We start from the raw sequence: 345,987 nt of genomic DNA, 5'->3' as shown, positions 1-345,987 counted from the left end.
GCCGGATCAACGAAGAGCCACCCAAGTGATCACCAACGCCGAACCCTAACGGCAATCAGCCGAACCGATCACCACAGACATAGAAGCGTCTTGCACTTCGGTGCCCGGCAAACCTCCCGAACCGGACACTCAAGGGGCCCGAACTGCAAGATCGCGCGGGAAAAGTGGGGTCAGGCTGCGGCGAGGGCGTGCTGGGGTGGGCGCAGGGACGACTCGCCCGTCGACCAGGCGGTGAGCAGGTGTGCGGCGAAGAGGGCGTCCAGCGCCAGCGCGGCGGCGGCCCCGAACAGCACGTCGGACGCGAGCGCCGGCTCGGCCCGGACCAGCCCGCCGCACATGTCGTACGCGGCGATCTGCTCGTGTACGGCGTCGGCCTCGACGTGCTCGTCGTAGAAGCGCGTGGCGACCTCGTCGAAGCCGAGCCGGCGCAGTCCGTTGCCGTAGCGGCGATTCGGCAGCGACGAGGTCATCTCGTACGCGGCCAGGTGCCCGAGCAGCGCCCCGCGCAGCCGCCGGTGCAGACCGAACAGCGACATCAGGTTGTTCGTCGCCAGCGTCACCGCCGGCACCCGGTCCAGATGGGCGGCGTAGCCGGTGTCCAGGCCGAGCCGGTCCATCGTGGTGCGGAACAGCTCGGCGTGCATCCGGTCCAGCCGGCCGTTGCCGTACTCGTCGGTCTGGATCTCCACGAGCGCGGCCTTCGCCGGCCCACCGAGCCGGGGCAGCGCCCAGCTGTGCGGGTCGGCCTCGCGCAGGTGGTAGATCGAGCGGTGGGCGACGAACTCGCGGAACCGGTCGAGGTCGGCGCGGCGTTGCAGCGTGGCGGCCAGCGGCGGGCCGTCGTCGGCGGCCACCAGGTCGGCCAGCGCACCCGGCACGCCGGCCGGCAGCACCGCCGGCTGCGGACCGGCCAGCTCGCGCAGCGCCGCCTCGAACGGCCGCTCGGCGCGGGCGCGCAGCGCCAGCAGCGACGGCTCCCACTCCCACGCCTCGTCGACGCCCGACCAGCCCCGGTAGTGCAGCTCGTAGCAGAGGAACAGGGTGAGCTGGAGGTCCTCGTCGGTCAGCGGCGCGGCGGCCGCGTCCAGGTGCGTGCCCAGCCCGGCCGGCAGCTCGCCCGGCGCCGCGCGCAGCGCGGTCAGCAGCGCGGCGGAGACGGGCCCGCGCGCCGCGGGCAGCGGAGCGGGGCCGTAACGACTGTCGGCGGCGACGGACATGTGACCTCCCGGGACGGTTGCGCCCGGTCGCAGTGCCCCGCCCGGATGCCGCTAAACGACTTCGTCCGCCGCGATGGCCTCGGTCTGGATCACCCGCTCCCGCACCCGGCGGGCGGCGTCCCCGTCGGCCACCAGGCCGCGCAGGTCGGCCAGCGCCGGTTCGGGCGCGTCCAGCGGCACGGCCGGGTCCACCACCGCCTCCAGGACGGCAGGCCGGTCGGCCGCCAGCACCTCGTCCCAGGCGGGTCCGACCAGGTCCGGCCGGTCCACCCGGACGCCGTGCAGCCCGAGCAGGCGGGCCCACCCGGCGTACGGCACCTCGGGCCCCCGCTCCCCGGGTGACCGGCCGCCGCCGACGCCGGACCGGTCCCTGTTGTTCAGCACCAGCACGATCAGCCGGGGATCGCGCCAGGCCGTCCAGTGGTGCGCCACAGTGATCAGCTCGGCCAGGCCGTTGAGCTGCATCGCGCCGTCGCCGAGCAGCGCGAACACCGGCTCGTCCGGGCGGGCCAGCTTGGCGGCGACCGCGTACGGCAGGGCGCAGCCCATCGAGCCGAGCGTGCCGCACAGCCGCGCCTGCACACCCGGCGGCAGCTCCAGGTGCCGGGCGTACCAGTAGACGACCGAGCCGACGTCGACGGCGACGCCGGCGTGCCGGGGCAGCCGGGTGGACAGCTCACGGAGCACGAGCCGCGGGTCGACCGGATCGGCGGGTGTGGCGGCGCGCTCGGCGGCGGCCACGCGCCACCGGTCCACCATCTTCTCCACCATGCCGCGCCACTCGCGGTGGGGATTCTCCGGCACCCGGGTCAGCAGCGCCCGCAGCGTCTCGGCGGCGTCGCCGACCAGCGGCACGTCCACCGGGTAGCGGGTGCCGATGCGCCGGCCGTCGATGTCGATCTGGATGGTGCGTACCTGGCCCGGCATCGGGAACCAGTCGGTCCACGGATCGTTGGTGCCGATCATCAACAGCGTGTCGCAGGAGCCCATGAGCTGCGCGGCGGCGGTGGTGGTGCCGACCTCGCCGAGCACGCCGGTGTGGAACGGCAGCCGCTCGTCGAGCACCGGCTTGCCCAGCAGCGACGTGGCCACGCCCGCGCCGAGCCGGTCGGCGAGTGCGACGATCTCCTCGGCCGCGCCGTGCGCGCCCTGGCCGACGAGCACCGCCACCCGCCGCCCGTTGCCGAGCAGCGAGGCGGCGGCGTCCAGGTCGGCGTCGTGCGGCAGCACCCGGGCCAGCGGCTCGCCGGGCGTCGCGGTGACCACCCCGGCGGTCTGCGGCAGCAGGTCCGGTACGGCGGTGACCTGCAACGCGCGCGGCAGCACCACGCAGGTCGGGCTGCGGGTCGCCGCGGCGGTACGGAACGCCTGGTCCAGCAGTGCCGGCACCTGCTCGGGCCGGCGGCCGTAGCGGACGAACTGGTTGCACACGTCGCCGAACAGCCGGCTCAGCCCGATCTCCTCGTGCGCGCCACCGAGTGGGCCGGTGACGTCCTCGCCGATGATCGCGACCACCGGCTTGCTGTCGAGCTTGGCGTCGTAGAGCCCGTTGAGCAGGTGCACCGCGCTCGGGCCCTGGGTCGCCAGGCACACCCCGACGCCGCCGGTGAACTTCGCGTGCCCGGTGGCCATGTACGAGGCGGTCTCCTCGTGCCGGGCGGGGACGAACGCCGGGTCCCCGCCCGCGTCGTCGAGCGCGCCCACGAGCGGGGCGATCGCCGCGCCCGGACAGCCGAACACCCGCGGCACCCGCCAGGCCCGCAGGCGTTCGACCACCAGGTCGGCGACGATGCGCTCAGCCATTACCCCGCCCCGGCGTGCTCGCGTCGACGTAGCGCAGCACCGCGCCGACCCCGTCGGTCAGCTCCGGCGCCTCCTCGGGCGCGAGCACCGTCAGGTCCGCGTCGGTGCCGATCAGCGCGCGCAGCAGCGCCGCGTCGGCGCGTACCCGCTGGGGGTCGGCCACCGACATGCCGGCCAGCTGCCCCGGGTCGGTGGCGATCTCGGTCGGCTCGGGGCCCACCCACAACTCGCCGTCGGCCGACGGGTCGTCCACGATGAGCATCGTGTCGACCTGGTTGCGTTGCAGCGCGGAGACCACGGCGTCGAGTCCGGCGCCGACGTCCTCCTGGACGCCGAAGCGGTCCAGCGCGGCGGCGATCCGCCGGTCGGCGACCTCGGCGACGGTCTGCACCATGATGTCGTCCATCAGCGTGTCGTCGGCGCCCACGTCGCGGGCGCCCGCGTCGGTGCGGACCAGCACGTCCTGCCAGCGCTCGGGGAGCTGGGCGGCGATCATGCCGGTGGCCCGCACGTCCCCGGCCACCAGGACGACGTCCGCGCCGACGCGCTCGGCCAGGTCGGCGGTGGCCGCGGCGGCGTCACCGGCGTTCTGGTGCCACGCCTCCATGGCGGCGCGCTGGTAGCGGGACTGCGACCACCCGCCCGGCTGCACCCGGCGCAGCTGGCGGCTCTGCCCGCCCTTCACCTGGGCGCGCCGGGGCACGCCACCGGCGCTGACCGCCATGGCGTCCGCGCCGGTACGGTCGGCCAGCACCCGTACCCAGGCCACCTGCTCGCCGCGCTGGGCGACCAGCGGCATGGTGTGCGGCAGCGCCGACCAGCTCGCCAGGTCACGCAGCGGCGGCGCGGACAGGTACTCGGTGAGCACCACGCGGCCCCGGGTGGCGAAGACGGCGATGCCGTAGTCGCCGGGCATCGGCTGGTGCCGGCGGACGACCTCCTCCACCGCCTCGACGGTGACCGGGTCGGCGCCCTGCCCCAGCAGGTCGCCCTTGAGGGCCCGCCAGCGCAGGTCGACCTGCGGTCGCGCGTCCTGGGTGTCGCGGGAGGCGTCCATGTACACCGAGCACCAGGGCCCGGGACGGTTGTAGAGCGGGCGCAGGAAGGACAGCTGCATGCTCGACCCCTTTCCGGCTCGGCCGCACGCATACCCGCACCCCGGCGGATGTCACCTGCCGGCGGCCGGGGCGTGACCACCGTTCATTCACGTCGTTCAACCCGAAGGGCCGATACCATCTGTGCACGGAACGGGACTCTCGGTGGTGAACATGGACACGGAGCTGTACAGCCGACGCGTCGTCCACCCGACGGAACGCGTCGTCACCGGGCGTCTCGTCCGGTTGATGGAGGGCTACGCCCGGGAGGTCCGGGTCGGGCAGCCCGCGCTGGTCGCGGTGCTGACCGCCGCGGGCGTGGTGGGGCTGCTGCTGAAGGTGGTGCGCGCGTTGCTCAGCAGCGGCGGCGGCGGGGCCCGGCGCAGCTTCAAGGAGCTGAAGAAGGGGCCGGAGTTCCTGGTCACCCCGGTCCGGGTACGCGACGCCGCCGGCCGGCTGGTCGAGGTCGAGCTGCACGGCCACCTGCCGCAGAGCGCGCTGCACCCCGGCGACCACGTCCAGCTCACGCTGCGGGCGCAACGTGACGAGGACCTGCCGCCGCGGATCGAGCGGATCGTCAACCTGACCACCGGGCAACTGCTGACCCCGCGTACCGCGACGCTCTGGTCCCACCTGGGTCCGGCGCTGCTGCTCCAGGCCATGCTGGGCGCCGTGCTGCTGTTCGGCGTGGCCGCCTGCTCGGCCCTGACCTAGGTTTCCCCGTCACCGGAGGCGGGCACCGCTGCGGCCATGTTCGCCGGATTCACGCTCACCGAGATCGACGTCGGCGAGGTCCGCCTGCGCGTACGCCACGGCGGCTCCGGGCCACCCGTGGTGCTGCTGCACGGGCACCCGCGTACCCATGCGACCTGGCACCGGGTGGCGCCGCGGCTGGCCGCGCGGCACACGGTGATCTGCCCGGACCTGCGCGGCTACGGCGGCTCGTCGAAGCCGCCGAGCGACCCGGAGCACACCGTCTACTCGAAGCGGGCGATGGCAGCCGACGTGGTCGGGCTGCTCGACGCGCTCGGCCACCGCCGGGCCGCAGTGATCGGTCACGACCGCGGCGCGTACGTGGCCATGCGGACCGCCCTGGACCATCCGGACCGGGTGAGCCGCCTCGGCGTGCTGGATGGGGTGCCGATCGGTGAGGCGCTGGCCCGCTGCGACGCCCGGTTCGCCGCCCGCTGGTGGCACTGGTTCTTCCTCGGTCAGCTCGCCAAGCCGGCCGAGCGGGTGATCAACGCCGATCCGGACGCCTGGTACGGCGGATCACCGGAGGAGATGGGCGAGCAGGCGTACGCCGACTACCGGCGCGCCATCCACGACCCGGCGACGGTGCACGCCATGTGCGAGGACTACCGGGCCGGGCTCGGGCCGGACCGGGCGGCGGACGACGCCGACCGGGCCGCCGGGCGGCGGATCGGCTGCCCGGTGCTGTTCGCCTGGTCCGAGCGCGACGACATGGTCGACCTCTACGGCGACCCGGCCGCGATCTGGCGGGACTGGGCCGACGACGTGCGGACCGCGTCGATCCCGTCCGGGCACCACATGGCCGAGGAGGCGCCGCGGGAGCTGACCGACGTGCTGGCCGGGTTCCTCGCCGAGGATGTCGCCGCGGTCAGCGACCCGCGGGGGTGAGCGGCCGCTGCGCGACAGCCGGCGCGTCGAGCAGGCCCCTGCGGCTCGCCCAGCGCTCGAACAGCACGGTGGCGAACGGGGGCACCGCGCTGGCCAGGGCCAGCCCGGTCTGCACGAGCGTCCAGCGGCGCCGCCGGGCCACCACAAGCGCCAGCAGGCCGTAGACCACGAACAGCGCGCCGTGGATCGGGCCGAAGATCTTCACGCCGATCTCGTCGCCGGGCGGGCCGTACTTGACCGCCATGCCGGCCAGCAGCGCCGCCCACGAGCAGGCCTCGGCGAACGCCGCCACCACGAACGCCCGGATCCACCCGTCGCGCATTCCGCCACTCCCCTTCGCCGTCGGCGGCCATGCTAGCCGCCCGGGCCGGGCCGCCCGGACGGAACCCGCTGCCCCGCGACGGGGATCACCGGGGCCGCCACGGGGTACAGAAAAGGGCCTCCGGGCCTTTCCTGACCCGCCACTCCGTGCGAGGTTGGGGAGAACCAACGGTGACAGGGTGGTGACCATGGGCGAGGACGTCGGCGTGCGTACCTTCAGCCGGGAGGACCGGGCCCGCTATCGCGAGAAGGTCCGGCGGTGCCTGGACGTGTTCGCCGAGATGCTGCGCGAGTCCCGGTTCGACGTGGAGCGGCCGATGACCGGCCTGGAGATCGAGCTGAACCTGGTCGACGACGGCTTCGACCCGGCCATGCGCAACGCCGACGTGCTGGAGGCGATCGCCGACCCGGCGTTCCAGACCGAACTGGGCCAGTTCAACGTGGAGATCAACGTCGAGCCGCGGCGGCTCGCCGGCACCGGCACCGCGGCGTTCGAGGAGCACGTCCGGGCCAGCCTGAACGCCGCCGAGGAGAAGGCCCGTACCGTCGGCGCGCACATGGTGATGATCGGGATCCTGCCGACGCTGCGCCCGGAGCACCTGACCGCCGAGACGCTGTCGGCCAATCCCCGGTACGCGCTGCTCAACGAGCAGATCTTCGCCGCCCGGGGCGAGGACCTGCCCATCGCGATCAGCGGGGTGGAGCGGCTGGCCACCACCGCCGACACCATCACGCCGGAGGCGGCGTGCACCAGCACCCAGTTCCACCTCCAGGTCAGCCCGGCGCAGTTCGCCGACTACTGGAACGCGGCCCAGGCGGTCGCCGGCATCCAGGTGGCGCTCGGCGCGAACTCCCCGCTGTTCTTCGGCCGGGAGCTGTGGCGCGAGACCCGGGTGCCGCTGTTCCAGCAGGCCACCGACACCCGGGCGGAGGAGATCAAGGCCCAGGGCGTACGCCCGCGGGTGTGGTTCGGCGAACGCTGGATCACGTCGGTGTTCGACCTGTTCGAGGAGAACGTCCGCTACTTCCCGGCGCTGCTGCCGGTCTGCGACCCGGAGGACCCGGCGGCCACGCTGCACAGCGGCGGCGTGCCGAAGCTGGCCGAGCTGCGGTTGCACAACGGCACCATCTACCGGTGGAACCGGCCGGTCTACGACGTGCTCAAGGGCCGGCCGCACCTGCGGGTGGAGAACCGGGTGCTGCCGGCCGGGCCGACGGTGGTGGACACCGTCGCCAACGGCGCGTTCTACTTCGGCCTGGTACGGGCGCTCGCCGAGTCCGACCGCCCGTTGTGGTCGCAGATGTCGTTCAGCGCGGCCGAGGAGAACTTCAACGCCTGCGCCCGGCACGGCATCGACGCCCAGGTGTACTGGCCCGGGCTGGGCTACCTGCCGGTGACCGAGCTGGTGCTGCGCCGGTTGCTGCCGATGGCCCACCACGGGCTGGACCGGTGGGGCCTGGACCCGGCGGAGCGGGATCGGCTGCTCGGCATCGTCGAGCAGCGCTGCCTGACCGGCCGCAACGGCGCGACGTGGCAGGTGGAGACGCTGCACCGGCTGGAGTCGGCCGACCACATGGACCGGCCGGCGGCGCTGCGCGAGGTGGTCCGCCACTACGTCGACCTGATGCACAGCAACCGGCCCGTGCACGAGTGGCCGATCCCCTGAGCCGGGTCGGCGCGGTGCCCCGCGTCAGCGCAGCGCCGTCACGGTCGCCCGCGCGGCCTGGGCCACCAGCGCGTCGTCGGGCTCCGCGTCGCGGCTGTCCCGGCTGGACATGACTGCGAGCACGATCGGCGCCCGGTCCGGCGGCCACACCACGGCGATGTCGTTGCGGGTGCCGTACCCGCCGGTGCCGGACTTGTCCGCCACCTGCCAGCCGGCCGGCACGCCGGCCCGGACCAGTCCGCTCCCGGTGGTGCTGGCCCGCATCCAGCCCAGCAGCAGGTCGCGGTCCGCGGGCGGCAGGGTCTCACCCAGCGTGTACGCCCGCAGCGAGCCGGCCAGCGCGCGCGGCGTACTGGTGTCGCGCTCGTCGCCGGGCGTGGCCGCGTTGAGTTCCGGCTCGGTACGGGCGGGCCGGGTCACCTGGTCGCCGACGTCCCGCAGCGCCCGCTCGAAACCGGCCGGGCCGCCGAGCGCGTCGAACAGCAGGTTGCCGGCGGTGTTGTCGCTGTACCGCACCGCCGCCTCGGCGGCGTCCCGCAGCGTCATCCCGGTCTCCACGTGCCGCTCGGTCACCGGGGAGTGCGCCACCAGGTCCGCGCGCCGGTAGCGGACCACCCGGTCCCGGTCGGCGTCCGACGTGGCGGCCAGCATCGCGCCCGCCGCGAGCGCCTTGCACGTGGAGGCGTACGCGAACCGCTCGTCGGCCCGGTGCGCGAGGGTGCGGCCGGTGCCGGTGTCGAGGGCGAAGACGCCGATCCGGGCGCCGGAGCGCCGCTCCAGGGCCGCCAGTTCCGGCGGCGCGGGCACCGGCGAGGCGTTCGGTGTGGCGCTCGGCGTGGCCGAGGCGGTGGATGCGGCCGGGGCGCTGGTCGCCGGTGCGGGTTCGGGCCGGTCCGTGGTGCAGCCGGCCACCAGAGCCGTCGCCGTGAGCATCGCCGCCGCGAGCACCTGCCGTCGGATCATCCGTTTCCTCCCCCGTCGTCCGGACCACGCCGTTCTCGGGCCATTGTCGCCGATCCCGGTCGCCGGTGGTCCGCAGCCTCTCGGCCGGCGCGGTGGTCCGGCCGCCCGCCGCGCCGGCCAGGACCGGTGGTTCGCCGGCCGACGCGGCGGGTCAGCCCGCGACGGCGGCGAACGTGACAGCGCCGAGCGCGGCCACCGGCAGCGCCACCGCGGCGGCCAGCAGCCGCACCCGGGCGGACCGGCCGATCAGCACCACGAGCAGCGCGGCGAGCGCGAGGTCGATCGCGACGTTCCACCACGCTCCGGGGTACGACCCGGACTTCAGCGCGAACCGCAGCGCCTCCTCGACGAACACGGCCACCGGCAGGGCGGTCCCCACGATTCGCCGCCATCCGTCGGTCCGCGCCCAGATGCCGCCGACGCCGAACACCACGCCCGCCACCACGCCGAACGCCATCCAGACGATCGAGGTGGGCGACCAGATCACGGCGAGGTCGTCGCCCTGGAGCAGCGTCGCCGCCAGGTAGTAGCTGGGCACCGCGACGATCAGCAGGACGCTGGCCGCCACGGCGGCGCGCACCGCGCCCGACCGGATCCACCATCCCAGCGCGAACGCGGCGACCGCCCAGGTGGCTGTGGAGTTGCCGAGTTCGGCGAACGGGAACGGCACCCACTTGATCCAGACGAAGTCCAGGAAGCCGAGCAGGAAACCGGCGACGGGGACGACAAGCGCGACGGCGCGACGCGAGGGTGGCATGCGGGGGAGCATACTCAGTATGCTCACCGGGTCGGCAGGGTGGCCCTACGAAGCCAGGCGCCGCTCGGACGGCGCGAGACGCACCGCGGCGTCGGAGCGGTTGATCTCGGCCCACACCTCGTCGAGGGAGAGGCCGAGGACGTCGGCGATGGCGGCGATGGTGGGGAACGCCGGCGTGGCGACCCGGCCGGACTCGATCTTCCGGAGCGTCTCCGGGGAGACACCGGCGTCGAGCGCGGTGAGCAGCATCGAACGCTCGCCCCGGGCGCGGCGCAGAAGCGCACCGAGGCGCTGCCCGCGCTCGACCTCGGCGGGGGTGAGGGGCAACCTGACCATGCCAGGATTCTAATACCGGGATAACATGACCGGGATACTTATTGGTCGCGTGAGGAAGGCGCCTGCATGATCGAGATCCTGAGCCCCACCGACGTACGGCGGGCGCGGGACACCGGCGCCCTGGTCGCCCACATCCTGCGGACGCTGCGCAGCCGCACCACCGTGGGCACGAACCTGCTCGACATCGACCGGCAGGCGCAGCGCATGATCACCGAGGCCGGGGCGCAGTCCTGCTACGTCGACTACGAGCCGTCGTTCGGGCGCGGGCCGTTCGGCCACTACATCTGCACCTCGGTCAACGACGCGGTGCTGCACGGGCTGCCGCACGACTACACGCTGGCCGACGGCGACCTGCTGAGCCTCGACCTGGCCGTCTCGCTGGGCGGGGTGGTGGCCGACTCCGCGATCAGCTTCGTCGTCGGTGACGCCCGGCCCGCGGAGAGCGTCGCGCTCATCGACGCCACCGAACGGGCGTTGCAGGCCGGGATCGCCGCGGCCCGCCCCGGCGCCCGCGTCGGCGACCTCTCGTACGCCATCGGCTCGGTCCTCACCGAAGCCGGATACACGGTCAACACCGAGTTCGGCGGCCACGGCGTCGGGTCGACGATGCACCAGGACCCGCACGTGTCGAACACCGGGCGCCCCGGGCGCGGCTACACGCTGCGTCCCGGACTGCTCCTGGCGCTGGAGCCGTGGGTGATGGCGGACACCGCCACGCTGGTCACCGACGCCGACGGGTGGACGCTGCGCAGCGCGACCGGCTGCCGCACCGCGCACAGCGAGCACACCATCGCCATCACCGACGACGGCGCGGAGATCCTGACGCTGCCGAAGCAGTGACCTTCGCTGCGGCAGGCGTCGCCGTTCTCCCGCGTTCCCGCCGCCGGGCGTCGTCAGGCGGGTGCGCAGCGCTCCCGCAGCTCCGGCACGCCGGGGCCGGTGAGGTCGTCGCAGTAGGCGGCCCGCCCGGCCATCGCCATCATCAGCGCGAGCGTGGTGCCGCTGACCAGCGGGCCGGTGCCGGCGGTGAACGGTCCGTCGGTCGCCTCCACCCGCAGGCCGTCGATCGCGCTGCGCCCGGCCACCGTGAAGTCCCGCCCGGCGTAGAACCGGGCGACCGGCGTGACGGCCTCGACCGACGGCGTCCGTGTCAGGCCGAGCGGACGCCGGATGTCCTGGGCGTGCACGACCACCTCACCGAGCCACGCCTCGGTCGGCCCGAACGTCGAGGTGGTGCTGCCGATGATCCGGCGGAACCGGTCCAGCGTCTCCCCCGGGTCGGCGCCCCGGTGCCCGGCCAGCCGGCGGTCGTTGTGCAGATCGAAGTCGAAGCGAGCGCCGAGCACGCTCGCGAGCCAGCGGACGCGGCCGATGCTCGCCGCCGCGGTCATGTGCGCCAGCGTCTCCTCCACCGTCCACCGGCTGCACAGCGAGGGCCGCGCCCACTGCGCCGCGTCGAGCCCGGCGAGATCGTCGGCCAGGGCGGCGCGCTCGGCGTGCGCGAGCGCCCACAGCTCGCTGCGGGTCAGCGTGTCGGACATGGAACCTCCAGAGTCGGGCCGTCGGAGGTTGGACCGCGCCGCCGCGGCGAACTCACCGCTCCCCCCTTCGCCGATCTTGGAGTTGTGGTGGTTCACCAACCCGGCATCGGCGACATTCGAGGCGCCACAACTCCAAGATCGACGGGGGCGAGTCGGGTTCAACGTTTGCTGCACGTCCGCTGAACGCTCGCCGGTGACGCTTCTCGCATCCATCAAACCGCAAGGGAGAAGCGTCATGTCACACCGTTTCCTCTCCACCTCGCGTGCCGCCGCCTCGGTGGTCGGTGCGCTCGTCCTGGCCGCCGCGGGCCTTGCCGGTGGCGCCGCCCCGGCGTCCGCGGCCTACATCGTCCCCGCCGACTGCGGCCCCTACTCCGGGGCGCCGGTGCCGGCCGGATACACCCTGAGATTCGCCGGCGCGCTCTACGTCAGCAACAACGCCAACGGCCCGGAGTTCATCATCGGCACGACAACTCGCAACGTCATCGTCGGAAGCGTCTACGACGACATCATCTGCGGGCTCGACGGCAACGACGACATCCAGGCCAACAGCGGCGACGACATCGTCTACGGCGGGCTGACCGGCGACGACATCTGGGGCGACCTGGGCAACGACAACCTCCACGGCGACGGCGGCGCCGACACCATCCACGGTGACCGCTTCATCGGGCCCAGCGCCCTGGACGGCAACGACCGCGTGGACGGCGGCAGCAACGACGACCACCTCTACGGCGACCAGGGCGTGGACACCCTGGTCGGCGGCCCCGGCTGGGACGACGGTGACTGCGGACCGGACGCGGTGATCGACGATCCCCGGCCCACCCTGGATCTCCCGATCAACTGCCCGTGATCCCGCCGGCACGGCGGTCCGCGCACCGGGAGACCGGGAACGCGGACCGTCGCGCTGCCGCCTGTCGGATCGTCGTCAGGCCCGGTCCGACCATCGCCGTCCGCGGCTACCGTGACAGTCCGTGGCGGTGGAGTTCCGGGTACTCGGCGACCTGGACGTCCGGGTCGACGGCCGGACGGTCCGGATCGGTCACGCCCGTCAACAGTGCGTCCTCGCCGCCCTGCTGGTCGAGCCCAACCGTGTCGTCGCGACCGAACAGCTCATCAGCCGGGTCTGGGGCGACGAGGTGCCGGACGGGGCCACCGCCACCCTGCGTGGCTACCTGTCCCGGCTCCGCCGGGCCCTGGCCGGCACGGACGAGGTCCGCATCGTCCGGCGCCATCCCGGCTATCTGCTCGCCGTCGACCCGGACCGCGTCGACCTACACCGCTTCCGCGAGCTGACCGAGCAGGCTCGGCGCGCCGGGGACGACGCGACAGCGATCAGCTGCCTGGAACGGGCGCTGGGTCTCTGGCGCGGCGAGGCGTTCGACGGGCTGACCACACAGTGGCTGGTGGCCTACCGGCAGACCCTCGACCGGCAGCGGCTCGCCGCCGCGCTGGACCGCAACGACATCGCCCTGCGCCGGGGCCGGCACGTCCGCCTTCTCCCCGACGTCCTGGCGCTGAGCGGCCGGTACCCGTGGGACGAGCGCCTGGCGGCGCAGGCGATGCTCGCGTTGTACCGGTGCGGGCGGCAGGCCGACGCCCTCGAGCACTTCCACCGGATGCGCCGCCGGCTGGCCGCCGAGGTCGGTACGGACCCCAGCCCGCCGCTGGCACAGCTCTACCAGCAGATCCTCACCGCCGACGCGGCGATCGCGCCGCCGGACCTGCCGGGCGGCGGCGAGCCGAGCGCGACGGCCACCGGCACGGCACGGGATGCGGGTGCCGTGCCCCGGCAGCTACCAGCGTCGCCAGGGGTCTTCGCCGGCCGGACCGCCCAGCTCGCGCGCCTCGACGAACAACTCGGCGACGCGGGACGCCCGGACGGCGGCGGGTCGCCGGTGGTGATCTCGTCCATCGGTGGTGGCGGTGGCGTCGGAAAGACCTGGCTGGCCCTGCGCTGGGCGCACGCCAACGCCGGCCGCTTCCCCGACGGGCAGCTCTACGTCAACCTGCGCGGCTTCGATCCGACCGCGGACCCGGTGGCGTGGCCCGCGGCGGTGCGCGGATTCCTCGAAGCACTCGGCGTCGAACCGGCACGCGTCCCGGCCGACCCGGACGCCCGGGCGTCGCTGTACCGCACGCTCGTCGCCGGCCGCCGGCTGCTGGTGGTTCTCGACGACGCCCGCGACACCGCCACGGTGATCCCGCTGCTGCCCGGCACGCCCACGAGTGCGGTCCTGGTGACCAGCCGCCGGCAGCTGGCCGGCCTCGTCACCACCCACGGCGCGCGTCCGCTGCCACTGGACGTGCTGCCCGACGACGAGGCCCACGAGCTGATCGTCCGGCAGGTGGGTGCCGCACGGGTGGCGGGACACCCGGACGCCGTCGCGGACATCCTGCGCTTCTGCGGAGGTCTGCCGCTGGCGCTCGGGATCGTGGCGGCCCGTGCCGCGCTTCACCCCGAACTCCCCCTGTCGTCGGTCGCGGCGGAGCTGACCACGGCTGTCCACCCGCTGGACGCGCTGGCCGGCGACGAGGCGACGACGAACCTGCGCGTGGTGCTGTCCCGCTCGCTCGCGGCGCTCACACCGGCCTCGGCGGAGGTGTTCACGCTGCTCGGACTCGCCCCGGGCCCGGACATCAGCCGGGCCGCGGCGGCCGGCCTGACCGCCCGTACGCCGGACGAGCTGCGCCCGCTGCTGCGCGAGCTGGTCGACGCGCATCTCGTGCAGGAGCACGTCGCGGGCCGGTACCGCATGCACGACCTGGTCCGCAGTTTCGCGGTCGAGCGGGCGACCGGCGACCCGGCCGGTACCCGGCCCGCGCTGTGCCGGCTGGTCGACCACCACCTGCACACGGCGCACGCGGCCGCGCTGCTGCTGTCCCCGCAGCGCGACCCGCTGACCCTGGCCCCCGCCGCGCCGGGGGTGACCGCCGAACGGCTCGACGACCTGGCGGCCGCGCTGGCCTGGTTCACCAGCGAACACCAGGTGCTCCTCGCGATCATCGACTACGCCGCCGGCAACGGCCTCGACACCGCTGCCGGGCAGCTGTCGTGGACCCTGGCCACCTACTTCGACAGGCAGGGCCACTGGCACGACTGGGCCACAGTGGCCCGCCGGGCGGTCGAGGCGACCCGGCGGTCGGGTGACCGTCCCGCGCAGGCCCAGGCGCGCCGGCTCCTGGCCGGGGCCTGCTCCAACCTCGGCCGGTACGACGAGGCGCAGCGCAACCTGCTCGCCGCGCTCGACCTGTTCGCCGCCCTGGGCGACGACGAGGGGCGGGCGCACACCCACTTCGACCTCAGCATGCTGCACGACCGGCAGCGGCAGCCCCGGGAGGCCCTGCCGCACGCGCGGCGGAGCCTCGCCCTCTACGAACGGGTCGGCGGCCCGCTCAAGCAGGCGGTCGCGCTCAACGCGATCGGCTGGTACCACTCGCAGCTCGGCGAGCACCACGACGCGATCACCTTCTGCCGCCGGGCGCTCGCCCTGTCCGAGGAGGCCGGGAGCGCGTACGGGCAGGCGAACACGTGGGACAGCATCGGCTTCGCCCACCACCACCTCGGCGAGTACGAGCACGCAGTCGACTGCTTCCGGCAGGCCCTCGCCCTGTTCACCGACATCGGTGACCGGCATGCCGAGGGCATCGTGCTGGACCACCTCGGCGACACGTGGGCCGCGGCCGGGCGAGCGGACGCGGCCCGGGACGCCTGGCAACGGTCACTCGCGCTGCTCGACGAACTCGGTCACGCCGACGCCGAGGCGGTACGGCGGAAACTTCACCAGTGAGCGCTCAGAGCGCCACGATCGCCGCGCTCTCCGGCGGCAACTCGATCCCGTCGCGCATCACAGTGACGCCCTCCGAGGTGGCGAGCAGCACCCGGCGTACCACACCGGGCAGGTTGATCCGCTGTGCCCGGCCGGCCAGGTTCGCCACCACGAGCGTCTCGCCGCGCCGCATCACCAGGAACCGGTCGCCGTGGCGTACGTCGACCCGGTCGAGCCGGGGGTCGGACAGGTCGGCCCGGGATCGGCGCAGCGCGATCAGCCGCCGGTAGAGGTCGTACGTCTCGCGGTGCTCCGGCTTGTCCAGCTCGGCCCAGTCCAGCCGGGACCGCAGGAACGTCTGCGGGTCCTGCGGGTCGGGTACGTCGTCGGTGGCCCAGCCGTGGTCGGCGAACTCGCGTCGGCGGCCGGTCGCGACCGCCGCCGCGAGTTCCGGCTCCGGGTGGCTGGTGAAGAACTGCCACGGCGTGGAGGCCGCCCACTCCTCCCCCATGAACAGCATCGGCGTGAACGGCGCCGTCATCAGCAGCGTCGCGCCGACGCGCAGCAGGCCGGGCGACAGCGTGGCGGAGATCCGGTCGCCGGTGGCCCGGTTGCCGATCTGGTCGTGGTTCTGCAGGTACGCCACGAAGCGGTGGCCGGGCGTGCGCTGCCTGTCGACCGGGCGGCCGTGACTGCGGCCCCGGAAGCTGGACCAGGTGCCGGCGTGGAAGAAGCCGCCGGTCAGCACGTCGGTGAGGCACTCCAGGGAGCCGAAGTCGCCGTAGTAGCCCTGCCGCTCGCCGGTGAGCAGCGTGTGCAGCGCGTGGTGGGCGTCGTCGTTCCACTGGGCGTGCAGGCCGTACCCGCCCGCCTCGCGGGGCGTGATCAGGCGCGGGTCGTTGAGGTCGCTCTCGGCGATCAGCGACAGCGGCCGTCCGAGGTGCGTCGACAGCGCCTCGACCTCGGCGGCGACCTCCTCCAGCCAGTGCACGGCCCGGCCGTCCGGCATGGCGTGCACGGCGTCCAGCCGCAGCCCGTCGACGTGGTAGTCGCGCAGCCAGGTCAGCACGCTGTCGGCGATGTAGCGGCGCACCCCGTCGGAGTGCGGGCCGTCCAGGTTGACGGTGCGGCCCCAGGTGTTGCTCTGCTCGGTGAGGTACGGCGCGAACCGCGGCGCGTAGGCCCCGGAGGGCCCGAAATGGTTGTAGACGACGTCGAGGATCACCCCCAGGCCCTTGGCGTGGGCGGCGTCGACGAACCGTTTCAGGCCGTCCGGGCCGCCGTACGGCTCGTGCGGGGCATACCAGCAGACGCCGTCGTAGCCCCAGTTGTACTCGCCGTTGAACGCGTTGACGGGCAGCAGTTCGACCATGTCGACGCCGAGGTCGACCAGGTGGTCGAGCTTCGCGATCGCAGCGTCGAACGTGCCCTCCGGGGTGAACGTGCCGATGTGCAGCTCGTACAGCACGCTGCCGGGTAGTTGCCGGCCGGTCCAGGCGGCGTCGGTCCAGCCGAACGCGGCGTGGTCGTAGAGCCGGCTGGGCCCGTGCACCCCGGCCGGCTGCCAGGCCGAGCGCGGGTCCGGCAGGGCCTGCTCGTCGTCGTCGAGCAGGAACGCGTAGTCGGTGCCCGGCCCGGCGTCGGGCACCTCGACCCGCCACCAGCCGTCCGGCCCCTGACGCATCGCGTGGTCGGCGGCGCCGGGCAGGCGCAGCCGCACCCGGGCGGCCTCGGGCGCCCACACCGTGAACTCGGTCATGCGGCGGCCTCCACAGAGTCGGTGGGTGCGAGGAGGGCGACGGGATAGGTGCTCAGCAGATCATCCAGGAGCAGCTCAGAACCACTGTAGACCCGCCCGGTGAACAAGTCGGTGCACTGATGAACGGGAAGTGACACCGTCGTGTCCCGCCAGCCGCCGGAGCGGGCCAGCCGCAGCGGCAGCCGGGTCGCCACCGCCACCGCGCCGCCCCTGTCGAAGGCCACCGCGTGCGCGGCGGCCGGGCCGCGCGCCGGCACCGGCCGGTAGCCGCCGAACAGGTCCGGGCGGTCGCGGCGCAGCCGCAGCGTCCGGGACACCACGAGCAGCTTGGCCGCGCCGTCGTCGGCCACCGCGGGCCGCCATCCGGCGTCGAGCCGGGCCAGCATGTCCCGGCGTACGGCGAAGTCGACAGGCCGCCTGTTGTCCGGGTCGACGAGCGAGTTCTCCCACAGCTCGGTGCCCTGGTAGACGTCGGGCACACCGGGCATGGCGAGCTGCACCAGCTTCTGCCCGAGCGCGTTGGACCAGCCGGGCGGGGTGATCTCGGCGGCGAACGCGGTGATCTGGGCGTGCAGTTCCGGGTCGTCGTACATCCGGTCGACCAGGGCGTGCATCTCGTGCTCGAAGGACGGGTCCGGGTCGGCCCAGCTGGTGGTGACCGACGCCTCCCGGGCGGCCTTCTCGGCGTACCCGTGCAGTCGCTCCCGCTCGATCGGCCACGCCCCGACGGCGGTCTGCCAGAGCAGGTGGGCCAGCGCGGGGTCGGCCAGCGGCGCGCGGGACATCCAGTCGGCGACCCGCTCGGCCCAGCGGCCGGGCATCTCGGACAGCACCGCGAGCCGGGCGCGGACGTCCTCGCCGCGCTTGGTGTCGTGGGTGGAGAGCGCGGTCATGCTCGCCGGCCAGCGGACCTGCCGGGTGGCGGCGAACCGGTGCAGCTCGGCCGCTGGTACGCCGAAGTGGGCCGGGCTGCCGCCGACCTCGTTGAGGGCGACGAACCGGCTCCACCTGTAGTACGCGGTGTCCTCCACGCCCTTGGCCATGACTGCGCCGGTGAACTGCGGGAACCGGGCGGCCAGCTCGTGGCCGGGGTCGCGCAGCCGGGCGGTGACCGCGTCCAGCACGCCGATCAGGTCGGGACGGCGGCGGCCTGCTTCGCTGCGGGCGGTGGCCAGGTGCCGGGCGCCCTCGGGCGGGTAGCCGCGGTAGACCGGGAAGCAGGCGGCCAGCTCGGCCAGGGCCGCGCGGGCCTGCTCGCCGGGCAGCTCCGGCACGAGCGCGGCCAGCCGGGTCAGCTCGGCGGCGAGCAGCCGGGTGGCGGCCTCCAGCTTGGTGGCGTGCGTCAGGTCGGCCCAGGACGTGTGCCGCCCGGTCAGCCGGCCGTCCAGCGTGGTGAACTCCGGTTCGGCGTCCGGGTCGACGAAAAGCCCGGACACGGCGGCCAGCGCGTCGTAGCCGGTGGTGCCGTCGACCGGCCAGTCCGGCAGGTCCTCGCCGTACTCCAGGATCTTCTCCACCACCAGCCAGCTCGCCGGTGCTGCGGCGCGCAACCGGGCGAGATAGCCGGCCGGGTCACGCAGCCCGTCCGGGTGGTCGACCCGGATGCCATCGGCCTCGCCGGCGGCGACCCAGCGCAGGATCTCCGCGTGGGTGGCGTCGAAGACCTCCGGGTCCTCCACCCGCAGGCCGGCCAGGTCGGACACGGCGAAGAACCGGCGGTACGTCAGCTCGGCGTCGCCGCGCCGCCAGTTCACCAGCTCGTAGTGCTGCCGGTCGTGCACCTGCCGGGGAGTGCCGTCGCCGGTGCCGTCGGCGACCGGGAAGCGGTGCTCGTGGTAGCGCAGCTCCCCGTCGACGAGCTTCAGGTCGTCGAGCGCGTCGGCGGTGTCGGCGAGCACCGGCAGCAGCAGCCGTCCGCGGTCCCAGTCGATGTCGAACCAGCGCGCGTACGCCGATTCGCGTCCCCGCCGCAGCACGTCCCACCAGGCCGGGTTGGCCTCGGGCCGGGCCACCCCGGCGTGGTTGGGCACGATGTCCACGACCAGGCCCAGTCCGGCCGCGCGCAGCGCCCGGACCAGCCGCGCCCGGGCGGCCTCGCCGCCGAGCTGCGGGTTGACCGCGCGGTGGTCCACCACGTCGTAGCCGTGCGTGGAGCCGGGGGTGGCGGTGAGCAGGGGCGCGGTGTAGAGGTGGGTGACGCCGAGCGCGGCGAGGTAGCCCGCCAGCTCGGCCGTGGCGTCCAGGTCGAAGCCGGGACGCACCTGGACCCGGTACGTCGAGCGAGGGGTGTCGGGCATCGGTCAGGCCGTCCTCTCCAGGACCAGCAGCGAACGGTCCGGCACGCAGACCGTGCCGCCCGCCTCGACGAGCATCGTCTTCTCCGGATCGGGTTCCGCGGTGCTGATCACCAGCTCCCACCGGGTGCCGAACTCCTCGCCGGGCAGCGTGAAGTCCAGCGACGCGTCGTGCGCGTTGAACAGCAGCAGGAACGAGTCGTCCCGGTGACGCTGGCCGTACTGGCCGCGCTCGCCGATGCCGTCGCCGTTGACGAACAGGGCCACCGAGCGGCCGAAGTCGTTGCCCCAGTCCTCGCCGGTCATCTCCCGGCCGTCCGGGGTGTACCAGGCCAGGTCCGGCAGTCCGGACCCGGCGGCCCGGCCGCCCACCGGCAGGCCGGTGAAGAACCGGCGGCGGCGGAACACCTGGTGCCGGTTGCGGAACTCGGTGAGCCGGCGGACGAAGTCCAGCAGCTCGTCGTCGGCCCGGTCCCAGTCGACCCAGGCGATCTCGCTGTCCTGGCAGTAGGCGTTGTTGTTGCCGCGCTGGGTGCGGCCCAGCTCGTCGCCGTGGCCGAGCATCGGCACGCCCTGGGACAGGATCAGCGTGGCCAGGAAGTTGCGCCGCTGCCGGGCACGCAGCGCGCGTACGCCCGGGTCGTCGGTCTCGCCCTCGACGCCGCAGTTCCAGGACCGGTTGTGGCTCTCCCCGTCCCGGTTGTCCTCGCCGTTCGCCTCGTTGTGCTTGTCGTTGTAGGAGACCAGGTCGGTGAGCGTGAACCCGTCGTGGCAGGTGACGAAGTTGATGCTGTGGAACGGGCGGCGGCCGTCGTCCTGGTAGAGGTCGGCCGAGCCGGAGATGCGGGAGGCGAACTCGGCGAGCGTGGCCGGCTCGCCGCGCCAGAAGTCGCGGACGGTGTCGCGGTACTTGCCGTTCCACTCGGTCCACTGCGGCGGGAAGTTGCCGACCTGGTAGCCGCCGGGGCCCACGTCCCACGGCTCGGCGATGAGCTTCACCCGGCCGACCACCGGGTCCTGCTGCACCACCTCGAAGAACGTGGACAGGCGGTCCACCTCGTAGAACTCGCGGGCGAGCGTGGCCGCCAGGTCGAACCGGAAGCCGTCGACGTGCATCTCGGTGACCCAGTAGCGCAGCGAATCCATGATCAGTTGCAGTGAGTGCGGGCTGCGGACGTTGAGGCTGTTGCCGGTGCCGGTGTAGTCGACGAAGTAGCGCCGGTCGTCCTCGGAGAGCCGGTAGTAGCTGGGGGTGTCGATGCCCTTGAAGCTGAGCGACGGCCCGAGGTGGTTGCCCTCGGCGGTGTGGTTGTAGACCACGTCGAGGATGACCTCGATGCCGGCGGCGTGCAGCGCCTTGACCATGCCCCGGAACTCCTGCACCTGCTGGCCGAGGCGGCCCAGCGCGGAGTAGCCGTGGTGCGGGGCGAAGAAGCCGATGGTGTTGTAGCCCCAGTAGTTGCGCAGCCCCAGGTCGGCCAGGCGGTGGTCGTGCACGAACTCGTGCACCGGCATCAGCTCCACCGCCGTCACGCCGAGCCGCTTGAAGTGCTCGATCATCACCGGTGAGGCGATCGCCGCGTACGTGCCGCGCAGCTCCTCCGGGATGCCCGGATGGCGCATGGTCAGGCCGCGCACGTGCGCCTCGTAGATCACCGAGTGGTGGTACGGGGTGCGCGGCGGCCGGTCGTTGCCCCAGTCGAAGTACGGGTTCACCACCACCGACTTCGGCATGTACGGCGCCGAGTCGGCGGTGTTCATCAGGTCCGGGTCGCCGCCGACCTCGTAGTCGTAGACCGACGGATCCCAGGTGATCTCCCCGTCGACCGCCTTCGCGTACGGGTCGAGCAGCAGCTTGTGCGGATTGCAGCGCAGCCCCTCGGCCGGGTTCCACGGCCCGTGCACCCGGTAGCCGTAGCGCTGGCCGGGCTCGACCCCGGGGATGTAGGCGTGCCAGACGTACGCGTCGACCTCGCGCAGCTCCACCCGCCGCTCGGTGCCGATGTCCCACTCGTCGAACAGGCACAGCTCGATCTTCTCCGCCACCTCGGAGAAGATCGCGAAGTTGGTGCCCATCCCGTCGTACGTGGCGCCGAGGGGGTAGCTCTCGCCCGGCCAGACCTGCATGTCGCTCCTTCGGCCCATGATCGTGAGCGCACCGGACAGGGGGAACCGCCGATGCGCACGCCGGTGATGCCCAGTCGTACCCGCCGTCAATCCACCCGTTCGGACCGTAACCGAATCCGCCCTCGTGCGAACGGATAGACGTTCGGGTGTCATCCGTCACGATCGCCCTTTTCGAGATGCGGACCGGCGGCGGATGGACTTTCCTGGATCCGGGCCCACGCGCGCGCGGGCCCGCCCGGCCGTTCGGGCCACACCTCACCACCGCTCGACGCCGCCACCGAAGCCGGCGTGCCTCACCATGCATGGACGGAGATCCACGTGACCACTCTGCGGGTCGGCGCTCAGCCCGCCACCGCGACGGACCGGCTCCACCGGCCCACCCTCACCTCCCGCCCGGCGCCCCCGTCGCCGGCCGGGTCCGCGCCCCGGACCCGGCGCATCCTGATGCTGTCGTGGGAGTACCCGCCGGTGCTCGTCGGCGGGCTCGGCCGCCACGTCCACGCGCTGTCAGTGGCGCTTGCCGCCGCCGGGCACGAGGTCACGGTCGTCACCCGCCACGCCGAGGGCGCTCCCCTGGAGGAGTACGCCGACGGCGTCCGCATCGTCCGCGCCGCCGAGGACCCGGTCACCTTCCCCCTCGCCACCGGCTCGCTGCTGGCCTGGACCATGGCGTTCAACCACACCCTCACCCGGGCCGCGCTGCGCGCCGCCTCCTCCGGCACCTACGACGTCATCCACGCCCACGACTGGCTCGTCGCGCACACCGCGATGACGCTGCGCGAGCACCTGGACGTGCCGCTGGTCAGCACCATCCACGCCACCGAGGCGGGCCGCCACCAGGGCTGGCTGCCGGAGGAGATGAACCGCACCATCCACGGCGTCGAGCACTGGCTCGCCGGCGAGTCCGGGCGCGTGATCGTCTGCTCCGGTTACATGCGCGACGAGGTGGGCGCGCTGTTCGGCGTGGACGCCGCCCGCGTCGACGTGGTCCCCAACGGCGTCGAGCCGCACCGCTGGCGGGTGCCCGCGTCGGCGGTCGCCGCCGCCCGGGCCCGGTTCGCCGCCGACGGCCCGCTGGTCACGTTCGCCGGGCGCCTCGTGTACGAGAAGGGCGTGCAGCACCTGCTGGCCGGGCTGCCCCGGCTGCGCGACCGGCACCCGGGCCTGCGCGCGGTGATCGTCGGCGACGGGCCGTACAAGGCGGAACTGGAGGCCGAGGTGCACCGCCTCGGGCTGGGCGCCACTGTGAGCATGCCCGGGTTCCTCGGCGGCACCGACCTGCCCGCCGTCATGGCCGCCTCGGACTGCTTCGCGGTGCCGAGCATCTACGAGCCGTTCGGCATGGTGGCGCTGGAGGGGGCCGCCGCGGGCGCGCCGCTGGCAGTCGCCCGTACCGGTGGGCTGGCCGAGATCGTGGAGCCGGGCGTCACCGGGATGACGTTCGCCCCGCACGACCCGGACGGCCTCGCCGAGGCGGTGCACACGCTGCTGTCCGACCGGGACCGGGCGCGTGCGCTCGCCCGGCGGGCCCGCGCGATGGTGCACGAGCAGTACGGCTGGGCGGCCATCGCGTCCCGCACGGCCGCCGCGTACGCCGCCGCCATCGCCGGCGACCCGGCGTTCACCGCGGCCCGCGCCCAGCACCGCATGGCACACGGCCACACGAGTCCGCGAGTCCCCGAGGGCAACCTCCTCACCGCCGCCGGCTTGAGGTAAGGAAGGGCCCCCTATTAACGCCTCGGGTAGAGGAAGGGCCCCTTATTAACGCCCCCGCACCCCGGTGCGCACGACGAAGGCCGCCGACCCGACCAGGGTCGCGGCCTTCGTCGTCCGCGTGTTAAAAGGGGGCCCCTCCTCTACCTGTGGCGTTAAGAAGGGGCCCTTCCTTGCACGCTCAGCGCTGGGCGGCGGGGACGTAGTCCCGCTCGGTGGCGCCGGTGTAGATCTGCCGCGGGCGACCGATCTTGGTCTCCGGGTCGTTGATCATCTCGCGCCACTGCGCGATCCAGCCGGGCAGCCGGCCGAGCGCGAACAGCACCGTGAACATCTTCGTCGGGAAGCCCATGGCCTTGTAGATGAGGCCGGTGTAGAAGTCCACGTTCGGGTAGAGCCGCCGGGACACGAAGAAGTCGTCGGCGAGCGCGATCTCCTCGAGCTGCACGGCGAGGTCCAGCAGCGGGTCCGGCTTGGCCATCCGGCCGAGCACGTCCTGGGCGGCCTTCTTGACGATGGCGGCGCGCGGGTCGTAGTTCTTGTAGACCCGGTGCCCGAAGCCCATCAGCTTCACGCCGTCCTGCTTGTCCTTCACCTTCTGCACGAAGGAGCGGACGTCGCCGCCGTCGGCCTGGATCTTCTGGAGCATCTCCAGGACCGCCTGGTTGGCGCCGCCGTGCAGCGGGCCGAACAGCGCGTTCACGCCGGCCGAGACCGAGGCGAACAGGTTGGCGTTGCTGGAGCCGACCAGCCGCACGGTCGAGGTGGAGCAGTTCTGCTCGTGGTCGGCGTGCAGGATGAACAGCATGTCCAGCACCCGGGCGACGACCGGGTCGACCTCGTACGGCTCGGCCGGTACGCCGAACGTCATCCGCAGGAAGTTCTCGACGTAGCCCAGCGAGTTGTCCGGGTACAGCAGCGGCTGCCCGATCGACTTCTTGTACGCGTACGACGCGATGGTGGGGACCTTCGCCATCAGCCGCACCGTGGACATCTCCACGTGCTCGGAGTCGAACGGGTCCAGGCTGTCCTGGTAGAAGGTCGAGATGGCGCTGACGGCCGAGGAGAGCACGGCCATCGGGTGCGCGTCGCGGGGGAAGCCGTCGAAGAAGCGGCGCATCTCCTCGTGCAGCAGCGAGTGCCGCCGGATCCGCTCGCTGAACTCGGTGAGCTGCGTCTGGGACGGCAGCTCGCCGTAGATCAGCAGGTAGGAGACCTCCAGGAAAGAGGACTTCTCGGCCAGCTGGTCGATCGGGTAACCCCGGTACCGCAGGATGCCGGCATCACCGTCGATGTAGGTGATGGCGGACGAGCAGGACGCGGTGTTCACGAAACCGGGGTCGTACGTGGTCATCCCGGTTTCCTTGAGCAGCTTGCTCACCCCGATCCCGGCGGGGCCCTCAACCGCGGACTGCACCGGCATCGACAGCTGCCCACCGGGGTGGTCGAGCTTGACTTCCGTCATCTGTTCCTCGCTTCGCCGGCAAGATCTTCGTTGAATTGCCTTCGCTTCTACCGTAATCACGGCGCGGAGAACACCGCTCGTCATGGTTTGAGGGTGAGGTGTGCGTCACCTGTTTCCCGGCCAGCCGGTCCGGAAACCGGATGGGAGCGCGGCCATGGGACGCTCGGGAGGTCCGTCACGACAGCGTGAGCCGCCGCAGCGTCCCGTCGTCGCCGACCCGGTAGAGGTCGAGCCGGTTGGCTCCGGCGGCGAACAGACGGTCGTCGGCGAGCAGCGCGGCGAACCGCCGCCCGGCGGCGTCCGGGGGCACCACGGGCACCACCGCGCCGACGGTGCCGTTGACCGCCACGGCGAGCCGGGTGCCGTCGGGTACGCCGTCCGGCACGGTGCCCCAGACCATCGCGGGCAGCCCGCCGCCGGCCGGGTCGACCGCGTCGAACGCGTCCCGGTTGGCCACCGTGGCGGTCCCGGCGACCGGCACGTCACCGACCCGGGTGCCGACGAGCGGGTCGACGGGAGGCGGCGGGAGCGGGGCGGGCACGCCGCCGGTGACGGTGACCGGCTGGCCGGGGCGGTCGTAGAAGCGTTTGTCGGCCCGTTCGCGCGGGGCCGCCTTCGCCGACCGGCCGTCCATCCGCCAGGGCACCCGCATGTGCGTCTCGTCGGCGATCGTGGGCAGCAGGTCGACGTGTTCCCAGTTGCGGTCGTCCACCCGTCCGGCGCGCTGGCCGGGTTCCTTGACGAACATCGGCACCCAGGCCACCTCGTTCGCGGCGTGGTCGATGGCGTCCATCCCCCGGCCCTGCCAGTCCCGGCGGAAGCTGACGCCGTGGTCGGCGGTGACCACGACCAGCGCCTGGTCGTAGAGGCCGGTGGCGCGCAGCGTCCGCAGCGTCTCGCCGATCAGCCGGTCGGTGTAGCCGAGCTGGGCGAGGTGCCGGGCGCGGGCCAGGTCGACCCAGCCGGCGCCGTCGTTGGGCAGGTCGTCCGGCGCCGCGTAGGGCGCCCCGGACGGCAGGTACGCCCACGGCGAGTGCGGCATCAGCAGGTGCAGGAAGTGCAGCGTGGGCCGGGTGTCGGGGCGCAGCCCGGCCAGGAACGAGGTGAACCGGGCCGGCTGGTTGTCATCCAGGGTGTCCCAGCGGAACTTCGGGTCGTCAGGCACCGGCTCGGCGGCGTCCAGTCCGGCCTCGGCTGCGGTCCGCTCGCGGTAGGAGTCCTCCGGGTCGATCCGGCTGTCCACCGGCGCGGCGATCCGCCCGAGCAGCCGGCCGCTCTCCCGGACCAGCACGCCGAGCCCCTGTTCCGGGGTGGTGGCCTGCTCGCAGCGGCTCGGCGGGCAGAGCCGGGTGATGCTCTCCTCGGCCTTGATCCGGTAGAGGCCGCCGAGCGCGGTGAACAGGTTGTCCGGGTACTGCGAGTAGTGCGGCGCCGCCCCCCGCTCCGGGTAGCGCCCGGTGAGCATCGCGGGCAGCGCGTAGGGCGTCCAGCCGCTGACGCCGGTGGCGTTGCGGTACCACGTCGACCCGCCGGCCAGTGCCGCGAAGTTCGGGTAGCGCTCGGCGTCGATCCGGCCGTCCGGGCCGAGCAGGGAGACGAGCGGCAACTCGTCCAGCACGATCATGACCACCGGCGGGTGCGCGCCCGCGCCGGCCACACCGGCCGCGCCGCCCTCGCCGCGCGGCAGCACCACCGCCGAGGCGGGCGAGGCGAACAGGAACAGCCCGACGAACACCAGCGGCCCGGCGGCGGCGACCCGCAGCACCCGCCGGGGCGCCCGCCACCGCCGGTGCGCGGCCGCGCCGGCGGCTCCGGCCACACCGGCGGCAACGAGCAGGGGTACGCCCCGAAGCAGCGTGACGTGCCGGCCGACCTGGACCGCCAGCGCGGCGAGCAGCAGGCCCACGAACGCGGTGTGCACGGCGGCCCGGGTGAGGCGTCCGGCGAGCAGCGCAAACACGCCCAGCAGCGCGAACAGCGCTGTCGGCGCGAGCGCGATCAGGGCGACAAGCACCAGCACGTCGGCGCGGGAGGCGCGGTGGAACAGGAAGAAGTCGGGGCTGCGGCCGAGCACGTCGAGCAGCGGCTGGGTGACCACCAGCCCGACCAGCGCCACCACCTCGGCCAGCCGGGCCGCCTCGGCCCACCACTGCCGGCGTTCCCGCCGGACCGGGACGGCCGTGTGGTCGCGGGGTGGCGCGAGGGTGTCCTCAGCCACCCACCACCACCTGGTAGAGCGTGCGGGTGCCGGACGGCAGCTCGGTGCGGGCGACGACCCGGCCCCGGCGGGCGAGCAGCGCCTCGAAGACGTCACGCCGGTAGTCCGGGAACAGGCCGTCGGGCTTGTTCGCCAGCAGGCGGCGGGCCATCGGATCGTCCGGGTGGACGAACTCCACCACCAGGCTGCCGCCGGTGACGGTGAGCGCGGTGAGCTGGTCGAGCACCTCGGGCAACGGCACGTTGCGCCCGATCGCCAGGTGGTGCACCACGGCCAAGGCCAGGACGGTGTCCGCGCGCGCCCGGTCGGCGAACGCGGCCCGCTCGACGCCGCGCCAGCCGCCGCCCGGGGACGGGTCGGCCAGGTCCATCACCAGCGGCAGGATCCGTGTCTCGCCCTCCTCGCGCAGCGCGCGGTAGAGCGTGTCGACGACCGCCGGGTCCTGCTCGACGGCGACGACGTGCGCGGCGTGCCGGGCGGCGATGCGGGCGTACCGGCCGTCGTTGGCGCCCAGGTCCAGCGCCGAGCCGCCACCGACGGCGGCCACCGCCCGGTCGACGAACTCCTCCTTGGCCTGCCGGTCCGGCACCGAGTACGCGCAGGTGCGCTGGTAGTCCGACCAATGGCTGTCGCCGGGCCGGTGGTCGAGGCGGCGGACCAGCTTCGCCAGCCCGCGTACCGTGGCCAGCGCCAGCTCGCGGGAGAACCCGGCGGCGCGCAACTGGGCGCGGACGTCTGTGGTGCTCGCGGCGGAGTTGCGGGCCTGCATCGCGCCGTGCAGGTGCACGTGGGTGGGCACGCCGGCCCGCCAGCGCCGGGTGCCGCCGAACAGCCGGCGCATCTGGTCCGGTTCGACGCCGTCGACGCGGGCGCGCAGGAACAGCTGGAAGTCCAGCCCGAGGTGGGCCTGGATCAGCAGCGGGTAGAGCAGCGTCTGGCAGAACTGCCGGTAGCCGGCCCAGGGTTCGCCGTCGCGCAGTGCCTCGAACGAGCCGACGTCGATGAAGACCGGCCGGGCGCCGCGCCACTGCACGTTGTACGCCGAGCCGTCCTTCGTGGTGAAGCCTGCTTCCAGGGCGGCGCGCAGCACGTCCAGGTGCAGCAGCGCCGCGTCGCGCAGCATCGCGGACGACCACTCGTAGGGGTGCGAGACGAACGGGATCCGCTCGTGCCGCAGCACCGCGGTCCAGGGCGCGTCGACAGGGGTCGGGGCCAGTTCCTCGGTGCCGACGATCTGCCCGGTGCTGATGGCCTGCCGGAAGAAGTCGGTGACGGACAGTGCCCGCCAGTCCCGGGCGGAGCGCTCGTCGAGCCCGCGCAGCACCTCCTCGCCCCGGTGGAACACCCGGTTGCCGGGGTCGCGGAAGGAGCCCGGCTCGACGCGGACGCCGGTGTCGGGGATCGTCACGCCGCCGGGCCCTGGTCGGAGGGCTGACGCCGGAACCGGGACACCAGGCGGCGCCAGTAGAGCTTGGCGGCCACCGCCACCCCGGCCACCCCGCCGACCACCGCCTGCACGATGAGACTGCCGGATCCCGCGTCCAGGTAGGCCAGATGCGTCACGGCTGCTTTTCCTTCCCTCGCCGGTCATCGGAGCACGCCCGGAATGCGAGCTTTGTTGCTCGGAGCCGGACTTGTCCCTCACCGTAACGTCTCGGCGTCCGGGTGCGCGGCCACACCGGCCACTCGTCCCCCGTCCGATCCGTTCAAGACGGGCCGGGCCGGTCGCGCCTACCGTGGCCGGCATGACACCGCAGTTCGATCTGGTCGGGACCGTGGTCACCGACATGGCCCGCACGCTCGACTTCTACCGGCGGCTGGGGCTGCCGATCCCGGCCGGCGCCGAGGCGGAAGGGCACGTCGAGGTCACCCTGCCGAACGGCGTACGGCTGGCCTGGGACACGGTCGAGGTGATCCGCAGCTTCCACCCCGACTTCGACCCGTCCGGCGGCAACAACCGGATGAGCCTGGCCTTCCGGTGCGCCGACCCGTCCGAGGTGGACCGCTGGTACGCCGAGCTGACCGGTGCCGGGCACCACGGCGAGATGCCGCCGTGGGACGCGTTCTGGGGCCAGCGGTACGCGGTCCTGCACGACCCGGACGGCAACGGCGTGGACCTGTTCGCCCCGCTGCCTGCGGCCGAGTAGACGGGAGCCGGCTCGCGGGCCGCTTCCGGGCCGGTCAGGTCACCTGCGGGCGGCTCCGGGCCGGGGCGAGCAGCCGGGTCGGCGGCACCCCGGCCAGTTCCCGCACCTCGCGGGTCAGGTGGGCCTGGTCGGCGTACCCGCTGCGCACCGCCACCTCGGCGAGCGGCGCACCGGCGCGGGCCAGGTCCAGCGCGCGGCGCATCCGCAGGATGCGGGCCAGCGTCTTCGGGCCGTACCCGAAGAGGGCCCGGCTGCGCCGGTGCAGGGCGCGCGGGCCGAGGCCGACCTCGGCGGCGGTCGCGGCGACGGTGGCCCCGGCGGCCAGGCGGGCGGCGACATGCGCGCCGATCGGGTCGGGGCCGCCGGCCGCGCGCAGCCGGTCGCGGGCGACCCGGGTGAGCACCCCGGCGGCCTCGTCGCCCGGCGCGGCCAGCGCCGTCTCGACCCGCTCGGTCACCTCGGCGGCGGCGCGGCCCCACAGGTCGGCGAGCGATACGCGGCGGTCCCGCAACTCCTCGGCCGGCACCCCGAACACGGCCGGGCCGGTCCCCGGCGGCAGGCGCAGCCCGATCCACCGATCCCCCGGCGCCGACCGCGACAGGTGCGCGGTGCGGTCCGGACCCGCGACCAGCAGCCCGGACCGGCTGGACCAGAGCAGATCCAGGCACCCGTCCGGCAGCACCCGCGTCTCACTCCCGCCCGAGACGCTGCTCCACAGCACCCCGCCCGGAACCCCCGCCACCTTCCACTCCCGGTACACGCCTCCCACCCTCCCACCCTCCCGCCTCCCACCCTCCCCGTCGATCATGAAGTTGACGGTGTCGGGGCCCGGCGTGTCGCACCGCCAACCTCATGATCGACGGGGTGGGGTCAGGGGTGGTGAGGGTCAGGGGCGGTGGGGGTCAGGGGCGGTGGTGCATGGCCAGGCGGAGCAGGAGGAAGCGCAGGGCCGTCGCGGCCAGGTTGGCCGTTACCAGGACGGTCAGCTCCAACGCGCGGTTCGGGGTTGTGGTGGCGTGCAGCACGGCCAGGGAACCGCTGGTCAGGGCCAGGCCGAGGGCGAACGCGAGCAGGCCCTGGACGTGGTGCCGGCCGGCGTGGCGGCGCCCGGTGACCCCGAACGTGAGCCGCCGGTTGGCGGCCGTGTTGGCCACCGCCGTGAGCAGCAGCGCCAGCAGGTTCGCCGGCTGCGCCCCGAGCGGGCCGCGGGCCAGCAGGAACAACAGCAGGTACGCGAGCGTGCTCGCCACGCCCACAGCGGCGAACCGGGCGAGCTGGCGCGGCAACCCGATCGGCACCTGCGCCGGCAGGGCCGGCAACGGCCCTCGGCCGAGCTGGGCGCGTAACTGCGCCAGCGGCAGCGCCCCGGTCACCAGCGCCCGGCCCAGCCGCCCGATGCCGCGCAGGTCGGCCAGCGCGGTGGCGACGATGTCGACCCGGCTGTCCGGGTCGTCCACCCAGTCCACCGGCACCTCGTGGATGCGCAGCCCGGCCCGCTGCGCCAGGACCAGCAGCTCGGTGTCGAAGAACCAGCCGGTGTCACGCACCAGCGGCAGCAGCTCGGCGGCCACGTCGGCGCGGATCGCCTTGAACCCGCACTGGGCGTCGGAGAAACGCGCCGCGAGCGCTCCACGCAGCAGCAGGTTGTAGCCGCGCGAGATGACCTCCCGCTTGGCACCCCGGACCACCCGGCTGGTACGGGCCAGCCGGGTGCCGATGGCCAGGTCCGAGTGCCCGGAGATGAGCGGGGCCACCAGCGGCAGCAGCGCGGCCAGGTCGGTGGACAGGTCCACGTCCATGTACGCGAGCACCGGCGCCGGCGAGGCCGACCAGGCGGCGCGCAGTGCCCGCCCGCGGCCCTTCTCGTCCAGGCGCAGCACCCCCACCTCGGGCAACTCGTCGGCGAGCGCCCGCGCCACCGCCGGGGTGCCGTCCACGCTGGCGTTGTCGGCCACAGTGATCCGGAACGGGTACGGGAAGTGCGCGGTCAGGTGCGCGTGCAGCCGCCGGACGCAGGGGCCCAGATCGGTCTCCTCGTTGTAGACCGGGACCACCACGTCGAGCACCGCGCTGCCGGCGGCGGGCCGGGCCTGCACGGCGGCCCGGGGCGCGTACGTGTCAGTCATCGCTCAGCCCTGCTTTCCGCTGCTCAGGTCGTACACGGTCACGCCGTCGACGGTGGTGGCGGTGAAGGTCTCGGTGACCCACGCGGCGATCTCGGCCGAGGCGTTGCTGCCGCCGTCGGCCCGGAACCCACCGCCGCCGAGGAAGTAGTGGATCCGCCCGTCGGCGACGTACCGCTGGAACTGGGCGAGCGTCGGCGACGGGTCACTGCCGTTGAAGCCGCCGATCGGCATGACCGGCCGGCCGGTCGCCAGCTGGTAGCCGGAGGCGTTGTTCGAGCCGACAGTCGCGGCGACCCAGGTGTAGTCGTCGGCGTCGGTGGTGAGCAGCGCGGTCATCTCGGCGCTCGGCTCACGGGCGTCGAGCAGCCCGCCCATGCCGCCGCCGCGCTGCCCCCGCCCCTCCTGCCCGGTCCCGCCGTCCTGCCCGGGGAGGCCGCCCTGCCCCGGGATGCCGCCCGGCGCGGCGCCGCCGTCCTGACCTGTGCCGCCGTCCTGACCTGTGCCGCCGGACGCGCCCGGGGCCGAACCACCACCAGGGAATCCGGGGAACCCACCGGCACTCGCCCCGCCGTCCTGGCCGGTACCGCCCGGGCCGGAGCCGTCGGAACCCGTGCCGTCCGAGCCGGTGCCGTTCGGGCCACCTGCGAAGCCCGGGAACTGCCCGTTCCCCCCGCCCGGCATCCGGCCGCCCGGTCCGCCGGGGCCGCCGAAGCCACCAGCTCCGGCCGGCCCGGCACTCGGGATCGAGCCGCTGTGCGGGGTGGCAGCGGTCTGCATCGCGTACGCGGCCGGCCCGGCCAGCGCCACCGCGATCCCGGCGACGGACACCACCGGCACCACCCACCGCAGAACCCGCCCGGCAAACCCAGCCCCGGGCCCCGCCGCCACCCCCGTCTCCGAGTTGACCAAGGAGTTCGCGTCACTTTGAACGCCGTTCCCGGACGCGAACTCCTTGATCAGCGCCGAGGTGGCCAGGAGGGCTGCGGTGGTCAGGCCCACGGCCAGGATTGTGGAGCGCAGCCATGGGTGCCAGTCGGCGGTGCGGCCGAGCAGGTGCCAGGACCACCAGGCGGTGACCGCCAGCGTGCCGGCCAGGACCAGCGTGGCGACGAGCGCCCGCCGCCGGCCCGGAGCCGCGACGACCGAGGCACCCGCGACGACCGGCGCATCCGCCACAGCGGGAACCGGAGCCGCCGCGACTGCCTCGACCGGCGCCGAGCGGGCGCGCCGCAGCAGCGTGACGCCGATGCCGGCCAGCGCGCCGACCGCCGGGGCCAGGGCGACCGTGTAGTACGCGTGGAAGATCCCGGACATGAAGCTGAAGATCAGTCCGGTGACCAGCAGCCAGCCGCCCCAGAGCAGCAGACCGGCCCGGGTGCGGTCGGTACGCGGTGCCCGCCCGGCCAGCCACAGCCCCGCGACCAGCAGGATCAGCGCGGCCGGCAGCAGCCAGGAGATCTGCCCGCCGACCTCGGTGTCGAACATCCGCAGGAGACCGGTCTGACCGGAGAACGGCCCGCCGCCTCCCCCGCCGGGCCGGCCGCCACCGCCGCCCACGCTGCCGACCTCGTCGCCGGTGATGCGGCCCAGCCCGTTGTAGCCGAGCGTCAGCTCCAGGATGCTGTTGTTCTGCGAGCCGCCGATGTACGGGCGGGCGCTCGCCGGCGCCAGCTCGACGATCGCCACCCACCAGCCGGCGGAGACGACCACTGCGAGCCCGGCCAGCAGGAGCTGCCGGATCCGCCGTCCGAGTCCGGTCGGCGCGGCCAGCAGGTAGACCCCGGCGAAGACCGGGATCACCAGGAACGCCTGGAGCATCTTGGTGAGGAAGCCGAAGCCGACGAGCACGCCGGTCAGCACGATCCACCGCGTGCTCGCCGTCTCGACCGCGCGCACCGTGGCGTACGCGGCGGCGACGAGCAGGAACACCAGCAGCGCGTCCGGGTTGTTGAACCGGAACATCAGCGTCGCCACCGGGGTGAGCGCGAGCACCGCGCCGGCGAGCAGGCCGGCGGCCGGGCCGTACCAGCGGCGGACGGTCGCGTACAGCACGCCGACGGAGGCGACGCCGAGCAGCGCCTGCGGCACGAGGATCGACCAGCCGCTCAGGCCGAAGATGCGCACCGAGAGCGCCATCAGCCACAGCGAGGCGGGGGTCTTGTCCACTGTGATCGAGTTGGCCGCGTCCGAGGAGCCGTAGAAGAACGCCGTCCAGCTCTGCGACCCGGCCTGCACGGCGGCGGAGTAGAACGCGTTGGCCCAGCCGGAGGCGCCCAGGCCCCACAGGTAGAGCAGCGCGGTCGCGACCAGCAGGCCGGCCAGGGCCGGCCGGGCCCAGCGCGGATCGCGGCCGGTGCGGGTCTCCTCAGGTACGGGCGCGGGGGCCGGCTCGGTGCCGGGTGGACCGGCCGTGGGCACGGTCGGCGGGCTGTCGGTTCGGTTCATGCCGGCAAGACTCGGCGGGCCCGCTGGCCCGCTCCCGTGAGCGGCCTATGCGTCGGCTGTGGATCCGGGCAGCCAGACCGTGAACGCGGTGTGGCCGGGCCGGCTGACCACGTCGACCCGCCCGTGGTGCGCCTCCACCACGGCGGCGACGATGGCCAAGCCCAGGCCGGTGCTGCCCTGCGCGCGGGAGCGGGAGGTGTCGCCGCGCGCGAACCGCTCGAAGACCTCCGGCTGCAACTGCTCCGGGATGCCCGGCCCGTCGTCGGTGACGCGTAGTTCGACGCCGCCGGGCGCGGGCGCGAGCCGGACCGTGACTGTGGTGCCGGCCGGGGTGTGCACCCGCGCGTTCGCCAGCAGGTTCGCCAGCACCTGGTGCAGCCGGTGGGCGTCGCCGGTGACGGTGAGCGGCTCGTCGGGCAGGTCGAGTTGCCAGCGGTGGTCGGGCCCGGCGACGTGCGCGTCACTGACCGCGTTCACGGCCATGGCGGTCAGGTCGACCGGCTCGGCGGCGAGCGGGCGGCCGGAGTCCAGCCGGGCCAGCAGCAGCAGGTCGTCGACGAGGCTCGTCATCCGGGTGCTCTCCGACTCGACGCGGCGCAGCGCGTGCGCCACGTCGGGCGGCACCTCCTGGCGGCCCCGGCGGGCCACCTCGGCGTACCCGCGGATGGCAGCGAGGGGGGTGCGCAGCTCGTGGCTGGCGTCGGCGACGAACTGGCGTACCCGGGTCTCGCTGGCCTGCCGGGCGGCGAGCGCGGCGGCGACGTGGCCGAGCATCCGGTTGAGCGCGCCGCCGACCTGCCCGACCTCGGTGCGGGGGTCGGTGTCGGCGGCCGGCACCCGCACGGACAGGGCGACCTCGCCGCGGTCGAGCGGCAGTTCGGTGACCCGGGCGGCGGTGGCGGCGACGCGGTTGAGCGGCCGCAGCGTCACCCGGACGATGAGCAGACCGAGGGCGCCGGCGATGACCAGGCCGGCGCCGATCACCCCGGCCTGCGCGACGAGCATCCACATGACGGTGTCGTCGACCTGGGCCAGCGGGATCGCGAGGACCAGCACGTCGCCGTCGCCGCGCGGCGACGGGAGCGCGATCGCGCGGTAGTCGCCCCGGTCGCCGACGACGACTGTGTGCGGGCGGTCGCCGACGGGTACGCGGGCCAGCGCGGTCAGGTCGGCGGCGGGCACCTCCTCGCTGTCGCCGTTTCCGGACCGGACCCGGCCGACGGGTTCGGCGGCGGCGGGCACCCGGACGGCGATCGAGCCCGGCGGGAAGCCGCCAGGGGGGTCCGGCGCCACCTCGTCGGAGTCCGGCGGGGTGGGCCGCTGGTCCGGTCGCGGCGGGTCGACGCCGCGGCGGGCCCAGCGTTCGAAGTCGGCGGGCCGCCGGTCGCCGAAGGTGAGCTGGTTGTCGATCTGGTCGATCAGGAAGTGTCGCAGCGCGACTGTGGTCAGGCCGCCGATGCCGATGCTCACCAGCGCGAGCAGCGCCACCACGGAGAGCACCAGGCGGCGGCGCAGCGACCAGCCGGCCAGGCGGCGGCGCAGCCGGCCGCCCCTGTCACTCGGCGGGTTTGAGGACATAGCCCGCCCCGCGCAGCGTATGGATCATGGGCGCGCGGCCCGCGTCGATCTTCTTGCGCAGGTACGAGATGTACAGCTCGACCACGTTGGCCTGGCCGCCGAAGTCGTAGTTCCACACCCGGTCGAGGATCTGCGCCTTGCTGAGCACCCGGCGCGGGTTGCGCATGAGGTAGCGCAGCAGCTCGAACTCGGTGGCGGTGAGCGTGATCAGGTCGTCGCCGCGGCGTACCTCGTGGCTGTCCTCGTCGAGGGTGAGGTCGCCGACGGTGAGCACCGCCTCCTGGCGGGCGGCGACCGCGAAGCCGGAACGGCGCAGCAGCGCGCGCAGCCGGGCGATCACCTCCTCCAGGCTGAACGGCTTGGTGACGTAGTCGTCGCCGCCGACGGTGAGCCCGGCGACGCGTTCCTCCACCGCGTCGCGGGCGGTCAGGAACAGCACCGGCACGCTCGGGAACTGCTCGCGCAGGCGGCGCAGCACCTGGAAGCCGTCCAGGTCGGGCAGCATCACGTCGAGCACCACGGCGTCCGGGCGGAACTGGCGGGCGGTGGTGACAGCCGCCATGCCGCTGCCGGCGGTGGCGACCTGCCAGCCCTCGTACCGCAGCGCCATCGAGAGCAGGTCGGTGAGTGTCGGCTCGTCGTCGACGACGAGCACCCGCACCGGTTCGCCGTCCGGTCGGCGCAGCTCGATGCGACCCTGCGCGGACTGCGCGTTCATGACCATGCCCCCATCGTGGGCGGACCCGCTGTCGGCGGGCTGTCCCGATCCTGTGTACCAGCTGTGCGCGCCGCGCGGCGGCGATCCGGCCAGGTCGACGGGTCTTCCGCACCGGGGCTACCCGGTGGTAACTTCCCGGCATGTCCATCGATGGTCGTTTTTCCGGCCGGTTGGCCGGCAAGGTGGTGCTGGTGACCGGCGCGGCCCGGGGCATCGGCGAGCACACCGCCCGCCTCGCCGCGGCGCGCGGCGCGCGGTTGTCCCTCGTCGGGCTGGAACCCGACCGGCTCGCCGCGCTCGCCGCCGAGCTGGGCCCGGGGCACGCCTGGTTCGCCGCCGACGTCACCGACCAGGACGCCCTCGCCGCGGCGGTGGACGGGACACTCGCGACGCTGGGCGGGATCGACGCGGTGGTGGCGAACGCCGGGGTGGCCAACCGAGGCACGATCGCCGTCGGCGACGTCGAGGCGCTGGTGCGTACCGTCGAGGTCAACCTGATCGGGGTGATGCGCACCGCGGCGGCGACCGTGCCCGCGCTCGTCGACCGGGGTGGCTATCTGCTGATCGTCTCCTCGGCCGCGGCGTTCGCCGCGCTGCCCGGCATGGCCGCCTACTGCGCCTCCAAGGCCGGCGTCGAGCAGTTCGGCAACGCGGTCCGGCTGGAGCTGGCACACCGGGGCGTGACGGTCGGCACCGCCCATCCGTCGTGGGTGGACACCGACCTGGTCCGCGAGGCGCGCGCCGATCTGCCGGCCTTCTCCACGGCGCTGGCGAAGCTGCCCTGGCCGCTGCGGCGTACCACAACGGTGACCGAGTGCGCCGAGGCGTTCGTCCGGGCGATCGAGCGCCGCAGCCGACGGGTGTACGTGCCGCGCGCCGTGGCCGGCGTGCAGGCGATGCGATCGGTGCTGGTCAGCCCGCTGGCCGACCGGTTGGTGGGCCGCACCGCCCGGGCCACCGTCCCGCTGATCGAGGAGCAGTCCCGCGCGCTGGGCCGGGGCTTCGGCGCCAGCACGCCGCAGGGGCGGCCGTGACCGCGCCGGTGGACGTCGTCTACGAGCGGCGGGGCACCGGGCCGACGCTGGTGCTCCTGCACGGCATCGGTCACCACTGGGCCGCCTGGCGTCCGGTGCTGGATCGCCTCGCCGAGGCGCACGACGTGATCGCCGTCGACCTGCCGGGCTTCGGCCGCTCCCCGGTGCCCGCGGCCGGGCTGCCCGCCGACATGCCCGGGCTGGCCGCCGCCATGGTCGAGCTGTTCGGCGCGTTCGGGCTGGAACGCCCGCACGTCGCGGGCAACAGCCTGGGCGGCGCGATCGCCCTCGAACTGGCCGCGATCGGCGCGGTCTCCTCGGCCACCGCGCTGTCGCCGGCCGGGTTCTGCACCGCGCGCGAGCTGCGCTGGGCGCTGACGGTGCTCGCCCTGCACCGCAACGCGGCCCGGCTGCCCGAACCAGTGCTGCGCCGCCTGTTCGCCGCGCCCGCGCTGCGGATGCTGGCGATGGGCATGATCCTGGCCCGGCCCAACCGGATGGCCCTCGACGACGCGCTCGCCGACGCCCGCGCGCTGCGCCAGGCACGGGCGTTCCGCGCCGTCGCCCGCGCCGGCCGGGGGTACGCCTACGCGGGCGCGCCGACCGTGCCGGTCACAGTCGCGTGGGGTACTCGGGACCGGATCCTGCCGTACCGGCAGGCGGCGCTGGCGCGTACCCGGCTGCCCGCCGCGCGGCACCTGGACCTGCCCGGCTGCGGGCACGTGCCCATGCACGACGACCCGGAGCTGGTCGCCTCGGTCATCCTCGGCACCACCGGCGTCCGGCCGGCCTGACGCGCCGCGTCCGGCCGCTGCGAGACGACCTCACTCGGTCGCGCCGAACGGGAACGTGTGCACGTACCGCATCGTCCAGCCGCCGGGCGACGCGTGGTCGTCGCGCTCGTAGAGGTGGTCGGCCACCCCCTCGGCCGGTTCCTCCGGATGACGCAGCACCCACCGGGGCGGCGGCGCGCCGTCCGGCCCGGCGGGCAGGTCCCGGGTCAGCTCGTCGGCCGGTCCGCCGACGAACCGTACGCGCACCACGGCCACCGCTGCCCTCCGTCCGTCGACGCCCTCGCCGCGAAGCTACCCCGCCGCGGTGCGGACCCTCGGCGGTTTGCACAGCTCCGGGGCCGGGTAGCGGGACCGGAGGGCACCGGACGAGGCGAGGAGTGGCGATGAGGACGCTGGGCGGGCGGTACGAGCTCGAACAGCGAGCCGGCCTGGGTGGCATGTCAGAGGTGTGGCGCGCGCACGACCGCGTGCTGGACCGGACCGTCGCGGTGAAGCTCATCTCGCCCGCACTGGACGGCGACGCCGGCTCGGTGGAACGGATCCGGGCCGAGGCACGCTCGGCGGCACGGCTGGTGCACCCGAACGTCGCCAGCGTGCACGACTTCGGCACCGCGACACTGCCGGACGGACGCCCGGTGCCGTACATCGTGATGGAGCTGGCCGAGGGCGAGACGCTCGCCGCGCACCTGCGCACCGGGCCGCTGGACTGGCGGATCGCGGTACGGGTCTGCGCCGAGGTGTGCGCCGCGCTCGCCGCCGCGCACGCGCACGACATCGTGCACCGGGACGTCAAGCCCGCGAACGTGATCCTCACCCCGTGCGGGGTGAAGGTGCTCGACTTCGGCATCGCCACTCCGGCCGGCGCACCGGACCACACTCCGGACGGCGTCGTCGTGGGCACCCCGGCGTACCTGGCGCCGGAGCAGCTCGACCGCCGGCCGGCCACCCCGGCCGCCGACATGTACGCCCTGGGCGTGCTGCTGTACTACTGCCTCACCGGTGAACTGCCGTACGAGGCCGGCACCACCACCCAGCTGCTCGGGTCGCGCCGCCGCCGGCCGCCCCGCCCGCTGCCCGAGGTTCCCGGCCTGCCGGGCGAGGTGGCCGAGCTCGTCCGCCGCTGCCTCGACGCCGACCCGTGCGCCCGGCCGACCAGCCCGATGGCCGCGTTGCTGCTGGCCGAGGCCGTGGACGCCCGGGTCTACGTGCCGATGACCGCGATGCTGCCCCGGCAGCGCCTGCCGCAGGTGTCGCCGTGGACCAGCCGGGCCGCCGCCGAGGCCACCGAGGCGATGGCCGTCGACGCCGCGACCAGCGGCCGGGTCCGCTGAGCACTCCTACTGGCTGCTCGGGCGCGGTTTCGCCGCTCGGGGTCCGGGAACGCGGTCCGGTGAGTGACGGGAGGAACGCGATGCCGGATCCGAGTTCCTGGCTGGCCGAGACGGCCACGGCGACCGCGGCGGGCGGTCACGTACGCACCGACGACGGCGGGCTCTCCTCCGCCCTGGCGTCCCCGCTGGCGCCGCACTGCACCGGTCTGACGCCGGAGCAGCTCCTGGCCGCGGCGTTCGCCTCCTGCCTGCACCACGCGGCGGTGGAGGCGGCCGGGGAGATCACCGACGAGGCGCACACCGTGCAGGTGACCGCCGAGGCGAAACTGGGCCGCGACGACGACGGCCGCTACCGGGCCGACGTGCACGCCGAGATCTCCTCGGCGGGACTGACCCGGGACCAGCTGGCCGATCTGGTCGCGTACGCCGACCGGCTCTGGCCGTTCTCCAGTGGCGACCCGAGCCGGCACCGGCTCACCGTGACCCCGGCGGAGAACGGCCGGCACTGAGATCTCACCAGCGGAAGCCGGCGGTGACCGCGCGGTGGTCGCTGTCCGGGGTGTGCAGCACCCCGGCGGCGGTCGGCGTCAGTCCCCGGTAGAGGACGTGGTCCGGGCGGGTGACCGGCAGCCCGGCCGGCCAGGTGAACCCGAATCCCTGCCCGGCCTCGGCCTGCGCGTCGCCGAGCAGCCGGGTCAGCGGGTCGAAGACCCGGTCGGTGGTGGCGGTGTTCAGGTCGCCGAGCACCACCAGCCGGTCGGCCGGGTCGGCACGCACGGCGTCGGCGAGCGCGGCGACGGTCTGGTCCCGGGTGGCGGTGTGCCCGGCCCGCGCGGAGCCGAGGTGGACCACGTACACGGCCAGGTCGCCCTGAGGCGCGGCGACCACGGCCCGCAGCGCGCGGTCCCAGCCCAGCCCGGTGTCGACACCGTGCGCCTCGCGGATCGGCCACCGGCTCCACAGCGCGACAGTCGACACCACCGCCCGGTGCGGGTAGCGCTCGGCCAGCACGGACGCCACCCGGTCGCCGTCGGCGACCTCCTGGAGCCCGATCAGGTCCGGGGCGTCGCCGGTGAGCGCGCCGACGGTGGCGGCCGGGTCGGGGTTGCCCACGCGCAGGTTCTGGCTGACCACGCGGACCGCGGCGCCGTCCGCGCCGGCGGCCGGGGGCAGCCACGCGCGGCCGTAGAGCCCGGCCCAGACCAGGGCCGGCAGCAGCACCGCCAGCAGCGCCGGCCGGGAGCGGCGCAGCAGCGCCGCGAGCGCGAGCAGCGGTACGGCGATTCCGAGCAGCGGGGTGACGCTGTCCACCAGGCTGCCCAGGCCGTGGACGTTCGGCACCAGCCGGTGCCCGGCCAGCAGCAGCGTGAGCAGCACGGCGCAGACGATGACGACGGCGCCGCGCCGGCTGCGGGGGCCGGGCGGGCGCTCGTCGACCATCCGCTGCGTCACCGTCGGAATCGTATCGAGCGCCCGGGTCGCCGCGCGGCGGCGTCGCCATGATCCACGGTCCTCGCACCGCGAGCCGCCGGATCGCGAGGAGTCGATCGCGGCGAGTCGGCGGACCGCCGGCGGGCGAGAGACGGCCGACCAGGGCACCCTCGGCCGAACGGTGGAGCCGGGCGTCGGCCGCCGCCGGGTCGGCTCGGCGTCCGTTTCGCACCACCGAAACCGACATAGGCATTCTTCCGGGTACGCACGGTTAGCGGTTTTCCTGATCCGCCACCCCTGATGTCGCCCGCGAATCCGGCAGATTGTGGCGCATGCCACCAATCACCCCGATGGCAAAGGGCCGGAAGCTTTCTAGCCTCGGCGGGTGCACCCCGACGACCCCGATCATCAGCCGTTGCCCGCCAACCGCCCGGTTCGCCGAACGATTGACCCGGCATCAGCCGAACGGAGGGTGGGGCGTCACCGCGCCCCGGAACCGCCACGACGCGGCCCGGCCCGGTCCGTGCCCGGCCGGATCGCGGTGGCCACCGGCGTCACCTGCTGCCTCGGCCTGATCGGCGTGGCGGGCGTCGGCGAGACCGGCCCGGCGCACCTGGAGGTACGCGAGGCGGTCGCCGACCGGGCCGCCGCCGACCAGCGCGCCTCCCGCGACTTCACCCGGGTCGCGCCACCGGCCGCCGCGGCCCTGCCGCCGCCGGCTCCCACGCCCGGCGCCACGGCGACGAGGAAGCCGCCGCGCAAGCCCGTGCTGCCCGAGCGCCCCCGGCCGGTCGCCGGCCTGGACCAACGGCAGATGGACAACGCCAAGGCCATCGTCGACGTGGGGCGGGAGATGAAGATGCCCCGCCGGGCCCTGGTCGTCGCAGTCGCCACCGCCATGCAGGAGAGCAACCTCTACAACCTGGCCAGCGACGTGGTGCCGCAGTCCTTCGACCACCCGCACCAGGGCAGCGGCTCCGACCACGACTCGGTCGGGCTGTTCCAGCAGCGGCCCAGCAGCGGCTGGGGCACCGTCGCCCAGCTTATGCGGCCGGCGTACGCGGCCCGGGCCTTCTACACCGCGCTGCGCGAGGTGCCGGGCTGGGAGGACATGAGCGTCACCGCCGCGGCCCAGGCGGTGCAGGTGTCCGCCTACCCCGACGCGTACGCCCGGCACGAGAAGCGCGCCACGACTGTGGTGTCGGCGCTGGTCTGACCCGGCGCCGGTCAGGCGGAGCTGCGCCCGGCGCCACCGGGCCGTACGCTCGCCGCGGCGGTGGGGGTGTCCACCGCCACCCGCTCGCCCCGCGCCCCGGCCAGGATCTCGTCGACCCGGGACTCCCGGCGGCGGCGCGCCAGCAGGGCCGCCTCGAACTCGCGGCGCGCCCGCACGGCCTCGGCGTACGCCTCCTCCCGCAACCGGCGGGCCTCCTCACGTGCGGCCTCCAGCTCGGCGCGAGCCTGCGCCAGCAGCTCGGCGGCCTCCCGTTCGGCGACGGACGGGTGGGACGCGGCCGTCTCGACCGGCGCGGTACGGCGATGCAGGAAGTCGCACAGGTGCACGGCGTCCGACCGGATCTGGTCCCACTCCCGGCCGGCCCCGGCGGCGCCCTCCGCTCGCGCCGCCAGCCGACCCAGCCGCAGGCTCAGCTCGTCCAGACAGGCGTCGACCTGCCGCCTGTCGTAGCCGGTCTCCACCACCGAGAACCTCATGCGTCGCCCCCCAGGCAGCCGGTGCGCGTCCCCACCTGCCGATCCTGCGGTCCCCGCGCTCCCGGGCGCGGCCGTTCCCGCAAAATGTTCAGGATGCGGAGGCCCGGACTTCCCGCCCCTACGGGTGCTTCGGGAGCACGACCACCCGTCCGAAGAACTCGTCGATCCGGCGTACCACGTCGTTGAAGTCGTCCAGGTCGATCGGCTTCGTCACATACGCGTTGGCCTGGAGCGTGTAGCTGCTGACCACGTCGGTGTCGGCGTTGGAGGTGGTGAGCACAACGATCGGGATGGTCCGCAGGCTCTCGTCACCCTTGACCTCGCCGAGCACCTGCCGCCCGTCCATCCGAGGCATGTTCAGGTCGAGCAGGATCACGTCGGGGCGCTGCGCCTCGGTGTGCCGGCCCTCGCGGCGGAGGAACTCCATCGCCTCCTGGCCGTCGGCGACCACGTCGATCACCTTGTCGACGTCGGAGTCGGCCAGCGCCTCCTCGATCATCAGGACGTCACCCGGGTCGTCGTCCACCACCAGGATGCGAACGGGGCTGGGGCTGGTCTGACCCATCGGTTTACCTGCTTCGTGGTGAGGAGGGCGTCCGGCCGCACGGCCGGCTGCTGGCGGGGAAATGTACCGGATCAGGAGGCGGCCGGCGCGGTCGGGTCGGCGGTGTCGAGGCCGCGGTGGAGCACCTCGGCCAGCCCGGTCACCTGGAGCACCCGGGCCACCCGGCCGGTCGCCCCGGTGAGCCGCAGCCAGCCGCCGTCGGCGGCGACGATGTTGTCCCCCCGGACGAAGGCCGCGATGCCGGTGGAGTCGCAGAACGTCAGTTCGGTGAGGTCGAGCAGCAGCTCGCGGTGCCCCTCCGCCACCACCCGGTCGATCGCCGAGCTCAACTCTCCGGCCGTGCCGAGGTCGAGCTCGCCGGCCAGCCGGAGGCAGACGCCGCCCCCGTCCCGCTGGGCGTACGTGACGGTGAACGTCACAGTGGCCCCTCTCGCTCCCACCGCAGGCGAACCCTTGCAGTGGTGCAAGTATATGCGACGGCCGGCCCGGCGCCCGTCAGCGGCCCGCCGCCGACAACCCGCCCACCAGGGCCCTCCCCCGGTCGAGGAAGGCGGCCGCGCGCGGGAAGTCGCGCAGCTGCTGTCCATAGTGCTCCAGCGTCAGCCCGACCGCGCCCGCCGGCACCCCGCGGCTGACCAGGATCTCCACCAGCCACTCGACGAACCCGGTGAACAGCGTCGCGTCGTCCACGTAGAGCGCGGCGGCCAGGAAGTCCACGATGTAGCCGAGGTCGCTGATCGTGGAGTCGACCTGCGCCGGGGTGTAGCCGGCCGTCGACGGCACCCGCTCGCGCAGGTCGGCCAGGGCGCTGTCGATCAGCTCGCCGCGCCGTTTGACCAGGCTGACGTACTCGTCGTCGGCCAGGTGATCCAGCCGCGCGGGCGGCGTCTCGCGCAGCGCCCGCTCGTCGGCCACCAGGTCCGCCGCGGCCGGCGCGTCGGGCGCCCACGGCACGCCGAGCACGCGGGCCCAGCGGCCGTCGTCGCCGAAGCCCCGGCCACCGACCACCACCGGCACGTCGGAGCGGCGGCACGCCTCCACCATCCGGTGGGCGTGCGGCAGCCGCATCGGCAGCGCGCAGGCCAGCGCCACCGCCTCCGCGTCGTAACGGTGCAGGTAGGACACCAGGTGCGCGGCCGGGACGCTGGCGCCGAGGAAGACGACCTGCCAGCCGCGCAGCCGCAGCACCTCGGCCACCAGCCGGGCCGGCAGCGCGTGCCACTCACCGTCCATGCAGGCCATCACGATCCGCCCGCGGGTCGGGCGGGGATCGGCGTACGCGGCCACAGCGGCCACCACCCGCTCGCTGATGTGGGTTGCGGCGTGCTCCTGGGCGACGCTCCACTCGTTGCGGGCCCAGCGTTCGCCCACCTCGGCCTGGGCCGGGGCGACCAGATCCAGCAGCACCCGCTCGGCCGGCACGCCCGCCTCCAGCAGCCCGCGGGCCACCGACACGGCGGCGGACTCGTCGGCGTCGGCCAGGCACTCCAGATAGCGGGGGAAGGCATGGCCCGGGTCGGCCTCGACGGTCGGCACGGTCACGCGAACAGCTCCCTCGTTCGTTCGGTCACGGCCGGATCCGGCACCGCGTGCAGGTGCCGCGGCGCCCGCCCGGCCGGGCCGGTGGCCCGCAGCGCCAGCACGGCGATGTCGTCGTGATCGCCGTGCGCGAGCCAGTCGCAGGTCACCTGCTCGACCCGCTCGGCGAGCGCCGGCGCGGGCATCCGGTGGCAGCCGGTCACCGCGTTGAGCAGCCGCTCGGCGCCGAACTGCTCGTCACCGCGCCGGCCGCCGCGCGCCTCCGTCACCCCGTCGCTGTAGAACAGGCAGGTCTCCCCCGGCGCCAGGTGCACCGTCACCTCGCCGATGCGGGGATCGGGCACCACACCGATCAGCATGCCGCGCAACGGCACCACCTCGACCTCGCCGGACTCCCGCAGCACCAGCGGCGGCAGGTGCCCGCCGCCGGCCAGGGTCAGCGTCAGGCCGCCGTCGCGGTGCGGCCGGGCCACGCCGAGCACCATGGTGGCGAACCGGCCCTGCCCGTGCGCCTGCGTGGTCTCCAGCAGCGCGTCGTTCAGCAGCTTCAGGAGCCGTCCCGGCTGGGTCTCGACCCGGTGCAACGCCTGGAGGCACTGGCGCAGCTGACCGGTGAACACGGCCGCCTCCACGCCCTTGCCCGACACGTCGCCGAGGAAGAAGACCGAGCCGCCGTCGGCGAGCCGGTGCGAGCCGTAGAAGTCACCGCCGATGCGCAGACCGGCCTGCGCCGGCCGGTACGCGGTGCCCCACTGCACCCCCGTCGCCGAGGCCGGCTCGACCGGCAGCAGGCTGGCCTGCAACGTGTCGGCGACCTCGGCCTGGTCGCGGTAGAGCATGGCGGTGGTCAGCGCCGCGCCGGCGCGGGCCGCGAACGCGCGGACCAGGTCCACGTCGGCCTCGTCGTACCAGCGGTCGGCGCGCCGGGCCACCAGCAGGGCCCCGGCCGGCGCCTCCCGGCCGGGCAGCGGCACCACCCGGGCGGTGGCGCCGGAGGTGTCCAGGCCGGGCAGCCAGCCCGCCTCGGCGGCCTGCTCGACCAGCCAGTCCAGCTCGTGCGGCTCGGCGCCGGCCAGGCCGGCCTCGATGGCCACGGGGAGCGCCGTGGCGGGCAGCACCCCGCTGTCCACCACCGGCGGCCGGTCGTCCGCGCGTACCGCCCGCCACCAGCGGGCGCGGCCGGAGCGGGGGGCGAGGATGAGGACCGCCACGTCGGCCGCCGTGGGTACGGCCAGGCGCACCACGGCGGCGGCGGCCCGGTCCGGGTGCAGCGGGTTGCCGAGCTTCTCGCCGACCACGGCGAGGAACGCCGAGCGGGCCCGCTCGGCGAGCAGCGCGTCGGCCCGGCTGACGCTCTCGGTGACGTCGTCGACGTACCAGCAGCGCCGTCGGTGGGACAACGCGACCGGGCGTACGCGCAGCCGCCGCCCGTGGTGGGTGAACTCGGCCGGGCCGTCGCCGCGCAGCGGGACCGGGCCGGCCGCGGCCAGCAGCTCGCCGGGCGTCACCTCGGGGATCAGCCGCTCCGCGACCGGGCTCACGTGCTGGACGACACCGTCGGCGTCGCAGACGACCAGGCCCTCACGGAAGTGCTCGACCACCTCGGACCAGTTGGGAACGGTAAGGTCGTGGTCGGCTGCCAGCGGCGGCAGGGCGGACGGCACCGGCGCGGCGGCGGACCACGCCGGAGCCCGTGCGGCGCTCGGCGTGGAGATCCGTCCGTCGCCCGGGTCGGCACCCCTGACGTCGGCAGCAGTCACCAGCTGAGCCCCACTCTCCTCGTCGACACCCGGGGGCGCCGGACCCGGCGCCTGTGGTCACGTCTCACCGCCCACCCTACGCCGGTATGCCGGGACCGCCACCCCACGGCGCTGCGGCCCGCTCGCGCATCCAGCGAGGTGACGGCGCTGTTGTTACGATCCTGTCAATACCGGCCCGACCGGCAACCCCGCGGAAAGGCGTGACGTGGTTCCTCAACGGAGAAGGCCCGAGGCGAGCCCGCTGAGCATCTCCGTGGATCGATCGAACCCGGCCGTCCCGGTGGTCGTCGTCGGCGGCGACCTGGCGTACGCCACGGCGGGCCCGCTGCGCGCCGAGATCGACCGGCTGCTCACCGCGCGTCCGACGACGCTGGTGTTCGACTTCGGCGGTCTTCAGTTCATGGACAGCACCGGCCTGTCCGTGATCGTGCACGCCTGGCGGGAGGGCCAGCACGCAGGCACCGCCATCGAGCTGCGGTCGGTCCCCCGGTTCCTGGAGACCATCCTCGACCTGACCGGCGTCACCGGTCTGCTCGACCGCTCGCCGGTCGACGACGCGCCGGGCCTCGCCGCGCCGGGTTCGACAGCGTCCGCGTGACCCCGGGGGTTTCCCGGCCGTGCCCGGCTGGGAACATGGGAACGTGCCCTCCCAGATGTTGACCATCGAGGTGGACCGGCTCGACGCCGGTTCCGCCCGGGTGCGGCTGGCCGGGGAGCTGGACTTCGACACCGCGCCGGAACTCGTCGACGCCGTGGCCGGACTGCGCCGCGACGGTCACCAGGAGCTGGAACTCGACTTCGCCGGGGTGGACCTCTGCGACTCCTCGGGCCTGAGCGCGCTCGTGGTGATCCACCGGGCCGGCACCGGGGCGATCCGCCTGCTGAACCTGAACCCGCAGATCAGGCACCTGCTGGACCGCACCGGCCTGGCCGAGTTGCTGGCCGCCCCGCCGCAGGAGCTGACCGGCGGCGCCCGCGAGGCGGGCTGACCCGGCCGGCGCCGCCCGCGAGACGGGCGGACGCCCCGCGGACAGGGGTGGCCCCCGACCCTGGGACCAGGGGCCGGGGGCCGGGAGGATGGCTCAGACGGCGGGCGCGGCCTGCCGGTGCGGTGCTTCGTCGCGCGACTGCCCCGCGACTGGAGGCTCGACGTCCTCCGGCGCGCCGGAATCGGGCGTCTGGAACAGATAACGGACGAAGTCCCCGCTCATGTCGTCGTCGTCCGCTCCGGGCCACTGCCCGACGCAGTCGACGCCGACCACCTCGCGTCCACTGCCGTCGTGGTGCTCCAGCAGCGCCCAGAGGGTCACCGGGTAGGAGCGGGTGTCGTCCGGGCCGATCCGCCAACGGGCGTACCAGCCGGGACGGGCGGGGACGATCTCCACGATCCGTTTCATGTCGACCTGCCCTTCCGCGTGCGTCGGAAGTTGTCCGGTCCGTCCGAGCCTGCCGCCCGCCGGGGTGAGCGCTCCTCACCCGCAGCGAATGAAGCGTCCGCCGGGCGGTCCGCCGTTACCTTCCCGGCAGCGCCGGGAACGCGGTCGGCGCAAGCGCAACCGACCCAGGAACGAGGTGCGACGATGCGCAAGCAGATGGAGGGCGACAACCAGCGCCGCCGGGCCCTGGCCCGCGAGGCCCGCGAGCGAGGGCTGCGGCCGAGCCAGACCGGCGCCAGCCTCAGCGCGTCCAAGCAGGTCACCTCGCTGGACCAGCACGACCGGTCCGGCCCGCCGCCGGCCGGACGGCACAAGCCGGACACGACCCGGGGTGGCCCCGCGCCGCCGCCGGCCGCGGTCGCGGAGCGGCCGCGCCCGCTGCCGGACCCGACACCGTCACCCGGGGTCTCGATGGGCTACCGGGATCTCGTCGACGACGTGAGCCGGCGTGCGGGGGTGGACTTCTCCGCGGCCAGGGTCGCGGCGGAGGCCACCGTGCTGGCCCTGGCCCGGGCGCTGGACGAGACGGAACGGGAGCGGCTGCTGGAGGCGGTGCCGCTGACCCTGCACGACGTGGTGCCGGTGCACGGCATGGAACGCCGCCGCGACCTGCCCGGCTTCCTGGCCGAGGTCGGCCGGTACAGCCGCCTCACCCCGGAGCAGGCGCGGTACCAGGCCGAGGCGACGCTCGCCGCGCTCGCCGAGGCCGACGCGGATCTGGTCGAGTCGCTGCGCGTACCCGACGAGTTGCGTGACCTGCTCGGGCCGGCCGACTTCGGCGGCGGCCTGGTGGGCGCGTCCTCGGCCACCGCGCCGCTGACCGAGGCGGAGCTGCGCGACGCGCTCGCGACGCTGCCCTACTGGTCCAGTGACAGGCGTTCGCTCGTGCGCACGATCGAGCTCCCCGGCGGCAACCTGGACCGGGTGCTCGACCGGCTGGACCGGCTCAAGTCCGACGTCGGACGCTCGCCGCAGATCGGGCGTCCCGACCCGGACAACGCCGTGCTGACGGTCCGGACCCAGCAGGTCGACGGCGTGACGGCGGCGGACGTGGACCTCGCGCACCGGGTGGACGCGGCAGTCGACGAGGCCGGCGCCGGGATGGCGGCCGGCTGACCCGGCGGCGGAACGGCCCCGGTCCCATGCGGGCCGGGGCCGCCCGTGGCCGCGCGGTACCGTGTCCCGCCGTGGATCACGACGACACCGAGACCCTGGAGATCGTGGTGGACCCGGCCCGCCCGTCCGGGCGCACGCTGCTGGCCGACGGGGTCGAGCAGTCGTACGTGGACGTGGCCGACGCCCGGTACCTGCACTTCGAGTACGTGCGGCGGATCGCCGCCGCGATCGACCTGGCCGCCCCGCGCGGCGCGGCGCTGACCGCGCTGCACCTCGGCGGCGGCGCGCTCACGCTGCCGCGCTGGCTCGCGAGCACCCGGCCCGGTTCGGCGCAGCGGGTGATCGAGCGCGATCCGGGCGTGGTCGAGCTGGTCCGGCGGAAACTGCCACGGCTGCCGCCGGAGGTGGTGGTGGCGCTCGGCGACGCCCGGAAGGCGGTCGCCGAGGAGCCGTCCGGGACGTACGACGTGGTGGTGGCCGACGTGTACCGGGCGGCCCGGATGCCGCCGCAGGTGGCGGCGGTCGAGTTCGCGGCGCAGGTGGCCCGGGTGCTGCGCCCGGACGGCCTCTACCTGATCAACCTCACCGACCTGCCGCCGCTGGCGCACACCCGGTCACAGGTGGCGACGCTGCGGGCGGTGTTCGCCGACGTCTGCCTGGTCGCCGACCGGCGGATGCTGCGCGGACGCCGGTACGGCAACGTGGTGCTCGCCGCCACGCCCACGGCGGGCCGGATCCCGGTGATCCGGCTCGCCACCCGCGTCGCCGCCGACCCGGTGCCCGGAACGGTGCTGCACGGCGCGACGCTCGACGCGTTCGCCGCGGGTGCCCACCCGGTCACCGACGCCGACCTGGGCTGAGCCGGGTTTCCGTACCCCCAGCACGGGTAGCCGCGCCGGATGAGCGCCGCCGACGATCGGTCCATCGCGCGCCGGACGCTGATCGTGATCGGTCTGGTCCTCGCCACCGGGGTCGGGCTCGCGCTGGTCTGGGCCACCCGGCGGGTGCTGGTGTGGGGACTGGTGGCGGTGTTCTTCGCGGTCGCCCTCAAACCGCTCGTGGACCGTCTCGAACGTCGGGTACGCCGCCGCGCGCTCGCCACGCTGCTGGTGTTCCTGGCCGCGTTCGCGCTGTTCGCCGCCGTCGGCGCGCTGATCGTGGTGCCGCTGGTGGACGAGGTGGGCCGCTTCGCCGACCGGGCGCCGGACATCGTGCGCGAGGCGCAGGCCGGGCAGGGGCCGCTCGGGCGGCTGCTGGACCGCTTCCACCTGCTCCGCTACGCCGAACCCGGCCAGCTGCGCCGGTACGGCGCCCGGCTCGGCGACCCGACGGTAGGGGTGGTCCGCAGCGTGGCCCAGGCGGTCGCCGCGCTGGTCACCGTGGTGGTGCTGGCGTACCTGATGGTCCTGGAGGCGCCGAAGATCGTGGCCGCCACGCTGCGGCTCACCGGCGACGGCGCGGCGGCGCGGCTGCGGCGCATCGGGCGTGACTCGTCCCGGATCGTCACCGGCTACCTGAGCGGCAACCTGCTGATCAGCCTGATCTGCGGCGGTCTGACGTTCGTCGTACTGTTCCTGCTCGGTGTGCCGTTCGCCGCGGTGATCGCGCTGGCGGTCGCCGTGTTCGACCTGATCCCGCTCGTCGGCGCCACTCTCGGCGCGCTCGCCGCGGCCGGCGCGGCGTTCCTGCACTCCCCCACCGCCGGCCTCGTCGTGCTGGTCTTCTTCGTGGTCTACCAGCAGGTGGAGAACCATCTGCTGCAACCGGTCATCATGGGCCGCGCGGTCCGGTTGAACCCGTTGACGGTGCTGGTCAGCGTCCTGCTGTCGGTCGAGCTGGCCGGGCTGGTGGGGGCGCTGCTGGCGATCCCGGCCGCCGGCATCGTCCAGGTGCTGCTGCGCGAGTTCGCGCCCGCCGGGCGGGAGGCGCTGCCGCAGCCCGCCGACGGCGAACCGGCCGACCCAGGTGCGGCCGGTAGCGCCGGAGCACCGGAACGGCCGCCGGCCGGCGGGTGAGAGCCGGCCGGCGGGTGCGTGCGGCGATCAGTGGCGGCGGGCCAGCTCCGGTGACTCGCTCTCCAGCGGCACCGCGTTCGCGGGGACCAGGCCGAGCTGCACGGCGGGCCGGGGCAGCGTCGCGTCCAGCGCCCAGTCCGCCGCGACCCGGGGCCGGTTACCGGGCATGGCCAGCAGGTGGTAGCCGCGGGTGACGGCCTTGGCCGGCAGCCCTGCGAGCGGCACCTTCAGCGGGTTCGCCGCCGCGTCCTTGCCGCCCAGGTCCACCACCCAGCCCAGGTCGTGGTGCTTGTACGACTTGCGCACGCCCTGACCGTACGAGGCGGCGATGTTGTGCGCCGCCAGCTTGCCCTGCCGCTGGGCGTGCTGCGCGGTCATGGCGCACACCTGCCCAGGGCGGGTCGGGTCGGGCACGGCGGCGGCGTCGCCGCAGGCGAACACCTCGGGGTAGCCGGGAACGTTGAGGAACTCGTCGACCACCAGCCGGCCCTTCTCGGTGCGCAGGCCCAGTTCGGCCACGAACGGGTCGGGGCGTACACCCACGCACCAGACGAGGCTGCACGTCGGGACGTACTCGCCGTCGGTGAGCATCACCCCGTCCGGGGTGGCTTCGGCGACCGAGGTGCCCATCCGCACGTCCACGCCGCGTTTGCGCAGCACCCGGTCGGCGGTGACCGACATCCGCCGGTCCAGTTCGGGCAGCACCCGGGGCGCCACGTCCAGCAGCATCCAGCGCGGCCGGACCTTCAGGTGCGGACGCTGGGCCATCAGCCGGTCGGTGAACAGCTGCCCGTGCGCGGCCACCTCGGTGCCGGTGTAGCCGGCGCCGACCACCACGAACGTGGTGCGGGCCCGCTGCTCGGCCGGGTCCTGGGTCAGCTCGGCCAGCTCGACCTGCCGGACCACGTGGTCGTGCAGGAACAGCGCCTCGGGCAGGCCGCGGAAGCCGTGGGCGTACTCGGTCACGCCGGGGATCGGCAGCAGCTTGTTGACGCTGCCCACGCTGAGCACGAGCCGGTCGTACGCGAGCTGCCCGTGGTCGCCCTCGACGGAGCGGTAGCCGACCCACCGGTTCTGCAGGTCGACCCGGTCGGCCTCGCCGATCACCACGCGGACGCCGTCGAGCGTGCCGGCGAGCGGCACCGCGATCCGGGTCGGCTCCACCACACCTGCCGCCACCTCGGGCAGCAGCGGCAGGTAGAGGAAGTAGTCGGTCGTGTTCAGCAGGACGATCTCGGCCCGGTCGCGGGCCAGTCGGCGCAACGTCTTGGCCGCGTGGTACCCGGCGAACCCGGCCCCCACGATCACCACCCGTGGTTTCGTCATGCCTGCTGCCGTTCCCGGGCAGACCTGCGACAAACGTGCCCGTGATCCATCCATCAGCGGCTATATGGACATTCCTCGTGATCGGCGCGAGGATGCCGGGATGGGAAACCACGAGACCGCCGAGGGTCGGCCCACGAGGTCCAGCCGGCGTACCTTCCTCACCGCCTCCGCCGCGGCCACCGCCGCCGCCGTCGCCACCCCGCTCACCGCCGCCCCGGCCGCCGCCGCGACCGGCGCTCCCCCGGGCCCGGGCCGTCCGGCCCGGCCGCAGCGGCCCGGCCGCGAGCTGGCCGCGCTGCTGCGCGAGATCGACGGCCGCCGGATCGAGGCCGTCGTGCGCCGGCTCGCCGCGTTCGGCACCCGCCACACCCTGTCCAGCCAGACCGATCCGGTACGCGGCATCGGCGCCGCCCGCGACTGGATCCACGCCCAGCTCTCCGGGTACGCGGCCGCGTCCGGCGGCCGGATGACTGTCGAACTCCAGTCGTACGTCCAGCAGCCCGCCTCCCGCATCCCCGTCCCGACCACCATCACCAACGTGGTGGCGACCCTGCGCGGCGACGTCACGCCCGAGCGGGTGTACGTCATCACCGGCCACTACGACTCCCGGGCGACCGACGTGATGGACGCGGTCAGCGACGCACCAGGCGCGGACGACGACGCCTCCGGCGTGGCGGTGGTGATGGAGCTGGCCCGGGTGCTGTCCACCCGCCGCACCGAGGCCACCATCGTGCTCGCCGCCGTCGCAGCCGAGGAGCAGGGACTGTACGGCTCGGCGTACCTCGCCTCGCAGTTGAAGGCGGCCGGCGCCGATGTCCAGGCCATGTTCAGCAACGACATCGTCGGGTCCAGCACCGCCGACGACGGCACGCGCGACCCGCGTACCGTGCGGTTGTTCGCCGAGGGCGTGCCGACCGCCGAGACCCCGGCCGAGGCGAGCGTGCGGCAGTCCGTCGGCGGCGAGAACGACTCGCCGTCGCGGCAGCTCGCCCGGTTCGTCACCGACGTGGCCGGGAACTCCGCCACCGGCATGGACGTGCGCGTCATCTACCGGCGGGACCGCTACCTGCGCGGCAGCGACCACATCTCGTTCCTGCGCGAGGGCTGGCCGGCCGGCCGGTTCACCGAGCCGAACGAGGACTTCGCCCACCAGCACCAGGACGTGCGGGTCGTCGACGGGGTGCAGTACGGCGACCTGCCGGAGTTCTGCGACTTCGGCTACATCACCCGGGTGGCCCGGGTGAACGCCGCGACGCTGTGGTCACTGGCCCAGGCGCCCGGCACACCCAAGAGCGTCACCGTGGTGACCACGAACCTGACCAACGACACCACGTTGCGGTGGCAGCGCGGGCCCGAGCCGGACCTGGCCGGGTACGAGGTGGTGTGGCGGGAGACCACCGCCGACCAGTGGCAGAAGGTGCTGCCGGTCGGCGACGTCACCGAGGTGACCATCGACCTGTCCAAGGACAACGTGTTCTTCGGCGTACGGGCGGTCGACCGGGACGGGCACCGCAGCCCGGTCGCCTTCCCGAAGCCCGGCAGCTGAGGCCGGCCGGTCACCGTCCTCCGGCGCCGCACTCAGTCCGGCGCCGGGGCGGTGATCGCCCAGCGTTCGTGGTCGCGCCACGCGCCGTCGATGAACAGGTAGTCCGGGGAGAACCCCTCCAGCCGGAAGCCGAGCCGCCGCGCCAGCCGCTTCGACGGCTCGTTGCCGGGCTGGATGTTCGCCTCCAGCCGGTGCAGACCGAGCGGCCCGAACGCGTACTCGATCACCAGCCGCACCCCGGCCGAGGCGTGCCCGGTGCCCGCGTACGGGCGGAACGCCGCGTATCCGAGGTAGCCGCCGCGCAGCGCGCCCAGCACGATGCCGCTGATGTTCGCGTATCCGGCGATCTGCCCGGTGGCCCGGTCGCAGAACAGGAACCCGGCGCTGTCCCGCCCCCGGATCTTGCGCAGGTACGCCGCGTAGCGCTGCGCGTCATCGGGCGCGGAGAGCCACGGATGGTGCAGGTCGCGGCTGCGCCGGGCGGCGGCGACGAACTCCGCCTCGTCAGCCGGACGGGGACGGCGGATGGCGACGCGCCCGTCACTGCGCAGATATCGCACAGCGCCACTCTCCGCCACCGCATCCACCCCACCGCATCCGGGGTGCTGCGCTCCCGCTGCGACACGGGCCGCCGAGCCAGACTTTCGTCCCCGACGTGCCGCCCGTCCCGGCCGATCCACCACCCCAGGAAAGGCGGGTCGCAACGCCGCGACCGCCTCGCCCCGAGGCGGCCCGTAGATCTTGGTAGGAAACGGCCCCCATAAGGGCCCTTTCGTACCAAGATCTCCTCGGCTGCCATCAGGTGGCTTGCCGATCCCATTCTGCGGAAGGACGCCTGTAGCCCGCGGTCGGCATCCGTTGGCTCTGTGCCGCCGCGGGTAACGAACCGACGCTTTGCGCGATCTTGCACTTGGTGCCCCGGGGATGCCTGCTTTGCGAGGTTCGCCGGGCACCAAACTGCAAGATCGCGTGGGCGGGCGGGGTGGATTGTGACGGCGGGCACTCGAGGGCCGAATCTGTGACGGCCGGCGTTCGAGGGCTGACATTCGGCGGATCCATCCGCGCCTCGGGCAAAACCGTCCGTGTCCGGCTGGGCTGTTCGGTACTTGATGTCCGGTTCGATGGCCTGGTGGGGCTGTGGTGCCACCGTGAGGGTGGAATCGGTGGCGGGCGCGGGGCGTTGTACATGGCTGACGGCCCCGGCACCAGGTCGAGCGCCAGACACCGGCCCGCCCGGGCACCCGGATAGTCAGGGGAATCGGCCCGGCCCCGACGTCGTTACATCCCCGGAGCGTCGGGCACCGTGACCCCGGCCTGGACGCCGTCACATCTCCCAGGTCGTCGCCCCGGCCGAGAGTCACGGAATGACCCCGGCCCGCCAGTCGTTACATCCCCCGGGCCGAGCAGCGAGGCCACGCCGCCGACAGTCCTCGGGCCGTAACCGGTGAGCCGCCGGCGGGAATGACGCCGGGCCGGTCGTCGTTACATCCCCGAGCCGCGGAGCAGGCCCCCAGGGTCGCCCGCGCGCCAGCCCTATCGAGGGCACCCCCAAGACTTTCCCCCTTTCGCGGCATCCCCCGCCGCGTCATCCCCCACTTCAGGGAGGCAACCATCATGGCTACCACTCTGCTGCGTAAGACCGTTCTGACCGCTGCCGGTATCGCCGCCACCGCCGGCGGCATCGCCGGCCCCGCGATCGCCGCCCACGACGCCCCCACCACCAGCACCAGCGTGGTGGCGGACCGCAAGGGCCACGGCGAGCGGGAACTCGACGTCCGCTACGAAGCCCAGCCCAACTTCTACTTCTGCGGCCCCGCCGCCGCCCGCAACGCCCTGAGCGTGCAGGGCAAGAACATCGACGTACACACCATGGCCAAGGAGATGGGCACCACCGAGGCCGGCACCAACAGCATCAACGACATCACCCCCGTACTGAACAAGGAGACCGGCACCAAGGACGCCTACAAGTCGGTCGAGATCAGCACCCCCAAGGCCGACGACAAGCAGACCGACACCCTGCGCGCCGACATCGTCAAGACCGTCGACGCCGGCCGGGCCGTGGTCGCCAACATCGCCGGCACCGCCACCGACACCGACGGCACCACCCACTCATTCGAAGGCGGCCACTACATCAGCGTCATCGGCTACCGCGACAACGGCAACACCGTCACCATCGCCGACAGCGCCGACCCCACCACCGCCACCTACCGCATGAACATCGACAACCTCGCCGACTGGATCGCCACCCGCGGCTACAGCACCAGCTAAGCAACACCGCCGCCCCGATGGCTGCAGAGCAAGGGCGATAGCACGCACGCCGGAAGGGCCCGACCCCCCACCACGAGGGGTCGGGCCCTTTCGCGCGTATCCAACGGCTGCCTTCCGGTCACCTCGCCGTCACGCCGGTGTCGTCACCCGGACGGCTCGCTCCACCACGCTGGGTCGCGCCGGATCGTCCGGGCGACCGTGAAGGAGCAGCTGTGGCAGCCGAGGAGGCGACGCACCGCCCACCGACCACGCCCCGCCCAGCCGCGCCGAGCCGCCCCGACGTGAGCGTGGTCGTGCCTGTCTACAACACGCTGCGCTACCTGCGGTCCTGCCTCGACTCGGTGCTGCGGCAGACGATCGGGCCGGGCCGGATGGAGATCGTGGCGGTGGACGACGGGTCCACCGACGGCAGCGGCCGCCTGCTGGACCGGTACGCCGCGAAGCACCCCGGCACGGTGCGGGTGGTCCACCAGCCCAACTCCGGTGGCCCGGCGTCGCCCTGCAACCGGGGACTGGACCTGGCCACCGGCCGGTACGTCTTCTTCCTCGGCTCGGACGACCGGCTCGGTCCGGAGGCCCTCGAGCGTCTGGTCGCCGCCGCCGACCGGTACGGCTCGGACGTGGTGCTCGGCAAGGTGGTCGGGGTCAACGGCCGGCACGTGTTCTCGGACGTGTTCGCCGACGGCAACGCGGTCGACGTGAGCCTGTTCGACTCGGCGCTGCCCTGGTCGCTGGCGAACACGAAGCTGTTCCGGCGCGACCTCGTGGACCGGCTCGGGCTGCGGTTCCCGGAGGACATGCCGGTGCTCAGCGACCAGCCGTTCACGCTCGCCGCCTGCTACCACGCCCGCCGGATCTCGGTGCTCGCCGACTACGACTACTACCACGCGGTGCGCCGGCTGGACGCCCGCAACATCACCTACCACAGCCGGGTCGAGCAGCGCCTGGTCAGCGTGGAGCGGCTGTTCGCGTACGTGGCCGACCTGATCCCCGCCGGGGAGCGCCGGGACGCGGTGCTGCGCCGTCACGCCGGGCTGGAACTGGCGAACCTCGTCGGCGACGACTTCCGGCACCTGGACCGGGCCGCGCAGGAGCGGGTGCACGCGACGGTCGCGCGGCTGGTGCGGCGGCACGTCACCGACGGTCTGCGGGACCGGCTCGACATCGAGGCCCGGCTGCGCCTGGGCGCGGTGACCGCGGGCGGAGTCGACGACCTGCTGGCGGTGATCGAGCAGGACAGCGGCCGGGGCGTGCCGGCGACGGTGTTCGCCGGTGACCGCTGGCACGCGGGCTATCCGGGCGCCCCGGCGCGGTGGACCGACGTCACCGACGTGCGCGCCGACTGGCTGGCGCGGCTGGACACCGTCGACGTGAGCTGGGTCGACGGGCACACGTTGACGGTGACGACGCGCAGCCCGTACCCCCGGTTCGCCACGGAGGCCGGGCCGGTGCGGATGCTGGCCGGTCCGGTCGTGGGCGCCACCCGGATGGACGCCGGCGATCCGACCGGCCGCACGCTCCGCACGGACTTCGCACTCGACCGGCTCCTGGCGGCAAGCTCCGCCAGCGGGCAGCGCCATCCGGTCCGCGCCGAGGTGGACGGCGGTCACGGGCGCGGCGGGGCCGCGGTGCGCGCGCCCCGGCTCGCCGCCGGGCGGCCCCGGCTGCTGCGGCACGGCGCCCGGCTGTACGGGGTGGCGGCGACAGTCGACCCGCGCAACGGTCAGCTCGTGCTCTCCGTGGTGCCGGTGACGGTGGGTCAGCTCGTCGGGCGGCTGCGCCGGCGCGGCAGGCGCGGTCCAGTAACGGCGCAGACGTCAGGGCGCGGCCCGGAAGCCCTGCTCGGCCGGCATGGGCACCTGGAGGTACGTGGTGCCGCGCAGGTCCAGCCAGGCCCGCTGCGGCGCGCGGACCAGCCGCACCATCACCCCGGTGCAGGCGGGGCAGCGCCCGACCAGGCCCGGGGCGTGCGAGTAGACGTGTAGCCCAGCCATCGGGCCGGTCGTCCCGCAGGTGTCGCAGCGGCCGGTGGTGGCGCTCAGGTCGACGGCGAACAACTCACGCAACGGCCCGTCGAGCATGTTGCCGTCCACGTAGGACAGGTCGGTCATACGCCCTCCTCGGGTCTCAGCCGGTCGGGCCGAACCGTTCGGTCCGCACGCGCCGGGTCGGGTGACCCAGCCCCACCAGCAGGTCGGCCACGGTCTCCACGAATCCGGTGGGGCCGCACACGTAGCACAGCGGCTCCAGGTCGGGTGGCCAGCCGTGGCTGTTCACGTCGGCCAGGCCGATCCGATGCGGCTCGCCGCGCCAGCCCTCGGGCGCGGACCTGGTGTAGACGTACGCGACGTCGAGGCCCTGGTCGTCGCGCGCGCGGCGGCGCAGCTCGTCGGCGTAGATGACGTCGTCGGGGGTGCGCACCGAGTAGACGAGCCGGAACGGCGTGCGGCTGCCCGCGGCGCGGCGCGCGCGGATCATCGCCATCAGCGGCACCACGCCGGATCCGCCGCCCACGAGCAGCACCGGCGCGGTGTCGTCGGTACGCCAGACGAACCAGCCGCCGACCGGGCCGCGTACCTCCAGCGGGTCGCCCTCGGCGTAGGTGTCGGTCAGGTACGGCGACACCTCGCCGTCGGGCACCCGCTGCACCGTCACCTCGATCCGCTCGCCGTCGGCGGGGCCGGCCAGCGAGTACGACCGGGCGGCCTGGTAGCCGTCCTCGGCGGTGAGGCGCAGGTCGACGTGCTGCCCGGGCAGGTGCCCGGGCCAGCCGGGCACGTCCAGCACCAGCGTCTGCGCGGTGGGCGTCTCGATCCGCCGCTCGACCAGCCGGGCGACCCGCCACATCAGCGGCGCGACGCGGCGGCCCTCGGCCTGGGCCGTCACCTCAGTCGCCCTGGTAGCGCTGCTCGCGCCACGGGTCGCCGTAGTCGTGGTAGCCGGCGGTCTCCCAGAAGCCGGGCCGGTCGTCGGCGAGCAGCCGGATGCCGTGCACCCACTTGGCCGACTTCCACAGGTACAGGTGCGGCACGAGCAGCCGCGCCGGTCCGCCGTGCTCGGCCGGCAACGGCCCCCCGTCGTACGTGTGCACCACCCAGGCCCGCCCGCCGCGCAGGTCGTCGAGCGGCAGGTTGGTGGTGTAGCCGCCGTAGGAGTGCGCCAGCGCGTACCGGGCCTCGGTGTCGACGCCGTCGAGCAGCGTGTCCAGGGAGACGCCCTGCCAGGTGGTGCCGAGCTTGGACCAGCGGGTGACGCAGTGCAGGTCCACAGTCGGGGTGTCCTGCGGCAGGCCCATCATCTCGTCCCAGGACCAGCGGTACTCCGCGCCGGTCTCGCTGGTCAGCACGAACTCCCAGGTGTCCAGCGGCACGCGCGGCGTCGGGCCCGCGGAGAGCACCGGGAAGTCCTCGGTGAGGTACTGCCCCGGCGGCAGGTCGGGCGCGGACGTACGGGGCCGGCCCTGGAAGCCGGGCGAGACGATTCCCACCCGTCAGTCGTACCACCGCCGGTCCCGCCGGGGCAGGGGTTCCCACCGAGTCAGGCGGAACCTCCACCCTGCACCTCGTGCACGACGGTGCGCTTGCCGTCGCCGCTGTTGCGGGTGGCCCGCAGGCTGGTGATGGTGACGATCACCAGGACACCGATGATCACGCCGAGCGAGGCGAGCGTCGGGATCTCCGGCACGCCCTCCCAGATGCCGTGCGCCCAGTGCAGGCCGAGCTTGACGCCGATGAACGCCAGGATGGCGGCCAGGCCGTAGCTGAGGTGCACGAGGCGGCTCAGCGCGGCGTGCAGCACGAAGTAGAGCGCCCGCAGGCCCAGTAGCGCGAAGGCGTTGGTGGCGAAGACGAGGTACGGGTCCTCGGTGATGCCGTAGACGGCCGGCACCGAGTCGACGGCGAACACGATGTCCGTGGCCAGCACGGCGACCACGACGAGCGCGAACGGGGTGAGCGCCCGCCGGCCGCCCTGCCGGATCGTCATCCGGGTGCCGTGGTAGTCGTCGACCACCGGCATGATCTTGCGGAGCAGGCGTACCGACCGCATCTTGTTGATGTCGACCTCCTGCTCGTGCCCGGAAAGGGCGTCGCGCAGCAGCTTGACCGCGGTGGCGATCAGGATGAGCGCGAACAGCAGGAAGGCGAAGTCGAGCGTCTGGAGCGCGGCGGCGCCGAGCGCGATGAACACACCGCGCAGCACCAGGGCGCCCGCGATGCCGTAGAGCAGCACCCGCTGGGCGAGCACGGCGGGCACCGCGAACGCGGCCAGCAGCAGCATGAAGACGAACAGGTTGTCGACCGAGAGGGACTTCTCGACCAGGTAACCGGTGAGGTACTCGATGCCCTGCTGGCTGCCGTAGCGGGACCAGATCCAGGCGCCGAAGGCCAGCGGCAGGGCGATGTAGAAGGCCGACCAGCCCAGGGCCTCACGGATCGAGACCTCGTGCGGCTTTCTGGTGACCAGGAAGTCGAGCACCAGCAGGACGAGCACGCCGACGATCGTCACGACCCACAGCGTGGGCGTGCCGACAGACGACAACCCGGCCGCGGCCAGGGGCGACAATTCGGGCATGGAGCCTCCTCGAACACCGTGTCATGTTCGAGGTCTCCTTCACCCACGTTTTCGTGGGCAACCACCCGGGGCTCGCCTCGGCGGCTTGCCGTACTGACCGGAATGATTCGTGGGAAGTACTCCCCTCGCCTGCACAAGGCTAGGTCACCGCCGGACCGGACGCCAAGTCGGGACACGGTTGATTGCCCTGGTCAACCGCTGTGCGGTGGTGGAGGGCATGGCGCCAGGTCACCGGGCACCCTATGGTGACGCGGGTGACCAACCAGGGACCACTGACCGGCGTACGGGTGATCGAGCTGGCCGGGATCGGCCCCGGTCCGTTCGCGTCGATGATGCTGGCCGACCTCGGCGCCGACGTGGTGCGCGTCGACCGGCCCGGCGGCGGCAGGTTCGGCGCCTTCCCCGGCGACCTGCTGAACCGCAACCGCCGCTCGATCGCCGTCGACCTCAAGCAGCCCGAGGGGCGTGACCTGGTGCTCGACCTGGTCGCCGGCGCGGACGCGCTGGTGGAGGGCTTCCGGCCGGGGGTGACCGAACGACTCGGCCTCGGCCCGGACGACTGCCTCGCCGCCAACCCCAAGCTGGTGTACGGGCGGATGACCGGCTGGGGGCAGGACGGGCCGCTGGCGCAGCGCGCCGGGCACGACATCGACTACCTGGCCCTGACCGGCGCGCTGCACGGCGTGGGCCGGGCCGGGGAACGCCCGGTGCCGCCGATGAACCTGCTCGGCGACTACGGCGGCGGGGGCATGATGCTGGCGCTCGGCGTGGTCGCCGCGCTGTACGCGGTACGCGGCGGCGCACCCGGCCAGGTGGTCGACGCGGCCATCGTGGACGGCGTGTCGGTGCTGGCCACCCAGATCCACGCGCTGCGCGGCATCGGCCTGTGGCAGGACCCGCGCGGGGTGAACCTCCTCGACGGCGGCGCGCCCTTCTACGACACGTACGAGTGCGCCGACGGGCGGTACGTGGCGGTGGGCGCGCTGGAGCCGCAGTTCTACGCCGAACTGGTCCGGCTCACCGGCTTCCCGCCCGACGGCGGCGACGGCCCGCAGGACGCCGGTGCGGCGGTCGGCGGTGAGGCGCTGGACCGGGACGATCCGGCGAACTGGCCGGCGCTGCGGGCGGCCTGGGCGCGGCTGTTCCGCACCCGTACCCGGGACGAGTGGACGGAACTGCTGGGCGGAACCGACGCCTGCGTGGCGCCGGTACTCGACTGGGCCGAGGCGCCGGAGCATCCGCACCTGCGGGCACGCGAGGTCTTCGTGGCGCCGGACGGCGTCACCCAGCCCGCTCCCGCACCGCGCTTCTCGGCCACCCCGACCTCTGTCCGGCGCCCGCCACCGTCGCCGGGCGAGCACACCGACGAGGTGCTGGCCGGTGCCGGGATCGACGCCGGCCGGATCGCCGCTCTGCGCGCCGCAGGTGTGATCGGCTGACCGGCCGCCGGTTCAGCGGCGCGCGGCGGCCGGGGCGAGGGCCGGTTCCACCATGTCCCGGTAGTCGCGCGGAAACTGGACCACGACCTCCTGGAACTCCCCGCCGCGGATCGCCTCGCGCATCGTGACGAACACCGCGCGTACCGCGTCCCGGGCGGTGTTCTCGTCGCAGTCGGCCCGGCGGGCGACCCGGGCGACGAACTCCGCCGCGCCGAACCGTTCCGCGGCCTCGTCGCGCGGATACGGGCTGAGCAGCCCCTGGAGTGGCTTCGGCAGCTGCGCGGCCAGGTCCAGCACCTCGCCGCCGGTCAGCCGCTCGGCGAACGTCTCCAGTGTGGCCCCGGTGAGCGTGGCGGCCCGGTCCTCGCTGGTGCCGGTGAGCCGGGCGACCCGGCTCACGAAGGTCAGGTAGTGCATGCGTGGTACCCCCTTCGGTGCGCCCACCGCGGCTACCCGCGACGGCGCGCCGGAAACGGCGCCGGTCACCGGCGCGAGACGGGGGCGGGATTTCCGCGCTCGCGGGCGTGAGCGGCGGCGCGACGGGTAACCGCCGCCCGGTCATGACCCCGACTACTGCCACGAGGAGCCCGACCCATGGCGAGTTACACGGATGTCCTTGATTACCTGTCCGCGCTGGACTACCCGGCCGGCAAGGACGACGTCATCCGCGAGGCGGAACGGGAGGGCGCGCCGCCGGACGTGTTGCGGGCGCTGCGCGCTCTGCCCCCGGTGGACTACGCCAACGGCACCGAGGTGGCCCGGTCGGCCGGCATCGACGCGGCTCCCGAGGTGAGCCGGTCGCAGCGCGCGGCGCAGGCCCGGGACAACCACCCGCGCGTCTCGCAACACCTGCGCGGCATCTGAGTACGGCGTCGGGCCGGCGGGCGACACGGCCGCCGGCCTCTGCGCGTGCGGAAACAGGCCCGGCGTACGACTGTCGCGCGTGGGCGCTGCCCTGTGGCGGGTCGGCGTGCCCGGACAGGCGAGCGCCCCGGGTCACGAACCGCGACCTGGGGCGCCACGCAGCACCTGTCCTCCGCGGTTCACGCCCGAACCGGGTCGCGACCGCGCAGCGGTGAGATGTTCGCCCGAACCGGGCGGGCATCGCTGCCACGATCATCATACGACGCAACATCAGCCGAACGGGTGAGAATCGCGGAAGTGTGTCCGGGCGCACGTGTGCGCTCAGGCGGTCACCTCGGCGTACCGCCGCTCCAGGTCCACTCGCGCCAGCGCTCCGACCAGCCACGACAGTTGCTCCGACTCGCCGCTGCCGGTCAGTCCGGCGAGGTCGCGCGCGGTACGGCCCAGCCCGAGCCGGCGGGCCGCCGCGAGCGCACGCCGGTCGGCCACCGGCGCCGCCTCACGCCACAGCGCCTGCGCCTCGCGCAGGAACAGGTCGCACACCTCGTCGTCCACTCCGGGCAGCGCGGTCAGCAGCCGCCGTTCCTCGCCCGCATCCTGGTGCGCGGCGGTCCGCAGCCGGCGCAGGTCACCCCGGTACGTCTCGACGATCGTGCGGGCCAGGTCGCCGAGGGTGTCGGCGATCGCGGGCAGGTCACCGCGCAGCCCGGCGGCGCGCAGCACGCGTACCCGGTCCTCGTGGCGGGAGCGGGCCATCCGGGCCGCGGTGTCCCACCCGGCGTCGCGCAGCGCGGTGGCCGCGTCGACGGACCGGTGGAAGTCGCCCCGGCGGGCCAGCAGAACGGCCAGGTACAGCACCTGGAACAACTGGGCCGGGTTGTTGGTCACCCGGAACCCGAAGCACTCGGCGAACCCGCGGCCGTCTCCGGCGAGCCGGCGGGCGAGCCGCTTCTTGTCCGCGACGTCGCGCGGGGCGGTGGTTGTCGGCATGCCGCCGACTACCCCGGCGACGGCGCGGCATTCGGGGTACGACGGTCAGCCGCGGACGTCACCGCCGCGATCACGGGCCTTGAGCCGGGTGGTGGGCAGCGCGGGCGCGGGCAGCGGCGGCGCCGCGTCGTCGGCGACCACGCCGAAGCGGCGGCCGGCCATCCAGTCCTCCCGGGCGGCCACCACCTCCTCATGCGAGCGGCCGACGAAGTTCCACCACATCACCAGCGGCTCCTCGAACGGGGTGCCGCCGAGCAGCAGCAGCCGGGTGCCCGGCTCGGCGCGCAGCGTCAGCGCGTTCCGGCCGAGGCCCAGGTAGAGCAGCGCGCCGGGGGCCAGCGCCGTGCCGTCGCACTCGGCGGCACCGGACATGGCCAGCAGCCCGTACTCGAAGTCCGGGCGCAGCGGCAGCGTGGCCGGCGCCGGCCCGCGGACCTCGATCTGCGCGCCGACCAGCGGGGTGTGCACGACGGCGGGCGAGCGTTCCCCGCCGAGGTCGCCGACGAGCAGCGTGACGTCCAGGTCGCCGTCGCGGAAGCGGGGCAGGTCGGCGTGGTGGGCGAAGTCCGGGTCACCGGCACGGGCCGGGTCGGGCAGCGCCACCCACAGCTGCACGCCGTGCATCAGCGGCGGGTGCACCAGCGGGGAACGCTCGGAGTGGGCGATGCCGCGCCCGGAGGTCATCACGTTGAGCTGGCCCGGTCGGATGGGCTGCACGTTGCCGAGGCTGTCGCGGTGCAGGATCTCCCCGTCGAGCAGCCAGGTGACGGTCTGCAGCCCGGTGTGCGGGTGCGGCGGCACCTCCATGCCGGGCCGGTCGGCCACGTCGTCGGGCCCGAAGTGGTCGACGAAGCACCAGGCGCCGACCATCCGGCGCTGCCGCTGCGGCAGCAGCCGGCGCACAGTGGTGTAGCGGCCGAGCGGGACGTCGTGGCCGGGCAGCAGCACGCTGCCCGGGTCGGTCGGGCCGACGCCCGGCGGGAGCGTCTGCGCGGGCAGGGATTCGGTGCGGTCCACCGCCCGACTGTACGCTCACTCCGCGGTGACGCTCACCGCGTTCGCGCCCCCGACCAGGTCGAGGTAGAGCCGGTCGGCAGCCCGGTCCCAGCCCGGTGAGCTGACCAGGTCACCGGCGGCGATCCCGCCGCGACGCTGGTCGTACAGGGTCAGGGAGCCGGCGCCGGAGGCCACCCGCACCCGGGCCGGCGGCCCGCCGGGCACGGTGACCGTGAGTTCGCTGACCCCGCCGGTCATCCGGACGGTGAGCGAGCCGTCGAGCCGTGGCAGCAGCAGCCGGGTACGCGACGCGCCGCCGACCAGGTCGATCCCGGCGAGCCGGGCCTCGCCCAGGTCGAGCCGCTGCTCGCTGACGCCGCCGAGCAGCCGCAGCCGCCAGGTGACCCGGGAGTTGAGCACCACCTCGACGGCGGCCGGGCCGGGGCGGCCGTTCTCCTCGATCCGCAGCCGGACCCGGTCGCCCACGAGCTGCGGGCGGGGCGTCACACCCGAGCCGTCCGGCGCGCCGATCCGGTAGAGGTCGTCGCCGAGGTCGGCGGCCCGCAGCGTGAACCGGGTCAGCCCGTCGACCAGCTCGAACTGGGCGCGCTGCCGGTTGCCGCGGGGCGCGGCGAGCGTCTCGGCGCCGGCCACCTCGGCGGCGCCCGCCCCGCCGGAGCCGCCGCCGGGAGCGGGCGACGGCGGGGCGCCGCCGGAGAAGACCACGCCGAGACGGGCCGGGTTGGACAGCGTCACCGCCACGGCCACCGCGCCGAGCACCACCACCAGCACCGCCGCCGCCGCGAGCAGCCGGGCTCCGCCGGACCAGCGGGGCCTGGCCAGGCCGGGGTCGTCCTCGGATGCGGTCATGGTCGTCCCCTCTCGCCGGTCCCCATCGGGTCATACGTCTGCGTCGGCGTCTCGGTTCATTCCCACTCCGGTACGCGAGCGCACCTTGCCGGCGCACGCGGCCAGCACGGCGTGCGCGTCCAGACCGAGACTCTCGATCGCGACCAGCGCGGTGAACGCCACGTCGGCCAGCTCGGCGGCGACCTCCTCGCGGGTGTGCGTCACCCCCTTGCGCGGGTTCTGCCCGAGCAGGCCGATCCACGCCGCGGCGACCTCACCGGCCTCCTCGCCGATCTTGAGGATGCGACAGGTCAGTTCGGTGTCGCCGCGGCCGTTCGCGGCGTCGAGCCAGGCGCGCGCGTCCCGCGCCGTCGTCCAGATGGTGGCGTCCACGCGGACCAGTGAACCGCACCCCGCACACCGTTCGTATCCTGGGGCGACGCAGGCCGGAGGGCCTGCGTCCCAGGCGAGAGGAGGTGCCCGTGATGCCGGAGATCGTCGAGTCGGTGTTCGCCGGCGTGGTCGCCCGGAACCCGGGAGAGCCCGAGTTCCATCAGGCGGTCCGCGAGGTGCTGGAGAGCATCGGTCCGGCCCTGGCCCGGCATCCGGAGTACGCCGAGGTGGTCGAGCGCGTCTGCGAACCGGAGCGGCAGGTCATCTTCCGCGTTCCGTGGGAGGACGACCGGGGCCGGGTGCGGGTCAACCGCGGGTTCCGGGTGGAGTTCAACAGCGCGCTCGGCCCGTTCAAGGGCGGCCTGCGCTTCCACCCGTCGGTCCACCTGGGCATCGTGAAGTTCCTCGGGTTCGAGCAGATCTTCAAGAACGCGCTGACCGGGCTGTCCATCGGCGGCGGCAAGGGCGGCGCGGACTTCGACCCGAAGGGCCGCTCCGACCGCGAGGTGATGCGGTTCTGCCAGAGCTTCATGACCGAGCTGTACCGGCACATCGGCCCGCAGACCGACGTGCCCGCAGGTGACATCGGGGTGGGCGGCCGGGAGATCGGCTACCTGTTCGGGCAGTACAAGCGCATCACCAACCGGTACGACGCGGGCGTGCTCACCGGCAAGGGCCTGGCGTACGGGGGCGCGCAGGTGCGCCGGGAGGCGACCGGGTACGGGGCGGTGTTCTTCGCCGACGACATGCTCCGCCAGGCCGGGGACAGCCTGGAGGGCAAGCGGGTCGTGGTGTCCGGCTCCGGCAACGTGGCCATCTACGCGATCGAGAAGGTGCACCAGCTCGGCGGCACCGTGGTGGCGTGTTCGGACTCCGGCGGCTACGTGGTCGACGAGAAGGGCATCGACCTGGCGTTGCTGCGCGAGCTGAAGGAGCAGCGCCGGGGACGGCTGGCCGAGTACGCGGAGCACGCGCGCAACGCGGTGGCGGTCGCGGACCGCAACGTGTGGGAGGTGCCCTGCGACCTGGCGCTGCCCTGCGCCACGCAGAACGAGATCGGCGGCGCGGAGGCGGCCGCGCTGGTAGCGGGCGGCTGCGTCGCGGTGGTGGAGGGGGCGAACATGCCCACCACGCCGGAGGCGGTGCGGATCCTCGGCCGGGCCGGGGTGCGGTTCGCCCCGGGCAAGGCCGCCAACGCCGGCGGGGTGGCGGTGAGCGGGCTGGAGATGCAGCAGAACGCCAGCCGCGACACGTGGACGTTCGGCGAGTCGGAGCAGCGGTTGCGCGAGATCATGCGGGACGTGCACGACAGGTGCTGGGCGACCGCCGAGGAGTTCGGCCTGCCCGGCGACTACGTGGCCGGGGCGAACATCCAGGGGTTCCGGCGGGTGGCCGAGGCGATGCTGGCGCACGGCCTGGTCTGAGCGGTCCGCGGGACGGACGCCGGCGCAGCGGTCGGTCAGCGATTGACAGCTCTCGACGCCCGGCCTAGGTTCAGGGCGCTACCGGCCGGTAGGCATCCGTCCCGCGTCGTCACCCCCGTCCCGGGGTGGCACCCGTCCCCCGGGGAGCAGCGATGCAGCCCTCACCCGTCCGTCGCCGGCTGCTCGCCGTCGGCGCGGCCCTCGCGCTGACGCTCGGCCTCACCGGCGCGGCCCCCGCCGCCGCCACCGGCCGCGACGACGGCAGCGGCCCGCTGCCCGGCTACACCATCGTCAACCCGCCGCTGCCGCCGCTCGTGGTCGGCGGGGCCGCCACCACCGTGCGGCAGGGCGTGCACGCCAACGCCGGGTACGTCATCGAGATCCCGGCGCGCTGGAACGGCGAGCTGGTGATGTGGGCGCACGGCTACCGCGGCCAGGGCACCGAGCTGTCGCCGGAGCCGCCCGGCTTCGACCTGCGGCAGCGCCTGGTGGCGCAGGGGTACGCGTGGGCGTCGTCGTCGTACGACCGCAACGGCTACGACGTGCGCTCCGGCGTTCGCGGCACCCGCGCCCTGGCCGACCTGTTCAGCCGTACCGTCCGGCGCCCGCACCGGGTACTGATCGCCGGCGTCTCGATGGGCGGTCACGTCATCGGCCGGTCGCTGGAGCAGTACCCGGGCTACTACGCCGGGGCGCTGCCGATGTGCGGGGTGCTCGGCGACCAGGAGCTGTTCGACTTCTTCCTGGACTACAACCTGGTCGCGCAGGTGCTGGCCGGGGTGCGCGCGTACCCGACGCCGCCCGACTACCTGACCTCGGCGGTGCCCCGGATCCAGGTCACGCTCGGCCTCGCCGGGCTGACCCCGGGCGGCGCGGACACCACCAATGCGCTGGGCAAGCAGCTGCGCGCGGTCACCGTGGACCGTTCCGGCGGGCCGCGGCCGGGCGCCGACGCCGCGTTCGCGGTGTGGAAGGACTTCCTGTTCGGCATCGCCGTCGGCGAGGCGGACGGCTCCCCCGCCCGGCGGCCCGGCCAGCTCGCCACGAACCTGTTCACCAGGTACACGCCGAACCAGCCGGTGAACCTCAACGCCACGGTGCAGCGGGTCGCGCCGGAGAACCTGCGCCAGCGGCTCGCGCCCGGCCTGACCGAGGTGCCCCGGATCGCCGGGCGGCCCACCGCGCCGGTGCTGAGCCTGCACGGGCTCGGCGACCTGTTCGTGCCGTTCAGTATGGAGCAGGCGTACGCCCGGGACGTGGCCCGGCACGGCCGGTCCCGGCTGCTCGTGCAGCGGGCGGTGCGCACCGCGCAGCACTGCGAGTTCAGCCCGGCCGAGGCCGGCGCCGCCTGGGACGACCTGGTCCGCTGGGTCCGCACCGACAAGCGGCCGGCCGGTGACGCGGTCACCGACCGGCGTGCGGTGGCGGCACCGGACTTCGGCTGCCGGTTCAGCGACCACGCCGCCCGGGCCGCCGGCGCCGGCACCCGCCCGCTCTACCCGCCGTGCTGACCCTGCCTCAGTCCTCCGCCCGGCCGTACCAGCCGCCCCGGTAGACGGTGCCCTGCGGGGTCGGCTGCGGCTCCGGCGGCGCCTCCGCCTCCTGCGGCACGTCCCCGGCGGTGCGGCGGGAGCGGCGGACGCGGCTGACCACGAACCAGCAGACACCGGCCACCACGGCCACGATGACGACCTTCTGGAACGTGCCCGCGTACGCCTCGACCACGTGCCACTGCTCGCCGAGCAGGTAACCGGCGAGCACGAACGTGGTGTTCCAGATCAGGCTGCCCAGCGCGGTGTAGAGCAGGAATACCGGAACCGGCATCCGTTCCACTCCGGCCGGGATGGAGATGAGACTGCGGAAGATCGGAATCATCCGGCCGAAGAACACCGCCTTGACGCCGTGGCGCAGGAACCACGCCTCGGTGCGGTCCACGTCCTCCAGCTTGATCAGCGGCAGCCGCGCGGCCAGGGCGCGCATCCGGTCCCGCCCGAGGGCCGCGCCGATGTAGTACAGCGCCAGCGCGCCCACGATCGACCCGAGCGTGGTCCAGAAGATGGCGCCGGCCAGGCTCATCCGGCCCTGGCTCGCGGTGAAGCCGGCCAGCGGCAGGATCACCTCGCTGGGGATGGGCGGGAACAGGTTCTCCAGGGCCACCGCGAGGCCGGCGCCCGGCCCACCGAGCCGTTCCATCAGGCCGGTGACCCAGCCGGCTACTCCGTCGCCGGACGGTTCCGCGGCCCGCGCGGTGCTCGCCCGGGGGACGGCGAGCAGCTGTGCGTTTCCGATCATCGGACCAACGTTACGGGGCGAAGCCGCGGACGACCACGCGTCATGGAAACCATTATCGTGTACGTCATGCGTACGCCGTTGCGGATCGCCGTCGCCCAGCCGCTGACCCGCTCCCACGACGTCGAGGGCAACGCCGCCCGGCACGCCGACGCGGTACGCGCCGCCGGGGCGCGCGTGGTGGTCTTCCCGGAGATGTCGCTGACCGGGTACGAGCTGACCGCCGCGCCGCTGGACCCGGCCGACCCGAGGCTCGCGCCTCTGCGGGCGGCCTGCGCCGAGACCGGCACGCTGGCGCTGGCCGGGGCGCCGGTGCCCGGCCCGCACATCGGGGTGCTCGTGATCGACGCGGAGGGCGTGCGGGTCGCGTACCGGAAGATGTTCCTGGGTGGCGCGGAGCCGCGGCACATGCGACCGGGCCGGGAGCCGGCGGTGCTCGATGTGGACGGCTGGCGGCTGGGGCTGGCGGTGTGCAAGGACACCGGCACGCCGGAGCACGCGGCGGCCACTGTGGCGCTCGGCGCGGACGCCTACCTGGCCGGGGTGCTCGAGTCGGCCGACGACGCGGCCGTGCCGGACGAACGCGCCCGCCGCGTCGCCGCCGAGCACGCCGTGTGGGTGGCGACGGCCAGTTTCGCCGGCTCGACCGGAGGCGGGTACGCGCGCGCCGCGGGTGGTTCCGGGATCTGGTCACCGGCGGGTGAGCCGGTGGTCCGCGCCGGCACGGGCGTCGGCGAGGTGGTCACCGCCACGCTGCGCTGACGGTCAGCCTTCGTCGGCGGCGCCGCCGCGCAGCCGTTCGTAGCCGTCGATCAGCTTGCGCAGCGCGGCGGCGGTGACCGGATCGATCTTGTCGTCCTCGGCCGCGTCCTCGATCTTCTCCCGCAGGTCCTCGACCCGCTTGTCGCGGTCCTTCGGCTTGCCCCGGTCCAGCTCGGCGGCCTTCTTCCGCAGGTCGTCGGCCGTCTTGCGGTCGATCAGCCCGATCGCCTCGGCCCGGTCGAGCAGCTCACCGAACCGGTCGCCGAGCTGACGCAGCGTCACCGGCTCGGCTGCCGCCGACGTCGGCGCGGCACTGCTGGGCTCCGGGGCGGGCGGTTCGGCGGCACGCGTCGACGGGCCGGCGGTGGGCGCGGCGGCCGGCGGCGTGCCGGAGCCGTCGCCCCACACCAGCGAGCCGACCACCGCGAGCAGCAGCACCACGGCACCGGCGACGAGCAGCCCGAGCAGCCGGTTCGACGAGACCGCCGGGCGCGGCGGCGCGACGGGACGTGCCGGCGGGACCGGGCGGGACGCGGCGGCCGGGGACCGCTCGACGAGGGTGGGCGGGTGCGCCACCGGCGCCACTGTGGGCAGGATCGCGGTCGGCGGGTCCACCGGGCGGCCCGCGCCGAGCCGGTCGGCGAGCCGGGCCGCGGTGGGCCGCCGCTCCGGGTCCGCCGCCAGGCAGGCCAGGACCAGGTCGGCGATCTCCGGCGGCAGGCCGGGCACCCGCAGCGGCGGGACCGGCGGCCGGTTGCGCCGCACGTCCAGCACGTCGTCCCAGCTGCGCACCGGCAGCGGCGCCCGGCCGGTGAGGCTGCGGTACAGCAGCACGCCGAGCGCGTACACGTCGCCGGCCGGGTTCGCCGGGCCGGGGTCGAGCCGTTCCGGGGCGAAGTAGGCGGGAGTGCCCATCAGCAGCGCGCCGGTCTGCCCGGTGACCGGGTGCGGGCCGGCGGGCGCGGCGATGCCGAAGTCGAGCACCTTCGCGCCGGTCTCGGTGAGCATCACGTTGGCCGGCTTGATGTCGCGGTGCACCACGCCGATCCGGTGCGCCGCGGCCAGCGCCCCGGCGACCTGCCCGGCCGTGCGGACCGCGTCCGGCCAGGCCAGCGGCCCGCCGGCCAGCCGGTCGGCGAGCGTCTGGCCCTCCACCAGCTCCATCACCAGGTACGGGACCACGACGCCGCCGTCCAGCGTCGCCTCGCCGTAGTCGTACACCTGGGTCACGTGCGGGTGGGTGAGCCGCGCCGCCGCGCGGGCCTCGCGCTGGATGACCGCCCGCAGTTGCGGATCGGCGGCGAGCTGCCCGGCGAGGGCCTTGACCGCGACGGGCCGGTGCAGCACCTCGTCGTCGGCGCGCCACACCTCGGACATCCCGCCGAGGCCGATGCGTTCGCGCAGGACATATCGGTCGTGCAGGCGCAGGGCGGGCGTGAAAGGCGACATGATGCCTCCAGTCTGCCCGTCCGGTCCCCGTGCCCGTCAACCGCCCGGCGCGAGGGCCCGGGTCAGGGCTTGCGGGCGACCCCGCCGTACATGCTGACGTCGACCACCGACGGGCGCGGCTCGGGCTCGCCGTCGGCGCGCCACTCGGCGACCGAGCAGACGCCCGGCTCGACCAGCTCCAGGCCGTCGAAGAAGCGCACGACCTCCTCCCGGCTGCGCAGGTTGATCACGCCGTGCGGACCGCCGCCGCGGGCTGCCGCCTTCGCCTCGGCGGCCAGCTCCTCCGGCAGGTAGTCGTGGGTGGCGTGCGAGGCGGCCAGGTAACTGCCGGCGGGCAACGCGTCCAGCAGGCGGCCGACGATCGCGTACGGATCTTCACCGTCGGGCACGAAGTGCAGCACCGCCAGCAGCATCAACGCCACCGGCTGGGAGAGATCCAGCGTGCGGCGCAGGTCGGGGTGGGCGAGGATGCGCTCCGGGTCACGCAGGTCCGCGTCGAGGTAGGCGGTGGCGCCCTCGGGCGAGCTGGTGAGCAGCGCGCGGGCGTGGGCCAGCACGATCGGGTCGTTGTCGACGTAGACCACCCGGGCGCGCGGGTCGGTCGACTGCGCCACCTCGTGCGTGTTGTCGGCGGTGGGGATGCCGGTGCCGATGTCCAGGAACTGCCGGATGCCCGCCTCGCCGGCCAGGTGCCGCACCGCACGACGCAGGAACCGCCGGTTCTCCAGCGCGCTGATCCGGATGGTCGGGAACCGGGCGGCCATCGCGTCGCCGGAGTCGCGGTCGGCCTGGAAGTTGTCCTTGCCGCCGAGCCAGTAGTTGTACCGGCGGGCGGGATGCGCCACCGTGGTGTCGATCCGGCCCGACTCGGGTGCCGTACCTGGTGCGTCGCTGGTCAAGGCCGCCTCCACGACTCGCGTGCCACCGTCCACTGTCTCCGGTCGCCGTCATGCTACTGCCCGGCGCCGCGCCGCTCAGGCCGGGTACAGCTCGTCGCGCATGCGGGCCAGCAACTCGGGGGTCCGCTCCGGCGGCGCGGCCTCCACGCACAACCTCTCCATCGCCTCGGCGTAGAAGTCGAGGTCGTCGCGCTTGTCCAGGTAGATCGCGCTGGTAAGCTGCTCGATGTAGACGATGTCGGGCAGGTCGGCGTCACCGAAGCGCAGGATGCTGAACGCGCCGCTGGCCGCGGCGTGCCCGCCGGCGGCGAACGGGACTATCTGCAACCGCACGTGCGGGCCCGAGGTCGCCTCGATCAGCGCGTCCATCTGCTCGCGCATCACCGCGGCACCGCCGATCGGGCGGCGCAGCACCGCCTCGTCGAGCACCGCCCACAACTGCGGCGGGTTGGGGCGCCGCAGCAGTTCCTTGCGCTGCATCCGCAGCTCCACCCGCCGGTCCAGCTCCGCCGCCGACGCGCTGCGGTGGCCGAGCAGGATCACCTCCCGGGCGTACGCGGCGGTCTGCAACAGGCCGGGCACGAACTGCACCTCGTACGTGCGGATCAGCGCGGCGGCCGCCTCCAGGCCCAGGTACGACTGGAACCAGGCGGGGAGCACATCGCCGTAGCGGTGCCACCAGCCCGGGCTGTTCGCGTCCCGGGCCAGCTTGAGCAGCGCGTCACGGTCCTCCGGAGCGGTGACGCCGTAGAGCGTGAGCAGGTCGGCCACGTCGCGCTCCTTGAAGCCGACCCGGCCCAGCTCCATCCGGCTGATCTTCGACTCCGACGAGCGGATCTCCCAGCCGGCCGTCTCGCGGCTGACCCCGGCGCTCTCCCGCAGCCGGCGCAGCTGCCCGCCGAGCAGCATGCGCAGCACTGTCGGACCGCTTGTCGGACCACCCTCGACGGGCACCGTCGCCACCTGACCGCCCTCGCATCCCGACCGCCCCGGCCGGGCACCCTCCCGGACCGACGAGTAAGCATGCCATGAACCGACAGTGAGGTGAACTCCTCCGGACGGACGGAGTCAGTCCCGTGTACGGGACGGCGGGATCAGGTGGTCGAAGTCGCCGTCCCGGGCGCCGAGCACGAACGCGGCGATCTCGTCCACTGTGTAGATCAGTGCCGGACCCTCGGGGTGCCGGGAGTTGCGGACCGCGATGCCGCCACCGCCGGGCAACTCGGCCAGTTCGACGCAGTTGCCGCTGGGGTTGCTGCGGCGGCTCTTCAACCAGCGCATCGGTGGCAACTCGGTCACGGGCACGCCGTTCGGGGGTTGCTGCATGGGCGTCCTTCGGGATGAGCCAGCCGAGGCCGCGGGAGGAGCGGTGGGTGGCGACGTCTGTCGACTGAGGAGTGAGATGCACGTGCATCTGCTATTGCATCTGCAATGGACAGAGAGCATGATAACCGAAATACGGTGTGCCGGTTCGTTCACGCACGGTGACCCGAGCCCGGCCCCGGGACGCCGCTCCGCGCGGCTTCGGGACTGCGGTGAGGAGGACGCGTTGGCGGATCCGATGACCATCGCCTCCGGCATCTCCGCGGCGGGCGCGCTCGTCTCCGCCTGGCAGTTACGCCGCCGCGCGCTGCGCGCCGAAGCCGAGATCGAGCTGCTCCAGGCTGAGCTGGCCGCCGAGCGGCACGCCGCCAGCCACGATCCGCTCACCGGGCTGCCGAACCGCCGCGCGTTCTTCCGGCTGGCCGCCGCCCTGCTCACCGACCCTGCCGGGCAGCCACTCGTCGCGGTGGTGCTCGACCTGGACAACTTCAAGCAGGTCAACGACCGCTACGGGCACGCCGCCGGAGACCAGGTGCTGGTCAGCGTGGCGCAGCGGCTCGCCGCGTTCGCCGGCCCCAACCTGGTGGCCCGGCTCGGCGGCGACGAGTTCGCCGGTCTGCTGGCCAGCCCGACGGCGGACCGCCGGTGGATCGAGCACGCCACCCGGCGGCTCTGCGAGGCGCTCGCCGCGCCGATCCCGCTGGGCGCGCGCAGCATCCAGGTCACCGCCTCGGTCGGGCTCGCGCCGGTGCACTGCCCCACCCAGCTCACCGACGCGCTCTGCCGCGCCGACGCGGCCATGTACGAGGCGAAGACGCTCGGCGCCGCCCGTCCGGCCCGCCAGCTCGTCGCGGAGTGCTGAGTCCGGCTCGTCCGTTAGCTCGTCGCGGGGTGCCGGGCACGGTCCGCCTTGCCTGCCCCAGCTCGTCGCGGGGTGCTGGGCGGCACGTCCGTCGCGGGCCGCTGGGTCCGGTCCGCCTTGCCTGCCCCAGCTCGTCGCGGGGTGCCGGGGCGGGCTCCGTCCGGTGGGTCAGCGCCAGCCGTAGCCGGCGCGCAGCGCCTGCCCGACCCGGTCGAACCGCGGCCGGTCCAGCACCGCGCCCTCGCGGCGGATGCTGTCCTCACGCATGGTGAGCACCCGGTCCAGGCGTACCCAGCTCGGCCGACTGTCCCGGTCCCACTCCCCCGGGCCGAGCGCCAGCCAGTGCCGCTGGCCGTCCCGGTCGCTCTGGCTGGACAGCATCAGCCCGAACAGCGTGCGGCTGTGCCGCCCCACCACCAGCACCGGACGGTCCTTGCCCTGGCGGGGATCGTCCTCGTAGGGCACCCAGGTCCACACGATCTCGCCCGGGTCGGCCTGCCCGTCCGGCTCCGGGGCGTACGACAACTCGCGGCGCTGCAACGCGCTGACCTGGCGGCGGCGCGCGACCTGCGCCGGGATCGGCCCGACCGTGCGGGCCGGGGCGGGCACGACCCGGGTGATCCGGCCGAGCCGCGACGCCACGTTCTTCAACAGACCTGCCACGGCGGGCAGCCTAGCGGCCGGGGTGCGACCGCCCGGGAATCGGGTCGCCGGGCCGGGTACGCGATGCCATCATGCGCCGGTGACGGTGCCCCGCCGCCAGATCCGCGCCGCGTTCACCGCCGGCGCCGCCGGGCGGGGAGCCTCGCGAGGCGCGCTGTTAATAAGGGGCCCTTCTACTACCGGAGGCGTTAAGAAGGGGCCCTTCCTTACGCTAAGGGCGTGGAGTTACCCGACGATCTGCCGCTGTTCGAGCGCAGCGCGGTGCGGCTGGTGGTGCTCGACGCCGCCGACCGCCTGCTGCTGTTCCACACCCGTGACCCGGACCACCCGGACCTCGGCGTGTGGTGGGAGCTACCCGGCGGTGGGCTGGACCCGGGTGAGACGTACCGGGAGGCGGCGGTACGCGAGCTGCGCGAGGAGACAGGTATCGCGATCGGCCCGGACGAGGTGGGCGCGCCGACGTGGCGGCGGCGGGCCAGCTTCCGGCACCGGCAGCGCCGCCACCTCCAGGACGAGGTGGTGGTGACGGTACGGCTGCCCGGCCCCGGGCCGGACGTGGACGAGGCGCTGCGGCTGGACTACGAGGTGGAGGACTACTTCGGGTTCCGCTGGTGGCCGCTGGCCGAGGTGCTCGCCGAGCGGCCACGCTGCTACCCCGGGCGGCTGCCCGAGCTGCTGCCGGCGTTCCTGGCCGGAAAGGAGATCGACGAGCCGTTCGAACTGTGGTCGTGACCGGGGCGTGCCACCGGGCGCGGCGGCGGGCAGAGTGGAGCCGTGACTCCTCTGCACGCACCCCTGGCCCGTTACGCCGATCGGCTGCACCGCGCCGCCGGTGACACCCACCACGTCGCCTCCCCGCTGGGCGCCTGGCTGCTGCTGGCGCTGGCCGGCCCGGCCGCCACCGGCGACGCCCGCGCGGCGCTGACCGAGGCGCTCGACGTCGACCCGGACGACGCCGCCGCCGAGGCCCGGGCGCTGCTCGCCGCGCCGCACCCGATGGTCGCCGCCGCCACCGCGCTGTGGGAGCGCACCCCGGCCGACGAGCTGGCCGCGTGGCGGGCCGCCCTGCCGGAGAACACCGAACGCGGTCCGCTGCCGGACCAGGCGGCGCTGGACGCCTGGGCCCGGGAGCGTACCGGCGGGCTGATCGACCGCTTCCCGGTCGATGTCGCCCCGGGCACCCTGCTGGTCCTGGCCAGCGCGCTCGCGACCCGGGTGTCGTGGGCCGACCCGTTCGACACGGCCCCGGGCGCGGATCTGGGCGCGGGCAGCGCCTGGGCCGGGCGGCTGAGCCGGGTGCTGCGGACACCGCCGTTCGGGCACCGCTGCTGGGTGGCGGCCACCGACCGGGCCGGTGACGTGGCGGTGCACGCGGTGCCGGCCCGCACCGGCGACGACGGCGCGGGGATGCTCGTGGTGTCGGTGGCCGCCGCGCCCGAGGTGCCCGCGGCCGACGTGCTGGCCGCCGCGCAGGAGCTGGCGAGCGCCGCCGCGCTCATCCCGGACTCCGTGCCGGGCCGCCTGTCACTGTTCGACCTGCCGCTGGGCGAGACGCCGCTGTGGACGCTGCGGGAGAAGCCGGTCAACACGTTCGCCCCGGACGGCCGGGAGGAACGCGCCACGGCGGTGCTGCCCTGCTGGTCGGCGCGCAGCCGGCACGACCTGACCGCACCCGGGTTCGGCTTCGACGCGGCGGCCCGGGCGCTCGGCGAACTGCTGGGCCTGGCCGGGCCGGGGTTCGACGCCGCGCAGTCCGCGGTGGCCCGGTTCGGGCGCTACGGTTTCGAGGCCGCCGCGGTGACGGCGTTCGGCATGGTGGCCGGCCTGCCGCCGGAGGGTGTCGCCCGCGTCGCCGAGCTGCGGTTCGGTCACCCGTACGCGGTCGTCGCGGTGACCACCGACCCGGCCGGTGGGCCGTGGCACGCGCTGCCTGTCTACTCCGCCTGGGTGGCCGACCCGGAGGAGCTGCCCGCCGACGAGGCCGGATAGGCGGCGAGCGCGCTCGTGAGCTGGTCCAGTCCCAGCGAGCCGAGTTCCAGCGCCCGGTTGTGGAACGCGCGCCGGTCGCCGGGGAACGCCGCGCGGCCGTCCCGCCACACCCGCTCCCCCACCTTGTAGGTCAGCGCCTGCCCGGGCCGGCCCAGGTAGCGGGCCAGTTCCAGTGGCGCGTACGGGCCCTGGTGGCAGCGCTCGCGCAGCAGGTCCAGCGCGGCGTCCGGCGTCCACCGCGCGCCGCCGCCGGAGGGCATCGGCAGCTTCAGGTGCAGGCCGATGTCGAGCACCACCCGGGCCGCCCGCAGCAACTGCATGAACAGGTGGCCCAGCCGGGCGCCCGGCTGCTCGTAGAGTCCCAGCTCGTCCATGAACCGCTCGGCGTACAGGGCCCAGCCCTCCTGGGCGCCGGAGAGCCCGCCGAGCAGGTTCAGCCGCTGCCCGGGGCCGCCCCGGCACGCCTCCGAGCCGAGGTGCAGGTGGTGGCCGGGGACGCCCTCGTGGTACGCGGTGCTGTACGCCCACCAGGTGGAGAAGTGCTCCCGGCCCTCGGGCAGCAGCCACGAGACCCGGCCCGGCCGGGTCAGGTCCCGCGACGGCCCGATGTAGGCGGTCCCGCCCGACGTGGTGACCCGTGACTCGATGCGCCGCAGCGGCGCCGGGATGTCGAAGTGCGTGCCGTGCATCCGCTCGGTGGTGGCCTCCAGCAGCTCCTGGAGCCAGGCGGCGAACGCGTCCCGGCTGCGCAGGACGCCCGGCGCGTCGGGACGGTCGAGCCGGTCCCGCACCTCGGGCACGGTGCCGCCCAGGGTTCTCGCCTCGGCGACCAGTTCCGCCTCGATCGCGGTGAACTCGTCCCAGCCCCACGCGTACAGCTCGCGCAGGTCCGGTTCCGCGCCGAGGAAGGCCCGCACCCAGAGGGCGTACCGCGCCGGGCCGAAGGCCTCGTCGTCGTGCGCCCGGGGCGCGAGGTCCGCGGTGAGCGTCGCGGCGAATCTCCGGTACGCCTCCCGCGCGTCCTCGGCCGCCGCCTGCAACGAGGCGCGCTGCGGGCCGTCGCCGTACCGCTGCACCAGGGCGATGTCGTCGTCGATCCAGGCGCGGCAGCGCCGCGTCACCAGCTCCACCTGACGCCGGGCCGGCAGGTGACCGCGCGCTGCGGCGAGCACGAGGCTCCGGGCGTACCCGTCGAGTGCGGCCGGGATCGCGGCCTGGCGCGCGCCGACGCGGGCCCAGCCGTCCTCGGAGGCCGCGTGCCCGGCGTCGCGGCCCGGTACGGCGGACTCGACGCACTGCCGGATGAGCTGGAGCGGGCCGGTGGCCGCGGCGTGCAGTTCCCGCAGGTCCTCCCCCGCGTCGTGGAAGGCGATCCGGGCGCGCAGCCGTTCGGCGAGGTGGGCGTGCAGCGGGGTCGCGGGCAGCGCCTCGATCCGGCGCAGGGCGCGGGCGGCGAGGTCGGCGCGGGCCTGGTGACCGTCCGGGCTGTAGTCGGTGAGGCCGTCGGCGTCCTGCTCACCGGCCTCGACCACTGCGGCGCACGGATCGAGGCGCCCCATCTCCCGCAACAGCGCGTCGGTCACGTCCTCGCTCATCGCACCGATGCTAGCCCCGGTGATCAAGGAGTTCGCGCCGGCCGGAAGCCCGGAACCGACGCGAATTCCTTGATCAACCTGATGGGAGGCGGGGTCAGACCGAGACGAGTTCCTTCTTCTCGGCCTTGGCGGCCAGGCGCTTCTCACGCTCCTGGGCGCCGATCAGGTCGTCCGGCAGGGAGTCCTCCACCTCCAGGTCGAACCGGCGCAGCAGCCGGATCGCGAACCCGCCCAGCGTGATGAGGATCAGCGCCGCGCCGAAGCAGATGTACGCGAAACCGATGCCCCGGCCCGGTCCGGTGCCGATCACCGCGCCCACCGAACCGGCCAGCGCCCCACCGGGTGCGAGCATCGGCTCGAACAGCGCGGTGGCGCCGGGCGCGAGCACCGCGAACCCGATCGGCAGCGTCGACCAGGAGATGGTCTGGTTGAGGCTGAACACCCGGCCGTGGAAGCGCTGCGGCACCTTCACCTGGACGATCGTCGCGTAGATCGACTGCGCGGTGGTCATCGACATGGCCAGCCAGCAGAAGCCGACGCAGATCATCGCCACCGACGCGTCCAGGCCGATCAGCACGCAGCCGATCGCGGTGCCCAGGTTGCCGATCAGCACGCCGATCATCCGGCGCTTGCGCGGACCGCCCCACAGCGACATCAGCACGCCGCCGAGCACCGCGCCGACCGCCTCGGCCAGCGCCACCTGCGCCACCTGGGTCGGGCTGCCGAACGACAGCACCAGCGGCGTGATGAGCACCAGCGCGGGCGCCAGGAAGATGTTGCCCAGCGCGAAGTAGCCGAGCATCAGCCGGAACCCGCGGTGCCGCCACGAGTAGCGCATGCCGTTGGCGATGGCCACCAGCAGCCGTTCCCGGGGCCGCCAGCCCAGCGCGTCCGGGAAGCGGACCACGGCGAGGGTGAGCACCGCGAACACGTAGCTGGCCACGTCGACCAGCAGGATGCCCTTCAGCTCGATGGTGGCGAGCAGGCCGGCCGCGAACGCCGGCATGAGCAGCGTGGCCACACCGGTGGACAGCTGGGTGATGCCCATGGCGTGCCCGAGGTAGCGCTTGGGCACCAGCTGCGGCACCGCCGACTGGAACGCGATCCGCTGGAACGAACCGGCCACCGAACTGAGCGCCACCAGCATGTAGATGTGCCAGAGCACCAGGTTGTCGGTCCACAACAGGGCCGCCAGCACGAGCTGGACGGACCCGGCGAAGCAGCTCGCCGTCATCATGATCCGGCGCCGGCTGACCCGGTCGACAAGCGCGCCGGCCACCGGCAGCATGAGCACGCCGCAGATCAGCGCGAGCGCCCAGAGCAGGCCGAGGTTCGCCACCGAGCCGGTGCGGTTGAACAGCCAGATCGGCAGCGCGAACGCGGTCAGCGCGGAACCGGTGCTGGAGATGAGCTGACCGGTCGTGATGGCCATGAACCGGCCCATGCTCGGCTTGACCGTCTTGGTGGGCTTGCGGTCCTCGCCCACCCGCAGCGTGTCGGCCACCACCCAGCCGGCGTCCTCACCCCGGGCCTCCGGCGTCAGCGCGCTGACGTCACCGGCGACCACCGCCGGGTGCACCTGCGTGACGATCTCGGCCAGTTCCTCGGCGCGGTACTTGAGGAAGAAGTGCCCGGCCTGGTCGAGGACGACGAGCCCGAGCGTGTCGCTGAGGAACTGCCACTCGGCGTACCGCTCGCGGTAGTAGTCGGTCACCGGGTCCTCGGAGCCGACCACCGAGATGATCGGCGTCCGGAGCTTCGCCGCCTGCTGGTCCAGCAGCCGGGTGAAGTACTCCTCCGATGCGCGGGAGTCGGCCCGCATGTTGCTGATGATCCGGTCGGCCTGCTCCGGGTCCAGCTCGTCGGTGTCCACACCCATCGACTTGAGCCAGCTCGCGGAGTGCCTGTTGCTGCTGAGCCGCTCGAGGCGGTCGCGGAGCGCCGCGATCACGCCCTTCGGGCGGGCGAACGGGAACATGGCGCCGATGTAGACGGCCTCCAGCTCCCGGCCGGCCGCCTCGACCTTGCGGGCCACGTCGGCGAGGATGGCGCTGCCCACGCCGCAGTGACCGTACAGGGCGATCGGCCCCTCGACCCGCTCCAGGATCTCGTCGGCCACCCGGCTGGTCAGCTCGTCGAACGGCAGCGCGTCCTCGCTCAGACCCACGTCGTGGCCGGGGATCGCCAGCGACCACAGCCCGTACCCGGCCGGCAGCGCGTCGGCCAGCGGCTGGTAGACGATGGCGCTGCCGCCGCCGTACGGGACGCAGACGTACGTCAGCACCCGCCTGCCCGCCGGGATCGGCTTGGTCAGCTCGTAGAGCAGCCGGCGCGGCCCTTCCTGCGCGGCGTCGCCGGAGATGAACGCGGCGAGGTCGCGGATGGTGCGCTGCTGGAACAGGTCCATCACGCCGGCCGCCCGGCCGCCCAGCTCCGCCTTGCGGATCTTGGCGACGACCTGGGTGGCGAGCATCGAGTGCCCGCCCAGGTCGAAGAAGTCGTCGTCGATGCCGAGCGTGTCCACGCCGAGCACCTCGGACCAGATCGCGGCGAGCGCCCGCTCGGTGTCGTCGCGCGGCTCCACAAGCGCCACCGACGCTTCGCGGGTGACCACCGGCGCGGGCAGCGCCTTGCGGTCCAGCTTGCCGTTGGGGGTCAGCGGCAGCGCGTCGAGCGTGACGAACGCGGCCGGCACCATGTACTCGGGCAGCGTGTCCTTCAGCGCCCCCTTCAGCGCGGCGTGCTCGGCCTCCCCGACCAGGTACGCGGTGAGCCGCTTGTCGCCCGGGCTGTCCTCGCGGACGATCACCGTGGCCTCGGTGACGCCCGGCTGGTCGCGCAGCGCGCTCTCGATCTCGCCTAGCTCGATGCGCAGACCGCGCAGCTTGACCTGGTGGTCGATGCGGCCCAGGAACTCGATCACCCCGCCGCCGTCCGGGCCGACGACCCAGCGGGCCAGGTCGCCGGTGCGGTAGAGGCGAGCGCCCGGCTCGGCGGCGAACGGGTCGGGGACGAACTTCTCCGCGGTCAGCGCGGGTCGGCGGTGGTAGCCGCGGGCCAGCCCGGCACCGCCGATGTGCAGCTCACCGGCCACGCCGACCGGGCACTGCGCGCCGGACGGGTCGAGCACGTGCAGCCGCAGGTTGGCGATCGGCGCGCCGATCGGCACGCTCGTCACCTCGGCAAGCCGGTCCGGCTCGCACGCCCAGGCGGTCACGTCGATGGCCGCCTCGGTCGGGCCGTACAGGTTGTGCAGGCCGCACCAGGGCAGCCGGGCGGTGAAGTCGGTGGCCGAGGCCAGCGGCAGCTCCTCACCGGAGCAGATCACCCGGCGCAGCGCGGTCGCCGCCTCCACGCCGTCCTCGGCGAGGAAGACGGTCAGCATCGACGGGACGAAGTGGGCGGTGGTGATCCGCTCGGACACCAGCAGGTCGCGCAGGTAACCGGCGTCCTTGTGGCCACCGGGCTTGGCCAGCACCAGGCGGGCGCCGGTGCGCAGCGGCCAGAAGAACTCCCACACCGACACGTCGAAGCTGGCCGGGGTCTTCTGGAGCACCGCGTCGTCGGCGCCGAGGCCGTACGTCTTCTGCATCCAGTCGAGCCGGTTGACGATGCCCCGGTGTGTGTTCGGCACGCCCTTCGGGCGGCCGGTGGACCCGGAGGTGTAGATGACGTACGCCAGGTTCTCCGGCCCGGCGGCCGGTGCCGGGTCGGTGTCGGGCCGGTCGGCCCAGACCGTGGCGTCGTCGAGTTCGAGCACCGTGGCGCCGGTGTCGGGCAGCACGTCGCGCAGGTGCGACTGAACGAGCACCACAGGCGCGTCCGCGTCGCCGACCATGAACGCGAGCCGGTCGGCCGGGTACTCCGGGTCCAGCGGCAGGTACACGCCGCCGGCCTTGAGCACGCCGAGCAGGCCGGCGACCAGTTCCACCGACCGTTCCGCGCACACCCCGACCAGGGTCTCCGGGCCGACACCGGCCGCGCGCAGCCGGTGCGCGACGCGGTTGGCCTGCGCGTTCAGCTCGGCGTACGTGCGGCTGTGCCCGTCGATGGTGACCGCGACCGCGTCCGGGGTGGCCGCGGCGCGCTCCTCGATCGGGCCGTGCAGCGTCTCGGCGCGCGGGAAGTCGGCTGTGGTGTCGTTCCAGGCGGCCAGCAGGTCCCGCTCGGCGGCGGGCAGCAGCGGCAGCCGGGACACCGGGGTGTCCGGCGCGGCGACGACGGCGTCCAGCAGCGCGGTCCACCGCTGCGCCATCCGCTCCACCGTGGCCCGGTCGAACAAGTCGGTGTTGAAGACCAGCTTGCCCCAGAGCCCGTCGACGGTCTCCACCGCGTGCAGCTCGAAGTCGAACCGGGTGGCCTGCAACTCCATCGGGGTCCAGGAGAACGTGACGTCGTCGGTGCGGGACACGCCGCGGAAGCGGCCCATCTCGTAGTTCTGCAGCACGAACATGGTCTGGAACACCGGGGAGCGGCTGACGTCGCGCGGCAGGCCCAGCTCGTGGACCACCTTGGCGAACGGCACCTCGGCGTGCTCGAACCCGTCGAGCACGGTACGGCGGGTGCGCTCCAGCAGCTCGGCGAACGTCGGATCGTCGGCCAGGTCGGCGCGCAGCGGCAGCATGTTGATGAACATGCCGACGACGTTCTCCAGCTCCGGCGCGGACCGGCCGGCCACCGACGCGCCGATGGCGAAGTCGTCCTGGCCGGCGTGCCGGGCCAGCAGCACCTGGTACGCGGCGAGCAGCGTCATGAACAGGGTGCCGCCGCTGTCCCGGGTGAGCGCGTTGAGCGTCTCGGTGGCGGACGGGTCGAGCTGGAACTCGACGAAGTCACCCCGGTAGGTCTGGGTGGCCGGGCGGGGCCGGTCCAGCGGCAGTTCCAGCGGGGTGATGCCGGCCAGCTGCTGCTTCCAGTAGTCGACGTGCGCCCGGGCCTGCGGGCCGTCCAGCTCCTGGGCCTCCCAGACGGCGAAGTCGCCGTACTGGATCGGCAGGGCGGGCGGCTCGCCGCCCCGGTAGAGCGTGATCAGGTCGCGCAGCAGCACGTCCACCGACCAGCCGTCGCCGACGATGTGGTGCTGGGCGAGGAACAGCACGTGGTCGTCGGCGGTCAGCCGGATCAGCAGGGCCCGCAGCAGCGGCCCGTTGGCCAGATCGAACGGCTCGGCCGCCGCCGCGTCGACGAGCGCCTGCGCGGCGGCCTCGTCGGGCGCCTCCACCACTGTGAGCGGCACGTCGGCGGTGTCCGCGACGACCACTGTGGGACGGCCGTCGGCGTCGGCCGGGAAGCGGGTGCGCTGCGACTCGTGCCGGTCGGCGAGCGCGGTCAGGGCGGCGCGCAGCGCGTCCACGTCGAGTGGTCCGCGTACCCGCAGCGGCACCGCGATGTGGTACGCCGCCTCGCCCGGGGCGAGCTGGTCCATGAACCAGACCCGCTCCTGGGCGTAGGACAGCGGCACCTCCGCGCCGGACGGGCGGGGGGTGATCCGGGCCGCGGGGGCGGTCTGGCGGGCGCGTAGCCGTCGGGCGATCAGCGCCTGCCGGGCCGCCTCGCGGGCCGGATCCTTCAGGTCGGTCATCAGTTGGTTCCCTCTTCCGCCGCGAGCAGCGCGGCGACCTCGGTGTCGGAGAGCCCGTCGATTTCGGCGGCGATCCGCTGTTCGATCTGGGCGGCCAGTTCCGCCACCACGGGGCTGCTGAACAGCGCCCGCATGGGCAGGTCGACGTCCACCTCGGCGCGGATCCGGGCCATCGCCCGCATGCCGCGCAGCGAGTTGCCACCGAGGGCGAAGAAGTCGTCCAGGGCACCGACCTTCTCCACCTGGAGGATCTCGGCGTACACCTCGGCGACCAGACCCTCGGCCTCGGTGCGGGGCGCGACGTAGCTGTCCTGGGCCTGCTCGGCCGCCGCCGGGGCGGGCAGCGCGGCGCGGTCCAGCTTGCCGTTGGGCGTGAGCGGCAGCGCGTCCAGCCGGACCAGAGCGGCCGGCACCAGGTGCGCGGGCAGTTCGCGGGCCAGTTCGGCACGGACCGAGTCCTCGTGGGCCGGGCCCACCAGGTAGCCGACGAGCGTCGGCTCACCGCCGTCGGTGCGGACCGCAGCGGCGGCGGCGCGCACGTCCGGGTGGGCCAGCAGCGCCGCCTCGACCTCGCCCAGCTCGATCCGCATGCCGCGCACCTTGACCTGGTCGTCGCGGCGGCCCAGGTAGTCCAGCGTGCCGTCGGCACGCCAGCGGGCCAGGTCGCCGGTGGCGTACATCCGGGCGCCGGGCGGGCCGTACGGGCAGGGCAGGAACCGCTCGGCGGTCAGGGCGGGCCGGTCGTGGTAGCCGCGGGCGAGCTGGGTGCCGGTGACGTACAGCTCCCCCACCACGCCCGGCGGCACCGGCCGCAGCGCGGCGTCGAGCAGCAGCGCCCGGGTGTTCCAGGTGGGCGTGCCGATCGGCACCGGACCGGCCGGGACCGGCTCGCCCGGGGCGATGCGGGCCGCGACGCAGCCCACTGTGGCCTCCGTCGGGCCGTACTCGTTGATCACCGCCACGTCGGGGTGCGCGGCCCGCCAGGCGGCGAGCTGCTCCCCGGTCAGCGCCTCGCCGCCGATCACCAGGTCGGCCGTCGGCGACAGCTCGCCGTCGAGCAGCGGCAGGTGGCTCGGCGTGACCTTGAGGAACGCGGGCCGGCCACCGGCGCGGGCGGCGGGCTCGTCGATCGCGGCGAGCCGTACCGTGCCGCCGGCGGTGAGCGTGCCGAGCAGACCGGTGACGGTCAGGTCGAACGACACCGGCGAGTGCAGCAGCGCCACCCCGGCCAGCCCCGGGTAGGTGGCGCGGGCCCAGGCCAGGTACGCGGTGACCGCCCGGTGCTCGACCACCACGCCCTTCGGGCGGCCGGTGGAGCCGGAGGTGTGGAGCACGTACGCCGGGTGCTCCGGGCGCAGCGGCGCGACCCGGTCGGCGTCGGTGAGGTCGTCGCCGGACTGGTCCGAGCCGACCTCGCCGTCGAGCACCAGCGCGTCGCCGGGCACCAGGCCGGCCGTGTCCGGCGCGGTCACCACCAGCGCGGGCGCGGCGTCCTCCACGAGGTACGCGATCCGGCCGGCCGGATACGCGGTGTCCACCGGCACGTACGCGGCGCCCGCCTTGAGCACCGCCAGCATCGCCACGACCAGGTCGCAGGAGCGGGGCAGCGCCAGCGCGACCCGCGTCTCCGGGCCGGCGCCCCGGGCCACGAGCAGCCGGGCCAGCCGGTTCGCGGCGGTGTTCAGCTCGCCGTAGCCGAGCGTCACGCCGTCGCAGACCAGCGCCGCCGCGTCCGGGGTGGCGGCCGCCTGCCGCTGCACCTCGTCGACCACTGTGGTCACCGGCACGTCGCGGGCGGTGTCGTTCCAGGCGCCGAGCACCTGCTCCCGCTCGGTGTCGGTGAGCAGCGGCAGCGCGCCGACCGTGCGCTCCGGCTCGGCGACGGCGGCGTCGAGCAGCCGGACGTAGCGGCGGACCACCGTCTCGGCCGTGGCCCGGTCGAACAGGTCGGTCCGGTAGACCAGGCGGCAGTCGCCGGTGGTGATGTCGAAGGCCAGGTCGTCCTTGGTGGTGCCCAGTTCCACCGGGTCGAGGCCGGAGTCCGGGATCCAGTTCAGCGCGGTCTGGAAGATCGGCTGCACCGACGGGTCACGCTGCGGGTCGACCGCCTCGACGATCTTCTGGAACGGCGTCTGCCCGTGCTCCATGGCGTCGATCAGGCCGTTGCGGACGCGGCCGAGCAGCGCCGCGAACGCCGGGTCGCCGGAGACGTCGCAGCGCAGCGCCACCGGGTTGACGAACATGCCGATCAGCGGCGTCAGCTCCGGGTTGTCCCGGCCCGCGGTGGAGACGCCGACCACCACGTCGGCGTCGCCGGAGATCCGCGACAGCAGCGCCGCGAAACCCGCCAGCAGCACCATGTACGGGGTGGCCTGCGCGCCGGTGGCCAGCGCGCCGACGCGGTCCAGCAGCCCGTCGGGCAGCGTGAAACGCACCTCGTCACCGGCGAAGCCGAGCTGGGCCGGGCGGGGCCGGTCCAGCGGCAGGCCGGTGACCGGCGGCGCGCCGGCCAGGTGACCGGTCCAGAACGCGAGCTGCCGGTCCAGTTCCTCGCCGGTGAGCTGCTGGCGCTGCCAGACCGCGAAGTCGGCGTACTGGATGGGCAGTTCGGGCACGGCGGGCTCGGCGCCGGTGCGCGCGGCCTCGCAGAACGCGACCAGCTCGGCGTGGAACAGCACAGCCGAGTGGCTGTCGAAGACGGCGTGGTGCACCACGAACGCCAACGCGAGCCCTTCCTCCATGCGGATCAGCCGGGCCCGCCACAGCGGCGCCGCGTCCAGCGGGATCGGCAGGCGCGCCATCTCGCCGCGGATGCGCTCGAACTCGGCCCGCTGCTCACCCGCCGGCAGGTGGGTGACGTCGGTGACGGGCAGCGGCGCCGGCTCGTGGGCGCGCACGACCTGCACCAGCGCGCCGTCGTCGGTCCGCAGGTGGGTACGCAGCGCCTCGTGCCGGGCGATCACCCGGTTGACCACGTCGCTCGCCGTGCCGGCGTCCACGCCGGCCGGGAACAGCCACGGGAAGGACACGTTGAACACCGGCGACCCGGCGTCGAGCTGGTTGGCCATCCACACCCGCTCCTGGGCGTAGGAGGCCGGGAAGGTCCACTCCTGGCTCGCGCTCATGAGAGGGCCTCGCGCACGGAGCGGGGACGCATGTCGGTCCAGACCTCGTCCACGTGGGCCAGGCACTCCTCGCGGCTGCCGGCGAAGCCGGTGTGGTGCCAGCCGGCGGGCAGGTCCCGGTCGGCCGACCAGATCGAGTACTGCTCCTCGTCGTTGCGGACGACCAGGAATCGGGGTTCGGCCATGTCAGTTCGCTCCTGCGTTCTCGGGGGTGTGCGGCTCGGCCATCGCGACGGCGATCTTGCGGGGACCGGTGAACGGCTCCCGGCCGTGCGCGGCGGTCATGTTGTCCACCACCAGCACGTCGTCGCGCTGGTAGTCGAAGCGGACGGTGGCCGCCCGGTAGGCGGCGCGCAGGTGGTCCATGACGTCGGCGGGGATCTCGCCGCCGTCGCCGTAGTAGGTGTTCGACGGCAGCCCGTCGGCGCCGAACATGGCCAGCAGCCCCTCCTGGTAGTCGGCAGGCAGGGTGCTGAGGTGGAAGAACGTGGCGTGGTTGAACCAGCGCGGGGTGTCCGACCCGGGCCGGTGGTGCACCACGTCGCGGACCGCGCGGGTACGCAGGCCGTCCTTGCCGACCCACTCCACTGTGATCCCGTTGTCAGCCGCGTACGCCTCGACCTCGGCGCGGCTCTCGGTGTTGAACACCTCCTGCCAGCGGGTGCCGAAGTCGCCGTGGAAGTTGCGCACGAGCATCCACCGGCGGCGGACGAACTCCTCCCGGACCGCCGGGTCGATCAGCTCGTAGACCCGGCGCACGTCGGCCAGCGGCGTGGCGCCCCGGGTCTGCGGCGGCGTGACGCAGTAGAAGAACAGCGTCAGCGGCCAGCGCGCCTGGTACGAGTTCTCGTTGTGCAGGAAGATCTCCTCGTCCGGCGGGTAGTCGGTCGAGGTGTAGACCCGGCCCTTGATGGAGTGCCGGGGCGAGGAGCGCTCGGTGTAGGTCAGCGGCTCACCGGCGAGCGCGCGTACGGCCTGGTCGAAGCCGTCCACGCCGCCCACGTCGAAGCCGCGGAACAGCAGCCCGCCGCTGGCGACGAGGGTGTCCCGCAGCTCGGCGCGCCGGGCCGTGATCAGGTCGGTCAGCGCCCGGCCGTCGCTCTCGACGACCACCGGCAGCGTCGCGGTTGTCTCGCTCATGGTGCGGTGTCTCCTTGTGTGCGTCGGGATGTCAGCCGCGGGGCAGCCGCGGGATGGCCGGGATCGCCGCCGGGGCGGCCGGTGCGTCGGCGGGCGCCGCGGCACGCAGTTCCTCGATCCGGGCGGCCAGTCCGGCCACCGTGGGGGTCTCGAAGAGGCTGCGCATCGGCAGCCGTACGCCTGTCGCCTTGCGCATGGCGGCGATGAGCTGCACGGCGACCAGCGAGTTGCCGCCGAGGGCGAAGAAGTCGTCGTCCACGCCGACGTCGGTGACGCCGAGGCCGTCGCGCCACACCTGGGCGATCGTCTTCTCCAGCTCGGTGCCGGGCGCCGCCGAGCCGCCGCCGGTCGCCGCCGGGCCGGCCGGCGCGTCGGTCTCCTCGGCGAGGCTGTCGGTGGTGACCCGGGCGGCCCGGCGCCGGATGTCGGCCACGGTACGGGTGGCGATCACCACCTGGGCGCCGAGTCCGGCGGCGAGGCTGCGGCGGAACGCCTCCGCGCCGTCGACCGGGCGGATGTCCTCGGTGACCGGCGCGGGGGCGTCACCGGTCGCCGCCGGGGACTCGGCCAGGTTGCCGGTGACCGCGTCCTGGTCGACCCGGCGCAGCACGAAGTCGCTGATCGCGACCAGCTCCCGGCCATCCGGGTCGCGCAGCGACAGGTCGGCGGCGACCACCTCGTCGGTGGCGGCGGGCCGGTGCCGCAGGTGACTGTGGAACGTCGCCGGCAGCGGCCCGCGCACCACGATCCGGCCGTACGACAGAGGCAGGTAGGTGCCGGAGCCCTGCCCGCGGCCGAACGCGGTGGCCACGTCCAGCAGCGCCGGGTGCATGCCCCAGGAGGGCAGGTCACCGAGCGCGGCGGCGGGTGCCTGCACCCGGGCCAGCTCCTCGCCGTCGGCGAGGTGGTGCTCGGCCAGCGCCGCCCAGCGTGGCCCGAACGTCAGCATGCTGGTGCGTCCCCGGCCGAACGAGGCGTCGTCGTCGACCCGCCGCCCGGCCACCGCCGGCACGGCGGCCGGCGGGGCCGCGTCGGTGGTCCACCCGGCGGTGCCGCGTACGTGGGTGCGCGCCTGTCCGGCGGCGAGGCTGGCGACGGTGAAGTCGGTGCCGTCCTCGGCCGGGGTCAGCTCGACCCGGTACTGGGCCACGGTGCCGTCCGGCACCGAGAACGGCTCCAGGAACACCACGTCCCGCAGCTCCACCGCGGCGTCCGGCCCCGGCGCGGGCAGCGCGGCCACCACCGCGGCGCGCACCGACTCCAGGTGGGCGGTGCCCGGCACCACCGGCACCCCGCCGATCCGGTGCTCGTCGAGCAGCCAGTGGGTGTCGGCCGAGACCAGGCCGTGCAGCACCGTGCCGTCCGGGCCGGCCACCATCGTGGTCAGCACCGGATGGTCGACCGCAGTGGTCACGGTGTCCCGCCCGGCAGCCCGGAACGCGGCCGGCGCGGCGGTCTCCACCGCCATGCCGACCTCGGCCCAGCCGCCCCAGTTCTGCGACACCACAGGCGCGCGGAACCCGGTGCCGGAGCGCGCGAACGCGTCCAGGAAGTTGTTCGCGGCGCAGTAGTCGACCTGGCCGAACCCGCCGATCACCGCCGTGATCGAGGAGCAGAGCACGACGAAGTCCAGCGGCAGGTCACCGAAGACCCGGGCCAGCGCCAGGGTGCCGGCCAGCTTCGGGGCCAGCACGCGCCGCGCCTCGTCGCGCTCCTTCACCTCGGCCATGCCGCCGCCGGGCAGACCGGCGGCGTGCACGATGCCGTCCAGCCCGCCGAACCGGCGCTCCGCCTCGTCGCGGACCCGGCGCAGGTCGTCCGCGTCGGTGACGTCCGCGGCGAGCACCAGCACCTCGGCGCCCGCGGCCTCCATCCGGCGGATCGCCGCGATGGCCCGCCCGGCCCGGTCGGCGCCGCCGTGCACCGCGAGGTGCGCGTCCCAGTCGTCCCGCTCAGGCAGCCCGGAACGGGCCAGCAGCACCAGCTTGGCGCGGGCCCGGCGGGCGAAGTCCTCGGCCAGGGTGACGCCGATGCCGCCGAGACCGCCGGTGATCAGGTAGCGGCCCTCCTCGCGCAGCACGCCCGGCTCGTCCTCGGCGGCCACTGTGACCTGCTCGTAGCCGGCCAGCCAGCGTCGGTCGCCGCGCAGCGCCACCTCCGGGTGCTCCGCGTCGACCGGGCTGCGCAGCTCGGCCACCAGGGCGGCCACGCCGCGCGCGGCCGGGTCGGTGTCGAGCAGCCGCACGGTCAGGCCGGGCAGCTCGGCCGGGAGCACCCGGGCCAGGCCGGCCAGCGTGGCGTGCTCCGGGCGGACCAGGTCGTCGCCGCGTACGTCGCCGATGCCGGCGGTGACCAGGTCCAGGCGGACGCCCGCCTCGTCGGCCGTGACACCGGCACCGGCCAGGGCCTGCACCAGGTGCAGCGCGCCGAAGAAGCCGCGCTCCTGCGCCGCCCAGGCGGCCGCCGGGTCGGTGCCGGCCGGCTCGCCGTCGAGCGCGAACGCGTGCACGATCCGCCGGGGCAGGTCGGCGCCGAGCGCGGCGACCAGTTCCTCGGCGTCGGCGCGTACGCCGGGGCGCAGCCGGAAGCCGTTCGCGGTGGCGGTGAACGCCTCGCCGGCGCGTACCTCGACCGGGTCGTCACCGGCGGCGCGCAACGCGGCCACGAGCGCCTCGCCGCGCGGGCCGTCGGCCAGCACCAGGCAGCGTCCCAGCGGCTCGGCCGTGCGGACCGGCGGTGCCTGCCGCCAGGCCGGCACCGCGAACCACTCCGGCAGCGGGCGGGGGCCGGTCTCGGCGGGCGCCGCGGCGACCTCCTGCTCCGGGTCCGGGTCGATCCAGTAGCGGCGCCGCTCGAACGGGTACGTGGGCAGCGGCACCCGCCGCGCGTGCGGGTCGGCCGGGAGGCTCACCGGCACCCCGGCGCACCACAGCGCGCCGGCCGTGCCGAGCAGCGCGGCCACGTCACCGGTCTGCTCGCCGGGGCCGGGCAGGCTGCCCAGCGGGGTCAGCGCACGCTGCGCCTCGCCGGCCTTGGCGACCTGCATCCGGGCCAGGTTGGCCAGCTGCCGGCCGGGGCCGCACTCGACGAGCGCCCAGGTGCCCTCGGCGAGCAGCGTGGCCACGCACGCGCCGAAGCGGACCGGGCGGCGCAGGTGCGCGGCCCAGTACGCCGGGTCGGTGGCCTGCGCCTCGGTGATCCAGGTGCCTGTCACGTTCGAGACGAACGGCACCGCCGGGGCGCGCAGCGGCACTGTGGCCATCAGCGCGGTGAACTCGTCCAGGATCGGGTCCGTCATCGGCGAGTGGAACGCGTGCGAGGTGCGCAGCAGCTTCGACTTGTTCTTGCCGCCGAGGCTCGCCGCGAACTCCTCCACGAGCGCCGTCTCACCGGCGACCACACAGGTGCCGGGGCCGTTGACCGTGGCCACCGACAGGCCCTCGGGCAGCTTGCCGGTCACCTCCGACTCGTCGAGCGTGACCGCCAGCATCGAGCCGGCGGGCAGGGAGTGCATGAGGCGGCCCCGGGCGGCCACCACGCGCAGCGCGTCGGCGAGGTCGAGCACCCCGGCGACCGTCGCGGCGACGTACTCGCCGATGGAGTGGCCGATCATCGCGGCCGGGGTGACACCGGCGGCCCGCCAGGCGGCGGCGAGGGCGTACTCGACTGTGAACAGGGCGGGCTGGGTGTAGCGGGTCTCGGTGAGCTTGTCCGCCGCCTCCGGGTCGCGGCCGAGGATCAGATCGCGGATGTCCAGGCCCAGCTCGGGGCGGAGCAGTTCGGCGCACTCGTCGACGGCGGCGGCGTACGCGCTGTCCTGCGCGTACAGTTCGGCGCCCATCCCGGCGTACTGCGAGCCCTGGCCGCTGAACAGGAACGCCACCCGGGGCGCGGGGCCGTCGGCGACGCCCCGGTGGCCCTTGCGCCGCTCGCGCAGCGCGGCGGCGGCGGACGCCGGGTCACCGGCGACGACGGCGGCGCGGTGGGCGTACACCTGGCGGCCGACGCGCAGCGTGTGCGCCACGTCGGCGAGCGCCACGTCGCTGCCGCTCTCCAAATGGTCGGCGAGCCGCCGCACGGCGGTGTCCAACGCGGTCGGCGTCTTCGCCGACACCTGGAGCAGGTGCGCCGGGCGGGCGGACGGCTCGTGCCGCCCCGCGGCCGGGGCCTCCTCCAGCACCACGTGGGCGTTGGTGCCGCCGATGCCGAAGGAGCTGACGCCGGCCCGGCGCGGTCCGCCGTCGGTGTCCCACTTGGTCAGCGTGTTCGCCACGTAGAACGGGGTGTCGGCGAAGTCGATGGCCGGGTTCGGCGTCTCGTAGTTGATGGTCGGCGGGATCAGCCCGTGCTCCATCGCCAGCACCGTCTTGATCACGCTGACGATGCCGGAGGGCTGGCTGAGGTGGCCGATGTTCGACTTCACCGAGCCGATGCCGCACCAGCCGCGCTCGTCGGTGTCCTTGGTGTAGACGGCGGACAGCGCGGCGACCTCGATCGGGTCGCCGAGCGCGGTGCCGGTGCCGTGCGCCTCCACATAGCTGATGCTGCGCGGGTCGACGCCGGCCAGCTCGACGGCCTGGGCGACGGCCTCCATCTGCCCGTCGATGCTGGGGGCGGTGAAGCCGACCTTCCCGGCGCCGTCGTTGTTGATCGCGTTGCCGAGCACGACCGCGCGGATGGTGTCGCCGTCGGCGATCGCGTCGGAGAGCCGCTTGAGCAGCGTCACACCGACGCCGCTGCCCCACACCGTGCCGTTCGCTCCGGCGTCGAACGGCCGGCACCGCCCGTCCGGCGAGGTGAAGCCGTCCATGCCGAGGTAGCCGACGTGCGGCAGCTCGATGTTGACGCCGCCGGCCAGGGCCATGTCGCACTCGCCGTTGCGCAGCGCCTCGCAGGCCAGGTGGAACGCCACCAGCGAGGTGGAGCAGGCGGTGTGCACGGTCATGCTGGGCCCGCGCAGGTCCAGCCGGTACGACACGTTCGTGGCCACGTAGTTCGGCGAGTTGCCGGTGGCGAGCGAGACGGCGCCGTGCGGATTCCCCCCGACCCGCTTGTTGCGGAACACGTTGCGGTGCAGGTACGTGTTGCCGCCGGTGCCGGCGTACACGCCCACCGCGCCGTCGTAGCGGCCCGGGTCGTAGCCGGCGTCCTGCAACGCGGTGTAGCAGGTCTCCAGGAACAGCCGGTGCTGCGGGTCGGTGATCTCGGCCTCGCGGGCGGTCATCCCGAACAGGCCGGCGTCGAACTGGTCGTAGCCGTCCACCAGCGGGGCGCGGTTGACCCAGCCCGGGTCGTCGACCTCCTGCGGCTGGGCGCCGCGGGCGAGCTGCTCCTCGCGGGTCAGCTCGGTCGTCGACTCCACGCCGTCGACCAGGTTGCGCCAGAACTCGTCGACGTCGGCCGCGCCGGGGAGGCGGGCGGCGAGCCCGACGATGGCGATGGGCTCGACGCCGTCGTCGGCGGGAATGTCGTTCTGCATGGGAGTTCCTTCATTCACAAGGGATCGCGTCACGGGTGAGGTCGGCGTGGTGGCGGGGTACGGCGGGCGCGGCCCCGCCGGGCGGCGGCGCGCATCGCGGCGCGGGCCAGTTCCGGCCGGTCGGCGGCCCCGTCGAGGCTGGCGGCGAGCGCCCGTACGGTCGGGTGGCGGAACAGGTCGAGCATGGTGATCGAGCGGCCGGTGGCCTCGGTGAGGCGGGCGTGCACGGCGGCCAGGGCCATCGAGTGGCCGCCGATGTCGAAGAAGTTGTCGCTCACGCCGACCGCGTCGCGGCCGAGCACGTCGCGCCAGATCCCGGCGATCAGCTCCTCGGTCGCGGTGAGCGCGTCCGACCCGGCGGGCAGCGGCGCGCGGGCCGGTTCGGCGGTGGCGACGCTCATCGCGCCGAGCGCCGCGACCCGTACCGCCGGGCGGGGCAGCTCGGGCGCGACCTCGGCGGCCGGGGCGTCCGGGTCGGCGGCGAGCGCGCCGACCAGGGCGGCCAGGTCGGCCAGCAGCGCTTCGATCCGCTCGCCCTCGAACAGGTCCGGGTTGTGCACCACCTCGACGCCGGCCCGCCCGTCGCGCTCCACCACGTAGACGGTCAGGTCGAACGGCGACCCGGGCTTCGGTACCGGCACCGGCTCGACGGCCAGGCCGGTCAGCGTCAGCCGGGGCGCGACGAAGTTGAGCACGTTGAACAGCACCTGCACCAGCGGGGCGCGGGAGGTGTCCCGGCCCACGCCGAGCGCCTCGACGATGCGTTCCAGTGGCGCGCCCGGGTGGGCGGTGACCTCGTGCAGTTCGGCGGCGGCCCGGTCGACCTGCTCGGCGAAGCTCGCGCCGCCGGAGCGGACCCGCACCGGCACGGTGTCGATGAAGAACCCGATCACCTCGTCGAACGCGGCCAGCCGCCGGTCGGCGACGATCGCGCCGAGCACGTGCTCGTCGCCGCCGGTGACGCGCCGCAGCAGCTCACCGAACGCGGCCAGCAGCACCGCCGCGACAGTGCTGCCGCGCGTCGCGGCCAGGTCGCGCACGGCCAGGTCGGCGGTCTCGTCCAGCCGTACCGCGGCCTCCGCGCCGGCGTACGTCTGCACGGCCGGGCGGGGACGGTCGCGGGGCAGGTCCAGCACCGTCGGCGCGCCGGCCAGGTGCGCGGTCCACCAGGCCAGGTCCGTCTCGCCCCGGCGCCGGTCCCGGTCGGCGCGCCACACCGCGTAGTCGGCGTACGTGGCGGGCAGCGGCGGGCGGCCCGGCACCGACCGGCCGAGCGCGCGGGCGTACGCGAGCGCCAGCTCGTCGTAGAGCAGCGCCTCGGACCAGCCGTCGAAGACCGCGTGGTGCACGGTCACCGCGAGCACGTGCTCCTCGGCGGCGAGCCGGAACACGGTCACCTGCCAGGGCGGGCCGGTGGCCAGGTCGAACGCGTGCCCGGCACCGGCCGCGAGCATGCCGGCCAGTTCGGCGTCCGGGTCGGCGGCGCCGGTCAGGTCGACCACCGGCACCGCCACGTCGGTGGGTTCCTCGCGGACCGCGTACGGCACCCCGCCGTTCTGCGGGATGCGCCAGCGCAGCACGTCGTGCCGTTCCGCCACGGCCCGCAGCGCGGCGCCGAGCGCGGTGACGTCCAGCGGCCCGCGCAGCCGGTGCGCGACGGCGATGTTGTACGGCGCGCTGGACGGGGCGAGCTGGTCCATGAACCACAGCCGCCGCTGCGGCGGGGACAGCGTCGGCGGATTGCCTGTGGTGAGCCCGTCGGCGTCGGCGGGGTCGGCGGCGCGGACCCGGTCCACGAGCGCGGCGAACGTGCGGTCGGCGAACAGCACCCGCGTGTCCACCTGCCGGCCCAGCTCCGCGCGCAGCGCGGCGACCAGCCGCATCGCGGCGACGGAGTTGCCGCCGGCGGCGAGGAAGTCGCTGTCCGGGGCGGGCGTGGCGCCGAGCAGCCGGGTCCAGACGCGCCGGACCCCCGCCGTCACCGGGTCGTCGTCGGCGGACGCGTCGGCCACGGCGGCCGGGGTGGCCGCGGCCAGCTCGCGCAGCGCCGGCCGGTCCAGCTTGCCGGTGGTCGCGCTGACCGGCAGCGCGTCCAGCCGCACCGTCCGGGCCGGCAGCATCGCGGTGGTCAGCCGCGGCGCGGCGTACGCCCGCAGCTCGTCGTCGTCGGGCGCGCCGGCCGGGGTGAGGAACGCCACCAGCTCGGCGCCGGCCGGGCCGGGTACCGCCTCCACCGCGACGCGCTCGACGCCCGGGTGGGCGGCGAGCACCGCCTCGATCTCGCCCAGCTCGATGCGCTGGCCGCGGACCTTCACCTGGCGGTCGGCGCGGCCGAGGTAGACGATCCGGCCGTCCGGGCCCTGCCGGACCAGGTCACCGGTGCGGTAGAGCCGCTCGCCGGGGACGTCGCCGAACGGGTCGGGCACGAACCGCTCGGCGGTCAGGCCGGGCCGGTTGAGGTAGCCATCGGCCAGGCCGGGCCCGCCGATCAGCAGTTCGCCGGTCTCCCCCGCCGGCACCGGACGCAGGTCGGCGTCGACCACGTACGCCCGGTGGTTGGGCAGCGGCCGGCCGATCGGCATCGGGTCGGTGTCGGCCGGGGTGAGGTCGCAGGTGACAGCCAGCACGGTGGTCTCGGTCGGGCCGTAGCCGTTGAGGAACCGGCGGCCGGGCGCCCAGCGGGCGGCCAGCTCGGCCGGGACCGCCTCGCCGCCGCAGAGCAGCACCCGCCACGACGGGAACCCGGCCGGGTCCAGCAGCGACAGCACGGTCGGGGTGATGAAGCCCCAGGTGACCTCGTGCTCGGCGACGAACCGGGCCAGCCGTACCGGGTCGGCCCGGTCGTCGGCGCCGAGCAGCTGCACCGCGCCGCCGAGCGTGAGCGGCACGAACAGGTCCATGGTGGCCGCGTCGAAGCCGAGCGAGGCGATGCCGAGGCTGCGGACCGACGCGTCGGCGCCGGTCAGCGCGCTCACGCCGGTGACGAACTCGACGGCGTTGCGGTGGGTGGTCAGCACGCCCTTCGGGCGGCCGGTGGAACCGGAGGTGAACAGCACGTACGCCGGGTCGCCGGGGCGGGCCGGGCAGGGCGCGAGCGGGGCCGGGCCGGGCAGGCCGAGCGCCGTCACGCCGGGCTCGTCGCCGAACTCGGCCGCCGCCGCGTCACCGACCACCACGCGTACGCCCGCGTCGCGGGCGATCCCGCGCAGCCGGGCCCGGGGGCCGCCCGGCTCCAGCGGCACGTACGCGGCGCCGGCGAGCAGCACGCCCACCACGGTGACCACCAGGTCGGGGGTACGCGCGCCGCACACGCCGACCCGGTCGCCCCGGCCGACGCCGTGCTCGCGCAGCGCGGCGGCCACCCCGGCGGCCCGGTCGACGAGCTGCCGGTAGGTGAGCCGGGTGTCCCACTGGCGCACCGCCACCGCGTCCGGGGTACGGGCCGCCTGCGCGGTGACCAGGTCGGCGAGGGTGGCGTCCGGCCACGGCAGGTCCGGGCCGTGGACGGCGCTGACGGTCAGGGTGTCGGTCACCGGAGTGCTCCAAGCTGCTCGGCCGGGTCGGTGATCTGGAGGCGCAGTTCGCTGACGTAACCGCGCCCCCGGGCGTCGGGCACCCACGCCTCGGTGGGTGCGGGCAGCAGTTCGGAGACCACCACCGGCACGTCCGGGCCGGTACGCAGCGCGGCGTCGACCATCGCGCACAGCGACTGCGCGTACAGCGGGCCGGTCAGGTCCACGTAGCAGGGCTTGATCTCGGTGCCGACCTTGACGAACACCCGCTCGGGCAGGCCGGTCTCGGCGCGCCAGCGGCGTACCGCCAGGTAGCGGGCGGTCTCGTCGGCGTGGCCGCCCAGCCCGCACGCCCCGGCCGTGGTACGCCAGGTACGCCGGGCCACGACCAGCCGGTCGATGGTGATGCGGGGCGTGTACGCGGCGGCGCCGAGCAGCTTGAACGCGTCCAGCAGCAGCGAGCCGAGCAGCGTGGCGAACACCTCCATCAGCGGCCAGCGGGCGCCGTCGGGGAAGACCGCGGTGAGCTGGTCCCCGGTGCGTTCGACCACCACGGCGGTGGCCGGAACCAGGCGGTCCACGTCGGCGCCGTGCGCGGTGTCGATGCCGAGCTGGCGGTCCGCCGGGCCGGTCAGCGCGTACGTGGTGCGGGTGGTGCGGCGGGGGAAGCTGTCCGGCCAGAGCACCCGCAGCCGGACCGGACCCAGGTCGGCGTCGAGGTCGGCGCGCAGCGCGGCCGGGTCCGGGTGGAACGGGCTGAGCACCGCGCTGTCGAACGCGACCGAGGCCGGGTGCAGCTCGCCGAGCACCAGCAGGAAGTCGCCGCGCTCGACGGCCTCCGGCGAGGCCGCACTGAGCTGCACGTCCGGGTTGTGCAGCCGGGCCGACGGCCAGCCGGGCCGCTCGGCCGGGAAGAGTTCCCGGGCCCGTTCGGTCAGGTCCGCGGCGCGCAGCCGCAGCTCCGCCTGCCCCTCGGGCAGGTCGGCCAGGCCGAACAGCTCGGCCCAGCGCGCGGTGAGGGTGGCGCCGGCCCGGCCGATCGGGCCGTCCGGGGCCACGAGCGTGCCCTGGGCCAGCAGCCACAGGTCGGCCAGCCGCACCGGGCCGTCGGCGGCCAGTTCCTCGTGCAGCTCGGTGAAGAGCTCGCCGCAGCGGGCGGCGACCTCGGTGGTGAACCAGCGGGCGGTACGCAGCACCACCGCCATCGGCTCGGCCAGCGCGTCGATCACCGCCGACCCGATCCGGAACTCCAGGTCGCGGGCGGTCTCCTCGTAGCAGACCGTGCGGGCGGCGTACATCTGTCCGCTGTGCCGGGTGGCCGGGCGGCCGGTGACGGCGGTGAACTCGGCGTTGAGCGCGGCGAGCGCGGCACCGAGCCGGTCCGGGTCGCCGGCCGCGGCGGTCACCTCGTCACGGGCGGCGCGGAGCCGGCCGAACTCGGCCGCCGTCGCGGCACGGACCGGCTCGTCGCCGATCGCGGCGATCCGCGCGGCGAGCACCTGCTCGGCGTCGGGCGCGATCGGCAGGTTGGCGCCCCAGTTGAGCCGCCCGCGCTCCACCCACCGGTCCAGCAGCAGGTAGACGTCGTCGGGACTGTGCACCTCACCGGCGTCGCAGAGCCGGTGCGCCAGCTCCAGCGCCGGGGTCCGCCCGTCGCAGGCGCCGAGCAGCAGCGCCTCGACCGGGGTCAACACGATCGGCGGGTGCAGCGGCGCCCGCAGTTCCCGTCCGGCGACGGTCAGGTGCGGTTGCAGGGCGGGTGCCCACCAGCGGCGGACCGCGAGGTCGTCGGCGAGCCGGTCGGCGTACGCGATGAGCGCCCACGCCTCGAAGTACACCCGCCGCCGGTGCACCAGCGCGGCGCCGGGCGCGGTGTGCACGCCGGGCCGGGTGGCGTCGAACGTGCCCCAGCAGACCGGGCCGAAGAAGCCGATCGTCTCGGCCTTGCCGCAGTAGCGCTGCCAGTAGCGCAGCAGGCTCAGCTCGCGCTTGCGGCGGCGGACGTTGCGGACCTGCGGGTCGGTGCGCAGCAGCCCGTCCAGCGCGATGAGCATGTCCGGGTTCTGCCAGGTCACCGCCTCGCGCAGCAGCGGGTCGGCGGCCAGCTCGCCGGCCACCGCGGAGGACTCGGCGAACGCGTCGCCCAGCGCCTTGCCGAACACCTCGGGGCCGGTGTCGCCGGCGAGCAGCGCGTCCGCGGCGGCGGCGCAGTCCGGCGCGGCGAACCGGTCCAGCCCGGCGGCCGGGAAACCGGCGGTACGCAGGACCACGTCCCGCCACACCGACCAGCCGGTGTCGCCCAGGGGCAGCAGATGGCTCACCGGTGGTCCTCCCGCCGGGCGTCGGTGATGTGCAGGCGCAGCTCGCTGAAGTAGCGGCGGCCCTGCCCGTCGGGCACCCACGCCTGCTCCGGTGCGGGCAGCATCTCGCTCACAGTGAACGACACGTCGTCGCCGCCGTCGACCCGGGCGGCGCGCACCATCGCGCACAGCGTGGTGGCGAACGCAGGCGCGGACAGGTCCACGAAGCACGGCTTGGTCTCGGTGCCGAGCTTGACGTACACCTGCTCGGGCAGGCCGAGGCGGCGCCGCCAGTCCCGGACGGCGAGGAAGCGGGCCCGCTCGCCGTCGGGCACGGCGAGGCCGCTCTCGCCCACCGTGGTCCGCCACGTCTGCCGGGCCAGCACCAGCCGGTCCACGGTGATCCGGGGCGTGTACGGCGCGGCGGCGACCAGCTTGAACCCGTCCACGGCGTGCGCGCTGAGCGGCTCGGCGAAGACCTCGACGAGCGGCCAGCGCTGCCCGTCCGAGGCGGTGGCGACCAGCTCGCCGTCCATCTCCTCGACGACCAGGTCGACTGTGGGCAGCACGCGGGCCGGGTCGGCGCCCGGGGCGTCGAGGAACGCCAGATGCCTGTCGGTCGGGCCGGTCAGCGACTCGGCGGTACGGCTGGTGCGCCGCGGCCAGTCGGCCGGGAACAGCAGCCGCACCCGCCGCTGCCCCATGTCCACCGCGAGCGCGTCGCGTAGCCGCTCCACGTCCGGGTGCGACGGGGTGAACACCGCGCAGTCGAACGACGACCAGGCGGCGTGCAGCTCACCGAGCACCACCGTGTAGTCGCCGCGCCGCAGCGCGTCCGCGTCGGTGGCACAGATCTGCAGGTCGGGGCTGTGCATGGCGGCGTTGGACCACCCCGGACCGTCGCCGGGGAACACGGCGTCGATCCGGCCGGCGAGGTCGGCCGCGCGCAGCCGTACGTCGGTGGTGCCGGCGGGCAGCGTGTCCAGGCCGAACAGTCCGGCCCACCGGGCCGCGAAGTCCGCCGCCACCGCGTCGACCGGCCGGTCCCCGTCGCCCCAGAACATCCCCTGGGCCAGGAACCACAGGTCGGCCAGCGGCACCGGGCCGCGGGACTCGGCGCGCAGCTCCTCGTACAGGCCGCGCAGCACGTCCAGGTAGGCGCGGGCGAGCGCGTTGGCCAGCCAGCGGGCGGCGCGCAGCAGCACGTCCAGCGGGGCGGCCAGCTCGGCCAGCAGCGGCGCGCCGAACACCACGTCCAGGTCCCGGGCGCTGTCCTCGTAGCAGACCGTGCGGCCGGCGTACATCTGTCCGGCCCGGCGCACCGCGGGCACGCCGGTCAGCTCGGTGAACGTGGCGTCCAGGGCGTCCAGGGCGGTCCGCAGCCGGTCCGCGTCGCCTGCCGCGGCGGCGACGTCGTCGCGGGCGGCGCGCAGCCGGTCGAACCCGGCGCGGGCGGCGGCGCGGGCCGGGTCGTCGCCGATCGCGTCGATACGGTCGGCCAGCACCCGCTCGGCGTCCGGGCTCACCGGCAGGGCCGCGTCCCAGGTGATCAGTTCCCGTTCGACCAGCCGGTCGAGCAGCGCGTAGCCGTCCTCCGGGCGGCGCAGCCCGATCGCCGGGTCGGCGACCAGGTCGGCGGCGGCGCGCCGGCCGTCGGCCGCGCGGAGCAGCGCGGCCTCGACCGGGGTCAGTGTCAGCGGCGGGCGGCCGGGCCGCAGCACGTCGCGGTCCCGGACGGCCAGGTGGGCCCGCAGCATCGGCGGCCACCACCGCCGCACCGCCAGGTCCGCGCCGATCCGTTCGGCGTACGCGGACAGCGCCCACGACTCGAACCACACCCAGCGCCGCCGGGTCAGGCTGTCGCCGGGGTTGACTCGGGCAACTTCCGGCTGCGCGGGATCGACAGTGACCCAGCAGCTGGGGCCGAAGAAGCCCACAGTCTCGTTCTTGCCGCAGTAGCGCTGCCAGTACTTCAGCAGCGCCCGTTCCCGGTCGCGGCGGCGCACGTTGCGGGCCGCGTCGGCGCCGCCGCGCACCAGCCCGTCGAACGCCACCAGCGCGCCCCGGTTCTGCCAGGTGACCGCCTCGCGCAGCAGCGGGTCGGCGGCCAGCTCGCTGAACCGCTGCGCGCCGGCGCGCAGCGCCTCCTCGAACTCCTTGGTGAACCGGTCCTCACCGGCGCCGGTGGCCAGCAGCTCGTCGGCCGCCGCGGCGGCCCGGGGCGCGGTGAACAGCTCCAGCCCGTCGGCCGGGAAACCGGTGGTCCGCAGCATCGCGTCGCGCCACACCGACCAGCCGGTGCCGCCGAGCGGAACCCGGTGCGCGGCGCCGGCGGTCCCGCGACCGGCGGCGCGCACCGGGTCCGGACCCGCGTCCGGTGTGCCGGGGCGGGTGTCGGTGGGCGCGGCGGTCAGGTCGGCCCGGATCAGCGCGGCCAGCTCGGTCAGCCGGTCGTGCAGGAAGAAGTGCCCGCCGTCCAGCTCGTGCAGGGTGAACCCGGCCGCGGTGTGCTCGGCCCAGGCGGCGCTCTGCTCCCGGCTGACCGCCCGGTCGGTGCGACCGGCGAACACGACGATCGGCACCGGCAGCGGCTCGCCCGGCACGTGGCGGTAGTCGTCGACCCGGCCGAAGTCGGCGCGCAGCAGCGGCAGCAGCAGTTCCACCAGCTCGGGGTGGTCGAGCAGTTCGGCGGGCAGGCCGCCGCCCTCGCCGAGGCGGCGCAGCAGCTCGTCGTCGCCGGCCCGGGACAGCCCGTCGAACGGGCCGGGCGTGGCGACGTGCGGGGCGCGCGCGCCGCCGACGTAGAGCCGCAGCGGCAGCGGGCGGCCGGTGCGGCGCAGCTCACGGACCACGTCGAAGCCGAGCCGTCCGCCCATCGAGTGGCCGTAGATCGCGTACGGGCGGTCGGCACGGGAGGCGATGGCGTCGGCCACCTCGGCGACGCTGAAGCGCGGGTCCTCGGTGATCCGGTTCTCCCGGCCGGGCAGTTGCACCGGCACCACGTCGACGCTCGGACCGAACTCGGCCGCCCAGCGCCGGAACGCGCTGGCGCCCGCTCCGGCGTAGGGCAGGCAGAACAACCGCACCGGCGCCTCGGGTCGGCTTCCGGCGGAGACGAACCAGTTCACCGCGGACCTTTCTGCACGGGGTCGATCCAGTGCCGGCGGCGCTGGAACGGGTAGGTGGGCAGTCCGGTGCGCCGGACCGTGCCCTCGGGGTGCAGCGCGTGCCAGTCGACGTCGCGCCCGGCGACCCACTCGGCGGCCGTCTCGCGCAGCGGGCCGCCGTCACCGGCGATGCGGGCGCCGGTGTCCAGCAGCACGTCCAGCGCGGAGAGCGCGGCCGGCAGGTCGGCGGCGACCACCGCCGCCCGGTGGGCGAACGCCCGCCGGCCCAGCGCCAGCGTGGCGGCCACGTCGGACAGTGCCGGGGCGGCCCCGGCGAGGTGGCTGCGCAGGCGGGCCAGCGCGGCCCGCAGCGCCGCCGGGGTACGCGCGGAGACCGGCAGCAGCCACGGTCGCCCGCCGGGCGGGTCGGCCGGCTCGGCGGGCGGCGGCTGTTCCACCACGACGTGCGCGTTGGTGCCGCCCAGGCCGAACGCGCTCACTCCGGCGACCCGGCGCGCGTCGTCCGGCCAGTCCCGCGCCTTGGTGGGCACGTAGAAGGGTCCGGCGGCCAGGTCGATCTCCGGGTGCGGGCGGGTGAAGTGCAGGTTCGGCGGGATCACCCCGTGCCGGACGGCCAGCACCGTCTTGATCAGCCCGGCGATGCCGGCCGCGGCGTCGAGGTGACCGATGTTGGTCTTCACCGAGCCGAGCGCTGTGGACTCGGCGGGCGCGGCGCCCGCGTACACCTCGTGCAGCGCGGCGACCTCGATGGCGTCGCCGAGGGGCGTACCGCTGCCGTGGCCCTCGACGAAGCGGACCTCGCCGGGTGCGACCTCGGCGGTGGCGAGCGCGTTCGCGACGGCGGCGGCCTGGCCGGCCGGGCCGGGTACGGCGAAGCCGGCCCGGTCCGGGCCGTCGTTGGTGACCGCCCAGCCCGGCAGGATCGCGTAGATGCGGTCGCCGTCGGCCTGCGCGTCGGAGAGCCGGCGCAACGCGACCACGCTCGCGCCGGAGCCGAAGCCGGAGCCGGCGGCGGCCTCGTCGAAGGCGCGGCACCGGCCGTCGGGCGAGGCGAGCCCGCCCGCCCGGTGCCGCGGCCACATCACCGTCGACCCGCCGGCCAGCGCCAGGTCGCACTGGTAGTCGGCGAGGCTCTGCGCGGCGACGCACACCGCGACGAGCGAGCTGGAGCAGGCGCTCTGCACGGCCATCGCCGGGCCGGTCAGGCCGAGCCGGTAGGCCACCTGCCCGGGCAGGTGGTCGGTGAACTGGCGGCCGACGAGCCGGGCCTCCCAGTCGTCCGGGTCGACGTCGCCGACCACCGCCGGGTTGTCCATGAGGTGGAACAGGAAGTAGCGGTTGGCCGAGGTGGCGGCGTAGACGCCGACCAGCCCGGGGAAGCGCGCCGGGTCGTGCCCGGCGTCCTCCAGGGCCTCCCAGGCGGTCTCCAGGAACAGCCGGTGCTGCGGGTCGGTACGGGCGGCCTCGTCGGCGCCGAAGCCGAAGAAGTCGGCGTCGAAGTCGGCCACCCCGTCGAGTCGGCCGGTGGCGCGGACGTGCCGGGGGTCCGCGCGCAGAGCGGGGCCGACACCGAGCGCGGCCAGCTCCTCGTCGGTGTGGTCGTGCACCGAGTCGACGCCGGTGCACAGGTTCCACCAGAACGTGGCCACGTCGGGCGCGCCGGGGAACCGCCCGGCGACGCCGACCACGGCGATCTCGTCGCCGGTGTACTCGCGTGCGGCGCGCACCGGCGCGGCGGGCGCGGGCAGCACCGGGGCGCGGACGGCCTCGGGCGGGGCGTCGAGCAGCGCCGCCTGGGTGGCGACGGTCGGATGGTCGAACAGGCGCAGCATCGGCAGGCGTACGCCGAACCGCTCGGCGAGGCGCTGCTGCACCTGGCCCAGCAGCAGCGACTGCCCGCCCACGTCGAAGAAGCTGGCGGTGCGGGCGACCGCGTCGCGGCCCAGCACCGCGCACCAGATGTCGTGCACGGCGCGTTCGGTGTCGGTGGCCGGGGCCTCCTCGGCGGGCACCTCGGTGACCGGGTCGGGCAGCGCCCGCTCGTCGACCTTGCCGGTGACGGTGAGCGGGAACTCGTCGACCACCACCACCGCGCGGGGCACGGCGTAGTCGGGCAGCGCGGCGGTCAGCGCCGCGCGCAGCGCCGCCGGTTCCGGGCGGGCGCCGGCCGGGCGGGCGTACGCGAGCAGCTCGCCGTCGCGCACGATCGCGCGCACGCCCGCCACGCCGGGCTGGGCGGACAGCACCGCTTCGATCTCGGTCAGCTCGACCCGGTGCCCGCGCACCTTGACCTGCCGGTCGAGCCGACCGAGGCAGACCAGTTCCCCGCCGGGCAGCAGCCGGCCCAGGTCACCGGTGCGGTACGACAGCAGCCCGTCGGCGTCGACGCCGAACCGGTCGCTGTCCTGGTTGAGGTAGCCGGGGGCGAGGTGGCGGCTGCGGACCACGATCTCGCCGGTGTCCGGGGCGAGGTCCAGCCGGTAGCCGGGGAACGCGACGCCCACCGGCAGCGGCCCGCGGGCATCAGGGTCCACCTCGGACAGCTGCTGCACGTGCCGGGCGGCGAACGTCATCTCGGTGGCGCCGTAGCCGTTGACGAGCACGCAGCCGGGGGCGAAGCGGTCCCGGCCGCGGGCCGCGTCGGCCCAGGTGGCCTGCTCGCCGCCGAGCAGCACCGCCCGCACCGTGGGCAGCCGGCGCGCGCCGAGCGTGTCGAGCAGGAAGCGGTAGACGGTGGGCGTGCAGTGCAGCACCGTGGCGCGGTGCCGGTCGAGCTGGTCGACGGCGTGCGCCAGCCCTTGGCGGCGCAGGTCGACTGGTACGACTGCGGCGCCGGTGAGCAGCGCCGGGTAGAGGTCGGGGATGGCGGCGTCGAAGCTGAACGACGCGAGCAGGCTGAGCCGGTCGTCCGGGCCGACGCCGAGCGCGGCGATCTGGTTGTCGACGACGTGGGCCAGGTTGCGGTGGGTCTGTCCGACCGCCTTGGGCACGCCTGTCGAGCCGGAGGTGAACAGCACGTACGCCAGCGCGTCCGGGTCGGCCGCGACCGGGCGCAGCGGGGCCGGCGGCGCCTCGTCCAGCGCTACGACCGGGCGCCCGGCGGCCAGTGTGGACGCCAGGTCGCGGTGCTCGGCGGCGCAGGCCACCGCGGTGACCCCGGCGGCGTCGACCATGTGGCGCAGCCGCGCGACCGGGAAGCCCGGGTCCAGCGGCACGTACGCGCATCCGGTCGCGAGGGCGCCGAGCATCGCCGCCACGGTGGGCGCACCGTGTGCGGTGAGCAGCGCGATCCGGTCTCCGGCGCGCAGGCCCGCGGCGGCGAACACGGCAGCGTGCCCGCCGGCCGATCCGGCCAGCTCGGTGTAGGTGACCTCGTGGGTCTCACCGAGAAGTGCCGGACGTCCGCCGTGTACCGCCGAGATCGCGCCGAAACGATTGATGATCATCGTCTCTGCCATGTCAGGAAGCGGGTTGCGCTCCACAGAGGGCAGGCAGGCAGCAATCGACGAATGTGATCATTGATCCCCCCCAGGACTTCACATTGGAAGCAGAATATGGCTCGATCCGTGCGCCGGAAGAGCGGCGATGAGGCTTGAGCCGAAGAGGGGACGGCACCTTGGAACCTCGGACGGAGGAATTCGTCCGATCATCCCTCTAGCGCGTAGACGTTTTTCAGCGTACGTGACAACCGACAAATTATTTTACGGTGAAAATACTTCCAGGCCGTGGAATCTTTCGCCGCGACGGCCTCGGTGCCGCAGCTCGACCCGGATCGCGGGGAGCCTGCTCAGACATCGTACGGCGGTCGTGGGATGGGGTCCACCATGGCGTCGAAGCCCTTCGGGAGCTGCGCGACGAGGTCGTGGAACTCCCCCACCGTCACCGTGTCGCGCAGCGTCGCGAGCACCGCGACGGCACCCACCTCGGCGACCGCCGGGTCCACCGCCGCGCGTTCGGCCACGCGGTACAGGAAGTCGACAGCGCCACCGGTGGTGGCGGTGCCGGCGGGCTCCAGATAGCCGCCCACGTCGTCCGGCAGCTGCGCGGCCAGGTCCGTCGTCTCGTCCGCGGTGATCCGGTCGGCGAGGGTCTGCAACACGGCACGGGAGACGGTCGCGGCCTCGTCAGCGGGCAACTCGGCCCGCCGCGCCACCGCCTCGACGAACAGGGGGAACCGCATCCCACCCCTCCCCTCGCCGCCGGCGGGCACCACGCCCACAGCGGTCGGCCCCGGCGGGTACCCGCCCCCACCCCGGCCAAACGCCCCACCCGCCGGGAGGCGGAAAAGCCGGAGGGCAGGTGGCCGGTCGCGTCGGTAGCATCCGCCCATGGCCCCCGTCACGACCCACCCCGGCGCCTGCCCGCTGGACTGCCCGGACACCTGCGTCTGGCAGCTCACAGTCGACGACGGCCGGGCGGTCGCGCTGCGCGGCGACCGCGACCACCCGTTCACCAGGGGCGCGCTCTGCGGCAAGGTGAACCGCTACCTGGGCGCGGTGAACGGGCCGGACCGGCTCACCACGCCCTGGGTCCGCACCGGCCCGAAGAGCACCGGCCGGGTCGCGTACCGGCCGGCGAGCTGGGACGAGGCCCTCGACCGGGTGGCCACCGGACTGCGCGCGAGCATCGAACGGGACGGACCGGAGTCGGTGCTGCCCTACTACTTCGCCGGCACGATGGGCCTGGTCCAGGGCTGGACCATGGGGCCCCGGCTCTTCGCCCACCTGGGCGCGTCCCGGCTGGACACCACCATCTGCACGGCGGCCGCGCGGGCGGCGCTGCGCTCGCTCTACGGCGCCTCGGTCGGCTTCGAACCGGAGTCGATCGTCGAGGCGAACCTGATCGTGCTCTGGGGCGCCAACCCGCTCGTCACCAACCTGCACCTGTGGCCGTTCGTGCAGCAGGCCCGCGAGCGCGGCGCGTACGTGGTGACGATCGACCCGCTGCGCACCGACACGGCGGCCCGCAGCGACGAGCACGTCGCGCCGCTACCAGGCACCGACGCGGCGCTCGCTCTCGGGCTGATGCGGCACGTCCGCGACGCCGGGGCGGCCGACGAGGCGTGGCTGGCCGCGCACACCACCGGCTGGCCGGAACTGCGCGCCCGGCTCGACGACTGGCCGGTGGAGCGGGCCGCCGCCGAGTGCGGCCTGCCGGCCGGGACGATCCGCCGTCTCGGTGAGCGGATCGCCACCACCCGGCCCACAGCGGTACGGGTCGGGCTGGGCCTGCAACGGCACCACGGCGCCGGGCAGGCGATCCGGGCGATCTGCGCGTTGCCGCTGGTCACCGGCGACTTCCGGTACCCCGGCGGCGGGGCGCTGGTGACCACCAGCGGCCACCACCGGGTCGACAACGGCCCGGTGATCCGGCCGGCCGGCATGCCCGCCCCGCCGGCCCGGTCGCTGAACATGAGCCGGCTGGCCGCGGTGCTCACCGGGGAGGCCGACCCGCCTGTCACCTCGCTGGTGGTGTTCAACGCCAACCCGGCGGCGACCGCCCCGGACCAGGCCCGGCTGCTGACCGGGCTCGGCCGCGCCGACCTGTTCACAGTGGTGCTGGAGCAGCGCTGGACCGACACCTGCGACTACGCCGACGTGGTGCTCCCGGCCACCATGCAGCCCGAGCACCTGGACCTCCAGACGTCCTACGGGCACCACTACACGACGCTGAACCTGCCGGTCACCCGCGCGCCGGGCGAGGCGCTGCCGAACACCGAGATCTTCCGGCGGATCGCCGCCGCGCTCGGGATCGACCACCCGGCGTTCCGGGACAGCGACGAGGACCTGGCCCGGCAGTTGCTGGCCGACGCCCCGATCACGTACGAGGAGCTGCGCGAGCGCACGTACGCCCGGCTCACCGGCGTGCCGGTGGGTTCCGCGCCGTACGCCGAGGGTGGTTTCCCCACCCCGGACGGGCGGGCCCGGCTGCACGACCCGGCGCTGGCCACGCTCGGGGTGGACCCGCTGCCCGGATACACGCCACCGGCCGAGGCGGCCGACCCGGAGCTGGCCCGCCGGTTCCCGCTGACGCTGCTCACCCCGGCCAACCGTTACCTGATGAACTCCACGTTCGCGTCGCTGCCGTGGCACACCCGCCGCGCCGGGCCGCCCCTGGTGCACCTGCACCCGGACGACGCGGCGGCGCGCGGGCTCGCCGACGGCGACGCGGTACGGGTGCACAACGACAGGGGCGCGTTCCTCGCCGCGGTGGCGGTGGACGAGGCGACCCGGCCGGGGTGCGCGTTCACGTACAAGGCGTACTGGGCGCGACGCAGCCCGGGGCGGTCCACCGTCAACGCGGTCACCGGCGTCCGGGACACCGACCTGGGCGAGGCGCCCACGTTCCACGACTGCCGGGTGGAGGTCGAGCCGGTGCCGGCCGAGTTGCTGACCGCCGAGCCGCCCCTCGACGAGGTCGCGGAGCCCGTCGCGGCTGGGTGATTCGGGACCTCCGGCCCCCTGACCTGGTCTTTGCGCCCCTGCTCCGGCCCGTCGCCGCCGCCTAGCGTCGGAGGCGGACACAGGGAGGTTCGCCATGCGTACGTGGCAGGTGCAGGACGTGATGACCAGGGACGTGGCGTCGGTACGGGAGGGCACGGAGTACCGGGAGATCGTCGACGTGCTGACCGAGCGGCACGTCACGGCGGCGCCGGTGGTGGACGAGACCCGCCGGGTGCTGGGCGTGGTGTCCGAGGCGGACCTGATGTACAAGGTGGAGTTCCTGGGCCAGCCCCGGGAGCGGCGGATCCTGCCGGACCGGCACCGCCGCGAGGCGCGGGCGAAGGCCGGCGCGACGCTCGCCGCCGACCTGATGACCGCTCCCCCGGTCACCATCACGCCGGACGCGACGATCGTGGAGGCGGCCCGGCTGATGGACGCGCGCGGCGTGAAGCGGCTGCCGGTGGTGAACGACCTCGGCCGGCTGGTCGGCATCGTCACCCGCGGCGACCTGCTCAAGGTGCACCTGCGCCCGGACGCCGGCATCCGGCGGGACGTGGTCGAGGAGGTGCTGTGGCGCAGCCTCGGCGTCCGCGACGGCGTGGTGGACGTGACTGTGGACCGGGGCGTGGTGACGCTCACCGGCCAGGTGGAGTGCCGGTCCACCGCGCAGCTCGCGGTCCGGCTGACCCGGCAGGTCAGCGGCGTGGTCGAGGTGGTCGACGCGCTCGGCTACGCGATCGACGACGCGCCGATGTCGGCGCTGCGCATCGGCGGCGCCACCCCGGCCGGCATCGCCTGAGCCCTGGACGGCCCGGTGGGCGCCGGCGTGCCCGGCGCCCGCCGCTGTCACTCCTGGGCGAGCGCGTCCAGCACCAGCGCGGCGGTCCAGCTGAACGCCGGTGAGCCGAGACCGGCGCCGGTGTCCGGGTGGAAGTACTCGTGGCAGCCGGCCCGGTCGACCAGGTCGAGCAGCGACTCGCGCAGCCCGGCGGCCAGGTCGACGCGGTGGTGGGTGCGCAGTCCCTGCCAGAGCAGCCAGCCGGTGTTGATCCAGCTCGGGCCGCGCCAGTAGCGCAGCGGCTCGAAGTCCGGCGCGGTGCGGTCGTACGTGGGCAGCGGCCGGTCCATCCGGGCGGCCAGCCCGAAGCGCGGCGAGCACGCCTCGGCCAGCAGCGCCGACACCTGCGCGGCGGGCAGTTCGGGCAGCGCCAGCGGCATCAGCCCGAGCACGGTCCGGGCCGGCACGAGCCGGTCGGCGCGCACGTCGCGGGGACGGAACGTGCCGGTGACCGGATCCCAGAGGCGGGTGACGAGCGCCTCGGTGATCCGGGCGCCCCGGTCGCGGTGCGGCCCCGGGTCGGCGCCGATCACAGCGGCGATGCGCGCGAGGGCGTACTCGGAGACGCCGAGCGCGGCGTTCACCAGTGGGCACTCCACCAGGAACGGATGCCGTCCGAGCAGTCCCTCGTCCCGGTAGCGGCCGGCCCGGTAGCTCTCCACGAGCGCGACGTACCGCGCGTAGTCCAGGTCGGTGGGGCGCTGCGCCGCGTCGGCGTGCGCGGTGTCGTGCCGGCGGTACGCGCGCATCACCGCCTCGTCGGCGGGCACCCCTGCGAGCGGCACGTCCCAGGCGGGGCTGTTGTCCAGCCCGGACTCCCACGGGTGCACGATCGACGCCAGCCCGCCGCCCCCGGCGTCCCGCCGGCCGGTCAGGTAGCGCTGCTGCGCGACCAGCCTCGGGTAGAGCCGCCGCAGCGCGGCCACCGACGCCTCGCCGGGCGCGCGGCGGTGCACCAGCCAGGCGGCCGGGGCGTGCACCGGCGGCTGGACGATCCCGGAGGTGGCCCGGGCCGGTGAGCCGTCGGCGCGGGCCGAGTCCCAGAACTGCGGCCCGGGGAAGTACGGCCCGGCGCGCGAGGCCGGGTTGAACACGATGTGCGGCACCCGCCCGTCGACCCACTGCGCGGCGAACAGCGTGCGCAGCTCCCGCCAGGCCCGGTCGGGGCGGACGTGGGCCAGGCCGATCGCGATGAACGCCGAGTCCCAGCTCCACTGGTGCGGGTAGAGCGTGCGCGAGGGGACCGTGTGGTCGTGTTCCCAGTTGGCGTCCAGGGTGGCCAGCGCGAGGCGGCGCAGCCGGGCGTGGCGGTCGGCGCCGGCGCGTACCCCGGTGGTCAGCGTCATGCGGCGGCCCGCCGGGGACGGGCCTGGGCCAGCGCGGTGGCGGCCTGGCGCAGCGCGGCGACCGGCTCGCCGCGCAGCCGGCACTCCAGCGCCAGCCAGCCGGTGTAGCCGATCGCGTCGAGCGTGGCCAGCAGCGCGCCCCAGTCCAGATGCCCGGCGCCGGGCTGGTGCCGGTTGGAGTCGCTGACCTGGACGTGCCCGAGGTACGGCGCGGCGGCGCGCAGCGCGGCGTGGGGGTCGTCCTCCTCGATGTTCATGTGGTACGTGTCGGCGGCCACCCGCAGCGCCGGTGAACCGACCGCGCGGCACAGCTCGACGGCCTGGTCGAGCCGGTTGACCATGTGGTCCTCGTACCGGTTGAGCGGTTCCAGGAACACTGTGACCCCCTCGGCGCGGGCGTGCCCGGCCAGCTCGCCCAGGGCGTCGACGAGCACCCGCCGGTCGCCGTCAGCCGAGCGTGGTGGTTCGAACGGCGGCAGCCGGTAGGAGAACATGCCCCACGCGGCGGGGGTCATCGCACCGACGCCGCCCAGCTCGGCGATCACCGACAGCTGGGAGCGCAGGTTGTCCACCGCGTCGCGGGAACGGGCCGGGTCGAAGTCGCCGATGAAGTGGTCCATCTCGACGCAGACGGTCGGCATGACCACGCCGGCGGCGCGGGCACGGCGCAGCTCCGGCAGCCGCCGGGCCAGGGCCAGGTCGCCCCGCCCGCGCAGCTCGATGCCCTGGTAGCCGAGGGAGACGGCGAGGGCGTACTTCTGGATCAGGTCGGCGCCGGGAAGCAACTGCTCCTGGCACGAGAGTGGAATGTCCATCAGAACCTCAGCACCACTTGGAGGACGTCACCGTCACCGCGGTCGAGCAACGCCAGGGCGTCGGCCACCGCGCCCGCGTCGACGACGTGGCTCACCAGCGGCAGCGGGTCGACGCTGCCCTCGGCCACCAGGTCCATGAAGGTGTGTGCGATCCGCGTCCCGGACCACCGGCCGGCCGTGCCGGGTGCCGGGTCCGGCCCGGAGACCTGGGCGGCCACGAGCTGGATCCGGTTGTGGTGGAACTCCTCGCCGAGTTCCAGCCCGTGGGCGTACCCCTGGTAGAAGCCGGCCGCTACGACGCGCCCGGCGTGCGCGGTGGCGCGGATCGCCTCGTGCAGCGCCGGGTACGACCCGGACAGCTCCAGGCACACGTCGGCGCCCCGGCCGTCGGTGGCGGCCCGCAGCGCGGCGGCGGGCGAGTCGGCGGCAGCGTCGACCACCCGGCGCGCGCCGAACCGGGTGGCGTGCGCGAGCCGGCCCGGCATCCGGTCGACGGCGACGACGCGGGCGCCGGAGAGTGCGGCCAGGCGCGTGCCGAGCAGCCCGATCACGCCCTGCCCGAACACGCCCACCCAGTCGCCCAGGTGCAGGTCACCGGCGAGCACCGCGGTCAGCGCGATGGCACCGGGCCGGGCGAACACGGCGGCGAGCGGGTCGAGGCCCGGTGGCAGCGGATGCGCGGCCGTCGCGGGGAGCACGGCTTCGGCGCGGTGCCCCCAGATCCCCCAGACGAGCTGGCCGGGCCGTCGCCCGGCCACGTCGGGGGCGACCTCGACGATCTCGCCGACCTCCTCGTAACCGAAACCCACCACCGGGTACGCGGGCGCGGCCTGGCGGGGCACGAACATGCGGGAGCCGGCGTCCCAGTCCTTGCGCAGTCGCGGGTTGCTGCCCCGGTAGAGCGTCAGTTCGGTGCCGGCGGAGATGCCCGAGAAGCGGGTGCGGACGCGGACCTGGCCCGGACCGAGCCGGTCGGTGGGGCAGGGCTCCAGGCGTACGTGCCGGGGCCCGGCCAGAGAGACAACCCAGTTGCTCATGGCGTCGCTCCGAGTGAAGTGCCGACCCCGATTCTAACCCAAAAAATGGGCATATGTGATTCGATTGATGAATCGGTGGGTATTAGCGGCAGGCCGTGCTCTTTCGAGAGGAGTGCCACCGATGTCATCACCCTCCACGCGGCGGCTCGCAATCAGCCTGATCCTGGCACTGGCCGGGACCGGCGTGGCCGCATGCAGCGACGACGGGCAGAAATCCGACAGTTCGCAGATCACCGTCTGGAGCCTGGAAGACGTGGCGGACCGCGTCGCCGCCACCAAGGCGATCATCGCCGACTACACCGCCAAGACCGGCGTCAAGGTCAACCTGGTCACCGTCAACGAGGACCAGTTCCCGTCCCTGATCGCCTCCAGCGCCGCCGCCGGCGACCTGCCCGACGTGGTCGGCTCGGTCTCACTGGCCGGGGTGCGCACGCTGTCCGCCAACGAACTCCTCGACGCCGACGCCAACGCCGCCGTCGTCGACCGGCTCGGCCGGGACACGTTCACGCCCCGCGCGCTGGAACTCACCAGCGACGGCGGCACGCAGCTCGCCGTACCGAGCGACGGGTGGGGCCAGCTGCTCGTCTACCGCAAGGACCTGTTCGCCGCCGCCGGCCTGCCGGCGCCCGACACGTACGAGAAGATCGCCGCCGCGGCGGCGAAGCTGAACACCGGCGGCGTCGCCGGCATCACCGCGGCCACCTCCCCCGGTGACGTGTTCACCCAGCAGACGTTCGAGCATCTGGCGCTGGCGAACAACTGCCGGCTCACCGACGACTCCGGCACTGTCACTCTGGACTCCCCCGAGTGCGTCGAGGCGTTCCGCTTCTACGGCGACCTGATGCGGAACAACTCCGTCAAGGGCGCCCAGGACGTCGACACCACCCGGGCCACCTACTTCGCCGGCAAGGCGGCCATGCTGATCTGGTCGCCGTTCATCCTCGACGAGCTGGCCGGGCTGCGCGCCGACGCCCGGCCGACCTGCCCGCAGTGCCAGTCCGACCCGGCCTGGCTCGCGAAGAACAGCGGGTTCGTCACCGCGATCAAGGGCCCCAACGGCACCGAGCCGGCCCAGTACGGCGAGGTCAGCTCCTGGGCGGTGCTCGACGGCGCCGCCGACCCGGCGAAGTCGTTCGTGGAGTACATGCTCTCCGACGGCTACCCGCGCTGGTTCGGCATGTCCCCCGAGGGGCGTTTCCCGGTGCGCACCGGCACCCCGGAGGACAAGCAGAAGTTCCGGACCGCCTGGAACACCGGCCCGGCCGGGGTGGACACCAAGAAGCCGCTGTCGGAGGTCTACGGCGAGGACGTGCTCGCCACGCTGCGGCGCAGCCCCGACACGTTCCAGCGCTGGGGCCTGACCGAGAACCAGGGCAAGCTCGTCGGCGCCATCCTCGGTGAACTGCCCGTACCCAAGGCGCTGGCCGACGTCGTCGGCGGCAGGTCCGACGCCCGCGCCGCCGCCGAACGCGCCCGCAAGGACGTCGAAGCGATAGCCAAGGGCGTCAATTGACCACCACCGCGCCGGAGGCCGGCCGCTCCCCCGCGCCGGAGCGACCCCGCCGACCCGGCCGACGCCCGCTGACGCTGCGCCGCCGCGAGTCCCGCGCCGGGCTCGCGCTGGTCACCCCGACCCTGCTCGTCGTGGTCGCGGTGATCGGCATACCCATCGTCTGGACGGTGGTGCTGGCCTTCCAGCGGGTACGCCTGGCGACGCTGCGCAAGACCGGCCTGTTCGGCGAGCTGACCCTGGACAACATCGACCGGGTGCTGCACACGCCCGGGTTCGCCGACACGCTCTGGACCACTGTGCTCTACAGCGTCGGCGGCACCGCCGGCTCGATCGTGGTCGGCCTCGCGGCGGCGCTGGCCGTACGTGGGCCGTTCCGGGGCCGCACGCTGGTGCGCGCGTCGATGCTGCTGCCGTACGTGGCGCCGGTGGTCGCCATGACGTTCGTCTGGCAGGTGATGCTCGACCCGCAGCTCGGCATCGTCAACGACTGGGGGCGGCGCTTCCTCGGCTGGGACTCCCCGGTGCCGTTCCTGTCCCAGGAGTCCACCGCGCTCTGGACGGTGATCGCGTTCGAGGCGTGGCGCTACTTCCCGTTCGCGTTCCTGTTCCTGCTGGCCCGGCTCCAGGCGGTGCCCGGCGAGCTGGAGGAGGCCGCCCGGGTCGACGGGGCGACACCCACCCAGCGGTTCCGGCACATCCTGCTGCCGCAGCTCATGCCGGTGATCGCGCTGATCGGCGTGCTCCGCTTCATCATGACGTTCAACAAGTTCGACGACGTCTACCTGCTCACCGGCGGCGCCGCCGGCACCGAGGTGGTCAGCGTACGGGTCTACCAGTTCCTCACCGCCCGCACCGACATCGGCGCGGCCGCCGCCCAGGCGGTCGTGCTCGCCGTGGTGCTGCTCGTGTTCGTGGCGATCTACCTGCGCTTCTTCGGCGCGCGACGGGAGGCGTGATGGACCGGGACCGGATCGAGACGGTGAGCCTGCGCTGGCTGCGCCGGCTGGTGATCGCCGGGTTCCTGGTGGTCACGCTGCTGCCGTTCTGGTACATGCTGGTGCTGTCGGTACGCCCGATCGAACGCCTGCTGCTCGAACCCGGCTCGCTCTGGGTGCCGTTCGGCGAGCTGACCGTCGCCACGTACGCCGAGGTGCTGAAGTCCGTCTCCGACGGCGGCCAGGGCTTCCTCACGTTCATCCGCAACAGCGGCCTGGTGGCGCTGGCAGCCACCGCGCTCACCCTGGTGATCGCCATCCCCGGCGCGTACGCGGTGTCCCGCCTGCGGTTCTTCGGCCGCCGGCAGGTCAGCGCGCTGTTCCTGGCGGTCTACCTGTTCCCGTCCATAGTCATCGCGATCCCGCTGTTCGTGGTCTTCACCCGGGCCGGGCTGCGCGGGTCGCTGACCGGGCTGGTGCTCGTCTACATCTCGCAGACGCTGCCGGTGTCGGTCTACATGCTGAAGAACTACTTCGAGACCATCCCGGTCAGCCTGGAGGAGTCCGCGGCGATCGACGGCGCCGGCCGGCTCGGCATCATCCGCCGGGTCAGCCTGCCCCTCGCGGCGCCGTCGGTGATGGCGGTCGCGCTGTACGACTTCATGATCGCCTGGAACGAGTACCTGTTCGCGCTGCTGTTCCTGGTCGACCGGCCGGACCGGTGGACCGTGTCGCTGGGGCTGTCCCTGCTCGCCGACGGCGTGGAGGTGCCCAAGACCGTGCTGATGGCTGGCTCGGTCATCCTCACGCTGCCGATCGTGGTGCTGTTCTTCGCCGGGGAACGCCTGCTCACCGAGGGACTCACCAGCGGGGCCGAGAAGGGCTGAGCATCCGTGCCAGGATGATCGGGTGCGAGCATCACGGGAGCGCCGGGCCGGCGCGCGGGCGGCCCGGCTGCTCACCGAGGCGCTCGCCCCGACCGTCCTGGTCACCGCGCTGCCGCTGATCGCCGCCGCCCGGGTCAGCCGCTCGGCGGGCCAGTTCCTGCTCTGGGGCGGCATCGCGCTCACGTTCTGCGCCGTCATCCCGATCGGTGTGCTCGTGCACGGCGTACGCCGGGGACGCCTCACCGACCGGCACGTCGGCGACCGCACGCAGCGGGCCCGGCCGCTGTCGATCGGGCTGGCCTCGGTCGCGGCCGGGTTGCTGCTGCTGGCGGCGGTCCGCGCGCCGGCCGAACTGTTCGCCGTGATCGTCGTGGTCTTCGTGGTCGGCGCGGCCTGCGCGCTGGTGAACCACTGGTGGAAGCTGAGCATCCACGCTGCGGTGGCCGCCGCCACCGTCGCCGTGCTGGTGCCGCTGGCCGGCCCGGCCGCGAGCCTCGGCTGGGTGCTCGTCGCGGCCGTCGGCTGGTCCCGGGTACGGCTGGGCGACCACACCTGGCCGCAGGTGCTGGCCGGCGTCGCGCTGGGCGGGCCGCTCGCCGCCGGCACGTTCCTGGCGCTCGCCTGACCCGTTGCCACAAGATCAGCTACGGTGGCCCCATGGCCAAGCCGACCCGCTGGGTGACCGACACGAAGCCCGGCCACTCGCAGTGGTACGTGGACCGGTTCCGTCAGCTCGCCGCCGAGGGCGCCGACCTGTCCGGTGAGGCGCGGCTGCTCGACGCGCTCGTACCGCCGGGCGCGCGTGTCCTGGACGCCGGCTGCGGCACCGGCCGGGTCGCCGCCGCGCTCGCCGCGCGCGGGCACGACGTCGTGGGCGTGGACGCCGACCCGACGCTGGTCGAGGCGGCCCGCGCCGACCATCCCGGCCCCCGTTTCCTGGTCGCCGACCTGGCCGAGCTGGACCTGGCCGCCCAGGGCGAGGCCGAGCCGTTCGACGCCGCGGTGCTGGCCGGCAACGTGATGGTCTTCGTCGCCCCCGGCACCGAGCGCGACGTGCTGGCCCGCGTCGCCGCGCACGTGCGCCCGGACGGCCTGGTCGTGGTCGGATTCGGCACCGACCGCGGCTACCCGGTGGCCGACCTGGACGCCGACGCGGTCGCCGCCGGGTTGCGCCCCGAGCACCGCTTCGCCACCTGGGACCTGCGGCCGTGGCGGGACGACGCCGACTTCGCGGTGAGCGTGCTGCGCCGCCCCGCCGGCTGACCGCTGCTCTTTCCCCCCAGCGGATCGCGCGCTCGGCGCTCAGGCGGGCGCGGCGACCGTGCGGGCGGCCTCCGGGTCGAGCGGGCTACCGGCCGGCAGCAGGTCCACCAGGCCCGCCGGCAGCCGCGCCGGGCGCACGCCCGCGTACCCGAGCATGCCCGGCACGTCCGCGCCGGTCAGCGCGTACCGCCGACCCAGGTCGGTGACCACGCAGATCGCGCCGCCGGTCGCGCCCGGCGCGGGCACCGCCTCCACGAGCGCGCCGCGTCCCGGCTCGACCACCACCGCGTCGGCGAGCCCGGCCCGGCCGCCGGCTGTCCGCGCGGCGGCGTTCGGGTCCGGCGCGGTGACGCCCAGGCGCAGCTCGCGGACGCCTGTGTCGTCGCCGGCCCGCGCGCAGAGCGCGCCCTCGTCGGTGGCCAGCCGGGGCGGTACGGCGGGCGGCGCGCTCGCCCCACCGGGCACCAGACCGGGGAGCTTCGGCAGCGCGGCGAACCGGCCGAGCGTGATCGGTTCCGGCTCGCCCTGGCCGGTGCGGGCCAGCAGCAGCGCCGCCTGCAACTCGGTGATGCCGGCCAGCCCGCCGCGCTTGGCGACCGCGTACTGCCGTCCGCCGCCGGAGTTGCGCACCAGGTAGACGTCGCCCACCGTCGCACCGGTGACCCGCTCGGACGGCTCGCCGAGGTCGTCCACCGGCGGCGGGGCCAGGTCGGCGCCGGCCGGCAGCGTGTTCAGCAGCGCCGCCGCCACCGGCACCGCCCGCTCCCGGGTGGCGGCGAGCGCGGCGAGCACCCGGTCCGTGTCGCGCAGCAGGTAGCGCCGGTCGTGCCAGAGCAGGTGCAGGCCGCCGTCCGGGTGCAAGGCGAGCAGGCCCTGGTCGCCGAGCGCACGGCCGCCGGCGGCCTCCCGCCCGATCAGCAGCACCGAGCGTGCCTCGCCGCGCCCCGCCGCCGGACGCCCGTTCTCCCCGCGCCCGGCCTCGTCGCCCGCCACCGAGCAGAGCGTCCACGCGTCGCGGACGAGCCGGTTCGGCGCGGGCAGCGAGTCCGGCGCGTCGGCGATGCCGAGCGGCAGACCGCGCGGCACCCCCTCGATGGCGCGGCGGCCGACCAGCACCGTCTTCGGCCGCTCCGCCCCGATGATCAGCAGCGCGGAGGCGTAGTTCGACACCGGGTGCAGCTTCTCGTCGCGGTAGACGAATCGCGCGCCCGACTCCTTCTCCACGATCACCGCGCCCGTCTCGCGCCACGAGTCACCGCCGCCTGTGAACAGGCCGTAGAGGGCGACGCCGCCGAGCGCGATCGCCGCGACCAGGACGCTGGCCAGACCGGCGCCGGCCAGCCGGCGGAACGGGGACTGCGGCGGGTCCGTCTCCCGCATGACGAGCGCGGCGACCGCCCGCTGGACGGTGAACTGGTACGAGTGCAGCTGGTCCTGCCGCGACGCCATCGTGTCCCTTCCGCCGGGATCGCCGGCGCACAGGATAAGCGCTCCGTCGATGTTCCGGCGACCCTGCGTGTCCCTCACTGACCCTTAGTTGTCGGCCCGCTCCGCCAGTACGCCGAGGTGGCTGGATCCCGCTCACCCGGACCCCGCCACCTCCCCGACCTGGAGTCGATCAAGGCAGCGGCCCGGCACCACCCCCCGGAATGGATACCCCCCGGGGTGTGTTACACATGCCGGAACCTGAAACCGACGGAGGTACTGATGGCGAGCGTGGCGTTGACCACCACCGACTTCGCGGAGACCGTGAACCGGGACGGCATCGTCCTGGTCGACTTCTGGGCCGGCTGGTGCGGCCCCTGCCGCGCGTTCGCGCCGGTCTACGAGAAGGCCAGCGAGCAGCACCCGGACATCGTCTTCGGCAAGGTCGACACCGAGGCCGAGCAGGCCCTGGCGGCCGCCGCCCAGATCCGGTCGATCCCGACACTGATGGCGTTCCGGGACGGCGTGCTGGTGTTCGCCCAGCCGGGCGCCCTGCCGACGGCCGGGCTGGAGGAGCTGATCCGGGCCGTGCGCGACCTCGACATGGACGAGGTCCGGGCCAAGACCGCCTGACGGGTGGCGGCACTGGTACCCCCTGGGGTATCTTCGAGCGCAGGAGGTACGACGTGAATCTTCGACCGGAGATGACAGGCGAGGCGCTGACCCGGCTCAAGCGGGCCCGGGGGCAGCTCAACGCCGTCATCGAGATGATGGAGAACGGCGAGGACTGCCGCGCCGCGCTGACCCAGCTCGCCGCGGTCTCCAAGGCCATCGACCGGGCCGGTTTCAAGATCATCGCCTCCGGCATGCGCTACTGCGACGCCGCCCGCCAGGCGGGCGAGGAGCCGGAGATGACCGAGGAGGAGCTGGAGAAGCTCTTCCTGTCCCTGGCCTGACGGCGCCCGCCTGACCGGCTGAGTCCCGCCCGCGCCGTGTGACAGCGACGCGGGCGGGTAAACACCTGCCTGGAGACCCAGGCCGCAGACTGTCCCACGCATACCCCCCGGGGTATATAGGCAATGAGAGGAAACGGCATGACTCTCGACGTGTCCGTCATCACGACCTCCTCGCTCGGCGACCGCAGCTACCTCGCCTCCGACGGCCGGGTGGCGATCGTGGTCGACCCGCAGCGCGACATCGACCGCGTCCTGTACCTGGCCGGCGCCAAGGGCGTACGGATCACCCACGTGGTCGAGACGCACATCCACAACGACTACGTCTCCGGCGGCCTGGAACTGGCCCGGATCACCGGCGCGCAGTACCTCGTGGCCGCCGCCGACACGGTCGAGTTCGACCGGACCCCGGCCACCGACGGCGACACCGTGCCGGTGTCCGACACGATGCGGCTGCGGGTGATCGGCACCCCTGGTCACACGTTCCACCACCTGTCGTACGCGCTCGACGAGGCCACCGACGGCGGCTGGACGGCGGCCGGCGTGTTCACCGGCGGCTCGCTGCTGTTCGGCACCACCGGCCGCACCGACCTGCTCGGCCAGCAGTACGCGCACGAACTGGCGCACCACCAGTACGCCTCGGCGCGCAAGCTGGCCGACCTGCTGCCCGACGGCGCGCAGGTCTGGCCCACGCACGGCTTCGGCAGCTTCTGCTCGGCCAGCCAGGCCGACGCCCCCGAGTCGACGATCGGCCGGGAGAAGGAGGCCAACCCGGTGCTGCGGCTGGCCGCCGACCAGTTCGTCACCGAGACGCTGGCCGGGCTGGACGCCTACCCGGCGTACTACGCCCACATGGGCGTCGCCAACGCCGCCGGTCCCGCCCCGGTCGACCTCACGCCGGTGGCCCGCGCCGACGCCGACGAGCTGCGCCGTCGTATCGCCGCCGGCGAGTGGGTGGTCGACCTGCGCCACCGCAAGGCGTACGCGGCCTCGCACCTGGCCGGCACCGTCAGCCTCGGCCTGGACGGGCCGATGTCGACGTGGCTCGGCTGGCTGATCGACTGGGGTGTGCCGATCACGTTCCTGGCGCAGACCCCGGAGCAGGTCGCCGACGCCCAGCGGGAACTGGTCCGCATCGGCATCGACCGTCCGGCCGCCCAGGCCACCGGCGAGCCCGAGCAGTGGACCGCCGACCCGTCGCAGCTGCGGGAGCTGGCGGTGGCCGACTTCGGCGCGCTCGCCGCCGCGCAGGCCGGGAAGACCCCGGCCGGGCTGCCCGAGCCGCAGGTCGTCCTCGACGTGCGGATGACGAACGAGTGGAAGGCCGGGCACGTCGACGGTGCGGTGCACGTGCCGCTGCCGGACGTGCCGAAGCGGCTCGCCGACATCCCCGCCGGGACCGTCTGGGTGCACTGCGGCTCCGGCTACCGGGCCACCGCCGCCGCGTCCCTGCTCGCCAACGCCGGCCGTGACGTGGTGCTGATCGACGACTCGTACGGCCGGGCCGAGGAGGCCGGCGTACGCATGGCGCCCACCGCCTGACCTCTCCCCGAGCGCCCGGCCGGCGTGTCCCTACGCCGGCCGGCGCCCGAGCGTGCCCGAGAACACCCCGTTAAGGAGACAGAGCATGACCACGACCACCCCCACCACCATCGACGCGGCGACCCTGCGCGAGCTGATCGCCGCCGGCCGTACGCCCCGGATGCTCGACGTGCGCACGCCCGGTGAGTTCGAGGCGGCGCACATCCCCGGCGCGTACAACGTGCCGCTGGACCTGCTCCGGGAGCACCGCGCGGAGCTGCGCAGCCACCTGGACGAGGACGTGGTGCTGATCTGCCGCTCCGGCGTCCGGGCCGGCCAGGCCGGTCAGGCGCTCGGCACCGTCGGCCTGCCCAACGTGAAGGTGCTCGACGGCGGCATGCTGGCCTGGCAGGCCACCAACGCGCCGGTCAACCAGGGCCGCCCGCGCTGGGACCTGGAGCGCCAGGTACGCCTCGTCGCCGGCTCGATCGTGCTCGCCGCCGTCGTCGGGTCGGTGTTCGTGCCCGGCCTGAAGTGGGTCGCCGCGTTCATCGGCGGGGGCCTCACGTTCGCCGCGCTCACCAACACCTGCGCCATGGGCATGCTGCTGAGCAAGCTGCCGTACAACCGCGGCGCGAGCTGCGACCTCGACACGATCGTGGGGCAGTTGCGTGACGGGAGCCGCAAGTGACCACCCTCGCGCTGACGCTGGCCGGCGCGGTGCTGATCGGTGTGACGCTGGGCCTGCTCGGCGGCGGCGGGTCGATCCTCGCCGTGCCGCTGCTGGTCTACGTCGCCGATCTGCCCGCCAAGGAGGCGATCGCCACCTCGCTGCTGGTCGTCGGCGTGACCAGCGCCGTCGGCGTACTGCCGCACGCCTGGGCGAACCGGGTCCGCTGGCGCACCGGGCTCATCTTCGGCGTGGCCGGCATGACCGGCGCGTACGCGGGCGGCCGGCTGGCCGAGTTCGTCCCGGCCGGCGTCCTGCTCACCGGGTTCGCTCTGATGATGCTCGCCACCGCGGTCGCGATGCTGCGCGGCCGCCGGTCCGCCGAGGGCCGCCCGGTGCCGCACGAGCTGCCGATGCTGCGGGTGGTCGGGGACGGCGTGGTCGTCGGCCTGGTCACCGGCCTGGTCGGCGCGGGCGGCGGCTTCCTGGTCGTGCCGGCCCTGGCCCTGCTGGGCGGGCTGCCGATGCCGATCGCGGTCGGCACCTCGCTGGTCGTCATCGCGATGAAGTCGTTCGCCGGCCTGGCCGGCTACCTGTCCAGCGTGCAGATCCACTGGGGTCTGGCCGCCGGGGTCACCGCCGCCGCCGTCGTCGGCAGCCTGCTCGGTGGCCGGCTCGCCGGCCGGATCCCGGCCGACCTGCTGCGCCGGGGGTTCGGCTGGTTCGTCGTGGTGATGGGCGTGTTCGTGCTCGCGCAGCAGTTGCCGCCGCTGTGGGGACTCGCCGTGGGAGCGCTTGCCGTGGCCGGTACGGTCACCATGGCGGTGTGGGGCCGCCGGAGGAGGGAACACAGTGGACAGCAGCGCCTGGGACAGCCGGTACGCCGACACGCCCGGACTGGTGTGGAGCGCTGAGCCCAACCGTTTCGTGGTCGAGTCGGTCACCGGGCTGACCCCCGGGTCAGCGCTGGACATCGCCGCCGGCGAGGGCCGCAACGCGGTCTGGCTGGCCGGTCAGGGCTGGCGGGTCAACGCGGTGGACTTCTCCACGGTGGCCGTCGACCGGGGGCGGGAGCTGGCCGCCGCGCGGGGCGTGACTGTCGACTGGCGGGTCGCGGACGTGACCGCGTACCGGCCGGTGCCGAACAGCTACGACCTGGTGCTGATCAGCTACCTGCACCTGCCCGCGCCGGAGTTCGCCGGGGTGCTGGCCGCGGCGAAGTCCGCGCTGCGCCCCGGCGGCACGCTCGTCGTGGTGGGCCACGACCTGGCCAACCTCTCCGGCGGCATCGGCGGCCCGCAGGACCCGGACGTGCTGATCACGCCGGAGTCGGTGGTCGACGGGCTGGCCGGGCTGCGTGTGCAGCGGGCCGAGACGACCCGCCGGCCGGTCCCGGCCACCGACGGCGGCACAGTCGACGCGCTGGACACCGTCGTGGTGGCCACCCGCCCCGCCGACTGACCGCCGTCCGCCCCCGTTTCGCCGGGCCGGGCCGAGCCCCGGCCGGTAGCATCCGGGGACGGATCGGCGGAGAGGACACCGGGTGGGCGCGCGTTTCGAGGAACTGGCCTGGCGGGAGACGCCGATCGGCGAGATCAGCCTGCGGCGGCGCCGTGACCCGGCACTGGACTCCGACGTGTACGAGGTGAAGCTCGACGACGAGTACCTCATGTCCAGCGCCTTCCCGGTCGCGGAGATCGAACTGGCCCGGCTCGGGCTGGCTCCGCTGACCGGTGACGCGCTGGACGTGGTGGTCGGCGGGCTCGGTCTCGGCTACACAGCGCGTACCGCGCTGGAGGATCCCCGGGTGCGCTCGCTGCTGGTGGTGGAGGCGATCGAGGACGTGATCGACTGGCACCGGCGGGATCTGCTGCCGTTCGCCGCCGGGCTGGCCACCGATCCGCGTACCCGGTTCGTGCGGGCGGACTTCTTCGCCGCGGTCGCCGGCGACGGTTTCGACAGCGACGAGCCCGGGCGCCGCTTCCACGCGGTCCTGCTGGACGTGGACCACTCCCCCCGCCAGGTGCTGCACCCCAGCCACGCCGCGTTCTACACGGTCGACGGGCTGCGGCGGCTGGCCGCGCTGCTGCATCCGGAGGGCGTCTTCGCGCTGTGGTCGAACGACCCGCCGGATCCGGCGTTCCAGCGCACGCTGACCGAGGTGTTCCCGACCTCGGTGGCGCACGTCGTCCGGTTCCCGAACCCGTTGCAGGGCCGGGAGGCGGCGAACACCGTGTACGTGGCCCGGCACTGATCCACCCGGCGGCGCATGGCCGCACGAGCAGCGGGAAAGCGCATGGCCCACCGTACGACGGGAGGCTGGGACATGCGCGCGTTGCTCTGGGTGGTCGGCGTGGTCGCCGGTGTGCTCATCCTGCTCGGGCTGCTGCTGGAGGCGGTCCGCTGGCTCGTCATCATCGGCGTGATCGCGCTCGCCGCGGTCATCATCTTCGGGATCGTGAAGGGCCGGCAGGTGGTGCACCAGCATTCGACCCGCCGACGCTGACCTGCGGAGAGTGTGACCGACCCGGCAACCTACGTAAGCGTAGGTTACCGGGCGGTTAAGTTAGGCTGGGGGCGTCATCCGCGCGACGAGGAGTAACGGCGATGGACGCGACAGCCCAGCGACCCTGGACCCGTAGCTACGCACCCGGGGTGCCGGCTGACATCGCCGAGCCGGACGGCTCGCTCGTCGACCTGCTCACCGAGGCGGCCGGACGGTTCGGCCCCCGGGTCGCGCTCGACTTCTACGGCGCCACCACCACGTTCACCGAGCTGGCCGACCAGGTCGCCGGCGCCGCCGAGGCGCTGCGCCGGCTCGGCGTCGGCCCGGGCGACCGGGTGGCCCTGGTGCTGCCGAACTGCCCCCAGCACGTGGTCGCGTTCTACGCCGTGCTGCGCCTCGGCGCGGTGGTCGTCGAGCACAACCCGCTCTACACCGCCGACGAGCTGGACCGGCAGCTCACCGACCACGGCGCAGGCGTCGCGATCGTGTGGGACAAGGTCGCGCCGCTGGTGGCGGGACGCGGCGCCGTGCGTACCGTGGTGTCGGTCGACCTGACCGCGGCGCTGCCGCGGCTCAAGCGGTGGGCGCTGCGGGTGCCGCTGCCGAAGGTCCGCGCCGCGCGGGCCGCGATGACCGCCCCCGCGCCCGGCGCGCTGCCCTGGTCGGAGCTGGTCGCCGCCGCCGGGCCGCTTCCCGCCGGGCATCCCGCGCCGGAGGCCGGGGACGTGGCGCTGCTCCAGTACACCGGCGGCACCACCGGCGAGCCCAAGGGCGCGGTGCTGACCCACCGCAACCTGCGCGCCAACGCCGCGCAGGGCCGGGCCTGGGTGCCGGGCCTGCGCGACGGCGCGGAGACGGTGTACGCGGTGCTGCCGCTGTTCCACGCCTACGGGCTGACGCTCTGCCTCACCTTCGCCGTCAGCATCGGGGCGACACTGGTGCTGTTCCCCCGCTTCGACGCCGACCAGGTGCTCGACGCGGTCCGCCGCCGCCCGCCGACGTTCCTGCCCGCGGTGCCGCCGGTCTACGCGAAACTGGCCAGCGTCGCCCGCGAGCGCGGCGTCGACCTCACCTCCATCCGGTACGCGCTGTCCGGCGCGATGTCGCTGCCACCGGCCACCGTGGAGCTGTGGGAGCAGGTGACCGGCGGCCTGCTGGTCGAGGGGTACGGGATGACCGAGACGTCCCCGATCACAGTGGGCAACCCGGTCGCGCCGACCCGAAGGCCCGGCACCGTGGGCGTGCCGTTCCCCTCCACCGACGTGCGCATCGTCGACCCGGAGGACCCGTCCCGCGACCGCGCGCCGGGCGAGGCCGGCGAGCTGCTGGTCCACGGCCCGCAGGTGTTCACCGGCTACTGGCACCGGCCCGAGGAGACCGCCAAGGTGCTGCTGCCTGGTGGCTGGATGCGGACCGGCGACATCGTCACCATGGACGCCGACGGCTTCGTGACGGTGGTGGACCGGATCAAGGAGCTGATCATCACGGGCGGCTTCAACGTCTACCCGTCCGAGGTGGAGGAGGCGCTGCGCCGCGTCCCCGGCGTACGGGAGGCCGCCGCCGTGGGAATGCCCACCGACGACGGCGAGGAGGTCGTCGCCGCGGTGGTGGTCGACCCGGCGGTGGCCGGCAGCCCGGAGGCGATCCGGACCTCGTGCCGCACCCACCTGGCCGGGTACAAGGTGCCGCGCCGGGTCGTGATCGTCGACGAGCTGCCGTACTCCCAGATCGGCAAGATCCTGCGCCGCGAGGTCCGCGAACGTCTGCTCGCCGGCCGCTGACCCGCAGGCCCCCTCGCCGGCCGGCGACGAGTGGAACGCCATGGGTGTCATACGCGGCCCCAGACACCCACAGCGTTCCACCGGCGGGTGGTCTCACCGCGGTTGACGCGCCGCTCTGCGCCGGCCGTGTCGGTGCCGCCGCCTACGCTGTGTCGATGGTCGACAGGCGTCAGGTGCTGAACTTCCGCGTCCGGGCTCAACAACTCGACCGAGTGCAGGGCTCGCTCGCCGACACCGCCGTGCTCGACATCGGCGTGCAGGACACCGGTCCCGACGGCGGCCGGTGGGCACTCGCCACGCGCGGCGTCGACGTGGCCCCGCTGACCGGCGACGACCTGGTCCTGCTCTGGACCGTACGCGGCGCCCCGCACCTCTACCGCCGTGCCGACGTGGGCGCGGTGGCCGCCGCGGTCGAGCCGTTCTCCGACGCCGACGCGGGCAAGCGCATCTACGACGCGGCGAAGCCGTTGAGGGCGGCCGGCGTCGGCATCGTCGCCGCGCTCGACGAGGTGGCCGCGCGGATGCGGAAGATCGTCCGTGAGCCGACGGTCAAGGGCGAGGTCTCCGGGCGGCTCGCCGACGTGATGCCCGAGCCCTACCTGCGGTTCTGCCGGCCGTGCGACGCGACCCACCTCTACGAGATGCCGTTCCGGCTGGCCGCCGTGCGGGCCGGGTTGGAGCTGCGGCTCGACACGTCACCGCCGATCCTGGAACGCATCCCCGGGTTCCGTCCCGCCGCCGCGCCCGGCGACCGGTTCGAGCTCATCCGCGCCTACCTGCGGCTGCTCGGCCCGGCCACCCCGAAGCACGTGGCCGACTACCTCGACGCCCCGGTCAAGGAGGTCAAGGCCCGCTGGCCGCACGACGCGGTCGAGGTGAGCGTCGACGGCGAGACGCGCTGGCTGCTCGCGGCCGACGAGGCGGCGCTGGCGTCGGCGGACGCCACGACGACCCGCCTGCTCGGCCCGTTCGACCTGTTCCTCCAGGCGAAGGACCGGGCAACGCTCGTGCCCGACGCGGCCCGCGCCAAGGAGCTGTGGCCGGTGCTGGGCCGCCCCGGCGCCTTGCTGGCCGACGGGGATCTGGCCGGCACCTGGCGGGCTCGCAAGTCCGGCCGGTCGTTCACCGTTGCGGTCCAGCCGTGGCGCAAACTGCCCGGCAGCACCCGCGACGCGTTGGTCGCGGAGGCCGAGCGGCTCGCCGCGTACCGGGGTGTGCCGCTGGCCGGCGTCGACTTCGCCGGCTGACCACGCAGCCCGGGGCGCTCGCCACGTTCGCGTCGGTGACCGACACCCGCCTGATCGACGCCTCCGCCCCGCCCGCGCAGGTGGCCGACGCCGTCGCCGCGCATGTGCTCGCCGAAACTCGCTGTCGGGCCGCCGCGCGCACTGGTAGACAGCCTGAGTGACCGAGCCCCTGACGCTTACCGATCGGCTGCGGCTGATCGACGACCGGTCGGCCGCGTTCCGGGATGCGGTCGCCGCCGCGCCGGACCTCGACGCACCGGTGCCGACCTGTCCCGAGTGGACGCTGTTCGACCTGGCCCGGCACATCGGCGAGGGACGCCGCTCGTGGGCGGCCACCGTCGCCGCCGGTCCCGGGGCGTCCGGGCGGGCCGCGCCCGGCGGTCCGGGCGCACCCCGGGAGCGTACGGCGCTGCGGGACTGGCTGGCTGAGTCGACCGAGCGGTTGCTGGTCGCGCTGCGCGACGCCGGACCCGATCGTGGCTGCTGGACGTGGTGGGACACGTCGCAGTCGCCGCAGACCTGCGGCGCCGTCGCCCGGCACCAGCTCCAGGAGATCGCTGTGCACACCTACGACGCCCAGCTCACGGTGGGCGCGCCGCAGCCGTTGCCGGTCGAGGTGGCCCTCGACGGCGTGGAGGACTTCCTGTTCACCTGCTGCGCGACCACTGTGCCGTGGCCGTACGAGCCAGCCGTCCTCGACTACCACGTCACCGAGGGCGGATCGTGGCGCACGCGGCTCTCTCCCGAGGGCGCACGGGTCACCCGTCTGCCCGCCGGAGCCGGGGCGGAGCCGGCCGACACCGCCGCCCGTTCCACCGCCGGTGACCTGGTCCTGGCCTTCTACGGCCGGATACCGCTGGACGCGCTCGCCGTCGAGGGCGACCGGCGCGTGCTCGACCGGATCGCGGCGTGGGATCCGGACGCGTAGGACGGCGGCCTGATCGTGGGAGGATGCCCGGTATGCCGGATCGTGCGTTGAGCTTCGGAGCGGCAGCGCAGGCATACGAGCGGTTCCGGCCCGGCTATCCGGAGGAACTGGCCGACCTGGTGCTGGCGTACGCGGGCCGGCCCGTCCGGACCGCTCTGGAGATCGGCGCCGGCACCGGCAAGGCGACCCGGCTGTTCGCCCGGCGCGGCGTCGCGGTCACCGCCACCGACCCGGACGCCGCGATGCTCGCCGAACTGCGGCGACACGTCCCGGCCGAGGTGCGGGTCCGGCAGGCCGCGTTCGAGCAGTTGCGCGCCGGCGAGCGCCACGACCTGGTGTACGCGGCGGCGGCGCTGCACTGGACCGACCCGGACCGGCGGTGGGAGCGGATCGCCGGGCTGCTCGCGTCCGGTGGGGTGTTCGCGTCGTTCGGCGGGCCGTTGCGGCTGGCCGACCCGGCGCTGCGCGACGCGGTGGCCGCGGCCCGGTCCGAGTTCCTCGCCGACGACGAGATCCCGTCGCCGGACGGGACGCCACCGGAGGCCGGCATGCAGTGGCCCGGCACCGAGCTGCGCGCGTCCGAGTGGTTCACCGACGTGCGCCAGTCGGAGATCGCGCGGCGGATCACGATGAGCGCCGACGACTACGTCGGTCTCCTGTCGACCGTCTCGGCCTATCTCGAACTGCCGCCGCCGGTACGTGATCAGGTGTTCCGCCGCGTCCGGGATGTGCTGCCCGGCACGGTCGAGGTCACCTCGGATGTCACGGTCCACCTGGCGCGGCGGACGTCGCAGCCCTGATCACCCGGGCCAGGCGGGCCGCCAGACCGGTCCGGGTAGCGGCGGCAGGCCCGCGAAGTGACGGATCACCGGCCGCAGCCCCGGATGCGGGCCGGTCCGGGGCAGCATGAGGTTGATCGGGTACGCGAGCACCGGACCCGTGATCGGGATGCGGCGCAGGTCGTGGCCGGCGGGCCAGAGGTAGCGGTCCCGGGCGCCGACGAGCGTCGCCACGTCCGCGGATTCCGCGAGCTCGTCGAGGAGCACCTCGGTGCCGAAGTTCGGCCCGGTCGCGTCCACCCACAGGTCGAAGGCGTCGGCGAGCTGTTCGTAGAACTCGCCCCACTCGCTGCCGGGCACGATGCCCGGCACCCGCAGCCGGTGTCCGCGCAGCTCGGACGGTGCGAGCGTGGGCGCGGACGCGAGCGGGTGCCGGGGTCCGGCGAGCAGTTGCAGCGGCGAGTCGAAGGCGCGGACCATCCGTACCTCGGGCGGCAGCGCGGCCGGGTCGGTGACGGTGCGGAACGCGGCGTCGATCTCGCCGGCCCGGACCGCGGCGGCGACCTGCCGGGGGTCGTCGACCCGCAGCGTCACCACGTCGAGGTCGACGCCCGGGTGGGCGCGCCAGTAGTCGTGCAGCAGGACGGCTTGCGCGCTGCGCAGGCCGAGCACGTCGATGCGCGGCGCCCGCGCGCCGGGCCGGACCGCGGCGACCGCGCGGTCCGCGCCCGCGACGACGCCCCGGGCGTGCGGGAGGAACGCCCGGCCGTCGTGTGTCAGCTCGACCCCCCGGGGTGTACGGGTGAACAGGCGCACCCCCAGCTCCCGCTCCAGCGCGGCGATCCGCTTCGACACGGCCTGCTGGGTGACGCCCAGCTCGTCGGCGGCGTGCCGGAACTGGCCGAGTTCGGCCGCCCGCACGAACGACCGCACCGCCTCGCTGTCCACCGGCCCACAGTAGGCGGGCCCAGCCGATGGTTGTGGCGCGCCGGGCGGCGGTTGTTTGCTCCGGCGTCCGCGCGGCCGGTCTGATGCGCGGGGCATCGGTGACGGGGGCGGCGTGCGGAAGCTGGGTTCGGATTTCGGGTGGCTGTGGTCGGCGTACGCGGTGAGCACGTACGGCACATGGCTGGCGTTCGGCGCCTTCCCGCTGATCGCGGTGCGGGTGCTGGACTCGTCGGCGTTCGCGGTGTCGCTCCTGGAGGCGGCCGGGCTGGCAGTGGCGGCGATGCTGGCGGTCCCGCTCGGGCCGTGGGTGGCCTACCGGCGGAAACTGCCGGTGATGATCGCGACGGATCTGGTCCGGTTCGCGGCGCTGGCGAGCGTGCCGGCCGCGTACGCGCTCGGGGTGCTGTCGTACGGCCAGTTGCTCGTCGTCGCGGTGGTCTGCGGGACGGCCGCGATCACGTTCACCGCCGCGTCCGGGGCGTACCTGAAGAGCCTGGTCCGGGGTGATCGGCTCCTGGCGGCGAACGGACGGTTCGAGGCGACGAACTGGGCCGCGACGGCGGCCGGGCCGCCGCTCGGGGGCGCGCTCGTCGGGCTGCTCGGCCCGGTCGTCACCATCACCGCCGACGCCGTGAGCCACCTGCTGTCGGCGCTGGCGGTACGGCGGATCCGCAGCGGCGACACGGTGGCGCCCCGTGACCCGGCGGGCGCCTCCCGCGTCGCCGACCTGGGCGCAGGCTGGCGGTTCGTGCGCCGCGACCCGGTGCTGTGGCGGTTGTTCCTGAACTCGGTGCTGGTCGGCGGCCTGATCATGGCGACCGCGCCGCTGCTCGCCGTGCTCCTGCTGGGTGGGTACCGGGTGGCGGCGTGGCAGTACGGGCTGGTCTTCGGCGTGTCCGCGCTCGGCGGCGTGCTCGGCGCGCGGCTGAGCCCGCGCCTGGTGCGGCGGTACGGACGGCACCGGGTGATGACGGTGTCCGGCTGGCTGCGGTCGACCGTCCCGCTCGGTCTCGCGTTCACCCATCCGGGGATCAGCGGACTGCTGACGGTGATCGCCGTCGAGTGGGTGCTCATCACGTGCATGGGCGTGTTCAACCCGATCTACGCGACCGAGCGCCTGCGCCGGATCCCGCAGGCGCACACCGCACAGGTTCTGACCGCGTGGAGCGTCACCGGCCGGCTCACCCAGGCCGCGCTGATGACCGTGTGGGGCGTCCTCGCCACGGTCGTCGGCCCGCTCGCCGCGATCACCGTGTCCGGGGTGCTGCTGCTCGGCACGCCGCTGCTGCTGCCGACGCGCCGGCACACGCGCGACCCGGAGCCCGCACGCCCGGCCGTTGCGGTCTCGTAGGACCGGCGGCCGGACGGTCAGGACGCCAGGTAGGCGGTCAGCCGGTCGGCGAGCAGACCCGGGTGACTGAGCGCCACCGCATGGCCGCCGTCGATCTCGTCCGGAACCACGCCGAGCCGGTCGGCGGCCACCCGGCGTTGAAAGTCGGCGGGGAAGAACTGGTCGTCGCGGCCGATGAGCACCGTCGTCGGCACGGCCGGCCAGGTGGCCAGCGGCCACGGCTCGTCCCACTCCGCGCTGACCTGCTCCCGGCCGTGCGCCGGCGCCCGGGCGACGATCTCGGCCGGCACGCCGTTGTAGAACTGCTGCTCCTCGCTGAGCCCTTCCGGCTCGCGGTAGCCGGTGTTGCCCCACCACTCCCCCGGCCTCTCACCGGGCCGCGGGATCATCGGGGTGAGCAGGACCAGCAGCCGCACCGGCAACCGGTCGGCGACAAGCGGTGCGGTGAACGCGCCGTACGAGTGCCCGACCACCACGAGGTCGTCGCGGCCGCCGACGGCGTCGACCACCGTCCGGCGGAAGTCGGCGAACCGCGCCGACCGGTCCCCGATCGGCAGCTCCGGCACCACCGCGTCGTGGCCCCGGGCGGCCAGCTCGGGAACCACCAGATGCCAGTCCCACGCGCTGCCTCCGCCGCCGTGTATGAGTACGAACGTCGTCATGCCCGGACCCTCCCACACCGGTACGACATGCAGTGGCCGTCAGTACGGATACGCCCGGGGCACCCGGGCGGCCCGCAGCTCGTCGCGGAACGCCTCGATGCGGGTGACGACCTGACGCCGCCCGATCGTGTTCTCGATCCGGTCGAGGTAGAGGCAGCGGGCGGCGAGCCGGGGCGGGCCGGTGCCCCGAGACCGCCCGGTCGAGGCGCGGCCCGGGGCCGAGGGCCGCTCGCTCAGACCGGGCGGCCGAAGGTGACCGCCTCCCGGACGAGCCGTGGTGCCTTCTCCGCCAGTTGCGCGTCCGGCCGCGCGCCGAGCGCGTCGTTCACTGTGGAGAAGGCCAGCCGGAACGCGATCAGCGTGGTCGCCTCGAAGATCTCCCGGTCGCTCAGGCCGGCCTCGCGCAGGCGTCGCGTGTCGGCCTCGGTGGTGGCGTTCGGGTCCGTCACGACCTGGCGGGACCAGTCCGCGAGCGCCGTCTCCCGCTCCGACAGGTCCGCCTCGTCGCCGCGCAGCACCGCGGCGGCTGTCTCCTCGTCGCTCATCCCGGCCAGCCGCGCGCCCCAGGCCAGCGAGCAGTACGAGTCGCCCCGCGCGGCGGCCGTGGCGGCGACCAGCACCGCCACCTCACGCGAGGACAGCGTGGACTCGGACAGCAGCTCGGTGCGGGTGTTCTGGAACGACATCAGCACGTCGGGTCGCCAGCACCAGACGCGGGTGAGGTTGTTGACGTAGCCGTCGGAGGCGAGGTCGTCCTCGTAGGCGGCTTTCGCCGCCGGGCTCTGCGGCGGTTCGGGAAGGAAGGCGGCATTCATGCGGGCAGTCTGCGCCACCCGGGCGCCCCCCCACAGGCTGATCAACGACAGTACGATCCGCGAATGATCCGGGCGGTCTTCTTCGACGTGGGCGGGACGATCCTCGACGAGACGCGCGAGTTCGCGACCTGGGCGGACTGGCTCGGCGTGCCCCGGCACACGTTCTCCGCGGTCTTCGGCGCGGTGATCGCCCGCGGGCTGGACTACCAGGAGGTGTTCCGGGCGTTCCGGCCGGACTTCGACCTCACCGCCGAACTCGCGCGCCGGGTCGCGGCCGGTGACCCGGAGTCGTTCGGCGCCGACGACCTCTACCCGGACGCGCGGGCGTGCCTGGCCGCCCTGCGGGAGCAGGGATTGCGCGTCGGCCTGGCCGGCAACCAGCCGGAGCACGCCGAGGCGACGCTGCGGGCGCTGGACCTGGCGGTGGACGTGATCGGCACGTCGGCGGCCTGGGGCGTGGCGAAACCGGCGCCGGATTTCTTCGACCGGGTCGTCCGCGAGGGCGGCGGCGACGCGTCGGCGATCCTGTACGTCGGCGACCGGCCGGACAACGACGCCGCACCGGCGATGGCCGCCGGCATGACCGCGTGCCTGATCCGGCGCGGACCGTGGGGCCACATCCTCGACATGCCGGACGTCGCCGAACGGTGCCTGTTCCGCATCGACTCGCTGGACGAGCTGCCGCCTCTGGTCGCGCGGCACAACGCGGCGGGCGGCTAGGCCGGTCGCGGACGTCGTGACCGCACCGGCCGGCGCCGGGCGTTGTGCCGGGCCGCCCGGTCGCCCTAGCCTCGTCGTCGAAGGCATCGACGGCGATCGGGGGACGCCATCAGCGACGACGACACCGGGCGCGGCGGCCTGCGCAGGTTCGCCGCGAACGTGATGACGAACGTCCTCGCGAACCTCATCGCGGCGGCGATCGTCTACGTGCTCGCCGCGGCCGCCGGGCTGCTCCCGCGCGACCCCGCGCTGATCCTCGCGGCGCTGCTCCTCGTCAGCGTCGCCGCTGCCATGGTTCTGCTCGTCCTCGTCACCACGAACGCCTTCGCCGACAAGGCGGACATCCTCGGCGGGTGGATGGCGATCGCCCTCGGTGCGCCGATCCTGACCTCGGCCGTGACGTACGCGTTCCGTGAGCGCGATCCGGCGGCGGGGATCGTGGGCGGGCTGATCGGCGCGGGGCTCGCCGGCGCAGGCGTGGCGATGCTGGTGGCCGGACGGCGGATTCGGCGGGCGGCCGACCCGTCGCCCGACGGCGGCCGGCGGGCGGCTGAGCCGCGCGCCCGGCCTTAGCGTCGTACCCCTGGCATAGCCTTCCGGCCATGGCGAGCGACGAGCTGGACGAGCTGATCGTGCCCGACGCGGACGCGCTGCGCGCGTGGCTGTCCGCCAACCACGACACGTCGCCCGGTGTCTGGCTCGCGCTGGGCCGTAAGGGCGGCACGATCACCACGCTGACCTGGCAGCAGGCGGTCGACGAGGCGCTGTGCTTCGGCTGGATCGACGGGCAGGGCCGCAAGCGCGACCACGAGAGCTCCTGGATCCGGTACACCCCGCGCCGGGCGCGCAGCTCCTGGTCGCAACGCAACGTCGCGCACGTGGCCCGGCTGGAGTCGGAGGGTCGGATGACGCCGGCGGGCCGGGCCGCGGTGGAGGCCGCGAAGGCGGACGGCCGGTGGGCGGCGGCGTACGCACCGCCGTCGGAGGCCGAGGTGCCCGCCGACCTGCTCGCCGCCGTCGCGGCCGAGCCCGCCGCCCAGGCCATGTTCGACGTCCTCACCAGTGCCAACAGGTTCACGCTCATCCACCGGCTCAACGCGGTGAAGCGCGCGGAGACCCGGGAGCGGAAGATCCGCGAGTTCGTCGCCATGCTGGCCCGCCACGAGACGATCCACCCGCAGAAGGCGAAGCCCTCCACCACGCCGTGACGTCGCGGGCGCCCCGCCACGTCTCACGAGTTGTCGAGGACGAACGCGCGCATGAGCGCGGCGCACTCGGCCGCGTGCGTCTCCAGCAGCAGGTGGCCGCCGTCGTAGATGTGCGCGTCCATCCGGTCGAGCGCGCGGTGGTACGCGAGCACCTCGTCCACATCGAAGTACGCGTCGTGCCGGCCCCACAGCACGAGCGCCGGCGGCTGGTGGGCGCTGTGGTACCCGGCGATCTCGCCGAACCGGGCGACGTGGGCGGCGTAGTCGGTGAACAGCGCGAACTGCGCCTCGACGTTGCCGGGCCGGGTCATCCGTTCCCAGTCCAGGTGCCACGCCTCGGGCGCCTGCAACGGGCGTACGTGGTCGGGCAGCCCGGCGAGGTACTGGTCCCGGGTGCCGTCGAAGGTCAGCCAGTCCGGCAGCGCGGCGCGCGTGGCCTCGCCCGGGTCGGCCCAGTACGCCCGCGCGGTGTCCCACTGCGCGCCGAGCCCGTCGGCGTGCGCGTTGCCGCTCTGCACGATCAGGCCACGGATCCGTCCCGGTGCTCGGGTGGCCAGGTGGTATCCGACCGGCGCGCCGAAGTCGTGCAGGTAGACGAAGAAGCGGTCCACGCCGAGCCGGCCGAGGAGGCGCTCGACCGTCCACGACAGGTTCTCGAACGTGTAGTCGTACTCGGCGACTGTGGGCGACGACGACATGCCGAAGCCGGGCAGGTCCGGCGCGAGCACGTACGCGACCTCGGCGAGTGTGGGCATGACCTCGCGGAACGTGTGCGACGAGCTGGGGAAACCGTGCAGCAGCAGCACCGCCGGGTCGCCGGGGCGGCCGGCCTCGCGGAGGAACACCTCCAGACCGTCGACGTCGGCGTGCCGGTGGCGGATCTTCTGACTGGCGTGCATCACCTCATCCTGGCCGCCCGGCCGCGCCCGTACTGCCGATTCGCGGCGGCCCGGGACCATGACCGGCGGCTGAACAGGGGTGAGCCGGGCGTACGCTCGAACGAGCCGACGGTGGGAGGTCGCCCGCGATGCCCGTCCAGTAGGCGGCCGGCTGGCCCGCGAGTTCGGCGTCGGACAGGTTCGGCGTCGTCATGGTGGTCTACCTCCGGCAGTGGTCGGGTGCCCACGACGCCAGGACCTCAACCACACTTCAGATCAAGGCGCGAGGGGCATCGCGTTCCGGCCGGTCCCGGCATGATGAGCCGATGCGGGTAGCGATGGCGACCGACGCGGGGCATCCGGGCCGGGCCAATGAGGACTTCGCCGGCGCCGTACCGTGCGGCATGGTCCTGGTCGACGGCGCGGGCGGCATCGCCGGCGCGGACGAGGTCTGCCACCACGGCATCGCCTGGTACGCGACCCGGCTCGGCGGCGCGCTGCTCGGTGCGCTGTCCCAGGATCGGAGCCTGCGCGACGTGCTGGCCGAGGGCATCGAGCACGTCACCGACGCGCACCGCGACACGTGCGACGTCGCCCATCCGATCAGCCCGTTCGCGGCGGTGGCGATGCTCCGGTTCTCCGGTGGGACCGTCGAGCACCTGGTCCTCGGCGACGCGGTCGCGCTGGTCGGCCGGGCCTCTGGTGAGCCCGTCGCCGCCCATGATCCGCGTGAGGTGGTGATCGCGCGGTCCTTCGAGGAGCGGCTGAAGGACGTGCCCGAGGGCGGCGACGAGTACCGGCGGCTGCTGATGGAGCTGCGGGCCCGGCGGAACAGTCCGGGCGGGTTCTGGGTCGCCAAGGACGACCCGCGGGTGGCCGGCGAGGCCGTCACCGGCGAGTGCCCGGCCGACGACGTCCGCGCGACGGCTCTGCTCAGCAACGGCGCGAGCCGCCTCGTGGACACCTTCGGCCTGACCGGCTGGCCGGGGCTGCTGCGCCTGCTGGAGACCGACGGCCCCGCCGAGGTCGTCCGCCGGGTGCGCGAAGCCGAGGCGCGCGAGGGCGTCGCCACCGACGACGCCACGATCGTCTGCCGGTACTGACCGGCGCGGCAACCCGCGTGCGCGGGTCCGCAGTCCTCGTGTTGACTGCGGCGATGGACCGTCAACGCCTGAGCAGCATCGCGCACTCGCACCACCCGATCGCGGCCCCGATCTCCGGTCTCAACCTCAACCGGCTGCTGCGCCGGGCGGGCCGGCGGCCGGCGGCCCGGATCCTCGATCTCGGCTGCGGCGAGGGCGCCTGGGCGTTGCAGGCCCTCGCGCACTACCCGGACGGGCACGCCGACGGCGTGGACCTCAGCCCGTACGCGCTCGAACGCGCCGCCGAGGCCGCCGCCGAGCGCGGCCTCGCCGACCGGCTCACGCTGCACGAGCGCGACGCCCGGTCGTACGTGCCGGACGGCGACTACGACCTGGTGCTCTGCGTCGGGTCGACGCACGCGTTCGGCGGCTTCGGTGGAGCGCTGGAGCTGGCCGGCCGGCACGTGAACCCCGACGGCATCCTGATGGTGGGTGAGGGATTCTGGCAGGTGCCGCCGACGCCGGACGCGCTGGCGGCGCTGGGCGCGAAACCGGACGACCACGCCGACCTCGCCGGTCTGGTCGACGCCGCCGGGCAGGCGGGCTGGGCCCCGGTGTACGCGCACGTCAGCGACACCGCCGAGTGGGACGACTACGAGTGGTCGTGGACCGGTTCGCTCACCGAGTGGGCGCTGGACAACCCCGGTCACCCGGACGCCGCCGGGGCGCTGACGGCCGCCCGCGAGCACCGTGACCAGTGGCTGCGCGGGTACCGGAACATGCTGGGCTTCGTGACGTTCGTGCTGCGGCGGATCTGAGAGCCGGAAGCCCCGGTACCGTGGACCCGCACGTCGTCGCGGGGCAGCGCTCCCGCCGTCCAGAACACGAGTCCGGTGGGTGGTCCTCGGTGCCGATGCAGATCCGTTTCGCCGTACCGGCCGACCCCGCCTATCCGGCCCGCGTGGCCGCCGCGCTGGCCGCCGCCCGGCTGCGCCGGTTCGGCTACATCGGCGCGGCCCTGGCCGCGATCGGGGTGATCGGGTGGGTCGCCTCGCAGGCGTCGGAGCGGGGTGGCCGCTTCGCGTCGCTGTGGACCGCGTTGATCGTGGCCGGCGTGCTGTCGATGCTGTACGCGCCGTGGGTGCGGTGGCGGGCCCGGCGCCGCTCCGGCGGCTACGCGGTCGAGGGCGGCTACGACATCGACGACCGCAACATCATGATGCGCAGCGGTTCGGAGTCTGGCGGCATCGCCTGGGACGGCGTCACGCGCGTCACCGAGACCCCTGACTTCTGGATCGTGTACGTCGGGCGGATGCCGGCCACGGTGATCCCCCGCTGGCTGATGTCCGCCGAGGACGCCGGGACGTTGCGCGCCTTCATGGCCGAGCGGCACCTCCTCGGCGACCGTTGACCATGTATTGATCGGCTGTATATGTTGCCTCGGTGAGTGAGATGCGCGAGGCGACCTTCCTGATCCTGACCGCGCTGGCCGACGAGCCGCGCCACGGCTACGGGATCATCCAGGAGGTCGCCGGTCTGTCCGGCGGTCGCGTCAACCTGCTGCCGGGCACGCTCTACGCCGCCCTGGACCGGCTGGTGGCGCAGGGACTCGTCGAACTCAGCCACGAAGAGGTGGTCGACGGCCGGCTGCGCCGCTACTACCGGCTGCGCGCCGACGGCCGGGCCGAACTGGCACGCCAGACCGAGCGGCTGCGGCAGCTCGCGTCCGCCGCCGAGACCCGGCTGCGCGCTCTGCGCCCTCGCCCCGCCTGACCCCCGCCGTCGCGGCACCGTAGGGAGAAACCCATGCACCGCTGGCTGCTGCTGGCCTACCCCCGTGACTATCGCCGCGCGCGGGGGGCCGAGATCCGGGAGACGGTACGGGACGTCGGCTCGGCCCACCGGCGTGGCCGGGTCGCGGCGAATCTCGTACGTCATGGTCTGCGCGCCCGGCTGGGACGGCCGGCGAGCCGTTCCGTGGTGGCCTGGGCAGCGGTCTTCGCGGTGGTCTGCGGTTTGTTCGCCGCGTCGTTCGGCACCTGGCTCGCGTGGCTCGGCTCCCGCCCGCTCGACCACCGGGACCTCGCCGCCGTGGTCGGGCAGCTCTACCCGGACCGGCAGGTCAGCCACCTCGACCAGGACGACCCGCCCGCCGTGTTCCTCATCTACGGCCACCCGCTCGGCGAGGACCTCCTGTCCGAGCTGCTCCTCGGCGACGGCGGCGAGTACGCGCTGGCCGAGCTGACCGCGTCGTTCGACCAGGCACCGGCCGGCGGCCTCACCGACCTGCGGCAACGCCTGGACGCCGCCGGGTGGGAGCGGAGCGCGCCCGTCCACACCGACGCGTACGGCTGCATTCCCGGCAGTCCGCAGTGCGACCCGGCGTCCATCCCCTCCGACATCACCGTGTACGCCGATCGCGGCGACCACATCCTCGCGGTGCAGATCAACGCCGAGGGCTCGATGAGCCTCGCCCTCAGCCGCGCCACCCCGGCCGCCGCCTACCCCGCCGGTCTGCTCGCCTTCGCGCTGGGCACGCTGGGCGGCTGGGTGCTGTTCGGCTGGGCCAGCCGCCGCACCGAGGGACGGCACCCGCTGGTGCAGGGCCCGGCGAAGGTCCTGTACGGCGTCGCGATGGTGTTCTGGGCCGCACCGATCCTGCTGAGCGCGCCGCTGATGCTCACGCACCACCTGAGCGAGCCGCATCCCCGCTGGCACGTGCCGTGGGAGTGGCTCGGCCAGCCCACCCTGTCGCTGCCGTTCCTGCTCGGTGCGGTCCTGCTGCTCCTCGCGCTGGGCCTGGCGGCGCTGCCGCACCGGCGCCCGGCGGGCCGTACGCTCGCCGGGGCACCGGACCCGGGGCCGGCGGTCTAGCGGCGTGCCGGGTCAGCTCGCCGGGCAGCGCGTGCCGGGGGCGGGCACCGTCAGGTCGACGAGGTACCGGTCCACCACGGCGGTCGTGCAGTCGTTGCGCTGGTAGGTGCCGTGGCCCCAGCCCTCGTAGGTGACCAGGCGTCCGTGCCGGCCGAGTTGCCGGGCGACGTTCACCGCCCAGGCGTAGCCGGTACGGGGATCGTGCCGGGCGTTGAGCAGCAACAGCGGCGTGCGGGTGTGCACGTTCAGCTCGTGCGGCGGATTACGGACCGGGGACGGCCGGCCCAGGCAGGTCTGCACGGCCAGCAGACCGGCGCCGTACCGGACGTCCGGGGCGGCGGCCCTGGCGTCCCGGACCAGGCCGGCGTACTCGGCGTAGTCGCGTACCTCGGCGGGCCAGTCCGCGCAGAACGCCGCGACCGAGATCGAGAGATTCACCTCCGGTGGCGGCGTACCGGCGTCCATGTCCCGCACGATCGCGGCGAGTTGCGGCCAGCGCGGGCCGGCGAGCATGCCGAGCGCCACGGCGGTGACGTCGAAGGCGGTACGGGGGGCATATTCCCCACGGTCCGCGCGGGCCAGCACCCGCGCCCACACCGATCGCACGTCCCGTTCGTGGAGCACACAGTCCGCCGACCTGTCGCACCAGGACACGAACTCGTCGAACGCGTCCTGCAACGCGGCGGCCTGCGTCCGCACGAAGGACCGCACGTCGAGGCTGTGGTCGAACACGCCCTCCAGCACGACGGCCCGCACGTGGCCGGGGTACCGCTCGGCGTACTGCTGGCCCAGCAGGGTGCCGTACGAGCTGCCGTGGAAGGACAGCCGCCGCTCCCCCAGCGCACGCCGTAGCGCGTCGAGGTCGCGGGTCGTGCTGAGCGTGTCGGCGTGGTCGAACACCGGGCTGGTCGGGCGGCACCGGCTCCACAGCGCCCGGTTGTAGGCCACGGCGGCGTCGAAGTCGGCCTGGCCGGCCAGCGGGACGGGCGGCCTGCGCAACGCCGGATCCGGCGTGCAGACGGGCGCGGCGGTGCGGGCCACGGTACGCGGGTCGAAGCTGACCAGGTCGAACCGGTCCAGCAACTCGCCGCTGAACCGGTCGCCCCTGCGGATGCGTTCCACCCCCGAGTCGCCGGGCCCGCCCGGCCCGAACACCAGCGTGCCCACCCGCTGCTCCGGCAACCGCGCGGACCGGCGTGCCACGGCGAGGTCGAACGCCGGGCCGTTCGGCCGGGCCCAGTCCACCGGCAGCCGGAGCCGGGCGCACCGCACGCGCGGATCCGGCGGGACGTCGGGCAGGTCGTCGGCGCACTCGGTCCAGACGAGCCGCTGCGACGGAAGACCGGCGCGCGCCGCGCCGGGCAGTCCCGCCAGGACGGTGAGCGCGGCCAGAGCGACGGCCATGGTACGTCGGAACACGGCACCTCCCGGTGTCTGGATGCTCATCGATTCTTCAGCGGCACTCCACCCGAGTCCCATACGGAAACGCCCCGATATACCCGTCGGGCCTTTCCCCGAGGCCGCCCCGAGTGCCGCATCGACGGAGGCGAGTCCGCATCTGCCGGCCGGGCACTCGCGGGGGGCATCGGGCCGGGTGCTAGCGGTCTAGCATCGGGCGATGACCTCGTCCTTGGACCGCCTGCCGAAGATCAGCGCACCGGCCACGCGGGCGCTGACCGCCGCCGGCTACACCACGTTGCGCCAGCTCGCCGGAGTGCCGCGCGCGGAGCTGGCCCGCTTGCACGGTATGGGACCGAAGGCGCTGGGCGTCATCGAGGCCGCCCTCGACGAGCACGACCTGCGGCTGAGCTGACGCCCGGCAGCACGGCCAGGAACGGGGTGATCCCTGTGCCGCTCGGGCGGCTCCACCATCTGATCGTCGACTGCCCGGATCCGATGGCCGAGGCGCGGTTCTGGAGCGCGGTCCTCGGCGACCCGATCACGTACGCGGACGACGACTTCACCGTGGTGTCGGCGAGTACGGCGGCGTCCGGGCTGGCGTTCCAGCGCGCCCCCGGGCTGACGCCGTCGACGTGGCCGGATCCGGCCGTGCCGCAGCAGATGCACCTCGACGTGATGGTCGACGACCAGGACGCGGCGGGCGAGGCGGTGCTCGCCCTGGGCGCGCGGCGGTTGCCGGGCGACCACGTGTACGCCGACCTGGCGGGCCACCCGTTCTGCCTGATCCGGCGCCCCACCTGGGCGTCGCCGGTGGGCGGGTCCGCGTGACGCACCGAGATCGGGCGTCGAGGCTCCGCGCGCTTCACGCACCCCGGCGGCCCCTGGCACAGCTGGACCGCGAGCTGGCAGGGCAAGGACCTACGGCTGCTGCGAGGAATCCTGGTAGGAGATGAACTCCAGCAGGCTTCCGTCCGGGTCGCGGAAGTAGACGCTGGTCCCGGCGCCACCGGCGCCGACCCGCCGGACCGGTCCCGTCTCCACCTCGACGTCGTGCCGCCGCAGGTGCGCCACCGCCTCCTCGATCGGCCCCGCCCAGACGAAGCAGATGTCGCTGTTGCCCGGGCGGACCGGGACTCGGGCGACGTTGCCGCCGAGGTCGAGACCCGGCCCGTGCACGCTCAACTGGTGGGGGCCGATCCGGAAGGCGACGCGGTCGCCGCCCACGCCGATCACCTCGGCGCCGACGACGTCGCGATAGAAGTCGGTGGCGGCCCGCCAGTCGGACACGGCGATGACGACGTGGTCCAGTCCGGTCACGGGCGTCATGCGTCCACCCTATGAGCTCGGCGGCGTCCGCAGGTGCCGGCCGAAGAACCGGTTCGCGGACTCCCCCTCGAACCGCGGTACGCCCGTGTGCCCGCCCATGTTGGCGTGCAGCGTCTTCTCCGCCGAGCCGAAGGCGTCGAACAGGTCCAGCGCCATCTGCCGGTCGTTGCCCTCGTCGTCCCACTGCAACAGGACGTGCAGCGGGACGGTGACCCGCCGCGCCTCGGCGAACATCGCTCGCGGCACGAAGCTCCCGGCGAACAGGACCGCGGCCACGATGCGGGGTTCGACCACCGCCAGCCGTACGCCGATCGAGATCACCCCGCCGGAGTAGCCGACCGGACCGCCGATCTCCGGCAGTGCGAGGAGGGCGTCCAGCACGGCCCGCCACTCCGGGACCGCCTTCTCCACCAGCGGCAGGACGAGCCGGTCGACGATGTCGTCGGCTACCGGCTCGCCTGCCGCCAGTGCCCGGCGCAGGTCGGCGCGGGCCTGCTCGGCTGCGGCGGACGCGGGCCGGTCCCCGCCGCCGGGCAGTTCGAGGGTGGCCGCCGCGAAGCCCTGCGCCGTGCAGTCGCGGGCCCGGGCCACCAGCCGGGGGTACATCCGGCGCAGTCCGCCCGGGTGGCCGAGCAGGATCAGCGGGGCCGACGTGGGCGCGGATGCGGGCGTCCACAGGATGCCCGGGATCTCGCCGAGGGTGAACTCACGTTCGCGGACGCCGTCGGCGAGGCGCTGGTCGGAGACGAATCGCATGGTCGTGCCTTTCGGGAGTGCGACGGCGCTCCCGGACGACCTGTCGCCCGGCCGTGACCCCCGAGGGGAGCACCCATGTCGATACTGCGGTCACGGGTACCACCTCCCTCGTTCTCCGGCACGGCCATCGGCAAGCTAGCAGCGCTCGCCGGGACCGCCAACCGGTTTTCGCCGCACCCGGCCATCCGACGCGCACCGAGGGGAAGCGACTCGTTCCCGAGTTCACGCAAGCGGGCCGGGCGTCTTTCCCGGTGCGGTTCGACGACTGCCGCGACCTGGCTAACGATCATGGAGGGCCTGGCTGCCGTCCGGGTGCCACGCCCACCCCGTCGTCGCGTCGACTTCGGACCTGTCACCGGCCCGCCGCGCGGAGCATCGCCTCCGTCTCGGGGTCGGGCATGATCTCCCGGACCTCCTGGGCGCAGCGGCACGAGACGGCGATCTTGGCAGCCCACTTCAGCGCCTCGTCGCGTGAGGCCACGTCGAGGACCACGAAACCGCCGATGACCTCCTTGGTCTCCGGGAACGGCCCGTCGGTGACCGACCCGTCCGTACCGACGATGCTCGCCTGCTGGCGTTCGAGCCCGGTGCCGTACACGAACACGCCCGCGTTCACGGCCTCCTGGATGACCGCGTGCGCGTCCTTGCCCACCTCGGGGATCTCCTCGACGGGGATGTGGTCCATCGCGCCGTCGTTGAACGAGATCAGGTACCGCGGCATGCCATGACTCCCTTGTCCGGGCGGCCTGGTCAGGCCGCCTCTCACCCGTACTACGAACGAGCCGCCCGGTATCCGACGCCATGGACCCAGCGGGTCCAGTCGTTGTGCGACCGGTGCGGGGTGTCGGGTGAGGAGGGCGGTTCGCTGATCACCGAGAGGCGGAAACCCGCGCCGGTGAACGCCTTCGTCATCGCGTGCAACGGCCAGTAGGTGAGCGTGGCCCGCTGCCCGTCGAAGTGACGAAACCGCCGTAGTGGTCCGGCCTCATCGCACGTCCTCCTCAGGGATGGGCACGGCGGTGCCGGTCACCGCGATCCCGGCACCGGGTCCGGCGGGGATGGCGACGGTGAGCAGGCTCGGACGCCCCATGTCCTCGCCCTGCCGCACGGTAACGGTCGCGGGCGGCTGCACCAGGCCAAGCTCGCGCAGGTAGCCGCCGAACGCGGCGGCCGCCGCCCCGGTCGCGGCGTCCTCGACCACACCGCCGGGCGGGAACGGGTTGCGCGCGTGGAACACCAGCGGGGACTCCCGGTGCACCAGGTCGATCGTCGTCCAGTCACGGTCGGCCATCAGCGCGCTCAACGCCGCCATGTCGTAGTCCAGGTCCGCCAGGCGCTGCCGGGTCGCGGCGGCCACGATCGGATGCCAGGCCCCGGCGTACGCGACACGCGGCGGAAGCGTCGCGTCGAGATCGTCCGGCGACCAGCGCAGTGCGGCGAGCAGCACCGCGAGGTCCTCAGCGCTCATGGGCTCGGTGCGCGGCGCGACGCTGGTAAGCGTGGCGGTGGTGGTGCCGTCGGCCTGCACGCTCGTGGCGACCTCGACCAGTCCGGCGCGGGTGTCCAGGTGCAGCACGCCGGGGCCGTGCCGCTCGGCGTACGCGACCGCCGACGCGATCGTCGCGTGGCCGCAGAACGGCACCTCCGCCTTCGGGCTGAAGTAGCGCACAGTGAACCGGCCGTCCCCGCCCGCGGGCACGAGGAACGCCGTCTCGGAATAGCCGACCTGCGCCGCCACCTGCTGCATCTCGGCGTCGCCCGCACCGGTGGCGTCCAGGACGACACCGGCCGGGTTGCCACCGGCGGGGTCGGCGGTGAACGCCGCGTATCGGAGAACGTCCATGATCATGAGCCTAGCGCCGGCCGTCCGGCTCGTGTGCCCCGTGACCGGCTCACGGCGACACGGGGCCCCGGAGCGATCGATGCGGAACTAGTCTCCGGTCATGAGCGGCTTCGAGATCACTGCGATCGGCACGGTCCGCAACGACCGGACGGACATCCAGCACAGCGACAACTGGGGTGCCGTCCGCAGCACGATCGTCGTCGACGAGCGCTTCGGCGAGGCATGTCTCCAGGGCCTGGAGGAGTTCTCCCACGTGGAGGTCCTGTTCGTCTTCGACCGGTTCCCGGACGACGGCGACCACCGCGAGCCCCGCCCCTACCGGGGCCGGGCCGACCTGCCGCCGATGGGCGTGTTCGCCGGCCGTGGCCCCCGCCGGCCGAACCGGATCGGCGTGACGTGCTGCCGGATCGAGTCCGTCGACGGCCGCGAACTGACGGTGGTGGGCCTCGACGCCGTGTCAGGCACGCCCGTCATCGACCTGAAGCCGGTGCTCGAGGAGTTCGTCCCCGCGAACGTCCGGCAGCCGGAATGGGTCAGCAGCATGATGTCCGAGTACTTCCAGCCGTAGCGGTCTCTGCCTGCCTGCCGGACCACGCTGCCGCGTCTGGTGAAGCACGCGACCCTCGTCGAGAAGGTCTGGTTCGACGAAGCCCGATCGCCGGCGTCACCCGCCGGCGGCCTCGTCGGGGTCACCGGCTAACGAGTCGGGGGCACGCATCCGCCACGCGTCGGTGACCAGCTCCGTCAGGCGCTCGACACCGACGTGCGCCAGCCGCAGCATGACCAGCGGTGACCCGTCGTACGCGGGCGTGGTGAAGAAGAGGTCGGGCTCGCCGAGGAGCAACGCCTGCTTCTCCGCCTCGTCGCCCACGTACAGCACGGCGATGTCGGTGCGAATGCGCCGCGGTCTGCCGGGCGTACGCTCGGGATAGGACCAGACGAACCCCTTGCCCGCGACCCGGAAGTCGAAGCCGTCGCTGTCGATCTCGACCACGTGGGGCAACGACAGCGCCACCCGGCGGACGTCGTCCGCGTCAACCACGATGGTCACCAGGGGACACCGCCTTCCACACCGGCACAGCCTAGCCGCCGCTCCGCCCCGCGGTGGGCAGGCCACCAGCGCCCGGTCACGACCCCGGCCGTTCCCGAAGGTCAGATGGTGAATCCGCCGTCGACGTTCACAGTCGCCCCCGTGACGTAGCGCCCGTCCGGGCCGGCGAGGAACGCCACCGCGGCGGCCACGTCGGCCGGCTGCGCGTAGTGGCCGAGCGCGGTGAACCCGTTGATCGTGCCGGCGTTCGGACCGTCGGCCGGATTCAGCTCGGTGTCCGTGGCACCGGGGTTCACCAGGTTCACGGTGATCGCCCTGCCGCCGAGTTCGCGCCCGAGCGCCTTGGTCAGGCCGATCAGGGCGGTCTTGCTCATCGCGTACAGCGAGAAGCCCGGGAAGACCGTCCGCTCGGCCGTGTTGCTGCCGATGTTGACGATCCGTCCACCGGCCGACATGTGGCGCACCGCGGCCTGCGTCGCGACGAACGGCGCCCGGACGTTGACCGCGACGGTCTGTTCGAACTCGTCGAGACTCAACTGCTCCAGCGGCCCGAGCAGGAACGCGCCCGCGTTGTTGACCAGGATGTCCAGCCTGCCCAGCTCACCGACCGCCTGGTCCACCGCCGCGATCACCGCCGCCGGGTCGGCGCTGTCGGCCCGCACGGCGATCGCCCGCCGACCCGCGGCCCTGATCCGGTCCACCACGTCGTCGGCGCGTCGCTGATTCTGCTGGAACGTCAGCGCCACGTCGGCGCCGTCCTCGGCCAGGCGCAGGGCCACCGCCGCGCCGATGCCACGGCCACCGCCGGTGACGAGAGCTACCTTGCCGTCGAGTGCGTTGTTCATGCGGGAAAGCCTGGTCGACGACGGGCCGGCTGTCCGGCGGGGATCGGACGCCGCGTTCGCGACCCCTCACGGACGTCACGAGCGGCCTGGCTGAAATCCACCTTCTCTTCCCGAACCTCTGTCTCCCGCTGCTTCCCGGAAGGGCGCGGATGGCAAGCTGCCATGATGCTGGTGGAGCCGAGCGGTGACTACTCCTGGCTTTTCGACCTGGTCGCGAGCGACCCGGGCACGCGGCACCAGGCGCTGGCCCGTCACCAGGCAGCCCTCGCCGCGGCGAGCGACGCGCTGGACGAGTGGAACGGCCTGTGGTCGGCGCACTACCGGTCGAGGTCCAGTCAGGCTCGGCTCCAGGCGGCGATGGACGAGGCGCACGCCCGCCTTTGCCGGCATCAAGGGCAGACGATCGATGCTCCTCTCGGCGCCTTCCGGGACTCCCCTGACGACGACCTCGACAGACGCGCCCGGTGGGCGCCGTACGCCGTCCTGTACCTGCAGTGGGAGACGGACCATCCCGACGAGTGGGGAGCGCGGGAGTCGTCGATGTGGTCCCGCTGGGGGACGAAGGAGGTGCTCCTGCACCGATTCCGTCGCGCCGGCGTCCCGGAGGGCGTCGAGCCACAGCTCGCCGCGTTGACCCTCGCGGCGCTGAGGCGCCCGTACCGGTGCAAGGACTGGATGTACGCGGGCCTGGTCCGTCATTTCTCCGACCCGCTGTTCTTCCACGAGGTGGCGACGCTGACGTACGCCGACGATCCACTGGTTCGGCTGCGGGCGCAGTTCGTCCTCCACGTGGCCGAGCACCCGGAGCGGAATGTCACCCGGGTGAGCTGGCGACGTTGGCTCGACGCGAACCAGCTGACCGCCTGATCCCCCCTCACGCCGGGGCGCGAGGGGGGGTGAGTCACCCGGCCCGGGCTCCTCCGTCCTCAGTTCATGGCGATGTAGAGCCGCTGACCGGCGGGCCGGTAGCCCACGCGCTCGTAGACCCGCCACGACTCCGCACCGCCGGCCTCCAGCCAGGCGACCTCCGTACCGGCGCTGAACAGCCGCCGGGTCACCTCGGCGGTGATCGCAGAAGCCAGTCCCCGGCGGCGGTACGGCGCGCGAACGGCGATGCCTGCCACCTCGCTGACCGCGCCGACCGGTGCGGCCGCACCGCCGCCGCCCGCGCAGCCACCGCCCTCGGTGACTGCCGCGACGACCACGCCCCCGGCGTCCTGCTGGCGCCGCAGGCGAGCCACGTCGGCCTCGGAGGCGACCGGATCGCCGCCGAAGGCCTCGTTCTGCACCCTGATCAGCGCGGCGCGCCGGGAGTCGGTACCCGGTTCGCACAGGCTCAACTGGTCCGGCACGGGTGGCGACGCCAGCGTGCCCGGCACGCAGACCAGGTAGGTGTGCCGGGCTTCCACGGTGAAGCCGGCGGCGGTCAGCAGCGCCTCCAGATCGGGGGCACAACTGGTGACGTACTCCAGACGGGGTCTGCAGTCCGCGGCGCGGAACGCCGCGACCAGGGCGGTGACGTCGGCCGCGGTCACGGCGGCGCCGGGACGCGGCGTCGCGTAGTTGACGTACGGGCTGGTCGTCGTCGGGTCCAGCCCGATCACGAAGGGCCCCACCTCGACGGGTGCGGGCCGGCGGGACAGGTTGACGACGACGGACTGCTGGATGCGGGCATCCATGCTCAACGGGAGACCTCGATGCATGAGAGAAGCTGCGACGGGCGGAGGAAACGTCGGGCCGCCCCGCCGTGTCGCAGGCACGCGACGGTCGTCAGTCGCGTGGTCGACACTCAGGCGGCCGCTCGGCCTACCCGGATCACAGGCGTCATTCCCTCATGCAGAGTGCCCACGCGGTGCGCGTGGCCGACTGCAACCTTGCCCTTCCCGACCTGGACGTGTCAATCGAGTACGGCCGGGCGTCGAGAATCATCTCGCTTGTGGTCCGAGATCGCGGCGAGGTCTTCCGGACGAGACGCCGGCGTCGCAGACCACCGACCTGCGACGGATCGTTCTGCACGTCATCGAGGAGACCGCTCGGCACGCCGGTCACCTGGACGCCGTACGCGAGCTGATCGACGGGCGCACCGGGCTGGGACCACGCTGAACCGAGCCCGACGAGTGCGGTATTCAGCACGGGCGTCCGCGCAGACGGCCCGACGGGCTCGCCGAAATGGCTCTATGCTGCCGCGATGCAACCCCGCTTGATCAACCAGGTGCGGCTGCCCGGCATGCGGCATGTCACGGAGGCAACCGGCCTCGGCTGGGCGGTCACTGAGCGGGACAGCGTCACCGTCATCCTGCTCGACCACGACCTGCGTCGCGTGACGCGACTGGCGGCGCCTCTCGACGACCCGCCGATGACGGTCAGTGCCACCCGTCGACTCGTCGCGGCGGGCGACGCGCATCAGATCGTCGTGCTCGACCACGACGGCACGGTTCGGTGGCGCAGCAGCTGGGAGCGGCTCGGCGGCAGCGCCGGCGCCGGCTTCCACCTCGACGGCGACCATGTCCTCTGGATCCGTCTGGGCGACACCGCGGAACTTGTCGCCGTCCACGGTGTGAGCGGCGCGGAGATCCATCGCACGCCGCTGCCCGGTCCCGAGGCCGCCTGGTTCATGCACTCACCCGAGGGCGTCTGGACCGGCTTGACGCTGCTCGATCCCTCCCGGTCACGCGCCATGCTCATCCGGCTCGACGCCGAGCGCATCGTGTCCCGGCCGCTGGCCGGTGGCGGTCTCGCCGGTTTCAGCCCGGCAGGCGGCCGCTACCTGACCCAGACGCTCGACGGGTTCCTGTCCGTCCGCGACGTCGCCTCCGGTGCCGTCATCACAGAACGACACCTGGAAGACCTGCCGGGCACGCCGCCGAGCCTCCCGAGCTGCCGACACGTGGACCGCGCGGTGTTCCTGAGCGAGGAGCTGACCCTCGCCGCTCTGAACACCGAAGACCTGCCGAACAGCGCCGAGGGCCATCTACTGCTGTCGGCCCTCAGTCTCCGGTGCCGCTCCCAGGTGCGCTACCCGCACCACCACGGATCCGGCGCCGTCCACCCCTCGTACCGGCCAGGCCGGTGGCTCACCCGTCATCATGAGGACGATCAGCTCCGGCTGTGGCAGCTCGGCGCTCGCCTCGACGACGAACCGATGCCGGGCCAACTCGCACTGCTCTGACGGCACCGCCCTGCCGGCCGTACCCGTCCGGCGTCGGACGCGCGTCCGCTGCCGCCGGCCAGCAGCGCGTGGTGGGTGGACGCCGGTGTCGGCAGCCGCGGATCAGAACGGTCAACGGCGCACCCGATAGCGCAGGTGAAGCACCCGGTTGCCCTGAATCACCACGTCGGGATCCTCCAGCAGGTGCTGCGCGTCGACCGACCCGAAGTAGCGCTTGCCGGACCCGAGCACCACGGGTACGACGTCCATGCGTACCTCGTCGACCAGGCCCGCGGCGAGCACCTGGCCTCCGACGTCGCCGGCGGCGACCTCGACGATGCGGTCACCGGCGAGTTCCTGCGCCTTGGTCACGGCTGCCTCGACGCCGTCGACGAAGTGGAACGGCGCCTCGGCGTCCCAGCCCTCGGGCGCCGGCCGGTGCGTCACGACGACCACGTGGTCGATCCCGCTCGGCGGCTTCCCGTCCCAGCCGTCGGTCAGGTCGAAGACGTGCCGGCCGACGACCGTCACCCCGATCTGGTCCCAGTACGGCCGGATGTAGTCGTGGGACGTCTGCGACACCCTCAACGCACCGCTGGCGTCCAACGGAACGTCACCGCTGGTCAACCAGTCGAACAGCGGTCCGGGCTGGTCGTTCTCGTCCGCGACGAAGCCGTCCACCGACACCGAGCTGTACATGACGACAGTGCCCACGGGGCTCTCCTCTGCCTTGGGTGCCCCCAAGTTAGCGGGCCGGGAGTCTACGAACACGATTCCAGCCGGACGCTCGCGCGTTCTGCTGACCGCGAAGTGGGCTTCATGAGGTCTCGTCCACCGGCCATGCTGGCTGGATGGATCCGCCCGGACGACTTACTCCCCAGGCCCTGCTCACGAACCTCTACGCGGCCTTCAACAGGCGTGACGTCCCCACGCTGCTGGCCGCCCTGACGCCGGACGTCTCGTGGCCCAACGGCTGGGAGGGAGGCGTCGTCCACGGCCGGGACCAGGTGGGTGCCTACTGGCGCCGGCAGTGGGACCAGATCGAGCCCGTCGTCACGCCGACCGCGTTCCGCACGGAGGCCGACGGCCGCATCGCCGTCACCGTTCATCAGGTGGTCCACGACAAGGCCGGAGCGAAGCTCGCCGACCACACCGTCACGCACGTCTACCGCCTGGGCGACGGCTTGGTGACAGAGATGGAGATCCGCGAGTGACGCCACGTCCTCATCGGCGTCCGCTGGTCATGCATCCGAATCGGCGATGAGTTTCGTCACGGCGTCCGGTCAGCATTCCTGTGCACCGATCTCCCGACACCGGGCATAGCGTCATGACCGCTACGTACAGGAGGCAAGCGTGAAACTTCTCCTCACATCCGCAGGCGTCCAGAACCCGAGCATCCGTGATGCGCTGGTCGACCTGCTGGGCAAGCCGATCGCCGAATCCAGCGCCCTCTGCATCCCCACGGCGGCCTACCCGATGGGCGGACCGGCCTCGGCCTGGCGCTTCATCACCGGTCAGACACCGCTGCCCATGAGCGGCCTGGGCTGGAAGTCGCTGGGCGTCCTCGAACTGACAGCGCTGCCCAGCATCGGCCAGGAGCACTGGATCCCCTGGGTCCGCGAGGCCGACGTCCTGCTCGTGCACGGCGGCGACGCGACGTACCTGTGCCACTGGATGCGGCAGTCCGGGCTGGCGGACCTCCTGCCGTCACTGCGGGACACCGTCTGGGTGGGGCTGAGTGCGGGGAGCATGGTGCTGACCCCACGGATCGGTGCGGAATTCGTCGAGTGGCAGTCCGCACCCGACGACCGGACACTCGGGCTCGTCGACTTCTCGATCTTCCCGCACCTGGGCCTCGAACCGGACAACACCATGGCCGCCGCCGAGAAGTGGGCGGCCGAGATCGCCGGTCCGGCGTACGCGATCGACGACCAGACGGCCATCAAGGTGACCGACGGCACCGTCGAGGTCGTCTCCGAGGGGCACTGGAGGCGGTTCCCCTCGTAGCGGTGGCTACCCGAGCAGCGTCGCTGCCACGGCCAGTGTGGCCAGCGACAGCGTCGTGGTCACCACCACCGCCCGGTTGGCCACCGCCTCGCCGACGCCGTACTCCTGGGCGAAGATGAACGTGTTCTGCGCCGTCGGCAGGCCCGCGCACACCACCACGGCGAGCAGCTGCGGCGCGGACAGGTGCAGGGCCAGCCCGGCCGCGTACGCGATGACCGGCTGCGCGACCAGCTTCAGCGCGCTGACCGCGGCCAGCTCGGCCGCCCCGGCCGGCTCGGCCGGCTCGGCCGGTTCTGCCCGCGACGGCGCCGTGCGGTGCAGCGACGCGCCGAGCGCGACCAGGGCGGCCGGAACCGCGGCACCGGCCAGCAGCGTCAGCGGCGCGGCGGCCGCCGACGGCAGGCGCAGGCCGGCAGCCGAGCACGCGACACCGAACAGCGACGCCAGGATCACCGGGTTGCGTACGGGCAGGGAGGCGATCCGGCGCACCCTGATCCGCCCGGCCGGGTCGCTGTGCCGGTCCAGGGCGACCAGGATCACGGGCGCCACCACCAGCACCTGCAGCAGCACCACCACCGCCAGGAACGACACGTCGCCGAGAACCTGCGTCGCGATCGGGATGCCGAGGTTCGCCGAGTTCACGTACCCGGCGGCCATGCCCCAGATCGGCCGTTCGCCGGGCTCGCGACCGAACAGCCGGCTCGCGCCGGCCCACCCGAACCCGACGACCGCGACGGTGCTCACCGCGAAGGCGAGCAGCGAGCGGCCGGCGAATCCGGACAGCGGCATCCGGGACAGGGCCAGGAACAGGGCGGCCGGCATCGCAAGATGGAACACGAACCGGCCGAGCACCGACGCCGCCGCCTCGCCCAGCAGGCCCCAACGGCAGGCCACGTAGCCGACGGCGGTGAGGATCCAGATCGGTACGAACGCCGACACCAGGCTCATACGGGAGTCACCGGCGAGCGTCGCGCCAGGTCAGGGACCGGCGGACGTCCGGAGCGTACGAGCCGAGGAGCCCGGCGACGATCTCCACCTGGGCGCGGGTGTCATGGACCTGCCGCAGGGTGAGCCCCGTTCCGTGACACTCCACCGCACCCTCGCCGGTCTTCAGATACACCGACGCGTCCACGGTGCCTACCAAGCCGACGGGCAGCCGAGGGCTGTCCACGCGTACATCGATCGGAAAGCCACGCGTTCAGCCTCGCATCGCCCTCGGGACAGGGCCAGCGCTCACGGCTCTGCGGATGAGCGGATGGCACTGGGCGCTGCTGCAAAACCTTGTCCCGCCGGGTAGCGGCCGAATGCATGATCCACAACGCGCGAGAGATCCACTACCCTGCACCGCTGTGCGGCTCTTCAAGAAAAAGCAGAAGCTCTCGGGCGGCGAGTTCGCGTTCGGCGGCTTCCTCGACGACGAGTCAGAACTCTTGAACGAGGCGCTGCTGGATCGCGAGTGGGACGCGGCCCGCAGGATCCTCGCCGCGGCCGACAAAGAGCACTTCATGTACTACGTCGCGGTGGCTGCCGCTACCCCCGGTGTCGAGGAGTGGATCGACGGACCAATACGGGCCCAGCCGGATGATCCGCTGCCGCTACTCATCGGCGGCGCCCGCGCGATCTCCTGGGCCGGCGAAGCCCGCGGCGACGGCTGGGCCAACACCGTACCCAAGGAGGCCTGGCCCGTCTGGTTCCAGCGCCTCGAACTCGCCGAAAACCTGCTCGATCAGGCCCTGGACCGCCATCCAGCAATGGCCGACGCGTGGCGCTACAAGATCGCCCTGAGCCGCTACCGCCAGCTACCGGCCGTGGAGCGTTGGCGGCGATTCAATCGACTTATCGAGATCGATCCGTCACATCTGTTCGGGCACGAGGAAATGCTCGACTGCCTGTTGCCCAAGTGGGGCGGCAGCTGGGACGCAGCGTTCCGCTTCGCCCGGGAGCGAACCGCGGCCCGCCCCGCTACCAACGTCCCCTTAGTGATCATGAAGGTGCATCGCAACTTCCGCTGGGAGGGCGAGAACGGGGAAAACCGGTACTACCAACGGCCGGACGTTGCCTCGGAGATCTACGACGCGGCCGAGCAGTCGTTCTGGCATGACGACTACGAGACCACAACCCTGACACCGATCCTCTGGAACTATTTCGCCTTCGCGCTGACCTACGGCCGGTACTTCAAGCAGGCCTGCACCCTCTACGACGCCATCGGCAGCGACTTCGTCCGCAAGGAACCGTGGCATACCGCCGAGCACTACCGCGATATGCGCGACTGGGCCCGCAAGGAAGCCGCCGACCCCCACTACCACGACGAGTGAGCCCAACCCAGTTCGTGAACGTCGCCTGCTGATTGCCCTACCGGCATCCAGGAGTCTTGCGGGAAGGATCCCCACCCGATCTCGACCCGCCCAGCGCCTAGGATGGTCCCGGTGACCATCCCCGAACGGCGATCCGCCGACGTCCCGACCGACGAAGCCCGGGTCGACGAGGCCCTGCGGTTGCTCTCCGGCGTGCCGGTCGCGCTCGAAGTCGCCGTCAAGCGGCTCAGCCGTGGCAGCGGCGTCTACGCCTGGTGGGCTGCTCCCTCGGTCCTCCCGGACCTCCCCGGGCCGCCGAACGACAGCGACCCGTCGCGGCGGATGCTCTATCTCGGCCGGGCGACCAGCCTGCGGGGCCGGATCCTGCGCAACCATCTGCGGCGTTCGGGCAGCTCGACCCTGCGCCGTACGCTGGCCGGCCTCCTCGTGTCCGAGGGCTACCGCACCACCTGGACCGACCGCGTCGTCCTGGTGCCCGAGGACGAGACGCGGCTGACCGCGTGGATGCACGAGCACCTGCGCCTGACCTGGGCGGAGGACCCCGAGCCGACGATCATCGAGGCCGAACTCGTCAGGCGTCTGCACCCGCCGCTCAACGTCCACGGCGTCGACCCCGAGCACATCCAGGCCGCAGTGGTCGCCGCCAAGAACTCGTACAACGGCAGCAGCGGCCCGGCCCAGCCCTAGCACACGCCGTAGCCCACGGTGCTACTCGGCGCATCCGCAGGCCTGAATTGGAGTAGCCGCGTTCGGTCCCAGGTCCGATATCGTCGCGCCGTGGCACAGACGAGGCAGTACGCCTATGTCGGGCCGGCGGAGTTCCGTGACCGGGCGGTCGCGGTGGACGCTGTCACCGTGGACTCGATCGCCTCGCTCGACGAGTGGCTGGCCGGGCGTGACCCTGGGGACCTCGTCGAACCGGTCACGTTCGTCGTTGATCTCGATGGCGTGCTCAGACTGGCGCCGCGTCGAAGCGAACACATCGCCCTTGCTGGTGGGCGGGACGTGCTCGCCGCAGGTGAGATGGCGTTTGCTCTGGCCGGTGGCGGCTGGCGCGCCAGCGAGGTCACGAACCAGTCGACCGGCTACTGCCCCGATCCGGACTGCTGGCCCGCTGTGGCGGAGGCACTTGACCGAGTCGGCGTACCGCACCCTGGTCGCTTCACCGACCAGGTGATCTTCCGTCGTTGCCCCAGCTGCGGCGAGCGCAACATCGTGCGGGATGACGACTTCACGTGCGCCCTGTGCGGTGACACCCTGCCCGCACGATGGAACCTGACGTCCGACTGATCGCGTCCGGCACCAAGCCGACAATCCGCCGCCCGATCAGCCGGAATCACATGATCCGCCGAATGCGTACCCTCGGGTGCTCGTTGCGGAGGTGACCCAGCTTGTGCTGGCGGACCTGCTCCTCCCACACCTCCTGGTCGTACTCCGGATCCGGCGCCGTCCACCGATGCGACCCGTCGCTGTAGTGGAACTTCTCGTCGCCGGGCCGCAACACGCTCACCGCACCCACCCCAGGAACCGCCGGTGCAACGTCCCGGCCGGCGCCCAGCTCAGGTCCGCCGTGGCCCGCACCAGCTGCGCCCCCAGGTACACCGCCAGCGACACCGGCGCACCCTCGTACTCCGCAAGAAGCTCCCGCCGCCGCGTCGCGCACGGCCACGGCGCACCGCACCCACCGCACGTCCAGACCGGCAGCACCGGCCCGTGGGCGCTCACCCGCGCACCCCCAGGAAGCGGGCGACGCTCGCGCGCGCCTGCCGGCTGGTCGCCCACGCGACCTGCCAGCAGGGGTACGGAGTCAGCCGCGCCCACCACAGCCGGCAGCCCACGCACATCCCGTCCAGACCCCGTACGTGCACCGCCAGGATCGCCTGTTCCGCAGTGCTCACTGGTCCTCCTGCGACGGCCAGTGACCGCGATTGATCGGTACGCGGTGGCGGTTCCGGCACGGCAGCTCCGCCCCGCAGCGGCACACCCACCGCCACTTCCGCCACGACCACTTGGGGCGATGCCGACGTGCGAGCGTCAAAGCAGTAGCGATCACGTACTGGTCGTAGGTGACTCGTCTCCACGGTGGTGTCCTCTCCCGCATCGCCGTTTCCTCCGCAGGGCAGCGGAATTCGACCGGCCACGAATCGCGGACCGGATCTGGAACGTTCGGTAACTGCGACGCTACGATCATGGCGTCGATCACTGGACTCACCAGCGGTACGAGTGAGCCGATCAGGAACGCCACCTCGCGGTCCGATTCCGGCGAAACGTCGACCACCGGTCAACGTAGGGATGTCAGTTGGCAGGTCACCGCAGTTCCACGCCGCAGCGCGGCGAGGTGACGGGCTATCTCCTGAAGCTCGTTCGTGAATCCGTGCCGCTCACCCAAGAACAACTCGCCGCGCATCTGGACGTGGACCGGGTGACCGTTCAGAGCTGGGAGTCGGGGCGCAGACCGTTCACCGCCGTGCCATTCGGTCAGGCCGTTGCGATTCGCCAGCGGCTCGGACGCCTCGGAGCAAACACAAAGCTGCTGGCCGCTCTCGACGACGCCGCCGAGGCAGACCTCATCCTTGCGGCGCTCCTCCGGGACGACGCGGGCCGATCCCCCATCGCCGAACAACCTCTCGGCTGGTCGGTGCTGACGCACCGTCTGACCGACCTGATCCTCTGGAGCGTTCTCGGACAGACGCCAACCTTCATCAGGAGTCTCCCCATACCCCGCCGACGCGGACCCGTGGCGACCGCCCCGCTCCTGCCCGCCGACGAGCGGAGGGCCTTCTTCGCACGCCTCCGCATGCTCGCCGAACGTTCGGCGTCCGAACGCGAGCCGGATGTCCTGCTGCACCGGCAAGCCTGCTTCCTTGCCGGCATGGATCACACAGGCGCGTCTGCGTCATGGCTCGCCGAAGGCACCACCCGGACAACTCGCCAGATCACCCGCTTCCACACCTGGTCACCGCTGTGGCCCGACATCCGGTCGATGGTGACCTCCCTGGCGAACCAGGGAGATCCGGAACCGCTAAGAGACTTCATCGACCGTGCTCACCCGGACGATGCCTGTGAGCGGGCCGCACTCAACTACTCCGCCTACTGGGTGGGCGAGATTCCGTACCGCCATCGCGACGACTCGTTCATGCCCACTGCTCTCGGCGACTGGCGAGGAGTCGTACTGTTCCGGCACCTGGTTGACCGCCTCACCATCGGCCACCCGTTCGTCGACCTCAACGTGCACAACCTCTGGGCTCTGCTCATGGCGAGGCGCGGCCTCACCCACGATGACCTCGCCACCGGGCAGGCACTGGCCGACCGGTGCGCCACGCTGCTCGACAGCGACCAGGTATCCACGCAGTCACGACAAGAACTAACGTCTATCCTCTACAGCCTCCGTGCTGACGGAGTCACCGGTACAGGGACGGGCAGATGAGCGAGGACCAGGACGCCGCAGGAGCCATGAGCTTCATCTTCGAGGCCGGCGTGCTCAAGCGCGCCGCCCGTACCGGCTGGTGGTTCGCCGGCGTGAAGCACCCCGAGTCGATCGCCGAGCACTCGTTCCGCACGGCGCTCATCGGCATGATGCTCGCGGCCATGGAGGGTGCCGACCCGGCTCGGGTCTCGATGTTGTGCGTTCTGCACGACACGCAGGAAACTCGGATAACCGACATCCCGCACATCGCCAAGCGCTACCTCACCGCCGCGCCCAACACCGCCGTCACCGCCGACCAGGTCGCCGACTGCCCGCCCGCCGTTGCCGATGTGATCAATGCCGCCGTCGCCGAGTACGAGGCCGGCGAAACCTTGGAGGCGGTGGTGGCCCGAGACGCGGACAAGTTGGAGTGCCTTGTCCAAGCGGTCGAGTACCGGCAGCAGGGCGTCGCCGACGTTCAGCGCTGGATCGACAGCTCGCGGGCATCGCTCAAGACAGCATCGGCTCACCGCCTCGCCGACGCCGCCCTTACCGGCGCTCCCATGGAGTGGCTGAAGCCGCCCCGGCTTTAGGCGTTGAATAACGACCCATCGCAGCATCTCATGTTTATGACGGATTCGGATTGCCTCAGTCACGTACAACCATAATCAGCGGGTATCGACTTTTAGCTGAAAGACGACAACCGAAGGCACTTCTCGCCCCAAATGAAGCCTGTTACCATGAGTTATGCCCATCATGGCCGGCAGTTCTGACACGAATGCAAACGACACCTCTGAGGTGGAGGAGGATACAGAGAAGCAAAGGTCGATCACGGTGCCGGGCGGGTATGTCATATCCGATCCTGGACCAGTAGTAATCGTCGGCCCGAACGGCTCTGGGAAGACCCGACTATCCCGCCAGATTACAAGCGCGGTAGGCCTCGAGGTCGTAAATGCCCTTCGCAACACTCGGATCAGCCAACAACTCCAGCCCATGTCGCTCGGCCAAGCAAAAGCCAACTTCGTTAGCCAGCGCGAGCAGGCGCGTGTGCAACCCTACGAGCTAAGCAACGACTTCGATTTTCTCCTAACTTCCCTGTTCGCTGAGTCGTTCAACACCTCTACGGAGTACTTGCAAAGTGTACGAGCAGGTAGGGCGGAAAGCCTTCCCGAGCTAACAACACTTGAAAAGGTTCAGTCAATTTGGTCTCGATTTTTCCCGGGGCGAGAGCTTTTCTTCAAGGATTACGGTCCGTATGTCCGAAGCTCCGTTCTCGCCGGTGCTGACCCGGTCGAGTACACTGCCTGGCAGATGAGCGACGGCGAGAAGGCGGCCTTATACCTTGCGGGCCGACTCATCAATGCGGACGAAAGAGCTGTAGTGCTCGTCGATGAGCCAGAGACGCACTTTCATTCACTTCTGGCTGTAGAGTTCTGGGACGCGATCGAGGCCGAGCGGCCAGATCTCCGTATCGTGTACGTCACGCACGATATGACCTTCGCAAGCTCCCGCAGGGGGCATGTTCTTCTGGCTAGCCCCGCCACGGGCCTCACCCCTTCGTCATTCCAAGAGCGACTTTCCGATGACGTCGCCGCAGTGTTGCTAGGAACCGCTTCATTATCCTTCTATGCAAAACGAGTGATCTTCTGCGAAGGTGACGAGAATTCATTCGACAAGATTCTTTACGCAGCATGGCTGGGTGACCGCACGACGGTAGTGAGACCGGTTGGCAGCGCAGACATGGTGATTCGCTGCGTCACCGCCTTGCGTCGCTCCAACCTAATTCGGAATCTGGAGGTAGTCGGACTGGTAGACCGAGACTTCCACCCAGACAATTACTTCGCCGCCCTCCCTCAGGGCGTCTACGCATTAGGCGTTCATGAGGTCGAGTCAATCTTCGCGGTTCCAGCAGTGGCTGTGGCGGTCGGTTCACATATTGGAAACCACGTAGATGAAGCCCAACTTTGCGCTACCCTGATTTCGAGCTATCAAGACCACGAGCGAAGCAAGGTCATCCTCGAACGCTGGAAGCGCCAGGTCGAATCTCGATTGGTCGGCGTAGTTGCGACCGTCGGTACAAGAAACGCCGCCATCTCGGAAATTTCTTCACAGATACCGGCAACCTTCGATTCGGCCAACTGGGATTTCAAACCTCAGGAGATCCTTGAGACGGAGCGCACCCGAGTCGAAGAGGCATTCATAAACGCCAAAGCCAGCATCGTTGAAGTTCTGCGATTAATGCCCGGAAAGCAGCTGATTCCTAGAGTTGCCCAAATAGCAGGAATGACACCGCAGGCATATCGTAGGCTCATCGTCGCCGCACTAGAGGGTGACAGCAGCCTCGCAGATCTGGAGAGCAGTATTCGATCATCCCTCAGTGAATTCCTTCCAGAGTTCGCTCGCCCAGACGCACCAAGGATCCGCCGTGACGCGTAAGCCTTAGCGCCCGCAGGACCGATATGACCGCAGATGGAAACCTTCTGGCCGCTGTCAACGGAACCGTCACAGGATGCAGAAGTCTCCCACCGTTGTGTCTTCGACAGTATGAAAAGCCGTTGCCCTTCAAACTCGCTGCCTCAGAACCAGCTCTCGCGCATGTCCAGCGTCGTCCGGTCCAGTCCTTCGAGCAGGTCGAACTGCACCCCCACCTTCGGCAGCTCCCACCGGTAGAAGTACCGCGCCGCCTGCCTCTTCCCCGCCAGGAACTCCCCCTCGGCCCCCTCCGGCGACCCCAGTGCCTCCACCACCAGCACCTGTTCCAGCCACATCCACGCGATCACCACGTGCCCGACCGCCTCCAGGTACACCGAGGCGTTCGCCAGCGCCAGCTCCGGGTCGCCCGGCGCCCACAACCGCCGCGTCACCACGGCGATCCGGTCCACCGCCGCGCCGAGCTGACCGGCCAGCTCCGAGGCGAACCCCTCCGCCTTCCACGCCCGGGTGACGGTGCCGCGGATGGTCTCCAGCAGGAGCTCCAGCGCGGCACCGTCGCGCATGGTGACCTTGCGGCCGAGCAGGTCCAGCGCCTGGATGCCGTGGGTGCCCTCGTGGATGGCGTTGAGCCGGTTGTCGCGCCAGTGCTGCTCGACGTCGTAGTCGCGGGTGTAGCCGTACCCGCCGTGCACCTGGATGGCCAGGTCGTTGGCGGCCAGGCACCACTGCGCCGGCCAGCTCTTGGTGATCGGGGTGAGCAGGTCCAGCAGCAGTTGCGCCCGCTCGCGATCGGCCTCGGCGGGCGCGGTCTTCTGCTCGTCGAGCAGCCGTCCGCAGTAGAGCACCAGCGCGAGCGCGCCCTCCACGTAGCTCTTCTGGGCCAGCAGCATCCGGCGTACGTCGGGGTGGGCCACGATCGGCACCTGCGGCGTGGTGGGGTCCTTGTCGGCGACCGGCCGTCCCTGCGGGCGCTGCCGGGCGTACGCGACGGACTTCAGGTACGCGGTGTAGCCGAGCGCTGTGGCGCCCGCCCCGATGCCGATGCGCGCCTCGTTCATCATGTGGAACATCACCGCGAGCCCCTGGTGCGGCTGCCCCACCAGGTAGCCGACCGCCCCGGCCCGCCCGTACGGCCGGTGCACACCCTCGCCGAAGTTCAGCAGCGTGTTGGTGGTGCCCCGGTAGCCGAGCTTGTGATTGAGGCCGACCAGCACCACGTCGTTGCGCGCCCCGAGGTTGCCGTCGTCGTCGAGCAGCACCTTCGGCACGATGAACAGCGACAGCCCCTTCACGCCGGGCGGCGCGCCGGGGATACGGGCCAGCACCAGGTGCACGATGTTCTCGGCCAGTTCGTGGTCGCCGCCGGAGATCCACATCTTGGTGCCGACGATCCGGTACGTGCCGTCGTCCTGCGGCTCGGCCCGCGTGGTGAGGTCGGTCAGGGAGCTGCCCGCCTGCGGCTCGGACAGACACATGGTGCCGAAGAAGCGGCCCTCGACCATCGGGCGTACCCAGGTGTCGATCTGCTCGGCGCTGCCGTGGGCGAGCAGCAGGTTGGCGTTGCCGAGGGTGAGCATCGGGTACGCCGACGTGCCCACGTTGGCGGCCTGGAACCAGGCGAAGGCGGCGGCGGCCACGGTGTGCGGCAGTTGCAGGCCGCCCACTGACTCGTCCATCGTGGCGGCGAGCAGCCCGGTCTCGGCGAACGCCTCCAGGGCGGCCTTCACCTGCGGGATGGTCCGCACGCGCTGCCCGTCGAACGTGGGTTCGCCGGTGTCGGCGGCCCGGTTGTGCGGGGCGAAGCGTTCGGCGGCGACCCGGGCGGCGAGGTCCAGCACCTCGTCGACGGTCTCCCGGGAGTGCTCGGCGTAGCGGGGCCGCTCGGTCAGCCGCGCCACGTCCAGCCAGTCGTGCAGCAGGAACGCGAGGTCACGGCGGGACAGCAGCAGATCGGACGAGGACAACGTGGACTCCTTCCGGTCAGCCGCGGCGCAACCCGGCGACGGCCTCCCGCAGGTCATCCTGACCGATCGGAGCCGGTGGCGCACCCTCCGCCGCCTCCCGGAGCGCCTTGGCGAGTTGCACCCGGCGCAGCACCTCCCGGAGGTCCGCGCCGGTCAGCCCGGCCGTGTCGGCGGCGAGCGCGGCCGGGTCGACGTCGTCGGCGAACATCTTGAAGCCCGGCCGCTCGTGCCGGTCGATCAGTTCGCGGATCATCTTGCTGAGGATCTCGGCGCGTCCGGCCTCGTCCGGCGCCGGGATGGCGATCTTCAGGTCGAAGCGGCCGGAGCGGATCAGCGACGCGTCCACGCGCTGCGGGAAGTTGGTCGTGGCGACCACGATGACGTCCGGGTTCTCCTCGAACAGCGTGTTCATCTCCTGCTTGAAGATGCCCGCGACCGCGTTGACCGCCTGGCTGGCCGCGTCGCCGCCGGCACCGGCGTAGCTGATGATCGAGTCGAACTCGTCGAACAGCATCACGGTGGGCCGCCGGTAGCGGCGCGCCTCCCGGAAGATGCGCTTGATGTTGCGTTCCGAACCGCCGAGGTACTTGTCCAGGATCTCCGGGGTACGGATCTCCACGAAGTCCGCGCCGACCTCGTTCGCCAGCGCGCGGGCCAGCATCGTCTTGCCGGTGCCGGGCGGGCCGTACATCAGGATGCCCTGCGGCCTGCGCGCGCCCCAGCGGGCCATCGCCTGCGGGTGCCGGAACGACACCGCCACCTCGCGGAACCGCGCGACCACGTCGGGCAGGCCGCCGACCTGGTCGAGGGTCACCGCCGCGCTGCGCGGCCCGGCCACCGCGACCGGTCGCCGCCCCACGAGGTACGTCCGTCCGCGCAGCACCGCCGGCTCCTCGCTGTCGCCGGACAACTCACGTACGGCCTGGAGCAGCAGGCCCAGCATCGCCCGCAGGTGCGCCGGATCCACGTCGGCGCTGGGCACTTCGGCGCGGATGCGTACCGTGCCGTTGTCCTGGTCGACGCGGGGGCGCAGCCCTGCCTCCTCGGCGGCGCGCAGCACCTCCCGGCCGGCCGGGTCGCGCGGCGGCGCGACGAGCGTGGCGACCGGGCGAGGCCAGATCCGCCGCCCGGCCTCCACCGCGATCCGGCCCACCGCGGCGGCCGGGCCGTCGCCGCCGCGCGCGGCCAGCCGCTCGGCGAGCAGCAGGCCGACCGGCCCGGCCAGCCCGAGGGCGATCAGGCCCGCCGGTGCGGCCTCCACCCGGAGGTACGCCTCGAAGCGGTGCACCGGCGGCTCGGCGGCGGTGTCGGCGCGCACGGTACAGCGGACCTCCCGCACCGGGGCGGGGAAGTCGCCGCCGGACAGCAGGTCCACCGGCCCGTCCGTGGCGGCGGCGAGCAGCCCGGCCGCGTCGGTGATGCGCACCTCGGCGCCGAGCAGCGGCACCGTCTCCTCGTCCGGCCGTACCTCGGTCATCGGCAGCCCTCTCCTCGCGGCGGCGTCCGCTTCCCTCGCGTGGCGTCCGCCTCCGAGTCTGGCACCGGCCCGGCCGGGCGGCCACCGCTCAGCTCGCCTCGGCGAGCAGGCCGTCGACCAGGTCGCGGGGCAGCCCGTGGGTGTCGTGCAGCCAGTGGTAGTCGCGTTCGGTCAGCGGCCCGCGCTCCCGTACCCGGTCCACGAGCGGCCGTCCGCGTCGCAGCAGTCCACGGAAGCGGCGTTCCTCGTCCACCAGCGTCGCGTGCAGCGAGCCGACGTCGACCGGCCGCATGCTCGGATCGGGCACCTGGCGGAAGCGGCGCAGCGTGTCCGCGTACACCTGGGGTGGCATCTCGTCCAGGGTGCGCGCCGGGTCGTCGCGCCACAGCACTGTCAGCGCGCGGCGCAGCAGCCGCCGCAGCACGTACCCGCGGCCGGTGTTGCCGGGGCGTACCCCGTCACCGAGCACGACCACCGCGGACCGCAGGTGGTCGGAGACCACGCGCAGGTCCTCACCGCGCAGGTCCCACCGGTCGCGGACGACGTCCACCCACGGCCGCAGCCCGTCGCCGGTGAACACGGACCGGTCGCCGCGCAGCACCATCTCCAGCCGTTCCAGGCCCATGCCGGTGTCGATGCTGGAGCGCGGCAGCGGCGTGAGCCGGCCGTCGGGGTGCCTGTGGTAGCGCATCTGCACGTGGTTCCACACCTCCACCCAGCGCGCGTCGGTGCTCGGTGTGCCGGTGGGCGGGCCGTCGCCGGTCCACACGAAGATCTCCGAGTCCGGTCCGCAGGGGCCGGTCGGGCCGTTGGACCACCAGTTGTCCTCGCCGAGCGCCTCCACCGGGACGCCGAGCCCGGTCCATGTCTCCCGCGCGGTGTCGTCCGGCCCGAGCCGGTCGTCGCCGCCGAACACCGTCGCGTGCAGCCTCCCCGCCGGGATGCCGAACCCGTCGGTGAGCAGCTCGAAGCCCCAGCGCAGGCTCGTCGCGATGTCGTAGTCGCCGAGCGACCACGAGCCGAGCATCTGGAACACGGTCAGGTGGGTGCTGTCGCCCACCTCGTCCAGGTCCGTGGTGCGCAGGCACCGCTGCACGTTCGCCAGTCGCCGTCCGCCCGGGTGCGGGCGCCCCAGCAGGTACGGCGTGAGCGGGTGCATGCCGGACGTGGTGAACAGCACCGGGTCGCCGGGCGGCGGAACGAGCGAACTCTCCGGCGCACGCCGATGGTCGTGCCGCTGGTAGTGGTCGAGGAACGTCCGGGTGATCTCGTCGGGTGTCATGGTGGGTGCCTTCCGGGTACGGGTGACCGGACGGCCCGCCGCGCGCGTTACACGGCGTCGACACGACGACGCCGGCGGACCGTTTCCGGTCGCCGGCGTGGGTGTGGGGCAGGTCAGGCGGCGGCAACCGGCGAGCGGGAAGCTCGCGCGGCCGCGGCGGTAAAGGTGCGCCTGCTCTGCATACTCCGACGGTAGCCCGCCCCGCACCGTCCCGCCCAACCCTTTTCCGCGCGCCCGCGTGCCCCGTGCCCCGCGCCGGCGCAAGATCAACGCAACTCCCCCGAGAAGGCGGGGTCACCGGCCCTCGGATGCCGCCATTTCGCCGAGCTGGAGTTGACCATGCCCCCCAAAGGCGCGGGTGGAACGCCATGGGTGTCAAAACGGGCCGGAGACACCCGTGGCGTTCCACCCGGGCGGGCGGCGGGCGTCAGCGGGTGGGGGTGAGCAGGCGGCGGTAGAGCGCGTCCAGGCGTTCGGCCTGCGCCTCCCACGTCCACCCGGGCAGCGGCGAGTCCGGCCCCTCGTAGGCGGCGCGGTAGCGGGCCGGGTCAGCGAGCACGGCCCGTACCGCGCGGGCCAGGTCGGCGGCGTCGCGGGCGCGGAACACCTCGCCCTGCCCGGTGGCGCGGACCGTCTCGGCCATGGTCCGTACGTCGCTGACCACGATCGGCAGCCGCGCGTGCGCGTACTCGAAGAACTTCGTGATCAGCGCGATCTCGTGGTTGGGCCAGTGGTGCAGCGGGATCAGCCCGATGTCGGCGGCGGCGAGGAACGCGACGAGCTGCCGGTGCGGCACGTACGGCAGCACGTGCACCCGGTCGCCCACCTGATGCCGGGCCGCGCGGGCGACGACCTGGCGGACGTAGGCCGCGTCCGGGTCGGCGACGACAAGGGCCAGGTGTACGCCGGGCAGCAGCGGCAACGCCTCGACCACCGTGTCCACGCCGCGCTGGACGGCCATCGCCCCGCTGTAGACGAGCAGCGGCGTGTCCGGGGGCAGACCGCAGCGCTCCCGCAGGTCGGGGGCGGGCAGGTCTGCGGGCTCGGGGTCGGGCGACTCGGAGGGCGCAGTCGGCTCGGGGGTGGCGGTGACCGGGGCGTTCAGGATCACTGTGGGGCGCTCGGGCAGGGCGTGGTCGCGTACCAGCAGGTCGGCGAGCGTGTTGGAGACGGTGACCACCGCGTCGGCGGCGCCGACGTACTCGCGGACGTACCCGAGATGCGCGGGCAGCCAGCGGGCGTTGTCGCGGCGGGGCCGGGCGCCGGGCAGCCACTCGTGCGCGTCCCAGACCAGCGTGGTGTCACGTCCGGCGGCGCGGGCACGCTCGACAGCGCGCGCGGCCACGCCGAGCATCCGGAAGTCGTGCGCGTGGATCAGGTCGGGCCGCAGCTCGTCGACGACCGGTCCGGCGACCCGTTCGTAGTCCCAGAGCCTCGGCTCCAGCCGCCGCCAGGCCCCGTCGCGCAGCCGGGCCCGCCAGTAGCGGACCTGGGCGTGCTCGACCGGCCGACGGGCCAGCCGGGCCGCGCGCAGCGGCAGCCCGCCCCGGGCCACCAGCCGCGTCCGCAACCCGGACACGCCGCGCGGGCCGGAGACGGCGGCCGGTGGAGTGGCGCGCGCAGCGGCGAGCGGCAGGATGCGCACCTCGGCGTCGCCGAGCCGCCAGCGGCGTTCGGCGTCGACGTGTGCGCAGCCGATCAGCGTGACGTCCCAGCCCGCGTCGGCGGCCGAGCGGGCCGCCTTCTGCACCCGCGAGTCACCCTCGACCGCGTTGTCGACGAGCATGACCACGCGCCGGCCGAGCCGCGTCGTGTCGTCGCGCCCCATCGGCGATCCACCCCTCCACCCGTACGCCCGGACGGGCGCGAGTGTACGGGGGCGCGGGACCGTAACGACGGCCGCGAAACCGGCTCTGAGCTGCGGTGACGCCGACTGTGCAGCCGACGGTCAGGTGCCGGCCGGTGGAAGTTCACCGGCCGTGCACCGAGCGGGCGGGTCAGGCCGTACCGGAGGAGGCCAGCGCGGCCGGGGCGACCGGCTGCCGGCTGTCCTTGCGGTTGGGCAGCGACAGGCGGATGACCTTCCACCACGCGGAGGCGACCTGCTTGGGCAGCGGGCCGGTGGTGTAGTGCAGGCCGTACCTGTCGAACAGCGCCCGCACCTGCGGGGCGATCTCCTGGTAGCGGTTGCTGGGCAGGTCGGGGAAGAGGTGGTGCTCGATCTGGTACGACAGGTTGCCGGTCATGATGTGCAGCAGCCGGCTGCCGCTGATGTTGGCCGAGCCGAGCATCTGCCGCAGGTACCACTCGCCGCGGGTCTCGCCGTCGATGGAGGTCTTCTCGAACGTCTCCACGCCGTTGGGGAAGTGCCCGCACATGATCACGGAGTGGCTCCACACGTTGCGCAGCAGGTTCGCGGTGAACGTGGCGGCGAGCGTGGACAGGAACGACGGCCCGGACAGCAGCGGGTGCACCACGTAGTCCTTGAGCACCTGGCGGCGGATCTTGCGCCCGACGGCCCTGGCCTTGGCCCGGAACTTGGGGTCCTTGAGCTTGCGCTGCTTGAGGTGGTCGCCCAGCTCCATGTCGTACGCGGCGATGCCGTACTCGAAGAACGCGGCGTTGAGCAGGTTCCACAGCGGCTGCCCGAGGTGCATCGGGTGCCAGGGCTGGTCCTCGTCCACGCGCATGATGCCGTACCCGAGGTCGTTGTCCTTGCCGACCACGTTGGTGTACCTGTGGTGCAGCTCGTTGTGCGACTGCTTCCACTGGTCGGCCGGGGAGACGTGGTCCCACTCCCAGGTGGTGGAGTGGATCTTCGGGTCGCGCATCCAGTCCCACTGGCCGTGCAGGACGTTGTGCCCGATCTCCATGTTCTCCAGGATCTTGGCGACCGTGAGCCCGGCCGTGCCGACGATCCAGGCCGGCGGGAACAGCGAGAACAGCAGCACCGCACGGCTGCTCATCTCCAGTGTCCGCTGGGTCTTGACCACCTTGCGGATGTAGCGGGCGTCCCGCTCCCCCCGGTCGGCGAGAACCCGGTCCCGGATCGCGTCCAGTTCCTTGCCGATGATCTCGATGTCCTCGGCGCTCAGGTGGGCGATCGGGTTGACGGCCTTCTTCTGGATCACGGTCACGTGGGTGGCTCCTGTCAGATATCGATGTCGCAGGTACCGGCGGCGGCCGACACGCACGTCTGGACCAGCACGCCGTCCCCCGGTACGGCAGTGGTGACGTCGCCGTTGCGCAGGTCGCGGACAGCTCCCTGGCGCAGCGGTACGACGCAGCCGAAGCAGATGCCCATCCGGCACCCGGAAGGCATCAGCACTCCGGCGTTCTCCCCCGCGTCGAGCAGTGTGGTGGCGCCGTCGGACTCGACTGTCACGCCCGCCCCGGTGAAGGTCACGGTGCCTCCCTCTCCCGGCGTGATCACCGTCGGGCGGAACCGCTCGGTGTGCAACCGCTCGACGGGACCGTTCGAGGACCAGTACCCCTCGACCGCGTCGAGCATGCCGATCGGCCCGCACGCCCACGCCTCCCGGTCGAGGTGGTCGGGCACCAGGCCGGCCAGTTCGGCGACGTCGAGCAGGCCGTCCGTGTCGGTGTGCCGCTCGATCAGCCGTAGCGCGCCGCGGTCGGCCAGGGCGCGCAGCTCCGTACCGAAGATGACGTCGTCGCGGGTCGGCGCCGAGTGCACGAGCACGACGTCGGCCCGGTCGGCCAGCCCGGAGCGCAGCATCCCCATGACCGGGGTGATGCCGCTGCCTGCGGTGAGGAACAGGACGCGCTCGGGCGTCGCGGCGGGCAGCACGAACTCGCCCTGGGCCTGGTCGAGGTGCACGATCGTGCCGGGCCGCAGCCGGCGTACGAGATGGTTGCTGACCTTGCCGTCCGGGATGGCCTTCACGGTGACGGAGATCCGGCCGTCCGTGGCGTCCGGCGGCGAGGTGAGCGAGTACGCGCGCCACTGACGCACCCCGTCGACGTCCACGCCGAGGCGGATGTACTGCCCGGGCGTGTGGCCCTGCCAGGCGCGGCCGGGTTGGATCACCAGCGTGGCCGCGTCCCGGGTCTCCGGGCGTACCGCGACGATCTTGCCGCGCAGCGGGGCGCCCGCGCGCAGCGGCGCGATCAGGTCGAGATAGTCGTCCGGCAGCACCGGCGTGGTGACCGCTCCGGCCAGCCGCAGCAGCCTGTCCCGGAAGGTGACCTTCTGAGGGCGGCGGGAGGCAGTTGTGGTCATATAACCAGCGTGACCGCCCGATCGCATAACATCTTGACCGGCAAAGGTGAAACGGTCGCAGGTTTTTGTTCGGAGGGAACAAACATGACGTCGGAGGCCGGCACGGGGCAGCGCGCCGCGCACCTCAACCTCGACGCCGGGATGGCCGCGACGCTGCGCGGCCGGCTGCCGGTGGTCGCCGAGCGGACCGTCTCCGCGATCACCGCCGAGGTGCCGGATTACTCCGGCGCGCTCACCGGCGCCATGCGGGCGAAGATCGAAAACGCGGTACGCATCGCGCTCGGCACGTTCCTCCAGCTCATCGAGGGTACCCAGGCGTTCGACCCGAGCACTCCCCTGGCCCCGGCGCTGGAGGCCGCGTACGCGCTGGGCAGCGGCGAGGCCCGCTCCGGGCGCAGCATGGACGCGCTACTGGCCGCGTACCGGGTGGGTGCCCGGGTGGCCTGGCGCGAGGTGTCCACCACGACGGTACGCAGCGGGCTCGCCGCCGAGACGGTGGCCGAGTTCGCCGAACTGATGTTCGCGTACATCGACGAGCTGTCCGCGGCGAGCGTGGCCGGGCACGCCGACGAGCTGGCGAGCGCCGGCCGGATGCGCCGCCGCAACATGGAACGGCTCACCCAGCAGTTGCTCGCGGGTGAGCCGGAGGAGTCGCTGCGGCGCAGCGCAGAGCGCGCCGACTGGCCGCCGCCACAGACGCTGACAGTGGTGCTGCTGCCGCGCCGGCACCTGCGCGCGGTGCTGGCGCTGCTCAACCCGTACACGCTGGAGAGCGGGGAGGACCTGCCCGGCATGAACCCGGTCGAGGAGCTGGCCGTACTGCTGGTGCCGGACATGCACGGCGGCCGGCGCCGCCAGCTCACCCGGCTGCTGCACGGGCACCGGGCGGTGCTCGGCCCGGCCCGGCCCTGGCACCGGGTCGCCGCGTCGTACCAGCGGGCCACCCGGGCGCTCGCGCTCGGCCTCGGCGAGGCGGACGCCGGGCCGGTCGACACCGAGCGTCACCTGGCGACGCTGCTGCTCAGCATGGATCCGGAAGCCCTGGCCGACCTGCGCGCGCAGGCGCTCGCGCCGCTGGCCGCGCTGCCCCCGGCCACCGCGCACCGGCTGGCCGAGACGCTGCGGTCGTGGCTGCTGCACCAGGGACGCCGCGACGACGTGGCGGCCGACCTGTACGTGCACCCGCAGACCGTCCGCTACCGGATGGGCAAGCTGCGGGAGCTGTTCGGCGACCGGCTGCACGACCCGGCCACTGTGCTCGACCTGACCATCGCTCTGGCCGTACCTCCGGAGCCGGAGGAGGCCTGACGCCGCGCCGGGGCGCACGGCCCGGTGCGGCCGGGACCTCCGGCCCTGTCCGCCCGCGACGGCGGCGGGCAGGGTCGGAAGGGGACGAGCAACCAGGAGGGCCGCCATGAACAGCTCATCGACCCGCATCGAGCAGGACCCGAGGGTACGGGTGCTGGAGGCGGCCGCCCGGCAGTCCCTGCACGCCCCGTCGGTGTTCAACACCCAGCCCTGGCGCTGGCGGGTCACCGGCGACGCGCTGGAGTTGTGCGCCGACGCGGACCGGCAGCTCGCCCACACCGACCCGGACGGCCGGCTGCTCATGCTGAGCTGCGGCGCCGCCCTGCACCACGCGCGCGTGTCGCTGACGGCGGTCGGCTGGGCGGTCACCGTGGAGCGGCTGCCCGACCCGGGCGACCCGTCGCTGCTGGCCCGGGTGCGTACCACCGGCCCGGCCGACCTGGACGTCCCGGCGGGCCGCCTGGTCGACGCCATTCCGCGCCGCCGCACCGACCGCCGGGCGTACGGGGACCGGCCGGTGCCGGAGGCGGTGCTGGCCCGGCTCGGGGACGCCGTGGAGGCCGAGGGCGCGCACCTGCACGTGGTCCGGCCGGACCAGATGCCGATGCTCGCCGTCTCCACCGGTCGCGCCGCCGACGCGGAGCTGGCCGACCCCGCGTACCGGGAGGAGCTGCACCGCTGGACCCACCGCCCGGAGGGCAGCGGCGACGGGGTGCCCGCCGCCACCGCCGTGCGGCCGTCCCCGCGCCGGGTGCCGCTGCGCGACTACGCCCCCGGCGGGGCGGCCGGGCTCAGCGCGGGCGCGGACTTCGACCGGGGCGCGGCGTACCTGATCCTGTTCGGCGAGTCCGACGAGCCGGCCGCCTGGCTGCGCGGCGGCGAGGCGCTGTCGGCGCTGCTGCTCACCGCCACCGCCGAGGGGCTGGCCAGCGCGCCGCTCAGCGACGCCGTGGAGCTGGCCTGGCCGCGCCGGATGATGCGCGACCTGCTGGCGGGCATCGGCGACCCGTACCTGGTGGTGCGCGTCGGCTGGGGCCCGGACGCGGAGCTGCCGCCGGCGCCGCGCCGCGCGCCCGCCGACGTGATCGAGGTGGTGGACCCGCCGCGGTGACCCGGCGCGGTCCGGAGGGCCACCGCCGGCGCGGCGGTCGTCGTAGCCTCGACGCGTGTGGGATCTGGACCCGGCCGCCGCGTTCGTGGTCTTCGGCGACCAGGACTCCGGATGCGTCTCCTACGGCGTGGAGTCGGCGGGCCGGCGCTGGTTCGTGAAGCGGGCCGGGACACCCGCGGCGCGAGAGTCGCTGACCCGCGCGTTGGGCCTGCACGCCGCGGTCCGGCACCCGGCAGTGGTCCGGCCCGAGCTGGTCCGCGACGGCACCGACGGCCCGACGCTGGTGTACCCGTGGTGCGACGGCGTCGTGCTCAACCACGCCACAGCCGGCGGCGGCAGCGACCGGAGCGGGCTGGCCCGCTTCCAGCGGCTGCCGGTCGCCGAGGTACGCGCGGCGCTGGACATCATCCTCGACGCCCACCTGGCCGTGAGCGCGGCCGGGTACGTGGCGATCGACCTGTACGACGGTTGCTTCCTCTACGACTTCGACGCCCGCCGGATGCGGCTGATCGACCTGGACGAGTACCGGCCGGGACCGTTCGTGCTCGACTCCGACCGGCTGCCCGGCTCCCGTCGCTACCTGTCGCCCGAGGAGCTGACCCGGGGCGCGACGATCGACGAGCGCACCACGGTCCACGCGCTGGGTCGTACGCTGCACCACCTGCTCGACGGTCCGTCCGGCTGGCGGGGCACGGCCGCCGAGCGCGCGGTCGCCGACCGGGCCGCCCGGTCCGATCCGGCGGAGCGGTACGCCACAGTGTCCGCGTTGGTCCGCGACTGGCGAGCCGCCTGATCGACGGGCCTTGTCAGGCCGGGTCTCGACGACGCGCGCTCGCCCCTGCGCGTAACTTTCCGTTACCGCGGCCCGATTCGACAGTAAATCACGGAGGGTGACGGCAGTCGCCGGGGCCGAATGGGTCGGATTGTCCGCAGCATGCTCCTGAACAGCGACGATGCGCGGCGAGCCGAGAGCTGGACGCATACCCCTTCGCGCCCTTTGCTCTGCAGCCACATACGCGGCAGTGGCCGTGAGTCACCGATGCGCCGATGGCTGCAGAGCAAAGGGCGCGGGGTGAGTTCTGCCGGGGAGCTGCGGAGGCTACTGTCGGTGACGGCAAGTCCCGACGGCGGCCGGACCTCGGCGCGGCCTGATCCCGCACGATCGGGCGCGGTGCAATCAGGCGCCGCACGACCAGGCCCGGTGCGATCAGGACCGGTGTGATCAGGCCGGCTGCCATCGGGCCCGGCGCGACCAGGGGCCGCCCGACGTGCCGGGCGGCCCCTGGGGCAGTGGATCGAGGCCACGGGACGGGCGCCGGGTTCGGCGGTCGGAGGCGCCGGGCCACGCCGACGGATCAGCGGGACGGCAGCGACAATTCCGCATAGTCCACTGTCGGCACGGCCCGGCGCCGAACATATTCACGTCTATCTGTTGACGAGTACGGGATCGACGACAATCATTACTCTCGCTGGATCGACGTACCATGAATGTCGGATCTGGTGGCATTTCTTACCCCTCGACGGGATCGCGCCGGGACTGCGATTCCGCCGGGCGACCATGCCCGGCGCACGCCCGGCCAATCCTACCGAGCTAATAGGAATTGTCGCCGCTCGCCCGAGGAGTCCGCCGGTGGACGGGAACAACGACGCTCCCGCACCGAGCCCGCCGAGGCCGGTGCAGAACGGCTCTGAGCTGCCCGAACAGCTCGCCCTGCACGGCGGACAGCCGGTGCGGCGCACGCCCTGGCCGACGTACGACAAGGGCGCCGTGTTCGTGCACACCGAGGACGAGGACGCGGCCATTCGCGCCGTCCGCAGTCACCTCTACTTCCGATACGACCATCGGCCGCCGAACGAAACCGAATGCGGGCGGTTCGAGGACGAACTGTGTCGCTATTTCGGCACCCGGCACGCGCTGGCCGTTTCCAGCGGGACCGCCGCACTGGCGCTCGCCCTGATGGGCGCCGGAGTGCCGCCGGGATCATTGGTGGCCTGCCCCGGATTCACTTTCGTCGCCACCCCCAGCGCCATTGTCCTGGCCGGTTGCCGGCCATTCCTGGTCGAGGTCGACGACGACCTGCGGATGGACCTCGACGACCTGCGCCGCCGCTGGCACCCCGAGATCCGCGCCGTCATGGTCGTGCACATGCGCGGCTTCGCCGCCGACGTCGAGGCGCTGTCCGCGTTCGCCGCCGAGATGGGCGTGCCGCTCATCGAGGACGCGGTGCCCGCGCTCGGCGCCGAACTCAACGGCCGCAAGCTCGGCACGTTCGGGGCCGCCGGGGCGTTCAGCACCCAGTCCGACAAGGCGCTCAACTGCGGCGAGGGCGGTTTCCTGATCACCGACGACAGCACGCTGTTCGCGCGGGCGGTGGCGCTGTCCGGGGCGTACGAGGGGCGGCTGCGGCGGCACTTCCCGGACGGCGAGCCGCCGCTGACCGGCCTGGACCTGCCGCTGCTGAGCCTGCGGATGGACGAGATCCGGGCGGCACTGCTGCGCGCCGAGCTGACCCGGCTGCCGCAGCGGCTGGCGCTGTTCCACCGCAACTACGCGCACGTCAGCGCCGCCCTGGCCGGGCTGCCCGGCATCGCGGTCCGGCGGCCGGTCGCGCCCGGGGCGTACCTCGGGGAGGCGTTCGTGTTCCGCGTACCAGGCGGCGACGCGGGCTGGTTCGCCCGCGCGCTGCGGGCTGAGGGGATCGACGCCCGCAACATCGGCGCGGACGACGACCTCAACGTCCGGGCGTTCTGGAACTGGCGGTTCCTGTACGACAGCGCCGACCCCGGCGAGATCCGCGCGACGCTGCCACGTACCGCACGGCTGCTGACCGAGACCGTCGACGTGCCGCTATCGTCCAACCTCACGCCCGGGGACTGCGACGACCTGGTCAGCGCGGTCCGCAAGGTGGCCGCCGCCCGTGAGACAGCCCTGGTCGGGTCGTGACCGGCGCGCAGGCCCCCGCCCGGCCCCTGCCCCGGCTCGCGCTCGCCGGGCTGCTCGGCGGGCTGTTCACCGGCTACCTCGGACTGACAGCGGTGATCCCGGTGCTGCCCGGCTTCCTGCGCGAACGGCACGACGCCGGCGACCTGACAGTCGGCGTGGTGGTCACGGTGACCGCGGTGACCGCGCTGCTGGTCCGGCCGGTCGCGGGCGCGCTCGCCGACCGGCACGGCCATCGGACGGTGATGCTGGCCGGGGCGCTCGTGGTGGCCGGTGGTGGCCTGCTCTACCTGGCCCCGCTGAGTGTGCCCGCGCTGGTCGCGGTCCGGCTGCTGCTCGGTGCCGGTGAGGCGGCGCTGTTCACCGCCGGTGCGGTGTGGATCGTGCAGCTCGCCCCGCACGAGCGGCGCGGCCAGCTCATCGGCCTGTACGGGGTGAGCATGTGGGGCGGCATCTCCGCCGGCACGTTCCTCGGCGCGACAGTGCAGCAGGCCGGCTATCCGGCGGTGTGGCTGCTCAGCGCGGTCGCTCCGGCGGTCGGCGCGGCGCTCGTCGCGCTGGTGCCCGCGCCGGCGCGTACCGCACCCGCGGCAAAGGGTGCCGGGCTGCTGCTGCGCCCGGCGCTGCTGCCCGGCATCGCGCTCACCTTCGGCGCCGCCGGGTACGCGGGTCTTGCCGCGTTCGTCGTGCTGCACCTGGACGCCCGGGGCATCGGCCACGGCGTGGTGGTGCTGAGCTGCTTCAGCGCCGTGTACGCCGGCACCCGCCTGGTCATCGGGCACCTGCCGGACCGGCTCGGCCCGCGCCGGGTGGCCGCCTGGTGCGGCGTCGGCGAGGCGGTCGGGCTGCTGGTCATCGCCGTCGCGCCGAACCTGCCGGTGGCGGTGGCCGGCAGCGTGGTGATGGGCGTCGGGTTCTCCCTGCTGCACCCGTCGCTGGCGCTGATGGTGATGAACCGCACCGACCCGGCGCGGCAGGGCGCGGCGATCGGGGCGTACACCTCGTTCTGGGATCTGGGCCTGGCGGTGTGGGGGCCGGCGACCGGCCTGGTCGCGGCCGGTCTCGGCTATCCGGCGGTGTTCGTCGCGGGTGCGGCCGGCGCGGCCGTCGCCGCCGCGATGGCGTTGCGCATCGGCCGGCCGGCGCCCGCGCCCGCCCAGGCGGCGGAGGTACGCGCGGCATGAGCCCACCGGTGACCGTCCTGAGCGTCAACGGCTGGTGCCGCAACGGCAGCACCATCATCGGCAACGTCCTCGGCGAGGCGCCCGGTGTGGTGCACGTCGGTGAGCTGCACTTCCTGTGGAAGAACTCGACCGGGCGCGGGGTGAACGACAGGTGCGGCTGCGGCGCCGCGCTGACCGCGTGTCCGCTGTGGTCGGCGGTGCTGCCGCTGGGCCGCCCGGCCGGGATGCCGGCGGACGCGCACGCCGCCGAGGTGATCCGCCGGCAACGCGCCCGGCTGCGGACCCGGCACACGTGGCGGGTGCTGCGCCGGGGCGCGTACGACGCGGACACCCGGGCGCACGCGGACCTGCTCGGCGCGGTCTACCGGGAGGTGGCCGCGCGCACCGGTGCCCGGGTCATCGTGGACAGCACCAAGATCCCCGGCGAGTCGGCGTTGCTGCCGCACGTGCCGGGCGTCGAGGCGTACTGGCTGCACCTGGTGCGCGACCCGCGCGCGGTGGCGCACTCGTGGCGGGAGCCGAAGGAGTACGTCTACGCGATGTCGGCGGCGCGCAGCACCGCGTACTGGCACGGGTTCAACCTCGCGTCGGCGGCGATCAACCGGCGGTACCCGGACCGGTCGGCGTTCCTGCGCTACGAGGACTTCACCGCCGACCCGGCCGGCACGATCGGCGCTTTGCTGCGGCTGGTGGGCGTGGACCCGGCGGCCAACCCGGTACGGGAGCGGACCGTCAAGCTGCGCGGCAACCACACGGTCACCGGCAACCCGGACCGGTTCCGGACCGGCCCGACCGTCATCCGGGACCGCGACGACGGGTGGCGGCGCACGCTCACCGGCCGGCAGCGCCTCGCGGTGGCGGCGCTGGGCTGGCCGCTGTCCACCCGGTACGGCTACCGGTCCGGCGGGCCGGACGGCGACCCGGCGTACCCCGGCGCGGCGGCCCGCGTCGGCGAGACGGAGAGGTGAGGACGTGGATCTGGGGCTCAAGGGCCGGGTGGCGCTCGTCGCCGGCGGCACCAGCGGCATCGGGCTGGCCTGCGCGAGGGAGTTCGCCGCGGAGGGCGCGCACGTGGCGGTCTGCGGGCGTGACCCGCAGCGGCTGGCCGCCGCCGAACGGGAGCTGACGGCTGTGGCGTCCGGCCGGGTCAGCGCGACCGGCGTGGACCTCACCGACACCGGCGCCGCCGCCCGCTGGGTGGACCGGGTCGCCGAGGAGCTGGGCGGGGTGGACGTGCTGCTGGTCAGCGGCGGCAGCCCGCCTGTGGGCACCGCCACGGGGTTCGGCACGGACGACTACCGGGCGGCTGTGGACCGGGTGCTGCTGCCGGCGGTAGCGGTGTCGATGGCCGCGCTGCCGCACATGCGTGCCGCGGGCTGGGGCCGGCTGCTGCTGGTGGCCTCCGAGACCGCCTGCGTGCCGATCGGCCCGCTCGTGCTGTCCGGGGTGACCCGGGCAGCGCTGGTCCGCTTCGCCCAGGGCCTCGCCGTCGACGTGGGCCGCGACGGCATCACCGTGAACGTGCTCGCGCCCGGCGGGGTGCGGACGCCGCCGATGGAACGCGCCGCGGCCCGGCTCGCCGGCGCGGACGGCGACGTCGAGGCGCGGCTGGCCGCGATGGGCCACCACAGCGCCGTCGGGCGGCTGGCCCGGCCCGAGGAGGTCGCCGCGGTGGCCGCGTTCCTGGCCGGCGAACGCGCGTCGTACGTGACCGCCGGGGTGCACCTGATCGACGGCGGCGCCGCCGCCACCGGCCCCGACCTGCCCCACCTCACCGGCGTCCGCAAGGACACCTACGCCTGACCCACCGACCGCCGCACAAGGGAGTGCCCATGTCCACGACCAGCCGGTTCACCGAGCGGGACGTCTCCGAGTTCTTCGACCAGACCACGCAGACGTACCTCAGCTTCTGGGACAGCGAGGGCGTGCTGCACACCGGCTACTTCGCCGGGGAGGACGACACCGACTACCACGCGGCGGCCGACCGGACCTCCGACATCCTGGCCGCGGACGCCGGGATCGACGCGTCGTCGAACGTGCTCGACGTGGGCTGCGGCTGCGGCAACTTCCTGCTGCGCCTGGCCGCCCGTACCGGGTGCCGGGGCGAGGGGCTGGACCTGAGCATCGAGCGGGTGCGCTTCGCCGAGCAGCGGCGCGCCGAGCGGGGCGCCTCGCTTCCGGTGTCGTTCCGGCACGGCTCGGCCACCGCCCTGCCGTACGACGACGGCACGTTCACGCACGTGGTCAGCCAGGACGCGCTGTTCCTGGTGCCGGACAAGCCGCGCAGCCACGCCGAGATGTTCCGGGTGCTCGCCCCCGGCGGGGTGCTTGCGGTGTCCGACTTCCTCCAGCCCACCGATCGGATCGGCGAGGCGGCCCGCCGGCACGTCTACGACCGGGTGCGCTGGAACGACGGCTACTCGCTCGACGGCTACCGCCGGGCGCTGACCGAGGCCGGGTTCGTGGACGTGGTCGCGCGCAGTCTCGACGCGCACATCAGGCAGACGTACCGGGTGCTGGGCCGCACCGCCCGGGAGCGCGCGGAGACGACGGCGGACGAGGCGGCGCGGACCTGGATCCTCGGCTTCGCCGACTCGTGCGACGAGATCCAGGCGGCGATCGACAGGGGCGAGTTCGGCTGGGGCATGTTCGTCGCCCGCAAGCCGGCCTGAGGGAGGGACAGCAGATGTCGCAGCGCACCCACACCGTGAAGCGGACGATCGCCGAGGTGGTCGCCGAACGGAAGACGCAGATGTCGCCCGGCGCGACGTTCGTCGAGGCGTTCGCCAAGAACGGCTTCGACACCAGCGTCGACTACGACGTGACGATCACCGACTCGCTCACCAGTTCCCGGCGCAAGCCCCGCTACCCGTCGCGGAACATGCTCAAGGTGGTGGACCTGTCCCGGGATCCGCAGGACTACTACTGGCACGAGAGCCCGCCCCGCCCGGACGACCCGGCGGTGGACGGCGCGGACCTGCGCCGGGAGGCGGCCAACCACTTCCACCGCTCCCCCATCCCGCCGCTGCTCACCACCACCGCGTGGGTGCAGGTGCCGGACACGTTGTGGGAGGACCCGGTCAGCTTCGCGCAGTTCATCGACTACCGGCTGGTGGTGCGGCTGGCCACGGCCGAGAACCACACCATCCTGCGCGGCGAGGGCGGGCTGCTGACCATGCCGGACCTGGGCCGGCTCACCGACCCGGGACCGTTCGCGTCCACCGTCCTGGCCGCGTGCAACGAGGTCGAGCAGATGGGCAGCACCGCCGACGGGCTGATCATCAACCCGGCCGACTACTACCGCCTGCTGGGCAGCGGCTCGCTGATGCGGGACGTGGAGGACAACGGCGTGTTCATCGTGCGTACCCGGCTGGTCGACCCGGGCACCGCGATCGTCGGGGACTTCGGACACGGCGCGCTGCTGTTCGACGCCGGCCGGTCCACCATCGCGTTCGCCGAACCGCCGCCGGGCACGTTCGCCGAACCCGGGGTGGCACTGCGCGCCGAGATCTGGGAGCGGGTCGTGGTGAACCTGCCCACCTGCTTCTTCGTCGTGACGCTCTGACCGGCGGCGACTGATGACGACGCCGGGCCGTACCGACCCCGACGTGCTGGTGGTCGGCGCGGGCGTGGTGGGCCTGTGCTGCGCCTGGTTCCTGCGCCGCGCCGGGCTCAGCGTGACGGTGGTGGATCGGGGCGAGGTCGGCGACGCGGCGGCCTGCTCGGCCGGGAACACCGGCTTCGTCGGCACCCAGGGCTCGGCGCCGCTGGCCGAGCCGGGGGTGCCGGCCACCGGGATCCGCTGGCTGTTGCGCCCGGAGAGCCCGTTCGCGGTCCGGCCCCGGCTGGACGGCGCGCTGCTGGCCTGGCTCTGGCACTTCCGCCGGCACTGCACCGAACGGCACGCCCGCGCCGGGTTCGAGACGCTGCTCGCGCTCAAACAGCGCAGCCTCGCGCTGCTGCGCGAGATCTGCGCCGAGGACGAGCTGGCCGGGACGCTCACCGAACGCGGCATGATCCTCGCCTGCCACACCGAGCAGGGGTACGCGAAGGCGCGCCGGACGATCCCGGCGGCGACCGCGCGTGGCGTGCCGCTGCGCGAGCTGGACCGGGCCGAGCTGGCCCGGCTGGAACCCGGCGTCGACTTCGCGGTGGCCGGGACGCTGCTCAACGAGGAGGGCGCCGCGCTGCGCATCCCGGCGTTCCTGGTGGCACTCGCGCGGGCGCTGCGGGCCCGGGGCGTGGACGTCGTCACCGGCGCGGAGGTACGCGACTTCGAGGTGACCGGGCGGCGCGTACGCGCGGTGCGCACGGCCCGGGGCGAGCTGCGCCCGGCCGAGGTGGTGATCGCCGCCGGGGTGTGGTCGGCGGCCTGCGCCCGGATGCTCGACGTCGGGCTGACGCTGCAACCGGCGAAGGGCTACACCGTCACGCTGCCCGCCGGGCCGGGCACGCCCACCCGGCCGGTGCTGCTCAGCGAGGGCAAGGTCGCCGTGATGCCGCTGGGTGACCGGGTACGCGTCGGCGGCACGCTGGAGCTGTCCGGGCTGGACACGTCGATCTCACCGCGCCGCGTCGACGGGATCCTGCACACCGCGCGGCGGTACCTGCCGGCGCTGGACACCGGCCGCCGGCTGGACGTGTGGAGCGGCCTGCGTCCGTGCACCCCGGACAGCCTGCCGCTGATCGGGCGGGCCGACGGCTACGACAACGTCAGCGTGGCCACCGGGCACGGGCACATCGGGATGGGCCTGGCCCCGGCCGGCGGACGGCTGCTCGCCCAGCTCGTCTCCGGCGCCGAGCCGGACCTGCCGCTGGAGACGTTCGCCCTGGACCGCTTCCGGAAGGGGATCTCGTGAGCGACCGGCCGGAGATCGGCGTGCTCTGCCTCGACACCAGCTTCGACAAGATCCCCGGGCACATCCGCAACCCGGACACGTTCGACTTCCCGGTGCGCTACCGGGTGGTGGAGGGCGCCACGCCGCAGCGGCTGGTCCGCGAGGCCGACCCGGCGCTGCTGCGACCGTTCGTCGACGCGGCCCGCGACCTGGAGGCGGCCGGGGTCGCCGGGATCACCGGGGCGTGCGGGTTCCTCGTGCTGTTCCAGGCCGAACTCGCCGCCGCGGTGCGCGTCCCGCTGTGGTCGTCGAGCCTGGTGCAACTGCCGATGGTGCACCGCATGGTCGGGCGCCCGGTCGGGCTGCTGGTCGCCGACGAGGCCGCGCTGACCCCGCGCCACCTGGCCGCGATCGGCGCCGCCGACGTCCCGGTGGCGGTCACCGGCATGGCCGGGCAGCCGGAGTTCCGCGAGGTGATGCTGGAGGGGCGGCGCGACGCCCTCGACGTCGGGCGGCTCGCGGCCGAGGTGGACGAGCGGGTCGACGCGCTGTCCGACGCGCATCCGGAACTGGGTGCGCTGGTCGTCGAGTGCACCGACCTGGTGCCGTTCGCCCACCGGATCCAGGCGCGGCTGGGCGTGCCGGTGTTCGACGTCGTCACGCTGACCACGATGGCGTACGCGAGCCTCACCCGGCGGCCGTACCGCCCCGGTGGGTGACCGCGGGGCCGTCGCGCGGAAACCGGCTCCCGGCGCCCGTCCGGCGCTTAGCGTGGGACGAGGGGCGGCCTGCCCGGGGCGCCGGTGAGCGGAGGGAGAACGCGGTGACGGAGCCGGAGGAGGAGCAGGAGAAGACCCGCAAGACCGATCGGGTGCTGTTCTCGCCCGACGGCGACCCGCACCACACGCTCGCCGAGGCGCCCCAGCCGGACGAGCACCTGCCGCCCACCGTCACCCGGGACGGCCACACGGACGTGCTCGACGACGAGCAGTGAGCGCACCGTCCCGCCCGGGCTCGTCGGCCGGACGGGACGTGTCGCGGCCGGACCGGCGGATCGCCGTCACGCCGCCAGGACGTGCCGCGGTCAGACCGGCGGGATGCCGGAGCGGCCGATGTCCGACATGTCGTCGCCGATCTCGGTCCGGGTGCCGGCCACCGGCCCGGCACCGGCCTCGGTCCGGTCCTCCACGCAGGCGTCGCCCAGCCCGTGCATCAGCTCCCCGACGACCGCGAGCGCCGAGCCCTTGTCCGGGCAGGGCGCCCCGGTGGCGAGCACCTGACCGTCGCCGCCGACGACCGTGAACCCCACACTGCCGTCGGCCTCGCTCTCGATGACGAACTTCACAGCGCTCCTCCCGCTCAGCTCAGCTCACGCCGTGCGTCTGCAACCACAGCTCCAGCAGGCCCAGTTGCCACAACTTGTTGCTGCCGGCGGCGGCCTGGGCCCGGTCCGGCTCGGCCAGCAGCTCGTCGACGTACGCCCGGCGGAACAGCCCGCGCCGGCGCGCCTCGGGCGCACCCAGCGCCTCGACCACCAACTCTCGCACGGGACCGTCGACGTTGCGCAGCGCCGGCACCGGGAAGTAGCCCTTGGGCCGGTCGATGACCTCGGCCGGCAGCACCTCGCGGGCCACGTCCTTGAGCACACCCTTGCCGCCCTGCGCCAGCTTGTGCTCCGGCGGGCACGCCGCGGCGAGCGTGACCAGGTCCTGGTCGAGGAAGGGCGTACGCACCTCCAGCCCCCACGCCATGCTCATGCTGTCCACCCGCTTGACCGGGTCGTCGGGCAGCATCAGGTGCGTGTCCAGGCGCAGCACCGCGTCCACGGCGGTCTGCGCGCCCGGCGCGGCCAGGTCCGCGGCGACCAGTTCGCCGGAGGCGTCACCGTCGCAGGCGTACGCCGGTTCGACCACCTCGGTCAGCTCGGCGTGGTCGCGGTCGAAGAACGCGGCGGTGAACTCGGCCGTCGCGTCCTCTCGGGGCGAGCGGGCCAGCCGGTGGTGGTAGCCGTAGCCGGCGAACACCTCGTCGGCGCCCTGGCCGGACTGCGCCACCTTCACGTGCTTGGCGACCTGCTCGGAGAGCAGGTGGAACGCCACCACGTCGTGGCTGCCCATCGGTTCGGTCATGGCCGCCACGGTGGCGCGTACGGCCGGACCGAGATCGCCGTCGGCGAGCCGGATGCGGTGGTGGTCGGTGCCGAACGTGCGGGCCACCAGGTCGGAGTAGTGGAACTCGTCGCCGGTCTCGTCGCCGCGGCTGTCGAAGCCGATGCTGAACGTCTGGAGGTGGTGCTGTCCGGCGTCGTCGAGCAGCGCCACGATCATGCTGGAGTCGAGCCCGCCGGAGAGCAGCACCCCGACCGGCACGTCCGCGACCAGCCGGCGGCGTACGGCGGTGCGCAGCGCGTCCCCGACGGCGGCCCGCCAGTCGGCGGCGTCCATGCCGTCGTGGGCCGGGTCGCGCCGGTACTCGGGCCGCCAGTAGACGCGCTCCCGGCTGCGCCCGTCGGCCTCGATCACCCGGACGGTGGCCGGCGGCAGCTTGCGTATCCCGCGCAGGATCGTGCGGGGCGCCGGCACGATCGAGTGCCAGGACAGGTAGTGGTGCAGCGCGACCGGGTCGATGCCGGTGTCGACGTCACCGCCGGCCAGCAGCGCCGGCAGCGTGGAGGCGAACCGGAGCCGGCCGGGCGACTCGGCGAGGTAGAGCGGCTTGATGCCGAGCCGGTCGCGGGCCAGCACGAGGCGGCGGCGCCGCCGGTCCACCAGCGCGACCGCGAACATGCCGACCAGGTGGTCGACGAACCGCTCCCCCCACTGCGCGTACGCCACCAGGATCACCTCGGTGTCGCTGGTGCTGCGGAAGGTGTGCCCGGCCGCGCGCAGCTCGTCGCGCAGCTCCGGGTAGTTGTAGACGCAGCCGTTGAAGACCAGGGCCAGGCCGAGGTCGTCGCGGACCATCGGCTGGGCGCCGGCCTCGGACAGGTCGATCACTGTCAGCCGACGGTGCCCGAGGGTGATCCAGCCGTCACTCCACGTGCCCTCGCCGTCCGGGCCGCGTGAGCGCATGGCAGCGGTCATCCGGGTCACCGCGGCGGCGTCGGGGGCGGCCCCGTCGAATCTGGCCTCACCGCTGATCCCGCACATCTCAGCGTCCACCGGTCAGTCGGGGAGCACCCACCACGCCAACCTCCCGCCACGTCGTCTCCCGGGCGGTCCGCCGGGTACGGCGACTACCCGGCCTGTGGCGAAGGAAACCCGGATGGGCTGTTGGCGAGCCGGGCACGGCGCGCCGTCGTACGGTGGCGGTACGGGCCATGTCCCCGGGCGGTCCGGCCACGGGACGTGGCCAGGATCAACGACGCCTGCCAGGAGGACGTGTGTTCGCCAATTCCGAGGAACTCCTGCGATACCTCACCGACGAGGACGTGAAGTTCGTCGACGTACGTTTCTGTGACCTGCCCGGCGTGATGCAGCACTTCAACCTGCCGGTCGAGTCGTTCGACGACAGCGTGTTCACCGACGGTCTCGCCTTCGACGGCTCGTCGATCCGTGGTTTCCAGTCGATCCACGAGTCGGACATGCTGCTGCTGCCGGACGTGGCGACCGCGTTCGTGGACCCGTTCCGCACGCAGAAGACCGTCGCGTTGAACTTCTTCGTCCACGACCCGTTCACCCGCGAGGCGTACTCCCGCGACCCGCGCAACGTGGCGAAGAAGGCCGAGGCGTACCTGGCGGCGAGCGGCATCGCCGACACCGCCTACTTCGGCGCCGAGGCGGAGTTCTACATCTTCGACTCCATCCGCCACGAGACCTCGGCACACCAGTCGTTCTACTACATCGACTCGATCGAGGGCGCCTGGAACAGCGGCCGGATCGAGGAGGGCGGCAACCGCGGCTACAAGACCGCGTACAAGGGTGGCTACTTCCCGGTGCCGCCGGTCGACCACTACGCCGACCTGCGCGACAGCATGGTCCGCCGGATGGTGGACGCCGGTTTCACCGTGGAGCGGTCGCACCACGAGGTGGGCACCGGCGGGCAGTCCGAGATCAACTACAGGTTCTCGACGCTGCTGCACTCGGCCGACGAGCTCCAGCTGTTCAAGTACCTGATCAAGAACGAGGCGTGGGCCGCCGGCAAGACCGCCACGTTCATGCCCAAGCCGCTGTTCGGTGACAACGGCTCCGGCATGCACACCCACCAGAGCCTGTGGCGCGGCGGCGAACCGTTGTTCTACGACGAGACCGGCTACGCCGGCCTGTCCGACACCGCCCGCTGGTACATCGGCGGCCTGCTGCACCACGCACCCTCGCTGCTCGCCTTCACCAACCCGACCATCAACTCCTACCGTCGTCTCGTCCCCGGCTTCGAGGCGCCGGTCAACCTGGTCTACTCCCAGCGCAACCGCTCCGCCTGCACCCGCATCCCGGTGACCGGCAGCAACCCGAAGGCCAAGCGCGTCGAGTTCCGGGTGCCGGACCCGTCGAGCAACCCGTACCTGGCGTTCTCCGCCATGCTCATGGCCGGTCTCGACGGCATCAAGAACAAGATCGAGCCGCCCGCGCCGATCGACAAGGACCTCTACGACCTGCCGCCGGAGGAGTGGGGCGACGTCAAGCAGGTCCCGGGCTCGCTGCCCGAGGCGCTGGCGGCGCTGGAGACCGACCACGACTACCTGCTCGACGGCAACGTCTTCACCGCCGACCTGATCTCCACCTGGGTCGACTGGAAGAACGCCAACGAGGTCGACCCGGTCCGGCTGCGCCCGACCCCGCACGAGTTCGCGCTCTACTTCGACTGCTGAGCCGTACCGCCACCGCCCCCGCCACCCGCGGGGGCGGTGGTCGGCGGAAACGGCCTCGGGCCGGCCCCCGCCCTCGTACCGTCGAGACATGACTCCGCCTCACGACGACACGCCGACCGTTCCGTGCCGGTGGAGCCGTCGGTGAGGCCGCGGCCCACCACCACCGCCACCACCACCCCGCAGATCCCCACCGTCCTGACCCTCGGGGTGGAAGAGGAGTTCCTGCTGCTGGACCCGGCCACCGGCGAGAGCATGCCGGTCGCCGACCGGGTACGCGGCGCGCTGTCCGGCACCGCCCGCGAGCAGAGCCGGCAGGAGTTCCGGCACAGCATGGTCGAGATGGTGACGCCGGTCAGTCCCGATCTCGGAGAGCTGCGGGAGCACCTGGTCACGCTGCGCCGGGCGGCCGCGCAGGCGGCCGACGCGGCCGGGGCGCGGCTGGTCGCCGTCGGCGCCACGCCGGTCTGCGAGGCCCACCGCACGGTGCCCGACGAGCAGCGCTACCACGACATGTCCCGCCGGTTCGGCCCGGTGGCCCACGACCCGGCGGTCTGCGGCTGCCACGTCCACGTCGGCGTGCCGGACCGGGAACTGGCAGTGCAGGTCTGCAACCACCTGCGCCCGTGGCTGCCGGTGGTGCAGGCGCTCACCGCGAACTCGCCGCTGCACGACGGGCGGGACACCGGCCACGCGAGCTGGCGCTCGATGCAGCTGGAACGGTGGCCGAGCATCGGACCGACACCGCACTTCGACTCCGCCGCCGACTACGACGCCACGGTGGCGGACCTGATCACCGCCGGGATCATGCTCGACGCCGCGATGGTCTACTGGTACGCCCGCCCGTCCGCGGCGTACCCGACGGTGGAGGTCCGGGTCGGCGACGTGTGCCCCACAGTCGACGACACGGTGTTGGTCGCCGGGCTGGTCCGGGCGCTCGTGGCCACCCTGATCGACGACGTCCGCGCCGGTGTGCCGGCACCCCGCATCCGGGACTGCCTGGTCGCCGCCGCGCACTGGCGGGCCGCCCACGACGGCGTCGACGGCAAGCTCGTGGACCTGCGCTCCGGTCGGCCCCGGCCGGCCTGGGACCTCGTCGACGACCTGGTCGTCACCGTCACGCCCGCGCTGGCCCGCCACGGTGACCTGGGTCTGGTCCGGCGCGAGCTGGACCGGGTGCGCCGGGACGGCACCGGCGCCACCCGGCAACGACGGATCATGGCCGGGACCGACGGGGACGTCCGCGCCGTGCTGGCGCACCTGGCCGCACAGACCGTCTCGACGTGAGTCGATGACCTCCCCGGACCGGACCGGCGACCGGTCAGCGCAACCCGGCGAACAGGTCGTCCTCGGGTGTGGCCGCGCCGGTGGTGTCCCGCACCCGCACGAACGTCTCCATGCTCATCAGCTCGGTGAACCGCTCCTGCCCCAGGCGCAGGAAGAAGATGTTCTCCGCCTGGCTGGCGTGCGCGGCGAGCGAGGCGAACTTCTGCCCGCCGTAGCCGCTGGTGTCGACCCAGGTGGTGATCTCGTCGTCCGGCAGGCCCAGCGCCGGCATCTCGTCGGTCGCCTCCGGCTCGGGGAACTCCACCCCGATCTCCTTCATGACGGTGCCGAACTGCTGGAACGCGCTGCGCGGCACTGTGGTCCAGTAGACCTTGGCCGGGATGCCGGTCTGCTCCACAGCGGCCATGGTGATCCGGTGGGCCTGGATGTGGTCCGGGTGGCCGTAGAAGCCGTTCTCGTCGTAGGTGACCACCACGTCGGGGCGGTAGCGCCGGATCAGCTCGGCCAGCCGGTCGGCCGCCTCGGCCACCGGCGTGTTCCAGAACGCGCCGGGCGCGTCGTTCGTCGCCCAGCCCATCATCCCGGAGTCGCCGTAGTCGAGCGTCTCCAGGTGGGTGACCTTGAGCGCCTCGCAACTGGCGGCCAGCTCGGCGCGGCGCATCTCGACCACGGCCTTCGGGTCGTGGCCGGGGTCGCCCGGTTTGATCCCGCCGGGACCGTCGCCGCACCCCCCGTCGGTGCACGTCACGAGCACAGTGGTGACGCCCTCGGCCGCATAGCGCGCCAGGACGCCGCCGGTGCTCGTCGCCTCGTCGTCGGGGTGCGCGTGCACCGCCATCAGGGTCAGGGATCGATCGGTCACCCCGTCACCATACGAGCATCGGCCGACGAACTAGCATTGCCCGGTCCGCAGACGGCGACGGAAGCGAGGCGCGATGGGTTGGCTCCAGCGGTTGCTCGGTGGCGGACGGGTCGAACTGGACCCCGCACGTCAGCAGGAGCTGCTGCGGGACGTGCGGCGGTCCTACGGGGCGCACGCCCGCCTCCGGTTCCCGGAGCAGGCCGACGCGATCACACGGCTGCTGTCCGATGACGACGGTCTCGTGGTGGCCGCCGGGATCGTCTGCGAGGCCGCCGACCAGGCGCACGCCGACCTCCAGGGCCAGGCGCAGGAGGTGTTCCGGCGCACCGGGCGGCGGCTGCTGGTGCACCGCCGGAACTACCGGCCCCTGTGGAAGGAGGCCGGGCCGGCGCTGCGCTGGCCGCTCGGCGCGCTGCCCAGCGGGCTGCACCCGTACGCGCAGGTCAGCGCCGCCGTGGCGGTGGTCGGCGGGCGGGCCGACCGGCTGGACCGGGTGACCGACCCGCAGCCGTTCGTGACGCGCCTGTTCGAGGTGCTCGACCTGACCACCGCCGGCTGGGAGTTCGGCCGGGTGCGTGTGGACACCGACAGCGCGAGGCTCGTGGAGCGGCTGATGGGCACCGGCGCGCGGGTGCTCGCGACGATGGACGACCCGCCCCGGCTGCCGCCGGCGGTACGGGAGATGATGCGCCGCAACCACCGCATCGCCGTGTACGACCCGGCCGGTCCCCGCGTGGTCGGCGAGCTGAACCTGGGCGCGCGGCTGCGCGAGACGCTGCTGGCCTGACCGGCGGCACGCCCCGCCCCGGCCGGGTGACCGAAGCGGGGTGCGTCGGTGCTCAGGTGGTCGTGCAGGTGAGGTTCGCCGGCGGGTTGTTGCTGCCGTTGACGGCACCGATGAAGCCGAACGTGGTGGAGCCGCCGGCCGGCACCGAGCCGTTGTAGTCGACGTTGCGCACCGTCACGTTCGCGCCGTTCTGGGTGTGCGTGCCGCTCCAGATCTGGTTGATCACCTGCCCGTTCGGGAACGTCCAGGAGACCGTCCAGCCGCGGATCGCGGTGGCGCCGGCGGTCACCGTGACCTCGGCCTGGAAGCCACCGGACCAGGAGCCGGTGATCGCGTACGTGGCACGCGCGCCGGACGGCGCCGGGGAGCTGGTGGTGGGCGCCGGGCTCGGCGTCGTACTCGATGTGGGTGTGACGGTCGGGGTCGGCGACGGCGTCACGCCGGGCCGGGCCGCGCGGTAGGTGTGCCCGGCGCGGACGGTGAGCGCGACGACGTCGGACTCCGGCCGGGTGGTGGCGGGTGTGCTGCCGTCGGTGACGTCGGCGAGGGTGAAGCTCCCGGTGAACAGCCGGGACCGCAGTCGCAGCGTGCCGTCGCGGTCGGCGCGGACGGTGATCTCGTCGGCCTGGCCGCTGCTCCAGGTCAGCGACACCGTGTAGCCGCCCCGGCCGCGCAGGCCCGCGACCTGCCCGGCGGGCCAGGCGGTCGGCAGCGCGGGCAGCAGGTGCAGCTCGCCGGTGTGGCTGTGCAGCAGCATCTCGGCGATGCCCGAGGTGGCGCCGAAGTTGCCGTCGATCTGGAACGGCGGGTGCAGGTCGAACATGTTCGGCGCGAGCCGGTCGGTACGCACCAGGTCGCGCAGGAGCTTGTGGGCGCGGGCGCCGTCCTCCAGCCGCGCCCAGAAATTGATCTTCCAGGCGAGGGACCAGCCGGTCCCGTCGTCGCCGCGCAGCTCCAGCGTCCTGCGGGCGGCCTCGTACAGCGCCGGGGTGCCGCGCCTGGTGATCTGGTTGCCGGGGTGCAGCCCGTACAGGTGGGAGACGTGCCGGTGGGTGCGTTCGGTCTCGACCCAGTCGGCCAGCCACTCCTGCACGTTCCCCCGGGAGCCGACGCGGCTCGGCGGCAGCCGGTCCCTGGCGGTGCGCACCTGGGACCGGAAGGTGGTGTCGACGCCGAGCACCTCGCTCGCCCGGGCCGCGGCGTCGAACAGGTCGCGCAGGATCTGGTTGTCCATCGTCGGGCCGGCGCAGACGCTGGCGTTCGCGTGGTGCGCCAGCTCCGGCGAGTTCGACGGGTTCGTCACCAGGTAGCCGAGCGTCGGGTGGGCGACCAGGGTGTCGAGGAAGAACTGGGCGGCGCCCTTGAGCGCCGGGTAGTTGGCCTGGAGGAAACCGCTGTCGCCGGTGAACAGGTAGTGGTCCCAGATGAGCGTGCTCAGCCAGGCCCCGCCAGTCTGCCACATGCCCCAGAACGCGCCGTCCACGACCGACGCGCCCCGCCAGGCGTCGGTGTTGTGGTGGGTGACCCAGCCGCCGGCGCCGTACTGCGCCTGGGCGACCCGCGCGCCGGTCACGGTGAGGTCCTTGACCATGTCGAAGACCGGCAGGAAGCACTCTGAGAGGTTCGTGGTGTCGGCCGGCCAGTAGTTCATCGGCAGGTTGGCGTTGACCGTGTACTTCGAGTCCCAGGACGGCGTCAGCGAGTCGTTCCAGATGCCCTGGAGGTTCGCCGGCTGGGTGCCCGGCCGCGACGAGGAGATCAGCAGGTACCGCCCGAACTGGAACAGCAGCGCGGCGAACTGCGGGTCGTTGGTGCTCGCGTGCTGCGCGATCCGTACGTCCGTGGGCTGGTCGGCGGCGGCCGTGTGGCCCAGGTCGATCGTGACCCGGTCGAACAGCGCCTGGTAGTCGGCGCGGTGGCGGGTGCGGAGCTGGTCGGCGGCGACGCTCTTGGCGGCGTTCAGCCGGTTGCGGGCGATGCCCTGGTAGTCGCCGTTGACGGTGCGGTAGTTGACGTAGCTGGACCCGATCGAGACCAGGACCGTCACGCTGGTGGCGCCGGACACCCGCAGCGTGCCGCCGGAGCTGCTGACCGTGCCGCCGGTGACGGCGGCGTTCGCCAGCGCGAGGAACCGTACCGAGCCGGTGACCCCCTCCATCGACCCGGAGACGCCGTCGAGCGCGATGGTCGCGCCGTCCGGGCTGGACACGGTGGTCCGCTGCGGGCTGTCGAACGCGGCGGAGAACGTGATCGCGTTCGCGCGGTCGGCGGTCAGCCGGAGCACCATGACCTGGTCGGGCGCGCTGGCGAACACCTCCCGCTGGTACCGGACGCCGCCCTGCACGTACGTGGTGGTGACGGTGGCGGTGGTGAGGTCGAGCGTCCGGTTGTACTGCGTCGCCCCGCTCGCCGAACCGAAGGCGAGCCGGAGGTCGCCGACGGTCTGGTACGCGAGCTGACCACCCGGGCTGCCCATCATGGTCTGGTTGATCAGGTCCTGGGCCGAGGTCCACTGGTCGGCGAAGACCCGACGCCGGATCTCGGCCAGGTTGGCCGCGCCCCTGGTGTTCGCCGAGTCGTACGGGCCGCCGGCCCAGACGGTGTCCTCGTTGAGCTGGAGCCGTTCGGTGTCGACGTTGCCGAACACCATCGCGCCGAGCCGCCCGTTGCCGATCGGCAGGGCACGCAGCCAGTCGGTGCCGGCCGGTTCGTCGTACCAGAGTGCCAGGTCGTTCGCGGCCAGTACCTGTGGTGGCGCCGCCGAGCCGGCGCGTGCGGCGGCGCTCCAGGCGGCCGGCACCAGCGCGGCACCGGCCCCGGCCGCGCCGGCCTTGAGGATGTTCCTTCGGGTCACGTCGGACATGGTCTTCTCCTCGCAGGGCGGGTCGGGCGGTGGTGCGGCCGGTGCGCGGGCGGGTCGGCGTCGGCCCGCCCGCGCACCGGGTGCGGTGGCTACCTCGCGCAGGCGACGCCGTTGAGGGTGAACGCCGCCGGTGCGGCCGTGTTGCCGGTGTGGTTCGCCTGGAAGCCGAGGCTGACCGAGGCGCCGGGCGCGATGGTGGAGTTGTAGGAGACGTTGCGGGCGGTCACCTGACCGGAGCCGGGCGAGTAGGTGGCGTTCCAGCCGGAGGTGATGGTCTGCCCGCCCGGCAGGGTGAAGACCAGCGACCAGCCGTTGATCGCGCTGCCGCCGGTGTTGGTGACGGTGAGGTCTTCGGTCAGGCCGGTGTTCCAGGCGTTCACCGTCGCGGTGACCCTGCAGGCGACGCCGGACGGCGGCGGGGTGGTCGGGCCGGGGGTGGTCGGCGCGGGTGTGGTGGGCGGCGGCGTCGTGCTCTGGAACTGGGTGAAGAACTGCCACGTCTCCCCCGGCAGCCAGGTACGCGAGCCGCTGTCACCCGGCGCGCCGTCCTGCGGGGCGGCGATGTGCCCCTCGTCGAAGGCCGCCCACACCACCGGGTACCCCGCCCGGCAGCCCGTGTACGTGGTGGTGCGGTGGCTCAGGCTGCCCTGGCCCGGCTCGGGCGGGTTCTGCGTGGCGCAGCCGTTGTTGCGGACGAACCGGTCGCGCATCGTCCGCCCGCCGGCGATGCCGAGGACGCCGTCGCGGATGCCGTGCGCGGCGAAGTACGCGATCGGCTGCGTGCCGCCGCTGCATCCGCTGAGCTGGCCGCCGGCGTAGACGGCCACCGCCCGGAAGACGGTGGGCCGGGCGCAGGCGACGGCGTAGCTCATGGCGCCGCCGTAGCTGAACCCGAGCGCGAAGCGCTGGCTGGTGTCCACGCACAGGCCGGCGTCGACACGGCGCAGGATGTCGTCGACGAAGGTGATGTCCTCGCCGCCGGCGTTGGCCCAGCCGTTGTTGAGCCCCTGCGGCGCGACGAAGATGGTGCTGTTGTTCGCCAGCCGCTGCAACCCGTAGTACGACCACACGTCGCGTTGGACGGTCTGGCCGGTGGCGACGTCGGTGGCGGTGCCGCCGCGCCAGTGGAAGCCGACGACCAGCCGGTACTGGCGGTTGACGTCGTAGCCGTCGGGCACCCGCAGGATGAACGTGCGGTTCTTGCCGCTGCTGGTGACGGTGTGCGTCCCGCTGGCCAGCGTCGGGGCCTTCCCGCAGCCGGCCGCCGCGGCCGCCGCGCCGACGTTCGCGGCCCGGGCGCTGCCGCCCAGTGAGCCGCCGACCATGGCGGCGCCCATGCCCAGGGCCAGCAGGATCGCGGCGGTGACCGACCCGGCTCTCGTTCTGCGCTTCGACATCTGAGGTCTCCTCCGGTAATGGTGGGGTGGGCCGGTCTAGCGGAACTGCCACCAGTTGACGTTGAGCAGGTAGCCGCTGCCGCCGGCGAAGCGCAGGAACACGTCCTGGGTGCCGGTGGCGCCACTGACCGGGCAGGTGACCGTGGTCCACGTCTGCCAGCCGCCGGTGCCGCCGACGGCGCAGGTGCCGGCCACGGCGCCGGTGGGGCTGCCCAGCCGCACCTCGATCCGGCCGCCGGCCGTCGCCGAGGCCACCCGGGCGGTGAACGAGCCGGCGCCGGCGCCGAACGCGACGCCCTTGACCTTGATGTAGTCGCCGTTCTCGATCCAGCCGACGTTCCTCCCGCCCTCGCTCGACGGTTCCGTCTCGACGCCCGCGGACCAGGCGATCGTCTCCGCCTCCTGGCGCACGTACGGGTTGAGCGTGCCGACCTGCGGTGCGCCGGCGCTGGTCATGTTGATCGTCGGGATGGTGCCGTCGGAGCGGTAGCTGAACTTCTCCACCGCCACGGACCGGGTGAAGCCGCCACCGCCCGGCAGCGCGCCGTTGTGGTAGAAGAAGTACGAGCCGCCGTTGAAGTCGATGATCGAGGCGTGGTTGGTGAAGCTGCCGCCCTGGCGGGGCATGATCGTGCCGCGGTAGGTCCACGGACCGGTCGGGCCGGGTGCGGTGGAGTAACCGATGAACTCCGAGCAGCACTCGGCCGCGAAGACGTTGTAGTAGGTCCCGTTGCGCTTGTAGACCCAGGGCCCTTCCTCGTACAGCGTGGGACGGCTGGTGTTCCCGCTGCGGGCGCCGAAGCCCGCTGTGGTCAGCGGGATCTGGGTCGGGCCGCCGGAGAACGACACCATGTCGGCGTTCAGCCGCACGTACCAGAGGTTCGGGTTGCCCCAGTACAGGTACGCCTGCCCGGTGTCGTCGACGAAGGCGTGCGGGTCGATCTCACCGTTCTCCACCAGCGGACGGCCGATGGCGTCCCGGAACGGGCCGGTCGGGCTGTCGGAGACACCGACGCCGATCGCCATCCGGCCGGTGGCCCGGTTCTTGACCGGGACGTACCAGTAGAAGCGGCCGTTGCGGTAGACGGTCTGGCCGGCCCACGCGTCGGCGCTGGCCCAGCTGAAGGTGGCCAGGTTCATCGGCGAGCCGTGGTCGGTCCAGTTGACCATGTCGGCCGACGAGTAGACCCGCCACTCCTTCATGGTGAAGTAGGTCGAGCCGTCCTCGTCGTGGCCGGTGTAGAGGTAGACCCGGCCGTTGTGCACCAGCGCCGCCGGGTCGGCCGTGTAGATGGTCTGGACGACGGGGTTGTCCGCGTGGGCGACAGCAGGCGTCAGCGCGACCGCGCAGAGCATGCTCGCGAACAGCGCGACGCCGCGTCGCAGGAGTCTTCTGGTCATGACGGCCTCCTCGGTCAGGGCGTGATGCGGAAGGTGGCGTCCTGGCGGTCGCTCGCGCTCGACGCCGAGCCGAGTGGGTCGATCCGCAGCAGGTAGTTGGCGTGCCGCAGGTAGCGGTCCGGGAAGTTGTGCGACCGGAACGACGTCCACGAGGCGTCGGCGAGTCCCGCGGTGCGGTGGAAGGTGGCGTCCGCCCGGAACGTGGCCGACCCGTCGTTGGGGTCGAGGCGGATGGCGTAGTTGCTGTGCCGCAGAAAGCTGCCCGGCCGGTTCACCGACTCGAACGACACGGCGGCGGGGTCGGCCAGGCCGGCCACCATCCGCCACATCTGGTCCTGGTAGGGATCGAACGGGTACGCGTCGACGCGGCCGACCCCGTTGCTGTGCCGTACCACGTGGTCGGGCAGGTTCGACGACTTGAGCCGGACCCAGTTCGGGGTGCCCCACCGGGAGATCATCGCGTTGTACTCGGCGTCGCTGATCCCGACGATCGAGCCGTGCTTGGCGTTCAGCGGCGGCGTGTAGTCGCGCTGGTTGAGCGCGGTCCACGAGTTGCCGCCGATGTTCGAGGTGGACCAGATGTAGTAGTCGGCGTTGACCGGGCTGAACGAGTCGCCCCAGAGCCGCCAGCCGCTGCCGTCGTTGTTCTTGACCAGCAGTGGCGCCTCGATCGCGTTGCCCTGCCGCAGTCCACTGGTGTACGTGGTGAAGCTGTTCGGCGCGCCGGTCGAGGAGCGGGCGCCGTGCAGCAGGCCGGTGGACAGGTTCTTGAAGTAGAGGTACGTGGTGCCACCGTCGACGACGACGTCACCGTCGAGCACCCCGAAGCCGGGGCTGAAGAACACCTGCTGCGGGCCGACTGTGATGAAATCGCTTGTGTAGTTGACCATCAGCACGTCGCCGCCGCTGTTGCAGGAGTAGACGATGCCGTACTGGCCGCGGCCGGCGTCCCAGAACGCCGTGGGCGCCCAGGTGTGCGAGTTGGGCAGCGTGTGCATCCGGATCCGGCGGTAGCCGGTGAGAGCGGTGAGGTCGGTCGAGTCCCACACGTGCAGGTACTGGCTGTTCAGGCCGAAGTTGGTGCCCTTGAGATCGGTGGCCAGGATGACGAACCTGCCGTCCCGCTTGCGGAACACGAACGGATCCCGCAGGCCCATCTGCCCCTGCGTCGGGGTGACCACCGGGTTGTTCTGGTTCAACGGCGTCCAGTTCAGACCGTCCCGGCTCACCGCCAGGTGCAGCCCGTAGTCCGCGCCCTGGAAGTTCGGCGTCTCGGTGAAGTAGGCCATCGCGTACGCGGTGTTCGCCGCCCACGCCACGCCGGGAAGGCCGGTGACCGACGCCGCGGTGAGTGCGCCGGATGCCGCCACGGCCTTGATGAGTGCTCGTCGACTGATCGCCACGGATCGGAACCCCTCTGCCGCCACGCTTGTGCGCGTGGATGGGTGGGACGTGATGACGCGGGCCGGACCGGCGTCTGATGTCGGCAGGAAGGGCTGGTGTTAGCGCTAACAGGATGCTGCCCAGGCATCCTTTCCGTACGCGCTCCGCCACCCCACCGGCGCCGGGCTCCCGTCCGTGCGCCGCATCTGCCTATATGGACTCTCATGGATGGAGGCGTCGGCCGTCAAGATGTGACGAACAGGTTTCGCGAAAGTTCCCGCGGAAAGCCGGAGATCCACGACCCGACCCGGCGAAGTCCTCCGGGGCGCGAAATGTTATCGATAACCTTTCGCGGGCGGTCTGAGCGGCGCGTACTCACCCTCGCGCCGCAGCCATAGACTTCCCTCGTGATCGAAGAAGGACCGCGGCCGCACCTGCGCAAGCCCCGGCGCGGTGACCTGCCCCTCGCGACGATCGCCGAACTCGCCGGAGTGTCCCCACCCACCGTCTCCAAGGTCCTCAACGGCCGGCGCGGGGTGGGCGAGCAGACCCGTCAGCGGGTGGAAGCCCTGCTCCGCGACCACGGCTACCGGCGACGGCAGACCACCGGCGCGGCCCTCTGCGTCGAGGTGGTCTTCCACCGGATGCTGTCCTCGATCGCCATGCAGATCCTGCGCGGCGTCCAGGAGGTCGCCGCCGCCCACGACCACACCGTCGGCTTCACCGACGTGCACCGGCTCGTGTCGGCCGGGCTGCCCTGGGCGGAGCAACTGCTGGTGCGGCAGCCGACCGCCGTCATCACGGCGTTCGCCCTGGTCACCGCCGAGGACGGCGAACGGTTCGAGGCCGACGGGATACCGCTGGTCGCCATCGACCCGACCGGCGACCTGTTCCCCACCCCCGCCGTCGGGTCCAACAACTGGAGCGGCGCGCTCGCCGCCACCCGGCACCTGCTCGAACTCGGCCATCGCCGGATCGGCGTGATCACCGGACCGGTCCGGGACCTGTCCGCGCGCGCCCGGCTGGACGGGTTCCACGCCGCGCTGGACTACGCCGGTGTCCCGTTCGACCAGAGCCTCGAACAGCGGGGCGTGTTCACCTTCGAGGACGGCCGCGACCTCGGCGCTCAGCTGCTCGCCCGGCCCGACCCGCCGACCGCTGTCGTCTGCGGCGACGACCTGCAGGCGATGGGCGTCTACGCGGCGGCCCGGGACGCCGGTCTGCGGATACCGGAGGATCTCAGCGTGGTGGGCTTCGACGACGTCGAGCAGGCGGCCTGGCTCGCGCCACCGCTGACCACGGTGCGGCAGCCGTTCGCCGAGATCGGCGCCACGGCCGCCCGGCTCGCCCTGACCCTGGCCGACGGCCGCGCCCCGGCCCAGGAGCGGTACGAACTCGGCACCACTCTCGTGGTACGGGCCAGCACCGCGCCGCCGTCGCGATGACCCCCGGCGGTCCTACCCCACCCGGACCGCGGCGTCCCGCATCAGCACTCCCCCACCCGTGCGCTCGACCCGGCGCGCCGAGCGGGGCGCCGGCGCGACCGGCCGGCCCACCCGGGCCACGTGCACGATCCGCTCCGGCGCCACGTCCAGCAGCGTGCCGAGCGCGTCCCGGGTGGCGGCCACGTCGACGAGCTGACTGAGCGGATGCGCGGCCAGCCCGGCCGTGTGCAGCGTCAGCCACATCCGCATGAGCACGCGTCCGAACTCGACCTGCCCGGCCGCGTCCAGACCGGGCGGCGCGACGAGCGCCAGCACCCCGCCGCCCTGCGCCAGCGGGTCACCGCCCGCGGCGGCGAGCAGCCGGGGCAGCCCCAGCGGGCGCAACGCCGGGTACGCCGCGAGCGCCGCCCGCAGTCCGGTGGCAGTGGCCCGGCCCAGCCCGAGGCACCTGTCACTGAGCCCGTCCGCCCGGTAGCGCGGGCCCGACCGGTCCAGGCGCAGCCAGCGGCGCAGCTCCGCGACCACCGCCGGGTCGGCGTACACCTGCCGGTCGGCCGTGCGCAGCAACGCGCGCAGCCGCCCGGCCGCCGGCACGGCACGGACCGCGCCACCGGCCCGCCGGGCGACCGCGTCCACGGCCGCGACCACGTCGGCGTCCGGCCCGGCGGTGAACCGGCCCCGGTGGGTACGCCGGTCCCACACGTCGGCGGTGCGGAACGGCGTCCGGTACGGCTGCCGTCCCGGCCGTAGCCGCCCCACCCGCCGGTCGGACTCGTCGTGGTCGGCGGCCCAGTCCAGCCGCAGCCCCGCGTCGGCGGCGACGATCAGGCAGGTCTCCACGAACGCGCCCAGCGACAGCCGCAGGTCGCGCCCGGTCGGGTCGCCCGCGGGAAGCGCGTCGGCCGGATCCCAGCCGACGGTGATCGCCCAGCGCTCGTAGCGCAGCCGCCACGGCTGGGTGTTGTGTGCGCTCGGCGCCCGCCAGCACAGCGGCTCCAGCGCGTGGAACGCGGCGAGGTCCATGCTCACCGCTCCCTGGCGTAGAACGCGTAGCCGTGCAGCGGGCGCCCGCCGAGGCGCCGGTACTGGGCCGCCGACGCCGGGTTGTCCCGCCCGACGTACGTGCTGCGCAGCGCCGTGTAGCCGCCGTCGTGCAGGTTGTGGTGCAGGTGCGCGGAGAGCAGCCGCTGGTAGCCGCGCCCCTGGAACTCCGGCACCACGCCCTTGACGATCAGCACTGCCTCCCGCCGGTACCGGCGGCGGGTGGCCAGCAGCCGAAGCTGGTTGACCGGGTTCAGGTCGCCGCGGACCGCGACCAGGAAGTCGCTGATGTCCGGCACGCAGAGCACGAACGCCACCGGCCGCCCGTCGCGGGTCAGGTAGAGCAGGAGCGACTCGTCCAGCAGGTACGCCAGGCCGTCGGTCTGCCGCCGCAGTTGCGCCGCGGAGATCGGCGTGTAGTAGCCGAGCTGGGCGAAGGAGTCGTTGAGCATCCCGCGCAGCAGGTCGAGCTGCTCGTCGAGCCGCCGCGTGTTACCCCGGTGCAGTTCCAGCCGCGCGCCGTCGGGCTGGACCCCCAGCGCGGGCGGCGGCTCGACCGGCGGCGGGACCGGGCAGATCCACGTGTCGGAGACGAACCGCCCGGCGAACCCGTTCTCCTCGTACGCGTCCGGGTAGTACGGCGGGTTCCACGCGCTGTCCACGAAACCCCGGTCGGCGTACCCGGAGGTGATCACGCCGCCGGCCTGGTTGGGCAGCAGTGCCACCGGCCCGAACAGCAGGTCCCGGCCGGGCGTCGCGTACGCGCCGATCGCGTCGAACAGCGGCCGGGCAGCCGGCGCGGTGAACTCGGTGAGCCCGAACAGCTGGCAGCGGCGCCCCATCTCGGCGTCGAAGTCCGCGTCGGTGTGCAGCGTGGTCCGCCCGGCCACGGTGCCGGTGGCGTCGCGCAGCACGTACATCGGCACGCCGTCGCGCCACCAGCGGCGGATCTGCTGCCGGGGCGTCGGCACGTACCGGGGCTCGTCGGCGTACAGCCGGTCGGTGAGGGCGAGGAAGTCGCGCAGGCCGCGCCGGCCGGTCACGCGCTCGAACCGGTGGCCGGTCACCGGCGCACCGCCGGTCCGGTCGTCTCCGCGCCCAGCGGCGTGAACCGCTCGATGTGGCCCATCGCGCCGTCCTCGGCCCGCCACGCGCCGTTGGAGTAGCCGTCCGGGGAGGCGGTGTAGAGCCGGATGAACCCGGCGGTGGCGTTGCGGTCGCCGTCGGTCAGCCACATCATCAGCTTGCGGTGGTGCCGGGTCCGGGCGAAGCGCAGCAGCGCGTCCCGGTCGGTGAAGAACGCGATCGTGCCGAGCGTCAGCGGGAACTGCCAGTAGACGGTGTGCCAGCAGTAGCCGGACATCCGGCGCATGTCGCGCACCATCCGGATCCAGTCGGGGGCCAGGCGCAGCAGCACCAGCGGGTTCGCGTACCGGGTGCCGCCGATGAACATGGCGCCGGCGCGGGCCTGCGCGGGGGCGCGGGAGAAGTCACGGGTACGCATCGCTCACCTCACCAGGTAGACGTTCTTGAGCTTCTGCATGTCGGCGAACGGGCCGCCGTCGGTTTCGTACAGCTCGACCCGCAGGTCGCCGGCGGTCGGGTCCTCCACCAGGGACTGCGCGAAGTCCCGCGACACCGAGGTCAGATGCGCGCGTACCCCGTCGCGGCAGGCGTCGGCGAGCGCCGCGCGTGCCGCGGCGTCCAGCGGGCGGCGCAGCTCGACGTGGATCACCGGCCGGGTCTCCAGCGCCGCGTCCTCGTGCAGCGTGAGACAGAACCTGTTGATCTCGGCGGCGTACGGGTTGCCGGTGTAGAGGCCGTACTCGACGTCCTGCGGGTAGAGGTTCGCGCCCAGGTAGGACACGGTGGAGTCGCTGCGGCCGAACAACAGCAGCAGCGGCAGCGTCATCCGCTCCTCGGACACCGCGGTACGGAACTCGGCGCGGCGTACCGGGTCGGCGTGGGCCAGCTCAACGATCCGCCGGTACGGCACCAGCAGCGCCTCGTCGCCGACGTTGTAGCGCAGCCGGGGCTGGAGCACGTGCGGGCTGGCCACAGTGCAGAGCAGTTCCCGCCGCTCGTTCGTCTCCAGGTAGGTGGCGAACGGGTTGTACTGGAACACCATCGGCAGCCGCTGCTCGCCGCGGCCGAGCAGTTCCGCGCGCAGTCCCGCGTCGGTGCGCAGCCGCCGCCGCAGCCACACCGTGAACCGGGTCTCCGCACCGATGCCGATGGTCAGGTCCGACGCCCCGTACGCCGAGCGTACCCGCACGAACCGCTGCTCCAGGTAGTCGCGCAGTGCCTCGGTCATCCCCTCGCCGCCGCAACTGGCGAAGATCCGGTACCGCGACCACTGGAAGTCCTCGGCGTCGAGCCGGTCCCGCAGGTGCTTGAGGAACGGCGGGTACGCGGTCACGAGGTAGTCGTGGCCGGGACCGAACTCGCGCAGCGTGTCGACGATCTTCCCGAGGTCCGGGCCGGTGTTCTTCACAGTCGCGATCCGGGCCATCGCCGCGCCGGTGGTGGTGCCGGTCGCCCAGGCGCCCATCGAGTACGCGTTGATCACGAACGGCCGGCGCATCGGGAACGCCAGTCCGGTGTAGCCGGCGATGTCCCGGTGCACCGCCCGTAGTTCCCGCTCGCCGCGTGGCCAGTTGAACGGCCGCCCGGACGAGCCGGCCGACTCGTCGACCACCACGCCCCGATCCGGCATCCGCCCGTCCCGGCAGCGGGCGGAGGCGTCGTACGCCATGACGTACCCGTGCTTGTCGGTCTCCGGGAAGTCCCGCAGCCGGCGGCGCAGACCGCCCGGGCGGGCCCGCAGGAACGCCTGGTAAGCAGGCACCCGCCGGGCGGCCCGCACGCAGGTCGACCGCGCGTTCGCGGCGGCGAGCCGGTCGAGGACCGGGTGGTGGCGCCGGGCCAGCCAGCGCCAGCCGGCGGGGTGGTGGGCGACGAGCCGGGCCAGCGCGGCGACCGCGCGGCCGGCGGGGGCCAGCGCGGCCTCGGCGGACAGGGGCGTGTCGACGGTACGTGCAGCGGCGTGTCGGTGCAGCGTCTCGGCCATGAGAAGCATCCTGTCGACGCCGCCGCGCCCGCACATGAGCGACGGGACGGTACTGCGCTGAGTACGCGTACCCAGCCGGCCGCCCGCCGCGACCGGATGCGGGAATCATGAAAAACCGGACTTAAGGGGTAGCGACCTGGAACCTTTACCGCTGTGAGCGTCGGGGCCTTCCGGCTCCGACCAGCCACAACGGGGGAAGAGGAAGATGGTTCACAAGGGATGGCGGCGACCGGCGTCGGCGCTGGCGGTGCTCGCCGTGCTGGCGTCGTCGTCGACGTTCGCGGTGGTGGTCTCACCCTCACCCGCCTCGGCCACCGTCCCCGGCCAGCCGGGAGTGCCCCAGCCCGGCACACCCATCTTCACCGAGGACTTCTCCAACGAGAGCGCGGCCGACGAGCCGATCCGCATCGGCTCCTACACCGGCTCCCCGGTTCGGTCTACGTGCCGGGCCCGGGAGGCAGCGGCGCGGACAGCGAGACGTACACGGCGGACCCGGCGTGGAGCCCCGGCGCGGCGCAGTGCAACGGCTGGATCATGCGCCAGACGTCGCCACTGCCGCCCAACGGCGGCAGCCCGCCGGTGACAAACAACGACAACTGCGCCCGGAACGCCGCCTGGGACCGGCTGCGCGAGATGGCCCGTGACATGGGGCTGTTCCAGGGACAGAGCACCGAGGAGGCGGCCACCAACCAGGTGCTCACCGAGTACACCAACGGCACGACCGCCCAGCTGCCCGGATACCAGTTGGAGACGGACAACAACTCGATCCCGGCAGTGGGCGGGCACTTCTACGAGGTCTCGGCGATCTTCGCCGAGCGGAACTGCACCGTCCCCTTCGCGCAGCGGGCACGCCTGCGCTTCGAGCTGCTCCTCAACGGGGTGCCGACGGTGCTCGCGGAGAACCTGAGCCCGTGTACGGATCCGGGTGCCGTGATCGTCAACAACACGTGGATCGCGAAGCTGCAGTCGACGGCGCTGCAACTGTCGGTGGCCGACACGCCGACACTGGGGCTCCGGCTCTACAACGCGACCGCCACCGGCACCGGCAACGACGTGGCGTTCGACCTTCCGCAGATCGTGGACGTGACCCCGCAACTGGACAAGGCGTTCAGCCCGGCCACCATCGCGCAGGGGCAGACGTCCACGCTGACGTTCACCGTCACCAACACCGACGACCTGCGGGCCAAGAACGGGATGAGTTTCACCGACGACCTTCCCGCCGGCGTGACCGCGACCGGGGTGAACAGCACCACCTGCTCGGACGCCACGGTGACCGCGGCAGCCGGCGCGACCTCGGTGGTCTTCGACGGTGACATCGGCCTGGGCGTCGCGTCCTGCACCGTCTCCGTCGAGGTGACTGCCGACGTGGTCGGCTCGTACACGAACACCGGATGCGCCGGGCCGGACGGCACGCCGATCCCCGGCTGTGAGAGCAACTTCCCGGCCATCGTCGGGATCAACCCGCCCGGCTCCGCCACGCTCCAGGTCATCCCCGCGGTCGACCTGGCCGTGGCGAAGACGGCGAGCCCGAACCCGTACGTGCCGGGCGCGCCACTGACCTACACGGTCACCGTGACGAACGGCGGGCCGTCCGACGCCGTCGGCGCCACTGTGACCGATCCCCTGCCGGCGCCCGGGTTCACCTGGACCTGCGCGGCGTCCACCGGCAGCACCTGCACCGCCTCCGGAAGCGGGGACATCAGCGACACCGTCACCGTGCTCGCGGGCGGGACGCTCACGTACACGATCAGCGGGACCGTGCCGTCGGGCACCATCGGCGACCTGACGAACACCGCAACGGTCACCCCGCCCGAGGGTGTCTCCGATCCCGGCTGCACGCCCACCTGCGCCGCGACGGTGGTGACCCTGGCGGCGCCCGCCGTCGACCTGGCCGTCACGAAGACGGCGACCCCTGACCCGTACGTGCCGGGGGCGTCGCTGACGTACACGGTCAGCGTCACCAACGGCGGCCCGTCCGACGCCGTCGGCGCCACAGTCACTGACACGCTGCCGCTGGCCGGGTTCACCTGGACCTGCGCGGCGTCCACCGGCAGCACGTGCACCGCGTCGGGCAGCGGGGACATCGCCGACACCGTCACCGTGCTCGCGGGCGGAACTCTCACCTACACGATCAGCGGGACAGTGCCCGCCGGCACCACCGGCGACCTCACCAACACCACCACCGTGACCCCGCCCGAGGGCGTGACCGATCCCGGCTGCACGCCGAACTGCACGGCGACGGTCGTGACCCCGGGACAGCCCACCGTCGACCTGGCGGTGACCAAGACGGCGGCACCGACCCCGTACGTGCCGGGTACTCCCCTGGCGTACACGGTCACCGTCACCAACGGCGGGCCGTCGGACGCGGTCGGCGCCACTGTCACCGACGCCCTGCCGCTGCCCGGGTTCACCTGGACGTGCGCGGCGTCCACCGGCAGCACCTGTGCCGCGTCGGGCAGCGGGGACATCGCCGACACCGTCACAGTGCTCGCAGGCGGGACGCTCACCTACACGATCAGCGGGACCGTCCCCGCCGGAACCACCGGCGACCTGACGAACACCACCACCGTCACCCCGCCCGAGGGCGTCTCCGATCCCGGCTGCACCCCGAACTGCACCGCGACTGTGGTGACCCCGGCGGCGCCGACTGTCGACCTGGCGGTCACCAAGACCGGGACGCCGAATCCGTACGTGCCGGGCACTCCCCTGACGTACACGGTCACCGTCACCAACGGCGGGCCGTCGGACGCGGTCGGCGCCACAGTCACCGACGCCCTGCCGGTGCCCGGCTTCACCTGGACCTGCGCGGCGTCCACCGGCAGCACGTGCACCGCGTCGGGAAGCGGGGACATCAGTGACACCGTCACCGTCCTCGCGGGCGGAACCCTCACGTACACGATCACCGGGACCGTCCCCGCCGGAACCACCGGCGACCTCACCAACACCACCACGGTCACCCCGCCGGAAGGGGTCACCGACCCCGGCTGCACCCCCGACTGCACCGCCACGGTCGTCACCCCGGCCCAGCCCGCAGTCGGCCTCGCCGTCAGCAAGACCGCGACCCCGAGCCCGTACGTGCCGGGGGCGGCGCTGACCTGGACCGTCACCGTCACCAATGCCGGCCCCTCGGACGCGGTCGGCGCCACGGTCGCGGACGATCTGCCGCTGGAGGGGTTCACCTGGACCTGTGAGGCGTCCACCGGCAGCGCGTGCACCGCCTCCGGAAGCGGAGACATCGACGACACCGTCACCGTCCGGGCCGGGGGCACACTGACCTACACGATCAGCGGGACCGTGCCGGCGGGCACCGCCGGCGACCTGACGAACACCGCCGTCCTCACCCCACCGGAGGGCGTCGCCGATCCCGGCTGCACCCCCAGTTGCCAGTCCACGACGGTGACGCCCGGCCTCCCCACAGTCGACCTCGCGATCACCAAGACCGCCGCTCCGAGCCCCTACGTGCCGGGCGCGCCGTTCACGTACACCGTCACCGTCACCAACGGCGGGCCCTCCGACGCCGTCGGCGCCACGGTGACCGACGCGCTGCCCGAGCCGCTGGCCGGGTTCGAGTGGACGTGCACAGCCGGTATCGGCAGCACCTGCACCGCCTCCGGGCTCGGAGACATCGACGACCGGGTCACCATCCGGGTCGGTGAGTCGGTCGTCTACACCATCACCGGAACGGTGCCGGCGGGAACCACGGGAGACCTCACCAACACCGCCACCGTCACACCGCCGGACGGCGCCACCGACCCCGACTGCGCCCCGAACTGCTCGGCCACCGCCGTGACTCCCGGCCGGCCCACGGTTGATTTGGCGGTGACCAAGACGGCGACGCCGAACCCGTACGTGCCGGGCACACCGCTGACCTACACGGTCACGGTCACCAACGGCGGACCGTCCGACGCCGTCGGCGCCACAGTGACCGACGTGCTGCCCGGCCCTCTGGCCAGGTTCGGCTGGTCCTGTGACGCCTCCGCCGGCAGCACGTGCACGGTCTCCGGTACCGGCAACATCAGCGACAGGGTCACCATCCGGGCCGGGGGGACGGTGACGTACACGATCACCGGTACCGTGCCGCCCAGCGCCACCGGAGACATCTCCAACACCGTCACGGTCACGCCGCCGGAAGGCGCCACCGATCCCGGATGCGCCCCGAACTGCTCGGCCGCCGTCGTGACTCCCGGCCAGACCACAGTCGACCTCGCGGTGACCAAGACCGGGACGCCGAACCCGTACGTGCCGGGAAGCCCGTTCACGTACACGGTCACCGTCACCAACGGCGGACCGTCCGACGCCGTCGGCGCCACGGTCACCGACACCCTGCTGCTGCCCGGCCTCACCTGGAGCTGTGAGGCGTCCACCGGCAGCACGTGTGCCGCATCGGGCACCGGCGACATCACCGACACCGTCACAGTGCTCGCGGGCGGCACGCTCACCTACACGATCACCGGAACCGTGCCGCCCGGCACCACCGGTGACCTCTCCAACACCACCACCGTCACACCGCCCGAAGGGGCTGCCGATCCCGATTGCACACCCAACTGCTCGGCCACCGTCGTGATCCCGGGCCAACCCACAGTCGGCCTCGCGGTGACCAAGACGGCCGCCCCGAATCCTTATGTGCCAGGGGAACCGCTGACGTACACAGTCACCGTCACCAACGGCGGCCCGTCCGACGCCGTGGGCGCCACAGTCACCGACCCCCTGCCGGTGGCCGGCTTCACCTGGACCTGCGCGGCGTCCACCGGCAGCACCTGCACCGCTTCGGGCACCGGCGACATCACCGACACCGTCACCGTCCGGGCCGGCGGAACGCTCACCTACACGATCACCGGGGCCGTGCCGGCCGGCACCACCGGCGGCCTCACCAACACCGCAACGGTCACCCCACCATCTGGTGCCGCCGACCCGGACTGCACGCCGAACTGCTCGGCGACGGTGGTCGTCGCCGGGCCGGTGCAGCCCACCCCGGTACCTCCCACGCCGGAACCGCCCACGCCGAAGCCACCCAAGCCGGGGCCGCCCAAGCCGATGCCGCCGTTGCCGGTGACCGGCAGTGGCATGGTCACCATCACCTCGATCGGGCTCGGGGCCGTGACACTCGGCGTTCTCCTGGTCGCCGGTCTGGTCATGACCCGCCGCTCGCGTCGACACCCCTGACCACCACCTGCGGTCATTACCGTCAGTCACCATCGCGACACTTGCCTAGCCCGCCGCCCGGAGCCGGGTGGAGACTCCGCCGCATGGAGAACGTGGAGCGTGAGCGCACGAACGAGCGCTTCGAGAAGGTGGCCGAGGAGACCTCGGAGACCGTGACCCACGCGGCCACGGTGCTGGAGGAGGAACTCGCGGCGGGGCTGGCCGGCGCCCGGCGGCTCGAGGAGAAGCTGACCGAGAGCCGGCGCGTGGACCCGGAGGCGTTCGACGAACTCGTCGCCCGGGTCCGCACCGACGGGCACGCCCTGATCGACACCGTGGTCGGGCAACTGAAGATGGCCGACGACCAGCGCGGCGAGGTGATCCGGCGGTACACCTCGGATGCCCACGACGCGCTGGACACCGTACTCAATCTGGCGCGGCTGGCCCCCGAGATCGCAAACGGGCTCGCGGACCGGCTGGCGTCGCCGGCCCCGAAGCGGCCGACGGACCGGTAGCCGCGCGATGGCGCCGACCACCGGGGTGGCCGGCGGGCACGTGGAACGAATGCTGGAGCGCTATCGCGGGCTCGCCCTCGGCGCGCTGCTCGACGACGTGCCCGACGACGGCCCGCGATACCTCTACGACCTGGTCGCGGAGTACCCACGGCGGTGGGGCAAGGGGCTGCGCGCCGCGCTGTGCCTGGCCACGTGCCGGGCGTTCGGCGGCGGCGACGCGGTGGGCCTCAACGCCGCGGTGACTGTGGAGCTGTTCCACAACGCCTTCCTCATCCACGACGACATCCAGGACGAAAGCGAGCAGCGGCGCGGTGGGCGGACCCTGCACGCCGAGTACGGCGTGGGCGTGGCCCTGAACGTCGGCAATATGACGAACCTGCTGGCGTTGCGGCGGCTGGCGGCGAATCGGGCGGCGCTCGGCTCCGGGATCGCCTGGCGGCTGTTCACCGAGACCGAGCTGATGATGCGCCACTCGCTGGAGGGGCAGGCCATCGAGATCGGCTGGATCCGCGACAACGTGTGCGACCTGGACGCCGACGACTACTACCGGATGTGCCTGAAGAAGACGTCCTGGTACACGTGCATCTACCCGTGCCGCACGGGGATCCTCGTGGCGACCGGCCGGGAGAACGCGGTCGACGTGCTGGACCGCTACGGCTGGTACCTGGGTGCGGCGTTCCAGATCCAGGACGACGCGCTCAACCTCACCGGCGACTACGCCCGGTACGGCAAGGAGATCGCCGGTGACCTGTGGGAGGGCAAGCGCACGCTGATCCTGATCGACTTCATGCGGCGGTGCACACCGGAGGAACGCGAACGGCTCGTGCGCCTGCTGAGCCGGACCCGTGCGGAGCGCACCGACGCCGAGGTGCGCTGGCTGCACGGGCGGCTGCTCGCGTACGACTGTGTGGAGTCGGCGCGGCGCAGCGCCCGGGATCTCGCGCTGGCCGCCCGGCGCGAGGGTGAGCGGGCGCTCGGCGACGCTGCCGACACCGAGGACGGCCGTTTTCTGCTGGAGCTGACCGACTACGTGGTGGAACGCGCGCGTTAGCCGCCCAGGATCCCGCGCAACCAGGTGAGCTGTTTGCGCTGGTGTTCGGCCTCGCCGCCCTCGTGGTCGTTGAACTCGTACACCCGCACGTCCTTGTCGCCGCCGTAGCGGTGGTAGGCGGCGAAGCATGTCGACGGCGGGCAGACCTGGTCCCGCAGGGCGATCGAGAACAGCGCCGGCGCGGTCGCGCGCGGCGCAAGCACCGCGGCGTCCAGGTAGGACAGGGTGCGGAACACCTGGTCGGCGCGGTCGCGGTGCAGCGCGAGGTAGTCGACGACCTCGGCGTACGGGCTGTCCCGGCCGGCGACGCGCACGCCCCGGCGGATGTCGCACAGGAACGGCACGTCCGGCATGACGCCGACGACGTCCGGGCACAGCGCGCCGGCGGCGAGAGCGAGGCCGCCGCCCTGGCTGAAGCCGGTGACCGCCACCCGCGCGGGGTCGACGGCCGGGTGCCGCCGGGCGGCCTCGGCGAAGCGCACCGCGTCGGTGATCAGCCGCCGGTAGTAGTGGTCGGCCGGGTCGGCCATGCCCCGGGTGAGGAAGCCGGGCACGGTGCCGGCCGGGTACGGGTGCGGGTCGGGCGTGCCGCCGGTGGCGGCGCTCCAGCCCTGGCCCCGGCTGTCCATGATCAGGTGCGCGAAGCCCGCCGCCGCCCAGAACAGCTTCTCGTGCGCCAGGCCGCGGCCCCGGCCGTAGCCGAGGTACTCGACCAGGCAGGGCAGCGGCCCGTCGGCCCCGGCGGGCAGGTGCAGCCATCCGCGTACCGGTTCGCCGCCGAAGCCGGGGATCGTGGCGGCGTACGTGCGGATCTGGGTCAGGCCGGTGTCGACCGGCTCGTAGACCGCCGCCTCCGGGTCGCCGCCGCCGTCGAGGGTGCGCGACCAGAACGCGTCAAGGTCCGCCGGCACGTCCAGCTCCGGCCGGTACGCGAGGCAGCCGGCCAGGTCGAGGTCGGTCAGCGGCACGACGCGGCCTCCTGCACGGCGGCGGCGAACCAGCCGGTGATGGTGCTCGGGTGGGTGATGGCGGTGCCGACAACGACCGTCCACGCGCCCGCCCGCAGCGCCTGCGCGGCCTGCTCGGGCGTGTGGATGCGCCCCTCGGCGACCACCGGGACGTCCACCGCGGCGGCGAGCCGGGCGACCAGGTCCAGGTCCGGCCCGTCGCCCTTGGTGGTGTACGCGGTGTACCCGGCGAGCGTGGTGCCGACCAGGTCGGCGCCAGCGGCGGCCGCCGCGATGCCCTCATCCAGCGTGGAGCAGTCGGCCATCACCAGCGCGCCGGTGCGCTCGTGCACGGCCGCGATCGTGTCGGCGAGGGTGCGGCCGTCGGGCCGGGGCCGGGACGTGCCGTCGAGCGCGACGACGTGCGCCCCGGCGTCGGCGACGGCGAGCGCGTGCTCCAGCGTCGGGGTGATGAAGACGTCGTCGTCGCCGTCCTTCCAGAGCCCGATCAGCGGCAGGTCCACCGCCGCGCGGATGGCGGCGATGTCAGCCAGTCCCTGGGCGCGGATGCCGGCGGCGCCGCCCCGGGCGGTGGCGAGCGCGACCCGGCGCATGGTGTCCGGGTCGCGCATGGGCTCACCCGGGTACGCCTGGCAGGAGACGACCAGGCGGTCACGGAGCTGGTCGACGAGCGCGTTCATGAGACCTTCCAGGCGAGCGAGGCGGCGCCGAGCAGCGGCGCGTCGGGGCCGAGGGTGGAGGCGAGCACGGGCACGCCGGCCAGGCCGGGCAGCGTCTCGGCGCGCACCGCGTCGCGCAGCGCCCGCCACCACGGCTCACCGAGGCCGGTGACGCCGCCGCCGATCACCACGGCGGCGGGGTCGAGCACGTTGACCAGGCCGCCGACGGCGGAACCGGCAGCCGCGCCGCCGAGCCGGACGACCTCCCGGGCCGCCTCGTCGCCGTCCGCGGCGAGCGCGGCGACGGCCCGCAGGTCGGCCACCGGCCGGCCGGTACGCCGGACGTACTCGGCGGTGAGTGCGGGACCGGCGGCGATCGCCTCCAGGTGCCCGCGCCTGCCGCACGTGCAGGCAAGCGTTCCGGCGTACGGGGACGGCTGGTGCCCGGCGTGCCCGGCGGCGCTGTGCGCACCGGCGAGCACCGAGTCGCCGAGGACGAACGACGCCCCGACGCCGGTGCCGACGGCGACGTAGAGCACTGTGTCGTACCCGGCGGCGGCGCCGTGACGCGCCTCGCCCAGCGCGTGGGCGTGCACGTCGTTGATCACGGTGACCGGCACGCCCAGGCGCCGGCTCAGGTCGCCGCGCAAATCCGTGCCGGTCCACCCGGTCAGCACGTCGGTGGCGGACAGCACCAGGCCGGAGCGGCTGTCGATGACTCCGGCGCTGCCGACGCCGAGCGCCCGTACGACGCCCGGTGCGTCCGCCCGCAGCTTCTCCACCAGGCCGGCGGCGGTGTCGAGCACCGCGGCGGCGCCGGAGCGACCAGGCGTCGGCGCGGTGCGCCGGCCGACGATCTCTCCCCCGGCGGTGACCAGGGCGGCGGTGGTCTTGGTGCCGCCGATGTCGAGCGCGGCGACCAGACCGGTCGTGCTCACCTCGGGCATGGTCAGAGCAGCCCGGCCAGTTCCAGCTGGGTACGCACGCGGCCCGTCTCGGCGGCGTCCAGCGGCCGCAGCGGCAGCGACACCGCGTTGCCGGCGATGACGCCGAGCAGGGACAGCGCGGTCTTGAACGCGCCGACGCCCCGGGTGGCGCCCGCCGAGGTGGCCGGGTCGGCGGCGTCGACGATGCGGAACAGCCGGGTCAGGCGGTCCTGCTCCCGGCGGGCGGCGGCCCAGTCGCCGGCCATGCAGGCGCGGTGCAGCCGCACGTACCCGGCCGGGTCGACGTTGCCCAGTCCGGGCACCGAGCCGGAGCCGCCCGCGAGCATCATCGCGTCGACCACCACCTCGTGGCCGGTGAGCAGGCTGAAGTCGCGCTCCGGCGCGTGCTCGGCGACGGCGAGCGCCAGCTGGCGGAACGCGACGTCGTCACCGCTGGAGTCCTTGACACCGGCGAGCACGCCGTCGGCGGCGAGCCGGGTCAGCAGGTCGACGGAGAGCTTGCTGTGCACGCAGACCGGGATGTCGTACGCCAGCAGGGGAAGCTCGACCGCCGCGGCGACCGCGCGGAAGTGCCGCTCGATCTCGTGCGGGCCGACGATGGCGTAGAACGGCGCGGTCACGACCAGGCCGTCCGCGCCCAGCCGGGTGGACGCCTCGGCCCGCTCCACGACCCGGCGGGTGGTGGGTTCGATGCAGCCGGCGATGACCGGCACGGCACCGCCGGCGGTCTTCACGATGGTCTCCAGGGCCAGGTCCCGCTGCCGGTCGGTGAGGAAGACCGTCTCGCCGGAGCTGCCGAGGGCGAAGATGCCGTCGACGCCGGCGTCGAGCAGCCACTCGACCAGCCGTTCCAGCGAGTGGACGTCGACCTCGCCCTCATCGGTCAGGGGGGTCACGGCCGGCGGCACGACTCCGGCGAACCGCGGGGCTGGGGTGGTCACAGGTTCTCCTCGACAGACTCAGTTGTGGTGCGGCCGGTCGCCGAGGTGGCGAGCGCGACCAGTTCGGTGTTGGCGGTTCCGGCGGGCACCGGGTGGTGGCAGCGGAACTCGTGGCCCTCGCCCTCGGCGGGGCGCGGCGCCGGCATGTCCACGGCGCAGCCGTCGGTGGCGGCCCAGCAGCGGGTCCGGAACGGGCAGCCGCTCGGCGGCCGGGTGGCCGACGGGACCGGGCCGACCAGCGGAATGGGCTCGATCGGGGAGAGCAGGCCCGGCGTGGCCGAGAACAACGCCCGGGTGTACGGGTGCCGGCCACCCTCGGGCAGCAGGTCGGCGGGCGTCTGCTCGACGATGCGGCCCAGGTACATGGTGACGACCCGGTCGCTGACCCGCTTGACGGTCTGGATGTCGTGCGACACCAGCACCATCGCCAGGCCGAGCCGGTCCTTGAGGTCCAGCAGCAGGTTGAGGATCTGGGCCCGCACCGACACGTCGAGCGCGCTCGTCGGCTCGTCGGCGATGACCAGCCCCGGTTCCAGGGCCAGCGCGCGGGCGATTGACACCCGCTGGCGCTGGCCGCCGGAGAGCTGGCTGGGCAGCACGTCGGCGACCGAGCGGGGCAGGCCCACCAGTGCCATCAGCTCGGCCACCCGCTGCTCGCGCTGCTGCCGGGTGCCCCGGCGGTGCACGTCGAGCGGGTCGCGCAGGATGTCGCGTACCGGCATGCGGCGGTTCAGCGAGGTGGCCGGGTCCTGGAAGATCATGCCGACGCCCGCGCCGATGTGCTCACGCCGCTCGGCGGCGCTCATCGACCACACGTCCTTGCCGGCGAACGACACCGTGCCGGTGGTCGGCCGTTGCAGGCCGACGAGCACCTTTGCGAGCGTCGACTTGCCGCAGCCGGACTCGCCCACGATGCCGACCGTCTCGCCGGCCCGGATGACCAGGTCGGCGCCGGTGAGCGCATAGACCTTCTCCCGGCTGAACATGCCGCCGCCGCGCGCGGCGTGCACCACGTGCACGTCGCTCAGCTCGGCGATCGGCCGGTGCTCGGCGGTGGCGCTCATCGGGCCGGCTCCTTCTCGCTGACGGTGACGGCGGGGTGGTGGCAGGCGTACCCGTGGCCGTCCGTGCCCTCCAGGGCGGGTGCGGTGTCCCGGCAGATCTCGGTCGCCATCGGACAGCGGTCGGAGAACCGGCAGCCCTTCGGGAAGTCGGCGGGTGACGGCACCACGCCGCGGATCTGGGTGAGCCGTTCCGCGCCGGCCTCCAGGGACAGGACGGAACCGAGCAGGCCGCGGGCGTAGTGGTGGGCGGGTGCCTCCATCACGTCGGCGGTCACGCCGGTCTCCACGATCTGCCCGCCGTACATCACCACGACCCGGTCGGAGACGTCGCTGACCAGGGCGAGGTCGTGGCTGACCAGGATGAGGGCGAAGCCGAGCCGCTCGCGCAGGTCCAGCAGCAGCTTCATCACCTGGGCCTGCACGGTGACGTCGAGCGCGGTGGTCGGCTCGTCCGCGATGATCAGCTTCGGGTCGCGGGACAGCGCCATGGCGATCACCACGCGCTGCCGCTGCCCACCGGACAGCTCGTGCGGGTACGCGGCGAGCGTGCGCCGCGGGTCCAGTCCGACCAGCCGCATCAGTTCCTCGGCCGAGCGGGTGCCGCCGCGGCGGATCATCTGGGCGAGCTGGGTGCCGACTCGCAGCGCCGGGTTGAGCGCCGACAGCGCGTCCTGGTAGACCATGGCGATCTCGCGGCCCATCAGGGCGCGGCGGCCCCTGGCGTTCAGCTTCAGCAGGTTCGTGTCCTGGAAGCGGATCTCGCCGCGTACCCGGGCGCCCTGCGGCAGCAGGCCCATCACCGCCAGGACGCTGAGCGACTTGCCCGAGCCGGACTCCCCCACCAGGCCGACGACCTCGCCGGGGCGGACGTCGAAGGAGAGCCCGTCGACGATGTCCACGCCGCGGTGGCGGCCCTCGAAGCCGATGGACAGGTCGCTGACCTGAAGGACCGGCTTGCCCTGCGGCAGCGGGCGGGCGCGTTCGCGCAGCCGCTGCGCCGCCTCGGCGAGACCCGGCAGCTCGACCACCTCGCCGGTGCCGGGCTTCGCCTGCTCCAGCGCGTCACCGCTGGTGGTGGACGTGGCACGGCGCGCGGCCGGGGCGGCCCACGCGTCGGACATGCCCTCGGAGAGCACGTTGAGCGCCAGCACGGTGAGCAGGATCAGCAGGCCGGGGAAGAACGTGGCCCACCAGCCGCCGATCTGCACCATCTCCTTGCCGAACGCGATCACCGAGCCCCACGAGGAGGCCGCCTCCTGCGGGGCGAGACCGCCGCCGATGAAGGACAGCGACGCCTCGAAGACGATCGCGTCGGCCACCATGACGGTGACGAAGACGAGGATCGGGGCGGCGCAGTTGCGCAGGACGTGCCGCCAGAGGATGTGCGGTCGCCGGGCACCGATGATGCGCTCGGCGGCCACGTAGTCCTCGCCGTACTGGGACAGCACGTTGGCGCGGACGATGCGCGCGACCGACGGCGTGAACACGAAGCCGATCGCGATCACGAGGACCAGCAGGCTGTTCTTGCCGAACGAGATGATCAGCAGCGCGGAGAGCACGATCGTGGGGAAGGCCATGACCACGTCGAGGCAGCGCATGATGATCTCGTCGACGACTGTGCGGCTGCTGCCGGCGACGGCGCCGAGGATCGCGCCGAGCACCAGCGCGATGCCGGCCGCGCCGAACCCGACGACCAGGGAGCGCCGGGTGCCGGCGACCAGCCGGGAGAAGACGTCGCGGCCGAGCTTGTCCAGGCCGAACCAGAAGTCGCCGTTCGGGCCGGTCAGCGCCGGCCCGAGCCCGGTCTGCGTGGGGTCGTGGCGCAGCAGCAGCGGGGCGAGCACGCCGACCACGACGATGAGCGCGACGAAGCCGAGCGCGAACCGGGCCGCGAGACCGAGCCGGGCGAAGGCCATGCCGGGGCGGGACAGCCGCGTGGTGAGGGACCGGCGCATCAGTGGCCTCCGCGCAGTCGGGGGTTGGCGAAGAGGTAGAGGATGTCGACGACCAGGTTCACCAGGACGAAGCACAGCGCGATGGTCAGCACGGTGCCCTGGGCGAGCGCGGTGTCGTTCTGCTGGACGGCGCTCATGATCTGGGTGCCCATGCCTGGTAGCGAGAAAATGGCCTCGATGACGACGGTGCCGCCGATGAGGTAGCCGATCCGCAGGCCGAGCGCGGTGAGCGGGTTGACCAGCGCGTTGCGCAGCACGTTGCGGCCGATCACCACGCGCGGCGGCAGTCCGGCGCCGATCGCGGTACGGACGTAGTCCTTGTCGAGTTCCTCGACCATCGACGTGCGGACGATGCGGGCCAGCGAGCAGCCGACCGGTACGGCCAGCGCCAGAGCGGGCATGGCCAGCGACTGCAACCACAGACCGACCGAGTCGGCGGGGTTGACGTAGCCGCCGGTCGGGAAGATCGGTCGGCGGACGGAGAACTCCTGGATGAACAGCAGGGCCAGCCAGAACGAGGGCGTGGCGATGCCGGCCATGGAGACGATCCGGATGACCTGGTCGGGCCAGCGGTCCCGGTACAGGGCGGCCGGGATGCCGAGCGCCAGCGCGATGACGAGCGCGCCGACGACGCCGAGCGCGGTGAGCTGGATGGTCAGCGGCAGCGCCATGGCGATCTTCTCGGCGACCGGGACCGACGGCGGGAACGTCATGCCGAGGTCGCCGCGGACGAGGTCGCCGAGGAAGTGCAGGTAGCGCAGCGGCAGCGGGTCGTTCAGGCCGTTGGCGGCACGGAACGCCTCGACCTGCGCCGGCGTGGCCTGGTCACCGAGGACTGACAACGCCGGGTCGATCGGGGAGAACTGCATGATCACGAAGACGAAGAGCGTGATGCCCAGCACCAGGGGGATCAGCGTCAGGAATCGTCGTGCGACCAGGTTCAGGACGGTCAGCATGGATTCTCTTTCTCGTGGCGGGGCGCCGGGACGTCCCGCCCGGCCGCACGGGTCACGTGGGCCGGGCGGGACGTCTGCGGGGCCGGAACCCCGCGCGTGGGCTCAGCCGGTCCGGCCGGTGCCCAGGAAGTACAGGCCGGTGGTGGAGGCGCCGGAGAAGCCGTCCACCTTGGCCGGGTCGTACGCGGTGACGACCTTGGTGTGCAGGATCGGGTACAGCGGCACCTGGTCCGCCGCCATGTCCAGGGCCTGCTTCCACAGCGCCTTGCGGGCCGTCTCGTCGGAGGTCTGCGCGGCCTTGTCCAGCAGGTCGCCCATGGCCTTGCGGTCGGCGTCGCTCCAGCGGTAGCGCTGGCCCGGCCAGGTCTCGCCGAAGTAGTACCAGCGCATCAGCAGGTCGGTGTCGACGCCGAAGACGCTCGGGTCACCGGTGGCCATGAGCACCCGGAAGGTGTCCTTGGGGACGATGTCGCCGTAGATGGCCGAGGACGGCACGGTGTTCAGCGTGGCGTTGACGCCGATCTTCTTCCACTGCTCGATGACCAGCGGGGCGACGTCCTTGACCACCGAGCTGTCGGTGGTGTCGAGCCGGAACGACAGGTTGGTGACGCCGGCCTCCTGGAGCAGGGCCTTGGCCTTGTCCGGGTTGTAGTCGTAGACGGTGGCGGCCTTCTGGTAGGCCTTGTTGCCCTCGTCGAGGTAGCTCGTCGCCGGGCTGCCGTAGCCGTTGAGCGCGGTCTTGATGACCGCTTCCTTGTCGATGGCGTAGTGCAGGGCCTGGCGCACCCGCTTGTCGCTGAACGGCGCGGCGGAGTTGTTGAACATGAGGAAGACCTGGTTGAAGGCCTGCTTCACGTCGATCGTGTACTTGTCCTTGAGCGAGTCGACGTTCAGGTAGGGCACGGCCTCGATGGCCTGAACCCGGCCGCCCTGCAGGTCCGACACGCGGGCCGACGCCTCGGTGGTGGTGTTCCACGTCATCGTCTCGACCTTGGCGGCGCGCGGGCCGTTGTAGTTCGCGTTCTTGCTCAGCTTGATGCCGGATTCCTTGGACGCGCTGTCCACCTTGAACGGGCCGGAGCCGATAGGAGCGGTGTCGAACGCCTTGGCCGCGGCGGCGTCGCCGGTCTTGGCCTTGGGGACGATCTTGATGACCGCGATCCGCTCGCTGAACAGGGCGAACGGGTACTTCAGCTTGAACTCGACGGTCGTCGCGTCCTTGGCGGCGACGCTGTCGAGGAACGACACGAAGCCCTGCATCAGCGGCGGCGCCTTCGGGTCCGCGGGCTTGAGCACGCGGGTGAAGGACCAGGCCACGTCCTCGGCGGTGACCGGGGTGCCGTCGGAGAACTTCGCCCCGTCACGCAGCGTCACGGTGTAGGTCCGGCCGTCAGCCCCGGGGGTCGGGTCGCTCTTGGCCAGGGCGTTGTAGGGTTCCCGCGTGATCGGGTCGAGGTCGACGAGGCCCTCGAAGACGTGCTGGTTGACCGCCGTCGCCACGGCCGAGGAGGCGTTGCTGGGATCGAAACCGCTGGAGAGCGTGAAGGCCAGCGTGGCCTCGATGGACGTGCCCCCCTTCCCGTCGCCCACGGCGTTGGTCGAGGCGGGACCGCCACTGCAGGCCGCCAGCGCGACCGCGAGGCCACCCGCGAGGGTGGCGACGGCCAGGGAGCGGACGCGGCCCCGGGGGACGCGCCGGCTCCTCGACGGCTTACCGGTGGTGCTCACGTAGCTGCCTCCATAGGCTCTTCATGCGCTCGCGTGACCGCTCGCGCTCGGGGATGTGAAGCATAAGGTGTATGACGTCTGACGTCTGATGCCGGTAGGGTGAGGGTGTCAGATTCGGGAACGAAGGGCAAGGGGCAGATGACGACCATTGACGCCAGTCCGCTACGCGGCGCCGAGCGGCCCAGCCCTCGCAGGCAGGAGGTCGCCACCAGGATCAAGGAGTACATCCTGCGCAACCGCCTGAAGCCGGGAAACCTCCTGCCCACCGAGGCGGAACTGTGCGAGGCCGTCGGCGCCAGCCGATCCAGCGTCCGCGAGGCCGTCAAGATCCTCTCCGCGCTCGACATCGTCGAGGTGCGCCACGGGCACGGCACGTTCGTCGGCCGCATGTCCCTCAACGCCCTGGTGGAGAGCCTGACCTTCCGCGGGCTGCTCAGCGGCGAGGACGACCACCGCGTACTGGCCCAGGTCGTCGACATCCGCCAGACGCTGGAGCAAGGGCTGGCCGCCACCGTCATCGACGCTTTGGACGAGCAGCACCGGTCGGAGCTGTCCGCGCTCGCCGACGAGATGCACAGCCGGGCGGCCCGGGGCGAGGACTTCCTCGACGTCGACCGCGCGTTCCACCTGAAGCTGATGGAACCCCTCGGCAACGACCTGCTGGTCCAGCTGACCGAGGCGTTCTGGCAGGTGCAGGCCATCGTCGCGCCCACGCTGCAGACCGAGCCGGAGGACCGGGTCATCACCGCCCAGCGGCACCAGGCGATCGTCGCCGCCCTCACCGCCGCCGACGCGGCGGCGCTGCGCTCGGCCGTCGCCGAGCACTACGCGCCCATCCGGGCGAGCATCGCCCGCGCCGCGCAGACCTGATCCGCCGTACGCCGGGGCCTGTCGTTCGAGCCTGATCGAAGGTCTCTGTCCCGGGGCTCGCCCCGTGCCGAAGCTGTCTTCTGACGGGCGCATCGGGCGCCCCGGACGGCCGAGGTGCATGTCATGGCGGTGGTGTCGCGCCGAACGCGGTCATTGTGGTACGCCGTCGCGGTCCCCGCCGCTCTCGCGGCGGCGGTGGCCGGGGCGCTGGGCGCCCGCCCGGACATCGCGCCGCCGTCCGAGGGTCACGCCTCGGCCGGGCCGCCCGCGGCGAGCGCGGCCGCCGTGCCGGTCCCGCCCGTCTCCGGTACGCCCGCCGAGGTGCGGTACGCCGCCACGCAGGCGCTGATCCGCGACTGCATGCAGCGTCGCGGGTTCCGCTACTGGCCGGTGCCCCGGCAGCCGGTGCCGGAGCTGCGCGAGTTCCCGTACGTCCTCGACGACGTGTCCTACGCCCGCCGGCACGGATACGGCACCGCCCTGGAACGCCGCCTCCAGGAGACGATGGCGGCCGACCCGAACGCGCGGTACGTACGGGACCTGCCTCCGGAGCGCGGCGCCGCCGCCGTACGCGCGGTGAACGGCGACCCCGGCGAGCCCGACGCCCTGCGCGCGACGCTGCCGGCCGGCGGGGTGCTGCGCCGCAGCAGTCACAGCTGCACCTCCGAGGCGGAGCGACAGCTCTATCGCGACCTGCCCGGCTGGTACCGGGTCACCAGGATCACCGACAACCTGGCCGGGCTGCGCGTCGGCCGGGTGCTCGCCGACCCTCGCTACGCCGACGGTGTGAGGGCGTGGCGGCGGTGCATGCGCGCCGCCGGGCACGACTCCGCCGACCCGGCATCGGCCCGCGCGTCGGCACCCGAGCCGACGTCCGGCTCCGTCACGCCCGGCGAGATCCGGCTCGCGGTGTCCGAGGCGACCTGCGCGACGCGGACCGGGCTCGGCCGGCTCGCCCGGCGGCTCGACGCCGAGCACCGCCGCGCCCTCGACCGGCAGTTCCACACCGAGGTCGCCGAACGGCTCCGCCTGGAGGCCGCCGCGCTGCCGCGGGCCCGCGCCGTGCTGGCCGCCGGCTGATCCACCCCAAGACTTCCGTGGCGGCCCGCCACGGCAGAACCCGACCGGAGGGAAGCACCATGAGAGCAGTACGGTCCGTGCTGGCCACAGTGGCCGCGGCGGCAGCCGCGCTGGCCTTCACCGCCACCGCCGCCCAGGCCGCGCCGCGGCCGACCCCGCACGCCGACGCGCAGCGTGCCGCCGCGGGCAGCGGCTACCTGTACGTCAGCCAGGACGCCAACTGGGCCGGCCGGTGGTGCTGGTGGTACAACGCCGACAACAACTGGGACACGATCAACACGGCGGAGAACGCCAACTGCGACAACAACAACCGGGCCAGCATGCGCAACCTGGCGTCCTCGGCGTGGAACGACTCGAACGGCGGCCGGCCGGTCGCCCTCTACATCCACCCCGACTACACCGGCGCGTACGCCTGCCTGGGCGCCGGCGACGCGTGGGACAACCTCACCGGCGTCTGGTTCAGCTGGGGCTCCAACCGGGACGGCTACATGGCGAACGCCAACGACAACATCGCCTCCCACCGGTGGCGCACGAGCTGCAGCGCGGGCTGAGCCGACACACGGCGGGGCGGCAGCCGTGCGGCTGCCGCCCCGCCCTATCCCTATTCAGTGATAGATGTCAATGTCGCAGACGAGACTGAGCGCGGCGGCACACGTCGGAACACTGTGCGTCATGGGGACGCTGCGCATCCACTTCACGGCCGGGGACCTCAGCCGCACCCGGCTGGCGGCCCGGCCCGATCCACTGTGGGAGATCATCTGTAGCCTGCACCGCCTCCAGACCCGGGCCGGTTACGCGGGTTACGCCCGGTGGCACCGGCAGATCCGGCCGGACCTGGAGCGGGCCGGTCTCGTCCCGGTCGTCCGCGAACGGCTGCTGCCCGTCGCGCCGCTCAAGCGGTACTTCCCCGACTTCCTCACCCCCGGCCCGGTCACCGACCTCGACGAGGGGATCGACCGGGTGCTCGGCACCCCGGCCCGGCGGATCCGCACCGAACTGGGGCGGATGGTGACGCCCGTCGACAGCGCCTGGCTGGTCGACCTGGCCGCCGGCCGGCCCGCCGCGCGACACGGCCTCGGCGACGCGCTGCGCGCCTACTTCCGGGTCGCGCTCGCTCCGTACTGGACGCAGATCACCGCCGCCGTCTCCGGCGACCGGGCGCTGCGCGGGGCCTGGGTCCTCGACAGCGGCGCCGGGCAGATACTCGACGACCTGAGCCCGGAGACCTCCTGGGATCCGCCGGTGCTGTCCGTGCACGGCTACCCGGAGGACCGGGACATGCATCTCGACGGCCGGGGCATCACGCTGGTCCCGTCGTACTTCTGCTGGCACGCGCCGATCACACTGGCCGATCCCGAGCTGCCACCGACGCTCGTCTATCCGGCACGCTGGCAGCGACCGGAACCGACGCCGCCGGCGGGCTCGCAACGCCGGCTCGGGCCGCTGCTCGGCCACACCCGGGTGGCGGTCCTGCGCGCCGCCGCGAGCGGCGCCACCACCGGCGAGCTGGCCCGGCGCGCCCGCATCTCGCCGGCCACGACCAGCCATCACACCACCATCCTGCGCGAGGCCGGGCTGATCACCAGCCAGCGGCACGGCAACCTCATGCTGCACCGGCTCACCGCGATGGGCGAGGCGCTCCTGGGCGAGCCGCCCGGGCAGGACGGCTGAAGGCTCGCGAACCGGACGGGGACGTCGACCGGAACCGATCCTTGACGGGCCGGGGTGAAGCCGCCTAGCGTGCAGACATCGGACATCTGACGTCAGATTGATGCCCGATTCCCCCTCCCCCGTCCCCGGAAGGAACCACGTGTCCCCTCGCCGCGCCATACCGCGCCGCGCAACCGTCCTCGCGGCGGCCGCCCTCACCCTGCTCTCCGTACTGCCCGCCACCGCCGCCCAGGCCGCCGCCCCCGCCGGTGTGACCGCCACCGTCGGCGCCGACTGCACCGCCGGCCGGCTGCTGCTCGACCTCGACAACCGCAGCGCCACGACGCAGACCTACACCGTCACCTGGCCGGGTCGCACCGGCTCGCCGTGGACCCGCACGGTCGCCGCCGGTGGCAGCGCCGAGCTGTACTGGACGCTGTCCCCCGGCACGCCGTACACGCTGCGCACCACGACCCCGACCGGTCTGGACGACACCACCAGCGGCATCTTCCACTGCGGCACCGGCATGTCCGCGCTGGCCGGCTTCGACTGCACGAACGGCCGCCTCCAGCTCGCCCTGGAGAACCGCACCACGACGGCCCGGGACTTCACAGTCACCTGGCCCGGACGCACCGGCTCGCCGTGGACCCGCACCGTCGCCGCCGGCGGCAACTACCTGCACTACTGGACCGTCGGCGCCGGCACCCCGTACACGCTGCGGGTCACCGCGCCGGGTTTCGACACCACGCTGCGCGGCACCACCTCCTGCGACCTCGCCGCCGGTAACCCGCAGCTCGCCACCACCACGCTGCTGACCACGCAGACGGTGATCCGCGACCTCAACGGAGCCGGTGGCCGGTACGACGGCACCGTCGCCTCGGTCCGCATCCCCGGCCTGGCCGTCACCAACAACGGCACCGTCGTCGCCGTGGCCGACGCGCGCGTGAACGGCTCGTACGACCTCGGCGGCGGCACCAACAACATCCAGATCGTGATGATCCGCAGCACCGACGGCGGCCGTACCTTCGAGCAGCCCCGCGTCATCCACGCCCCGCCCACCACCAGCGAGGGCGTCGGCGACCCCAGCCTGCTCGTGGACCGCGCCACCGGCGTCGTCTACTGCTTCTTCACCTACTCCCCCCGGCCCGGCATCAGCTTCTGGTCCGGCGGCTCCGGCCTGAACACCGCCGACGACCCGAACAGCATGCATCTGCGTTACATCACCAGCCGGGACAACGGCGCCACCTGGAGCGCGCCGGTGGAGCTGAACCCCGCGGTCAAGGACCCCACCTGGCGGCAGGTGTTCTTCTCCTCCGGCCACGGCATCCAGACCAGCACCGGCCGCCTGATCCAGCCGATCGCCTACCGGGACTCCGCCGGCACCAGCCACGCCGCGAACATCTACAGCGACGACCACGGCGTGACCTGGCGCCGCGGCGGATCCGCCGGCGGGAACATCAACGAGAGCAAGGCGATCGAGCGCGGCACCGGCGCGGTGGTGCAGAACATGCGGCACAACTCGACCCGCAGCCGGTTCTACGCCACCTCCGCCGACGGGGGCGCGACGTTCGGTACGGCGACGGCGAGCGCCCTGCTGCCCGACCCGCTGTGCAACGCCGACGAGATGTCCTACCTGCGCCCCGCCGAGGTCGGCGCGAACCGGGCGCCGGTACGCACCCGCACGGCGCTGTTCAGCAACAACGCGCACCCGACCGCGCGCAACGACCTCACCGTACGGCTGTCCACCGACGACGGCGCGACCTGGCCGGCGCGGGCGCTGGTCAAGCCCGGCGGCGCCGGCTACTCGACGATGGCGGTCCTGGCCGACGGCACGGTCGGCAACCTGTACGAGGTGGGCAACACCGGCGGCATCTACTTCGCCCGGTTCAGCCTCGACTGGGTGAAGGGCGCCTGACCGCCGTGTCCCGCCCGGACGGCGTCGTCCGGGCGGGACACGGTCAGCGCTGCCAGCGGACCACGCCACCGACCACCGTCAGTGCCACTGTCAGGTCCCGCAGCCGCGCCGGTTCGACCCGGTACGGGTCGGTGGGCAGCACGATGAAGTCGGCGAGCATGCCGGGGCGCAACCGGCCCTTCAGGTGCTCCTCGTAGGAGGCGTACGCGCCGGCCTCGGTGAAGCACCGCAGCGCCGTGTCCAGGTCGAGCCGCTCGTGCGGGTCGACGCCGCCGGGCGGGGTGCCGTCGGGCTGCTGGCGGGTCACCGCGGCGTGGATGCCGAAGAACGGGTCGGGGTCCTCCACCGGGGCGTCCGACCCGAACGCCACTGTGGCCCCGGCGTCGAGCAGGCTGCGCCAGGCGTACGAGGCCAGGCCCCGGCCGGCGAGCATCCGGGTGGTGAGCGGGATGTCGCTGGTGCAGTGGGTGGGCTGCATCGAGGCGATCACGCCGTGGCGGGCGAGCAGCGGCACGTCGTCCGGCAGCAGGTGCTGGGTGTGCTCGATCCGGTGCCGCAGCCGCGCCACCGGGCCCGGACCGGCCGACTCGCGCCAGCGCGCGTACGCCCGCAGCACCATCCGGTTCGCCGCGTCGCCGATGGCGTGCGCCGCCACCGCGATCCCGGCTCCGGCGGCGGTCGCCACCAGCCGCTCGAACTCCGCGGCCGGGGTGACGGCGATGCCGTGGTTGCCGGGCTCGCCGTCGTACGGCTCGGTCATCAGGCAGGTGTGCGAGCCGAGCGCGCCGTCGGTGAAGATCTTCACCGGGCCGGTGCTCAGCCAGCGGTCTCCGTCGCCGGTGGCCCAGCCGGCGTCGATCGCCTCGTCCAGGGCGGTGGCGGGGATCGTCTTGTGCACCCGCAGCGGCAGCTCGCCCCGGGCGTACAGCGTCTCGTAGGCGGCACGGGCGTCCTGCCCGTCGAGGTCGTGGATGCCGGTCAGGCCGGCGGCGAGCAGCCGGGGCAGGTGGACGCGGAGCTGCGCCACCAGGTCACCGGCGTGCGGGGAGCGCACCACCGCGTACGCCGCGTCGGCCGCCGCCTCGCGCAGGATGCCGGTCGGCTCGCCGTGCTCGTCCCGCGCGATCTGCCCGCCGGGCGGGTCGGGGGTGGTGGCGTCGATGCCGAGGCGGGCCAGGGCGGCGCTGTTCACCCAGATGGTGTGGCCGTCGATGCTCGGCAGCGCCGCCGGCCGGTCCGGGCAGACCCGGTCCAGGTCGGTGCGGGCCGGCTGCACCGGCCGGGTCCATCTGTTGCTGTCCCACCCGCCGCCGAGCAGCCAGGCGTCCGGCGGCAGCGCGGCGGCGTGTCCCGCGATCCGGGTCAGCGCCTCGTCGAGGCTCGCCGTGCCGCGCAGGTCCACCTGGTCCAGCCCGCGCACGTAGGACGCCGCGTGGATGTGGCTGTCGATCAGGCCGGGCAGCACGGCCATCCCGCCGAGGTCGACGTGGCGCGCGCCGCCGCCGGCCCGGTCCCGGCATTCGGCGAGGTCGCCGACGGCGACGATCCGCTCGCCGCGGACCAGCATCGCCTCGGCGTACGGGCGGTCCGGGTCGAGGGTGTGGATGCGGGCGTTCTCGTAGACCGTGCCGCTCATGGGCTCCCCTGCCTCGGCGCTCGTACGGAGTGTCAGGACGTGCGGACCGGCGCCGTCTCCTCCGGCTCACCGGCCCGGTCCGCGCGGATCCGGTCGATGTGGTCGGCCAGCTCGTCGGTGATCAGCAGGTCCCGCCGGATGTCGTCGTGCGGGTACGCGGTCCGCCCGACCATGTGCGCCGCGACCGGGGCGGTGGCGAGCTGGAACAGGCCGACGAGGACCAGCGTGGTGATGTCCACCCCGGTACGCAGCCGCAGCGCGCAGCCGAGCAGCACCAGCAGCAGCCCGAGCACCTGCGGCTTGGCGGCCGCGTGCATGCGTGACAGCACGTCCGGGAAGCGGACCAGCGCGATGCCCGCGGCGAGGCAGAGCAGGGCGCCGGCGATCAGGCAGACGCTGGCGACGATGTCCAGGATCGCGTCGGCGGTCACTTCGGGCTTCTCCGGGACGCGAACCGGGCGACGCTCACCGAGCCGACGAAGCCGACGAGCGCGAGGACGACGAGGACCGGCAGCGCTGTGGCGTCCCGGCTGTAGGCCGCCTCGGTGGCGATGGCCGCGACCGCGACGGCGAGCAGCACGTCGGTGGCGACGGCCCGGTCGAGGATGGACGGCCCGCGGATGATGCGGACGAGGGTGAGTCCACCGGCCGCGACGAGCAGCGCGGTGACGATCACGGCGACGACGGTCACGTCGGTGCTCCTTCCAGTTCGACCGAACCGGCGGGTTCGGCCTCGTCGTGGCGGATCCGGTCGCGCTCCTCGGCCGAGCCGACGGCGGCGACGATGCGCGCCTCCAGCTCCAGCACGCTGCGCCGGAACCGTTCCACCTCGTCGGGGCTCCGGATGCCGATGACGTGCACGTAGAGCGTCCCGGTACTCCGGTCGGCCTCCAGGATGAGACTGCCCGGCACCAGCGACAGCGCCTCGGCGTTGAGGGTCAGGTTGAGGTCGGTGTTCACCCGCAGGCGCACCGCGATGATCGCCGAGTGCGGGTGCCCGGGCCGGACGGCCAGCCAGGCCACCTGGGCGGACGCGACCACCAGGTCGTACAGGAAGCGGACCAGGAACCGCAGCAGCGGCACCGGCCGGATCCGGCCGGCGAACGTGACAGGGGGCAGCGGGAAGACGACGAGCAGCACGGCAGCGACCACGAGTCCGCTGATCACGTTGGCCCAGCTGAACGTGCCCCACAGCAGCACCCAGACGGTGACGAGGCCGGTCACCGCTACGGCCCGGTTGCGCCAGCGGTCACGGCGGGTCAGTGGCGCTTTCGGCTGACTGGTCACGGCGGTCCCTCCGGGAACACGGCCTCGACGTACGGGGCACGGCGCAACAGGTCGTCGGCGGCGTCGGTGCTGATGTCGAACAGCGGTCCGGCCACCACCGTCAGCGCCAGGCCGAGCACTACGAGGGCGGCGGTGGACACCGTCATCAGCCGGGGCAGCACCGCCCCGGCCGGCGCCGGGCCGTCGTGCGGCTGCTCGGCGCCGTCGGTGCGGGCCGCCTGGTCGGCGTCACCGGGCTCCGGCATGTCCGCGTGCGGGGCCCGCCAGAAGGCGAGGTTCCACACCCGGGCGATGGCGTAGAGCGTGAGCAGGCTGGTGAGCAGTCCCCCGGCGACGAGCGACCAGGCCAGGAACCCGCCGTCGTCGACGCCGGCCTGCACCAGGCCGAGCTTGCCGAGGAACCCGGAGAACGGTGGTATGCCGGCCAGGTTCAGCGCGGGCACGAAGAACAGCACCGCCAGCAGTGGTGACAGCCGGGCCAGCCCGCCGAGGCGGTCCAGCGCGGTGCTGCCGCCGCGTCGTTCGACCAGGCCGGCGGCGAGGAACAGGGTGGTCTGGATGGTGATGTGGTGGACAACGTAGAAGATCGCCGCGGACAGGCCGAGCGGGGTGGTCAGCCCGACCCCGAACAGCATGTACCCGATGTGGCTGACGAGCGTGAACGACAACAGCCGTTTGATGTCCGACTGCGCCACCGCGCCGAGGATGCCCACCACCATGGTCAGCGCCGCTATCACCATGAGCAGGTCGGCGGTGCGGCCGCCGGGGAACAGCAGCGTCTCGGTGCGGATGATCGCGTACACGCCGACCTTGGTGAGCAGGCCGGCGAAGACCGCCGTCACCGGGGCGGGCGCGGTCGGGTAGCTGTCCGGCAGCCACGCGGACAGCGGGAACACCGCCGCCTTGATGCCGAACGCGAGCAGCAGCATGCCCTGGAGCACCAGGCGGATGTCGTCGGGCAGCGCGTCCAGGCGGTCGGCGAGCTGCGCCAGGTTCAGCGTGCCGGTGGCGGAGTAGACCAGGCCGATCGCCACCAGGAAGATCAGCGACGAGAGCAGGCTGACCACGACGTACGTGGTGCCGGCCCGGATCCGCGTCTCGGTGCTGCCCAGCGTCAGCAGCACGTAGCTCGCCACGAGCAGGATCTCGAAGCCGACGTAGAGGTTGAACAGGTCGCCGGAGAGGAAGGCGTTGCAGACGCCCGCGGTCAGCACCAGATAGGTCGGGTGGTAGACCGACAGCGGCGTCTCCTCGTTGCCGTCGGCCATGCCCTGCCCGATGGAGTAGACGAGCACGCACAGGGTGACCGAGGCGGACACGACGAGCATCAGCGCGGCGAGCTGGTCGGCGACGAGCACGATGCCCATCGGCGCCACCCAGCCGCCCACCTCCACCACGAGCGGGCCGTCCAGCGACGAGCGGACCAGGAGCATCGCGGCCACCGCGACGGTGGCGGTGAGCACGATGATGCTGACCCACCGCTGGGCGCGGGCCCGGCGGGCGAGCAGCAGGGTGAGGGCGGCGCCGAGCAGCGGCATCACCACCGGCAGCGGTACGAGCCAGGTCATCGGACGGCCTCCGCCTCACCGGCGGCGAGCACCCGCGCCTCGGGGCTGCCGTCGGCGGTGTCGACGCCGTCGGTGTCCGAGGTGCCCGGGCCCTCGTCCCGGTCGGCCAGCTCCATGATCCGGCGGTCCTCGACGTCGTCCTGCACCTCGTCGTGCCCGTTGAGGTGCCAGCTCCGGTAGGCCAGCGCGAGCAGGAACGCGGTCATGCCGAGCGTGATCACGATCGCGGTCAGCACCATCGCCTGCGGCAGCGGGTCGGACATGTCCTCCTCGGCGGTGGTGCCGACGATCGGCGGGCCGCCGGCCCGGCCGCCGGTGAGCAGCAGCAGGTTGGCGCCGTTGCCGAGCAGGATGACCCCCATCAGGACGCGGGTGAGGCTGCGTTCCAGCAGCAGGGTGACGCCGGTGGCGAACAGGACGCCGATGACCACGACGTAGACCAGGTTGGGGATGTTCGGGCTCACACCAGCTCCTCTTCCCGTACGCCGGCCGGTTCGGTCTCCTGTTCGTCGACCTCCTCCTGGCGGTCCATCTCGGCGCCCAGGCTGCGCAGGATGTCCAGGACGAGGCCGACCACGATGAGGTAGACGCCCACGTCGAAGAAGACCGACGTCACGAAGTGCACGTGGCCGAGCAGCGGCAGGTGGAAATCGAGCGTCGCGCTCTGCAGGAACTCGCCGCCCAGCAGCATCGCGGCCACGCCGGTGCCGACCGCCACGAACAGGCCCGCGCCGAGCACCAGGCCGGCGTCGACCGGCGCGGCGCCGTTGAGTTCGGTACGCCCACCGGCCAGGTATCGCACGGCGAGCCCCAGCCCGGCGACCAGCCCGGCGGCGAACCCGCCACCGGGGGCGTTGTGGCCGGAGAAGAGCAGGTAGATCGAGAACAGCAGGATGGCGTGGAACAGCAGACGGGTGACCACCTGGAGGATCACCGACTGCTGCCGGGAGGTCGCGCCGGTGGTGAGCCAGCGCGGGCGCGACGACTGCTGCCGGCCCGCGCCGGGGATGCCGCTGCGCAGGTCCAGCGCGCGGGAGCGGCGGAAGATCAGGCTGGCCACGCCGGTGGCGGCCACCACCAGCACGGCGATCTCGCCCATCGTGTCCCAGGCGCGGATGTCGACGAGCGTCACGTTGACGACGTTCTTGCCGCCGCCGTAGGAGACGGCCTCCTCCGGGAAGCCGACCGAGATCGGCGTGGCGGTCCGGCTGCCCGCCGCCACGTACGCCATCCCGGCGGTGACCACGCCGACGGCGACGCCGAGCGCGACCCGGAACCGCCGGGTGGCGCGGATCGGGCGGGCCGAGAACCGGCGCGGCAGGCGGCGCAGCACCAGCACGAACATCACGATCGTGACGGTCTCCACCAGGAACTGGGTGAGCGCGAGGTCGGGCGCGCCGTGCAGGATGAACATCAGCGCCGTGCCGTAGCCGGTCACGCCGACCAGGATCATCGCGGTCAGCCGGCGGCGGGCCCGCGCGGCCACCACCGCCGCGACCACGATGACCGCGCCGGCGACGGCCTGCAACGGGGTGTCCCAGAGCTGGAACCGGCGGGCCCACGGCGCGCCGGCGAGCACCGCGCCGCCGGGCAGCACGACCAGGACCAGCAGGATGACGCCGAGGTAGAAGGGCAGCGAGCCGCGCTGGGTGGCGCCGGTCAGCTCCACCGCGGCGCGGTCGACCGCGCCGGCCAGCCGGTCGTAGCCGGTGGCGCCGTCGAAGGGCAGCCGCGGCAGGTAGGGTCGGCGCCGGTGCAGCAGCAGGAACAGCCCGAGACCGGCGGTCACCGCCAGCGCCGACAGACCGAGCGCCGGGGTCAGCCCGTGCCAGAGGGCCAGGTGGTAGCCGGGGTCGGCGGTCGGGAACTGATCGGCGTACGGGGCCAGCACCCGGTCCACCGCGGGGGCGAGGACGCCGACGGCGAGGCCGGCGAGGGCGAGCACCGCCGCCGGGCCGATGAACGCCGGCTCGATCCGGTGCGGCCGGGTCTCCGCGACGCCGGGCTTGGCGGCGAACGCGCCCCAGAGGAACCGCGCGGTGTACGCGACGGTCAGCGCCGAGCCGGTCACCACTCCGGCGAGCACGACCAGTTCGGTGGTGCCGCCGTGCAGGAACGCCTCGAGCGCGGCCTCCTTGGCCACGAAGCCGATCAGCGGCGGCAGGCCCGCCATCGAGGCGGCCGCGAGTCCGGCGACCGCCGCGAGCACCGGGGCGCGCCGGCCCAGGCCGCTGAGTTCGCGCAGGTCGCGGGTGCCGGTGACGTGGTCGACGACGCCGACGACGAGGAACAGTGTGGCTTTGAACAGGGCGTGTGCCAGCAGCATCGCGGCGCCGGCCAGTGCGGTGTCGCGGGTGCCCGCGCCGAGGATCACCATGAGCAGGCCGAGCTGGCTCACAGTGCCGTACGCCAGCAGCAGCTTCAGGTCGACCTGCCGCAGCGCCGTCCACCCGCCGAGGAACAGGGTGATCAGGCCGCCGGCCAGCAGGACGCCGCGCCACACGGTGGTCTGGCCCACCGCCGGGCCCATGAGCGCGGCCAGGAAGACGCCCGCTTTGACCATGGCGGCGGCGTGCAGGTACGCGCTGACCGGGGTGGGCGCGGCCATCGCGCGCGGCAGCCAGAAGCTGAACGGGAAGATCGCCGACTTGCTGGTCACGCCGAGCAGGACGAGCACCAGCGCGACGGTGAGGTAGCCGCCCTCGGGCAGGTTCCCGGCGATCTCCGACCACCGGTACGAGCCGGCGTGCTGGCCGAGCATCACGAACCCGGCGAGCATCGCCAGGCCGCCCAGTGTGGTCACCAGCAGCGCCTGCATCGCCGCGCGGCGGCTGGCCCGTTTGGTCGGGTCGCTGCCGATCAGCAGGTACGAGAAGACGGTGGTGAGTTCCCAGAACACGTACAGCAGCAGCAGGTCGTCGGAGACGACCAGGCCGAGCATCGCGCCGGCGAACGCGACGAACACCGCGGCGAACCGGCCGAGGCCGGGGTCGTCGGAGCGGAAGTAGCGCGCGCTGTAGGCCAGCACGAGGGCGCCGACCCCACCGACGAGCAGCACCAGCAGCCAGGACAGCGTGCCCATGCGCAGCGCGAGTTCCAGGCCGAGCTGCGGCACCCAGGTGACGGTCTCGACGACGGGCCGGCCCGCACGGACCGGTTCGGTGCGGGTCACCGCCCAGATCAGGGCCGCCGCCGGGACGGCCGCCAGCAGGTAGAGAGCCCGCCGACCGAGGAGGCGTACCAGCACGGGGGCGGTCACGGCTGCGAACGCATGGACCGCCACCAGAACCAGCACACACACTCCTCAAGATCGACCTGCGGTACGTCAACCCTAACCGGCGATCCGGCGAGGCGGTATGTCGAGAGAATCACGCGAACGTGTCGTGTCGGCTCCGCTCTGTTTCGGGTAAGGAGTGAGGTTCACTCCGCCCGGTACACCGGTCGGCGTCCGGCGGTCGCCCCGATAGGGTGGTCGGCGTGCTGCCGATGCGAGCCGCCCTGGCGGGCACCACCGGGAACGCGATGCTGATGGGCCTCGCCGAGGTCAGCACGCCGGTCGGCTGGGTGCTGCTGCCCGGCCTGCTCGGCGTCTCGGCCCGGCCCCGGGTGGCGGCGCTGGTGTCGGCGTGGGCGGGCGTGCTGGTCGCGCTATCAGTCGTCGTACCGGTGATCCCCGGCCACCGCAGCGACCCGCAGGCGCTGCTCGCCTCGGCGGCCGGCCTGGCCGCGGTGCCGGTCCTGGCCTGGGCCCGCCGCCGGACGCGTACCGCGACCGTGGCGCGCGCCGCCGCGCCGCCGGACGTCGCCGTGTTCACCGTGCCGGCCGGGGCCGGGAGCGCCGCGCTGGCGATCTGCGGCACCGCCGGCGAGATCGGCGCCGCCGTCCCGGTCCGCGGCGGTGGACTGCGTGTCCTGCTCGGCACGGTCAGCGGCGCCGCGCTGGACACCCCCGCCGGACGCCGGGCGATCGAGCAGGCGTTCCGCCGGGCCGCCGCCGGACCGCGGCGCACAGTGCCGCACCTGGTCGACGCGCTCGACCGGGTGGTACGCGATCTCGCCCCGGCGGGTCACCTGCGTGCCACGATCGTGGACGTGGACCGCGCCGGGGCGGTCCGGGCGGTGCGGTGCGGATCGCCGGATCTCGTGGTCGCAGCCGGGAACCGCGCCGAACCCGCCGGGGTGCCGGACGGGCCGGCGATCGGGTCGACGGAACCGGCCGGACGCGCCACGCCCGGCCCGGTCACCGGCCGCCGGATCGCCGTCGTCGGCACCGGCTTCACCGACGCGCACGGAGAGCGCTGGTTGCGCGTACTCGATCAGGTGGCCGCAGGCGACGACCCGGCGCGGACGGCGCAGCTGCTGACCCGCGGCCCTCGCGGCGGGCGGCGGACCGGCCCGGCGCTGGTGATCGACCCGGAACCACAGTCGCGGGGATGACCGGCGGACCGGCCGGACCCGCCGCCTAGGCTGGTGCGGTGGGCCGGCGTCCGGTGCCGGCCCCGTCCGGGGAGACCGCGATGACCGACAACGTCCGCCGGCCGGCACCGGTGGCGGGCGGCGAGGACGAGCAGTGGCTGGCCGAGGTGGCCCGCGAGGCGGGTGCCGACGCGGGCGGCGTGCCGGTGGAGCTGCTCGGCGACTACCTGCGGCTGCTGACCGACGCGGCGGTGACCGGCCGCCGTCCCCGCCGAGCCGAACTCGACGCGGTCGGCGCGCTGGGCCGGCGCGCGGCCGAGCAGGGGATCTCCGCCGGCCGCGCGGTACGCCTCTACCTGTCCGCGGCGCGGCGTGTCTGGCGGCAGCTTCCCCACCTGGACCGGTCCGACGACAGCGAGGCGGTCCGCGCCGCCGCCGACGCCGTCCTGCACGTGGTCGACACCGCCGTGGCCACGCTCGCCGAGGGGTACGCGGTGGCCCGCCGGGAACTCGTCCGGCGCGAGGAGTCGCTGCGAAGGGAACTCGTCGACGACCTGCTGCGCGGCGACTCCGACCTGGGCGGGCTGGTGGAACGGGCCGAGCCGTTCGGCCTGGACCTGGCCCGGGTGCACCAGGTCGCTCTCGCCGCGCCCGGCCGGCGGCTGCCGGACACGGAGGCGGCGATCAGCGCGCTGGAGCGGGTCATCTTCGACCGGCTCGGTGACCGGGACGTGCTGGTGGCCACGAAGGAAGGGCTGCTCGTGGTGGTCGCCCCGGCGGACCCGGTCACCGCCGACCGGGGCCGCGGCGCCGGAGCGACCGGCAACCTGGGCACGCTGATGCACGGCGAGCTGGACCGGCTGGTGCGGGGCCGGCCGTGGCAGGTGGCGGTGGGCCGCCCGCACCCGGGCGTCTACGGCATCGCCCGCTCGTACGAGGAGGCCCGGGAGGCGCTCACCACGGCGCGGCGCCTGCACAGCGAGGCATCCGTGATCGATGCGCACGACCTGCTGATCTACCGGGTGCTGCTGCGCGACCAGCCCGCCATGGTCGACCTGGTACGGGCGGTGCTGACGCCGCTGGCCCAGGCGCGCGGCGGCGCCGAGCCGCTGCTGGACACGCTGAACGAGTACTTCGCCTGCGGCGAGGTGTCGACCGAGGCCGCCCGCCGGCTGCACGTGTCGGTGCGCACGGTCACCTACCGGCTGGCCCGGATCCGGGCGTTGAGCGGCTACGACCCCGCCGACGCGCGGGACCGGTTCACGCTGCACGCCGCCGTGCTCGGCGCGCGGGCGCTGGACTGGCCGCGCCGGCCGCTGCCGGCATAGCGCCGCCGCCGGTCCGGGTCCGCCGCCGGTGTGACAGGCGGCTCAGGCCGGTACGGCGACCAGCTCCGGGAAGCCGAGCAGGTTGGCCAGGGCCGACGCCTCGTCGCGGGTGAGGGTGAGCGTGACCATGCGGTCCGGGTCGTCCGGGTCGTCGTGGACGACGTCGCGCCGGCCGCCGACCTGGTAGTCGATCACGCCGATGCGGCGGCCCTCCTCCGTGGTCAGCGTGTGCCGGACCCCGATGCCGGGGAGGGTCGTACGTTCGATGATCACGGGGACCTCCTTCGGACGCGGCCGCCGTGGGGCCCGCCGGAGCCGGCCGGCGCTAGGGCGACGCGGTGGACGTTCGAGCTGAGCTCGCGTTCTCCATGTGTCAACCATAGCCACGGGGGACGGGCGGATCCGGGTTCCGGCCACCGGCAATCATTGCGCCCTTTGTTGGCCGGTGGCGTGCACTGCCGCGCGTGGTGTTCCAGGCGACGCTGGAGGTCCGAGGCGGTACCCGAGCAGCGAGGAGGTGGTGAGCATGACCCGCACGTCGATGGCTCCGCCACCGGTGTCCGCCGGACTCCTCGCGTCCCGATCTGCGAGCGGCGACCAGAAGCGCGTCTGAGCCCCCGGCCGCCGGCGTCGTCGAGTGAATCCGACGCCCGCGGCCCCGGCCACGCCCCTTCCCCGCACCGTCCACCGCCCGGTTGGGCACCCTGATCCGAGAGAGGTCGGTATGCCGCACCTTGTCACAGCCATTCGCCCTCCGGCCCGTACCGGCATGCTGATCGGCCGCTCCCACGGCAGCCGCCCGCCGGTCACAGTCGACGCGGCGCCGATCGCCGTGGACCTCGGCAGCAGCCTGCTGCGGATCTGGCTGGGACCGGGCCGGACGCTGAGCGTCCCGCTCGGTCACGGCCTGCGCAGCCCGGTCGTCCGGCGCGGCCGGATCGTCGACGGTCCGGCCTGCGTCTCCGAGCTGCGCCGGATCCTGCGCGACCACCGCACCCCGGTCCCGGTCGGGGCGCTCGTCGTGGCCTGCCGTCCGGTGCTCGCCGCGCCGGCCGAGCAGGAGGCGACGCGCCGCGTGCTCACCGCCGTGCTCGCGCCGTCCCGGCTGCTGTTCCTCGACAGCGTCCGGGCGGGCGCCATCGGCGCCGGCGCCGCCGCCGGCACCCTGCTGGTCGCCGACATCGGCGCCCAGCTCACCGAGGTGGCGCTGCTGGAGGACGGCCGGGTGGTCGCCGCCCGCCGGGCCGAGGTCGGCACCCGGGACCTCAACCACGCGACGACCGCCGCCATGCTCGCCGACACCACCTCCCGGCTGGTACGCGAGCTGCGTCAGGACGCGACACTGCGGCCTCTGGTCCGCGACGCGCTGGCCCGTGGCCCGATCGTCATCGGTGACGGCGCCACCCGGCCCGACGTGACCGCCCGCCTGGTCGCCACGCTCGGCGCGACGGTGCACCGCGCCGCGTCACCCCGTACCGCCGCGCTGACCGGCGCCGGTATGGCCGCCATCTCGGCCCTGCGACACCCGCACGACACCCAGCGCCGCCCGGAAAGGAGCGCCTGATCATGACGCACGCCCTCGACCGCACCGACACGTTGCGCGAACTGCTGGACCGGCAGTTCGGCGAGTACACCGACCAGCTCACCGAGCTGACGCTGCACACGCGGCAGCCCGACTACGGCGGCCACGACCCGGACACGCTGCGCCGGCTGATCGAGACCGCCCGGCAGGGCGTCGCGGACACCGCCCAGGCGCTGAAGCGGATGTCCGAGGGCACGTACGGCGTCTGCGAGCGGTGCGGGCAGGACATCCCGACCGCCCGCCTGGAGATCCTGCCCTCGGCCCGCTTCTGCGTGCCGTGCCAGCAACGCCGCTGAGCACGCACGGGGCTGTCGGGGCAGGCGCCGGCCGGTAGCGTCACCGCCATGGATGTCGATGACGTCGCCGGCCGGCTCGGCGTGCCCGCCGAGGAGGTCGACCGGGTTCACCGGCTCGCCGGTGACCGGCCCTCCGCGCCGCTGCCCGACCGGGCGGACGCGCCCGCCCTGCTGGCCCGGCTCGCGGTCCGCCCCGACGACGCCGCCGAGATCCTGGCGGGCTGGCCGGAGCCCGGCTCGCCACTGTGGACCCCGGAGCTGCGCTGGCTGCTCGACCGCTCGATCGCCCTGGTCCGCGCCGACCTCGGCGGCCACGCCTGGCTACCGCCCGGCCCGGCGCTGCCCCGCGAACGGGGCCCGGCCTGGCGGCACCTCTACACGTACGCGTACCTCGCGCTGGTCGACGTCGTCCGGGCCTACCACAGCGACCACGGCGTCCCCGACGACGTGTCCTGGGCGACGCTCGCCGACCTGGGCAACAACCTCGCCGTCGACAGGCGGATGAACGGCGAGGGCTGGCCGGTCATGCAGTGCTGGCTGACACTGCACGCGCGCGGCGGCCTCTACGAGCTGGGCCGGCTCCAGCACCAGCGCGGCGACGCCGAGGCGATCGACCTGCACATCCCGGACGCCGGACCGCTGACCTCGGAGGCGGTCGACGCGTCGCTGGACCGGGCCCGCGCGTTCTTCCCGCGCCACTTCCCCGGCGAGCGCTACACCGCGTTCTCCTGCGGCTCCTGGCTGCTCGACCCGCAGTTGCGCGAGTACCTGCCGGAGGATTCCAACATCGTCCGGTTCCAGCGGCGGTTCACGCTGGAGCCCTACCAGGAACAACCCGGGCTGGACGGCGACGTCGAGGTGCTGCGGTTCGTGTTCCGCACCCTGGACACGCCGCTGGACCGGCTGCCGCGCCGTACCGTGCTCCAGCGCGCGGTCATCGACCACCTCCGGGCCGGTCGCCACTGGCAGTGGCGCCGGGGCCGCTTCCCCATGTAGTCACGTCAGCGGCCGCAGGCCGCCCCGGTCCGGACCGGGATGCGGCGGCAGCGGCGCTCCGCGGGCCAGCCAGGCGTCGAGCGCGGCCTGGTCGCCGAACAGCAGCACCGGCGGTCCGGCCGGGTCGGCCGCCCAGGCCCGCAGGCGTCGGCGTGTCCGGCCGAACCCGGTCAGGTGCCACACCAGGATCGAGTCCCGGGACAGCACGCTGCGCAGCGTCTCCCGGTTGCCGTTGCAGATCAGCTCCCCGCCGGCCAGCCGCTGCAGCGTGCGCCGCAGCAGCCGCCGGAACGAGACCCCGCGCGGAAGGTCCAGGCCGATCACCAGGTCGGCGCGGCCGAGGACCACGTCCCGCCAGCCGTGGTACGCGCCGTCGAGGATCCAGCTGTCGCGCCGGCAGATCGCCTCGATCCGGCGACGCTGCTCCGCCACCGGCACCTCGACCCAGCCGGGCTCCCACAGCAGGTCGTCGACCGGATGCCAGGGCAGGCCGAACCGCTGCGCCAGATGCGCGGCGAGCGTCGACTTGCCGGAGCCGTGGATCCCCTCGACCAGGATGCGGGCCGGGGCGGTCATGGCAGCAGCGTAGGCACCGCGCGCACCCGGTGCGATCCGGGCGGCCCGGTCAGTGCGCGACGGCGACCGCCGGCGCCGCCTCCAGTCCGGCCAGCTGGGACGGCCGCACGACCACCAGCAGCACCACCAGCGCCGCCACCATGCCGCCGGCCACCACCAGCGCCATCGCCACCGCGCCGGTGCCGAGCACGCCCACCAGCGGCGCGGCCACCGCGCCCACGCCGAACTGCACCGCACCGAGCAGCGCGGACGCGGTGCCGGCCGCCTCGCCGTGACGGGACAGCGCCAGCGCCGGGGCGTTCGGCATGGCCAGGCCCGCCGCCGCCAGCACCAGCCACAGCGACACCAGCAGGGCGGGCAGCCCACCGAAGCCGGTCGCGGCGAACACCACCAGGGCCAGCCCGGCCACCGTGCCCGCCACCAGCGAGGTCACCAGGATCCACTGCGACGGGTAGCGCCGCAGCAGCCGCACGTTGTACTGGGTGGCGCCGATCAGGCCGATCGCGCCCGCGCCGAACGCCAGGCCGAACTCCTGCTCGTCGAGCCCGTACCCGTCCTGCAGCACGAACGACGAGCCCGCGACGTACGCGAACAGCGCGGCCATCGCGAGCCCGGCGACCAGGACGAGGCCGACGAAGACCCGGTCCCGCAGCAGCCCGCCGTACGTCATCACGGTCGCGACGACTCCGCCGCGCCGGCGGCGCGCGGGCGGCAGCGTCTCCGGCAGCGCGAGCGTGGCCAGCGCGACGAGCAGCACCCCGAAGACGGCCAGGACCACGAAGACACCGCGCCAGTCGGTCCACCGCAGCACGCCGCCGCCCAGCGTCGGGGCGAGGACCGGTGCCGCGCCCATCACCAGCAGCAGCCGGGACAGCATCGTGGCGAACGCCGACCCGGTGAACAGGTCACGCACCACAGCCATCGCCACCACAGCGGTCGCGGCGACACCGAGGCCCTGCACGACGCGCAGGACGCCCAGGACGGCGATGTTCGGGGCGACCACGCACAGCGCCGACGCCACGATGTGCAGCAGCAGACCGGCGATCAGCGGGCGGCGCCGCCCGACCGCGTCCGACAACGGCCCGATCAGCAACTGCCCGACGGCGAGCCCGGCGAGCGTGCCGGTGAGCGTCAACTGGACCGCCGCCGACGTGGTCGCGAAGTCGGTGACGATCGCGGGCAGCGCGGGCAGGTACATGTCGATCGTCAGCGGACCCACGGCGATCAGCGAGCCGAGGACCAGCACGAGCTTGAGCCGCCGGCTCCGGCTCATCAGGTCGCCCGGGGTGGGCGTCGGGGCGGCATCGGTCGTCTGGGGCGTCCCGGCCCGGTCGTGCGACCGGGCGCGGGAGGGTGCGGCACTCACACAGTGAGTCAAATGCGCCCCCGGTGATCACATTCCCGTCCCGGCGAGAGGTAACGCAGGTCACGCGCCCCGGGCGGGCCTCCTCACCGTTGCAGCGCGTCGCCGAGCGCGGCCAGGTACGCCCCGGCCTGCGCCCCGTTGACCAGCCGGTGGTCGTAGGCCAGGCCCAGGTCCGCCACCGTGCGCTCGCGTACCCCGCCGTCGCCGTCGAGCACGACCTCGCGGTGCACGTCCGGCACCGACAGGGCGCAGGTGACGCCGGGCGGGATGATCGGCCGGGCCACCGTGACGCCGGGTGTGTCGTTGAGCGCGACCAGGAGGTTCATGCCGGCCATGTCCTCCTCGCGGAGCCGGCCGCGCAGCGCCTTCATCCGCAGCGCGACCACGGCGTCGGCGAGGTCGCCGAGGTCCAGCCCGGCCGCGTCCCGGATCACCGGCAGGAACAGTCCGGTGCCGACGTCGACGGTGAGCCCGATCGACGGCGCTTCCGCGTCGAGGATCAGGCCGTCGTCGGTGAGCCGGGCGTAGAGAGCGGGGAACCGCTCGTGCAGCGCGGCCACGGCGGCGATGACGACCTCGGTCAGGCCGACCGCGGCACCGGTCTCGTCGGCGGCGCGGCGGGCGTACGCGAGCGCGGCCGTCACGTCGACGCGCACGGCGGTGAAGGCCACCGGGATCTCCCGGTGCGAGGTGGCCACCACGTCGGCGATGCGGCGCTGTGCGGGTGGCAGCGGCCGTCCCGGCGGCACCGGGGCGGGCACAGCCGGCAGCGGCACCGGGGCGGGCACGGCCGGCAGCGGCACCGGGGCGGGCACGGCCGGCAGCGGCACCGGGGCGGGCAGGATCCGGCCGATGGGTGCGCCCGGCGCACAGTCGGCGCCGACGGCCACGTCCTGGCGCAGCACGCCGGCCTGTGTCGCGGCCAGCTCCTCGATCGCCTTGGACGTCTCGACCGCCGCGATCGGCTCACCGGCCTCGACCGTGGCGCCGTCCGCGACCAGCCATTCCAGCAGCACGTAGCTGTCGTCGTTGGGGTTGAGCCGGGGTACGTCCACCGGGACGCCCGACGGCGCCGCCGAGGTCGGATCCGGCGGCGGCGGACCGGCAGGCGAGGAATCGGTGCGCGGCACCGAAACCGCGGCGGGCAGGCGCATGATCCGGTCCAGGATCGCCTCCGTGCCGAGCAGCACCGTCCGTTCCAGGTGCGGCGCGGACGGGATGACCCGGTCGGCGGAGCTGACCAGCTCTACCGGGCCGCGCAGCAGCGGCCAGGCCTCGGCGTGCAGGCGGGCGGCGACCTCGCTCCCCCACGTACCGCCCGCGGTGCTCTCCTCGGCGACGATCACGCCGTGCGCGCCGTCGAGCAGGTCGCGCAGGCCGTCCACGTCCACCGGGTAGAGCCGCGCCGGGACCAGCACCTCGACCGTACGTCCCCGCTCGGCGGCCCGGGTGGCGGCGGCTATCGCCCGGTCGGCGACCCCGCCCGGCGCGATGACGAGCGTGGGCGCGCCGGTGGCGTCCGGGTCATGGACGCGGGCCCAGTTGCCGTCCGCGCCGCGCAGTTCGAAGGCGAGGCGGTCGTCGACGCGGCCGTCCACGTACCGCCGCCGGGTGTAGAGGACCTTGTCCTCGAACAGCATCGCCGGTTCGTCGCGGCGCAGCGCGGCGGCCAGCACGTCGGCCGCGTCGTGCAGCGGGGACAGCTCGTACAGCGCGAGGTGCGGGATGCCGATGAAGTGCTTCTGCGGGCTCTGGCTGTGCGTCGCGCCGTAGCCCCGCCCGCCGCCGACCGGGCAGCGGATCACCACCCGCATCGGGGTGCGCTCGCCGTACATGGCGACGGACTTGGTGATCAGGTTGAGGATCGGGTCGAAGGCGAGACCGGCGAAGTCCCCGAACATGATCTCGACGATCACTGTGTCGCCGCACAACGCCAGGCCGCCCGCGACGCCGGTGATGCCGTTCTCGCTCAGCGGCGTCGACAGCACCCGGTCCGGGTAGGCGGTGGAGAGCCCCTGGGTCACCTTGAACGCCCCGCCGTACGGGTCGGCGACGTCCTCCCCCAGCAGCCAGGCCCGCTCGTCGGCGGCGAACAGCGCGTGCAGGGCCCGGTTGAGGTTGCGGCTGACCCGTTCGGCGCGCGTCACGCCGCCGCTCCGCGCGCGAGCGGCCGGGCCAGCACCTCGGCCGAGACCTCCGCGACCCGCTGCCGGGCCCGCGCGTCGGCGGCCGCGAACCGCTCCGGGTACGCCTCGGCGTACCGCTGGAGCCAGTCGAGGCGGCGCAGCCGGTCGAGTTCGCCGGCGGGCCGGGTGTCGTCGCCCTTGCTGTGCGGGCCGAGCCGGACCGTGTGCTGCACGAGCACGTGCGGCGTCCGGGTGGCGCGGACCCGCTCGACGTGCGGCGCGGCGGCGGCGCGTACCTCGGTGAGGTCGAGCGATTCGGACTCGCTGACGGTGATGCCGAACCCGGTGACCCGGCCGGCGATGGTGCCGGCGAGCTGCGCGGTGGTCGGGGTGGACTGGGCGATCCGGTTGTGCTCGACCACCACGAGCAGCGGCACCTGCCACAGCGCGGCCATGTTCAGCGCCTCGTAGACAGCGCCCTCGCCCCAGGTCCCGTCGCCGATGTACGCCACCACCATCGCGTCCTGCCCGGTGCGGTTGAGGTGCAGCCCCACGCCGACAGCGGCGGGCAGGCTCTCCCCCTGCACGCCGGTGGACAGGAACCGGTCCCGGCGCAGGTGCTGGCTGCCGCCGTACCCGTGGCACACCCCGCCCTCGCGGCCGAGCAGTTCCGCCAGCAGGCCCTCCGGGTCGCCGCAGTGCGCCAGGTAGTGCCCGTGGCCGCGGTGGTTGCTGAACACGAAGTCGCCGGTCAGCAGCGGGGCCAGCGCGACCGGGACGTACTCCTGGCCGAGGCAGGTGTGCGTGGTGCCGGCGAGGTGACCGTCGGCGTACAGGCGCAGCAGGTGCTCCTCGAAGCGGCGGATGAGCAGCCCCGCGTCGAGGTCGGCGTCGTCGAGCGGGGCCGGCGCGGCTGTCACTCCGGCACACCCCGCTGGGCGAGCAGCGCGCGCAGGTCGGCCACCGACCGCACGGTCCGGATCTCCCGGGGCGTCAGCGAGATCCGGTACGCGTCCTCGACGGCCGCGACGATCTGGAGGTGACGCAGGCTCACCCACGCGGCGCTGGTCGCGGGGCCGGTCTGCGCGTCGACCTGGTCGACGGGCAGTTCCAGCACGTCGGCGACGAGCCGCACCAGCCGGCTGGACATGCTCATACCTCGATGATCGTACAGGCCCAGTGGGTGCCCCGGCCCAACGAGATCAACGCGACCCGGTCGCCGTCGTGCAGCTCACCGGCGCCGAACAGGCGGCTCAGTCCGAACAGTTGATCCGCCGCGCCGAGATGCCCGTACTCGGCCGCCAGCTCCCGGTTGGTCCGCTCCGGCGGCACCTTGTGGGCCTCGGCGAGCGACGTCATGGCGCGTTCGTTGTCGGCGACCAGGATCAGCCGCGCCAGGTCGGCGACTGTGACGCCGGCCCGCTCGCAGGCGCGTTCGGTGACCCGCACCATCCGCTCGTCGAGGTGGCGGGCGTACTGCGCGAACTGCTCGGGGTCGTAGTCGAAGAACTCCATCACGTGCCACACGTCGCGGGCGGCGGGCGGCTCGGCGCCGGGTGCGAACGGCGCCGCCGCGCCACCGCCGTCGAGCCGGTAGAACCCGGCGTAGCGGCCGTCGGTGGCCGCCTCGGTGACCTGCCAGCGCAGCCGGGGGTGCCCGCGCCGGGCCACTGTGGCCACCGCGCCGTCGGAGAACACCATCGGCTGGGTGTCCATCCGGTTCCAGTACGCCTCGCAGGTCCGGTTCGCGGCCACCACGAGCGCGGTGGCGTACTCCGGGTGGGTGGCGAACTTGCCGGCGACGGTGTCGAGGCTGAGCACGCCGGTGGTGCACGCCTGGGTGAGCAGCACCGCTTCGGCGCCGGCCGCGCCGAGCCGGTACGCCAGGTCGGCGGCGGCGTCCCAGTAGAGGTGTTCGGTGAGGTCGGTGACGGCGAGCACCAGCAGGTCCACCTGCGCGGCGGGCAGCGTGGCGGCGTCCAGGGCGCGGCGGGCGGCCCGCTCGGCGAGGTCGGTCAGGCCGACGTCCGGCGCGGCGCGGTGCACCCGCCGGTAGCCGTACCCGAGGACGCGGGTGACGTCGTCGGTGTACTGCGCCACCACGTCGGCGACGGGCGCCGGGTCGCCGAGCGCCTCACCGAAGGACACCAGCCCGAAGCTCATGCTCGACCGTCCCGCCGCAGATCCGCCGCTGCTTACCATTCCCCATGCCCCGAGAGCATCTCACGTCCCTGCCCGGAACCCGTTGGCACGTATGGCGTTCCGCGTTGCTCCGGTCGGCCGGTTTTCCGGCTGACGGGATGAGCCGGTTCGCCGCTCCGGCGCTCGCGGAGGCGGCCGACCGGCACCTGCGCGGGGACGGCGACGCCGCGGAGTTCGCTGCGGCGTTCGACGCCGCCGCGGCCGACCTCGGGCAGGCGGTCTACGACATCGCCTGCGACGACGCCTTCCGTACGGCGCTGACCTGGCAGAACCCTGCGGTCCTGCTCGCCGTCGACGCGATCCGGCGCGACGGCCCGCACGCCCCGCGCAATCTGCGCCGGCGGCACCGGGAGGAGGTCGTCGCGAAGTACTGGCAGCGGTACTGCCTGAAGAACGACACGGTGGGCTTCTTCGGCCCGATCTGCTGGACCGAGCTGGGCGGCAGCGGTCCGGTCGCGACGGTGCGTCCCGGCGCGGCGCTGACGCGTACCCGGAAGGTGTTCCTGGAGCGGTGGGGCCTGGACGCGCTCGCGGAGGCCTTCGCCCGGGTGCCCGGCGTGCGGGACTGGCTGCCGGTGCGGCTCGCCCCGCACCTGAGCCTGCGCGACCGCGTGCTGCGGCATCCGCACCATCCACCGCAGACGCTCCCGGCGGCGACGGCCGCGCTGCTCGCGCTGGCGCGGCGCGGACCGCGCGTGGCCGACCTGGTCGCCGCGCTGCTCGCGGACCCGGCGAGCGGTTTCCGCCGGGCCGCTGACGTGCACGCGCAGCTCGACGACCTGGCCGGGCGCGGCGTGCTGCGGATCGGCTTCGACCTGCCGGTCGACCTCACCGCCGAGGACGCGTTGCGCGAGCAGCTCGCCGCGATCGGCGACGACACGGTCCGCGAGCGGGTGCTCGGCGACCTCGCGACGGTGAGCGACCTGCGCGACGCGGTGGCCGCCGCCGACGGCCCGGACGCGCTGGCCGCGGCGATGTCCGCGTTGGACCGGCGGTTCGTGGAGCTGACCGGCCGGGCCGCGCGGCAGCAGCCCGGCGAGGTGTACGCCGGGCGCACGCTGTGCCACCTGGAGACGGTCCGCGACCTGGACGTCCGCTTCGGTGACGCGCTGCTGGAACGGCTCGCGCCGCTGGAACCGCTGCTGCTGTCGGCGCGGTGGCTGACCGCGGCGATCGGGCAGGCGTACGCCGACGCGCTGGCCGCCCTGTACCGCGACCTGGCGGCGGAGTCGGCCACCGACGACGTGCCGGTGGCCGACCTGTGGTTCCTGGCGCAGGCGGTGGTGTTCGGGGCGGATCCGCCCGCCGCCGCCGTCACCGCCGGGTTCCTGGACCGGTGGGCGACGGTGCTGGGCCTGGCCGACGCCGACGCGGACGCCCGGGAGCTGCGGTTCGACGCCGCCGCGCTGACCGAGCGGGTCGCCGCCGCGTTCCCCGCCGACGCGCCCGGCTGGGCCGCCGCCCGCATCCACAGCCCGGACGTGCACGTGTGCGCCCCGGACGAGGCGGCGCTGCTGCGCGGGGACTTCACAGTCGTGCTCGGCGAGCTGCACGTGGCGCTGGCCGCGTTCGACACGCACTTCTTCGCGTACGGGCACCCGGACCCGCAGCGGCTGCGCGACGGGATGCGCGCCGACCTGCCCGGCGGCCGGGTCCGGCTGCTGCCGCCGGTGAACTGGCCCCGGCACACCGCCCGGATCGCGGAGTGGCTGCACGGGCCCGCCGACGCCCAGCTCGGGTTCGTCGACGCTCCCGGCGCCGACCCGGACCGCCTCGTGCCGATCACCGCGCTGACCGTGCGGCCGGACGACGACGGCACCCTTTCCGCGCACGCCGACGACGGGCGGCGGTGGCCGCTGCTGGAGGTGTTCGCGCCGCTGTTCGACTACCAGGTGTTCGACACGTGGAAGCTGGCCGGCAACGCCGGGCGCACGCCGCGCGTCACAGTCGACGACCTGGTGCTGGTCCGCGAGACCTGGCGCACCACTGTGGGCGAGACCGGCCTGCACACGGTCAAGGGCGAGCGGGAACGCTACCTCGCGGTACGGCGCTGGCGGCTCGCGCTCGGCCTGCCCGAGCGGATCTTCGTGCGGGTCGACACCGAACTCAAACCCAGCTATGTGGACCTGACCAGCGGCGTCTACACCCGGCTGCTGTGCACGCTGCTGCGCGGCGCGCACACCAAGGGCGGCGACGGCGTCGGGCTCACAGTCACCGAGCTGCTGCCCGGGCCGGACGACGCCTGGCTGACCGACGGGGCCGGCCGGGCGTACGCCTCGGAGCTGCGGCTACAGATCGTCGACCCGGCGCAGGTGCGGTAGCCACTCGGTGGCGTCCGCCGGCGCGTCGGGGGTCTCGGTGTCGAACAGGCGCAACCGGCGTACGCCGTAGGCGCCGAGCGCCACCACGGCCAGGGCCAGCCCGGACACCACGAACGCGAACCCGAGTCCACGGCCGGGGCCGGTTCCGATCAACGCGCCGACGCTGCCGGCCAGCGCGCCGCCGGGGGCGAACATCGGTTCCAGCAGCGACCCGCTCAGCGGCACCAGCACGGCGAAGCCCAGCGGCAGCGTCGCCCAGGTCAGCGTCTGGATGATCGCCAGCACCCGGCCGTGGAACCGCTGCGGCACCTTCACCTGGATGATCGACAGGTAGATGCCGTTGTGCAGACCCAGGCCCAGCCCCACGCCGAAGCTGCCGAGCGCCACCAGCAGCAGGCTCGGGCGGACGCCGCTGAGCACCAGGCTGACCGCCACGCCGAACGCGATGGCGATCAGCGCGGGCATCCGGCGCCGGGTCGGGCCGCCCCACACCGCGATGGCGAGTCCACCGAGGACGGCGCCGAGCGCCTCGGCGAACGCCACGGTGCCGACCTGGCCCATCGTGCCGAACGCGAGCACCATCGGCGGCACCAGCAGCAGGCTCGCCAGGCACAGGTTGTAGAGCGAGAAGAAGCCCAGCATGGCCCGGAAGCCCGGCTCGGCCCACGTCATCCGCGCCCCGCCGATCAGCTCGGCCAGGAACGGCTCCTTGCGGCGCCGGCCGAGCAGGTCGGGGAACCGCACCGCGGCCAGCACACCGATCGCCACCACGTAGCTGACGATGTCGATGACCAGGACGCCGGCCAGGCCGATCGCGGCGAGCAGGCCCGCCGCCAGCAGCGGCACCGCGAGCGAGCTGAGCCCGACCGCGAGCTGCGCGATGCCGTTGGCGTGCCCCAGGTAGCGCTTCGGCACCACCTGCGGGATCGCGGCCAGGTAGGTGATGCGTTGGAACACCGACGCCGCGCCGAGCACGCACACGAGCGTGTAGACGGCCGCCAGTCCCAGCCGGTCGGTCCAGAGCAGCAGCGCCAGCAGCGCCTCCGCTGTCACCGCCGTCGCGCACGCGGCCAGCAGCACGCGGCGCCTGTCGAACCGGTCCGCGACCGCGCCGGCGACCGGCAGCGCCAGCAGCGCCGGCAGGTAGGCGATCACCCCGGACAGGCCGAACCACAGCATCGACCCGGTCTCCAGGTAGACCCAGACCGGCACCGCCCACTGGGTCAGCGCCGAGCCGGTCGACGAGATGAGCTGGCTGGCGGTGATGGCCAGGAACCGGCGTACGCCCGGTTGCACGCCGGTCTCGGCGGTGACCGGATCGGTGCTGGTGGCCGCCAGTGCCCATCCGTTACCGGCGAGCTGTCGCGGCGCGGCGGACGGCTCGGCGAGCCGGGGATGGGTACGGGTGAGCACCTCGGCGAGCGCCTCGGCCCGCTGCTTGACGAAGTAGTGCCCGGCCTCGTCCAGCACCACCAGCGCTGTGGACTCGCCGAGGAAGCTCCACTCGCGGTACCGCTCCTCGTAGTACTCGGTGAGCACGTCGTGGGTGCCGACGACGGAGATCACCGGTGCGGGCACCCGGACCGGCTCGCCGTCCAGCCACTCGGTGAACCGCTCCTGCGCCTCGGCGGCCTCCCGGCGTACGTGGTGCACGAACCGGTCGACCTGCGCCTGGTCCAGGTCGGCCAGTTCCGCGCCGATCGAGCGCAGGAACGTCTCGTACCGCCGGTCCGCGCCCCGGGAGTCGGCCCAGTCGACGAGCCGGCCGAGCATGTTGTCCGGCCGGGCGGTCGGGAACACGCCACCGGCGTAGATCGCCTCGATCGGGCGTCCCCGCTCGTGCAGCCGCCGGGCGATGCCGGTCAGCAGCGCGCCGCCGACGCAGTGGCCGTACAGGACCAGCGGGCCGTCCACCCGCTCCTGGATCTCGGTCACGCACCGCTCGACCAGCTCGTCGAAGGGCAGCTCGGTGTCGCGGACGCCGACGTCGTGGCCGGGGATCGCCACGGAGAACAACGTGTGCCCGGCCGGCAGCGCGTCCGCGAGCGGCTGGTAGATGCTGGCGAGCCCGCCGCCGTACGGCACGCACACGTACGAGCGCACCCGCTGGGCCGCCGGGACCGGCCGGGTCAGCTCGTACAGCAGCGGACGCTGCCGTTCCTGGTCCGCCGGGGCGTCGATCAGCGCGGCCAGCCCCTGCACCGTCGGGTGCGCGAACACGTCCATCACGCCGACGTCGACCTGCCCGTACGCCTCGCGCAGCAGCGCCAGCATCCGGATCGCCAGCAGCGAGTGACCGCCCAGCTCGAAGAAGTCGTCGTCCAGGCCGACCTCGGGCACGCCCAGTACGTCGCGCCAGGTGGCGGCGACGGTCTGCTCGACCGGGGTCACCGGGGGACGGCGCTGCGCGGGGGCGACGCCGGACGAGGGTGCGGGCAGCGCGGCGGTGTCGAGTTTGCCGTTCGCGGACAGCGGCAGCGCGTCGAGCGTGACGAACGCCGACGGCACCATGTACTCGGGCAACCGCCGCTTCAGCGCCGCCCGCAGCTCCGCCGGGTCCGGGGCCTCCCCCGTCAGGTACGCCACGAGACGCTGCTCGGCGGGCGTGGCGCCGCGGACGACGATGGCGGCGGAGCCGACGCCCGGCTGTTCGCGCAGCACCGCGGCGATCTCCCCCAGCTCGATCCGCAGGCCCCGCAGTTTCACCTGGTCGTCGATGCGGCCGAGGAACTCCAGCGTCCCGTCGGTACGCCAGCGGGCCAGGTCGCCGGTGGCGTACAGCCGGCCGCCGGGCTCGCCGAACGGGTCGGGGACGAACGAGGCGGCGGTGAGTCCGGGGCGGTTCAGGTAGCCGCGGGCCACCTGCACGCCGCCGAGGTGCAGCTGCCCGGCCACGCCGGCCGGGACCGGGCGCATCGCCTCGTCGAGCACGTAGGTGCGGACGTTGCGGATCGGCCCGCCGATCGGCACCCGGGTCACGCCGGTCAGCGCGTCGGGCGTGGCCGCCCAGGCGGTGACGTCGATCGCCGCCTCGGTGGGTCCGTACAGGTTGTGCAGCGCCGCGGACGGGATCGCGGTCACGGCGCGGCGGGCCAGGTCGGCGGGCAGTTCCTCGCCGCTGCACACGATCCGCCGCAGCGACCCGCAGCGGGCCGGGTCGGCCGGGCCGGCGGCGGACAGGAACGCGTCGAGCATCGACGGCACGAAGTGGACCGTGGTGATCCGCTCCCGTTCGATCAGCTCCCGCAGGTACGCCGGGTCGCGGTGCCCGCCCGGCGCGGCCAGCACCAGCCGCGCGCCCACGAGCAGCGGCCAGAACACCTCCCACACCGACACGTCGAACCCGATCGGCGTCTTGTGCAGTACCGCGTCGTCCGGTCCGAGCCCGAAGGCGTCCTGCATCCAGTCGAGCCGGTTGACGATCGCGGCGTGCTCGTTGACCACGCCCTTCGGCCGCCCGGCGGAGCCCGACGTGTAGATCACGTACGCCGCGTTCCCCGGTCCGGCGGCAGTGCCCCCGGCGGTGCGCGGCCGGTCCGGCGCGGTCAGCGGCAGCACTGTGCCCGGGACGGTCAGCCCGTCGGGCAGCTCGTCGGCCAGCAGCACCCCGGCGCCGGCGTCGGCGAGCATGAAGGCCAGCCGCTGCGGCGGGTGGTCCGGGTCCAGCGGCAGGTACGCCGCACCGGCCCGGTGGATGCCGAGCAGCCCGGCGATCAGGCGGCGGGAGCGGGGCTCGTGGATCGCGACCACCGACTCCGGTCCCACGCCGTGCGCGACCAGCCGCGACGCCACCTGCTCGGCGGCGTCGGACAGTTGCGCGTACGTCATCCGGTTGTCGCCGTCGACCAGCGCGACCGCGTCCGGCGTGCGGCGGGCCTGGGCGTCGAACAGCTCCGCCAGCGTGGTCCGGCGCACCGGGGCGGCGGTGGCGTTCCAGCCGGTCACGACCGCGGCGTGCTCGGCGTCCGGCATGACCGGCAGCGCGCTGACCCGGGTCCGGGGCGCGGCCACGGCCGCGGCGAACAGCAGCAGGTAGCGGTCCGCGAACGCCTCCATCGCGGCGCGCTCGAACAGCGCGGTGCGGTACTCCAGCCGCAGCTCGTCCCCGGCGATCTCCAGCGACAGGTCGTCCATGGCGCCGCCGAACGCCTCACCCCGGCCGGTAGGCAGGTGGTGGAACGTGAGCTGGTAGAGCGGCGGTACGCCCGGGTCGCGTCGTACCGCCAGCTCCTCGACGAGCTTCTGGAACGGCATGTCCTGGTGGTCCCAGGCGTCGAGCACGACCCGGCGGACCCGGCGCACGAGCGTCAGGAACGGTGGATCGCCCGACACGTCGACGCGCAGCACCAGCATGTTCATGAACATGCCGAGCAGCGGTTCCAGCTCGGCCCGGTCCCGGCCGGCCACCGGCATGCCGACCACCACGTCGTCGCTTCCGGACAGCCGGTGCAGCAGCGCCACGTAGGCGGCCAGCTGCACCATGAACGGGGTCGCGGCGGCCTGCTGGGACAGCTCCGGCAGCGCCGCCGTCACGGGCCCGGGCAGCGTCCGGCGGACGTCGGCGCCGTCGAACGTGAGCGTCGCCGGGCGCGGCCGGTCGGTGGTCAGCGCGTGCACGGCGGGCAGGCCGGTCAGCGCCTCCCGCCAGTGGTCGCGCAGCTCGTCCCACCGGGGCCCGTCGAGGCGGTCGCGTTCCCAGGCCGCGTAGTCGGCGTACTGGATCGGCAGTTCGGGCAGGTCCGGCGCGCGGCCCGCGACGGCGGCGGCGCACAGCTCGGTCAGCTCGGCGCGCAGGTGCAGCAGGGACGTGCCGTCGAGGATGACGTGGTGCCCGGCGAACAGCAGCCACCAGGTGTCCGGGTCGAGCCGCAGCAGCCGGGCCCGCCACAGCGGGGCCGCGTCCATCGGCAGGTCGAGGCGGGCGTACTCGGCGACGATCCGGGCGCGGGCGGCGTCCCGCTCCGGCCCGGGCAGCGCGGACAGGTCGGTGACCGGCAACTCCACCGGGACCGTGGGGTGGATGTCCTGGTAGAGCCGTCCGTCGTGCAGGCGCAGCGTGGTGCGCATGGCCTCGTGCCGGTCGGTGACCGTCCGCAGCGCCGCGAGCGCCTGCTCCGGCCCGGCACCCGCCGGCAGGGTGACCGCGTCGGTCATCGTGAACAGCGGTTGCCCGGGGCTGAGCTGGGCGGTGAACCAGACCCGCTCCTGGGCGTACGAGGCGGGAACGGTGTAGACGTCGTCCACAGGCGTGACGTCGTGGCGTGACTCGGTCATCCCGGCCGTCCCGGCCGGCGCAGGCGCGGGATGGGCGCCTCGGCCGGTGGGGCGGCGCGCAGCGACTCGATCCGGGCGGCCATCGCCGCGACGGTGGGCGCGTCGAACAGCACCCGCATGGACAGCCGGGCACCCACCGCCTGCCGGATGCGCAGCACCAGCTGGGCGGCCACGAGCGAGGTGCCGCCGAGCCGGAAGAAGTCGTCGTGCGGGCCGACCTCGGTCACGCCCAGCACGTCACGCCAGATCCGGGCGACGGTGTCCTGCAGGTCGCCGTCGGCGGCGGTCACCGTCGAGGCGGTGGCCGCCGTGGTCGCGGCGAGCCGCCGCTCGTGCCCGGCGACCGCCTCCACCGTGTAGGCGCCGATCGCCACCGAGCCGGTCCGTCCCTCGGCGAGGACCCGGCACGCCGCGCGCACCGCCGCGTCCGGGGCCAGCCCGTCGTGGTCGGGTACGCCCTCCTCCCGCCACGCGCCCCAGGCCACCGACAGCACCGGCGACCGCCAGCCGTGCGGGCTGCGCGCGTACGCGTCGAGGAACGCGTTGGCGGCCGTGTCGTCGGCGCGGCCCAGGCCACCGGCAAGCGCGGTCACCGAGGAGCTGAGCAGCACGAAGTCGAGCGGCATATCGCCGAAGACCGCGCGCAGCGCCAGCGCGCCGGTGACCTTCGGCAGCAGTTCGGCTGTCGCCTCGGCCGGCCGCGACCCGGTGGACAGCCCGGTGTCGGGCAGCCGCGCGGCGTGCACGATGCCGTCGAGTCCGCCGAGGTCGTCCTCGATGTCGGCGCGTACCGCCCGCAGCGCGTCCACGTCTGTCACGTCGGCGCGCACGTGGCGGACCTGCGCCCCGGCCCGTTCCAGCGCCTCGACCAGGTCCGGCCGGGCGGTCCGGCCGACCAGCACCAGCCGCGCGCCCCGGCGGGCCAGTTCGGCGGCGAACGCCCCGCCAATCCGGCCCAGTCCACCGGTGATCAGGTAGCGCCCGCCGTCGCGCACTGCCGGCCCGGTACGGCGGCGCGCCGGTGCCGCCGCGAACCCGCGCGTCCAGCGGCGCCCGCCCAGCCGCAGCGCGACCGCCTCGGCCCGCTCGGCGCCGAGCAGCTCGTCCGCCAGCGCGTCCGCGCCCGGCTCGGCCGGGTCGGCGTCCACCCAGTGGCAGCGCAGTCCCTGACGTTCCAGCGGCACCGAGCGCACCACCCCGGCGACTGTGGCGTGTTCCGGGCGCAGCAGGTCGGAGCCGGTCACGTCGGCCGTCCCGGCGGTCACCACGTCCAGCGTCACGTCAACGGCCGGCAGCGCCTCCAGCAGGGTCAGCAGCGCGAGGTACCCGTGTTCCTGGGCCGCCGCCACGGCGTCGGCGTCCGGGCCGGCCGGGTCGCCGTCGAGCGCCCACGCGTGCACGATCCGGGCGGCCCGGCCGTCGTCGGCGCACTCGTCGAGCAGGCGCTGGTGGTCGGCGACGCTGGCCGGGCGCAGCCGGTAGCCGTCCGGGCGGACCGCGAAGGCCGGTCCGGGACGTACCACTGTGACGTCCACGCCGCGCTCGCGCAGCCGGTCCGCGAGCGCCGTGCCGCGCTCCCCGGCGGCGAACAGCAGCAGCGGGCCGGGCGCCTCGACGGGCGCGAGGTCGGGCAGTTGGCGCCAGACCGGCACCTCGGCCACGCCGTCGTCGTACCGCTCGTCGATGGCCGGTGCGGCGGGCGCGGCCACCGGTTCCGGGTCGATCCAGTACCGGGCGCGCTCGTACGGGTAGCCGGGCAGCGGCACCCGGCGCGGCGTGCCGGAGGCGGGCAGCCGCACCGGCACCCCGGCCGACCACAGGCGACCGGCAGCCTCGTACGCGGTCTGCCTGTCGGTCAGCCGCTCCCCCGGCGCGGGCAGCGTGCGCAGCGGCGCCCGGGCCCCCGCCGGCAGGCTGAGCCGGGCCAGACCGGCGAGCTGCCGGCCGGGACCGCACTCCAGCAGCAGCCAGTCGTCGGCGGCGCCGGTCGCGGCGAGCGCGGCCACTGTGGCGCCGAACCGCACCGGCCGGCAGAGCTGGTCGGCCCAGTACGCCGGGTCGGTGATCTGCTCGTCGGTGAACGGCGCGGCGGTCGCGGCCGAGAACACCGGCAGGTCCGGCGCCCGGCGCGGCACCGCCGCCACGAGCGCCGCGAACTCGTCGCGCACCGCCGCCAGCAGCGGCACGTGCATCGCGTACGGCGACCGCAGCGGCGTGCAGCCGATGCCGCGTTCGCGCAGGAGGACCTCGGCGGCGGCGACCGGTTCCGGCGTGCCGCCCACCACGCAGGTGTGCGGGCCGTTGCTGATCGCCACCGCGACACCGTCGGGCAGCAGCGCCGCGATCTCGTCGGCGCCGCGCTGCACGGCGAGCATCCGGCCCTCCGGCGCGGCCTGCACGAGGCGGCCCCGGGCGGCGGCGAGCCGCAGCGCGTCCGGCAGGTCGAACACCCCGGCGACGGTCGCGGCGACCAGTTCGCCGACGGAGTGGCCGATCATCGCGGTGGGCGTGACGCCCCAGTGCCGCCACAACGTCGCCAGCGCGTACTCGACGGCGAACAGCGCGGGCTGCGCCACCGCCGGTCCGGCCAGCCGTTCGTCCGCACCGGGTCCGGCGTCGAAGATCATCTCGTTCGCGTCCCAGCCGAGGATCGCGGCGCACTCGTCCACGGCGGCGGCGAACACCGGCTCGGTAACGGCCAGGTGCGCGCCCATGCCGGGGTGCTGCGCGCCCTGGCCGGGCACGAGCAGGCCCACCCGGGGCGGCGCGGCGGCGTCCCCGGTGGCGCGGCGTTTCGGGTCGGTGAGCGCCGCTGCCGCCCGGCCCCGGTCCACGGCGACGACGGCGGCCCGGTGCCGGTACGCCGGCCGGCCCTCCCGCAACGTGTACGCCACGTCGCGCAGCTCCACATCGGGCGCGCCGGTGAGCCGCTCGGCCAGCCGGGCACAGGCAGCGGCCAGCGCGTCGGGGGTCGCGGCGGACACCTGGAGCAGTTCGCCGCCGCCGTGATCCGGCTCCGGGGGTACGCGCGGCGGCGCCTCCTGGAGCACCAGGTGCGCGTTGGTGCCGCCGAGGCCGAGCGAGCTGACGCCGGCCCGCAGCGGTCGCTGGTCCTCGGGCTCCCACTTGGTCAGCGTGGACACCACGTAGAACGGGCTCGCCTCGATGTCGATGTCCGGGTGCGGCCGGTCGTGGTTGACTGTGGGCGGGATGAGCCGGTGCCGCATCGACAGCACGGTCTTGATCAGGCCGATCACGCCGCCGGCCGCGCTGAGGTGACCGATGTTGGCCTTCGTGGAGCCGACGCCGCACCAGCCCCGCTCGGCGGTGCGCCGCCCGTACGCCGTGCTCAGCGCCGCCAGCTCGATCGAGTCGCCGAGGACGGTGCCGGTGCCGTGCGCCTCGACGTACCCGACCGAACGCGGGGCGACGCCGGCCACCGCGAGCGCCTGCGTGACCACCTCCACCTGACCGGTGACGCTCGGCGCGGTGAAGCTCGCCTTGGCCGAGCCGTCGTTGTTCACCGCGTTGCCGATGACCAGCGCCCTGATGTCGTCGCCGTCGGCGAGCGCGTCGGAGAGCCGCTTGAGCACGACCACGCCGACGCCGCTGCCGTAGACGGTGCCGTCGGCGTCCGCGTCGAACGGGCGGCAGTGCCCGTCGGCGGAGGTGTAGCCCTCGTCGGCGACGTACCCGACGCCGTGCGGCAGTTCCACGCACACGCCGCCGGCGAGCGCCGTGTCGCACTCGCCGCTGCGCAGCGCCTCGGCGGCCAGGTGCACCGCGACGAGCGACGACGAGCAGGCGGTCTGCACCGTCATCGCCGGGCCGCGCAGGCCGAGCCGGAATGCGACGGTGCTGGCCAGGTAGTCCGGCTTGTTGCCGAGCGACACGCGCAGCTCACCGGCGTCCGCGAGCGCCCGCGGGTTCCGCCGGACGTTCAGCCATTGGTACAGGTCGGCGTTGCCGCCCGCGTACACGCCGATCTCGCCGTCGTAGCGGGCCGGGTCGCAGCCCGCGTCGGTGAGCGCGGCGTGCGCGTGTTCCAGGAACAGCCGCTGCTGCGGGTCGGTCAGCTCCGCGTCGCGGGGGCTCATTCCGAACAGCTCCGCGTCGAACCGGTCCACGCCGTCGAGCACGGCGGCCACCGGCACGTACGCCGGGTCGTCGAGCTGCTCCGCCGGGACGCCCCGGGCCAGCAGCTCCGCGCGGGTGAACCGGGTGAGCGACTCGGCGCCGACGACCAGGTTGCGCCAGAACTCCTCCGCCGACGCCGCCCCCGGCACGCGCAGGCTGAGCCCGACGATCGCGATCGGCTCCACTGTCTCGTTCACGCCATGACCTCCGGCTCGGCCGAATCGCTGATGTGCAGGCGCAGTTCGCTGACGTAGCGGCGGCCCGCGGCGTCGGGCAGCCACGCCTGCCCGAGCGCGGGCAGCAGCTCCGACACGGTCACCGCCACGTCGTCGCCGCCGGCCCGCCGGGCGGCGCGCAGCAGCAGGCAGAGCCGATTGGCGTAGAGCGGGCTGGTCAGGTCCACGTAGGTGGGCTTCAGTTCGGTGGCCACCCGGACGAAGACCCGTTCCGGCAGGCCCAGCGTGGCCCGCCAGCGGCGTACCGCGAGGTAGCGCCGCGCCTGGTCGACGGCGTCGGCCAGGCCGGTCGCCCCGACAGTGGTGCGCCAGGTCTCCCGGGCCAGCACCAGCCGGTCGACTGTCACCCGGGGGCTGTGCGGGCGGTCGGTCATCAGCTTGAACGCGTCACCGGCGTGCACCGCGATCAGGTCGGAGAACACCTCGACCAGCGGCCAGCGCGTGCCGTCCGGGCCGGTCGCCGCCAGCACGCCGTCCACCTCGGACACGATCGCCGCGTTCGCCGGCACGAGCCGGTCGCGCGGCGCGCCGGGCGCGTCGGCGAACGCGAGCCGGTGGTCGTCCGGCCCGTGCAGGGAAGCGGACAACCGTCCGCCCACGCGGGGGAAGTCGACCGGGTAGAGCGGGCGCAACCGTCCCGGGCCCAGGTCGGCCGCGTACGCGCGCCGCAGCCGGTCCACGTCGGGGTGGCAGTGGGTGAACAGCTCGGCGTTGAACGTGGCGTACGCGGCGTGCAGCTCGCCGAGCACCGCCCCGAACTCGCCGGCGGCCAGCGCCTCGGGTGACTCGGCGAACAGTTGCAGGTCGGGGCTGTGCACCCGGCCGGCGCTCCAGCCGGGGCGGGTCGCCGGGAACCGGTCGGCCACCAGGGGCGCCAGCTCGACCGCGGCGAACTCCACCCGGGCCGTTCCCTCGGGCAGTCCGGCCAGCCCGAGCACCCGTTCCCAGCGAGCGGCGAACTCGGCCGCGACCCGGTCCACCGGCCGGTCGCCGGGCCCGAACAGCGGCCCCTGCGCGACGAACCACAGGTCGCCGAGCCGGACCGGTCCGTCGCCGCTGAGGTCGTCGTACAGGTCGCGCAGCGCGTCGCCGTACGCGGTGGCCAGTTCGGCGGTGAGCCAGCGTGCCGCGCGCAGCGGCAGGTCCAGCGCCGGGGCCAGGGAGTCGAGCAGGCCGCCGCCGACCGTGAGGTCCACGTCGCGTGCGGTCTCCTCGTGGCACAGCGCCCGCCCGGCGTAGTTCTGCCCGGCCCGGCGGCGCGGCGGCAGCCCGGTGAGCGCGGTGAACTCGGCGTCCAGCGCGGACAGCGCGCCGGTGAGCGCGGACGGGTCACCGGCGGCGTCGGCGACCCGGGTGCGGGCGGCGGCCAGCCGGTCCAGCCCGTCCAGCGCCCGCGTGCGGCACTCCCGGTCACCGATCGCCGCGATCCGCTCCCGCAGGTGGTCCTGCGCGGCGAAGCCCTGCGGCAGGTCGAAGTCCCAGCGCAGCAGCCCTCGCTCGACGAGCTGCGCGAGCAGCAGGAACCCCTCCTCGGCGCGGCGTACGCCGGTCTGCCCGTCGCGCACCAGGTCGTCGACGACGTCCCGGGCCGGGCGGGTGCCGTCGCACCGGCACAGCGCGATCGACTCGCTCAGCGACACCGGTTCCGGGCGCTGGGCGGGCCGGTGCACGACCCGGCCCTCCAGGTGGACGTGCGGCGCCCGGACCGGTGCCAGCCACTGCCGGACCTGCGGGTCAGCGGCCAGCCGGTCCGCGTACGCGGCGAGCGCCCAGTGTTCGAGGTGGACGGCGCGGTGACGGAGCAGCCCGGGGCCGGGCACGGCGGTGACACCGGGCGCACCCGGTGCCACGGCGCCCCAGCACACCGGCCCGAAGAAGCCGATGGTCTCGCACTTGGCGACGTAGCGCTGCCAGTACCCGGCGACGACGTTCTCCCGGCCCCGGCGGCGGACGTTGCGGGGTGCGTCCGGTCCGTCGCGGAGCAGCCCGTCCAGCGCCACCAGCACCTCCGGGTTCTGCCAGGCGACGGCCTCGCGGAACAGCGGGTCGGCGGCGATCCCGCACAGCGCCGCCGACGACGCCCGGACGGCGGTGGCGTACGCGGCCGTGAACGCCGTCTCGTCCAGCTCGCCGTTCAGGTGCCGGTCGGCGGCGTCGGCGCAGTCCGGCGCGGCGAACCGGTCCAGTCCGTCGGCGGGGAACCCGGCGCTGCGCAGCAGCACGTCCCGCCACACCGACCAGCCGGTGTCGCCGAGGGGGACCAGGTACGTCACCGCGGCTCCTCCTCCGCCACCGGGCGGCGCTGGACCCGCTGGCGGCGCAGCGCGCCCCGGCGTGCCGCGCGTTCCACCGCCTCGTCCTCGGCGTCCTCGGCGTCCTCGCCGGACGACGCCGCACCGAGGCTGTCCAGGTGCGCGGCGAGCGCGCGGACGGTCGGGTGGTGGAACAGGTCCACGACCCGCAGGTTCGTGCCGAGCAGCCGGTTGAGCTGCCGTTGCACGACCGCGACCGCGAGCGAGCCGCCGCCGACGTCGAAGAAGCTGTCAGTCGCGGCCACCTCCGGTACGCCGAGCACGTCGCACCAGACCGCGGCGATTCGCCGCTCGGTGGCGGTGGCCGGGCGGGCGGCGGGCACCCCGGCGCGGCCTCCGGTCCGGTTCACCCGGGCGGCCCGGGGCACGTCGTCGGCCGTTCCGGCCGGGACGGCGGTCCAGGCGGGCAGCTCGGCCACCGGCCGCTCCGGGTCGGCGGCGCCGGCCCGCAGCAACCGCTCGACGTCGGCGAGCACGTCGGTGATCAGCGTCTCGCCGTAGACGTCCGGGTTGAAGACGATCTCCACGCGCAGCCGCCCGTCCCGGGTGACGCCGTAGAGCGTGAGGTCGAACGGTGAGCCGGGCGCGGGCACCGGCACCGGCTCGGCGGCCGGCCCGGCCAGGTCCAGCCGGGGCTCGTCGAACGTGTACATGTTGAACAGCACCTGCACCAGTGGGCTGCGGTCGAGCAGGCCGCCCAGCCCGAGGCCGCCGACGATGCGTTCGACAGGTGCCTCCGGGTGGGCGAGCGCGGCGAGCAGTTCCTCCCAGGCGGCGCGGACGTGCGCGGCGAACCCGGCCCCGGGCGTCTGCCGCAGCCGCAGCGGCGCGATCTCGATGAAGAAGCCGACCATCGCCTCGAAGTCGGCGGCGCGCCGGTCCACAGTGGGGGTGCCGACCACCAGGTCAGGTAGGCCGGTGCGCCGGGCCAGCACCAGCGCGAACGCGGCGAGCACGGCGGCGGCGGGGGTCGCACCGAGCCCGGCGGCGAGGTCGGTGAGCGCGGCGGTGGCGGCCCGGTCCAGCCGGGTACGCACCGTCGCGCTGGTGTACGTCTGTTCGGCCGGCCGGTCCCGTCCCCCGGGGAGTCGCAGCACCACTGGCGCCCCGGTCAGGTGGTCCAGCCACCATTCCAGGTCGGCGGCGGCGCGGCGCCGGGCACGGTGGGCGCGCCAGGCCACGTAGTCGCCGTACGTGGCGGGCAGCGGCGGCAGCGGCGGCCCGTCCCCGAGCGCGGCCCGGTAGGCGGCGGCCAGGTCGGCGTAGAACAGCGACTGGGACCAGCCGTCGAACACGGCGTGGTGGGCGTAGACGGCCAGCACGTGCTCGTCGTCGCCGGTGCGGATCAGTTCGGCCCGCCACAGCGTGTCGGTCGCCAGCGCGAACGGCGTGGCGGCGCTCGCCGCGAGGTGGCCGGCGAGGTCCGTGCCCGGGGCGAGGTCACGTACCGGCAGCGGCACCGGTGTGGACGGGTCGGCGACCGCGTACGGCACGCCGTCGCGCTCCGGGATGCGCCAGCGCAGGATCTGCTGACGGTCCGCGACGGCGGTGAGCGCCGTGGCGAGCGCCGCCACGTCGAGCGGGCCGGTGATCCGTTCGGCGAACGCGACGTTGTACGCGGACGCGGCGGCCGGGAAGTAGCGGTCGAGGAACCACAGCCGCTGCTGCGCCGGGGACAGCGCCGGTGGCCGTCCCCGGACGGCGGCGGCGTCGGCCGGGCCGGTTCCGGCGGCGGCGTCGGCGCGGGCGGCGATGCCGCGTGGCGTCCGCCCCACCAGCACGTCCTCGATGGCGAGGTCGCGGCCCAGCCGCTCGCGCAGGTCGGCGACCAGCCGCATCGCGGTGATCGAGTGCCCGCCCTGGTGGAAGAAGTCGTCGTCGCGGCCGACAGTGGACACGTCCAGCAGCGCCGCCCACGCCTGCGCGACGAGGCGTTCGGTGTCGGTGGCGGGCGGCTCGCCGGACGGCACGGAAGCCGGTTCGGCGACGTCGAGCTCGGCCAGCCGCTCGGTGTCGATCTTGCCGTTGATGGTGATGGGCAGCGCGGGCATCGTGTGCATCCGGGCCGGTACGGCGGCGGGCGGCAGCAGCCGGGCGCAGTAGTCGCGCAGCTCGGCAGTGTCGAGGCCGGTCGCCACGTACGCGACGAGTTCCTGACCGCCGGCGCCGGCGCGGACCTGGACGCTGGCCAGGTCGACGTCCGGGTGGAGGCGCAACACGGCCTCGACCTCGCCCAGTTCGATCCGCTGCCCGCGGATCTTGACCTGCCGGTCGGCCCGGCCGAGGAACTCCAGGCTCCCGTCCGGCAGCCACCGGGCCAGGTCACCGGTACGGTAGAGCCGCTCCCCCGGCCGGCCGGAGAACGGGTCCGGGAGGAACCGTTCCGCAGTACGGGCGGCGTCGAACAGGTATCCGCGGCCGAGCCCGGGACCACCGGCGAGCACCTCGCCGATCTCCCCCGGGCCGACCTCGCGCAGCTCGTCGTCGACCAGGTGGATGCGGTGGTTGGCGGCGGGCCGGCCGATCGGGATGGGCCGCGTCCAGTCGCCGCTGCCCTCGAACCAGGTCACCAGCACCGTCGCCTCGGTCGGGCCGTACACGCTGATGAAGCGGCGCCCACCCGCGGTCCAGCGGCCGACCTGTTCCGGGCCGGTGGCCTCGCCGCCGGTGATGACCAGCCGTACGCCGGGAAGCCGGTCCGGGTCCAGCAGCGGCAGGATCGGCGGCGGCAGCACCACCACGTCGACTGCCTGATCGGCGCAGATCCGGTAGAGCCGGGTCGGGTCGGCCCGCTCGGCGTCACCGGCGAGCACGACTGTGCCCCCGGCGGCGAGCGGGGCGAGCATGTCGACCACCGACGCGTCGAACCCGATCGAGGCGAACGCCAGGCACCGGGTCGCCGTGCCGAACCCGGAGAACTCGGCGATCGAGGTGACCTTCTCGGTCAGCGCCCGGTGCTCGATCACCGCGCCCTTGGGCTGCCCGGTCGACCCGGACGTGAACATCGCGTACGCCGTGGTGGCGAGCGTCGCCGGGGTCGGCTGCCAGGGCGCGGTGGCGGCGGGGACGTCCAGCACGGTGCGGCCGGTGAACGTCTCGGCGGCGGGCGTACCCACGACGACGCGCAGCCGGGCCTCGGCGGCCAGCTCCCGCAACCGTCCGGGCGGCAGCGCCGGGTCGAGCGGGACGTACCCGGCGCCGGCGGCCTGCACGCCGAGCAGCGCGACCACCAGGTCCAGGCGGCGGTCCACGCAGACGCCGACGAGGTCGTCCGCGCCGATGCCGTGGTCCCGCAGCGACGCGGCGAGCGCGGCGGCCCGGCCGGCCAGGTCGGCGTAGCTGAGCGTCAGGTCACCCTGCACCACGGCCGGCGCGCCGGGACGCCGCCGGGCGTGCGCGGCGACCAGGTCGGGCAGGCACACCTGCGGGTAGGGCAGCTCGGGGCCGACCTGCTGGTCGCGCTGATCGTCGCGGCCGGTCATCGTCGTGCCTCGATCCAGTGCCGGGTCCGCCGGAACGGGTAGCCGGGCAGCGGCACCCGCCGCCCCGGCGGCACGGGCAGGTCGGCACCGGCACGCCAGGCGCGGACTGCTTCGTCGCCGTCGACCGGGTCGCCGGCCGCGAGCGCGGTCAGCCCGGCCACCGCCTCCCCGGCGTCGGCGCAGGCGACCGCGTCCCGGTACGCCAGCCGCCGCCGTCCCACCGCGAGCGTGTGCGCCACGTCGGCCACCGCCAGGTCGCCGTCGGCCAGCCGGACGGCCAGCCGACGGGCCAGTTCCCGCAGCGCCGCCGGGCTGCCTGCGGACAGCCCCAGCACCACCGGGCCGGGTGCCCCGGCGTCCGGCTCGTCCGTCGCGGGCGCGGGTTCGACGAGTACGTGCGCGTTGGTGCCGCCGAGACCGAACGAGCTGACACCTGCGCGCCGCTCCCCGGCCCACGGCCGGGTCTGCGCGTCCACCTCGGCGCCCGCGGCGGCCAGGTCGATGTCGTCGTGCGCGGCGGTGAAGTGCGCGGTACCCGGCACCTGCCCGGTGCGGACCGCGTACACGGCCTTGATCAGGGAGATCACGCCCGCCGCGGCGTCCAGGTTGCCGAGGTTGCCCTTCACCGAGCCGAGCAGCAGCGGGGCGCGGGCGCTCCGGCGTACCCGGGCCAGCGCGTCCACCTCGATCGCGTCGCCCACCGGCGTGCCGGTGCCGTGGCCCTCCAGGTAGCCCACGTCGGCCGCGTCCCAGCCGACCGACGCCAGCGCCTCCGCCATCACCGCCGCCTGGCCGGACACGCCCGGCACTGTGAATCCGGGCCGGTCGGCGCCGTCGTTGTTCACCGCCCACCCGGCGAGCACGGCGTACACGTGGTCGCCGTCGGCGCGGGCGTCGGCGAGCCGCTTCAGCACCACCGCCCCGGCGCCGTTGCCGAACACCTGCCCGGTGGCGGCGGCGTCGTACGGGCGGCACACCCCGTCGGCGGCCAGCAGCCCGCCCGGCCGCAGCCGGTACCCGGCCTGCCGGGTGGACACCACCGCCGCGCCGCCCGCTATCGCCACGTCGCAGCGGTAGTCCAGCAGGCTCTGCCCGGCCTGGCACACCGCGACGAGCGAGGTCGAGCAGGCGGTCTGGACCGCCACGGCCGGGCCGGACAGCCCCAGCGCGAACGCGGTGCGCGTCGGCAGGTAGTCGCAGCCGGACCCGGTCAGCGCGTCGTCCCAGTCCTCGGCGAGCGTGCCCGCCGCCGGTGCCAGCGCGGGGTTGCCCAGCAGGTGGTGGTGCAGGTAGCGGTTGGGTGCGCATCCGGCGAACACGCCGATCTGGGCCGGGTCGCGGTCCGGGTCGATCCCGGCGTCCTCCAGGGCGTGCCAGGCGACCTCCAGGAACAGCCGGTGCTGCGGGTCGAGCAGCGCCGCCGCCGCGGCGGGACAGCCGAACAGGTCCGCGTCGAAACCCTCCAGGTCGTCGAGCCGGCCGAACGCCGGTACCCAGTCCGGTCCGCCCGGCACGCCCTCGCCGGCCGGGGTCCGGCGCACCGAGTCCACCCCGGACAGCAGGTTGCGCCACAGCGCCGGCGCGTCGTCCGCGCCGGGTACCCGGCAGGACAGGCCCACCACCGCGATCCGGTCGTCCTCGCTCACGCCCGTCCCTCCCCGCCGGCGGCCCGCGCGGCGGCGCGGCGGGCCATCCGGCGTCCGACCGCGGTCAGCCGGCCGTCCTCCGGTACGCCCGCGGCGTCCCCGGCCCTCTCCAGGTACGCGGCCAGCGCCGCCACCGTCGGGAACTCCACCAGCCGGGCCAGCGGCACCCGGCGGCCGAGGTGTTCCTCCAGGTACCCCTGCACCAGGGCGAGCTGGAGCGAGTGCCCGCCCGCCTCGAAGAAGTTCACCAGGCGGTCCACTGCGGGCAGTCCGAGCACCGCGCACCAGCCTGCGGCGATGGTCTGCTCGACCGGCCCGGCCGGCGGTCCCCCGGCGGCCGGGCGTCCGGCGGCCGGCTGCCCCGCGTGCGGCCCTCCGACGTCCGGGCGGCCGGCGTCCGGGTCGGGCAGGGCGGCCTGGTCGAGCTTGCCGGTCGGGCCGATCGGCAACTCCGGCACCGCCACCACCGCCCGGGGCACCATGAAGTCCGGCAGCACAGCGGCCAGCCGTTCCCGCAGCGCTCCCGGCTCGACGACCGTCCCGGCGGCGCCGACCACGTACGCGACGATCTCCTGCTCGCCCGCGCCGGACGCGCCCCGCCGCGCCACCACCGCCGCGTGGGCCACCCTCGGCAGCGCCGCCAGGCAGGCCTCGATCTCGCCCAGCTCCACCCGGTAGCCGCGGATCTTCACCATCCGGTCGCCGCGGCCCAGGTAGACGAGCATGCCGTCGGGCAGCCGCCGCGCGATGTCACCGGTCCGGTACGCGCGCACCCCGTCCTGCTCGGTGAACCGGGCCGCGGTCAGCTCCGGCAGGCCCAGATATCCGAGCGCGACGTGCGGGGTGCGCACGACCACCTCGCCGGTGAGGCAGGCCGGGCGTCCGGCCGGGTCGGTCAGCACCACCTCGACGCCCGGCAACGGATGCCCGATCGGCACGACTGCGCGCCCCGGGTCGGCGTCCGGCGGCAGGTGGTGCTGCGCGGCGAAGCTGATCTCGGTGGTGCCGTACCCGTTGACGAACACCACGCCCGGCGCGAACGACCGCCGGGCCAGCGTCACGTCGTGCCGGGTGACCTCCTCGCCGCCGAGGACGACCGCGCGGACCGACGGCAGCCGCCCGTGCTCTCCGAGGCTCGCCACCACGTACCGGAAGACGGTCGGGGTGGAGTGGTAGACGGTGACGCCCCGGTCGGCGAGCGCGCCGGTGAGGTGGCCGAGGCCGTGCGTGCGGACGTCGACCGGGACGGCGGCGGCGCCGGACAGCAGCGCGCTGAACGTGTCGGTGACGGCCATGTCGTAGCCGAACGAGGTGAGCACGCTCGTGCGGTCGTCCGGCCGGACGGCGAAGTTGCGCACGTGGTTGCGGACGCCGAACAGCACGTTGCGGTGGCTCTGCACCACGCCCTTCGGCTTCCCGGTGGACCCGGAGGTGTAGAGCACGTACGCCGGGTCGTCCGGGCGCGCGGGCCCGGACGGCACCGGCACGCCGGGTTCGCCCCGGCGCAACGACACGACAGGCAGCTCCAGCCCGGCGTCGGCCGCGAGCGCGGCGGCCCGCCCTTCGTGGCCGGGGTCCGCGACGATCGCCCGGACGCCTGCGTCGCGCAGCATCGCGGCCAGGCGGGCCGCCGGGTACGCCGGGTCCAGCGGCACGTACGGCGACCCCGACGCCAGCGCCGCCAGGATGCCGGTGATCGTGGCGACGCCGTGGCGGCACAGCACCGCCACCGGCGCCGTGACGTCACCCGGCCCGGCCAGCGCTTCGGCGGTCGCGGCGACTGCCGCGCCGAGTTCCCGGTAGGTCACAGTCGCGTCGTCGGCGAGCACCGCCGGCCGTTCCGGGTACGCCCGCACCGCCGCGGCGAACGCGGCCGGGATGGTGTCGCCGCGTACCCGATCGGCCTCGGTGCCGTCACCGCCGTGCAGCCGCCAGAGGTCCGGCGCCGGACGCCGCTCGTACCGAGCCGACGGCAGCACCCCCGCCGACGAGGCGTCCGGGTCCAGCGTGGACAGGAACTCGGCCAGGTCGGCGCGGAGGTCGTCGGCGTACGCGGCGGGCAGCCCGGACACGGTGACGCCGGCCAGGTCGGCGCTCACCTCGACGGTGGCGTCGACCGGTTGGTCCGGCGGCGCCGGGCACAGCGAGCGGCACAACTCCCGGATCGGCGCGTCGGCGGTCAGGTCGAGCGTCACCGGGTCGTCGCCGTGCCGCAGCGTCACCACAGGGGATCCGGTGTACCGGCGTACCACCAGGGCCGTGGCGGTGAGGACGACGGCGGCCGGGTCGACGCCCGCGGCCTGCGCCCGGGCGGCGAGCCGCGGCGGCGGGCCGAGCGGCTGCGGGGACGGGCTCACCGCTGGTCCAGGACGGCGGCGACCACGTCGGCGAGCGTGGACACCTCGGCGTCGGGCTCGGCGATCCGGAAGTCGTCGCAGTAGCTGCCGGTGCCGTGCACCACGATCTCGTGCCCGGCCGGCACCAGGCCCCGGTCGACGGCGTTGCAGACGCCGGTCAGCGCCATCAGGATCGACCACTCCCGCAGCCGGGCCGGGTCCTCGGGCAGCGTCAGGCCGGCGTCGGCGAGCCACTGCCGGGCGACCGGGTAGCGCCGGACGCACTCGCGCCGCGACACCACGATGCCGTCGCCGCCGTGCCGCCGCACGAGCGCGTTCATGGCCGGGGAGGTCACCGGGCGGTGGGTGTAGAACGTCGGGTCGAGCACCTCGGCCGGGTCGTCGGTGACGGCCGGGAAGCGCAGGTCGGCGTCCTGCGTCCAGACGCCCCGGTTCTCGTCGAGTGTGTACGCCGGGCAGTGGTCCCGCTCGAACGAGCCGTGGCGCAGGTTGAGCACCATGTCCGGCGTGCCGAGATGCTGCACGAGCAGGAAACCGGGCCGGTCGGCCGGGTCGGCGTCGCCGGTCGCCTCCAGCACGTCGCGGCCCAGGTTGTAGCCGAGCAGGCCGAACGCGCTGGACACTGCGTGCGCGTGCCAGCGGGAACCGGTGGCCGGCGACACGTCGGCCTCGAAGGCGGCCCGGGCGGCGTCGGCGACCAGGTAGTTGCGCAGGTCGAGGGTGTACCAGAGGGTGACGCCGTGCTTGTCGTACGCGGTGGCCGCGTACTCGTCGACGAACGCGCGGCCGAGCGCCTTCACGCCCTCCGGATCCGCGCCGGTGTACCGCAGCAGCGGGTTGACCGCACGGGTCGCGGGATCGGCGGCGAGCGCGTCGTGGCGGAACTTGTGCCGGGTCGCCGCCGGCGCCAGCACCACGATGGACAGCTGCTCCGGGGTCACCAGCCCGGCCGCGTACGCGCGCGCCACCGAGTCGCGCAGCGCGACGCCCTTGTTGCCGGAGGTCGGGGTGACGATGCACAGCCGCTCGCCGGTACGCCGGATGTGCTCCACCGCGCGGGCGACGATCACCATCGAGGCGAACGTCTTCGTGGTCCGGGTGCCCGGGTTGGCGGTCAGGTCGAGCATCGTCAGGTCGTGCCCGCCGTAGTGGCCCAGCGGGGACCAGTTGACCGTGGCGGCGGCGTAGAACTCGCGTACCGCGAGGGTCAGCTCGGGCAGGTCGAAGCCGGGCGCGAAGCCGGGCGTGCCGGGCGCGTCGCCGGGGACCGCGCCGCACCGGCGCACCGCCGACGCGATGACGTCGTAGTAGTCGGTGATCATGTTGCGGGTGGCCGGGGTGGTCACGGTCATCGGGCTTCCTCCAACACACTCCGGGCCGGCGCCGGCGGCACCGTTCGCAGATGGTCACGCAGGGCGGTGAACCGGCAGGCGATCTCGGGCAGCTCGCTCGCGTGCCAGCCGCCGGCCAGGTCGGGCCGGTACGCCGCCAGCGCGGCCCGGGCGCGCTCCGGGTAGCGGACGTGGCCGCCGCCGACCTCGACGCCGTCGCGGCGCCCGGCGGCGGTGTTCCAGGCGACCGCCTGCGCCACCGGCAGCTCGGCCGGCAGCCGCAGCTCGGTCCGGCCGCCGGTGAGCCGGACCGGATAGCCGCCCGGCAGTCCCAGCGGGCCGGGCAGGCTCGCCGTCACCTCGTCACCGGCGGCGAGCGCAACCACCAGGGCGGCCCCGGCGTGCCCGGCGAGCGCGTTCAGCTCCGGCCGGGGAAGCGCGCGGTACCCGGCGAGCAGCCCGGTGACGTCCGGGACGGGCCGGCCGTCCAGCCAGGCGCGTACCTCGGCGGTGTCCTCGTCGTCCGGGCCGGGCGCGGCGAGGTGGGCGTGGTGGCCGAGCACCGCCAGGCGGCGCTGGCCGGGACGGCCGAGCGCGGCGTCCAGGCACGCGGCGAGCGTCGCCACGTTGCCGATGCCGCAGCGCACCGGCAGGTCCCGTGCGGCGAGCAGCGGATTGACCGCGTCCGGGAACGCGCCGTTGACGAGCGTGGCGCCGGGCGCGCCGCCGGCCAGCGCGGCGGCCAGCCGGGACACCAGTTCGGCCTGCAACGCCAGCGTCACCCCGAAGCCGGCCGCGGCGATCAGGTCCGTCCAGGCCGACGGCGCCGCCGCCCGCTCGTACGGCGACTGCGCGGACGCGGCGCAGACCAGCACGTCGGGCCGGAGCCGGGCCATCGAGGCGGCGTCGGCGGCGTACCCCTCCCCCGGGTCGGTGCCGGGTTCGGCGGTGAACGGCCGGGCGGTGACGGCGACGGGGGTTCCGGCGACTGTGGCGCGCACCCGCGCGGCGCGGGCGAGCGCGTGGGCCGCGTCCGGGTCGCGGGCCAGGACCGTCACGCGCAGCGGCGCCGGGGTGGGCGTCGCGGCCAGGGCGTGGCACAGCGAGCGGGCCAGCCGGCCGGCGCCCACCACGACGACGTGCCGCGCGTCAGCGGACCGGGCTGACATCGCGTCCCGCCTCCGTGACCCGGTCGACCCAGTCGGCGAACGACCCGGCGCGCAGACAGCTCGCCGGGGACACCTCCAGCCCGGCCATCTCCCGTACCCGCAGCGCCATCCGCAGCGCGGTCAGCGAGTGCCCGCCGAGCGCGACGAACGTGTCGTCGTCGTGCACCGCGTCGACGCCGAGCGTGGCCCGCCACGCCTCGCGCAACCGGTCGGTGAGGGCGCCGCCGCCGGGTTCCGCAGCAGGCCCGGTGGGCCGGGGCGGTGGCGGTGGCAGCTCCAGCCGCGCGACCTTGCCGTTGGGCAGGCGGGGCAGCCGGTCGACCAGGACGATCTGGTCCGGGCGCATCGCGGGCGGCAGCGCCGAGGCCAGGTAGCCCTGGAGCAGCCCGGTGGTCAGCAGGTGGTCGGCGGGCTCGTCCCGGGGCGTCGCCGCGGGCGGCGGGTCCTGCGGCCGTACGGCGTAGACGTAGCTGACGTCGGCGTCCGCGCCGACGTTCCAGTCGCCGATGTCGTGCACCTCGAACCCGGCAGCGCACAGCAGCTCGCGCACCCGCGGCGTGGTCACGCTGCTGCGCTCGACCTCCAGGCAGACCTGGCGGATGCGGGGCCAGTGCTCGGGGCGCAGCCCGCGCAGCACGCTCAGCTCGGCACCCTCGGTGTTGATCTTCAGCAGGTCGACGCGGTCCAGCCCGAAGCGGTCCAGCAGGTCCGACAGCGTCACAGTCGGCACCACGTGCGCCACCGGGGCGAGGCGGCGGCGGGCGTCCGCCAGGAGCGCTGCCTGTTCGGTCTCGTCGGCGTCGCCGCCGCCGTGGCGGTAGTGCGACCGGACCAGGTCGGAGGCGGCGCCGGCCCGGTCGGCGCCGAGGCCGGACAGGTAGCTCAGCTCGGGGAACGAGGTCAGCTCGGCGGTGCCCGCCGCGTCGGTCACGGCGGCCTCGACGACCGACGCGGACCCGGCGTAGAGGCCGAGGTTGGCGCGCAGGTACGGCAGCGTGTCCGGGTTCGGTTCGACCGCCACGAGCCGCACGTCGCGCGCCTGCCGGGACGCCCAGAGCGAGAACAGCCCGATGTTGGCGCCGACGTCGAGGACCACGGCGCCGTCGCCGACGCGGACGCCGAAACGGGCGTACTCGGCCTGGTCGAAGATCTGCCGGTAGAGGAAGACCGCCTCGTCCGGCGACGCCGCCGTGACCGCCATGCCGTTCGGAAGCGGGAACCGCGGCAACCCGCCGGCCGCCGGGGCCTGCCGGGGCTGCGGCACCACGTAGCCGACCAGGCGTGGGCCGTCCTCGGCGTCGGGGACTGTCACCACCACCGCGTCGTGCACGGCCGGATGCTCGCGCAGCACGGCTGCCACCTCACCCGGCTCCACCCGGACCCCCCGGATCTTGACCTGGTCGTCGGCCCGGCCGCGGAACTCCAGGAAGCCCTGCGGCGCGATCCGCACCAGGTCACCGGTGCGGTAGAGCCGCGCGCCCGGCCGCGCCGGGTCGGGTCGGAAGCGCTCCGCCGTCCGCTCGGCGTCGCGCAGGTAGCCCAGCCCGACCGCGACCCCGCCGATCCACAGCTCGCCGGTCCCGCCCTCGGGCACCGGGCGCAGGTCGTCGTCGAGCACGTGGGCGGTGACGCCGTCGATGATCCGGCCGATCGGGGCGATGCTGCCCGCGTACGGCTCGGCGCAGTCCCAGTAGGACACGTTGATCGAGGTCTCGCTCGGGCCGTACCCGTTGAACAGCCCGCACGGCAGCAGCTCGCGCAGCCGCCGGACCAGCCGCATGTCCAGCGCCTCGCCGCCGCACAGCACCCGCCGCAGCGTGACGCAGCCGGCGAACTCCGGCTCGTCGAGCACGTGCCGCAACATGGTCGGTACGAAGTGCGCGGTGGTGACCGCCTCCCGCTGGATCAGCCGGACCAGCCCGAGACTGTCGAACTGCAGGCCCGGCCCGGCGACGACCACGGCGCCGCCCGCGATCAGCGGCGAGAGGATCTCGTGCACCGACGCGTCGAACCCGATCGACGCCTTGTGCAGCACCCGGTCGTCGGCGGTGAAGCCGAACCGGTCGTGGCCCCAGGCCAGCCGGTTGACCAGCCCGGCGTGGTGCAGCACGACACCCTTCGGCCGGCCGGTGGAGCCGGAGGTGAACAACACGAGCGCGGCGTGCTCACCCGGCGGCAGCCAGCCGGTGCGATCGGTCAGGTCGGCCGGCGACCCGGCCCGCGCGGTACGCACGTCCCGCCACCCGGTGGACGCGGGCGCGGCGACGGCGGGCGGACGGTCGGCGTACAGGACGAGCCGGGGCGCGGCCGCCGCGAGCATCTGCTCGGCCCGGCCGGAGGGCAGCTCGGGGTCGATCGGGACCGCCACCGCGCCCACCGCGAGCGTCGCCAGCAACGCTGTCACGTAGTCGGCGGACCGGTGCAGGTACAGGCCCACCAGGTCACCCGGCTGCACGCGGGCGCGGCGCAGCAGCTCGGCCGTCGCGCCGACCCGCTCCCACAACGCGGTGTAGCTCAGCTCGCCGTCCGGGCCGACGATCGCGGGCCGGTCGCCGCCGGCGCCGGCGGGCCGGTGCACCAGGTCGGTCAGATAGCGCGGGCCGGTCACGGCGCTACCTGCGTCCTCGTCGCGACCGCGACGATCGCCATCCGGGGCACCTCGGCCACGAACTGCCCGTCGGCCCGGTAGACCAGCGGACGGGCCGGCACGTCGTCGCGGCCGATCCCGGCCAGGTAGCCGGTGTGGTCGAAGTGGCGGGTCAGCAGCCCCCATACCTCGTCGTCGGTGAGCGTCGCGAAGTAGTCGCGCACGCCGTACATGTCGCCGACGTAGTCGCGCATGCCCGCGGAGGCGGACTCGGCGCTGTCGGCACGCACGATCAGCGGGTCGTACAGGTCGACGACGCGTACCGGCAGCCCGGCCGCGGTGAACAGGCCGGTCAGCTCGGCGCGGCTGAAGTGCCGGTAGTCGTGGCCGCCGGCGGCGTGCGGGTGCACCACCTCGCCGAAGAACCCGGCCATCGGGCTGGACTCGTCGAAGTCGTGCAGCACGATCCGGCCGCCGGGGCGGACCACCCGGGCCGCCTCCGCCACCGCCTGCGGCCGCCGGGCCGCCGGGATGTGGTGCGTGCCGTACGCCAGCAGCACCGCGTCCACGCCGGCGTCGCGCAGGAACAGGAAGTGCGCGGCCTGGCGGACGGCGGGCAGGCCGTGGGCCAGTGCCTTGTCGACCATGTGGCCGGACAGGTCGCCGGTGATGAACGCCAGTTTGGACTCGAAGCAGGCGGACTGGCTGCTCGCGGCGCGGGCCACTGTGCCGTCGCCGCCGAGCACGTCGAGGATGAGCGTGACCGGGGCGGCGGCGTCCGGGGTGGCGAGGTCCAGCAGCCGCCGCATGCCGGTCCAGCGGACGAGCGTGTCCCGCTGCGCCCGGCGGTAGGAATCGCCCCGGCCGGTGGAGTCGGTGTCGAACTCGCTGACCGTGCCGGCCAGTTCCGCGAGGGCCTCGTCGGCGCCGGGGCGGCCGAAGTCGAGCAGCTCGCGCAGTTGCGGGTGGAGGGTCGCCACGGTGTGCAGGTAATCGCGCAGGACCAGGGACGGAAGGTACGGCCGGCTCATGAACACCTCGGCGCACGCGACAGTATGCCGCCTCGTCAGCGACGTCCCTTCGGCGAACGGATGGCGAACTTTAACACCGCTTCTCGGCCGTTCACCAGGTCGAATACCGGACATTGTGGAAGGTCCGGTACGGGTACGAGTCCTTACCCGTTCTTTGTCGCCTATTCCGCCACAGGGGTGTGACTGGCGACGATGTGTCGCATTAGGTCGATGATTTCCGGCAGATGGTCGGTAAGGAAGAAATGCCCGCCGGGAAACACGTGCCATCGCGGCTCGGTGACACATTCCCGGGCCCACCCCGCGGCCCGGTCCCGGTCCACGTGCTCGTCCCCGTCGCCGAGCAGCACGTGCACCGGCACCTCCAGCGGCGGCTCCGGACGGTAGGCGTACCGCTCGGACAGCGCGAAGTCGGCGCGTACCCCGGGCAGGATCAGCTCCATCAGGTCGCGGTCGGCCAGCAGCGCGGCCGGCGTGGCCCCGAAGTCGCGCAACGCCTCGATCAGACCGGCGTCGTCGAGGTCGTGCACGCGCCGCCGCACCAGCCGGGTCTGCGGCGCCTCCGCGCCGCCGACCAGCAACGCCAGCGGCGCGGGCGCGCCCCGGCGGCGCAGCTCCCGCGTCACCTCGAACGCCACGAGCGCCCCCAGGCTGTGGCCGAACAGCTGGAACGGCCCGGACGCCCGCTCGACGACGGCTGTCGCCAGCGCGTCCACCAGCTCCGCGAGGTCGTCCACGGGTGGCTCGTGCAGCCGGGCGCCCCGGCCCGGCATCAGCGCGACCTGCACCGACAGCTCCGGCGCGGCCAGTTCCCGCCACTGCGCGAAGGAGGCGGCGACGCCACCGGCGTACGGGAAGACGAACACCTGGGCGTCGCCGGTCGGGGAACCGGCCGGCCCGAACCAGCGGCTCGCACTCACCTGGGACATGGCCAGGAGCATAGGGCCGGAACACTCCCGGCTCGGCGGACGGGCCTGTGTGGACAGCCGGCCGGCTGGCACACTACCGGGATGCGACGGGGGGTCTGGTCGGTGCTGGCGATGCTCGTCGCGGCCGGGCTCGGCGCGTCGGTCGCCTGGCTGCCGAACGCCACCGACCGGCAGCTCACCCTGCTGCAGTCGGTCCTCGCCGTCCTGGCGGCCGGCGGGCCGATCCTGGGCTGGCTGTGGCGGCGCAACCACCGGGGCGCACGCCGTCCCGGCCCCGAGGCGCAGCGGGCGGCCGACGAGCTGGCCGCCGCCGTCCTCGCGCAGTGGAGCCGCGCGGCGACCGAGCGCGGGCTGTGGGCGCCGGTTCCGATCCGGGTCCACTGGCGGTGGTCGGACCGGCCGGTCACCGGGCCGGTGGACGCCGCCGCGACCGAGGGCGACCTGGTCCGGTTCCCGCCCCTGCCGGCCGTCCCGCCGGTGCGGGCGGCCGACCTCGCCCACGGCGACCTGCACGACCTGTTCCGGGTGTACGCGGGCCTGGGCTCCGGCCGCCTCCTGCTGCTCGGCCGGCCCGGGGCGGGCAAGTCGGCAGCGGTCGTCCTGCTGCTGATCGACGCGCTGGAGCACCGGCAGAGCCTGCCGGAGCAGGAGCGCGCACGGATACCCGTGCCGGTGCTGCTGACCGTGTCCGGCTGGGATCCACGCCGGCAACCGGTCGCCGACTGGCTGGCCGCCCGGCTGGCCGCCGATCACGATGTCCTCGGCGGGCTCGAACCGGCCCGCCGGCTCGTCACGGGCGGGCACGTGGCGCTCTTCCTGGACGGGCTGGACGAACTGCCGCCGGACCTGCGACCGGTCGCCCTGCGCGCGCTCGACGTCCAGACCACGTTCCGGCTGGTGGTGACGACCCGCAGCCGCGAGCTGGTGGAGGCGGTGGCCGCCGCCCGGCACCTCTCCGGCGCCGCCGCCCTGGAGCTGGAGCCGCTGACCGGCGCGGACATCGCCGCGTACGTCACCCGGAGCCGGACCCAGCCGTTGCCGCCGGGGTGGCAGCGGCTGGTGGACGAGGTGCGCGACCGGCCTGAGAGTCCCGTCGCGCAGGCGCTGCGCAGCCCGCTGATGCTGAGCCTGTTCCGGGACACGGTGACCACCGACGACGATGCCGCGGAGCTGCTCGACAGCTACCACAGCCGGGAGGCGGTGGAGGACGCCCTGCTCGACCGGGTGCTTCCCGCGGCGTACGCCGTCCAGCCCGGCGTGCCGGAGCCGCGCTACACGGCTGCGCAGGCGGCGCGCTGGCTCGGTCACCTCGCCCACCTGATGAACCGGGCGGGCAGCCGCGATCTGGTGTGGTGGCACCTGGCGTCGTTCACCTCCTGGGACCTGTACGCGGTCACGACGGTGCTCGTCACCGGTCTCGGCGCCGGACTGAGCGCGGGGTTGCTCGCCGGGCCGGCGTTCGGCATCCTGGCCGGGCTGGCGTTCGGGCTGGTGCTCACGTTCACCGCCAAGCTGTCCCGGGACGTGCTGATCGGCCGACGTCCGCTGCGGCTCCGCCGGATCAGGTGGAGCCGGGTCGTCAGCCGTCAGCGGATGGAGAGCGTGCTCGGCGCCGGGCTCACCGGTGCGTTGTTCCTGGGCTTCTTCGGGCTCCTCGTCGCCGCGTGCGCCGATGTCACAGGCATCGGGTCCGGCCGGGCCTTCCCGGTCTTCCTCGCCTTCACCGCGACCGGTTTTCTCGGTTGCCTCTCCCTGGGCCTGTACCTGGCGATGGCCGGCTCGGCGGGCGAGGACGACCCGGTGTCGTCGCGGCTGTCCTGGCGGCGGGACCTGTGGTCCGCGGTGGGCGGCGGCCTCTGGCTCGGGTCCGTGCTCGGTGTCCTGGGTGGCCTGGTGGGGCGGCTCGCCGGGTCGGCGGAAGGTGGCATCGCCTGTGGCATCGTCGGCGGCTTCCTGCTCGGCGTGACGTCCTCGCAGACCTGGCGCGCCCTGCTCGTCATGGTCGAGCTGCGCCGTACCGGGGTGGCGCCGCTGCGGCTGCTCCGGTTCCTCGACGACGCGCACCGCCGGTCGGTGCTGCGCACGGTGGGGCCGGTCTACCAGTTCCGGCACGCCCGTCTGCAGGACCGCCTGGCGACCGCCGCCGGTGCTACGGTGGACCGGAGTGATCCAGTGGCGATCAGGCAGGCAGGGAGACCAGACATGGCGGGTGACGACGACATCTCCGGGTGAGACCGGACATGTGACCGACCGCAGGCGAGCGCCGTGGTCGTGTCGTCGTACCCCGAGACCGTGTCCCCCGCCGGGCGGCTGAGGTCCGCCCGCCCTCATCTTCGAGGTCGTCTTCCTGATGTCCGATTCCTTCGTCGTCTGCTCGAACCTGACCTTCTCCTGGCCGGACGACACCCCGGTCTTCCAGAACCTCTCCTTCACCCTCGGCGGCGGCCGGACCGGACTGGTCGCGCCGAACGGCGCCGGCAAGAGCACGCTGCTCAAGCTGATCGCCGGCGAGTACCGCCCGGCCGCCGGGTCGGTGACCGTCGACGGCGTGCTGGGCTACCTCCCGCAGAGCCTGCCGCTGGCCGCCGACCTCACCGTGGCCGAGGTCCTGGAGATCGCACCGCTGATCGCGGCGCTGCACGCCATCGAGGCCGGCGACGCCGACGAGAGGCACTTCACCACCATCGGCGCCGACTGGGACATCGAGGAGCGCACGCGCGCGCAACTCGACCGGCTCGGCCTCGGCGGCCTCGCCTTCGACAGGCGCCTGGGCACGCTCAGCGGTGGGCAGGTGGTCTCCCTCGGCCTGGCGGCGCAACTGCTCAAGCAGCCCGACGTGCTGCTGCTGGACGAGCCGACGAACAACCTCGACCTGGGCGCCCGGCACCGGCTCTACGACGTGCTGGAACAGTGGCACGGCTGTCTGCTGCTGGTCAGTCACGACCGGGCTCTGCTGGACCGGATGGACCGCATCGCCGAACTCGATCGCGGTGAGATGCGCTTCCACGGCGGCGACTTCACCTCGTACGAGGCGGCCGTGCGGGCCGCGCAGGAGGTGGCGGAGAAGAACGTCCGCAGCGCCGAACAGGACCTCAAGCGGGAGAAGCGGGAGTTGCAGGAGGCCCGCGAACGGGCGGCCCGGCGAGCCGGCAACGCCGCCCGGAACCTGAAGAACGCGGGTCTGGCGAGGATCGTCGCCGGCGGCTTGAAGCGGGACGCGCAGGTGGCGGCGGGCAAGGCGAACGAGATGCACTCCGGGCGGGTCGACGACGCCCGGGCACGGCTGGACGAGGCCGAGCGGGCGCTGCGCAACGAGAAGACGATCACGGTGGAGCTGCCCGCCACCACCGTCCCGGCCGGACGCACGCTGCTGACCGCCGAACGGGTCCGGGTCCGGCACGGTGAGCGGTCGCTGTTCGCCGCCGACGGTGTCGACCTGACGATCCGCGGTCCGGAGCGGATCGCCCTGCTCGGCGACAACGGCGCGGGCAAGTCCACGCTGCTCCGCCTGATCGACGGCGACCTGGAGCCGGAGAGCGGCCGGATCACCCGCGCGGACGGCCGGATCGCGTACCTGTCGCAGCGGCTGGACCTGCTGGACCTGGACCGTACCGTGGCGGAGAACCTGGCCGCGTTCGCGCCGCAGGCCCCTGACGCGCAACGGATGAACCTGCTCGCCCGCTTCCTGTTCCGCGGCCCGCGCGCGCACCTTCCGGTCGGGGTGCTCTCCGGCGGGGAGCGGCTGCGCGCCACGCTCGCGTGCGTGCTTGGCGCCGAACCGGCCCCGCAGCTCCTGCTGCTCGACGAGCCGACGAACAACCTCGACCTGGTCAGCGTCGGGCAGTTGGAGAGCGCGCTGCACGCCTACCGGGGCGCGCTGCTGGTGGTCAGCCACGACGAGCGGTTCCTCGCCGCGATCGACGTCGGCCGCTGGCTGCGCCTGGCGGACGGGCGCCTGGTGGAGACCGGTCCCCCGGACGCCGGCTGACCGGCCCGGTCAGACCGCCGGCAGGCGGACCACGAACCGGCACCCGCCGGTCACGTTGTGCGCGTGCACCCGCCCGCCGTGCGCCTCGACCAGTCCGCGCACGATCGCCAGACCCAGCCCGCCGCCGGCCGGTGCCGCCTCGTCGGCGCCGGCCGGTGCGGGGGTACGGGCCCGGGTGCCCCGGAACGCCACGTCGAACACCCGGGGCAGGTCCGCCTCCGGAATGCCGCCGCAGGTGTCGGAGACGGCGAGCCACGCGTCGGCGTCGTCCCGTCCGGCGTCGATGCGGACAGTGCCCTCCGGTGGCGTGTACCGCACCGAGTTGACCAGCAGGTTCGTCACGACGCGGGCGAGTTCGGCCTCGGCGGCCCGGACGGTCGGCCAGCCGGTCTCCGGGGCGAGCACCCGGACCCGCCGGTCGGCGGCCAGCGGCGCGGTGGCGGCGATCGCGTCGGAGACCACGTCGCCGAGCGGCACCGGGGACAGCGCGGGCCGCAGCGCTCCGGCGGTGATCCGGGACAGCTCGAACAGGTCGTCGACCAGGCGCGTCATCCGGTCCGTCTCGACCCGGATCCGGCGGTGGTACTCGGCCACCGCCGCCGGCTCGTCGACCACCCGGTCCTCCAGCGCCTCCGCCATCGCCCGCAGCCCGGCCAGCGGCGTACGCAGGTCGTGGGAGACCCACGCGACCAGCTCGCGGCGGCCGGCCTCCAGCTGCCGTTCCCGCTGCCGGGCCTGGTCGGCCCAGACCGCCGCCTGGGCGAGGCGGCGGGCGAACGCCACCCCGACGGCCAGGCTGAGCGCCGCGGACGCCGCGACCGTGACGAGGACGACCTGGAGGTCGTGCGCGGACAGGAACATGGCCTGGGCGACGGCGGTGACGCCGGCCGTCACCGAGGCGATGGTGACCGCGAGCAGCACCGCGATGTGCGCGAGGATCGACCGGTGGCGCACCAGCCGCAGCGCGCCGACGCCGAGCGCGCCGACCGCAGCGCCGGCGAGCAGGGCGTAGAGCCCGATGACCATCAGTTCGTTCACCGGGACGCCTCCGACGGCTCGTACCGGTAACCGACGCCCCACACGGTGACGATGCGGCGCGGCTGCGCCGGGTGGTCCTCGATCTTCTCCCGCAGCCGCCGGACGTGGACGGTGACTGTGGACTGGTCGCCGAACCGCCAGCCCCACACGCGGTCCAGCAGCTCGGCCCGCGACCAGGCGCGTCCCGGGTTCGCCAGCAGGAACGCGAGCAGGTCGAACTCCCGTACGGTCAGCGACAGCGGCTGCCCGCCGCGCTCGGCGACGCGCCGGTCGGTGTCCGCGGTGAGGTCGCCGTCGCGCAGCACCCCTGTCGGTCCCCGGTCCTGCGGGGCCGCGCGCCGCAGCACCGACCGGATGCGCAGCACGAGTTCACGGGGCGAGAACGGCTTGGTCACGTAGTCGTCCGCGCCGACCTCCAGCCCGGCGACCCGGTCGGCCTCGTCCCCGAGCGCGGTGAGCATGACGACGGGCAGGCCGGGCAGCCGGCGCCGCAGCCGCCGGCACACCTCGATGCCGTCGAGACCCGGCATCATCAGGTCGAGGACCACCAGGTCGGGTGGCTCCTCCTCGGCCGCGGCGAGCGCGTCCGGCCCGTCGAAGGACAACCGGACCCGGCAGCCGTCCTGTTCGAGGTAGCGCCGGACGACGTCGCTCACCGTCCGGTCGTCGTCGACGACGAGCACGTAGCGCCCCATGGGCCAGACGCTACCCATCGGCGTCCCGGTGCGGCGGCCCGCGGTCGACCCGTAAGCGGACGGAAAGATCTTTCCGCCGGCTACGAGCCTACCGTCGGAGCATGGGCAGAAGACGTGTGGTGTCGTCGGTGCTGGCCGTGGTGGCCGTCACCGGCCTCGGGGTGAGCCTGTACCTGTTCCAGCCGTGGCGGCTGGTGACCGACCGCGAGGTACGCGAGACGCTGCCCACTGTGGCGGAGCCCTCACCGGCGCCGGCCGGCACGACCGGCTCGTCGCCGACCGGCGCGGCGCCCGCCGACGTGGTGCTCGCCGCCGGTGACTTCGTCACCCACGAGCACGACACGTCCGGCCGGGCGCAGCTCGTCCGTCTCGCCGACGGCCGCCGCCAGCTGCTCCTGCGCGGACTGGACACCTCCGACGGACCCGATCTGCGGGTGTGGCTCACCGACCGGAAGGTGCTGCCCGGCCGGGCCGGCTGGCAGGTGTTCGACGACGGCCGCTGGGTCGAGCTGGGCCGGCTCAAGGGCAACATCGGCGACCAGGCGTACGACATCCCGGCGTCGGTGGACCTGGACGGTCTGCGCAGCGTGTCGATCTGGTGCAAGCGGTTCGCGGTGTCGTTCGGCGCGGCGCCGCTTGCCGCTGTGACGGGATCGGCGCCGGCCTGACGCCTGTGCCGCCGGCCTCGGACGCTGGGCTACGCTGCGGGAAGCGCTGGTTCACCCGGTCGGCGACGGCCGGGTGTCGTAAGAGGGAACCCGGTGGGAATCCGGGACTGCCCCGCAGCGGTGAGTGGGAACGACAGCCGTCAACAGCACTGGGCCACGGCCTGGGAAGCGACGGCCAGTAGGCGACCTCGTGTCACGCCCGCGAGTCCGAAGACCTGCCCGCGTCGCGCGTACCACCGGTGCGCGCCGCCGTCGACCTCGCGGGTGGGTCGGGCGGGTGACACGTCGTACGCAGGGCCGTCGGCGTGTCCTCGACGTGCACACCCCGGCCGGTCGGCGGTCCGCTTCTGCGAGGACGGAACCGCACAGTGCCCGACACCATCATGCTCACCGGCCGACCACCGTCGGCCTCGCACCTGACCCTGTCGCAGATCATGGACCAGCACCACACCAACCTGATGGGCACGGTCCACGGCGGGCGCATCCTCAACCTGATCGACTCGGTCGCCGGTGTGGTCGCCGCCCGCCACTCCGACGGCCCGGCCGTCACCGCCGCCATCGACGAGACCGCCTTCCTGCGGGCGGTACGCGTGGGGGACGTGGTCCACGTGGACGCCCGGATCACCTGGGCCGGCCGCAGCTCGATGGAGGTGGCGGTGAAGGTCAGCGCGGACCGGTGGGACCGCGCGGTGCCGCCGGTGGACGTGGCGACCGCGCACCTGGTGATGGTGGCGGTGGACGACGACGGGCAGCCCCGGCCGGTGCCGCCGTTGCACGCCGAGACCGACGGCGACCGGCGGCGCTACCGGGAGGCGCAGATCCGGCGCGAACACCGGCTGGCGCTGCGCCGGGCGCTGCTCGACGGCGCCGGGGAGGGCTGACCGGTGCTCGGACTGTCGGCGACCACGCTCGCGGGTTACCTGGCCGCCATCGTGGTGCTCATGCTCACCCCGGGGCCGGACATGATGTTCGTGCTCGCCAACGCCAGCCGGTACGGCCCACGGGCGGGCGCGGTGGCCGCGCTCGGGGTCGCCGCCGGGGAGGCGGTGCACGTCGCCGCCGTGGTGGCCGGGCTCGCCACGCTGATCGCCGCGTCCCCTGTGCTGTTCACCGCGATCCGGTGGGCCGGTGCGGCGTACCTGATCGTGCTGGGCCTGCGGGCGCTGCGCGGCACCGCCCGGCCCGGCGCACCGGCGGACCGGCCGGACGGCGGCGCCGGGCGGGCGTTCCGGCGCGGGCTGCTGACGAACCTGCTCAACCCGAAGATGATCCTGTTCAGTGTGGCGTTCCTGCCGCAGTTCGTCCGGCCCGAGGCGGGCCCGGTGGCGGCGCAGCTGGTGCTGCTCGGGGCGCTGTTCGTCGCGGTGCAACTCGCCGTGGACCTGGCGCTCGGGGTGGGCGCCGGGCGGTTCGCCAGGCGGTGGGGCGACAGCCGCTGGTCACGGCGCGTCGACCGGCTCTGCGCTGTCGCCTTCGTCGCGCTCGGCGTCCGGCTGGCCGCCGGCTGAGACGCACCGGGGCGCGGTGCGGGCGTCGGCTGGTCGGGGGTCGGCAATGCCCGGGCCGGTTGATCGACTCCATCACGCCGAGGTGGCGGCATCAGAAGTGCTCCGACCCCGCCACCTCGGCGAACTGGCGATGATCATGAGGCCGGTCCCGGTTCGGCTCCGCCGGCGTCCCGGACGCGGGCGGCCGCTCGCGGTCCAGGTGCAGGCGCAGCAGCACCCAGCCCAGCGACACGGCGCCGATGAACACGTACGCGGGCTGGGTGCCGAACGTGTCCCAGCAGGTGTGCAGCGTGACGGCGGCGGCGAAGGTGAGCAGGAACGCCGCCAGCTTCCGGCCGCCGGGCGCGGCGGCGAACGTGAACAGCGCGGCGGCGGTCAGCCCGGTCCAGGCCAGGTGCGCGGCGGGCGCGGTGAGACCGCGTACCAGCAGCGTCCGCTCGACCGAGCCGAGGTTGCCCTCCGACCCGACGAACGCGGCGAACGCGTAGCCCATGGTCTCCAGCGCGGCGAACCCGGCGCCGGAGGCCACGCCGATCACCAGGCCCTGCGCCGGGGACGGGTGCCGCCGCCACAGCAGCAGGATGCCGGCCGGCACGATCAGTTTGGCGGTCTCCTCGGCCAGGCCGACGAGCGCCATCGGCAGGACGCCGAGGCGGTGCAGGGTGCCGTACTCCAGCCAGCCGGCGGCGACCACGCCGACCACGCCGCCGAGGAGCGCGGCGACGCCGACGACGGAGCCGGGGACCGGGCGGCGGGCCGGCCGTCCCTGGGCGAAGGCCAGGAACGTGGCGGGCGCGACGCACGCGCCGAGCACGATCAGCGCCGGGACGAACGTGACGGTCCCGGTGCCGGCGAGTGTCTCCAGCACCAGCAGATGAAGCCCGACGCCGACGAGCAGGACCGCCACCCACGCCCAGCGGCGTCCGGTATTCCCCATACCGCCGAGTATCGCGCCCGCCGGCTCGCGCCGGAATCGGGGGTAGGCACTGTGGACAGTGAGATCATTCCGACACGCCGACACGACATCTGGTGTTGCACGCAAGCCCTCACCGCCATATATGGTGTTGCCGCAGCTGGTTCGGCCGAACCCTCCGGGGCGGGGCCGAGGCAAGAGGGAACCCGGTGGGAATCCGGGACTGCCCCGCAGCGGTGAGTGGGAACGACAGCCGTCAACAGCACTGGGCCACCGGCCTGGGAAGCGACGGCCGGTAGGCGACCGGCGACCCCGGTCGGGCCCGCGAGTCCGAAGACCTGCCAGCGCGCCGTACGCCTCCGCGTACGGCGGCCGGAGGTCGCGCGGGACGACCGACGCCAGCAGCCGGGCCGGCCGTGCGCCGCGCCCGTTGGCGTCTCCCGCCGTCTCCAGACGGTGACAGCGAGGAGAGGTCATGACTGTCGTGCAGGAGAGTCCCCCGTCCGGAACCGGCGGGTCCGAGACCCGCCGGCCGGCGATGCGGGTACGCAAGCGGGACGGCGACACCGAGCCGGTGGACGTCGGCAAGATCGTCCGGGCGGTCGAGCGCTGGGTCGCCGACCTGGACGAGGTGGACCCGCTGCGGGTGGCCACGAAGACGATCAGCGGGCTCTACGACGGGGCGACCACCGCCGAGCTGGACCGGTTGTCGATCCAGACCGCGGCGGAGCTGATCGGCGAGGAGCCGCAGTACTCGAAGCTGGCGGCGCGGTTGCTCGCCGGGTACGTGGACAAGGAGGTCCGCGGACAGGGCGTGGCGAGCTTCAGCCAGTCGATCGCCTACGCGCACGGGCTGGGACTGATCGGCGACGAGACGGCCGCGTTCGTGGCCCGGCACGCCCGCAAGCTCGACGACGCCGTGGACCCGGACGGCGACCTGCGGTTCGAGTACTTCGGACTGCGCACGGTGGCCGACCGCTACCTGCTGCGGCACCCGCAGTCGCGGCTGGTGGTGGAGACGCCGCAGTACTGGCTGCTGCGGGTGGCGTGCGGGCTGTCCCGCACCCCCGGCGAGGCGGTCGGGTTCTACCGGCTGATGTCCAGTCTGGCCTACCTGCCCAGCTCCCCCACGCTGTTCAACTCCGGCACCCGGCACACCCAGATGTCGTCGTGCTTCCTGGTCGACTCGCCGCGCGACGAGCTGGACTCGATCTACGAGCGGTACCACCAGGTGGCGAAGCTGTCGAAGTTCTCCGGCGGCATCGGCATCGCCTGGTCGCGGGTGCGCGGCCGGGGCGCGCTGATCCGGGGCACCAACGGCCGGTCCAACGGCATCGTGCCGTTCCTCAAGACGCTCGACGCCGGGGTGGCCGCGGTCAACCAGGGCGGCCGGCGCAAGGGCGCGGCCTGCGTCTACCTGGAGCCGTGGCACCCGGACGTGGAGGAGTTCCTGGAGCTGCGGGACAACACCGGCGAGGAGTCGCGGCGTACGCACAACCTCAACCTGGCCAACTGGATCCCGGACGAGTTCATGCGCCGGGTCGAGGCCGACGGCGAGTGGTCGCTGGTCGACCCGTCGGACGCCCCGGAACTGCCCGACCTGTACGGCGAGGCGTTCGACGCCGCGTACCGGGCGGCGGAGAAGAACGCGGTCCGCACGGTGCGGGCCCGGGATCTGTACGGGCGGATGATGCGCACGCTCGCGCAGACCGGCAACGGCTGGATGACGTTCAAGGACGCCGCGAACCGGCTGTCCAACCAGACCGGTGAGCCGGGCAACGTGATCCACCTGTCCAACCTGTGCACGGAGATCCTGGAGGTGAACGACGACACCGAGACCGCCGTGTGCAACCTCGGCTCGGTGAACCTCGGCGCCCACGTCACCGCCGACGGGGTGGACTGGGAGCGGCTGCGCGCCACCGTGCGTACGGCTGTGGTCTTCCTCGACCGGGTGATCGACATCAACTACTACCCGGCCGAGCAGGCGGCGGCGTCGAACCCGCGCTGGCGGCCGGTCGGGCTCGGGTTGATGGGCCTGCAGGACGCGTTCTTCACGCTGCGCCTGCCGTTCGACTCGGCCCAGGCCCGGGAGCTGTCCACCCGCGTGCAGGAGGAGATCCTGCTGACCGCGCTGGAGACCTCCGCCGGGCTGGCCGAGCAGTTCGGCCCGCATCCGGCGTACCCGCAGACCCGGGCCGCCAAGGGTGACCTGCACCCGGACCTGTGGGGCGCGGAGCCGGCGCAGACGCAGCGGTGGGCGGCGCTGCGCGAGCGGATCGCCGCGCACGGGCTGCGCAACTCGCTGCTGGTGGCGATCGCGCCGACCGCCACCATCGCGTCCATCGCCGGCTGCTACGAGTGCGTCGAGCCGCAGGTGTCCAACCTGTTCAAGCGCGAGACCATGTCCGGGGAGTTCCTCCAGGTCAACACGTACCTGGTGCGGGAGCTGAAGGCGCGCGGGCTGTGGACGCCGCAGGTCCGCGACCGGATCAAGCGGGCCGAGGGCTCGGTGCAGGACATCACCGAGCTGCCCGCGCCGGTGCGGGAGCTGTTCCGCACCGCCTGGGAGCTGCCGCAGCGGGCGCTGATCGACCTGGCCGCCGCGCGGGCGCCCTTCGTCGACCAGTCCCAGTCGCTGAACCTGTTCCTGAGCGCGCCGACCATCGGCAAGCTCTCCTCGATGTACCTGTACGCCTGGAAGGCCGGGCTGAAGACCACCTACTACCTGCGTTCCCGTCCCGCCACCCGCATCCAGCAGGCCACCGTCGCGCCGGTGCTCGCCCCGGTCTCCGGCGTGGTCTCCGCCGTGAGCGACGACGAGGCGCTGGCCTGTTCCCTGGAGAACCCCGAGAGCTGCGAGGCATGCCAGTGACCACCACCGCACCGACCCGGCACATGCTGCTCGACCCCGGCATGGACCTGACCCTGCGGCCGATGCGCTACCCGCGCTTCTTCGACCGGTTCAAGGACGCGATCAAGAACACCTGGACGGTCGAGGAGGTGGACCTGCACTCGGACCTCGCCGACCTGGCGAAGCTGTCCCCGGCCGAGCGGCACCTGGTGTCGCGGCTGGTGGCGTTCTTCGCCACCGGCGACACCATCGTCGCCAACAACCTGGTGCTCAACCTCTACCAGCACGTCAACTCCCCGGAGGGCCGGCTCTACCTGTCCCGGCAGCTGTTCGAGGAGGCGGTGCACGTCCAGTTCTACCTGAACCTGCTCGACACGTACGTGCCGGACGAGAAGGAACGGTTCGCCGCGTTCGACGCGGTGGAGAACATCCCGTCGATCGCCCGCAAGGCTGAGTTCTGCTTCCGGTGGATCGACTCCGTCTTCGAGCTGCGGGAGCTGCGGACCCGCGCGGACCGGCGGGCGTTCCTGCTCAACCTGATCTGCTTCGCCGCGTGCATCGAGGGCCTGTTCTTCTACGGCGCGTTCGCCTACGTCTACTTCCTGCGCTCCCGGGGCCTGCTCAACGGGCTGGCCTCCGGCACCAACTGGGTGTTCCGGGACGAGTCGATGCACATGGCGTTCGCCTTCGACGTGGTGGAGACCGTACGCGCCGAGGAGCCGGACCTGTTCGACGACGAGATGGAGCGGCAGGTGAAGGAGATGCTGGCCGAGGCGGTGGAGTGCGAGGTGAGCTTCGCCGAGGACCTGCTGGGGCAGGGCGTGCCCGGGATGTCACTGGCCGACATGCGCGAGTACCTCCAGCACGTGGCCGACCGGCGCCTCGCAGTGCTCGGCATCGCCCCCATGTACGGCAGCGGCAACCCGTTCGCGTTCATGGAGTTGCAGGACGTGCAGGAGCTGTCCAACTTCTTCGAGCGCCGGGTGTCGGCGTACCAGGTCGGGGTGACCGGCTCGGTCACCTTCGACGACGACTTCTGAGCGCCACCCCCGCCCCGGCCGTCACGGCCGGGGCGGGACCGGGCTCTCGCCGGGCAGCGCCGTCGCCCGGACCCGCCCGATCAGCGCCACCACGGCGATCGCCATCACGGCCACCACCACGAACGCGCTGCGCAGGTCCAGGGCGCCGGCGAGCAGGCCGATCACCGGCGCCGCGAGCAACGCGCCCGGCCACTGGCCCATCGCCACCACCGAGACGCCCTCACCCGAGGTGAGGCCGGGCTGCTCGCCGGCGAAGCCGAGCACCGTCGGGGTCACGCACGCCAGGCCGAAGCCGAGCAGTCCGAAGCCGGCCATCACCGCGGCCGGATGGGGGTACGCCACCGGCAGCGCCACGCCGACGGTGGCGACGAGCGCGGACAGCCGGACGAAGCGGATCCGCCCGAACCGGCCGGCCAGCCGGTCGCCGAACAGCCGGGCGACGGTGGCGGCCAGCGACAGGCAGGTGTACGTGGCCGCGGCGAGCACCGCGGCAGCGCCCGCGACCTCGGTCGCGTACAGCGCGCTCCACTGTGCGCCGGCCATCTCGATGAACGAGGCGAGGAAGGCGATCACCGCGAGCAGCAGCAGCTGCGGGGTGAACCGGTCGCGCAGCCGCCGCCGGTCCTCGCCGTCCTTCGTCTCCTGCCGGGGCGTATCAGGCAGCCAGCGGTGCGTACCGACCAGCAGCGCTCCCAGCAGGACGCTGGTGACAGCCATCTGCGCCGACGGGGACATCCCGATCGCCGCGGCGCCGGTGCCGCAGAGGCCGCCGGCCAGCATGCCGATGCTGAAGCCGGCGTGGAAGGTGGACAGGATGGGCCGCCCGTAGCGCTTCTGCACCTCGACCGACTGGGCGTTCATCGGCGTGGCCAGCAGGTTCGCCGCGAAGCCCCAGACCGCCAGCCCGCCGACAAGCGCCACCACTGTGGTGGACGCGGCCAGCAGCGGCGCGTTGACCAGGATCAGCGCGGCCCCGGCCAGCGCCAGCCGGCGGGTGTTGATCCGGCTGATCAGCACCGCCACCACGACCAGGGAGACCAGCTCCCCGGCGTTCGTGGCGATGTTGGCCAGGCCCCAGCCGGTGTTGCCGACGCCTACCGCGTCCCGCACCTCCGGCACGCGGGCCGACCACCCGCCGATGGCCAGGCCCATGATGACGAAGAGCAGCGCCACCGACCAGCGGGCCCGTACGGCCGAGCGTGGCACCGGCGGCGCGGGCTGCTCCGTCGTGTGCTGGTTCGTCGAGGTGTCCGTCATGGTCGTCGTACCTCTCTCCGATCGGTCCGTCGGAACTCCTACCCGATCGCGTGGTCGAGGAAGCACGCACCGTCAGGAAGGTGTACCTCCGCCGGGGTGGTCCCGGGGTCGGTGACGAGCGCCGAGACCACCGCGACGTAGTCGTCGACGAGCCCGCGGACGAGGTCGTCGCCGAAGACACCCCGGTTGCGGATCACCACACCGCCGGCCCGGTCGTCGTCCACCACGACGATCGGTGAGCCCCGCTTGACCCAGACGGGCAGGCATTCGGGCGGCACGTCGGCGGCGACCACCGGCGGCGGTGTGCCGGGCGCGGGCCGGGCGGTGATGTCGACCGGCTCCACCCGCAGCCCCGGGCAGTGCAGCACCGGCGACGCCGACGCGGCGGACTGGAACCAGGCGTCGAACAGGTGGTTGTCCGGCCAGGGGCGGATCGCCGCGAAGTCGTGGCGGACCGCCCGGGCCAGCCGGTGGAACGCGGTGGCGTGCGCGACGGCCTCGGCCAGCGAGGCGTGCGCGGCGTCTACCACCGCGCTCATCGGCGCGTCCGCCGCGACCGCGACGGGCAGGTAGACGTTGTTGGTGAACTGGCCGACGAGCTGCCGGGACAGCGGGCTCTCCCGGCCCAGCGTGGTGGTGCCCAGCACCACCCGGGGCCGGCCGGCCCGCCGCGACAGCAGCACCAGGTAGGCGGCGAGCAGCAGCACGTACGGGCTGGTGCGGGCCCGCCGGGCGGCCGGGCGCAGCCGCGCGGTGACCTCGGGCGGGAACGCGAAGCGGGTGGCCACCTCCGCGCTGAGCGCGACGTCCGGCGCCGGTGGCGACGCCGGGAACAACTGGTACGGCTCCACCGGCCGCAGCCGGTCCCGCCAGTACGCGGCCCGGGCGGCGGCGTCGACGCCGTTCCCGGCCTGCTCCGCCTCCTGGAGCGCGGCGAGTGCGGTGTGGTCCACGCCCAGCGGCGGCTGCGGATCGGCTGCGCCGAGCCGGGCCGCGTACGCGTGGCACAGGTCCTCCACCACGACGCGGCACGACCAGCCGTCGGAGACCATGTGGAAGAAGCAGAGCGCGAGCACGTGCTCGGTCTCGGAGAGCCGGACCAGGGCGGCCCGCCACAGCGGCGCCCGGCCGGGGTCGAACTCGTCGTTGCGGTGCGCGTACGCGATCCGCTCGACGCGGGCCTGCTGCTCGGCCGGCGGCAGGCCGGACAGGTCGACGTACTCCAGCGGCGACTCGACGTGCGGCAGGATCCGCACCTCGGGCTCCACGCCGATGCGGTCGAACCGCATCCGCAGCGCGTCGTGCCGGTCCACCACGTCCTGCATCGCCTGCCGCAGCACGTCGACCCGCAGGGTGCCCCGCAGCCGGCGGAACTCCACCACCACGAGGCGGGCGGCACCGGGACGGGCCGGGTCGAGCGCGGTCATGAACTCCCACATCATCTGCTGGCCGGGGGCCAGCGGAAACGTCGTCGGCACTGCGGCTCCCCCCGTCAGGCCGCCACCGGCGGCGCGGCCACCGGCGGGACCGGTCGCCGGTCCACCTCGTCCGGCCGGCGGTCCGCCCCGTCCGGCCGGTAGTCCGTCCCGTCCGGCTGGTAGTCGGCCTCGTCCGGCGCGCGGAAACCGGTGAAGAGCAGGTCGGGGCGGCCGAGCCGGAGCGAGGTGACGAACGCGGCCCCGTCGAACAGCGTCTCGATCGCCGCGCAGGCCACCGACTCGGCCACCGCGCGCGGTCCCCGGTCACCGCCGAGCCGGCCGGGTGTCTTCGCGGCGATCACGGCGGCCGCGACGGCCGGTACCGCGAGCAGACTGCGCCCTCCGCTGCGCCGGGCGGTGAGCAGCCCGGCCAGGGCGGTCACCGCGAGCGTGCTGGCGGTGTTGAGCACGAACCGGCGCCGGTGCGGGTGGGCGAGGCAGAGCCACTGCTCGGAGCGCCCGTACGTGGTGAACCGGTAGGCGACCGCGCGGAAGGTGTCGGCGACGCCGGTGTCGTGGGTGATCACCCCGCCCGGGTCGGTGAGCAGCGCGTAGCCGGCGTCGGTGAGCAGCAGCCCGAGGTGCAGGTCCTCCCCGCCCAGCGGCATCGGGGAGTCCTCCGGGAATCCGCCGACCGCCTCGAAGACTGAGCGTCTCAGGGCCATGTTCGCCCCGGCGCCCCAGGACACGCGCTCGTAGTGCAGCGGCCGGGTCAGGTCGCCGAGCAGCAGGTAGGAGCGGCGCATCACGCGGAAGAACGCGCTGTCGCCGGGCTCGACGATCACCGGGCCGGTGACGCCGGCGACCTCGTCACCGGAGGCGCGCAGCCGGGCCGCGTACCGGGTGATCAGGTCGGCCGGCACGCGGCAGTCGGAGTCGGTGAACAGCAGCAGGTCGTAGCGGGCGTGCCGGACGCCCAGGTTCCGTTTGGCTCCGACGTGCCGGGGGCCGCGCACGTAGCGGGCGCCGTACTCGGCGCAGGCGGCGCGGTGCGCGGCGGCCGCGGCGGGCGCCGAGTCGTCGACGACCACCACCTCCACCGGCTCCGGGCAGTTCGGGGCGGCGTCGCGCAGGCTGCGGAGCTGGCGGCGCATCTCCGCCACCCGGTCCTTGACCGGGATGACGACGGAGACGCCACGCGCGACGGCGCGAGGTTCGGTCGGTTCGCCCACGGGCGATGCGGATCGGCTCATACCCCGAGGTTCGACCACCGGGATACAACGCCGATACACGGCACCGGCCGTGCCGGCTATCGCGTGTGTACCGCTGATGTATCGATGAGCATCAAGGTCGAAGGCATGACGACCTCCATCCCTCTCGACCGGCGGCTCGCCGTGGACGGTGGCCGGCCGGTCCGCCCGCCCGACCGTCCATGGCCACGCTGGCCGATCCCCGCGCCGGACGCCGCCGGCAACCTCTCCGCGGTGCTGACCGGCGGCCGGTGGGCGATCAGCAGCCCGTCGGTCGGCGACGCCGTCCTGTTCGAGCGCCGCTTCGCGGCCGACTTCGCCCGCTACGTCGGCACCCGCCACTGCGTGCCGGTCGACCACGGGTCGAGCGCCCTGGTGGTGGCCCTGGAGTCACTCGGCCTCGGCTACGGCGAGACGGTGCTCGTACCGGCGCTGACCTGGACCGCCTCCGCAACCGCCGCGCTGCGCGCCGGCCTGGTCCCGGTGCTCGTCGACGTCGACCGTGACACCGGCTGCGTCGGGCCGGACGACCTCGACCTGTCGGTGGACCCGCGTGCAGTGGTCGCCGTGCACTGGGCCTCCAACATGGCCGACGTGCCGGCGCTCGACGCGGTCACGAGGCCGCGCGGCATCTCCGTCGTGGAGGACTGCGCGCAGGCCCACGGCGCCACCTGGCAGGGCCGTCAAGCCGGCTCGCTCGGCCGGATCGGCTGCTTCAGCTTCCAGCACGGCAAGGTACTCACCTGCGGTGAGGGCGGGGCCGTGGTCACCGACGACGACACGCTCGCGCCGGTGCTCCAGGAGCTGCGGGCCGACTCGCGCCGCTACCGCGGCGACCGGACGCCCCCGGGGGAACTGGACCTGGAGGAGAGCGCCGGTGTGCAGGGGGCCAACTTCTGCCTGGACGAGTTCTCCGCCGCAGTGGCCTGCGCGCAACTGACCACCCTGGACGAGCAGCACGAGGTACGCAACCACAACTACCGGCTGCTCGGCGAGCTGCTCGACGGCGTGGACGGCGTACGGCTGCTGCGACCCGCGGCGGGGCAGACGCGCATCTCGATCTACGAGGGCACGATCGTCTTCGACGAGCTGCCGGCCGGCATGGACAACGCCGCCGTGGCCGCCGCGCTCACCGCCGAGCTGAGCCGGCGGTTCTACTGCACCGACGAGCCGCTGCACCGCAGCCGGCTGCTCCAGCCGTGGACGAAGCCGCTGCTCGCGCCGCTGGCCGAACGCTTCGCGGCGATCCACCGGGAGCGCACGTACCCCAACACCGAGTGGCTCGCCGCCCACACCGTCCAGACACACCACAGCACCTTCCTCGGCGCCGAACAGGACATGGAGGACATCGCCGCCGCCGTCACCAAGGTGCTCACCCGCTGAACCGCGCCGTCCCGGCGCACCCAGAGAAGGAGTCTTCCCGTGACCGTCACCCAACGCGAGACCTCGCACGCCCCGACCCCGTCCCCCGACACGGACGCGCCCGTCGGCGTGTGGCTCAACGGCGCCCGCGGTTCGGTCGCCACCACCGCGATCACCGGTCTGCTGGCGCTGCGCGCCGGCATGGCCGACTCGACCGGCTGCGTCACCGACACCGGCATGCTGCGCGACGCGCCGCTGGCGAGCTGGAACGACCTGGTGGTCGGCGGGCACGACATCGTCGACACGCCGCTGGAGAAGAAGGCCGAGTCGCTCGTCGACTCCGGGGTCATCCCGGCGCCGGTGCTGGCGGCCGTGCGCGGCAGCCTGCCCGAGGTCGAGCAGAACCTGCGCACCGGTTACGACGCGCGTACCGAGACCGCGCCGCTGGCCGAGGTGGTCGACCGGCTGGCCGGCGACATCGAGGAGTTCCGCAGCCGTTACGGGCTGTCCCGGGTCGTCGTCATCAACGTGTCCTCGACCGAGCCGCCGGCCGACCACCGGCCCGAGTACGACGACCTGGACGCGCTGACCCGCGCCATGGCCGACCCGGACGACAAGGCGCTGCCGGCCAGCTCGGTGGTCGCGTACGCGGCGTTCCAGGCCGGTTGCGGCTTCGTCGACTTCACCCCGTCCACCGGGGCCCGGCTGCCCGCGCTGGAGATGATGGCGCAGCGGGAGCGCGTGCCGTTCGCCGGCTCCGACGGCAAGACCGGGGAGACGCTGCTGCGTACCGCCCTGGCGCCGATGTTCACCTCCCGCGCCCTGCACGTGCTCTCCTGGGCCGGGGTGAACCTGCTCGGCGGCGGCGACGGCGCGACGCTGGAGGATCCGCGCAACGCCCGCAGCAAGCTCAGCTCGAAGTCGGGCGTGCTGCCCGCGCTGCTGGGTGAGGACGTCACCGCCCCGCTGCACATCGACAACGTGCCGGACCTGGGCGACCACAAGACCGCCTGGGACCACGTCTCGTTCGAGGGGTTCCTCGGCGTTCGGATGTCCATGCAACTGACCTGGAGCGGGGTCGACTCCACGCTGGCCGCCCCGCTCGTGCTCGACCTGGCCCGGCTGACCGCCGCGGCGCACCGGGCCGGCCACGTCGGCCCGATCGAGGAGCTGGGGTTCTTCTTCAAGGACCCGATCGGCACCGACGAGCACGCGCTGGCCGAGCAGGCGCAGGCACTCGCCTCCTGGGCCAACGGTCTGGACGGCCGCGCCGGCAGCTGACCTTCGTACCGGCCGCCGGCGCGGCACCCTCCGCGCCGGCGGCCCCGCCCCACGTACCCGCATCGAGGAGTCCCCCATGTCCCACCACGTCCCGAACGCGCCGGACCGGCCGACCACGGATCCGGTGTGGACGCCGATCCTGACCGGCCTGCACGCGACCGCGCTGGACTGTCTCCAGACGAGCTTCGCCCTGCTGGCCGACCACGCGAACGGGTCCGGCAGCCACCTCGCCCTCGGCGCCCGGTACGGGTTCCGCACCCGGGACCAGGACGGCCTGGTCACAGTCGAGGCGACCTCGGACGACCGGGCCGCCGAGGCGGTCGACCTGCTGGGCCTGCGGGTCGAGGGCCGGTGGATGCAGCTCGACGGCCCGCAGGTGCGGCGGCTGTGCGCGCCCGGCCAGCCGCTCTACGTCACCGCCGACGCGTACGACCTGCCCTGGTGCCCCTACCACGAACACGAACACATGCGGCACAGCTTCCTCGTCACGGCCGCCGCGCCGGACGAGGTCACAGTGGTCGACGCGTACCACAACGACACCGCCTGGGGCCCCGCGCGTCCCGGCGTGTGGCGGCTGCCCGCCGCCGCGTTCGACACGGCGCTGGCCGGCGGCGCGCACACCCTGGCGGTGACGGCGCACCCGGCCCCGGAGATCGACGTGCCCGCCATGCTCGCCGGCAACGCCGCCCGGGCCGGCCGGGCCCGCCCGGAGATCGACAACTACCTGACCCGCACCGGCGCCGCCCTGGACACCGTGGCCGGGCTGCACCGCTTCGTCCTCGACGTCTGGCTGCTGGCCCGCGCCCGCGACCTGCACGAACGCTGGCTCGCCGCGGTCGCGCCGGAGGCCGCCGCCGCGCTGGCCGGGCAGGCCGCGCGCTGGCAGCAACTCGCCACGCGCAGCTACGTGGCGCTGCGGCGGGCCCAGGCGGGCCGGCCGGCCGCGCCGGAACTGGCGGACGCGCTCGGCGAGCTGATCGCCGACCACCTGGCCGCGCTGGAGTCGATCGCCGGGCCGCCCGGCACGACCGGCGACGCCGCCGCGCCGCCCGCGCCGGAGAGGGCCGGTGACGACGGGGTACGGGCGGCGGTGCTCGGTGCGCTCGGCGACACCCTGGACCTGGACGGCTCGGCCCTGCGCACCACCGACGTGCTCCGGGAACTGCCCGGCTTCGACTCGTTCCGGCTGGTCGACGTCATCGACCGGGTCGAACGCCGGCTCGGCGTCGAGGTGCCGGCCACCGCGCTGTCAGCGGCCGACCTGCGCGACGTCGGCTCCCTGTGCGCCATGTTCGGCGCCGCCACCGGAGGTGCCCGATGAGTACCGAACTGCTGCACGACCTGCTGGACCGCACCGCCGACGCGCGCCCCGACGCGCCCGCCGTCGGGGACGGGACCGTCGAGTTCACGTACCGTCAGGTGCGGGCCGACAGTCTGCGCCTGGCCGGCTGGCTGCGCGGGCAGGGCGTCCGGCGCGGCGACCGGGTGCTGGTGGCGCTGCCCGCCGACGCGGCCCTGCCGGCGCTGCTGTACGCGGTCGCCCGGGCCGGCGCGGTCTTCGTCGTCCTCCGGACGCCGGCCCCCGAGGTCGCCCTCGCCCACGTGCTCGACGACGCCGAACCGGCCCTGGTCCTCACCGACGACCCGGTCCTGGCCGGCCTGTCCCGCGCCCGCGGCGTCCCGGTGCGCGGCGCGGCCGAGGCGCGCCGCGCCGCGTCCGGCGTGGCCATCGGCGGCGCGCCCGCCGGTCCGGCCCCGCTCGCCGTCGACCCGGTCTGCCTGATCTACACCTCCGGCAGCACCGGCATGCCGAAGGCCGTGGTGTCCACGCACGCCCAGGTCACGTTCGCGGTCCGGGCGATCCAGTCGGAGCTGCGCTACCGGCCCGACGACGTGGTGCACGTCCTGCTGCCGCCGTCGTTCGACTACGGCCTCTACCAGATCTTCCTCAGCACCGTGGCCGGCGCCCGGCTGCGCCTCGGTGATCCCGGGGACACCGGTGGCCGCCTGCTGGCGACCCTCGTCGAGTCCGGCGCCAGGGTGCTGCCCTGCGTACCGTCGCTCGCGATCAACCTGCTGCGGCTGCTCGGCCGGGCCGGCGCGCCGCGCCCGCCGCTGCGCCTGCTCACCAACACCGGCGCGGCCATGCCGCCGGAGGTGCTGGCCGGCTTGCGCCGGCTGCTGCCCGGCCTGAGCGTCCAGCTGATGTTCGGCCTCACCGAGTGCAAACGCGCGGCGATCATGCCGCCGGACGCCGACCTGCGCCGGCCCGGCGCCTGCGGGCGGGCGCTTCCAGGCACCGAGATCTTCACAGTCGACGCCGAGGGGCGGCGTCAGCCACCGGGCGTCCGCGGCGAGCTGGTCGTACGCGGCCCGCACGTGATGGCCGGTTACTGGCGGCGGCCCGAACTGACAGCGCAACGCTTCCGCCGCGCCCACGGACTGTTCCCGCAGCTGCACACCGGCGACCACGGTCACGTGGACGCCGACGGGTACGTCCACTTCGCCGGCCGGCGCGACGACGTCTACAAGGAGAAGGGCACCCGGGTCAGCGCCACCGAGGTGGAGGCCGCCGCGTACCGGGTCGACGGCGTGGACGCGGCCGGGGTGCTGCCGCCGGCCGACGGCCGCGACGGCGCGACGCTGTTCGTGGTGGCCGAGCTGACCCCCGCCGACGTGCTGCGCCGGCTGCGGGAACAGCTGGAGGAGATGAAGGTGCCGGCGCGCTGCGTCGTGCTGCCCGACCTGCCGCTGACCGGCAACGGCAAGGTGGACCGGCGGGCGCTGGCCCGGCTGGCGGGTGAGCACCGTGGCTGACCTGCCCTTCGACACCCCCGCGTACCGCTACGACCTGGCCCGGGTACGCGCCAGCCACACCACCCTGGTCGCCGCGCTGCCCGCGCCCAGCCGGCTGTTCTACTCGCTCAAGGCCAACCCGCACCCGGCGCTGGTCGCGGCGCTGCACACCGCCGGCTGCGACGCCGAGATCTGCTCGCCGGGCGAACTCGCCGCGGCGCTGCGGGCCGGCGTTCCGGGCGACCGCATGCTCTACACCGGACCCGGCAAGCGCGACGCCGAGGTGACCGAGGCGGTACGCGCCGGGGTCCGCTGGTTCTCCGTCGACTCGCCGGCCGGCCTCGACCAGGCCGACCGGATCGCCGCCGCGCACGGCGTCGAAGTGCACTGCCTGCTGCGCGTGAACGACCGGGTGCCCAACCCGGGCCAGGGGCTGACCATGACCGGCGTCGCGTCGCAGTTCGGCGCCGACGTCGACTGGATCGAACAGGAACCGCAGCGGTTCCGCTCCCGCCCGTCGGCCCCGGTACGCGGATTCCACCTCTACACCGGCAGCAACGTCGACTCGGTGGACGCGCTGGTGGCCCAGTTCACCGCGGCGGCGCGTACCGCCCGGCGGCTGCGGGACCTGCTCGGCATCGACCTCACCCTGCTCGACCTCGGCGGCGGCTTCGGCGCGCCGTTCGCCCGGCCCGGCCAGAACGCGGACCTGACCGGCCTCGCCGACCAGGTCGCCACGGCGCTGGACGACCTCTTCCCCGCCTGGCGCGACGGCACCCCCGAGGTGGCCTTCGAGTCGGGGCGGTTCCTCACCGCCACCGCCGGCACGCTGCTGACCCGCGTGCTGGACGTCAAGCGGTCGCAGGGCACGCCGGTGGTGGTGCTGGAGTCAGGCATCAACCACCTCGGCGGGATGTCCGGCCTGCGCCGGCTGCCGCCGCTCGTACCCGCCCTGCACACCGCCGACGGCCGCGACGGCGCGCCGCTGGAGGCCGCGATCGTCGCCGGGCCGCTGTGCACACCGCTGGACACCTGGGCCCGCGCCGCGAACCTGCCCGACGTACGGCCGGGCGACGTGCTCGCCGTGCCGAACGTCGGGGCGTACGGGCTCTCGGCGAGCCTGCTGGCCTTCCTCGGCCACCCCGCGCCGGTCGAGGTCGTCTGCGACGGCGACCGCGTCGTCGAGACGTCCCGGCTGACCCTGACGCGGCACCCGGTCGACACACCGGGCGCCACTGCCGAACCCCGAGAAGAAAGGTGACGTCATGAACGCCGAATTCACCGAACTGCTCCGCCCGTTCCTCAAGTTCGCCGGGCCGGACGAGATCACCGAGGACGCCCGCCTGCGCGACCTCGGCCTGGACTCCATGCGCGAGATCGAGCTGCTGTTCGCCATCGAGGACACGTTCGGGGTCGCCGTGCCCGACGACAAGCTGGTCGACTCCACCTTCGCCACCGCCGGTGGACTGTGGAGCGTGGTCGAGGAGCTGCGCACCCCGGTCGGCGGTGGTTCCCGATGACCGCGGCCGCCGGGTACGCCCCGGCCGTCGAGACCGTCGCCGACATCGCGGCGGAGCACGCCCGCCAGGCCGACGAGAACGCCGCCTTCCCCACCGAGGCGCTGGCCGCCATGCGCCGTACCGGGCTGCTGGGGCTGCTGGTCCCGGCCGCCGAGGGCGGCGCCGGCGGGACACTGCCGGACCTGGTCGACGTCACACTGGCGCTGGGCCGGGTGGACATGTCGGTGGCGATGGTCTTCGCCATGCACTGCCAGCAGGTCGCGGCGATCACCGCGTACGGCGGGGAGAAGCTGCGTGCCGAGGTGCTGCCGGCGGTGGCCCGGGGCGAGCGGTATCTCGGCTCGGTCACCACCGAGGCCGGCAAGGGCGGCCACCTGCTGACCTCCGAGTCGGCGCTGGAGCACGACGGCGAGATGCTGCGGATCGACCGTCAGGCCCCGATCGTGACAGGCGGCCCGTACGCGGACGCCTTCCTCATCACCACCCGCGCGCCGGGCGCCGGCTCGGCCGCCCAGGTGGACCTGGTCTACGCCGACCGGGACCAGGTGGAGATCGAGGTGACCGGCGGGTGGCGCCCGCTGGGCATGCGGGCCACGCACAGCGTCCCGATGCGGCTGCGCGGCGCGGTGCCGCAGTGGCAGGTCATCGGCGAGCACGGCGGGTTCCGGGAGATCGCCACCCGGGTCTTCGCGCCGCTGGCGCACGTGGGCTGGTCGGCGGCCTGGATCGGGGCGGCGGCCGGGGCGTACGGCCGGGTGCTGCGGCACGCCCGCAGCGAGGCGGGACGGCGGCAGTTCGCCCCCTCCTCCGAGCTGGTGCTGCTGCGGCTGGCCGACATCCGCGCCCGGCTGGACGCGGCGCACGCGCTGCTGCGGCACACCGTCTCGGTGGTCACCGACGCGCCGGACATGTCGGCGGCGCCGGTGCAACTGCTGCTCAACACGTTGAAGATCCGGGCGGCCGAGGAGTCCTTCGCCGCCGCCGACGAGCTGGTCGAGCTGACGGGCCTGCGCCACGGCTATCTGACCGACTCGCCGCTGACGCTGGAGCGCACCTTCCGGGATCTGCGCTCGGCCTCGCTGAACTACGCCAACGACCGGCTGCGCCTGGCCAACGGGGCGCTGTCGCTGCGCGACCCGGGGGTGCGTCTTGCCTGAGCCGACGCCCGCCGGGGACGACGCCGCCGCGGTGCGGGCGGCCCTGTCCGGGGTGGACCCCACCGATTCCGGCGCCGTGTGGCGCGCGCTGGGCGTCGCCGGGATCATCGAGGCGCTCTACCCGGACGGCGTCCAGCCGGACCCCCGGCGGCTGTCGGCGTTGCTCACCGAGCTGGACGCCCGGTGCCCGCTCGGCGTGACGCTGTCGGTCTGCGTCCAGGTCGCCACAGTGCTGCCGCTGCTGGCCGGCGCGACCGGCCCGGCGGAGGCCGCGCGACGCGGGATGCTGCGCGGCGAGACGGTGGTGGCGCTGGCCGTCACCGACGCCGCCGGGTCGGGCTCGGACCTGCTCGACGCCACGACCCGGGTGAAGCCCGGCGACGACGGCGCCGTCCTGGACGGCGGCAAGGACTGGATCACCAACGCGACGAGCTGCGATGCGGCGCTGGTGCTGGCCCGGCACCGCGAGGCGCGGCACTTCACCAGCTTCTGCTGGGTGCTGGTGCCCGCCGCCGCGCCCGGCGTGACTGCCGAGTCCGCCGGCCGGGCGTTCGCCGGGTCCGGCGTGGGCCACCTGCGCTTCGCCGGCGTCGCGCTCGACCCGGAAGCCGTGCTGGGCCGCCCCGGCCGGGCGCTGGCCGGGTTCGCCCGGCAGGTCGGCGTCGAACGGGTCGCCGGAGCGCTGTGGGCCCGGGCGATGTGCCACCGGATGCTTGGCGGCCTGCACGACTGGCTGCGGCGGCGGCCGGCCGGGACGGGCACGCTGTGGGACCGCCCGGCGGTCCGCGAGCGGTACGCCCGGTGCCTGGTCGCCACGCACCAGCTCGACGCGCTGTGCGCGCCGCTGCTGGACGCGCCGGCGGCCGTCCCGTCCGCGGTCACCGGGATGCTGCTCAAGGTCAGCGCCGCCGAGACCGTGGACCGGGTCGCCGCCGAGGCGGTGCGCCTGCGCGGCGCGGACGCGTTCCGCGACGGCGGGGAGGCGCAGCTGCGCACCGAGGCGGCCATGTTCGGCATCGCCGGTGGCGCCACCGGCGCGATGCTCGCCGGCATCGCCGACCACGCCGACGAGCTGGTGGGCGCGGTGACCTGAGCGCGGCGTCCCGCGCGCGGTGGCGCCGGAAGACCGATCGACGACAGCACAGTGAAGGGAGCAACGCCGTGAGTCTCTACTCCTGGTTCGAGCGGACCGTGGCACGCGTGCCCGAAGCGGTCGCGCTGGAGGTCGGCGGGGAGCCGGTGACCTACCGCCGGCTGCGCGACCTCGCCGACGGCCTCGCCGGGCGGATCCACGCCGAGGTGGGCCACCGTCCGCGCGCGGTCGGCCTGCTGGCCGCCCGCAGCCTGCCCGCGTACGCCGGTTATCTGGCCGCGCTGCGCGCCGGAGCGGTGGTGGTGCCGCTCAACCCGGCCTTCCCACCGGCCCGCACCGCCCGGCTGTGCCGGGACGCGGGCGTGGACGCGCTCGTGGTCGACGACGCGGGCGCGGCGACCGCGGCGCAGGTCGCGGGCGACGCGGTGACGGTACGCCTCGACGGCGCGCCCGCCGCCCCGCCGCCGGCCGCGCCGGTGGCACCGGACGACGTGGCGTACCTGCTGTTCACGTCCGGCTCGACCGGGCGGCCCAAGGGCGTGCCGGTCCGGCACCGCAACGTGGACGCGTTCCTCGCGTACTGCCGGGACCGCTACCCGGTCGGCCCGGGTGACCGGCTGTCTCAGACCTTCGACCTGACCTTCGACCCGTCCGTGTTCGACATGTTCGTCGCCTGGGGCGGCGGCGCCACGCTCGTGGTGCCACAGCCGGACGAGGTACTGACGCCGGTGCGGTTCGTCAACGAACGACGGATCACGCACTGGTTCTCGGTGCCCTCGGTGGTCTCGCTGGCCCGCCGGATGCGGATGCTCTCCCCCGGCGCCATGCCCGGCCTGCGGCACAGCCTCTTCGCCGGCGAGCCGCTGACGCTGGAGCAGGCGCGGGCGTGGGCCGACGCGGCGCCGGGCAGCGTGGTGGAGAACCTCTACGGTCCCACCGAGCTGACCGTGACGTGCACCGGTCACCGGCTGCCGGCGGATCCGGCGGCCTGGCCGGCGACCTCCAACGGCACCGTCCCGATCGGCGACGCGCACCCCGGGCTGGACGCGATCCTGCGCGCCGAGGACGGCACCGTCGGCGTGGACGACGGTGAGCTGTGCGTGCACGGGCCGCAGCGGTTCGACGGCTACCTCGACCCGGCCGACGACGAGGGCCGGTTCGTCACGTACGCGGACCGCCGGTACTACCGCACCGGTGACCGGGTCCGCCGCGAGCACGGCACGTTCGTGCACCACGGGCGCCTGGACGACCAGGTGAAGCTGCGCGGCTACCGGATCGAGCTGGGCGAGATCGAGATGGTCCTGCGCGGCCACCCGGGGGTGCAGGACGCGGTGGTGCTGGCGTTCGGCACGGGTGACGACCTCTCCCTGCGGGCGGTCTACACCGGCGCCGCCGGGATCACCGACGAGCTGACCCGCAGGTGCGCCGAGCGCCTGCCCGCCTACATGGTGCCGGCGCGGATCCACCACGTGGCCGCGCTGCCCACGAACGCCAACGGCAAGACCGACCGGCGGCGGGCCGCCGACCTGGTCGGCAGCGCGACGAGAGGAGCACGGTGATGACCGGCACAGGGAACGGACAGGACCAGGAGCGGGCGTTCCGGTCGGTGGCCGGGCGCTTCGCCACCGGGGTGGCGGTGGCGACCGCCGTCGGGCCCGACGGCCCGGTGGGGATGACCGTCAACTCGTTCACCACCGTGTCGCTGTCGCCCCGGATGCTGCTGGTCTGCCTGCGGCGGGACTGCCGGCTGCTCGGCGCGGTGCGTCGTACCGGCCGGTTCGCGGTGACTGTGCTCGGCGACGACCAGCGCGAGGAGGCGGCCTGGTTCGCCAGCCGGGGCCGCCCGGCGGGCGCCGACGGCTTCGCGGGTGTGGCCTACGACGACGAGCGGGCGACCGGCTGCCCGCGGCTGACCGACGGGGTGGCGTACTTCGGCTGCGAGGCGGTCTCCGCCGACCCGGCCGGGGACCACGCGGTACTGATGGGCGCGGTCCGCTCGGCGGGCCTGCTCCGGCCGACCCCGCCACTGCTGTTCGTGGACGGCGACTACGCAAAGGTCGCCGCGCCGCGGGAAGCGCAGGTGGCGCGATGAGCATCGGCGCCGCTCCCGGCGACCTGCGCCACCTGAGCCTGCGCGCGGCGCGGGCCGGGGCGGACGCGATCCGCGAGGCGCGGGGCCGGGGCTTGCAGACCGAACACAAGGGCGGCGCGGCCCAGGACCCGGTGACCACCGCCGACCACGCCAGCGAGCGGGCCATCCTCGGCCTGCTCGCCCGGGACCGGCCGCAGGACGCCGTCCTGGCCGAGGAGTCCGGTGCCAGCGCCGGCTGCTCCGGGCTGCGCTGGATCGTCGACCCGCTCGACGGCACGCTGAACTTCAGCCACGGTGCGAGCCGGTACGCGGTGAGCATCGCGGTGGCGACCGGCTGCGACGTGGGCGACGGCCAGGTGGTCGCGGCCACCGTCCTGCAACCGGCCACCGGCACCTGCCTGGTGCTCGACGACGGCGGCGCGCTCGACGGCGACGCCCCGGTCGCGGTCAACCGGGAGGCCCGGCCGGGGCACGCCCTGGTGGCGTTCGCGGTGCCGAACGCGCCCGGGCCGCGACGGCGGGCGTACCAGGCGCTCGTCGGCGTCGCGCCCCGGGTCGCCGACCTGCGCAACACCGGCTCCACCGTCTGCGACCTGGCGGCCGTGGCCCGCGGCGAACTGGACGCGTTCGTCAGCTTCGACCCCGCGCCGTGGGACATCGCGGCCGGCGCGGCGCTGGTCGAGGCCGCCGGCGGGGTGAGCCGGCGGTGGCGCCACGACGGGTTCGAGGTCTTCGGCACCGGCGCGCCGGCCGTGGTGGCCGCGCTGGCCGGCTGGCTGGGCGACGACGGTACGGACGGCCGCGACGGCACCGACGACATCGACACCGACGAGGAGAGGGGAACCGACGATGACCGGCAGCGATGAGTTCCGGCTGGCGCTGGTGGGGGCGGGCCGGATGGGCCACCACCACCTGCGCGCCCTGGCCGACCACCGGAGCGTCCGGATCCGGTACGTGGTCGATCCGGTTCCGGCGGCACGGGAGGCGGTCACCGCGGCCGGGCTGCCCGCGTACCCGAGCGTGGAGGACCTGCTCGCGGACGCCGTGCCGGACGGTCTCCTGGTGACCGCGCCCACCGGGCGGCACGGCGCGCTGGTCGCGGCCGCCGCCAAGGCCGGGCTGCCGGTGCTGTGCGAGAAGCCGGCCGGGCTCGACCCGGCCGGGGCGGCCGAGGCGGGGCGGGTCGCCGCCGCCGCCGGAATCCCGTTCCAGGTCGCCTACTGGCGCCGGTTCGTCCCGCATCTGTGCCGGCTGCGGGAGCGGATCGCCGGCGGCGAACTCGGCGAGGTGCTGTTCGTGGCCGCGGCGCAGTGGGACGGCGAGCCGCCCGCGGCGGCGTTCCGCACCGGCAGCGGCGGGATCTTCGTGGACATGGGCGTGCACGAGTTCGACCAGATCCGGTGGCTGACCGGGCAGGAGATCGACCGGGTCGCGGTGCAGCCGGCCGGTCCGGTAACCGACCCGGCGGTACGCGGCCGGGACGTGGACAGCGCGCAGGCGTTGCTCGGCCTGTCCGGCGGCGGCACCGCGCTGGTCTCGCTCGGCCGGCACCACCGCGGCGGCGACATGGCGACGGTGGAGGTCTTCGGCACCCGCGACCACGAGCGGCTGGCCTTCCTCGACCCGGCCGACGGGGACGCCACCATGTACGCGGCCCTGGCCCGCCAGGCGGAGGACTTCGCCGTGCTGGTCCGGGAGGGCCGGTCGGCGGGCGCCGGGGTGACGGACGCGGTGGCGGTGCTCGACGCGGCGCGGCGGGCGACGGCGCAACTGACTCCGGGTCACGAAGTACACACCGATCAGTGATTACTTGCACCATCTGGGAGCGATGCATTCCCCGGCCGAAGGTGGGAAACCCAGCCTTACACACCACACTGTGGACGGTGCGCCGGAGCGGGGGACGACATCCATGCGGTTCAGTGTTCTCGGTCCGTTGAGCCTGTACGCGGGCGACCGCCCCGTCATGCTGACCGGCACCAAGCCCCGCCTCCTGCTCGCCGTGCTGCTGCTGAGTCCGGGGCGCACGGTCGCCACCTCCCGGCTGGTCGACGGCCTCTGGCCGGAGTCGCCGCCCGCGTCGGCGGTACGCAACCTGCGCACGTACGTGCACCGGTTGCGGCAGACGCTGGACCGCGGCGGTGACTCGGCCGGCCGGCTGGTCCACGACGGCACCGGCTACCACCTGCGGGTCGACGAGGACGAGCTGGACCTGCTGCGGTTCCGTCGGCTCGCCGACGAGGCCCGCCGGGCCGCCCGGAGCGACCGGCCGCAGGCCGCCGCCGACCTGTTCGACCGGGCGGTCGACCTGTGGGGCGGGCACCCGCTGGAGGACCTGACGGATCTGGGCACCGACCTGGGCGCGACCGTCACGGCACTGCGGGAGCAGCACCGGGAGATGACGACGGAGCTGATCGACCTGCGCCTGCGGCTGGGGCAGCCGGCGCGGGTCATCCCGTCGCTGCGCCGGATGGTGGCCGAGGAGCCGCTCGACGAACGCCGGCAGGCGCAGCTGGTGACCGCGCTGACGCGGGAGGGGCGGGTGGCCGAGGCGCTGGCCGCGTACCAGCAGGCCCGGCGCGGCATCATCGACGAGCTGGGCGTCGACCCCGGCCCCACGCTCCAGGGCGCCCTCCAGACCGCGCTGGACGCGGACTCCGCCGAGGTCCGCCCACCGTCCGGCCGGCCCACGGCCCTCGGCGCCGGGCCCGTGTCGCCGCCCGGCCCGCCGACCAGCCCGCAGGCCCTGCCGATGAAGCCGCCGTCCCTGGTCGGCCGGGACACCACTGCGGGCCAGCTGCGCGCCATCGCCGAGGGGATCGCCGACCCGGCCGGCGCCGACGAGCACGCCGGTGTCGTGCTCGTCTCCGGCGCGCCGGGCGTCGGCAAGTCGTCGTTCTCGGTGAGCAGCGGGTACGACCTGGCCGACCTCTTTCCCGACGGTCAGCTCTTCGTCAGCTTCGACAGCGGCGACGAGCCGCCGCGCGGCAGCGGGGAGCTGATCCGGGAGCTGCTGGTCGAGCTGGGCGTACCGCTGACCGACGTGTCCGAGGACATCCGGGAGCGCTCCGCCGTGCTGCGGTGCGCGCTCGCCGGCCGGCGGCTGCTGCTCATCATCGACGACGTCGACTGCGCGCAGCAGGTGCGCCCGCTGTTGCCCGGGGCGGGCCGCAGCCTGGTCCTGATCAACAGCCGGCAGCGCCTGCTGGACCTGGACGTGGGCTGGCGGTTGACGCTCGGCGCGCTCGACCGGGCCGACGCGGTGGAGCTGCTGGCCACGATCGCGGGCGAGCGCCGGGTACGTGAGCAGCCGGAGGTGTTCGGCCGGATCGCCGCGGCCTGCGACCGGTTGCCACTGGCGCTGCGGATCGTCGGCAGCCGGCTCGTCACCCAGCCCGACGTGGCCCTGCCCGGCTTCGCCGCGCACCTGGAGGACGAGGAGAACCGGCTGTCGGAGCTGGCGGTCGGGGACATCTCGGTGCGCGGCAGCCTGTCGGTCAGCTACCAGGCGCTGGACGTCGACGCCCGCTTGGCGCTGCACGCGCTGGCCCGCGCCGACTCGTTCATCACCCCGGCCAGCGCGGTGGAGATCCTGCGCCTGCCCCGGCAGCAGGCCAACCGGATGGTGGAGCACCTGATCCAGCACAACCTGCTGGTGCCGGTCGACTCCTGCGCCCCGGCCGAGCGCTTCCATCTGCCGGAGTTGCTGCGGCTCTTCGCCCGCGAGTGCGTGGAGACGCACGGCCGGCCGCTTCCGGCCTGAAAACCGATCGCGGTGTGCGGGTCGGTGAGACCCGCACACCGCGATCCGGGTGTCGTTACTTGAGGAAGCGGTCCAGCGCGGCCTCGATGGTGCCGCTGTCCGGGGACGCGTACGACTTCATCGTCACCTTGTTGTAGGAGATGAAGCTCGGGCACCGGGCGGCGGGCGCGGTCACCGTGCCGCCGTCGCCGACCTTCTCGCCGGTCTTGGCGGCGTGGAAGGTCAGGGTGTACCGCGAGGAGATGTAGTCGACGGTGACGACCTTGTCCTCGCTGTTCTTGTACTGGCACTTCTTCGGCGTGCCCTCGCTGCCCTCGACCATCTTGAGGCAGCCGATGACCGACACCGTGGCGAAGTCGGCCGACTTCGCGTAGTACGGCTTGGCCGAGCTGACCGTCTTCTGCGACCAGAACGACGGCCGGTCCGGGGAGTTGGAGAAGACGTACGCCTTCGAGCCCGCCGGCGCGGTGTACGGGGCGGCGTTGAGGATCGCTCCCCCGTCGCAGACCGCCGACATCTCGCTGGCGTACCGCGCGGTGATCGAGTTGTTGTTGGAGGGCCCGTCCGGCCCGGTCGACTCCGGGCCGTCCGCGCTGGGGGTCGCGGACGGGCTGGTGTCCGGCCCGGGGGTGGCGCTGCCCGACGCCACTGGCTTCGGGTCCTCCTCGTCGCCGTTGAAGGCGACGTAGGCGAGCCCGCCGCCGCAGCACAGCAGCGTCAGCGTGACCGCGCCCGCGGCGAGGCCGACGATGAGCCCCTTGCTCTTGCCTCCGCTCGGGGGCGGCGGGGTGGGCGCGTACGGCGCCGGCCCGGGGTAGCCCGGCTGCCCGGGGAACGGCGCCGCGGGCTGCGCGCCGTACGGCGCACCCGACCCGGGCTGGGCACCGTACGGCGCACCCGACGCGGGCTGGGCGCCGTAGGGGGCGCCCGACGCGGGCTGCGAACCGTAGGGCGCACCCGACGCCGGCTGCGAACCGTAGGGCGCGCCGGAGGCCGGCTGCGCGCCGTACGGGGCGTTCGGGTCGGGCTGGTTGCCCCACGCTCCGGCGTTCGGGTCCGGATAGCCTCCGTAGGGAGGGTGATTGTCACTCATCTGAGGTTCTTCCACCTGTCGTCCGTGGTTCCGGCGATCAACCACCCCGCAGCGTAATGACGCCTGCAAATTCACGATCGCCGACATTCGATACGTTCTTCACCAGCCGTGCCGGGGTCACTCCGGTGCGTACGTGCCCGGATCCGGCATCCGGCCGCCCATCAGGCGTGACGGGCCGGGGACCGTTGGGACGCAACGGATCGACCGATCGGCGACCGACCTGTACCCGACATCGGCGACGCCGAAAAGTGTGATGTACGCGACACCTCCGGCCGCTCGGCCGGACGGCGGCGGACCACATCCTGGACCGTCATTTAATGAGGTTCATCGATATTGACGCACGTCACAGGCGCGGACAGAATCCCAGCACCACCACCAGGACCCCTCCGGGAGGGCCCCATGAACCGTCCCCGCCTGCCGCTCCTGCGGACCGCCGGCCGGATGACCGCGCTCGTCGCGGCCGCCGCCGGCATGCTGCTCACCGCCGCCGCACCCGCCGTCGCCGCCGCGCCCGCCGGTCGCTACGTCGCGCTCGGCGACTCCTACACCTCCGCACCGCTCGTGCCCACCCAGGTCGACCTGAACTGCCTGCGCTCCAACCGCAACTACCCGTCCCTGGTGGCGGCGTCCGCCGGCTCCTCGTCGTTCGCCGACGTGAGCTGCTCCGGAGCCACCACCGAGGACATCCTGTACGGCGGCGACGGGGCGCTGGGCATCGCGCTGCCGCCGCAGGTCAACGCCGTCACGTCGGCCACCGCGCTGGTGACCGTCCAGATCGGCGGCAACGACATCGGCTTCTCCGGCATCATCAGCGACTGCGCCGAGGCGAGCGTGAGCAGCCCGCTCGGCTCGCCCTGCAAGAACCGGTTCACCGCGGGCGGCACCGACCAGTTGCGGGCCCGGATCGCCGCCGCCGCGCCGAAGGTGGCAGCCGTGCTGCGGGCGGTCCGCCAGGCCGCGCCGAACGCGCGCGTGGTGGTGCTCGGGTACCCGGCGATCCTGCCCGACAGCGGCTACGGCTGCTGGCCGGTGGTGCCGATCGCCTACCAGGACGTGCCGTACCTGCGCGGCGTCCAGAAGGCGCTCAACACGATGCTGGCCGACACGGCGGCGGCGGGCGGCGCGAGCTACGCCGACGTCTACACCCCGTCGATCGGCCGGGACTCGTGCAAGGGCAGCGGCACCCGCTGGGTGGAGGGGCTGGTGCCGCAGAACGCCGCCGCGCCGTTCCACCCCAACGCCCGGGGAGAGCAGGGCATGGCCACCGCCCTGCTGGCGCACCTGAGCTGACCCGGCCCGGGTGAGCCGGTCCCGCTCGGGCGGGACCGGCTCACCGGCGTGCGGCCTCACGCCCGGGTGATGCGGACCGCGTCGGCGACCACGTACCCGGTACCGGCGCTCCAGCGGCTCACCCCGACCTTGTCGCCGGTCCCGGCGGCGAGCGTGAACACGCCGAGCGAGACCCAGCGCCCGCCGCCGGTGCGCTGGTCGACCGCCACCGACCGGTTGCCGGTCGTGGTGGCCACCAGGTACGGGGTGCGGTCGTTGTAGCCGGGGTCGGCCGGGTACCACACCGACACCTCGTAGGAGCCGGTCGCGGGCAGGCTCGCCCGGAACCAGGCCACGTCGCTGGACGCCACCGGCGCGGCGAAGCGGTAATCGGCGCCGTAGCGCTGCCCGGAGTACGCGGAGGTGCCCCAGGCGGCGCCCGCGCTGAACCCGCCCGACGTGGCGTTGTCGACTGTGACGCTCCACGTCGCGGGCGGGGTGCCGGCCCGTACGTCCAGGTAGTTGCGGTCGATCTTCATGGTCACGCCGCCCCACGTCTCGGTGACGTCCCCGGCGTACTGGTGCAGGCGCTGCTGGTCGGCGTAGCGGTCGTCGGCGCAGTACGTGCCCCCGTCGGTGTCCGCGACGCCGTTCCACCAGGCGATCCAGATCTGGTCCAGGCGCAGGTACCGGGTGTCGTGGTAGGCGGCGCAGACGTCGGTGATGCCGGACGAGCCGCTGGAGTACATGCCGGCGAGGTAGCCGCGCGTGTGCAGGCGCTCGACCCAGCCGGAGAGGAAGGAGAGCACCGCGGCCCGGCAGCTCGCGTTCGACGGGTACTGCTCGATGTCGTTGTAGAGCGTGCTGCCGGCGCCGATGCCGAGCGCCACCGCCGCGGCGACCGCGCTGTCCGCCGCGGTCCTCCCCTGCCCGCGGGCGGTGGCCGGGTCGGCGGACATCTTCGGCGTACGGGTGCCGCACGGCGCCTGGTAGCCCAGCTCGATGGGGATCAGCCGCCAGCCCTTGCGGGTCTGGTCGGCGACCCAGGTCGCGGTCAGGTTGGGTTGGGCGCACGTCCGGCTGCCGCCGCTGATGTAGACGCCGACCGCGCGGTACGGCGACGCGGTCAGCCAGGCGTCCATCGCGGCCTGCGACGGCGCGGTGCAGGTGTCGAAGCCCTTGCCGGTGAAGGTGCCGGGCTGCGGGCCGACCGCGGCGACGGTGGCCGCTGTCCCGGCGGCGGGCTGCGGCTCGGCGACAGCCGGTGTCCCGGCGCGGGCCGGGACGGCCGAAGCCTGCGCCGGTACGGCCGCGGCCGCGAGCACGGCGAGAAGTGACAGGGCCGTGGCGATCGCTCTCATCGGCGCCCCTCCTGTGAAGGATTCCTCGCTCGACGGCGAGACTTGGGCAGGATTTCTACCACGCATCGACGGATGACGACAGACGGCGGTGGCGAAAGTTTTCACGACGGAAACGATCATTGAAGGGTATCGACAGAACGGCAGGTGCCGGTATAGCGTGCCCGCACTCACATCCGTCGATCGGTGAAGCGCCGTCACCCGAGGAGCGCCATGCCCACGTCACGATCCCCCCGTCTGCGACGCCGAGGTCTGCTCGGCGTACCCGCCCTGGTGGCCGCCGCCCTCGCGGTGGCCGTCCGTCCCGGTACGGCGCACGCCGCGCCGAAGGCCGAGTGCCTCGCCGACCTGCTCGGGGAGCAGTGATGGCCACCATTCCCTGGCTGGTGGACGTGCTGCGTGGCGCCGGCGTACAGGTCGTGGTCGAGGGCGACTGGCTCAACCGGATGCGCTCCGGCTCGTTCGACCCGATCGGCGTGCTCTGGCACCACACCGCCGCCACGTCCAGCGCCACCAACCCGCACCCGGCGCTGAACATCTGCATCAACGGCCGGTCCGACCTGCCCGGCCCGCTCTGCCAGGCCCTCGTGGACTACCACGGCGTGTTCCACGTGATCTCCGCCGGCCGGTGCAACCACGCCGGCACCAGCGGCGGCAGCGGCCCGATCCCGGCCGGGGACGGCAACACCCTGATGATCGGGTGGGAGATCGACTACAACGGTGTCGACCAGCGGATGACCACCGCCCAGTACAACGCGAGCATCGCGGCCACCGCCGCCGTGCTCAAGCGGCTCGGCCGGGACTCCAGCTACGCCCGCGGCCACCGGGAGACCAGCACCACCGGCAAGATCGACCCGTCCTTCATCGACCTGAACACGATGCGCGCCGACGTCGCCGCCAAGATGGCCGGCGGTGGCACCGGCTGGACGTCGATCGTGGACAACGCGACGGCGGGCCGGTTCACCGCGAGCGCGAGCTGGGGCACCTCGACGTACTCCGGGCAGCGCTACGGCGCCGACTACCGCTACGCGGACCCGGTCGCCGCGAGCGACGCGGCCTGGTACAAGTTCAACGTTCCCCGCACCGGCAACTACCGGGTCGAGGCGTGGTGGCCGGCGAACGCGGGCTACAACGCGGCCACGCCGTACGTCGTCGCCACCACCACCGGCAACCGGACGGTAGTGGTCGACCAGCGGGCGACCGGCGGGCAGTGGCGCTCGCTCGGCACGTTCACGCTGCCGGCCGGGGACGCCAACCGCGTCGCGGTCAGCCGATGGAGCTCCGCCGCCGGCCTGGTCATCGCCGACGCGGTCCGGCTGACCGAGGTCTGACCCCGGGCGTACCGACGCGGCCGGGTGGGCGCCCCACCCGGCCGCGTCCGCCGTCGGTCAGCGCAGCGACCGGAAGGCGGCCCGCATCTCCTGGGCGAACAGCTCCGGCTGCTCCCAGGCGGCGAAGTGCCCGCCCCGGTCGAGCGTGTTGTAGTGGATCAGGTTCGGGTACGCCCGCTCGGCCCAGCTGCGCGGCGCGAGCAGGATCTCGTCCGGGAACTGGCTCACCGCGGCCGGGACCTGCACGCCCTTGGCGGCGAAGAACGACAGCGCGTTCTGTGCGTAGAGCCGGGCCGAGGACACACCCGTGTTCGTGAGCCAGTAGAGCGTGACGTTGTCCAGGATGTCGTCACGGCTCAGGCCGCCGGGCCGGCCGGCGAACGCGGCGCAGATCAGGTCCAGGCTCGCGGCGTCGTGGTCGAGCATGAACGTCGCCAGCCCGACCGGCGAGTCGGCGAGCGCGGTCAGGGTCTCCGGGCGGGTGGTCATGATCAGCGCGTACGCGGAGTGCTTCCAGAAGAAGTCGATCCGCTCGCAGGCGGCCCGTTCCTCGGCCGAGAGCCCGGACGGCAGGTCGGCGAGGGGGTTGTTCACGCCGGTGATGCCGGTCTGCAACAGCGCGTCGATGTCCGGCGGCACCACGCACGGCATGTTCGTGTGGATGCCGGCCAGTTCCGGCGGCGCCTGCACGCCGAGCATGTCGGTGATCAGCGCGCCCCAGTCGCCACCCTGGGCCACGAACCGGGTGTAGCCCAGCCGCCGCATCAGTTCGGTCCAGGCGCGGGCGATGTGCTGCGGATCCCAGCCGGGCCGGTCCGGCTTGCCGGAGAAGCCGTAGCCGGGCATCGACGGGATCACCAGGTGGAACGCGTCCGAGGCGTGGCCGCCGTGCGCCGTCGGGTCGGTGAGCGGACCGATGATCTTCAGCTGTTCGATCACCGACCCGGGCCAGCCGTGCGTGACGATCAGCGGCAGCGCGTCGGGGTGCGGCGAGCGTACGTGGATGAAGTGGATGTCCAGGCCGTCGATCTCGGTGACGAAGTTCGGCAGGTCGTTGAGCCGCGCCTCGACCTTGCGCCAGTCGTACCCGGTGGCCCAGTAGCGGGCGAGCGCCTGACTGGTCTCCAGCGGGACGCCCTGCGACTGGTCGTCCACGGTCTGCCGTTCCGGCCAGCGGGTGGCCGCGATCCGGTTCCGCAGGTCCTCCAGGTCCGCCTCCGGCACGTCGACGCGGAAGTCGCGGATGCCGGCGGCGGTACGCGTCGGCGTCATGGTCTTGACGGCCACGGGTTGTCCTCCTCAGGTCGGGTCAGGGACCGAACGTGAAGACGTACGCGCGGAGACCGGGCCGCTCGGCGCGCAGGGTGAGCCGGTGCTCCCCCGGCGTCGCGCCGTCCACCAGCCGGATCATCGCGGCCCGGTCGACGACGGCCGTGCCGTCCGGGTCCACGTCGGCGCCGCGCGCGTCACCGGCCGGTTTCCCGTCCAGCAGCACCCGAACCGCTGCCGGTCCCTCCGGTCCCGGGTCGGCCACCAGGTTCACCTCACCGGCGGTGAACGGCAGGACCAGTTCCGCCCCGGCGCCGCCCGTCTCGACGTACTCGCCCTCGACCCGCCAGTCGCCGGTCAGCGCGTACGTGCCGGGCACACCCCGGTCGGCGCCGAGGTAGGTCTCCGGGGTGATCCCGGCGTACGTGGGCTGCGGGCTGGTCACGAACGCGGTCACCTCCGCGGTGACCGGCGGCAGCGCGGGCGTGGGCGTGGCGGCCTCGACCAGCCGCCGGATCAGCGCCTCGGTCCGGTCGTAGCCGCCCTCGCCGATCCAGCGGTCGGCCAGCCGCCCGTCGGCGTCGAAGAGGTACCTGGCCGGCCAGGCGTCGTTGCGCAGGGCCCGCCAGAACGTGTAGTCGTCGTCGATCGCGATCGGGTGGGTGAGCCCGTGGTCGCGGATCGCCCGGTCGATGTTCTCCGGCAGCCGGCCGAACGCGAACTCCGGCGCGTGCGCGCCGATCACCGTGAGCCCCAGGTCGCGGTAGTCGCGATGCCAGGCCCGCACGTACGGGGCGGTGCGGATCCAGTTCACGCAGGTGTACTCCCAGACGTCCACCAGGACCACGCGTCCGCGCAGCTCCTGCGGCGTCAGCGGCGCGGAGTTCACCCACCGGTGGACGTCGATCGGCGGCAGCCGGGTCGCCACCGCGGCCCCCGTCATCCGGCCACGCCGCGCGGTGATGGTGTGCCGGTCATGCGGGCTCCCTTCCGAGTACGTCCGGCGGCGGTTACCCGGAGGGCGCGGCTTCGAACGGGCCGCCCGCCCGGCCCGCGGGCGTTTGCCCCCGGCCCGGCCGGGTAGGACGCTGCGCCACCCGAGGGCGGGCCGTGCAGGCGGCGTGGGCGGCCGGGACGTCGCGGAGGGTCGATGACGGCTGGACCAGGGCGGGCACAGGCGCCGTCGGGCGAGGTGGTGGAGCTGCGGGTGCACGGCGTCTCCGCGGGCGGGGCCGCCGAGGTGCTGGGCCGGCCGCTGGTCCGGCAGGTCGCGGGTGACCGCAGCGCCGGCTTCTACCGTCCCCGTCACGGACACGCCGACGAGCACGGGGCGGGCGGGGTGACGCTGGAGGCGTACCAGTGGAACGACCTGCCCTCCGGCACCGCGCTGCGTACCCTCTCGCTGCTGTTCCTGATGCCCTTCATGCTGCTCAACGTGGCCGTGTGGATGCGGCCGGGGGACGCGGTCGGCGGCGCGGTCGTGCGGGCGCTGTGCCGGGTGCTGGGGTTGAGCCTGACCGCGCTGTACGTGCTCGCCGGCGCCGGGGTGGCGCTGGACCTGGTGGCCTGGCAGTGCCTGTCCGTCCCGGCCTGCATCGCCGACCGGGAGTGGCTGTCCTGGATGGGCGGGCGGCCGGTGGGGCTGCGGCTCGTGGTGCTGGCGCTGGTCCCGGCCGCCGCGGTGAGCCTGGTCTGGTGGGGCGCCCGGCGGCCGGGTCGCTCGTTCACCGCGTTCCGGGCGCCGGAGCGGGCGTCCGCCGGGCCGCCGCTGAGCACGATCGGCCAGTGGGACACCGAGCCGCTGATGGGCCGGCTGCGTTCGATCCACATCGCGGCGGCCTTCGCCACCCTCGACGGCTGTCTGCTGGCCGCCCGGGCCGCGCAGGGTGTCCCGCCCACTGTGGCGGCGTTGCTGGCGGTCACCGGCGCGGTGCTGCTCGCCTGCGTGGTACTGGTCTGCGTTCCGCCGCTCGTCGACCGGGCGCCCACCGACCCGCGACGTGACCGGGTCGCCCGTGCGCTGCGCGCCACAGCGGTCGGGCTCACCGTCGTGGTGGCCGGGTACCTGCTGTTCGCCCCGGCCCGCTGGCGTACCGGCGGGGGCCTGCCCGGCTACGGCTCGATCCTGACCTGGCTGCTGGTGACGCACGCGGTCCTGCTGGGCGCCCTGGGGGCCGTGCTGCTCTGGCACCGCCTGCGGGTACGCGGCCACCGGCCGCCGAACGGGCTCGGCGCGCTCGTGGTCGCGGCGGCGGCGGGCGGGCTCGCGGTCGCGTACTCCGCCGAGCTGGTCCAGCGCACCGCCGACCTGCTGGACCGGGGCGTGTCCCCGGCGGACGACATACCGGGTCCGGCGCGCGCGTACACCTGGGCGATCTACGGCTTCTTCCGGGCGTTGCTGGTCACGCTGGCGGCCGCCGCAGTGGTGGCGCTGGTGTCCCGGCGCGGCCGGACACGGGCCGCCCAGGCGATCGTCGAGCGGGACTTCCCGGCGCCGCCGGCCGAGGCGGCGCCACGGCTGCGGCAGGTCCGGACGATGATCGTCCGGGCCCGGTTCACCGACCTGATGGTGCCGTTGGCGGTGCTGTTCGCCGTCATGGCCGGGGCGGGCGCGGCGACCACCGCGATGGCGCTGGTCCGTCCCGAGCCGGGCGAGACGCTGGAACGCCGCACGCACGTCCCGGCCGAGCTGGTCATGTTCGGCATCGAGGTGGGCGGGGTGGCGATCTCGGCGGCGGTGCTGGCCCTCATCCTCGCCGGGGTCTTCGCCTACCGCAGCCCCGGGTTCCGGCACCACGTCGGCGTGCTCTTCGACCTGGCCACGTTCTGGCCCCGGGCGGCGCACCCGTTCGCACCGCCCTGCTACGCCGAACGGGCCGTGCCGGAGCTGGCCCGGCGGATCACGTACCTGGTGCACAGCGGCAGCGGGGTGCTGCTCTCCGGCTACAGCCACGGATCGGTGCTCGTCGCCGCGACAGTCCTGCAACTGCCGGCGGAGATCAGCGCACGGGTCGCCCTGCTCACCTACAGCTCGCCGCTGCGCCGGCTCTACGCCCGGTTGTTCCCCGCCTACGTGGGCGACGAGATGCTGCGCGGGATCGGCGGCCGGGTGGGGTGGCGGTGGCGCAACCTGTGGCGGGACACCGACGCGCTGGGCGGATGGATCTTCTCCCCGCACCGCGCGGACGAGCCGGCCCGCGTCAGCGGCCCGGAGGCGGCGGTGGATCGCCGTCTCCGGGATCCGGAAAGCCTGGTGGCGCCGGCCTGGGACAGCGTCCCGCCGCCGATCCAGGGTCACCTCCCGTCCGAGGACGACCCGGCGTACGCCGAGACGGTGCGGGACCTGGCCGGGCGGCTGCGCGCCACCGGACCGTGACGCGGACGGGTCACGCCGGAGGGTGGCCCGCCTCGAACCGGTCCCGGGTGAGGAACGCCAGCCGGGCCCGCTTGTCCGGCATGTCGATCTCGTCGCCGAGCGTGAAGCCCTCGATGCGCAGGCGGCGCAGCATCGCGTCGTTGCGCACGTCCGGCTCGACCACCACGCGGCGCGCGGCCGGGTCGCGCAGCAGGAACCGGATCAGGGCCGGGAAGACCGCGCCGGTCAGCGAACCCGGGTACGGCCGGGGCGCGTCGAGCAGCAGGTGCGTCCCCACGTCGCCGGGCTGCACCGGGTACCGCTCGCCGACCGGGTCCGCCTCCGGCTGGTAGGTCTGGAACAGCCCGATCGGCTCGCCGTCGAGCCGGATCAGGTACGCGTGATGCGTGTCCAGCCCGTCGACGAACGCGTAGATCTCGCGTACCTCGTCGACCGTGTGCGAGCCCATGCCCCAGAACCGGTTGCGCGGCCGGACCACCCAGCCGTGCAGCAGCTCGGCGTGCCGGTCGGGGCGTACCGGCTCCAGCGCCAGCTCGCCGAGGCCGGGGATCCGCTCCAGGTGGATCACGTCGTCTCGTCTCCCGTCAGTGGGCTGGCGGGCACCGGGATCAGCGTCCCGGCGGCCCAGTGGGTCAGTTGGTCGGCGAAGTGCGTGTCGCCGGGGCGCCCGGAGGCGCCGAACGGGACGATCCAGCGGCTGGCCGCCCGGTCGGTCAGGTCCCACACGTAGCGGGCCACCGGGCCACGCCAGCAGGCGTCGGAGACTCCCGGCACGCTGGAGGTGGCCAGCACGCAGTCGGTGTCACCGGCGAGCGCCACCCGCTGCCGCATCGCGGTCACCGCGTCGGCGACCGCCGGGGCGACGCCCAGGTGCACCGGGTACAGCAGGTGCCGGCTGCCCCACTCACCGGGCGCCGGGCCGGCGGCCACCTCGGCCAGCGCCTCGGCCGCCGGTCCCGCGAGGTCGGCGCCGAACTCGGCGGCGAGGTGGTCCAGCGCCAGGCCGATCCGGGCCGCCGGGTCGGTCCAGGGGGCGAACAGCTCGTCGAATCCGCACGGCTCGTCGAGGGCACGCAACCTCGGGTGTACGCGCAACCGGCGGGTGAGCGCGGCCCGCCAGGCCGCGTACACGCCGGCCTCGGCCGAGCCGGCCGCCATCGCCCGGTCCCACGTGCGCAGCCGCAGCAGCAGCGCGCGGGCGGGTTCGTCGAGCCGGCCGGGGTCGAGCCGGTCGAGCAGCCGGTACAGCGGGCCGGCCGGGAGCCGATCGTCGGTGTGCACTGTGGGCGGCTCGGCGCCCTCGGCGAGCAGGGCCCGGATCCGGCGGGCCCGGTGCGGCGGGGCGAAGTCGGCGCCGTGTGCGGCCACGTCGTCACGGCGGTCGTTGGCGCACACCGCCACGCCGTCGACCGGCTCGTCCACCAGCGGCAGGTAGTCGCCCCGCCACCGGTACCGCGGCTCCCAGGCGGGCACGGGTTCCCGGCGGCACCGCTCGTCGCGTACCGGGACCAGACCGGCGACCAGGCGGCGGAGGCCGCCCTCGGTGTCGGCGGCGAGCACGCTGTTGACCGGCTCGACCCAGTGGCGCAGCGCGTCGGCGACATCGCCAGCACTCCGGGCGCGCAGCAGCGGCAGCAACGCCTCGAAGCCGAGACGGGCCTCGACCCGGCTCGGGGTGCGCAGGGCGATCGCCTCGCCGGTGACCCGGTCGTGGTCGATCACCGGGCCGCGCGGCGTCTCGATCACCTCGACCGCCTCCGGGGCGCCGCCACGGACCTCGATCTCCTCGACGTGGCGCGCAGCGGGTGTCCAGCCGTCGGCGTCGCGCACCAGCACCCGGTCGCCGTCGCAGCGCAGCCGTTCGCGGTAGAGGTCCTGGTAGTCGGCCATCGCGTTGGTGACGGCCCACGCCGCGTGGCCGGTGTGGCCGAAGTGCGGCACGCCCGGCACGCCGGGGAAGGCGAGGCCGACCACGTCGAACTCCGGGCAGGCAAGCCGGACCTGCTGGTAGACGCCGGGCAGTTCGAGCAGCCGGTGCGGGTCACCGGCGATCACCGGGCCGCGCCCGGTGGCCGGGTCGGCGGGCAGCGCCCAGGCGTTGCTGCCCGACGACGCCGGCCCTTCGACCGCGAACAGCCCGGCCGCGTCGGGGCCGAGAGTCCGGGCCACGTGCGCGTGCCAGAGCTTGTTCGGGAACGTGGAGAACAGCACGTGCTGGACGAGGAAGACGCCGAGCGGCGACCAGGGCCGCCAGGGTTCGGGCGCGGTGCCGGTGGCGGCGAACTCCGGCGCGGCGGCGGCGCCCTCGGCGAGTCCGGAGTTGACCCCGTCGACGTACGCCTCGACCCACCGCCGGGTGTCCGGGTCCAGCCGCTCGTAGCAGCGCCGGGCGGTGTCGTCCAGCCGTACGCGGCGGGCGAACCGGTCCCACGCCAGCTCGGCCGGGCCGACGTGGGCGGCCAGGCGGCCTTCGGCACGCCATCGTTCGACGCTGATCTGCCAGGCCCGGTCCAGCGCGGCGACTCGCCCCTGCAGACGCGCGAGCGCGTCGACGTCGGCGGCCCACATCTGGGGCACACCCCACCTGTCGCGATCGACGTGTGTCATCGTCTCGCGCCGCCTCGGCGCGCCGGGCGACGGTTCCGTTCGACAGTCAACTTAGGATAACCTCCCCTAACCGAGGGCGACCTTACCGCGACGCGGGCGGGGCGCCAACCGGCGGTACATGCGGGACAAAGCACCCCGAGTCGTGCTTGCTAGTTAGGCCAGCCTAACCTAACCTGATCGCCGCGGCTGATCGCCGCGCGTCCTGTCCGTACGACCGCTGGGAAGTCGCATGAGTTCGATCGGGAGCCCGACCGGCGCCGCGCCCGCCGACACCGGCAGCGCCGCCGCCACGGCACGCGGCCACCTGTTCAACGCCGGCTCGCTCGGTCGGTACCGGGACGTGCTGGCGCGCGGCGTGGACCGGGTCGCCCGCCGGGTGGGCGAGGCGGACCGGCCGTTCACCGGCGTCACGCCCGACGAGCTGGCGCCGCTCATTGGTGCCATCGACCTGGACCGGCCGCTCGGCGACACCGACGCCGCCCTGGACGAGCTGCACGACGTGTGGCTGCGTGACGCGGTCTACTTCCACCACCCGCGCTACCTGGCCCACCTGAACTGCCCGGTGGTCATCCCGGCGCTGCTCGGCGAGGCGGTGCTCAGCGCCGTCAACTCCTCACTGGACACCTGGGACCAGAGCGCCGGTGCGACGCTGATGGAGCGGCGCCTGATCGAGTGGACCGCCGGGCGCATCGGGCTCGGCGCCACCGCCGACGGGGTCTTCACCAGCGGCGGCACCCAGTCGAACCTCCAGGCGATGCTGCTGGCGCGCGAGGAGGCGTACCGCACTGTGGTGGGCGGCGGCGCGACCGGCCGGCCGGACCGGCCGCAGGTGCTGTCCAGGCTGCGCATCCTCACCTCCGCGGCCGGGCACTTCAGCGTGCAGAAGGCCGCCAAGCTGCTCGGCCTGGCCGCCGACGCGGTGCTCACCGTGCCCACCGACGCCACCCGCCGGATGCGCACCGACGAGCTGGCCCGCACGATCGACAGCTGCCACCGCGACGGTCAGGTGGTGATGGCCGTCGTCGCCACCGCCGGCACCACCGACTTCGGCACCGTCGACCCGCTGCCGGAGATCGCCGACATCTGCGCCGCCGCGGGGGTCTGGCTGCATGTCGACGCCGCGTACGGCTGCGGCCTGCTGGTCTCACCCACCCGCCGGCACCTGCTCGACGGCATCGAACGGGCCGCGTCGGTGACAGTGGACTACCACAAGTCGTTCTTCCAGCCGGTCAGCTCCAGCGCGCTGCTGGTCCGCGACGGCCGGGTGCTGCGCCACGCCACCTGGCACGCCGACTACCTCAACCCGGTCCGCGCGGTCGAGCAGGGGATCCCGAACCAGGTCGACAAGAGCATCCAGACCACCCGCCGGTTCGACGCCTGCAAGCTCTGGCTGACCCTGCGGATCATGGGACCGGACGCGATCGGCACGCTGTTCGACCAGGTCGTCGACCTCGCGGCGCAGGCGTGGCGGCGGCTGGACGCCGACCCGCGCTTCGAGGTGGCCGCGCCGTCGCAGCTGAGCACAGTGGTTTTCCGGTACCGGCCGTCCGGTCTCGCCCCCGATCTGGTCGACGAGGCCAACCTGCACGCCCGCGACGCGCTCGCCGCCTCCGGCGCGGCCCTGGTCGCCGGCACCAAGGTCGACGGCGCCCACCACCTGAAGCTCACCCTGCTCAACCCCGAGACCACAGTGGACGACGTCGCCCACGTGCTGGACCTCATCGCCGACGACGCCGCCTGGTACGCCCGGACCGCGGCCGCCGCCGAGCTGTCCTGCCCGGTCTGACCCCCCGTCGAGGAGAACGAGAATCCCCATGTCGACCCACGACTTCATCGCCGTCGGGCTGGGCCCCTACAACCTCGGCCTGGCCTGCCTCACCGCGCCGATCGACGACCTCGACGGCCTGTTCCTGGAGGCCCGCGACAGCTTCGACTGGCATCCCGGCATGCTGCTCGAATCCACCCGGCTCCAGACGCCGTTCATCGCCGACCTGGTCACGCTCGCGGACCCGACCTCGCCGTACTCGTTCCTGAGCTACCTCAAGGAGACCGGCCGGCTCTACCCGTTCTACATCCGGGAGAGCTTCTTCCCGCTGCGCGCCGAGTACAACGACTACTGCCGCTGGGCCGCCGGGAAGCTGCCGAACCTGCGCTTCCGGCACAGCGTCACCGCTGTCGAGTACGACGAGAGCGACGACCGGTACGTGGTCCACGCGGACACGCCGGACGGGCCGGTCACCCACCGGGCCCGGCACCTCGTGCTCGGCACCGGCACGCCGCCGTACCTGCCGCCCGCCTGCGCCGGCCTGGGCGGTGACATGATCCACAACTCGCGCTACCTGGAGTACCGGGAGGCGCTGCGGGCCAAGGACAGCATCACGATCGTCGGCAGCGGCCAGAGCGCCGCGGAGATCTACCACGACCTGCTCGGCGACATCGACACGTACGGCTACCAGCTCACCTGGGTGACCCGCTCGCCCCGGTTCTTCCCGCTGGAGTACACCAAGCTCACGCTGGAGATGACCTCGCCGGACTACGTGGACTACTTCCACGCGCTGCCCGAGCCGACCCGCTACGCGCTGGAGGCCGCGCAGAAGCCGCTGTTCAAGGGCATCAACGCCGACCTGATCAACGACATCTACGACCTGCTGTACGCCAAGAGCCTGCACGGACCGGCGCCGACGCGCCTGCTGACCAACACCGAGCTGGTCGAGGCGGCGTACACCGACGGCCGCTACCGGCTCGGGCTGCGCCACACCGAGCAGGACCGCGCGTTCACCCTCGACACGGAAGGACTGGTGCTGGCCACCGGCTACCACTACCGGGTGCCGGAGTTCCTCGCGCCGGTACACGACCGGCTCCGCTTCGACGCGCACGGCCGCTTCGACGTGGCCCGCAACTACAGCATCGACCACACCGGCCGGGGCGTGTTCCTCCAGAACGGCGGCACCCACACGCACAGCATCACCTCGCCCGACCTGGGCATGGGTCCGTACCGCAACTCGTGGCTGATCCGGGAGATGACCGGCCGGGAGCACTACCCGGTGGAGAAGACCATCGCCTTCCAGGAGTTCGGCGCGCCGGCCGGAGCGCCGGCATGAGCGCCCGCATGACCACCTTCACCCGCGTCGACGACGCGCTGGGCGAGTTCACGCTGCGTCCGCTGGACCCGGACGCCGACGCCGCGCTGCTGCACCGCTGGGTCACCCATCCCAAGTCCGCGTTCTGGCTGATGCAGGACGCCGACGTGGCGGCGGTCGCCGCCGAGTACCGGCGCATTGCCGACCATCCGCACCACGACGCGTACCTGGGTTCGTGGCGCGGCGCTCCGGCGTTCCTGGCCGAGCGGTACGACCCGGCCCGGGTGGAGCTGGTCGGCCTGTACGACCCGGAGCCCGGCGACGTGGGCATGCACTTCCTCTGCGCGCCGGCCGACACACCGGTGCACGGCTTCACCCGTGCCGTCATCACCACGGTGATGGCCTGGCTGTTCGCCGACCCGGCGACCCGGCGGGTGGTGGTGGAGCCGGACGTGCGCAACACAGCGGTGCACGCGCTCAACGCGGCAGTCGGCTTCACAGTCGTCGGCCCGATCCGCAAGCCCGAGAAGGAGGCGCTGCTCAGCGTCTGCACCCGGGACCAGTTCCGGGCCGCCACCGGCGCGCCCGCCAGCGAGGAAGGGGCACCGGCGTGAACGCCAGCGCATCCGTGGACCACCTGACCCCCGAGGCGTGGGCGACGGCCAACCGGCTGCTGGTGCGCAAGGCGCTCGCCGAGTTCGCCCACGAGCGCCTGATCACCCCCGAGCCCGCCGGCCCGGGACAGTGGCTGGTGCGCAGCGACGACGGCGCCGTCGAGTACCGGTTCGCCGCGCAGCGGCTGGCGCTCGACCACTGGCAGGTCGACGCGGACAGCATCGTGCGCCGCCGCGACGGCGCGGAACTGCCGCCCGACGCCGTCGACCTGTGCGTGGAGCTGCGCGGCGCGCTCGGCCTCACCGACGCGATCCTGCCGGTCTACCTGGAGGAGATCACCTCCACGCTGGCCGGGACCGCGTACAAGCTGGCCAAGCCCGCACTGAGCGCCGCCGAGCTGGCCGCCGCCGACTTCCAGGCGATCGAGACCGGCATGACCGAGGGGCATCCCTGCTTCGTGGCCAACAACGGCCGCATCGGCTTCGGCGTGCACGAGTACCACGCGTACGCCCCGGAGGCCGCCGCGCCGGTACGGCTGCTCTGGCTCGCCGCCCACCGCGACCACACCACGTTCACCTGCGCCGACGACCTGGACTACGACACGCTGGTCCGGGCCGAGCTGGGCGAGGAGACGCTGGCCGGGTTCACCGCCACGCTCACCGGGCTGGGCCTGGACCCGGCCGACTACCTGTTCGTCCCGGTACACCCGTGGCAGTGGTGGAACAAGCTCGCCGTCACGTTCGCCGGTGAGGTGGCCGCGCGCCGGCTGGTCTGCCTCGGCGAGGGGCCGGACGAGTACCTCGCGCAGCAGTCCATCCGCACCTTCTTCAACGTCAGCGACCCGGCGAAGCACTACGTGAAGACCGCGCTGTCGGTGCTGAACATGGGCTTCATGCGCGGGCTGTCCGCCGCGTACATGGAGGCGACGCCGGCCATCAACGACTGGCTGGCCGGTCTGATCGAGGGCGACCCGGTGCTCAAGCGCACCGGACTGTCGATCATCCGGGAGCGGGCCGCCATCGGTTACCGGCACCGGCAGTACGAGGCGGCGACCGACAGGTACTCCCCGTACCGGAAGATGCTGGCGGCGCTCTGGCGGGAGAGCCCGGTACCAGGGCTGGAACCCGGGCGGCGGCTGGCCACCATGGCCTCTCTGCTGCACCTGGACCGGGACGGGCGGTCGCTCGCGGCCGCGCTGATCGACGGGTCGGGGCTGGCGCCGGCCGACTGGCTGCGCCGCTACCTGGACGCCTACCTGGTGCCGCTGCTGCACAGCCTGTACGCCCACGACCTGGCGTTCATGCCGCACGGCGAGAACGTCATCCTGGTGCTGCACGACGGCGTGGTCGAGCGGGTCGTCTTCAAGGACATCGCCGAGGAGATCGTGGTGATGAACCCGGAGGCGGACCTGCCGGAGCGGGTGCGGCGGATCCGGGCCGCGATCCCCGAGGACGAGAAGATCCTGTCCATCTTCACCGACGTGTTCGACTGCTTCCTGCGGCACCTGAGCGCCGCCCTGCACACCCGGGGCGTCCTCGACCAGGACGGGTTCTGGCGCACCGTCGCCGCATGCGCCGCCGACTACGCCGCCACGGTGCCGCACCTGGCCGACCGGATGCGCCGGCACGACCTGTTCGCGCCGGAGTTCACGCTGTCCTGCCTCAACCGGCTCCAGCTGCGCAACAACCAGCAGATGGTGGACCTGTCCGACCCGTCCGCCGCGTTGCAGTTCGCCGGCACGCTGGTCAACCCGCTCGCCCCGTACGCACCGCGCGACTGATGGCATGACGGAAGCGGGCCGGCGCATCGCGCCGGCCCGCTTCCGTCGGTGGTGGGGACGATCAGTTCTCCGCGCGACCGGCCCGCCAGTAGCCCATGAACGCCACCGCGCGCCGGTCCATGCCCCGCTCGGTGACCAGGTGCCGGCGCAGGCCGCGGATCACCGCCGCCTCCCCGGCCAGCCAGGCGTAGAGCGCCGCGCCGTCGGGCCGCTCCGGCACCTCCCACAGGATGTCCCGGTCCACGTCCACCTCGGCCAGCGGCGCGGCGGCCACCGCGACCGGTACCGGCACCAGCCGCCCGGCCAGGCTCGTCACGGCCGGGGTGAGCCGGCTGCCGTGCGGGGCGCCGTCGCGGGGCAGCCAGGTCACGGTGACGCCGGCCGGAGCCCGGCAGGGCAGCTCGTCACCGGTCTCCGGCACCTCCACCAGCGCGTGCCCGCGCGCCTCGGCGGGCAGCCGCTCCAGGATCGCGCAGATCGCCGGCGCGGCGGTCTCGTCGCCGGCCAGCAACAGCGTCGCGCCGGCCGGCGGCTGGAACTCGACCCCGCCGTGCGGGCCGTCCCACCCGGCGTCCGGGCCGACGACGGCGATCCGGTCGCCGAGACGCGCCCGCCGGGCCCACCGGGTGGCCGGGCCGCCGTCGCCGTGCAGCGCCATGTCCACGTCCACCTCGTACGCCTCCGGCCGGACGGCGCGGACCGTGTACGTGCGGATCGGGCTGCGCAGCGCGTCCGGCAGCTCACGCCACCGCGGGAACCAGTCCGGCCCGTCGGGCAGCTCCCCCGGCGCGCCGTCGACCGGCGGCAGGGCCAGCTTGATCCGCTGGTCGTACCCGTTGTCGGCGAACCGGTCCAGGTCCGGGCCGGTGAGCGTCACCCGCAGGAAGGACGGGCCGAGCCGGCGTAGCGCGCGGACCTCGACGGTGAAGACTCGCCAGGGCGCGACGGCCAGGGTGCTGGTCATGCGTCATTCCTCTCACGGCCGGTGGGGGCTGCGTCGGTGAACGGGCTAACGGGCGGCTGCCGCGGCGCGGGAACGCCACAGCAACCAGACGAAGTACGGGGTGCCGATCATGGCGGTGACCAGACCGGCGGGGACCTGGGCGGGAGCGATGACGCTGCGGCCGAGCGTGTCGGCGAGGCTGACCAGGGTGGCGCCGAGCAGCACCGCGACCGGCAGGACGCGGGTGTGCCGCCCGCCGACGAGCGCCCGGGCCGCGTGCGGCGCGACCAGGCCGACGAAGCCGATCACGCCGACCGCCGACACGGCGGTCGCGGTGAGCAGCGCCGCCAGGCCGAGCGCGACCAGCCGGGCACGTTCCAGCCGGACGCCGAGCACCCGGGGCGTGTCGTCGTCGAGCGCGAGCAGGTCCAGCTCGCGGCGTACGGCGGCGACCACCGGCAGCGCGATCAGCAGCGCGATCGCCACCGGCAGCACCTGCGGCGCGGTACGCCCGTAGGTGGAGCCGGACAGCCAGGTCAGCGCCTTGCCGGTGTTCCACGGGTCGGACGACACCACGATGAACGTGATGATCGCCGTACCGCCCTGCCAGACCGCGAACCCGATCAGCACCAGCCGGTCGGAGTTGAGCCCCCGCCGCCGGGCCAGGCCGTAGACCAGCGCGAACGCGACGACCGCGCCGAGACCGGCGGCGCCGGACAGGGCGAGCACGCCGGCCATCGGCGCGAACGTCAGCAGCGACACCGCGCCGATGCCGGCGCCGCCGGTGATGCCGAGGATGCCCGGTTCGGCGAGCGGGTTGCGGCACACCGCCTGCACGGTGGTGCCGGCCAGGGCCAGCGCGGCGCCGGCCAGCAGCGCCGCGGCGACCCGCGGCCAGCGGGCGTCCAGCACGAATGTGTACGCCGGTCCGGTGCGGCCCTGCACCCAGTTGACGATGTCCCCGAGCAGCACCCACGTGTCGCCGGCGAGCATGCCGAGCACCAGCGCGGCGGTGACGACGACCGCGCAGACCGCGACGACGGTGGCGACGAAGCCGCGGGAGCGGACTGCGGCGTGGCCGCCCGGCGCCTGCCGGGTCGGTCCGGCGTCGCGGTGGCGGCGGGCCAGCCAGACCAGCAGCACCGCGCCGAAGAGCGTGGTCACCACGCCGGTCGGCACGTCGACTCCGGCCTGCCCGCCGAGCACGGCGCGCAGCAGCACGTCGGAGCCGAGCACGATGACCACGCCGACGATGCCGGACAGCGGCATCAGGATGCGGTGCCGGTGCACCTCGGACACCCACCGGCCGAGCAGCCGGACGATCACCGGCGCGCCGAGGCCGACGAAGCCGATGGGGCCGGCCAGGGTGACCGCCGCGGCGGAGAGCAGCACGGCCAGCAGCACGACAGTCAGCCGGGTACGGCGCACGTTGAGCCCGAGCACGGTGGCGGTGTCGTCGCCGAGGGCCAGCAGGTCCAGCCGGTGCCCGAGGGCCACGAGCACCAGCGCGGCGACCCCGATCACGGGGGCGAGCTGGGTGAACGCGACCAGGTCGCCCTGCACGAGCGAGCCGTTGCCCCAGGCGAACAGGCCGATGGTGGCCTGCTCGAACAGCAGCATGAGCAGCATGGTCAGCGAGGAGAGCGCCATCGCGGTGGCCGAGCCGGCGAGGATGAGCCGGGTGGTGGCGGCCTGACCGCCGGCCGAGAGCAGCATGACCAGCGAGGCGGCGGCGAGGCCGCCGCAGAACGCCAGCCCGCCCGCGGGCAGCGCGGGCAGCGCGATCCCGAACGCGGCGGTGGAGACGATCGCCAGGTGGGCGCCCGCGTTGACGGCGAGCGTGTCCGGCGAGGCGAGCGGGTTGCGGGTGGTCGACTGCAACGCCGCGCCGGCGAAGCCGAGCGCGACGCCGACGGCCAGGCCGGTGAGCAGCCGGGGCAGACGGGAGGCGACGAGCACCCGGGCGGTCTCGTCGTCGCCGCCGGTGAGCAGCCGGAGCAGGTCCAGCGCTCCCACCGAGGAGGTGCCCTGGGTGAGGTGCACCGCGGTGATCGCGACGAGCAGCGCGGCGGCGAGGGCGAACGCGCCGGCCACCCGGCTGCGCCGGGCGGGCGGCGGCCCGACCGGGGCCGGCCGGGTGGCCGGCCCCGGCGGGGCGGGGGCGGTCATCGCGCTCAAGCCGTGTAGACCTTGACCAGCTCGTCGATGTACTGCTTGGCGGACAGCGTGCCGCCGAAGGTCCAGATGCCGTTGGGCATCTTGTGCAGCTTGTTCTGCTGGACGAACGGCAGGGAACGCCAGATCGCGTTGCCGGCGAGGCCGTCGGCGAACACGTCGGTGCCGTCCGAGGCGTTGTAGAAGAAGTGCACGTCCTGGCCCTTGAGGACGGTCATGCCCTCGACGTCGGTCTGGCCCAGGCCCCACATCTCGTCGGTCTTGCCGGTCCAGGCGTTCTTGAGGCCGAGCTGGATGCCGAGCTGGGAGACGAGCGCGCCCTGGCCGAACATCCGGATCGAGACGGTGCTGCCCTCCTTCCAGCCGTCGGCGATGGCGAACTGCTTACCGGCCGCCCCGGCGTCGGCGATCTTCTTCTTGCCGTCGGCGATCGCCGCGTCGAAGTCGGCGAGCAGCTTGTCCGCCTGCGCGGTACGGCCGGTCGCGGTGGCGATCATCCTCAGGTCCGCGCGCATCCGGCCGATGTTGTCGGAGGCGTCGCTGCCCTTGGTGACCAGCACCGGGACGTACTTCTCCAGCTGGGTGACCACGGCGGAGCCGCGCTCGGCCTCCATCACCACGAGGTCCGGCTGGAGGGCGACGATGGAGTCGACGCTCGGCTCACCCCGGGTGCCGACGTCCTTGACGCTCGCGTCGAGCGGGGCGGCGGTCACCCAGGTGGCGTACCCCTTCGGGTCAGCCACGCCGACCGGCATCACGCCGAGGCCGACGAGCATCTCCACCTCGCCCCACTCCAGGCCGACGACCTTGGTGGCGGGGCTCTTGAGGGTGATGGTCTTGCCCCGGCTGTCGGTGACGGTGACCGGGCCGGTGGACGCGGCGTCGGAGGGGGACGGTGCGGCGGCGGGCTCCTCGGTGGTGCCGCAGCCGGCGATCAGCAGCGCGCTCGCCGCGGCGGCGGCGAGCAGGGTCAGACGGGTACGCAGCATCGGTTTCTCTTCTGTGTGCAGGAGTCGGTCAGGCGGAGACGCGGGTCGTGTGCCGGCCGACGGGACGAGTGGAGAGCAGGTTGGTGACCGGGTCGACGCTCACCTCGACGCGGATGCCGTACGCCTCGGTGAGCGCCTCCTCGGTGAACACCTCGTGCGGCGTGCCGGCGCCGCGGACCCGGCCTTCGTGCAGGAGCACCACCTGGTCGGCGACGGCGGCGGCCTGGTTGAGGTCGTGCAGCACCACACCGACGGCGACGCCGGCGGTGTCGGCGAGTTCGCGCATCAGGTCGAGGATCTCCACCTGGTAGCGCAGGTCCAGGAACGTGGTCGGCTCGTCCAGCAGCAGGATCGCGGTGTCCTGGGCCAGGCACGTGGCCAGCCAGACCCGTTGCAGCTCGCCGCCGGACAGCTCGTCGACCGGCCGGCCGGCCATGCCGTCCACGCCCGTCACCCGCATGGCCCGGTCGATCGCGGCCGGTCCGTCGAGGTCGTTCGCGCGCCACCGCTGCCGGTACGGGTGCCGGCCGTACCCGACCACGTCCCGCACCGTCACCCCGCTGGGGGTGGGGCGGCTCTGCGCGAGCAGCGTGACCCGGCGGGCGAAGTCCCGGGCGGACAGCGTCCGGGCCGGCGTGCCGTCGGCCAGCACGATCTCGCCGTGTTCCAGCGGGTGCAGGCGGGCCAGCCCGCGCAGCAGCGTCGACTTGCCGCTGCCGTTGGGGCCGACCAACGCGGTCACCGCCGCGGGCCGCAGCGTGATGGCGGCGTCGTGCACCACCGTCGTGCCGTGGTAGCCCAGCCGCAGGTCGCTGCCGCTCAAGCCGTCGGCTCGCACCGTTCTGCTCGTCACGGAGGTTAGGCTAACCTAATCAACGATCACGCTGTCAAGCCGGTCCTTCGGTCGGAATCGGCGACCCGCCGCGCATTGACACCGGTCGCGTGACGGGCGGTCACGTCGCGGTAGGCAGCGGCGACCCCGGCCAGCCCCCGGCCCAGCTCGGCGCCGCGCACCCCGGCGTACCCGATGACCAGCGCCGGTGGCCGGCCGTCGGCGCGCAGGGCGTAGAACCGGCCGCCGCGAACCAGCACGGACCGGCGCCGCGCGGCGGCCACCATGGACTCCTCAGCACACCAGCGGGGCAGCACCAGGTACGTCTGGAGGCCGCCACTGGCGTCGAGCGGCGCCACGCCGGGCAGGTGGCGCGCGACGTGCTGGCGTACCGCCTGGCCGCGGCGCTGGAACTCGGCGCGCAGCCGGCGCAGGTGCCGGTCGAACGCGCCGGTGTCCACGAGCCGCGCGAAGGCGAGCTGGTCCAGCCCGGAGCAGCCGATGTCCCAGCCGGCCCGGACCCGCTCGATCGAGGCGGCCAGCCCGGTCGGCGCGGCCAGCCAGCCGAGCCGCAGCGCCGGGGCGAGGACCTTGCTGGCGCTGCCCGCGTAGACCACGCGGTCCGGCGCGACGCTCTGCAACGCGGGCATCCGCTGCGCCGGTGGCACGAACGCGGCGTCGAAGTCGTCCTCGACGACGTACCCGTCCACCGCCCGCGCCCAGTCGAGCAGTTGCTCCCGGCGCCGCCGGCTCAGCGGAGCGCCGGTGGGGAACTGGCTGGCCGGGGTGGTGAGCACGGCGCGTACGCCGGTGGCGGCCAGCTCGTCGACGCGGATGCCCTCCCGGTCCACCGGCACGCTCACCGGCCGCAGCCCGGCGTCGGCGATGAACGCCCACTCCCCCGGGTGCCCGGGATCCTCGACGCCGATCGCCTCGTGTCCCTGGTCGCGCAGCACCCGGCAGAGCAGCGCCAGCCCCTGGGCGAAGCCGGACGTGATCATCAGGTGCTCGGGGCGGACGCGGACGCCCCGGACCCGGCCGAGGTAGCCGGCGAGCGTGCGGCGGACCGGCGGCAGACCGGACGGCGGGGCGTAGCCCAGTTCCCGCGGCCCGGCCGAGCGGAGCACCGCGCCGACACAGCGGATCCAGTCCTGGCGCGGGAACGTGGACACGTCGGTGCCGCCGGCGCGCAGGTCCCACACCTCCGGCGCGGGCGCCTCGTCGGCGGTGAGCGCGGAGGTGACACCGGCGCGCGCGGAGTCCGCCACCGAGGTGCCGGAGCCGCGCTGCGACGTCAGGTAGCCCTCGGCGCAGAGCTGTTCGTACGCCTCGACGACCACGGTCCGGGACACGCCGAGGTCAGTCGCGAGCTGCCGGGTCGACGGGACGCGCGTCCCGGGGCGCAGCGTGCCGTCGGTGATCCGGCCGCGCAGAGCGTTGCGGAGCTGCGCCGACAACGTTTCGCGCGCGTCGCCGTCAATTGACAGATTCAGATGCCACACCGATTGGTCCTCTCCCCGGTCACCGAAGTGGTATGGACAGCGGGAACCGCACTTGGTGAAAGTGTTTCCCGGGACCGCAACCCATTCCCGGCCGAACCCGGGGGGTGCCGCGCGTCCTTTTCAACGGGGGAAGTCCGATCTGTCACCGAACGTGGCCCAGCCGGTCCGCGTGGGGGCATCCGGGCTGCTCAAAGGGGGGTTCCACAGTGTCCTCATTGTCGACTGCGGTGGGTGCGGAAACCACAGACCACCGTTCGGAGACGCCGGGAGGCACGACGCCGGCCGACCGCATTCCGATTTCCGTGACCTCAATCACACTGCCGTCCATCAATCCGCTCGCGTTGTACACCGCATTGACACAAAGCCATGCCGCGCACGACGCGTACCTCTTCGAAAGCCTGGACGGGCCGGCCGCCGACCGGCAGGCCGCGGCGGTGGGCTGGGGCCGCCTCGCCGAGCTGCGGTTCCTGGCCGACAGGTGCGAGCTGACCGCCGCCGGGCCGCTGGGCGACGCGCTGCGCGCGGTGGTCACCGCCGTCCTCGGCGCGCCGGCCCGGCAGCGCGACACCACGTCCGCCTGGCACGTGCCCGGCCCGGCGCAGCTCTGGTCGGTGGTCCGCGCCGTGCAGCGGGCCTTCACCGTCGAGACGCCCGTGCCGGCCGGCCGGTTCGCCTTCGGTTTCCTCACCACCCTGGCCTACGAGGCCGCCCGCGACATGGACGAGCTGACCCTGGACCGGGCCGACGACGACCTCCCCCGGTGCGCGCTGACACTGTTCCGGCACACCGTCTGGTGGGACCTTCGCGCCGGGACGGCGCACCAGCTGCACGCCACCGGCCCGCACCTGCCGCAGCAGCCGGCGCCGCCGGTGACGCGGCTGCTCACCGGCGTGCCCGCCGACCAGCCGCCGCCACCCGCGCCCACGCCGGAACGGGTGCGCGACACAGTCGACGAGGAGACGTTCGCCGAGCGGGTGCGGCGGTGCCTGCGGCACATCCGGGTCGGCGACAGCTACCAGGTGCAGATCGGCCACCGCATCGAGGTGGAGACCACCCTCACCCCGCTGGACGTCTACCGGCGCCTGCGGCACCGCAGCCCGTCGCCGTACATGTACCTGGCGCCCTGGGCCGGGCGCACGGTGATCGGCGCCAGCCCGGAGCTGTTCCTGCGCCTGGACGGCGACCGGCTGTCGATGCGCCCGATCGCCGGCACCGCCGCCCGCTCGGCCGACCCGCTGACCGACCGCCGCCGGGTGGCCGAGCTGCGGGCCAGCGAGAAGGAGCGCGCCGAGCACGTCATGCTCGTCGACCTGTGCCGCAACGACATCGGCCGGGTCTGCGAGCCGGGCACGCTGTCGGTGGACGCGATGCTCGACGTCGAGCCGTTCGCGTACGTGCACCACCTGGTCTCCACCGTGTCCGGCCGCCTCGACGACGGCGCGGACGTGTGGGCGGCGGTCCGCGCCGCGTTCCCGGCCGGCACCATGACCGGCGCGCCGAAGCTGCGGTCGATGGAGATCATCGACGGGCTGGAGGCGGAGCCCCGGGGCATCTACGCGGGCGCGATCGGCCTGGTCGACGTCCGCGGGTTCGCGGTGCTCGCGCTCTGCATCCGCACCGTCGTGCACGACGGGCACCGCTACCACACCCAGGCGTCCGCCGGGGTGGTCGCCGATTCCACACCGGCCGCCGAGTGGCGGGAGACGCTGGCCAAGATGAGCGCCGCCTACTGGGCCCTGACCGGCGAGGAGCTGCTGCCGTGAAGGTCCTGCTCGTCGACGCGTACGACAGCTTCACCCACATCATCGACCAGTACCTGCGCACGCTCGGCGCGCGGACGGTGGTGGTCCGGTCCCGCGCGCGCAGCCCCCGGCACCTCGCCGCGCTGCGCCCCGACGCGGTGGTGCTCGGCCCCGGGCCCGGCCACCCCGGCGACTCCGGCCACGTCGAGCTGGTCCACGCGTTCGCCGGCCGGGTGCCGCTGCTCGGCGTCTGCCTCGGCCACCAGGCGATCGGCCTGGCGTACGGCGGCACGATCGCTGTGGCCCGGCACCTGATGCACGGCAAGACCAGCGAGGTCACGCACGACGGCCGCGGGGTGTACGCCGGGGCGCCGGCGCCGCTGACGGTCACCCGCTACCACTCGCTCATCGTCGCCGACCCGGTGCCGCCCCCGCTGGAGGTGACCGCCCGCTCCGGCGACGACGGCTACGTGATGGGCCTGCGCCACCGCACGCTCGCCGTCGAGGGGGTGCAGTTCCATCCGGAGAGCGTGACCACACAGGACGGGCTGCGGTTGTTCGACAACTTCCTGCGCGGCGTACCGGCGGCGCTGCCGGTCGCCGGCTGAGCGGCGGAGACGGATCATGTCCGGGTCCGTACCCCCGCTCGCCGTGGTCACCGGCGGGGCCGGCGGCATCGGCCGGGCAGTCACCGCGGCACTCACCCGCGCCGGTCACCGGGTGCTCAGCGTCGACCGCGAGCCGGCCGCCGACCCGTCCGCGTACGCGGCGCTCGTCGCCGACCTGGCCGTGCCGGATCAGGCGCAGCGGCTGCTGGACGACGTGCACGAGCGGCACGGCCTGCCCGCCGTGCTGGTGAACAACGCCGGCGTCTACCCGGCCCGGGACTTCCTCGACTACGACCCGCGCACGTACGCCGAGGTGCTGGACACGAACCTCGGCGCGACGTTCTTCGGCACGCTCGCGTACGCCCGGGCGCTGGTGGCCGCCGGACGTCCGGGCACCGTGGTCAACGTCGCCTCGATCAGTGGCCGGATCGGCAGCCCGGACGCCGCGTACGGCGCCTCGAAGGGCGCTGTCGTCGCGCTCACCCGCAGCCTCGGCCGGGCGCTCGCCGCGCACCGCATCCGGGTCAACGCGGTCGCCCCCGGGCTGGTCGAGACGCCGATGGCCGCCCGGATCCCGGCGGCCCGCCGGGACGACTACCGGGCCCGTATCCCGGCCGGCCGCTTCGGCGCCCCGGACGAGATCGCCGCCGCCGTCGCCTGGCTGGCCGGCCCGGACAGCAGCTACGTCACCGCCTCCGTGCTGGACGTCGACGGCGGCCTGCACTGACGCACACCGAGAGGACCCCGATCCATGTGGCTTCCCACCACCGGCCCGGCGGCCGGTTTCGCCGCCGACTACCTGCGTCTGCACCGCGCGTTCTACGACCGCACGCTCACCGCCGAGCAGCTCGGTGACTGGCGGGACCGGCAGCTGCGCCGGGTGCTCGACCAGGTCGGCACCGGCTCGCCGTTCTACGCCCGGCACCTCGCCGGGATCGACCTGTCCACGATCACCCCGGCCACGCTCGACCGGCTGCCCTTCACCACGAAGGCGCACCTGCGCGAGGAGATGCTCGACGTGCTCAGCCGCCCGCTGGCCGAGGCCGTCTTCTTCTACGAGACCACCGGCACCACCGGGCCCGCCACGCCCTGCCCCCGCGACGGCCGCGAGGTGGTGGCCAGCAACGCCCACGTCACCGAGTCCTGGGCGTCGATCTTCCGCCACCACTTCGGCGACCACGCGCCCCGCGTGGGGCTGATGGGCCCGACCGAGGTGCACTCGTTCGGCGACACGCTCGGCGACGTGGCCCGCAACACCGGCGCGATGAACGCGAAGATCTGGCCGTACTCGCCGGTGATCGGGTTCGCCAAGGCCCTCCAGCTGATGCGGGACCTGGAACTTGAGGTGATCTGCTGCACGCCGGGCGTGGCGCTGATGCTGGCCAAGGCCGCCGAGCACCACGGCTACCGGCTGCGCGAGGACTTCGCGGTCGAGCTGCTGTTCGTCACCGGCGAGATGTGCACGCCGGCGCTGGCGCACAACCTGGAGTCGGTCTGGGGCGCTGACGTCTACAACATCCTGTACGGCTCGCAGGAGGCGTTCGTGATCGCCACCGCCTGCCGCAACAAGCGGATGCACCTGTCCCAGACCAACTACCTGATCGAGGTGGTCGACCCGGAGACGGGCGCGTCGCACGGCCCGCGCGGCACCGGCGAGCTCACGGTGACCATGCTCGTCGACGGCGTGAAGCCGTTGATCCGCTACCGCACCGGCGACGCGGTGGTGGTCGGCGCGTCGGACTGCGACTGCGAGATGCCCGGCGACCTGGTGCAGATCGTCGGGCGCACGCTCGACCGCATCGACCTGGGCGGGCAACGCCGTACCGCCGGGCAGATCGAGAGCGCGGTGCTCACCGGCGTCACCGGCTCGGCCGGCTACCAGGTGGTGATCGACCACGACCCGGCCGGCGGCGACCGGCTCACCGTCCGGCTGGAGCTGCTCAAGGACCTGGTGGACGACCCGGCCGCGGTGGCCGACGGGGTGCGCCGGCGTGCCGCCGCCGCGCTCGGCGTGCCGGTGGAGGTCGAGCTGAGCGACGGGCTGGACCCGATCGTCAGCACCGGGGCGTTCGTGAGCTGGAAGGCCGCGCGGATCGTGGACCGGCGGGTCGCCGACGACCACGAGACCCGGGTGGCCCGGCGGATGGCGGGCAGGCGTGGCTACGACACCTGACACCGCAGCCGCCGCGCCGGTGCCCGCGCTGCCCGGCCTGCTCGCCGGGGCGTACGGGCGGCGGTGGCGGACGGTGGTGGACCGGTGGGCGGATCACCCCGGCACGGCGGTGGCCACGCTCGGGCCGGCCGGCACGTCCAGCCACCTGACCGCCGCGTTCCTGGCCGAGCGGCACGCGCTGCGCATCGAGCTGTGCGACACGTTCGACGAGGTGCTCGGCGCGCTCGTGGAACGCCGCGTCGACCAGGCGCTGGTGCCCAGCGCGTACCAGGGCGCCACCCGCTTCCACTGGCACCGCGACCTGCGCCTGGACGCCTACTTCGCGCAGGCCACCCCGGAGTACGGCATCGCGGCGCGGGAACGGGACGCGCACCCGGGCGACGGCGAGGTCACTGTGGCCGCGCTCTGGGAGGTCCGGCGGATCTTCGCCGACCTGGCCCCGCCCGCGCTGCGCGACCGTCCGATGCGGTGGCTGGACGCCGAGTCCACCCAGCACGCCGCCGAGCTGCTCGCCGCCGGGGCCGCCGACCTCGCGGTGACGAACGCCCCGGGGGTACGCCGGCACGCGCTGCGCTGGGTGGTCCGCCGCCCCGGCGCGGAGATCGTCTGGCTGCTCTTCGGCCACCGCCGACCGCACCTTCGAGGAGAACCGGAGTGACAGCCGTGTCCCGACGAACCTTGCTGCACCGCGCCACCGTCCAGGAAGGGCTGGGGGTGGCGTCCCGGCCGCACCACAGCGTGCTGCTCGACGGGGAGCGGATCGTCGCGGTGCTGCCCGAGGCGCAGGCCCCGCTGCACGACCCGGACGTCGACGTGCTGGACCTGGACGGGCGGACCGTGATGCCGGGCATGACGCTCGGCCACACCCACATCGCCTACCTGAACGTGCTCGACGGCCGGGAGACGCTGTTCAAGCACTCGATCCCGGAGGTGACGCTGGGCGCGGCGGCGAACGCGGCGGCCATGCTCCGGCTGGGCTACACCGCGTTCGTCGGCGCCGGCTCGGTGGCCGGCATCGACATGGCGCTGCGCCGGGCGATCGACGCCGGGCGGCTGCCCGGCCCGCGGATCACGCCGTGCAGCCGGGACCTGATGGTCTCCGGGCCGCCGCAGCGGCGCAACCCGGCGGTCAAGCAGCGCATCCCCACCGACCTGATGCGGCTGGCCGACACACCGGAGGAACTGGTCGAGTACGTCGACACCGAGGTCGCCCAGGGCGCGGAGATCATCAAGGTGTTCTCCACCGGCGACGACACGTTCCCCAACGGCCGCTCGCACGAGCTGCTGTTCACCGCCGAGGAACTGGTGATCGCGGCCCGCGCCGCACACGAGCGGGGGGTACGGATCCGGGCGCACTCACGCGGGCTGGGCGGCATCCGCAACGCCATCGCCGCCGGGGTGGACGTGATCGACCACGCCACGTACGCCGACGACGCGGCGCTGGAGGCGATCGCCGAACGCGGCATCTTCGTGGTGCCGAGCCTGCACCAGCCGCACCGGCTGCTCACCACCGGCACCGCGCACGGCAAGACCCCGGAGTACCTGGAGACGCTGGAGTTCCAGGCCGAGGTGGAGAACACGCTGCGGATCCTGCCGCTGATGGTGGAGATGGGCATCCCGATCGTGGCCGGTGACGACTTCGGGTTCGCCTGGACCCCGCACGGCCGGTACGCCGAGGAGCTCGAGACGTACGTGAGCATGGCCGGCATCCCCGCACCGACGGTGCTGACCTGGGCCACCGCCAACGGCGCGCGGCTGGCCGGGCGCGGCGGCGAGGCCGGGACGGTGCAGCCGGGCCGGCTGGCCGACCTGGTGGTCACCGACGGCGACCCGGCGCGGGACATCACGGTGCTGGGGCGGCCCGAGGCGATCGAGATGGTGCTGCTGGGCGGGCGGGTGGTCGCCGGGGACGCCGCCGCCTACCGGGACCGCCGGCCGGCCGGGGTCGCCTGATGCGGCCGGCCGCGCGGGCCCGGATTGGCCTCACCGGATCGGCGGGGATTGGCCACAACCGGTGGCGGCGCCGCTTCGTACGGTCGGGGCGACCGTGTGAACCGAACCGACGGGGATGACGATGACCCAGCTCAGCGACGGCGCCGACCGGCTGTCCGTCCGCATCGACGACCGGGTGACGGCGAGCGTGCCGGACTACGTCCTCGGCCTGCTCGCCGTGCCGGCGATCGAGGTCGGGCCGGCCCACCCGGCCGTGGCGGAGCGACTGACCGCCGCCGAGAACGCGCTGCACCGGGCCGGCCTGGACAAGGCCGGGGTGTCCGAGCTGCCGGGCATCGCCGGGTGGCGGGCGGCGTACCGGGCGGTGGCGGTGAACCCGAACCGGTTCCCGTGCGCCGCCGAGTCGATCGCCCGCCGGGTGGCCCGGGGCGACCGGCTGCCCCGGATCAACGCGCTCGTGGACCTCTGCAACGCCGTCTCGCTGGACTCGGCGCTGCCGGTGGCCTCCTGCGCGGTGGACGGCATCGGCGCGCTCGCCGTCCGGCCGGCCGACGGCACGGAGGCGTACCTGCCGCTCGGCGCGCCCGATGCGCCGGAGCGGCCCGAACCGGGCGAGGTCGTCTACGCCGACGACCACGGGCGGGCCCACTCCCGGCGCTGGAACTGGCGCCAGGGCCACCTGGTCCGCACCGACCTGGGCCGGCGGCGGCTGCTGCTCACAGTCGAGGCGGCCCATCCGGGCGGCCGGGCGGAGGTGGAGGCGGCGCTGGACCGCCTCGACGCCGTGCTCGGCGAGCTGACCGCCGCGCCCCGCCACCGGGCGGTGCTGGACCGGGAGACCCGGGACGCCGCGTTCCCCGTCGAGGCCCCGCTCAGCCCCGCCGGCACCCCGGGGGTCCGCTCGTGAACCGCGCGATCCTGATCGTCTACCGGCCCGCGGCCGGCCGCTACGCCGCCCAGTTCCGCAGCGTCGTCGCCGCCGCCACCGACCTCGGCGTGGACAGCGTGGTGCTGCTGCCCACCGGCGGGCCGGCGCCGGAGACCGCCGGGCTGCCCTGCCACCGGGCCGACCTGGACGACCCGGAGGCGGTCCGGGCGGCGGTCGCGGCGATCGTCGCCGACCGTCCGATCGAGCGGATCTTCCCGCTGTTCGAGGGCGACGTGCTGACCGCCGCGCGGTGCCGGCGCGACCACGGCATCCCCGGCCTGGACCCGGAGCAGGCGCTCGCCTTCCGGGACAAGAACGTGATGCACCGCCGGGCCGTCGAGCTGGGCGTGCCGGTGGCCCGCTCCTGCCGCCCGGACACCATCGGCGCGGTCGCCGAGTTCGCCGCCGAGGTGGGCTGGCCGGTGGTGGTCAAGCCGTACGCCGGCTGGGCCTGCGGCGACACCCACCGGGTGGACTCGGCCGACGACCTGGCCCGGGTGTGGCCGCTCGTGGCCGACGCGCGCCACGACTACCGGGTCGAGGAGTACGTCCGCGGCGCGGAGTACCACGTCGACTCGCTGCTGCGCGACGGCGAGGTGGTCTTCGAGCAGCTCTCCCGCTACACGTACTCGGTGCTGGAGTTCCGCGACGAGCCGGGCGGCACGATCTCCCGCAAGCACGACCTGACCCCCGCCGAGCAGCGCATCCTGACCGCCAGCGCGGAGCTCCTGCGCGGCTTCGGCATGCGTACCGGGGTCGCGCACGTGGAGTTCTTCCTGCGCGACGACGGCGAGGTGGTCTTCGGCGAGGCGGCGGCCCGGGCCGGCGGCGGATCGATCGTCCCGGCCATCGAGGCCGGGCGCGGCATCAACCTCGCGGGCGAGTGGTGCCGGCTGGAACTGGACCCCGGGCACCGGCCCGCCGCCGCGCTGGGCGCGGAGACCGGCACCGAGTACCTCTGCTCCGACCGGTACGGCCGGATCACCGCGATCACCACCGCCGACGAGCTGCGGGCGCTGGACTCGGTCCTCGACGCCGACGTGTGGAAGGGCGTCGGCGACGTGCTCGCGCCGCCGACCGCCTCGAACGACGTGCTCGGCTGGTACGTCTGCGAGGGCCGGGACTTCGACGACGTGCGGGCCCGGTTCAAGACCATCCGGGACGCCTTCCAGGTGCGTACCGAACCGGCCGGGGAGGCGTCATGTGGCTGAGCCGGTTCCGGGCGCTGCCCCGTCCGCTGCGGATGCTGGTGCTCGCCTCCTTCATCAACCGCGCGGGCATGTTCGTCTTCCCGCTGCTCGCGGTATACCTGGTGCGCAGCCGAGGGTTGAGCACCGGCGAGGCGGGTGTGCTGATCTCGGTCGGCAGCACCGGCCTGCTCGCCGGGAGCCTGCTCAGCGGCCCGGTCTGCGCACGCGCCGGCCGGCGGGCCGCGCTGGTGTCCAGCCTGCTGCTCAACGCGGCCGGCTACCTCGGGCTGGCGGTGCTGGACGGCCCGCCGTGGACGTACGCGGCGCTGCTGTTCGTCGCGCTCGTCGGCATGGGCATGTTCGCGCCCGCCGCCAACACGCTGATCGCCGACCTCGCCGAGCCGGAGCAGCGGCCGTTCGCGTACACCGTCAGCTACATCGCCAACAACCTCGGCATGGGCGTCGGGCCGCTGCTGGGCGGCCTGGCCGCGGCGTACTCGTACGGCCTGATGTTCGCCGGGAACATCCTGCTCGGGCTGCTCGCGGCGCTCACCATCCGGCTCAGCGTGCCCGCCGACACCGGCCGCAACGCGGCCGGGACACCGGCGAAGACCGGGCTGCGCCGGGCGGCGCTGCGGCGCGACCTGGACGTCGCGGTGCTGGTGGTGCTCTCGTTCTGCTACGTGGCGCCGCTGATCGGGCTGGAGTACACGCTGCCGCTGGCGGTCACCGGGGTGCTGAACTCGTCGGTGGCGGTGGTCGGCGCGGTCTACACCATCAACAGCATCGTCGTGGTGGGCGCCGGCATGCTGATCGAGAAACGGATCAAGGCGTACCCGACCCGCACACTGCTCGTCGTCGCCGGCCTGCTCTGGTCGGCCGGGATGGCGGTGCTGGTGTTCGCGTTCTCACTGCCCGCGGTGCTCCTGTCCACAGTCGTCTGGACCCTCGGCGAGATCATCGCCTCGGTGGTGGTGCCCACCTACATCGCCGACCACGTCGAGCCGCGCCGGGTCAGCGCCTTCATGGCGCTCAACGGTTTCGTGCTCAGCTCCGCCCGGCTGGTGGTGCCGATGGGGCTGGGCTTCGTCTGGCAGGCGCACGGGCACCAGCCCGTGCTGCTCCTGCTGCTGCTGACCCCGCTGGCCGGCGTCGTCGCGTTCGCAGCGCTGCGGATCCGACCCGAGGCCCGGCCGGTGCCGGAGCCCGCCGCGCCGGCCCCCGCCCGTCCCTGACCCGCCCGACCCCTCACCGGAAGAGGCCCATGACCGCCACGAAGTTCGTCCTGCCCGAGAGTGACATCCCGACGACCTGGTACAACGTGGTTCCCGACCTGCCCAAGGGGCTGCCGCCGATGCTGCACCCCGGCACCCGGGAACCGATCACCCCGGCCGACCTGGCGCCGCTGTTCGCCTCCGAGCTGATCGCGCAGGAGTTCTCCACCGAACGGGACGTGGACATCCCCGGCCCGGTGCTCGACATCTACCGGCAGTGGCGGCCCAGCCCGCTGCTCCGGGCCCGCCGGCTGGAACGCGACCTGGACACCCCGGCGCGGATCTACTTCAAGTACGAGGGGGTCAGCCCGGCCGGCAGTCACAAGCCGAACACCGCCGTCCCGCAGGCGTACTACAGCAAGCTCGACGGGGTGCGGCGGCTGACCACCGAGACCGGCGCCGGCCAGTGGGGCAGCTCGCTGTCGATGGCGTGCGCCTACTTCGACCTCGAGTGCGAGGTCTTCATGGTGCGGGTCAGCTACGACCAGAAGCCGTACCGGCGCGGCCTGATGGAGACGTTCGGCGCCTCGGTCACCGCCAGCCCCAGCGACCGTACCGAGGCCGGGCGAGCGGTGCTCGCCACCGACCCGGACTCCCCCGGCAGCCTCGGCCTGGCCATCTCCGAGGCGGTGGAGGCCGCGCTGCACAGCGGCGGCGCCGCCCGGTACGCGCTCGGCTCGGTGCTCAACCTAGTGCTGATGCACCAGACGATCATCGGGCAGGAGGCGCTGGCGCAGATGGGGCTGGCCGGCGACTACCCCGACGTGGTGGTCGGCGCGGCCGGCGGCGGCTCCAACTTCGCGGGCCTGGCCCTGCCGTTCCTGCGCCGCCAGCTCGACGGCGGTCCGGCCGTCCGGTTCCTGGCCGCCGAGCCGGCGTCCTGCCCGTCGCTGACCCGGGGCAGCTACGACTACGACTTCGGCGACACCGCCGGGCTCACCCCGCTGGCAAAGATGCACACGCTCGGCCACGACTTCCGGCCGCCCGCGATCCACGCCGGCGGGCTGCGCTACCACGGCATGGCGCCGATCGTGAGCGCGCTGAGCGAGGTGGACCTGATCGAGGCGCGGGCGGTGCCGCAGACCGCCTGCTTCGAGGCGGGCGTGCGGTTCGCCCGCAGCGAGGGGATCGTGCCGGCGCCGGAGTCCAGCCACGCGGTGCGGGTCGCCGTGGACGAGGCGCTGCGCTGCCGGGAGACCGGCGAGGAGAAGGCGATCCTGTTCTCCCTGTCCGGGCACGGCCACTTCGACATGCAGGCGTACATCGACTATTTCGCCGGAAAGCTGACGGACTGACACCGGCCGGGACGCGGCGCGGTGCGGCGCCGCGTCCCGGCCGACGAGCCCTCGGGGGTGCGATTGCCCAGCGAAGCAGCCACCATCCTGGCCATCAACGGTTCCGAACGGGCGGGCGGCAACACCGACCTCGCGGTCGCGCACGCCGGACGCCTGATCGCCGAGCGCGGGGCCGTCCTGCGCACCATCCGGCTGCGCGAGCACCGGATCTCGCCGTGCAGCCCGTGCGGCGACTGCAACAGCCGTACGCTGCCGTGCACCGTGGACGACGACGTCCCCGCCCTGGTGGAGCAGATGGTCCGCGCCGACGGGCTGATCTACGCCGCGCCGGTGCACGGGTTCGGCCTGGCCCACCTGATGCAGATCTTCATCGAGCGGGCCGGGGTCGGCTATCTGCGCTTCACCCGCCCGCTGGCCGACAAGGTCGGCGGCATCATCGTCACCGGACGCCGCTACAGCGACTCGTCGGTGCACAACCAGATCGTCAACAACCTGCTGCTCAACCGCATGATCCTGGTGGGCAGCGGCTTCCCGGTCCTGCTGCGCAACACCACCGGCACGCCCGGCCTGACCGACCCCGAGGGTGTCGACGCGCTGGAGCGCATGGTGCACCGCATGGTCGACATGGTGCAGCTGCTCAAACGCCACCAGCGGGTCACCGGCGGCCCGGTCCTGCCCTCGCGGGACCGCAACGAACGCGTGCCGCGGCCCCGCCGCGCCGAATCCGTACCGACCAGAGGAGACAGCGAGAATGTCCACTGAGCAGGCGACCGTTCCGGTCGGCATCGACTTCCCCGCCACCGAGTGGGAGAAGTGGGACAAGCCCGGCGCCGAGGGCCGGGTCAAGATCGCGTACGTCGGGGGGCAGCGGCTGCGCCTGCTGGAGCTGCCCGCCGGGTTCGACGAGCACCACTGGTGCCTGCGCGGGCACACCGGCTACGTGCTGCGGGGCGAGTTCACCATCCACTTCCGGGACCGCTCGGTGCCCTGCCGCCCCGGCATGGGCTTCGTCATCCCGGACGACGAGGAGCACCGCTCCCAGGGCAGCGCGGACGAGCCCACTGTCGTGTTCGTGGTCGACCGGGTCGACCAGCCGTGAGCGACGTCCCCGCCGGGACGGACGGCGCGGCCCGCATCACCGAGCTGCGGGCCGCCGTGGACCGGCTCGACCAGCGGATCGTCGAGCTGCTGGCGGTCCGTACCCGGGTGGTCCGGGAGCTGACCGCGCACAAGTCCGACGAGGCGGCCGTGCGGTCGCCGGACCGGGTCCGGCAGGTGCTCGACCGCGTCGCCGAGCTGGCCGGCCGGCACGGCATGCCGCCGGAGGTCGCGGTGGCCACGTACCGCACGCTGATCGAGGAGCTGACCCGGATGCAGCTGGACATGCTGGCGGACCGCCGTGCCGCCGGGACGGCTCCGGCCGCCCCGGCGGCGCCGGAGCGGCGATGACCGGCGGCCGGGCACCCGTCGACCTGCGGCACGCGCTCGCCACGCTCGACCCGCTGCCCGGCGAGCTGGTCCGGGTCGCCGAGGAGCTGCCCGCCCGCTACGGCGTCTCCGCGCACTACGCCCGGTGGGCCGGCGCGCCCGCCGCGCCGCCCACCGGCCCCGGCCCCGCGGTGCTGTTCGACCGGGTACGCCCCGCGCACGGCCCCACCCGGGCCGTGCTGATGGGCCTCTACGGCACCCGGCGCCGCGCCGCCGGGCTGCTCGGTGTCACCCCGGCCGAGCTGCCGCACCGGCTGCTCGACGCGGTGGCCGCGCCCCGGCCGCCGGTGCCCGCCACCGACCCGGCGCGCTGGCCCCGCCATCGGCTGCCGCTGGATCTCACCGCGCTGCCGGTGCCGGTGCTCACCGACGAGGACGCCGGCCCATACCTGACGCTCGGGGCGGTGCTCGCCACCGATCCGGACACCGGGGTACGCAACCTGTCCGTGCACCGGATGTGTGTCCAGGGTCCGGACACGCTGACCATCTGGATGGTCCCCGGCCGCGACCTGGAACTGGCCCACCAGGCCGCGTTGCGCCGGGGCGCGGCGCTGCCGGTGGCGATCCACCTCGGACTCGGCCCGGCGGTCCTGCTGTCGTCCTGCTGCCCCACCTCGCTGGTGCCGCCGGACCTGGACGAGCTGGCGGTGGCCGGGGCGCTCGCCGGCCGGCCGGTCGAGCTGCTGCCCTGCACCACTGTGGACGCCGAGTTCGTCGCGCACGCCGAGTACGTCATCGAGGGCGAACTGCTGGCCGAGCACGCGCCGGAGAGCCGGCACGGCTCGGTCGCCACCCCGGAGTTCCTCGGCTACCAGGGCCGCGCGCACCCGTCGCTGCCGCTGATCCGGGTCACCGCGATCACCGCTCGGGAGAGCCCGATCCTCCAGGCCGTGTCCGGGCCCGGGCACGAGCAGTCGGTGCTGCTCGGCTTCGGGATGGAGGCCGCGGTGCTGGACCTGCTGCGCCGCCGGGGCACACCGGCGCTGGCCGCGCACTGCCACACAGCCGGCGGCGGCCAGCTCATGGTGGTGCTCCAGTGGCCGGCCAAGCGCGGCCCGGCCGACGACGACGCGGTACGGGACGCGGCGGAGGCGGTGCTGGACGGCTTCCGGATGGCCAAGCTGGTGCTCTGCGTGGACGAGGACGTCGACATGGAGTCCGACCAGGACCTGTGGTGGGCCATGGTGACGCGGTTCCAGGCGGACCAGGATCTGCGTGTACTGGCCGACCGGGAGGGCTTCCCGCTCGACCCGAGCCAGCACACCGGCTACTCCCGGTCGCTGTCCGCCGACGGGCGCACCGCGAAGGCGGTGTTCGACTGCACGGTGCCGTACGCCCAGCGGGACCGGTTCCGCCGGCCTCGGTTCACCGAGCCGTCGCTTCCCGTGCCGCGCAGGCCAGCAGCGCCACTCCCTCGCTGATCCGGGCGGTGGGCAGCGCCGCGTACCCGATCAGGAACGTCGGCTCCGACGGCGGGTGGGTGACGAAGTAGCCGGAGGCGGGATAGACCCGCACCCCGCGCGCGGCGGCGGCGCGCACGATCGCCGCCTCGCCGGCGCCGGGCGTGCCACCGAGCGTGACGAGGACGTGCAGCCCGGCGGCGGCGCCGGAGACGCGCACCCCGGCGCCGAAGTGCTCGTAGAGCGCCTCCAGCAGCCGGGCCCGGCGCTGCCGGTAGAGGCGGTCCATCCGGGCGATGTGCCGGGCGTACGCGCCGGAGTCGATGAACTCGGCGAGCGCCTCCTGGGTCAGCGTCGGGGTCAGCCGGTCGGTGATCCACTTGATGCCGAGGAACGGCCGGACCAGGTGCGGGGGCAGCACCGCGTAGCCGATGCGCAGCGACGGGAACAGCGTCTTGCTGAAGCTGCCGACGTAGGCCACGTCGGCGCCCTGCGGGTCGGCGGCGAGCGACGGCAGCCGTTCGGCGGCGAACGTGAACTCGTTGTGGTAGTCGTCCTCCAGCACCGTGACGGCGTGCTCGCGTGCCCAGCGCAGCAGCGCCCGCCGTCGCCGCTCGGACATGACGAACCCGGTCGGGAACTGGTGCGACGGTGTGACGTAGACCAGGCGGACCCGAGCCGGGTCCAGGCCGTGGCCGCGTACCCGGTCCTCGATCTCGCCGACCCGCAACCCTTCCTCGTCGACCGGCACGGGCACCACGGCGGCCCGGGAGTAGCCGAAGATCTGCCGCAGCACCGTGTGGCTGGGGTCCTCGATCACCACCACGTCGTCGGGGCCGACGAGCAGCCGGACCAGGATGTCCATGGCCTGGGTGGCACCGCTGGTGACGATGGTGTGCTCGCGGGCGACGTCGAGCGCCCGGCTGCGCCGCAGCAGCGCGGCGATCTGCGCGCGCAGCGCCGGTGAGCCCTCCGCCGGGCCGTAGCCCAGCGCCACCGCGTCGGCCCGGCTCACCGCCGTGGCGAGCGACTGCCGCCAGCGCGCCACCGGGAAGCTCGCCAGCGCCGGGGTGCCGTGCCGGAAGTCGTACGCACCGTCCGGCCGGTGCATGGGTGCCGGCTCCCACGGCCGCCACAGCGGGCTGCCGGCGTCGGTGGGCAGCGGCGGTTCGGGGCGCAGCGGGGCGCGGGCCGGCGGGTCGCGGTGCGGCAGGTCGGGCAGGGCGTCGCTGACCCGGGTGCCGGAGCCGCGCCGGGAGGTGAGGACGCCGTTGGCGCGCAGCAGCTCGTACGCGCGGGTGACCACGGTGCGGGAGACGCCCAGTTGGTGGGCCAGTTCCCGGCTGGGCGGCACCGGGTCGCCGGGGCGCAGCCGGCCGGCGCGGACGGATCCGCTGATCTGGTCGCAGAGCTGCTGCTGCAACGGCACCGGGCTGTCCCGGTCGAGCACCACGAGCAGCTGCGACGACCCCACCCGCGACGCTCCCCCACCTAGCCGCCCCTTCCCCCGATCCTAGTCCCACCCCACCCCCACATCCGGTCGATCATGAAGTTGACGGCGTTCTCGATCTCCGATCCGGCCGCCAACCTCATGATCAACCGAGAGGAGAGGGTCAGAGGGAGACGGGGCGGCCGCCGAGGGTCACCGTGAGGCGGCCGTCGCCGGTGAAGGACCAGGCGAGGGTGCCGGAGTACGTGGAGCAGCGGGAGCCGTTGCTGCCGGACCAGAACTGGTTCGAGCCGTCCACGTTGCCGATTGTCTTGTCGTTGGAGCCGCTGCCGGCGAAGCGGCAGGACGTGTTGCTCCGGAACACCGAGGTGCCGGCGTCGAACGAGAAGTTGCGTTCGGTGTTGTCGATGCTCAGGTTGTTCGAGATCGTCATGGTGCCCGGGTTCCGGTTGTACGTGAACCCGTGCTTGCCGTTGCGGTACGCGATGGTGCGCCGGACGGTGTGGTTGACGGCGATGTCCTCGCCGCCGAGCTTGAAGCCGTTGCGGTCGCCGTTGCCGTTCTGCGTGCCGTTGCTCAGCGTGCCGTTGCTGTAGGCGAGCGAGTCCTCGATGGTCACCGTGCCGATCGCGCCGGTGTCGGACTTGGTGTAGAGGTCCCATCCGTCGTCGATGTTGTGGTGCGACACCGCGTACCGGAAGACGTTGCCGCCGCCGACGGTGAGCTTGGCCGCGAAGCCGTCGGCGTCCTCGCCGTCGGAGTCGGCGTTGTCGTGCGACTCCACGCTGACCATGAGGTTGTTGGCCGGCCACTGGTCGCGGGGCGTGCTGGAGGCGATCCGGGACAGTTGCAGTCCGGTGTCGCGGTTGAAGCGGGTCACCGTACGCTCGATGATGTTGTTGCTGCCGCCGACGAAGATGCCGTTGTCACCGGCCCGCTCCACCACGATCCCGCGCACGTGCCAGTACGAGGCGTTCAGCGCGAGCCCTCGGTTGGCCGGGTCCTCGCTCATCGCGGAGAAGTTCAGGATCGGCGTCTCACCCGGGTAGGCGTACAGGTTCTTGCGGGCGCCCGACGTGCCGTTGTTGCCGGCGGCGACGGTGACCGTCTGGGACAGGTTGTAGGTGCCGCCGCGCAGGTAGATCGTGCCGCCCGCGCCGACGCGGGTGATCGCCGCGGCGATCGTGGTGGGGCTGGCCTGGGTGCCGGCCGCCCCGGCGGTGCCGTTCGGCGCGGCGTAGATCGCGCCGCCGGTCGGCGGCGGCGTGCTCGGGGGCGGCGTGCTGGGGGGTGGCGTGCTCGGGGGCGGGCTGCTCGGCGGGGCGCTGGTCGGCGGCGTGCCGGTGGTGGGGATGACGCCGCCGGTGCAGGTGACACCGTTGACGGCGAACGAGGTCGGGACCGGGTTGCTGCTGTTGTTCCAGGTGCCGTTGAAGCCGAACGACGTGCTCGCGTTGGTGCCCAGGCTGCCGTTGTAGCTGACGTTGGCGGCCCGCACCGAGGCGCCGCTGGCGGTGATCTCGGCGCCCCAGGCCTGGGCGACGGTCTGACCGGCGGCGAACGTCCAGGTGACGGCCCATCCGTTGAGCGGGTCGCCGAGGTTCGTCAGGTTGACGTTGGCGGTGAAGCCGCCGCCCCACTGCGCGGTGACGGCGTAGTCGACGCGGCAGCCGGCGGCCGCCTGCGCGGCGGTCGCGCCGACGGCCAGGCCGGACGCGGCGAGCGCGGCCGTCGCCGCGGCGGACGTCCACAACACCGTACGGCGGTGTCGGTTGATCATGCTGGTCTCCTGCGGGTGGTGGTGCCGTGCCCGCGCCGGCACCGATGCCCTGTCGGTGTCGGGGGCGGGCCTTGATACCCGGACGTCCCACGAACGCTCACGTCTCCCGCGCAGTAAGCGCTTTCAGCGCAGCCTAACGACGGACGTCGATGCGGTCAAACCTCGGTACGCACTGAACGATCTCGACGCGCCGTCCGTATCCACTGCCGACCGGAACATCGGCCGGAACCGCGATGCCGGAGCGGGCACGAGCACGATTCCTCCAGTCGTCACTTCGCACCGTGGAGACGGGGCGGCACCCGCCGCACCGGCCCTCCCGGTCAACCAGAGGAGAGGTGCATGGCCAGGGGTACGCGCAAGACCGCGGTCCTGAAGCTCGGCGGGGTGGGCACCCTCGCGGCGCTGTTGTTCGCCGGCGGACTGCAACTGGCGTCGGCGGGCGAGAACAACCGCCCGGCCACCACAGCCGCCGCGCAGACCGTGAACTGCCCGACCGTACGCGACAAGTTGCCCGCCGTCCCCGCTGCGGCGTCGGCCCAGGTGGAACGGGAACTGGCCAACCTGGACCAGGAGATCGCCCGGCAGAACGAGCGGCTGGCCCGGCAGGCGGTACGCCCCGAGGGCGGACCGGCGTTCATCGACAACGCCATCCTCGGCCCGCTGCGCAGCAAGCGCGTCGCCGTGCTCGACCGCATCGAGATCGCCTTCAACCGGATCGGCGCGCAGCGACCTAACCTGGACGCGCTGGCGGCCTGCTCGCTCAACGCCCCGGGCGTGCCGAGCGCCGTCAACGGCGGCGCCGGCCAGAACGGTGCCGGCCAGAACGGCAACGGCAACGCCGGCGGGCAGAACGGCAACGGTCAGACCGGCAACGGCAACGCCGGGGGTCAGAACGGCAACGCGGGCGGCCAGAACGGTAACGCCGGCGGCGCGGCGCGGACCGTCAACTGCCCCCGCGTCGTGCTCCCCGCCGTCCCGGCGGCGGCCGCGGGCCAGGTGCAGGCCGAACTGGCCACGCTGGACAAGCAGATCGCCGAGGCCGACGCCCGCCTGGCCCGGCTCGCGGTACGCCCCGAGGGCGGACCGGCGTTCATCGACAACGCCATCCTCGGCCCGCTGCGCAGCAAGCGCGTCGCGGCGCTCGACCGCATCGAGATCGCCTTCAACCGGATCGGCGCGCAGCGGCCGAACCTGGACGGGTTCGCCACCTGCGGCCTGAACTGACAGGGACCGGTCGCGGGGGGGGGGGGGGGGGGCCCCCCCGCCCCCCCCCCCCGCCGCCCCGCCCCCCCCCCCCCCCCCCGGGGGCGGCCCCCCCCCCCCGCGCCCCCCC

At 73.9% G+C, this 345,987-nt stretch carries 292 protein-coding genes, 1 pseudogene and 2 riboswitches; of the genes and pseudogenes, 145 read left to right on the top strand and 148 right to left on the bottom strand.

Annotated features, from left to right (window positions below; translation table 11 throughout):
- Positions 1 to 170: 170 nt before the first annotated feature.
- Genes FB455_RS05500 through FB455_RS05490 form a run of 3 tightly spaced genes read right to left on the bottom strand, consistent with a single transcriptional unit; the run spans position 171 to position 4,137 of the window.
- The gene (locus FB455_RS05500; protein ID WP_145752517.1) at positions 171 to 1,217 is read right to left on the bottom strand and encodes an iron-containing redox enzyme family protein; all 1,047 of its coding nucleotides are present in this window, start codon (positions 1,215 to 1,217) and stop codon (positions 171 to 173) included.
- Positions 1,218 to 1,268: 51 nt separating this feature from the next.
- Positions 1,269 to 3,020, bottom strand: a complete 1,752-nt coding sequence (locus FB455_RS05495) for a thiamine pyrophosphate-binding protein (protein WP_145752515.1) — start codon at positions 3,018 to 3,020, stop codon at positions 1,269 to 1,271.
- Positions 3,013 to 4,137 carry a baeRF2 domain-containing protein gene (locus tag FB455_RS05490; RefSeq protein ID WP_013286024.1) on the bottom strand — a complete coding sequence of 375 codons (1,125 nt, stop codon included), beginning with the start codon at positions 4,135 to 4,137 and terminating at the stop codon, positions 3,013 to 3,015. The genes FB455_RS05495 and FB455_RS05490 overlap by 8 nt, the downstream gene beginning before the upstream one ends.
- 151 nt (positions 4,138 to 4,288) lie before the next feature.
- Between FB455_RS05490 and FB455_RS05485 the strand changes: the two genes are divergently transcribed.
- The gene (locus tag FB455_RS05485) at positions 4,289 to 4,828 is read left to right on the top strand and encodes a hypothetical protein (RefSeq protein WP_036311648.1); all 540 of its coding nucleotides are present in this window, start codon (positions 4,289 to 4,291) and stop codon (positions 4,826 to 4,828) included.
- A 36-nt stretch (positions 4,829 to 4,864) separates the two neighbouring features.
- Positions 4,865 to 5,755 (top strand): alpha/beta fold hydrolase, encoded by an 891-nt coding sequence (locus FB455_RS05480; RefSeq protein ID WP_013286022.1) that lies wholly within the window; start codon positions 4,865 to 4,867, stop codon positions 5,753 to 5,755.
- Here FB455_RS05480 and FB455_RS05475 read toward each other — a convergent pair.
- Complete coding sequence (locus tag FB455_RS05475; RefSeq protein ID WP_013286021.1) at positions 5,736 to 6,077, bottom strand: DUF3817 domain-containing protein; 342 nt, start codon at positions 6,075 to 6,077, stop codon at positions 5,736 to 5,738. The genes FB455_RS05480 and FB455_RS05475 overlap by 20 nt on opposite strands.
- Before the next feature lie 187 nt (positions 6,078 to 6,264).
- Here FB455_RS05475 and FB455_RS05470 point away from each other — a divergent pair, with 187 nt between their 5' ends.
- Complete coding sequence (locus FB455_RS05470; RefSeq protein WP_013286020.1) at positions 6,265 to 7,743, top strand: glutamate-cysteine ligase family protein; 1,479 nt, start codon at positions 6,265 to 6,267, stop codon at positions 7,741 to 7,743.
- Positions 7,744 to 7,767: 24 nt separating this feature from the next.
- Here FB455_RS05470 and bla read toward each other — a convergent pair whose 3' ends face one another.
- The 3 genes from bla to FB455_RS05455 all read right to left on the bottom strand — a co-directional run bounded on the left by bla (position 7,768) and on the right by FB455_RS05455 (position 9,799).
- Entirely contained in the window at positions 7,768 to 8,706 is a 939-nt protein-coding gene (gene bla / locus FB455_RS05465) for a class A beta-lactamase (protein ID WP_145752513.1), read from the bottom strand.
- A gap of 151 nt (positions 8,707 to 8,857) precedes the next feature.
- Complete coding sequence (locus FB455_RS05460; protein WP_232236776.1) at positions 8,858 to 9,463, bottom strand: DUF6518 family protein; 606 nt, start codon at positions 9,461 to 9,463, stop codon at positions 8,858 to 8,860.
- Positions 9,464 to 9,508: 45 nt separating this feature from the next.
- On the bottom strand, positions 9,509 to 9,799 hold the full coding sequence (locus FB455_RS05455; RefSeq protein ID WP_013477014.1) for a helix-turn-helix domain-containing protein: 291 nt from the start codon (positions 9,797 to 9,799) through the stop codon (positions 9,509 to 9,511).
- Between the two features lie 66 nt (positions 9,800 to 9,865).
- Here FB455_RS05455 and map point away from each other — a divergent pair, with 66 nt between their 5' ends.
- Positions 9,866 to 10,639: a type I methionyl aminopeptidase gene (gene map / locus FB455_RS05450; protein ID WP_071095274.1), complete on the top strand. Its 774-nt coding sequence runs from the start codon at positions 9,866 to 9,868 to the stop codon at positions 10,637 to 10,639.
- Positions 10,640 to 10,692: 53 nt separating this feature from the next.
- Here map and FB455_RS05445 read toward each other — a convergent pair whose 3' ends face one another.
- Positions 10,693 to 11,340 (bottom strand): maleylpyruvate isomerase family mycothiol-dependent enzyme, encoded by a 648-nt coding sequence (locus FB455_RS05445; protein ID WP_030274305.1) that lies wholly within the window; start codon positions 11,338 to 11,340, stop codon positions 10,693 to 10,695.
- Positions 11,341 to 11,575: 235 nt separating this feature from the next.
- On the opposite strand from FB455_RS05445, the gene FB455_RS05440 reads away from it, so the two are divergent.
- Together FB455_RS05440 and FB455_RS05435 are read left to right on the top strand one after the other, a co-directional pair.
- Positions 11,576 to 12,190, top strand: coding sequence for a calcium-binding protein (locus tag FB455_RS05440; RefSeq protein ID WP_013477017.1), 615 nt, complete (start codon positions 11,576 to 11,578; stop codon positions 12,188 to 12,190).
- 121 nt (positions 12,191 to 12,311) lie between these two features.
- Positions 12,312 to 15,128, top strand: coding sequence for a BTAD domain-containing putative transcriptional regulator (locus tag FB455_RS05435; protein ID WP_145752511.1), 2,817 nt, complete (start codon positions 12,312 to 12,314; stop codon positions 15,126 to 15,128).
- Positions 15,129 to 15,132: 4 nt separating this feature from the next.
- On the opposite strand, the gene treZ is transcribed toward FB455_RS05435, so the two are convergent.
- The 3 genes from treZ to glgX are packed head-to-tail and all read right to left on the bottom strand — an operon-like array spanning position 15,133 to position 21,287.
- Positions 15,133 to 16,866, bottom strand: a complete 1,734-nt coding sequence (treZ, locus tag FB455_RS05430; RefSeq protein WP_013477019.1) for a malto-oligosyltrehalose trehalohydrolase — start codon at positions 16,864 to 16,866, stop codon at positions 15,133 to 15,135.
- On the bottom strand, positions 16,863 to 19,163 hold the full coding sequence (treY, locus tag FB455_RS05425) for a malto-oligosyltrehalose synthase (RefSeq protein WP_145752509.1): 2,301 nt from the start codon (positions 19,161 to 19,163) through the stop codon (positions 16,863 to 16,865). Before treY ends, treZ begins: the two co-directional genes overlap by 4 nt.
- Positions 19,164 to 19,166: 3 nt before the next feature.
- Positions 19,167 to 21,287 carry a glycogen debranching protein GlgX gene (glgX, locus tag FB455_RS05420; RefSeq protein WP_013286010.1) on the bottom strand — a complete coding sequence of 707 codons (2,121 nt, stop codon included), beginning with the start codon at positions 21,285 to 21,287 and terminating at the stop codon, positions 19,167 to 19,169.
- Between the two features lie 318 nt (positions 21,288 to 21,605).
- Between glgX and FB455_RS05415 the strand changes: the two genes are divergently transcribed.
- Positions 21,606 to 23,003: a glycosyltransferase family 4 protein gene (locus tag FB455_RS05415; protein WP_145752507.1), complete on the top strand. Its 1,398-nt coding sequence runs from the start codon at positions 21,606 to 21,608 to the stop codon at positions 23,001 to 23,003.
- Between the two features lie 178 nt (positions 23,004 to 23,181).
- On the opposite strand, the gene FB455_RS05410 is transcribed toward FB455_RS05415, so the two are convergent.
- The 4 genes from FB455_RS05410 to FB455_RS34205 form a co-directional block, all read right to left on the bottom strand.
- Complete coding sequence (locus tag FB455_RS05410; protein WP_013286008.1) at positions 23,182 to 24,465, bottom strand: citrate synthase; 1,284 nt, start codon at positions 24,463 to 24,465, stop codon at positions 23,182 to 23,184.
- 175 nt (positions 24,466 to 24,640) lie between these two features.
- The gene (locus tag FB455_RS05405; RefSeq protein WP_145752505.1) at positions 24,641 to 26,683 is read right to left on the bottom strand and encodes a sulfatase-like hydrolase/transferase; all 2,043 of its coding nucleotides are present in this window, start codon (positions 26,681 to 26,683) and stop codon (positions 24,641 to 24,643) included.
- Entirely contained in the window at positions 26,676 to 28,091 is a 1,416-nt protein-coding gene (locus tag FB455_RS05400; protein WP_145752503.1) for a methyltransferase domain-containing protein, read from the bottom strand. The genes FB455_RS05405 and FB455_RS05400 overlap by 8 nt, the downstream gene beginning before the upstream one ends.
- The gene (locus tag FB455_RS34205; RefSeq protein WP_013286005.1) at positions 28,088 to 28,246 is read right to left on the bottom strand and encodes a hypothetical protein; all 159 of its coding nucleotides are present in this window, start codon (positions 28,244 to 28,246) and stop codon (positions 28,088 to 28,090) included. The genes FB455_RS05400 and FB455_RS34205 overlap by 4 nt, the downstream gene beginning before the upstream one ends.
- Positions 28,247 to 28,428: 182 nt before the next feature.
- Between FB455_RS34205 and FB455_RS05395 the strand changes: the two genes are divergently transcribed.
- Entirely contained in the window at positions 28,429 to 28,830 is a 402-nt protein-coding gene (locus FB455_RS05395) for a VOC family protein (RefSeq protein WP_047892247.1), read from the top strand.
- Positions 28,831 to 28,864: 34 nt separating this feature from the next.
- Here FB455_RS05395 and FB455_RS05390 read toward each other — a convergent pair whose 3' ends face one another.
- From FB455_RS05390 to FB455_RS05370, 5 genes are all read right to left on the bottom strand, one after another.
- Entirely contained in the window at positions 28,865 to 29,590 is a 726-nt protein-coding gene (locus tag FB455_RS05390) for a helix-turn-helix transcriptional regulator (RefSeq protein ID WP_013286003.1), read from the bottom strand.
- Between the two features lie 142 nt (positions 29,591 to 29,732).
- Positions 29,733 to 30,956 (bottom strand): dolichyl-phosphate beta-glucosyltransferase, encoded by a 1,224-nt coding sequence (locus FB455_RS05385; RefSeq protein ID WP_145752501.1) that lies wholly within the window; start codon positions 30,954 to 30,956, stop codon positions 29,733 to 29,735.
- A gap of 3 nt (positions 30,957 to 30,959) precedes the next feature.
- Entirely contained in the window at positions 30,960 to 33,401 is a 2,442-nt protein-coding gene (locus tag FB455_RS05380) for a glycosyltransferase family 39 protein (RefSeq protein WP_145752499.1), read from the bottom strand.
- A gap of 45 nt (positions 33,402 to 33,446) precedes the next feature.
- Positions 33,447 to 34,979, bottom strand: coding sequence for a sensor histidine kinase (locus FB455_RS05375; RefSeq protein WP_071095283.1), 1,533 nt, complete (start codon positions 34,977 to 34,979; stop codon positions 33,447 to 33,449).
- A complete protein-coding gene (locus tag FB455_RS05370; RefSeq protein WP_030269147.1) occupies positions 34,957 to 35,703 on the bottom strand; it encodes a response regulator transcription factor in 747 nt (248 codons plus the stop codon). The genes FB455_RS05375 and FB455_RS05370 overlap by 23 nt, the downstream gene beginning before the upstream one ends.
- A 134-nt stretch (positions 35,704 to 35,837) precedes the next feature.
- On the opposite strand from FB455_RS05370, the gene FB455_RS05365 reads away from it, so the two are divergent.
- Both FB455_RS05365 and FB455_RS05360 read left to right on the top strand, forming a co-directional pair.
- Positions 35,838 to 36,731 (top strand): SDR family oxidoreductase, encoded by an 894-nt coding sequence (locus tag FB455_RS05365; RefSeq protein ID WP_145752497.1) that lies wholly within the window; start codon positions 35,838 to 35,840, stop codon positions 36,729 to 36,731.
- A complete protein-coding gene (locus FB455_RS05360) occupies positions 36,728 to 37,525 on the top strand; it encodes an alpha/beta fold hydrolase (protein ID WP_145752495.1) in 798 nt (265 codons plus the stop codon). Before FB455_RS05365 ends, FB455_RS05360 begins: the two co-directional genes overlap by 4 nt.
- Before the next feature lie 30 nt (positions 37,526 to 37,555).
- Here the strand turns inward: FB455_RS05360 and FB455_RS05355 are convergent, their stop codons facing one another.
- Positions 37,556 to 37,780 carry a hypothetical protein gene (locus FB455_RS05355; RefSeq protein WP_013285996.1) on the bottom strand — a complete coding sequence of 75 codons (225 nt, stop codon included), beginning with the start codon at positions 37,778 to 37,780 and terminating at the stop codon, positions 37,556 to 37,558.
- Positions 37,781 to 37,908: 128 nt separating this feature from the next.
- On the opposite strand from FB455_RS05355, the gene FB455_RS05350 reads away from it, so the two are divergent.
- Together FB455_RS05350 and FB455_RS05345 are read left to right on the top strand one after the other, a co-directional pair.
- Positions 37,909 to 38,856 carry a serine/threonine-protein kinase gene (locus FB455_RS05350; RefSeq protein ID WP_013285995.1) on the top strand — a complete coding sequence of 316 codons (948 nt, stop codon included), beginning with the start codon at positions 37,909 to 37,911 and terminating at the stop codon, positions 38,854 to 38,856.
- Between the two features lie 80 nt (positions 38,857 to 38,936).
- Positions 38,937 to 39,365, top strand: coding sequence for an OsmC family protein (locus FB455_RS05345; protein ID WP_013285994.1), 429 nt, complete (start codon positions 38,937 to 38,939; stop codon positions 39,363 to 39,365).
- A 4-nt stretch (positions 39,366 to 39,369) separates the two neighbouring features.
- Here the strand turns inward: FB455_RS05345 and FB455_RS05340 are convergent, their stop codons facing one another.
- The gene (locus FB455_RS05340; RefSeq protein ID WP_225319668.1) at positions 39,370 to 40,308 is read right to left on the bottom strand and encodes an endonuclease/exonuclease/phosphatase family protein; all 939 of its coding nucleotides are present in this window, start codon (positions 40,306 to 40,308) and stop codon (positions 39,370 to 39,372) included.
- 364 nt (positions 40,309 to 40,672) lie between these two features.
- Between FB455_RS05340 and FB455_RS05335 the strand changes: the two genes are divergently transcribed.
- A complete protein-coding gene (locus tag FB455_RS05335) occupies positions 40,673 to 41,503 on the top strand; it encodes a hypothetical protein (protein WP_486481500.1) in 831 nt (276 codons plus the stop codon).
- An 11-nt stretch (positions 41,504 to 41,514) separates the two neighbouring features.
- On the opposite strand, the gene FB455_RS05330 is transcribed toward FB455_RS05335, so the two are convergent.
- The 5 genes from FB455_RS05330 to FB455_RS05310 form a co-directional block, all read right to left on the bottom strand.
- On the bottom strand, positions 41,515 to 42,000 hold the full coding sequence (locus FB455_RS05330) for an ATPase (RefSeq protein WP_145752490.1): 486 nt from the start codon (positions 41,998 to 42,000) through the stop codon (positions 41,515 to 41,517).
- A gap of 118 nt (positions 42,001 to 42,118) precedes the next feature.
- A complete protein-coding gene (locus FB455_RS05325; protein ID WP_013285990.1) occupies positions 42,119 to 42,565 on the bottom strand; it encodes a response regulator in 447 nt (148 codons plus the stop codon).
- A gap of 71 nt (positions 42,566 to 42,636) precedes the next feature.
- Positions 42,637 to 42,984: an STAS domain-containing protein gene (locus FB455_RS05320; RefSeq protein ID WP_013285989.1), complete on the bottom strand. Its 348-nt coding sequence runs from the start codon at positions 42,982 to 42,984 to the stop codon at positions 42,637 to 42,639.
- Positions 42,985 to 43,060: 76 nt separating this feature from the next.
- The gene (locus FB455_RS05315; protein ID WP_145752488.1) at positions 43,061 to 44,107 is read right to left on the bottom strand and encodes a cobalamin B12-binding domain-containing protein; all 1,047 of its coding nucleotides are present in this window, start codon (positions 44,105 to 44,107) and stop codon (positions 43,061 to 43,063) included.
- Positions 44,104 to 45,864: a PP2C family protein-serine/threonine phosphatase gene (locus tag FB455_RS05310; RefSeq protein WP_145752486.1), complete on the bottom strand. Its 1,761-nt coding sequence runs from the start codon at positions 45,862 to 45,864 to the stop codon at positions 44,104 to 44,106. The genes FB455_RS05315 and FB455_RS05310 overlap by 4 nt, the downstream gene beginning before the upstream one ends.
- A 253-nt stretch (positions 45,865 to 46,117) precedes the next feature.
- Between FB455_RS05310 and FB455_RS05305 the strand changes: the two genes are divergently transcribed.
- Together FB455_RS05305 and FB455_RS05300 are read left to right on the top strand one after the other, a co-directional pair.
- A complete protein-coding gene (locus FB455_RS05305; protein ID WP_013285986.1) occupies positions 46,118 to 46,462 on the top strand; it encodes an STAS domain-containing protein in 345 nt (114 codons plus the stop codon).
- Between the two features lie 43 nt (positions 46,463 to 46,505).
- Entirely contained in the window at positions 46,506 to 46,853 is a 348-nt protein-coding gene (locus tag FB455_RS05300) for an STAS domain-containing protein (protein ID WP_225319670.1), read from the top strand.
- Between the two features lie 93 nt (positions 46,854 to 46,946).
- On the opposite strand, the gene FB455_RS05295 is transcribed toward FB455_RS05300, so the two are convergent.
- Positions 46,947 to 47,261 (bottom strand): hypothetical protein, encoded by a 315-nt coding sequence (locus tag FB455_RS05295; RefSeq protein ID WP_013285984.1) that lies wholly within the window; start codon positions 47,259 to 47,261, stop codon positions 46,947 to 46,949.
- Between the two features lie 183 nt (positions 47,262 to 47,444).
- Here FB455_RS05295 and FB455_RS05290 point away from each other — a divergent pair, with 183 nt between their 5' ends.
- From FB455_RS05290 to FB455_RS05280, 3 genes are read left to right on the top strand one after another with little or no spacing between them, the layout of a single operon-like run.
- A complete protein-coding gene (locus tag FB455_RS05290) occupies positions 47,445 to 48,416 on the top strand; it encodes a DUF2267 domain-containing protein (protein WP_013477038.1) in 972 nt (323 codons plus the stop codon).
- Between the two features lie 26 nt (positions 48,417 to 48,442).
- The gene (locus tag FB455_RS05285) at positions 48,443 to 49,276 is read left to right on the top strand and encodes a spermidine synthase (protein ID WP_013285982.1); all 834 of its coding nucleotides are present in this window, start codon (positions 48,443 to 48,445) and stop codon (positions 49,274 to 49,276) included.
- Between the two features lie 39 nt (positions 49,277 to 49,315).
- Entirely contained in the window at positions 49,316 to 50,431 is a 1,116-nt protein-coding gene (locus tag FB455_RS05280) for an AI-2E family transporter (protein ID WP_013285981.1), read from the top strand.
- Between the two features lie 27 nt (positions 50,432 to 50,458).
- Here FB455_RS05280 and FB455_RS05275 read toward each other — a convergent pair whose 3' ends face one another.
- Positions 50,459 to 51,757, bottom strand: a complete 1,299-nt coding sequence (locus FB455_RS05275; protein ID WP_013477041.1) for an NAD(P)/FAD-dependent oxidoreductase — start codon at positions 51,755 to 51,757, stop codon at positions 50,459 to 50,461.
- A 100-nt stretch (positions 51,758 to 51,857) separates the two neighbouring features.
- Between FB455_RS05275 and FB455_RS05270 the strand changes: the two genes are divergently transcribed.
- Positions 51,858 to 53,303: a M20/M25/M40 family metallo-hydrolase gene (locus FB455_RS05270; RefSeq protein ID WP_030269128.1), complete on the top strand. Its 1,446-nt coding sequence runs from the start codon at positions 51,858 to 51,860 to the stop codon at positions 53,301 to 53,303.
- A gap of 32 nt (positions 53,304 to 53,335) precedes the next feature.
- Here FB455_RS05270 and FB455_RS05265 read toward each other — a convergent pair whose 3' ends face one another.
- Entirely contained in the window at positions 53,336 to 53,863 is a 528-nt protein-coding gene (locus FB455_RS05265) for a GNAT family N-acetyltransferase (protein ID WP_230651805.1), read from the bottom strand.
- A 1,054-nt stretch (positions 53,864 to 54,917) separates the two neighbouring features.
- On the opposite strand from FB455_RS05265, the gene FB455_RS05260 reads away from it, so the two are divergent.
- Both FB455_RS05260 and FB455_RS05255 read left to right on the top strand, forming a co-directional pair.
- The gene (locus tag FB455_RS05260) at positions 54,918 to 55,571 is read left to right on the top strand and encodes a C39 family peptidase (RefSeq protein WP_145752480.1); all 654 of its coding nucleotides are present in this window, start codon (positions 54,918 to 54,920) and stop codon (positions 55,569 to 55,571) included.
- A 212-nt stretch (positions 55,572 to 55,783) separates the two neighbouring features.
- The gene (locus FB455_RS05255; protein WP_145752478.1) at positions 55,784 to 57,556 is read left to right on the top strand and encodes a glycosyltransferase family 2 protein; all 1,773 of its coding nucleotides are present in this window, start codon (positions 55,784 to 55,786) and stop codon (positions 57,554 to 57,556) included.
- Here the strand turns inward: FB455_RS05255 and FB455_RS34680 are convergent.
- From FB455_RS34680 to FB455_RS05240, 4 genes and pseudogenes are all read right to left on the bottom strand, one after another.
- A pseudogene (locus tag FB455_RS34680) lies at positions 57,482 to 57,652 on the bottom strand (DUF6510 family protein); the annotation flags it as partial. The gene FB455_RS05255 and the pseudogene FB455_RS34680 sit on opposite strands and share 75 nt — an antisense overlap.
- Positions 57,653 to 57,698: 46 nt before the next feature.
- On the bottom strand, positions 57,699 to 58,418 hold the full coding sequence (locus tag FB455_RS05250; protein WP_176739820.1) for a ferredoxin reductase: 720 nt from the start codon (positions 58,416 to 58,418) through the stop codon (positions 57,699 to 57,701).
- 40 nt (positions 58,419 to 58,458) lie between these two features.
- A complete protein-coding gene (locus FB455_RS05245; protein ID WP_013285974.1) occupies positions 58,459 to 59,058 on the bottom strand; it encodes a sulfite oxidase-like oxidoreductase in 600 nt (199 codons plus the stop codon).
- A 50-nt stretch (positions 59,059 to 59,108) separates the two neighbouring features.
- Entirely contained in the window at positions 59,109 to 60,143 is a 1,035-nt protein-coding gene (locus tag FB455_RS05240; protein ID WP_013285973.1) for a TerC/Alx family metal homeostasis membrane protein, read from the bottom strand.
- A 242-nt stretch (positions 60,144 to 60,385) separates the two neighbouring features.
- Here FB455_RS05240 and FB455_RS05235 point away from each other — a divergent pair, with 242 nt between their 5' ends.
- On the top strand, positions 60,386 to 61,582 hold the full coding sequence (locus FB455_RS05235) for a CaiB/BaiF CoA transferase family protein (RefSeq protein WP_145752476.1): 1,197 nt from the start codon (positions 60,386 to 60,388) through the stop codon (positions 61,580 to 61,582).
- 12 nt (positions 61,583 to 61,594) lie between these two features.
- On the opposite strand, the gene FB455_RS05230 is transcribed toward FB455_RS05235, so the two are convergent.
- Complete coding sequence (locus FB455_RS05230) at positions 61,595 to 61,999, bottom strand: DUF2267 domain-containing protein (protein WP_013285971.1); 405 nt, start codon at positions 61,997 to 61,999, stop codon at positions 61,595 to 61,597.
- Between the two features lie 177 nt (positions 62,000 to 62,176).
- On the opposite strand from FB455_RS05230, the gene FB455_RS05225 reads away from it, so the two are divergent.
- Complete coding sequence (locus FB455_RS05225) at positions 62,177 to 62,446, top strand: DUF2795 domain-containing protein (protein WP_013285970.1); 270 nt, start codon at positions 62,177 to 62,179, stop codon at positions 62,444 to 62,446.
- A 321-nt stretch (positions 62,447 to 62,767) separates the two neighbouring features.
- On the opposite strand, the gene FB455_RS05220 is transcribed toward FB455_RS05225, so the two are convergent.
- From FB455_RS05220 to FB455_RS05205, 4 genes are read right to left on the bottom strand one after another with little or no spacing between them, the layout of a single operon-like run.
- Positions 62,768 to 63,436: a hypothetical protein gene (locus tag FB455_RS05220; protein WP_013285969.1), complete on the bottom strand. Its 669-nt coding sequence runs from the start codon at positions 63,434 to 63,436 to the stop codon at positions 62,768 to 62,770.
- 45 nt (positions 63,437 to 63,481) lie between these two features.
- Positions 63,482 to 64,453 carry a pirin family protein gene (locus FB455_RS05215; protein WP_030269116.1) on the bottom strand — a complete coding sequence of 324 codons (972 nt, stop codon included), beginning with the start codon at positions 64,451 to 64,453 and terminating at the stop codon, positions 63,482 to 63,484.
- A gap of 15 nt (positions 64,454 to 64,468) precedes the next feature.
- A complete protein-coding gene (locus FB455_RS05210) occupies positions 64,469 to 65,302 on the bottom strand; it encodes a hypothetical protein (RefSeq protein WP_013477049.1) in 834 nt (277 codons plus the stop codon).
- A 30-nt stretch (positions 65,303 to 65,332) separates the two neighbouring features.
- On the bottom strand, positions 65,333 to 65,674 hold the full coding sequence (locus FB455_RS05205) for a MazG-like family protein (RefSeq protein WP_013285966.1): 342 nt from the start codon (positions 65,672 to 65,674) through the stop codon (positions 65,333 to 65,335).
- Between the two features lie 92 nt (positions 65,675 to 65,766).
- Here FB455_RS05205 and gdhA point away from each other — a divergent pair, with 92 nt between their 5' ends.
- Both gdhA and FB455_RS05195 read left to right on the top strand, forming a co-directional pair.
- The gene (gene gdhA, locus FB455_RS05200; protein WP_145752474.1) at positions 65,767 to 67,098 is read left to right on the top strand and encodes an NADP-specific glutamate dehydrogenase; all 1,332 of its coding nucleotides are present in this window, start codon (positions 65,767 to 65,769) and stop codon (positions 67,096 to 67,098) included.
- Between the two features lie 152 nt (positions 67,099 to 67,250).
- Positions 67,251 to 68,609 carry a hypothetical protein gene (locus FB455_RS05195; RefSeq protein ID WP_145752472.1) on the top strand — a complete coding sequence of 453 codons (1,359 nt, stop codon included), beginning with the start codon at positions 67,251 to 67,253 and terminating at the stop codon, positions 68,607 to 68,609.
- Between the two features lie 7 nt (positions 68,610 to 68,616).
- Here FB455_RS05195 and FB455_RS05190 read toward each other — a convergent pair whose 3' ends face one another.
- The gene (locus FB455_RS05190) at positions 68,617 to 69,390 is read right to left on the bottom strand and encodes a DedA family protein (protein ID WP_145752470.1); all 774 of its coding nucleotides are present in this window, start codon (positions 69,388 to 69,390) and stop codon (positions 68,617 to 68,619) included.
- A 66-nt stretch (positions 69,391 to 69,456) separates the two neighbouring features.
- On the opposite strand from FB455_RS05190, the gene FB455_RS05185 reads away from it, so the two are divergent.
- Positions 69,457 to 70,149 carry a carbon-nitrogen hydrolase family protein gene (locus tag FB455_RS05185; protein WP_145752468.1) on the top strand — a complete coding sequence of 231 codons (693 nt, stop codon included), beginning with the start codon at positions 69,457 to 69,459 and terminating at the stop codon, positions 70,147 to 70,149.
- Between the two features lie 3 nt (positions 70,150 to 70,152).
- Here FB455_RS05185 and FB455_RS05180 read toward each other — a convergent pair whose 3' ends face one another.
- The 4 genes from FB455_RS05180 to FB455_RS05165 form a co-directional block, all read right to left on the bottom strand.
- Positions 70,153 to 71,598, bottom strand: coding sequence for a serine/threonine-protein kinase (locus FB455_RS05180; RefSeq protein WP_145752466.1), 1,446 nt, complete (start codon positions 71,596 to 71,598; stop codon positions 70,153 to 70,155).
- 62 nt (positions 71,599 to 71,660) lie between these two features.
- Positions 71,661 to 72,497: an SAM-dependent methyltransferase gene (locus FB455_RS05175; protein ID WP_013285960.1), complete on the bottom strand. Its 837-nt coding sequence runs from the start codon at positions 72,495 to 72,497 to the stop codon at positions 71,661 to 71,663.
- A 75-nt stretch (positions 72,498 to 72,572) separates the two neighbouring features.
- A complete protein-coding gene (locus FB455_RS05170) occupies positions 72,573 to 73,460 on the bottom strand; it encodes a helix-turn-helix domain-containing protein (protein WP_013285959.1) in 888 nt (295 codons plus the stop codon).
- Between the two features lie 105 nt (positions 73,461 to 73,565).
- The gene (locus FB455_RS05165; protein ID WP_013285958.1) at positions 73,566 to 73,823 is read right to left on the bottom strand and encodes a DUF397 domain-containing protein; all 258 of its coding nucleotides are present in this window, start codon (positions 73,821 to 73,823) and stop codon (positions 73,566 to 73,568) included.
- Positions 73,824 to 74,046: 223 nt separating this feature from the next.
- On the opposite strand from FB455_RS05165, the gene FB455_RS05160 reads away from it, so the two are divergent.
- Positions 74,047 to 74,682, top strand: coding sequence for a GGDEF domain-containing protein (locus FB455_RS05160; RefSeq protein ID WP_030269102.1), 636 nt, complete (start codon positions 74,047 to 74,049; stop codon positions 74,680 to 74,682).
- A gap of 168 nt (positions 74,683 to 74,850) precedes the next feature.
- Here FB455_RS05160 and FB455_RS05155 read toward each other — a convergent pair whose 3' ends face one another.
- Positions 74,851 to 75,345, bottom strand: a complete 495-nt coding sequence (locus FB455_RS05155) for a type II toxin-antitoxin system PemK/MazF family toxin (protein WP_145752463.1) — start codon at positions 75,343 to 75,345, stop codon at positions 74,851 to 74,853.
- A 219-nt stretch (positions 75,346 to 75,564) separates the two neighbouring features.
- Between FB455_RS05155 and FB455_RS05150 the strand changes: the two genes are divergently transcribed.
- Positions 75,565 to 76,077 (top strand): NUDIX hydrolase, encoded by a 513-nt coding sequence (locus FB455_RS05150; RefSeq protein ID WP_013285954.1) that lies wholly within the window; start codon positions 75,565 to 75,567, stop codon positions 76,075 to 76,077.
- A gap of 42 nt (positions 76,078 to 76,119) precedes the next feature.
- Positions 76,120 to 77,334, top strand: coding sequence for a serpin family protein (locus tag FB455_RS05145; RefSeq protein WP_145752461.1), 1,215 nt, complete (start codon positions 76,120 to 76,122; stop codon positions 77,332 to 77,334).
- On the opposite strand, the gene FB455_RS05140 is transcribed toward FB455_RS05145, so the two are convergent.
- The 11 genes from FB455_RS05140 to FB455_RS05090 all read right to left on the bottom strand — a co-directional run bounded on the left by FB455_RS05140 (position 77,280) and on the right by FB455_RS05090 (position 107,374).
- Positions 77,280 to 78,929: a DUF885 domain-containing protein gene (locus tag FB455_RS05140; RefSeq protein ID WP_145752459.1), complete on the bottom strand. Its 1,650-nt coding sequence runs from the start codon at positions 78,927 to 78,929 to the stop codon at positions 77,280 to 77,282. The genes FB455_RS05145 and FB455_RS05140 overlap by 55 nt on opposite strands.
- Before the next feature lie 94 nt (positions 78,930 to 79,023).
- Positions 79,024 to 84,510: a non-ribosomal peptide synthetase/MFS transporter gene (locus FB455_RS05135; protein ID WP_145752457.1), complete on the bottom strand. Its 5,487-nt coding sequence runs from the start codon at positions 84,508 to 84,510 to the stop codon at positions 79,024 to 79,026.
- Positions 84,510 to 87,635, bottom strand: a complete 3,126-nt coding sequence (locus FB455_RS05130) for a non-ribosomal peptide synthetase (RefSeq protein ID WP_145752454.1) — start codon at positions 87,633 to 87,635, stop codon at positions 84,510 to 84,512. The genes FB455_RS05135 and FB455_RS05130 overlap by 1 nt, the downstream gene beginning before the upstream one ends.
- Complete coding sequence (locus FB455_RS05125; protein WP_145752452.1) at positions 87,632 to 87,820, bottom strand: MbtH family protein; 189 nt, start codon at positions 87,818 to 87,820, stop codon at positions 87,632 to 87,634. Before FB455_RS05125 ends, FB455_RS05130 begins: the two co-directional genes overlap by 4 nt.
- Before the next feature lies 1 nt (position 87,821).
- Positions 87,822 to 88,775: a TauD/TfdA family dioxygenase gene (locus FB455_RS05120; protein ID WP_128137489.1), complete on the bottom strand. Its 954-nt coding sequence runs from the start codon at positions 88,773 to 88,775 to the stop codon at positions 87,822 to 87,824.
- Positions 88,776 to 88,806: 31 nt separating this feature from the next.
- Complete coding sequence (locus FB455_RS05115) at positions 88,807 to 94,254, bottom strand: type I polyketide synthase (protein WP_145752450.1); 5,448 nt, start codon at positions 94,252 to 94,254, stop codon at positions 88,807 to 88,809.
- 29 nt (positions 94,255 to 94,283) lie between these two features.
- Entirely contained in the window at positions 94,284 to 97,787 is a 3,504-nt protein-coding gene (locus FB455_RS05110) for a non-ribosomal peptide synthetase (protein WP_145752448.1), read from the bottom strand.
- Entirely contained in the window at positions 97,784 to 100,087 is a 2,304-nt protein-coding gene (locus tag FB455_RS05105) for a lantibiotic dehydratase (protein ID WP_071095328.1), read from the bottom strand. The genes FB455_RS05110 and FB455_RS05105 overlap by 4 nt, the downstream gene beginning before the upstream one ends.
- Positions 100,084 to 103,194, bottom strand: coding sequence for a thioesterase domain-containing protein (locus FB455_RS05100; protein WP_145752446.1), 3,111 nt, complete (start codon positions 103,192 to 103,194; stop codon positions 100,084 to 100,086). Before FB455_RS05100 ends, FB455_RS05105 begins: the two co-directional genes overlap by 4 nt.
- Entirely contained in the window at positions 103,191 to 106,652 is a 3,462-nt protein-coding gene (locus tag FB455_RS05095; protein ID WP_145752444.1) for an AMP-binding protein, read from the bottom strand. The genes FB455_RS05100 and FB455_RS05095 overlap by 4 nt, the downstream gene beginning before the upstream one ends.
- Before the next feature lie 329 nt (positions 106,653 to 106,981).
- Positions 106,982 to 107,374, bottom strand: coding sequence for a DUF2267 domain-containing protein (locus tag FB455_RS05090; RefSeq protein ID WP_013285943.1), 393 nt, complete (start codon positions 107,372 to 107,374; stop codon positions 106,982 to 106,984).
- A 148-nt stretch (positions 107,375 to 107,522) separates the two neighbouring features.
- Here FB455_RS05090 and FB455_RS05085 point away from each other — a divergent pair, with 148 nt between their 5' ends.
- Together FB455_RS05085 and FB455_RS05080 are read left to right on the top strand one after the other, a co-directional pair.
- The gene (locus tag FB455_RS05085; protein WP_145752442.1) at positions 107,523 to 109,637 is read left to right on the top strand and encodes a molybdopterin-dependent oxidoreductase; all 2,115 of its coding nucleotides are present in this window, start codon (positions 107,523 to 107,525) and stop codon (positions 109,635 to 109,637) included.
- Between the two features lie 94 nt (positions 109,638 to 109,731).
- On the top strand, positions 109,732 to 110,436 hold the full coding sequence (locus FB455_RS05080) for a CBS domain-containing protein (protein WP_047891256.1): 705 nt from the start codon (positions 109,732 to 109,734) through the stop codon (positions 110,434 to 110,436).
- Positions 110,437 to 110,483: 47 nt separating this feature from the next.
- Here the strand turns inward: FB455_RS05080 and FB455_RS05075 are convergent, their stop codons facing one another.
- Genes FB455_RS05075 through FB455_RS05065 form a run of 3 tightly spaced genes read right to left on the bottom strand, consistent with a single transcriptional unit; the run spans position 110,484 to position 113,673 of the window.
- Positions 110,484 to 111,821 (bottom strand): MGH1-like glycoside hydrolase domain-containing protein, encoded by a 1,338-nt coding sequence (locus FB455_RS05075; RefSeq protein ID WP_145752440.1) that lies wholly within the window; start codon positions 111,819 to 111,821, stop codon positions 110,484 to 110,486.
- Complete coding sequence (locus FB455_RS05070) at positions 111,818 to 112,636, bottom strand: sugar phosphate isomerase/epimerase family protein (RefSeq protein ID WP_145752438.1); 819 nt, start codon at positions 112,634 to 112,636, stop codon at positions 111,818 to 111,820. Before FB455_RS05070 ends, FB455_RS05075 begins: the two co-directional genes overlap by 4 nt.
- Complete coding sequence (locus FB455_RS05065) at positions 112,636 to 113,673, bottom strand: zinc-binding dehydrogenase (protein ID WP_071095340.1); 1,038 nt, start codon at positions 113,671 to 113,673, stop codon at positions 112,636 to 112,638. The genes FB455_RS05070 and FB455_RS05065 overlap by 1 nt, the downstream gene beginning before the upstream one ends.
- A gap of 121 nt (positions 113,674 to 113,794) precedes the next feature.
- Here FB455_RS05065 and FB455_RS05060 point away from each other — a divergent pair, with 121 nt between their 5' ends.
- The 5 genes from FB455_RS05060 to FB455_RS05040 are packed head-to-tail and all read left to right on the top strand — an operon-like array spanning position 113,795 to position 118,271.
- On the top strand, positions 113,795 to 115,186 hold the full coding sequence (locus FB455_RS05060; RefSeq protein WP_145752436.1) for an extracellular solute-binding protein: 1,392 nt from the start codon (positions 113,795 to 113,797) through the stop codon (positions 115,184 to 115,186).
- Entirely contained in the window at positions 115,183 to 116,142 is a 960-nt protein-coding gene (locus tag FB455_RS05055) for a carbohydrate ABC transporter permease (RefSeq protein WP_013285936.1), read from the top strand. The genes FB455_RS05060 and FB455_RS05055 overlap by 4 nt, the downstream gene beginning before the upstream one ends.
- Positions 116,142 to 117,008 (top strand): carbohydrate ABC transporter permease, encoded by an 867-nt coding sequence (locus tag FB455_RS05050; RefSeq protein WP_013285935.1) that lies wholly within the window; start codon positions 116,142 to 116,144, stop codon positions 117,006 to 117,008. The genes FB455_RS05055 and FB455_RS05050 overlap by 1 nt, the downstream gene beginning before the upstream one ends.
- A gap of 22 nt (positions 117,009 to 117,030) precedes the next feature.
- Positions 117,031 to 117,633: a phosphatase PAP2 family protein gene (locus tag FB455_RS05045; protein WP_013285934.1), complete on the top strand. Its 603-nt coding sequence runs from the start codon at positions 117,031 to 117,033 to the stop codon at positions 117,631 to 117,633.
- Positions 117,634 to 117,665: 32 nt separating this feature from the next.
- Entirely contained in the window at positions 117,666 to 118,271 is a 606-nt protein-coding gene (locus tag FB455_RS05040) for a class I SAM-dependent methyltransferase (RefSeq protein WP_013285933.1), read from the top strand.
- A 39-nt stretch (positions 118,272 to 118,310) separates the two neighbouring features.
- Here the strand turns inward: FB455_RS05040 and eccB are convergent, their stop codons facing one another.
- Positions 118,311 to 119,720 carry a type VII secretion protein EccB gene (eccB, locus tag FB455_RS05035; protein WP_145752434.1) on the bottom strand — a complete coding sequence of 470 codons (1,410 nt, stop codon included), beginning with the start codon at positions 119,718 to 119,720 and terminating at the stop codon, positions 118,311 to 118,313.
- 258 nt (positions 119,721 to 119,978) lie between these two features.
- On the opposite strand from eccB, the gene trxA reads away from it, so the two are divergent.
- From trxA to FB455_RS04970, 13 genes are all read left to right on the top strand, one after another.
- Positions 119,979 to 120,329, top strand: coding sequence for a thioredoxin (gene trxA / locus FB455_RS05030; RefSeq protein ID WP_013285931.1), 351 nt, complete (start codon positions 119,979 to 119,981; stop codon positions 120,327 to 120,329).
- Positions 120,330 to 120,382: 53 nt separating this feature from the next.
- The gene (locus FB455_RS05025) at positions 120,383 to 120,652 is read left to right on the top strand and encodes a metal-sensitive transcriptional regulator (RefSeq protein WP_013285930.1); all 270 of its coding nucleotides are present in this window, start codon (positions 120,383 to 120,385) and stop codon (positions 120,650 to 120,652) included.
- 138 nt (positions 120,653 to 120,790) lie between these two features.
- The gene (locus tag FB455_RS05020) at positions 120,791 to 122,191 is read left to right on the top strand and encodes an MBL fold metallo-hydrolase (protein WP_145752432.1); all 1,401 of its coding nucleotides are present in this window, start codon (positions 120,791 to 120,793) and stop codon (positions 122,189 to 122,191) included.
- Positions 122,192 to 122,276: 85 nt separating this feature from the next.
- Positions 122,277 to 122,861 (top strand): rhodanese-like domain-containing protein, encoded by a 585-nt coding sequence (locus tag FB455_RS05015; protein WP_013477079.1) that lies wholly within the window; start codon positions 122,277 to 122,279, stop codon positions 122,859 to 122,861.
- A complete protein-coding gene (locus FB455_RS05010) occupies positions 122,858 to 123,754 on the top strand; it encodes a sulfite exporter TauE/SafE family protein (RefSeq protein ID WP_013477080.1) in 897 nt (298 codons plus the stop codon). The genes FB455_RS05015 and FB455_RS05010 overlap by 4 nt, the downstream gene beginning before the upstream one ends.
- Positions 123,693 to 124,301 carry a class I SAM-dependent methyltransferase gene (locus FB455_RS05005; RefSeq protein ID WP_013477081.1) on the top strand — a complete coding sequence of 203 codons (609 nt, stop codon included), beginning with the start codon at positions 123,693 to 123,695 and terminating at the stop codon, positions 124,299 to 124,301. The genes FB455_RS05010 and FB455_RS05005 overlap by 62 nt, the downstream gene beginning before the upstream one ends.
- Positions 124,302 to 124,383: 82 nt before the next feature.
- Positions 124,384 to 125,094: a polyamine aminopropyltransferase gene (locus FB455_RS05000; RefSeq protein WP_013285925.1), complete on the top strand. Its 711-nt coding sequence runs from the start codon at positions 124,384 to 124,386 to the stop codon at positions 125,092 to 125,094.
- A gap of 72 nt (positions 125,095 to 125,166) precedes the next feature.
- A complete protein-coding gene (locus FB455_RS04995) occupies positions 125,167 to 125,346 on the top strand; it encodes a hypothetical protein (RefSeq protein WP_013285924.1) in 180 nt (59 codons plus the stop codon).
- A 101-nt stretch (positions 125,347 to 125,447) separates the two neighbouring features.
- Positions 125,448 to 127,127 (top strand): long-chain-fatty-acid--CoA ligase, encoded by a 1,680-nt coding sequence (locus tag FB455_RS04990; protein ID WP_030269063.1) that lies wholly within the window; start codon positions 125,448 to 125,450, stop codon positions 127,125 to 127,127.
- Between the two features lie 155 nt (positions 127,128 to 127,282).
- Positions 127,283 to 128,374, top strand: a complete 1,092-nt coding sequence (locus FB455_RS04985; RefSeq protein WP_145752430.1) for a winged helix DNA-binding domain-containing protein — start codon at positions 127,283 to 127,285, stop codon at positions 128,372 to 128,374.
- 35 nt (positions 128,375 to 128,409) lie between these two features.
- On the top strand, positions 128,410 to 128,535 hold the full coding sequence (locus FB455_RS04980; protein WP_486481499.1) for a hypothetical protein: 126 nt from the start codon (positions 128,410 to 128,412) through the stop codon (positions 128,533 to 128,535).
- Entirely contained in the window at positions 128,532 to 129,302 is a 771-nt protein-coding gene (locus FB455_RS04975; protein WP_145752428.1) for a maleylpyruvate isomerase N-terminal domain-containing protein, read from the top strand. The genes FB455_RS04980 and FB455_RS04975 overlap by 4 nt, the downstream gene beginning before the upstream one ends.
- 32 nt (positions 129,303 to 129,334) lie before the next feature.
- Positions 129,335 to 130,102 carry a class I SAM-dependent methyltransferase gene (locus FB455_RS04970; protein ID WP_071095360.1) on the top strand — a complete coding sequence of 256 codons (768 nt, stop codon included), beginning with the start codon at positions 129,335 to 129,337 and terminating at the stop codon, positions 130,100 to 130,102.
- Here the strand turns inward: FB455_RS04970 and FB455_RS04965 are convergent, their stop codons facing one another.
- Positions 130,103 to 131,029 (bottom strand): LysR family transcriptional regulator, encoded by a 927-nt coding sequence (locus FB455_RS04965; RefSeq protein WP_176921681.1) that lies wholly within the window; start codon positions 131,027 to 131,029, stop codon positions 130,103 to 130,105.
- Between the two features lie 112 nt (positions 131,030 to 131,141).
- Between FB455_RS04965 and FB455_RS04960 the strand changes: the two genes are divergently transcribed.
- Positions 131,142 to 132,380 (top strand): MFS transporter, encoded by a 1,239-nt coding sequence (locus tag FB455_RS04960; protein WP_145752426.1) that lies wholly within the window; start codon positions 131,142 to 131,144, stop codon positions 132,378 to 132,380.
- Positions 132,381 to 132,397: 17 nt separating this feature from the next.
- Here the strand turns inward: FB455_RS04960 and FB455_RS04955 are convergent, their stop codons facing one another.
- Together FB455_RS04955 and FB455_RS04950 are read right to left on the bottom strand one after the other, a co-directional pair.
- The gene (locus tag FB455_RS04955) at positions 132,398 to 133,042 is read right to left on the bottom strand and encodes an alpha/beta fold hydrolase (protein WP_145752424.1); all 645 of its coding nucleotides are present in this window, start codon (positions 133,040 to 133,042) and stop codon (positions 132,398 to 132,400) included.
- 233 nt (positions 133,043 to 133,275) lie between these two features.
- Positions 133,276 to 133,857, bottom strand: coding sequence for a carboxymuconolactone decarboxylase family protein (locus tag FB455_RS04950; protein WP_221488087.1), 582 nt, complete (start codon positions 133,855 to 133,857; stop codon positions 133,276 to 133,278).
- 63 nt (positions 133,858 to 133,920) lie between these two features.
- On the opposite strand from FB455_RS04950, the gene FB455_RS04945 reads away from it, so the two are divergent.
- The 3 genes from FB455_RS04945 (at position 133,921) to FB455_RS04935 (ending at position 135,785) form a co-directional block, all read left to right on the top strand.
- On the top strand, positions 133,921 to 134,577 hold the full coding sequence (locus tag FB455_RS04945) for an HAD family hydrolase (RefSeq protein WP_145752422.1): 657 nt from the start codon (positions 133,921 to 133,923) through the stop codon (positions 134,575 to 134,577).
- 162 nt (positions 134,578 to 134,739) lie between these two features.
- Positions 134,740 to 135,150 carry a hypothetical protein gene (locus FB455_RS04940; RefSeq protein WP_030269045.1) on the top strand — a complete coding sequence of 137 codons (411 nt, stop codon included), beginning with the start codon at positions 134,740 to 134,742 and terminating at the stop codon, positions 135,148 to 135,150.
- A 29-nt stretch (positions 135,151 to 135,179) separates the two neighbouring features.
- Positions 135,180 to 135,785, top strand: coding sequence for a YdeI/OmpD-associated family protein (locus FB455_RS04935; protein WP_013477087.1), 606 nt, complete (start codon positions 135,180 to 135,182; stop codon positions 135,783 to 135,785).
- A gap of 23 nt (positions 135,786 to 135,808) precedes the next feature.
- On the opposite strand, the gene FB455_RS04930 is transcribed toward FB455_RS04935, so the two are convergent.
- Positions 135,809 to 136,684, bottom strand: coding sequence for an alpha/beta hydrolase (locus FB455_RS04930; RefSeq protein WP_145752419.1), 876 nt, complete (start codon positions 136,682 to 136,684; stop codon positions 135,809 to 135,811).
- A 305-nt stretch (positions 136,685 to 136,989) separates the two neighbouring features.
- Between FB455_RS04930 and FB455_RS04925 the strand changes: the two genes are divergently transcribed.
- From FB455_RS04925 to FB455_RS04905, 5 genes are all read left to right on the top strand, one after another.
- Positions 136,990 to 137,766, top strand: coding sequence for a hypothetical protein (locus tag FB455_RS04925; protein ID WP_240322348.1), 777 nt, complete (start codon positions 136,990 to 136,992; stop codon positions 137,764 to 137,766).
- Positions 137,767 to 137,819: 53 nt separating this feature from the next.
- A complete protein-coding gene (locus FB455_RS04920; protein WP_013285908.1) occupies positions 137,820 to 138,563 on the top strand; it encodes an SAM-dependent methyltransferase in 744 nt (247 codons plus the stop codon).
- 95 nt (positions 138,564 to 138,658) lie between these two features.
- The gene (locus FB455_RS04915) at positions 138,659 to 139,156 is read left to right on the top strand and encodes a YcxB family protein (protein ID WP_123110445.1); all 498 of its coding nucleotides are present in this window, start codon (positions 138,659 to 138,661) and stop codon (positions 139,154 to 139,156) included.
- A gap of 41 nt (positions 139,157 to 139,197) precedes the next feature.
- Positions 139,198 to 139,518: a PadR family transcriptional regulator gene (locus FB455_RS04910; protein ID WP_013285906.1), complete on the top strand. Its 321-nt coding sequence runs from the start codon at positions 139,198 to 139,200 to the stop codon at positions 139,516 to 139,518.
- A 33-nt stretch (positions 139,519 to 139,551) separates the two neighbouring features.
- On the top strand, positions 139,552 to 140,619 hold the full coding sequence (locus tag FB455_RS04905) for a hypothetical protein (protein ID WP_145752417.1): 1,068 nt from the start codon (positions 139,552 to 139,554) through the stop codon (positions 140,617 to 140,619).
- 12 nt (positions 140,620 to 140,631) lie between these two features.
- Here the strand turns inward: FB455_RS04905 and FB455_RS04900 are convergent, their stop codons facing one another.
- A complete protein-coding gene (locus FB455_RS04900; protein ID WP_486481504.1) occupies positions 140,632 to 142,023 on the bottom strand; it encodes an alpha/beta hydrolase in 1,392 nt (463 codons plus the stop codon).
- 214 nt (positions 142,024 to 142,237) lie between these two features.
- Between FB455_RS04900 and FB455_RS04895 the strand changes: the two genes are divergently transcribed.
- Together FB455_RS04895 and FB455_RS04890 are read left to right on the top strand one after the other, a co-directional pair.
- Positions 142,238 to 142,432 (top strand): helix-hairpin-helix domain-containing protein, encoded by a 195-nt coding sequence (locus FB455_RS04895; RefSeq protein WP_013285903.1) that lies wholly within the window; start codon positions 142,238 to 142,240, stop codon positions 142,430 to 142,432.
- Positions 142,433 to 142,458: 26 nt separating this feature from the next.
- Positions 142,459 to 142,848, top strand: coding sequence for a VOC family protein (locus FB455_RS04890; RefSeq protein WP_145752413.1), 390 nt, complete (start codon positions 142,459 to 142,461; stop codon positions 142,846 to 142,848).
- A 90-nt stretch (positions 142,849 to 142,938) separates the two neighbouring features.
- On the opposite strand, the gene FB455_RS04885 is transcribed toward FB455_RS04890, so the two are convergent.
- The 4 genes from FB455_RS04885 to FB455_RS04855 all read right to left on the bottom strand — a co-directional run bounded on the left by FB455_RS04885 (position 142,939) and on the right by FB455_RS04855 (position 145,945).
- Positions 142,939 to 143,346: a VOC family protein gene (locus FB455_RS04885; RefSeq protein ID WP_013285901.1), complete on the bottom strand. Its 408-nt coding sequence runs from the start codon at positions 143,344 to 143,346 to the stop codon at positions 142,939 to 142,941.
- A gap of 9 nt (positions 143,347 to 143,355) precedes the next feature.
- The gene (locus FB455_RS04880) at positions 143,356 to 144,102 is read right to left on the bottom strand and encodes a dienelactone hydrolase family protein (protein WP_091328473.1); all 747 of its coding nucleotides are present in this window, start codon (positions 144,100 to 144,102) and stop codon (positions 143,356 to 143,358) included.
- Positions 144,103 to 144,454: 352 nt separating this feature from the next.
- Positions 144,455 to 144,823 (bottom strand): YciI family protein, encoded by a 369-nt coding sequence (locus FB455_RS04865; RefSeq protein ID WP_013477097.1) that lies wholly within the window; start codon positions 144,821 to 144,823, stop codon positions 144,455 to 144,457.
- Between the two features lie 264 nt (positions 144,824 to 145,087).
- Positions 145,088 to 145,945: a PhzF family phenazine biosynthesis isomerase gene (locus tag FB455_RS04855; protein WP_145752409.1), complete on the bottom strand. Its 858-nt coding sequence runs from the start codon at positions 145,943 to 145,945 to the stop codon at positions 145,088 to 145,090.
- Between the two features lie 100 nt (positions 145,946 to 146,045).
- On the opposite strand from FB455_RS04855, the gene FB455_RS04850 reads away from it, so the two are divergent.
- Positions 146,046 to 146,513 carry an SAM-dependent methyltransferase gene (locus FB455_RS04850; RefSeq protein ID WP_013477100.1) on the top strand — a complete coding sequence of 156 codons (468 nt, stop codon included), beginning with the start codon at positions 146,046 to 146,048 and terminating at the stop codon, positions 146,511 to 146,513.
- A gap of 96 nt (positions 146,514 to 146,609) precedes the next feature.
- On the opposite strand, the gene FB455_RS04845 is transcribed toward FB455_RS04850, so the two are convergent.
- Together FB455_RS04845 and FB455_RS04835 are read right to left on the bottom strand one after the other, a co-directional pair.
- A complete protein-coding gene (locus FB455_RS04845; protein ID WP_186466378.1) occupies positions 146,610 to 146,987 on the bottom strand; it encodes an MmcQ/YjbR family DNA-binding protein in 378 nt (125 codons plus the stop codon).
- 110 nt (positions 146,988 to 147,097) lie between these two features.
- Positions 147,098 to 147,841 carry a 3-oxoacyl-ACP reductase family protein gene (locus FB455_RS04835; protein ID WP_145752405.1) on the bottom strand — a complete coding sequence of 248 codons (744 nt, stop codon included), beginning with the start codon at positions 147,839 to 147,841 and terminating at the stop codon, positions 147,098 to 147,100.
- 165 nt (positions 147,842 to 148,006) lie between these two features.
- Between FB455_RS04835 and FB455_RS04830 the strand changes: the two genes are divergently transcribed.
- The gene (locus tag FB455_RS04830; RefSeq protein WP_486481498.1) at positions 148,007 to 148,708 is read left to right on the top strand and encodes a hypothetical protein; all 702 of its coding nucleotides are present in this window, start codon (positions 148,007 to 148,009) and stop codon (positions 148,706 to 148,708) included.
- Between the two features lie 59 nt (positions 148,709 to 148,767).
- Here FB455_RS04830 and FB455_RS04825 read toward each other — a convergent pair whose 3' ends face one another.
- Positions 148,768 to 149,520 carry a GNAT family N-acetyltransferase gene (locus tag FB455_RS04825; protein ID WP_071095384.1) on the bottom strand — a complete coding sequence of 251 codons (753 nt, stop codon included), beginning with the start codon at positions 149,518 to 149,520 and terminating at the stop codon, positions 148,768 to 148,770.
- Here FB455_RS04825 and FB455_RS34535 point away from each other — a divergent pair.
- The gene (locus tag FB455_RS34535) at positions 149,507 to 149,944 is read left to right on the top strand and encodes a mycothiol transferase (RefSeq protein ID WP_200905172.1); all 438 of its coding nucleotides are present in this window, start codon (positions 149,507 to 149,509) and stop codon (positions 149,942 to 149,944) included. The two genes, FB455_RS04825 and FB455_RS34535, sit on opposite strands and share 14 nt — an antisense overlap.
- An 85-nt stretch (positions 149,945 to 150,029) precedes the next feature.
- Positions 150,030 to 151,010 (top strand): PQQ-binding-like beta-propeller repeat protein, encoded by a 981-nt coding sequence (locus tag FB455_RS04815; RefSeq protein ID WP_145752402.1) that lies wholly within the window; start codon positions 150,030 to 150,032, stop codon positions 151,008 to 151,010.
- A gap of 111 nt (positions 151,011 to 151,121) precedes the next feature.
- Here FB455_RS04815 and FB455_RS04810 read toward each other — a convergent pair whose 3' ends face one another.
- Positions 151,122 to 151,703, bottom strand: a complete 582-nt coding sequence (locus FB455_RS04810; RefSeq protein ID WP_030269029.1) for a dihydrofolate reductase family protein — start codon at positions 151,701 to 151,703, stop codon at positions 151,122 to 151,124.
- A gap of 137 nt (positions 151,704 to 151,840) precedes the next feature.
- On the opposite strand from FB455_RS04810, the gene FB455_RS04805 reads away from it, so the two are divergent.
- Both FB455_RS04805 and FB455_RS04800 read left to right on the top strand, forming a co-directional pair.
- Positions 151,841 to 152,203, top strand: a complete 363-nt coding sequence (locus FB455_RS04805; protein WP_145752400.1) for a nuclear transport factor 2 family protein — start codon at positions 151,841 to 151,843, stop codon at positions 152,201 to 152,203.
- A 139-nt stretch (positions 152,204 to 152,342) separates the two neighbouring features.
- Positions 152,343 to 152,996 carry a Type 1 glutamine amidotransferase-like domain-containing protein gene (locus FB455_RS04800; protein ID WP_091328493.1) on the top strand — a complete coding sequence of 218 codons (654 nt, stop codon included), beginning with the start codon at positions 152,343 to 152,345 and terminating at the stop codon, positions 152,994 to 152,996.
- 6 nt (positions 152,997 to 153,002) lie between these two features.
- Here the strand turns inward: FB455_RS04800 and FB455_RS04795 are convergent, their stop codons facing one another.
- On the bottom strand, positions 153,003 to 153,944 hold the full coding sequence (locus FB455_RS04795) for an AEC family transporter (protein WP_145752398.1): 942 nt from the start codon (positions 153,942 to 153,944) through the stop codon (positions 153,003 to 153,005).
- 7 nt (positions 153,945 to 153,951) lie between these two features.
- Entirely contained in the window at positions 153,952 to 154,116 is a 165-nt protein-coding gene (locus FB455_RS34200) for a hypothetical protein (RefSeq protein ID WP_186466373.1), read from the bottom strand.
- 229 nt (positions 154,117 to 154,345) lie between these two features.
- Here FB455_RS34200 and FB455_RS04790 point away from each other — a divergent pair, with 229 nt between their 5' ends.
- The 3 genes from FB455_RS04790 to FB455_RS04780 all read left to right on the top strand — a co-directional run bounded on the left by FB455_RS04790 (position 154,346) and on the right by FB455_RS04780 (position 156,601).
- Complete coding sequence (locus FB455_RS04790; protein WP_030269025.1) at positions 154,346 to 155,311, top strand: hypothetical protein; 966 nt, start codon at positions 154,346 to 154,348, stop codon at positions 155,309 to 155,311.
- A gap of 102 nt (positions 155,312 to 155,413) precedes the next feature.
- Entirely contained in the window at positions 155,414 to 155,998 is a 585-nt protein-coding gene (locus FB455_RS04785) for a GIY-YIG nuclease family protein (protein WP_030269023.1), read from the top strand.
- Positions 155,999 to 156,166: 168 nt separating this feature from the next.
- Positions 156,167 to 156,601: a hypothetical protein gene (locus tag FB455_RS04780; RefSeq protein WP_222433936.1), complete on the top strand. Its 435-nt coding sequence runs from the start codon at positions 156,167 to 156,169 to the stop codon at positions 156,599 to 156,601.
- Positions 156,602 to 156,647: 46 nt separating this feature from the next.
- Here the strand turns inward: FB455_RS04780 and FB455_RS34195 are convergent, their stop codons facing one another.
- Genes FB455_RS34195 through FB455_RS04770 form a run of 3 tightly spaced genes read right to left on the bottom strand, consistent with a single transcriptional unit; the run spans position 156,648 to position 157,392 of the window.
- Positions 156,648 to 156,821: a hypothetical protein gene (locus FB455_RS34195; protein WP_186466372.1), complete on the bottom strand. Its 174-nt coding sequence runs from the start codon at positions 156,819 to 156,821 to the stop codon at positions 156,648 to 156,650.
- Complete coding sequence (locus FB455_RS04775; RefSeq protein ID WP_145752396.1) at positions 156,818 to 157,036, bottom strand: hypothetical protein; 219 nt, start codon at positions 157,034 to 157,036, stop codon at positions 156,818 to 156,820. Before FB455_RS04775 ends, FB455_RS34195 begins: the two co-directional genes overlap by 4 nt.
- Positions 157,033 to 157,392: a hypothetical protein gene (locus FB455_RS04770; RefSeq protein ID WP_186466371.1), complete on the bottom strand. Its 360-nt coding sequence runs from the start codon at positions 157,390 to 157,392 to the stop codon at positions 157,033 to 157,035. Before FB455_RS04770 ends, FB455_RS04775 begins: the two co-directional genes overlap by 4 nt.
- Positions 157,393 to 157,610: 218 nt before the next feature.
- Here FB455_RS04770 and FB455_RS04765 point away from each other — a divergent pair, with 218 nt between their 5' ends.
- From FB455_RS04765 to FB455_RS04755, 3 genes are all read left to right on the top strand, one after another.
- Positions 157,611 to 158,738, top strand: coding sequence for a helix-turn-helix domain-containing protein (locus FB455_RS04765; protein ID WP_145752394.1), 1,128 nt, complete (start codon positions 157,611 to 157,613; stop codon positions 158,736 to 158,738).
- A complete protein-coding gene (locus FB455_RS04760) occupies positions 158,735 to 159,310 on the top strand; it encodes an HD domain-containing protein (protein WP_145752392.1) in 576 nt (191 codons plus the stop codon). Before FB455_RS04765 ends, FB455_RS04760 begins: the two co-directional genes overlap by 4 nt.
- Before the next feature lie 163 nt (positions 159,311 to 159,473).
- Positions 159,474 to 161,153, top strand: a complete 1,680-nt coding sequence (locus tag FB455_RS04755) for an AAA family ATPase (RefSeq protein ID WP_222434126.1) — start codon at positions 159,474 to 159,476, stop codon at positions 161,151 to 161,153.
- Positions 161,154 to 161,293: 140 nt separating this feature from the next.
- Here FB455_RS04755 and FB455_RS04750 read toward each other — a convergent pair whose 3' ends face one another.
- From FB455_RS04750 to FB455_RS04725, 6 genes are all read right to left on the bottom strand, one after another.
- Entirely contained in the window at positions 161,294 to 163,114 is a 1,821-nt protein-coding gene (locus tag FB455_RS04750) for an acyl-CoA dehydrogenase (RefSeq protein WP_145752388.1), read from the bottom strand.
- 16 nt (positions 163,115 to 163,130) lie between these two features.
- Positions 163,131 to 164,591 carry an ATP-binding protein gene (locus tag FB455_RS04745; RefSeq protein ID WP_145752386.1) on the bottom strand — a complete coding sequence of 487 codons (1,461 nt, stop codon included), beginning with the start codon at positions 164,589 to 164,591 and terminating at the stop codon, positions 163,131 to 163,133.
- Between the two features lie 88 nt (positions 164,592 to 164,679).
- The gene (locus FB455_RS04740) at positions 164,680 to 165,873 is read right to left on the bottom strand and encodes an alanine--tRNA ligase-related protein (RefSeq protein WP_145752384.1); all 1,194 of its coding nucleotides are present in this window, start codon (positions 165,871 to 165,873) and stop codon (positions 164,680 to 164,682) included.
- A gap of 427 nt (positions 165,874 to 166,300) precedes the next feature.
- Positions 166,301 to 167,701 (bottom strand): glycosyltransferase family 4 protein, encoded by a 1,401-nt coding sequence (locus FB455_RS04735; RefSeq protein ID WP_145752382.1) that lies wholly within the window; start codon positions 167,699 to 167,701, stop codon positions 166,301 to 166,303.
- Between the two features lie 169 nt (positions 167,702 to 167,870).
- Positions 167,871 to 169,010: a fatty acid desaturase family protein gene (locus FB455_RS04730; RefSeq protein ID WP_013285873.1), complete on the bottom strand. Its 1,140-nt coding sequence runs from the start codon at positions 169,008 to 169,010 to the stop codon at positions 167,871 to 167,873.
- 14 nt (positions 169,011 to 169,024) lie between these two features.
- Positions 169,025 to 170,116: a ferredoxin reductase gene (locus FB455_RS04725; RefSeq protein WP_145752380.1), complete on the bottom strand. Its 1,092-nt coding sequence runs from the start codon at positions 170,114 to 170,116 to the stop codon at positions 169,025 to 169,027.
- 84 nt (positions 170,117 to 170,200) lie between these two features.
- Here FB455_RS04725 and FB455_RS04720 point away from each other — a divergent pair, with 84 nt between their 5' ends.
- The 12 genes from FB455_RS04720 (at position 170,201) to FB455_RS34190 (ending at position 182,492) form a co-directional block, all read left to right on the top strand.
- Positions 170,201 to 171,424 (top strand): PucR family transcriptional regulator, encoded by a 1,224-nt coding sequence (locus tag FB455_RS04720; protein WP_145752377.1) that lies wholly within the window; start codon positions 170,201 to 170,203, stop codon positions 171,422 to 171,424.
- 106 nt (positions 171,425 to 171,530) lie between these two features.
- Positions 171,531 to 172,535 carry an Acg family FMN-binding oxidoreductase gene (locus FB455_RS04715; protein WP_145752374.1) on the top strand — a complete coding sequence of 335 codons (1,005 nt, stop codon included), beginning with the start codon at positions 171,531 to 171,533 and terminating at the stop codon, positions 172,533 to 172,535.
- A gap of 55 nt (positions 172,536 to 172,590) precedes the next feature.
- A complete protein-coding gene (locus tag FB455_RS04710) occupies positions 172,591 to 173,328 on the top strand; it encodes a serine/threonine-protein kinase (RefSeq protein ID WP_047893829.1) in 738 nt (245 codons plus the stop codon).
- Positions 173,329 to 174,165: 837 nt separating this feature from the next.
- Complete coding sequence (locus tag FB455_RS04705; RefSeq protein WP_145752371.1) at positions 174,166 to 175,479, top strand: DegT/DnrJ/EryC1/StrS family aminotransferase; 1,314 nt, start codon at positions 174,166 to 174,168, stop codon at positions 175,477 to 175,479.
- Positions 175,476 to 176,660 carry an MFS transporter gene (locus tag FB455_RS04700; protein ID WP_013285867.1) on the top strand — a complete coding sequence of 395 codons (1,185 nt, stop codon included), beginning with the start codon at positions 175,476 to 175,478 and terminating at the stop codon, positions 176,658 to 176,660. Before FB455_RS04705 ends, FB455_RS04700 begins: the two co-directional genes overlap by 4 nt.
- Complete coding sequence (locus tag FB455_RS04695) at positions 176,657 to 177,628, top strand: sulfotransferase (protein WP_145752369.1); 972 nt, start codon at positions 176,657 to 176,659, stop codon at positions 177,626 to 177,628. Before FB455_RS04700 ends, FB455_RS04695 begins: the two co-directional genes overlap by 4 nt.
- 4 nt (positions 177,629 to 177,632) lie before the next feature.
- Positions 177,633 to 178,463 (top strand): SDR family NAD(P)-dependent oxidoreductase, encoded by an 831-nt coding sequence (locus tag FB455_RS04690; RefSeq protein ID WP_013285865.1) that lies wholly within the window; start codon positions 177,633 to 177,635, stop codon positions 178,461 to 178,463.
- A 29-nt stretch (positions 178,464 to 178,492) separates the two neighbouring features.
- Positions 178,493 to 179,332, top strand: a complete 840-nt coding sequence (locus FB455_RS04685; protein WP_013477124.1) for a class I SAM-dependent methyltransferase — start codon at positions 178,493 to 178,495, stop codon at positions 179,330 to 179,332.
- A 14-nt stretch (positions 179,333 to 179,346) separates the two neighbouring features.
- Complete coding sequence (locus tag FB455_RS04680; protein WP_145752367.1) at positions 179,347 to 180,225, top strand: family 3 encapsulin nanocompartment shell protein; 879 nt, start codon at positions 179,347 to 179,349, stop codon at positions 180,223 to 180,225.
- 13 nt (positions 180,226 to 180,238) lie between these two features.
- Positions 180,239 to 181,519: an NAD(P)/FAD-dependent oxidoreductase gene (locus FB455_RS04675; protein ID WP_030268992.1), complete on the top strand. Its 1,281-nt coding sequence runs from the start codon at positions 180,239 to 180,241 to the stop codon at positions 181,517 to 181,519.
- Positions 181,516 to 182,217 carry an aspartate/glutamate racemase family protein gene (locus tag FB455_RS04670; protein ID WP_145752365.1) on the top strand — a complete coding sequence of 234 codons (702 nt, stop codon included), beginning with the start codon at positions 181,516 to 181,518 and terminating at the stop codon, positions 182,215 to 182,217. Before FB455_RS04675 ends, FB455_RS04670 begins: the two co-directional genes overlap by 4 nt.
- A gap of 104 nt (positions 182,218 to 182,321) precedes the next feature.
- Positions 182,322 to 182,492: a hypothetical protein gene (locus FB455_RS34190; RefSeq protein ID WP_013285860.1), complete on the top strand. Its 171-nt coding sequence runs from the start codon at positions 182,322 to 182,324 to the stop codon at positions 182,490 to 182,492.
- A 90-nt stretch (positions 182,493 to 182,582) separates the two neighbouring features.
- Here FB455_RS34190 and FB455_RS04665 read toward each other — a convergent pair whose 3' ends face one another.
- On the bottom strand, positions 182,583 to 182,843 hold the full coding sequence (locus FB455_RS04665) for a YegP family protein (protein WP_013285859.1): 261 nt from the start codon (positions 182,841 to 182,843) through the stop codon (positions 182,583 to 182,585).
- A 19-nt stretch (positions 182,844 to 182,862) separates the two neighbouring features.
- Entirely contained in the window at positions 182,863 to 184,647 is a 1,785-nt protein-coding gene (locus FB455_RS04660) for an N-acetylglutaminylglutamine amidotransferase (RefSeq protein WP_013285858.1), read from the bottom strand.
- A 233-nt stretch (positions 184,648 to 184,880) separates the two neighbouring features.
- Here FB455_RS04660 and glnA point away from each other — a divergent pair, with 233 nt between their 5' ends.
- Positions 184,881 to 186,305, top strand: coding sequence for a type I glutamate--ammonia ligase (glnA, locus tag FB455_RS04655; protein WP_030268987.1), 1,425 nt, complete (start codon positions 184,881 to 184,883; stop codon positions 186,303 to 186,305).
- A 141-nt stretch (positions 186,306 to 186,446) separates the two neighbouring features.
- Positions 186,447 to 187,589, top strand: a complete 1,143-nt coding sequence (locus tag FB455_RS04650; protein ID WP_030268985.1) for a carboxylate-amine ligase — start codon at positions 186,447 to 186,449, stop codon at positions 187,587 to 187,589.
- A 34-nt stretch (positions 187,590 to 187,623) separates the two neighbouring features.
- Here FB455_RS04650 and FB455_RS04645 read toward each other — a convergent pair whose 3' ends face one another.
- Positions 187,624 to 188,451, bottom strand: a complete 828-nt coding sequence (locus FB455_RS04645) for a PIG-L family deacetylase (protein ID WP_013285855.1) — start codon at positions 188,449 to 188,451, stop codon at positions 187,624 to 187,626.
- Positions 188,452 to 188,524: 73 nt separating this feature from the next.
- Between FB455_RS04645 and FB455_RS04640 the strand changes: the two genes are divergently transcribed.
- The gene (locus FB455_RS04640; RefSeq protein ID WP_013285854.1) at positions 188,525 to 189,238 is read left to right on the top strand and encodes a hypothetical protein; all 714 of its coding nucleotides are present in this window, start codon (positions 188,525 to 188,527) and stop codon (positions 189,236 to 189,238) included.
- A 52-nt stretch (positions 189,239 to 189,290) separates the two neighbouring features.
- Here FB455_RS04640 and FB455_RS04635 read toward each other — a convergent pair whose 3' ends face one another.
- The 4 genes from FB455_RS04635 to FB455_RS04620 all read right to left on the bottom strand — a co-directional run bounded on the left by FB455_RS04635 (position 189,291) and on the right by FB455_RS04620 (position 196,302).
- Complete coding sequence (locus FB455_RS04635) at positions 189,291 to 192,101, bottom strand: glycosyl hydrolase family 95 catalytic domain-containing protein (RefSeq protein WP_145752362.1); 2,811 nt, start codon at positions 192,099 to 192,101, stop codon at positions 189,291 to 189,293.
- 89 nt (positions 192,102 to 192,190) lie between these two features.
- The gene (locus FB455_RS04630) at positions 192,191 to 193,498 is read right to left on the bottom strand and encodes a cellulose binding domain-containing protein (RefSeq protein WP_145752360.1); all 1,308 of its coding nucleotides are present in this window, start codon (positions 193,496 to 193,498) and stop codon (positions 192,191 to 192,193) included.
- A gap of 36 nt (positions 193,499 to 193,534) precedes the next feature.
- A complete protein-coding gene (locus tag FB455_RS04625; RefSeq protein WP_030268977.1) occupies positions 193,535 to 194,899 on the bottom strand; it encodes a glycoside hydrolase family 43 protein in 1,365 nt (454 codons plus the stop codon).
- Positions 194,900 to 194,913: 14 nt separating this feature from the next.
- The gene (locus tag FB455_RS04620; protein ID WP_145752358.1) at positions 194,914 to 196,302 is read right to left on the bottom strand and encodes a glycoside hydrolase family 43 protein; all 1,389 of its coding nucleotides are present in this window, start codon (positions 196,300 to 196,302) and stop codon (positions 194,914 to 194,916) included.
- Between the two features lie 387 nt (positions 196,303 to 196,689).
- Between FB455_RS04620 and FB455_RS04615 the strand changes: the two genes are divergently transcribed.
- Positions 196,690 to 197,727, top strand: a complete 1,038-nt coding sequence (locus tag FB455_RS04615; protein WP_013285849.1) for a LacI family DNA-binding transcriptional regulator — start codon at positions 196,690 to 196,692, stop codon at positions 197,725 to 197,727.
- A gap of 12 nt (positions 197,728 to 197,739) precedes the next feature.
- Here FB455_RS04615 and FB455_RS04610 read toward each other — a convergent pair whose 3' ends face one another.
- From FB455_RS04610 to FB455_RS34185, 5 genes are all read right to left on the bottom strand, one after another.
- Positions 197,740 to 198,750, bottom strand: a complete 1,011-nt coding sequence (locus FB455_RS04610; RefSeq protein WP_013477139.1) for a nitroreductase family protein — start codon at positions 198,748 to 198,750, stop codon at positions 197,740 to 197,742.
- 2 nt (positions 198,751 to 198,752) lie between these two features.
- On the bottom strand, positions 198,753 to 199,835 hold the full coding sequence (locus FB455_RS04605; protein WP_145752355.1) for a GNAT family N-acetyltransferase: 1,083 nt from the start codon (positions 199,833 to 199,835) through the stop codon (positions 198,753 to 198,755).
- Complete coding sequence (locus FB455_RS04600; protein ID WP_013285846.1) at positions 199,832 to 200,272, bottom strand: hypothetical protein; 441 nt, start codon at positions 200,270 to 200,272, stop codon at positions 199,832 to 199,834. Before FB455_RS04600 ends, FB455_RS04605 begins: the two co-directional genes overlap by 4 nt.
- A gap of 3 nt (positions 200,273 to 200,275) precedes the next feature.
- Positions 200,276 to 201,838 carry a phenylacetate--CoA ligase family protein gene (locus FB455_RS04595; protein WP_145752353.1) on the bottom strand — a complete coding sequence of 521 codons (1,563 nt, stop codon included), beginning with the start codon at positions 201,836 to 201,838 and terminating at the stop codon, positions 200,276 to 200,278.
- Positions 201,839 to 202,048: 210 nt separating this feature from the next.
- Entirely contained in the window at positions 202,049 to 202,246 is a 198-nt protein-coding gene (locus tag FB455_RS34185; RefSeq protein ID WP_186466370.1) for a hypothetical protein, read from the bottom strand.
- A gap of 33 nt (positions 202,247 to 202,279) precedes the next feature.
- On the opposite strand from FB455_RS34185, the gene FB455_RS04590 reads away from it, so the two are divergent.
- The 3 genes from FB455_RS04590 (at position 202,280) to FB455_RS04580 (ending at position 208,546) form a co-directional block, all read left to right on the top strand.
- Positions 202,280 to 207,001: a DUF7933 domain-containing protein gene (locus FB455_RS04590; protein ID WP_186466369.1), complete on the top strand. Its 4,722-nt coding sequence runs from the start codon at positions 202,280 to 202,282 to the stop codon at positions 206,999 to 207,001.
- Positions 207,002 to 207,084: 83 nt separating this feature from the next.
- Positions 207,085 to 207,495: a hypothetical protein gene (locus FB455_RS04585; RefSeq protein WP_030268962.1), complete on the top strand. Its 411-nt coding sequence runs from the start codon at positions 207,085 to 207,087 to the stop codon at positions 207,493 to 207,495.
- Positions 207,496 to 207,502: 7 nt separating this feature from the next.
- The gene (locus tag FB455_RS04580; RefSeq protein ID WP_145752349.1) at positions 207,503 to 208,546 is read left to right on the top strand and encodes a polyprenyl synthetase family protein; all 1,044 of its coding nucleotides are present in this window, start codon (positions 207,503 to 207,505) and stop codon (positions 208,544 to 208,546) included.
- On the opposite strand, the gene FB455_RS04575 is transcribed toward FB455_RS04580, so the two are convergent.
- The 8 genes from FB455_RS04575 to FB455_RS04540 form a co-directional block, all read right to left on the bottom strand.
- On the bottom strand, positions 208,543 to 209,514 hold the full coding sequence (locus FB455_RS04575; protein WP_145752347.1) for an acetylxylan esterase: 972 nt from the start codon (positions 209,512 to 209,514) through the stop codon (positions 208,543 to 208,545). The two genes, FB455_RS04580 and FB455_RS04575, sit on opposite strands and share 4 nt — an antisense overlap.
- On the bottom strand, positions 209,505 to 210,194 hold the full coding sequence (locus tag FB455_RS04570) for an N-acetylmannosamine-6-phosphate 2-epimerase (RefSeq protein WP_030268955.1): 690 nt from the start codon (positions 210,192 to 210,194) through the stop codon (positions 209,505 to 209,507). Before FB455_RS04570 ends, FB455_RS04575 begins: the two co-directional genes overlap by 10 nt.
- Positions 210,191 to 211,120 carry an ROK family protein gene (locus tag FB455_RS04565; RefSeq protein WP_145752345.1) on the bottom strand — a complete coding sequence of 310 codons (930 nt, stop codon included), beginning with the start codon at positions 211,118 to 211,120 and terminating at the stop codon, positions 210,191 to 210,193. The genes FB455_RS04570 and FB455_RS04565 overlap by 4 nt, the downstream gene beginning before the upstream one ends.
- A 2-nt stretch (positions 211,121 to 211,122) precedes the next feature.
- Positions 211,123 to 212,061: a dihydrodipicolinate synthase family protein gene (locus FB455_RS04560; RefSeq protein WP_013285839.1), complete on the bottom strand. Its 939-nt coding sequence runs from the start codon at positions 212,059 to 212,061 to the stop codon at positions 211,123 to 211,125.
- A complete protein-coding gene (locus FB455_RS04555; RefSeq protein WP_071095453.1) occupies positions 212,058 to 213,125 on the bottom strand; it encodes an oligopeptide/dipeptide ABC transporter ATP-binding protein in 1,068 nt (355 codons plus the stop codon). The genes FB455_RS04560 and FB455_RS04555 overlap by 4 nt, the downstream gene beginning before the upstream one ends.
- Complete coding sequence (locus tag FB455_RS04550) at positions 213,122 to 215,080, bottom strand: dipeptide/oligopeptide/nickel ABC transporter permease/ATP-binding protein (RefSeq protein WP_145752343.1); 1,959 nt, start codon at positions 215,078 to 215,080, stop codon at positions 213,122 to 213,124. The genes FB455_RS04555 and FB455_RS04550 overlap by 4 nt, the downstream gene beginning before the upstream one ends.
- Positions 215,080 to 216,036 (bottom strand): ABC transporter permease, encoded by a 957-nt coding sequence (locus FB455_RS04545; RefSeq protein ID WP_013285836.1) that lies wholly within the window; start codon positions 216,034 to 216,036, stop codon positions 215,080 to 215,082. Before FB455_RS04545 ends, FB455_RS04550 begins: the two co-directional genes overlap by 1 nt.
- A 102-nt stretch (positions 216,037 to 216,138) precedes the next feature.
- Complete coding sequence (locus FB455_RS04540; RefSeq protein WP_013285835.1) at positions 216,139 to 217,764, bottom strand: ABC transporter substrate-binding protein; 1,626 nt, start codon at positions 217,762 to 217,764, stop codon at positions 216,139 to 216,141.
- A gap of 138 nt (positions 217,765 to 217,902) precedes the next feature.
- Between FB455_RS04540 and FB455_RS04535 the strand changes: the two genes are divergently transcribed.
- The 5 genes from FB455_RS04535 (at position 217,903) to FB455_RS04515 (ending at position 223,279) form a co-directional block, all read left to right on the top strand.
- Positions 217,903 to 218,634: a FadR/GntR family transcriptional regulator gene (locus FB455_RS04535; RefSeq protein ID WP_013285834.1), complete on the top strand. Its 732-nt coding sequence runs from the start codon at positions 217,903 to 217,905 to the stop codon at positions 218,632 to 218,634.
- 123 nt (positions 218,635 to 218,757) lie between these two features.
- A complete protein-coding gene (locus tag FB455_RS04530; protein ID WP_071095459.1) occupies positions 218,758 to 219,714 on the top strand; it encodes a hypothetical protein in 957 nt (318 codons plus the stop codon).
- Between the two features lie 59 nt (positions 219,715 to 219,773).
- Entirely contained in the window at positions 219,774 to 220,265 is a 492-nt protein-coding gene (locus tag FB455_RS04525; RefSeq protein ID WP_013285832.1) for a hypothetical protein, read from the top strand.
- Positions 220,266 to 220,386: 121 nt separating this feature from the next.
- Positions 220,387 to 221,385, top strand: a complete 999-nt coding sequence (locus FB455_RS04520; RefSeq protein ID WP_145752340.1) for a winged helix-turn-helix domain-containing protein — start codon at positions 220,387 to 220,389, stop codon at positions 221,383 to 221,385.
- A 139-nt stretch (positions 221,386 to 221,524) separates the two neighbouring features.
- The gene (locus FB455_RS04515; RefSeq protein ID WP_053065335.1) at positions 221,525 to 223,279 is read left to right on the top strand and encodes an exo-alpha-sialidase; all 1,755 of its coding nucleotides are present in this window, start codon (positions 221,525 to 221,527) and stop codon (positions 223,277 to 223,279) included.
- Between the two features lie 43 nt (positions 223,280 to 223,322).
- On the opposite strand, the gene FB455_RS04510 is transcribed toward FB455_RS04515, so the two are convergent.
- From FB455_RS04510 to FB455_RS04480, 7 genes are read right to left on the bottom strand one after another with little or no spacing between them, the layout of a single operon-like run.
- Positions 223,323 to 224,915: an amidohydrolase gene (locus FB455_RS04510; RefSeq protein ID WP_145752336.1), complete on the bottom strand. Its 1,593-nt coding sequence runs from the start codon at positions 224,913 to 224,915 to the stop codon at positions 223,323 to 223,325.
- A gap of 32 nt (positions 224,916 to 224,947) precedes the next feature.
- A complete protein-coding gene (gene mnhG / locus FB455_RS04505; protein ID WP_013477152.1) occupies positions 224,948 to 225,346 on the bottom strand; it encodes a monovalent cation/H(+) antiporter subunit G in 399 nt (132 codons plus the stop codon).
- Complete coding sequence (locus tag FB455_RS04500) at positions 225,343 to 225,606, bottom strand: monovalent cation/H+ antiporter complex subunit F (RefSeq protein ID WP_013285827.1); 264 nt, start codon at positions 225,604 to 225,606, stop codon at positions 225,343 to 225,345. The genes mnhG and FB455_RS04500 overlap by 4 nt, the downstream gene beginning before the upstream one ends.
- The gene (locus tag FB455_RS04495) at positions 225,603 to 226,202 is read right to left on the bottom strand and encodes a Na+/H+ antiporter subunit E (protein ID WP_013285826.1); all 600 of its coding nucleotides are present in this window, start codon (positions 226,200 to 226,202) and stop codon (positions 225,603 to 225,605) included. The genes FB455_RS04500 and FB455_RS04495 overlap by 4 nt, the downstream gene beginning before the upstream one ends.
- Positions 226,199 to 227,770 carry a Na+/H+ antiporter subunit D gene (locus FB455_RS04490; protein ID WP_013477154.1) on the bottom strand — a complete coding sequence of 524 codons (1,572 nt, stop codon included), beginning with the start codon at positions 227,768 to 227,770 and terminating at the stop codon, positions 226,199 to 226,201. The genes FB455_RS04495 and FB455_RS04490 overlap by 4 nt, the downstream gene beginning before the upstream one ends.
- Positions 227,767 to 228,234, bottom strand: coding sequence for a Na(+)/H(+) antiporter subunit C (locus FB455_RS04485; RefSeq protein ID WP_013285824.1), 468 nt, complete (start codon positions 228,232 to 228,234; stop codon positions 227,767 to 227,769). Before FB455_RS04485 ends, FB455_RS04490 begins: the two co-directional genes overlap by 4 nt.
- The gene (locus FB455_RS04480; protein ID WP_013285823.1) at positions 228,231 to 231,065 is read right to left on the bottom strand and encodes a Na+/H+ antiporter subunit A; all 2,835 of its coding nucleotides are present in this window, start codon (positions 231,063 to 231,065) and stop codon (positions 228,231 to 228,233) included. The genes FB455_RS04485 and FB455_RS04480 overlap by 4 nt, the downstream gene beginning before the upstream one ends.
- A gap of 191 nt (positions 231,066 to 231,256) precedes the next feature.
- On the opposite strand from FB455_RS04480, the gene FB455_RS04475 reads away from it, so the two are divergent.
- Both FB455_RS04475 and FB455_RS04470 read left to right on the top strand, forming a co-directional pair.
- Positions 231,257 to 232,207: a hypothetical protein gene (locus FB455_RS04475; RefSeq protein WP_114921250.1), complete on the top strand. Its 951-nt coding sequence runs from the start codon at positions 231,257 to 231,259 to the stop codon at positions 232,205 to 232,207.
- A gap of 80 nt (positions 232,208 to 232,287) precedes the next feature.
- Entirely contained in the window at positions 232,288 to 233,514 is a 1,227-nt protein-coding gene (locus FB455_RS04470; RefSeq protein ID WP_013285821.1) for a PucR family transcriptional regulator, read from the top strand.
- 42 nt (positions 233,515 to 233,556) lie between these two features.
- Here the strand turns inward: FB455_RS04470 and FB455_RS04465 are convergent, their stop codons facing one another.
- Positions 233,557 to 233,787 carry a cation:proton antiporter regulatory subunit gene (locus FB455_RS04465; RefSeq protein WP_013285820.1) on the bottom strand — a complete coding sequence of 77 codons (231 nt, stop codon included), beginning with the start codon at positions 233,785 to 233,787 and terminating at the stop codon, positions 233,557 to 233,559.
- A gap of 451 nt (positions 233,788 to 234,238) precedes the next feature.
- Here FB455_RS04465 and FB455_RS04460 point away from each other — a divergent pair, with 451 nt between their 5' ends.
- The 3 genes from FB455_RS04460 to FB455_RS04450 are packed head-to-tail and all read left to right on the top strand — an operon-like array spanning position 234,239 to position 236,388.
- On the top strand, positions 234,239 to 235,078 hold the full coding sequence (locus FB455_RS04460) for a rod shape-determining protein (protein ID WP_013285818.1): 840 nt from the start codon (positions 234,239 to 234,241) through the stop codon (positions 235,076 to 235,078).
- A gap of 2 nt (positions 235,079 to 235,080) precedes the next feature.
- The gene (locus FB455_RS04455) at positions 235,081 to 235,392 is read left to right on the top strand and encodes a TraR/DksA family transcriptional regulator (RefSeq protein WP_013285817.1); all 312 of its coding nucleotides are present in this window, start codon (positions 235,081 to 235,083) and stop codon (positions 235,390 to 235,392) included.
- A gap of 48 nt (positions 235,393 to 235,440) precedes the next feature.
- Positions 235,441 to 236,388 carry an acyltransferase domain-containing protein gene (locus FB455_RS04450; RefSeq protein ID WP_013477157.1) on the top strand — a complete coding sequence of 316 codons (948 nt, stop codon included), beginning with the start codon at positions 235,441 to 235,443 and terminating at the stop codon, positions 236,386 to 236,388.
- Here the strand turns inward: FB455_RS04450 and FB455_RS04445 are convergent, their stop codons facing one another.
- The 6 genes from FB455_RS04445 to FB455_RS04420 form a co-directional block, all read right to left on the bottom strand.
- Positions 236,389 to 236,964, bottom strand: a complete 576-nt coding sequence (locus tag FB455_RS04445; protein WP_071095465.1) for a P-loop NTPase family protein — start codon at positions 236,962 to 236,964, stop codon at positions 236,389 to 236,391. It lies immediately after the preceding gene.
- A gap of 49 nt (positions 236,965 to 237,013) precedes the next feature.
- Complete coding sequence (locus tag FB455_RS04440) at positions 237,014 to 238,237, bottom strand: multidrug effflux MFS transporter (protein WP_013477159.1); 1,224 nt, start codon at positions 238,235 to 238,237, stop codon at positions 237,014 to 237,016.
- A 176-nt stretch (positions 238,238 to 238,413) separates the two neighbouring features.
- The gene (locus tag FB455_RS04435; RefSeq protein WP_145752333.1) at positions 238,414 to 240,477 is read right to left on the bottom strand and encodes a 2-oxo acid dehydrogenase subunit E2; all 2,064 of its coding nucleotides are present in this window, start codon (positions 240,475 to 240,477) and stop codon (positions 238,414 to 238,416) included.
- A complete protein-coding gene (locus FB455_RS04430) occupies positions 240,474 to 241,376 on the bottom strand; it encodes a thiamine pyrophosphate-dependent dehydrogenase E1 component subunit alpha (RefSeq protein WP_071095471.1) in 903 nt (300 codons plus the stop codon). Before FB455_RS04430 ends, FB455_RS04435 begins: the two co-directional genes overlap by 4 nt.
- Entirely contained in the window at positions 241,373 to 241,612 is a 240-nt protein-coding gene (locus tag FB455_RS04425) for an acyl carrier protein (protein WP_225319539.1), read from the bottom strand. The genes FB455_RS04430 and FB455_RS04425 overlap by 4 nt, the downstream gene beginning before the upstream one ends.
- On the bottom strand, positions 241,609 to 242,619 hold the full coding sequence (locus tag FB455_RS04420) for a 3-oxoacyl-[acyl-carrier-protein] synthase III C-terminal domain-containing protein (RefSeq protein WP_145752331.1): 1,011 nt from the start codon (positions 242,617 to 242,619) through the stop codon (positions 241,609 to 241,611). The genes FB455_RS04425 and FB455_RS04420 overlap by 4 nt, the downstream gene beginning before the upstream one ends.
- A 137-nt stretch (positions 242,620 to 242,756) precedes the next feature.
- Between FB455_RS04420 and FB455_RS04415 the strand changes: the two genes are divergently transcribed.
- Positions 242,757 to 244,979, top strand: a complete 2,223-nt coding sequence (locus FB455_RS04415; RefSeq protein WP_486481497.1) for a lantibiotic dehydratase family protein — start codon at positions 242,757 to 242,759, stop codon at positions 244,977 to 244,979.
- Here the strand turns inward: FB455_RS04415 and FB455_RS04410 are convergent.
- From FB455_RS04410 to FB455_RS04360, 11 genes are all read right to left on the bottom strand, one after another.
- Positions 244,947 to 250,253 carry a non-ribosomal peptide synthetase/MFS transporter gene (locus FB455_RS04410; protein WP_145752326.1) on the bottom strand — a complete coding sequence of 1,769 codons (5,307 nt, stop codon included), beginning with the start codon at positions 250,251 to 250,253 and terminating at the stop codon, positions 244,947 to 244,949. The genes FB455_RS04415 and FB455_RS04410 overlap by 33 nt on opposite strands.
- The gene (locus FB455_RS04405) at positions 250,250 to 254,587 is read right to left on the bottom strand and encodes a type I polyketide synthase (RefSeq protein WP_013285807.1); all 4,338 of its coding nucleotides are present in this window, start codon (positions 254,585 to 254,587) and stop codon (positions 250,250 to 250,252) included. Before FB455_RS04405 ends, FB455_RS04410 begins: the two co-directional genes overlap by 4 nt.
- Positions 254,584 to 256,899, bottom strand: coding sequence for a lantibiotic dehydratase (locus FB455_RS04400; RefSeq protein ID WP_013285806.1), 2,316 nt, complete (start codon positions 256,897 to 256,899; stop codon positions 254,584 to 254,586). The genes FB455_RS04405 and FB455_RS04400 overlap by 4 nt, the downstream gene beginning before the upstream one ends.
- On the bottom strand, positions 256,896 to 260,420 hold the full coding sequence (locus tag FB455_RS04395; protein WP_145752323.1) for a non-ribosomal peptide synthetase: 3,525 nt from the start codon (positions 260,418 to 260,420) through the stop codon (positions 256,896 to 256,898). The genes FB455_RS04400 and FB455_RS04395 overlap by 4 nt, the downstream gene beginning before the upstream one ends.
- Positions 260,417 to 262,066, bottom strand: a complete 1,650-nt coding sequence (locus tag FB455_RS04390; protein WP_013285804.1) for a beta-ketoacyl synthase N-terminal-like domain-containing protein — start codon at positions 262,064 to 262,066, stop codon at positions 260,417 to 260,419. The genes FB455_RS04395 and FB455_RS04390 overlap by 4 nt, the downstream gene beginning before the upstream one ends.
- Positions 262,063 to 264,423 (bottom strand): non-ribosomal peptide synthetase, encoded by a 2,361-nt coding sequence (locus FB455_RS04385; RefSeq protein ID WP_013285803.1) that lies wholly within the window; start codon positions 264,421 to 264,423, stop codon positions 262,063 to 262,065. Before FB455_RS04385 ends, FB455_RS04390 begins: the two co-directional genes overlap by 4 nt.
- Positions 264,420 to 265,775, bottom strand: a complete 1,356-nt coding sequence (locus FB455_RS04380) for a DUF6002 family protein (RefSeq protein ID WP_145752322.1) — start codon at positions 265,773 to 265,775, stop codon at positions 264,420 to 264,422. Before FB455_RS04380 ends, FB455_RS04385 begins: the two co-directional genes overlap by 4 nt.
- Positions 265,772 to 266,923 (bottom strand): potassium transporter TrkA, encoded by a 1,152-nt coding sequence (locus FB455_RS04375; protein ID WP_145752319.1) that lies wholly within the window; start codon positions 266,921 to 266,923, stop codon positions 265,772 to 265,774. The genes FB455_RS04380 and FB455_RS04375 overlap by 4 nt, the downstream gene beginning before the upstream one ends.
- Positions 266,904 to 269,531, bottom strand: coding sequence for an amino acid adenylation domain-containing protein (locus FB455_RS04370; protein WP_145752317.1), 2,628 nt, complete (start codon positions 269,529 to 269,531; stop codon positions 266,904 to 266,906). Before FB455_RS04370 ends, FB455_RS04375 begins: the two co-directional genes overlap by 20 nt.
- Positions 269,528 to 270,541 carry a class I SAM-dependent methyltransferase gene (locus FB455_RS04365; RefSeq protein ID WP_145752314.1) on the bottom strand — a complete coding sequence of 338 codons (1,014 nt, stop codon included), beginning with the start codon at positions 270,539 to 270,541 and terminating at the stop codon, positions 269,528 to 269,530. Before FB455_RS04365 ends, FB455_RS04370 begins: the two co-directional genes overlap by 4 nt.
- 161 nt (positions 270,542 to 270,702) lie before the next feature.
- Positions 270,703 to 271,467 (bottom strand): thioesterase II family protein, encoded by a 765-nt coding sequence (locus FB455_RS04360; RefSeq protein WP_435589830.1) that lies wholly within the window; start codon positions 271,465 to 271,467, stop codon positions 270,703 to 270,705.
- Between the two features lie 81 nt (positions 271,468 to 271,548).
- On the opposite strand from FB455_RS04360, the gene FB455_RS04355 reads away from it, so the two are divergent.
- Entirely contained in the window at positions 271,549 to 273,699 is a 2,151-nt protein-coding gene (locus FB455_RS04355) for an NACHT domain-containing protein (protein ID WP_145752310.1), read from the top strand.
- Positions 273,700 to 273,817: 118 nt separating this feature from the next.
- The gene (locus FB455_RS04350; protein ID WP_013285796.1) at positions 273,818 to 275,455 is read left to right on the top strand and encodes an ABC-F family ATP-binding cassette domain-containing protein; all 1,638 of its coding nucleotides are present in this window, start codon (positions 273,818 to 273,820) and stop codon (positions 275,453 to 275,455) included.
- 9 nt (positions 275,456 to 275,464) lie between these two features.
- Here FB455_RS04350 and FB455_RS04345 read toward each other — a convergent pair whose 3' ends face one another.
- Together FB455_RS04345 and FB455_RS04340 are read right to left on the bottom strand one after the other, a co-directional pair.
- Positions 275,465 to 276,481: a sensor histidine kinase gene (locus tag FB455_RS04345; RefSeq protein WP_186466377.1), complete on the bottom strand. Its 1,017-nt coding sequence runs from the start codon at positions 276,479 to 276,481 to the stop codon at positions 275,465 to 275,467.
- Positions 276,482 to 276,489: 8 nt separating this feature from the next.
- Positions 276,490 to 277,188: a response regulator transcription factor gene (locus tag FB455_RS04340; RefSeq protein ID WP_030268889.1), complete on the bottom strand. Its 699-nt coding sequence runs from the start codon at positions 277,186 to 277,188 to the stop codon at positions 276,490 to 276,492.
- A gap of 101 nt (positions 277,189 to 277,289) precedes the next feature.
- On the opposite strand from FB455_RS04340, the gene FB455_RS04335 reads away from it, so the two are divergent.
- From FB455_RS04335 to FB455_RS04325, 3 genes are all read left to right on the top strand, one after another.
- Positions 277,290 to 277,856 carry a DM13 domain-containing protein gene (locus tag FB455_RS04335; RefSeq protein WP_013477179.1) on the top strand — a complete coding sequence of 189 codons (567 nt, stop codon included), beginning with the start codon at positions 277,290 to 277,292 and terminating at the stop codon, positions 277,854 to 277,856.
- Between the two features lie 30 nt (positions 277,857 to 277,886).
- A riboswitch (cobalamin riboswitch) is annotated at positions 277,887 to 278,093 on the top strand.
- A 131-nt stretch (positions 278,094 to 278,224) separates the two neighbouring features.
- Positions 278,225 to 278,737, top strand: a complete 513-nt coding sequence (locus FB455_RS04330; protein ID WP_145752305.1) for an acyl-CoA thioesterase — start codon at positions 278,225 to 278,227, stop codon at positions 278,735 to 278,737.
- A gap of 3 nt (positions 278,738 to 278,740) precedes the next feature.
- Positions 278,741 to 279,364 carry a LysE family translocator gene (locus FB455_RS04325; RefSeq protein ID WP_145752303.1) on the top strand — a complete coding sequence of 208 codons (624 nt, stop codon included), beginning with the start codon at positions 278,741 to 278,743 and terminating at the stop codon, positions 279,362 to 279,364.
- A gap of 91 nt (positions 279,365 to 279,455) precedes the next feature.
- Here FB455_RS04325 and FB455_RS04320 read toward each other — a convergent pair whose 3' ends face one another.
- The gene (locus FB455_RS04320) at positions 279,456 to 280,301 is read right to left on the bottom strand and encodes a PrsW family glutamic-type intramembrane protease (RefSeq protein ID WP_145752301.1); all 846 of its coding nucleotides are present in this window, start codon (positions 280,299 to 280,301) and stop codon (positions 279,456 to 279,458) included.
- A gap of 120 nt (positions 280,302 to 280,421) precedes the next feature.
- A riboswitch (cobalamin riboswitch) is annotated at positions 280,422 to 280,636 on the top strand.
- A 116-nt stretch (positions 280,637 to 280,752) separates the two neighbouring features.
- On the opposite strand from FB455_RS04320, the gene FB455_RS04315 reads away from it, so the two are divergent.
- Together FB455_RS04315 and FB455_RS04310 are read left to right on the top strand one after the other, a co-directional pair.
- The gene (locus FB455_RS04315; RefSeq protein ID WP_145752299.1) at positions 280,753 to 283,149 is read left to right on the top strand and encodes a ribonucleoside-diphosphate reductase subunit alpha; all 2,397 of its coding nucleotides are present in this window, start codon (positions 280,753 to 280,755) and stop codon (positions 283,147 to 283,149) included.
- A complete protein-coding gene (locus FB455_RS04310; protein ID WP_145752296.1) occupies positions 283,140 to 284,168 on the top strand; it encodes a ribonucleotide-diphosphate reductase subunit beta in 1,029 nt (342 codons plus the stop codon). Before FB455_RS04315 ends, FB455_RS04310 begins: the two co-directional genes overlap by 10 nt.
- 21 nt (positions 284,169 to 284,189) lie before the next feature.
- Here FB455_RS04310 and FB455_RS04305 read toward each other — a convergent pair whose 3' ends face one another.
- From FB455_RS04305 to FB455_RS04295, 3 genes are read right to left on the bottom strand one after another with little or no spacing between them, the layout of a single operon-like run.
- Positions 284,190 to 285,425, bottom strand: a complete 1,236-nt coding sequence (locus tag FB455_RS04305) for an MFS transporter (RefSeq protein WP_047891075.1) — start codon at positions 285,423 to 285,425, stop codon at positions 284,190 to 284,192.
- A gap of 38 nt (positions 285,426 to 285,463) precedes the next feature.
- Entirely contained in the window at positions 285,464 to 286,903 is a 1,440-nt protein-coding gene (locus tag FB455_RS04300; RefSeq protein ID WP_145752294.1) for a condensation domain-containing protein, read from the bottom strand.
- A gap of 14 nt (positions 286,904 to 286,917) precedes the next feature.
- Positions 286,918 to 288,096, bottom strand: a complete 1,179-nt coding sequence (locus tag FB455_RS04295) for a glycosyltransferase (protein ID WP_145752292.1) — start codon at positions 288,094 to 288,096, stop codon at positions 286,918 to 286,920.
- 105 nt (positions 288,097 to 288,201) lie between these two features.
- Here FB455_RS04295 and FB455_RS04290 point away from each other — a divergent pair, with 105 nt between their 5' ends.
- The 13 genes from FB455_RS04290 to FB455_RS04230 all read left to right on the top strand — a co-directional run bounded on the left by FB455_RS04290 (position 288,202) and on the right by FB455_RS04230 (position 303,154).
- Positions 288,202 to 289,476, top strand: coding sequence for a DegT/DnrJ/EryC1/StrS family aminotransferase (locus FB455_RS04290; protein WP_235437365.1), 1,275 nt, complete (start codon positions 288,202 to 288,204; stop codon positions 289,474 to 289,476).
- Between the two features lie 39 nt (positions 289,477 to 289,515).
- Entirely contained in the window at positions 289,516 to 290,736 is a 1,221-nt protein-coding gene (locus FB455_RS04285; RefSeq protein ID WP_013285783.1) for an inositol-3-phosphate synthase, read from the top strand.
- Positions 290,737 to 290,812: 76 nt separating this feature from the next.
- Positions 290,813 to 292,057: an acyl carrier protein gene (locus FB455_RS04280; RefSeq protein ID WP_145752290.1), complete on the top strand. Its 1,245-nt coding sequence runs from the start codon at positions 290,813 to 290,815 to the stop codon at positions 292,055 to 292,057.
- Complete coding sequence (locus FB455_RS04275) at positions 292,054 to 293,553, top strand: class I adenylate-forming enzyme family protein (protein WP_145752288.1); 1,500 nt, start codon at positions 292,054 to 292,056, stop codon at positions 293,551 to 293,553. Before FB455_RS04280 ends, FB455_RS04275 begins: the two co-directional genes overlap by 4 nt.
- Complete coding sequence (locus FB455_RS04270) at positions 293,546 to 294,793, top strand: type III PLP-dependent enzyme domain-containing protein (RefSeq protein ID WP_145752286.1); 1,248 nt, start codon at positions 293,546 to 293,548, stop codon at positions 294,791 to 294,793. Before FB455_RS04275 ends, FB455_RS04270 begins: the two co-directional genes overlap by 8 nt.
- Positions 294,794 to 294,797: 4 nt before the next feature.
- On the top strand, positions 294,798 to 295,052 hold the full coding sequence (locus FB455_RS04265; RefSeq protein WP_013285779.1) for a phosphopantetheine-binding protein: 255 nt from the start codon (positions 294,798 to 294,800) through the stop codon (positions 295,050 to 295,052).
- A complete protein-coding gene (locus FB455_RS04260) occupies positions 295,049 to 296,209 on the top strand; it encodes an acyl-CoA dehydrogenase family protein (RefSeq protein WP_145752284.1) in 1,161 nt (386 codons plus the stop codon). The genes FB455_RS04265 and FB455_RS04260 overlap by 4 nt, the downstream gene beginning before the upstream one ends.
- Positions 296,202 to 297,302 (top strand): acyl-CoA dehydrogenase family protein, encoded by a 1,101-nt coding sequence (locus FB455_RS04255; RefSeq protein ID WP_145752282.1) that lies wholly within the window; start codon positions 296,202 to 296,204, stop codon positions 297,300 to 297,302. Before FB455_RS04260 ends, FB455_RS04255 begins: the two co-directional genes overlap by 8 nt.
- Positions 297,303 to 297,370: 68 nt before the next feature.
- Complete coding sequence (locus tag FB455_RS04250; protein WP_145752279.1) at positions 297,371 to 298,861, top strand: amino acid adenylation domain-containing protein; 1,491 nt, start codon at positions 297,371 to 297,373, stop codon at positions 298,859 to 298,861.
- Positions 298,861 to 299,394, top strand: a complete 534-nt coding sequence (locus FB455_RS04245; RefSeq protein WP_013477193.1) for a flavin reductase family protein — start codon at positions 298,861 to 298,863, stop codon at positions 299,392 to 299,394. The genes FB455_RS04250 and FB455_RS04245 overlap by 1 nt, the downstream gene beginning before the upstream one ends.
- A complete protein-coding gene (locus FB455_RS04240) occupies positions 299,391 to 300,260 on the top strand; it encodes an inositol monophosphatase family protein (RefSeq protein WP_145752277.1) in 870 nt (289 codons plus the stop codon). The genes FB455_RS04245 and FB455_RS04240 overlap by 4 nt, the downstream gene beginning before the upstream one ends.
- A complete protein-coding gene (locus FB455_RS04235) occupies positions 300,244 to 301,200 on the top strand; it encodes a Gfo/Idh/MocA family oxidoreductase (protein ID WP_145752275.1) in 957 nt (318 codons plus the stop codon). The genes FB455_RS04240 and FB455_RS04235 overlap by 17 nt, the downstream gene beginning before the upstream one ends.
- Before the next feature lie 103 nt (positions 301,201 to 301,303).
- The gene (locus FB455_RS04230) at positions 301,304 to 303,154 is read left to right on the top strand and encodes an AfsR/SARP family transcriptional regulator (RefSeq protein WP_145752272.1); all 1,851 of its coding nucleotides are present in this window, start codon (positions 301,304 to 301,306) and stop codon (positions 303,152 to 303,154) included.
- A gap of 55 nt (positions 303,155 to 303,209) precedes the next feature.
- Here the strand turns inward: FB455_RS04230 and FB455_RS04225 are convergent, their stop codons facing one another.
- Positions 303,210 to 304,247 (bottom strand): hypothetical protein, encoded by a 1,038-nt coding sequence (locus tag FB455_RS04225; RefSeq protein ID WP_071095532.1) that lies wholly within the window; start codon positions 304,245 to 304,247, stop codon positions 303,210 to 303,212.
- Between the two features lie 399 nt (positions 304,248 to 304,646).
- On the opposite strand from FB455_RS04225, the gene FB455_RS04220 reads away from it, so the two are divergent.
- Complete coding sequence (locus FB455_RS04220) at positions 304,647 to 305,537, top strand: SGNH/GDSL hydrolase family protein (protein ID WP_013477197.1); 891 nt, start codon at positions 304,647 to 304,649, stop codon at positions 305,535 to 305,537.
- Between the two features lie 56 nt (positions 305,538 to 305,593).
- Here FB455_RS04220 and FB455_RS04215 read toward each other — a convergent pair whose 3' ends face one another.
- Positions 305,594 to 306,877 carry a glycoside hydrolase domain-containing protein gene (locus tag FB455_RS04215; protein WP_145752270.1) on the bottom strand — a complete coding sequence of 428 codons (1,284 nt, stop codon included), beginning with the start codon at positions 306,875 to 306,877 and terminating at the stop codon, positions 305,594 to 305,596.
- Positions 306,878 to 307,087: 210 nt separating this feature from the next.
- On the opposite strand from FB455_RS04215, the gene FB455_RS34180 reads away from it, so the two are divergent.
- Both FB455_RS34180 and FB455_RS04210 read left to right on the top strand, forming a co-directional pair.
- Positions 307,088 to 307,240 (top strand): hypothetical protein, encoded by a 153-nt coding sequence (locus FB455_RS34180; RefSeq protein ID WP_013285768.1) that lies wholly within the window; start codon positions 307,088 to 307,090, stop codon positions 307,238 to 307,240.
- Entirely contained in the window at positions 307,240 to 308,205 is a 966-nt protein-coding gene (locus tag FB455_RS04210; protein WP_013477199.1) for a golvesin C-terminal-like domain-containing protein, read from the top strand. Before FB455_RS34180 ends, FB455_RS04210 begins: the two co-directional genes overlap by 1 nt.
- A gap of 57 nt (positions 308,206 to 308,262) precedes the next feature.
- On the opposite strand, the gene FB455_RS04205 is transcribed toward FB455_RS04210, so the two are convergent.
- Together FB455_RS04205 and FB455_RS04200 are read right to left on the bottom strand one after the other, a co-directional pair.
- Positions 308,263 to 309,492, bottom strand: coding sequence for an epoxide hydrolase family protein (locus FB455_RS04205; RefSeq protein ID WP_013477200.1), 1,230 nt, complete (start codon positions 309,490 to 309,492; stop codon positions 308,263 to 308,265).
- Positions 309,493 to 309,514: 22 nt separating this feature from the next.
- Positions 309,515 to 310,417, bottom strand: coding sequence for a thioredoxin family protein (locus FB455_RS04200; protein WP_145752268.1), 903 nt, complete (start codon positions 310,415 to 310,417; stop codon positions 309,515 to 309,517).
- A 207-nt stretch (positions 310,418 to 310,624) separates the two neighbouring features.
- Between FB455_RS04200 and FB455_RS04195 the strand changes: the two genes are divergently transcribed.
- Positions 310,625 to 312,850, top strand: coding sequence for a hypothetical protein (locus FB455_RS04195; RefSeq protein ID WP_145752267.1), 2,226 nt, complete (start codon positions 310,625 to 310,627; stop codon positions 312,848 to 312,850).
- Positions 312,851 to 312,860: 10 nt separating this feature from the next.
- On the opposite strand, the gene FB455_RS04190 is transcribed toward FB455_RS04195, so the two are convergent.
- Together FB455_RS04190 and FB455_RS04185 are read right to left on the bottom strand one after the other, a co-directional pair.
- Positions 312,861 to 313,418 carry a GNAT family N-acetyltransferase gene (locus FB455_RS04190; protein WP_145752265.1) on the bottom strand — a complete coding sequence of 186 codons (558 nt, stop codon included), beginning with the start codon at positions 313,416 to 313,418 and terminating at the stop codon, positions 312,861 to 312,863.
- Positions 313,415 to 315,457: a penicillin acylase family protein gene (locus FB455_RS04185; RefSeq protein WP_145752263.1), complete on the bottom strand. Its 2,043-nt coding sequence runs from the start codon at positions 315,455 to 315,457 to the stop codon at positions 313,415 to 313,417. Before FB455_RS04185 ends, FB455_RS04190 begins: the two co-directional genes overlap by 4 nt.
- A gap of 229 nt (positions 315,458 to 315,686) precedes the next feature.
- Between FB455_RS04185 and FB455_RS04180 the strand changes: the two genes are divergently transcribed.
- From FB455_RS04180 to FB455_RS04165, 4 genes are read left to right on the top strand one after another with little or no spacing between them, the layout of a single operon-like run.
- On the top strand, positions 315,687 to 317,243 hold the full coding sequence (locus tag FB455_RS04180; RefSeq protein ID WP_145752260.1) for a pyridoxal phosphate-dependent decarboxylase family protein: 1,557 nt from the start codon (positions 315,687 to 315,689) through the stop codon (positions 317,241 to 317,243).
- A gap of 28 nt (positions 317,244 to 317,271) precedes the next feature.
- Positions 317,272 to 318,558 (top strand): lysine N(6)-hydroxylase/L-ornithine N(5)-oxygenase family protein, encoded by a 1,287-nt coding sequence (locus tag FB455_RS04175; RefSeq protein ID WP_145752257.1) that lies wholly within the window; start codon positions 317,272 to 317,274, stop codon positions 318,556 to 318,558.
- Between the two features lie 8 nt (positions 318,559 to 318,566).
- The gene (locus FB455_RS04170) at positions 318,567 to 319,151 is read left to right on the top strand and encodes a GNAT family N-acetyltransferase (protein ID WP_186466375.1); all 585 of its coding nucleotides are present in this window, start codon (positions 318,567 to 318,569) and stop codon (positions 319,149 to 319,151) included.
- Positions 319,148 to 320,932, top strand: a complete 1,785-nt coding sequence (locus FB455_RS04165; RefSeq protein ID WP_145752252.1) for an IucA/IucC family protein — start codon at positions 319,148 to 319,150, stop codon at positions 320,930 to 320,932. Before FB455_RS04170 ends, FB455_RS04165 begins: the two co-directional genes overlap by 4 nt.
- 61 nt (positions 320,933 to 320,993) lie before the next feature.
- Here the strand turns inward: FB455_RS04165 and FB455_RS04160 are convergent, their stop codons facing one another.
- Genes FB455_RS04160 through pdxR (FB455_RS04140) form a run of 5 tightly spaced genes read right to left on the bottom strand, consistent with a single transcriptional unit; the run spans position 320,994 to position 327,328 of the window.
- The gene (locus FB455_RS04160; protein WP_013477209.1) at positions 320,994 to 321,896 is read right to left on the bottom strand and encodes a siderophore-interacting protein; all 903 of its coding nucleotides are present in this window, start codon (positions 321,894 to 321,896) and stop codon (positions 320,994 to 320,996) included.
- Between the two features lie 45 nt (positions 321,897 to 321,941).
- Positions 321,942 to 324,044 carry an iron ABC transporter permease gene (locus FB455_RS04155; protein ID WP_145752527.1) on the bottom strand — a complete coding sequence of 701 codons (2,103 nt, stop codon included), beginning with the start codon at positions 324,042 to 324,044 and terminating at the stop codon, positions 321,942 to 321,944.
- Between the two features lie 5 nt (positions 324,045 to 324,049).
- Positions 324,050 to 325,039 carry an iron-siderophore ABC transporter substrate-binding protein gene (locus FB455_RS04150; RefSeq protein ID WP_145752250.1) on the bottom strand — a complete coding sequence of 330 codons (990 nt, stop codon included), beginning with the start codon at positions 325,037 to 325,039 and terminating at the stop codon, positions 324,050 to 324,052.
- Positions 325,040 to 325,067: 28 nt separating this feature from the next.
- Complete coding sequence (locus FB455_RS04145; RefSeq protein WP_013477212.1) at positions 325,068 to 325,877, bottom strand: ABC transporter ATP-binding protein; 810 nt, start codon at positions 325,875 to 325,877, stop codon at positions 325,068 to 325,070.
- Positions 325,878 to 325,918: 41 nt separating this feature from the next.
- On the bottom strand, positions 325,919 to 327,328 hold the full coding sequence (gene pdxR / locus FB455_RS04140; RefSeq protein WP_486481496.1) for a MocR-like pyridoxine biosynthesis transcription factor PdxR: 1,410 nt from the start codon (positions 327,326 to 327,328) through the stop codon (positions 325,919 to 325,921).
- A gap of 398 nt (positions 327,329 to 327,726) precedes the next feature.
- On the opposite strand from pdxR (FB455_RS04140), the gene FB455_RS04135 reads away from it, so the two are divergent.
- From FB455_RS04135 to FB455_RS04070, 14 genes are all read left to right on the top strand, one after another.
- A complete protein-coding gene (locus FB455_RS04135) occupies positions 327,727 to 329,136 on the top strand; it encodes an anthranilate synthase component I family protein (protein WP_486481495.1) in 1,410 nt (469 codons plus the stop codon).
- Positions 329,133 to 329,723, top strand: coding sequence for an anthranilate synthase component II (locus FB455_RS04130; RefSeq protein WP_013285753.1), 591 nt, complete (start codon positions 329,133 to 329,135; stop codon positions 329,721 to 329,723). The genes FB455_RS04135 and FB455_RS04130 overlap by 4 nt, the downstream gene beginning before the upstream one ends.
- A 16-nt stretch (positions 329,724 to 329,739) precedes the next feature.
- Complete coding sequence (locus tag FB455_RS04125) at positions 329,740 to 330,450, top strand: SDR family NAD(P)-dependent oxidoreductase (RefSeq protein WP_013285752.1); 711 nt, start codon at positions 329,740 to 329,742, stop codon at positions 330,448 to 330,450.
- Between the two features lie 24 nt (positions 330,451 to 330,474).
- Positions 330,475 to 331,896, top strand: coding sequence for a phenylacetate--CoA ligase family protein (locus FB455_RS04120; RefSeq protein WP_091328705.1), 1,422 nt, complete (start codon positions 330,475 to 330,477; stop codon positions 331,894 to 331,896).
- Entirely contained in the window at positions 331,880 to 332,554 is a 675-nt protein-coding gene (locus FB455_RS04115; protein WP_225319513.1) for a prephenate dehydratase, read from the top strand. The genes FB455_RS04120 and FB455_RS04115 overlap by 17 nt, the downstream gene beginning before the upstream one ends.
- A gap of 5 nt (positions 332,555 to 332,559) precedes the next feature.
- Complete coding sequence (locus FB455_RS04110) at positions 332,560 to 333,849, top strand: amidohydrolase family protein (protein ID WP_236619316.1); 1,290 nt, start codon at positions 332,560 to 332,562, stop codon at positions 333,847 to 333,849.
- A gap of 121 nt (positions 333,850 to 333,970) precedes the next feature.
- Positions 333,971 to 334,756: a B3/B4 domain-containing protein gene (locus tag FB455_RS04105; protein ID WP_071098784.1), complete on the top strand. Its 786-nt coding sequence runs from the start codon at positions 333,971 to 333,973 to the stop codon at positions 334,754 to 334,756.
- A complete protein-coding gene (locus FB455_RS04100; protein WP_071095555.1) occupies positions 334,753 to 335,988 on the top strand; it encodes an ATP-grasp domain-containing protein in 1,236 nt (411 codons plus the stop codon). The genes FB455_RS04105 and FB455_RS04100 overlap by 4 nt, the downstream gene beginning before the upstream one ends.
- On the top strand, positions 335,979 to 337,202 hold the full coding sequence (locus FB455_RS04095) for an MFS transporter (protein WP_071095558.1): 1,224 nt from the start codon (positions 335,979 to 335,981) through the stop codon (positions 337,200 to 337,202). The genes FB455_RS04100 and FB455_RS04095 overlap by 10 nt, the downstream gene beginning before the upstream one ends.
- 29 nt (positions 337,203 to 337,231) lie before the next feature.
- Complete coding sequence (locus FB455_RS04090; RefSeq protein ID WP_091328707.1) at positions 337,232 to 338,536, top strand: TrpB-like pyridoxal phosphate-dependent enzyme; 1,305 nt, start codon at positions 337,232 to 337,234, stop codon at positions 338,534 to 338,536.
- A 57-nt stretch (positions 338,537 to 338,593) separates the two neighbouring features.
- Positions 338,594 to 339,298, top strand: a complete 705-nt coding sequence (locus FB455_RS04085; protein WP_036310210.1) for a flavodoxin family protein — start codon at positions 338,594 to 338,596, stop codon at positions 339,296 to 339,298.
- The gene (locus FB455_RS04080; protein WP_013477221.1) at positions 339,288 to 339,635 is read left to right on the top strand and encodes a cupin domain-containing protein; all 348 of its coding nucleotides are present in this window, start codon (positions 339,288 to 339,290) and stop codon (positions 339,633 to 339,635) included. The genes FB455_RS04085 and FB455_RS04080 overlap by 11 nt, the downstream gene beginning before the upstream one ends.
- On the top strand, positions 339,632 to 339,985 hold the full coding sequence (locus FB455_RS04075; protein WP_030268797.1) for a chorismate mutase: 354 nt from the start codon (positions 339,632 to 339,634) through the stop codon (positions 339,983 to 339,985). Before FB455_RS04080 ends, FB455_RS04075 begins: the two co-directional genes overlap by 4 nt.
- On the top strand, positions 339,982 to 341,445 hold the full coding sequence (locus FB455_RS04070) for a UbiD family decarboxylase (RefSeq protein ID WP_071095560.1): 1,464 nt from the start codon (positions 339,982 to 339,984) through the stop codon (positions 341,443 to 341,445). The genes FB455_RS04075 and FB455_RS04070 overlap by 4 nt, the downstream gene beginning before the upstream one ends.
- On the opposite strand, the gene pdxR (FB455_RS04065) is transcribed toward FB455_RS04070, so the two are convergent.
- Positions 341,390 to 342,898, bottom strand: a complete 1,509-nt coding sequence (gene pdxR, locus FB455_RS04065) for a MocR-like pyridoxine biosynthesis transcription factor PdxR (RefSeq protein ID WP_145752246.1) — start codon at positions 342,896 to 342,898, stop codon at positions 341,390 to 341,392. The genes FB455_RS04070 and pdxR (FB455_RS04065) overlap by 56 nt on opposite strands.
- Before the next feature lie 139 nt (positions 342,899 to 343,037).
- Positions 343,038 to 344,654 (bottom strand): cellulose-binding domain-containing protein, encoded by a 1,617-nt coding sequence (locus FB455_RS04060; protein ID WP_145752244.1) that lies wholly within the window; start codon positions 344,652 to 344,654, stop codon positions 343,038 to 343,040.
- A 339-nt stretch (positions 344,655 to 344,993) separates the two neighbouring features.
- Between FB455_RS04060 and FB455_RS04055 the strand changes: the two genes are divergently transcribed.
- Positions 344,994 to 345,878, top strand: coding sequence for a hypothetical protein (locus tag FB455_RS04055; protein ID WP_071095564.1), 885 nt, complete (start codon positions 344,994 to 344,996; stop codon positions 345,876 to 345,878).
- Positions 345,879 to 345,987 lie beyond the last annotated feature (109 nt).

The sequence above is a fragment of the Micromonospora sp. CNZ296 genome (assembly GCF_007827635.1).
Note: the sequence above shows the minus strand (reverse complement) of the source record. Positions and strands in the feature narration are given on the sequence as shown.

Bases quoted from the DNA above. Each gene is read 5' to 3' on its own strand.
- FB455_RS05250 (WP_176739820.1), bottom strand. From the start codon at position 58,418: ATGTGGCGGGTCGCCCGGCTGGTCGAGCGGCGGATCGAGACGCCCACC.
- FB455_RS04185 (WP_145752263.1), bottom strand. From the start codon at position 315,457: ATGACACACGTCGATCGCGACAGGTGGGGTGTGCCCCAGATGTGGGCC.
- FB455_RS04545 (WP_013285836.1), bottom strand. From the start codon at position 216,036: ATGCTGACCGTCCTGAACCTGGTCGCACGACGATTCCTGACGCTGATC.
- FB455_RS05075 (WP_145752440.1), bottom strand. From the start codon at position 111,821: ATGACGCTGACCACCGGGGTACGCGCCGGCGCCGACCGCCACGCCCGG.
- FB455_RS04610 (WP_013477139.1), bottom strand. From the start codon at position 198,750: ATGGACCTCGCCGCGTTCCACGCGCTGGAGCCGCTGTGCTGGCGGGCG.
- FB455_RS04510 (WP_145752336.1), bottom strand. From the start codon at position 224,915: ATGAGCGGCACGGTCTACGAGAACGCCCGCATCCACACCCTCGACCCG.
- FB455_RS04760 (WP_145752392.1), top strand. From the start codon at position 158,735: ATGAGCGAGGACCAGGACGCCGCAGGAGCCATGAGCTTCATCTTCGAG.
- FB455_RS04170 (WP_186466375.1), top strand. From the start codon at position 318,567: ATGACCACCTTCACCCGCGTCGACGACGCGCTGGGCGAGTTCACGCTG.
- FB455_RS04685 (WP_013477124.1), top strand. From the start codon at position 178,493: ATGTCCACGACCAGCCGGTTCACCGAGCGGGACGTCTCCGAGTTCTTC.
- FB455_RS04740 (WP_145752384.1), bottom strand. From the start codon at position 165,873: ATGACACCCGACGAGATCACCCGGACGTTCCTCGACCACTACCAGCGG.
- FB455_RS04175 (WP_145752257.1), top strand. From the start codon at position 317,272: ATGTCGACCCACGACTTCATCGCCGTCGGGCTGGGCCCCTACAACCTC.
- FB455_RS04195 (WP_145752267.1), top strand. From the start codon at position 310,625: ATGACGGCTGGACCAGGGCGGGCACAGGCGCCGTCGGGCGAGGTGGTG.
- FB455_RS04625 (WP_030268977.1), bottom strand. From the start codon at position 194,899: ATGACCAGAAGACTCCTGCGACGCGGCGTCGCGCTGTTCGCGAGCATG.
- FB455_RS04755 (WP_222434126.1), top strand. From the start codon at position 159,474: ATGGCCGGCAGTTCTGACACGAATGCAAACGACACCTCTGAGGTGGAG.
- glgX (WP_013286010.1), bottom strand. From the start codon at position 21,287: ATGCAGGTCTGGCCGGGCGAGAGCTACCCCCTCGGCGCCACGTACGAC.
- FB455_RS05365 (WP_145752497.1), top strand. From the start codon at position 35,838: ATGTCCATCGATGGTCGTTTTTCCGGCCGGTTGGCCGGCAAGGTGGTG.
- FB455_RS04315 (WP_145752299.1), top strand. From the start codon at position 280,753: ATGACTGTCGTGCAGGAGAGTCCCCCGTCCGGAACCGGCGGGTCCGAG.
- FB455_RS04070 (WP_071095560.1), top strand. From the start codon at position 339,982: ATGACCGGCGGCCGGGCACCCGTCGACCTGCGGCACGCGCTCGCCACG.
- FB455_RS05260 (WP_145752480.1), top strand. From the start codon at position 54,918: ATGGCTACCACTCTGCTGCGTAAGACCGTTCTGACCGCTGCCGGTATC.
- FB455_RS04910 (WP_013285906.1), top strand. From the start codon at position 139,198: ATGCGCGAGGCGACCTTCCTGATCCTGACCGCGCTGGCCGACGAGCCG.
- FB455_RS05230 (WP_013285971.1), bottom strand. From the start codon at position 61,999: ATGCACTACCTGACCTTCGTGAGCCGGGTCGCCCGGCTCACCGGCACC.
- FB455_RS04985 (WP_145752430.1), top strand. From the start codon at position 127,283: ATGGTCGACAGGCGTCAGGTGCTGAACTTCCGCGTCCGGGCTCAACAA.
- FB455_RS05485 (WP_036311648.1), top strand. From the start codon at position 4,289: ATGGACACGGAGCTGTACAGCCGACGCGTCGTCCACCCGACGGAACGC.
- FB455_RS04880 (WP_091328473.1), bottom strand. From the start codon at position 144,102: ATGCGATTCGTCTCCGACCAGCGCCTCGCCGACGGCGTCCGCGAACGT.
- FB455_RS05385 (WP_145752501.1), bottom strand. From the start codon at position 30,956: ATGACTGACACGTACGCGCCCCGGGCCGCCGTGCAGGCCCGGCCCGCC.
- FB455_RS34535 (WP_200905172.1), top strand. From the start codon at position 149,507: ATGCGGGCATCCATGCTCAACGGGAGACCTCGATGCATGAGAGAAGCT.
- FB455_RS04855 (WP_145752409.1), bottom strand. From the start codon at position 145,945: ATGGACGTTCTCCGATACGCGGCGTTCACCGCCGACCCCGCCGGTGGC.
- FB455_RS05410 (WP_013286008.1), bottom strand. From the start codon at position 24,465: ATGACGGAAGTCAAGCTCGACCACCCCGGTGGGCAGCTGTCGATGCCG.
- FB455_RS04815 (WP_145752402.1), top strand. From the start codon at position 150,030: ATGCAACCCCGCTTGATCAACCAGGTGCGGCTGCCCGGCATGCGGCAT.
- FB455_RS04630 (WP_145752360.1), bottom strand. From the start codon at position 193,498: ATGTCGAAGCGCAGAACGAGAGCCGGGTCGGTCACCGCCGCGATCCTG.
- FB455_RS05180 (WP_145752466.1), bottom strand. From the start codon at position 71,598: ATGTCGCCTTTCACGCCCGCCCTGCGCCTGCACGACCGATATGTCCTG.
- FB455_RS04600 (WP_013285846.1), bottom strand. From the start codon at position 200,272: ATGCGTACCCGTGACTTCTCCCGCGCCCCCGCGCAGGCCCGCGCCGGC.
- FB455_RS04320 (WP_145752301.1), bottom strand. From the start codon at position 280,301: ATGGGGAATACCGGACGCCGCTGGGCGTGGGTGGCGGTCCTGCTCGTC.
- FB455_RS05185 (WP_145752468.1), top strand. From the start codon at position 69,457: ATGCGTACGCCGTTGCGGATCGCCGTCGCCCAGCCGCTGACCCGCTCC.
- FB455_RS04795 (WP_145752398.1), bottom strand. From the start codon at position 153,944: ATGAGCCTGGTGTCGGCGTTCGTACCGATCTGGATCCTCACCGCCGTC.
- FB455_RS05345 (WP_013285994.1), top strand. From the start codon at position 38,937: ATGCCGGATCCGAGTTCCTGGCTGGCCGAGACGGCCACGGCGACCGCG.
- FB455_RS04375 (WP_145752319.1), bottom strand. From the start codon at position 266,923: ATGTCAGCCCGGTCCGCTGACGCGCGGCACGTCGTCGTGGTGGGCGCC.
- FB455_RS04460 (WP_013285818.1), top strand. From the start codon at position 234,239: ATGCCGCACCTTGTCACAGCCATTCGCCCTCCGGCCCGTACCGGCATG.
- FB455_RS05090 (WP_013285943.1), bottom strand. From the start codon at position 107,374: ATGCGGTTCCCCCTGTTCGTCGAGGCGGTGGCGCGGCGGGCCGAGTTG.
- FB455_RS04475 (WP_114921250.1), top strand. From the start codon at position 231,257: ATGCGAGCCGCCCTGGCGGGCACCACCGGGAACGCGATGCTGATGGGC.
- FB455_RS04095 (WP_071095558.1), top strand. From the start codon at position 335,979: ATGTGGCTGAGCCGGTTCCGGGCGCTGCCCCGTCCGCTGCGGATGCTG.
- FB455_RS04970 (WP_071095360.1), top strand. From the start codon at position 129,335: ATGCCGGATCGTGCGTTGAGCTTCGGAGCGGCAGCGCAGGCATACGAG.
- FB455_RS04280 (WP_145752290.1), top strand. From the start codon at position 290,813: ATGTCCCACCACGTCCCGAACGCGCCGGACCGGCCGACCACGGATCCG.
- FB455_RS05275 (WP_013477041.1), bottom strand. From the start codon at position 51,757: ATGACGAAACCACGGGTGGTGATCGTGGGGGCCGGGTTCGCCGGGTAC.
- FB455_RS05190 (WP_145752470.1), bottom strand. From the start codon at position 69,390: ATGATCGGAAACGCACAGCTGCTCGCCGTCCCCCGGGCGAGCACCGCG.
- FB455_RS04785 (WP_030269023.1), top strand. From the start codon at position 155,414: ATGGTCCCGGTGACCATCCCCGAACGGCGATCCGCCGACGTCCCGACC.
- FB455_RS04900 (WP_486481504.1), bottom strand. From the start codon at position 142,023: ATGGCCGTCGCTCTGGCCGCGCTCACCGTCCTGGCGGGACTGCCCGGC.
- FB455_RS04585 (WP_030268962.1), top strand. From the start codon at position 207,085: ATGGAGAACGTGGAGCGTGAGCGCACGAACGAGCGCTTCGAGAAGGTG.
- FB455_RS04225 (WP_071095532.1), bottom strand. From the start codon at position 304,247: ATGAGTGACAATCACCCTCCCTACGGAGGCTATCCGGACCCGAACGCC.
- FB455_RS05495 (WP_145752515.1), bottom strand. From the start codon at position 3,020: ATGGCTGAGCGCATCGTCGCCGACCTGGTGGTCGAACGCCTGCGGGCC.
- FB455_RS05395 (WP_047892247.1), top strand. From the start codon at position 28,429: ATGACACCGCAGTTCGATCTGGTCGGGACCGTGGTCACCGACATGGCC.
- FB455_RS04955 (WP_145752424.1), bottom strand. From the start codon at position 133,042: ATGACGACGTTCGTACTCATACACGGCGGCGGAGGCAGCGCGTGGGAC.
- FB455_RS05195 (WP_145752472.1), top strand. From the start codon at position 67,251: ATGCAGCCCTCACCCGTCCGTCGCCGGCTGCTCGCCGTCGGCGCGGCC.
- FB455_RS04350 (WP_013285796.1), top strand. From the start codon at position 273,818: ATGTCCGATTCCTTCGTCGTCTGCTCGAACCTGACCTTCTCCTGGCCG.
- FB455_RS04895 (WP_013285903.1), top strand. From the start codon at position 142,238: ATGACCTCGTCCTTGGACCGCCTGCCGAAGATCAGCGCACCGGCCACG.
- FB455_RS05440 (WP_013477017.1), top strand. From the start codon at position 11,576: ATGTCACACCGTTTCCTCTCCACCTCGCGTGCCGCCGCCTCGGTGGTC.
- FB455_RS05370 (WP_030269147.1), bottom strand. From the start codon at position 35,703: ATGGTCATGAACGCGCAGTCCGCGCAGGGTCGCATCGAGCTGCGCCGA.
- FB455_RS04415 (WP_486481497.1), top strand. From the start codon at position 242,757: ATGAGCCGGTTCGCCGCTCCGGCGCTCGCGGAGGCGGCCGACCGGCAC.
- FB455_RS04930 (WP_145752419.1), bottom strand. From the start codon at position 136,684: ATGCACGCCAGTCAGAAGATCCGCCACCGGCACGCCGACGTCGACGGT.
- FB455_RS04995 (WP_013285924.1), top strand. From the start codon at position 125,167: ATGCGCGCGTTGCTCTGGGTGGTCGGCGTGGTCGCCGGTGTGCTCATC.
- FB455_RS04695 (WP_145752369.1), top strand. From the start codon at position 176,657: ATGAGCCCACCGGTGACCGTCCTGAGCGTCAACGGCTGGTGCCGCAAC.
- FB455_RS04305 (WP_047891075.1), bottom strand. From the start codon at position 285,425: ATGACGGACACCTCGACGAACCAGCACACGACGGAGCAGCCCGCGCCG.
- FB455_RS04725 (WP_145752380.1), bottom strand. From the start codon at position 170,116: ATGACCACAACTGCCTCCCGCCGCCCTCAGAAGGTCACCTTCCGGGAC.
- FB455_RS04160 (WP_013477209.1), bottom strand. From the start codon at position 321,896: ATGACCAGCACCCTGGCCGTCGCGCCCTGGCGAGTCTTCACCGTCGAG.
- FB455_RS04850 (WP_013477100.1), top strand. From the start codon at position 146,046: ATGAGCGGCTTCGAGATCACTGCGATCGGCACGGTCCGCAACGACCGG.
- FB455_RS05445 (WP_030274305.1), bottom strand. From the start codon at position 11,340: ATGTCCGACACGCTGACCCGCAGCGAGCTGTGGGCGCTCGCGCACGCC.
- FB455_RS04530 (WP_071095459.1), top strand. From the start codon at position 218,758: ATGGCGGTGGTGTCGCGCCGAACGCGGTCATTGTGGTACGCCGTCGCG.
- FB455_RS05350 (WP_013285995.1), top strand. From the start codon at position 37,909: ATGAGGACGCTGGGCGGGCGGTACGAGCTCGAACAGCGAGCCGGCCTG.
- FB455_RS04915 (WP_123110445.1), top strand. From the start codon at position 138,659: ATGCAGATCCGTTTCGCCGTACCGGCCGACCCCGCCTATCCGGCCCGC.
- FB455_RS04520 (WP_145752340.1), top strand. From the start codon at position 220,387: ATGGGGACGCTGCGCATCCACTTCACGGCCGGGGACCTCAGCCGCACC.
- FB455_RS04865 (WP_013477097.1), bottom strand. From the start codon at position 144,823: ATGCCGCGGTACCTGATCTCGTTCAACGACGGCGCGATGGACCACATC.
- FB455_RS04950 (WP_221488087.1), bottom strand. From the start codon at position 133,857: ATGAATGCCGCCTTCCTTCCCGAACCGCCGCAGAGCCCGGCGGCGAAA.
- FB455_RS04525 (WP_013285832.1), top strand. From the start codon at position 219,774: ATGAGAGCAGTACGGTCCGTGCTGGCCACAGTGGCCGCGGCGGCAGCC.
- FB455_RS04905 (WP_145752417.1), top strand. From the start codon at position 139,552: ATGCACCGCTGGCTGCTGCTGGCCTACCCCCGTGACTATCGCCGCGCG.
- FB455_RS04080 (WP_013477221.1), top strand. From the start codon at position 339,288: ATGTCCACTGAGCAGGCGACCGTTCCGGTCGGCATCGACTTCCCCGCC.
- FB455_RS04835 (WP_145752405.1), bottom strand. From the start codon at position 147,841: ATGAACAACGCACTCGACGGCAAGGTAGCTCTCGTCACCGGCGGTGGC.
- FB455_RS04830 (WP_486481498.1), top strand. From the start codon at position 148,007: ATGCTGGTGGAGCCGAGCGGTGACTACTCCTGGCTTTTCGACCTGGTC.
- FB455_RS05475 (WP_013286021.1), bottom strand. From the start codon at position 6,077: ATGCGCGACGGGTGGATCCGGGCGTTCGTGGTGGCGGCGTTCGCCGAG.
- FB455_RS05480 (WP_013286022.1), top strand. From the start codon at position 4,865: ATGTTCGCCGGATTCACGCTCACCGAGATCGACGTCGGCGAGGTCCGC.
- FB455_RS05020 (WP_145752432.1), top strand. From the start codon at position 120,791: ATGACTCTCGACGTGTCCGTCATCACGACCTCCTCGCTCGGCGACCGC.
- FB455_RS04240 (WP_145752277.1), top strand. From the start codon at position 299,391: ATGAGCATCGGCGCCGCTCCCGGCGACCTGCGCCACCTGAGCCTGCGC.
- FB455_RS05140 (WP_145752459.1), bottom strand. From the start codon at position 78,929: ATGAGCGAGGACGTGACCGACGCGCTGTTGCGGGAGATGGGGCGCCTC.
- FB455_RS04360 (WP_435589830.1), bottom strand. From the start codon at position 271,467: ATGTCCCAGGTGAGTGCGAGCCGCTGGTTCGGGCCGGCCGGTTCCCCG.
- map (WP_071095274.1), top strand. From the start codon at position 9,866: ATGATCGAGATCCTGAGCCCCACCGACGTACGGCGGGCGCGGGACACC.
- gdhA (WP_145752474.1), top strand. From the start codon at position 65,767: ATGCCGGAGATCGTCGAGTCGGTGTTCGCCGGCGTGGTCGCCCGGAAC.
- FB455_RS04565 (WP_145752345.1), bottom strand. From the start codon at position 211,120: ATGCCCGAGGTGAGCACGACCGGTCTGGTCGCCGCGCTCGACATCGGC.
- FB455_RS05500 (WP_145752517.1), bottom strand. From the start codon at position 1,217: ATGTCCGTCGCCGCCGACAGTCGTTACGGCCCCGCTCCGCTGCCCGCG.
- FB455_RS05290 (WP_013477038.1), top strand. From the start codon at position 47,445: ATGCGCAAGCAGATGGAGGGCGACAACCAGCGCCGCCGGGCCCTGGCC.
- FB455_RS04425 (WP_225319539.1), bottom strand. From the start codon at position 241,612: ATGAGCATGTCCAGCCGGCTGGTGCGGCTCGTCGCCGACGTGCTGGAA.
- FB455_RS04805 (WP_145752400.1), top strand. From the start codon at position 151,841: ATGGATCCGCCCGGACGACTTACTCCCCAGGCCCTGCTCACGAACCTC.
- FB455_RS04940 (WP_030269045.1), top strand. From the start codon at position 134,740: ATGACGAACGTCCTCGCGAACCTCATCGCGGCGGCGATCGTCTACGTG.
- FB455_RS04235 (WP_145752275.1), top strand. From the start codon at position 300,244: ATGACCGGCAGCGATGAGTTCCGGCTGGCGCTGGTGGGGGCGGGCCGG.
- treY (WP_145752509.1), bottom strand. From the start codon at position 19,163: ATGCCCGACACCCCTCGCTCGACGTACCGGGTCCAGGTGCGTCCCGGC.
- FB455_RS04200 (WP_145752268.1), bottom strand. From the start codon at position 310,417: ATGACGGGGGCCGCGGTGGCGACCCGGCTGCCGCCGATCGACGTCCAC.
- FB455_RS04680 (WP_145752367.1), top strand. From the start codon at position 179,347: ATGTCGCAGCGCACCCACACCGTGAAGCGGACGATCGCCGAGGTGGTC.
- FB455_RS04445 (WP_071095465.1), bottom strand. From the start codon at position 236,964: ATGACCGCCCCGGCCCGCATCCTGGTCGAGGGGATCCACGGCTCCGGC.
- FB455_RS05455 (WP_013477014.1), bottom strand. From the start codon at position 9,799: ATGGTCAGGTTGCCCCTCACCCCCGCCGAGGTCGAGCGCGGGCAGCGC.
- FB455_RS04825 (WP_071095384.1), bottom strand. From the start codon at position 149,520: ATGGATGCCCGCATCCAGCAGTCCGTCGTCGTCAACCTGTCCCGCCGG.
- FB455_RS05330 (WP_145752490.1), bottom strand. From the start codon at position 42,000: ATGAGGTTCTCGGTGGTGGAGACCGGCTACGACAGGCGGCAGGTCGAC.
- FB455_RS04990 (WP_030269063.1), top strand. From the start codon at position 125,448: ATGGACGCGACAGCCCAGCGACCCTGGACCCGTAGCTACGCACCCGGG.
- FB455_RS04570 (WP_030268955.1), bottom strand. From the start codon at position 210,194: ATGAACGCGCTCGTCGACCAGCTCCGTGACCGCCTGGTCGTCTCCTGC.
- FB455_RS04735 (WP_145752382.1), bottom strand. From the start codon at position 167,701: ATGGGGCGCGACGACACGACGCGGCTCGGCCGGCGCGTGGTCATGCTC.
- FB455_RS04935 (WP_013477087.1), top strand. From the start codon at position 135,180: ATGGCGAGCGACGAGCTGGACGAGCTGATCGTGCCCGACGCGGACGCG.
- FB455_RS05130 (WP_145752454.1), bottom strand. From the start codon at position 87,635: ATGAGCGCGAGCCAGGAGTGGACCTTCCCGGCCTCCTACGCCCAGGAG.
- FB455_RS05490 (WP_013286024.1), bottom strand. From the start codon at position 4,137: ATGCAGCTGTCCTTCCTGCGCCCGCTCTACAACCGTCCCGGGCCCTGG.
- FB455_RS04260 (WP_145752284.1), top strand. From the start codon at position 295,049: ATGACCGCGGCCGCCGGGTACGCCCCGGCCGTCGAGACCGTCGCCGAC.
- bla (WP_145752513.1), bottom strand. From the start codon at position 8,706: ATGATCCGACGGCAGGTGCTCGCGGCGGCGATGCTCACGGCGACGGCT.
- FB455_RS04450 (WP_013477157.1), top strand. From the start codon at position 235,441: ATGGATGTCGATGACGTCGCCGGCCGGCTCGGCGTGCCCGCCGAGGAG.
- FB455_RS05015 (WP_013477079.1), top strand. From the start codon at position 122,277: ATGACCACGACCACCCCCACCACCATCGACGCGGCGACCCTGCGCGAG.
- FB455_RS04125 (WP_013285752.1), top strand. From the start codon at position 329,740: ATGTCCGGGTCCGTACCCCCGCTCGCCGTGGTCACCGGCGGGGCCGGC.
- FB455_RS04640 (WP_013285854.1), top strand. From the start codon at position 188,525: ATGGGTTGGCTCCAGCGGTTGCTCGGTGGCGGACGGGTCGAACTGGAC.
- FB455_RS05115 (WP_145752450.1), bottom strand. From the start codon at position 94,254: ATGCAGAACGACATTCCCGCCGACGACGGCGTCGAGCCCATCGCCATC.
- FB455_RS04055 (WP_071095564.1), top strand. From the start codon at position 344,994: ATGGCCAGGGGTACGCGCAAGACCGCGGTCCTGAAGCTCGGCGGGGTG.
- FB455_RS05380 (WP_145752499.1), bottom strand. From the start codon at position 33,401: ATGAACCGAACCGACAGCCCGCCGACCGTGCCCACGGCCGGTCCACCC.
- FB455_RS05085 (WP_145752442.1), top strand. From the start codon at position 107,523: ATGGCCCCCGTCACGACCCACCCCGGCGCCTGCCCGCTGGACTGCCCG.
- FB455_RS04920 (WP_013285908.1), top strand. From the start codon at position 137,820: ATGGACCGTCAACGCCTGAGCAGCATCGCGCACTCGCACCACCCGATC.
- FB455_RS04295 (WP_145752292.1), bottom strand. From the start codon at position 288,096: ATGAGCCGATCCGCATCGCCCGTGGGCGAACCGACCGAACCTCGCGCC.
- FB455_RS05120 (WP_128137489.1), bottom strand. From the start codon at position 88,775: ATGAGCGAGACAACCGCGACGCTGCCGGTGGTCGTCGAGAGCGACGGC.
- FB455_RS05210 (WP_013477049.1), bottom strand. From the start codon at position 65,302: ATGACCGCATCCGAGGACGACCCCGGCCTGGCCAGGCCCCGCTGGTCC.
- FB455_RS04715 (WP_145752374.1), top strand. From the start codon at position 171,531: ATGAACAGCTCATCGACCCGCATCGAGCAGGACCCGAGGGTACGGGTG.
- FB455_RS34180 (WP_013285768.1), top strand. From the start codon at position 307,088: ATGCCCACGTCACGATCCCCCCGTCTGCGACGCCGAGGTCTGCTCGGC.
- FB455_RS04210 (WP_013477199.1), top strand. From the start codon at position 307,240: ATGGCCACCATTCCCTGGCTGGTGGACGTGCTGCGTGGCGCCGGCGTA.
- FB455_RS05280 (WP_013285981.1), top strand. From the start codon at position 49,316: ATGAGCGCCGCCGACGATCGGTCCATCGCGCGCCGGACGCTGATCGTG.
- FB455_RS04355 (WP_145752310.1), top strand. From the start codon at position 271,549: ATGCGACGGGGGGTCTGGTCGGTGCTGGCGATGCTCGTCGCGGCCGGG.
- FB455_RS04340 (WP_030268889.1), bottom strand. From the start codon at position 277,188: ATGGGGCGCTACGTGCTCGTCGTCGACGACGACCGGACGGTGAGCGAC.
- FB455_RS04150 (WP_145752250.1), bottom strand. From the start codon at position 325,039: ATGCTGCGTACCCGTCTGACCCTGCTCGCCGCCGCCGCGGCGAGCGCG.
- FB455_RS05240 (WP_013285973.1), bottom strand. From the start codon at position 60,143: ATGCCCGAATTGTCGCCCCTGGCCGCGGCCGGGTTGTCGTCTGTCGGC.
- FB455_RS04215 (WP_145752270.1), bottom strand. From the start codon at position 306,877: ATGAGAGCGATCGCCACGGCCCTGTCACTTCTCGCCGTGCTCGCGGCC.
- FB455_RS04275 (WP_145752288.1), top strand. From the start codon at position 292,054: ATGAGTACCGAACTGCTGCACGACCTGCTGGACCGCACCGCCGACGCG.
- FB455_RS04470 (WP_013285821.1), top strand. From the start codon at position 232,288: ATGACCGACAACGTCCGCCGGCCGGCACCGGTGGCGGGCGGCGAGGAC.
- FB455_RS04060 (WP_145752244.1), bottom strand. From the start codon at position 344,654: ATGATCAACCGACACCGCCGTACGGTGTTGTGGACGTCCGCCGCGGCG.
- FB455_RS04220 (WP_013477197.1), top strand. From the start codon at position 304,647: ATGAACCGTCCCCGCCTGCCGCTCCTGCGGACCGCCGGCCGGATGACC.
- FB455_RS04380 (WP_145752322.1), bottom strand. From the start codon at position 265,775: ATGACCGTGACCACCCCGGCCACCCGCAACATGATCACCGACTACTAC.
- FB455_RS04105 (WP_071098784.1), top strand. From the start codon at position 333,971: ATGACCCAGCTCAGCGACGGCGCCGACCGGCTGTCCGTCCGCATCGAC.
- FB455_RS05060 (WP_145752436.1), top strand. From the start codon at position 113,795: ATGTCATCACCCTCCACGCGGCGGCTCGCAATCAGCCTGATCCTGGCA.
- FB455_RS04945 (WP_145752422.1), top strand. From the start codon at position 133,921: ATGATCCGGGCGGTCTTCTTCGACGTGGGCGGGACGATCCTCGACGAG.
- FB455_RS04555 (WP_071095453.1), bottom strand. From the start codon at position 213,125: ATGAGCGCCACCGCCGAGCACCGGCCGATCGCCGAGCTGAGCGACGTG.
- FB455_RS04265 (WP_013285779.1), top strand. From the start codon at position 294,798: ATGAACGCCGAATTCACCGAACTGCTCCGCCCGTTCCTCAAGTTCGCC.
- FB455_RS04345 (WP_186466377.1), bottom strand. From the start codon at position 276,481: ATGGTCATCGGGCTCTACGCCCTGCTCGCCGGCGCTGCGGTCGGCGCG.
- FB455_RS04550 (WP_145752343.1), bottom strand. From the start codon at position 215,080: ATGCGCCGGTCCCTCACCACGCGGCTGTCCCGCCCCGGCATGGCCTTC.
- FB455_RS05270 (WP_030269128.1), top strand. From the start codon at position 51,858: ATGGGAAACCACGAGACCGCCGAGGGTCGGCCCACGAGGTCCAGCCGG.
- FB455_RS05460 (WP_232236776.1), bottom strand. From the start codon at position 9,463: ATGCCACCCTCGCGTCGCGCCGTCGCGCTTGTCGTCCCCGTCGCCGGT.
- FB455_RS04745 (WP_145752386.1), bottom strand. From the start codon at position 164,591: ATGACCGAGGTACGGCCGGACGAGGAGACGGTGCCGCTGCTCGGCGCC.
- FB455_RS04180 (WP_145752260.1), top strand. From the start codon at position 315,687: ATGAGTTCGATCGGGAGCCCGACCGGCGCCGCGCCCGCCGACACCGGC.
- FB455_RS05220 (WP_013285969.1), bottom strand. From the start codon at position 63,436: ATGCCGACAACCACCGCCCCGCGCGACGTCGCGGACAAGAAGCGGCTC.
- FB455_RS04580 (WP_145752349.1), top strand. From the start codon at position 207,503: ATGGCGCCGACCACCGGGGTGGCCGGCGGGCACGTGGAACGAATGCTG.
- FB455_RS05325 (WP_013285990.1), bottom strand. From the start codon at position 42,565: ATGGGTCAGACCAGCCCCAGCCCCGTTCGCATCCTGGTGGTGGACGAC.
- treZ (WP_013477019.1), bottom strand. From the start codon at position 16,866: ATGACCGAGTTCACGGTGTGGGCGCCCGAGGCCGCCCGGGTGCGGCTG.
- FB455_RS05295 (WP_013285984.1), bottom strand. From the start codon at position 47,261: ATGAAACGGATCGTGGAGATCGTCCCCGCCCGTCCCGGCTGGTACGCC.
- FB455_RS05165 (WP_013285958.1), bottom strand. From the start codon at position 73,823: ATGCAGCAACCCCCGAACGGCGTGCCCGTGACCGAGTTGCCACCGATG.
- FB455_RS05040 (WP_013285933.1), top strand. From the start codon at position 117,666: ATGGCCAAGCCGACCCGCTGGGTGACCGACACGAAGCCCGGCCACTCG.
- FB455_RS04335 (WP_013477179.1), top strand. From the start codon at position 277,290: ATGGGCAGAAGACGTGTGGTGTCGTCGGTGCTGGCCGTGGTGGCCGTC.
- FB455_RS04230 (WP_145752272.1), top strand. From the start codon at position 301,304: ATGCGGTTCAGTGTTCTCGGTCCGTTGAGCCTGTACGCGGGCGACCGC.
- FB455_RS04410 (WP_145752326.1), bottom strand. From the start codon at position 250,253: ATGACCGAGTCACGCCACGACGTCACGCCTGTGGACGACGTCTACACC.
- FB455_RS04120 (WP_091328705.1), top strand. From the start codon at position 330,475: ATGTGGCTTCCCACCACCGGCCCGGCGGCCGGTTTCGCCGCCGACTAC.
- FB455_RS05080 (WP_047891256.1), top strand. From the start codon at position 109,732: ATGCGTACGTGGCAGGTGCAGGACGTGATGACCAGGGACGTGGCGTCG.
- FB455_RS04155 (WP_145752527.1), bottom strand. From the start codon at position 324,044: ATGACCGCCCCCGCCCCGCCGGGGCCGGCCACCCGGCCGGCCCCGGTC.
- trxA (WP_013285931.1), top strand. From the start codon at position 119,979: ATGGCGAGCGTGGCGTTGACCACCACCGACTTCGCGGAGACCGTGAAC.
- FB455_RS34185 (WP_186466370.1), bottom strand. From the start codon at position 202,246: ATGCGGATCGGCTCGTCGGCCGCGCTCTCGTTGGAGAAGTCCTCGGTG.
- FB455_RS05375 (WP_071095283.1), bottom strand. From the start codon at position 34,979: ATGTCCTCAAACCCGCCGAGTGACAGGGGCGGCCGGCTGCGCCGCCGC.
- FB455_RS04090 (WP_091328707.1), top strand. From the start codon at position 337,232: ATGACCGCCACGAAGTTCGTCCTGCCCGAGAGTGACATCCCGACGACC.
- FB455_RS04635 (WP_145752362.1), bottom strand. From the start codon at position 192,101: ATGTCCGACGTGACCCGAAGGAACATCCTCAAGGCCGGCGCGGCCGGG.
- FB455_RS04885 (WP_013285901.1), bottom strand. From the start codon at position 143,346: ATGACGCCCGTGACCGGACTGGACCACGTCGTCATCGCCGTGTCCGAC.
- FB455_RS05470 (WP_013286020.1), top strand. From the start codon at position 6,265: ATGGGCGAGGACGTCGGCGTGCGTACCTTCAGCCGGGAGGACCGGGCC.
- FB455_RS04420 (WP_145752331.1), bottom strand. From the start codon at position 242,619: ATGAGCTTCGGGCTGGTGTCCTTCGGTGAGGCGCTCGGCGACCCGGCG.
- FB455_RS05095 (WP_145752444.1), bottom strand. From the start codon at position 106,652: ATGGCAGAGACGATGATCATCAATCGTTTCGGCGCGATCTCGGCGGTA.
- FB455_RS04245 (WP_013477193.1), top strand. From the start codon at position 298,861: ATGACCGGCACAGGGAACGGACAGGACCAGGAGCGGGCGTTCCGGTCG.
- FB455_RS04535 (WP_013285834.1), top strand. From the start codon at position 217,903: ATGACGACCATTGACGCCAGTCCGCTACGCGGCGCCGAGCGGCCCAGC.
- FB455_RS05050 (WP_013285935.1), top strand. From the start codon at position 116,142: ATGGACCGGGACCGGATCGAGACGGTGAGCCTGCGCTGGCTGCGCCGG.
- FB455_RS04365 (WP_145752314.1), bottom strand. From the start codon at position 270,541: ATGAGCCGGCCGTACCTTCCGTCCCTGGTCCTGCGCGATTACCTGCAC.
- FB455_RS05065 (WP_071095340.1), bottom strand. From the start codon at position 113,673: ATGAGCAACTGGGTTGTCTCTCTGGCCGGGCCCCGGCACGTACGCCTG.
- FB455_RS05125 (WP_145752452.1), bottom strand. From the start codon at position 87,820: ATGGCCGAACCCCGATTCCTGGTCGTCCGCAACGACGAGGAGCAGTAC.
- FB455_RS04395 (WP_145752323.1), bottom strand. From the start codon at position 260,420: ATGACCGGCCGCGACGATCAGCGCGACCAGCAGGTCGGCCCCGAGCTG.
- FB455_RS04310 (WP_145752296.1), top strand. From the start codon at position 283,140: ATGCCAGTGACCACCACCGCACCGACCCGGCACATGCTGCTCGACCCC.
- FB455_RS05225 (WP_013285970.1), top strand. From the start codon at position 62,177: ATGGCGAGTTACACGGATGTCCTTGATTACCTGTCCGCGCTGGACTAC.
- FB455_RS04675 (WP_030268992.1), top strand. From the start codon at position 180,239: ATGACGACGCCGGGCCGTACCGACCCCGACGTGCTGGTGGTCGGCGCG.
- FB455_RS05235 (WP_145752476.1), top strand. From the start codon at position 60,386: ATGGTGACGCGGGTGACCAACCAGGGACCACTGACCGGCGTACGGGTG.
- FB455_RS05285 (WP_013285982.1), top strand. From the start codon at position 48,443: ATGCGGGCCGGGGCCGCCCGTGGCCGCGCGGTACCGTGTCCCGCCGTG.
- eccB (WP_145752434.1), bottom strand. From the start codon at position 119,720: ATGGCGTCGCGGCAGGACCAGCTGCACTCGTACCAGTTCACCGTCCAG.
- FB455_RS05070 (WP_145752438.1), bottom strand. From the start codon at position 112,636: ATGGACATTCCACTCTCGTGCCAGGAGCAGTTGCTTCCCGGCGCCGAC.
- FB455_RS04660 (WP_013285858.1), bottom strand. From the start codon at position 184,647: ATGTGCGGGATCAGCGGTGAGGCCAGATTCGACGGGGCCGCCCCCGAC.
- FB455_RS04720 (WP_145752377.1), top strand. From the start codon at position 170,201: ATGACGTCGGAGGCCGGCACGGGGCAGCGCGCCGCGCACCTCAACCTC.
- FB455_RS04595 (WP_145752353.1), bottom strand. From the start codon at position 201,838: ATGGCCGAGACGCTGCACCGACACGCCGCTGCACGTACCGTCGACACG.
- FB455_RS05135 (WP_145752457.1), bottom strand. From the start codon at position 84,510: ATGACCGACCTGAAGGATCCGGCCCGCGAGGCGGCCCGGCAGGCGCTG.
- FB455_RS04290 (WP_235437365.1), top strand. From the start codon at position 288,202: ATGACGACCTCCATCCCTCTCGACCGGCGGCTCGCCGTGGACGGTGGC.
- FB455_RS04455 (WP_013285817.1), top strand. From the start codon at position 235,081: ATGACGCACGCCCTCGACCGCACCGACACGTTGCGCGAACTGCTGGAC.
- FB455_RS04490 (WP_013477154.1), bottom strand. From the start codon at position 227,770: ATGACCTGGCTCGTACCGCTGCCGGTGGTGATGCCGCTGCTCGGCGCC.
- FB455_RS04440 (WP_013477159.1), bottom strand. From the start codon at position 238,237: ATGAGCCGGAGCCGGCGGCTCAAGCTCGTGCTGGTCCTCGGCTCGCTG.
- FB455_RS04925 (WP_240322348.1), top strand. From the start codon at position 136,990: ATGCGGGTAGCGATGGCGACCGACGCGGGGCATCCGGGCCGGGCCAAT.